397 protein-coding genes, 1 tRNA gene, 3 rRNA genes and 3 pseudogenes (2 of these 404 cut by a window edge) are annotated in these 461373 nt (G+C 46.0%); 198 read left to right on the top strand and 206 right to left on the bottom strand.

The features are described 5' to 3' along the window. The 4 genes from glmS to glmU all read right to left on the bottom strand — a co-directional run. Positions 1-979 carry the 5' portion of a glutamine--fructose-6-phosphate transaminase (isomerizing) gene (gene glmS, locus ACXACM_RS04085; RefSeq protein WP_474819972.1) on the bottom strand. 854 nt of this gene lie to the left of the window's left edge, so only the first 979 of its 1833 coding nucleotides appear in the window; it begins with the start codon at positions 977-979; its stop codon lies off the left edge, out of view. Positions 980-981: 2 nt separating this feature from the next. Next, positions 982-1764, bottom strand: coding sequence for a DeoR/GlpR family DNA-binding transcription regulator (locus ACXACM_RS04080; RefSeq protein ID WP_474819971.1), 783 nt, complete (start codon positions 1762-1764; stop codon positions 982-984). Between the two features lie 65 nt (positions 1765-1829). After that, positions 1830-2876 (bottom strand): Gfo/Idh/MocA family oxidoreductase, encoded by a 1047-nt coding sequence (locus ACXACM_RS04075; RefSeq protein ID WP_474819969.1) that lies wholly within the window; start codon positions 2874-2876, stop codon positions 1830-1832. A gap of 79 nt (positions 2877-2955) precedes the next feature. After that, positions 2956-4314, bottom strand: coding sequence for a bifunctional UDP-N-acetylglucosamine diphosphorylase/glucosamine-1-phosphate N-acetyltransferase GlmU (glmU, locus tag ACXACM_RS04070; RefSeq protein ID WP_474819968.1), 1359 nt, complete (start codon positions 4312-4314; stop codon positions 2956-2958). Positions 4315-4527: 213 nt separating this feature from the next. Here glmU and ACXACM_RS04065 point away from each other — a divergent pair, with 213 nt between their 5' ends. Then, on the top strand, positions 4528-5949 hold the full coding sequence (locus tag ACXACM_RS04065) for a sensor domain-containing diguanylate cyclase (protein WP_474819966.1): 1422 nt from the start codon (positions 4528-4530) through the stop codon (positions 5947-5949). Here the strand turns inward: ACXACM_RS04065 and ACXACM_RS04060 are convergent. Genes ACXACM_RS04060 through ACXACM_RS04050 form a run of 3 tightly spaced genes read right to left on the bottom strand, consistent with a single transcriptional unit; the run spans position 5946 to position 8704 of the window. Continuing rightward, the gene (locus ACXACM_RS04060) at positions 5946-6836 is read right to left on the bottom strand and encodes a DMT family transporter (protein ID WP_474819965.1); all 891 of its coding nucleotides are present in this window, start codon (positions 6834-6836) and stop codon (positions 5946-5948) included. The two genes, ACXACM_RS04065 and ACXACM_RS04060, sit on opposite strands and share 4 nt — an antisense overlap. A gap of 3 nt (positions 6837-6839) precedes the next feature. Then, positions 6840-7292, bottom strand: coding sequence for a methylated-DNA--[protein]-cysteine S-methyltransferase (locus ACXACM_RS04055; protein WP_474819963.1), 453 nt, complete (start codon positions 7290-7292; stop codon positions 6840-6842). A gap of 2 nt (positions 7293-7294) precedes the next feature. Beyond that, a complete protein-coding gene (locus ACXACM_RS04050) occupies positions 7295-8704 on the bottom strand; it encodes a DNA-3-methyladenine glycosylase 2 family protein (protein ID WP_474819962.1) in 1410 nt (469 codons plus the stop codon). Between the two features lie 305 nt (positions 8705-9009). Between ACXACM_RS04050 and ACXACM_RS04045 the strand changes: the two genes are divergently transcribed. After that, complete coding sequence (locus ACXACM_RS04045; protein WP_474819961.1) at positions 9010-10164, top strand: serine hydrolase domain-containing protein; 1155 nt, start codon at positions 9010-9012, stop codon at positions 10162-10164. Positions 10165-10191: 27 nt separating this feature from the next. Here ACXACM_RS04045 and speA read toward each other — a convergent pair whose 3' ends face one another. Beyond that, a complete protein-coding gene (gene speA / locus ACXACM_RS04040; protein WP_474819959.1) occupies positions 10192-12108 on the bottom strand; it encodes a biosynthetic arginine decarboxylase in 1917 nt (638 codons plus the stop codon). Positions 12109-12388: 280 nt separating this feature from the next. Between speA and ACXACM_RS04035 the strand changes: the two genes are divergently transcribed. Next, positions 12389-13978 carry a M28 family metallopeptidase gene (locus ACXACM_RS04035; protein WP_474824219.1) on the top strand — a complete coding sequence of 530 codons (1590 nt, stop codon included), beginning with the start codon at positions 12389-12391 and terminating at the stop codon, positions 13976-13978. Between the two features lie 262 nt (positions 13979-14240). Next, the gene (locus ACXACM_RS04030; RefSeq protein ID WP_474819958.1) at positions 14241-16640 is read left to right on the top strand and encodes a TonB-dependent receptor domain-containing protein; all 2400 of its coding nucleotides are present in this window, start codon (positions 14241-14243) and stop codon (positions 16638-16640) included. 79 nt (positions 16641-16719) lie between these two features. On the opposite strand, the gene ACXACM_RS04025 is transcribed toward ACXACM_RS04030, so the two are convergent. From ACXACM_RS04025 to ppiC, 4 genes are all read right to left on the bottom strand, one after another. Beyond that, positions 16720-18108 (bottom strand): NAD(P)(+) transhydrogenase (Re/Si-specific) subunit beta, encoded by a 1389-nt coding sequence (locus tag ACXACM_RS04025; RefSeq protein WP_474819957.1) that lies wholly within the window; start codon positions 18106-18108, stop codon positions 16720-16722. Between the two features lie 10 nt (positions 18109-18118). Continuing rightward, the gene (locus ACXACM_RS04020) at positions 18119-18403 is read right to left on the bottom strand and encodes an NAD(P) transhydrogenase subunit alpha part 2 (RefSeq protein WP_474819955.1); all 285 of its coding nucleotides are present in this window, start codon (positions 18401-18403) and stop codon (positions 18119-18121) included. A gap of 2 nt (positions 18404-18405) precedes the next feature. Further along, on the bottom strand, positions 18406-19557 hold the full coding sequence (locus ACXACM_RS04015; protein ID WP_474819953.1) for an NAD(P) transhydrogenase subunit alpha: 1152 nt from the start codon (positions 19555-19557) through the stop codon (positions 18406-18408). Positions 19558-20296: 739 nt separating this feature from the next. Beyond that, positions 20297-20575 carry a peptidylprolyl isomerase PpiC gene (gene ppiC / locus ACXACM_RS04010; RefSeq protein ID WP_474819952.1) on the bottom strand — a complete coding sequence of 93 codons (279 nt, stop codon included), beginning with the start codon at positions 20573-20575 and terminating at the stop codon, positions 20297-20299. 170 nt (positions 20576-20745) lie between these two features. On the opposite strand from ppiC, the gene ACXACM_RS04005 reads away from it, so the two are divergent. Both ACXACM_RS04005 and ACXACM_RS04000 read left to right on the top strand, forming a co-directional pair. After that, complete coding sequence (locus ACXACM_RS04005; RefSeq protein WP_474819951.1) at positions 20746-21561, top strand: phosphate/phosphite/phosphonate ABC transporter substrate-binding protein; 816 nt, start codon at positions 20746-20748, stop codon at positions 21559-21561. 6 nt (positions 21562-21567) lie between these two features. Continuing rightward, complete coding sequence (locus tag ACXACM_RS04000) at positions 21568-23229, top strand: sensor histidine kinase (protein ID WP_474819949.1); 1662 nt, start codon at positions 21568-21570, stop codon at positions 23227-23229. A 340-nt stretch (positions 23230-23569) separates the two neighbouring features. Here ACXACM_RS04000 and ACXACM_RS03995 read toward each other — a convergent pair whose 3' ends face one another. Then, the gene (locus tag ACXACM_RS03995; RefSeq protein WP_474819948.1) at positions 23570-24304 is read right to left on the bottom strand and encodes a helix-turn-helix domain-containing protein; all 735 of its coding nucleotides are present in this window, start codon (positions 24302-24304) and stop codon (positions 23570-23572) included. A gap of 131 nt (positions 24305-24435) precedes the next feature. Here ACXACM_RS03995 and ACXACM_RS03990 point away from each other — a divergent pair, with 131 nt between their 5' ends. From ACXACM_RS03990 to yiaA, 3 genes are read left to right on the top strand one after another with little or no spacing between them, the layout of a single operon-like run. Beyond that, complete coding sequence (locus ACXACM_RS03990) at positions 24436-24840, top strand: hypothetical protein (protein WP_474819947.1); 405 nt, start codon at positions 24436-24438, stop codon at positions 24838-24840. A gap of 7 nt (positions 24841-24847) precedes the next feature. Further along, positions 24848-25657 carry a DUF2145 domain-containing protein gene (locus ACXACM_RS03985; protein ID WP_474819945.1) on the top strand — a complete coding sequence of 270 codons (810 nt, stop codon included), beginning with the start codon at positions 24848-24850 and terminating at the stop codon, positions 25655-25657. Positions 25658-25667: 10 nt separating this feature from the next. Beyond that, a complete protein-coding gene (gene yiaA, locus ACXACM_RS03980; RefSeq protein ID WP_474819944.1) occupies positions 25668-26138 on the top strand; it encodes an inner membrane protein YiaA in 471 nt (156 codons plus the stop codon). Between the two features lie 45 nt (positions 26139-26183). On the opposite strand, the gene ACXACM_RS03975 is transcribed toward yiaA, so the two are convergent. Further along, positions 26184-27353: a sugar efflux transporter gene (locus ACXACM_RS03975; protein ID WP_474819943.1), complete on the bottom strand. Its 1170-nt coding sequence runs from the start codon at positions 27351-27353 to the stop codon at positions 26184-26186. A gap of 190 nt (positions 27354-27543) precedes the next feature. Here ACXACM_RS03975 and ACXACM_RS03970 point away from each other — a divergent pair, with 190 nt between their 5' ends. After that, positions 27544-27747 (top strand): hypothetical protein, encoded by a 204-nt coding sequence (locus ACXACM_RS03970; protein WP_474819941.1) that lies wholly within the window; start codon positions 27544-27546, stop codon positions 27745-27747. A 53-nt stretch (positions 27748-27800) separates the two neighbouring features. Here the strand turns inward: ACXACM_RS03970 and ACXACM_RS03965 are convergent, their stop codons facing one another. Continuing rightward, positions 27801-28298: a YqiA/YcfP family alpha/beta fold hydrolase gene (locus tag ACXACM_RS03965; protein ID WP_474819940.1), complete on the bottom strand. Its 498-nt coding sequence runs from the start codon at positions 28296-28298 to the stop codon at positions 27801-27803. Between the two features lie 156 nt (positions 28299-28454). Here ACXACM_RS03965 and ACXACM_RS03960 point away from each other — a divergent pair, with 156 nt between their 5' ends. Next, positions 28455-29636, top strand: coding sequence for a WYL domain-containing protein (locus ACXACM_RS03960; protein ID WP_474819938.1), 1182 nt, complete (start codon positions 28455-28457; stop codon positions 29634-29636). A gap of 98 nt (positions 29637-29734) precedes the next feature. Here the strand turns inward: ACXACM_RS03960 and ACXACM_RS03955 are convergent, their stop codons facing one another. The 4 genes from ACXACM_RS03955 to ACXACM_RS03940 all read right to left on the bottom strand — a co-directional run bounded on the left by ACXACM_RS03955 (position 29735) and on the right by ACXACM_RS03940 (position 33654). Beyond that, a complete protein-coding gene (locus tag ACXACM_RS03955) occupies positions 29735-30730 on the bottom strand; it encodes a hypothetical protein (protein WP_474819936.1) in 996 nt (331 codons plus the stop codon). Positions 30731-30921: 191 nt separating this feature from the next. Continuing rightward, the gene (groL, locus tag ACXACM_RS03950) at positions 30922-32568 is read right to left on the bottom strand and encodes a chaperonin GroEL (RefSeq protein WP_474819935.1); all 1647 of its coding nucleotides are present in this window, start codon (positions 32566-32568) and stop codon (positions 30922-30924) included. A 35-nt stretch (positions 32569-32603) separates the two neighbouring features. Beyond that, positions 32604-32894, bottom strand: a complete 291-nt coding sequence (locus tag ACXACM_RS03945) for a co-chaperone GroES (protein WP_474819933.1) — start codon at positions 32892-32894, stop codon at positions 32604-32606. A 247-nt stretch (positions 32895-33141) separates the two neighbouring features. Continuing rightward, positions 33142-33654, bottom strand: coding sequence for an FxsA family protein (locus tag ACXACM_RS03940; RefSeq protein ID WP_474819932.1), 513 nt, complete (start codon positions 33652-33654; stop codon positions 33142-33144). Between the two features lie 322 nt (positions 33655-33976). On the opposite strand from ACXACM_RS03940, the gene ACXACM_RS03935 reads away from it, so the two are divergent. From ACXACM_RS03935 to ACXACM_RS03905, 7 genes are all read left to right on the top strand, one after another. Continuing rightward, positions 33977-35788, top strand: a complete 1812-nt coding sequence (locus ACXACM_RS03935) for a protein-disulfide reductase DsbD (protein ID WP_474824217.1) — start codon at positions 33977-33979, stop codon at positions 35786-35788. Between the two features lie 238 nt (positions 35789-36026). Beyond that, positions 36027-36458, top strand: a complete 432-nt coding sequence (aroQ, locus tag ACXACM_RS03930) for a type II 3-dehydroquinate dehydratase (RefSeq protein ID WP_474819931.1) — start codon at positions 36027-36029, stop codon at positions 36456-36458. Between the two features lie 19 nt (positions 36459-36477). Then, on the top strand, positions 36478-36939 hold the full coding sequence (accB, locus tag ACXACM_RS03925; RefSeq protein ID WP_474819929.1) for an acetyl-CoA carboxylase biotin carboxyl carrier protein: 462 nt from the start codon (positions 36478-36480) through the stop codon (positions 36937-36939). Between the two features lie 13 nt (positions 36940-36952). Then, positions 36953-38296, top strand: coding sequence for an acetyl-CoA carboxylase biotin carboxylase subunit (gene accC / locus ACXACM_RS03920; protein ID WP_474819928.1), 1344 nt, complete (start codon positions 36953-36955; stop codon positions 38294-38296). A gap of 160 nt (positions 38297-38456) precedes the next feature. Next, positions 38457-38987 carry a DUF3750 domain-containing protein gene (locus ACXACM_RS03915; protein WP_474819927.1) on the top strand — a complete coding sequence of 177 codons (531 nt, stop codon included), beginning with the start codon at positions 38457-38459 and terminating at the stop codon, positions 38985-38987. 294 nt (positions 38988-39281) lie between these two features. Continuing rightward, positions 39282-40205: a hypothetical protein gene (locus ACXACM_RS03910; protein WP_474819926.1), complete on the top strand. Its 924-nt coding sequence runs from the start codon at positions 39282-39284 to the stop codon at positions 40203-40205. A gap of 307 nt (positions 40206-40512) precedes the next feature. Next, positions 40513-40938: a hypothetical protein gene (locus ACXACM_RS03905; protein ID WP_474819924.1), complete on the top strand. Its 426-nt coding sequence runs from the start codon at positions 40513-40515 to the stop codon at positions 40936-40938. Positions 40939-40945: 7 nt separating this feature from the next. Here ACXACM_RS03905 and ACXACM_RS03900 read toward each other — a convergent pair whose 3' ends face one another. Then, entirely contained in the window at positions 40946-43066 is a 2121-nt protein-coding gene (locus ACXACM_RS03900) for an exonuclease domain-containing protein (protein ID WP_474819923.1), read from the bottom strand. Positions 43067-43236: 170 nt separating this feature from the next. On the opposite strand from ACXACM_RS03900, the gene ACXACM_RS03895 reads away from it, so the two are divergent. The 3 genes from ACXACM_RS03895 to ACXACM_RS03885 all read left to right on the top strand — a co-directional run bounded on the left by ACXACM_RS03895 (position 43237) and on the right by ACXACM_RS03885 (position 44537). Next, positions 43237-43428 (top strand): zinc ribbon domain-containing protein, encoded by a 192-nt coding sequence (locus tag ACXACM_RS03895; RefSeq protein ID WP_474819922.1) that lies wholly within the window; start codon positions 43237-43239, stop codon positions 43426-43428. Beyond that, positions 43421-44092 (top strand): flavin reductase family protein, encoded by a 672-nt coding sequence (locus ACXACM_RS03890; RefSeq protein WP_474819920.1) that lies wholly within the window; start codon positions 43421-43423, stop codon positions 44090-44092. Before ACXACM_RS03895 ends, ACXACM_RS03890 begins: the two co-directional genes overlap by 8 nt. Before the next feature lie 151 nt (positions 44093-44243). Then, on the top strand, positions 44244-44537 hold the full coding sequence (locus tag ACXACM_RS03885) for a high-potential iron-sulfur protein (protein WP_474819919.1): 294 nt from the start codon (positions 44244-44246) through the stop codon (positions 44535-44537). A 21-nt stretch (positions 44538-44558) separates the two neighbouring features. Here the strand turns inward: ACXACM_RS03885 and ACXACM_RS03880 are convergent, their stop codons facing one another. After that, positions 44559-45290: a substrate-binding periplasmic protein gene (locus ACXACM_RS03880; RefSeq protein WP_474819917.1), complete on the bottom strand. Its 732-nt coding sequence runs from the start codon at positions 45288-45290 to the stop codon at positions 44559-44561. A 168-nt stretch (positions 45291-45458) separates the two neighbouring features. On the opposite strand from ACXACM_RS03880, the gene prmA reads away from it, so the two are divergent. The 8 genes from prmA (at position 45459) to ACXACM_RS03840 (ending at position 54171) form a co-directional block, all read left to right on the top strand. Further along, the gene (gene prmA / locus ACXACM_RS03875) at positions 45459-46340 is read left to right on the top strand and encodes a 50S ribosomal protein L11 methyltransferase (RefSeq protein ID WP_474824215.1); all 882 of its coding nucleotides are present in this window, start codon (positions 45459-45461) and stop codon (positions 46338-46340) included. Positions 46341-46564: 224 nt separating this feature from the next. Next, a complete protein-coding gene (dusB, locus tag ACXACM_RS03870) occupies positions 46565-47563 on the top strand; it encodes a tRNA dihydrouridine synthase DusB (protein ID WP_474819915.1) in 999 nt (332 codons plus the stop codon). Between the two features lie 31 nt (positions 47564-47594). After that, entirely contained in the window at positions 47595-47888 is a 294-nt protein-coding gene (gene fis / locus ACXACM_RS03865; RefSeq protein ID WP_018982332.1) for a DNA-binding transcriptional regulator Fis, read from the top strand. Positions 47889-47975: 87 nt separating this feature from the next. Beyond that, a complete protein-coding gene (purH, locus tag ACXACM_RS03860; protein ID WP_474819913.1) occupies positions 47976-49577 on the top strand; it encodes a bifunctional phosphoribosylaminoimidazolecarboxamide formyltransferase/IMP cyclohydrolase in 1602 nt (533 codons plus the stop codon). A 165-nt stretch (positions 49578-49742) separates the two neighbouring features. Further along, positions 49743-50555: a class I SAM-dependent methyltransferase gene (locus ACXACM_RS03855; RefSeq protein WP_474824213.1), complete on the top strand. Its 813-nt coding sequence runs from the start codon at positions 49743-49745 to the stop codon at positions 50553-50555. Positions 50556-50575: 20 nt separating this feature from the next. Then, positions 50576-51865 (top strand): phosphoribosylamine--glycine ligase, encoded by a 1290-nt coding sequence (gene purD / locus ACXACM_RS03850; protein WP_474819912.1) that lies wholly within the window; start codon positions 50576-50578, stop codon positions 51863-51865. Between the two features lie 90 nt (positions 51866-51955). Further along, positions 51956-53242, top strand: coding sequence for a uracil-xanthine permease family protein (locus ACXACM_RS03845; RefSeq protein WP_474819911.1), 1287 nt, complete (start codon positions 51956-51958; stop codon positions 53240-53242). A gap of 2 nt (positions 53243-53244) precedes the next feature. Then, complete coding sequence (locus tag ACXACM_RS03840; protein ID WP_474819909.1) at positions 53245-54171, top strand: ion transporter; 927 nt, start codon at positions 53245-53247, stop codon at positions 54169-54171. Here ACXACM_RS03840 and ACXACM_RS03835 read toward each other — a convergent pair. Then, positions 54149-55447, bottom strand: coding sequence for a sensor domain-containing diguanylate cyclase (locus ACXACM_RS03835; RefSeq protein ID WP_474819908.1), 1299 nt, complete (start codon positions 55445-55447; stop codon positions 54149-54151). The two genes, ACXACM_RS03840 and ACXACM_RS03835, sit on opposite strands and share 23 nt — an antisense overlap. 209 nt (positions 55448-55656) lie before the next feature. Between ACXACM_RS03835 and ACXACM_RS03830 the strand changes: the two genes are divergently transcribed. The 3 genes from ACXACM_RS03830 (at position 55657) to envZ (ending at position 58769) form a co-directional block, all read left to right on the top strand. Continuing rightward, positions 55657-56559, top strand: a complete 903-nt coding sequence (locus tag ACXACM_RS03830; protein ID WP_474819907.1) for a phosphoribulokinase — start codon at positions 55657-55659, stop codon at positions 56557-56559. Between the two features lie 156 nt (positions 56560-56715). Then, the gene (ompR, locus tag ACXACM_RS03825; RefSeq protein WP_474819905.1) at positions 56716-57441 is read left to right on the top strand and encodes an osmolarity response regulator transcription factor OmpR; all 726 of its coding nucleotides are present in this window, start codon (positions 56716-56718) and stop codon (positions 57439-57441) included. Positions 57442-57452: 11 nt separating this feature from the next. Beyond that, positions 57453-58769, top strand: a complete 1317-nt coding sequence (gene envZ, locus ACXACM_RS03820; protein ID WP_474819904.1) for a two-component system sensor histidine kinase EnvZ — start codon at positions 57453-57455, stop codon at positions 58767-58769. Between the two features lie 6 nt (positions 58770-58775). Here envZ and ACXACM_RS03815 read toward each other — a convergent pair whose 3' ends face one another. Continuing rightward, the gene (locus ACXACM_RS03815) at positions 58776-60098 is read right to left on the bottom strand and encodes a Na+/H+ antiporter NhaC family protein (RefSeq protein ID WP_474824211.1); all 1323 of its coding nucleotides are present in this window, start codon (positions 60096-60098) and stop codon (positions 58776-58778) included. A 190-nt stretch (positions 60099-60288) separates the two neighbouring features. On the opposite strand from ACXACM_RS03815, the gene ACXACM_RS03810 reads away from it, so the two are divergent. After that, a complete protein-coding gene (locus ACXACM_RS03810; protein ID WP_474819903.1) occupies positions 60289-60720 on the top strand; it encodes a hypothetical protein in 432 nt (143 codons plus the stop codon). A 63-nt stretch (positions 60721-60783) separates the two neighbouring features. Here ACXACM_RS03810 and ACXACM_RS03805 read toward each other — a convergent pair whose 3' ends face one another. The 3 genes from ACXACM_RS03805 to hslR all read right to left on the bottom strand — a co-directional run bounded on the left by ACXACM_RS03805 (position 60784) and on the right by hslR (position 63894). Continuing rightward, positions 60784-62349, bottom strand: coding sequence for a phosphoenolpyruvate carboxykinase (locus ACXACM_RS03805; protein WP_474819902.1), 1566 nt, complete (start codon positions 62347-62349; stop codon positions 60784-60786). Positions 62350-62569: 220 nt separating this feature from the next. Then, positions 62570-63466 carry an Hsp33 family molecular chaperone HslO gene (gene hslO / locus ACXACM_RS03800; RefSeq protein ID WP_474819900.1) on the bottom strand — a complete coding sequence of 299 codons (897 nt, stop codon included), beginning with the start codon at positions 63464-63466 and terminating at the stop codon, positions 62570-62572. A gap of 23 nt (positions 63467-63489) precedes the next feature. After that, on the bottom strand, positions 63490-63894 hold the full coding sequence (gene hslR, locus ACXACM_RS03795) for a ribosome-associated heat shock protein Hsp15 (RefSeq protein WP_474819899.1): 405 nt from the start codon (positions 63892-63894) through the stop codon (positions 63490-63492). Between the two features lie 123 nt (positions 63895-64017). Between hslR and gspC the strand changes: the two genes are divergently transcribed. The 12 genes and pseudogenes from gspC (at position 64018) to ACXACM_RS03735 (ending at position 75397) form a co-directional block, all read left to right on the top strand. After that, positions 64018-64956, top strand: coding sequence for a type II secretion system protein GspC (gene gspC, locus ACXACM_RS03790; RefSeq protein ID WP_474819898.1), 939 nt, complete (start codon positions 64018-64020; stop codon positions 64954-64956). Between the two features lie 21 nt (positions 64957-64977). Further along, positions 64978-67017 carry a type II secretion system secretin GspD gene (gene gspD, locus ACXACM_RS03785; RefSeq protein WP_474819896.1) on the top strand — a complete coding sequence of 680 codons (2040 nt, stop codon included), beginning with the start codon at positions 64978-64980 and terminating at the stop codon, positions 67015-67017. A gap of 2 nt (positions 67018-67019) precedes the next feature. After that, entirely contained in the window at positions 67020-68582 is a 1563-nt protein-coding gene (gene gspE / locus ACXACM_RS03780; protein ID WP_474819895.1) for a type II secretion system ATPase GspE, read from the top strand. Between the two features lie 3 nt (positions 68583-68585). Then, positions 68586-69806, top strand: a complete 1221-nt coding sequence (gspF, locus tag ACXACM_RS03775) for a type II secretion system inner membrane protein GspF (protein ID WP_474819894.1) — start codon at positions 68586-68588, stop codon at positions 69804-69806. Beyond that, positions 69806-70240 carry a type II secretion system major pseudopilin GspG gene (gene gspG, locus ACXACM_RS03770; RefSeq protein WP_474819892.1) on the top strand — a complete coding sequence of 145 codons (435 nt, stop codon included), beginning with the start codon at positions 69806-69808 and terminating at the stop codon, positions 70238-70240. The genes gspF and gspG overlap by 1 nt, the downstream gene beginning before the upstream one ends. Positions 70241-70270: 30 nt before the next feature. Then, on the top strand, positions 70271-70891 hold the full coding sequence (gene gspH, locus ACXACM_RS03765) for a type II secretion system minor pseudopilin GspH (protein WP_474819891.1): 621 nt from the start codon (positions 70271-70273) through the stop codon (positions 70889-70891). Continuing rightward, a pseudogene (gspI, locus tag ACXACM_RS03760) lies at positions 70888-71268 on the top strand (type II secretion system minor pseudopilin GspI); the annotation flags it as partial. The gene gspH and the pseudogene gspI, both read left to right, overlap by 4 nt. A gap of 122 nt (positions 71269-71390) precedes the next feature. Beyond that, positions 71391-71990: a type II secretion system minor pseudopilin GspJ gene (gspJ, locus tag ACXACM_RS03755; protein WP_474824209.1), complete on the top strand. Its 600-nt coding sequence runs from the start codon at positions 71391-71393 to the stop codon at positions 71988-71990. Further along, complete coding sequence (gene gspK / locus ACXACM_RS03750) at positions 71987-72976, top strand: type II secretion system minor pseudopilin GspK (RefSeq protein WP_474819890.1); 990 nt, start codon at positions 71987-71989, stop codon at positions 72974-72976. Before gspJ ends, gspK begins: the two co-directional genes overlap by 4 nt. After that, positions 72976-74169 carry a type II secretion system protein GspL gene (gene gspL / locus ACXACM_RS03745; protein WP_474819888.1) on the top strand — a complete coding sequence of 398 codons (1194 nt, stop codon included), beginning with the start codon at positions 72976-72978 and terminating at the stop codon, positions 74167-74169. The genes gspK and gspL overlap by 1 nt, the downstream gene beginning before the upstream one ends. Beyond that, positions 74169-74642, top strand: coding sequence for a type II secretion system protein GspM (gene gspM, locus ACXACM_RS03740; protein ID WP_474819887.1), 474 nt, complete (start codon positions 74169-74171; stop codon positions 74640-74642). The genes gspL and gspM overlap by 1 nt, the downstream gene beginning before the upstream one ends. Beyond that, positions 74642-75397: a type II secretion system protein N gene (locus tag ACXACM_RS03735; RefSeq protein WP_474819885.1), complete on the top strand. Its 756-nt coding sequence runs from the start codon at positions 74642-74644 to the stop codon at positions 75395-75397. The genes gspM and ACXACM_RS03735 overlap by 1 nt, the downstream gene beginning before the upstream one ends. Before the next feature lie 50 nt (positions 75398-75447). Here the strand turns inward: ACXACM_RS03735 and ACXACM_RS03730 are convergent, their stop codons facing one another. From ACXACM_RS03730 to yrfG, 3 genes are all read right to left on the bottom strand, one after another. Next, complete coding sequence (locus ACXACM_RS03730) at positions 75448-76824, bottom strand: NAD-dependent succinate-semialdehyde dehydrogenase (RefSeq protein ID WP_474819883.1); 1377 nt, start codon at positions 76822-76824, stop codon at positions 75448-75450. A 265-nt stretch (positions 76825-77089) separates the two neighbouring features. Next, positions 77090-77638, bottom strand: a complete 549-nt coding sequence (gene yjjX / locus ACXACM_RS03725) for an inosine/xanthosine triphosphatase (protein ID WP_474819881.1) — start codon at positions 77636-77638, stop codon at positions 77090-77092. Beyond that, positions 77635-78324, bottom strand: coding sequence for a GMP/IMP nucleotidase (gene yrfG, locus ACXACM_RS03720; protein WP_474824207.1), 690 nt, complete (start codon positions 78322-78324; stop codon positions 77635-77637). Before yrfG ends, yjjX begins: the two co-directional genes overlap by 4 nt. Before the next feature lie 70 nt (positions 78325-78394). Here yrfG and nudE point away from each other — a divergent pair, with 70 nt between their 5' ends. The 4 genes from nudE to ACXACM_RS03700 all read left to right on the top strand — a co-directional run bounded on the left by nudE (position 78395) and on the right by ACXACM_RS03700 (position 82347). After that, on the top strand, positions 78395-78970 hold the full coding sequence (gene nudE, locus ACXACM_RS03715; RefSeq protein WP_474819880.1) for an ADP compounds hydrolase NudE: 576 nt from the start codon (positions 78395-78397) through the stop codon (positions 78968-78970). After that, positions 78963-79796, top strand: coding sequence for a 3'(2'),5'-bisphosphate nucleotidase CysQ (gene cysQ, locus ACXACM_RS03710; RefSeq protein WP_474819879.1), 834 nt, complete (start codon positions 78963-78965; stop codon positions 79794-79796). Before nudE ends, cysQ begins: the two co-directional genes overlap by 8 nt. After that, positions 79796-80368, top strand: coding sequence for a YceI family protein (locus ACXACM_RS03705; RefSeq protein WP_474819877.1), 573 nt, complete (start codon positions 79796-79798; stop codon positions 80366-80368). The genes cysQ and ACXACM_RS03705 overlap by 1 nt, the downstream gene beginning before the upstream one ends. Positions 80369-80460: 92 nt before the next feature. After that, on the top strand, positions 80461-82347 hold the full coding sequence (locus tag ACXACM_RS03700) for a hypothetical protein (protein ID WP_474819876.1): 1887 nt from the start codon (positions 80461-80463) through the stop codon (positions 82345-82347). A 44-nt stretch (positions 82348-82391) separates the two neighbouring features. On the opposite strand, the gene mdoH is transcribed toward ACXACM_RS03700, so the two are convergent. Further along, the gene (gene mdoH, locus ACXACM_RS03695) at positions 82392-84398 is read right to left on the bottom strand and encodes a glucans biosynthesis glucosyltransferase MdoH (RefSeq protein WP_474819875.1); all 2007 of its coding nucleotides are present in this window, start codon (positions 84396-84398) and stop codon (positions 82392-82394) included. Continuing rightward, complete coding sequence (locus ACXACM_RS03690; protein WP_474819873.1) at positions 84382-86019, bottom strand: OpgD/OpgG family glucan biosynthesis protein; 1638 nt, start codon at positions 86017-86019, stop codon at positions 84382-84384. Before ACXACM_RS03690 ends, mdoH begins: the two co-directional genes overlap by 17 nt. Before the next feature lie 465 nt (positions 86020-86484). Here ACXACM_RS03690 and ACXACM_RS03685 point away from each other — a divergent pair, with 465 nt between their 5' ends. Continuing rightward, positions 86485-87024 carry an outer membrane beta-barrel protein gene (locus ACXACM_RS03685; protein ID WP_474819872.1) on the top strand — a complete coding sequence of 180 codons (540 nt, stop codon included), beginning with the start codon at positions 86485-86487 and terminating at the stop codon, positions 87022-87024. 47 nt (positions 87025-87071) lie between these two features. Here the strand turns inward: ACXACM_RS03685 and ACXACM_RS03680 are convergent, their stop codons facing one another. Genes ACXACM_RS03680 through ACXACM_RS03665 form a run of 4 tightly spaced genes read right to left on the bottom strand, consistent with a single transcriptional unit; the run spans position 87072 to position 90704 of the window. After that, positions 87072-87311, bottom strand: coding sequence for a YheU family protein (locus tag ACXACM_RS03680; RefSeq protein ID WP_474819870.1), 240 nt, complete (start codon positions 87309-87311; stop codon positions 87072-87074). Further along, complete coding sequence (locus ACXACM_RS03675) at positions 87308-88339, bottom strand: hydrolase (RefSeq protein WP_474819869.1); 1032 nt, start codon at positions 88337-88339, stop codon at positions 87308-87310. Before ACXACM_RS03675 ends, ACXACM_RS03680 begins: the two co-directional genes overlap by 4 nt. Before the next feature lie 6 nt (positions 88340-88345). Further along, positions 88346-88819 carry a TIGR02444 family protein gene (locus ACXACM_RS03670; RefSeq protein WP_474819868.1) on the bottom strand — a complete coding sequence of 158 codons (474 nt, stop codon included), beginning with the start codon at positions 88817-88819 and terminating at the stop codon, positions 88346-88348. Next, positions 88809-90704: an ATP-binding cassette domain-containing protein gene (locus ACXACM_RS03665; protein ID WP_474819866.1), complete on the bottom strand. Its 1896-nt coding sequence runs from the start codon at positions 90702-90704 to the stop codon at positions 88809-88811. Before ACXACM_RS03665 ends, ACXACM_RS03670 begins: the two co-directional genes overlap by 11 nt. 137 nt (positions 90705-90841) lie before the next feature. On the opposite strand from ACXACM_RS03665, the gene ACXACM_RS03660 reads away from it, so the two are divergent. Both ACXACM_RS03660 and ACXACM_RS03655 read left to right on the top strand, forming a co-directional pair. Then, a complete protein-coding gene (locus tag ACXACM_RS03660) occupies positions 90842-91048 on the top strand; it encodes a YheV family putative zinc ribbon protein (protein WP_474819865.1) in 207 nt (68 codons plus the stop codon). 236 nt (positions 91049-91284) lie between these two features. Then, positions 91285-92403, top strand: a complete 1119-nt coding sequence (locus ACXACM_RS03655; protein ID WP_474819864.1) for an AsmA family protein — start codon at positions 91285-91287, stop codon at positions 92401-92403. Here the strand turns inward: ACXACM_RS03655 and ACXACM_RS03650 are convergent. From ACXACM_RS03650 to ACXACM_RS03640, 3 genes are all read right to left on the bottom strand, one after another. Continuing rightward, entirely contained in the window at positions 92400-93101 is a 702-nt protein-coding gene (locus ACXACM_RS03650; protein ID WP_474819863.1) for a transposase, read from the bottom strand. The two genes, ACXACM_RS03655 and ACXACM_RS03650, sit on opposite strands and share 4 nt — an antisense overlap. Before the next feature lie 149 nt (positions 93102-93250). Further along, the gene (locus tag ACXACM_RS03645; RefSeq protein ID WP_474819862.1) at positions 93251-93481 is read right to left on the bottom strand and encodes a SlyX family protein; all 231 of its coding nucleotides are present in this window, start codon (positions 93479-93481) and stop codon (positions 93251-93253) included. Continuing rightward, positions 93481-94470 (bottom strand): WD40 repeat domain-containing protein, encoded by a 990-nt coding sequence (locus tag ACXACM_RS03640; protein ID WP_474824205.1) that lies wholly within the window; start codon positions 94468-94470, stop codon positions 93481-93483. The genes ACXACM_RS03645 and ACXACM_RS03640 overlap by 1 nt, the downstream gene beginning before the upstream one ends. Before the next feature lie 164 nt (positions 94471-94634). Here ACXACM_RS03640 and fkpA point away from each other — a divergent pair, with 164 nt between their 5' ends. Then, complete coding sequence (gene fkpA, locus ACXACM_RS03635; protein ID WP_474819861.1) at positions 94635-95417, top strand: FKBP-type peptidyl-prolyl cis-trans isomerase; 783 nt, start codon at positions 94635-94637, stop codon at positions 95415-95417. 252 nt (positions 95418-95669) lie between these two features. Here the strand turns inward: fkpA and ACXACM_RS03630 are convergent, their stop codons facing one another. Then, positions 95670-95957 carry a hypothetical protein gene (locus ACXACM_RS03630; protein WP_474819859.1) on the bottom strand — a complete coding sequence of 96 codons (288 nt, stop codon included), beginning with the start codon at positions 95955-95957 and terminating at the stop codon, positions 95670-95672. Positions 95958-96141: 184 nt separating this feature from the next. Between ACXACM_RS03630 and greB the strand changes: the two genes are divergently transcribed. The 3 genes from greB (at position 96142) to ACXACM_RS03615 (ending at position 101867) form a co-directional block, all read left to right on the top strand. Beyond that, entirely contained in the window at positions 96142-96627 is a 486-nt protein-coding gene (gene greB, locus ACXACM_RS03625) for a transcription elongation factor GreB (RefSeq protein ID WP_474819858.1), read from the top strand. Between the two features lie 184 nt (positions 96628-96811). After that, positions 96812-99139, top strand: a complete 2328-nt coding sequence (locus ACXACM_RS03620; protein ID WP_474819856.1) for a Tex family protein — start codon at positions 96812-96814, stop codon at positions 99137-99139. A gap of 175 nt (positions 99140-99314) precedes the next feature. Continuing rightward, the gene (locus ACXACM_RS03615; RefSeq protein ID WP_474819855.1) at positions 99315-101867 is read left to right on the top strand and encodes a hybrid sensor histidine kinase/response regulator; all 2553 of its coding nucleotides are present in this window, start codon (positions 99315-99317) and stop codon (positions 101865-101867) included. A gap of 78 nt (positions 101868-101945) precedes the next feature. On the opposite strand, the gene ACXACM_RS03610 is transcribed toward ACXACM_RS03615, so the two are convergent. From ACXACM_RS03610 to bioH, 3 genes are all read right to left on the bottom strand, one after another. Then, complete coding sequence (locus tag ACXACM_RS03610) at positions 101946-102788, bottom strand: putative metalloprotease CJM1_0395 family protein (protein WP_474819853.1); 843 nt, start codon at positions 102786-102788, stop codon at positions 101946-101948. Positions 102789-102792: 4 nt separating this feature from the next. Continuing rightward, positions 102793-103125, bottom strand: a complete 333-nt coding sequence (locus ACXACM_RS03605) for a hypothetical protein (protein WP_474819852.1) — start codon at positions 103123-103125, stop codon at positions 102793-102795. Positions 103126-103324: 199 nt separating this feature from the next. Continuing rightward, complete coding sequence (bioH, locus tag ACXACM_RS03600; protein WP_474819851.1) at positions 103325-104116, bottom strand: pimeloyl-ACP methyl ester esterase BioH; 792 nt, start codon at positions 104114-104116, stop codon at positions 103325-103327. Positions 104117-104180: 64 nt separating this feature from the next. Here bioH and ACXACM_RS03595 point away from each other — a divergent pair, with 64 nt between their 5' ends. Then, complete coding sequence (locus tag ACXACM_RS03595) at positions 104181-104858, top strand: ComF family protein (RefSeq protein WP_474819850.1); 678 nt, start codon at positions 104181-104183, stop codon at positions 104856-104858. Here the strand turns inward: ACXACM_RS03595 and ACXACM_RS03590 are convergent. Then, a complete protein-coding gene (locus ACXACM_RS03590; protein WP_474819848.1) occupies positions 104843-107428 on the bottom strand; it encodes a M14 family metallopeptidase in 2586 nt (861 codons plus the stop codon). The two genes, ACXACM_RS03595 and ACXACM_RS03590, sit on opposite strands and share 16 nt — an antisense overlap. Positions 107429-107554: 126 nt before the next feature. Between ACXACM_RS03590 and nfuA the strand changes: the two genes are divergently transcribed. Continuing rightward, on the top strand, positions 107555-108133 hold the full coding sequence (gene nfuA, locus ACXACM_RS03585) for a Fe-S biogenesis protein NfuA (RefSeq protein WP_474819847.1): 579 nt from the start codon (positions 107555-107557) through the stop codon (positions 108131-108133). A 219-nt stretch (positions 108134-108352) separates the two neighbouring features. On the opposite strand, the gene ACXACM_RS03580 is transcribed toward nfuA, so the two are convergent. Next, positions 108353-109699 carry an MATE family efflux transporter gene (locus ACXACM_RS03580; protein ID WP_474819846.1) on the bottom strand — a complete coding sequence of 449 codons (1347 nt, stop codon included), beginning with the start codon at positions 109697-109699 and terminating at the stop codon, positions 108353-108355. 24 nt (positions 109700-109723) lie between these two features. Here ACXACM_RS03580 and ACXACM_RS03575 point away from each other — a divergent pair, with 24 nt between their 5' ends. Beyond that, positions 109724-110821, top strand: a complete 1098-nt coding sequence (locus ACXACM_RS03575) for a polysaccharide deacetylase family protein (RefSeq protein ID WP_474819845.1) — start codon at positions 109724-109726, stop codon at positions 110819-110821. A 21-nt stretch (positions 110822-110842) separates the two neighbouring features. On the opposite strand, the gene ACXACM_RS03570 is transcribed toward ACXACM_RS03575, so the two are convergent. The 6 genes from ACXACM_RS03570 to ACXACM_RS03545 are packed head-to-tail and all read right to left on the bottom strand — an operon-like array spanning position 110843 to position 115273. After that, positions 110843-111439 carry a GNAT family N-acetyltransferase gene (locus ACXACM_RS03570; protein ID WP_474819844.1) on the bottom strand — a complete coding sequence of 199 codons (597 nt, stop codon included), beginning with the start codon at positions 111437-111439 and terminating at the stop codon, positions 110843-110845. A gap of 5 nt (positions 111440-111444) precedes the next feature. Continuing rightward, entirely contained in the window at positions 111445-112095 is a 651-nt protein-coding gene (locus ACXACM_RS03565) for an SCO family protein (RefSeq protein WP_474819843.1), read from the bottom strand. After that, positions 112092-113009: a heme o synthase gene (cyoE, locus tag ACXACM_RS03560; protein WP_474819842.1), complete on the bottom strand. Its 918-nt coding sequence runs from the start codon at positions 113007-113009 to the stop codon at positions 112092-112094. Before cyoE ends, ACXACM_RS03565 begins: the two co-directional genes overlap by 4 nt. After that, a complete protein-coding gene (locus ACXACM_RS03555) occupies positions 113002-113988 on the bottom strand; it encodes a COX15/CtaA family protein (protein WP_474819840.1) in 987 nt (328 codons plus the stop codon). Before ACXACM_RS03555 ends, cyoE begins: the two co-directional genes overlap by 8 nt. A 10-nt stretch (positions 113989-113998) precedes the next feature. After that, a complete protein-coding gene (locus tag ACXACM_RS03550) occupies positions 113999-114556 on the bottom strand; it encodes a hypothetical protein (RefSeq protein ID WP_474819839.1) in 558 nt (185 codons plus the stop codon). Positions 114557-114559: 3 nt separating this feature from the next. Then, complete coding sequence (locus tag ACXACM_RS03545) at positions 114560-115273, bottom strand: SURF1 family protein (protein WP_474819838.1); 714 nt, start codon at positions 115271-115273, stop codon at positions 114560-114562. A gap of 27 nt (positions 115274-115300) precedes the next feature. Between ACXACM_RS03545 and ACXACM_RS03540 the strand changes: the two genes are divergently transcribed. Beyond that, positions 115301-115510: a DUF2909 domain-containing protein gene (locus tag ACXACM_RS03540; RefSeq protein ID WP_474819837.1), complete on the top strand. Its 210-nt coding sequence runs from the start codon at positions 115301-115303 to the stop codon at positions 115508-115510. A gap of 14 nt (positions 115511-115524) precedes the next feature. Here the strand turns inward: ACXACM_RS03540 and ACXACM_RS03535 are convergent, their stop codons facing one another. The 8 genes from ACXACM_RS03535 to ACXACM_RS03500 form a co-directional block, all read right to left on the bottom strand. After that, positions 115525-116406 (bottom strand): cytochrome c oxidase subunit 3, encoded by an 882-nt coding sequence (locus ACXACM_RS03535; protein WP_474819835.1) that lies wholly within the window; start codon positions 116404-116406, stop codon positions 115525-115527. A gap of 19 nt (positions 116407-116425) precedes the next feature. After that, positions 116426-117016 carry a cytochrome c oxidase assembly protein gene (locus ACXACM_RS03530; RefSeq protein WP_474819834.1) on the bottom strand — a complete coding sequence of 197 codons (591 nt, stop codon included), beginning with the start codon at positions 117014-117016 and terminating at the stop codon, positions 116426-116428. A gap of 3 nt (positions 117017-117019) precedes the next feature. Further along, a complete protein-coding gene (gene ctaD / locus ACXACM_RS03525) occupies positions 117020-118627 on the bottom strand; it encodes a cytochrome c oxidase subunit I (RefSeq protein WP_474819833.1) in 1608 nt (535 codons plus the stop codon). A 9-nt stretch (positions 118628-118636) separates the two neighbouring features. Continuing rightward, on the bottom strand, positions 118637-119752 hold the full coding sequence (coxB, locus tag ACXACM_RS03520) for a cytochrome c oxidase subunit II (RefSeq protein ID WP_474824203.1): 1116 nt from the start codon (positions 119750-119752) through the stop codon (positions 118637-118639). 699 nt (positions 119753-120451) lie between these two features. Further along, entirely contained in the window at positions 120452-121078 is a 627-nt protein-coding gene (gene lexA / locus ACXACM_RS03515; RefSeq protein ID WP_474819832.1) for a transcriptional repressor LexA, read from the bottom strand. A 259-nt stretch (positions 121079-121337) separates the two neighbouring features. Continuing rightward, positions 121338-124226, bottom strand: a complete 2889-nt coding sequence (locus tag ACXACM_RS03510; protein ID WP_474819831.1) for an alpha/beta hydrolase family protein — start codon at positions 124224-124226, stop codon at positions 121338-121340. After that, positions 124219-124779 (bottom strand): hypothetical protein, encoded by a 561-nt coding sequence (locus ACXACM_RS03505; protein WP_474819829.1) that lies wholly within the window; start codon positions 124777-124779, stop codon positions 124219-124221. The genes ACXACM_RS03510 and ACXACM_RS03505 overlap by 8 nt, the downstream gene beginning before the upstream one ends. 380 nt (positions 124780-125159) lie before the next feature. Further along, positions 125160-125954 (bottom strand): hypothetical protein, encoded by a 795-nt coding sequence (locus ACXACM_RS03500; RefSeq protein WP_474819828.1) that lies wholly within the window; start codon positions 125952-125954, stop codon positions 125160-125162. A gap of 148 nt (positions 125955-126102) precedes the next feature. Between ACXACM_RS03500 and ACXACM_RS03495 the strand changes: the two genes are divergently transcribed. The 3 genes from ACXACM_RS03495 to ACXACM_RS03485 all read left to right on the top strand — a co-directional run bounded on the left by ACXACM_RS03495 (position 126103) and on the right by ACXACM_RS03485 (position 130147). Then, on the top strand, positions 126103-126513 hold the full coding sequence (locus ACXACM_RS03495; protein ID WP_474819827.1) for a DUF2177 family protein: 411 nt from the start codon (positions 126103-126105) through the stop codon (positions 126511-126513). Positions 126514-126641: 128 nt separating this feature from the next. Further along, a complete protein-coding gene (gene plsB / locus ACXACM_RS03490) occupies positions 126642-129098 on the top strand; it encodes a glycerol-3-phosphate 1-O-acyltransferase PlsB (RefSeq protein ID WP_474819825.1) in 2457 nt (818 codons plus the stop codon). A 56-nt stretch (positions 129099-129154) separates the two neighbouring features. Beyond that, positions 129155-130147, top strand: a complete 993-nt coding sequence (locus ACXACM_RS03485; RefSeq protein WP_474819824.1) for a Kelch repeat-containing protein — start codon at positions 129155-129157, stop codon at positions 130145-130147. A 71-nt stretch (positions 130148-130218) separates the two neighbouring features. On the opposite strand, the gene ilvA is transcribed toward ACXACM_RS03485, so the two are convergent. From ilvA to ACXACM_RS03470, 3 genes are read right to left on the bottom strand one after another with little or no spacing between them, the layout of a single operon-like run. Continuing rightward, the gene (ilvA, locus tag ACXACM_RS03480) at positions 130219-131748 is read right to left on the bottom strand and encodes a threonine ammonia-lyase, biosynthetic (protein WP_474819823.1); all 1530 of its coding nucleotides are present in this window, start codon (positions 131746-131748) and stop codon (positions 130219-130221) included. Next, positions 131745-133595: a dihydroxy-acid dehydratase gene (gene ilvD / locus ACXACM_RS03475; RefSeq protein ID WP_474819822.1), complete on the bottom strand. Its 1851-nt coding sequence runs from the start codon at positions 133593-133595 to the stop codon at positions 131745-131747. Before ilvD ends, ilvA begins: the two co-directional genes overlap by 4 nt. 34 nt (positions 133596-133629) lie before the next feature. Continuing rightward, positions 133630-134562, bottom strand: a complete 933-nt coding sequence (locus ACXACM_RS03470; protein ID WP_474819820.1) for a branched-chain amino acid transaminase — start codon at positions 134560-134562, stop codon at positions 133630-133632. A 447-nt stretch (positions 134563-135009) separates the two neighbouring features. On the opposite strand from ACXACM_RS03470, the gene ACXACM_RS03465 reads away from it, so the two are divergent. Then, positions 135010-135621 (top strand): trimeric intracellular cation channel family protein, encoded by a 612-nt coding sequence (locus ACXACM_RS03465; RefSeq protein ID WP_474819819.1) that lies wholly within the window; start codon positions 135010-135012, stop codon positions 135619-135621. Positions 135622-135726: 105 nt separating this feature from the next. Beyond that, entirely contained in the window at positions 135727-137247 is a 1521-nt protein-coding gene (locus ACXACM_RS03460; protein WP_474819818.1) for a YifB family Mg chelatase-like AAA ATPase, read from the top strand. On the opposite strand, the gene ilvY is transcribed toward ACXACM_RS03460, so the two are convergent. Beyond that, positions 137222-138091, bottom strand: coding sequence for an HTH-type transcriptional activator IlvY (ilvY, locus tag ACXACM_RS03455; RefSeq protein ID WP_474819816.1), 870 nt, complete (start codon positions 138089-138091; stop codon positions 137222-137224). The genes ACXACM_RS03460 and ilvY overlap by 26 nt on opposite strands. 154 nt (positions 138092-138245) lie before the next feature. Between ilvY and ilvC the strand changes: the two genes are divergently transcribed. After that, the gene (gene ilvC, locus ACXACM_RS03450) at positions 138246-139727 is read left to right on the top strand and encodes a ketol-acid reductoisomerase (protein ID WP_474819815.1); all 1482 of its coding nucleotides are present in this window, start codon (positions 138246-138248) and stop codon (positions 139725-139727) included. A 70-nt stretch (positions 139728-139797) separates the two neighbouring features. On the opposite strand, the gene ACXACM_RS03445 is transcribed toward ilvC, so the two are convergent. Continuing rightward, complete coding sequence (locus ACXACM_RS03445; RefSeq protein WP_474819814.1) at positions 139798-141021, bottom strand: multidrug effflux MFS transporter; 1224 nt, start codon at positions 141019-141021, stop codon at positions 139798-139800. A gap of 244 nt (positions 141022-141265) precedes the next feature. On the opposite strand from ACXACM_RS03445, the gene ACXACM_RS03440 reads away from it, so the two are divergent. Together ACXACM_RS03440 and ACXACM_RS03435 are read left to right on the top strand one after the other, a co-directional pair. Further along, the gene (locus ACXACM_RS03440; RefSeq protein ID WP_474819812.1) at positions 141266-143035 is read left to right on the top strand and encodes an autotransporter assembly complex protein TamA; all 1770 of its coding nucleotides are present in this window, start codon (positions 141266-141268) and stop codon (positions 143033-143035) included. Further along, positions 143032-146766 carry a translocation/assembly module TamB domain-containing protein gene (locus tag ACXACM_RS03435; RefSeq protein ID WP_474819811.1) on the top strand — a complete coding sequence of 1245 codons (3735 nt, stop codon included), beginning with the start codon at positions 143032-143034 and terminating at the stop codon, positions 146764-146766. Before ACXACM_RS03440 ends, ACXACM_RS03435 begins: the two co-directional genes overlap by 4 nt. On the opposite strand, the gene ACXACM_RS03430 is transcribed toward ACXACM_RS03435, so the two are convergent. Both ACXACM_RS03430 and ACXACM_RS03425 read right to left on the bottom strand, forming a co-directional pair. Continuing rightward, positions 146767-147345 (bottom strand): hypothetical protein, encoded by a 579-nt coding sequence (locus tag ACXACM_RS03430; protein ID WP_474819809.1) that lies wholly within the window; start codon positions 147343-147345, stop codon positions 146767-146769. Then, complete coding sequence (locus ACXACM_RS03425) at positions 147338-147835, bottom strand: RNA polymerase sigma factor (protein WP_474819808.1); 498 nt, start codon at positions 147833-147835, stop codon at positions 147338-147340. The genes ACXACM_RS03430 and ACXACM_RS03425 overlap by 8 nt, the downstream gene beginning before the upstream one ends. Positions 147836-148048: 213 nt before the next feature. On the opposite strand from ACXACM_RS03425, the gene ACXACM_RS03420 reads away from it, so the two are divergent. Beyond that, positions 148049-148318, top strand: a complete 270-nt coding sequence (locus ACXACM_RS03420; protein WP_474819806.1) for a hypothetical protein — start codon at positions 148049-148051, stop codon at positions 148316-148318. Here ACXACM_RS03420 and ACXACM_RS03415 read toward each other — a convergent pair. The 3 genes from ACXACM_RS03415 to proB form a co-directional block, all read right to left on the bottom strand. Next, positions 148305-149255, bottom strand: a complete 951-nt coding sequence (locus ACXACM_RS03415; protein ID WP_474819805.1) for a D-2-hydroxyacid dehydrogenase — start codon at positions 149253-149255, stop codon at positions 148305-148307. The two genes, ACXACM_RS03420 and ACXACM_RS03415, sit on opposite strands and share 14 nt — an antisense overlap. Next, positions 149255-149692 (bottom strand): acyl-CoA thioesterase, encoded by a 438-nt coding sequence (locus tag ACXACM_RS03410; RefSeq protein ID WP_474819804.1) that lies wholly within the window; start codon positions 149690-149692, stop codon positions 149255-149257. The genes ACXACM_RS03415 and ACXACM_RS03410 overlap by 1 nt, the downstream gene beginning before the upstream one ends. A gap of 85 nt (positions 149693-149777) precedes the next feature. Beyond that, positions 149778-150890: a glutamate 5-kinase gene (gene proB, locus ACXACM_RS03405; RefSeq protein WP_474824201.1), complete on the bottom strand. Its 1113-nt coding sequence runs from the start codon at positions 150888-150890 to the stop codon at positions 149778-149780. A 253-nt stretch (positions 150891-151143) separates the two neighbouring features. On the opposite strand from proB, the gene ACXACM_RS03400 reads away from it, so the two are divergent. The 4 genes from ACXACM_RS03400 to ACXACM_RS03385 all read left to right on the top strand — a co-directional run bounded on the left by ACXACM_RS03400 (position 151144) and on the right by ACXACM_RS03385 (position 155799). Continuing rightward, on the top strand, positions 151144-153603 hold the full coding sequence (locus ACXACM_RS03400) for a M1 family metallopeptidase (protein WP_474824199.1): 2460 nt from the start codon (positions 151144-151146) through the stop codon (positions 153601-153603). Further along, complete coding sequence (locus tag ACXACM_RS03395; RefSeq protein WP_474819802.1) at positions 153593-154117, top strand: DUF6702 family protein; 525 nt, start codon at positions 153593-153595, stop codon at positions 154115-154117. The genes ACXACM_RS03400 and ACXACM_RS03395 overlap by 11 nt, the downstream gene beginning before the upstream one ends. Positions 154118-154192: 75 nt before the next feature. Further along, positions 154193-154471: a hypothetical protein gene (locus ACXACM_RS03390; RefSeq protein ID WP_474819801.1), complete on the top strand. Its 279-nt coding sequence runs from the start codon at positions 154193-154195 to the stop codon at positions 154469-154471. Between the two features lie 17 nt (positions 154472-154488). Continuing rightward, complete coding sequence (locus tag ACXACM_RS03385; protein WP_474819800.1) at positions 154489-155799, top strand: ABC1 kinase family protein; 1311 nt, start codon at positions 154489-154491, stop codon at positions 155797-155799. On the opposite strand, the gene ACXACM_RS03380 is transcribed toward ACXACM_RS03385, so the two are convergent. Next, complete coding sequence (locus ACXACM_RS03380; RefSeq protein WP_474819798.1) at positions 155796-156104, bottom strand: DUF6482 family protein; 309 nt, start codon at positions 156102-156104, stop codon at positions 155796-155798. The genes ACXACM_RS03385 and ACXACM_RS03380 overlap by 4 nt on opposite strands. 279 nt (positions 156105-156383) lie before the next feature. Between ACXACM_RS03380 and ACXACM_RS03375 the strand changes: the two genes are divergently transcribed. The 5 genes from ACXACM_RS03375 to ACXACM_RS03355 all read left to right on the top strand — a co-directional run bounded on the left by ACXACM_RS03375 (position 156384) and on the right by ACXACM_RS03355 (position 159257). Continuing rightward, positions 156384-157226 (top strand): DUF3014 domain-containing protein, encoded by an 843-nt coding sequence (locus ACXACM_RS03375; protein WP_474819797.1) that lies wholly within the window; start codon positions 156384-156386, stop codon positions 157224-157226. After that, positions 157216-157770, top strand: coding sequence for a DUF1285 domain-containing protein (locus tag ACXACM_RS03370; protein WP_474819796.1), 555 nt, complete (start codon positions 157216-157218; stop codon positions 157768-157770). The genes ACXACM_RS03375 and ACXACM_RS03370 overlap by 11 nt, the downstream gene beginning before the upstream one ends. Before the next feature lie 196 nt (positions 157771-157966). Next, positions 157967-158551, top strand: a complete 585-nt coding sequence (locus tag ACXACM_RS03365; protein ID WP_474819794.1) for a YqaA family protein — start codon at positions 157967-157969, stop codon at positions 158549-158551. Positions 158552-158628: 77 nt separating this feature from the next. Continuing rightward, positions 158629-159087: a hypothetical protein gene (locus ACXACM_RS03360; RefSeq protein ID WP_474819793.1), complete on the top strand. Its 459-nt coding sequence runs from the start codon at positions 158629-158631 to the stop codon at positions 159085-159087. Then, positions 159087-159257 carry a hypothetical protein gene (locus tag ACXACM_RS03355; protein WP_474819792.1) on the top strand — a complete coding sequence of 57 codons (171 nt, stop codon included), beginning with the start codon at positions 159087-159089 and terminating at the stop codon, positions 159255-159257. The genes ACXACM_RS03360 and ACXACM_RS03355 overlap by 1 nt, the downstream gene beginning before the upstream one ends. Positions 159258-159260: 3 nt before the next feature. On the opposite strand, the gene tusA is transcribed toward ACXACM_RS03355, so the two are convergent. The 4 genes from tusA to ACXACM_RS03335 form a co-directional block, all read right to left on the bottom strand. Further along, the gene (tusA, locus tag ACXACM_RS03350) at positions 159261-159521 is read right to left on the bottom strand and encodes a sulfurtransferase TusA (protein ID WP_474819790.1); all 261 of its coding nucleotides are present in this window, start codon (positions 159519-159521) and stop codon (positions 159261-159263) included. Next, positions 159511-160152: an orotate phosphoribosyltransferase gene (pyrE, locus tag ACXACM_RS03345; RefSeq protein WP_474819789.1), complete on the bottom strand. Its 642-nt coding sequence runs from the start codon at positions 160150-160152 to the stop codon at positions 159511-159513. The genes tusA and pyrE overlap by 11 nt, the downstream gene beginning before the upstream one ends. A 9-nt stretch (positions 160153-160161) precedes the next feature. After that, a complete protein-coding gene (gene rph, locus ACXACM_RS03340) occupies positions 160162-160875 on the bottom strand; it encodes a ribonuclease PH (RefSeq protein ID WP_474819788.1) in 714 nt (237 codons plus the stop codon). A gap of 141 nt (positions 160876-161016) precedes the next feature. Next, positions 161017-162957, bottom strand: a complete 1941-nt coding sequence (locus ACXACM_RS03335; RefSeq protein WP_474819786.1) for an alpha/beta hydrolase family protein — start codon at positions 162955-162957, stop codon at positions 161017-161019. Between the two features lie 255 nt (positions 162958-163212). Between ACXACM_RS03335 and ACXACM_RS03330 the strand changes: the two genes are divergently transcribed. Next, positions 163213-164076, top strand: coding sequence for a YicC/YloC family endoribonuclease (locus tag ACXACM_RS03330; protein ID WP_474819785.1), 864 nt, complete (start codon positions 163213-163215; stop codon positions 164074-164076). Between the two features lie 96 nt (positions 164077-164172). Here ACXACM_RS03330 and ACXACM_RS03325 read toward each other — a convergent pair whose 3' ends face one another. From ACXACM_RS03325 to ACXACM_RS03305, 5 genes are all read right to left on the bottom strand, one after another. Next, positions 164173-166917, bottom strand: coding sequence for a discoidin domain-containing protein (locus ACXACM_RS03325; protein WP_474819784.1), 2745 nt, complete (start codon positions 166915-166917; stop codon positions 164173-164175). A 37-nt stretch (positions 166918-166954) separates the two neighbouring features. Beyond that, a complete protein-coding gene (locus tag ACXACM_RS03320; protein ID WP_474819782.1) occupies positions 166955-169897 on the bottom strand; it encodes a TonB-dependent receptor in 2943 nt (980 codons plus the stop codon). Positions 169898-170154: 257 nt separating this feature from the next. Further along, positions 170155-171162, bottom strand: a complete 1008-nt coding sequence (locus ACXACM_RS03315) for a LacI family DNA-binding transcriptional regulator (RefSeq protein WP_474819781.1) — start codon at positions 171160-171162, stop codon at positions 170155-170157. Between the two features lie 269 nt (positions 171163-171431). Next, complete coding sequence (locus ACXACM_RS03310; RefSeq protein ID WP_474819780.1) at positions 171432-171584, bottom strand: hypothetical protein; 153 nt, start codon at positions 171582-171584, stop codon at positions 171432-171434. Between the two features lie 161 nt (positions 171585-171745). Further along, positions 171746-173308 carry a sodium/sugar symporter gene (locus ACXACM_RS03305; protein ID WP_474819778.1) on the bottom strand — a complete coding sequence of 521 codons (1563 nt, stop codon included), beginning with the start codon at positions 173306-173308 and terminating at the stop codon, positions 171746-171748. Between the two features lie 275 nt (positions 173309-173583). On the opposite strand from ACXACM_RS03305, the gene ACXACM_RS03300 reads away from it, so the two are divergent. After that, entirely contained in the window at positions 173584-174240 is a 657-nt protein-coding gene (locus tag ACXACM_RS03300) for an NAD(P)H-dependent oxidoreductase (RefSeq protein WP_474819776.1), read from the top strand. Between the two features lie 51 nt (positions 174241-174291). Here the strand turns inward: ACXACM_RS03300 and ACXACM_RS03295 are convergent, their stop codons facing one another. From ACXACM_RS03295 to ACXACM_RS03270, 6 genes are all read right to left on the bottom strand, one after another. Then, complete coding sequence (locus ACXACM_RS03295) at positions 174292-174690, bottom strand: phosphate ABC transporter substrate-binding protein (RefSeq protein ID WP_474819775.1); 399 nt, start codon at positions 174688-174690, stop codon at positions 174292-174294. A 9-nt stretch (positions 174691-174699) separates the two neighbouring features. Further along, positions 174700-175827: a hypothetical protein gene (locus ACXACM_RS03290; RefSeq protein ID WP_474819774.1), complete on the bottom strand. Its 1128-nt coding sequence runs from the start codon at positions 175825-175827 to the stop codon at positions 174700-174702. 112 nt (positions 175828-175939) lie between these two features. Then, positions 175940-177559 carry a methyl-accepting chemotaxis protein gene (locus tag ACXACM_RS03285; RefSeq protein ID WP_474819773.1) on the bottom strand — a complete coding sequence of 540 codons (1620 nt, stop codon included), beginning with the start codon at positions 177557-177559 and terminating at the stop codon, positions 175940-175942. 332 nt (positions 177560-177891) lie between these two features. Continuing rightward, positions 177892-178539: a YiaD family glycine zipper/OmpA-like lipoprotein gene (locus ACXACM_RS03280; protein ID WP_474819771.1), complete on the bottom strand. Its 648-nt coding sequence runs from the start codon at positions 178537-178539 to the stop codon at positions 177892-177894. Positions 178540-178743: 204 nt separating this feature from the next. After that, entirely contained in the window at positions 178744-179943 is a 1200-nt protein-coding gene (locus ACXACM_RS03275) for an HD-GYP domain-containing protein (RefSeq protein ID WP_474819770.1), read from the bottom strand. 80 nt (positions 179944-180023) lie between these two features. Beyond that, a complete protein-coding gene (locus tag ACXACM_RS03270; RefSeq protein ID WP_474819768.1) occupies positions 180024-180368 on the bottom strand; it encodes an MGMT family protein in 345 nt (114 codons plus the stop codon). A gap of 25 nt (positions 180369-180393) precedes the next feature. Here ACXACM_RS03270 and ACXACM_RS03265 point away from each other — a divergent pair, with 25 nt between their 5' ends. Continuing rightward, entirely contained in the window at positions 180394-180987 is a 594-nt protein-coding gene (locus ACXACM_RS03265) for a tRNA-uridine aminocarboxypropyltransferase (protein ID WP_474819767.1), read from the top strand. Between the two features lie 20 nt (positions 180988-181007). Here ACXACM_RS03265 and ACXACM_RS03260 read toward each other — a convergent pair whose 3' ends face one another. The 27 genes from ACXACM_RS03260 to ACXACM_RS03130 form a co-directional block, all read right to left on the bottom strand. Next, positions 181008-181607 carry a glutathione S-transferase family protein gene (locus ACXACM_RS03260; protein WP_474819766.1) on the bottom strand — a complete coding sequence of 200 codons (600 nt, stop codon included), beginning with the start codon at positions 181605-181607 and terminating at the stop codon, positions 181008-181010. Positions 181608-181704: 97 nt separating this feature from the next. Continuing rightward, positions 181705-182493: a hypothetical protein gene (locus ACXACM_RS03255; RefSeq protein ID WP_474819764.1), complete on the bottom strand. Its 789-nt coding sequence runs from the start codon at positions 182491-182493 to the stop codon at positions 181705-181707. Between the two features lie 298 nt (positions 182494-182791). After that, positions 182792-183163, bottom strand: coding sequence for a VOC family protein (locus tag ACXACM_RS03250; protein ID WP_474819762.1), 372 nt, complete (start codon positions 183161-183163; stop codon positions 182792-182794). A gap of 3 nt (positions 183164-183166) precedes the next feature. Then, complete coding sequence (locus ACXACM_RS03245) at positions 183167-183571, bottom strand: GFA family protein (RefSeq protein ID WP_474819761.1); 405 nt, start codon at positions 183569-183571, stop codon at positions 183167-183169. 118 nt (positions 183572-183689) lie between these two features. After that, entirely contained in the window at positions 183690-184106 is a 417-nt protein-coding gene (locus ACXACM_RS03240) for a F0F1 ATP synthase subunit epsilon (RefSeq protein ID WP_474819760.1), read from the bottom strand. A gap of 67 nt (positions 184107-184173) precedes the next feature. Continuing rightward, on the bottom strand, positions 184174-185556 hold the full coding sequence (gene atpD, locus ACXACM_RS03235; protein WP_474819758.1) for a F0F1 ATP synthase subunit beta: 1383 nt from the start codon (positions 185554-185556) through the stop codon (positions 184174-184176). Positions 185557-185589: 33 nt separating this feature from the next. Next, on the bottom strand, positions 185590-186450 hold the full coding sequence (gene atpG, locus ACXACM_RS03230; protein WP_474819757.1) for a F0F1 ATP synthase subunit gamma: 861 nt from the start codon (positions 186448-186450) through the stop codon (positions 185590-185592). 57 nt (positions 186451-186507) lie between these two features. After that, the gene (gene atpA, locus ACXACM_RS03225; protein WP_474819756.1) at positions 186508-188049 is read right to left on the bottom strand and encodes a F0F1 ATP synthase subunit alpha; all 1542 of its coding nucleotides are present in this window, start codon (positions 188047-188049) and stop codon (positions 186508-186510) included. A 13-nt stretch (positions 188050-188062) separates the two neighbouring features. Next, complete coding sequence (gene atpH / locus ACXACM_RS03220; protein ID WP_474819755.1) at positions 188063-188596, bottom strand: F0F1 ATP synthase subunit delta; 534 nt, start codon at positions 188594-188596, stop codon at positions 188063-188065. A gap of 14 nt (positions 188597-188610) precedes the next feature. Further along, entirely contained in the window at positions 188611-189081 is a 471-nt protein-coding gene (gene atpF / locus ACXACM_RS03215; protein WP_474819754.1) for a F0F1 ATP synthase subunit B, read from the bottom strand. Positions 189082-189123: 42 nt separating this feature from the next. Beyond that, complete coding sequence (gene atpE, locus ACXACM_RS03210) at positions 189124-189372, bottom strand: F0F1 ATP synthase subunit C (RefSeq protein ID WP_073318383.1); 249 nt, start codon at positions 189370-189372, stop codon at positions 189124-189126. A 54-nt stretch (positions 189373-189426) separates the two neighbouring features. Next, the gene (atpB, locus tag ACXACM_RS03205; RefSeq protein ID WP_474819752.1) at positions 189427-190227 is read right to left on the bottom strand and encodes a F0F1 ATP synthase subunit A; all 801 of its coding nucleotides are present in this window, start codon (positions 190225-190227) and stop codon (positions 189427-189429) included. A gap of 89 nt (positions 190228-190316) precedes the next feature. Further along, a complete protein-coding gene (locus ACXACM_RS03200) occupies positions 190317-190715 on the bottom strand; it encodes an ATP synthase subunit I (protein ID WP_474819751.1) in 399 nt (132 codons plus the stop codon). A 197-nt stretch (positions 190716-190912) separates the two neighbouring features. After that, positions 190913-191794 (bottom strand): ParB/RepB/Spo0J family partition protein, encoded by an 882-nt coding sequence (locus ACXACM_RS03195; RefSeq protein ID WP_474819750.1) that lies wholly within the window; start codon positions 191792-191794, stop codon positions 190913-190915. 56 nt (positions 191795-191850) lie between these two features. Next, the gene (locus ACXACM_RS03190) at positions 191851-192642 is read right to left on the bottom strand and encodes a ParA family protein (protein WP_474819748.1); all 792 of its coding nucleotides are present in this window, start codon (positions 192640-192642) and stop codon (positions 191851-191853) included. 10 nt (positions 192643-192652) lie between these two features. Then, a complete protein-coding gene (gene rsmG / locus ACXACM_RS03185) occupies positions 192653-193294 on the bottom strand; it encodes a 16S rRNA (guanine(527)-N(7))-methyltransferase RsmG (RefSeq protein WP_474819747.1) in 642 nt (213 codons plus the stop codon). Then, the gene (mnmG, locus tag ACXACM_RS03180; protein WP_474819746.1) at positions 193291-195192 is read right to left on the bottom strand and encodes a tRNA uridine-5-carboxymethylaminomethyl(34) synthesis enzyme MnmG; all 1902 of its coding nucleotides are present in this window, start codon (positions 195190-195192) and stop codon (positions 193291-193293) included. Before mnmG ends, rsmG begins: the two co-directional genes overlap by 4 nt. A 726-nt stretch (positions 195193-195918) precedes the next feature. Beyond that, on the bottom strand, positions 195919-196740 hold the full coding sequence (locus ACXACM_RS03175) for an ATP-binding protein (protein ID WP_474819744.1): 822 nt from the start codon (positions 196738-196740) through the stop codon (positions 195919-195921). 5 nt (positions 196741-196745) lie between these two features. After that, positions 196746-197411 (bottom strand): DnaT-like ssDNA-binding domain-containing protein, encoded by a 666-nt coding sequence (locus tag ACXACM_RS03170; protein ID WP_474819743.1) that lies wholly within the window; start codon positions 197409-197411, stop codon positions 196746-196748. Positions 197412-197416: 5 nt separating this feature from the next. Beyond that, the gene (locus tag ACXACM_RS03165; RefSeq protein WP_474819741.1) at positions 197417-197851 is read right to left on the bottom strand and encodes a flavodoxin domain-containing protein; all 435 of its coding nucleotides are present in this window, start codon (positions 197849-197851) and stop codon (positions 197417-197419) included. A gap of 2 nt (positions 197852-197853) precedes the next feature. Beyond that, positions 197854-199242 (bottom strand): tRNA uridine-5-carboxymethylaminomethyl(34) synthesis GTPase MnmE, encoded by a 1389-nt coding sequence (gene mnmE, locus ACXACM_RS03160; protein ID WP_474819739.1) that lies wholly within the window; start codon positions 199240-199242, stop codon positions 197854-197856. A gap of 2 nt (positions 199243-199244) precedes the next feature. Next, positions 199245-199727 carry a YajQ family cyclic di-GMP-binding protein gene (locus tag ACXACM_RS03155; protein WP_474819738.1) on the bottom strand — a complete coding sequence of 161 codons (483 nt, stop codon included), beginning with the start codon at positions 199725-199727 and terminating at the stop codon, positions 199245-199247. A gap of 53 nt (positions 199728-199780) precedes the next feature. Continuing rightward, positions 199781-201442: a membrane protein insertase YidC gene (yidC, locus tag ACXACM_RS03150; protein ID WP_474819737.1), complete on the bottom strand. Its 1662-nt coding sequence runs from the start codon at positions 201440-201442 to the stop codon at positions 199781-199783. Between the two features lie 10 nt (positions 201443-201452). Continuing rightward, entirely contained in the window at positions 201453-201701 is a 249-nt protein-coding gene (gene yidD, locus ACXACM_RS03145) for a membrane protein insertion efficiency factor YidD (RefSeq protein ID WP_474824197.1), read from the bottom strand. Continuing rightward, positions 201689-202045, bottom strand: coding sequence for a ribonuclease P protein component (gene rnpA / locus ACXACM_RS03140; RefSeq protein ID WP_474819736.1), 357 nt, complete (start codon positions 202043-202045; stop codon positions 201689-201691). The genes yidD and rnpA overlap by 13 nt, the downstream gene beginning before the upstream one ends. A 16-nt stretch (positions 202046-202061) precedes the next feature. Continuing rightward, positions 202062-202196, bottom strand: coding sequence for a 50S ribosomal protein L34 (rpmH, locus tag ACXACM_RS03135; RefSeq protein ID WP_014290886.1), 135 nt, complete (start codon positions 202194-202196; stop codon positions 202062-202064). Positions 202197-202644: 448 nt separating this feature from the next. Next, positions 202645-202800 carry a hypothetical protein gene (locus ACXACM_RS03130; protein WP_474819735.1) on the bottom strand — a complete coding sequence of 52 codons (156 nt, stop codon included), beginning with the start codon at positions 202798-202800 and terminating at the stop codon, positions 202645-202647. 7 nt (positions 202801-202807) lie between these two features. Here ACXACM_RS03130 and dnaA point away from each other — a divergent pair, with 7 nt between their 5' ends. The 4 genes from dnaA (at position 202808) to gyrB (ending at position 209045) form a co-directional block, all read left to right on the top strand. Continuing rightward, positions 202808-204322 (top strand): chromosomal replication initiator protein DnaA, encoded by a 1515-nt coding sequence (dnaA, locus tag ACXACM_RS03125; protein WP_474819734.1) that lies wholly within the window; start codon positions 202808-202810, stop codon positions 204320-204322. 33 nt (positions 204323-204355) lie between these two features. Continuing rightward, positions 204356-205459, top strand: coding sequence for a DNA polymerase III subunit beta (gene dnaN / locus ACXACM_RS03120; RefSeq protein WP_474819733.1), 1104 nt, complete (start codon positions 204356-204358; stop codon positions 205457-205459). Between the two features lie 66 nt (positions 205460-205525). Further along, entirely contained in the window at positions 205526-206614 is a 1089-nt protein-coding gene (gene recF / locus ACXACM_RS03115; protein ID WP_474819731.1) for a DNA replication/repair protein RecF, read from the top strand. Between the two features lie 10 nt (positions 206615-206624). Then, a complete protein-coding gene (gene gyrB, locus ACXACM_RS03110) occupies positions 206625-209045 on the top strand; it encodes a DNA topoisomerase (ATP-hydrolyzing) subunit B (RefSeq protein ID WP_474819730.1) in 2421 nt (806 codons plus the stop codon). Between the two features lie 579 nt (positions 209046-209624). Here the strand turns inward: gyrB and ACXACM_RS03105 are convergent. Genes ACXACM_RS03105 through glyQ form a run of 3 tightly spaced genes read right to left on the bottom strand, consistent with a single transcriptional unit; the run spans position 209625 to position 213108 of the window. After that, positions 209625-210074, bottom strand: a complete 450-nt coding sequence (locus ACXACM_RS03105; RefSeq protein WP_474819729.1) for a hypothetical protein — start codon at positions 210072-210074, stop codon at positions 209625-209627. Between the two features lie 59 nt (positions 210075-210133). Then, positions 210134-212200, bottom strand: a complete 2067-nt coding sequence (gene glyS / locus ACXACM_RS03100) for a glycine--tRNA ligase subunit beta (protein WP_474819727.1) — start codon at positions 212198-212200, stop codon at positions 210134-210136. 2 nt (positions 212201-212202) lie between these two features. Then, a complete protein-coding gene (gene glyQ / locus ACXACM_RS03095) occupies positions 212203-213108 on the bottom strand; it encodes a glycine--tRNA ligase subunit alpha (protein ID WP_474819726.1) in 906 nt (301 codons plus the stop codon). 118 nt (positions 213109-213226) lie between these two features. On the opposite strand from glyQ, the gene ACXACM_RS03090 reads away from it, so the two are divergent. Next, positions 213227-213817, top strand: coding sequence for a DNA-3-methyladenine glycosylase I (locus ACXACM_RS03090; RefSeq protein WP_474819725.1), 591 nt, complete (start codon positions 213227-213229; stop codon positions 213815-213817). A 64-nt stretch (positions 213818-213881) separates the two neighbouring features. Here the strand turns inward: ACXACM_RS03090 and ACXACM_RS03085 are convergent, their stop codons facing one another. From ACXACM_RS03085 to ACXACM_RS03070, 4 genes are all read right to left on the bottom strand, one after another. Then, a complete protein-coding gene (locus ACXACM_RS03085) occupies positions 213882-214349 on the bottom strand; it encodes a DUF2489 domain-containing protein (RefSeq protein ID WP_474819723.1) in 468 nt (155 codons plus the stop codon). Between the two features lie 12 nt (positions 214350-214361). Next, positions 214362-214877 (bottom strand): Der GTPase-activating protein YihI, encoded by a 516-nt coding sequence (gene yihI / locus ACXACM_RS03080; protein ID WP_474819722.1) that lies wholly within the window; start codon positions 214875-214877, stop codon positions 214362-214364. Between the two features lie 45 nt (positions 214878-214922). Next, a complete protein-coding gene (locus tag ACXACM_RS03075; RefSeq protein WP_474819721.1) occupies positions 214923-215498 on the bottom strand; it encodes a class I SAM-dependent methyltransferase in 576 nt (191 codons plus the stop codon). Between the two features lie 422 nt (positions 215499-215920). Next, positions 215921-216544, bottom strand: a complete 624-nt coding sequence (locus tag ACXACM_RS03070) for a c-type cytochrome (RefSeq protein ID WP_474819719.1) — start codon at positions 216542-216544, stop codon at positions 215921-215923. A gap of 174 nt (positions 216545-216718) precedes the next feature. On the opposite strand from ACXACM_RS03070, the gene yihA reads away from it, so the two are divergent. After that, a complete protein-coding gene (gene yihA / locus ACXACM_RS03065; protein ID WP_474819718.1) occupies positions 216719-217339 on the top strand; it encodes a ribosome biogenesis GTP-binding protein YihA/YsxC in 621 nt (206 codons plus the stop codon). A gap of 493 nt (positions 217340-217832) precedes the next feature. On the opposite strand, the gene polA is transcribed toward yihA, so the two are convergent. Then, on the bottom strand, positions 217833-220586 hold the full coding sequence (gene polA / locus ACXACM_RS03060; RefSeq protein ID WP_474819717.1) for a DNA polymerase I: 2754 nt from the start codon (positions 220584-220586) through the stop codon (positions 217833-217835). Positions 220587-221009: 423 nt separating this feature from the next. Between polA and elbB the strand changes: the two genes are divergently transcribed. Both elbB and ACXACM_RS03050 read left to right on the top strand, forming a co-directional pair. After that, a complete protein-coding gene (elbB, locus tag ACXACM_RS03055) occupies positions 221010-221663 on the top strand; it encodes an isoprenoid biosynthesis glyoxalase ElbB (RefSeq protein WP_474819715.1) in 654 nt (217 codons plus the stop codon). A gap of 96 nt (positions 221664-221759) precedes the next feature. Then, a complete protein-coding gene (locus ACXACM_RS03050) occupies positions 221760-223211 on the top strand; it encodes a TrkH family potassium uptake protein (RefSeq protein ID WP_474819714.1) in 1452 nt (483 codons plus the stop codon). A gap of 47 nt (positions 223212-223258) precedes the next feature. On the opposite strand, the gene trkA is transcribed toward ACXACM_RS03050, so the two are convergent. The 4 genes from trkA to def are packed head-to-tail and all read right to left on the bottom strand — an operon-like array spanning position 223259 to position 227454. After that, entirely contained in the window at positions 223259-224638 is a 1380-nt protein-coding gene (gene trkA / locus ACXACM_RS03045; RefSeq protein ID WP_474819713.1) for a Trk system potassium transporter TrkA, read from the bottom strand. Positions 224639-224655: 17 nt separating this feature from the next. Beyond that, on the bottom strand, positions 224656-225981 hold the full coding sequence (rsmB, locus tag ACXACM_RS03040) for a 16S rRNA (cytosine(967)-C(5))-methyltransferase RsmB (RefSeq protein ID WP_474819712.1): 1326 nt from the start codon (positions 225979-225981) through the stop codon (positions 224656-224658). Then, positions 225981-226937 carry a methionyl-tRNA formyltransferase gene (gene fmt / locus ACXACM_RS03035; protein WP_474819711.1) on the bottom strand — a complete coding sequence of 319 codons (957 nt, stop codon included), beginning with the start codon at positions 226935-226937 and terminating at the stop codon, positions 225981-225983. Before fmt ends, rsmB begins: the two co-directional genes overlap by 1 nt. A gap of 7 nt (positions 226938-226944) precedes the next feature. Next, positions 226945-227454, bottom strand: coding sequence for a peptide deformylase (gene def, locus ACXACM_RS03030; RefSeq protein ID WP_474819710.1), 510 nt, complete (start codon positions 227452-227454; stop codon positions 226945-226947). Positions 227455-227667: 213 nt separating this feature from the next. Between def and ACXACM_RS03025 the strand changes: the two genes are divergently transcribed. The 7 genes from ACXACM_RS03025 to ACXACM_RS02995 all read left to right on the top strand — a co-directional run bounded on the left by ACXACM_RS03025 (position 227668) and on the right by ACXACM_RS02995 (position 233303). Beyond that, entirely contained in the window at positions 227668-228753 is a 1086-nt protein-coding gene (locus tag ACXACM_RS03025; RefSeq protein WP_474819708.1) for a LysM peptidoglycan-binding domain-containing protein, read from the top strand. 34 nt (positions 228754-228787) lie between these two features. Then, positions 228788-229921, top strand: a complete 1134-nt coding sequence (gene dprA, locus ACXACM_RS03020; RefSeq protein WP_474819707.1) for a DNA-processing protein DprA — start codon at positions 228788-228790, stop codon at positions 229919-229921. A 3-nt stretch (positions 229922-229924) separates the two neighbouring features. Next, entirely contained in the window at positions 229925-230401 is a 477-nt protein-coding gene (locus ACXACM_RS03015; RefSeq protein WP_474819706.1) for a DUF494 family protein, read from the top strand. A 24-nt stretch (positions 230402-230425) separates the two neighbouring features. Next, positions 230426-230977 (top strand): DNA topoisomerase family protein, encoded by a 552-nt coding sequence (locus ACXACM_RS03010; RefSeq protein ID WP_474819704.1) that lies wholly within the window; start codon positions 230426-230428, stop codon positions 230975-230977. Between the two features lie 15 nt (positions 230978-230992). Beyond that, positions 230993-231559, top strand: coding sequence for an L-threonylcarbamoyladenylate synthase type 1 TsaC (tsaC, locus tag ACXACM_RS03005; protein ID WP_474819703.1), 567 nt, complete (start codon positions 230993-230995; stop codon positions 231557-231559). Between the two features lie 2 nt (positions 231560-231561). Then, entirely contained in the window at positions 231562-232488 is a 927-nt protein-coding gene (hemF, locus tag ACXACM_RS03000) for an oxygen-dependent coproporphyrinogen oxidase (RefSeq protein ID WP_474819702.1), read from the top strand. 140 nt (positions 232489-232628) lie between these two features. Further along, positions 232629-233303, top strand: a complete 675-nt coding sequence (locus tag ACXACM_RS02995; RefSeq protein WP_474819700.1) for an OmpW family outer membrane protein — start codon at positions 232629-232631, stop codon at positions 233301-233303. Positions 233304-233392: 89 nt separating this feature from the next. On the opposite strand, the gene ACXACM_RS02990 is transcribed toward ACXACM_RS02995, so the two are convergent. Beyond that, positions 233393-233827, bottom strand: a complete 435-nt coding sequence (locus ACXACM_RS02990; RefSeq protein ID WP_474819699.1) for a group II truncated hemoglobin — start codon at positions 233825-233827, stop codon at positions 233393-233395. Between ACXACM_RS02990 and aroE the strand changes: the two genes are divergently transcribed. Beyond that, entirely contained in the window at positions 233826-234638 is an 813-nt protein-coding gene (aroE, locus tag ACXACM_RS02985) for a shikimate dehydrogenase (protein WP_474819698.1), read from the top strand. The genes ACXACM_RS02990 and aroE overlap by 2 nt on opposite strands. Positions 234639-234647: 9 nt before the next feature. Here aroE and ACXACM_RS02980 read toward each other — a convergent pair whose 3' ends face one another. Continuing rightward, positions 234648-235181, bottom strand: coding sequence for a gamma carbonic anhydrase family protein (locus tag ACXACM_RS02980; protein WP_474819696.1), 534 nt, complete (start codon positions 235179-235181; stop codon positions 234648-234650). 638 nt (positions 235182-235819) lie between these two features. Between ACXACM_RS02980 and ACXACM_RS02975 the strand changes: the two genes are divergently transcribed. From ACXACM_RS02975 to rrf, 3 genes are all read left to right on the top strand, one after another. Continuing rightward, positions 235820-237352: ribosomal RNA gene (locus ACXACM_RS02975) — 16S ribosomal RNA — on the top strand. A 505-nt stretch (positions 237353-237857) separates the two neighbouring features. After that, positions 237858-240844, top strand: a 23S ribosomal RNA gene (locus ACXACM_RS02970). 151 nt (positions 240845-240995) lie between these two features. Continuing rightward, a 5S ribosomal RNA gene (rrf, locus tag ACXACM_RS02965) occupies positions 240996-241111 on the top strand. The 16S, 23S and 5S rRNA genes sit together here, the layout of an rRNA operon. 779 nt (positions 241112-241890) lie before the next feature. Here the strand turns inward: rrf and ACXACM_RS02960 are convergent. From ACXACM_RS02960 to ACXACM_RS02920, 9 genes are all read right to left on the bottom strand, one after another. Then, positions 241891-242610, bottom strand: coding sequence for a DUF1499 domain-containing protein (locus tag ACXACM_RS02960; protein WP_474819695.1), 720 nt, complete (start codon positions 242608-242610; stop codon positions 241891-241893). Between the two features lie 224 nt (positions 242611-242834). Beyond that, complete coding sequence (locus tag ACXACM_RS02955) at positions 242835-243611, bottom strand: type 2 periplasmic-binding domain-containing protein (protein ID WP_474819694.1); 777 nt, start codon at positions 243609-243611, stop codon at positions 242835-242837. A 128-nt stretch (positions 243612-243739) separates the two neighbouring features. Continuing rightward, complete coding sequence (locus ACXACM_RS02950; protein WP_474819692.1) at positions 243740-244282, bottom strand: acyloxyacyl hydrolase; 543 nt, start codon at positions 244280-244282, stop codon at positions 243740-243742. Between the two features lie 179 nt (positions 244283-244461). Next, positions 244462-247536 (bottom strand): error-prone DNA polymerase, encoded by a 3075-nt coding sequence (locus tag ACXACM_RS02945; RefSeq protein ID WP_474819691.1) that lies wholly within the window; start codon positions 247534-247536, stop codon positions 244462-244464. Between the two features lies 1 nt (position 247537). Next, the gene (locus tag ACXACM_RS02940) at positions 247538-248917 is read right to left on the bottom strand and encodes a Y-family DNA polymerase (RefSeq protein WP_474819690.1); all 1380 of its coding nucleotides are present in this window, start codon (positions 248915-248917) and stop codon (positions 247538-247540) included. Between the two features lies 1 nt (position 248918). Next, positions 248919-249605 carry a hypothetical protein gene (locus ACXACM_RS02935; protein ID WP_474819688.1) on the bottom strand — a complete coding sequence of 229 codons (687 nt, stop codon included), beginning with the start codon at positions 249603-249605 and terminating at the stop codon, positions 248919-248921. Between the two features lie 81 nt (positions 249606-249686). Next, on the bottom strand, positions 249687-250172 hold the full coding sequence (locus ACXACM_RS02930; RefSeq protein ID WP_474819687.1) for a hypothetical protein: 486 nt from the start codon (positions 250170-250172) through the stop codon (positions 249687-249689). A gap of 220 nt (positions 250173-250392) precedes the next feature. Then, a complete protein-coding gene (locus ACXACM_RS02925; RefSeq protein WP_474819685.1) occupies positions 250393-250719 on the bottom strand; it encodes a DUF1820 family protein in 327 nt (108 codons plus the stop codon). A gap of 48 nt (positions 250720-250767) precedes the next feature. Further along, positions 250768-251337 (bottom strand): TetR/AcrR family transcriptional regulator, encoded by a 570-nt coding sequence (locus ACXACM_RS02920; protein ID WP_474819683.1) that lies wholly within the window; start codon positions 251335-251337, stop codon positions 250768-250770. A 183-nt stretch (positions 251338-251520) separates the two neighbouring features. On the opposite strand from ACXACM_RS02920, the gene ACXACM_RS02915 reads away from it, so the two are divergent. Together ACXACM_RS02915 and ACXACM_RS02910 are read left to right on the top strand one after the other, a co-directional pair. Further along, on the top strand, positions 251521-253161 hold the full coding sequence (locus tag ACXACM_RS02915; protein ID WP_474819681.1) for a M28 family metallopeptidase: 1641 nt from the start codon (positions 251521-251523) through the stop codon (positions 253159-253161). Between the two features lie 147 nt (positions 253162-253308). Next, positions 253309-254505, top strand: a complete 1197-nt coding sequence (locus ACXACM_RS02910) for a capsular polysaccharide export protein, LipB/KpsS family (protein WP_474819680.1) — start codon at positions 253309-253311, stop codon at positions 254503-254505. Positions 254506-254511: 6 nt separating this feature from the next. On the opposite strand, the gene slmA is transcribed toward ACXACM_RS02910, so the two are convergent. Together slmA and coaBC are read right to left on the bottom strand one after the other, a co-directional pair. Continuing rightward, positions 254512-255099, bottom strand: coding sequence for a nucleoid occlusion factor SlmA (gene slmA, locus ACXACM_RS02905; protein WP_474819679.1), 588 nt, complete (start codon positions 255097-255099; stop codon positions 254512-254514). 105 nt (positions 255100-255204) lie between these two features. Continuing rightward, positions 255205-256410, bottom strand: a complete 1206-nt coding sequence (gene coaBC, locus ACXACM_RS02900; RefSeq protein ID WP_474819678.1) for a bifunctional phosphopantothenoylcysteine decarboxylase/phosphopantothenate--cysteine ligase CoaBC — start codon at positions 256408-256410, stop codon at positions 255205-255207. A 141-nt stretch (positions 256411-256551) separates the two neighbouring features. On the opposite strand from coaBC, the gene radC reads away from it, so the two are divergent. From radC to mutM, 9 genes are all read left to right on the top strand, one after another. Then, on the top strand, positions 256552-257229 hold the full coding sequence (gene radC, locus ACXACM_RS02895) for a RadC family protein (protein ID WP_474819676.1): 678 nt from the start codon (positions 256552-256554) through the stop codon (positions 257227-257229). A 170-nt stretch (positions 257230-257399) separates the two neighbouring features. Continuing rightward, positions 257400-257771 (top strand): hypothetical protein, encoded by a 372-nt coding sequence (locus tag ACXACM_RS02890; protein ID WP_474819675.1) that lies wholly within the window; start codon positions 257400-257402, stop codon positions 257769-257771. Between the two features lie 86 nt (positions 257772-257857). Next, positions 257858-258553: a YjbF family lipoprotein gene (locus ACXACM_RS02885; RefSeq protein ID WP_474819673.1), complete on the top strand. Its 696-nt coding sequence runs from the start codon at positions 257858-257860 to the stop codon at positions 258551-258553. Further along, positions 258554-259285 carry a capsule biosynthesis GfcC family protein gene (locus tag ACXACM_RS02880; protein ID WP_474819672.1) on the top strand — a complete coding sequence of 244 codons (732 nt, stop codon included), beginning with the start codon at positions 258554-258556 and terminating at the stop codon, positions 259283-259285. It begins immediately after the preceding gene. Further along, positions 259282-261384: a YjbH domain-containing protein gene (locus ACXACM_RS02875; protein ID WP_474819671.1), complete on the top strand. Its 2103-nt coding sequence runs from the start codon at positions 259282-259284 to the stop codon at positions 261382-261384. Before ACXACM_RS02880 ends, ACXACM_RS02875 begins: the two co-directional genes overlap by 4 nt. A gap of 300 nt (positions 261385-261684) precedes the next feature. Next, positions 261685-261921 carry a 50S ribosomal protein L28 gene (gene rpmB, locus ACXACM_RS02870; RefSeq protein ID WP_474819669.1) on the top strand — a complete coding sequence of 79 codons (237 nt, stop codon included), beginning with the start codon at positions 261685-261687 and terminating at the stop codon, positions 261919-261921. Positions 261922-261932: 11 nt separating this feature from the next. After that, on the top strand, positions 261933-262088 hold the full coding sequence (gene rpmG / locus ACXACM_RS02865) for a 50S ribosomal protein L33 (protein ID WP_012516577.1): 156 nt from the start codon (positions 261933-261935) through the stop codon (positions 262086-262088). A gap of 138 nt (positions 262089-262226) precedes the next feature. After that, entirely contained in the window at positions 262227-262685 is a 459-nt protein-coding gene (locus tag ACXACM_RS02860; protein WP_474819668.1) for a hypothetical protein, read from the top strand. 13 nt (positions 262686-262698) lie between these two features. Further along, the gene (gene mutM / locus ACXACM_RS02855; protein ID WP_474819666.1) at positions 262699-263508 is read left to right on the top strand and encodes a bifunctional DNA-formamidopyrimidine glycosylase/DNA-(apurinic or apyrimidinic site) lyase; all 810 of its coding nucleotides are present in this window, start codon (positions 262699-262701) and stop codon (positions 263506-263508) included. A 13-nt stretch (positions 263509-263521) separates the two neighbouring features. On the opposite strand, the gene coaD is transcribed toward mutM, so the two are convergent. Both coaD and ACXACM_RS02845 read right to left on the bottom strand, forming a co-directional pair. Continuing rightward, the gene (gene coaD, locus ACXACM_RS02850) at positions 263522-264022 is read right to left on the bottom strand and encodes a pantetheine-phosphate adenylyltransferase (protein ID WP_474819665.1); all 501 of its coding nucleotides are present in this window, start codon (positions 264020-264022) and stop codon (positions 263522-263524) included. Positions 264023-264083: 61 nt separating this feature from the next. Next, a complete protein-coding gene (locus ACXACM_RS02845) occupies positions 264084-264800 on the bottom strand; it encodes a 3-deoxy-D-manno-octulosonic acid kinase (RefSeq protein WP_474819664.1) in 717 nt (238 codons plus the stop codon). Positions 264801-264893: 93 nt separating this feature from the next. Between ACXACM_RS02845 and ACXACM_RS02840 the strand changes: the two genes are divergently transcribed. The 8 genes from ACXACM_RS02840 (at position 264894) to glpG (ending at position 273673) form a co-directional block, all read left to right on the top strand. Then, a complete protein-coding gene (locus ACXACM_RS02840; protein ID WP_474819663.1) occupies positions 264894-265892 on the top strand; it encodes a glycosyltransferase family 9 protein in 999 nt (332 codons plus the stop codon). Between the two features lie 156 nt (positions 265893-266048). After that, on the top strand, positions 266049-266474 hold the full coding sequence (locus tag ACXACM_RS02835; protein ID WP_474819661.1) for a hypothetical protein: 426 nt from the start codon (positions 266049-266051) through the stop codon (positions 266472-266474). Next, positions 266471-267649, top strand: coding sequence for a hypothetical protein (locus ACXACM_RS02830; RefSeq protein ID WP_474819660.1), 1179 nt, complete (start codon positions 266471-266473; stop codon positions 267647-267649). Before ACXACM_RS02835 ends, ACXACM_RS02830 begins: the two co-directional genes overlap by 4 nt. Before the next feature lies 1 nt (position 267650). Beyond that, positions 267651-270137: a putative bifunctional diguanylate cyclase/phosphodiesterase gene (locus tag ACXACM_RS02825; RefSeq protein WP_474819658.1), complete on the top strand. Its 2487-nt coding sequence runs from the start codon at positions 267651-267653 to the stop codon at positions 270135-270137. Positions 270138-270274: 137 nt separating this feature from the next. Continuing rightward, the gene (kbl, locus tag ACXACM_RS02820; protein WP_474819656.1) at positions 270275-271471 is read left to right on the top strand and encodes a glycine C-acetyltransferase; all 1197 of its coding nucleotides are present in this window, start codon (positions 270275-270277) and stop codon (positions 271469-271471) included. Then, a complete protein-coding gene (gene tdh, locus ACXACM_RS02815; RefSeq protein WP_474819655.1) occupies positions 271468-272490 on the top strand; it encodes an L-threonine 3-dehydrogenase in 1023 nt (340 codons plus the stop codon). Before kbl ends, tdh begins: the two co-directional genes overlap by 4 nt. A gap of 5 nt (positions 272491-272495) precedes the next feature. Next, entirely contained in the window at positions 272496-272813 is a 318-nt protein-coding gene (gene glpE / locus ACXACM_RS02810; RefSeq protein ID WP_474819654.1) for a thiosulfate sulfurtransferase GlpE, read from the top strand. Beyond that, complete coding sequence (gene glpG, locus ACXACM_RS02805) at positions 272810-273673, top strand: rhomboid family intramembrane serine protease GlpG (protein WP_474819652.1); 864 nt, start codon at positions 272810-272812, stop codon at positions 273671-273673. The genes glpE and glpG overlap by 4 nt, the downstream gene beginning before the upstream one ends. On the opposite strand, the gene ACXACM_RS02800 is transcribed toward glpG, so the two are convergent. After that, positions 273670-274086, bottom strand: a complete 417-nt coding sequence (locus tag ACXACM_RS02800) for a flagellar basal body-associated protein FliL (protein ID WP_474819651.1) — start codon at positions 274084-274086, stop codon at positions 273670-273672. The two genes, glpG and ACXACM_RS02800, sit on opposite strands and share 4 nt — an antisense overlap. A gap of 175 nt (positions 274087-274261) precedes the next feature. Between ACXACM_RS02800 and ACXACM_RS02795 the strand changes: the two genes are divergently transcribed. Further along, positions 274262-274786 (top strand): chorismate--pyruvate lyase family protein, encoded by a 525-nt coding sequence (locus tag ACXACM_RS02795; RefSeq protein ID WP_474819650.1) that lies wholly within the window; start codon positions 274262-274264, stop codon positions 274784-274786. Positions 274787-274801: 15 nt separating this feature from the next. Then, positions 274802-275683, top strand: coding sequence for a 4-hydroxybenzoate octaprenyltransferase (ubiA, locus tag ACXACM_RS02790; protein ID WP_474819649.1), 882 nt, complete (start codon positions 274802-274804; stop codon positions 275681-275683). Between the two features lie 43 nt (positions 275684-275726). Here the strand turns inward: ubiA and ubiK are convergent, their stop codons facing one another. Further along, positions 275727-275981 carry a ubiquinone biosynthesis accessory factor UbiK gene (ubiK, locus tag ACXACM_RS02785; RefSeq protein WP_474819647.1) on the bottom strand — a complete coding sequence of 85 codons (255 nt, stop codon included), beginning with the start codon at positions 275979-275981 and terminating at the stop codon, positions 275727-275729. 118 nt (positions 275982-276099) lie between these two features. On the opposite strand from ubiK, the gene rep reads away from it, so the two are divergent. Beyond that, positions 276100-278115: a DNA helicase Rep gene (gene rep, locus ACXACM_RS02780; protein WP_474819646.1), complete on the top strand. Its 2016-nt coding sequence runs from the start codon at positions 276100-276102 to the stop codon at positions 278113-278115. Here rep and ACXACM_RS02775 read toward each other — a convergent pair whose 3' ends face one another. Both ACXACM_RS02775 and ACXACM_RS02770 read right to left on the bottom strand, forming a co-directional pair. Next, the gene (locus ACXACM_RS02775) at positions 278116-280710 is read right to left on the bottom strand and encodes a sensor domain-containing phosphodiesterase (RefSeq protein ID WP_474819645.1); all 2595 of its coding nucleotides are present in this window, start codon (positions 280708-280710) and stop codon (positions 278116-278118) included. Between the two features lie 176 nt (positions 280711-280886). Then, positions 280887-281288 (bottom strand): c-type cytochrome, encoded by a 402-nt coding sequence (locus ACXACM_RS02770; RefSeq protein ID WP_474819643.1) that lies wholly within the window; start codon positions 281286-281288, stop codon positions 280887-280889. A 238-nt stretch (positions 281289-281526) separates the two neighbouring features. Between ACXACM_RS02770 and ACXACM_RS02765 the strand changes: the two genes are divergently transcribed. The 3 genes from ACXACM_RS02765 to ACXACM_RS02755 all read left to right on the top strand — a co-directional run bounded on the left by ACXACM_RS02765 (position 281527) and on the right by ACXACM_RS02755 (position 285315). Then, positions 281527-281603 (top strand) — tRNA-Arg (locus ACXACM_RS02765). 138 nt (positions 281604-281741) lie between these two features. Continuing rightward, entirely contained in the window at positions 281742-284126 is a 2385-nt protein-coding gene (locus tag ACXACM_RS02760; RefSeq protein WP_474819642.1) for a hypothetical protein, read from the top strand. Positions 284127-284167: 41 nt separating this feature from the next. Continuing rightward, a protein-coding gene (locus ACXACM_RS02755; protein ID WP_474819640.1) for an IS3 family transposase occupies positions 284168-285315 on the top strand; the annotation gives its coding sequence in 2 pieces (ribosomal slippage) (positions 284168-284408 and positions 284408-285315; 1149 coding nt in all). Positions 285316-285494: 179 nt separating this feature from the next. On the opposite strand, the gene ACXACM_RS02750 is transcribed toward ACXACM_RS02755, so the two are convergent. The 6 genes and pseudogenes from ACXACM_RS02750 to ACXACM_RS02725 form a co-directional block, all read right to left on the bottom strand. Continuing rightward, entirely contained in the window at positions 285495-288935 is a 3441-nt protein-coding gene (locus ACXACM_RS02750; RefSeq protein WP_474819639.1) for an immunoglobulin-like domain-containing protein, read from the bottom strand. A gap of 68 nt (positions 288936-289003) precedes the next feature. Beyond that, positions 289004-291670 (bottom strand): TonB-dependent receptor, encoded by a 2667-nt coding sequence (locus tag ACXACM_RS02745; protein WP_474819638.1) that lies wholly within the window; start codon positions 291668-291670, stop codon positions 289004-289006. Positions 291671-292631: 961 nt separating this feature from the next. Beyond that, complete coding sequence (locus ACXACM_RS02740) at positions 292632-295928, bottom strand: DUF3427 domain-containing protein (RefSeq protein WP_474819636.1); 3297 nt, start codon at positions 295926-295928, stop codon at positions 292632-292634. Further along, a complete protein-coding gene (locus tag ACXACM_RS02735; protein WP_474819635.1) occupies positions 295925-296536 on the bottom strand; it encodes a class I SAM-dependent methyltransferase in 612 nt (203 codons plus the stop codon). Before ACXACM_RS02735 ends, ACXACM_RS02740 begins: the two co-directional genes overlap by 4 nt. A 246-nt stretch (positions 296537-296782) precedes the next feature. Continuing rightward, positions 296783-297097: pseudogene (locus ACXACM_RS02730) on the bottom strand (RES family NAD+ phosphorylase); the annotation flags it as partial. A gap of 242 nt (positions 297098-297339) precedes the next feature. Beyond that, complete coding sequence (locus tag ACXACM_RS02725) at positions 297340-298272, bottom strand: NAD-dependent epimerase/dehydratase family protein (RefSeq protein WP_474819633.1); 933 nt, start codon at positions 298270-298272, stop codon at positions 297340-297342. A gap of 222 nt (positions 298273-298494) precedes the next feature. On the opposite strand from ACXACM_RS02725, the gene ACXACM_RS02720 reads away from it, so the two are divergent. The 5 genes from ACXACM_RS02720 (at position 298495) to ACXACM_RS02700 (ending at position 303918) form a co-directional block, all read left to right on the top strand. Next, complete coding sequence (locus ACXACM_RS02720) at positions 298495-298794, top strand: antibiotic biosynthesis monooxygenase family protein (RefSeq protein ID WP_474819631.1); 300 nt, start codon at positions 298495-298497, stop codon at positions 298792-298794. A 26-nt stretch (positions 298795-298820) separates the two neighbouring features. Next, a complete protein-coding gene (hisD, locus tag ACXACM_RS02715; RefSeq protein ID WP_474819630.1) occupies positions 298821-300149 on the top strand; it encodes a histidinol dehydrogenase in 1329 nt (442 codons plus the stop codon). An 8-nt stretch (positions 300150-300157) separates the two neighbouring features. Continuing rightward, entirely contained in the window at positions 300158-300931 is a 774-nt protein-coding gene (locus tag ACXACM_RS02710) for an SDR family NAD(P)-dependent oxidoreductase (RefSeq protein WP_474819628.1), read from the top strand. Positions 300932-300933: 2 nt separating this feature from the next. After that, positions 300934-301356 (top strand): VOC family protein, encoded by a 423-nt coding sequence (locus tag ACXACM_RS02705; RefSeq protein ID WP_474819627.1) that lies wholly within the window; start codon positions 300934-300936, stop codon positions 301354-301356. A 261-nt stretch (positions 301357-301617) separates the two neighbouring features. After that, positions 301618-303918 (top strand): TonB-dependent receptor, encoded by a 2301-nt coding sequence (locus ACXACM_RS02700; RefSeq protein ID WP_474819625.1) that lies wholly within the window; start codon positions 301618-301620, stop codon positions 303916-303918. Between the two features lie 101 nt (positions 303919-304019). Here ACXACM_RS02700 and ACXACM_RS02695 read toward each other — a convergent pair whose 3' ends face one another. Then, complete coding sequence (locus ACXACM_RS02695) at positions 304020-304814, bottom strand: SDR family NAD(P)-dependent oxidoreductase (RefSeq protein WP_474819623.1); 795 nt, start codon at positions 304812-304814, stop codon at positions 304020-304022. 237 nt (positions 304815-305051) lie between these two features. Between ACXACM_RS02695 and ACXACM_RS02690 the strand changes: the two genes are divergently transcribed. Genes ACXACM_RS02690 through ACXACM_RS02680 form a run of 3 tightly spaced genes read left to right on the top strand, consistent with a single transcriptional unit; the run spans position 305052 to position 307577 of the window. Then, positions 305052-305543, top strand: a complete 492-nt coding sequence (locus ACXACM_RS02690; RefSeq protein ID WP_474819622.1) for a cupin domain-containing protein — start codon at positions 305052-305054, stop codon at positions 305541-305543. Positions 305544-305555: 12 nt separating this feature from the next. Further along, positions 305556-307409, top strand: coding sequence for a phytoene desaturase family protein (locus ACXACM_RS02685; RefSeq protein WP_474819620.1), 1854 nt, complete (start codon positions 305556-305558; stop codon positions 307407-307409). A 3-nt stretch (positions 307410-307412) separates the two neighbouring features. Further along, on the top strand, positions 307413-307577 hold the full coding sequence (locus tag ACXACM_RS02680; protein WP_474819619.1) for a hypothetical protein: 165 nt from the start codon (positions 307413-307415) through the stop codon (positions 307575-307577). A 121-nt stretch (positions 307578-307698) separates the two neighbouring features. Here ACXACM_RS02680 and ACXACM_RS02675 read toward each other — a convergent pair whose 3' ends face one another. The 8 genes from ACXACM_RS02675 to ACXACM_RS02640 all read right to left on the bottom strand — a co-directional run bounded on the left by ACXACM_RS02675 (position 307699) and on the right by ACXACM_RS02640 (position 315078). Beyond that, entirely contained in the window at positions 307699-308451 is a 753-nt protein-coding gene (locus tag ACXACM_RS02675) for an SDR family NAD(P)-dependent oxidoreductase (RefSeq protein WP_474819618.1), read from the bottom strand. Then, positions 308448-309425 (bottom strand): fumarylacetoacetate hydrolase family protein, encoded by a 978-nt coding sequence (locus ACXACM_RS02670; RefSeq protein WP_474819616.1) that lies wholly within the window; start codon positions 309423-309425, stop codon positions 308448-308450. The genes ACXACM_RS02675 and ACXACM_RS02670 overlap by 4 nt, the downstream gene beginning before the upstream one ends. 10 nt (positions 309426-309435) lie before the next feature. After that, positions 309436-310179: an SDR family NAD(P)-dependent oxidoreductase gene (locus ACXACM_RS02665; protein WP_474819615.1), complete on the bottom strand. Its 744-nt coding sequence runs from the start codon at positions 310177-310179 to the stop codon at positions 309436-309438. Between the two features lie 110 nt (positions 310180-310289). Continuing rightward, positions 310290-311204, bottom strand: coding sequence for a LysR family transcriptional regulator (locus tag ACXACM_RS02660; protein WP_474819614.1), 915 nt, complete (start codon positions 311202-311204; stop codon positions 310290-310292). A 111-nt stretch (positions 311205-311315) separates the two neighbouring features. Then, the gene (locus ACXACM_RS02655) at positions 311316-312443 is read right to left on the bottom strand and encodes an FAD-dependent oxidoreductase (RefSeq protein ID WP_474819612.1); all 1128 of its coding nucleotides are present in this window, start codon (positions 312441-312443) and stop codon (positions 311316-311318) included. A 2-nt stretch (positions 312444-312445) separates the two neighbouring features. Further along, a complete protein-coding gene (locus tag ACXACM_RS02650) occupies positions 312446-312826 on the bottom strand; it encodes a Rieske (2Fe-2S) protein (RefSeq protein ID WP_474819611.1) in 381 nt (126 codons plus the stop codon). Next, positions 312810-313742, bottom strand: coding sequence for a VOC family protein (locus ACXACM_RS02645; RefSeq protein WP_474819609.1), 933 nt, complete (start codon positions 313740-313742; stop codon positions 312810-312812). The genes ACXACM_RS02650 and ACXACM_RS02645 overlap by 17 nt, the downstream gene beginning before the upstream one ends. Before the next feature lie 184 nt (positions 313743-313926). Next, positions 313927-315078 carry an alpha/beta hydrolase family protein gene (locus tag ACXACM_RS02640; RefSeq protein ID WP_474819608.1) on the bottom strand — a complete coding sequence of 384 codons (1152 nt, stop codon included), beginning with the start codon at positions 315076-315078 and terminating at the stop codon, positions 313927-313929. Between the two features lie 341 nt (positions 315079-315419). Here ACXACM_RS02640 and ACXACM_RS02635 point away from each other — a divergent pair, with 341 nt between their 5' ends. The 6 genes from ACXACM_RS02635 (at position 315420) to ACXACM_RS02610 (ending at position 323640) form a co-directional block, all read left to right on the top strand. Then, positions 315420-316646 carry an MFS transporter gene (locus ACXACM_RS02635; RefSeq protein ID WP_474819607.1) on the top strand — a complete coding sequence of 409 codons (1227 nt, stop codon included), beginning with the start codon at positions 315420-315422 and terminating at the stop codon, positions 316644-316646. A 29-nt stretch (positions 316647-316675) separates the two neighbouring features. Beyond that, complete coding sequence (locus ACXACM_RS02630) at positions 316676-317209, top strand: nuclear transport factor 2 family protein (RefSeq protein ID WP_474819606.1); 534 nt, start codon at positions 316676-316678, stop codon at positions 317207-317209. Between the two features lie 258 nt (positions 317210-317467). Next, the gene (locus ACXACM_RS02625) at positions 317468-319561 is read left to right on the top strand and encodes a TonB-dependent receptor (protein ID WP_474819605.1); all 2094 of its coding nucleotides are present in this window, start codon (positions 317468-317470) and stop codon (positions 319559-319561) included. Between the two features lie 16 nt (positions 319562-319577). Beyond that, on the top strand, positions 319578-321002 hold the full coding sequence (locus ACXACM_RS02620; protein WP_474819604.1) for a hypothetical protein: 1425 nt from the start codon (positions 319578-319580) through the stop codon (positions 321000-321002). A gap of 17 nt (positions 321003-321019) precedes the next feature. Continuing rightward, on the top strand, positions 321020-323008 hold the full coding sequence (locus ACXACM_RS02615; RefSeq protein WP_474819603.1) for a hypothetical protein: 1989 nt from the start codon (positions 321020-321022) through the stop codon (positions 323006-323008). A gap of 209 nt (positions 323009-323217) precedes the next feature. Next, the gene (locus ACXACM_RS02610) at positions 323218-323640 is read left to right on the top strand and encodes a DUF3010 family protein (RefSeq protein ID WP_474819602.1); all 423 of its coding nucleotides are present in this window, start codon (positions 323218-323220) and stop codon (positions 323638-323640) included. A gap of 74 nt (positions 323641-323714) precedes the next feature. Here the strand turns inward: ACXACM_RS02610 and ACXACM_RS02605 are convergent, their stop codons facing one another. Genes ACXACM_RS02605 through ACXACM_RS02590 form a run of 4 tightly spaced genes read right to left on the bottom strand, consistent with a single transcriptional unit; the run spans position 323715 to position 327962 of the window. After that, entirely contained in the window at positions 323715-325175 is a 1461-nt protein-coding gene (locus ACXACM_RS02605) for a glycoside hydrolase family 140 protein (protein ID WP_474819600.1), read from the bottom strand. A 59-nt stretch (positions 325176-325234) separates the two neighbouring features. After that, positions 325235-325903, bottom strand: a complete 669-nt coding sequence (locus ACXACM_RS02600; RefSeq protein ID WP_474819598.1) for a LamG domain-containing protein — start codon at positions 325901-325903, stop codon at positions 325235-325237. Position 325904: 1 nt separating this feature from the next. After that, a complete protein-coding gene (locus ACXACM_RS02595) occupies positions 325905-327518 on the bottom strand; it encodes a pectate lyase (protein ID WP_474819597.1) in 1614 nt (537 codons plus the stop codon). Positions 327519-327578: 60 nt separating this feature from the next. Continuing rightward, the gene (locus ACXACM_RS02590) at positions 327579-327962 is read right to left on the bottom strand and encodes a VOC family protein (RefSeq protein ID WP_474819595.1); all 384 of its coding nucleotides are present in this window, start codon (positions 327960-327962) and stop codon (positions 327579-327581) included. Positions 327963-328461: 499 nt separating this feature from the next. Here ACXACM_RS02590 and ACXACM_RS02585 point away from each other — a divergent pair, with 499 nt between their 5' ends. From ACXACM_RS02585 to ACXACM_RS02575, 3 genes are all read left to right on the top strand, one after another. Next, positions 328462-329916 (top strand): pectate lyase family protein, encoded by a 1455-nt coding sequence (locus ACXACM_RS02585; RefSeq protein WP_474819594.1) that lies wholly within the window; start codon positions 328462-328464, stop codon positions 329914-329916. A gap of 71 nt (positions 329917-329987) precedes the next feature. Further along, positions 329988-331442, top strand: coding sequence for a DUF1593 domain-containing protein (locus ACXACM_RS02580; RefSeq protein ID WP_474819593.1), 1455 nt, complete (start codon positions 329988-329990; stop codon positions 331440-331442). Between the two features lie 5 nt (positions 331443-331447). After that, entirely contained in the window at positions 331448-332620 is a 1173-nt protein-coding gene (locus tag ACXACM_RS02575; RefSeq protein WP_474819591.1) for a sialidase family protein, read from the top strand. Between the two features lie 23 nt (positions 332621-332643). On the opposite strand, the gene ACXACM_RS02570 is transcribed toward ACXACM_RS02575, so the two are convergent. Continuing rightward, entirely contained in the window at positions 332644-334143 is a 1500-nt protein-coding gene (locus ACXACM_RS02570) for a DUF1593 domain-containing protein (protein ID WP_474819589.1), read from the bottom strand. A gap of 254 nt (positions 334144-334397) precedes the next feature. Here ACXACM_RS02570 and ACXACM_RS02565 point away from each other — a divergent pair, with 254 nt between their 5' ends. From ACXACM_RS02565 to ACXACM_RS02550, 4 genes are all read left to right on the top strand, one after another. Continuing rightward, positions 334398-335276: a helix-turn-helix domain-containing protein gene (locus tag ACXACM_RS02565; protein WP_474819587.1), complete on the top strand. Its 879-nt coding sequence runs from the start codon at positions 334398-334400 to the stop codon at positions 335274-335276. Positions 335277-335401: 125 nt separating this feature from the next. Continuing rightward, entirely contained in the window at positions 335402-336841 is a 1440-nt protein-coding gene (locus ACXACM_RS02560; RefSeq protein ID WP_474819586.1) for a glycoside hydrolase family 140 protein, read from the top strand. Positions 336842-336954: 113 nt separating this feature from the next. Next, a complete protein-coding gene (locus ACXACM_RS02555) occupies positions 336955-337701 on the top strand; it encodes a hypothetical protein (RefSeq protein WP_474819584.1) in 747 nt (248 codons plus the stop codon). 148 nt (positions 337702-337849) lie between these two features. Next, the gene (locus ACXACM_RS02550; RefSeq protein WP_474819583.1) at positions 337850-338986 is read left to right on the top strand and encodes a hypothetical protein; all 1137 of its coding nucleotides are present in this window, start codon (positions 337850-337852) and stop codon (positions 338984-338986) included. 71 nt (positions 338987-339057) lie between these two features. Here ACXACM_RS02550 and ACXACM_RS02545 read toward each other — a convergent pair whose 3' ends face one another. The 3 genes from ACXACM_RS02545 to ACXACM_RS02535 form a co-directional block, all read right to left on the bottom strand. After that, positions 339058-339477 (bottom strand): DUF6691 family protein, encoded by a 420-nt coding sequence (locus tag ACXACM_RS02545; RefSeq protein WP_474819582.1) that lies wholly within the window; start codon positions 339475-339477, stop codon positions 339058-339060. 20 nt (positions 339478-339497) lie between these two features. After that, positions 339498-339926, bottom strand: a complete 429-nt coding sequence (locus tag ACXACM_RS02540) for a YeeE/YedE family protein (RefSeq protein WP_474819580.1) — start codon at positions 339924-339926, stop codon at positions 339498-339500. 89 nt (positions 339927-340015) lie between these two features. Next, positions 340016-340468, bottom strand: a complete 453-nt coding sequence (locus tag ACXACM_RS02535) for an RrF2 family transcriptional regulator (protein ID WP_474819579.1) — start codon at positions 340466-340468, stop codon at positions 340016-340018. A gap of 129 nt (positions 340469-340597) precedes the next feature. On the opposite strand from ACXACM_RS02535, the gene ACXACM_RS02530 reads away from it, so the two are divergent. From ACXACM_RS02530 to ACXACM_RS02510, 5 genes are all read left to right on the top strand, one after another. Continuing rightward, positions 340598-341398, top strand: coding sequence for a sulfite exporter TauE/SafE family protein (locus tag ACXACM_RS02530; protein ID WP_474819577.1), 801 nt, complete (start codon positions 340598-340600; stop codon positions 341396-341398). Positions 341399-341408: 10 nt separating this feature from the next. Beyond that, positions 341409-342263 (top strand): MBL fold metallo-hydrolase, encoded by an 855-nt coding sequence (locus ACXACM_RS02525; protein ID WP_474819576.1) that lies wholly within the window; start codon positions 341409-341411, stop codon positions 342261-342263. An 11-nt stretch (positions 342264-342274) separates the two neighbouring features. Then, positions 342275-343948, top strand: a complete 1674-nt coding sequence (locus tag ACXACM_RS02520) for a bifunctional protein tyrosine phosphatase family protein/NAD(P)/FAD-dependent oxidoreductase (protein WP_474819574.1) — start codon at positions 342275-342277, stop codon at positions 343946-343948. A gap of 138 nt (positions 343949-344086) precedes the next feature. Then, positions 344087-344623 carry a DUF2938 family protein gene (locus ACXACM_RS02515; RefSeq protein ID WP_474819573.1) on the top strand — a complete coding sequence of 179 codons (537 nt, stop codon included), beginning with the start codon at positions 344087-344089 and terminating at the stop codon, positions 344621-344623. A gap of 124 nt (positions 344624-344747) precedes the next feature. Continuing rightward, the gene (locus ACXACM_RS02510; protein ID WP_474819572.1) at positions 344748-345014 is read left to right on the top strand and encodes a hypothetical protein; all 267 of its coding nucleotides are present in this window, start codon (positions 344748-344750) and stop codon (positions 345012-345014) included. Positions 345015-345332: 318 nt separating this feature from the next. Here ACXACM_RS02510 and ACXACM_RS02505 read toward each other — a convergent pair whose 3' ends face one another. The 3 genes from ACXACM_RS02505 to ACXACM_RS02495 all read right to left on the bottom strand — a co-directional run bounded on the left by ACXACM_RS02505 (position 345333) and on the right by ACXACM_RS02495 (position 347313). Beyond that, on the bottom strand, positions 345333-345728 hold the full coding sequence (locus ACXACM_RS02505; protein ID WP_474819571.1) for a rhodanese-like domain-containing protein: 396 nt from the start codon (positions 345726-345728) through the stop codon (positions 345333-345335). An 8-nt stretch (positions 345729-345736) separates the two neighbouring features. Beyond that, positions 345737-346600 carry an MBL fold metallo-hydrolase gene (locus ACXACM_RS02500; RefSeq protein WP_474819569.1) on the bottom strand — a complete coding sequence of 288 codons (864 nt, stop codon included), beginning with the start codon at positions 346598-346600 and terminating at the stop codon, positions 345737-345739. Between the two features lie 62 nt (positions 346601-346662). Next, positions 346663-347313, bottom strand: a complete 651-nt coding sequence (locus tag ACXACM_RS02495) for a peroxiredoxin (protein WP_474819568.1) — start codon at positions 347311-347313, stop codon at positions 346663-346665. Between the two features lie 138 nt (positions 347314-347451). On the opposite strand from ACXACM_RS02495, the gene ACXACM_RS02490 reads away from it, so the two are divergent. Then, positions 347452-348012 (top strand): hypothetical protein, encoded by a 561-nt coding sequence (locus ACXACM_RS02490; protein ID WP_474819567.1) that lies wholly within the window; start codon positions 347452-347454, stop codon positions 348010-348012. An 81-nt stretch (positions 348013-348093) separates the two neighbouring features. Here ACXACM_RS02490 and ACXACM_RS02485 read toward each other — a convergent pair whose 3' ends face one another. Beyond that, positions 348094-349491 (bottom strand): sugar porter family MFS transporter, encoded by a 1398-nt coding sequence (locus ACXACM_RS02485; protein ID WP_474819566.1) that lies wholly within the window; start codon positions 349489-349491, stop codon positions 348094-348096. A gap of 10 nt (positions 349492-349501) precedes the next feature. After that, positions 349502-351163 (bottom strand): sulfatase family protein, encoded by a 1662-nt coding sequence (locus ACXACM_RS02480; RefSeq protein WP_474819564.1) that lies wholly within the window; start codon positions 351161-351163, stop codon positions 349502-349504. Positions 351164-351736: 573 nt separating this feature from the next. On the opposite strand from ACXACM_RS02480, the gene ACXACM_RS02475 reads away from it, so the two are divergent. From ACXACM_RS02475 to ACXACM_RS02460, 4 genes are all read left to right on the top strand, one after another. Continuing rightward, positions 351737-354076 carry a TonB-dependent receptor gene (locus ACXACM_RS02475; protein WP_474819563.1) on the top strand — a complete coding sequence of 780 codons (2340 nt, stop codon included), beginning with the start codon at positions 351737-351739 and terminating at the stop codon, positions 354074-354076. Positions 354077-354334: 258 nt separating this feature from the next. Further along, a complete protein-coding gene (locus tag ACXACM_RS02470; RefSeq protein WP_474819561.1) occupies positions 354335-356626 on the top strand; it encodes a beta-glucosidase in 2292 nt (763 codons plus the stop codon). Positions 356627-356637: 11 nt separating this feature from the next. Then, positions 356638-358344, top strand: a complete 1707-nt coding sequence (locus ACXACM_RS02465) for a sulfatase family protein (RefSeq protein ID WP_474819560.1) — start codon at positions 356638-356640, stop codon at positions 358342-358344. A gap of 335 nt (positions 358345-358679) precedes the next feature. Continuing rightward, the gene (locus ACXACM_RS02460) at positions 358680-359864 is read left to right on the top strand and encodes an MFS transporter (protein WP_474819559.1); all 1185 of its coding nucleotides are present in this window, start codon (positions 358680-358682) and stop codon (positions 359862-359864) included. A gap of 40 nt (positions 359865-359904) precedes the next feature. On the opposite strand, the gene ACXACM_RS02455 is transcribed toward ACXACM_RS02460, so the two are convergent. Beyond that, entirely contained in the window at positions 359905-360615 is a 711-nt protein-coding gene (locus ACXACM_RS02455) for a GntR family transcriptional regulator (protein WP_474819557.1), read from the bottom strand. Between the two features lie 210 nt (positions 360616-360825). Here ACXACM_RS02455 and ACXACM_RS02450 point away from each other — a divergent pair, with 210 nt between their 5' ends. Further along, positions 360826-361869 (top strand): Rieske 2Fe-2S domain-containing protein, encoded by a 1044-nt coding sequence (locus ACXACM_RS02450; protein WP_474819555.1) that lies wholly within the window; start codon positions 360826-360828, stop codon positions 361867-361869. A 19-nt stretch (positions 361870-361888) separates the two neighbouring features. Then, positions 361889-362842, top strand: a complete 954-nt coding sequence (locus ACXACM_RS02445; protein WP_474819553.1) for a PDR/VanB family oxidoreductase — start codon at positions 361889-361891, stop codon at positions 362840-362842. A gap of 85 nt (positions 362843-362927) precedes the next feature. Here the strand turns inward: ACXACM_RS02445 and ACXACM_RS02440 are convergent, their stop codons facing one another. Genes ACXACM_RS02440 through ACXACM_RS02415 form a run of 6 tightly spaced genes read right to left on the bottom strand, consistent with a single transcriptional unit; the run spans position 362928 to position 368347 of the window. Next, on the bottom strand, positions 362928-364061 hold the full coding sequence (locus ACXACM_RS02440; protein WP_474819552.1) for an FAD-dependent oxidoreductase: 1134 nt from the start codon (positions 364059-364061) through the stop codon (positions 362928-362930). Further along, positions 364058-364420 (bottom strand): Rieske (2Fe-2S) protein, encoded by a 363-nt coding sequence (locus ACXACM_RS02435; protein ID WP_474819550.1) that lies wholly within the window; start codon positions 364418-364420, stop codon positions 364058-364060. The genes ACXACM_RS02440 and ACXACM_RS02435 overlap by 4 nt, the downstream gene beginning before the upstream one ends. A gap of 9 nt (positions 364421-364429) precedes the next feature. Next, the gene (locus tag ACXACM_RS02430; protein ID WP_474819549.1) at positions 364430-365353 is read right to left on the bottom strand and encodes a VOC family protein; all 924 of its coding nucleotides are present in this window, start codon (positions 365351-365353) and stop codon (positions 364430-364432) included. A 12-nt stretch (positions 365354-365365) separates the two neighbouring features. After that, positions 365366-366523, bottom strand: coding sequence for an alpha/beta hydrolase family protein (locus ACXACM_RS02425; RefSeq protein WP_474819548.1), 1158 nt, complete (start codon positions 366521-366523; stop codon positions 365366-365368). 53 nt (positions 366524-366576) lie between these two features. Beyond that, positions 366577-367365 carry a cyclase family protein gene (locus ACXACM_RS02420; protein ID WP_474819546.1) on the bottom strand — a complete coding sequence of 263 codons (789 nt, stop codon included), beginning with the start codon at positions 367363-367365 and terminating at the stop codon, positions 366577-366579. Beyond that, positions 367358-368347, bottom strand: a complete 990-nt coding sequence (locus tag ACXACM_RS02415) for a fumarylacetoacetate hydrolase family protein (RefSeq protein ID WP_474819545.1) — start codon at positions 368345-368347, stop codon at positions 367358-367360. The genes ACXACM_RS02420 and ACXACM_RS02415 overlap by 8 nt, the downstream gene beginning before the upstream one ends. A 152-nt stretch (positions 368348-368499) precedes the next feature. On the opposite strand from ACXACM_RS02415, the gene ACXACM_RS02410 reads away from it, so the two are divergent. Beyond that, entirely contained in the window at positions 368500-369399 is a 900-nt protein-coding gene (locus ACXACM_RS02410) for a LysR family transcriptional regulator (RefSeq protein ID WP_474819543.1), read from the top strand. 107 nt (positions 369400-369506) lie between these two features. Here ACXACM_RS02410 and ACXACM_RS02405 read toward each other — a convergent pair whose 3' ends face one another. Together ACXACM_RS02405 and ACXACM_RS02400 are read right to left on the bottom strand one after the other, a co-directional pair. Further along, positions 369507-370346 carry a class III extradiol dioxygenase family protein gene (locus ACXACM_RS02405; protein ID WP_474819542.1) on the bottom strand — a complete coding sequence of 280 codons (840 nt, stop codon included), beginning with the start codon at positions 370344-370346 and terminating at the stop codon, positions 369507-369509. Beyond that, complete coding sequence (locus ACXACM_RS02400) at positions 370339-370740, bottom strand: protocatechuate 4,5-dioxygenase subunit alpha (RefSeq protein ID WP_474819541.1); 402 nt, start codon at positions 370738-370740, stop codon at positions 370339-370341. Before ACXACM_RS02400 ends, ACXACM_RS02405 begins: the two co-directional genes overlap by 8 nt. 95 nt (positions 370741-370835) lie before the next feature. On the opposite strand from ACXACM_RS02400, the gene ACXACM_RS02395 reads away from it, so the two are divergent. Next, positions 370836-371699, top strand: a complete 864-nt coding sequence (locus ACXACM_RS02395; RefSeq protein WP_474819539.1) for a helix-turn-helix domain-containing protein — start codon at positions 370836-370838, stop codon at positions 371697-371699. A gap of 109 nt (positions 371700-371808) precedes the next feature. On the opposite strand, the gene ACXACM_RS02390 is transcribed toward ACXACM_RS02395, so the two are convergent. The 6 genes from ACXACM_RS02390 to ACXACM_RS02365 are packed head-to-tail and all read right to left on the bottom strand — an operon-like array spanning position 371809 to position 377570. Then, the gene (locus tag ACXACM_RS02390) at positions 371809-372804 is read right to left on the bottom strand and encodes an aldo/keto reductase (protein ID WP_474819538.1); all 996 of its coding nucleotides are present in this window, start codon (positions 372802-372804) and stop codon (positions 371809-371811) included. 20 nt (positions 372805-372824) lie between these two features. Next, complete coding sequence (locus ACXACM_RS02385) at positions 372825-373766, bottom strand: Gfo/Idh/MocA family oxidoreductase (protein ID WP_474819537.1); 942 nt, start codon at positions 373764-373766, stop codon at positions 372825-372827. A gap of 47 nt (positions 373767-373813) precedes the next feature. Continuing rightward, the gene (locus ACXACM_RS02380; RefSeq protein WP_474819535.1) at positions 373814-374707 is read right to left on the bottom strand and encodes an amidohydrolase family protein; all 894 of its coding nucleotides are present in this window, start codon (positions 374705-374707) and stop codon (positions 373814-373816) included. After that, complete coding sequence (locus ACXACM_RS02375; RefSeq protein WP_474819534.1) at positions 374704-375723, bottom strand: amidohydrolase family protein; 1020 nt, start codon at positions 375721-375723, stop codon at positions 374704-374706. Before ACXACM_RS02375 ends, ACXACM_RS02380 begins: the two co-directional genes overlap by 4 nt. A gap of 59 nt (positions 375724-375782) precedes the next feature. Continuing rightward, positions 375783-376877 carry a 4-oxalomesaconate tautomerase gene (locus tag ACXACM_RS02370; protein WP_474819532.1) on the bottom strand — a complete coding sequence of 365 codons (1095 nt, stop codon included), beginning with the start codon at positions 376875-376877 and terminating at the stop codon, positions 375783-375785. A gap of 3 nt (positions 376878-376880) precedes the next feature. Further along, positions 376881-377570 (bottom strand): 4-carboxy-4-hydroxy-2-oxoadipate aldolase/oxaloacetate decarboxylase, encoded by a 690-nt coding sequence (locus tag ACXACM_RS02365; protein WP_474819531.1) that lies wholly within the window; start codon positions 377568-377570, stop codon positions 376881-376883. A 115-nt stretch (positions 377571-377685) separates the two neighbouring features. Between ACXACM_RS02365 and ACXACM_RS02360 the strand changes: the two genes are divergently transcribed. Then, positions 377686-378873 (top strand): LysR family transcriptional regulator, encoded by a 1188-nt coding sequence (locus tag ACXACM_RS02360; RefSeq protein ID WP_474819530.1) that lies wholly within the window; start codon positions 377686-377688, stop codon positions 378871-378873. 31 nt (positions 378874-378904) lie between these two features. On the opposite strand, the gene ACXACM_RS02355 is transcribed toward ACXACM_RS02360, so the two are convergent. After that, positions 378905-379789, bottom strand: a complete 885-nt coding sequence (locus tag ACXACM_RS02355) for a helix-turn-helix domain-containing protein (RefSeq protein ID WP_474819528.1) — start codon at positions 379787-379789, stop codon at positions 378905-378907. A 118-nt stretch (positions 379790-379907) separates the two neighbouring features. Between ACXACM_RS02355 and pobA the strand changes: the two genes are divergently transcribed. Beyond that, positions 379908-381125, top strand: a complete 1218-nt coding sequence (gene pobA, locus ACXACM_RS02350; RefSeq protein ID WP_474819527.1) for a 4-hydroxybenzoate 3-monooxygenase — start codon at positions 379908-379910, stop codon at positions 381123-381125. A 102-nt stretch (positions 381126-381227) separates the two neighbouring features. On the opposite strand, the gene ACXACM_RS02345 is transcribed toward pobA, so the two are convergent. From ACXACM_RS02345 to ACXACM_RS02335, 3 genes are all read right to left on the bottom strand, one after another. Then, entirely contained in the window at positions 381228-382235 is a 1008-nt protein-coding gene (locus ACXACM_RS02345) for a LacI family DNA-binding transcriptional regulator (protein WP_474819526.1), read from the bottom strand. Positions 382236-382326: 91 nt separating this feature from the next. After that, positions 382327-383886 (bottom strand): MFS transporter, encoded by a 1560-nt coding sequence (locus tag ACXACM_RS02340; RefSeq protein ID WP_474819525.1) that lies wholly within the window; start codon positions 383884-383886, stop codon positions 382327-382329. A 13-nt stretch (positions 383887-383899) separates the two neighbouring features. Continuing rightward, positions 383900-385237, bottom strand: a complete 1338-nt coding sequence (locus ACXACM_RS02335) for a GH1 family beta-glucosidase (RefSeq protein WP_474819524.1) — start codon at positions 385235-385237, stop codon at positions 383900-383902. Between the two features lie 527 nt (positions 385238-385764). Here ACXACM_RS02335 and ACXACM_RS02330 point away from each other — a divergent pair. From ACXACM_RS02330 to ACXACM_RS02320, 3 genes are all read left to right on the top strand, one after another. After that, entirely contained in the window at positions 385765-388695 is a 2931-nt protein-coding gene (locus ACXACM_RS02330; protein WP_474824195.1) for a TonB-dependent receptor, read from the top strand. A gap of 103 nt (positions 388696-388798) precedes the next feature. After that, the gene (locus ACXACM_RS02325) at positions 388799-390373 is read left to right on the top strand and encodes a tryptophan halogenase family protein (protein ID WP_474819522.1); all 1575 of its coding nucleotides are present in this window, start codon (positions 388799-388801) and stop codon (positions 390371-390373) included. After that, entirely contained in the window at positions 390370-391866 is a 1497-nt protein-coding gene (locus ACXACM_RS02320; RefSeq protein ID WP_474819521.1) for a tryptophan halogenase family protein, read from the top strand. Before ACXACM_RS02325 ends, ACXACM_RS02320 begins: the two co-directional genes overlap by 4 nt. Before the next feature lie 42 nt (positions 391867-391908). On the opposite strand, the gene ACXACM_RS02315 is transcribed toward ACXACM_RS02320, so the two are convergent. Both ACXACM_RS02315 and ACXACM_RS02310 read right to left on the bottom strand, forming a co-directional pair. After that, positions 391909-393963, bottom strand: coding sequence for an AAA family ATPase (locus ACXACM_RS02315; RefSeq protein ID WP_474819520.1), 2055 nt, complete (start codon positions 393961-393963; stop codon positions 391909-391911). 90 nt (positions 393964-394053) lie between these two features. Next, positions 394054-395040 carry a helix-turn-helix transcriptional regulator gene (locus tag ACXACM_RS02310; protein ID WP_474819519.1) on the bottom strand — a complete coding sequence of 329 codons (987 nt, stop codon included), beginning with the start codon at positions 395038-395040 and terminating at the stop codon, positions 394054-394056. A 243-nt stretch (positions 395041-395283) separates the two neighbouring features. Between ACXACM_RS02310 and ACXACM_RS02305 the strand changes: the two genes are divergently transcribed. From ACXACM_RS02305 to bla, 4 genes are all read left to right on the top strand, one after another. Beyond that, positions 395284-396168, top strand: coding sequence for a dienelactone hydrolase family protein (locus ACXACM_RS02305; RefSeq protein WP_474819517.1), 885 nt, complete (start codon positions 395284-395286; stop codon positions 396166-396168). 73 nt (positions 396169-396241) lie between these two features. Next, entirely contained in the window at positions 396242-397285 is a 1044-nt protein-coding gene (locus ACXACM_RS02300; RefSeq protein WP_474819516.1) for a helix-turn-helix domain-containing protein, read from the top strand. A gap of 70 nt (positions 397286-397355) precedes the next feature. Continuing rightward, positions 397356-398804: an amidohydrolase family protein gene (locus tag ACXACM_RS02295; RefSeq protein ID WP_474819515.1), complete on the top strand. Its 1449-nt coding sequence runs from the start codon at positions 397356-397358 to the stop codon at positions 398802-398804. 57 nt (positions 398805-398861) lie between these two features. Then, positions 398862-399713 (top strand): class A beta-lactamase, encoded by an 852-nt coding sequence (gene bla, locus ACXACM_RS02290; RefSeq protein ID WP_474819513.1) that lies wholly within the window; start codon positions 398862-398864, stop codon positions 399711-399713. Between the two features lie 260 nt (positions 399714-399973). Here the strand turns inward: bla and ACXACM_RS02285 are convergent, their stop codons facing one another. Further along, positions 399974-400399 carry an HNH endonuclease gene (locus ACXACM_RS02285; protein WP_474819512.1) on the bottom strand — a complete coding sequence of 142 codons (426 nt, stop codon included), beginning with the start codon at positions 400397-400399 and terminating at the stop codon, positions 399974-399976. A gap of 177 nt (positions 400400-400576) precedes the next feature. On the opposite strand from ACXACM_RS02285, the gene rluF reads away from it, so the two are divergent. Then, positions 400577-401317 carry a 23S rRNA pseudouridine(2604) synthase RluF gene (rluF, locus tag ACXACM_RS02280; RefSeq protein ID WP_474824193.1) on the top strand — a complete coding sequence of 247 codons (741 nt, stop codon included), beginning with the start codon at positions 400577-400579 and terminating at the stop codon, positions 401315-401317. A 65-nt stretch (positions 401318-401382) separates the two neighbouring features. Here the strand turns inward: rluF and ACXACM_RS02275 are convergent, their stop codons facing one another. Continuing rightward, a complete protein-coding gene (locus tag ACXACM_RS02275) occupies positions 401383-402246 on the bottom strand; it encodes a DNA ligase (RefSeq protein ID WP_474819510.1) in 864 nt (287 codons plus the stop codon). A gap of 214 nt (positions 402247-402460) precedes the next feature. Here ACXACM_RS02275 and ACXACM_RS02270 point away from each other — a divergent pair, with 214 nt between their 5' ends. From ACXACM_RS02270 to ACXACM_RS02260, 3 genes are all read left to right on the top strand, one after another. Next, the gene (locus tag ACXACM_RS02270; RefSeq protein WP_474819508.1) at positions 402461-403618 is read left to right on the top strand and encodes a serine hydrolase domain-containing protein; all 1158 of its coding nucleotides are present in this window, start codon (positions 402461-402463) and stop codon (positions 403616-403618) included. Positions 403619-403702: 84 nt separating this feature from the next. Beyond that, positions 403703-404398, top strand: a complete 696-nt coding sequence (locus tag ACXACM_RS02265; RefSeq protein ID WP_474819507.1) for a response regulator transcription factor — start codon at positions 403703-403705, stop codon at positions 404396-404398. Then, positions 404391-405620 (top strand): sensor histidine kinase, encoded by a 1230-nt coding sequence (locus ACXACM_RS02260; RefSeq protein ID WP_474819506.1) that lies wholly within the window; start codon positions 404391-404393, stop codon positions 405618-405620. The genes ACXACM_RS02265 and ACXACM_RS02260 overlap by 8 nt, the downstream gene beginning before the upstream one ends. Here the strand turns inward: ACXACM_RS02260 and ACXACM_RS02255 are convergent. Further along, positions 405586-406263 carry a hypothetical protein gene (locus ACXACM_RS02255; RefSeq protein WP_474819505.1) on the bottom strand — a complete coding sequence of 226 codons (678 nt, stop codon included), beginning with the start codon at positions 406261-406263 and terminating at the stop codon, positions 405586-405588. The two genes, ACXACM_RS02260 and ACXACM_RS02255, sit on opposite strands and share 35 nt — an antisense overlap. Positions 406264-406526: 263 nt before the next feature. On the opposite strand from ACXACM_RS02255, the pseudogene ACXACM_RS02250 reads away from it, so the two are divergent. After that, positions 406527-407237: pseudogene (locus tag ACXACM_RS02250) on the top strand (serine/threonine-protein kinase); the annotation flags it as partial. Next, positions 407211-408938: an FKBP-type peptidyl-prolyl cis-trans isomerase gene (locus tag ACXACM_RS02245; RefSeq protein ID WP_474824191.1), complete on the top strand. Its 1728-nt coding sequence runs from the start codon at positions 407211-407213 to the stop codon at positions 408936-408938. The pseudogene ACXACM_RS02250 and the gene ACXACM_RS02245, both read left to right, overlap by 27 nt. Positions 408939-408982: 44 nt before the next feature. On the opposite strand, the gene ACXACM_RS02240 is transcribed toward ACXACM_RS02245, so the two are convergent. After that, complete coding sequence (locus ACXACM_RS02240) at positions 408983-409948, bottom strand: sugar phosphate isomerase/epimerase family protein (protein WP_474819503.1); 966 nt, start codon at positions 409946-409948, stop codon at positions 408983-408985. 361 nt (positions 409949-410309) lie between these two features. On the opposite strand from ACXACM_RS02240, the gene ACXACM_RS02235 reads away from it, so the two are divergent. The 3 genes from ACXACM_RS02235 (at position 410310) to ACXACM_RS02225 (ending at position 417160) form a co-directional block, all read left to right on the top strand. Beyond that, positions 410310-413492: a glycosyl hydrolase gene (locus ACXACM_RS02235; RefSeq protein ID WP_474819502.1), complete on the top strand. Its 3183-nt coding sequence runs from the start codon at positions 410310-410312 to the stop codon at positions 413490-413492. Between the two features lie 52 nt (positions 413493-413544). Further along, positions 413545-416652: a TonB-dependent receptor gene (locus tag ACXACM_RS02230; protein ID WP_474819501.1), complete on the top strand. Its 3108-nt coding sequence runs from the start codon at positions 413545-413547 to the stop codon at positions 416650-416652. Between the two features lie 193 nt (positions 416653-416845). Continuing rightward, positions 416846-417160, top strand: a complete 315-nt coding sequence (locus ACXACM_RS02225) for a DMT family transporter (protein ID WP_474819499.1) — start codon at positions 416846-416848, stop codon at positions 417158-417160. Between the two features lie 86 nt (positions 417161-417246). On the opposite strand, the gene ACXACM_RS02220 is transcribed toward ACXACM_RS02225, so the two are convergent. After that, a complete protein-coding gene (locus ACXACM_RS02220; RefSeq protein WP_474819498.1) occupies positions 417247-418239 on the bottom strand; it encodes a LacI family DNA-binding transcriptional regulator in 993 nt (330 codons plus the stop codon). A gap of 200 nt (positions 418240-418439) precedes the next feature. Between ACXACM_RS02220 and ACXACM_RS02215 the strand changes: the two genes are divergently transcribed. The 4 genes from ACXACM_RS02215 to ACXACM_RS02200 are packed head-to-tail and all read left to right on the top strand — an operon-like array spanning position 418440 to position 424192. Further along, complete coding sequence (locus tag ACXACM_RS02215; RefSeq protein ID WP_474819497.1) at positions 418440-420314, top strand: sodium:solute symporter family protein; 1875 nt, start codon at positions 418440-418442, stop codon at positions 420312-420314. 5 nt (positions 420315-420319) lie between these two features. After that, complete coding sequence (locus ACXACM_RS02210; protein ID WP_474819495.1) at positions 420320-421498, top strand: glycoside hydrolase family 130 protein; 1179 nt, start codon at positions 420320-420322, stop codon at positions 421496-421498. Continuing rightward, a complete protein-coding gene (locus ACXACM_RS02205; protein ID WP_474819494.1) occupies positions 421495-422703 on the top strand; it encodes an AGE family epimerase/isomerase in 1209 nt (402 codons plus the stop codon). Before ACXACM_RS02210 ends, ACXACM_RS02205 begins: the two co-directional genes overlap by 4 nt. A gap of 1 nt (position 422704) precedes the next feature. After that, positions 422705-424192, top strand: coding sequence for a glycoside hydrolase 5 family protein (locus tag ACXACM_RS02200; protein WP_474819492.1), 1488 nt, complete (start codon positions 422705-422707; stop codon positions 424190-424192). 206 nt (positions 424193-424398) lie between these two features. Here the strand turns inward: ACXACM_RS02200 and ACXACM_RS02195 are convergent, their stop codons facing one another. Further along, the gene (locus tag ACXACM_RS02195) at positions 424399-425334 is read right to left on the bottom strand and encodes a cation diffusion facilitator family transporter (protein WP_474819490.1); all 936 of its coding nucleotides are present in this window, start codon (positions 425332-425334) and stop codon (positions 424399-424401) included. A 131-nt stretch (positions 425335-425465) separates the two neighbouring features. Here ACXACM_RS02195 and ACXACM_RS02190 point away from each other — a divergent pair, with 131 nt between their 5' ends. Then, positions 425466-426026, top strand: coding sequence for a histidine phosphatase family protein (locus ACXACM_RS02190; protein WP_474819489.1), 561 nt, complete (start codon positions 425466-425468; stop codon positions 426024-426026). 21 nt (positions 426027-426047) lie between these two features. Here ACXACM_RS02190 and ACXACM_RS02185 read toward each other — a convergent pair whose 3' ends face one another. Next, positions 426048-427424, bottom strand: coding sequence for a class II fumarate hydratase (locus tag ACXACM_RS02185; protein ID WP_474819487.1), 1377 nt, complete (start codon positions 427422-427424; stop codon positions 426048-426050). 265 nt (positions 427425-427689) lie between these two features. Between ACXACM_RS02185 and azu the strand changes: the two genes are divergently transcribed. Then, positions 427690-428130 (top strand): azurin, encoded by a 441-nt coding sequence (gene azu / locus ACXACM_RS02180; RefSeq protein WP_474819486.1) that lies wholly within the window; start codon positions 427690-427692, stop codon positions 428128-428130. Positions 428131-428165: 35 nt separating this feature from the next. Here the strand turns inward: azu and ACXACM_RS02175 are convergent, their stop codons facing one another. Further along, positions 428166-429377 carry a sugar MFS transporter gene (locus ACXACM_RS02175; RefSeq protein ID WP_474819485.1) on the bottom strand — a complete coding sequence of 404 codons (1212 nt, stop codon included), beginning with the start codon at positions 429375-429377 and terminating at the stop codon, positions 428166-428168. A gap of 330 nt (positions 429378-429707) precedes the next feature. Between ACXACM_RS02175 and ACXACM_RS02170 the strand changes: the two genes are divergently transcribed. The 3 genes from ACXACM_RS02170 to ACXACM_RS02160 all read left to right on the top strand — a co-directional run bounded on the left by ACXACM_RS02170 (position 429708) and on the right by ACXACM_RS02160 (position 435661). Next, positions 429708-432458 carry a TonB-dependent receptor gene (locus ACXACM_RS02170; RefSeq protein WP_474819483.1) on the top strand — a complete coding sequence of 917 codons (2751 nt, stop codon included), beginning with the start codon at positions 429708-429710 and terminating at the stop codon, positions 432456-432458. A 123-nt stretch (positions 432459-432581) separates the two neighbouring features. Then, positions 432582-433295, top strand: a complete 714-nt coding sequence (locus ACXACM_RS02165; protein ID WP_474819482.1) for a FadR/GntR family transcriptional regulator — start codon at positions 432582-432584, stop codon at positions 433293-433295. Positions 433296-433336: 41 nt separating this feature from the next. Continuing rightward, the gene (locus ACXACM_RS02160; protein ID WP_474819480.1) at positions 433337-435661 is read left to right on the top strand and encodes a GH92 family glycosyl hydrolase; all 2325 of its coding nucleotides are present in this window, start codon (positions 433337-433339) and stop codon (positions 435659-435661) included. 35 nt (positions 435662-435696) lie between these two features. On the opposite strand, the gene ACXACM_RS02155 is transcribed toward ACXACM_RS02160, so the two are convergent. Together ACXACM_RS02155 and ACXACM_RS02150 are read right to left on the bottom strand one after the other, a co-directional pair. Further along, positions 435697-437298, bottom strand: a complete 1602-nt coding sequence (locus tag ACXACM_RS02155; RefSeq protein ID WP_474819479.1) for an L-lactate permease — start codon at positions 437296-437298, stop codon at positions 435697-435699. 167 nt (positions 437299-437465) lie between these two features. Further along, a complete protein-coding gene (locus ACXACM_RS02150) occupies positions 437466-439112 on the bottom strand; it encodes a methyl-accepting chemotaxis protein (RefSeq protein WP_474819477.1) in 1647 nt (548 codons plus the stop codon). A gap of 245 nt (positions 439113-439357) precedes the next feature. On the opposite strand from ACXACM_RS02150, the gene ACXACM_RS02145 reads away from it, so the two are divergent. From ACXACM_RS02145 to ACXACM_RS02135, 3 genes are all read left to right on the top strand, one after another. Further along, positions 439358-440644: an alginate export family protein gene (locus ACXACM_RS02145; protein ID WP_474819475.1), complete on the top strand. Its 1287-nt coding sequence runs from the start codon at positions 439358-439360 to the stop codon at positions 440642-440644. Positions 440645-440754: 110 nt separating this feature from the next. Continuing rightward, positions 440755-441420, top strand: a complete 666-nt coding sequence (locus ACXACM_RS02140; RefSeq protein WP_474824189.1) for a tRNA-uridine aminocarboxypropyltransferase — start codon at positions 440755-440757, stop codon at positions 441418-441420. Positions 441421-441482: 62 nt separating this feature from the next. Beyond that, positions 441483-442595, top strand: coding sequence for a hypothetical protein (locus ACXACM_RS02135; protein WP_474819474.1), 1113 nt, complete (start codon positions 441483-441485; stop codon positions 442593-442595). Between the two features lie 23 nt (positions 442596-442618). On the opposite strand, the gene ACXACM_RS02130 is transcribed toward ACXACM_RS02135, so the two are convergent. Next, on the bottom strand, positions 442619-444238 hold the full coding sequence (locus ACXACM_RS02130; protein WP_474819473.1) for a hypothetical protein: 1620 nt from the start codon (positions 444236-444238) through the stop codon (positions 442619-442621). Positions 444239-444243: 5 nt separating this feature from the next. Then, positions 444244-445347, bottom strand: a complete 1104-nt coding sequence (locus ACXACM_RS02125; RefSeq protein ID WP_474819471.1) for a hypothetical protein — start codon at positions 445345-445347, stop codon at positions 444244-444246. A 252-nt stretch (positions 445348-445599) separates the two neighbouring features. On the opposite strand from ACXACM_RS02125, the gene ACXACM_RS02120 reads away from it, so the two are divergent. The 5 genes from ACXACM_RS02120 to ACXACM_RS02100 all read left to right on the top strand — a co-directional run bounded on the left by ACXACM_RS02120 (position 445600) and on the right by ACXACM_RS02100 (position 452484). Beyond that, a complete protein-coding gene (locus ACXACM_RS02120) occupies positions 445600-448389 on the top strand; it encodes an AAA family ATPase (protein WP_474819470.1) in 2790 nt (929 codons plus the stop codon). Positions 448390-448542: 153 nt separating this feature from the next. After that, a complete protein-coding gene (locus ACXACM_RS02115) occupies positions 448543-449247 on the top strand; it encodes a hypothetical protein (protein ID WP_474819469.1) in 705 nt (234 codons plus the stop codon). 76 nt (positions 449248-449323) lie between these two features. Continuing rightward, entirely contained in the window at positions 449324-449524 is a 201-nt protein-coding gene (locus tag ACXACM_RS02110; protein WP_216027318.1) for a DUF1656 domain-containing protein, read from the top strand. Between the two features lie 7 nt (positions 449525-449531). Beyond that, positions 449532-450398 (top strand): efflux RND transporter periplasmic adaptor subunit, encoded by an 867-nt coding sequence (locus ACXACM_RS02105; RefSeq protein WP_474819467.1) that lies wholly within the window; start codon positions 449532-449534, stop codon positions 450396-450398. A gap of 13 nt (positions 450399-450411) precedes the next feature. After that, the gene (locus ACXACM_RS02100) at positions 450412-452484 is read left to right on the top strand and encodes an FUSC family protein (protein ID WP_474824187.1); all 2073 of its coding nucleotides are present in this window, start codon (positions 450412-450414) and stop codon (positions 452482-452484) included. A 19-nt stretch (positions 452485-452503) separates the two neighbouring features. On the opposite strand, the gene ACXACM_RS02095 is transcribed toward ACXACM_RS02100, so the two are convergent. Beyond that, the gene (locus ACXACM_RS02095) at positions 452504-453202 is read right to left on the bottom strand and encodes a FadR/GntR family transcriptional regulator (RefSeq protein ID WP_474819466.1); all 699 of its coding nucleotides are present in this window, start codon (positions 453200-453202) and stop codon (positions 452504-452506) included. A 192-nt stretch (positions 453203-453394) separates the two neighbouring features. Between ACXACM_RS02095 and uxuA the strand changes: the two genes are divergently transcribed. Together uxuA and ACXACM_RS02085 are read left to right on the top strand one after the other, a co-directional pair. Beyond that, positions 453395-454564, top strand: a complete 1170-nt coding sequence (uxuA, locus tag ACXACM_RS02090) for a mannonate dehydratase (RefSeq protein ID WP_474819464.1) — start codon at positions 453395-453397, stop codon at positions 454562-454564. A gap of 70 nt (positions 454565-454634) precedes the next feature. Then, the gene (locus tag ACXACM_RS02085; RefSeq protein WP_474819463.1) at positions 454635-457610 is read left to right on the top strand and encodes a glycosyl hydrolase 115 family protein; all 2976 of its coding nucleotides are present in this window, start codon (positions 454635-454637) and stop codon (positions 457608-457610) included. A 66-nt stretch (positions 457611-457676) separates the two neighbouring features. Here ACXACM_RS02085 and ACXACM_RS02080 read toward each other — a convergent pair whose 3' ends face one another. Together ACXACM_RS02080 and ACXACM_RS02075 are read right to left on the bottom strand one after the other, a co-directional pair. Next, positions 457677-458588: a serine/threonine protein kinase gene (locus tag ACXACM_RS02080; protein ID WP_474819462.1), complete on the bottom strand. Its 912-nt coding sequence runs from the start codon at positions 458586-458588 to the stop codon at positions 457677-457679. Positions 458589-458729: 141 nt separating this feature from the next. Further along, positions 458730-460643 carry a winged helix-turn-helix domain-containing protein gene (locus tag ACXACM_RS02075; RefSeq protein ID WP_474819460.1) on the bottom strand — a complete coding sequence of 638 codons (1914 nt, stop codon included), beginning with the start codon at positions 460641-460643 and terminating at the stop codon, positions 458730-458732. A gap of 306 nt (positions 460644-460949) precedes the next feature. Here ACXACM_RS02075 and ACXACM_RS02070 point away from each other — a divergent pair, with 306 nt between their 5' ends. After that, a protein-coding gene (locus tag ACXACM_RS02070) for a tetratricopeptide repeat protein (protein ID WP_474819459.1) crosses the window boundary here: on the top strand, positions 460950-461373 show its 5' portion. Its footprint extends 1247 nt past the window's final position; 424 of the gene's 1671 nt are visible here — the first part of the coding sequence; the start codon lies at positions 460950-460952; its stop codon lies off the right edge, out of view.

Below are 461373 nucleotides of genomic sequence, written 5' to 3'. Positions count from 1 at the left end.
CTACGTTACAGGACACATTCGCGTACTGTTCAAGCCAATATCGCGCCGTCATACCCGCGTGGTAACTGGTACCACAGGCAATGATTTGCACGTGTTTTACTTTGGCTAAAATATCTTCTGCGCCCTGGCCGAAAATATCTGCGGCCACATCAGTTTCACCTAAACGATTCTGTAGCGCGTTGCGTACAACGGTGGGTTGCTCGTGAATTTCCTTAAGCATGTAATGGCGATAACCGCCCTTATCACCGGCGTCATGCTCGATATTCGATTCAATAATTTCCCGCTCTACCGGGTTACCGTTCACATCAAAAATACTCACCTCGCGGCGGGTAATTTCCGCTACGTCGCCTTCTTCTAAAAAGATGAACCGGCGCGTAACGGGCAGCAAGGCCATTTGATCAGAGGCGATAAAGTTCTCACCTAACCCCAAACCGATAACTAACGGGCTACCAGAGCGCGCCACCACAACCCGAGACGGGTCTTCACTGTCCATGATCACCGTACCGTATGCACCGTGAAACTGCTTTACGCTATTTTGCACTGCGGCAAGTAACGTGGCGCCCTTTTGCATTTCAGCATGTACAGTATGAGCGATGGTTTCTGTGTCGGTATCGCTGGTGAAGGTGTAACCCTGTTTTTTCAAAGCTTCGCGCAGTGCTAAATAATTTTCAATAATGCCGTTGTGGACAACAGAAATGCGTTCTGACGAACAGTGCGGGTGTGCATTTTGCTCGGTTACACCGCCGTGTGTAGCCCAGCGAGTATGCGCTATGCCTGTTGAACCCAGCGCACTGTCTTTGGCCACAGCATCAGCTAATTCCTGCACCTTTCCGGTACGACGAATGCGCGTTAACTCACCATTGGGTTGTAACAATGCTACTCCCGCAGAATCGTAACCACGATACTCTAAGCGTTTAAGCCCTTCTAATAAGATCTCTACTACGTTGCGTTCGGCAACAGCACCTACGATTCCACACATGATTAATCTCCCTCCACAGGAGTAACCATGAGTGTTACGCCCCGCGCTTCAAGTTGTTGTTTAATTTTGTCGCTGATATTTGCGTCTGTGATCAGCATATCGATGTCTTCCCAGGGTAATTCCAGGTTGGGCATGCGATGAGAAAATTTGTTTGATTCAGCCAGTACTACCACGCTCCTGGCAACACTTGCCATGGCTTTCGACAAACCGGTGAGTTCGTTAAACGTTGTAGAACCGCGCTCTACATCAAGGCCAGAAGCACCAATAAACGCCGTATCAAAACTGTAGGCGCTAATCATTTTTTCTGCCATGTTGCCCTGAAAAGACTGAGAATGAGCATCCCATGTGCCACCAGTCATCAGCACCGTTGGCTCATTAGGCGCATCAGTGAGCACGTTTGCGGCGTGAAGTGAATTGGTCATTACCACCAGCTTGTTTTGAGTAAGAAATGGCAAGAGGGCGGCTGTGGTATTGCCGCAGTCGATAATGAGTTTATCGCCATCCGCCACCAGTGTTGCGGCTAAACGCGCGATTCCGGTTTTCACTGTGGGCCGTGTATCAAGCGTGACACTTTCACCTGTTGCAGATGAAGAGGCAGGCATGGGCGCTGCCCCCCCAAATTCCCGGAGCACACGCTTTTCTTCGGCCAATGCGGCCAAATCTTTTCGGATGGTAACTTGTGATGTGCCAAACCGAGCAGCCATTTCATCTACGTGAACATGGCCTGCCTGATTCACCCAATCAACAATATCACTACGACGTTGCTGGGTATTTCGCTTTTGCATTTCGAAACTTATAAATTACGATTTGAAACAAATAAAGCAGCAAAAGTTTCGTTATGCAAGTTTTTTTAGTTATTTTCTTTCATATTTAGGTATACCGGCATGGTTTTCCCGGTTTCAGCACTTTCGAAAGCCAGTTCAATAAGTTGTATTACTGGCAACACTGACAGTCCATCGGCTGGTAGCGGGCACTCACTTTCAATGGCATCGGCCAACTGATGATAAAAAGTTTGATATTGTCCGGGCTCTGTCACAATAACATCATCACCGGCTTCTGTGCTTAACACCCCGTGCTCGCTTTGCGGGGTTTTCGCCCAATCATCGCTGCCGATTATCACACCGGCTTTCAGCTGGCTTTCCTGAGCGTCCAGGCCAAACTTTCTGAAACTGGCGGCATCACCTTGCACATCAAACCGCAGTGTTTTACCCGCCTGAAACGGTGAACTGCCAAGCTGCACTGTTTTATCGCCATAATGCAGAGTAAGGTCGAAACAATCATCGCTTTCACCGCCCTCACGGGCAATTTGAATATCGGCAGTGATTTGCGTGGGCGCCCCGAATAATTGTAACGCCTGGTCGATAAGATGCGGCCCCAAATCCCAAAAGATCCCCGCCCCTGGCCCGGCGTTTTCCCGCCAGCGATCTCTGGGCTTAGGGCGGAAACGATCAAACCGTGATATGAAACGTTTGATGTTGCCCAGACGTCCCGACCCCATCAGCGCTTTCACAGTGAGAAAATCACCGTCGAAGCGCCGGTTGTGATAAACGCATAGCTTTTGCTGTCGGGATGCAGCCATATCCACCAACTCTTGTGCGTCTGCACTGCTAAGGGTGAAGGGCTTCTCTACCAACACATGACAACCCGCACTGATAGCTTGTTTAGCCTGCATGGCGTGATACACATTCGGTGTGGTTATCACTACCAAATCGACTTCTTTAGCTTCCAGCGCTTTTGCCAGTGACCTGTGAACTACGGCATCAGGAAGCGCGGCAGCTACGTCATCCGGGCGGGAAGATACGACGCCAGAGATCTGAAATTGCGGGTTATTAAGGAGGAAAGGGAGATGAAAGGTGGTGGCCGAAAAACCAAACCCAACCAATACGGTTTTAATCATAAAAAAATGCCAGCATGGTTACACATGCTGGCACTGTATCGTATGTGTCTTCGCAGCACAAAGGCCCGTGAAGGTATCTCTACTTTTTAGTAGGTCTCGGCCAATCCTGAATAGTGCGTTGACGGGCACGAGCCACCGCCAGCGCGTTATCATCCACATTGGTGGTTACCGTAGAGCCTGCGCCAACTGTGGCGTTATCACCAATTTCTACCGGTGCTACTAGCGATGAGTTAGAACCGATAAAGGCATTGCTGCCAATGATGGTTTTGGATTTGTTCACGCCATCGTAATTACAGGTAATGGTGCCCGCGCCGATATTTGCTCCAGCGCCAACTTCAGCATCGCCTAAATAGGTAAGGTGATTAGCTTTCGCGCCTTCACCTAACGTGGCCTTTTTCATCTCAACGAAGTTGCCCACTTTTGATTTGGCTTTCATCACAGCCCCCGGGCGCAAGCGACCAAAAGGCCCAACGGTGCATTGCTCACCAACCTCTGCATCTTCAATAATGCTGTTGGCTTCGATAACAGCGTTATCGGCGATGATACAATTAGTGAGTAAACAGTTAGGGCCGATGCGCACATTGTTACCCAGCACGACCTTCCCGGTCATCACTACATTCACATCGATAAAAACATCCTGACCCGTTTCTACCTCTCCGCGAATATCTGTACGCGTTGGATCAGCCAATGTCACACCATCCATCATTAAAGCGTGAGCCTGACGCGCCTGTAAGGCACGCTCTAAGGCCGCCAGTTGAGCCCGATTATTAATGCCTTCCACTTCTTCAACGGCGTCTGGATGTGCAGCCTGAATGAGCTTACCTTCCGCCGCGGCCATCGCAATTACATCAGTCAGATACAATTCACCCTGGGCGTTATTGCTGTCGAGGTTTTTCAACCAGCGTTTTAAATCTGCGCCCGACATCATCATCATACCGGTGTTAATTTCTTTTATCTCACGCTGCGCATCAGTGGCATCTTTGTGTTCAACAATAGCAGTAATGTTGCCGTTTTCCCGCACAATACGGCCCATACCTGTAGGGTCAGCCAGCTCAACAGTAAGTAAAGCTAAATCGCATTGTGCTTTTACGTCGGCAAGCCGTTGCAAGGTAGCCGTTTGAATGAGTGGTGCATCACCGACCAACACCATCACATCTTCGTCGTCGGTAATATGTGGCACTGCCTGCTGAACTGCATGCCCAGTACCTAACTGTTCTTCCTGTAAACACCAGTTAATATTTTTACCACTAACACTGGCTTTAAGCTGGTCTCCACCATGGCCATAAACCAGATGGACTGCCGTGGCGTCCAGTGCCTCAGCATTGTTAATAATGCGCTGTACCATAGGCATACCACCGATGGGATGAAGTACTTTCGGCAAAGATGATTTCATACGCGTGCCTTTGCCGGCAGCAAGCACCACTACAGAAAAAGCCATTGTTATTTCCTTTAAATATGCTGTAATTTAATTGTATGTTGCCAAGTGTAACCAAGGACGGATGACAAGTCAGCGACACAAGACCACAAAAATAGTAGTGCTGTCTCTTATCCTTTTGTCTGGCTAGTAGTTTAACCGGCTAAACGTTATACTTTGAAGTTCATTTTGTCGTCAATAAGATTGCCGGAACGAGCAAAGGAGAGCGAGCACTCTGTGAAAACATTCAGGACCCTCCACCGAAGTATACTGCTGTTGTTTGCAGTGGTGGTTATTGCCATTGTCACACTGGTGCATTTCAGCGTGAATCAAATTGTTGCGGAACAAAGTCGCGCGCAACAGCAGTCGTTATCTCCGGCTATCTCTCTTATCGTCACGCAACTTCTCAAGCCTTTGCATATATCAGAAGCCCTGGGACGCTCTCAGGAACTCGTAGATCTGATGGACCACGAAGAGCTGAACGAAACAGAAATCTTCAATACCCTCACCCGCTTGAAAGACGAGTTTGGCTTATACTTTTTTATCGCCAGCGAAAAAGCCCGCATGCAGTACAACTCTGACGGCACCACGTTACCGCTGGAGAAAGGCCAGGTAAGCTGGTACTTCAAGTACAAAGAACGGCCTGAAAACGCAGTCGCTGATATCGGTAAGTGGGAAGATACACATTTCTATATCGATATAAAAATTTACAATGAAGACAACGAATTCCTTGGTTTTTTTGGAATCGGCAAAAGCCTGAAAAGCTTTATCAATATCTTTGATTCTTATAAAAAGCAATATGGTTATGATTTCCTCTTTGTTGATGAAAATGGCGATATCATGTTGTCTTCAGACTCCGCTCTTATGGCAGAGTTTTCTGATTTTACCAATTTGTCCGAACTAACCTGGTTTGCCAGTTTGCCCATTGATGTTCGGGATCAACGAGCACTTAACAACCGTTTGGTCACGATAGATCAACAAGAATTCCTCATAGCCGAAGTGAAACTCAATCAGTTTAACTGGACAGTGTATTTGCTTAGTCCACTTGATAAGAGAAAGGCAGATATCTCCAAAGCATTTGTTATCAGCGTTGTAACGCTACTGGTAGTCGTGTTCTCGCTGTTCATGATGATTTACCACCTTTTGTATTACTTTAGAAAGGACATGCAGCCAGAATTACACTTGCGAAACAGCCAGCGCCTTCCCGATCGCAAGAAAATTGATGTTCAGTACAAGGCGTTACTTGAAGAGTTTAAATCGTTAAGCGTTGTTATAGTGGGTATTGATAACTTTTCTCGTATTAATGATACCTACGGACGCAATACGGGCGACGATGTGCTCGATTTTGTCGCAGGCTTCCTGGTTACTTCAGTGCGTACAAAAGACGTAGTAGGCCGCTGGAGCAGTGAAGAGTTCATTATTTTACTGCCAGAAACCGGCCCCCACGAAGCAATGGAAATTGCACAAAGCTTACGTCACGGCATTGCGACCATAGACACCGATGACCTTCAGCCGCAAATCCAGCTCACCGGCTCTTTTGGCGTTTCATTCACTGCCACTAACAGACCTTTGAATGAAGTAACAGCTAACGCAGAAGATGCTCTTTACCAAGCCCGCCGGGATGGCAAGAATTTGGTGCGCAAGCAACTTATTGACTAAAGCGTGTCGACGGCACGCTTAATGCGTAGCCGTTGGACAAGCCCAGTAGTGAGAGCAACGCCCAGCAAGATGAGTACGCCGCCCACGATTGTTTGTACTGACAAACTCTCTTTTAAAAATAACAAACCCCAAATAATGCCAAAAAGTGGTACCAGGTAACCCACCGAAATAGCTTTCGCAGGGCCAATGCTAGAAATCAGATTAAAATAGAGAATATAGGCAATACCAGTACCCATAACAGCAAGACCGATGGCATTCATCCACGCTAAACCAGAGGGAAGAGTGTCTGGTAACGTGGCAAGAGAAAACGGTAACAATAAAAGGGATGCAAAAATTTGGCTTCCCGTGGCTACAACGATTGGTTTCACACCAGCTAACCAGCGTTTCATTGCGCAGGCTGCTATACCGTAACATGTCGTTGCAGCGCAAGCCGCAAGAATAGGTACAACGCTAACGTGCCCAGCACCAACTTTATGAGCACTCAGTACTATTACGCCAATAAAGCCAATGAATAAACCAGCCACGCCTGAGGGCTTAAGCGTGTCCTTTAACCACAAAAAGGCGACCAGTGCACCAAACATTGGCGCAGTCGCATTTAAAATTGCGTTCACGCCCGCCTCTAGATACAAGCTACTGTAATTAAACAATACGAATGGTATAGCGGTATTTAACGAGCCAATAAAGGCAATTTGCCACCAGTACTTTTTGATATTTACCCAACCCCCTACTGCTATCATAAAAGGCAGCATAATGAGCGTGGCTAAGACAGTCCGTATCTCGACTAACGCAAATACACCAAATTCCGGTGCGGCAATACGCATAAAAAGAAACGAACTGCCCCAAATAGCGCCCAATACTGTTAGTGTAAGAATATCCTTGCTTGTCATTGCTTATTGCATACCTTCTAATTTAAGTAACCCGGCTTTTCGCTCAAGTCCGCCAGCATACCCGGTTAATTTGCCATTCGCGCCAATGACACGGTGGCAGGGCACCACGATAGCGATGGGATTCTTTCCGTTGGCCAGACCGACCGCTCGCACACCTTTAGGGTTTTCAATGCGTTTGGCAATGTCGCCATAACTACATGTTTCTCCATAGGGAATGCTACACAATGCCTGCCAGACCTTTTGTTGAAATTGGGTACCTTGAGGTGCGAGAGGCAGAGTAAAGTGTGTACGGGTACCCGCAAAATACTCTGACAACTGCGTTAGCGCCAGGGAAGTTAACGCGGACGGGTTGGTTAATTCAGGTACGCCAGACACAAACCGAATGCATGTTATCCCATTCTCACTGGCCATTACTTCTACAACCCCAAACGGGCTGGGCATATTTTCACAGTACATGGTTAATCCGCTTTTGCTGTTGTCTCGTTTGCTAACTGCCACATTTGCAGCGTTAAATAGCTTCGCCATGGAGCTGCACGTGTATCGTCAGTGGGAAAACGCTCGCACATCTTTCGCACGATTAAGTCTGACCCTAAAAACCGATCAGGCTCACTTTCGCCGCGCATCATCAAATAGTCTACCGTCCAGGGGCCAATACCTTTAAGAGACAGCAGGTCATGCTCGTTGACGTACCCATCTCCTAAATCACGAAAGTAAGCAGCCAGGTTTCTAAGTGCTTGCTTCCTGGCTTCCGGCATTTTTAAGAATGTAAGAGGGTCGTCAGCCACTCGCTCCGGTAATGGAAACGCCTTGCCAGATGGTGTTTCTTGTCCCAGTTGCTGTACTAATTTCACCACGTTGTTAATAGCTGCTTTCACTGAGACCTGTTGCCCGAGTATTGCCCGGCAACCGGCTTCAAACGTACTCCACACCCCTGGAAGACGAATACCCTCACACAGCCTTGAGGCGGGTATACCAGCACTTACAAGAGCCGCTTCTATGAGTTGAGGATCTGCGTTTAAATCGAGTACCCGAGTAAGGTTTTCAACAACTCGCCTGACTTCACCCAGATTACTGATAATGAGGGTAACGTCAAAAACATTTTTGCTATGTTGATAGGTAGCTTCTATTACTCCCTGACAGTTATGACTGCTAAAAACCCGGCGATAGCTGGAAGCAGTCACGTTTTCCGTACCTGGTATTGCTCTTAGCTCGAGAAAATTCCGCACAAAGGGCCAGTTATAGGGCGCTCTGAAAAACAAAGTCAGATTAATTTTCCGGTGGGGAGCAAGCTCTTTTTTTGTCCTTCCCCGACATTGCGTTGGCGTTAAAGACCAATACTTTTGCATGGTAATTTGCAACCGTCTGGCAGAATTAAAGCCGCAGGCCATTGCAACATCCTCTACCGACAACGCCGATTGCTGCAACAGACGCTTAGCGAACAAGAGTTGCTGATATTTTTGCAACACAACAGGAGGCATACCCACTCGGGAGGAAACAAGCTTGTGTAAATAGCGGGAAGATACACCCAGACGCGCTGCTACTTGTGTTACCGGTTGCGGCGGAATTTCACTGAGTAGTCGTTCAGCCCGTTGCACAGTGGATGCAACGCCGCGCCATGCAGGTGACAAAGGCGCACTGTCAGGCCGACACCGCAGGCAGGGCCGAAACCCTGCATGGGTAGCTTGCGCGGCGTGATTGTAGTATCTCACATTCATTTCACTAGGCAGTCGGGCCGGACAAATGGGACGACAGAAAATGCCGGTCGACATCACTGCCACGAAAAAGTGGCCATCGAACCTTGGGTCGCGGGACTGTCTCGCCTGACTGTACCGTTGTAGTTGTTCTGTGTCTTTTACTTCGCCGCTCATGACATTTCACTGTAATACCGTTGTTTACATTACGTGCAGTGTAATGCAAATGCGTTAATTAAGAGCGACGATTTCGGTACTCAATTCAAACTATTTGCCAATTTTAATGTCAACACTGCTTTACCGCCTCTGCGTATCGGACATTTTTCGTTATTCACAATGACAAATAGGAGGTAAAAAGCGGGTGCATACTCATGTGATGCAATAACGATACAGTTGATTCTACATAAGCCCGGCAGCATAATACTTGCAAATAATTGCGAGTTTCACGGATCGAAACTACATAATAACCAGTGGAGTTATTCTTGTTGAAGACATTGTTTCGCTTTATGAGCAAGGCCCTGCTTTGTGTCATATTGTGTGTGACATTACCCGTAGTGAGCTATGCAAATGAAGCCTGGCTGGAAGATTACGCGCGGTATGTAAAAAGGCAAGCGATTAAATACAATGTTCCTGGCTACGCCTTTGTCTATTATCAGCAAGGAGAAACGCCCAAGATTTACGTGTTTGGCAACACCCGGACAAACGGCGAACCGATTACTGCCGATACAGTTTTCCGCCTCGCTTCGGTGTCTAAATCATTTACCGCATTAATGACAGCAAAACTGGTTCAGCAAGGGAAACTCAGGTGGGACATGCCCATTTCTGAATTGGTTCCCAGCATCCCATTTACTGGTAAAGGCATGGATACCCTTACGCTACAGCATATTGTCAGCCAATCCAGTGGGTTCATGCCAAATGCTTATGACAACCTCATTGAAGCCGATTATTCTCTGGAGCGTGTACTTCGACAACTCGCCGAACTAGAGCCTTTGTGCAACCCTGGTAATTGTTATACCTATCAAAACGCCATGTTTGGTGCCATTGCTTATTATTTAGGCATGCACAATACCTCTTACAATCGTCAGTTAGACGAACTCGTTTTTAAGCCGTTGGGCATGGCAACGGCCAGCGCTGGAAAAGGGGCATTACTGGCTTCAGATAGCTGGGCCCGCCCGCACATTGCCATTGCAAGAAATAAGTGGCGCGAAGGCATTGTAGAAAGCAACTACTACCGCTTTTCACCTGCAGCTGGTGTCAACGCCAGTATTAAAGACATGACAATCTATCTACAGGCAATGCTGGGAGAATTTCCTACGGTAGTCCCACCGGAAATCATTGAAGATATCACCTCGCCTCTGGTAAAAACCAGCCGTGAAGTGTACCGCCGGGGTTGGCGAGAGTATTTGACTAGCGCTTACTATGGCAAGGGATGGCGCATCTACGACTTTGATGGAAAGCGTTTGAACTACCATAGTGGATGGGTAAAAGGCTACCGGGCCGATGTGGCGTTTTCTCCGGATTACAAAGCGGGCTATGTTATGCTGATGAATGCTGAATCTAATATGATTAACACCACAACGGCACAATTTTGGGCCCGCTATTTTGAACAGGCTGATAAAAAACGGGCTCAGTTGTAGAAGTCATTTACTGAGCCCTGTCCGACTTTATTTACTGGTTTTCATGTACGTGTAACCGCTCAGACAGTTTTCGTAAAAATCTGTCCACTTAACGGCTTCACGTGGGTTCAGTTTGCCACTGGATATCTGGCGGTCAATCATACGCTTCACGTCTGATGCCATAGCCCTTGGGTTATATTGCATGATCTCAAGTACATCTTGCACCGATGAACCTTTAACCACTTCTTCAATGTAGAAGTCCTGAGGATCATCGTCGTAACTGAAGATATGCACTTCATTAAGCCTGCCGAAAAGGTTGTGCATGTCTCCCATCACGTCCTGATAAGCACCCGTCAGGAAAAGTCCCACATAGTAAGGCTCATCTTTATTCAGCTTGTGCATGGGCAGAATGTCGGTAATTTCACGGCCGGCAGCAAACTGATCAATTTTCCCATCGCTGTCACAGGTGATGTCCACCAAAGAGCAATTCACGTCAGGCTTTTCGTTCATGCGCGTTACCGGCACTACCGGCAATAGCTGATCAATGGCCCAGGTGTCGGCGGCAGACTGAAAAACAGAAAAGTTTGCCAGATATTGTGATGACAAGCTGTAATCAAGTCCCTGAATTTCTTCAGGCACATATTCCGCCGTGGAATAATACGCCTGGATGCGCTTCATGATACGCCAGTAAAGGGTTTCGATTTTACCCAACTCGTCAAGGGTCAGTACCCGCAGCTTGAAGGCGTCCATAGCCTGCTCTTTCCACTGAGACGCATCGTTAAACACTTCCTGCATATTGGTTTGTTCATCAAAGGTTTCCGACAACTCTCTGATATTGCTCACAAACACATGCTCACCGGCGACGGGAGATACATCAACTTCGGCCATATCCGAGCGAATTTCACCCACGATTTCGGTGATCACACAACTGTGATGAGCGGTAATGGCGCGACCGCTTTCACTCACCAGGTTAGGATGGGGTACACCTTCCAAATCGCACACTTCTTTCATGCCGTATACAACATCAGACACGTATTCCTGCATGTTGTAGTTACGCGAAGATTCATTCGTTGAAGCGCTGCCATCGTAATCAATACCCAGGCCGCCGCCCACATCGACATAGTCGAGAGGGAAGCCGAGTTTGTGCAATTCAGCATAAATGCGAGCGCCTTCTGTCATGGCTTCTTTCACCGAACGAATGTCAGTAAGTTGGCTACCAATATGAAAATGCAGAAGTTTAAAGCAAGACTCCATGCCCTCATCGCGCAGGAAGCGAGCCGCTTTTAAAATTTCTGCAACGGTTAGCCCGAACTTCGCCCGCTCGCCACCGGAACTTTCCCACTTTCCGCGACCTTTTACAGTCATCTTAGAACGCATACCAATAATAGGGTCAATGCCGAGTTCTTTGGCAGTTCGCACTAACAAAGTAAGCTCTGAATACTTTTCTATAACCACCACAACACGACGACCAAGCTTACGTCCTAACAACGCGAGTTTCATAAACTCTTCGTCTTTGTAACCGTTGAGCACGGTGAGCGAGTCTTCGTTGGTGTTAAGCGCCAACACAGTGATCAATTCGGCCTTTGAACCGGCTTCCAAACCATAATTAAACGGTTCGCCTGCATCCACGATTTCTTCAACCACTTCGCGCATTTGGTTTACTTTTACCGGGTAAACGCCCTGATATTCGCCCTGGTATTCAGCTTCAGCAATGGTATTGCGGAAAATGGTATTCAGATTAGCTACCTGAGATCGCAACACATCGTGAAAACGAACTACCACAGGAAATTGAACACCTTCTTCACGAATCTCTTCAAGAACCGCTTTAAAATCAATGCGTATACTTGGGTCTGAAGGCACGGGGGTCACGTGAATATTTCCATTTTCACCAATGGTAAAGTAGCCGCCGCCCCAGCGAGAGACGCCGTACAACCTTTCCGCTTCTTCGATGCTCCACTCAGCCAATTTAATATCACCTTAAAAAATGTAAAAACCTTGTCTGTTATACCAGCCAAGATGAGTTGTGGATTACAGGTTCCAAATTGCTGACATTATAATCGTCTTGTAAGTCAGTGCTATGAAAATTGTCGTTTAAAGTGATAATTTAATAGCAAGGTGAACACACCTGACACCAACAGTTTACCGATTCAACACGAACTTTTACCGCCCAAGCATTGTTGCACCCTGACGAATTGCGTAATGTGCTCGTTCACACTCCACAATTATTTATAATTTTATGCTGAAAATGTTATTCACCGGCTGCGCTTTTCTGGTTGCCACCAGCGCTTCTGCTGCTACCACAGTTTCGTCCATTGGCGACGCTATCAATCTCAACAAATATCGTCTGGACGTAAAAGTTCTAGCCAGTGATGACTTTGAAGGCCGTGCACCTCTTACTGACGGAGAACAAAAAACTGTCGATTATTTGGTGAAACAGTTAAAAGACATTGGGTTGGCCCCTGCGTTTGGCGACAGTTACATTCAGAAGGTACCTCTGGCAAAAATTTCTGCTGATCAGAACATGACGCTCAATATTGGCGATATTAGCTTTGATAACGGCACAGACTTTGTCGCCAGAACCGAGCGTATCTCAGAGCAAATTACCTTAAACGACGACGTCGTGTTTGCCGGTTACGGCATTAATGCTCCTGAATATCAGTGGAACGATTATGCAGATATCGACGTTGAAGGTAAGACGGTTATTGTACTGGTGAACGACCCTGGGTTTGCCTCTAAGCGTGACGACTTCTTTACCGGTAACGCTATGACTTACTACGGCCGCTGGACTTACAAATACGAAGAAGCTGCTCGGCAGGGGGCAAAAGCGGTATTTATTGTGCACGAAACCATGCCAGCTGGTTACGGCTGGGGCGTTGTGCAGGCGGGCGGCACTACCACAAAATACAGCTTAGTAGACAGCAACAATAATCAGTCCAAGGTTGGCGTAATGGGGTGGATTCACCTGCGTGCTGCGGAAAAACTGTTTGCGGCAAACGGCCTGGATTATCGTGAATTAAAAGCCAAGGCTTCTGTACCCGGTTTTAAAGCCATGCCCCTTGAAGGCAAAGCAACACTCGCTTTGCGCAGTTCGTTCGAAATGGCTGAATCGCAAAACGTGGCAGGTATCATTCCGGGCACATCAGCCGACAATGAATGGGTTGTGTTGCATGCGCACTGGGACGGCCTCGGGAAGGGTGCAGAAAACGGTAAGGAGGTCGTGCTAAATGGCGCTGTTGATAATGCCACTGGCGTAGCCGGCGTTCTCAGTCTCGCCCGGGTATTGAAAAACAACCACGATAAACACCCCAACAAAAGAACGCTCATGTTTGGTGCCTTCACCGCGGAGGAAACCGGGCTTATCGGCGCGGAGCATTTTGCCTTGAACCCGCCAGTACCTGCTTCTGATATTGTGGCATTTCTCAACATTGACGGTATGAACGTGAATAAGGCCACCGACTATATTTTGCAATATGGCAACAATTTGTCTGAATTAGAAAGCTATGTGGCTAAAGTTGCTGCCTCCCAGGGGCGTTTTGTAAAACCCGATCCACGGCCACAAAATGGCTTATTTTTCCGCTCTGATCACTTCGCAGCAGCGAAACAGGGCATTCCTTCCTACCTGTTTATGAGCTTGGGCGACACCGACCCGTCATTCATTTCTCAGCGTTATCACAAAGCAGGTGATGATTACTTTTCTGACTGGGACTTGGACGGCGTTGAACAAGATCTTGACCTTATAGGTCAAATCATGGCCCAGCTTGCCAACAATGGTGACTGGCCAAAATGGACAAGTGAATCTGATTTTAAAGCAGCCCGAGAAGCCTCTAAACAATAAATCTTTCATAATTGAAGGCACTTAGTTCCTTAACTAAAGTGCCTTTCACACATTCCCGCTGAATCCTTATTTGCCTTACATCGCTTGTCAGAAACCTATCAAATTGATCTATTTCTCTAGTGTAAATACTCTTCAAGAATCGTATAGAAAAGTAAATTAACTAGACAAAGACAAATAAAAACAGTTCGCATTTGTATTCCATTCTGATACCATCTCCGCGCTTAAAAATGGATCATAACAACGCAATATTTGGATTTGACTGATGACACGCCTCATTCTGAACACCCGCTATTCTTTGTTGGCAACGGCAGTTGCTGTTTCTATGTTTTCTCCCTTTGCTACAGCAGAAGATGCTGAAATTGTTACCCCAGACGGTAGTGAAATTGAACGCATTGTAATTTCGGCAACGGGCTTTGAACAAAAACTCACAGAAGCACCAGCCAGTATTTCTGTTATTACCCAGGAAGATTTACAGGCACGATCTTTTATTACTCTATTGGATGCCGTGCAGTTTCAGGAAGGCATAGATATAGGTACGACTCGCGATAAAACCGGCCAGGGCACAGTGAGCATGCGCGGCCTCACTGGCGAATACACGTTGCTGCTTATCGACGGCGTGCGTATGAATAACCACGGCGACATTTACCCCAATAATTTCGGCGGTAACGCTTTTGGCCATGTTCCACCAATGGAAGCCATTGAACGTATCGAAGTTATCCGTGGGCCAGCGTCCACCTTGTACGGCGCAGATGCACTGGGTGGTGTTATTAACATCATTACCAAAAAGCGCTCAGAAGAATGGGGCGGTTCAATTAATTTTGGTCGCAGTATTCAAACTGATGACCAATTCGGTGATGACATCACCACTGACTTTTTTGCCCAGGGTCCACTTATTAAAGATTTGCTGACATTAGGTGTGCGCGGCAGCATGTATGAGCGCCAGGCGTCTAACCCCGAATTTGCTCCAGCCGTTGACCCTAACGGTGATATTCACATTCGCGAACTAGGCTTTGGTAGTGGCGGAAAAACCGTAGACAGTGACAGCGAACAGTTCGGCTTTACATTGTTCTACACGCCGTTTAAGAACCAGAGCTTTAAATTTGATTACGATAACTCGAACCAAACTTATGATAATACGCCAACCTACAATATCGACACCGGCGCTATTTCATATCCACTGGGCACTAAAGACAATATTGAGTCGATTTGGGCTGACAGAGGCGGCGTAGTTAACCCAAGAGCCGGCTATGCGGCTGATCAGGAATTCAATCGCGAATGGTGGTCTATCACCCATCAAGGCGAATTTGATGGTTTCTCAAGCATGATCGCACTCTCTCATGTTGATACCTCAAACGATGGCCGTACGCTCCCGCTGAGTGTAACTGAGCGCTTGCTGCTGCAAGAAATGTACGATGGTACCGGCGCGTACGAAGGGTTAAGTGAAGAAGAGCGCAAGGATCTTGCAGAAGAAACCTTCCTGCCACGCCCGAAAAGACCATTAGAAAGCAGTCAGTACACGTTGGATGTACGGGTAGATATTCCGGTGACTGATGTGATGGGTGATCACAACATTGTGTTAGGTGGCCAGGTTATTGACGGCGAGCTGCTAGACGGTGTTTTCGGCTTAGAAGACAGCGATGCTGGCGGTGTTCAGGAACAAAGAATGTGGTCGTTATTTGCTGAAGATAACTGGAGCCCTAATGACTACTTAACGCTAACCGGTGGTGTGCGTTACGATGAACACGATGTGTTTGGCAGTCAGGTTTCACCACGCTTGTATGCCGTTTATACCTTTAGCGACAACTGGACGGTGAAAGGTGGTGTTAGCACCGGCTATAAAACCCCCAACACAACTGATTTGTACGATGGTATCACCGGCTTCGGCGGTCAGGGAACCTCTCCGTTTGCGGGTAACCCTGACCTTGAGCCAGAAACCAGTGTAAACAGTGAAATTGCCGTTTACTGGAGCAGTGATGCCGGTCACAACGCCAACATCACCTACTTCAACACCCAGTTTAAAGATAAAATCGCCAGCGGTGATACGGTGTACAGCTGTGAGGTTACCGGCGGCGTGCGCCCTTGTGTGAACTTAGGCGATTACGACCAGCTTGGCTACGACACCTACAGTCAAAAGATAAACATCGATGAAGTTGATTTGCAGGGCATTGAAGTTGCGGGTCGCTGGCAAATAAACCGGACCTGGTTTATCACTGCCAACTACACCTGGACAGACAGCGAACAAAAAAGCGGCCCGGAAGAAGGCGAGCCACTCACCAATACAGCTGAGCACATGGCGAATATCACGGCCAACTGGGATATTACCGACGCCTTCAGCGTGTACTTGCAGTCGCAGATACGCTCAGACCGCTATCGCGGCTGGGATAACACCCTTGATAGAGCTTTGTACTACAAGAATTACCAACTGATGACGTTGGGTGCGCGCTATCGCATTAACGACTATGTGAGCGTAAATGCCCGTATCAATAATCTGTTGGACGAAGATTTCACATCTTATACTACGGAGTACAATGATCTGAACAACGATGGTACCTATGAATACCTCACTGGACGTGGCGTTGTAAGTGAAGTGGTGTTTTTGGATGATTACAACATCAAAGATCGCGCCCGTAACCTGTGGGTTGGTGTGAACGTGCGGTTCTGATCATCATCGCAATAAATAAAAAACCGGTAGCACCATCAACTACCGGTTTTTTATTGTTTGATATTCGGTTAGAGACAACCTAGTCGTCACCAAACTCCCGAATAATAGTATTGATGGTGTCTTTCGCATCACCAAGTACCATACGAGTATTGTCTTTAAAGAACAATGGGTTGTCGACACCCGCGAAACCTGCATTGGCAGACCGTTTAAGTACAAACACGGTTTTTGCACGATAGGCTTCAATTACCGGCATGCCGTAAATTGGGCTTCCTTTAATTTCTTTCGCTGCCGGGTTTACCACGTCGTTAGCACCAATCACGATAACCACATCGTAATTTTCCATACGCGGATTAACCTCGTCCATTTCATAAAGCTGGTCGTAAGGCACGTCGGCTTCCGCCAACAGCACATTCATGTGCCCCGGCATTCTGCCCGCAACGGGGTGAATTGCGTATTCTACCGTACAGCCGTTTTCTTCAAGCAACGTTTGCAGCTCGCGAACCGCGTGTTGTGCCTGAGCCACAGCCATACCGTAACCAGGTACCACCAGCACGGCTTGTGCGGCTTCTAACACGTAAAAGGCGTCCTGGGCAGGCAAGATTTTCACTTCGCCCTCAATTTTCTCAGCCGCTTCCACTGGCTTGGCAAAGCCAGATAAAAGCACATTCATCAGTGACCGGTTCATGGCTTTACACATAATGTTAGTGAGAATAAGACCAGACGCACCTACCAACAGGCCGGTGACAATCAAAATAGTATTGCCAACGGCTAAACCTGCTGCTGATGCGGCTACGCCGGAATAGCTGTTTAGCAGGGCGATAACCACGGGCATGTCGGCGCCGCCAATGGAAATAGTAGCCAGCACTCCAAAACTTAGCGCCAGGGCAATAGTGGCGTACAGCCATATGGGGTTTGCCGGTTCAGAGACAAACAAATACCCCACCACAACAAAACCCAGTAAATGCGCAATACTCAATTCGCGCAGACCAGTAAAGATGACGGCTTTTGCCCCCATCTTCCCGGACAACTTACCCCACGCGATAACAGACCCGGAAAAGGTAACACCACCAATCAAAATGGTGATCACCACGGTAGTCAGTACAGCGCCTGACAAACCGGTAAAGCCCACTGTTGCTTGCTGACTGATTGTCGACCAACCAAGCAGCAATGAGGCAGCACCACCAAAACCGTTAAAAAGCGATACCATTTGTGGCATCTCGGTCATTTCTACCGACTTTGCTTTCCAGGCTCCATAGGCACCGCCAATGACAAACCCCAGTAAAATCCAGTGGTAAGTGATGATGTCATGATCAAGGAGCGTAACCACCACAGCCACCAGCATGCCGATAGCAGAGACTAGGTTTCCCTTTCTGGCAGATGAAGGGTGGCTTAATAGCTTCAGACCTATAATAAACAGGGCGGCAGCCAGCACGTAGGCTAAATTAATAATTAACGATACAGATTCCATTGTTCAGCCCTTACTTCTTGTCTTTCTTTTTGAACATACCCAGCATTCTGTCGGTAACCATGTAGCCGCCCACAACATTGATGCTAGCCAGCGCCACAGCTGCTGTACCCAGTATGGTAGTGAGTAAGTCGTTATCTGCACCCGACGCAGCAAGTGCGCCAACCAAGGTGATACCAGATATGGCATTGGACCCCGACATTAACGGCGTGTGTAACGTGGCCGGCACTTTACGGATCAGCTCAAAACCCAGGAATGCCGCCAATAAAACGATAAAGATCAGATAGATAATTTCCATTATTAAGACTCCTTGTAGGCGTTGATAAGCATATCGTTGGTGACGTTTCCGTTGTGCGTAATAACGCTACCGGCAAGAATTTCATCCTCAAGATCGAGATTAAATTGCTTGGTTTCATCGTCGAAGAACTCATCGAGAAGGTTGTAGAGGTTATTGGCATACATATCTGTAGCGTCTTTCGCCACGGCTTGACTCCAGTACCCGGTACCAATAACTGTGACACCATTAATCTGTACCACTTTTCCAGGCTCTGAACCTTCCACATTGCCGCCGGATGTGGCTGCCATATCAACCACCACACTGCCCGGGCGCATCAATGCAAGAGTATCTTTGCTAATCAACTGGGGAGGGCGACGACCAAACAACTGTGCTGTGGTGATCACAATATCAGCATCAGCAATGGCGTCTCGTTGGGCGTCCTGTTGCTTTTGTTTTTGCTCTTCAGTAAGTGCTTTGGCATAACCGTCTTTGGTTTGGCCTGTTTCTCCTAAATCAATATGAAGAAACTTACCGCCCAACGACTCAACCTGCTCGGCAACCACATCACGGGTGTCATACGCCAACACGCTAGCGCCCAAGCGCTTAGCCGTCGCAATGGCCTGCAAACCTGCCACGCCTGCGCCGATAATATACACCTTGGCTGGTTTTATAGTGCCCGAGGGCGTCATCATCATGGGCAGAATACTGGGCAAGTGGTTTGCAGCTTGCATCACCATGACGTAACCGGCCAGGCTGGCCTGTGAACTCAACGCATCCATTTTCTGTGCTCGTGACGAGCGCGGGATCATTTCCACAGAAAGGGTGGTGAGCTGTCTTTCTGCCAACGCCTCCACCAGCGACTGCTGGAAAAAAGGGTCGATGTGACCAATAACTAAAGCTTTAGGCTTGAGCTGGCTAAAAACAGCCTCCCCTGGACGGTTAACACAAAGCAGTACATCTGTGTCTATCAACACAGAAGCAATGTCTTCAATAATTGTGGCACCAGCCTCGGATAGCAGGGTATCTGCATAACCTGACAATACACCTGCACCTTTTTGCACGCGTACCTGTATACCTCGTTGTACCAAGCGTTTTATGCTGGACGGTGACACCGCACAGCGCTTTTCTGTGTTTCCTTCTTGCTCGTGTCCTTCATTCAAAATCAGTATATTCACAGTGTGCTCCTCAGGCGACGGGATACTGAGACTCATAATCCGAACACAATAGTGCCGGAATGGTTAATTTATTATTTTTATTATTGGTTATTTCTAAAATTTATTTTCACCCGCGAAAACCACCTAATTAATAGAAAAAAATTATTAATAAGTGATTTAAAAGTGACTATTCACTATCTGAAATAACCATATTCTGCCGCTCTAATATTTTCATTGCAGTAGGGTAAACCAAGCAAGTAAAGCATTTTAAGCATATATATCAGCGAATTGCTAAATATAAAAAAGACATATGATATGGTCATTTTTATATCAAAATAGTCTTTCGCACAAAAAACACACCACTTAAATGAAAAACATAATAATCATTCACGTCATGAATAATTGCAAGTGTAATTTGAGTAGCTGGCCCTAGGTGGCTGATGTCAGTAGAGAATATCTTGAGATAAAAAAGAGGAAGTAAAAAAGGCAGCCTAAGCTGCCCTTGAAATAATTACTGCGTTACATACATAAGCTTGGTTGTACTTATCAAAAATTGCAGCGATTTATCTTCGGTTTGTCTCACATAAAGAGACGAATCACTGGCGTTACCAATAAATGCTGGGCCTTGCCAAATTAGCGTGCCGTCAGCATCGGGTTCAAACACTTAACGCAGAAGATCTTCGATTTTTAGTTACATATAAACGACGTGGTGTATAGAAGCTAAGCGCAATGGCAAGGTTAACCTTCCCAAGACAAACCCTTAACTTCGATAAAGGGTTTTAATGAGGTGATAGCCGAATTTGGTTCTGACAGGCCCGTGCACTTTCAACACCTCTTTTTTAAATACTACGTCATCAAAAGGCTTTACCATTTGCCCGCGGCGAAACTCACCTAAATCACCACCGCGCTTTCCAGATGGACACAAAGAATGTCGTTTTGCCAATTGAGCAAAATCTTTCCCTTTCTTAAGTTGCGCCAGAATAGACAACGCCTCTTTTTCTGTTTTCACCAGTATGTGTAATGCGCTTGCTGTTGCCATACGTCTCTCTGCTTATTGGTCTGTGTGCACTTTATTTGAGTACTGGCTCACAGTAAAAATCTAGCAATATTGCTAATTTTATCACCATCTCAGAAATGCCAGACTACACTTGTAACTATATTATCGTTCACCTCACCCCAAAATAATACGTTATAGCAGGATTAAAAAAAGTGTTTAAAATTCTCTGTTTATCTCTGGCGATGGTACTGACTTCCTTGCCTGTATTCAGTGCATCGTACACTATTGGTATCGTGCCTCAGCACGCGCCCAAAGTCATTGCCCAGGCCTGGCAACCTTTACTGACAGTTATTGAAGCGCAAACCGGCCATACTATTCAATTTAAAACAGCGAAGGATATCCCCACCTTTGAAAAATCACTGGCCAACGGTGAGTATGATTTTGCCTATATGAACCCGTATCACTTTGTGGTGTTTAACCAATCACCGGGATATCGAGCCATGGCTCGCCAGCGTGACAAAGCGATTAAAGGGATCATTGTAGTTAATCAATCCAGTTCAATTAATTCCCTTAACGATCTTCAGGGCAAAACCATCGCTTTCCCTGCGCCAGCAGCCTTTGCCGCGACAATTATTCCAAGAGCCACGCTGACAACCAGAAATATAACGCACACACCAACATTCGTGCATTCCCACGACTCCGTTTATTTGAATGTGCAGCGTGGTTTCTTTGAAGCAGGTGGCGGAATTGTTCGTTCTTTAGAAGCCTCGCCAGCAGAGGTGAAAGATCACCTGCGTGTCTTGTGGGAAAGTCAGCCTTTTACCTCCCATGCTATTGCATCTCACCCCCGGGTCCCCCTAGAGCACAGTGAGCAAATCACAGCGTTTTTGCTTTCTCTAAACAATAATCAAAATTATGAGGACGTACTTTCCAGTTTGCATATGAAAGGCTTCGAACGTGCCAAAGACAGTGACTGGGACGACGTTCGTGCACTAAACATAGACTTGCTTTCTACATCAGAGAAATAGGCACCAGTGAAGCGCATCTCCCTTAGAACGAAAACTATTTTAGGCGTGGCACTCATAGAAGCAACGCTACTAGGCATTCTGCTTTTCACAACATTCAATTTATTGTCAGCACTGATCAACGACACCGTAATAAAACGGGCCACAACTACGTCAAACCTGTTCTACTCTACTACCAAAAATGCCTTTTTGGCGTTCGATTTGGCGTCACTTGAAGCCGATGTAAAAGAGCTTATGGCCAACCCGGATATTGACTATGTGAGGATCAGCGATGCGCAAAACCGTATCTTTGCGCAAAGTGGTAGCGAGGCGCTGCTTGCACGCCCTTTTCAAGGTGATACAAATGTAGAAAAAGCCACAGACGGCACCTACGACATTCGCAAGCCCATTACAATAGATGACACTGTGTACGGACACATTGATCTCGGCATCAATATTTCTTCGGTTAAATCTTCTTTGGAAGATATCCGGCACTGGGCTACGTTCTTGGCCGTAATTGAAATGGCGCTGGTAGCCTTGTTTTCCTTTGCTCTGGGCAGTTACCTGACTAACCAGCTTAAATCACTACACGTCGGTGCCCGGGCGCTTATGAAAAGCCCGGATGATCAGTTCGGCAATATTCATATAGCGGTAAAATCGAATGATGAGTTGGGAGAGCTTGCAACCGCGTTCAACCATTTGGCAAAACACTTACAAATTGAAAATGAACAGCGCAAAGTCGCGGAGTTGGAACTACAGCGCTTCAACGAATCTCTGGAACAGCGAATTTCTGAGCGCACCGCCCAATTGCATAACAAAAACGAAGAACTCGACCAAACAAACCGTTCATTGAAAGAAGCCCAGGTTCAACTACTTCAAGCTGAAAAAATGGCTTCCGTTGGTCAGTTAGCTGCGGGGGTCGCACACGAAATAAATAACCCTGTAGGCTTCGTTACATCAAACCTGGAAACCCTAACCGATTATGTGGCAACGTATCGTTTTTTGTTTCTGGAAATGGACAATTTACTTACAGCTTCCAGCGATATCCACAACGATCCTCGTTATAAATCATTAACCCAAAGCTCATCGTATCAGAACATGACCTTTATCAATGACGACCTGGAGCACCTGCTCGATGAATCACGAGATGGACTAAAACGTGTAGAAGCTATCGTACAAGGCTTGAAGCAGTTTTCTCGCGTTGATTCTGACGACTTTCAAATGGCAAGTTTAAATGACTGCGTCAGAGGTTCCCTAGCCATGGTAAACAATAAACTCAAATATGTATGCAAGATCGAAACTCATTTTGCCAAACTACCCAATGTACAAATGAACCTGGGCAAAATATCTCAAATTGTGACTAACCTCTTAATTAATGCCGCACAGGCAATTGAAGCAACCAAACTGATGGGCGAACTCACTGTTTCCACAAGCTGTGACGGCGATTTTGTGGCATTGCAGGTAAAAGATACGGGTTGTGGTATTTCAGAAGCTAACCTAAGAAAGGTATTTAACCCATTCTTTACCACCAAATCGGAAGAAGAAGGCACCGGCCTTGGGCTTTCTATTTCCTATGGTATTGCCAAAGAACACGGCGGCGATCTCACCGTTCAAAGCACCGAAGGTAAAGGCACCTGTTTCACGTTAAAGCTACCGCTTAAGCAAAAGGGCGCCGGAGAAATAACTTCGTAACCCCACGGCTCAGTTCAGCAGTGGCCTACTGATCATCTTTTTTATTGTTCAGCTTTGCTGCAGCCATAAAGCCTACAATAAAGATAAAAAAGATAACTACGCCAACCCAAATCAATACGTTTAAAAGAAAATCCACGCCCTTACTCCTGCAAAATATGACTGGTGATACCACTGTTTGTGACATCCAATACTCTTTTATACCACGATACTGACGTTTTAGGTTCTTACGCGGAGCAACTGTAAATGTAAAATCGGGTTGATGGTCGGCCTGGGTTGGGGCCGTATGCAATTAAATTCGTGGGGATTTTTCAGACTCTGACCCCAATATATTTCGACAGGGTTATTTCCGCTTCATGTTTTCAAAAAGCGAAGGCTCCCACGGTCGCATCGCCATCAGCAAACCTACATGCTGACGCTCTTCTATCGGTAAGTCATTATCTTCGCTGCTGAGCTTAGCTGCTTCCTGCCTAAGCTGCTCTAGACGCCGCTGAATAATAGAGACCGAGGTTTGTGAGTAGCGACCCCGTAAGTAAAAGCGAAACATCCACGGCTCGCTCTTCTTTGGGTCCATAAACTTTACCATGACTTCTCGTTCCATAAACTTCTCTAGCGGGCCGCCAGGGATCCACCGAAAGTCTTGGGCAATAAGTAGCTTATAATGGTTGTTCGGCAACAGTTCAATAAGTTTAAGCCTATCAAGGGTTGTCATTAGTTTAATGCCTTCTACTTCATCGATATCGTAATGTTCGATGAGTTCTGAAAAGCGCCAACCATCTCGAACACACACCGCGGCAAGCAGTAACTTAGGGTTAGCAAGCAGTTCCATTTCTTGCTGTTCAGACAGCTGTGAAATCTTCTCCTGCTGTTTTTGTGAAAGACTGAATAAATCGCTTAACGACAAATTTAAGCATTCACAAATCTGCTCTAACTTATCAAGACTGAAAGCCTGCAACGAAAAGTTACGCTTCACACTCGCTTCGCTCACATTAAGCGCTTCTGCAAGCTGCTTATAGGTGAGTCGTTGTTCTCGTAAGCACTGTTTCAAGGTGTCGTACACAAGGCTAATTTGGCTCATGGTATTACTTTTTTATACTTGTGGTGTAATTTAATACTACATTAATCATTTTGGTTTACGAAATTTATTCTTGGTTCTAGTGTAGAAAGTGTTCAGACACATCTTGTCTTTACAAACTAGGAGCAAGTGATATGAAAAATACACGTTCAACATTGATGTTAACTGCACTACTAAGTAGTGCACTACTTACCCATTCTGCAATGGCGGATGATTCTTTTGACCATAGCGGCAAAGCCTGTAAGCACAGTGTGTTGGCTGCTTCGGAAGGTTTAGCGACAACCGCTTCGGTAGCAAGTGCGGTGGTGGCAGTACCGGTAGTATTGACCGGCAGTGCGGTTGTCGCCGGAAGCGCGGTGGTAGAAAGCGCCGCGAATGAAAGCGCTCGCAGCCTTCATCAGGCCAGCCACCAGTCTTCCGAGGCGCAGAACCAACCTTTGGTAATAACCGAAACCATTATTACCGCTGACCCAGCTCCAAACCACGTGATTACTACTAAGACAAAAGTGATCACAACCACAACTAATACTCAACGGTAGGTTAAACATGAAAGCCTACTTAACTTCAATTGGGTTTGCCCTTGTACTATTAATGTCTGGTATCCATGACGTGTACGCGGGAAGCCAGCAGCATGGTAAGCCTACATTTACGCCAGAAGCGATTGCGACTTTTTCAAAGGATGTGGAAAAGTATGCGGCAGGTGAAGGGGCCCGAGCGTTTATTATCGCCAGACGTGGCAGACCTATTGAGGATATGCCAAAAGGTATTCGCTTTACCCATACCGCGATTGCTATTTACTCAAGTATTCAGCTAAGTGACGGCAATACGGCGAAGGGCTATGCCATACATAATTTGTATCAAGACGCTGAAGAACAGGGCAGAAGCCATCTGATTACTGATTATCCAGTAGATTTCTTCTGGGGCGCGTATGCGCTAGAGGCAGGAATAATTATTCCTTCAGCAGAAGTGCAACAAGCGTTAGTGAATCTATATCGCGATGACAAAGCTAAGCAGCTTCACAATGCTCGATATTCGGTAGTGGCAAACCCGTTTAATAGTGAACGTCAAAACTGCACGGAATACACGCTAGATGTTTTGAACGCGGCAATTTATTCAACCACTGATATTGCGCAGCTAAAGGTAAATGCAAAAGCCCATTTTTCGGCGCAAAAAGTAAATATGAGCCGCGCGAAACTTGGCTTGGCAAGTATGTTCAGCGATGGCGTAACCCTGTCAGATCACGGTCGCAAGGTAGAAACCACCACCTTCGGAAGCCTTGCTCGCTACATGCAAAAGTACAATTTAACAAACAAGGCCGTTACGTTTACCCGCACGGGTCAAATAGAGAACATTTAGGAGTTTTACTATGCAAAACATGAATAAACCCACTAAAGCGTTTCGAATTGCGTCGCTAGCAGCACTTATTGTAGGCGTAGGTTCGTATTTCATAGGTTTGTACAACGCGCCTATGGCCCTTAACGAAAAAGGTTATTACTTCACTATTATGCTATTTGGTCTATTTTCAGTGGTGAGTTTGCAAAAAACGGTACGGGATAAAATGGAAGGTGTACCTACAACCAAGGCATACTTTTTAGCTTCAGCGGTAGCCACCGGCTCAGCCATTGTACTGTTAGTTATTGGATTGCTGAATGCCGAGCTTTTATTAAGTGAGAAGGGCTTTTTCGGAATGGCGTTCACATTAAGCTTATTTGCGGCCATTACAGTTCAAAAGAATGTTCGTGATAGCCAAAATCAAAATGAACTTAGTAGCGTCGAACCCCAACCAGAAACTAACGTTTCACAACCTGAAACAACCACCAAAGTAAAAGCCGCCTAAAAATTGGGGGTTGGGGTCGTATGGAATTAAATTCGTGGGGTTCCTTCAGACTCTGACCCGTTTCACAAAAATGAATAGCAGCATAACGCTTAAGCCAAATATGGCAATACATAAAGAACCGATGGTAGCTGCTCTAAAGCTATAAAACTGGGCTACGGTGCCTGCCCCAATAGTACCCAGCATCATGCCGACACGGGTGGCATTTGAATAAAATGCCGATGTGAAGCCGGTTAAATTTGGCGCTTGTTTCTGCAATAGCGTTAAGCCTATACCAGCGTACAAACCGTAAAACAATGCATTTAAAATTTGCAGCGCTATTAATTCCCAACTTGTTTGAGAAAAGTACACGCCAATATAAAAGCAACATCCGAAAAGAAAGGCTACCGCCATAATACCCGCAGATGAAAAGCGTCGGGCGAGTTTGGCTGTTAATAACATAGTTGGTATTTCAAGTGCCGCTACTACGCCCATCATCAGCCCCGGCAAATTTTCGGGTAAGCCAAGTTCCTGCATGACGTACAACGGCATAGACGACAGGTACATCACGTTACCGGCCATACCGGCTAGTACGGCAAGCCCTATCAGCCAGAACGGCAGTGATAGGGTTTTGTCTAAGGTAGCGTTGTGCGCACTCTGGTTAGCTTGCTGTGGCGGAACTATTTTCACCACAAAAATGGTTGCGGTTATCACACAAACAATCGCGACTGAAAACGAGGCGGCAAAGCCAAAGTGCGCAACGATTGTAAACGCTAACGGCGGTCCAACTACCCAAGCGAGGGAAATAGCTGCCCGTACTTTTGCATTAAACGCAGCTAAATCGACATCTTCGTTCTTTGCCCACAGCCCTGACACCGTAAGCATTTGTGATACCGCGCCAGCGCCTATGGACATAAACAGAACACCAGCCAGAAATACATGCCAGAATTGGCTGCTAAAGCTAAATGCCACCATCGCAATACCGACACATATCATGGTGAGCCCGTAAAGGCGATTTGCGTTAAACCCTTTGTCTGCCAAGTTCCCAAGGTATTGGCTTACCACCAGCCCGGAAAGGGTCACTGACACCATGTAAACGCTAATGAAAATGGGCTCTACATTAATCTCGTCAATGAGGAAGTAACTCATAAGTGGCGTGACAAACGACGAGGTTAACCCCGTTAAAAGGCTCAGCAGTAAAAACGGAAGCTGTTGGGAAAATGCGTGACGCGATGACATAAAATACCAGCCTTTGAACAAGAGGGCGCATTATAAGTGCTGTACATCGCATGTCTATGACGATAATGAAATCATACCCGGGATCCTGATTTTCAGTTCTGTAAACGCAATTACTTTCACGCAAATGGGACATAAGTTGTCTCAATATGGTTGAAAGTATGAATTGTTGATATGACCTGAGGAGTTCAGTATGCAATTCATTCGAAATAAACACGGTATAGCGATTGGTAAATTTCAAGTTCTAAATAATGGCGTTAAGCACATCTATTCAGTAAATCCCAGTCGGCTCTTAGGTTGGTACGACCCAGCATCAGATCGAACGGTTGACGTCAGTACAGGTGGCTGGTTCGGATATGGTGATCAAACATTTTTACTCCTTTCCAGAACGCTTTGAGGAGAATACTGTAAATGGAATTACCAGTGAATTAGTGCTTCATCATTTTTAAGCTATGAAGTCAGCCCATCGAGAAATTGCTCAAACCAATTACTTATTTCAGGCAATGTCTCCGTGAGACTATGATCACCATTTATAAGATGGAGTGTAGCCTTGGCTTGCTCAGCAAACCGAACGGAATGTGAAAAGGGGATCACATCATCATTCCATCCATGAATAATTTCTGTCGGACAATTTGCACTATATTCCTGCTCGTCGTAATTCGGCATATAGAACGCAGGGGCAAGTAAAAATAGCCCGGCAACCTTATGTCTCATGGCATTAGTCACACTCACATAGCCCCCCATACTTGAGCCGACCAAAATACACCGGGCTTTTTCACTTTCCAGATACGCACTCAGTATTTTTACTCGTTCGTCAGGATCTAAAGTATTCGTATAATTTACGCTGTCTACTTCAAGGCCACGTTTTTTTGCCACCTCAGCCAGCACTTTGATTTTTCGTCCCCACGGGCCACTTTCTTTACCATGGGAAAATATAACTTTCATCATCGTCTCTCCTTGTATTTCGATACGTTATAGTAGGTTGAATTGAGACACAAATTGTCTTATTTAATTTGCTTGGGCTATGATCGAATAACAACAACGCACTCTCGACCGAAATGACCCCTTATGTCCATAAACTACAAGCACTACACAGATGCACTTATGAAGTCTGTTCGAAGTGGCAAAAATGCAGCACGTAGCGTTACAGAAATACTCCAAGATGAGAACATGCTCCAATGTGTTGAAGAGTACAACCCTCAATTGTTGGATAGATCCGACGCCGACAAACTTTATGCAACGACAACTAAGCCATACAGTACATTCAAACGCAACATCACACGAAAGCTCAACGAACTCGTTGATATCTTTCAGGATAACGAGAGCCCTTCTTTCGTAAAGACAATAAATTCGAGTGAACGAGGTTTTGGAAAAGCACGTTTTTATTGGGCAACTGACGAAACAAGAAACGAAGCATTGGGGCTTGGCTCAGTTTCAAATACCCGTGTCGAGGCACGCGTTTTTGCATTTCGTTTTCTTGACGCTTACCTTAGGCAGTTTTTCCCTCCTTCTCTCATCGACGAGCTCAAAAGCGATATAGAAGAGGCCGATATTGCCAACAAGCAATTTAAAGGCATAGAAAATAAATTAAAATTTTGGCCGGCGTTTATTAAACGCGATCAGCAGCTGTCATCTGAAAATCAGCCACATTGGCGTGACGTGTTCGATGCATTAATTAAAAATCGCGTTTTTACAGCTACTTATAAGTCTATTCATAACAATGTTATCCCAGAGCGGGTAACATTATCGCCACAGCGGATCCAATACATTAATTATGATGTCAAACTCCTCGCTTATGTACATGAAACTAAGCGCTACCATCATTTCCAGCTGGACAAAATTGAGGATCTAAGATGGTCAGAAGACGCCCAGTATCACTCCATCCGCTGGGACAAGTTTGAGAAATACTATGATTTCGAAATCCGAGGCGCCGACTGGGCAGTGAATTATCTTATGCGTATCGGATTTGGTAAGAATCTTAAAGTGACATCTAATGGCGGCGGAACATCAAAGATCTCAGGTCAGCTACCAATACCTGATCACTTTAGCCACGGACGCCCCGACGCGTTTGACTGCGTTAACTTTTTATCGAGCTTCGGAGATTCTGTTCAAGTATTGAAACCTGACTTTATTCGCGAAGAGTTCAAACGCCGGGCTTTAGCAATGCTTTCTCTATATGAGAGCGAAGACATCCAGACAAGTATCCCGCTCCTTCTCAAAAGCGCTCACCAACAGACGTCAAATGACGTCATGTTAGATGCTTATGATAAAAGGTATTCGAGTTAACTTTTCCGTTCAATGTTGAAGGAAAAACTCAATGCATAGTGGTAGAAATCGAAGCCCTTTAATAGCGCTGTTGGTATTTGCGTAGCAAAGTTTTTGGTTTACGGTTTATCAACAAAGTGCCAGTAATTTTTATCGAATTCAGGGTTAACGCTGTATCCAATCATAAATAACGCCGCCTCTAAATTTCTAACTGCATCATGGGGGCGAATATCTCTCAACTTCTCAGACTTCCTAACAACAGCCTGGAGGATCCAGTTTAGATACATATTCATAGACAATCGTTGTTTGCTTGAAACGTTAGCCAGATAAGGAAATATTGGCTTTGCAATGAGTGTATTAGGGTTGCGCTTTTGCTTGTTTCTACCGAGATTGAAGCGCGAGCCATTAGATTTAGCTGGCCGGCTGAAATCTTTGTTGGGCGAATCTTGCCACCCAAAACGAAGAGCACTATGCAGTTTGGTTTCGCTGATATCGGCGGAACGCATAAAATGCGTCAATAAAAACCCCAATGCTGCGCCTACGCGGCTATCGTATATAGCAAACTCAGTAAACAACAGTGCAAAAACCTTCGTGGTACCTGAGTCTGAAATGATCCCGTCAACCAGATATTCGTCTACCTTAATTGAAGTGTCTTGCATAGGATCAAAATCTTCCTGATGGATCTTATGGCCTACTTGTTTAAGATAAAGAGCTCTTTGTTTATCGCTATCCAGTTTAAATCTTATATCCCGCGCAATCTCTTTCTTATCTTTAACACCACCCCAACTCAAAATGTCGTTAATAACCTTTAGTACTCCATCGCCATTATCTACGGAGCTTCTGAGTGAATGGGAAAGATCATCAAGAAAGTGTTGAGTATCCGGTAAGTTAAAAACCATAGAGCCGTCCAACTTTTTCGCTGGCCATCTATAGTTGTTAGTTGCATCCTCCAGTGATGTGCATTGCCACTCTTCTCCTTGGTTAAAGCAAAAACTACTATTAACAGAGCGCCACCTATGATTAAGAGGATATTCACCTGGATTATCAATCAGAAGAATCAGCCAGTTTACAAAATCAGACACCTGCCGAACCAAGAGAAAATCTTTTTTATTCAAATTTATTACTCCTCAAAGAGACATACTCAACATTGACCGTTTCACCTTACACACAAATAAGACAAAAGATGTCTCATTTCAACGCAAAAACAATCTATCGGCACTTGAATCATGCTCAGGCGTAAGCAATTGGAAACGAAAAAGGCACTCCGAAGAGTGCCTTTCTTTATAGCGATAAGCTTATGAGTGGCTTACATCATGCCGCCCATGCCGCCCATTCCGCCCATGCCACCCATATCAGGTGCGGCTGGTGCGTCTTCCTTTGGCAGTTCAGCTACCATCGCTTCAGTGGTGATCATCAGTGATGCGATAGACGCTGCGAATTGCAGTGCAGAACGGGTTACTTTAGTTGGGTCAAGGATACCCATTTCCAGCATGTCACCGTAGGTGTCGTTGCCAGCGTTGTAACCGTAGTTGCCAGAACCGTTCTTGATTTCGTTAACAACAACAGATGCTTCTGCACCAGAGTTGATAGAAATTTGACGTAGAGGTGCTTCCATTGCACGCAGAGCAAGCTTGATACCGTGAGTCTGGTCTTCGTTGTCGCCAGTCAGTTCAGCCAATTTCGCAGCTGCGCGAACCAGAGCAACACCACCACCAGGTACCACACCTTCTTCTACCGCAGCGCGGGTAGCGTGAAGGGCGTCTTCTACGCGGTCTTTCTTCTCTTTCATTTCAACTTCGGTAGCAGCACCTACTTTGATTACTGCAACACCGCCAGACAGCTTGGCCAGACGTTCCTGAAGCTTCTCTTTGTCATAATCTGAAGTAGATTCTTCGATTTGACCTTTGATTTGTGCACAGCGGCCTTCGATAGCAGCTTCGTCGCCGTTACCGTCAACAACAGTCGTGTTGTCTTTGTTGATAACAACGCGCTTAGCAGTACCTAAGTCTTCCAGTTGAACTTTTTCCAGGTCCAGACCAATCTCTTCAGAGATAACTGTACCACCGGTCAGAACAGCGATGTCTTGTAACATAGCTTTGCGACGGTCACCGAAACCAGGTGCTTTAACTGCAGCCACTTTCACGATACCGCGCATGTTGTTCACAACCAATGTTGCCAGCGCTTCGCCTTCAACATCTTCAGCGATGATCATCAGAGGCTTACCCGCTTTTGCTACGCCTTCCAAAGTAGGCAGCAATTCACGGATGTTAGAGATTTTCTTATCTACTAACAGGATGAACGGGCTGTCCAGCTCAACAGTGCCATTTTCCTGGTTGTTGATGAAGTAAGGAGACAGGTAACCACGGTCGAACTGCATACCTTCAACTACGTCCAGCTCGTTTTGCAGCGCCTGACCTTCTTCTACAGTGATAACGCCTTCTTTACCTACTTTTTCCATCGCTTGGGCAATGATGTCACCCACTTCAGCGTCAGAGTTTGCAGAAATAGTACCTACCTGAGCGATAGATTTGCTATCGGCACAGTCTGTAGAAAGGGCTTTTAATTCTTCAACCGCTGAGATAACAGCTTTGTCGATACCGCGCTTAAGATCCATAGGGTTCATGCCAGCAGCAACAGACTTCAAACCTTCTGTTACGATAGCCTGCGCCAGAACTGTTGCAGTAGTAGTACCGTCACCAGCTTCGTCGTTTGCTTTAGACGCTACTTCTTTAACCATCTGCGCGCCCATGTTTTCGAACTTGTCTTCCAGCTCGATTTCTTTGGCTACAGATACACCATCTTTAGTGATGGTAGGTGCACCGAATGATTTATCCAGTACAACGTTACGGCCTTTAGGACCCAAGGTTACTTTTACTGCGTTCGCAAGAACGTTAACGCCTTTAAGCATTTTTGTGCGGGCGTCATCACCAAAACGTACTTCTTTAGCTGCCATAATGTTAATTCCTCTAAATTCTGTTAAACGATCGATTACTCAACGATTGCCAGGATGTCGCTCTCACTCAGGATAAGCACTTCTTCACCATCCATTTTTTCGGTTTTTACGCCGTAGCCGTCATTAAAGATAACGGTGTCGCCTACTTTAACGTCCAGAGCTTTAACGTCGCCGTTTTCTAGAATACGGCCATTACCAACAGCGATAACTTCGCCGCGGGTAGATTTTTCTGCTGCAGAACCGGTAAGCACGATACCGCCCGCTGATTTGGTTTCTTGTTCAGCGCGCTTAAGGATTACGCGGTCGTGTAAAGGACGAATTGCCATTTTCAAGTCTCCTGAAAATCCAACTATCTAAGTGTTAGTTTATATAGGACGCACGGTCTTATGTACGCCTTTTACTGTAAACAGAAGCCGGGTTAGCGGCTTCAAATCGTGTTCTGCGAGGATAAATGGGGGAGTCCCCACACAACTTCAAGGGGATTTAGTGAAAAAAATGCAAATTTTTTTCTTTTACCACTGTGGTGTTATAAATTCCTGATGGCGAAAAAATTTTTTCAGTTGTAAGCAGACCTCAATCCCGTTCGTTCAGACGAGGCGCTTCACTATTTGAAGATTTGTCAGTGTACTGGCCCTCAAATACATCTCCGTGGGAACCCTGAGATCCCTGCCCGCCTTCAAAGGGATTATGTTGACCAAAGCCTTGCTGATGAAACGATGTCGTCGTGACTGCCCGCATTTTCATATGCTTCGTAACAAATGCAGCAATGATGTGTCGTGTACCAGGCACCACCAGCAATATTCCAAAGATATCGGTAATAAAACCTGGTGTAACCATCAACACGCCAGCAACAGCAAGCATCAACCCATCAACGAGTTCTTTTCCGGGCATTTCTCCCCGTTGCATTTTCAATTGAGCTGTCTGCAGTGTACTCACACCTTCCCGGCGCACAAAGTAAGCGCCAATAAAAGCCGTGAGTAATACAATGCCTATGGTATTCCATCCGCCAATAATACCGCCCACTTTAACTAATAAAGCTATTTCAATAATGGGCGTAATGGCGAACAGTAAAAATAATATTCGCAAAACAAACCTCGTCTGTCTGATTGTTTATGATAGCTACGCAGCTATCAGGGTATTCGACCATGTCGTTAATACTTAATTCATTAATGGGGTAACTTGCGATGTTTACAAGAAACAACCTGTTGCACACGGGGCAAGGCACGCGCTTTTCACGATGGAGCGTTCGTGAAAAGCGACGAAATCTGAAAGAATAGGCATAAGTACGCGGTCTGTTTTATCGGTAACGTATATGACACCTTTACTGGGTCACCACGTTACGATTAACTTGCTATTATTCACATGGCAAAACCGTAAGCATACAGGCTATTTTCGAGGCAATAATTACATGACGAACTTCTCCACACTGGTGGCCACATTTTTAATCTTGTTGTTTTCTGTGTCATCAGTGGCGCAAATACCTGAGCTTAATACTGCACCGGTATTTGAGCAGGAGGAGCCCGAATTTCTGCCGGTTGACGACGCATTCGCATTCGATTTTCAGCAAAACGATGATGAACTCCTTATTAGCTTCGATATTGCTGACGCATACTATTTATATAAACACCAATTCAAATTGGTGGGCAAAGGTGTCACCTTGGGTGAACCGACTTTCCCGCCAGCAATAGAAAAAGAAGATGAGTTTTTTGGGTTAACCGACGTCTATTACAATCAGGTATCTTTTACTGTACCGGTGATGGATGCCAAAGAGGACGGGGCGGTGAAAGTGCGCTTTCAGGGGTGTGCTGATGCAGGCTTGTGTTACCCACCCACAGTAAAAGTGATTTACCTTTCTGCGGTGGGTGAAGTAGATACAGTGAATGATAATGCAACCCCAAGCATTCCCGATGCTACGGCCAAAACTGTTCAGTCTGAGCAATTCAATTTGGCTGCGAGATTAGCCGACAAGGACAACCTACACATAACACTACTGCTCTTTCTCGCACTGGGAATTGGTCTGGCGTTTACGCCTTGTGTTTTTCCCATGTACCCTATTTTATCTGGCATCGTGCTTGGTCAAGGGAAAGGCGTAAGCTTATCACGGGCTTTCTCACTGAGCTTTGTTTACGTGCAGGGCATGGCCATTACCTATTCGTTGCTCGGGCTGGTAGTAGCGTCAGCGGGCGTGCAGTTTCAGGCGGCGCTTCAGCACCCGGTAATTCTGATTATTTTCACCGTTTTATTTGTTGCCCTGGCCCTTGCCATGTTTGGCGTCTATGAAATTCAGTTGCCTTCCTCATGGCAAAGCAAACTTAACGACGTAAGTAATACGCAAAAACGGGGCAACATGATTGGCGTATTTGTTATGGGGGTTTTGTCGGGCCTGGTAGCCTCGCCATGCACCACCGCGCCGCTAACTGGTATTTTATTGTTTATTGCCCAAACCGGTGACATGACACTCGGCTTTGTTTCCCTGTACGTGCTAAGTATAGGCATGGGCATTCCACTTATTCTCTTTGGTATGACAGGCGGTAAATTACTGCCCAAAGCGGGGAACTGGATGAATGTTGTGAAGGTCAGTTTCGGTTTTATGATGCTGGCTGTGGCCATTATTTTTGTCGAGCGAATGTGGCGTGCCGACTACACTGACCTGATGTGGGCTGCACTGGGGCTCGCTACCTTCTCTTACTACAGCGTGATGAACCAATCTACCCCTGCCAGCTTTTTCAAAGGGGTGCGAACTTTACTTATCACACTTGGGCTTTTCGCCAGTGCAATGGTTGGCTACGTAACACTGTTTGGCGCTCCGGCAAACAATTCTCAACACGGCGCTTCAACATCAGCAAGTGTTCATCCCGACTTTATCGTGGTGAAAGATCTGGAAGATTTTAACGTTAAACTGGCTGCCGCTAACGCTGAAGGAAAGACCGTGATGGTTGATCTCTACGCCGATTGGTGTGTAGCGTGTAAGGAGTTTGAGAAATACACATTCCCCGATCCGAAAGTGATTGAGGCGCTATCTGACACAGTTTGGATGCAAATAGATCTAACCGACAACACACCAACAAATATAGTATTTCAGGAAGAGTTTGACGTACTCGGGCTACCAACCATTCTATTTTTCAACACCTCTGGTGATGAAATAAGTTCGGCAAGGGTGACTGGGTTTATGAAAGCAGAACCTTTCGCCAACCACGTGAATGAAGCATTGAATAATTAGTGCGTGCTGACCTTTAGGTTACGCTTCTTGTTCATGAGAAGGGAGTTCAGGCAACAAAACATGCTGACATTTCCCCTGATTAGACCAGTATTTTGCTGCGAAAACTCCACAATTCTCTATAATCCTTTCTTAAAATGGTTAAGCAGCGCAATTTACCGTTGAATTTTCGTGCAACCAGACGTATTTTTTGTTGAAATGCCAAATAAGCATTCATTTAAAGAAAGATAGCAGCAAGTTTATGGAAATTTTATTATTGAATGGCCCTAACCTTAATATGTTAGGCAAGCGTGAACCAGATACCTATGGTTACCAGACGCTACAGGACATCGTCGATAATCTGGCTATAAAAGCCGGAACGGCGGGCGCGACGCTAAGCCATTTCCAATCTAATGCTGAACACGAACTTATCAACCGTATTCATGATGCAATGGGCTCCATTGATGCCATTATTATCAACCCTGGTGCGTTTACACATACCAGTGTTGCATTGCGCGATGCGCTGCTTAGCGTGAGCATTCCTTTTATTGAAGTACATTTGTCCAATGTACATGCGCGAGAACCATTTCGCCATCACTCTTACCTTTCTGACGTTGCTGCAGGTGTCATCCTTGGCTTTGGTGCCATTGGATACGAGCTGGCCCTTACAGCAGCACTTAATTTAAAAAGTTGAATTAAAACGAGAAACGACAATGGATATTAGAAAAATTAAAAAACTCATCGAATTAGTGGAAGAATCTGGCATTGCCGAGCTGGAAATCACTGAAGGTGAGGAATCTGTACGTATTCACCGTGGTCCATCTGGTGCCGCTGCCGCACCAATGCACTATAACCTTGCCGCACCAGCGCCTGCTCCGGCTGCTGCACCAGTTGCAGCACCAGCTCCTGTGGCTGAAGCTCAAGCCGACGATACGCCATCAGGACACCAGGTGAAATCGCCTATGGTTGGTACGTTCTACCGCGCATCTTCGCCAACGGCCAAATCTTTTGTTGAAGTCGGTCAGTCAGTTAACGTTGGCGATACTCTGTGTATCATTGAAGCCATGAAAATGATGAACCAAATTGAAGCGGATAAAGCCGGTGTGGTTAAAGCCATTCTGGTTGAGAATCAGGAGCCGGTAGAATTCGACCAGCCACTGTTCATCATCGAATAATTGGGCGGTAGCTATGTTAGATAAAGTACTTATTGCTAACCGTGGTGAAATCGCGCTGCGTATTTTGCGTGCCTGTAAAGAACTTGGCATCAAAACCGTAGCCGTGCATTCCACTGCGGACAGAAATTTAAAGCACGTATTGCTTGCAGATGAATCCATCTGTATTGGCGGTGCTTCTGCAACTGAGAGTTACCTTAACATTCCGCGCATTATTGCAGCTGCGGAAGTGACTAACTCTATCGCCATTCATCCGGGCTACGGTTTTCTTGCTGAAAATGCCGATTTTGCTGAAGCAGTAGAAAAGAGCGGCTTCGTTTTTGTTGGCCCACGGGCAGAAACCATTAATTTGATGGGCGACAAAGTATCCGCTATCAATGCGATGAAAAAAGCAGGCGTACCTTGCGTACCAGGTTCTGACGGCCCACTGACTGATGATGAAGAGCGCAATAAAGCCATTGCTAAGCGCATCGGCTACCCGATCATCGTGAAAGCTGCCGGTGGTGGCGGTGGTCGTGGTATGCGTGTTGTACGCAGTGAAAAAGAGCTGATTAACTCCATCGCAACCACCCAGGCTGAAGCGGGTGCCGCTTTTGGTAACCCGGTTGTTTACATGGAAAAATTCCTGGAAAATCCCCGTCATGTGGAAATTCAGGTGTTATCAGATGGTCAGGGTAACGCTATTCATTTAGGTGAGCGGGATTGTTCTATGCAGCGCCGTCACCAAAAAGTGGTGGAAGAAGCGCCCGCGCCTGGTATCTCAGAGCAAATGCGGAGTAAAATTGGCGATCGTTGCTGCAGAGCCTGCGTTGAAATTGGTTATCGCGGAGCAGGCACATTTGAATTTCTTTATGAAAACGGAGAATTCTATTTCATTGAAATGAATACCCGTATTCAGGTAGAACACCCCGTGTCAGAAATGATTACTGGCGTGGATCTCATTAAAGAACAATTGCGCATTGCCGGCGGTCAGCCATTGTCAGTTGATCAATCCCAGGTTCAGATCCGCGGCCACGCTATTGAGTGTCGCATTAACGCCGAAGACCCTGAGACCTTTATTCCAAGCCCTGGACTTATCAATATGTTCCACTCGCCGGGTGGTTTGGGAGTCCGTTGGGAATCTCATATTTACGCCGGTTACACAGTACCGCCGTATTATGATTCCATGATTGGTAAGCTTATCACCTATGGTGAAAGCCGTGATGAAGCCATTGCCCGTATGCGTCATGCATTGGAAGAAATCGTGGTTGAGGGAATTAAAACGAATATCCCCCTTCAGCGTCGTATTATGGCAGACGAGAACTTCTTTGCAGGTGGAACAAACATCCACTACCTGGAAAAGAAACTCGGTATGGCCTAGCATTGATACTTTTAAAAACACCTGCATTTGCAGGTGTTTTTTTATCCGTTTTATTTCCCATCGTTTTTATCTTGTTAAATGGTCAGTGGTCGCTATTCACTGAACATTCATAGTGTATCTTCGATATATAGAATAGAAACGTCAATTGTATATATTAATCATGCTTAGACTACTACTCATCACTGCTTACATAACTTTACTCTCAGCTTGTTCTAGTCAGGATTGGCGAACGGCCTCCAGGGAACCCGCGGGGATCGCTTTTGATCCTTCCGAGTATTCAGACCCTGTTATTGAAGTGTATGCCGCTGATGCATTTAGTTGGCGCGGTTGGTTTGCCGTTCATACCTGGATAGCACTGAAAGAACAGGATGCAAACACCTACACAGTTTACGAAGTAGTCGGTTGGCGGGTTAAGCGGGGTTTACCCGCGTTAAAATCTTATACCACCGCGACTCCAGACAGATTCTGGTATGGGTCAAAGCCAGAAAAAGTGCTCTCTATTTCGGGAGAAAAAGCGAAATTACTCATTCCAAAGGTGCAAAAAGCTATTTCGGCATATCCTTGGGCAGACGAATACACGTTATTTCCCGGCCCTAACAGTAATACCTTTCCAGCCTGGGTAGGATTGCAAGTTCCTGAATTAGCGCTGGAAATGCCATTCAATGCTATCGGTGCCGGGTACGCTGACTAATGTCTCGCCCTTATTGTTCTAAAAAACCGATTTGAACAATCACTTTTAACTGCTTTTTTCATTAGCTGGCGAAATCTATAATTGTTTCAGTTTCAAGAAACCACCTTTGGTGGTCGCGTCTCTCCCGATGCGATTGAATCCTCAAAGCTGTTTTCCCTGCAGCTTGTGTTTCCTTCATGGAGTCCTCCTCCATTACGTTCCTTTGCCAGCCTTGCGCTGGCTTTTTTTTCTAAAATTGCTCAATTACATCGCATTTCACGTATATTGGTATTATTAAGCCTTCGATGTTTGCTAATGACACTATTACAGCGCGTTTTTATTGTTGCCTGCATTCTTTTATTTGCTCCAAGTGTTCTGGCTTCACAGTGGCGCTTTAGCCAAAAGCTGGATATTCAAACACGTTATGATGCACGTTCCGACAGAGAACATCGTACTCAGTATCGTCTTCGCTACTACCCACAACTCGCACTGGATGACACCTGGAGTTTGCATAGTTTTGTGGTAACCGGTGATGATTTTAGTTCAAGCCACAACACGATGGGCGACGGCCAAAACCAATATCTTTATCCACGCAGGCTGTTCGTGCGACACACATCCGACTGGGGAAAAACTGAAATCGGCATAATTCCAACATATAAGGGTAGAGTCTCTTCTACTGGTCTTTCCAAAGATGGCTGGATAGAGGGTTTACGTCAGGTTGTTAGTGTTAACCCCAACCATGCTTTCGAGCTGGTAGTAGGCCAACTCGATAATCAAAACCCCGGTAGCGCACTGCAATTGGCTGACAGTGTCGATTACATTGAGTTAGAGTATTCTGCCATCATAAGTAGCCGTTCTAGCTATGAAATCAGTGTAGAACGTATGACCGGTGGAAATTTTATCCGCAGTGAATATCGCTACGCCTGGGCGCCTGGTCACAATGTCTTCATTGAGTGGATCCAAAGACTAGATGAATCCAGAAATAAAATGGTGCTTGGAATGAGCGGCGCTTCAGATATGCGAGGGCAAGAGGTGTCTTATCACGCCTACTACTCCCATGTGGATGAACAACTAGGGCCCCGGGCAGAGCTTACAGAAGATTTTTTAGGTTACGGACACGGAATTTCAGTTGAAGTTAGCCGTGGGCTTCCTATAAGCGAAAGTACTGAGTGGTTTGTGCGCGTTGACGTCGTAGACAGTGTGAGCAGATTACTTGCGGGTGTAAAATATGCGCTTTAAAAAAAGACCCGCCAAAAAAGCGGGTCAAACAGCAAGAACGCGTACACACTTTAACAGTGCATAATTTTTACGCTCTTAGTTATGTTACTGTTCACAGTGATTTATTAAGAGTTTGTAATTTATAGGGTGCCATTGCCAGATGCTGTGCTAATTAGTGGTTTAAAGCGTCATTCAATACTATCAGGCTATTGGTATTCATTTTATTCGTTGATAATATTTATATGTGCCGTTTCTATTTGAAAGGGATTTTTGTAGGGCACCAATTCTGTGTTGCTCATTTGGACAAACGAGGTAGAACTAATCTGTTATGCCTAAGCAAATAAAAAGCCAGCAACTGGCTCAGCTTTCGCGATTAAATTTTGATGTACTTTTAGCCCTTCGAATTCTGTTCTCAGGCGGAGCAAACGACGTCGCCTTTAAACAAGATATCTCTGTACTCGCCCGAAACCCTGAACAATTTCTTTCCCATATCAAAGCCAGCTGGGTTGCCTTTGTTTACGAATCCTTAGCTATGTATGTGCAAAAAAACAGTGAGCTTGAGGACATGATGATAGAGCAACTTCTGGTAAGCGTTCAGCAAGTGCGCTCAGGAAGTATCGCCTATCAACGTCACGCAGATATACTGCAACACGTTTGCTCCGATGAAAAAAACCGGGAAAAAAGCAATTCAGAATGGCGTAGAGCCTTACTATCAGTATTATTGTCTTTTACTGCACTTAAACCCGAGCCCTAACCTATTGTTACACGCTCTGCTGAGCCAACAACAATAGCTGTGCAGCCGCTTTCGCATCTGACAAGGCTCTGTGATGTTGCTCTATTTCGATATTGAAATGCTCAGTTAGCGCTGCTAACGAGTATGAGGGTAAGCCCGGGTGCGCTTTTCTTGATTCCCGAACAGTACATAATTTAGGTCGCCTAAAAGGTTGTTCAAGCCTGGCGAACTCCTGCTTTATAAAGCCATAGTCAAAGTTAACATTGTGTGCAACGAAAATAGCGCCCTCAGTAAAGCCGTCAATTTCCTCAGCCAAATCAGCAAAACTGGGCGCGCTGGCAACCATTTCATTGGTGATCCCGGTTAAGCGCGTAATGGCTGACGGTATGTGTCGGCCAGGGTTAACAAGGGATTGCCACTCATCAATGACCTCACCTTTTACTACCCTGACCATTCCCACTTCCGTTATCCGGTGAAACTGACTATTGCCCCCTGTGGTTTCAATATCCACCACCACATAAGGTTGCTCTGGGTCGCGATACCAGGCCACTTGTGTTATTTGTACATCAAAACCACATTGCTGCATCTTTTGAATGGTAACCAGTTGATTTCTTCGCAGCTGATCCCCTGGCGCTTTGATTTCTTCGAATCGCAACTTGCCCTTTTCACATACCATGATGTCCGGAAACCCGTCTCGGCAATGAGCAAAATCCTGAGCCATCACTCGCAATAATGCCACAACACACGTGTAATCTGCATTCGCCAGTAGTGCTTTTATCGGGTCGAGTAACTTTGACCCCCACAAAAACAAACTGTTTGCTTCCCCATAATGAGCGGCGGCCATTGAAGCGATGTGTTTCATCAATTTATCATTGGTGTCGCACGCAGTTAAAATTTGCTCTATATCATCTTCAAACACAGCGTAAAAGGTGTTGGTTTTAAGTGTTTTGGGGCGTCGGTCAAATTCAGTAAGCGGCGTATCTTTTTCAAATAATGGCGTCCAAAAGGTAAGCGCAAACAAGCTACGCCACAATCGGTTTTCCGTTCGCCATGAGGGTATTCCCTTTCTTTTGTACCAGCCCATAACACCTTGCTCTACAGATTGGTTATGGCTCTCATCTAAATGCAATGAACGCGCAGCATTACGCAGCATATCTGTAACAACGCTAGTTCGCTTTTTGTTAAATTTTCGCTGATAAAAATCTTCGGCAAATGCCAGCAGCCCATCAGAAGGTGGTGAGGAAATAATGGTTTCCAGTTCTTCCTTAACTTCTTCCTTATGCCCGTCTTTATAAGCTTCACGCAGCCATTTTTCTTTGCATAAATCTCCGGGAGCGCGCTGCAGAAACTGCAACCCTAGCTCGCGCTGTTCTTTTAGTAGTACTGCCCCCACTTTTAAACAGTATTTTTGCGCGTAGTGCTGGCTAAGCACAGATTCAGTTTCCGGTAACGTTTCAGTTGCCTGAGAGATAATTTCGTTATCATCCATATAGGCGAGGGATGCTTCTCCTGATGCATAGAAAAAAGCAGCCTTGGCATCGTCTGCACTCTCGAATCTGGTTTCATCATCGCTGGCGTTACCACGGGTTCGCATAATACCTAAATCACGCATCGAAAACTGATTGAGCCGTCCCTTCGTATTACCAAAATACAGAAAGAGTAAATAACGGATAACAGCATCGAAACGACAGAAAAGGTATTCCTCAATATGCAGTTCACCGGGCCAACCACACATAGCTACATGACGAAGCAATACTTTCACCAGCTCAGCTTTTTTCAGACTGCTTGTAAACCCGGTACAGCCACATATATTCAAACAATGAATAATATCGGCTTTGGTTAACATGCCCGCCAAATCCCATCGGGCTGCTTCGGTAATATCACCAAACCAGCCATGCTCAATGAGTGTGTCTATTTGTTGCTGAGGGTGAGCAATTTCCCCGTAATTAAACTGTGTACGGTTTATCAAGCCGTACTTCCTCGATGCGGCTCTGGCGATGATACATTGCTGCGGTTCCGGTAATTGGTAGAAGTCAGCAATAAACGTTCGGCTCTCATTATCAAGCAAACAGCTGTTTACTCCACGAAAAAACGCGAGAAACTCGCGAAAGTGATCAAGGTAGTATTTTTCTGGGAGCACTTTTCTCATGAATATGGCCGACACACTGTACACAACAACAGTGTATATTTATACACATTGCGTAATCAAGAGGGGATAACGTGTAGCTTCAATATTTAATGTCTTTTTGATATTTCAATTATCAATCCGCGCGTACTGAAATCACGTAATCACTTACTCTCTTCTCAAAAGGAGCTTTCATGAGTTTAACAACACCATTGATTTTTCACTGCCCCTACTGCATGGAACCAAATGAAGTTGGCGTCGATGAAATAAACGACGTGGATGTAATGCAGGTGCTAGACTGCCAAATTTGCTGTCAACCCATTGAAATGACTGTGTATAGAGAAGGAGATTCCCTGACGGCGCAAGTGGAGCGTGAGAATGACTGATCACAGTGATGGATTTGCTTTTTTCACTCACGATGACCTGCTGAAAATGGAGAAACGACAGCGCACTAACTTCATCAATTGCCTGTCAGGTTACAAAAGCGCAAATGTCGTGGGTACCACTGACGGCAGCATAGAGAATCTTGCTGTGATAAGTTCTGTAGTACACATTGGTGCCAACCCTCCCTATCTCGGAATGGTGTTACGCCCGCATACTGTGCCGCGACATACTCTGGAGAATATCAAGCAAACCGGGCAATTCACTATTAACGCCGTGGATGCATCATGGTATGAGAAAGCCCACCAAACCGCCGCTCGTTACATAAGAGATATCAGCGAGTTTGACGCAGTAGCATTAACGCCCTGGTATTCCCAAGGTCTGATTGCACCTTACGTGAGTGAAAGTAAGTTAAAAATTGGCTTGCAGGTTGAAGAAATTGTGCCAATCAAGTGCAACGACACTCAACTTGTCGTAGGTAAGGTTGATGAAGTGCATGTGGATGCGGGAGCAATCTTAGAAGATGGCTCCATTGACTTATCTGTGATGGACATTGCATGTATCAGCGGTCTGGATACTTATCATCGCCCTGACCCATTGGCCAGGCTAAGCTACGCAAAACCTGACGTTCCCATCAGACATTTACCTGTTGGAATTAAGAAAAGTTAACCTGTATCAATAATCTGTTGGATTAATTTGGCAAAATTACTGATATGACGTATAAGTTATTACCAGTATAAACCTGTCTCGATGAGGCAGGTTTTGTTGTTTTAAGACCGGGTAAAATGGAATCATTCTCGTTTACGCTTAGGAGTAAAATATGAAGGGTGTGAAAAGAAGAGACTTTTTGAAGCTATCAGGCACGACACTGATAGGCCTCACCATGGGCAGCGTAGCTATTCGAGCTCAGGCGAAGGAAATTCTCACAACAGATATTCAGGCAGCACAGGCCTTAAAGTACACACCGTCGTCTACGGTAGAGGGCGCCAATTGTGCAAATTGTATGTATGTTCAGGGTAAAGATGGCGATGAACATCGCCCCTGCATGCTATTCCCCAATCATCTCGTTAATGCAAAAGGCTGGTGCTCTGGTTGGGTAAAGCGCCCTAGTTAATGCATAAGGAGATATAAGGTGTTATCCCTCTATCTCTATATTAAATTGGTCGGCAAGGCGCTGATATTCACCGTTGTCTTTTAGCGCCTTTAGATATTTGTTAAAAAGCTCACGCAGTGTTTTATCCGGAATGGCAGCGTGGTAACGGTTCGACGGAAAGAGCCTGTGAATATCCACAGCTCTTTGCTGAGCTTTTGGTAGTTGGGAAATAAACTCGTTCAAGATATTTATATCGAGAACAATTGCATCAACACTGCCCAGCATCAGCATGCTTACTTGTCTGGATTGATCCGCAATTTCCAGATACCCGGAATTTGCACTCATAGCATTAAAAAAGCCAGTTCCCAATACCTGTGATGCCGTCTGAAACCCAACAACAGTATACCCAGTTAAATCATCCACACCGGTGATATTAAGATTGCGGTCTTTCAATGTAGCTACCACATTTGAATAGCGAACATATTCGTCACTTAACCATGCGCCAGGTACATTGTGACCACGGCCCATTGAAAGGGCGATATCGGCTTCCCGCCCTTTTATCATCCTTGCTGTACGCCCCATAGGAACATAAAGTATGTTTATCTTCTCACCACTATGTGCTGCGAACGCTTTGATTAGCTCAATTTCGAAACCCGTGTGGCCTTTCGCAACGATGTAAGGTGGTTTGTCCCAACCCACAACTACGTTCAACGTATCTGCCGGCGCGCTGGTAATAAAAGCCAGAAACATGAAAAAAGTGCCCAAACGATGCATGCAGTTATTCCGTTAGTAATACGAAGTAAACAATACCAACTCCTATTGGTTTCTGATACGCGACATTCGACTAATTTTTAAACGAACATTCACTAACTTTTGCGTTGTAGAGTCATGGCAATAACACTGCTAAAATATGCGGTTTACAGCCTGTCGAGACGTACTCCCATGCCCTGGATACAACTTAAAATTGATTCTGACCCCGAAAACGCCGAACAAATTGGCAACATGCTGTCTGCCAACGGTGCCCAGGCGGTTACTTTTATCGACGCCAAAGACACGCCAATGTACGAGCCGAAGCCCGGAGAGACTATGCTATGGCCAGACACACAGGTGGTAGGGCTGTTTGATGCCGCAGACGACATGAAATCGGTGATCGGACGGTTAGAAAAATCAAAGATCCTGGGGAAAAACTTTACCCATAAACTCGATCAGTTGGAAGACAAAGACTGGGAGCGGGAGTGGATGGATAACTTCCATCCTATGCAGTTTGGCAAGCGGTTATGGATTTGCCCAAGCTGGCGTGATGTCCCCGACTCTGATGCGGTTAATGTTATGCTTGATCCAGGCCTGGCTTTTGGCACTGGCACCCACCCGACAACCGCATTGTGTCTGCGCTGGCTAGATGCATTAGATCTTCACAATAAAGTAGTGGTAGATTTTGGTTGCGGCTCAGGCATTCTGGCAATTGCTGCACTAAAACTAGGTGCCAAAGAAGTCATTGGCATTGACATCGATCCTCAAGCGCTACAAGCCACCATGGAGAACGCACGGCGAAACGAAGTGGAATCGAAATTGAGTGTTTATCTTCCTGAAGATCAGCCCAGCCTTGAAGCCGACGTCGTGGTTGCAAATATCTTAAGCGGGCCGCTTATTGAACTTAAAAATGTCATCACTGCCTTCTGTAAACCAGAAGGGAAACTGGTTTTGTCTGGAATTCTGCAAGAACAGATAGAAAAAATTGAACAGGCTTACAACAGTCACTTCGTTATGGAAGCCAGTGCTGTGGAGGGAGACTGGGCACGCGTAAGCGGTACCAGAAAACACTGAAAATATTCATAAAATCATCAGATAATTGTCAAATTATTGTCATCGATCTGATCAGTATATCGGCCACTCTATACACAAATGGCTCAAAACTTGTCTGATCTGTCAAGACCTCAAAGTCAAATTTTGTGTGATTTTTAGCCTTTTCAAGGCTGAATAAAACACGTAAACTTAGCGCCCCGTTTTGGCCTGGTGTATAATTTATGCACAATTGTTGACGGTAAAGCATGCGAATAGGATCACACACACTTCGGAACAGTTTAATGCTAGCTCCTATGGCTGGTGTCACTGACCGCCCGTTCAGACAACTTTGTCGGGATATGGGTGCTGGGTTAGTGGTTTCTGAAATGTTGTCGAGTAATCCGAAAGTTTGGAAAACAGCAAAGTCCATGCATCGCATGGATCATTCTGGCGAAAAGGGTATTCGTTCGGTACAGATTGCTGGTGCTGACCCTGAACTTATGGCTCAGGCAGCCGAATTTAATGTTGAGAATGGTGCGCAAATCATCGATATCAACATGGGTTGCCCGGCAAAAAAGGTCAATAAGAAGTTAGCTGGTTCGGCGTTGTTGCAGTATCCGGAGCTTGTAGAGAGTATTGTGCAGGCTGTGGTAAACGCAGTAGACGTTCCAGTCACCCTGAAAATCAGAACAGGGTGGGACACGGAAAATCGCAATGGAACGGACATTGCCCGCATTGCGGAACAAAATGGCATACAGTCTTTAGCAGTTCACGGCAGAACACGGGCGTGTATGTACCGGGGCAACGCAGAATACGACACGATTAAAGCCATTAAACAGGCGGTGTCGATTCCGGTAATTGCCAATGGCGATATTACCTCTCCGGAAAAAGCACGTTATGTGCTCGAGTATACTGGTGCTGACGGTGTAATGATTGGTCGCGGTGCTCAGGGAAATCCCTGGATCTTCAAACAGATTCAACATTTCCTCGAAACAGGTGAGAACCTGCCCGCGCCCTCGTTGTCTGAACAGCATGTGGTAATGCGCGAACACGTAGTGAATGTGCACAACTTTTACGGCGGTATTATGGGCGTGAGAATCGCACGTAAGCACGTTGGATGGTATCTCGCGGAACACGATACGGAAAATACGTTTCGCAGAACGTTTAATGGTCTTGAGTTGGCCGATGACCAGCTTGACGCCCTTGATAATTATTTTCAATCGCTGCACGACAGAAACGCACGACAGGTTTCTCCGGCAGCATAGTGATGACTAACTAGTAGAGCAAGACAGTATTATGTTCGATCAAAATGTGACTTCCCCTTTTACTACAACAGTAACGACACCTTCACAAACTCAGGCACAAAAGCCTCTGCGTGATTCAGTAAAGCAGGCTGTTAACAAGTACCTGAAGCAACTGGACAACGCCAACATCGATAACTTGTATGAACTTGTTCTGGCTGAAGTTGAAGCCCCATTACTTGAAGAAGTAATGACCTACACCCGCGGTAATCAAACCCGCGCGGCCATCATGATGGGCATCAACCGCGGCACACTGCGCAAGAAACTAAAGCAGTACGGCATGAACTAAGATTACGGGCTTAGCCCGCTTTAAAGAGCACCAAACGGTGCTCTTTTTGTTTCACTCGTCAACTTACGCAAAGAGCTCAACACCACTATGCAAACACCCAAACCTATTAAACGCGCATTATTAAGCGTTTCCGATAAAACCGGTATCGTTGAATTTGCCCAGGCACTTCATAGCCAGGGCGTTGAACTACTGTCGACAGGCGGAACGGCAAAGTTACTGGCGGAAGCTGGCTTGCCGGTAAAAGAGGTTTCTGAACACACCGGGCACCCTGAAATCATGGATGGCCGTGTAAAAACTCTTCATCCCAAAATACACGGTGGCATTCTTGGCCGTCGCGGCCAGGACGAAGGCGTTATGGCGGAAAATAATATTGCCCCTATCGACCTGGTCGTGGTTAATCTTTATCCTTTCGCAGCCACTGTAGCGAACGACGACTGCTCTTTGGAAGACGCCATTGAAAATATTGATATCGGCGGCCCGACCATGGTGCGTGCTGCGGCAAAAAATCACAATGATGTCACTATCGTTGTAAACGCATCTGACTACAGTCGCGTTCTTTCAGAAATGGAAGGCAATGGCGGCTCATTGGCTTACAAGACTCGTTTTGATTTAGCCATTAAGGCATTCGAGCATACTGCTGAATATGACGGCATGATTGCCAACTATTTCGGCACCATGATAGATACCGTCGCTTGTGATGAAGGCTGCTGTGAAGAGCCTGGCAGTGAATTCCCGCGTACTTTCAACGTACAAATGACAAAGAAACAAGATTTGCGCTACGGTGAAAACAGTCATCAGTCTGCCGCATTCTACGTAGAAAACAATATACAGGAAGCGTCGGTAGCCACCGCACAGCAACTGCAGGGCAAGGCGTTGTCTTTTAACAATATCGCAGACACGGACGCAGCACTTGAATGCGTAAAAGAGTTTGATGTTCCTGCATGTGTCATTGTTAAACACGCAAACCCTTGTGGTGTCGCATTGGGCTCAGACATCCTGGAAGCCTACGATCGCGCATTTAAAACTGATCCAACGTCAGCCTTTGGTGGCATTATTGCATTTAACCGCGAGTTAGACAGCCAAACGGCCCAAGCCATTGTTGACCGTCAGTTCGTGGAAGTTATCATTGCGCCTACCGTAAGCGACGAAGCCAAAGCCGTTGTTGCGGCGAAGAAAAATGTGCGCTTACTCGCGTGTGGCGACTGGCAGGGTCAGTTAACAGAAGGGTTTGACTTTAAACGTGTAAACGGTGGCTTGCTGATTCAGGAAAGAGATTTCGGCATGGTCGATATGGACGACTTGCAAGTTGTTTCTAAGGTTCAGCCGACTGAAGAGCAATTACGTGACCTGATGTTCTGCTGGAAAGTAGCGAAGTATGTGAAATCCAACGCCATTGTCTACGCAAAAGACAGCATGACTATTGGCGTGGGTGCAGGTCAGATGAGCCGCGTTTACTCGGCGAAAATTGCTGGCATCAAAGCTGCTGATGAAAACTTGGAAGTTGCTGGCTCGGTAATGGCTTCAGACGCTTTCTTCCCATTCCGCGATGGCATTGATGCCGCAGCGCAAGCAGGTATAAAAGCCGTTATCCAACCTGGGGGCTCTATGCGCGACGACGAAGTGATCGCAGCCGCCGATGAGCATGGCATTGCGATGGTGTTCACAGGAATGAGACACTTCCGTCATTAATCCGAAACGTCATTGATGGTAAAGGTTGTGGTATTCACCATAACCTTTTTGCTTTTTCTTTGTGCTAAGTTACGCTAGCGAAACCCTTTCGTGCGTTACTGGGTATAAGTGTAAAATACATAAGCACCGTTACGACAAACAAGGATACTTTAAATGAAGACCACAATGCGTTTACTTGCCGCTTCTCTGTTCGCCGCCTCCGCAGCCATGGTACCCACTTTTGCCAGTGCTGATGCCATTCAGGATGCGGTTAAAAACGACTTCCGCTCAGCAGATGCTAAAGCGCGGGACGAATACCGCCATCCTCAGCAAACTCTGCGCTTTTTTGGAGTGAAGCCGAACATGACCGTGGTGGAAATTTGGCCAGGTGGTGGTTGGTATGCAGACATTCTTGCCCCCATGTTAAAAGATGACGGCCAGTATGTTGCGGCTCACTTTCACGTGGACGAGGACAGTCGTGACTACTATAAAAACGCCTTAGCCAAGTTCAAAGAAAAAACGATGGACGGCGGCCCTTATACAGGCTCTGAAGTCACAGCATTTCACCCGCAAAAAGACCTCGCCATCGCCAAAGCTGGTTCGGCTGATGTCGTGCTGACTTTCCGCAACGTGCACAACTGGTTCATGGGTGGTGAAAGAGACGCGGTAGTCAACGCATTTAGTACCTTTTATAAAGCCCTGAAACCCGGTGGCGTGTTAGGTGTTGTAGAACACGCGCTTCCTGAATCTGCTGCTGACGATAAGATGAAAAGCAGCGGCTATATGAAAAAATCTTTCGTTATTGACGCTGCCAAGGCCGCCGGTTTTGAATTGGTCGCTGAAAGCAGTGTAAATGCCAACCCAATGGATACCGCCGATCATCCTCGCGGTGTTTGGACACTTCCTCCTTCACTTCGCCTGGGCGAGGAAGATCAGGAAAAGTACTTGGCCATTGGCGAAAGTAACCGAATGACTCTGAAATTTGTAAAACCCGAATAATTAAGTAACGGAACGCTTTGATGAACGTACTAGTGATAGGCAGCGGTGGCCGTGAACACGCTTTGGCGTGGAAAGCCGCACAATCTGAACATGTTTCTGCCGTGTTTGTAGCCCCGGGAAATGCCGGAACAGCAACTGAACCCAAGCTGCGAAACGTAGCTATTGGCGTCACTGATATCGAAGGTTTACTGGCTTTTGCCCAAGACAACCACATTGATTTGACCATTGTTGGCCCGGAAGCTCCCTTGGTTGAGGGTGTAGTAGATGCATTTACAGCTGCAGACCAGGTTATTTTCGGTCCAACGCAAGCTGCTGCTCAATTGGAAGGTTCCAAAGCGTTTACAAAAGATTTTCTTGCCCGTCACGCCATCCCCACTGCTGAATATCAAAACTTTACTGAGATTGAGCCTGCTATCGCTTATGTTCGTGAAAAAGGCGCGCCCATCGTGGTAAAAGCTGACGGTTTGGCGGCGGGCAAAGGCGTGATCGTGGCCATGACACTGGAAGAGGCAGAAGCCGCAATCCGCGACATGCTGGCTGGCAACACATTTGGCGAAGCAGGCAGTCGCGTAGTAATTGAAGAATTCCTCGATGGTGAAGAAGCTTCTTTTATTGTGATGGTTGACGGCAAAAATGTGGTTCCTTTTGCCACCAGTCAGGATCACAAACGTGCGGGCAATGGCGATACCGGGTTAAACACAGGTGGAATGGGCGCTTACTCTCCAGCACCTGTGGTTACTCAAGCCATACACGACCGTGTAATGAAAGAAGTCATACTTCCTACCGTAGAAGGCATGGCAAAAGAAGGTAACCCTTACACTGGCTTTTTGTATGCCGGGCTAATGATAATGGCCGACGGCACACCCAAAGTTATTGAATATAACTGCCGCTTTGGCGACCCTGAAACTCAGCCTATTATGATGCGCTTGCAATCTGATCTCGTGTCGCTGTGTTTGTCCGCCTGCAAAGGAGAACTGGAAGGCAAAACTATCGACTTTGACGAGCGTGCAGCGGTAGGTGTAGTACTGGCTGCTGGCGGATACCCTGGCAGCTACAACAAAGGCGATGTAATTAGTGGCCTCGATGACGCGGCACAAGCTGAAGGTAAAGTATTCCACGCTGGTACGGCGATGAAGGACGGACTAGTTGTTACAGCCGGAGGACGTGTTTTGTGTGCCACCGCGCTGGGTAATAATGTCACTGAAGCACAGCAAAAAGCCTATGCATTGCTCAATACCATCAGTTGGGATGAGGTGTATTTTAGAACTGACATTGCTTATCGGGCCATCGCTCGGGAAGCTCAGGCGTAAATTGCCACCAGCTCGCCAAACCATACCAGGGGAACCATGACTATCGGTTCCCCTGTTTGTATCTGACAAGATTTAATGAGAGAAAGAAATATGCCCTTTTCTATACCCTCTTTTCAACTCATGGCCTCAGGTGCACAAATGTTGTTTGTGGCGTTCGGCGCACTGGTACTTGTACCACTGCTAACAGGGCTGGACCCCAGTGTCGCACTGTTTACTGCGGGTGTGGGCACATTACTCTTTCAAGTCGTAACAAAGCGCACAATACCTATCTTCCTCGCCTCTTCGTTTGCCTTCATTGCCCCCATTAGCGCTTCAGTTAAAAACTGGGGCGTGTCGGATACCATGGGTGCGTTGTTCGCCGCAGGCGTAGTTTACATGCTGCTCGCCTTAGCAGTTAAATTTAAGGGGTCGGGATTCATTCACCGCTGGTTACCGCCGGTGGTCACCGGCCCGGTAATTATGGTGATTGGATTAGGCCTTGCACCTGTTGCCGTAAATATGGCGCTGGGGAAAAGCGGAGACGGTTCACTCACCTTATACCCCTACGCAGAAGCAATCTGGGTTTCGATGGCAGCATTAGCTGCCACATTGTCAGCGGCTGTTTTTGCGAAAGGCGTGTTTAAACTTGTACCCATTTTATTCGGCGTGATGGCGGGTACATTCGTCGCTTCTTTCACTGATATGTTATCAGTGGAAGGCGTTACCCAGGCACCCTGGTTTGCAATGCCTGACTTCGTGCTGCCCACTTTCAACTGGCAGGCGGTGTTATTTATGATCCCCGTTGCTATTGCACCGGCAGTGGAACACGTTGGAGACATTCTGGCCATCAGCAACATTACCGGAAAGCGATATTTGAGCAAACCCGGGTTACACAGAACCCTGTTTGGTGATGGCCTGGCGACATCCGCCGCTGCATGTTTTGGCGGGCCACCAAATACCACTTACTCTGAAGTCACTGGTGCCGTGATGCTCACTAAAGCTTTTGATCCACGGGTTATGACCTGGGCCGCCATATTTGCAATTACTGTGGCTTGGTTCGCTAAGTTTGGTAGCGCATTGCAATCCATCCCTACACCAGTGATGGGCGGGATCATGATCCTGCTATTTGGCTCGATTGCAACCGTAGGGTTAAATACCCTGGTGAAAGCTCAAATTGATTTAGCAAAATCACGGAACCTGGTGATCGTATCGACTACCCTGGTATTTGGTATTGGTGGTATGGTGTTCGGGCAGGGGGAGTTTACTTTACAAGGCATTAGTTTATGCAGTGTCGTTGCGATAATATTAAACGCCATCTTACCGAACAAAGACCCGATCAACGACTCGTTATCAGAAGAACAGGCCATCGTAGATGACATAATCGACCACAGTAAATAACCATGGAAAAACAACCGCTACGCAGAAAACTACACAGCATAATCCAGCCCTACCGAGAAAATCAGCCTGGCGAATGGCCCAGTCGTGTGTTCGATTACTTTTTAATATTTCTCATCTTTACCAATGCTGTGGCAATGATGCTTGAAACCGTACCTGAAGTGGCCACGGTCTGGCGTCATGAACTCTGGCTATTCGACGGGGTTTCCGTGACTATTTTTACCGTTGAATACGTAATAAGAGTCTGGTGCTCGGTGGAAGATTACAACGAGAAGCACAGCCATAAACCGTTGTGGAAGCAACGTTTACACTACATGGTCTCACCTATGGCCATTATTGATTTGCTGGCCATTCTGCCCTTCTACCTCAGTATGTTTTTCACCCTGGATTTACGCATTCTTCGTCTGTTGCGGCTTACCCGCCTCATCAAACTGGGCCGTTACTCCCGCTCAGTGCAGTTACTTTGGCAAGTGTTGCGCAATGAAGCCAAAACACTGTTCGCCGCCATGACGGTTTTGTTGATTGTTATGACATTTGCCGCCACGGGCATTTACTACCTTGAGCGTCATGTGCAGCCTGAAGCTTTTGGAACCATCCCTAACGCCATGTGGTGGGCACTGGTTACACTCACCACAGTAGGTTACGGCGATGTGGTGCCGTTAACGTCGGTGGGAAAAGTGTTTGGAGGAATGGTTACCTTAATGGGCGTAGCGCTTTACGCGCTACCAGCAGGTATTTTGTCATCCAGTTTTACCGCACAACTACACGTAAGGCGGGAGCGGTTTCGCAGCTTAGTGAATAATGCAATGGAAGACGGACATCTAAGCGATACAGAATTCCAACATATTGAGAAGGTCAGGGCGTTGCTGCACCTTGACAAAGAAGAAGCTGAGTTAATAGTGAAATTACTTAAACACCGCCAGCATCACTGATGAACACTTTGTCACGCCCCGCATGTTTGGCGTTGTACATTGCATCATCAGCACACTTTACCATTTCTTCAATCGTATTGCCGTGCGTCGGGTAACAAGCAATACCGCCACTTAATGTTATTGATAAAGGAGTAAGATTGCATTTGGCGGCCTTTTCTGCAAAGGACGTTCGCAGACGCTCACACAAAGTAAAAGCATGACTGACACCAGTATCAGGCATTAGCAGTAGAAACTCTTCACCGCCCCAGCGCAACAACACGTCACTTTCGCGAAGTTCTGCAGTCATTATGACGGCAGTTTCCTGTAGTACTTTATCACCAATCAAATGCCCGCACTGGTCGTTGATTTGCTTGAAGTTATCGAGATCAAAAAGCGCCACAGATAACGATTGCCCCTGACGTTTGGCTAGCGACAGGTAACGGGAAAATTGTTCATAACCGGCTCGCCGGTTTAACAATTGGGTAAGCTCATCCCGCGATGCTTGCTCCCTGAGCTTCTCCTCTAACGCTTTACTGGCACTGACATTTCTTACCACACCTATAACCCGCGCGGGCTCATCCTGCTCATTGCGCTCACACACCATGCCATGGTCGTGCACCCACAAATACTGACCACTGCGATTTCGCAGTCTGTACTCAGCCTCATACCGGAGCTTCTTTCCTTCTAGGTGAGCCTGCAACTCATCATATACCTGGGGAAGATCATCCGGATGTACATTATTTTTCCAGCTGTCTAAATGCGGCTCCATTTCATGAGGGCCGTACCCCAACATACGCTTTAGTTGCGGACTAAAAAAAACCTCATCGGTGAACAAATTCCAATCCCACAGGCCATCACCAGCGGCATTCAGCATATAGCGCAAACGTGGTTCCCGTGTTTTGAGTTCAGTTTGCAAACGCACCCTTTCACTAATATCCCGGGCAATGGATATAAGATACTCGGCACCGTCGTGAACTAAAAAGTTAGTATGAACCTCAACGGGAAATTCTGTGCCGTCTTTGCGAACGTGGTGACCGGAAAATACAAAAGTTTCTGACGTTCTCAATACCGACAACATCTCTTGCCAATGCTTAATATCGAGTACATCCCGTTGAAGACTAAATACTGTGTGGGAGAGTACCTCATCGGCTTTCATGCCAAGATCCTGGTAACCAGCTTTGTTAACGTCAAGAATTTTGGCACTTTCGGGATCTATAATGTAGACCGCGTCACTTATATGGTTAAAAAGCGATCTCAAAAGTACAAATTGCTCTTTTTCATTTTTGTTGAGTGTCATGAGAGTATCACCTACTACTGTCAACACATTGTCGTTAAAGCCCAAACTATGCATTTTGCCACATACTAGTGGACCTCACGCCATAACATTTTTTTATCATAGCGCTTATCAAGAGATCTGGTTAGTATTTTATCGTGCTATTTGCTTGCCCCTTGATTCTTGATTGCTGACAGCTTATAACAGTGTTCCAATATCGATGATTGTCTATTATGTCAGCCAAACACCCAATTATTGCCATTACCGGTTCGTCCGGTGCAGGCACGACAACAACCACAAATGCTATCCGGCATATCTTTCGCAACCTTAGTGTTAATGCGGCAGTGGTTGGCGGAGACAGCTTCCACCGGTTTACCCGTCCTGAAATGGAAGTGGAAATTAGAAAAGCACAGGAGCAGGGCCGGCACATTAGTTATTTTGGCCCGCGAGCCAACGATTTTGATTTGCTCGAAACCCTTTTTCGCGAATATAGTCAAACGGGGACCGGTCAATTCAGACAATACTTGCACACCTTCGATGAAGCCGTGCCCTTCAATCAGATGCCAGGGACTTTTACGCCTTGGCAAGCGTTACCTGAAAATACCGATCTGTTGTTCTATGAAGGCCTTCACGGCGGTGTGGTGACAGAAGAAAACGACGTGGCAAAACACGTGGATCTTCTGGTTGGCATGGTGCCAATTGTGAATCTGGAGTGGATTCAAAAAATTGTGCGGGATACCACAGATCGCGGTCACTCCAGAGAGGCGGTTATGAGCAGTATTGTGAGAGGGTTAGATGACTACTTCCAGTACATCACACCGCAATTTTCAAAAACTCATGTAAATTTTCAGCGCGTACCTACCGTCGATACCTCAAACCCATTTAGTGCCAGGGAAATTCCAACCCAGGACGAAAGCTTCGTAGTGGTTCGCTTTCGCAGAGAAATGAAAAACGTAGATTACCCTTACCTGTTGCAAATGATTGACGGGGCTTTTATGTCCCGTGTTAACACATTGGTTGTACCGGGTGGAAAAATGGGATTGGCAATGGAATTAATTCTCACCCCGTTAATTGAAGACATTCTCGATCAAAAACGCAGAGCGGGAAGCCAGATGGACTGGGTTGGAGAGCAATAGCGAATAAGCGGCTGTCTGACATCATTTGCAACATATCAGGTCTTTTGTCTGTGAATTTTACTGAGTATAGTGATCCTATATAAAAACGGTGACATGTTTACTGTCGCCGTTCCCGAATAACAATAGCGGCATTTAGCACCGTAGGAAATAAGAGTCATGGGTCAGGAAACGTCCAAAATACTGGTTGTAGACGATGATATGCGTTTGAGAAGTTTGCTTGAGCGTTATTTGGTTGAGCAGGGATTTCAAGTTCGTTCAGCTGCTAACGCTGAGCAGATGGACAGACTACTTGAACGGGAAAATTTCCATTTAATGGTTCTTGATCTCATGCTTCCTGGCGAAGACGGCTTGTCGATTTGTCGGCGCATGCGCCAGTCTGATAACGACATGCCTATTATTATGCTTACCGCAAAAGGTGACGAAGTTGACCGCATCATCGGCCTGGAAATGGGTGCAGACGACTATTTACCCAAGCCCTTTAATCCTCGGGAGCTACTTGCCCGGGCCAAAGCTGTGCTTCGTAGAAAAACCACCGAAGCCCCAGGCGCGCCTTCCAAAGACGAGCAAATTGTTGAATTCGGAGAATACCGTTTAAATTTGGCGACCCGGGAAATGAGTGCAGCCGGTGTGCCCCTCACCCTTACCAGTGGTGAGTTTGCCGTATTAAAGTCGTTGGTCACACACCCCCGCGAGCCGCTGTCCAGAGATAAGCTAATGAACCTCGCCAGAGGCAGGGATTACAGTGCTCTGGAGCGTAGCATTGACGTGCAGGTTTCAAGACTGCGCCGCATGCTGGAAAAGGATCCGGCGAGCCCTCGCTATATTCAAACAGTTTGGGGGCTCGGTTACGTATTTGTGCCCGATGGTGAAGCACAGGCGTAGCCTGCGTAGCTATGCGAATATTACCCACCAGTGCATTTGGCCAAACGGTTCTGTTAATTGGCGTGTTATTGCTGATCAATCAGGTCGTGTCTTATCTGTCGGTCACCTATTATTTTGTACACCCAACCACAAAACAAATCAGTAGTTTATTAGCAACTCAGGTTCAAAGTGTAAACGCGCTCAACCTCATGGATGCCTCTTTAGAGGCGCGTCTTGATTATGCAAAACGTACAAAAGTGGAAGTTGTCACCACTGAGCAGGCCTTACAACAGGGGCTCAAGTCTGCTAAGCATTATAATTTTATGTCCTCACAGGTTTCTAAACAGATAGGCGTGAAAGCGGATGTCAGAATAAGTACAACGGAAACCTCAATTGGTAATGAACCTTATCGCGTATGGATTTCCCTATCGTCACATCCAAATACCTGGGTAAGTATTCCGCTGGTGGGGGGCAATGATAGTAACACTTCACCGCCCCCAACAATGTATCTAATGGTTATCGGTATTTTAAGCGTCACTGGCGGTTGGTGGTTTGTCAGACACATGAACCGGCCGCTTAAGGCATTACAACAAGCTGCCATTCAGGTTGGTCAGGGGTTATTCCCACCGCCCCTGAAGGAACAAGGGAGTACCGAGATGCGAGAAGTAACCCGGGCATTTAATCGCATGAGCCAGGGTATCAAACAGCTAGAAGACGAACGCACAATGATGACAGCAGGTATTTCTCACGATCTTCGCACTCCTCTTACCCGAATTCGTCTGGCATCTGAAATGTTATCTCAGGACAATGACTGGATCAGGGACGGCATCAACGACGACATCGAAGATATGAATGCCATTATTGACCAGTTTATTGAGTATGCGCGCAGTGACCGCACAGAACAATGGGAAGCGGTAAATGTTAATGATCTTATTGAAGAATTGGTCAAGCTTCACGGGCGTCATCAGAATCACGAAATATCGCTAAAACTCAATGCGATCCCCGATACTCCCGTTCGTAAAATTGCACTCAAACGTGTGTTAGACAACCTCATAGAAAATGCTTTTCGCTATGGCACCGACCGAATTGTAATAAGTACATTTCACGACAAATCGCAAGACCGCGTATACTGCCGCATCAGAGACTTTGGGCCAGGCATTCCCGAAGACGACCTGGACAATGTTTTTACCCCCTTCAAACAAGGTGATATGGCCAGAGGGTCTCTGGGCTCAGGTTTGGGACTGGCAATTACGCGCAAAATAATTAACATGCACCTCGGGCAAATTGCCCTGCGAAATCATCCTCAGGGCGGACTGATTGCTGAATTTTGGCTACCTCTGCGCAACTGAGTCTTATCACTGTTTGGTGACAAACCGCGGCACGTTAAAAGCGATGGCAAGTATGCCAAAAACCAGCAGCAACATGGGGTACCACGCATAAGCGGAAACGGAAAGCGGAGAAATACCGCCTACCGCTGAAACAGTCAGTATTTGCGCACCGTAGGGTACCATGCCTTGAAAACAGCAGGAGAACACATCGAGAATACTCGCGGTACGGCGAGGATCAACGCCGTATTCCTTATTTAGATCGTTGGCAATAGGTCCCGCGGCTACTATCGAAATGGTATTGTTTGCAGTGGATAAATCCAGGAAACTGACCAACGCTGCTATGCTGAATTCAGCGCCTTGCCGTCCTCTGACTTTTCTGGTCAAGGCGCGAATTAGCCACGCAATTCCGCCATAAGCATGCATTAAACTAACAATTCCACCGATTGTCAGAGCAATCAGTGAAAGGTTTTGCATCCATCCCATACCAGTTTGAATACTTTGCCACATTTCCATAAGTGCAAAACTACCATTCATCAAACCTATAATCCCCGCAGAGGCAATACCAATTGCGAGCACCAATACGACATTAATACCAGCCAGCGCACTAATGATGATCAGTAAGTAGGGGAGTATTCGCACCAGGTCATAGTCTGCTTGATTCAGCGAAGTGCTCTGCGCCACTGGTACAAATGCAAGGATCAGCACAGTGATGACTGACGCGGGCAATGTGATGAGCAAGTTAGCCTTGAACTTGTCAGTTAACTGCACTCCCTGGCTGCGGGTAGCCGCAATCGTCGTATCGGAAACAAAAGACAAGTTGTCGCCAAACATAGCACCACCCACAACAACGCCGGCCAACAGCGCAGGTTCAACGCCTAAGCCATCAGCCAGCCCCAAACCAATGGGAGCAAGAGCGGTAATCGTGCCTGTTGATGTACCCATTGAGAATGAAATGAAACAACAGATAACAAACAAGCCAGGTAGTATAAGGGGTGTTGGAATAATGCTTAAGGCAAGGTTTACCGTGGCGTCACGGGCACCTATATCAATTGTGAGTGAATAAAAGGCTCCTGCAAGTAAAAATATCAGTACCAGCAGTACAATATTTTTATTTCCAGCCCCATTACAAAAGATGGCAATTTTTTCATTAAGCGACAACCGTTTGTCTTTAGGGTTTAGGCACAACGCGTATCCGGCAGCCAGAAAAAACGCCACCAAAACGGGCATTGCCGTTACGTCATCAGTCCAGAAACCGGCAAAAACCATAATTGCGACAAAAAATAAAATAGGGGTCAACCCTAAAAACTGGGCAGGCGAAGAATGGTGCACAAAACCTCTATGGATGTGGATGATAGTTGAATTTACTTATGGTATCGCAAACCTGAAGCACTTGAGAACGCGATAAAGTTAAAAAGGCCGGTTGTGTCTATATTTTTTACCGATATGATATGTCACTCAACGCTGTCTTGGAGGGCGTTGAATTATGCCTGCTGTCGAGATGCATACCTGACGGCATTAAATGACTAAGGAAGTATAATTTATGAAAAAATTAATAAGTGCCCTGGTACTCTCGGTGGCCACTCTGGTTTCAGCCTCTGCGTCGGCCAATCAGTTGGGGCAGTGTCTGGTCGATTCTCTAAATGGAAAAGAACGAAAAGAACTTGCTAAGTGGATTTATTTTTCCATGGCGGCACATCCTGATATCACCAGCTATTCAAACATTACAGCAGAAAACAGAGAGTCTACCGATAAATATATCGGTGCATTGGTAACCCGCTTACTCGGTAAAGACTGCCCGGCACAATTTAAAGCCGCAGTAGAAGTCGATCCTATGGCTACCCAACGAGCCTTTGAATTGGTTGGTCAGGTAGCCATGGGCGAGCTCATGCAAAATGAAGCTGTGACAAGCTCTATCGGTAACTATGCCACTTATATGGATTTATCTGTAATTCAGGCGGCAACGGCTCAATAAACAGATAGCAAAAAAAGCCCGTCGTGAGACGGGCAAAAAGGTTGGAGTGGTTCCCTGGATGATTTAGATGGTTCTCGGACCTGCATCCACAATAGCCTGGCTCACCTCGTATTTTTGAAAATTTGCGTTAAATGCAGAAATAAGTTTTCTCGCATACTCATCGTAATCAGCTTTGTTTTGCCAGGTGTTTTCAGGCACCAGCAATGCTGAATCAACGCCAGGTACTGCCACCGGCACATCCAGGTTAAGCCCCTCAATATGCTGTGTTCTAACGTAGGTAAGTTCGCCTGATACAACGGCGTCGATGATGCGCCGGGTTGTGGGGATATCGAATCGTGAGCCCGTTCCGTAAGGTCCGCCTGTCCATCCTGTATTGACCAAATACACCTTTGCTCCAAAAGCTTTCACACGTTTGATCAACAATTCTGCATACACGCCAGCAGGCCTAGGGAAAAATGGTGCGCCAAAACAAGTAGAAAAGGTTGATTCTATCTCTGCCGTCGAGCCAATTTCTGTAGACCCCACCTTGGCAGTGTAGCCACTCAAGAAATGGTACGCCGCAGCTTCCTCATTCAACACTGACACTGGGGGCAATACGCCGCTGACATCACAGGTTAAAAACACTACAGAACGGGGCTCTCCACCTCTGTTTTCAGTTACGCGCTTGTGGATATGAGAAAGCGGATAGGCAGCTCTTGCATTCTTAGTAAGGCTAACATCGTGATAGTCAGGATGTCTGCCCTCTTCGAGTACCACATTTTCCAAAACCGCGCCAAAGCGGATGGCTTCCCAAATGACCGGCTCGTTCTTTTGCGACAGGTCGATGCATTTTGCATAACAACCGCCTTCTAAGTTAAAAACACCACCAGGAGCCCAACCGTGTTCGTCGTCGCCGATAAGAAATCGCTTTGGATCAGCCGAAAGTGTGGTTTTTCCCGTACCAGACAGACCAAAAAAAAGCGTGACATCTCCCTCTTCCCCCACATTTGCGGAGCAATGCATTGGCAGTATTTCTTTTGCTGGAAGCAGGAAGTTCTGCACGCTAAACATGGCTTTTTTCATTTCCCCCGCATAGCGCATACCGGCAATTAGCACTTTTTTCTGAGCAAAATTGATGATGACAACACCGTCACTGTTCGTACCGTCTCGTTTCGGCTCACATTTAAAGCCTGGGGCGTTCATTATTTGCCAGGGCTTATCGTTGTTGGAGTTCCACACCTCAGGCTGAATAAAGAGATTCCGCGCAAAAACATGGTGCCACGCAGTTTCTGTGCGAACTTTTATGGCCAGTGCGTGTGTAGGGTCAGAGCCAACCTGCAGGTGTGAAAGAAAATGCTCTCGTAGTAGCAAATAGGCGTCAACCCGTTGCCACAACGCGTCAAATTTATCGGGGCTGAAGGGTTTGTTTACATCACCCCAGTCAATGTCGTTTTCTGTAGACGACTCTTTGACGATAAATCGGTCTGCTGGTGACCGGCCGGTTCGATGCCCAGTCTCAACCACCAGAGCACCATTATCAGCCAGGTGCCCTTCTGAACGATTTAGTGCTATCTCAATGAGTTGTGCTGAGGATAAATCGGTTAATAGTGAGACCGGTTTATCTGTATTTAGTCGTGGTGCCGCCGTCATATGCCCGCCCTCAATGTAATATTTCAATATCACTTACAAAATATATCAACACATTCAGTTTATTATATTCAGACACTTAAACAACATCACAATTAACAATAGTGACTATTTATTGATCTAGATTACGAAAATAAAGAAATTTAATTACAAAACGATGCGTTGGTGCGAGAGGTAGGAGAAATGAAAACACTGTTACCCTTGCCGGGTAACAGCGCTATTGTTACTGATCTTTCCTCGTTTCAACGAATTGCCCGGCGTGAATAGCTTCTACATCCACACTATCGAACTGGTATTCAGCGTGGCAGTACTGACAATTCATTTTTATCGAGCCATCTTCTTCAATGATTTGCAAGAGCTCAGCTTTTTCTACATTTCGCAATGCATCAGCACTGCGCTGTTTTGAGCAGGTACAAGCGAACTTCACATCGTGTGGCGGGTAAACTTCAACTTCTTCCTGATGAAAGAGGCGATAGAGAATATCGTTAACCGGTAAACCGAACATTTCTTCATCGGTCAGGGTTTCACTTAATTTCACCACATGTTCAAACTCCGTATCTTGGGATACGTCTGTATTTTGTGCCTGAGAGGGTAATATCTGCAGAAGCATTCCCGCTGCCCGGGCAGTGGTTTGTGACAAATCCGTCATCAGCATGACCTTTGTAGCCAATTGCTCCGATTGAGTAAAATACTCTTCAAGACATTCAGCCAAAGTAGCTTTGTCTAATGCCACAACGCCCTGGTAACGCTCACCCTCTTCTGGGGTAATTGTAATAACCAGAACACCATTGGCGATGAGTTCAGCAAAGGTCTCCGGTATCTCCGTCAAACTCTCATCCCAGCGAGCCACTCCTCGCAGCGTGTAGTCGTGCGTCGCATTGATCACCGCGTAACTTACCGGGCCCTTGCTTTGTATTTGCAAACCAATTTCGCCCTTGAACTTCAAAATAGCAGTAAGTAAGCAGGTGGCCGCAGCCATTTCACTTAATAACCGCTGAATTTGAATCGGGTATTCATAGCTATGAACGATCTTCTGTAAACTCTCTTCCAGACGCACTAATTCGCCACGTACATTTGCCGCATTTAAAAGATAGCGGTGTAACTCATCATATTGACTCATGCCAAATATCCTGTTTTCACAGCTTATTGCTGCTTGAATTTAATTATTTGCCGACGCTGTTTTTTATCCGGGCGTTGCTCCGGTTTAGGGCTGTGAAACGCGCTGAGCTTTCTGGCTGTTTGATTCGCTTCCCGTTGCGCAGCACTTGCTTCTGTTTCTTCATACAGTGCTTGAGCAAGCTGTGCCCCCAAGCGCTTGTCACTAAGTTCAAGCACTTTAATTTCTTTTATATCCCAACCGGCGGGAACTTTTATCATTGCACCGCGTTCTACAACCTTACCCGGTTTAGTGCGTTGACCGTTGTAATGAACTTTTCCCGCTTGCACCATTTCCCTGGCAAGCGCTCGGGTTTTGAAGAATCTTGCAGCCCAAAGCCATTTGTCCAGGCGGACACTGACATCGGCATCGTGTTGATTGCGATTGCTCATGTAATAATTTTGTCACTCTTTCGTTTTAGTGTTGTGACCCCCGCCTCGACTAGGCTATGATGAGTCGCTATCGTGTGCATCACTCTAAATCAATAAATAAACGAGCAGTACCAACGACATCACATGACACTCGACAAACTTAACACACAGTCTCTGGCATTTTTCTTCAGCCGGCACCAGAAACAACTGCACCTCGTCGTTGTAGTACTTCTGAGCCTCTATTTATTAGCTTTTGCTGCCAGGCTCATTTGGCAAATTATACCTGAACCCAGCGGTCCTGCCATACCGTCTGGTTTATCGTCTGCACCAAAACCTCTTCAGAATGCGCAAGGTGGGGTCGATGTGGCAAAAATACAACAGTTAAACCTGTTTGGCACAGCGAATGCTGTGGAAGTAGTAGAAGAACAACCGGTTACAGACGCACCAGAAACCAAGTTAAACCTCACTTTAACAGGCGTAGTCGCCAGTTCTCTGCAGGAGGAAGCTGCTGCCATTATTGAAAATCGCGGTACGCAAAACGTGTATGGCCTTGGCGAAAAAATTGAAGGTACCAACGCCACCTTAGATCAGGTGCTGGGTGACCGCGTTATTATTAAAAATGGTATTCGCAAAGAAACACTCATGCTTGATGGCATCGATTACGACGAGGCCAACAAACGCAGAGCACAGCAAGCTGAAGCCCAGCGCAGACAACCTCCCAGAAAGCAGGTGGTACCTGCACAAAGGCCAAAGGCGGTAGAGCTGGATGAGTCTATTACTTCTGAGTTGCGTGAAAGCCCGGCCAGCTTTACAGATTATATTTCTATCAGCCCGAGTATTGGCGACGGGCAATTGAATGGTTACAAAATTTCTCCAGGTAAAAAGCCGGAATTATTTAAATCGGCGGGCTTACAGTCTGGCGATATCGTGATTCAGATAAACGGGTTGGATCTCACCGACCCTCAGCAAGCCAAAGAAGCAATGACCGAGTTGCAACAGGCCAATACTATTGAATTAACGCTGACACGTGACGGCGAATACATCACTCTGTATCTGGACATGCCGGAGCCGGGTAATGAATAAGAAAAGTAGGAAGACAGCATCATGAGGCAAAAGAGCCGGACATTATTTTCGCGGGTAACAGCAACAATATGTGCTGTTGCACTATGCGTATCTGCTACTGCAGCAGAGTATATGCCCAACTTCAAAGACACGGATATCAATGAATTCATTACCATTGTTGGTAAAAACCTCAAGAAAACGATCATTGTCGAGCCAAACGTACGGGGCAAAATTAGCGTACGTTCCTACGACATGCTCACCGAAGAACAGTACTACCAGTTCTTTTTAAACGTATTGCAGGTGTACGATTTTGCCGTGGTTGAAATGCCCAGCGGGGTTCTAAAAGTTGTTCGCTCAAAAGAAGCGAAAACTTCAAATATTCCGGTAGTTGAAGGTGCAGCCCTCGACGGCGATGAAATGATCACCCGCGTAGTGCCGGTTTACAATGTCCCAGTTCGAGAACTCGCGCCCATACTGCGCCAGCTGAACGACCAGGCGGGCGGCGGTAACGTTGTCGCCCACGACCCATCCAACGTAATGATGCTAACCGGCCGCGCAGCGGTAGTTAACCGGTTAGTAGAAATTATTGAACGGGTTGACCGCGCCGGTGACGAAGAGGTAGAAATTGTAAAACTTCGTTATGCCTCCGCTTCTGAGATGGTGCGCATTGTCGACAGTATTAATAAATCTCAGGGCAAGGCTGCTAACACTGGTAAATCTGAACCGCGAGCAGTAGCGGACGACCGCACGAACTCCGTTATTGTCAGTGGTGATGCCAAAGCACGGGCTCGGATTGTCAATCTGATTCAACGCATGGATCAGGAGCTTGAAACCAGTGGTAATACCCGCGTGGTGTTTCTCAACTATGCTAAAGCCGATGATTTGGTGAAAGTGCTGCAAGGAGTATCAGCAAGTATTCAAGCGGAAGAGCAAGGTAGTGGTACCAATCGCCGGTCGTCCACTAACCGTGAAATCAGTATTGATGCCCACGAAGATTCCAACGCAGTCGTGATCACAGCAGAACCCGACATGATGCGTTCTTTAGAAGAAGTCATTCGGCAGCTGGACATTCGCCGGGCACAAGTACAGGTTGAAGCCATTATCGTTGAAGTATTTGAAGGCGACGGTGCACAGCTTGGCGTACAATGGGTAACTGAAGAAGGCGGCGGAACGCAATTTACAAACGGCGTTGTGCCGGTTGGCTCGTTAGCCGTAGCCCTGAAGCAAGCTGAAGACGAGACGGACACTGAAGCCTACATTACCGATGAAGGTAACGTGGTTGAAGTAACCACCACTGACGATGGCGACTACACCGCTCTGGCCAGCTTACTCAGCGGTGCCAATGGCTTACTGGCAGGGGTAATTAAAGATGGTTGGGGCGCTGTGGTACAAGCTGTGAGTACAGACACCAACTCCAACGTACTTGCCACCCCGCACTTAACCACTATGGATAACGAAGAAGCCTTTTTCATCGTGGGTCAGGAAGTGCCTATTATTACCGGTACGACTACTGGTGCGAATAACTCAAACCCCTTCCAAACCGTTGAACGTCAGGAAATAGGTATTAAGCTGAAAGTCACGCCGCAAATTAATGAAGGTGATGCCGTTCAGCTTACCATTGAGCAAGAGGTGTCATCGGTAAGTGGTGCTACAGCAGTAGATATTTCCATTAATAAACGTCAAATTAAAACCACCGTTATTGTGGATGATGGCGGTACTATTGTACTAGGTGGCTTAATTGACGAAGATGTTCAGGAAAGCGTGTCCAAAGTACCTCTGCTCGGTGATATCCCAGTTTTAGGTCATTTGTTTAGATCCACGTCTTCAAGTAAGCGCAAGCGCAACCTTATGGTGTTCCTCAAACCGACCATTGTGCGAGACGGCGTGACCATGAATGAGATCAGCCATCGCAAGTACAACTATATTCGTGCACAGCAGTTGAAACACCATTCTGAAGGCGTATCCCTGATGCCTTCCAAGGAACAACCTTCAATGCCTGAGTGGGATGATGCCCTGGCACTTCCGCCTTCGTTTGAAGACTACATTCTGGAAAAAGATAAAAAAGAAGAGGAAAACAACTGATTATGGCTGCGCACGACGACCCGCTGGAGCAAGCAATCGCAGCCCAGGAAGAAGCTATGGATAGCCTGCCCGAAGATGAACTTGAAGAGGCAGTCGGTCCCCGGCAATTGAGTTTCGGTTTTGCCAAACGCAATCATGTGTTGTTGGAAACCAATACGGATCCGGCCACCTTGTATTATACCCAGGCCACACCGTTTAGTGTGTTTGCTGAAGTAAGGCGCTTTTTTGGGGAAGGTTTTACCCTTGTCGAAATAGAGCAGGACAATTTCGAGAGTTTACTTACGAAGGCTTTTCAGCGTGACTCTTCCGCAGCAAAACAATTAATGGAAGACCTTGGTAACGAAAGTGATTTGTTCTCGCTTGCAGAAGAACTGCCCGACACCGAGGATTTGCTGGACAGTGAAGATGATGCGCCCATCATTAAACTCATCAACGCCATGTTGGGAGAAGCCATCAAAGAAGGTGCGTCAGATATTCATATCGAAACCTTTGAAAACCAACTTATTGTCCGTTTTCGGGTAGACGGTGTATTGCGGGAAATATTGCGTCCTAACCGCAAACTGTCGTCAATGCTGGTTTCCCGTATAAAGGTTATGGCAAAGCTGGATATCGCAGAAAAACGGGTTCCTCAGGATGGACGCATTACCCTGCGCATTGCCGGTCGTGCGGTAGATGTGCGGGTTTCAACCATGCCATCAAACCATGGTGAGCGGGTTGTATTGCGTTTGCTCGATAAGAATAACGCCAGGCTCAACTTAGAAGATCTTGGCATGACCAAGCGCAATCGCGACATCTTCTCAGCACTCATTCGCAAGCCCCATGGCATCATTCTGGTTACCGGCCCCACCGGTTCTGGTAAGAGTACAACCCTGTACGCTGGTCTTACAGAGATAAACTCAAAAGACCGCAATATTCTTACCGTAGAAGATCCTATCGAATTCGATTTACCTGGCATTGGTCAAACACAGGTAAATCCGCGGGTAGATATGACGTTTGCTCGTGGTTTACGCGCTATTTTACGTCAGGACCCGGATGTGGTGATGGTCGGTGAGATTCGCGATATTGAAACCGCACAAATAGCTGTACAAGCCAGTTTAACCGGCCACTTGGTAATGTCCACATTGCACACCAATACTGCTGCAGGCGCTATCACACGTTTGGAAGACATGGGCATTGAGCCATTTTTAATGTCATCGAGCTTACTGGCAGTATTGTCTCAGCGGCTGGTACGAACGCTGTGTAACGAGTGTAAAATTCCCACTACGCCAAACGATCAGCAAAAAGCATTACTGGGCCTGGCTGATAGCGCTGAGGTAACGACTATTTATCAACCCAAAGGTTGCGCGGCCTGTAACCAAACCGGCTATCGCGGCAGAACAGGTATTCATGAATTGCTGTTGGTAGACGAACCGATACGGGACATGATGCACGATGGCAAAGGTGAACAGGCAATCGAAAGGCACATCCGCAAAACTACCCCCAGTATTCGCGAAGACGGCTGTCAAAAGGTGCTGGCTGGTGTGACGTCTCTGGAAGAAGTCCTTCGCGTCACCCGGGAGGATTAACCCATGGCTGCGTTTTCGTACAAAGCGGTCAACAGCCATGGCCGCAATAAGCAAGGCGTATTGGAGGGTGATAATGCCCGTCAGGTTCGCCAGCAACTGCGGGAAAAAGGCCTGATCCCCCTCGAAGTAGAAGTTGTCGCCGAAAAAGCCAGTAGCCAATCATCGGGTTTCAGCCTTTTCAAACCGCGTATTTCGGCCTCTGATCTCGCCCTGCTTACTCGCCAACTCGCAACTTTGGTGGAGTCGGCACTGCCTATTGAAGAAGCCTTGTTAGCCGTGGCAGAACAAAGTGAAAAGCCCCGCCACAAAAATATGATGATGGCGGTGCGTAGCAAGGTTGTAGAAGGGCACGGTCTGGCGGATTCCATGGCCCAGTTCCCCAGTGTATTTGATGAACTCTACCGGGCGATGGTTGCAGCTGGAGAAAAGTCTGGTCACCTCGATGTTGTGTTAAACAAACTTGCCGATTACACAGAGCGACGACAGCAAACCCGCAGCCAGATAACACAAGCTTTAGTATACCCGGTGATCATGTTGTTCTTTGCTGTAGGCGTGATTTCACTGTTGCTCACCATGGTTGTACCTAAAATTGTCGGTCAGTTCGATCACATGGGCCAGGATATCCCCACAATCACGCAAATCCTCATTAGCGTGAGCGAGTGGCTGCAGAGTTACGGCTTAGTTTTATTAGGCGTGCTGGTACTATTAATCTTAGCTGTTAACCGGGTAATCCAAAAACCTGCCATGAAGCTGAAATATCACCGGCTTATTCTGCGCATGCCAGTGGTAGGAAAAGTAAGCAAAAGCCTCAATACCGCCCGTTTTGCCCGTACGCTTAGTATATTGTCTTCCAGCGCAGTTCCCTTGTTGGAAGCCATGCGCATTTCTGCTGACGTACTGCAAAACCAGTATATAAAGAACCAAATCATAGATGCTACTGTCAATGTTAAAGAAGGCAGCAGTTTACGAGCCGCGTTAGAAAAAACGCGGGTGTTTCCCCCCATGATGATGCACATGATTGCCTCCGGTGAGAAATCAGGCGAGTTACAGCAAATGTTGGGGCGCGCCGCAGACAACCAGGATCGGGAATTCGAAGCCCAGGTAAATATTTCTTTGAAAATCTTCGAGCCTGCGCTCATTCTTGTGATGGCTGTGGTAGTACTGTTTATTGTCATGGCCATCCTTCAACCCATTTTAGCAATGAACGACATGGTGAATATCTAATGAAAACAATCAAACGCAATGGTGGCTTCACGCTATTAGAAATTATGGTGGTGCTGGTAATCATCGGCATTATTGCCTCCATGGTTCTACCCAATGTAATTGGCAACCAGGAAACTGCCGAGCTGAAAAAAGCGGCGGTAGATATTCAAAACCTTGAGGGCGCGGTGGCCATGTATCGCATGCAGGCAAAACGCTACCCTACTACGGAGCAGGGTTTGGAAGCATTAGTAGAAATGCCGACCATTGATCCTATTCCAAAAACCTATCAAAGAGGTGGTTATATTCAGCGTCTGCCTGAAGACCCTTGGGGAAATCCTTATCAGTTCCTAAGCCCCGGGGAAATGGGTGATTATGACATTTTTTCTAACGGCCCAGACGAATTACCCGGCACCGAAGACGATATCGGCACCTGGAATCTCAACGATTACCTGTAATTCATCACGTGTATGAACCGGTTGTCACACATGTCCAATCCCAAAGCATTGCGCGGCTTTACTTTGCTGGAGATCTTGCTGGTCATTACCATTATGGGGTTGGCAGCCGGTTACGTGGTGTTAAATTTTTTTGGCGTCGATCAGAGTGATCAGCTCAGAAAGGAAGGACAGCGACTTCAGGTACTGATTGATATGGCCAGCGATTACGCGGTGCTAAATCAGCGCCAACTGGGCGTTCGCTTTGAACCTCTTGAGCATGCCTACTATTTTGTCTTTCTCAACGAAGATGATAAATGGGAAAAGCTTAGTGATGAGAAGTTATACGACGAGCACACGCTGGCTGAGCCATTCCGGTTCGAGCTGAATTTGGACGATTTACCCTGGGACACGGACGACCAACTCTTCGACAGAGAAGTTTTCGATGAGAACTTTACACTGGATGACGCCGACACAGAAATAGGCAATGAAGAAGAGAGAAAGTTGCCGCCACCGCAAGTGCTTATTATGTCTAGCGGGGAAATTACCCCTTTTACCCTCACTTTGTCTTACGAGCCCAATTTTAGCACCGACGAGCCTGTCTATTACCAACTACAAAATCAGGATGTGCCCCCTTTGCTGCTTGGCGGCCCCATGGAGCAGCCGCCGGAATGAAACCATTAGCTCGCCGTCAACGAGGCATGACACTACTGGAAGTAATGGCAGCGCTGGCAATATTTGCCCTTGCCGGCACTGCCGTAATGAAAGCAGCCTCAGAACATTTAAACAGTGTTAGTCGTGTGGAAGAAGCGACACTTGCCACCTGGGTTGCCAATAATCGCTTGAACCGGGTAAAACTCACCGCCACCTGGCCGCCCAAAAATAATGTACGCGGCACCATGGAAATGGGCGATCGCACCTGGTTTTGGCAACAAGTAGTACAGAAAACAGCAGACGAAGACTTGCGGGCAATAGAAATTAGTGTTGGCTCCGACGACCAGTATGAGTATTTTGACACCTCTGTTGTCACCTACATCTCTCGCCCGATCGCTTTGCCGGAAGTTGATACAGATTCATCGGCCGATAGCACCGATGACCTCAATAACGACGATAGTTCTGATGATAACGATGGGGATACTCCGTGAAACAGCGCGGCTTTACTCTCATTGAAATCATGGTAGCAATCGCTATTTTTGCCTTTATCAGTGTGGCTTCTACTGCTGTGCTGACCACAGTATTAGACAGTGACGCCATATCCTCTGAACATTTCGATAAGTTTCAACGCCTGCAGCGCGCGGTGATCACTATTGAACGCGATTTGCAGCAGGCAGTACCTCGTCCGGTTCGTATTGACGGTCAGACCAACCCCATTGTCATGCGTGGTGGCGAGCGGGATGAAGATGATAACGAAGGCCTGGCTTTCGTCAGAAGTGGCTGGCAAAACCCGCAAATGATGTTGCCCAGAAGTACACTGCAAGCGGTGGCTTATCGGGTAAGAGACGGTAACCTGGAACGACTGCACACCAACTACGTCGACAATGTTATTGGCACTGAACCCAAAGTACGAGTACTTCTGGAAGACATTGACAAGTTTAAAGTTGAATTCATCGCTGATATGGAGGAGGACGCCAACTCATTATCAGACAGCGACGAGCTCAATTGGCGTGAAAGCTACGTGGGCGCAGTGCTGCCTAAAGCCGTTGCTATTGAGTTTGTGACCAAAGATTTTGGATTAATTCGCCGTGAGTTCACCTTAAGTGGAGCCACACTATGAATCGCGGCATCCAGGGTCAGAAAGGCATTGCTCTTATTATTGTGTTAATGATTGTTGCCCTTGTGGTCATCATTGCCACAGACATGGGAACCCGGCTTCAGTTACAAGTTCAGCGCACGTCGAATCTTAAAGACAACAACCAGGCGTATTGGTACGCCATGGGAGCAGAGGCCTTTGCCAGGAAATCTATTAAAACCCTTTTTGACGAAACCGGCGATAAAATTGTCATTACTCAGCCATGGGCTCAGGAATTTGCTTTCCCGTTGGACAACGGAGGCATTCAAGCTCAGCTAGAAGATGCGCAGAGCTGTTTCAACCTCAATGCACTGGCTGAAGGCGATACAAATCGAAATCAAAGCACCCAGGTGTCCGAAACCATGGATGCCTTCGGCAAAATGTTAGAAGCATTTAGCGAAAACATCGATAATTTTACCGCAGAAACTGTTAGAGACAGCCTGGCAGATTGGTTAGACAGCGACGATCGCATGCGAACTTATGGTGCGGAAGACAGTGAATACGAAAGCCGTGAGTTTCCGTATTTAGCGGCAAATGCGCTGATGAGTAATCAGTCGGAGTTGCGCCTCATTAACGGCATCAGCCCTGCGTGGATTAATGATATCCTTCCATTAGTGTGTGTGATTCCCGAAGAGTCTACACTGGCAGTGAATGTGAATACCCTGACAGAAGAGCGTGCTGCAGTACTTGCTGGCATGACAGGGCTCACACTAACCGATGCACAAAACGTAATTAACAGTCGTCCTAACGACGGCTGGGACAGTGTGAATGATTTTCTCGGTGAGCCAGCTATTGCCGCGTTGGATTTGAGTGACACACAACGCAACTGGTTTACCATAACAACGAAGTATTTTATGTTGCATACAAAGACATCATACAATAAAGCAACGTTCACACTGAGCACATTGTTTAAGGCTCAGGGCGGCGAAAATGTACAAGTGATACGCCGCGAATTCGGAGGAATCAGGTAATGGAACAGCTCATTGTCAGACTGGGGTCACAATACGATACACCAATACAATGGCTGGTGTGGTCCACAACTGAGCAGGAAATCATAGCGTCAGGTGAGTTGCCCGACGCTTCGCAGCTAACCACATTAAAAGAGCGTGCTGGGCAGCGGTCTATTATTGCACTGGCCCCTGCCAGTGATATTCTGCTGAAATGGGTATCCTTACCGCCCAAAGCTGGCCGCAAAGTGTTGTCAGCTATTCCGTTTATGCTGGAAGATGAATTAGCCCAGGATATCAGCACACAGTTTTTTGCCATGGGCCCACGCAAAGGCGATCAACAGGCAGTAGCCGTGGTCGATAAAGCAAAAATGGAACAATGGCAACACTGGTTGAGCGACGCAGGTCTGTTCTGCGACAAACTCGTGCCGGATGTGTTAGCTGTGCCGCATAATGAAGCAGGCTGGTCTTTACTCGCCATTGGCGACAGCCTGCTCATTCGCGAAGATGAATGGCAGGGCTTACAGGGAGAAGCTTCGTGGATTTTACCCGCGTTTACCCATGTTATTCGACAACATGAAAAACCAGTAAGTGTGCGCAACTACGCTGACCTTGACCTGAGTAACCTGCCGAATGTTGAACTCCAGGATAACGACCTCGATTTGCCCATGCACGTGCTGGCAACAGGTGCGATAAACTGCTCAACAAACCTTTATCAGGGTGAGTACCGCATAAAGCGCAAGCAAGCCGGACACTGGTATCAATGGCGCGTTGCAGCTGTGCTAGCCGCGATAGTACTGATTACAGGTTTGGTAGACAAAAGCGTGACCCTCTATCAGCTCAAACAAGAAAATGCTCGCCTCCAAACTCAAATCGACACGGCGGTGAAAAGAGGCTTTCCCAACCTGGGTACGTACCGGGATTTACGGCTTAAAATTCGCGGCGAAATGGCGAGGTTAGATCAAGGTGGTACAACAAGTTCTATGCTGGTGATGATAGATGCCTTAACCCCCGCTTTTTCAGCTTCCGAGGTGAAGGCGCAAACACTTCGGTTTGATGCAGAGCGGGCAGAAATTCGCATGCAGGCTCAGGGGAAAACCTTTGAATCCCTTGAACAGTTTCGCCGTCAGGCCGAGAATGTGGGTTTTGAAGTCGAGCAAGGCGCAATTAACAATCGCGACAATACCGTGATCGGTACAGTCGCTATTCGGGGTTAATGATGACATTAAAGGAAAGATATCAAGCGCTAAGCGAACGTGAGCAACGGTTGGTATTGATCACAGCTGTTGTAGTCGGGATAGCCATTTTTTATTGGGGCATTTGGCAGCCACTTAGTAGCGGTGTTGAGAAAGAGCGGGCTAACTATGACGCTCAACAATCTCTGCTTGTGTGGGTGCAGGAACAAGGTGCCCGGGCGATACAGCTGCGCAAAAGCGGAAATATTCAAACCTTTTCAGGTTCTCTGCCTCAGGCAGTAAATAACACATCAGCAAGACACAATATTGCCATCGCCAGAATGCAGCCGCAGGACGAGGAACTACAAGTTTCTGTGGATGAGGCATCGTTTAATGATGTTCTGAGCTGGCTAGAGGTGATGGAAAAAATGGGGATCCGCATTATTCAGGTGGATATTGCTGAAAGTAACGAACCGGGTATGGTTCGAATTCGTCGATTGCAGTTAGGTAAATAATGAAATCAAAGTTCCTTTGGACGCTTCTGGCAGTTTTTGCGTTCTTATTTTTCGTAGTGCTCTACATGCCAGCCAGTCATCTGCTACAAGGGCAATCGTTACCCAAAGGGGTCAACCTCTACGGTATCAGTGGCACTGTGTGGGAAGGCAAAGCACAGGCTGCAGTCATAAATGGAATACCGGTAACTAACGTGGAATGGGAGATATCAGGTCTATCTCTACTTATCGGAAAACTTCATGCTGACATTAAAGGTGGTAACCTCAGAGACGCCCAAGAAGTGTCATTTAAGGGAGAAGTGAGTACCAGTGTATTTTCTTCCCAACAGATAAATTCTGACGATTTTCTGCTTTTTCTACCTGTAGACAGAGTACTTGCGGAAGTGAAGCTACCCGTCCCGGTGAACGCTGGGGGGCGTTTCAGAGTACGAATTGAACAATTGTCTTTTGGTCCCAATTGCAATGAATTAGTGGGCTTCGGAGATTGGCTAAAGGCGACAGTAGCCGGTACGCGAGGGCCAATAGATTTTGGGAACTACTCGGCTTCATTGCGTTGTGAGAACGAAGGTATAGGCGTTATCGTGAAAGAACCCAATATGTTGGGGCTCAGCTTAGACGCTGTATTTGAAGCGGGCTTTAAAGGTTTTTCCATTAAGGGCAAATTTAAGCCGGATCCCTCCTTACCTGAAGAAGTGCATCAGGCAGGGGCTATTTTCGGCCGCCCAGGTGCAGATGGATATACAGAATTTTCTTTATAAAAAAAACGGCCACATTTGTGGCCGTTCATCTAGCTAATAGCGGATTTGCATTACTCAGCAATGAAAATCGTTTTCTCATTTACAAATTCTCGCATACCGAAACCGCCGTGTTCCCGGCCATAACCACTGTCTTTTACGCCACCGAATGGAAGGTTAGGCTGAGCGAGTGAATACCCATTGATATTGACCATGCCTGTATCAAATTCTTCTCTGGCAAGGGTAATAGCTTTTTCTTTGTCGGTAGTGAAAATACCACCACCCAAGCCATAGCGTGAATCATTGGCAATACGCATAGCATCGGCATCATCTTTGGCACGAATAAACGATGCTACGGGACCGAATAACTCATCATCGTAAGCTGGCATGCCTGGCTTGATGTTTTCAAGAATCGTAACCGGATAATACCAACCGGTAGTATTCGGCACTTCGCCACCTAAAGATAAAGTCGCGCCGTTTTTAACCGACTCCATAACCTGATCATGCAGTTCATCCCGCAAGTCTTCACGAGCCATTGGGCCAAGATCGCTATCTTCTGCTGAAGGATCACCTACTTTCAGCCCTTTGAAGGCTTCGATAAATTTACCTTTAAACTTATCGTATATACTATCAACGATGATAAAGCGTTTCGCGGCGACACACGTCTCACCGTTATTAATGATGCGACCTTTCACACAGGCTTCCACCGCTGTGTCTATGTCAGCGTCAGACAATACAACAAATGCATCATTACTACCCAGTTCCAGCACAGTTTTCTTCGCTAAGCTGGCCGCTGTCTCAGCAACCGATTTACCAACGCCGTCACTGCCGGTAAAGGTGACACCACGCACCTTGTCATGCTTGATAAGTGCGCTGGCTGTTTTGCCATCAACCAGAAGTGACTGATAAACATTTTTAGGGAAACCGGCTTGCTCATACATGGTTTGTATCATCTCAGCCATACCGAACACATTTTTCGCATGTTTCATTACCGTGGTATTCCCTGCCATCACATTGGCAGCGCTATAACGGATAACCTGGTAAAGAGGGAAGTTCCAGGGTTGGATACCTAAAATAACACCTATTGGTTGGTATGTGATGATGGCGCTACCACCATCGTAAACGCGGTTATCATCTTGCAGAACAGATGCACCGTTTTCAGCGGTATAACGGCAGATACCAGCACAAAGCTCTACTTCCTGATAGCCCTGAGCCGCTACCTTACCCATTTCCTTTACCATCATATCGACGATGTCGTCCGCTTTGGACTCCATCAGATCAGCTAAGGTATTGAGCTTTTCGGCGCGGGTTTCAAAAGACGTTTTTTTCCAGCTCAAGAAGGCTTCGTGAGCATTGTCTACAGCCTCGTTAGCTTGTGCTTCTGTCATTAGCGTATATTCGGCAAGAGGCTTTTCTGTTGCAGGATTGATCGTTTGTACTTTGTCAGACATATTCTAACTCCTGTTTCCATCATGGACAGAAGTAGTAGCAATACTAAGGCCAAAACAAAAAAACTATTGTCATCAATAGCTTGAGAGTTAACCCAATAAATCAATGAAAAGTGATGGTGATACACTGGCAATAATATTCATGGTGTGAAAAAGAATTTCACAGTACCACCAGCCAGCCTCCTTAGAACGCTGATCACTGAAACACCGAACTTAATAAGAACGTGTTGAGCTTTGGGTGTGTTTTCCAGCAATGAGCAATGGACAATTAGCCTTCCGCGTACAACTCAGGGTGATTAAACCTTGCCATTGCCAACAAAATGGCTTGCTCGTACACACTCTGCCGGGTAGCCAGGTGATTAGTAAGTAAACCGATGGCGCCGCCTTTTTGCTTGATATTAGTAGTGTCGAACATGGCATCCATAACCGGGCCTAACTCACCTCCGTCAACAAGTGCCTGATAAACTTTCCTTGGTAAAGGCAAATTCGCACTTCTTCCCACAGACCAAACGGCCCGATGGTAAATAGCGACAAATGCGAATGTGGCTGGCCCGTCGTCAAACAAATCAACACCGCCTTCGATGGCGATAAACCAATCCGTTTGCCTCGCTTTATCACCTGCATTCGCTACACACGCTTTAACCCGGTTAATTGCGCCTTCACGAGTTTGCGCTGTAGTCATTGGCTGCTCTGGCACGCCACTGGGAACATCCTGTCCAATTACTTCCAGCCCGGGCACTTGCAAACACAAGCTGAGCGCCTCTTTGGCCGCGTTCATTTTTACCGGATTTCTCGAGCCTACAATACAAATACTCATAGCTTGGCCTTTACGGGCTGAGACATAATATCCTGAACGAGTGTTCGATAATCACTGACCGCGGGAAATTCATCTATGTCCCGGTGTGGTAACTGGCTATCGGGGTTATTCACTGCGAGTAAGTGACCAATGCCGAACTTTTGCGCGGCGTGCAAAATAGGCAAACTGTCGTCAACAAACAGTGTTCTGTGTGGCTCAAAACCTAGCTTTGCCTGTAATTGCTGCCACAGTGATTGAGACTCTTTTGTAACCCCGAACTCATGGGTAGAAATCAGAGTATCTATATGGTTGTCCAAACGGGTATGTTCCACTTTTAAGGATAAACTATCGGGGTGTGCGTTTGTCACAAGCACAACCTCTCTGCCACTGTCATGCAGCGCGTCCAAAAAGGGCAGGGTATCAGGACGCATGGAAATGAGGTGCTCTACTTCGCGTTTCGCCGCCATGATGTCCATATCCAGTTGCTCAGCCCAGTAATCAAGGCAATACCACTGTATCTTGCCAAATACCCGCTGGTAATGCGCTGTCATGGTAGATTTCACTTCATCCACCGGCTGCTTCGTCCGTTCAGCGATTTTTTTCGGCAAGTGTTCGATCCAGAAGTGATTATCAAAGTGGAGATCGAGTAAGGTTCCATCCATGTCGAGCAGAACCGTGTCTATTTCGTCCCAAGGCAGAAATGGCAAGCGATTTTCCTTCAAATACATTAAGCTTAAGTATTGACTGTTATCATAGCGAAAGTTGTAACGGATAAACATGAGTAAAATAAATTCCGCCAAAACATTACCTCAAATCCGGCACCGAGAAATTGTTGCCAGAAGCCGGCTATTTAAGGTTGAGCGACTGGATCTCACTTTTTCAAATGGCGAAGAACGCCAGTTCGAAAGAATGGCGGGAGGCAATCGGGGCGCAGTTATGATAGTGCCCATGCTTGATGACGACACAATGGTACTCATTCGCGAATATGCAGCAGGCACCCACGACTATCAACTGGGGTTTCCCAAAGGACTCATCGACCCAGGAGAAACCGCCATTGAAGCGGCCAACCGCGAACTGCAGGAAGAAGCGGGATACGCAGCTAAAGAGCTACATGTTATTCATACCGTAAGCATGGCGCCTACGTTTTTTAATGCTCAGATGACAATTGTCGTGGCGAGGGGTTTATTTCCACAATCTCTTGAAGGTGATGAGCCCGAGCCACTGGAAGTGATTAACTGGCCACTGCGCCAGGCTGATGAATTACTCGGCCGGGAAGACTTTACCGAGGCGCGCTGTATCGCAGCCCTCTTTCTGGCTCAGAAGTGGCTAAAGGAGAACAAATCTCATGCCTGATGACACCCACGAAACACTATTAGCACTTGCCAAAGAAGTGGCTGTAGAAGCTGGAGAAGCCGTTCTTTCAGTTTATGATAAAGGCGATTTCGACGCATACACCAAAGACGATGATTCACCTGTCACCAGTGCTGATTACCTCGCTAACGATATCATTAATAAACGGTTAATTGCGGCGACGCCTGACATTCCCATACTCTCTGAAGAAAACAAACACGCAAATTTGGATGAGCGCATTAAATGGAAACGTTACTGGCTCATCGACCCAATTGATGGTACTCAGGAGTTCATTGCACGCAGTGGTGACTTCGCCGTTAATATTGCGCTAATTGAGAACAACGAGCCTGTGATTGGCGTCATATTCTGGCCTCCAGGGCAATCGCTTTATTATGCAAGTAAAGGTAATGGCGCTTTTAAATCAAGCCCTGATGAAGAGAAACAGATCCACGTTAGACGCCTGGAAGACCCTCATGACAGCGTAGTTATGATCGCTATCAGCCGTCGTCAGTCTAGAGATAAAGTATTTTCCCGCATGTCAGCGAAACGGGTTTATCAAACCCTTCCCCTTGGCAGTTGTTCGTTGAAGTCGTGTTTTATTGCTGAAGGCAAGGCCGATGTTTTTATGCGCTTGGGTATTACCGGAGAATGGGATACCGGCGCATCTCAATGTATTGTTTCGGAAGCTGGCGGCAGCATTCTAGCGGCAAATTTTGAGCCGCTTACCTATAACCAGCGTAACACTCTGGAAAACCCCGACTTTGTCGTGTTAGGCGACCAACGTGTTCCCTGGCAGGATATTGTCCAGTACGAAAAAGGAGCAAAGTAATGATGTACAAACGCGCGTTGTTGGCTTTATCTACTTGTGTCGCACTGCCGGTCTCGGCGGCCTGGACACTGGAGAGTGATACTTCAAGCCTTAATTTTCTGACTACAAAAAACGCACAGGTCACAGAAGTACACAGCTTCGATAGCTTTGAAGGTGAAATTACAGACAAGGGCGAACTTACTATCACAGTGCCATTGAGTAGCGTGAATACCAATATTGATATTCGCAATACGCGCATGCAGGAAATGCTGTTCGAAACCGGTAGCTATCCCAACGCCACTTTTACCGCATCTGTGCCTGACGCCCTTATGTCGCTTCCCGCAGGCGAAAGCAAAATAACGTCGGTGGAAGGCGAAATCTCACTTCACGGTGTGACAGCACCGGCTACGTTTGAGGTTATTGTAAATAAACTAAGCGAAAATGAACTAACTGTCGCGACCACAGCCCCAACGGTTATAAACGCCGCATCGTTTAAGCTTGAAGGCGGTGTTAAGGCGCTTCAGGACGTCGCCAAGTTGAGCAGTATCACGCTGGCAGTGCCTGTCACTTTTTCTGTCACTTTCAGCCAATAATTATTTACCAACCTATTGTATTGAGCGGACGAATCTGACAACAGGTTGCTGTCCGCGCTTCTACCCCAGATGTTACTAAAAGGAATTTCAGTATGGCGTACGATTTTGGTTCCCAAACGTTAGGTATAAAAAACCCCTTCAAAACCGAAGGAAAACTTCGATCTGTCACCGGAGCCATTCTTGTTGCAGGTGGCATAATTCCACTGTTAATGGTGGCAGGAGCGTTAAAAGAAAACCCTGTTTATGCCTATACCTATGCCATTCTTGGCTTCGTATTATTGGCTGCCGGTTGCCGACATCTTGGGGTGGGTGTCTTCCAGTTATTTCGTTATTTTGTTGGCCGTTCTGTGCCCACATCACTGGCGTATAACCGTTCCCGCTCTGAACAAGACTCCGCCCAGGCCGAACAAAAAGTTGTGTTATACGATGACAATCAACTCCATGCCATGCTTATGGGGCGAAAAAACACCACGTTCCTCGAACCTGTTGGCTGGGTTGCACGTCTGTTGCATTCAGTACTACCGAAATTAACGTTTTTGCCATACCCGTTGCGCAACCTGGCGCAAGAAATGGGTAGCCTTGCTATTAGCTTCACTGCAGCACTTGTATCATTCCTAATTGTGGCGTTCATCGTTTCCACTGGTCTTGCTGGTGAAAAAGCACAGCTTCTCGCCATGCCTGTGTTGTCTCTGGTGTTACTGATCTACCTTTTAAGATTGTGGTTCTCGGCCGCGAATGCCATTAGCAATCGCAAAAACACGCAACTACAGAAAGCATCGGGAGTATCAGTTCCCTTGCTCATCACCTTGTCAATTCTGGTGCCTGTGGTAGTGGGTTTCGGGCTGGATACCGTCGTTCCTTTGTCTACAGAAGAACTCGCAGCTGCCATTGAAAAATACAGCATTTTCAGTGCCTGGCAAAACCTCGCTATTCTAGGGTTTACTATGGTGCTTGTTGTATTGGGTATTCTTCCCGGCTTGCTGTCGAGAATGCAGGGAGTCACCCCGCAAACAGAAGTCAGTGAATACAGAGAAAATTTACAGGAATCTGTTCATCCGAACGAAATTTTTATCAATCTTGAGAATATCGTACTGGCTAATCGCCGCTACAAAGAAATCCCCAACCGTATATACCGGGAGTTGGATCCTAAGCTCAAAGAGCAAACCGAGGGCAAAGGCAGTTTCGACGGTGAACTACTCATTGAAACTCAACCCAGACTCGCCCAGGAACAAACCAGCGAAATAAAAACCGGGCAGAAAGTGCTGCCATCACTTCTTGCACAAGGCTGCGTGTTATTAGCCTATTTATTTCTCTCACTGTTCGCGCTGGACGTAGCTGATGCCGTAAGTTTGGTAAGAGATGCCACATTGCGCTTCACCGGTGGCAGCCTTTCTGAAGCACACGTAATTGAACTGTTCCGCATTATCAGTGGTGCTCTGGTCTCCTTCTTCGCCTGGATGGCATTTAGTGCGGCAGGTAAGATTCTCAACAATGCATCTCACCTTTTCTGGGGAGAAATGAAGTTTGAATCTATGTTGATGTACGTTAAAGCTGAAGGCACATTTAATGAATCTAAGTTCTCTACAGGTATGTCCATTCATGACTCAACCCGTTCGGAAAATGTGTTAGTGAAAAGCTCGATCACGCCATGGATCATTACCACGAAAATCTCCAGTTCGATTTTCGCTACCAGTGGAGCAAGTAACCTCGAAACACCCCGTTTTCTGATGGGCATGACAAAAAACGATGATGAACTGAAGAATATTGTGACTGAGATTAAAGACTTTCTTAAGAATCGCGAATCTATTGCATCGATTACCAATGAAGCTGATTTACAAAGCGCCAGTGTGATTCATCAGGTCAATCAACAAACCCGTGCTCATAGTAGTGACGCAAGCCAGGGGAAAATCACGTTAAAGGATGACGAAGAAGCAGCGGGTTATCTGCGCAATAATTCCGACAACGAATCGAAAACTTAATGTTACGTGAGTACGCCTCCTTCAGGAGGCGTATTTGAATGCGCTCAAGCGGCGTGTCGCGTTTTCGCCTGATGCTCCCTGGCCGCGATTACATCACCATTGGAAAGCCGTTTAGCAAGTGGAGGGGCAGATAAATCCTGTATAATCATGGCCTGAGGCACCTCTTTAGCTAATGCTGGTATATCTGCTGCGGTTTTATTTAAATCATCCATGTCGAATATTGCCATGTGCTGTCGAACCTCAACCAGCACCGGCGATTCGTAAAGTTCTTCCTGGATAACAAAAATTCCTATCCGGCGACACAACCGACCAAAGCCCGGACTACTGGAAAGCCTGATAATAGGCGCAGCAAACACCATGCCTGTTAAAACAGGTAGCAGCCACAAAAACAAGGATGGTGTGTAGTAAAAAGTCGTGCCCGCCCATATAAGAGCAAGAATAGTCATTGTGATTGACTTTGATATGGCCACCCGCCAGGGAACCATTCTGCCCTCCCGTGCTTGCGCTTCCCATTTTACCTGGTGACCCACTAACACACTAAGTACGAAATAGCTGTGATAAAACATCATCATTGGCGCAATCAACACGGCCATGAATAGCTCTACCACACCACCAAACAGCAAGCGAAAGAAACCACCAAAATCTTTGCGACGTTGGATCATTGCCAGAATCAAACCCAGGAGCTTGGGCATGAAAAGTAACGCAATGGTGCCCCACAACGTCGCTATCATTAACCCTTCTTTGGCTATTTGCCAGTTGGGAAATAGCTGATGGGCGGAGGTAAAATACACAGGGTCGACCAGCGCTTTAACCAGCGCATCTGCCGTACCAGCCATAAGCATAGCGAACAGCAATAGCGACGACATATAGGCGAACGCGCCGAACATAAAATGCAAGCGGTTCGTGGTTTTTAAGCCGTTAATTTTAAGTAGACCCAGGTGTTGAATATTCCCCTGAACCCAGCGTCTGTCACGTATAGCATAGTCGACCATATTGCCCGGAACCTCTTCGTAGGAACCATCGGTGTCGGTGACCAAATAACACTCCCAACCGGCCCGACGAAGTAAGGCAGCTTCGACAAAGTCGTGACTCAGCACATCACCGCCAAACGGTGCCCGGCCTTTTAGTGTGGGTAAGCCACAATGCTGCATAAACGGTGCGACACGAATAATGGCATTATGCCCCCAGTAGTTAGCACTGTCTGTCTGCCAGAACGACAATCCCGTGGCTAACATAGGGCTGTACAAGTGCGCAGCAAACTGTACAAAACGACCGAAAAAGGTGTCTTGCCGCACGGGCATTGGAATGGTTTGAATCATTGCCGCTTCAGGGTTTGCTTCAATTCGACGGGTCAAATCTAAAATGCGCTCTGCTGACATGACACTGTCTGCGTCCAATACCAACATAGATTCGTACTGACTTCCCCAGCGTTCGCAGAAATCAGTAATATTACCCACTTTTCGTCCCCAGTTATCTTCGCGACGACGGTAAAAAGTGGCAGGCGCATTGTCTCCCAATCGCTGCTGCAGGCGCTTCCACGCCCGCAATTCTGCTATGGCCTTGCCTTCATCCTGGGTATCACTGAGCATGTAGAAATCATAATGGTCTACCGCAGTGGTTTTCATGATTTCCCGGACGCAGGCTTCAAACCCAATCATAATGTGTTTGGTGTCTTCGTTGTACACCGGCATAACGATGGCGTGTCTCTGACGTACGGGTAACGCAGCGTCACCTTTGGGTATTTCCCGCTTTAACGACAGTGGGTCAATATGAAAAAGCTTTAGCAGGAAACCGATAACTGCTGTCCAGAAAGACATGGTGAGCCAGAGAAACAACACCATGCTCAAGGCGAGCTGAGTCATTTCCAGGGCAGTGAATCTGTTAGGTCTGAAAATTTCAAATAAACTATATCCGGCAAGGGCTGTAGATACCAAAACCAGACAGGCCATAAACATAAGTCGCCAGCCTCTGCCGGCAACATTCAGTAAATAGGGTTTCGCGTTGGCCGCGTCATCAATCTCACCCTGAGTTCGTTCATTGCTGTGGCGCATACACATAACTCCATATTTCGCTCATTTGCGTTTCGTTCTGATTTAAGAACATTCGCATGTCCACCACGGCGTTACTTTCGGGTACAACCAGGAAAGTAACCCGAATTTCCTTATCACCATTAACTGCATACACTCTGGCTTGCTCCACCTGCGCGTTGGTGGCATCAAGTACTAAATTTACGTCTTCAGGTTTGAGTTTCATGCCCTTTGGTACGGTGAAATCGACCACAAAGCGCCTTACATTTCGCTCTTCAGTGGTTTCAAAGCCTGGTAACTGGCTGATCCCCTGCCGGGTTCTGACCACCGTAGCGACACCGTAGCGCATTGGTTTTTCTTCCACCGTTTTCACCTCATATTCGAAGTAGCGGCTTTCACCAGCTAAAAACGGAGCATTTGGAACCCAGTAAGCGACAATATTGTCATGCACTTCGGAATCTGTTGGAATTTCAACTATCTCCAGTTTGCCCTCGGTAAACCCCTGCTTAGGTGTTACCCATAAACTTGGGCGCAGGTGATAATTTGCTTCGGCATCCAGATAATGCTGAAAGTCTGTATCTCGCTGCAGCATGCCGAATCCTTGGGGGCTTTTATCGCTTAAAGAGGTAATTTGTAATCTGGTAGGGTTGGTAAGTGGACGCCACAGTATTTCGCCAGCGCCGTTTAACATCATTACACCATCACTATCATGCACTTCCGGGCGGTAATCGTCGTGCCGCTTTTGTGAGTTTTCACCGTACAAAAACATACTCGTAAATGGAGCCACACCCAATTTTTCCACATCTTCACGAGCAAACAACCAACTTTTAACCTGCATTGTGGTGTCACTGCCTGGCATAAGTTCGAAACTGTAAGCACCTGAAACAGAGGGGCTTTCCAGGCGAGCATAAATCGTTATTGGTTGCCCGTCTCTCGGCTCGATGATCCAAAATTTGGTAAAGTGAGGAAACTCTTCCCCTTCAGGCATGGCTGTATTCAGTGCAAGCCCTCTGGCAGAAATACCATAAACCTGATCCTTTCCTACCAATCGAAAATAAGAAGCGCCGAGAAATACTGCAAATTCGTCTTTATATGCGCTGTTTTTAATCGGGTAGTGAATGCGAAAACCTGCGTAGCCCGACTGTGCATCTGTAAGTCCAGCCAGGGCTTCTGCATTTTTCTCATATATAAATTTATCACTGTCGAAACTAAGGATCTCTTCGCTATTGTCCGGTGCGATGGTCACCACTGTTACTGGCTGCTGATAGAGAAATCCGGGATGGAAAAATTGAAGTTCGTAGTCTTTCTGCTTATGCCACAACGCTTGATCCGGATTAAAACGAATTTGTCGATACGTCTCGTAATCCATTTCCTTTAACTCGGTGGCAAGGTCGTGATCGTTCATTTCATATGCCCGCTGCGCATTCGTTTTAGCTGCATCAATAATACGATTCAAGATCGGCTTGCCCGCTGGCAGATTATTGTCATTCACTTCGTCAGCAAGGCTAAGGGTACTAAAACCAATGCACATACAGTAAACAACAGCGCGAAGTACGGCCGGGCTAATAGAGAAGATCGTACTGAATGAAGTAATTAACGGTAATGTAAAATCCGTGTTTGTCGCTAATTGATTTCGCGGCAACATAATTCCTGGCTCCGATTAACAATCACGTATTCGATCCCTAATGGAATCAACGATTAGACTTTAGTAGTGATTTTGCAAAAGGCGATCCAAGTTTACCGACTGTTAATAACACCTTTAATGCTATGTAATACAAGTGTTTACCTGCATAGCAGCTAGAAAGTCAGTTTTGTGCTTTAGGAAAGAATTACAGGCTGTTGGGAAAAGACGTCGCACTGTTGCCCTGCGCAGACACCAGCACAGCGCAAACGGAGTTAAACGAGTTATCGAAATAATAATTTGTTAATCGACGAGTACGACCCCCTCTAGTAACAAGAATTTAAAAAAACTAAAAATCAGTTAGTTAGCTCCAATCAAGAACCATAAATAATGGGGACAAAGCCACATTGGCAAATGAATTGCTCACTCCCTTCTTATCTATGGGCGACATTCTCGACCATTTTTTTCGCATCTATTTAGGAGTATCAAATGCGTATTACGAATCTCATCAGCATTCTCACCCTTTCAACGGTTTCTGTTTCAGCATTTGCTGCATCTCCCAACTGGCGCTTTGCGGAAGGCGGGTACACCAATGCTGAGATTGGACGTGCAGATTTCGATGGTCTCGATATTGGCGGAACATATCTGCTGGAAAACAATATTTTTGTCACCGGTGAATACAGCATGCTGGACGAAAGCGGTGGTGATCTGGATTTACTCTCTATGGGTCTTGGGTATCGTTTTGTCATCAATAGTAGTACCGATGCCTACGTGGGAGCCAACTTTGAGCGTGCCGACTTCGAAGGGTACGATGAAAACGGCTACAGTGTTAACGCCGGTGTTCGCAGTATGCTGACGGATCAAGTGGAAGTCTTGGGAGAAATTGGTTACTACGATCTGGATGACGGGGACATGACGGTAAAAGCTGGGGCAAATTACTACTTTACACCCCGATGGGCTGTGGGGCTTAGCTACGAAAAAGTTGATGATTTGGATATTACTCAACTCAACGCCCGTTACACCTTCTGATATTTTTAATATGAGCCTGGCGGCGTCAGGCTCTCGTCCCACCAGGTTTACTCAACGCTATTTTCTTCACCCGGCTCATAGTCGTCTTTTTGCCTTATATTGACCGAATCATGTAGTTCTGAATACACCAACACAGCCTCTCCACTTTTAAGCGAAGCAATAACTTCATCAACTTTATCTTCGAAGCTCGCTTCTACTTCACCATAATCCGTACCTTCCCGTAGTACAAATGACTCAGCAATACCGCGCAACGTGTCACTCTCCAACTCACTAATAGGAATAATCATTCTTGCTCATTCACCGGTAAATAGGACTTAAAAAACGCAATCGCTCGGGATTGCAGGTAAATCGTCGGTGCAGTCATATTGCCTTGCATAAAGCCAACATGCCCACCGTATTCACTTAACTCTAACGTAACAGCACGTGCAAGTGCCGTTTCGTCTGGTACCACAGAGGGATGCATAAACGGGTCATCCAAACTGTGCAGAATAAGCGTTGGGCAATGGATTGCACTGAGAAAGGGATACGCACTACATTTTTCATAGTAGTCTGTGGCATCGGCAAAGCCATGTAGCGGTGCAGTAACACGCTCATCGAACGCTTTGAAGGAATCCAGCTTTTTCGCCTCCTGTGCAGAGATGTCGATGAGGCCACCATAATCGATACACTGCATTTTCTTAAGCAATGTATTTTTCATACTTTTAAGCAGATACTTCTGATATACCCGCGAAAAGCCCTGATTGATGTTGTCACTGCACACCGCTAACTTTAAAGGAGCAGACACGGCAATCGCGGCTTGAAGCCATGGTTGAGAAGGGTTTTCTCCAAGCAACTTTAGCAGCATGTTTCCTCCCAGAGAAAAGCCAATGGCCACTTTGGGTATGCCTGGGTGGCGCTTTTCAAGCCATGAAAGAAAAAATGCAGGGTCAGATGTCTCGCCAGAATGATATGCCCTTGGCTGACGATTTATTTCGCCGCTGCAGCCTCTGAAATGCATCATAACAACCTGCCAGCCTGCAAGACTTAGCGCGGCCATCATATCATTGGCATAGTGAGAGCGAATGGAACCCTCAAGGCCGTGAAACATGACAACAATACCACTAATCTCACTGGGTTTTGGTCCCCAGGCAATATCGAGAAAATCGTCATCTGGTGTAGTTAGCCTTTCCCATGTATAACCTACGGGTTGGCGCTTTTGAATAAATCTTGGCCAAATGGTTTGCACATGGCGGTTTCGTGCCCAGCGGGACGGTGTAAAACGGCTTCGTATTATTTGCCCATGACCAGAGGAAGGCTTAGATGAAAGTGAATCCATAGGTTGCTAAAGCTGTTTTACTATTGCCGTTATTCTACTAACCGCCTCAGGCTGCTGACGAAGTGAGAAGACATTTACAAAGCTGGCAATACTGCCATTAACGCCTGATAGTGTGACATATTCAACATTCAGGCGGTTAAACATGGTAGTAAGGGCTTCTTGTTGTTCTAACTCGAAGGCCAATTCTTGTTTCTTCAGAGCCTCATAAGCAGAAGCGTTTTGGGGCTGTGCCGATTTCGCCTGTCTGCGCTGCTGCCTGTGCGCAGAAAGTTTCTGCTCTGTCTCTTCAATAGCGGCAAGCAAAACCTGCCATTGGTTCAAGGTTATCACCGCGCCATTTTGCAAACACCAGCACAACAATAACAGCATATTCACGTTAACATTGTGCTTATCTTGTAACGCCAACGCGTTTTCAGACACTGTAGGGCGGCCATAAATATCTAAACTGTATTGCCAAAATGTATCTGCATTAAGATTCATATTCATTCCTTGCTACTTCCATTGCTTCCTGAGCCTCCAACCAGGCCATTTCATGCTCCTCAATGGCTTGTTTTAGCGTTGCCTGTTCTTCAAGTAAAGCCAGAAGCTTCCCTTTGTTTTCATCGGCATACAAATCCGCATCACCAAGGCGGACTTCTACATTTGCCAGTTCAGCCGACTTATTTTCAATGGCTTTTTCGTGTTTTTCCAACGCTTTCTTTAAAGGCGCAACAGATTGTCGAAAGGCAGCTTCACGGCGTTTTTCTTCCTTGCGATCGACTTTGGGTTTGTCGTCTTTTACCGGTTTTTCTTCACTTTGCTGTGTGAGGATCCAGTTTCTGTAATCATCCAGGTCACCGGAAAATGGCTCAACCGTACCACGGTCGACGAGGTAGAAGTCTTCACATACGGAAGACAATAGAAACCTATCGTGGGATACCAGTACCATTGCACCATCAAACCCTTGCAAAGCCATATTCAATGCATGGCGCATTTCCAGATCCAAATGGTTTGTTGGCTCATCCAGCAACAGTAAGTTTGGTTTTTGATAAACAATTAACGCCAGTACCAAGCGGGCTTTTTCACCACCGGACATGGGCGCAACGGGGCTGAGCGCCTGATCCCCATGAAAGCCAAAGCCGCCGAGAAAATCCCTCAGTGATTGCTCCGTTGCTTTGTTGTCAATGCGCTGCAAATGCAACAAGCCAGACGCCTTTGGGTCAAGGGTTTCTAACTGATGCTGGGCAAAATAGCCCACATTAAGCCCCTTCGCTGCAGTAAAAGAACCCTGCATAGGCTCGTGCACACACGCCAACAGCTTGATGAGTGTTGACTTCCCTTGCCCGTTGCGGCCAAGTAAACCAAGACGACTGCCAGGCACCAGGTTCAACTTAACATCGTTTAAAATTATCTTATCGCCATACCCCAACCGAATATCCCGCATTTGTACCAGCGGGTTTGGCAAGCCCGTTGGTTCTGCAAATGAAAAGTTGAATTCGCTTGCCACATGGGCAGGCAGAAGTTGCTCCATACGCTCTAGCTGTTTAATCCGGCTCTGTGCTTGTTTCGCCTTACTCGCCTTCGCTTTAAACCGGGTGATAAAGGATTCCAGATGGGCGATTTTGTCCTGCTGCTTTTGGTAATCAATATTCTGCAACCGAATTCGCTCTGCCCGCTGTTTCTCGAAAGATGAATAGTTACCTGTGTACGCCACCAGCTTTTGCTGCTCAACACTGATAATGTTTGCCACTGTATTGTCTATAAAGGCCTTGTCATGACTGATGAGCAACAAGGTACCTGAATAGCGCTGCAACCATTTTTCAAGCCAGATTACCGCGTCTAAATCGAGGTGGTTGGTGGGCTCATCCAGCAGCAGTAAATCGGAAGGGCAAAGCAGTGCCTGCGCGAGATTCAAACGCATACGCCATCCACCAGAAAAGTCGGTCACTGGTGACGACAACTGTGCGGTGGTGAACCCCAAACCCGCCAGAATTGTTGCTGCTCGGGCTTCCACGTCATAGGCTCCGGCCTGTTCAAGTTGACCGTGAATTTGGCCCATAGCTTCGCCATCCTGACGGCTTTCAGCCTCAGCGAGATTGCTTTGTAGCGTTCGCAGGTGTTTATCGCCATCAATAACATAGGCCAACGCAGACCGATCTACCGCTGGTGTTTCCTGTGCTACACTTACAATACGCCAGTGCTCCGGTACTTTACAGTCGCCTGCATCCACTGCAAGTTCATTGCGCAACAACGCAAAGAGACTTGATTTACCACAACCATTGCTGCCGATAAGGGCGGTCTTGTGGCCAGGAAAGAGTTGTGCCGACGCGTGCTCTAAAAGCACTTTGCTGCCGCGCATCAGGGTAACGTCAGATAAGGTAATCATGCCCGGAAAATTGTCCTCCAAATTCAGGGGCGTATGATAGCAAACTCATCCGGTGATGGCTTGTTTTTCACCGTCATGGCACCATCTTCCATTTATGTGTTCGTTGCTGCGCGCATCTGAAAGACCAGAGGTTTACAATGACTGAAAGAAAGAAAAAACGCTTCATCGCTGGAGCTACGTGTCCTAAGTGTAACGCGATGGACTCCATCATGTTGTTTTTTGAGAATAATGTTGAAAAATTGGAATGTGTTAAGTGCGGCCACTCTCAATCGCAAACCGACGATAGCATCGAAGCTAAAGTCCGCGCAGATGAAAATGTTATCGGCGTTTTTAAACCGCACTAAGTGATTGCAGTATAAATTGCCATCCTTTGTTAATTTTACCGTTTGGTCGGTAAGTCATTCACAGGCTTACCTCCAGCTTACCAGTCCAGCCCCCTGTCCGTTACAACCAAACCAAGAAAAAACCCCATAAAATTAAATCTCTATCAGGAGAGGGAGTCGGATCGTTCACCACGAGGACAGTGGCACGAAGTTTGATTCGTACAAATATTGATGATTTATGCACAGGCGGCGCTTAGATGAATGGGAAAACACTCACGTATTGCAAGGTAGCACTCTGCGCTTTGGCCGTTATCCTTGCACTTCGCCTTGTACTTCCTTTCGGTGCTCAGTGGTATATAAACGATACCCTTGATAAGGGTGACACTTTTACCGGCAGTGTTGGCGACGTGGACATCATGTTATGGCGTGGCGCATACCAAATTGAAGATATTTTTATTTTCAAACGTACAGGAGAAGTAGAACAACCGTTCTTCAGTGCAAAACAGGTAGACATTAGCGTGTTGTGGTCTGCATTGCTCGATCGATCTGTTGTCGCAACCGTATTATTAGATAAGCCATCGCTCAACTTTGTAGACGGCGCTTCTGAGTCAAGTAGTCAATCGGGGAAGGACGAAAACTGGCTGTACCTTGCTGACCAATTGGTACCATTAAAAGTAGATAAGCTGACAATAGAAAATGGTGCTGTGCGTTTTATAAATCCCAATGCGGGTATTGATGTATCACTTCATCACCTCAACGCCTCGGCGGTAAATTTGGTTAACAGTCGGGATTTATCAAAGAGCCTGGTGGCAACCCTTAAGGCTACGGGCAAGACCACCGAGCAGGGTACGTTAACTCTCAACGCCTCATTGAACCCGGCTACTAAATTGCCAACCTTTGATATTAATCTACAGGCCAATGACGTTGCTTTGGTTAATTTTAAAAATGTCCTCGATACCTATGCGCCTTTTGACCTTGAAGCAGGACACCTCGAAATGGCGATGGAACTTGCCAGCGACAATGGAAAACTGGAGGGCTACGCGAAACCGATCCTTCACAATGTTGAGGTTTTTTCGTGGAAAGGCGATATAGAAAGGGACAACGACGGTATCTTTCGCGGCATGGCTGAAGCCATATCAGGCTTTATCGCTGAGCTGTTTGAAAACCAGCAAAGGGATCAAATTGCCACGCGCATTCCTATTTCAGGTTCCCTGGATGATGTAAATACGCCGCTCCTGACTACATTGGCAGGTATACTGCGCAATGCGTTCGTTGAAGCCATTAATAGCGACATTGAAGACACTGTTGAGTGGCAGGATGTCGGTGAAGCAGATGTAGCGCAACACGCTGAAGATAACGACGCTACTGAGCACTAAAGCTGTGCGACATGCTGGTCTTTCCGTGGCCTTCCCCGCTTGCCTTCAGTAAGCCTCCTGCCCGTAACCTGTTCAATACGACGAATAAAGCCTTCGTCTCCCATAGCAAGGCCCATACGCAATGCTTTTTCGATGGCACGATCAGTATTGGGGTTTTGACTATGTAACCGTTGCAGATGCATACGCTGACGAATGGCAGAGTCTGCCGCCGTCCTTATAAAAGCACTGTGCGGCTCAATGGTGCCGTGTGGCGTATTTAAACCATTGACTGCAGCACTAGACCACGGGTAATTCTCAGGCGCGTCACACAGGCCTTCAGCAACAGGGTTTTGCTCAACGAACCGGTACACTTCCACAAGCAGATCGTCATCCAGTACCAGTGCAGACTTATATCTGTCTCGCCAAATTCCCCCTTGGGTTTTATGACGCTGATGATAAAACTGTGCATATAAGCGACCTGTTGCCTGCAGCATTAAAGAAATACTGTCACTTTCAGACGGTGTACACAAAAACAAGATACTGTTTTTACCCGCACACCAACTATGGATTGAGACACCATATCGAGAGGCGTATCGAAACATATAGTCCAGGTAAGTCTGCTTGTCTGCATCGTCAATAAAAGGGGTTATATCTTCTCGTCCTAGTCGTTGGACAAGCTGCGGTACACCCGCTACTGATGTTCTAAGTTTTCTGGCCATAACAAGATGCTTTCCGTTATAACGGGGTTAGCGAGATGATATAAATTAATTTACTCGCCAAGGTCATAAACAAAGCGTAGTCAAAGAACGTGTTTTTTTCTAAATTAATACACAGAAAAAACGGTTAGCCTGCAAGTTACCAGTTGATGCTAATAATGGGGCGGCGGTGTTTCATCTGAAAGCTTGGCGATGTTTGAAGGCTCAAACCCCTTAACTTTTTCCATGACGTGACGAAGTTGCACCTGGAGCTTCTCAATTTGATACTGCTGCTCGGTCAGGGCTTCATTCAGAGAGTCAATTGTATGCTCCTGAAACGCAACCTTCGTTTGTAATTCCTCGATAGCCGCTACGGCTTCATCTATTGTCATATTGTCGTGCATTAGTCCACTGCCCATAATTCTGCTAACCCGCTGCTGCTTTCGGATAAAATATTTCCCTCTGACGTAAAACTCACCCCATAAACCACTGCGGTAGCGGGGCGGGACCCAGCCTTGGCTGCCACTTTCCACTCGCCCTGTTGCTCCCCGGTTCTAACATCCCAAAGGTATATGCGTCTTGATGGCGCCCCAGTAAGTAAGTGCTTACCATCTTCAGAGAAAACTGCATCGGTAAAGATTTTCTGGCGCGCAATATACTTCAGGTTGCTAATGGGTGCACCCGTTTGTGCATTCCAAATTTTAGAATCGTGCTTACTGTCTGCGGTGAAGATGTATCGCCCGGCATCATCCATTGCCACCTTTGTCACCCTGCTGGAATGGGTAAACGTATGAATTATTTGCCCTGTTTGTGTACTCCAAAGGTAAGCCACATAATCGTTACTACCTGTTAGGGCGAATTGCCCGTTGGGGGAAATGTCCACACTGTTGATGCGTTCCTGATGCCCTAAAAACTCTAAGCGACGGCCAGTTTCAGGTTCGAAGTACATTACTTTTCCGTTGCTCCGCCCGACTAATATACCCTTGCCATTATTACTCACCGCTACATCTCGGATAGTCGACTCATCAATGCGCCAAAAACCCACAGGCTCGCCGCTGTCGATGCTCCAAAGGGCAAAGGCATCTCTGTCAGTGGTGACGACATAACGGCTGTCTGCGGAAATGTGAATGGCAAGGACAAGATTATTTCCTTCGCTTTGATGCTGCCAGTGATAAAGCACCTTTTCATCGGTGTTATGCCAGACACTGATCCCGTTATCCACACCGGAGACCACACTCAATTTGCCGTCCACTGAAATATCTGCGGCAAAAGTACCGTCTTTGCCATGTTGCCACTTTTCCAACGGATGTGAATCGGGTACCGTACACCCTTGTGAAAAAAGCAAGACAGCGGTCAGTGATAGTATTCTTTGGAACAATCGTCGATGAATCATGTCTACAGGTTTCGCTTTATCTACGGCTGTGTTTACCATAGCATGGATAGATGATGATCAATTTAGCAAAATGATTTTATCATTGATCATTTTTCTAAATTTATTAGTTAACATTAAAACACCCGTGCACGCGCACGGTTTTTATTTTTAAAATGGAGAAGTTTATGCGTAAGTCGCTCGTCGCCTTATCTACCATAGCCGCTTTGGGTTTATTTGCTTGTCAGCCAAATACCGACCAAACCAGCAAAGAACAAGAAGTGAAAGACACTGCCACGGAAAGTAGCGCGGCTGCAGATATGACTGATGCACAAAAACAAGCCTATGCGATGGGAGCTAGCATGGGGTTATTTGTGGCGAATCGCGCCAAACAACAAGATCAATTAGGCATGCCACTTGATCAGGAAGCGCTTAAGCAGGGTTTCGAAGACGCGTTGAACAACGATACCAAGTTGTCACAAGGCGATATTCAGAAGTTTGCCCAGGCTGGCGAACAAGAAATACGTGCAAAGCAGCAGGAAATGGCTGCAAAAGCTGCAGAAGAAAATATTCAGATTGGCGCTGACTATTTAGCTCAGAACGCTGAGAAAGAAGGCGTTACGGTAACTGATTCAGGTTTGCAGTATGAGGTTATTGAAGAAGGTGAAGGCGTAAGCCCAGATGCAACAGATACAGTGAAAGTACATTATCACGGTACGTTAATTGACGGCACGGTTTTCGACTCTTCTTACGAGAGACAAGAACCTGTGATTTTTCCTCTTAATCGCGTAATTCCCGGCTGGACTGAAGGTGTACAGTTGATGAAAGAAGGCGCTAAATACCGCTTTGTGATCCCTGCAGAACTGGCTTACGGCGAACGTTCAACAGGGCTTATCACGCCAAATTCAACGCTGATCTTTGATGTTGAGTTGTTAGAAGTCATTAAGGCTGATGAAGAAGCTGCTGAATAAGACAGCGCTGAACTAACAAAAAGCCGACGCATAAATCGTCGGCTTTTCTTTTTGGTATCTCCGTACCTACAAGTTGTCCTTACGTGCATATCGCCTGTTTAGGTTCAAGCGCGTGCCCGGATAAGAATTCGGGCTTTACTGTGTATGCAGAAACTATTTGCTTCACTTTCAATATAGAGGGAATTCTGAAAACCTGACAGTGTTTTTATGGAACGATTGGCGATAAAAAAAACCTGTTTATGCAGTCGTGTTTTAACTATTGTCTGACAACAAAAGCCTTCTGCGCTCTGGACGCGCTTTGAGTGTAGCACAGTGACGTATCATGATGTGCCCAACCTTGTAAGATAACAGACCACCGACAATTAACGCTGCGGTTTTTATACTGTCGATTTGAACCAACACATCTATAATACCAACAGCAAACAGGGTGACGCCTGATAGAAACAGCAAAAAGCCCACTATTGTAATGCCGTTGGCAGTGGCTGATGCGGTGTTCTTTTTCTGCTGAAAATGCTGTTGATGGTCCATTGGTTTACTCACTGTTTGTCTCCACATTAAGTATGGATGTTTATATGACATTTGCGCCAGTATTTCGTTCATATTTTATGCACTAGCAATGCATAGCGATGACATTCTTATGCAAAATCATCGAGATACCATTTGCTTATCGGCGTAATTTCATTTTTTATTAGTAGAAGAAACATAAAGATAGTGAATTCTTAGTATGCGAACGCCGTTGATCACACGGAATGGATATAAAAAATTACAGAAAGAACTCGATCATTTGTGGCGAGTGGAACGTCCTGAGACAACCAGAAAAGTAACCTGGGCTGCCAGTTTAGGCGACAGAAGTGAAAACGCCGACTACCAGTATAACAAAAAGAGACTCAGAGAAATCGACAGACGCGTTCGCTATATACGCAAGTGTCTTGAACGCCTTAAGGTCGTCGATTACTCGCCGGAACAAGAGGGCAAAGTGTTCTTTGGAGCCTGGATCGAAATAGAGAATGACGATGGCAAGGTGATGACACTTCGCATTGTAGGGTACGACGAGATCTTTGGCCGAAAGGATTTCATCTCGGTGGATTCGCCCATGGCCCGCGCCTTAATTGGCAAAATGGTAGAAGACGATATTGAAGTGAAAACTGAAGCCGGTCATTTTACGTGGTGGATAAATAAAATCTGGTACGACACAGACGACCGTATTTAAGCGATGGCAGACAATTAAAAACCAAAGGCAAAGGCATCCACCTCCGAAAACCGGTTAAAAAGTGAGACGAACGTCATTTTCCCGCTTTTCATCAGTGCTATACTTGCGCCACTTTATTATTATACGAATTACGCCCGCCCCACTAGCACGGGCCAGACCTATCAGGAACGCAACAGAGTTCATTATGATCATCAACAAAATTGCCGAAGAACTAGCCGTCAACGCCAACCAGGTACAGGCCGCAGTCACACTGCTTGACGAGGGTGCCACTGTGCCGTTTATCGCGAGATACCGAAAGGAAGTGACTCAGGGTCTGGATGATACTCAGCTACGCACACTGGAGCAGCGCCTTACTTACCTTCGCGACTTAGAAGACCGTCGCTCGGTTATTCTAAAATCCATTGACGAACAGGGCAAACTCACTGACGGCCTGCGCAAAGAAATTCAGTCAGCAGACAGTAAAACTACACTCGAAGATCTCTATTTACCCTACAAGCCACGCAGACGTACCAAAGGCCAAATTGCTATCGAGGCTGGCCTGGAGCCACTTGCAGATCTACTGTTTAACGACCCGACTCTGGTTCCCGAAAAAGAAGCAGAGACTTTTTTGTCTGCAGACAAAGGGGTGGCAGATGTTAAAGCTGCCCTGGAAGGCGCACGCTATATTTTAATGGAGCGATTCGCTGAAGATGCCAGTCTGTTGGCCAAAATCAGACACTATCTCAATGACAACGCCTTTGTGAGCAGCACGCTAGCACCGGGTAAAGAGAAAGAGGCCATAAAGTATAAAGACTACTTTGACCATCATGAAAAACTTAAAACCGTTCCTTCACATCGCGCTTTGGCTATGTTCCGCGGTCGTAACGAAGGCATGTTACACATTCAGTTAAATGCAGACCCGCAAAATGAGGATGCACTGGCTCCCTCACATTGTGAACATATTATTGCCGAGCATTTTTCCATTGCAGATAAAGGACGTCCTGCTGACGCTTTTCTTAAACAGGTAGTGCAGTGGACGTGGAAAATTAAAATTGGTTTACACATGGAAACCGAGTTGTTTGCCAAGCTCCGAGAGCAAGCAGAAGAAGAAGCTATTAGTGTTTTTGCTAAAAACCTTAATGATTTGCTCATGGCTGCGCCGGCTGGTGCCAAGACCACCATGGGCCTCGATCCCGGTCTGCGAACCGGTGTTAAAGTTGCCGTGGTAGACAAGACCGGCAAAGTCGTGGCGACCAACACTATCTTCCCTCACGCACCACAAAATGCCTGGGATAAATCCATGCGTACCTTAGTGAATGTATGTAAGCAACACAAGGTAGAATTAATCAGTATTGGAAATGGGACTGGCTCAAGAGAAACGGACAAACTCGTTGCTGAGATGCTCAAATCGGCCCCAGAGCTCGGTGCCCAGAAGATTATGGTAAGTGAAGCTGGCGCATCGGTTTACTCTGCATCGGAGTTGGCGTCGAAAGAACTGCCTGATCTGGATGTGTCTCTTCGTGGCGCAGTATCTATCGCTCGTCGCCTTCAGGACCCACTGGCAGAGCTCGTGAAAATTGAGCCCAAAGCCATTGGTGTTGGCCAGTATCAACACGATGTCAGTCAAAGTCAGTTAGGGAAATCCCTTGACCGCGTTATTGAAGACTGTGTTAACGCCGTTGGCGTTGATTTAAATACCGCATCGCCTGCACTACTCTCCTATGTGTCCGGGTTAAATAAAACGCTGGCCCACAACATTGTCGCTTTCCGCGACAATAATGGCGCGTTTGCCGACCGTAAATCACTTCTGAAAGTAGAACGTTTAGGACCAAAAGCATTCGAACAAGCTGCCGGGTTCCTGCGGATCACAGCCGGAACAAATCCACTGGACAGTTCAGCCGTTCACCCGGAAGCTTATCCCGTTGTTGATAACATTGTTGATCGCACGCAGGTAGCGGTAAACGATCTGATAGGTAATACCGAGCTGTTGCGAAAGTTGTCACCAGATGACTTCACCAGCGATGCTTTTGGTCTGCCTACTGTAAAAGATATTTTAAAAGAGCTGGATAAACCGGGAAGAGATCCTCGTCCAGAATTTAAAACCGCTTCTTTTAAAGAAGGCGTAGAAACCATTAGCGATTTAAAACCCGGCATGATCTTAGAAGGTGTGGTTAGTAACGTAGCTAATTTTGGCGCATTCGTAGATGTTGGTGTTCATCAGGATGGCCTGGTACACATTTCAGCGCTAACAAATAAGTTTATTAGTGACCCAAGGGAAGTGGTTAAGGCCGGAGATATTGTTAAAGTAAAAGTGCTTGAGGTGGATGTTCAGCGCAAACGCATTTCCTTTACCATGCGACTCGACGACACGCCAGTGCCTGCCACAGAAAAACGCCCTCAAGGAAGTAAAGCGAAAAGCAGCAAGCCGAAACAAGGCAATCGCAGCGGGGGTGGCAGGCAGTCTGCTCAGCCATCAAATGCGGCAATGGGTAACGCTTTTGCCGATGCGTTTGCCAAAGCCAAACAAAAGTAAATACTTTTACACGCTGTTATTAAATACTAAGTTCTACATGCGGCCTATATGGGCCGCAGCCTTATAATAACACAATGATTTATCTGTAACTTTAGTAGATTTACTTTAACCAACATTTGTACTTTTCTTCAGCTCGAACCATACTACCTGAGACTATAAAATTTCGGGTATTCTTGTGTCTAGTTCTTTTATAACCAGCTCTTTTGGTATTTCTCTTTTTTTGCGCTTTTTCTGCATCGCCGGATTGTTTTTTTCTACGTCAAGTCACGCCACGCTCACCGACGAATTGAATACTTTATCGGAAAGAATACACACAGAAATACCTTCACCTATCAGTGAAGTTATCCAGGTTCTCGAGTATCGGTTACAGTCTGATGACTACACGGACGTCGAAAGGGCTGAGATAGCTGCAGAGTACGTCAAGTATATGATAAAGATGCACCAGGTCAGCTCGGCATCAATAATCAATGTGCTTGAATCGTTAAAAGACGACGCCAACAGTGGCGCAGTAATTAAATTGGGCTTGGCGCGCATGTATGGCATTGATGCCCGGCTGGAACTTGCTCAGCCTATGTTTACCAAGTTATTGGCTTCTACTACGCTATCCCCCGAATTACAGGTACTAACCCGCATTTATTTGATGATTACCAATAGTGAAAATCAAGCCTTCGTGCAAAATGCCAGCTTGCTTGAGTCACTAAATACGCTCATGCGAGAGCACAATCTTCCCCATCTGGAGCCACTGTACCACTACATAGTAGCAGATTATTATCATTCTATACGTTCGCTGGACATCGCTCTTGAGCATTATTTGCTCTCCCTCCCAGGGGCGCAAGCCCGTGGCGACTGGATTCTTGTTAGTGACAACTTATACTCTATCGGTATTCTATATCGCAATAAGCAAGACTACGCCAAAGCTATTGACTACTTCGAAACTACTGAAAAAACAGATGGTAACCTGGATACTCACTATGGAGAGTATATTGCCATGTATGGTAGAGCCTCGACTTTATTCCGCTGGCAGAAATATAATGATGCATTAGCAATATCAGATAGAGTCCTTGAGCATGCTTATGCATCCTCTTATTTTGAGAGCGAACTGTACAAGTACAGGGCTAAAGCATTTCTCGCTCTGCAGCAATATGAAAAGGCCCGGGTAGCTCTGGACAATGCGCGCAGAATTTTTGATGAAAACCGGAAAGGAGAAGTGACCACGTGGCGCGCGGAATTGGAACAAATAGGGTCTCAAATTACCGCAGCTCAGGGCGACTACAAAACCGCTTATAACCAATTTGTACAATTTCATCAGGACTATGTGGAAGCAAAAAAATATGAAGATTTAGAGCTTCTTGAAAGCTCAAAACTGATGAACGATATTGCCTTTGAAAAACAGCGCGCTGCAGAATTGGAAGAACAAAACGCTGCGGTTTCTAATCTGCTTGCAGCAAGAGAAGCGGCAGACAATAGTCAGCGACAATACAATCAATGGTTAATAGTTTTGATTTTCATGGCGTTTGTCATGTTGATAATTATGGTTTTTCAGCTTCGCAAGATACGATCTACGAACCAACTGTATGCAGAAGCTACGGAAAAAGCAGAGTTACACAATGACTTGAAATCAGCGTTCATATCCAATATCAGCCACGAAATACGAACACCTCTGAACGCTATTATCGGTTTTGGACAGGTCCTCACAGAAAAGCTTGAAAATACCCCTTATAAGCGTCTGACTTCTCAAATAGTCAACTCTTCTGAAATGCTTTTACAACTTATCAATGACTTGTTAGATTTTTCAAAGATTGAAGCGGGCAAACTAGAGCTTGATGAAAACCCTTGTAAGATTCGCCATAGCTTGAGAAAGATCGGTGACATTTTTCATGCTCAGGCAAGTGCAAAAAAACTAAAATTTACCTTCACCATCGACAACAACATTCCGCAAATCATGATTTTTGATGAATTGCGTGTCAAACAGATACTCGCCAATCTCATCTCTAATGCAATAAAATTTTCTAATGAGGGTGAAATACAAATACTAGTAACAACCTTGTTGCTAACAGAAGAGCACTGTCAGTTTCGCGTGAGTGTAGCCGATACAGGTATTGGCATAACACCTGAGCAACAACGTCGCCTGTTCGAACCCTTTATGCAAGCAGAGTCCTCTACAGCCCGAAAGTTTGGTGGCTCTGGGTTGGGTTTACACATTTGCCAACAGCTACTGGAATTGATGGGGTCAAAGCTTTTTGTAGATACTGAACCGGGAAAGGGCTCAACATTTTACTTCGATCTCAATCTAAGTATTGCCAGCGCACTTGTCGCTTCATTGCCAACACCAGAAAAAGTATCCTCTTTTGCAAAAACAAGGCTATTACTGGTGGAAGATAATGACATAAATGTTGAGGTTATTGAGGCAATACTGAGTCAGACAAACCTCACCATTACCCGGGTACAAAATGGGCGAGAAGCGCTCCAACAATTAACTCACCAATCTTTTGATTTGGTTCTGATGGATATTCAAATGCCAGAAATGGACGGTTACGAGGCCACTCAAATGATCAGGGAGAGTCTGCAGTTAACAGTGCCCATAGTTGCTCTGACTGCTAACGCTATGCAACAGGATATTGAAGCATGTGAAAAAGCCGGCATGAACGACCACGTAGGTAAACCCATTGAGAAACAGCAGTTGCTCCGGGTTCTAGCTGAGTATTTGGGAGTCTCGCCAACGCTCTAAGCAGGTATGATTTTGTAAGAAAAGAATATTCCTGCCACCCATTAGGCTGAAAAATTGCGCTGAGATTGAAAAAAAGCACTACGCAAACGCAGTAAAACCACCGTCCTTCGGAGAGACCTGAGCCTGATAAAACTGTTGAATCACGCCAATACGATTCTGGTAAACCTCATCCTGAATGTCCAATTGGCGAGCGCCGGTTCCTTCTACTGAAAAGTCATTACCACTGGCAGAAACAGATGCGTCGGCGCCAGAAATTTCATCGTTTGATGATAATTCTGCCCGAGCCTCGGTGGCTTTGCGATTGGCCTCCGCCGCCACTTTTAAATCTTGCGAAGAAGGTTCAGCTGGCGCTAACGCTGCCGCGCGAACCTGCTCCATTTTTCGCACCGTTTGCTCGGGTGACTCAGCTTCAGAAACATCAATACTCACCTCACCGTCAGTGACATAACGTTTTCCGTCGGGGCCGGTATCGTATTCATATTTAGGCGAGCCTGCATATTGCCCACCAGCGGCAGCATGGGCTTGCTCGTGCTGACGTACTTCTTGATCCCGCTTTTCAAGGGATTCTATTTCTTTCTGCTGTGCCTGTTGCTGCTGTTTTTCTTCTGCCGACTCTTTTCCGGCACTTTCTTTATTTCCGTTGTCAGTGTCGCTGCCTTGGTTTTCACCCTCGTTTTGCAATACGTCTGGGCGAGCATCAACCTGAATCTGAGGCCGTTCATAGGTTACCGGCGCAGGTTTTTGACCCGGTGTTTTAGCGCGATCAGATTCTGAACCTAAGCCTTGTTCTGAGGCACTTTGCTCTGCGTCTTTGGAAGGGGGAATAGTATCTTTAAGTAGATTTTCGCGACGAGCAGCCTCCGTGCTCACATTCGCGGTTGTGAACACTAATGACGTGGGGACTGGCGTAACGATATTCATTTTATCAGGTGAGCGTATCTATGATGGTGCCAACGGTATCAAACGCTGTATCTACCACCTTTGCGGATGCCAGTGCGTTATTGCTGTTCAGTTGCAACGAGACTAAATCAGATGTGAGACTGTCACCGCCGCTAGGCAATGTATTTCTCACATTAGTTAGGTTTTGCAGCGATGCGTTAATCAGTACGTCGCCGGTGCCGTTGCTCTCAACGCTGTTTTGCGCTGCCCGCTGCGCAATGTTCATCGACGCTTGATTCATACCTTGGTAAGCGTTTTGCAAACCACTCATACCCGACACGATGGCCGAGTTAATACTATTGCCAATAATACTCGACATAAAATAGACCTCTACTCTCTCACGGTTAATTATTAACCAAAAACGAGAAAAGGAGAAGTCTTGAAGTCACTTTTTTTACTTACATACTTGTGCAGTTCTTATCCGATAAAGAACTGCAGGAAAAATATATTCTATATCAGGTAACTAGGGCGTGTTGATCTTTGCGGTACACTTTTTGTACTGCAAAAGTCAACACGCTCTAAGCCGTATAAGCAAATTGCCTGATAATATCTGCTGATTGCTGGGGATGAGAAATAAAGGGCGCATGAGACGCATGAGGCAGGACAACCGTGTCACTTTGCGGGTGTAACTCGCAAATCCTGTCGATACCGCTGGTAGGAACCAAACTGTCCAGTCGCCCGTAGATCCGAAGCGTTGGCTGTTTAATTTTGCCTACGTGCTGCCTGAGATCTTCCGTTGACAGCAACTTAAGGGCAGCACTTAATGCGGTTTCTGACGGTGATGGATAGGCGCTGATACTCTGCTTAATTGCTTTCATATCTTGTTTTGCTGTGGCACTGCCCATTGCCTGAATAGCGAGAAAGCGCTCCAGTGTTTTTTGATAGTTGCGGGCCAGTTCAGTCTCAAACTGTGCCAGCAGTTCAGCCTGGATTCCAGGCCAACACGGCCCGTTTATAAATCGCGGGGTTGATGCAATAGTAATTAGCGATGCGACTTTTTCTGGAAAGTCCAGTGCCAGCTTTTGCGCCACCATTCCGCCAAGGGACCAGCCAGCCACAATACTCTTAGGGGGCAGAATCTCTTGAAGGGCATGGGCCAGTGAATCTACAGAATATGTTGGTGGTAAAAAACCTGAATTTTCTCCGAAACCGGGAAGATCGATGGTTGTTACACGAAAATCTTGGGCCAGCAACGGAATAAAGTGTTCAAAAACACCACTGTTCATTCCCCATCCGTGCAATAAAACCAGATCTTTTCCTGTACCCGTAGTACGGCTGACGAGTTGCTCTGACACATTTATATTAATCACTTAGATAACTCCTCATTCTGTTGTTGCAAAATGTACAAACAACGGGAACGTCTGGCGCAAAACTATGCAAATTCCCAATCTGGCCTGTTTACTCTGTCAGCAATACAGTCCGACGGCTGTATGTGATTACTGCAAATTTGATACCCGCTCAATGTTACAGCTTAATTATGACGGTAATTTACTTCGCTACCCGGTTATCAGCAAACAGTTTCGACACAGTGCCTATGACGGCCTTTTGGCTTTAGGCGAATATGCGTGGCCTTTCGACGAACTTATCCAAAGAATGAAGTTTAGCCGTTGTATGGCAAGCACAGATATTCTCGCCCGCTGGTTCGTTGAACAGTGTATCGACACGGAGACATTGTTGCCTGATTGTTTGCTCCCCGTCCCCGTTCACTTTCGGCGCTTTCTGCACCGACGATTTAACCAGTCAGCCCAGCTCGCCAAGCGCATCGGCGAGCAGATTCAGCGCCCGGTCTGCTACGACTGGGCGAGCCGCAAACTCGGGAAGGCGCAACACACTCTGTCAAAGGCCGATCGGTTGCTGAATTTGCGCAATGCGTTCTCGGTTTCACTACCGGCCTCTTATCACCATGTTGCCATTATTGACGACGTCATGACCACTGGCGTTACCGCCGATGTGCTCGCAAAGCAGTTACGAATCCACCACCCCGAGCTCATTGTCGATATTTGGGTAATGGCGCTGACTTGTAAAACGCCTTTACGTCAACGAACCAGGTGAGTCGATTGATAAATAGCATTACCCATCAATTTACCCGTACCGTACCAGTACCCTCGGAAAAGCGTATTATCAACAAAACCTATCACTACACCTTTCCCTTTTTGTTGCACAAGTACTGCAGAAGAATCGGCAATCATATCTTGTAACTGGCTGGCGCTAAATCCGGCCAATAAGGGTTTTTCAGTGTAAAAAGCTGGCTGGGTGAACGGATTTTTTTCAGCCCTTATAATCATGTTACTCGTTTTAAACACAGGCAAAGTGTCACCGGTATAACCAAAAAATAGCGGGTGGCTGGTATCAATATTTGTATTATACACTGCACCTGCAATGATCTTACTCGCAGCCAAAGCGGATTTGTCTTTATACCCCATTGAATCTGTGGGAAAGGCGCGGTCAATGGTTTCTCTGCCAACCACATCTGCATCTAACAGGTTCCTGCTCACGAAGAATCGCAATGCCGTTTTTTGACCTATCAGTGCACCCCCTTGGCGGACCCAGTCGGTAAGGCGATCCATCACATCATCCGCGATATCACCGTAGCTTCCGCTAACGAAAATAATATGACTGTAGTCAGCGAAATTCACTTTATCCAGACGTGCTTTCTCGATGATTGACGGCGAAAAACCAACGCGAGTATCAAGGTAATGCCATATTTCACCGGCTTCTGATGAAGAGGTGCCTTCCCCCCCAACGACTAAAACCTGAGGTTGAGAGATAACCGACATTGTACGGCTGCCTAAATCTGCACCTTTTGGCGTTAACCCACTAGCAAGACTGTAAACTTCAACGCCTGTTAATCGAGAAGCCTCGCGGATATGTTCAACAAGGCTGATGGGTTGAGACAGCGGAGTAGGTATAACTATAGAACCTGCGCCGAAATCGACTTCACGGCCATCAGTTAATGTTGCACTAAAAGGGGCTTCCGTACTGCGGGCAGCAACGCCAGCCTCAAGCAACTGTTGAAGCATGGCTGGCGCGAAGTAATCATTCCACTCGAAGGCATAAGCATAAGCGTTTTCGTCCACAGCTGGCTGCCCCTTTGACGGCATTGCTTCGCCGAACTTTATACCCCGGCCATCACGTTTACTCAACACGGCATAGTCAAGGTTAAAAGCAAGGGCTATATTCCAGTTTGACACATCGTAAAACGTGTTTTCTGCGAAGGATTGACGGGTAGAAAACAAGCTTTTCACTAGCCTGTACTTAGGTTGGTCAAATGGCACAACAATACTGCCAGTCGGGAAAACCTGTTCGTCTTTCGTGAGTTCTTTATTAGTAAATTTATACTCAATACCATGCTGTTCAAAAATAGCGGTCAGGGCCTCGATGCGTCCCTTGTCATTTGGCAGGGCAATAACGCCAGCGAAGTCTTCGTCATCCTTGATCGCTTTGGATGTTTCATCATAAAACGTGTTTTGATAAGTAAGAATAGCGGGTTTGTTCGCAAGGGCCCCTTTAATCGTGCTTAATGTCGTGGTGACCTGATTCTGAATTGTTTGCGCAAACGCAAGTTCGCCGTTAATAGTATCTTGCACATGGCCGCGACTACTTGCCTGCTCGAACAGAATGCCAATACTGCCCAGCGAATCCGGGTAAGACGAGCCTTTACCGTAGTAAAAATCGTCGAAAGCCTCTTCAGAAAAATACAACTGACCGGCATCATCGAAGGCTTTGGCATGAAAACCCGCTAGAGCTTCGGTCAGACGAACATTGCCATCAGGCGTATTGGGATTTTTTCTGGAAGGAACCCCAGGCTGGAAGAAGTAAGTACTATCTGACCCCATTTCGTGGTGATCAGTGAGAATATGTGGACGCCATTTTTGAAAGTTCTTAATGCGGGCTTGGGACTCAGGGTGAGTCAGCAGTAGCCAGTCGCGGTTCAAGTCAAACCAATAGTGATTGGTTCTGCCTCTGGGCCAAACTTCAATATGTTCTCTGGTTAGCGGGTCTGACACCAGGTTCTTACCTTTATGCATGTTTGCCCAATGAGCAAATCGAGAAAGGCCGTCCGGGTTGAGTGACGGATCGAACAACACCACATTCTCATTCAAAAGTTCAGCGATGGTGTCGTCTTCACCGGCTGCTAAGTAATACGCCATAATGAGCGCCGCATTGCTGCCAGATGGCTCATTACCGTGAATGCTATATCCAAGATAAAAAAACAAGGGGGCATTGTTTGCCGTCTTTGCTCCTTGGTTTACAGTATCGAGATGAGCCTGGCGCCAGTTGGTTAGTTTATTGCGGTTTTTCGGGTCGGTAATAGTTAACAGTAACAGTGGACGATTTTCATGTGTATGCCCGGTTACTTCAACGGTCACGCGGTCAGAAGCTGCTGCCAGGGCGTACATGTAAGCAACCAGTTGATCATGTCGGACATGCCAGGTGCCTACTTCAGCTCCCAAAAAAGACGCAGGCGTAGGAACGGTCGGGTTAAACTTGACGCCTTTTGGCAGGTAAGCACTTGCGGGCTTTCCTCCCGAATCCTTAAATACCGGGGCAGCAAGAGCTGACCCACAGATCAGCATCATAGCAACAACGATTTTGAGCGTGGAAATTATTTGTGAACCCATATTCCTTTCCTGTTGTTTTTTGTACATTCGACCATACTTTTAACCGTGTCAAACAAATACCCGACTGTTTTGCTCAGGTAAATTTGTTATTATAGGCGTATTAAAGATGCAACGTAGGATTTGTTAATGATTACTATATCAGAAGAAGCACAGGCACACTTTGCAAAACTGTTGGAAAAACAAGATGCTGGGACGAACATACGCGTTTTCGTGGTAAACCCAGGTACATCCACAGCTGAGTGTGGTGTTTCTTATTGTCCTCCGACTGCAGTTGAACCTGAAGATGTTCGTTTACCGTTTAATGGTTTTGATGCCGTTGTGGATGCTGAAAGCGCACCGTTTTTAGAAGACGCGGAAATCGATTACGTTACAGATCAAATGGGGTCACAGTTAACGTTGAAAGCGCCGAATGCTAAAGCCCGCAAGGTGGCTGACGATGCGCCCTTAGTTGAACGTGTTAGCTATGTCATCGAAGCAGAGGTAAACCCTCAGTTGGCGAGTCACGGCGGTAAGGTAGTGCTACTGGAAATCACTGAAGACGGATACGCAATTCTGCAATTCGGCGGTGGCTGCAACGGTTGTTCGATGGTTGATGTGACGCTGCAGGACGGTATTGAAAAACAGTTGCTGGAACAATTTCCCGGTGAACTTGTGGGTGTCCGAGACGCCACCAAACACGAATCCGGCGAACATTCTTACTACTAACCAGCATGAAAAAAAGCGCTGATCCGTCTACTGGCCTCTTTCGTAGCTGGCGCAGATTCAAGTTCGGCCTTGGGCTTTTCGTTATTGGCGCTTTTTCTTTATTGTTGTTAAGCCATATTCATAAATTGGTGTATTACTTTTCACTTGCTACCCTGCTGCTGGGTTTCGCCATCGCTATTTCCGGTTATTTGATGTTGCTTTGGCACAGGCTCAAGATCATCAACCCTCGGAATCGACCGCCCTCTGGCGGCGAATAAAGCTAACAAATGCCGCTCCCAGGGTGACCCCTCTGGCAAGCAAAAATGCCAATAGCGCATACCATAACGCTCTGTTTCCTGCCGACTGTGTGAACCACCACACCGGGAAGTACACAAAAAAGGCGCTGATCACCATGGTATTGCGCATTGCTTCGGAACGTGTAAGCCCCACGAAAACGCCATCAAACAAAAAGCACCAGTGTCCGAGCAGTGGCAATAAGACCATTAAAGGCAAATACGTTTCCGCCGCGCTAGCTAAGGACGGCAGATCGGTAAGCAAGGCAATGATGTGGTTACCGAACAAACCAAATGCCACAGCGTACGCGATAGCAAATACCGACGACCAAAACAGCCCCCGGCGTGTATGAGCTAGAATGCGCGGCGTGCTATTTTTACCTGCAGCTTCGCCAACCAGCGCCTCAACAGCGTAAGCAATTCCATCCAGGCCGAGGGCAATTAACACGAAAAATTGCATTAGAATGGCATTTACTGCTGCAGACGTCTCACCCAAGCGTGCCCCTTGCAACGTTAAAAATGCAATACAAAGCTGTAATGCCAAATTTCGAATGAGCATGTCACTATTAAGCTTGAGCAGCACTTTTCTCGCCGCACTGTTAAACCAACCCAGCGAGGGCCGAAAAGACTGTGTCAATTTCAAAGCAACGAACAAACTCATTATCGTCATGCTGTATTCTGCGATTGCGCTCGCCAACGCCACACCCTTCACCGACATGTCTAAACCGTAGACGAAGGCAACGTCTAATCCACCATTGAGGACATTTCCCACGACCTGTATCCACAGCACCCAACGGGTTTTTTGCTGTCCCACCAGCCAACCAATGAGCGCAAGATTGAGCATTGCTGCAGGTGCGCCCCACACGCGCACATAGAAATAAGCTTCGGTGTACTGCGCAACGTTAGTTGAAGAGTTAGCTAAAAGGAGTCCGATAGACAGGATCGGCACTTGCAGTAGCCAAATTACCACGCCAAGTAATATAGCCATCATTGCGGTTTGCCACAGTACTTTGGCAGACAGCAGTTGACTGTTAGCAGCGTCGCCTTTCGCCTGGGCGCTCAAGCCGGTGGAGGACATTCTTAAGAACCCGCACACCCAGTAGATTTGAGTGAGGATTAATGTTCCAATGGACGCCCCTGCCAACATAGCAGATGAATCCATATGTCCCATCACGGCCGTATCAACCAGGCCAAGTAAAGGCGTGGTAACATTAGCCAAAATCATGGGAATGGCCAATGCTAATAACTGCTTATGGGCAGGCCAGTTAACTGAATCGATTTTGATCAACGACATCGTTTTTTAAGAAGAGGATGGTGAATGAAGTTTACCAGAAGACACCCGGCGGCGCTGAGCTATGCATTGTTTATTTTTAGTTTCGTGGCGGCGTTATTTGTTCAGGCTGCGCCTTCCGATAAGCAATTGGACGATCAGAGCAGCGCGGTAATATTGCTATACCATCATGTATCTGCGCACACGCCAGCCAGCACCAGTGTGTCACCTGCAGTATTTAAGGAGCACATGTCCTATTTAGCCGAGCATTACACTGTTTTGCCCCTACCTGATGTCATAAACGCCATCAAAAACAATCAGCCGTTACCCAACAAGACCATCGCAGTTACCTTTGATGATGGCTTTGAAAATATCTTGTCAAATGGACATGAGATCATGCAGGCATTGTCGCTGCCCTACACCATTTTTATAAACCCTGGGGAAATTGGTAAACAGAAAAGCCAATTGACCTGGCAGCAGGTGAAACAAATGCATGAGGATGGCGTGGATTTCGCCAACCACACTCTTGATCACCTTCACATGCTAAACCGTTTAGAAGGGGAAAGTGAGTCCACGTGGTTAGACCGGGTGTGGCAGAATGTAGAGGAAGCGGAAGCACAGATAAGCGAGCATACGGGAGAATCACTTAAATATTTGGCTTATCCATTCGGTGAGTTTAATCAACGTTTAGCCGAGCGTGTTAAACAGGCTGGATATATCGGCTTTGGGCAACATTCAGGCGGAGTAGGGCCAATCAGTAATTTTGCTGCGCTACCGCGCTTTCCAGCAGCAGGCCCTTACGCCAGTATGAAATCGCTAAAGGTAAAAATGGCAAGCCTGGCCATGCCGGTGCAGTCTCAGTCGCTGCAAAACCCAGAACTTGCCACCAATAAACTAGAGGGAAGCCAGAGTATCACGGTAGTCCATCAGGATGTTCGTTTGACACAAGCAGCCTGCTATTTTCAGGGTAAGAGCCTTCCCATTGACGTTAAAAATAACACCCTCAGTTACTCATTAAATCATACGCTGCCGGTTGGCCGCTCTCGTGTAAATTGTACCGCGCCTTCGGCATCAGAACCTGGTAGATATTACTGGTACTCACAACCATTTTTTGTTGCCAGGGAAGACGGTACCTATCCTGACTAGAGTGTGTTGACAACGCCACTATTACAGTGGCGCTATGCCCTTTGACATTTTAATGAATGGGGCAAAATCTTGCTTACCACTGAACCCCAAAGCCTCATAAAATCGCACGGCTCCATGATTATGCTCTTCCACATCCAAAATAAGCGACAACTTGCCCAACGCTCGTGCTTTGCGTTCCATAAAGCGAATTAACGCTGTACCCACGCCGTTTCGTCTGGCGCCAGCAGCAACAGCAATATGACCAACGCTCATCTCGAGTACCATCGGGCAATGCAGAGCAACTGTGTGCTGTTGACTTCTCATGACAACTTCCAGGGCCTCGTCAATACCAAAGTAATCCGTGATGGCAGCAAGGGTATTTCTGTCGAAGTGCTCTGGTAATCCGTCGTGCCAGCAGGATGCTATGCCAACAATGTCCTCTCCTACGCATGCCAGCCAATGGTTTTCAAAGCCATACTGACCCGTCCCCCGGAGCCAAGCGGCTGAGAGAAAAGCAAACGCATCGTCGCGATTTCCATTTCCAAAAATACAGGTTAATAAATTTTCCGCTGCATCCAGTAACAGCGGCACCGCGAATTCCATATCCTTCGCGGCTGCCTGCCTAACAACAACTGTCATGACAACTACTGAAGTTTCACAATCTCCGGCATATCGACAAGAATTTGTTCGACATCACTGATTGCTAACTTTCCTGGCTCCATTATTGGTTTGAACCTTCCAATGACTTCGGCATTGGGATTAATAAGAACTACAGATGCACTATGATCGACCAAATAGTCAGGTTTTTCTGTATCTCCTGTTATTGCATACATCAAACCCAAATTTCTTACAAGTGGAAATAGCTCTTTGTGTGGGCCTGTGGCTGCAACAAAATCGTCATTAAAATAACCAATATAGTTTTCAAGCCTTTGTATTGAATCCCTTTTTGGATCAACCGACAAAAACAATACCTGAGTTGGATGCCCGGACTTTATAGACGAAAGTTTAGGCCAAACTTTGTTAAGTGCAGCCATGGTTGTCGGACAAATATCAGGGCAATAAGTATAGCCGACAAAAACCAGTGTCCAGGCATTTTTCAGATTTTCTTTGCCAAATGGATTGCCATTAGCCTGGGTTAGTTCAAAGGACTTAACCGGCCTTGAAGCCGGATAAAAAGCAAAATATTTTACATCAATTTCGTCTTTGTCAGTGGTCGGCGCTAAGTACTTTGCCCCTAATATACCGGCGATCACTGCGACAATAGCAACAATGCCGATGACGATTTTTTGATTCATAAGCTAACAGGTACATAGTGGTCTACGAGTAATACGACAAACAATACCATGAGATGAACAATAGAATATCGAAATGTTTTTATGGCGGTATCTTCTTTACAAACAAATTTAAGTCTGTAAGCCCAAACCACGAACCCTGCGTTCAACACTAACGACCCGACCAGATAGATTACTCCTGACATCCCCACCAAATAAGGTAACAGACACACCAAAACAAGAAGGATCGTGTAGGCTAACACCGAGGTTTTTGTAAATGCTTCGCCATGAGTGACAGGTAACATGGGTACGTTTGCTCTGGCATAGTCTTTTCGACGATGAATGGCCAGCGCCCAGAAATGCGGGGGAGTCCAGGTAAAAATGATTAACACCAGTAATAACGCATGGGCGTGAATACTACCTGTGACGGCTGTCCATCCAAGCAAGGGTGGTGCGGCGCCAGCTAAACCACCAATAACGATATTTTGCGGCGTAGCTCTTTTTAAAAACATCGTATAGATAACCGCATAACCTACCAGACTAGCGAGTGTTAGCATTGCGGTCAGAACATTCACCAAAAACCACAACAAGGCGAACCCTGCTACTCCGAGAAGCGCTGCAAAGCACAATGCTTGTGCTGCTGTGACTTTACCTTTGACCACCGGCCTGTTAACGGTGCGCGCCATCATACCGTCAATACGGTGATCGACAACATGGTTAATCACTGCTGCAGACGAAGCCAGCATGCCTATGCCCAACATACCCGCAATTAACACCTGCAAATTGACCCAACCATCAGTAGCGAGACACATCCCCACCAATGCGGTTAGTAGTAGTAACAGGACGACTTTAGGTTTGGTTAGCTCATAGTAATCGCGCCAGGTTGTGCGCTGTTTTGATCGCGTAGCATTTACAGATAACGGAATAGATTTAGCCATGAATTCCCCCTTGAACACGAGACAATTGATAAGTGATCCACACCATGACTAATAACAAACAGGCCGCAACAAGATTATGCGCAACCGCAACAATAACGGGTAAACTAAGCACAATATTGCTCACTCCCAGTGTCACCTGAAGCATAAGAACACCAATTAACATGGAACCCGCAGTTTTCATCGACGACGACACATCCTGACGCCATAACCTGAATCCGAGCCACAATAAATACAGGAATGTAACCACTGCACCTGCCCTGTGCACAATATGCATTGTCATACGCTCGCTGTAGCCATGGGCGCCAAATTCATAGGTTTCTGCATAGGGAACGCTAAAAGCACCGGAAAAATCCAAGCGCGCTGACCAGCCGTCTTCACAAACAGGAAAATCGGTACACGCAAGCGCCGCGTAATTGGCGGAAGTCCATCCACCGAGCCCTATTTGCATAAGCAGGATCGCCATGCCAACTAAGGCAAACTTAGTCAACATATTGATGCGTCGAGGCCGACGTACGGGCTCTCTGAGTTTTAAATGATAAAGGAACAAACAGGCAAGAATACTAAAGCCACCGAGTAAATGTGCCATTACTACAACAGGCAATAAGTTTAACGTGACTGTCCACATACCGAGTGCGGCCTGAAACAATACCAACCCCACTAACAACAGTGGCAACCTTACAGATTGACCGGGCCGACGATTTCTAACCGCAACTATCGCAATAGTAAAAATACATAACCCCAGTGCTCCGGCAAAATACCGGTGAATCATTTCGTTCCACGCTTTTGCGGCTTCCACAGGCCTTTCGGGGAACGCTTGGTTAGCCATATCCACATGCGCGGCTTCAGTGGGCACTGTAAGCAGGCCGTAACACCCTGGCCAGTCTGGGCAACCAAGCCCCGCATCCGTCAGGCGGGTGTACGCGCCCAGAACAATCACCACAACGGCCAGAATCAAACTAAAAAGTACGAGTTTTCTCATGACCGACTCCTTAACCTATACGGGATAATTTCAAAAGCTTCTTCACATCGGCGAGGATGTCCCTACTGCTTTGTACAGCGTCATTTTTATCTTCATAGGTGGGGTAACGAAGCATGGCGTTATTCAGTGTATCCACCAGCATGATGGTCCCGGCATCCTGAGGTTGCATCACATTCTCGACCGCGTCCTTTGCGACTCTCACAACGTGTAAGTTGTGCTCACTTTCGATACTTTTCAGTATTGATTGATCGCTGGTATCAGTGAGAATAACCGTTGCCTCTGCGCGATCAGTTTCCCGACCAAGCGCTATCCACACCTGATGGATGCTGTAGATCGCATTCGTACATGCTGCGTCGCAGGTTTGCGGCACAGAATAGACAATACGCCATTTGGGCTCTTGTTCAGCAAGTACGGCTGAAAAATCCCTTACAGGCTGGAGTAATTCGCCTTTGTTAGTTGCACCACTGTTAAACCAACTGTTGTCCAGTGCCAATTTGGCAACCATAACTGGTAAAACAAAAATCAGAAGTAAGCCCAGTAAGGTAAATTTATTACTTTTCTCAGACATTATTTATCCTTTGTTATTGGCTCTAAACGAAAAATAGCTCACCAATGCAGCTGCGATAGCCAAACCAAACCACTGGATTGCATAACCGAGGTGTTTTTGTGGAGGCATCACTACAGGCTGCCAGTTCCTGACAAAGCTACTTTTTTCTGGTGCAGTTAATTCCACTATAAACGGAGCAACTTTCGTTTGAGTGAGACGGGAAATAAACGCAACATCAAGCGCTTGAATAACTGCAGGGAAAGAGGTATCAAACGAAAGCGTTTCCCGAACTACCGGATTAGATGAAGGAACATTTATACGACCGTGGAAGTGTTGAAATGCTGTATTTATATCAACAGTAGGAAGTTCGTCTCTGAACAGAGGCGCTTTTACCCATCCATAATTAACCAGCACAACTCCCTCATTACTGACAACAGGAACAATGACATCGTAACCCACCTGTCCATTCTCAACCTGATTGTCGAGGAACAGCAATTTTTCTGTATCTGCTTTTCCATTGAAGCCAACCAAAACATCCCGAATATCTTCACGTCGTGGGTCTAATTCTCGTAAAGTCATTGCCCCGTCACTACTTTTTTGCGCTATGCTAGCCAGACGTTGCTCCTTTTCATGCATGCGGTCGAGCTGCCAAAACCCCAGCATGACCATACAGACTACCGCTGCGCAAACTGCCACAGCAATGGGAAGTGTCAGTAACTTACGGGAAATTTTAATCATTCACTGCCCCCGCATTAGGAGAAAAATATGGTTATAAAAATAATCCTGGTTTGCCTGTTGATTTACATGATCATCAATTTATTTCTGGCTATGCGCGTTATGATGAAGAGCAACAATAACGGCGAACCCATGAGTAAATTTATTGGTCGCCGCGTGATGACATCCGTGATTATTGTTGTGCTTATTCTCATTGGCATTGCCACAGGGCTAATTACACCCAATCCAAGGCCGTATTAAACGGCCTCTCCAAGCTACAGAACATAAACAAACATATAGAGCATGACCCACACCACATCAACGAAGTGCCAGTACCAACTGCCGGCTTGAAACGCAAAATGGTTGTCAGGGGTGAAGTGCCCTTTTAATACCCGGAAAAACAGTACAATGAGAATAATCGTTCCCAGTGTCACGTGCATACCGTGAAACCCTGTGAGCATAAAGAAAGTGTTTCCGTATACGCCCGACTGAAGTGTCAGACCCAGCTCCTGATAAGCGTGGATATACTCTTCAACCTGTAAAAACAGAAAACCAACGCCCAATAAAATAGTTACCCCTAGCATCGTTATAAGTTGCTTGCGTTTTTGCTGCTCTAACCCAACGTGAGCAAAGTGCAGGGTTACTGATGAAATCAACAAGATAATGGTGTTGATAGTGGGCAAGCCCGCCGGGCTCATTTCCTGGGTTGTAGTGCCGCCAGGCGTAGTTACCAAAGGCCAGATTGCTTGAAAACCCGGCCATAAAACTTCATTGGTCATGGCGTTATTCGAGGCACCACCCAGCCAGGGTACAGAGATCATACGGGCATAAAACAAGGCACCGAAAAAGGCAGCAAAAAACATGACTTCCGAAAATATAAACCAGCTCATACCTTGTCGATATGAACGGCCGAGTTGGTCACTGTAAAGTCCTCCCATGGATTCGTCGATTTGGTTTTTAAACCAACCCACTAACATCACCAGTAACGTCAGGATCCCCAGCGACAAGATATGCACGCCATACCCTGATTCACTTTTACTACTTTCAATAACAGTATTGGCTGCGCCAACGGCGATGAGGAATAAAGCTACTGCCCCCACAATGGGCCAGGGGCTTTGTGCTGGAACATAGTAGCGCTGATACTCTTGTTGCATCATAACTCTCCTTTCTGCCCACCTAGCGACTACCGCTGGCGGACTGACGTAAATAAGGGTTCTCTTTCTCGGCGAGATCAGCCGCTCTGGCTGTCACGTCATAAAGGGTGTACTGCAATGTAAAATAGCTGATGTCTTCGGGCAGGTTTGTATCGACGTAGAAAGACATGGGCATATAAGTTTCCTGTCCGGCCTGCAAAGGTTGCTGATTGAAGCAAAAACATTCTGTTTTATTTAAATAGAGTGCAGCCTGACCGGGACTCACAGACGGAATAGCCTGCGCGATTATTTCACTACCCGCGGGGTTCCTCACATAGAACGACACCGTATTGACTTCCCCCGGATGCACTTCCACACGCTTAGTTTCTGCGCGAAATTCCCACGGCATCCCAGTATTTGTGCGGGTAATAAATTCCACAGTCACTGTTCTGCTTTCATCCACAGGAACGTCTTTCCAAACGGCTGCCTGGTTCTCTGTTTTACCGTTAATGCCGGTGATATCGCAAAACACGTCATAAAGCGGAACCAGCGCAAAACCGAATCCAAACATCGCCACGACCACCACGAGTAGTCGAATGGTTAGTGATTGATTTTGCGCCGACTGCGTACTCACTGCTTACTTCACAACAGGTGGTGTTTCAAACGTATGATAAGGAGCCGGTGAGGGGATTTCCCACTCCAGACCTTCTGCGCCTTCCCATACCTGGTCGGAAACCGGATCACCCACCTTTTTACAGGCTTTTATAACAAGAGCCAGGAAGATAAGTTGTGACAATCCGAATGCGAAACCGCCAATACTGATCCACTGGTTATAGTCGGCAAACTGTAGGGAGTAATCGGGAATTCGCCGTGGCATTCCTGCCAGACCCACAAAGTGCATAGGGAAGAACAACACGTTCACCGATACCAGCGAGCACCAGAAGTGCCACTTGGCTAAAGTTATATCAAACATTTTCCCAGTCCATTTTGGCAACCAGTAATAAACTGCTGCCATGATGGAAAATATGGCGCCGGTTACCAGTACGTAATGGAAATGCGCTACCACGAAGTAGGTGTCGTGGTATTGAAAATCAACGGGTGTGATGGCGAGCATGAGCCCCGACAAACCACCTATGGTAAACAGCACAATAAAAGCCAGGGCGAACATCATTGGAATTTCGAAAGTCATAGACCCTCGCCACATGGTGGCTACCCAGTTAAAGACTTTCACCCCTGTTGGCACTGAAATTAGCATTGTGGCGAACATGAAAAACATTTCAGCAAATACAGGCATTCCGGTAGTGAACATGTGGTGTGCCCACACAATAAACGACAACAGCGCAATGGAGGCAGTTGCGTAGACCATAGACGCATACCCAAACAAGCGCTTGCGGGCAAAAGTGGGAACAATTTGAGAGATAATACCGAAAGCTGGCAGAATCATTATGTATACTTCAGGGTGCCCAAAGAACCAGAATATATGCTGGAACATAACCGGGTCGCCGCCCCCTGCAGCGTCGAAGAAACTGGTTCCAAAGAATTTATCAGTGAGCACCATGGTTACTGCACCAGCCAGTACAGGCATTACGGCAATAAGCAGAAATGCCGTAATAAGCCATGTCCACACGAATAGCGGCATTTTCATCCACGTCATGCCTGGCGCACGCATATTGAAAATGGTCACGATGACGTTAATGGCACCCATAATGGACGAAATACCCATAATGTGCACAGAGAACACAAACAATCCGGTACTGTCACTGCTGTAGGTAGTCGACAAAGGTGCATAAAAAGTCCAGCCGAAAGCCGGACCACCGCCTTCCACAAACAATGAGCCTAACAAAATGGCAAAGGCGAATGGCAGGATCCAAAAGCTCCAGTTATTCATTCTGGGAAGCGCCATATCCGGGGCACCAATCATCATAGGAATAAGCCAGTTTGCCAGCCCGGTGAAGGCGGGCATTACCGCGCCGAAGACCATGATGAGCCCGTGAACCGTGGTCATCTGATTAAAAAAGTTAGGGTCAACTATTTGTAAACCTGGTTGGAAGAGTTCTGCACGGATCACCATCGCCATTGCGCCGCCCACCAGGAACATGATAAATGCAAACCACAAGTACAAAGTACCGATATCTTTGTGATTGGTAGTCAGTACCCAGCGCATCAGGCCTTTTGGTGCGCCGTGATGATGGTCGTCATGCATAGCGTCACCGCCTGCTACTAACGTGTCTGTCGCTTTACTCATAGTTCGCTCCTACTTACCCGTGGCAACTGCGTTAACGTCTTTGGGCTGAACAATATCGCCGGTATTATTTCCCCAAGCATTACGCTCGTAGGTCACAACCGCCGCGATGTCCTTCAGCGACAGCATTTTTCCGAAGGCCTGCATAGCTGTGCCCGCTTTCCCGTTTAACACAATGTTGATATGGGCAGCCTGATCTTCCAGTACCATCGCGCTACCTTTCAATGGAGGGAAAACACCTGGCAAGCCTTCTCCGTTGGGCATATGACAAGCTGCACAGGTAGTGTTGTATACCTTTTCTCCAACCGTCATTAACTCATCCATTGTCATGTTCATCGCCAACAAGCGCTGCTCTTCTTCTTTGGCTTTTCTGACAATGTCTTCCTGCTCAGTCATCCAGGCTTTGTAGTCTTCAGGGGTTTTAGCAACGACAACCACAGGCATGAACCCATGATCTTTTCCGCACAACTCTGCACATTGGCCACGGTATATTCCCGGCTCATTTACTTTGGTCCAGGCTTCATTGATAAAGCCAGGGTTCGCGTCTTTTTTCACCGCAAAATCAGGCACCCACCAGGAGTGAATGACATCATCAGAGGTGATCAAAAACCGGACTTTTTGGCCTGTAGGTATGACCAGGGGGCGATCAACTTCAAGCAAGTAGTTCTCGCCTTTCTCGTACTTATTTTGAATTTGCTCTTGCTGGGTAGCCATTAACGAGTAAAACGAAACATCACTGTCCATATATTGATAATGCCATTTCCACTGTGACCCAGTGACTAACACGGTCATATCGGGTTCTGTGGTATCTTCCATGGCGATGAGGGTTTTAGCAGCCGGAACGGCCATAAAAATTAAGATAAGAAAAGGGATGACTGTCCAGGCTATTTCCACTTTCACATTTTCATGAAAGTGAGCTGGTTTCGCGCCCTTGGATTTTCGGTGCTTCAAAATGGAATAAAACATCGCGCCGAAAACCACCACAGCAATGGCTACGCAAATTGAGAACATCAGCATATGCAGGTCGTAAACCTGTCCGCTAATATCAGTGACCCCCTGGCGCAGATTCAATTGACCTGCTCGCTCTGTGGTGGACGCCGTTTGAGCAAGGATTTGCCAGGGCAACAATACCGTTGCCGCACCCAAAACCCTTGTTGCTATACTTCTGCGTTTTCTCACTCAACACCTCCGTGATGGAGGGTCATGTGTAATGCCGCTTCACAAGACCCTGACATTGAGACCATCCTGGTTGTTAATATTTATCCTGGATTGTTATTTTATTGTAAACAACAGTATAAGAATTAAACAGATTTAATGGTTTGTCTAGTCTTTCATTAAGAATTTAATGATTAATCTGCGCTTATCACATTCTGAGACAGCGCCTGAGCGGGGTGTGGATTTGTAATTCTTGCTATTGAATTCTGATTTATCGAATGTTTTGTATGTTTTTTAGACAGACCATTGAATTATCAACGCTTGTGAGGTTTCTTTTAAGAAAGCACCATCTTTGTGCAATGCGTGGGTAAAACGAAGGTTTTACTGCGAAAAAAAGCAGTGAGGCTTTGTTTTCATCGGCAGTAGACCGTTTTACTACATTGAATGAATTTATACAGGCCGTAATTGTAAGTACTGAGCACTACTGTGAGCCGAAGCACGTCCAGCAATAAAAACTGCAATACAAGGCGAGTTTCCTCACTGACGTTTTGAAACTATGGTGATATTTGTCTTGTGTAAATTGGCAACGCAGCAATCGGCATCCGCCGTATTCTGCCCATAAAAAAGGCAGCTAACGCTGCCTTTTGATAACTGTTCTGAAGAAATACGTCGCTACATCCAATCAGCGTTTCGAATAACGCCAACAGCCAGTCCTTCGATGTTAAAAGGCTCAGAGGCTAAATCGACTTTAATAGTATTAAAATCATCATTTTCTGCGTGCAGCCACACTTCACGACCTTTCTTCTCAAGCCGCTTTACTGTTACGTCTTCATCAACCCGAGCCACAACTACCTGACCGTTATGAACATCGGTTGTTCTGTGAACTGCGAGTAAATCGCCATCAAGAATGCCGATATCTTTCATACTCATACCATTTACACGCAGAAGAAAGTCAGCCCTGGGATGGAACAGATCAGGATCGACCTTATAATGCATTTCTACGTGCTCCTGAGCCAGGATTGGCTCGCCAGCTGCCACCCTTCCGATAAGCGGCAAACCTGCATCCTCTTCATTCTCGGCTTCTAACGGAATATTGAGTTTAATCCCACGGGATGTTCCAGCAAGGATCTCAATCACCCCTTTTCTGGCCAGCGCTTTCAAATGCTCTTCAGCTGCATTAGCAGAACGAAAACCCAGTTGTTTGGCAATTTCTGCACGAGTTGGGGGCATGCCGGTTTCCAGCATGGTGGTTTTGATAAGTTCTAAAACTTCCGTTTGTCGGGGTGTAAGTGGACGCATAAACAGCCTGTCTTTCTATACAGTTTCTGTAAGTATATACAGTTCAGTGTTTTACACAAGTAAAAACAATGTGTGGGTTCCAGTTTAGTACGAAGAAATTCCAGCAACATTAAACTCGATTACAGACAAGGATCAGGCATTCAGTTCACTCTGCTCTTGATTCCGGCACGTGCCATAACCAGATCGTCTATAATCATAAATGGCGTACACTTGCCAGCTATGCACTGCTGCTAAAGTGTACAGCAAAGATCAACACACCCTAGTGCAAAGTAAAGGTGACGGTGAGTTGGACTTGGCTATAGATGTCCTTTAACACCAGTTTAATCGCGGTGAATTGCAGATCATATGTACTCAGATTACGGGCGCTTTGCCATGGCGTTTTCTTACCATACTGGTGGGCTCTGGGGTGGCCGTATAAAAAGGTACGATCTAACCTAATCACCTCTCCATTTGGTTGAACACCTTGCCATTCAGCTACTATGCCGAGGGCTTCATCGACGGCTCTGAACATGGCGCCTGAGCCAACTTTAAAGCGCACCGCGAGTTTATCTCCCGGCTCTAAACTATGGCCTTCAACTGAGGTAAATCCTTCTTCGCCATTGGCGAGCTCACTTAGCACTCCACTGTTGACTACATCAACTGTTGTGGTACTGGCCGAAATGTTTGAAAACTCCTTTAATAACGCCTCAAGGCTTTCTTGAACGCCTGCAAATCTGGACACCATTTCTGCAATAATTTCATGTTGTAGGTGCTGGTATTGATCATCCTCGTCTTCTGGCAGCGCCTTTAATGCAGTCAGGCAATTCGTTGGACCGTCTTCTGCCCAAACGCAATCCCATAACAGCTTTAAAAGTGTGGTGCGGTAACCTTCTTCTAAAGCAATGGCTTTATCGAGATAAGGTTTGGCAAGTGCAGGTTGCGGGGCGTCAAACCTGTAATCGAGCAAATACCGGTATGCTAGTTGATATGCAGCATCGGCATTATCCAGGTCTGCGGCCTGGGTTAATAAAGTAATGCTGTCGGACACCGGCGTCACCGATTCTCTGGCGTTTAACTGGCTCAGTGCCAGCCGATAGATGGCTTCAGGTTGACCGGTAGCGGCCGCCTGTTGGTAAAAATATGCAGCCCGTTTTTCGTCTCTATCAACGCGGTACTGGCCAAAAAAACCATTGGCGACTAACAACAAATCTTCGGTGAGTAATTTTTGTTCTTCTTCAGACGTTTCTTCAATGCCTAGTGGTGCGATAGACAACTGGCGACGAATAAAATCATCAATCATAACGTGCTCATGCTGATCGCCGCTCCAACGAGAGTGGCCATGTCCGGTGCGTTTGTAGTATGCGTGTTCAAAGGGTTTACCGAGCTTGGTTAAAACATAATCCAAGCGCTGAGTGTGCTCAAATGCTGCAACATCGTCGTTATAACCTGCGGTTAATAGCAAAGGTTTGGTGATCTTGTCGGCAAGATACAGAGGTGAAATAGTAAACAAGTCCTCATTGTATTCACCAACCGTGTTTTCGACTTTTTCTAACCATTCTTCGCTGGTTTTCAGGTTGCTCTGGTTGAACATCAGCGGCAGGTCATATACCCCAAATCGAGCGACGACACAGTCAACCAGGTCGGGATGTAAAATGCTCAGCATTAACGCCGAATAACCACCGTAACTGGCCCCTATTGCACAACGGTTTTTAAAGGTGTGTTGTTGTTCAAGCTGCTTAATGGCTTGTACGATATCCTGTTCGATCTGTTGACCAATTTCTCCTACACCACCTTCACGGAAGGCTTTGCCAAATCCAAAAGAGCCATGATAGTTTACCTGTAATACGGCATAACCACGGGTAGTGTAAAACTGGACTACGCGGTTGAATTCAGCGGTATCCCGCACGCCAACCGGTCCGCCATGGGGCATTACGAGGAGTACCTCATTGGACTTGCCGACCGCAGGATAAAAATAGGCTTCTATCTGGTTATCAGCAGACTCAAAGGTCATTAACCGGGCTGTGGAAAAAACATATCCATCTAACTCGGGTTGTACAGAAAATAACAATCTGGCGACTTTTGCCTGCACATCATAAACGTAGAGATCAGCCGGTGCATCCGCAGCATAGGCCGCTACAATATATACGTCGGCTTCAGCACTGTAATCAACCAGCACCGTATTTCGCCCGGTAAGGTTAGCATTGAGTACTGACTGGCGGTAACCATGCACTGAGTTGAGATATTCCACAGTGAGCTCGCCGCCTTTGTAGTAAGAAACTGAGGTAAGTTGACCAGTTTCATAACTAACCTCGGCTGAGATCAAATCGTAACTTTCATGCTCGTACAATACTTCACTAAAGGTTTTAGTTGGGATGTTATACCGGTAAAGTGCAATTTTATCGGTAGAAATATCACTGAGTACCGCCAGGTTGTTTTTGTCGATAAAACCCATGGGTTTGAAGGTGTATTCAGTATCAAAATCTTCCAGCAGGGTTTGCCATTCAGAATCATGCAAAGCGCGGTATTGCAGGGTGAATGTCTCTGCTTCGCTATCGTAGCTTAAGCCCAGTAATTGGTCTGATGGTGAGTCATAAAAGTAAAACGCGGCCTCATCAATAAGGTCGTGTATTTCATTTCGTCCTTTCCAGTCTGGTTGAGACAGCGCTATGGGGTCAGTCACATAGATCTCGGTATCGCCTTTAGGCGGCTTATAGGCAAACACCAGTTTTTCCGGCTCGGAATAGGCGCGCCCCAGCACATATCCGCTGTGACGAATTCGGTGAGAAGTGAAAGAAGGGGTACCGTCTTCATTAAAACTAATTTCAATGATGGTCATCACATTAACACGACGGTCGTTAACAAATACCGATACTTCAAGATACAGACGGTTAGCGGTGAGCCAGAAATACTCGGCAAGCTGGCCGCCTTCACCCAGGTCAGCAAGGGGAATAAAATTGTCAGTTTTACGATCAATCAAGCCAACCCGGGAGTTGTCTTCATGGTATTCAAATACCGCCACGTAGCTGGCATCAGGAGATAAACTTGGTGATCTAAATTGCTGATTTGAGAAAATTTTGGAAGCCGGAACCGGGCTCTCAACCTTGTTTTCTTTAATCTGTGCCAGCGCATTACACGATAAAAACAGTAAAACCAACAGCCATTTATTCATCGGTGGCCTCCAACTGTTCTATGAACTGGTAAAACTTGTCTTCCCCGGGGCCGGCATAAACCAATGAGCGTTCCCCTAACAGGCCCGGAAAGTACTCTTCCATATAGAGTTGTGCGCCAGCGGCTTGGTTTTTTAGTTCCACATCGTTGGCGAAAAACCAAAAAGACGGGCGATTAACGGTTAAATGGCCGATGTAATTGATTTGTCCGGGGGTAATTGTAAATTGCCATATGTCGTCTTCAAGCTTGGTCCTGAAGTAGAAGTTATAATTGATTTGACCCAACCGATAGTTACCTGCAGGAACCGGGATTAATATATAATTTTCTCCGGCAGAGAGATCCTCTCGTGTTAGCTTGAGGTCTTTTTCACCCCAAATATACAATGCATCGAGAGAGTAATTGTTCACCAGACCAATCAGCAGATATCCCTCCTGATTAGTGGACAGGCGATCGTCATCCTGTTTTTGCGCAGAGACCTTGGTCGCTCCACATCCGCTCAGTAAAGTGGTTAATGCGAGAAGTAATACTAACCACTTAAGATGTCGTCCTTGCATAGAGCTTTTCCGTTTATTTTCATTATGAATCGTTACTTTATCAGTGGGTTACATGTATCTCAACGGTATTCACTTTTGATAATCACGGTTTTTACTTTGAAAGTGGTCGGTAAAGTATTCGCTATAGGCAGTCGAGGCAAAACCGGCCAACCTGCTTATTATAGTGACCAAAATGACTTGACCACTACATACCCATATCTCCTAAAAGACGGCATTTTCATCAACCCACAATCTAAAACTATCTTAACCGGAAAAAATGGAGGACCAGCAAACTTCTTAACTTGAAAACGGCTACTAACCTATTGATTTTCCGTGACCCAATATTTCACTCTTAACTACTACCGACAGCAAGCAATCAATTTACAGAATCAAAAACAATCTCACGATTTCTTCGCTTCTGGTGATGCAACAATATGGTGGGAAGTAACCCCCGCAGGGTAAAGCAAGCTGCGTCGGAATGTGGTTTTAACTTCCGCAGAAGTGAAACCCGCATTGTGTACTATCTTCTTCAGTGAACGATGAGAGTAGCAGCGCAAATTAGATACGAGACCGTCCCACAGTAACATCACGGGGACAATTGGAATTAGATAGGTGAACACAGCCGTTACCAGCAACTGTCGCCGCTCTGTAATAAAGGGCAGCAAAATCATTGCGATAAGGGGGCCGAATAACATAGAAAGATAGCTTACAAATGCATTGTCGCAGTACTCAAGTACCAAGATGTCATCACCGTGGGACAAATTGAGTTTACATATTTGAGCGACCTGCTCATCGTCGAAATGATGAAAAGCGTTGATAAAAATTTTCGGGCAGCGAAAATCCGGGTTGTCCTGCAGCACATCAATAGACTGCTCTAAATAGTGAATACGCGAGTCTCCGAGGTTATTGATGTGCTCTCTGAATTCCGGGTTTTTGTGGATCATAAAATCCGACAGGTAAAATTTAATGTCTTGCTGTTTCATCTCTTTAATGAGCAGCGCATCTACATAACCACTTCCGGCGCAGGGGTCGAGTACCTTGCCGCCAGATTTTTCGATGAAAGCATTCAGCTCTGGCATCCAGAGTTTGTGGTAGCCAAAGATTTTGTACAGCGCGCCCATAAAGCGGCGCAAAAACGCGTGGTAAAATTCAGGAACCCAGAATAAATCACCGAATTCAAATAGTTTTCTTTGCATACTGTCCCCGCTTTTCCTTACTTTTCACTCACCTCTAATCGGTGATCGCGTTCGGGTGATAGTTCAATTATGGTCCAAGTTTGTTACAAAGCACGCTATCGTGACAGTTAAACTGAACTTTTCTTGTATGAGACGCGTTTATTTGGTTATGAAAACATCTATTAAAGCAAATATCACAGCGTATTTCGTCGTATTGGCTCTGTTCGCTGTTCTCGACGGCTTATGGCTGGGCGTTTTAGCTATGCCTTGGTATCAATCTGCCTTTGCTGGCTTGCTACGAGATAACTTTATTGCCTGGCCTTGGCTCGTATTCTACGTGCTTTACTGCGCTTCTATAGTGTTTCTGGCTATACGCCCTTATGCGAACCAAAACCTGATCCGCACCAGTGTCGCAGGTTTTGTACTTGGTGCAACTGCTTACGGAACTTATAACCTCACTTGCTACTCTATACTGGCTCATTGGCCACTTTCGATGACAATCGTAGACTGGATGTGGGGAACATTCGCAACAACGGTACTGGCCACTGCCGGCGGATGGGCTATGAAGAAAATTCATTGAACTGTCATGTTAGAATCGTGACAGTTCCTCACGTAGACACTATCATGACTTTCCTACCTTAGTTCATCTGGATCGCCGTATAAGTGTGGTAAACTACGCCGGTTTTCATAATACAGGATTTACTCTTCATGTCGTGGATGCGCAAAACGCTGCTGTCGGTGTTTCATTATCCCGTTAAGCTTTTAGTCAAAGATCACAGTATTCCAGCCAATGTAGAATCTGAGCTGGGTATAGACAAAAGCAAGCCTATTATTTATTTGCTACCGACAAATTCCGTTACTGATCAACTTGCTTTGCGCATGACAACGGAGAGATTAGGTTTACCCAGCCCCACGTCTGAGATCTCGGTGGCGGGCAAAACGTATCCCAGTAGCGTTTTTTTACGAAAAACAGAACCTCTGTTTGTAAAAACCGCCTCCCATACAGATGTAGATTCAGTGTTCTCCAGTCTTTTTCATCTTCACCGGGATCATCACGATGTCGACGTACAAGTGGTCCCCGTGTTTGTGTCTTGGGGTAGAGCGCCAGGTAAAGGCACGCCGGGACTGAGCGACCTGATTGCCCATCACGCTTCTCCAAGCTGGCTTAGAAAATTATTCATAGTGCTATTTCTGGGCCGTGATAATTTCATAAACTTTAGCAAAGCCGTATCAGCGCGAGAAATGTCAACTCAGCGGGGTAGCGACGAATCCATCGCTCACAAACTCATACGCGTAGCAAGTACTCACTTTCATCGAAAACGTCAGAGTATGACGGGTCCTACACTTCTTGAGCGCCAGGAATTATACAATGCCATATTGGGCTCAGAAAGCGTGAAGGAAGCCATGTATGAATCTCAGCACGCTAGAAAGGGCAAGAAAAAGACCGAAGATCCCCGGGAAACCGCCAAAGAGTATATTAACGAAATTGCCGCTGATTACCGTGAAGGACTAATCCGTTTTGGCGATCGCATTCTCACCCGTATTTGGAATAAAATTTATAATGGTATTAGTGTTGGCCATGCGGAGCGCATACGCGAACTGGCAGCGAATGGCCACGAGATTATTTATGTACCGTGTCACCGCAGCCACATGGATTACATGTTACTGACATACGTAATTTATCACGAAGGTATGGTAACGCCCCATATTGCTGCCGGGATCAACCTGAACTTCTGGCCAGCAGGCCCCATTTTTCGTCGCAGTGGCGCATTTTTTCTTCGCCGGAGTTTTGCAGGCAATCAGCTTTATACTGCAGTTTTCAGAGAATACCTTGAGCTACTCTTCAACAAGGGCTATTCAGTCAAGTATTACCCTGAAGGTGGCCGCAGCAGAACAGGGCGTTTAATCCCACCAAAAACCGGAATGCTCGCCATGACAATGCAGGCAGTACTCAAAGGTGTAAAACGCCCGGTCAGTATCGTACCTGTGTACATCGGGTACGAAAATGTCATGGAAGTAAAAAGCTACCTAAGCGAACTTAAAGGTAGTGGAAAGAAAAAAGAATCTAACCTTCAGGTTTTCTCAGCGATTAAAAAATTGCGCGACTATGGACACGGATACGTAAATTTCGGCGAACCCATCCACTTAAATCAGTTTTTAGAGCAAACCGTACCGGATTGGCGGGAAACGTTGCCTGCCGATATGGATAAAAAGCCAGCATGGCTGACACCTATGGTAAATGAGCTCGCTAATGAGGTGATGTTGCGGATCAACCGCAATGCTGCCATTAACGGTATGGCACTGGTTTCCTTATGCCTGCTTTCTTCAAAGACACAAACCATGACGGAAAAAGAACTTGTCCGCGCCATGGGCAATTATTTGACATTGCTTAAGCAGGCTCCGTTCTCAGACGATGCTACCATTCCGGACATCAGTGCCAAAACTATGCTTAAAGAAACGTTGGCACTGAAAAGGTTTAACGTATCCCAGGATGGATACGGTACATTGGTCGCACCTTTGAAGGATGCCGCTGTTTATTTAACTTACTATCGCAATAATATTCTTCATTTATTTGCATTGCCTGGAGTGATTCAGGCTGCGGTTTTCTCCAGACCAGGCATACACCGACACGAGGTGTTACGTTTAATGGCTGCGCTTTACCCATTGCTGCAAAAAGAACTGTTTATTTATATGACGCAGGATGCTGCTCTCACCTATACCGATGAGCTGATTAACAACATGGTCGAGCAAGGGTTACTGGTACTTCAGGACAGTGGCCAGTTATTCCCACCACCTTCCTCAGAGCGAACCTTCCATTCAGCGTGGTTACTTAGCCGTTGTATGCAGGAGACTTTCCAGCGTTATGCGGTGGTGCTGACCATTATGGCCCGCGAACGGGTTATTAGTCGCAACAACCTGGAAAAAACCAGCCGTCAGGTAGCTGAACGATTATCCACACTCTATGGAATGAGTTCCCCCGAGTTTTATGACAAGAACGTTCTGTCCAGCTTCATATCTGCGCTGCGAGAGAACCATTGGCTTGATTCTACTGAAGACGGTAGCCTGAAGTATTGTGAAGAGTCAGATGCGTTGAGGCAGGACGTGTTAACCCTGGTGTTACCAGAAATCACGCAACACTTACAGAATGTTGATTCTCAATGTTAAGTAATACGGTTGTGTATGTAATGGTAATAATCTGCTTATAATTTAAAGGAATAGTTATGTTTAAAGGGAAGTGTAGAGAAATATTCATTACGTTAATGACAACAGGGTTGCTTGCTGTTACCAGCGGATGTTCCAGCACCGCAACCACGTCTATGGAATCATCAAGTCAGGTACTAAAATTAGAATACCCTCGCTATGGTGCTGGTGTTACAGCCGATACCCAAGCAATTTATGCTTTCGGCGGCAGCAATGAATATGGCCTTCGTGATGATATAGAAATAGTTGATTTGGCGACTAATAATAGTCAGGTACTGAAAGGACATATATTGCCCCGGCGATACTTTTCTGCTGTCGCTGACGGCAACAACCATATATTCCTGATTGGCGGGATTTCCCGTACCGGCATACAAAGTAAATTCGAAAATCGCGTTGAAATATTCAACACCGAAACGCGCACTGTCTCAGAAGCCGCTCCCTTGCCATACCCAACTCGTATCAATACAGCAGTACGCATAGGTGACAAAATTTATGTTATGGGTGGGGCTCACAGAGACTGGGAAACCAAAGAAATGAAACGAACCAGCCTCATGTCTGTCTACGATATAGCTGCTGACAGTTGGTCTTTAGCGCCGCCTATGCCCACAGGCAAAGCCACCAGCGCGGTTGTGTATGAGGGAAAAATTTATGTGGTAGCTGGCTACACCGGTGATCAAAAGCTCGACGTATTTGAACAGTTTGACCCTAACACCAATACTTGGACAAGCTTACCCGCTTTGCCAATGGCGCTGAGTGCTCACACCACAACAGTGTGGCGCAACTACCTGTTATCTTTTGGTGATTATGACGCGCTGGACGTTGTATGGGCGTACAACTTCATCACGAAACAATGGCGTCAAATTGAGTTACCGGTAATGGGTGTACGTCACAGCAAAGCGGTAACTGTCAAAGACAATGTGTACTTGGTTGGCGGAACACAAGGCTCTAAAGGGCCGGTCAAGGATACTGTTCAGGTATTCACTGCTAAGCAGTTAACCGACGCTTTGAAGTGATAGTATTACAGTATCCTTAACCAATAAAAAAAGGGCGCGACGCGCCCTTTGCTATTGTAGTTACAACCGACTCATGACAAGAAAAAACGATAAGCAGGGTTTTCTGTTACGTCCTGATGTTGGTAATTTAATTGATTCAGGTGCGTGTCAAAGGCCTCCCGACTTTCCGGCGGAATATCAAAACCAGCCAGTACTAACCCTTCCGCAGCACCATGGTTGCGATAGTGAAACAGCGTAATATTCCAGCGCTCTCCCAAGGTATTTAAAAATTTCAACAATGCACCGGGATGCTCAGGAAATTCAAAAGTGAACATCACTTCATTGAGCAGAGCGGGAGGCCTGCCTCCAACCATGTGACGAACGTGCAGCTTCGCCAATTCGTTGTCAGACATATCGAAACAATCATAGCCTTGACTGCTCAGTGACGTACTAAGCTCAGCAAATTCGGGCTTACCACCTTTGAGGTTAACACCTACAAAGATATGAGCATCGGTATCATTGGCGTACCGATAATTAAATTCGGTAATCGCTTTTCCGCCGAGCAGCTCACAAAATTGTTTAAACGCCCCGCGCCGTTCTGGAATCTTGACGGCAAACACAGCTTCTTTTTGCTCGCCCAATTCGCAACGCTCAGAGACATACCGCAATGTATGGAAATTGATGTTCGCGCCACACAGAATGCCGCCCAGTTTTTTGCCTTTTAAGCCGTGCTGCTTTGAGTATTTTTTAATAGCAGCAATGGACATTGCCCCAGCAGGCTCCGCAATCACTCGGGTATCATCGAAAATATCTTTAATTGCAGCGCAAATTTCGTCATTGCTTACCGTCATGGTTTCATCGATAAGCGTTTTACACAGCCTGAATGTTTCGGTGCCCATGGTTTTCACCGCCACCCCATCGGCGAAGATGCCTACCGAAGGTAAGGTTACGATACTTCCGGCTTCCATAGCAGCTTTAAAACACGCTGACTCTTCTGACTCTACACCCACGATCTTGATATCTGGTTTCAATTGCTTCAGGTAAACGGCGATACCTGCGGCTAATCCACCACCGCCAATGGCAACAAACACAATATCCAAATTGGGATTTTGCTCCAACAACTCTCTGGCTATGGTACCTTGGCCGGCAATGACATCCGGATCATCAAAGGGCGGAATAAATGTGTAGCCCTGGGACTCGGCCAACTGCTGGGCATGCTTGCTGGCGGTGTCGAAATTGGTGCCATGAAGCACTATATTCACAAAGTTACCGCCAAAGCGCCGCACCGCATCCACTTTGATGTCAGGCGTGGTTTCCGGCATAACAATGGTCGCGTGTATACCTTTCTTACGCGCGCCAAAAGCCAGCCCCTGTGCATGGTTTCCCGCAGAAGCAGCAATCACACCACCTTCGAGCTGCGCTGGCGTAAGTGAAGACAAGCGGTTATACGCGCCACGTAACTTAAACGACTTCACCGGCTGCTGATCTTCCCGTTTCAGGTAGATATCATTCCCCAACAACTGAGACAGCCTGGACATGGCCGACAACTCACTGTGAACAGCCACATCATAAACCGGTGCCAGCAATATCTTCTTTAAATACTCGTGTTGGCTAACGGTCATATATCTTCCAGCTTTGACGGATCCCTTACCGCGCCTTTATCTGCACTGGTAGCTAACAAGGCGAAGTTCTTCAGTGATAAAGACACTTCCCGCTGACGGTCCTTCGGACGCCATGGCTTGTCACTGGCCTCCATTGCGGCTCGGCGATGAGCAAGTTCCTCATCAGAAATTGCAATGTTGATAGTACGGTTTGGAATGTCGATTTCAATTTTGTCACCGTCTTCAACTAAGCCAATACCACCACCACTAGCGGCTTCTGGTGAACAGTGACCGATTGATAAACCACTGGTACCGCCGGAGAAGCGTCCATCTGTGATCAACGCACAGGCTTTACCCAGTCCTTTCGATTTAAGGTAAGAGGTTGGGTACAGCATTTCCTGCATCCCAGGCCCACCACGTGGTCCTTCGTATCGGATAATGACAACGTCTCCGGCTTTCACTTCATCACCGAGAATACCGGCAACGGCATCATCCTGACTTTCATAGATTTTAGCCGTGCCGGTGAACTTCAAAATAGACTCATCAACACCCGCTGTTTTAACGATACAACCGTCAGTGGCAAGATTACCGTACAATACCGCCAAACCGCCGTCTTTGCTGTACGCGTTCTCAATGCTGCGAATACACCCTTCTGTGCGGTCGGCATCGGCTTCATCCCACCGGCAATCCTGACTAAACGCCTGAGTTGTGCGAATACCCGCAGGGCCTGCGCGGAAAAAAGTATGCGCTTTTTCGTTGTCTGCTTTAGTAATATCCCAGTCTTCAATGACTTCAGGCAAGCTTTTACCTAAAACGTGATGGACATCTTTGTTTAGCAAACCGGCCTTGTTCAACTCACCTAAAATGCCCAGTACGCCACCAGCGCGATGAACATCTTCCATATGGTATTTTGGCGTAGAAGGGGCAACTTTACACAAGTGTGGTACCTTGCGTGACAGACGATCAATATCAGCCATGGTGAACGGCACTTCACCTTCCATGGCTGCTGCCAATAGATGCAAAATGGTATTTGTAGAACCGCCCATGGCGATATCCAGGCTCATGGCATTTTCAAATGCCTTAAACGATGCAATATTTCGTGGCAGCGCGGTTTCATCGTCGTTCTTGTACCAACGCTCACACAATTCAACAGCCAGAGCACCGGCTTGCTTGAACAGGTTTTCTCGGTCAGCATGGGTAGCCAAAAGCGAACCATTACCTGGTAACGACAAGCCCAAGGCTTCCGTCAAACAGTTCATTGAGTTAGCTGTGAACATCCCCGAACAGGATCCACAGGTTGGGCACGCAGAACGCTCAATTTTGTCTGCATCGTCGTCGCTAACCCGGTCGTCGGCAGCTGCAACCATAGCATCCACTAAATCAAGTTTGATGATTTGATCGGACAACTTGGTTTTCCCCGCTTCCATCGGCCCACCGGAAACGAAAACCACAGGCACGTTAAGCCGCATTGCAGCCATCAGCATTCCCGGCGTAATTTTGTCGCAATTGGAAATACACACGATGGCATCTGCGCAGTGTGCGTTCACCATATATTCAACTGAGTCAGCAATAATTTCCCGGGATGGCAGGCTGTAAAGCATGCCGCTGTGTCCCATGGCAATTCCATCGTCCACGGCGATGGTGTTGAACTCTTTCGCTACACCGCCAGCGGCTTCAACACTTCGGGCAACAAGTTGCCCCATATCCTTGAGGTGCACATGCCCAGGCACAAACTGCGTGAAAGAGTTGGCAATCGCAATAATGGGCTTCCCAAAATCGTTGTCTTTCATCCCGGTTGCACGCCAGAGCGCACGGGCGCCGGCCATATTTCTTCCCTGGGTAGAGGTTGCAGATCGTAACTTGGGCATAATACTTTCCCGTTTTTAAATTAATTGCTAAAAATTACTTATAAACCGGTGTCAACCAGTTCCATTTGTCTTCCGTTTTGCCATTGAACAGGCCGAAGAACATATCTTGTACTTTTTCAGTAATAGGGCCGCGGGCGCCATTACCGACTGAAATGCCATCTACGCTGCGAACTGGTGTCACTTCAGCTGCGGTACCGCACATTAGAATTTCGTCAGCTAAGTACATAGCTTCACGGGGAATATTCTCTTCACGGACCTCGTAACCCATTTCTTTTAACAGCGTAATGACGGTGTCGCGTGTAATACCTGGCAAGATAGCAGCGGTTTTAGGCGTGGTAGACACAATGCCGTTTCTGATCACAAAAATGTTCTCTCCGGCACCTTCAGAGATGTAACCGTTGCGGTCAAGGGCAATACCTTCACCGTAGCCGTGACGGCGAGCTTCCATCGAAATAAGCTGTGATGACAAGTAGTTGCCGCCAGCTTTAGCACCTGTAGGAATGGTGTTTGCCGCCAAGCGATTCCAGGAAGAAATACCGGCATCCACACCATTTTTCAACGCTTCTTCACCAAGGTATGCGCCCCACTCGAAGGCCGCAATGGCCACTTCGGTTTCAGTGCCAAAAGGTACGGCCAGCCCCATGCCGATATCACCGTAATAAGCTATGGGACGAATATATGCTGACTTAAGTTCATTCTTACGAATGATGTCCATAGTGGCTTCATTAATTTGATCCAGCGTATATGGAATTGTCATTCGGTAAATTTTTGCAGAGTCGAACAGGCGCTTGTTGTGTTCATCCAGGCGAAATACACAGGTTCCCTTGTCTGGTGTGTTATAGGCACGGATCCCCTCGAACACTGACGAGCCATAATGAATAGCATGTGTCATTACGTGTACGGTTGCTTCTTTCCAGTGTTTAATTTCACCGTTGAACCAAATATATTCTGCTGGTTGCTTAGCCATGATTGTTCCTTTTAAGTGGCAGGCTGAGCGTTTGCCTGACACTGTTGAATTGTTTTTAATAAGTAACAAGACATTTGTCTGCAACGAATGATACATGACAGCGGGAAACCGCCCAACTCAAGATCAAGGTTGTTATGACAGCCGGACAAGAATGTTTACACTGGTGTCAGCTAACCGACACACTTGTCCACGCAAGGTTTTGCCACTCTGTTTATCGTCACAGATGAGGGTAGCACTACGCGTACTGTTTTTGACTGGATTTTTGAAAATTTCGGAATTTTAGTACGTGCTTTTAGCACTGTGAAAACCGGCTGGCCGACCAGAATTCAACTAATGGGTGAAGAAATAGCATGAAACGACGCTAAGAATCAAGTAATTTGCGTTGGGTCTGACAAGTTTTCCGTGCTTCACGTAGGGTGAAGCACACTAGAATATCGGTGTGTGGTAATGGGTGATTGGTTTCATTGGATAAATTTAGCTGGGGTCGCTGTATGTGCGATTTCAGGTACGCTTATGGCCTATCAAAAAAGGATGGATGGGTTTGGCGTAGTGGTTCTCGCTTCCGTTACCGCCATCGGCGGTGGCACCCTTCGCGACATCGTATTAGACATTCCGGTATTTTGGGTTCAGGACACTGACTACCTTTACTCAACGTTGGGAGCCGCAGCAGTAACTATTGCGTGGTTGAGGCTCAGCCCTCGCTTCCCATACCACTACCTTCTTATTGCCGATGCATTTGGTCTTGCCTTATTTAACGTTGTGGGCATGGAAAAGGCGTTAATTCACGATTCACCTATGTCAGTTGCCATAGCAATGGGCACTATTACCGGGGTATTCGGCGGATTACTGCGGGATGTTATATGCCGTGAGGTTCCCTTAGTGCTAAACGGCGAACTCTACGCCATCACCTGTATTTTAGGCGGATTGGCCTACGCGTGCCTCCACTATAGCGGCTTGGACTCCCAGTTTTGTGCCTTAGTTGCCGTCATCGTTACAGTATTGGTGCGGTTAGGTGCGTTGCGGTGGCATTGGCAGCTACCGGTTTTTAAATCTGAATAACCCTTCTTGTGATCAGTATTGCCGCTTTGTTTTCTTGCTTAAAATATCTCACACACTGCGATTAAGGGTGTATACAAAAAATTGAGATAGAGCAGGAGGGCGACAATGGGAATGGCCGTGGTGCATACCCGGGCAGGCAGTGGAATGGAAGCGCCGCCAGTAAGGGTGGAAGTGCACCTTGCAAACGGGTTACCGTCCTTTCAACTTGTTGGTATGGCAGAAACATCGGTAAAAGAAGCCAGAGACAGGGTACGAAGCGCGCTGATCAACAGCGGTTTTGAATTCCCGGCTCGGCGAATTACTGTCAATTTATCTCCTGCAAGTATTGCGAAACAAGGTGGGCAATTCGATTTAGCCATCGCTATTGGTATTTTGGTTGCTCACGGCACACTCACCGAAGCAGCCGTTGCGCGCTGTGAGTTTTTGGGCGAACTTGCGCTTACCGGAGAACTGCGTGGAATAAGCGGTGTCATACCGGCAGTGATTGCTTGCCGAAATCAGGGCAATAGTCTTTTTCATCCTCTCGAAAACCAAAGAGAATCCGCCATTGTTGAAGGGGCGACCCGGTACGCTGCCGATTCCCTTTTAGCGGTGTACCTGCACTTATCAGGCACGGAGCCTTTGATTAAAGATAAAAACGTAGCGCTAACCAGTCAGGCACCAACCGAAGACGACGTTTGGCATGGCATTCAAGGGCAACATCAAGCCAAGCGGGCGTTGATGATTGCCGCTGCTGGTGCACACAATTTACTTTTTACAGGCCCCCCTGGCACTGGTAAAAGCCTACTTGCAAGCCGCTTGCTACACATGCTGCCTCCGCTTTCTCCTGAGGAAGCCTTAGAAGTTGCTGCATTACACTCGTTAAAACAACGTGGTGCAGTTTTGCAAATTCAGGCCAGTAGACCTTTTCGCTCTCCTCATCACACAGCATCAGCGGTTGCAATTACCGGTGGAGGCGCATCGCCACAACCCGGTGAAGTGTCTTTGGCCCATCATGGTGTGTTATTTCTCGATGAACTTCCGGAATTTGGCCGTCGTACTTTAGACGTCCTCAGAGAGCCATTGGAAACCGGTGAAGTTCACATCTCTCGTGCTTCAGCAAGCGTAGTTTACCCTGCTAAGTTCCAACTTATTGCGGCAATGAACCCAAGTCCCACAGGTGATATTCACGATGGCCGCACGCCACCAGATCAAATTCTACGCTATTTATCACGGGTATCGGGCCCGCTTCTCGACCGTATTGATATACAAGTTGAAGTTCCTCGCCTACCAGAATATCAACTGAGCTTATGGCAGGACAAAAATGAACCAGACGACATAAAACACCCGGTAGAAAAAGTCATGAGAGCCCGGAAAACGCAGTTACAAAGACAAGATGTTTTAAATGCGTATATTCCTGTTACGGCATTGGCTAATTGTTGCAAGTTATCACAGCAAGACCTTGATTTTATTCAACTGGCGGCGGAAAAACTTAGTTTGTCTATGCGGGCATTTCATCGCACATTAAAAGTGGCTCGCACCATTGCAGACTTGTCAGGTGATAACGGTGTTAACCGCCACCACCTTGCTGAGGCCCTTGGTTATCGTGCCTTAGATAGCCTTATACAACAGCTGAGCTCAAGCTAAATAAGGCGTCTACCAAGGGTTCATGTCGTCGCGCTTGCAAACAGCTAAGACCTAGCTCATAGACTTCGATATCGGATACCTGGATCTTAGAAACACTCGCAGCCATGGCAGAATGATCGAGGACAACCTGAGGTACAAAACCCACGCCACACTCAAGGGCAACCATACTTACAATGGCTTCATTACCACCGACAGAAGCATACACGTTAGGGCGGATCCCGTGTTCGGCAAACCAGTGGTAAGCAATGCGCCTGGTCGGGCCGTGTTCGGGCATGATTACCTGATGTTTGCGCCAGTCGATATGTGATAGCTCAGACAACCTCCATTCTCTTGGCGCGATGAGTACAAGCGGTACCTTATCCAGAGGCGTGAACGTCATATCCGTGGGAAAATCCGGCGTATTTATAGCAATGGCGACATCGCATTCCTTTTGCTTTACTTTCGTATTCGCCAGGGCTGGATCTCCGGTAACCAAACGAATATCTACCCCCGGATATCGAGCCCGAAACGCTTTAAGCAGTGCTGGTAAGTGACTTTGGCTCGCAGTCACGGAGCAAAAAACACTGAGTTCGCCTTGCAGTGCTTCGTTGTCATCTTTCAATTCACGACGGATGTCATCCCATTGTCTTAACACGTCAGTACTGAAGGACAACATTTTATGACCGGCGTGCGTCAACACCACCGAGCGATTATTCCGCTTCAGTAGCGTTACGCCGCACTCGTCTTCAAGCCTTTGTATAGCGCGGCTAAGCGTGGAAGGCGACACATACATAGCCTCTGCAGTTTCACCAAAATGTAAACTGGAAGCCAAATGATTGAATAATTGTAACGACCGAAAATCCATAATATTGCAAAATATGAAACACTGTTTTGCAAATATATCATTTTTCAAAACAAATGTGTTCACGTATTATTCACAACAAGTCGTCATCGACGAGGTCATTGACTGGCTTTGTGCCCGTCGATAGTGACTAGATTAATGATGTTCGGAATTTTTTATGGCTAATTATTTTAATACTCTATCTCTACGTCAGCAATTGGACCAATTAGGTCGCTGTCGTTTTATGGCACGCAGCGAATTCACAGAAGGCTGTGAATTTTTGAAAGGCAAGAAAGTGGTTATCGTCGGCTGTGGTGCTCAAGGCCTGAATCAGGGTCTGAATATGAGAGATTCAGGGTTGGACGTAGCTTACGCTTTGCGTCAGGCTGCAATCGACGAAAAACGTGATTCTTTTCAGCGGGCATCAGGCAACGGTTTTAAAGTGGGTACCTATCAGGAGCTTATTCCTGACGCAGATCTGGTATACAACTTGACCCCTGACAAACAGCACGCCAGCGTAGTTGAAGCGGTTATGCCGCTGATGAAAGAAGGTTCTGCATTAGGCTATTCTCACGGTTTTAATATCGTAGAAGAAGGCCAGCAAATCCGTAAAGATATCACGGTTGTGATGTGTGCACCTAAGTGTCCTGGTACTGAAGTACGTGAAGAATATAAGCGTGGTTTCGGTGTACCTACACTGATTGCGGTTCACCCAGAGAACGATCCTAAAGGCGAAGGCTGGGATATCGCCAAAGCACTGGCAAGCGCTACTGGTGGTGACCGTGCAGGTGTTCTGGAATCGTCTTTTGTTGCGGAAGTTAAATCTGACCTTATGGGCGAGCAAACCATTTTATGTGGTATGCAACAAGCCGCTGCTATCCTGGCATTTGAAAAAATGACAGCTGATGGAATGGACGCTGGCTACGCTGCTGCGCTTATACAATTTGGTCTGGAAACCATCACTGAAGCGTTAAAAATCGGTGGTGTGACAAACATGATGGACAGACTGTCTAACCCTGCAAAAATCAAAGCTTTTGATTTAGCAGAAGAGTTGACAGATTTACTTCGCCCTCTGTTTGAAAAGCATCAGGACGACATTATCAGCGGTGAATTTTCCCGTACCATGATGGAAGACTGGGCGAACGGTGATGCAAATCTACTAAAGTGGCGTGAAGAGACTGGTCAGTCTGGTTTTGAAAACGCGCCTAAGTATGATGGAAAAATCACTGAACAAGAATTTTTTGATAATGGCATCTTATTAGTAGCCATGATCAAGTGCGGTGTAGAAGTAGCCTTCGACGTAATGGTTGAAGCTGGCATTCTGCCTGAATCTGCTTACTATGAATCACTGCATGAAACACCATTGATTTCAAACACCATTGCGCGGAAACGCCTGTATGAAATGAACGTAGTTATTTCCGATACTGCAGAGTACGGTAACTACCTGTTCGCAAATGCAGCTGTACCGCTGATGCGTGAGAAATTTATGCCGTCAATTGATACCAGTGTTATCGGTAAAGGTTTGGGCGAAACGTCTAACCAGGTTGATAACCGTCGTTTGGTAGAAGTAAATGAAGCTATTCGCAACACGGGTGTAGAAGCCATAGGTAAAGAGTTGCGCGGTTACATGACGGACATGAAAGCCATCATTGGTGTGTAACGATTTCTGTCGTTAGGTGCTTAACCAAGCCCTTTTGCCCGACCATTTTGGTCGGGCTTTTTTATTCCCTTCATTCCTCAGTTGTTGCCTCACGCTCTTTTGACTGAGCAAATTTGACACAGGCAGCCGCCAGTGAAAAGAAAAACAGAAAACCCAGCCCTATAGGATACAAGTTACCAGCGAGAAAGCTGTCGATGGTTAATGCAATTGGCACTGAAAACATACTTGAAAGCGACCCAATAATAGCAGCGCCCAAACCAGCCATATTGCCCAGAGGCTGCATTGCCAATGAGTTTAAGTTGCCAAACAGTATCCCGACAAAGAAAAAGCCCGTAAACAATTCTGCGATCAGTAATACTAATGGCGGTAACCCATTGTAAGCAAAAAGTGTTGTCGCAAACACGACAGCAAAACCAACCGCACCAACTAAAGCTGAATTTACCAGCTTAGTCATACCAAAACGCATCACCATTGTGCCGTTGAAAAACGATGCCACACCGATTGAAAAAGCGAGCAGTGCAAAAATAAACGGGAAGTAATGCCCGGTATCGTAATACTCCTGAAAGATCGTTTGAGATGCACTCAGGTAGCTAAGAAAAGCGCCAAAAATAAAGGCCATGGCAAACGTGTAGCCCATCACGTTACCGTGGGTAAGAATAAACCGGCTGGACTCATACAACTTTGCCCAAGAAAATGGCTTGCGTTTGTTTGCGGGTAAGGTTTCGGGTTGCCTTGAGGTAAACCATATGGCAATGCACACCGACGCTACCAGGAACAGGGTAAATATGTGCTGCCATGTAAAAAATATCAGTACAGCCTGACCAACCATTGGGGCGATCATGGGCACAAGTATAAAGACCATCATAATAAATGACATGACCTTTGCCATTCCGTCACCCACATACAAATCGCGGATGATTGCCATCGCCGCAATTCTGGGACCGGAAACACCGAAAGCTTGGACTACCCGGCCGCAAAGCATCGTTGTCATATCTTCCGCGAACATACAAATGACAGAGCCGCAGGCAAAAATCACCAGCCCCAGTAAAATAGCCTGGCGGCGACCGCGAGTATCGGAATACGGGCCAAAGAAAAGTTGTCCGAGCGCCATGCCGCCGAAAAATATCGACACTATGAGATGCGCGTCATGTAAGTCAGCTGCGTGTAAATCCTGTCCAATTTGATTTAACGCTGGCAGCATTGCATCTATACTCAACGCCACGAGTGATGTCATGAGTGCCATTAAAGCAACAAATTCGACAAGTCCAAGGGTTGGTTGAGACGTGGTTTTCATGTTTCCTTTTTGCATGGGGAGGGTAGATGTCCGGTTAGTAGCTCATTAACGTTGAGCGCATTATAACCTACGCCTTAGTCAAAAGGGTAAAAAGCAGTGCGCTTCAGCTGTTATTGTGTATCATTGACAGCGCATTCCTACTGATCGTTTTGCATCGCTTTAACGAATACTATTATCATTGCCTGAAAGGTTCATCTGTTGCAAATACCAAATTTCGTGACGTTGCAATTATTTAACGGACACTATGAAACTGACACGTAAACGCCACACAATATATGCCGCCACGCTTGCATTGATATTGCTGTGTTTCAATCAGGCCGCTAGTGCCATTGAGGTGGAAATAGAAGGCGTGGAACAACCCTCGCTTAAAGATAATATCAGGTTACATGTGAACAACCTGGATTTAAGTGATGCATTGCTGTCTGACCCATTCTGGCAGGATGAAATAGCAAAAACAGTCGCTACCGCTGTCGAGCCATTTGGCTATTACAATAGTGAAACACGGGTAGAGGAGGACGATGGCGATATCATACTCCGCGTTGATTTGAATACGCCTTTAACCGTTGCCAATGTCACCCGGGAGATTATAGGTCAGGGCCGTGCTGATCCTGAGTTTCGTAAGAACTACAACGGGTTTGCTCTAAAAAAGGGCGATGTGTTGAACCAACCGGTTTATGAAAGCTTCAAATCGGCCATGTTCAATTATGCTTTATCTCACGGTTACTTTGATTTTAACTGGCAGGTAACACGTCTCGACTTAGTAAGAGAAGAGCGTGAAGCAAACATCGTTCTCATTGCTCAAAGTGGCAGTCGCTACAAGTTCGGCGACATCGTGATTGTTGGTGATGAAAAATCAGCCGCAATTCTTAAGCGACTAACCCCCTTTTCAACAGGTGAAGATTATTCGTCGTCAAAGCTCACTGAGTTTAACCGCAGACTTAACCAGTCCGGCTATTTTTCCCGGGTAATCGCAAGACCAGTAGTCAGTAAAGCAGAGAACCTCCTTGTTCCTATTGAAATAACCTTGGTACACAAGCCTAAAGACAGTTTCAATGTGGGTGTAGGTGCCGCTACAGACACAGGCCCAAGGTTGCGACTCCGTTGGGATCGCCCGTGGATTAACAGCCGGGGGCACTCAGTTTCCTCTGAATTATTTATCTCTTCGCCCGAACAATCTTTAACCGTAGATTATCGCATTCCCATGGGGGATATCACCAACGACTACCTCAGCATTGAAGCTGGCTATCAGTTTATTGAATACACCAATACCGATACGGAAGCAGAAACACTATCAATTGCGTCCCACCGTTATTGGCAGGAAACTGATTCATTCTGGCGACAAGACGGGTCGCTAACTTACCTCAGAGAAAAATACACTCAAGGAGCAGATCCAGAGCAAACCACACAGTTGTTGATGCCAGGTTATGCTATTCGATATCTCAATAGAGATGACCCGCTTAACATAACGAAAGGCTCTTATTTTCAAGCCTTCGTGCAAGTTGGTCGGGCCGATTTGGGATCTGACATTGATTATGCGAAATCAGTTATTGAAGGGGCGATGATCCGCACACTTGATAAACACTGGTTGATGGTAAGAGCTGAAGGGGGCGCTATTGAAACGTCGGACTTTTCCAGGGTGCCCGCATCTCTGCGCTTTTTTGCCGGTGGTGACCAAAGTATCAGAGGCTTCGCCTACCGCGATATTTCTCCGAAAGATGATGTGGTTATCGACCCGGAAACCGGTGAAGAACAATACGACGTTTCGGTGGGTGGTAAGTACCTTGTTACCACCAGTGTTGAATATGCCTATCGCGTTGCGGATAACTGGCGTGCAGCAGTCTTTACTGACGCAGGTACGGCAACCAATGACTTTGATGAAGGCGTGGCTTTTGGTTTCGGCGCAGGTTTCCATTGGCTTTCTCCCATCGGACCGGTAAGAGTCTATGGCGCCAGAGGTTTGTCAGACTTTGAAAATAGCTGGCGCATTCACTTCGTATTGGGGCCAGAGCTATGATCAAACGCATTGCCCTGTATGGAGTGGTGTTGCCACTTTTTCTTATCCTCGGGTTGCTGGCTATAATTGTTAGTCCACTAGGCAATCCGATTGTTCGCAATGTTGCAGAGTGGGCAGTCGACGGATTAACCATTACCGACATTGAAGGCTCCCTACTGAGTGACTATGCAGTTAAGGGATTGCACTGGGAGGATGATTACTGGCTGGTGTCTGCTGAAAGTGCAAGTGTCAATATTGTTCTTGGCTGTAGCCTGGGTAAAAAGCTTTGCATTGAATATATCAATATCGATGGTATCCGGGTTAAACAAAAGCAGCCTATGCCTGAATCTGAGGAAACACAGGGCAGTGATGGGCCTTTTTCTATGCCACTGCCAGTGAAGCTTGAGCACTTCAGCTTAACTAATTTACAGGTAGACACTCCGGCGGCCTCTGTTCATCTGGCATCCCTAAAGACGAAGCTGGAAGCAGATAAAAGAATTGTATTGCCGTCACTGAATGCGAGCGGACTTATTGTCTCATTAGTTGACGCCGATCCTGAACCCGCGCCAGAACCCAAGGGGAAAGTAAGCTACGCAATGAGCTACAATGCCCCCGACTTACCTGAAATACAATCGCCCATTCCTGTTGAAATCAGTAAATTCGATTTTCAGGATATTCACATAAACCCTGATTCAACCGGTGCTCAACACCTTGCTATCATTCGCTGGAAAAGCCTCTCAATTGCAGAGAGTAAGCTCAGTTGGGCAAAGCTCCACGTGGAACATACCCAAGCCACCATAGATACCTCCGGGGAAGTTGTTCTTAGTGAAAATTATCCTCTGGACATAGAGAGTACCGCTGTAATTGAAACTGATGGTATTGAAGAAGTTGTTACCCTTACCTCCACAGGAAGCCTGGCAGATTTGAGCCTGGATATTTCCGCAGAAGGAACGGTAACTGTTCACACTCGCGGCACGGCCAACTTACTTTCTGATACGCTACCACTTACGCTGAACGTAAATTGGCCCGAGCAGCCCATGATTGGCATGGAGCAGAGCACGCTTTGGCAGGGTGATTTAAACCTGCAAGGGCAAATGGGAAGCTATACTTTCACTGCAGATAGCGGTGCTTCGTTAAAAGATATCGGGCCGGTACCAGTGATTGCCAACGTAACGCTAAATAGCGATAAAATTTCGGTTAATGCCCTCTCAATTGACATTCTGGAAGGGAAAATTACCAATACCGGTGATTTGTTTCTCAATGAAACCGTAAGCTGGTTTGGCAAGACAGCGCTTACCAATATTTCGTCAAAGCGTTTGTCGAACGCGGGCCCCGAGAATATTAACGGCGGATTTACCAGCTTGATGCAGCTCACTGAACAGGGTATAGAAGTGAGTGTTACCGATTTGGACATCACCGGAGAAAGAGAGGGAGCGCCGCTCTCAGCTACTGGCTTCGTTGTGTATTCCCAGAGCAACGACATCGTAGTAACAAACCTGGCAATAAAGCAGCAGGAAAACTTTGTGCGCGTGCTCGCGCAAATCTACAACACCCGATATATCAACGCTGACATAGATATCGATATCCCTGAGGCGAGTACATTGTATCCGGATATCTCTGGTGCAATTAGCGGCAAAATTAAGGCTGAGGGGCCATGGCAGGACCCTGTCGCCGACGGAACAATCAAGTTGCAGGATATAGCAGTGTCTCCAGCGCTCAACGCAACATTGGCAGAGCAAGGACAGCTAAATGGTAGCGTTGCACTAAGTGGAGCGCTCACTAACCACGAAATCTCACTGGATATGGCTCTCCCGGAGCATTTTATCGACTTGTCCATGCAGGGAGGCTGGTCTGATGGAAAGTACAAAGCCAATATAAACACAAGTGAACTTGGCGTGCTTACCACTCGCTGGCAACTCACGAACCCATTTAGTGTTGCTGTACGTACAGAACCGTTAAGCATGAAAGTATCTCAGCATTGCTGGGAAGCCAGAGAGCAAGGCCAACTGTGTATTGAAGACATCTTACATAAGGAAGAACGCACTAAATGGGTGGTGAACGGCAAGGCGCTTCCTGCAGGGTTGTGGGTTCACGAATTATTGCCAGATACTTTTACTGACAATGCCGATGCCAAACTTTCTTTCAATTCAATAGGAGAGTTTGGCGTAAATGCACCAATGAAGGCCACCTTTGACCTCAGTGTGACCCCTACTACCTGGACTCTTGGACCAAACCAGGAATTGAAACTTTCATCAGACACCTTGTCGGCCACGGGTACTTATGAAAATGACGTACTGGACACAAATGTCCATATACAAAGTGAACAGCTTGGTACGATTAACACCACACTGAACATTGACACGAAAACGTCTTCTTACCCACTAGCAGGTGAAGTTCAGGTAGATAATGTACGCATTGCGCCGCTAAAACCCATTTCACAAACCATACGGGAGCTTGCTGGCAACCTAAACGGTCAGTTGGCGATAAAGGGAACGCTTGCATCTCCACACCTCAGTGGCGACCTGATGTTAAAGAATGGCACTATCGACATTGAAGATGCTCCCGTGAATATCGCTGATTGGGAGCAAATCATCCACTTTGACGGCAAGCGCGCCAGCTTTGAGGGCTCTTTCTTACTTGGAGGAGGAAAAGGCTCATTGAACGGCGACGTGGAGTGGGTTGATAGCTTGTCCTCCAGAGTGAAACTAAAAGGGCAAAAGTTTCAGATTAATCAACCCAATATCCGTATGCGAGTATCGCCTGACATAACTGCCGAACTCGCAATGAACAGCGTAAAAGTTAACGGTGAAGTTGGCATTCCATGGGCCAGGATAGAAGTTGAAGCCTTGCCAGAAAATGCTGTTTCACCTTCAAAAGATGTACATTTACGTGGCGAGCCTCCGCCAGAAGATCCACTGGATATTGTCGATGCTACCGTTATGGTCAATATTGATAAGCAAAAAGAAGGTGAAGTAAAACTGGAAGCCTTCGGCCTGACAGCCAACCTGTACGGGGGTATCGAAGTACGCACGCATCCTGCCATGGTTGGATACGGTGACCTTCAGATCCTTAATGGACGTTATCAGGCATACGGGCAGGATTTAGTTATCCAAACAGGGGAGGTGCAGTTCAATGGCCCCCTTGATCAACCCATGCTGCTGGTTGAAGCCATCAGAGATCCGGATAAAACCGAAGACGGTGTCATAGCTGGTATACGTATCGATGGGGCTGCCGACAGTCCGAATATAAATTTATTCTCAGAACCTGCCATGAACCAGAGCAACAGTTTGTCTTACCTGTTAACTGGTCGCGGTCCTGGCGCAAGTTCTTCGGAACCCAACTACAACGCGTTGTTACTTGGCTTTGGTTTGTCCAATACAGAGAAGCTTCAGGGACAGGTTGGAAATGCCCTGGGTATTGAAGATTTCAGCGTTGGAACCACCAGCAGTACAGGCGGTGGGTCGACCAAGCTGTCAGTAAGCGGGCGTATCAATGACAGGCTTACAGTACAGTACAACGTAGATGTCGGGTTGAGCAGTAATAGTAATACCACACAAACATTAAGACGCAGACAAGAGCCACCTGATCTTGCCCTTCGATACCGGTTGTTGCCCAAGCTATTTGTTGAGGCTGTTCAAACAACCATTGAGGAACAAACCGAGTTTGCCGTTGATTTCTATTACGAATTCTTTTTTGGCGGCCCGGAAGATGACAACGACAGTAAGTCCGAGCCAGACAACGAGAGTAATTAGCTACTCATAAATGAGATGCGCCAGTTCACGCTGGCGCGCGGCAAAGTGCTTTTCCCTTCTGCCAGCCCAAAAAAAGAATGCCAGACAAGCACCACATCCTGAAACCATCCACCACCAGAATACAGAAAGGGAAAATGACGGGTTGTTATCAAACTCACCATTGAGTAATCGGCCAACATTTACCAATATTAAAATAACGGCTGAAATCCAACTTAAATGCTTAGTGTAACGTGCAATTTTGGCATTGCTCGCCAACTGTCGCTGTAAAAGGACTATATGCTGAGACGTGCTATCCCCGTTGGGAAAGGCGGCATGTCGTCGCAGCCAGGTAAAATACGCGATATAAGGCACACTCACTACAATCGCCACCACACATGTCCAAAAAGAAAATCTCGATAACTCGTCTTTCATATATATCAGCATGAAAATAAAAGGCAGAGGTGACAGTAGATCGACCGCAATATAGATACGCTGCTTCCATTGCTGCTTTAAAAATTCACGCTGAACTTTCAGTAAGTCCAGCGGTTCGACAGACTGGTTCTGCCATAATGAAACTAATTTGTCATCGGAATCATGCATTTTCCATTCTCCTTACCACTTCCGACTTTGTGCGCTTCAAAATCACACCAACATGACTCCGGGTTAACCCACAAATGTCTGCAATTTCTTCGTAGGACAACCCTTCCAAAGACAGTGTCAGAACCTGCCTTCCCGGTAAAGGTAGTTGTCTGACTATGGTCAAAAGCGCCTCCATCTGACTGTCTTGTGAAGCTTGTAACTCGGGTGAAAACACAGTCACTGAAGACGCTATGCTATTGTCATCTAAGGGCTCAGAAGCAGGTAAACGAGCATTTGCGGCAATGTGCGAAACTGCCCGGTTGTGGGCAATTTTCAATATATAGGTTTTCACGCTGCTTTTACCTTCAAACCTTTGCAGGCCTTGCCAAACCGCAATGGCAATTTCCTGCAATAGCTCTTGCCGCAATGCATCATTTGCTTCGTAACCACTAGCAACCCTGGAAAGCAAAGGACCGTATTGCTTGATGATTTGGGTAAAATCCGTTTTCAATCCGACTCCTGGGTTTTAAATAATGAAGTTCGTATAGGATTACAGTCACTGCTTCTAAAAAAAAATTACAGCTACCCTGTAATATTTTTTAAAAAAGTTCGACTACTCCTGTAACGCCGCTTTTTTTGGCGGCATGGTGACTAAAGCGTGTTGACCTTTACCGTACGTTTTTGCAGCAAAGATCAACACATTCAACTGAACCTGGAGAAATATATGTCTGTTACTGCTGTTATTATTCTGGCAACCATTGCCAGCGTGTCTTTACTTGTTTGCTACCTTGATGCACGTTACAAGCTCAAGCTTGCTGACTGGCTGAATGGGAACGTAAGCAACCCCTTTACCGAGGCCCGTTTTTCTTCTCTTTCTTCCTCGAAAGAGAAAGAACCTGAAGATTACGAAGCGTTAAAGCGCCGTATTGAGACTCTCGAAGCCATCGTTACTGAACCTGGTTACGAATTAAACAAAAAAATTAACGATTTATAGTAATGTCATTTTGCAAAAGAAAGTTCGCTAAGTGTCTGGCAGCAATATTCACCAGACGCTGGCGGGCTTCAGCTGCAACCCAGGCGGAATGTGGTGTTATGAGTAGATTCGACAACCCTGTATTCAACAAAGGATGATCCTTGGGAGGCGGCTCTGTAGATAACCCATCAAGGCCCGCGCCACCGATAACGCCCTTTTTAAGTGCCAACAACAGCGCATTTTCGTCGATAAGCGCCCCTCTGGCTGTATTTATCAATAAAGCTGTGGGCTTCATCAGTGATAACCGCCCTTCGTTTATCAAGTGATAAGTGTCGTCGCTGAGCAAACAGTGTAGCGACACCACATCAGCGTCTGGTAGCAAACTATCCAGTGAAGGTCTGTTGTCTTCAGCATTTCCTGGCCTCGCGGCAACAGATACCCGCATCCCTAAAGCCCGCGCCAAGTCGGCGAAACGCCGTCCGAGTTCACCGTAACCAACAATAACAAGGTGTTTTCCCGCCAGCTCATAAACCGGATGGCTGAGTAGACAAAAATGCGGTCCGTCCGACCAAACGCCCTGTTCAACATCACGTTTATAGGCACCAAACGAGGTTGTCAGGTTCAACATCAGCATGAGAGCATGCTGAGCTACGGCATCGGTTCCGTAGCCTTCTACGTTAGCAACAACAATGCCTCGAGACTGACAATAGGCCTTATCAATATTATTGGTACCCGTAGCCATAACGCCGATGTAGCGGCACTTAGGCGCTTTAGAGAGCAGCTTTTCGTTAAGAATAACCTTGTTGGTTAAAATAATATCAGCGTCAGCGATGCGTTCAGCACATTGTTCTGCAGACGTGTGGGGATACTGGGAAAGCGTAATGGGTAACTCGGTTAAACAACGCAAATCCAGAGTTGCCGGGTTAAGCGTGTCGGCATCTAGCAATACCGCTTTCATCAGAACGCTTCCGTGATCGTATTTAGAGAATCTCGAACAGGAGCGGGAACAGGTACCGCATTATTTGTCTTTTTATCCACATACACGTGCACAAACTGCCCGTGAGCAACCCGCCTTTTTGATTCTCCCGCATAGACAGTCAAACCATAAGTCACCGAACTTCGACCAACTTTAACAACCCTTAGACCAACAAAAATAGCGTCAGGGTAAGAGGCAGGTGCGATATATTGACACTGTGAACTTACCACATAAGTGACTACGTTTGACGACCTCAAGGATGCATCACAGTGAGCTTTTAAAAAACGACTTACCGCTGTGTCAAAGAAACTATAGAAGGCAACGTTATTAATATTGCCGTTTTCATCATTGTCTTGTAACCGGGTAGAGAGTTCTACCGTGTAGGGGTAATCGCTAAGAGACGGAACAAAATCGGTCATGGCACTTCCTGTAAAGTCGACGGGATATCAGCATACGCATTTGCCCTTCGCATTGCCAGATTGGGTTTTGCTTTACTCGCCAGTGTTACAGTAATGGGTTATCGAGCAACACCAGATTGTCGCGATGTACGACTTCTTCCCCGCTGTCATAGCCGAGAATACTAAGTATATCCTGGCTTTTTTTGCCTTTAATTCGCTTTAAATCAACACTGTCATATTGAGCAAGCCCTTTGGCAATCGCCTCACCAGCGTGCTCAATTTCAATAGCATCGCCGGCCCTGAATCGGCCAGAAAGACCAGTAATTCCAGAAGGTAGTAAGGATGCGCCTTTTTCGACAATGGCGCGCCTTGCGCCTTCATCAACGGTGACTACACCCCGAGTGGAAAGCGTATGCGTAAGCCATAGCGTCCGCGCTTTATTTCGTGATTGGGAAGGGGCAAATAGCGTTCCCGGACATCGACCATGAAGCAGAGAATCGAATACCGTACCATCGCGGCCATTCACAATAAGTGTTTGAATACCGCTTTGACTACATTTATCTGCAGCTTCGATTTTTGTCTTCATGCCACCTGTCCCAACAGCTGTTCCCGCTCCTCCTGCTAACGCGTAGATATCCGGAGTAATGGCATCGACATAGGGAATGAAAGATGCGGAGAGGTCCTTGCGCGGATCAGCAGTATACAACCCATTGATATCAGAACAGATAATAAGTGTATCGGCCTTTGCAACTATGGCAGTGTACGCCCCGAGATTATCATTATCGCCCACTTTAAGTTCGGCTACCGCTACCGTGTCGTTTTCGTTCACTACCGGTAAAGCATGGTGGGCCAGCAATTCCCTCAGTGTATTTTGGATGTTTACATAACGGGTGCGATCGTGAAGGTCATCAGCCGTTAACAGTACCTGGGCACAGGGAAAATCAAAAAAACGTTGCCAGTTCGCCATCATTTGCATTTGACCAATGGCGGCCATCGCCTGTTTTTCAGCAATAGAAGGTGAGTGATTCACCGGGATCCGACTACGCCCAGCCGCAACGCTACCGGAAGACACTACTATCACTTCTTTACCGGCTGCACGACTTTCAACAATAAAACGGGCGATAGGTAACACATATTTTGCACTTACGTGTTCACCGTCGGGGGCGATTAACGCACTGCCAACCTTAATTACGGCTCTCTGCCAGATAAAGTCATTCATGAAGAGTTGAGATAACACACAGAAGAACTTGAGAATACTGCAATTGTTAAAAGAAAAACATCATAAAAATGCTTTTTTACGCACCGAAAAATACTTTCCATAAGCGCACGCGCTGAATTAGGCGAGATTCTCCCGTTCAGTTATGATTTGCGGTGAGCTAGAAATATCTATGGTTAAAAAACTGGCAGCCATGGGCATGCCCGTTATATTATTACAATTACGGCAGAGAGAATATCAAAAGGAAATAATAAATATGGGGAACAAGCATTTGCTTTGGCTGGTTTCTGCACTAACGCTGTTAGTTCAGGCTCCAGTAACACAAGCTGCAATAAAACAAACAAAAGGTGACTTCGAAGACAAGTTCAGACAACTCGACGAAGCCTTACCCACACCCAATGTGTACCGCAATGCAGCGGGCGAACCCGGTCACCAATACTGGCAACAAAAAGTTGACTACTCCATTGAAGCGAGTCTCGACGAAGAGAAACGTCGTATCGATGCCAGTGAAACGATTACCTATCACAACAATTCACCAGATACACTCAAATATCTGTGGGTTCAGTTAGATCAAAATAAATTCCGCAATGATTCGATGTCAGCGCTTACTACCACCTTTGGTGGTATTGGAAACAGGGGTCCAGCGACACAATCGGCCAACGGTAGCAGCCCGGCAAAACTCAGTATGGGCGCGCTACGCCGCCAGCAGTTTGTTGAAGATAACGAGCTTGGCTATCAAATTTCTTCAGTAAAAGACGCTCGAGGCCGTGCACTTCACTATGTCATTGTAGGCACATTGATGCGCGTTGATCTGGCAACTCCGCTTAAGCCTAAGGCCAGTACAGAATTTTCTATTGATTTTGGTTTCAACATTGTGGAAGAAGACGCGGTATCTGCGCGCTCAGGTTACGAGCACTTTCCCGATGACGAGCGCGAAGGCGGCAACGATATTTTCCTGTTGGCGCAATGGTTCCCTCGCTTAGCTGCATACACTGATTACGAAGCCTGGACTAACAAAGAGTTTATCGGACGTGGTGAGTTTACCCTGGAGTTTGGTAACTACGACGTCAAAATGACGGTTCCGGCTGACCACATAGTGTCATCTACCGGTGTGCTACAAAATCCTAAAGACGTTCTTACCCGTGAACAGCGTAACCGTTTGGAAAAAGCGAAAGATGCTGATCGCCCGGTATTCATTGTTACTGCTGATGAAGCCCTTGAGAACGAAAAAGAAGGCACGTCGAAAACTAAAACCTGGCACTTCAAAGCTGAAAACGTGCGTGATTTTGCCTGGGCATCCTCAAGAAAATTCATGTGGGATGCACGTGGTTATGAGCAAAAAGGTGACGTAAAACACGTAATGGCCATGTCTTTCTATCCGAAAGAAGGTGGCGACTTATGGAAGAAATACTCCACTGAATCGGTAATCCATACACTAGATGTATACAACCGTTTTACCTTTGAATATCCCTACCCAACTGCGCAATCAGTGAATGGCCCTGTTGGCGGAATGGAATATCCTATGATCACGTTTAACGGGCCACGTACTGATTTACAGGACGATGGCACGCGAACTTATTCATTGGCCGAAAAACGATTCTTGATTGGTGTGGTTATCCATGAAATTGGGCATAACTACTTCCCCATGATCGTGAACTCAGACGAGCGTCAGTGGACCTGGATGGACGAAGGCCTGAACAGCTTCTTAGACGGTGTTGCCGGACGGGAATGGGATCCAAACATTCCTTGGGGTGTAGAACCACGAGACGTGACCGGCTACATGAAATCGTCATCACAAGTGCCAATTATGACCCAGTCTGATTCTGTACTACATTTAGGCCCGAATGCTTACACCAAGCCTGCTGCAGCGCTGAACATTTTGCGGGAAACCATTCTTGGCCGCGAACTGTTCGACTTTGCGTTTAAAGAATATGCTCAGCGCTGGATGTTCAAACGCCCCACGCCTGCTGACTTCTTCCGTACCATGGAAGAAGCGTCTGGTGTCGACCTTGACTGGTTCTGGCGTGGCTGGTTCTACTCTACAGATCATGTAGATATCTCCATCGACCGCGTTTACAAGTTGCGTTTGGACACCAAAGATCCTGACATTGATCTTGCTCGTCAGCGTGAGGCAGAGCTTGATAAGCCTATCTCTCTTACCATTGAGCGCAACGAACAGGAAGGCAAAAAGCTGTGGGTTGAACGCTTTGATGACATCAGTGATTACTACGACGAAAACGACCAGTACACGCCAACCAACAAAGATCGCAACAAATACCGCGATTTTCTGAAAAAGTTAGAGCCTTGGGAGCGCACTGCGTTTGAACGCGCGGTTCGTGAAGATAAAAACTACTACGTTATGGACTTCTCAAACCTGGGTGGCCTGGTAATGCCTATCATCCTGGAAATGGAATTTGCTGATGGCACCAAAGAAATGATGCGCATTCCTGCAGAGATTTGGCGTCGTACCCCTAAAGCAGTATCAAAGCTGGTTGTCACTGATAAAGACAAAGAACTGGTAAGTGTGAGCGTTGACCCACGCTGGGAAACAGCCGATGTTGATGTTGAGAACAACTACTATCCGCGTCGTATAATCCCATCGCGCATTGAAGCGTATAAGTCTAAGAAGAGCACTTCCCGTGTTTCGATGGACTTAATGCAAGACAGCAAGACAGAACTGAAAACTGATGACGATGAGGGCGAAGATGACGAATAAGTCTTTTCGCGTTTTACAGTGGGGCCTTCTGGTCCTGCTGCTCTCGATATCTCAAATTGTTCATGCTCATCAAATTAAAGCTGCCATTACGACGGTGCTGTTTAATCCTCGCACGGAAAACATTGAAGTGATGCACAGGTTTAACCTGCACGACGCTGAGCACGCAGTGAAAGCTCTGTTTGATAAAAGCGCTGACATTCTTACCGACACAGACACACAACAAGCCTTCGCAAACTATGTGACGGCTCGTTTTGACCTGTTAGATGCCAATGACAATGCGCTGCCTTTGAACACGCTGGGATATGAAGTGGAAGGCAAATTTTTCTGGGTTTATCAGGAAACTGCTCAGCCACCAGCTCTGGATGGACTGAAAATACGCCACGATGCACTTCGGGATTTGTGGCCTGCACAAATTAACACGTTGAATGTAGAAGGCCAGGGCGACATCAAAACCCTCACTTTCCGCGACAATGTGGAACTGTTAAGCGTGGAATTCAAAGGACACCACCACTAAAGTCTTAGACTCTCGCATTGACCCACTCGCCTGCAATACCGCATAGTAAACCTAAACTATGCGAAGGCGAGTGCTATGTCCCAAACTACTTCTCAAGACAGCTTTTCCAACCGTAAAAACATTATGTGGGTATTGCTGTCGGGCGCGATGGCGTTATTGTTTATTGCAATGTTATTTATTCCTGGTGCCAGCCAGGGTGACAGCATGCTGTCTGTTTATAGTGCGATGATTTGGTGTGGCTTGTTTGGTGCTGCGCTGTTTCGCTACTTGAACAAAAACGGATGGATCGGCTTTGCTGTGGGCAGCGTATTAGGATTAGTCATCCAGTTTATATCGCAAATCGTTACGGTATAACCCAAACCGGGCAACGCATGTACGACAAAAAGAAGGGTAAAGCCGTTCCATCAGGTCGCTTATCCAGGGTATTTGGTCTTGGCACACTGGCCACAAGAATAGCGGGAAATGTGGTTTCCCAGGGTGCGACTCAGTTCCTGAAAGGACAACGTCCAGCTCTTACCGATCTCTTACTTACACCCACAAACATCGGACGCGTCACTGATAAACTGGCCTCAATGCGCGGTGCTGCCATGAAACTCGGGCAACTAATCTCTATGGATGGTGGCGACTTTCTACCAAAAGAGCTTACAGATATTTTAGCCCGACTGCGGGATGACGCAGAGCCCATGCCAAAGACTCAACTTATCAAAGTGCTTAACGATTCCTGGGGTGAAAACTGGAAAGACGAACTAACCTATTTCTCGTTTTCCCCCGTAGCCGCAGCCTCTATCGGCCAGGTTCACAAAGCCATAACTCGTGATGGCACCACACTGGCTGTAAAAGTTCAGTATCCCGGTGTCAGAAGCAGCATAGATAGCGACGTGGACAATGTGGCTTCACTCATTGGCTTAACTGGTTTGCTGCCCAAATCGTTGGATATCGCGCCGCTTCTTAAAGAGGCGAAAATCCAGCTTCATCAGGAAGCAGATTATCAACGTGAAGCATCTATGCTCCAAACCTTTGCGACCAAATTAGAGAACGATAAAGATTTTATAGTGCCAGTGCTTCACAAGCCATTAAGTTGTGACAGAGTGCTGGCCATGTCGTTTGAGCAAGGCGACGATATTCACGTAGTCACGCTTTTATCTCAAAATGAAAGAAATCATTTGATGACTGCGTTAATGAGGCTGTTTTTCCGGGAACTATTTGAATTTCAACTAATTCAAAGCGACCCCAACTTAGCGAATTATCGCTATCACAAAGCGACAGGAAAAATAATTCTGCTCGATTTTGGTGCGAGTCGACCTATTCCTAACGAAATCGCTCAAGGTTACCGCCATTTATTACGTGCGGCTGCCACCGAAAATAGAGATGCTATGCGAAGAGCCGCACTTGAAATAGGCCTGGTGTCAGGTGACCACACATTGCAGCAACAGCAAATCGTATCAGACATTGGTATGATGGCCTGCGAGGCTATTAATCAACCTACTTATCACTTTGGCAAATCAGATCTCATTGCCCGACTTCACGAGCAGGGTATGTCGCTGACAAACGACAAAGCCTTCTGGCACGTTCCGCCAGCCGACGCCATATTTATCCACCGTAAACTCGGAGGCCTATTCTTATTGGCGAAACGACTAGACGCTGAGATAGATCTCAGAGACATTGCATCACCATGGCTCTAATATGGCATTGTCATAGAAAAAGGTAATGCCATGGACTGCGACGCTTTGGGTGGGTTTCCAATCATTTCATCGTATGGTGTATCGTGCTTCATCGCAGCCCTTTCCACCTGACAATGAGCGAAGGATTCTCGTATATGACCCACACTGTAAAACCGCATGGGTTTATCGCTGCCATCGTAGACTAGACCAGCACGGTCACCAACGCTAAGAAACACGAGGTAAACGTTCATTTCGTAAGATTGTACTTCCAGATAATCGATATTTACTGGACTTGTGGTAATGTCGCTGTAGTGAAATTTGTACATAATATGAGCCTCAACAACCTTCAAGGTTTTTACTAATTTGTAGAGGATTTGACCAGGAAAGCAAAGCGAACAGGCATTAAGTTCTTGTAATAAATTTGCTTTATCTTTTGATAATTCCCTTATAAAAGCGATCAATAAACTGTTGTAGTCAGTAGAAATGTTATAAAAAATAGGAATTTGAAGGGTCAATGGAACAAATTGTTCCAATTACCTCTCAAAACAGAACGCATATCTCTGTTAGTATGTGGACGAATAGGATTGAAACAGGGTGGAAAGAGAATGAGTGACAATTCAGAGAAAAAAACACTGGCCCCGCATTTTTTGATTATTGCGGTTGTTGTGGTGGTTATTATTGCTGTCATATTGTGGCCGTCGAAAGAAACGCCAGCGCCCGTTGTTGAAGAAACGCCGCCTGTAGATGTACAGCCTATTGAGGAAGAACCCGATACTTTCATACCTGCTCCAGCGCCAGAGCCTGTTGAAATAGAGCCCACAGAGGAAGTTGAACCCTTACCTGAGCCGGTAGAGCCTGAGCCTCTTGATGTTTCAGATGCCGGAGTCGAAAAAGCACTGTCTGACATATCCGGGTCAGAAGATGTGAACCGCCTTATTGTTAATGAAGGCTTGATCCAGCGCTTCGTGGTAACTGTTACAAACGTAGCTAACGATGAGATGGCGCCGGCACAACAAGTGCCTTTAACTGCTCCTGAGCAAAGTTTCCGCATTTATCGCCAGGCAGATAAAGAATGGATCGATGCTGCAAGTTACAAGCGCTACACACCCTATGTAAGCATGCTTGAATCCTTCGACAACGAAGCTTTGGTATCATTATTTGACAAATATAAAGACGAAATTCAAAGCAAGTACGATGAAATAGGTGAGCCAGGGCAACCATTCTCCTCTGTCATGGTAGATGCCATCGATCAACTTTTAGATACTCCAGAAGTACCTGTGCCTGTGGAAGTATATTCAGACTCTGTCGCTTACAAGTTCGCTGATCCAAAATTAGAAAACCTGAGCGCTCCACAGAAACAGTTGTTAAGAACAGGCCCGGATAACATGCGACGGGTGAAAGCTAAGCTCAGAGAGCTGAAATCTCTGCTTGTCGATAATGGATATTAGCCGTTTACAGCAACAACTAGGTTCGCGTGCTGACAAAGTACGCGAACTTCCCCCCGTCGAGAGCTGGAACCCACCATTCTGTGGTGACATCGACATTGTTATTGACCGTAGCGGACAGTGGTATTACAACCAGAGTCCCATAAGCCGCCAATCACTGGTTAATCTCTTCGCCTCTGTACTAAAAAAAGAAGGTGAATCCTATTTTCTGGTTACGCCAGTTGAAAAAGTGGGCATTCAGGTCGAAGACGTACCTTTCGTCGTTGTGAACTGGTATTGGGAAGACAGCCACCTTGTGCTGAATACTCAACAGGGTGACAGCGTTGTCGTGGGTGACGATCACCCAGTTGAACTCAGGTTTTCCGCACCGGATGAGAGCGCGATTCCCTATGTGAATATCAGGCGCAATCTATGGGGACGCCTTCACCAAAATACTTACTATCAGCTGTTGTCTGAAGCTTCAGAGTCTAAAGCAAATAATGAAACCACTCGATTTACAGTGCAAAGTGGTGATTACACCGTGCTACTGGGGGAAATTGCACCCTGAGACATATTATTTCTGCAATCTTGATCAATAAATTAATGTTGCCCAGACACAACTAGCGTTGATCCGAATTACCTTCCCCAATACGTATAAAGATAACGATCGCAATGACTTTTAATATTTGCAAAATCGCGTGAGGTCATAGGTTTATGGGCGTTCTTGATCACCACGGAAAAGTTGCAGAGCAAGCAGGACTACAATGGGCGTAACCAAAAAACTCAAACGCACTACCAGCAAAATGGTGGATTCAAAACATATGTTAAAAGGCATCACACTGGCGTCTTTTCTTGAATCCACCATTGTTCCCATACCATTGGAAGCTGTATTAATTCCGTTAATGCAGGCTCGTCGGGAAAAGCTTTGGACAATTGCCCTTATGGCCACGGTGGGATGTGTTTTTGGCGCAGTTTTCGGTTACGCACTGGGTTATTATCTTTTCGATATGATTGGCGACTGGGTTATTCAGACCTTCTCTTCGCCAGAACAGTTTGAAAGCGTGAAAAGCAAAATGGAAAGCCAGGGTTTCTGGTTTGTTATGACTTTGGGAGTGGCACCAATTCCATTTCAAATTGCCATGTTAGCAGCAGGTGCTACTCAATATTCACTTGTACTCTTTCTATTGGCCACTGTCATCGCCAGATCGCTACGCTATTTTGGTCTTGCTGTTGCGGTTTATTATGCAGGTGATCGAGCAGAGTCGATTATCAGGCGCTATAAAGGAAAGGCTATTATTACAGTCACATTGATCATCTTGCTTCTATGGTTTATCTCAGCCCAATTCTAAAAGGTTAATCGAATAAAGCAATTTTATTTGATAATAATTATCATTTGCATTATTTTGATAGTTAGGAGGTGCCCGAGATGAAAACAGAATATTTGTGTCCGGTTTACAGAAAATGGCTTCAGCTTCACCCCGAACAAGCACGACAGCATAGGCTTCAACAAGTTGAAGCAGCGCTGCAATACGCTGACGAAGGGCAAAACCAAAAAGCACTGGAAGCCAGCAAGCAAGCTTTTGAAATTGCCCATGCCGTAGTTTTGTCGCTTCAAAAACCCGACCAATCTGAAATAGTTACAAAACAAGATCTCAATATTTTTGGTAATATTGCCATGCATCTGGCCAGCCACCTTGCTAACAATGCGGAGTGTGCAGAAGCGGCCAACTATTTGAATGGTGCACAGCAACAGTTACGGGGTATAGCACCGCTATTCGCTTGTCACTACGATATTGTTATGCTGATCCACACCATAGACAACACACTTGCTCATGCCGCAGCCTGCTATGAGCGCGAAATCTATCGCCACCGGCAATTACACTAATGCATAGCTCAATTAGCAAAAACAGAATTGCTGTGCAGCTAGACGAGCAAATAATAAAGCAAATGCTCAGACAGAATGTCCTGCATCTAAGTGATATGCACGGTGTTGACGTAAAAGATAAAGCCAGATTACAGCGACTGCTAATACAGGCGCTAACAGAGCGAAATTAGCGCCTAATTTCGCCCTTTTTTGATCAGGTACTGATAGGGCATAACACCGGTTTGTGCATCGAGGAGGGTGTGATCCATAAACCGACAGAAACTAGGAATATCGCGGGCTGTTGAAGGATCATCGGCGGTAACGAGTAAGGTTTCACCTTCTGCCATTTTCCGCACCTGCAACCTTATCATCATCACAGGCTCAGGACACCGCAAACCAAGCGCATTGAGCTCATGATCAGCGGTTCCTTCTTTATTTAGCGAGTCAAATGCCATATTGCTCACGATAAGCTTTGATATCTGCCATATGCTCACCATGGGTACCACTTTCTTCGAGGTACTCGATAACATCAGTGAGAGAAACAATACTTACTACACGGGTGTTGAAGTCTCGCTCAACTTCCTGGATAGCTGATAAATCACCTTTCCCCCGCTCCTGACGATCAAGCGCAATTAATACACCGGCAAGAATGGCATTATTTTGCTCTATTAATGCCATTGACTCGCGAATAGCGGTACCTGCTGTAATCACATCATCCACCAGCATGATCCGCCCGTTCAGTGGGCTGCCAACAAGATTCCCGCCTTCACCGTGATCTTTAGCTTCTTTGCGATTAAAACAATAAGGCATATCCATGTCATGATGATCGGCAAGGGCCACTGCTGTTGTTGTTGCAATGGGGATCCCTTTGTAAGCTGGACCAAATAGCACGTCAAACTCAATTGCAGCATCAGCCAATGCAGCAGCGTAGTACCGGCCTAATTTTGCCAGATCGCCACCGCGGTTAAATAAACCAGCATTAAAGAAGTACGGGCTGGTTCGCCCGCTTTTCAATGTGAACTCACCAAAGCGAAGTACACCCCTGGCTATGGCGAATTCAATAAATTCTCGCTTAAATGGTTTCATAAGGGCCTCTTACGCCAACGCCGCTTTTTGAATATCAAACAACTCACGCAGACCATGCTTTGCAATGTCCAGCATTTCATTCATCTCTTCAAAGGTGAACGGGTCGCCTTCTGCGGTACCCTGAACTTCGATGAGCTGGCCTGTCTCTGTCATTACCACGTTCATGTCTGTTTCTGCTGTTGAATCTTCCGTGTATTCCAGATCGGCAATAGGTGTGCCTTCGTGAATACCGACAGACAGTGCTGCAACCATAAACTTCAACGGATTGGTTTTGATAATACCTTTACTTCTCATGTGAGTAAGGGCATCGACCAGGGCCACACATGCACCGGTAATAGATGCGGTACGAGTACCACCGTCGGCCTGTATAACGTCACAATCCAATGTAATGGTGTTCTCACCAAGCAGTTTTAGATCAACAGCTGCGCGCAAAGAGCGGGCGATAAGACGTTGGATCTCAAGTGTGCGCCCACCTTGCTTACCTCGTGCGGCTTCCCGTGCACTTCGTGTATGAGTTGCCCGGGGTAACATGCTGTACTCAGCAGTAATCCACCCTTTTCCTTGCCCTTTCATAAAACGGGGTACACCTTCTTCTACTGTTGCGTTGCACAGCACTTTGGTATTCCCAAATTCTACTAATACCGAACCTTCTGCGTGGCATGTATAGTTGCGGGTAATAGTAACAGGGCGAATTTGACTGGCGGTTCTGCCGCTTGGACGCATAGGAGTCTCCTGAAAGGGTAAAATAACTGCATCAATTAAACAGCGGCGATTATAACGCAAACAGGAAGAGAAATTGAATGTTAGTGAGCGGTGATATTACACACTTAAAGAAAAAACGCCGCAAAAGCGGCGTTTGACGAACTAGTTTAAGTTACTTCGCAAGAAATTCACCACTGTCTGGTAATATCTCGCTCTATTATCTTCATCGTAGAAACCGTGGGTTTCTGTGTCTTCAACAAACCACTGATACGGTTTTCCCGCCGCTTTAAGAGCATCTCTTAATTCTTCAGCGTGTTCAACAGGCACCCTGCGGTCTCGGGACCCGTGAGCAATTAACACAGGCCCAGACAATTTTTGAACATGGTTAACAGGAGAGAATGCAGCAAGTTGAGCGTGATCAGTACCAAGCACTTTTTCCAGGTAAGCATCACCAGTAAGAAATTCAGTTATGTCTCCGGTAGTAAGCATTAGGTTTAAGTCGTAAACGCCAGCAGTAGCAACGGCACACTTAAACAAATCAGGCGCCATGGTGGCAGACATCACCGAGGCATAACCACCAAAGCTGGCCCCCATAATGCACACGTTGTTTTCATCAACCTTCCCCTGTTCAACAACAACTCGTGTACCTTCAATAATGTCTTGCTGAATTCTATCTCCCCAGTGCTTGTAACCCGACTCCTGGTATTCGCCGCCATAACCACCTGAGCCCCGGAAGTTAACCTGTAACACTGCGTACCCTTGGTTGGCTAATAGTTGTACTTCACGATCGAATGCCCAGTAATCTCTAACACCATGTGGGCCGCCGTGAACCAAAGTCACCAAAGGTACTTTTTCTCCTTCTTTCATACTTACCGGATAAGTCACAAAGCCGTGAATCGTTTTATCGTCCGATGCGGTAAAGCTAAATGGCGTAGACTCAGAGAAATCATCGATCGAGATATGATCCATATTGGCAAACAACTGGCTGATCTTGTTCTTCTTTTTGTCATACAGATAAAACGTACCGGCATCGATATCGTTCGTTGCGTAGATAACCCAAAGACTTCCATCTTCAGAACGGCTGGCAATATGGACGCTATAACCCGGTAGCGTACCTAACAAGCTCTTAAAGATCTTTGCTTCTTCACCGGCACTGTCGAACACTAAATACGCAGGACGTCCGTCATCCACTCTTATGGCGTAGGCCGAGGTTTTATCTGTGGTTACATTAACCTGCTGTAGGGAAACCACTTCATCGGTGTAAATTTCTTTTCGTTTACCGGTTTTGAGATCCATGCTGAACAAACCAATTTTGTCCTGCCCGTAGTTATCCAGATAAATAGCTGAGCTCGCATCGTCTGTTAATGCCACAGGCCAGAAGCCTTCGCCAAACTCATCAGACACTTCCACCCACTCATCGTCTTGCCGGCGAAACACCAATTCGTCATCATTGGCGTTAGTACCAGTAGACATAATTAGGTTTCCGGCTTTATCAGTGAAGAAAGATGCCCGCTGGGCTGGTGCTTTGGTGATTTGCGCCCGCAATGAGCCTGAGTAGATATCAAGCTTATGCACAGATGCGAAACGCTCTCCTCCCTGGGAATGAGGCTCAGAGGAAATAAGGATTTCCCTGTCGTTACCGGGCAAGGTACTGATGATGCGCGCCCAACCTTCGGTTTGTTTTTTACGTTGAATTTTTGTGTCTGAGCGTTCAGCTACCGAGAAACCGTATATTAACTCACCACGAGAGCCGTCGTAGTTCACCGCATATAATTCACCGTAAAACGAAGGTTCTGCCTGCCAGGGCGCACGACGCCAAATTTCTAACACAATCCGTTCGTTATTACCCCAATAAAAATCACCGACCTCACCACGTGAACCGAGACCAAAGCCTCCCACTGAAGAAAAGTCAGACATATTGAATACCATGAGGTTGCGAGCCCCATTGTGAATAACAGCTACGGCCATCTTAGAACCATCGGGCGACAGCTTAACTTGCTGATAGGTACTGGCTTTGGCAATGTCCTGAACGGAAAAATCTGCCTGGACAAAAAATGAAAAGCTTAACAGCGTCACAAGTGTGACTAGCGAGCGGATTAACATACACACGTCCTTGATATACTTCTTCAGCACCTCTCAGTGTGCTGAACTACAAATTAATTGTTCAGAAAGCATAAACGCGTAACATCACATGATCAATGTATAGACCATTAAATTTAGCTGTCCAGGCTCTAATGCCAGATTTTCTCTGTGGCTTTCAATAAAGCCCGCTTATCTCCTCTTCTTCCCATGCAGGTTAACGCTGACAACCGGCGGTTATCTGCGTAAACTAGGCGTAAATCCGTTAGGAGGATGTGTATGATTTATAGTATGACGGCGTTCGCCCGTAGTGAAACGAAAAAAGACTGGGGCTCGGCAGTATGGGAAATCCGCTCGGTAAACCAGCGATTCCTAGAAACGTATTTTCGCTTGCCTGAGCAATTCCGCGCGCTTGAACCCATGTTAAGAGAGCGCTTCAAAAAACGACTACAGCGGGGCAAGGTAGAATGTGCTTTGCGTTTTACCGCCAATGACGCCGCCGTTACTAAACTTAACTTAAATGAAGCGTTGGCAAAAGAAGTGTTACACGCCGCTGACTGGGTACAATCACACGGACAGTCAACGGGAGTGAATCCCCTCGACGTGCTGCGCTGGCCTGGTGTTATTGCAGCAGAAGAAGCTGATATGGACGCCATTCAAGCAGACGTCCTTGCTGCGTTCGACGATACCTTGTCGCAGTTCATTGACGCCAGGGCAACAGAAGGCAGTGCGCTTAAATCTATGATTGAACAGCGACTGGACGGCATTGAAGCGGAGGCCGCTACAGTAGCCGAGAAAATGCCAGCGATAGTAGACTGGCAGCGCGACAAAGTACTTGCTCGATTTGAAGAAGCAAAGATAGAGCTTGACCCAACCCGCCTCGAGCAGGAAATGGTAATGCTTGCGCAAAAAATTGATGTAGCCGAAGAGCTCGACAGACTCAACGCCCACGTAAAGGAAACCCGTAATATCCTTAAAAAGGGTGGGGCATGTGGCCGTAGACTAGATTTTATGATGCAGGAATTTAACCGCGAATCTAACACGTTGGGGTCAAAGTCAATTAACTCGGAGATCACCCAATCGGCTGTAGAGCTTAAGGTATTGATTGAGCAAATGCGAGAGCAGATCCAGAATATTGAATAAATAAGGTAAAAAAGCCTCTGGTCTTTCAATCACACTGCGATACAACCAAAAAAAGGCTACCCACATAGGTAGCCTTTGTAACTCTGTCATCAAGCTTTACAGCTGGGGTCCTAACAATTCAAATTCAGCTACTTGCATCAGGCTGTCATCACCTTTGTTTTTGGTAATGTTGATGCGATAGTGACTAAATGCCCTGCCGTTTGTAGTAGAGAATACTTTGCGCTCAAAGCGGTCATCAAAGCTCTCACCAGCCCAGACACCCAGTTCCTGCCAGTTTTCACCGTCATTAGAACCGAGTAATACAAAGTTCTCAGGATCCCGTGAAGGTGCATCGTTGGCGCTGGTCATTGCAAACTGGTTCACAACCACAGGCTCCGGAAGTTCTATTTCTACCCAGGATGGGTCTTCAGCGGTTGGAATACCAGCGTTGTCTAACCACTTGGTGGCAGTACTGTTATCAAACACCATTTCGCCAGCTTCTGCATCACTGATTGCCGCTCGCGCTGTTACAACTTTAGCGGTGTTGTCACTGTGATCTACCGCCGCATAGTCAGTTCCGTACAGACCAAATTCGGCAACCTGCATTAAAGAATCATCGCCTTTGTTTTTACTAATTTGTACCTCGTACAGGCCAAAGGCTCGCATATTAGATAGTGCAAAGGTCTGAGTTTCGAAACGCTCATCGAAGCTCAGGCCTGCCCATTCACCCAGTACAAACCAATTCTCACCGTCATCGGAAGCCAGCAATGTTACGTTTTCAGGGTCGCGACTTGGTGCGTCATTGGCGCTGGTAATGGTAAATGTAGTCACCGCTTTGGCTTCAGGTAGAGTCACCGTTGCAAAACTAGGGTCTTCGTCAGTCGGAATACCTGTGTTGTCAAGCCACTTGGTATTTGCGTCACCATCAAAGGCCATTGCGCCAGCTTCTGCCTCACTAATTGCACCGCGGGCTTCAACAACAACGCCACTTGCAGCACCGAAATTTTCCGGCGCGCTGGTGGGGCCAATAAGTGAAAGTTCAGCAACCTGCATCAGGCTATCATCCCCTGCATTTTTGCTAATATTAATGCGATAAAGGCTGAATGATTTCGCATTCTGGAAGCTAAACGACTTGCGTTCAAAACGTTCGTCGAAGGTTTCGCCCACCCAGCTGGCCAGTGTTGTCCAGGTCGCGCCATCGTCGTTTGAGCCAAGCACTGCAAAATTCTCTGGATCCCGTGATGGCGCGTCATTAGCACTAACCATCACCAGCGTATTGACATTAACTGGCGTTGCAAATGCGAGGTCTACCCAGGAAGGATCAGTTTCAGACGGTACACCAGTATCATCCAGCCACTTGGTTTCGCTGTTGCCATCAAAGGCCATTTCCGGTGCTTCACCATCGCTGATGAAGCCACGGGCTGTAATTTCAGTTGCACTATCTGAATGCACAACCGCTGCCTCAAGTGGTCCGCTAAGCTCCACCTCAGCAATTTGCATCAGGCTGGTATCACCTTTGTTTTTGGTGATATTCATACGATAGTAAGAATAAGCCAGGCTGTTGCTCGCCGTGAGGTCCAGTGTTTGAAAGCGCTCGTCAAAAGACAAACCGGCCCATTCGCCAATTGTCACCCATTGCTCACCATCTGCTGACGCTTCAAGAGATACATTTTCAGGGTCGCGATCTGGTGCATCATTAGCACTGGTGATAGAAAGAGTATTGACCGGAACGGCTTGCTCAAAGGCTATACTAATCCAAGACGGCTCTTCAGCAGATGGGATTGCCGCATTGTCGAGCCACTTGGTGTTGTTGTCATTGTCAAACACCTTATCACCAGATTCACCATCACTGATTTGTGCACGCCAATCAATGGTAGCGGTAGCGATGTTTGCGGCAGTAGTGTATTCGACAACCGGTCCGGATGATTGTGATTCCACCACTACTGGCAAGGTCAGATCCACTATTGTTGTTGGGTCGATTGCCAACTCATTAACCACAGGGTGCGCAGTGAGTGCGTCCAGTAACTGTGTACGAATTTGCGTAATTGCCTCTTCATCACCGGCAGCAGCCGACTGTACAAGGGTGCTTACTGCGTTGATATGAGCAGCCGTTGTCACACCTTCCGACGTAGCTGCAAATGCCGCGTTAATTAATGATGCGTTGAGTGTGTTGCCAGTTAGGGCAGACACACTGTCCACTGAATCAACACTAACCAAAGGCATAGAGAACACGTCTACATTTGAGGTATCCACACCCAAAATTCGCATTAACAATACGCTGTATTCGTTTTGCGCTGGTAACAAGGTTGCTTGGGCAGAAATATTGCGCCCTTCTGCAATAGCTTGTTCAATAAGTGCCGTGGCAAAAGTAGTTAACGTATTTGCCTGGAATTCAGCTTCAGCAGTACCATCGGCCTGGCTACCCAGCGGTGATTCCACCCAGCTTAACGTAGACAGCGTCACGCCACCGAGCTGTGTCGCGTCTACCGTTTCACCTAAGCCAACTGCACCACATGCGCTGGCATCACAAATCATTGTCGTGTCGCTGTCTGCGGTTGCGTCTATGCGATACAACCCTTTAAAAGCAAATCCAGGCTTGGAATTGACGGTAAAAAATGCAGTGCCGTTACTGTCTGTTTCAGCACCACTTGAGCTGGCTTCTCCACCAACCAGTGCTGTTGCAGTAAGGTTAGCGCCAATCATGGTACCTTTGATAACACTGCCAGATAGCTCAGCTTGCGTTGATGGCGGCTGTGGCGCGTCTTGTGGATCAGGTTCATTGCTACCGCCGCCACAACCTGATAATAAACCCAGTACAGCTGCTACACACAGAGACACTTTTGTTTTTTTGATATTGTTCATAATCGTTCCTATTCGTTTTATTCTCTGAGATTCGGCATTAGAAGTTGTAGGTAACACCTACGTAATAACGCTTACCTGAGTAACTGGTGTTGTATATACGTGACGACACGTCGTCACCCACCCGTGATGTCGCTTCTTCTCCGGTCACGTTAACCACAGACGCGTTCACCACAATGTCTTCATTTATCGAATAGGACGCGTTTAAATCGATTTGGTCATAGGGGTCTTGATACACATTGAAACCACTGTTTAAACCCAGTACCGTATCACCACGTTTGTTCCATGAAGCTCGCAAGCTGTAGTCATCAGTTTCGTAGTAGGCTGATAAGTTATACTGATACTTAGCACTGCCCACTAATGGTGACTGCCCTTCCAGAACGCCATCCACCGTTATGTCCGCTTTATTTGTAATATTGCGGGTGTAGTTTGCATACAAACCAAAGCCATTCTCAAAGGCATGCTGCACAAATACTTCCATACCTTTAGATTTGGCATCAGAGCCATTACCCGAAGTAGAGTAGGGTGAAATGGTAATTTCACCGGCAGGCACAATGTCACCTAATCCGGCGAAATCTGTGGTTCTGTCTATAACGAGTGGAACTATGAAGTTATCTACTTTCTTATAGAACACCGCGGTACCTACTGCAGAACCCTCACCGTAGTAGTACTCTAGAGACAAATCGAATTGGTCGGAAAGATACGGTTCAAGATTCTTGTTTCCACCGCTGCCTCTAAAGCCCGGTAGCTCATTGAATTCTGCGCGGTCAGACGCCCATTCATCGGACACAAAAGAAATACGCTCCTGCGAGCCTAATTCGCTATAGCCAGGACGAGACATCACGCGAGCTGCAGCAGCCCTCACCACTAAGTTTTCGCCGGCATCCCAAACAATGTTCAGGCTGGGTAGTACTTCAGTGTAGGTATTTTCAGATTCAATGAGTTCAAACGCCTCAACAAATCTATCATCACCGGTAACGGGCTCGCCTGTTTCATCGTTAACATTGTCAAGGAAATAGGTATATAAATCGGTTGATGCTGCAGTGGTAGTGGTGCGTACTACGCGAACCCCAACGTTACCGCGAAAATCAGAATACTGGAATTCACCTTGTACGTAGGCCGCTTGAATTTCCTCTTCAATATCGTATACAAACTGATCTTCAATACGCGTGTAGGGCACGTAGTTGGACGTGATGATGTCGCGGTATTTGTCCCAGTTTATGGTTGGCATCAGATTAATATCAAAGCCACCGGTGATATTGTCGTCCCCCGTTGCATTGAGGACATCAGCCGCCGCTGGCATACCTCCATTCCACTGGTAACTGTCAAAGACATCAATACCGTCTTCTGTGGCTTCTGCTGCAGCAATGTCAAAGTCTGGGTCGAGGAAAAAGTTGTTGCCCGTTTCCCTGTGTAGCTCACCTTTGCGATATTTCATACCGGTTTTAATGGTGTGGAACATGCCCCAATCTACAAAGATATCCAGATCAATTTGCGCATATTTCTCTTCCAGTTCACTGTTTACAAAGCTTGAACCTGAAGAACCCGGGTCTGCCGCGCCACCTACTCCGGAAAGCAGTGCGTTTAGCGTGTTCGGATCCATATACATGCTTAGTCTGTCAGAGCCCATTGACCAGCCAGCGTATTGTGCAGCATTTTCAATGAAATCATCGCCCTGTCCCCAGTTTGAGCTCTTGTACGCCGCTTCCCAATTTTCAGTAGGGCCACCTTCAGCTTCCGTCTGACCAAAGGTTACTGTGGCTGTGAAGTTGTCACCATCATATGAAACGCTAAAGTCAAAGGTATCGGATGTTGATTCTTCCCGGGTATAGGTACCTCTAATCCAAGGGAACTGCATATCCTTCTCAACGCCACCAGCACCGACAACATAGTCAACGCCAATGACGTTTAGCCCGGCATCATCAAGGGACACATTACTTAGAAAGTTAGGACTCAATGACCATTCAGGAATATCAACAACAGACAATGTTCTGTCTTGTCCAAGTTCAAAACCGAAGTAGTTTGCAGTAACTTCAATTCGGTCGGTAGGCCGCCATTGACCAGTTAGCTGAATACCTTGCCGCTGACGGTCTTCTTCGATAATGGAGGTTCTTGCCACCTGAGGAAAATACACATCGCTGTATGTATTACCGTTGGCATCGTTCAGTGCCGCCCAAGGATTGTTGTTATCAATGGGATTACCATTTGCATCTACTGCACTGCCAGCTTCGCCAGTCCAGCGCCATATGTTGGCATCAGTACCACCTGACAAGGTTCGGTTAGTTCTGTCTTGCTTCGTGTAGCCAACCAAAAAGCCGAGGGTCTCGTCTTCATTTTTCCAAGAATACAACGCTGTACCTTGCGGCTCATAGTCTTCAGTAACGTCTGCATAGGTAGCTTCAAGATTTAGCACACCAGAATTGGCTTCCATCTCAAAAGGCTTGCGAGTGTGTAGCAGAACAGAGCCACCCACACCGCCTTCGTCTAAACGCGCTTCTGAAGATTTGAATACTTCAACTTTCTTAATCATTGCGGAAGGCAACAAGGTGTAATCAAAGGAACGAGATGGTTCACCAGGCGACGAGGCGATAAAGTTCCCGTTCAACTGTGTGAAGGTAAGATCTGAGCTCAGGCCTCGGATACTTACCCGGGCACCCTCGCCACCGTCACGAGCAATAACAACACCTGGTACACGTTGCAAAGAGTCGGCGACGTTCTTATCTGGGAACTTACCAATGTCCTCAGCAGTAATGGCATCAACAACCGCCTGTGACATCCGCTTGGTTGCCAGGTTTTCCGCCATACTAGAGCGAATCCCCTTTATTTCAATCACTTCTAATGATTCTTCCGCCTGTGCGGTTTGCTGGTCTGATTGCGCCTGGGCATGAACGCTGCCCAGAGCGGAAAGAACTGATAAACACATCAGTGACTTCTGAAACCTCGTCACCATACCTGTGTGCCCCATTTTGCTGTGTGTAGTCATGTGTTGCCTCCGTTAGTCATGTAATCGAAATCACAATCACATACAGGAATATCAAAGTTGATTTTTATTTATAAATTTTTCAAATAGATACATACTTGTTCGAAAAGGTATTGCAAAGCGACCCCTAAAACTCTTATGAAATCGATTACAGTACTGGTTTGATATTATGACTGACAGATATTGATGTCAACATCGAAAGCTAAAAATTATTTACAAAATATTAACCGGAGAGGCAATGCGGACTGGGAAGATGCCCGCTATTCAGTTCTTGCGGGTCCAGAACTTTCTCGCTCAAGCAATTGAAAAGGTAGGATTTCTCTCTTCCTAGTAAGAGGTTCGTTTTTAATCATTTTAATTAACACGTCGACAGCACGCTTCCCCATATCAAATGCAGGCTGATCAACGGTTGTTAAGGGTGGGTTAACGTAGCCAGAAACCCGAACATTATCAAATCCAGTAATAGACATGTCGTTTGGTACAGATAGTCCCCTGCGTGTTAATTCAAATAAGGCTCCCATGGCAATGTCATCGTTAAAACAACAAATGGCAGAGGGACGCTCTGCTCTGTCAAGTAGTTCGGTAATGCCCGCTACACCAGTATCAAGTTCGTAACTGCTACCCACTAGGTATGAATCATCAAATGGAATACCTTCTTCCTTCATTACGCTTTTCATGCCTGCAAGCCTGTCTTGAAAAATTTGAGAGGAACGCTGTCCAGCTATGAAACCAAACTTTTCATGTCCATAGCTGATTAAATGATTCATTACAGCGCGCCCTGCAGCGTAATTATCAAGCTCAATGTAGGGGTAAGGTTTGTTGGCAATTCGCTCACACACACTCACCATGGGTACTTTTTCTGCTAGTTCTGCGTCGGCGTCAGAAAATGGAAACGAGTGATCTAATTGAATTAAGCCATCAGCCCGGTTAGACAAAACCATGCTGGCGTATTCGTTTTCCCGCTCCTGGTTACCTTGAGTATCACCTAATAGCACTGTGTACCCACGCTCCTGTGCGGCATTTTCAATGCCTTCAATGATACGCATGAAAAATGGGTTGATAAGATTAGGTACCAGTACAACCAGCGTATTAGATTTACCGCTTTTTACGCTGCTAGCCAACCAATTAGGCCGATAACCCGCTTGTTTGACGGCAGCCATTACTTTTTCACGGGTTTTCACATTGACCAGTGAAGGCGTTTTGAGGGTGCGTGAAACCGTGGCGGTAGAAACCCCAGCAAGCTCACTTACTTTTTTAATATTTGTCATTGAACGTTTTGTCCATCCACTATACAAGGCTTTGGCATGAATATAGCCGTATCCAGAAACTATAATAGCGGGATTAGCGTTAAAATAGCAACTTAGCTAAAGTAAACGTTTACATTAAGATGCATTTTTCTATTTATTGTGCGCTAATGAGGCAAAACGAACAATGAACTAGCAACTTTTTTACAATATTTATGTTAGAGCCTACGAACTAAGATGTAATCGATTACACCACCATCTGTAATTAATATACTAATGATATGGAATGGCGTTTATGACAACACAGCCGGCAACATACTCTTTCGGTCTAGACCCAAATCTCTATTTGCTCCGGCAAAATCCAGCACAGCAGGAAAAATATCAGTAACTTGTGCTACATAGTAATTACCTGTTCCCGCTTTGATGCCCGGCCAGGTCATAACCATAGGAATACGGTATTCTCAGTCTGTCCAATTTCTCTTATTTTTTTGTAAGGCTACAATTCGATCATCAACAAATAGCATAAAAAAACGCCATGAAACGGCGTTTTTGTGCATCTAACACATGATAAAGCGTAAGTATCCGTTAGAGGCAGAGCATGGTGGCGTTACCACCAAGTAGTATAAAGAGCAATGAGGATCACAGTAACGCCCAGGGCCGCAACATTAAAGCTTCTTTGTGTTTCAAAGCTCACCTGTGATAAATCTACAGAACAATCAGTTTGCGGCTTTTGTCCCTTAAGCGAAACCAATATAGCCAAGCCTATGCAAAGTAAAAATACTATACCTATTCGATCCATAAACGGTAAAGAAGGCCATAAGAACATAAAGGCAAGTGAAAACACCGCCGAGCCTACTGCCGCCGCCAATGCGCCAGCAGATGTGGTGCGTTTCCAAAACATTCCCATTAAGAAAATAGCGGTAATACCCGGTGAGAATAACCCTGTGAATTCTTGAATGTATTGGAATGCCTGATCGAACTTGCCCAGTAGAGGTTCAGCCGTGAATAATGCCAGTCCAAGTGCAACCAAGGTTGCTATTCTGCCTATATGAACATAGTGACGTTGGCTTTTTTCAGCCACGATGGTGCGATAAATATCCATAGTAAAGATGGTTGAAATACTATTGGTCATAGACGCGAGCGAAGAAACAATAGCAGCAACTAACGCGGCGAACACCAAACCTTTAATTCCCACTGGCATTAAGCCCATCATGGACGGATAAGCCTGGTCTGGTGCAGTCAAATCAGGGTACAAGATCAACGCGGCTATCCCGGGTAACACGACAATGATAGGCATAAGCAATTTCAAATAAGCAGCAAAGGCGATGCCTTTTTGAGCTTCTTGAATACTTTTTGCTGCCAGAGCTCGCTGAATAATATACTGATTAAAACCCCAGTAACCGATATTCATCACCCATAAGCCACCAATGAGTACAGATATACCAGGTAGGCTCATGTAATTAGGGTTATCGCTAGATAAAATCATATCAAAATGACCGGGCGCTTTTTCAGTCAGAGTCGCGAACCCCGCCAAGATGCCGTCTCCGTTGGAGATGGTGTCCAGTGCCAAATAACTGAGGAAAAGCCCACCAAAGACCAGTAGCACTACTTGTATAATATCGGTGTAAGCGACAGCCTTTAAGCCACCGTATAACGAGTAGGCAACCGATAAAACGGCAAGGAAAATCATGCCAAATAACCAATCTACACCGGCCACGGTTTGAATGGCTAAGCCACCTAACCACAGTACCGAGGTAAGGTTAACGAAAATAAAAACGGCCAACCAAAACAATGCCAACGTCGTTTTCACGCGGCTGTCGAAGCGTTGCTCCAGGTATTGAGGCATGGTAAAAATGTTGTTTTTTAAGAAGATGGGAAGTAGGTATTTACCCACTAAAATAAGTGTTATCGCCGCCATCCATTCATAAGAAGCAATGGCCAAACCAATTGCATATCCAGAGCCCGACATACCTATAATCTGTTCAGCGGATATATTAGACGCAATCAGCGACGCGCCTATAGCCCACCAAGGTAATGCTTTGCTGGCCAGAAAATAATCTTCTGTATTGCGATCGCCCTTGTGATCGTTCCTTGAAATCCACAGTGCAATACACAACAAGCCTATGACGTAGGCAATAAACACAGTGATGTCGAGCTGTTCCAGTTTCATTTTTCTTACCTTTTTATAATTTTATTGCCGCTTATACAGTACGGCATTAACAAACGCTATGAGGCGATGCTAAGTTGAACACCATTTAATTCCCACAACTGTCAAATTGCACCCTAAAAATAATAAATATTTGTTCTCATTAATTTCTATTCGATATTAACACTTACTTAATTTTCAACAAAAAGAAAAAACTGTTTATCTAGTATGCCTAATTATCAATAATTTAAATTTCAATATACTAGCTTCCATCGTGTACAACGTTATTGGAGCCTACTATGTCACAGCAAATTATTACTGATCTCAACAAGCGTTATACTGCGAAAAAGTACGACGCCTCAAAGCGTATTTCCAGCACTGATCTGGAAGTAATCAAGGAAGCCATGCGGTTATCAGCTTCCTCTATTAATTCCCAGCCCTGGAAATTCATTATCATCGAGAGCGATGAGGCAAAGCAGCGTTTTTCTGATTCTTTCGCTAACAAGCATCAGTTCAATCAGCCTCATGCTAAAGAAGCGTCACATATTATTCTATTCGCTTACGACCCATTCTTTACAAAGGATAAGTTTCGCCAACGAGTAGATGCTGAAGTTGCCTCAGGCCACCTTCCGGCTGATATGTACGAAAACTTTATGGGTGCTTATGCATTTGCCGAAGCCAATACTGACGAAAGTGGCTATAACGGCCACTGGACGAAAGCACAGGTTTATCTTGCGTTGGGTAACGTGCTGCACACATTAGCCCGCTTAGGAATTGCATCAACACCTATGGAGGGCGTTGATTCAGAACTACTTGGCGATATATTTGAAAAAGAACTAGATGGTCACGTGTGCGAAGTGGCGTTAGCTATGGGTTATCACAAAGACGGAGAAGACTGGAACTACGGTTTACCGAAAGCCAGATTACCTCAGGACAAAATTATTCAGACGTTATAAAACAAAAAGCGCCACTTATATTATGTGGCGCTTTATCTGCATTGTCTTTACTTACATAGTGAACAGTACTTTTACCGAATCATTTACCGCACCAGCGTCTACAAATCCTATAGCACCAGCATCAGAAGATACCTGACTGAGGACCTCAGCATCACTACCTAACTCTTTAGGCGGTCTGCCACCGCCAGTGAATGACAATTTGGCCCAGTAAGCTTTGAATTGGCCAGCGTTCCGGGATAAGACTTTATCGATAAACTCTTCAGCCACTGCTCCTTTTTGCATAAAGGGGGTCAGGGATTTATCTTTACCCAAGAAAATTTGTGATACCTGAGCTTTATCAGCACTGCCTGCATAGCCAGGATTTACTACCACAGCCACATCGGCAAACGCCTGACCGCTTAATAACAAACCGAACACCGCAGCTTTTATTGTATTTTTAACGTAGTTCATAGCAGCTCCTTAAAATACAGTAACCAGTGCAACCTGGAACAAACCAGCGTCGCCGCCTTCTGTGAGATCTGTGTGGGTATACTCAGCCTTGAAAGCAGCAGAACTGTGGAAATCCCAACGTAAACCTATTGTATAGAACATGTTTTCGTATGTATTCCGATTGATTACTTCCTCGCTAGTTGCTATTAGTGCATCCAGTGTTGGGTCAACACCAACTGGCACGCCCGCCACAGAAGCTGCTGAATCTGCAACATCCTCACCTACAGTTGCGTGAAGCATATATTTGCCATTGTTAAAACGCTTCCCCACAGATACCATCCAGGGTTCGTAATCACCGATAACGGAGTTGTCTAACGAAGAGGGAATGTACTCGGCGAGGAATAACCAATCCTGGTTGTCGTAAATTACACCGACCTCTATACCAGACAAACGATCGTCATCAATAGCCAGATTGTTGCCAACACTTGCATACGGTGTTTGTTGCCAAGCACCAACAAGTGCATCCAAACCAATATTCCCTGTCATATTGAACTGAATATAGCTACTGCGGAACGTCCACCAGCCATAATTAACGCTAGCGACAACACTAAACAAATCATCTATCTCAAGCTCGTCGCCGTCAACGTTTGTATAATCTTCCTGACCATAGTAAGCGCGCAGGTTCACCATCGCATCGCCTACCGAGAAATCGTGAATCGTAGAGATACCGTCGATAGAATCGAACGCTGCTTTATATACCTCAGTAGGAGGCGCAATCCAGTGATATGCGTAAGACACGTCAAGATAATCAGAATACAGGTAAATAGGAATGCGCTGTCTTCCCACCTGTATTCGCCAACTCGGGTCAACTTCATAAGACAAATATGCCCAGGTAAATTCAGGTTCCCACTCATCTTCGCCACGAGCACGTATTTGAACCGTGGCACTTAGCTCGTCACTCAAATCAGAATATGCTTGAATTGCAAAAAAGGAGTCCTGTTTAATTTCTACACTGTCTTCATAGCCACGCACAACAGCATCACTTTCTGTAGAAAGCCCACCTACAACACTACCAAAACCGCTCAGGTTAACATCGGCAAAACTGCTAAAAGGGGCAGCCGCCATTAGCAAGGAAGCTGGGATAATGAGATTTTTCATAGTAATTTCTCTGGTCAAGGTTGTTCAAATCGAAGGCGAGCAAGACTCGTCACACGCTCCATCCTTCGTGATTTCAAAAATTTTCGTAGCTAGAGCTACTGTTGTTATTAAATTAGACTTTAAATTGACGCGCTATCGACTCGAGGGTACTCGCCAGGCCTGCCAGTTCATTACTTGCAGAAGCCAAGCGAACAGAGTTCTTCGACGTTTCATCAGTTCGCGCGTAAATTTCGTCAACATAGCCCACAATTTCAGTAGCCACTGCCTGTTGCTCATCTGTCGAGCTAGCAATTTGCCCATTCATTGCACTAATGCGACTAATGGTATCTGTAATGACAGTCAGGCTTTCGCCTGCTTTGGTTGCTTCTTCAACACTGGCGTCAGCTTGAGATGTGCCTGATGCCATCACATTAACCGCTGACCGTGCTGCATTTTGAAGTTGTTCTATTGTTGATTGAATTTCTTCTGTAGATTGCTGGGTTTTAGAAGCCAGGGTGCGAACCTCGTCTGCAACAACAGCAAAACCTCGACCTTGCTCTCCTGCCCGGGCAGCCTCGATAGCCGCATTTAACGCTAGCAAGTTTGTTTGCTCTGCAATGCCTTTAATGACATCCAAAACAACGCCAACCTGATTAGAGTCATTTTCTAGCTGACGAATTACTTCGGCGGTTTCACTCACATTTTTAGCCAGCGACTGGATACTGGAAACGGTGCTATTAACTACCTGCTGTCCGTTAGTAGACGCCGAAGACGCTTCATCGGCTGCTGTCGCTGCTTCTGCGGCACTTGATGCAACTGCGCCCACAGAGTGATTCATATTATCCACAGCACTTTTAGCTTTTGTGGCCGCGCCTTGTTGCACTTCAATAGTTTGGTTCGTGGCATCTGTTAACTGGCTTAGGTTTTGTGCTAAGTCAGCCAATGGTAACGACGTATTGACAATGTCTTTCACTATAGTCTGCAGTTTTTCCATAAAACGATTGAAGTATTTTACCAGTTCACCAACTTCATCCTGAGATTTCGCTTCAAGACGAATAGTTAAATCACCGTCTTCCTCAGCCAAGTCTTTCAGTGAACCAACCACCCGCAACAAATTACCTCTTATCTCATTGATAATTGGCCACGCAGTGGCAAATAAAATGACCGTAGTAATTACGCCCATGATAATTCCTAACCAAAACAAGAAGTCTTGAGCAGAATTATATTCAGCAAATGCCCTCTCAAAAGTGGCTTGTCTTTCACTTTTGAACGCATTTAATGAGCTAATACTTCGTTCGTATTTTTGATTCATTTCCTCTAACTGGTCACCCAGCGTATTGTAGTCCACAGTGTCTGCCAACATGGCGGAGGTCAGTGCTTCAGCCTGAGAAAAATAGCTGTTGAAATCATCGAGAATTTGTTTGACTGAACTACTCAAGCTCGGATCAATTTGACTGATGTCTGATAACTCATCACGAACTTTTCCAGCAAACATTGTGGCCAGCGTAATTGCATCTGCATCACCTGTCGTAACAGCAGAAGCAAGTGCATCGCGTACTTTTTCCATATTTGTGGACGCAGAAGTGCTGAGCTGAAGGGCCGGAAAATCAATATGCTCAGCTGCCTGGAGCTTTTGAGCATTTTGCGTGGAAACAATGCCATTAATGATAACAAACGCAACAAAACTCACAGCACCAATAATTGGTATGAGATAAATTTTTTGTGCAACTGACAAGCGTAATAAAAAATTCATTGTTGTTCTATCCACCCTGGCACTGGTCTGATATACGATTTCTAACAAATATTTAAGAATGTAGTTCACACTTTTCAGAAAGCAAATTTGAACTGTTTTGTATAAGAAATATAGCTCTTAACGAACGCGTTGAATTGTATATAAAAAAATGTAGGAAAAAAGGGGGATTTGAGCTTCGCTGTTATGATGAGAACGACAAAAGAATTATATGGAATACCCTGTTTTACAATTACTTAGACAAAAGTACAATTGACTGAAAACAGATTTGAAATTAGCGAGTTTTTGATAAAATATTTTTGAAGAAGGGGGGATAAAATTTCCCCCAATTAAATTTAGCGCGAGGTGTTGCTCTGTGTCAATGGTTGAATTTTGAGCTCAACACGCCTATTCATTTGGCGGTTGTCGGGTGATGTATTAGGTACTTTTGGTTGATATTCACCTAAGCCCACTGTAGTAACACGTGTGGGGTTTACGTTGAACGTCACCAGTAAATTTTTCACAGACTGAGCACGCTGTTCAGACAATATTTGGTTGTAATCAGCGCTCCCTGTATCATCAGTATGCCCTTCAATTAATAAAACGGTCTTCTCATATTGATTAACAACCGTAGCTACGTCTTGCAATACTGGGTTGAAGTTCGGGCTGATGGCAGCACTGTTGGTCGCAAAAGTAATGTCTCCGGGCATAATTAGGCGCAAATCGTCTCCCTCCCTCACTACTTGTACGCCGGTATCGGCCAACTGGGTACGGAGTTCTTCTTCTTGCCTGTCCATGTAGTTACCAATAGCTCCACCAGCAATGGCCCCAACAGCCGCTCCCCAAGCGTAGCGACTTTTATCGTTATCACCCGTGGCCTTACCCAAAAGAGCCCCAACCACTGCGCCAATGGCTGCGCCCTTTTGTGTATTATTGGGGTCATTTGCACAACCTGCCGTAGTGAGAGCTGCCGATATTAAACCTACTGTCAAAAATTTTCTCATACTTACCTCAAAGTCGATTCACCAATACAACTACTGACAGCAATTACTATTCCATCAGCTGTTAGCGCGTGATCAAGTATAAGAAAATTTCGATGAACCCCAGGAGAATAGGGTATCCCGCCAAGTGTAGAGTTTAAATCACAGGCACAGGTTATATGGTAGATGGGAAATATTTTCCCACCTGTCTTTATTTTGCAACAGGATTTACAGTGAAATGTTTTGCGAGAAATACTGATTAAAATCGACTTTAAAGTCGCTGGCTTTTACCGCTTTTTCAATTTTAACCCGAGAATCCTGATATAAGTTGATATCTTTTGCCGGGATGTAGTGGTTACCTGTAATAGAATAAAAAACTTTAACAACTGGTGTAAGCGGGTTATCGGTTTGCTCCAAGACCATAGCGAGTTTATCATTTGATAACTGAACCAGACTGCCAACGGGAAATATACCCATGCATTTGATGAACTGCTGTACCAGTGCTGTATCGAGTTTATTGGGGCAATCACTCATTAAAATTTTAAAGGCTTTTTGTGAAGGCATGCCTGGTTTGTAACACCGGTCTGCCGTTAACGCATCGTACATATCGGCAATAGCCAGCATGCGCCCTTCAAAGCTAATATCATCGCCTGCCGTTCCGGCAGGATAACCCAAGCCGTCTAACCGCTCATGATGCTCACTTACTGTTCTTATCAGCGCTTTATCTAGGTCAACTTCAACCAAAGTCTCAACGCCAAACTCAACGTGTTTGCGCATCACGTCCATTTCATCATCAGTGAGTCTGCCCGGCTTGTGCAATATTTCGTCTGGAATTCGTATTTTACCCAAGTCGTGAAGAAAGCCAGCACAGGCTAAATCTTGTACGGCATCATCATCTAACCCCAAATAACGGGCAAAGTTAGCTAATAAAATGGCTACATTTAGCGAATGCTCAAGTAAATAGTCGTCTTTTTCCCTTATACGAGTTAGGCAGAGCAGGGCGTCAGGGTTTCTGTCAACCGAAGCAATTAAACCTTGAGAAAACTCACTGGGTATGCGGTCATCAAAGGTTAAGCCTTGCTCTACTGCTTTTAACAGAGCCTTCTGGATACTTTTACCCTGCTTATAGATATTTTCAGCTTTTATAAGCTCCGAACTAAAGCTCGCTTTCGGTTTTGTTTCTTGGTTTGAAGCAGTGGTTTCTGGCGTATTAGTATTTTCACTATCTTCGTCAGGATCAAATTGCTTAGACAGGTCAATAGTTAACTTGAGGACACCGCGCTTACGCAAAGCCGAAACGACATTTTGACTGGTAACCCGACCCTGGCTTCTAATTTTCACCTTGCCCGATTGCTCGACAATTTCGCTGACATACATACCAGGCTTTAATTCGTTAATTTTTATAGTTTTTAAATTTTCTGTCGTCACTTTTTCACCAAGAAATACTGCTTTAACCCAAAGTGCGTTTTAAGCTTCGAACTCACTCACGCCAGTCGCTTTACTCGACATTAATATTTCAATTTGTATAGAATATCAGCTAAATCCGGTTGCCATTGGAATTGATTCATTGGGATACGGAAATTTCGCACGACAATGCCTTCTTCAATTAATTTTTGTCTTTGTTCCTCAGCTTTGTCACTGCCGGTCGGAAATGCAATTTTCCCATCTGAACGAACAATACGATGCCATGGAATAGTTTGCCCGTTAAATTTGTCAGACAGGTGCTTTCCCACAAGTCTTGCACGCCCCGGTAAACCCGATAAATCAGCTATTTGGCCGTAGCTAGCAACAAATCCCGGCGGTACGACGCGTACGGTATTTAGAATACGCGCAATAGTGTTAGTATTCGCCATGGTTTTTCAGTAATGATGTCCTGCTATGCGCGCTACCTGTCAACTTTGTCGTTTCCCGCAATCCACTTGTCTGTGTTCTGCTGTTGTAAAAATCAAGTCACCTATCCCAATTATCATATTGCAGCACAAGAACGAGGTAAATCATGCCAAGAATACAGTACGATTACTTTCGCTATCGTTGGAAAACCTTACTGTAATTACTTACAACAGCCACACTGCCAATTGCAATGTGATCAGCACGGCGCTATCAAAATTTCTCAATCCGGCTGTGATCTACCCCAGCACTGAAAGTTCTCCTATAGAGCAGTCTAACATGCCATTCAACCATGATGTCTATATTCTTCTCGATGGCAGTTGGCGTCAATCTCGCGGAATGTGGCTAGCGAATCCAATCTTACACAATTTACCACACTACCATTTTGCCGAAGCAGGGCCATCAAACTACAATATTCGACATACTACAGTGGAACACGGACTGTCTACCCTAGAGGCCGTTGCTTACACACTTTCTCAAGCCACAGGCGTTGATACGTCCGGGCTTTATCACCTACAAACAGCAATGCAAGCGAACTGGCGTGGGCCTGAACATCATTTACGAAATCATAAACATAAACAGTAGATAACGTCTTCCATATCGCACTAGCACTGCATAGGGATATAGCCTTTTTGATCAACGATACGATTTAGCCAATTTTGTATGCCGCTGTAAGAACTGAGATCAAAACCACCTTCACCTGCAACATGAGTGTAGGCATACAAACTAATATCAGCAAGGGTGAGATGCTGTCCTACCAAAAAAGGGGTCATCTCTAGTTGATGATTCATCACGGACAATGCTTTGTGCCCACCTTCCTGTTTACTTTGATATTCGGCTTTTCGATCTTCAGGTAAACCTAAATAGATATTGATATATCGGGCCACAGCAATATATGGTTCGTGGCTATATTGCTCAAAAAACTGCCATTGCAACATGGTGGCATAGTCAAAGGCTGATTGGGGAATCAGTGTAGAGCCTTGAGCGAGGAAAGAAATTATGGCGTTAGATTCTGCTAATGTTCTGCCGTCATCCATTTCTAAAAGCGGTATTTTGCCGTTAGGATTCTTCTTCAGGAATTCAGGCTGCTTTGTTGCACCCTGTAACAGGTCAATTTCTTCCCAACGGCATTGCTTACCTAGCAAAGCCAACAGCAATTGAATTTTATAACAGTTACCTGAACGACTGTCTCCGTACACAACCATGTTAAGCTCCGTTTGGTTAGTTCTGACTTTTGCAGTACGTTTTTTTGCTGCAAAGCTCATCACGCTATAGTAAACAAAGAGCTTACTTGTAAATCAATTATCCAACAAGGTGTTCAAGTTGCATAAAAATAAACCATGACAAGGGGATTGCAGACAACACCAACAGCACCCGCTGAAGTTGTCTGAGATTCATAGGAACACTTGGAGTAGAGGCTACAGCTTCAATGTCTTGTTGGGCACTACCAGTATTCCAAGCTACTGTATTTGAATCTGCCACCGATAGCTGTTTGTTTATTGCTGAAGAAAGGTTACTGAACATGGTGTTTTTGGTGTGATAAATAGCTCGGTATGCACCTAGCGCAGGCCAGACTACATAAACGGTAAGGAGGGTGACAAACACAGTTGTCATTATAATATCGACGTATGGTATTTGACGGTTAAACCAAAAAACTGGCGCTATAATGAGGGCCATTAGACCGTACATGGCATTTTCAATTGCCAGTGAGGCTACACGCCTTAGGGCTTTGAGCGCTCCTAAATCCTGTACAGCTGTTTTGACAAAATGCTTATTCATGTAATGTGTGGATGACACTAATTGGAACAAAAAAAGCCAGAAGAAAAACCAGAAGGGGTATGATATAAGATCTAAGATTAGTACTTTTGGTGCTAAGTCAAATGCCAGCAAATCTTCTTTAATGAGGTAAATTGAATTGAAGGATATAGCAAACGTTGCAGCAGTAATTGTATGTTGCCGCAGATTATCTGCCAGACAGTCTCTGTGTTCAGCAAACTCACATAAACGGTTATTATCTAACAAATAGCGCATAATCGTACTGGCAACGCGTTGCTGTAGCGCTCTGATAGACATCCAACTAAACGCTGTCAAAATAGGGAGGCCTAAAGCGCAGTTAAAGTCGCGTTGTGCTCGGTCACTACTAATACTGTAATAGTCTAAAGCGCCTGTAAGATAATTAGCAATAAAACATAGTGCCAAATAACACATTGGGGCGCACCAAACAGATGCAGTTGTTATTGTTGGATACGAATAGCGGTTTTTCATCTCTGCCTACACAAAACAGCTAGCAAAGTCCTTCCTACTATTGTTTTTACATTTTATTATTTTCGGGCTAGTTTAATATTTTGTGGTAATTTTACAAGGTTCGAAACCGATTATTAATGTTCTTCTAGGGCTGGGGCGATTCATAATTATCTGACCATACAGCGAACTCAGACCCTCCAGGTTCACAGAAGTGAAAACGATGACCACCTGGGAAAGCAAATATTTCCAAAGTAATTGTCCCTCCAGCATTGTTGATCTCCTGTTTTATAGTATTGAGATCAGTACTATAGAAAACGGTTAATGCTGCCCCCTGATTTACTTGACTGATTTTATCACTTTGATAAAAGCCGCCATCAATACTTGCTGTCGAAAAGGCGGTATAGTTTGGCCCGTAATCTGTAAATTCCCAAGCAAAAACAGTACTAAAAAACGTTTTGCTTACTTGTAGATCTCGAGATGGGTATTCCAGGTAATTCAGTGATTTATTCTCAGCCATGTTTTACTCTTTAGAAAATGCAGCCATAACTTCGGCGCCGGTTATTTTTCTGCTATTTGCGCTCATTGGGCAGTAATCGGCTTTTTCATCAACAAATATTTCAGTGTCTAGTTCAAACGTTGCATCTTTAAATAGGCCGGCAGGGAGGTAATACGCGTTTGCCTCTTTGAGTAGATAAAATAAGTGCGTACCACATCGATGACAAAACCCACGTTCTGCCCAAGCCGAAGAAGCGAAGCGAGTGATAGCATCCTCTCCTTTAAATGTAACCGCTGAACCTGCTTCTACTGAATAAAGAGGCCCACCGCCCCATGTTCGACACGTTGAGCAGTGACATGCATGCACGTGTTTTTTACTTTCTGTTAATGTAAGTTCTACTTCACCACACAAACAACGGCCAATAGTCATAACCTTTCCTTGAAAGCTGTTTTTATATACAGTACACCTTTATTTAGAAAAGCGATAGTGCTGATTAAAAAAAGACAAAAAAAACCCGGCAAATGCCGGGTTTTTTGAAAGCTAAGTTCTACTTGCGCAGTTTCTGTATTAAGCGCAACTGAGCAATGGCTTCCGCCAACTCGTGTGCAGCTTCTGCGTAATTGAAATCAGCGCCTGGATTGGCGATGTGCTCTTCAGCGCGACGTTTTGCTTCTTCAGCAGCCTGTTCGTCCAAATCTTCTGCACGAACGGCTGTATCAGCGAGAACAGTTACAGTACCAGGTTGTACTTCGAGTACACCGCCTGCTACGTAAATCATCTCTTCTTCACCGTGCTGCTTAACCAAACGCACCATACCAGGTTTAATTGCAGTAATAAGTGGCGCGTGGCCAGGGTGGATACCCAGCTCACCTTCACTTCCAGTTACCTGTAATGTTTCAACCAGACCAGAGAAAATCTCTTTTTCTGCGCTTACTACATCCAGATGAACGGTCATAGCTGCCATTGTAAACTCCTTAGTAAGGAACGTGAATCAAGCCTAGGCAGGTATAATTACCCACCTGGCTTCACTCTTATTTCTTGGCTTTTTCCAACGCTTCGTCGATAGAACCAACCATGTAGAACGCTTGTTCTGGAAGGTGATCATACTCACCGTCCAGAATGCCTTTAAAGCCACTGATAGTGTCTTTCAGAGAAACGTATTTACCAGGAGACCCGGTGAATACCTCTGCTACGAAGAAAGGTTGAGACAAGAAACGTTGAATTTTACGCGCACGGGATACCACTTGCTTGTCTTCTTCAGACAGCTCGTCCATACCCAAAATCGCGATGATGTCTTTCAGCTCTTTATAACGCTGAAGAACAGTCTGTACGCCACGTGCTGTGTCATAGTGCTCTTGACCGATTACAAGCGGGTCAAGTTGACGAGACGTTGAATCCAACGGGTCTACCGCAGGGTAGATACCAAGAGAAGCGATATCACGTGAAAGTACTACCGTTGCGTCCAAGTGAGCAAAGGTTGTCGCAGGAGATGGATCAGTTAAGTCATCAGCAGGTACGTATACCGCTTGGATTGACGTGATTGAACCTGTCTTCGTTGACGTAATACGTTCCTGAAGTACACCCATCTCTTCTGCAAGAGTAGGCTGGTAACCTACCGCAGATGGCATACGACCCAGCAGTGCTGATACCTCAGTACCGGCCAGGGTGTAACGATAGATGTTATCTACGAAGAACAGAACGTCACGACCTTCGTCACGGAACTTCTCAGCCATTGTCAGGCCGGTAAGTGCAACGCGCAGACGGTTACCCGGTGGCTCGTTCATCTGACCGTATACAAGCGATACTTTATCAAGTACGTTTGATTCGTTCATTTCGTGATAGAAATCGTTACCCTCACGAGTACGCTCACCAACACCAGCGAATACTGAGAAACCGCTGTGCTCGATGGCGATGTTACGGATAAGTTCCATCATGTTTACGGTTTTACCTACACCGGCACCACCAAACAGACCAACTTTACCACCCTTAGCGAATGGACAAACCAAGTCGATTACCTTGATACCCGTTTCCAGTAGTTCTACCGAGCTGGATTGATCTTCGTAGCTTGGCGCTTCACGGTGAATAGACATACGCTCTTCTTCACCAATTGGGCCCGCTTCGTCGATTGGGTTACCCAATACATCCATGATACGACCCAGAGTAGATGTACCTACTGGAACCATGATTGGGTTACCGGTATTTTCTACTGCCAGACCACGTTTTAGTCCGTCAGTAGTACCTAGTGCGATGCCTCGAACAACACCGCCACCTAATTGCTGTTGCACTTCCAGGGTTAACCCGGATAAGTCACCTTCGGTAACTCGAAGTGCGTCATACACTCTTGGTACCGCATCTTGTGGAAACTCAATGTCCACAACGGCGCCAATGATTTGGACGACCTTACCTTGACTCATAATTAGTCCTCGTTATCTTTTCTAAACCTTTGCCTACACCGCTGCGGCACCGCCAACAATCTCACTGATTTCCTGTGTGATTGCAGCCTGACGCGCTTTGTTATATACCAGCTGTAACTCATCAATGAGGTTACCGGCATTGTCGGTTGCTGCCTTCATGGCAACCATTCGCGCAGCTTGTTCTGACGCTGCGTTTTCTACAACACCCTGGTACACCTGAGACTCAATATAGCGAACCATTAAAGATTCCAAAATTTCCTTTGGATCAGGCTCGTAAATGTAGTCCCAACGATGTTGGTATTCTTCGTCTTGTGACTTTGGCAAAGGCAATAACTGATTGATCACAGGTTTCTGTGTCATGGTGTTAACGAAGTCATTGAAAACCAGGAAAACCCGGTCAATTTTGCCTTCGTCGTACGCTTTAAGCATAACGCGCACAACACCTACTACATCGGCTACAGACGGTTTATCACCTAAACCCGATTCGGCGGCAAGCAAAGTGCCACCAAAACGATTAAAGAAACCGCATGCCTTTGAACCTAATGCAGCGAAATCCACTTCTACACCCTGGTCGCGCCATTTTTTGACGTCCTGAGTGACAAGCTTAAATTCGTTGGTGTTCAAACCACCACATAAGCCTCGGTCAGTGGAAATCACAATGTAACCAACGCGCTTGATTTCACGCTCTTCCAAATAAGGATGGCGATATTCAAGGTTACCGTTAGCAATGTGACCAATCACTTTAAGCATGTTTTGTGCGTACGGACGGCCATGGGCCATACGTTCCTGCGCCTTTTTCATTTTCGACGCAGCAACCATTTCCATCGCACTGGTAATCTTTTGAGTATTTTTGATACTCCCAATTTTACCTTTTATCTCTTTACCGCTGGCCATGATTATCTCTCCGATTACTCAACGCATTGTGCTGACCTTTTGGGTCAGCACCATTGATTACCAAGTTTGTGTCGCTTTAAAGTTAGTTAAAGCGTCTTTCAACTGAGCATCAATATCATCGTTGTAGTTGCCGGTTTCATTGATAGTCTTCATCAGCTCAGCGTGTGTGCTGTTCATGTAAGCGTGCAGTGCTGCTTCAAAATCAAGGATTTTGCCCAGCTCAACATCTTTCAAGAAGCCTTTTTCAACGGCGTACAAAGAGACACCCATATCAGCAATAGACAGAGGCGCGTATTGCTTCTGCTTCATCAATTCAGTTACGCGCTCACCGTGTTCCAGTTGTTCACGAGTTGCATCGTCAAGGTCAGAAGCGAACTGAGAGAACGCCGCCAATTCACGATACTGAGCAAGGGCCAGACGGATACCGCCACCCAACTTCTTGATGATTTTAGTCTGAGCAGCACCACCAACACGAGATACCGAGATACCAGCGTTAACCGCCGGACGGATACCTGCGTTGAACAAGTCAGTTTCTAAGAAGATCTGACCGTCAGTAATTGAGATTACGTTTGTTGGTACGAACGCAGATACGTCACCCGCTTGGGTTTCGATAATTGGAAGCGCAGTCAGTGAGCCTGTCTTACCTTTTACTTCACCATTGGTGTAGCGTTCTACGTACTTGTCGTTAACACGAGCAGCACGCTCAAGCAAACGGCTGTGAAGGTAGAAAACATCACCAGGATAAGCCTCACGACCAGGAGGACGCTTCAACAACAATGAAATTTGACGGTAAGCAACAGCTTGCTTAGACAAATCATCGTATACGATTAGTGCGTCTTCACCACGGTCACGGAAGTATTCACCCATGGTACAACCAGAGTAAGGTGCAAGGTATTGCAGTGCAGCTGATTCAGATGCAGAGGCAGCAACAACAATGGTGTGAGCCATTGCACCGTGCTCTTCCAGTTTGCGTACTACGTTGGCGATGGTAGAGGCTTTTTGGCCTACCGCTACGTACACACATTTGATACCAGAATCTTTCTGCTTGATGATGGCATCAACAGCCATGGCTGTTTTACCACACTGACGGTCACCGATGATCAACTCACGCTGGCCACGGCCGATTGGGATCATAGAGTCAACAGACTTATAACCCGTTTGTACTGGTTGGTCGACCGATTGACGCTCGATTACACCAGGGGCAATTTTTTCTACCGGCTCAAAACCATCAGATTCAATAGCTCCTTTACCGTCAATCGCTTCACCAAGTGTGTTAACAACACGACCCAGCAAACCAGGACCAACTGGTACTTCAAGGATACGGCCAGTAGATTGTACTTTAGTGCCTTCTTGTAAGTCCGCATACGGACCCATAACAACTGCACCAACTGAGTCACGCTCAAGGTTTAGTGCAATCGCATAGCGACTACCAGGAAGCTCAATCATTTCACCTTGCATTACATCGGCCAGGCCGTGAATGCGGATAATACCGTCGGTTACGGCGACGATAGTCCCTTCGGTGCGTGCTTCACTGGTTACATTAAACTGTTCAATTCGCTTTTTGATCAGTTCTGCAATTTCAGTGGAATTAAGTTGCATACTCTTATCCCCGTTATGCTTGCAACGCGTCTGCGAGACGGTTCAATTTCGATTTTACGGAACCATCAATAACTGTGTCGCCGGCTTTTACTACAAAGCCTGCTACAAGTGCAGGGTCCACGTTACAATTAAGCTTCACTTTACGTGCCAAACGTTTTTCTAACGATGCGCCAATATCTGCTTGCTGAGCTTCAGACAAGGCGGAAGCAGAAGTTAAATCTACTTCCACTTCTTTGTCGTAATCTGCTTTATACGCATTAAATTGCGCAGATATTGCAGGCAAGGCGATCAAACGTTTATTCTCAGCCAACACTTTAATCAAGTTCTGGCCGTGTTCGTCGAGCGTATCACCACACACATTAATGAAAACCTCAGCAAGTTGCTCTGCGGCAACGGCACCGGTTAATAACTGGTGCACGTCTTCGTTTTTGGCAACTTCGCCGGCAAACATCAACATGTCTTGCCATTTGGCAACGGCGTTGTGCTCAACAGCAAAATCGAAAGCTGCTTTAGCGTAGGGGCGAGCAACAGTTGTCAATTCAGACATGGCTCATCTCCCTCTTATAGCTCAGCGACAAGTTTTTCAACAATGTCGTTTTGAGCGTTAGCGTCGATTTCACGTTGAAGAATTTGCTCTGCACCAGCAACAGCCAAAGCGGCTACCTGTGCACGTAATTCTTCCTTGGCACGATTACGTTCAGCTTCAATTTCGGCATAACCGGAAGCGATGATTTTCTCACGCTCGGCGTGGCCTTTTTGCGTCTCATCTTCAACAAGTTGATTAGCACGCTTTTTGGCTTGCTCGATAATTTCAGCTGCTTGCGCTTTCGCGTCTTTCATTTGCTCAGTGGCTTTCGCCTGAGCAAGTTCTAAATCTTTCTCGGCACGCTCAGAAGCTTCCAGCCCATCGGCTATCTTCTTCTGTCGCTCCTCAATTGCTGCCATGATCGGTGGCCAGACTTTCGCCATACAGAACCACACGAAAACAACAAAAGCAATGAGTTCACCGACTAGAGTCATGTTGATATTCACAACCGCTCTCCTCTATTCGTTGATAAACTAAAACCCTGCTTCTTAAACAGCAAACTTAGCGCTTTCAACGAACAGTAAGAATAAGGCAATAGCAACACCGATCATCGCGATAGCATCGATAAGACCCGCTACGATGAACATTTTTACTTGCAGAGTAGGCGCAAGCTCTGGTTGACGAGCAGCAGATTCAAGGAACTTACCACCCAACAGACCGAAGCCGATAGCCGGACCTAATGCACACAGGCCGATCAGGATACCTACTGCAATGTACAGATTACCTAAAATTTCCATAGTTTTTTCACCTTTAGTTTTGAAGTTAAAAAATAAAAATTAAGAATTTAAAAATTAGTGTTCTTCACTGGCCAAACTCAAATACACAATGGTAAGCATCATGAAAATGAAGGCCTGAAGAGGAATAACAAGTAAGTGGAACGCAGCCCAAACGAAGTGCAACGGAAGCTGCCATAAGCCCATTGTACCTGCGATCAGAATGAAGATGAGCTCACCGGCGTACAGGTTACCGAACAAACGAAGCGAAAGAGACAATGGCTTCGCAAGTAGCGATACAACTTCAAGAATAAAGTTGAACCAGTACAACCAGGGCGTATTAAACGGGTGCGCGTATAACTCTTTCAAGAATCCGCCCACACCTTTAATTTTGATGGAGTAGAAGATCATTAGCGCGAAAACGCCGATTGACAACGCAAATGTCATGTTTACGTCTGTCGTAGGTACAACCTTCATATACACGTGATCAGGGTCGTGACCCATAGCAGCGCCAATTTGCTGTGCTATCCACGGCAGGAAATCCACTGGTACCAGGTCCATCAGGTTCATCAACAATACCCATACAAAAATGGTTAGTGCTAATGGTGCTATCAGAGGACTTTTACCGTGGTAGGTACTTTTTACCGTGTTATCAACAAACTCAACGATGAGCTCAATGGCCGCCTGAAACTTACCAGGAACGCCACTTGTCATGCCGTTTGCTGCTTTTTTGAAGATATATAAGAACAGTATTCCCAGACCCACAGACCATGCCAGCGTGTCGACATGAACAGCCATAAAGCCTTCACCGACAGTAGCATTGGTCAAGTGGTGCTGAATATAACCGCTAATGGATTGTTCGCCACCAGATGATGCCATGTTAATTCCCAAATTGTTTAAAGTTAAAAAATTCTGGTGCCTGAATTCACTAACCTTAAGAGGGAAATCAGGCAATTCACACGCAATCTTTAGTTAGTCGTTATTGTTCTGCGTGTAAAAAATAAAATTGCTGGCCACTGCGCTATCATGGCAGTGATGTATCCTATAAACAGCGGTAAAACCGCTACTGTTGTATGTTTAAACACCAGGGCAAAAAGCACCATGGTTAACAACAACTTCAAAACACTGCCCTTGCGAAAGCTCTGTACAACCTGTTTATTTCTTTGAGCACCGGCATACCGGAACGCAAAAAGCGCAAAAACAGCACTTGGTAATACACAGATCCCGGCTCCAATTAAAGCAAATGCAGCACTTTTCTGGCCCAGAAACACAGCAATTACGAGAGAAATAAACAGCCCGGCGCAAAATTGAATTATGATTGTTTTTGCTGCTAACCGTTGCCCTTTGTGGGCGATACTATTTACCACGTTAACCTTAGGCTCTCGTCGCCAATTTAAAAGCGTCAGAAGTATACTGTTTTAACGATAATTTTCAACTATACAACGCATTTTGAAAGTTATTTTGAAAATTTACTTTAACTATGACACGGGAAGCGCATTGTACGTTAAAAGTCAATCAATAACGACTGACATTAACAAATATTTTACTTATGCAGAATGGTTGACTAATTAATTTTGGAGAGAATGCCATCAAGCTGTTCTAAATCATTAAAATTAATGACAATTTTACCTTTACCCCTGGCATTATGATCGATACTCACCTGAGCACCGAGGTTGTCAGATAAACGCGTCATGAGATTTTGAACGTCTGGGTCAATTTTCTTCTCAGCTTTTGGCTTTTCGGGCTCAAGATATTTTCTGACTAGTTTTTCCGTGTCTCTTACCGTCAATCCTTTACCTGAAACCACTTGAGCGGCATCAGTTTGTTGTTCACCTTCAAGCGCCAGTAACGCTCTTGCGTGACCCATCTCAATATCGCCATGCTCAAGTAATAATTTTACGTCTTCATTCAGATTATTCAAACGCAGTAAATTAGTTACTGTGGCTCTTGATTTACCCACCGCTTCCGCTGTTTGTGCATGGGTAAGTTCAAACTCATTCATTAATCGCTGCAAAGCCTGTGCTTCTTCCATAGCATTGAGATCTTCACGCTGAATATTCTCGATCAGAGCAATGGCAACAGCCGCTTCGTCGGGAACATCTTTAATTAAACAAGGTACTACGTCTAATTTAGCAAGTTGTGCAGCTCGCCAGCGACGTTCACCAGCGATAATTTCATAACTGTCTTTAGCCAGCGTTCTTACGACTATGGGCTGAATAACCCCCTGAGAACGTATGGACGATGCCAATTCTTCCAGTGCTTCCGGAGACATATCTTTACGAGGTTGGTATTTTCCCGGCGTAAGAAATTCGATAGGCAGCTTGCTCAATTCGCTCTTATTGGCCAATTGATTTGCAGTTTCCTGATCCTGACGGGCGGAAGAAGACTGACTGGTGGCGAGAAGCGCATCCAGACCGCGTCCTAGTCCTCTTTTTTTAGCAGACATAATTTCCTCAATGACTCGCGCTATAGACTGACAACGTAGTGGCCTAGTTTAACAGATTAACTGGCTTTTGCAGGTTGAATAGATTTTTCCCGGCGACGCAGAATTTCGCCTGCCAAAGACAGATACGCTTTCGCTCCAGCAGAAGACTTATCGTAATACATCGCAGGCATACTGAAACTGGGGGCTTCGGCCAACCGAACGTTGCGCGGTATGACCGTGCGATAAACCTGTTCTCCAAAATGACGCTTAAGTTGCTCTGAAACGTCATTCGCCAAACGATTTCGCGGATCGTACATAGTACGCAATACACCTTCGATTTTTAACTCAGGATTCACCACCGATGCTAGTTTCTGAATGGTGTCCATTAGCGCGGTCAAGCCTTCAAGGGCGTAGTATTCACACTGCATAGGTACCAAAACTGAATCTGCAGCGGCAAGGGCGTTTACGGTAAGCTGGTTTAACGAAGGCGGACAATCGATAAACACAAAATCGTAATAATCCATGACCGGAGCTAGTGCGTTGCGCAAACGAACTTCCCGGGCAAACATTTCCATCAGTTTGATTTCAGCGGCCGTTACATCGCCGTTAGCCGCAATGAGATCATACTTGCCTGAGGTATCTTTGAAAATCACTTCCTCAACAGGCTTTTCCTCGATCAGCAGTTCAAAACACGTAGCTTCGGCTTCGTATTTGTCTAAGCCGCTCGCCATCGTGGCGTTGCCTTGGGGATCAAGATCAATCAGTAAAACTTTACGTTTAGTTGCTGCCATGGAAGCTGCAACATTAACAGCGGTGGTGGTTTTGCCTACACCGCCTTTTTGATTCGCAATTGCGATTACCTTCGCCACAATGTACCCATTAATTTTTTCGAATAGTTACCAGATGACGGTCGCCTTCAAGATCCGGTACTGATAGCTCAGTTACTGACTCGATCTGAAAGTGATCACTCACTTCGTCTATTTCACTTTGAGGGAATTGCCCTTTCAATGCAAGGAAGACTCCTGATGAATCTACCAGATGTTGGCACCAGTGCAACATATCTTTAAGCGAAGCGAATGCCCGACTGAGTACCATATCATAAGATTGCCCAGGCTGGTGCTCTTCAACCCGGCTATGTATTGGGGTGACATTTTGTACACTAAGCTCAAATGCGCATTGCTTCATAAAGCGAACCCGCTTACCCAAACTGTCGAGCAACGTGAAATGCGTGTCGGGAAGCATAATCGCAAGTGGCATTCCCGGTAGTCCTGGCCCTGTACCCACGTCTATCACTTTGTGACCCTTGATATAAGGGGTAACAGCAATTGAATCGAGAATATGCTTAACCATCATTTGTTCCGGGTCTCGGACAGACGTAAGGTTATAAGCTTTATTCCACTTGTGTATGCGCTCTACAAAGCCAACTAACTGGCTTACTTGGGTATCAGAAAGATCTAACTTAAGTTCTTTAGCACCTTGAACCAATATTTGCTGAAGTTTATTTGTATTTACGTTGCTCACGCTGTTTTCAGTTCCTGCTTGCGTAACATGCCGTGTTTTTTCAGATAGACCAACAGCAAAGAAATCGCAGCCGGCGTGATCCCTGAAATCCGCGAGGCCTTGCCGATGGTTTCGGGCCGGGCTTCAGTTAACTTAGCCACAACCTCATTAGATAATCCGGATATTTTACTGTAATCGAAATCTACAGGTAAAAGCGTATTTTCGTGTCGCTGAGACTTTGCGATTTCGTCTAACTGGCGGGCAATATATCCGGCATACTTAATTTGAATTTCAACTTGTTCTGCTGCAATAGGATCTTCTATTCCAGGCCCAAGCTCCTCAATTTGCACTAATGCCTGGTAAGTCATTTCCGGACGTCTGATCAACTCTTCAAGAGAATGTTCTCGACTGACAGGATTTTTTAATAACGGATTCAATTTAGCAGTGGCAGCGTGATCCGGATGGATCCACTGACCTTTTAAACGCTGCATTTCTCGCTCAACGGTGTCTTGCTTCTTGTTAAACGCAGCCCACCGAGCCTCATCGACAAGACCGATTTTATAACCCAGTGCGGTAAGTCTGCTGTCAGCATTGTCTTCACGTAATAACAAACGATATTCAGCGCGGCTGGTAAACATACGATAGGGTTCTTTTGTACCCATAGTTGCCAAATCGTCAACTAATACGCCCATATAAGCTTGGTCTCGTCTGAGAATGAGCGGATCTTTTTCTTGCACTTGTAACGCGGCGTTAGCGCCAGCTATCAAACCCTGCGCACCAGCTTCTTCGTAGCCAGTGGTACCGTTAATTTGTCCGGCGAAGAAAAGCCCGTGAATAAATTTTGTTTCGAGCGTTTGCTTGAGATCCCTCGGATCAAAGAAATCATATTCGATAGCATACCCAGGGCGAATGATGTGCGCATTCTCAAAGCCGCGAATGGAATGTACCAATTTTTGTTGAATATCAAAGGGTAAGCTGGTTGATATACCATTAGGGTAAACTTCAACGCTGGTTAGACCCTCAGGTTCAACAAAGATCTGATGCGAGGCCTTGTCTGCAAAACGGGTAATTTTATCCTCGATACTAGGGCAATAACGGGGCCCAACGCCTTCGATTACCCCGGTAAACATGGGAGAGCGATCCAATCCACTACGAATAATATCGTGAGTTTTTTCATTGGTATGGGTGATGTAGCAACTTATCTGCTCTGGATGCATAGAGCGCGAACCCATAAACGAAAATACCGGTGTTGGTGTATCACCAGGCTGCGGCTGCATTGCGCTGAAATCTAATGTTCTTGCGTCCAGACGGGCAGGGGTACCGGTTTTTAAACGGTCTACTCGAAATGGCAGAGCCCGAAGTCGTTCTGCAAGGGCGATGGATGGCGGATCGCCTGCGCGGCCACCCCGATAATTTTCAAGACCAATATGAATTGTCCCGCCCAGGAAGGTTCCTACTGTCAGAACAACGGTTTTAGCTTTAAATTTGAGTCCCATCTGCGTAACAACACCGGTAACCCGATCATTCTCGACGATAAGGTCGTCACAGCTTTGTTGAAAAACAGACAGATTAGGTTGGTTTTCTACAAAGCTTCGGATAGCCTGACGGTACAAACTTCGATCAGCCTGGGCACGAGTTGCACGTACTGCAGGACCTTTACTTGAGTTTAGTGTACGAAACTGGATCCCACCGTGATCGATCGCCAGTGCCATAGCGCCGCCTAACGCATCGATCTCTTTAACTAAATGGCCTTTTCCGATCCCGCCTATTGCAGGGTTACAAGACATCTGCCCAATAGTTTCCATATTGTGAGTCAGTAGCAGGGTTTTCACCCCCATTCGTGCAGAAGCTAAAGCGGCTTCTGTACCTGCGTGTCCACCACCTACAACGATGACATCAAACGCTTCCTGATAAAACATGGTAAACCTCACAAATAACGGGACTTAACGTGGAACACCTACCTCTTTCATACAATTGGCTGTTTGAAAAAAGGGCGCGTATTTTAGCTGACTTATTAGCTAATGAAAATGGTTAAATTTTCTTCAAGACAATTTAATTTAGTCTCTCTTGCACTCGCTTATAGAATATAAGATCTCTTTTAAGATCTTTATTTTTATATTTATTAGGATCGGCAAGATCTGTGAGTAACTAATATTTCTGATTTCAGATCATGATCTTACCGAATTAATAACATTGGTACAGAGGGGATCATAACCCGGCTGTGATCATGTGTATAACCCCCTGTATTATCCACAGCCGGTATTATTCAAAAAGTTATTCCTTTTGTGATCAAAGCTTATGCACAGCGGTTTCGGGGATCCTATCCACAGCACTGATCAAGATGTGATCGCTCTGGGGATAACTTGTCTAGAAAGATCATGTATGATCACATAATCACCGTATTTTATCTGGCTTAGAGGTGTGATCTGCTTGTGATTAGATCTTTTCCACATGATCATGTATCTCTCTTACAATTGTGATCTAAATTTTTTTGCATCGCTAAGATGCAATGTCAAAAATCAGAGACAAAAATTGATTGATGAAACGTGAAATCAGTCCCGATAATGGGATAACGCTATTAAATAAATGATCGTGGGTTGATGATTTAGCTACCCACCAGAAAAGCAGGTAGCCTTTAAGGGGATTTATCGCAACTGATTAGGCGTGTAGCGGGGGTTAACTTTCTCAGCCTGGTTATGCTCATCCTGACCAAGACTTTCACGTCTGCTCGGCCCACTGAAGCGAACCTTATAGGTGTCGTACTCCTTGATAGATTCAAAACAGTACTTGCCCAGTGCGAGTTCCAATTCATTTAGATTGTGGTTAGTAATGATGATACAGTTTTTCTTGTTGACCAGTCGTTGTCGGAGGAGGTTGCCGAGCCAACTCTGTTGATTTTTCTTCAAAATTGTTTCGTTTACACAAACTTCGTCGAGTATGAGCAAATCTACGTCTAATAATTCTTGATGAGTTTCCCGAAATCGCTGGCCGATGTTGTCCTGAGAACCAAAATCGAATGAAAAATGCCGCATTTCCATTAGGGTAGAGAGTTGCCTGTAGAGAACGGTAATTTCATACTGATCAATGAGTTCATGAGCTATTGCACCAGCAATGTGAGACTTTCCACGTCCGTAGTCACCGTAAAAAAGCATCATGTGTGAGCCGGCCTGACGCCATTCTCTATCGCTATGTGCGGCAATAAACGATTGCGCAATACTCACAGCTTCAATGACATCGTCACTGTCTTCTTTGAGATTAGAGAAGGTCCACCGAGGATTGAGATCAGATCGCCCATGGATATCTGTGATCCGTTTTTTCTTACTTTCCCGCTGTAGTTGCCTTACTTCTTCATTCGCTTTTTTTTCAAATTCCTTTCGCATTGTTTCGTAGTCGGTATAACCTTCCTGTACAGGAGGTTTACCCATTGCCTGCGCAAGTGCGTTAAGTTTATCTTTAAGCGATTGCATAGTTATTAGCTCTTCTTTTTAGCTGCGTATTTTTCTACCAGTTTCCTGGCATTATCATCTGGTTCAATGCCAGGTGCAATGGGCACTTGCTGTGTACCTGCTTTTTTCGTTGTAGTGTAGCTTGGCGTTGCTGTACGTTTGCGCTTCATTGCATAGGCAAACTTTTGCGTCCATTGAAAATGGCTGTACACAGCGTCGGGACGACCCAACCAGTATGCGACGAACTCACCAATATCCTCATCGTTAAAGTCTCTGTCGATGAGTCCAAGGAGATCTGCCATATCAGTAAACAGCGATGGATCAGGACGCCAGCGGCCATGAATAGCTGTGTGTTGTCGATGTAGATGGGTATAGTCGTTTTGGTTCTGGCAAAATAATGGGAGGAGCAGGCGTTGGCCACTTAGGGATTCGCTCAGCGTAATATTCCCCTGAAGTGCTATTAGGCCTTGTTGCTCAAGCTCTGTCAGAATCGAATTAATTTGTTGGCCACGGGTGTACTTTTCTTCGGTCTGATGATTGCCATTGAGCAAGGTGATGAGAAATTTGTAGTTAACCGGTTCTGTTACTCCTGTTGTACTGTTTGCGGTTGGCCTTAGACCCAGACAATAGAGTACACGGCAATCGTTTGATAGCGATGAGGTTAACGCATGGTATTCGGCTTCAGTGAACATACCCGTTATTTTTGTAGCTGCTTGCTAAACCAGTCTACTGCAATGTCTTCTGGAATAGGATGATTGAGTACATCTATGTGAAGTGGTTCGGCAAGCAAAGTGGCACCTGCATTTACGAGCTTCTGCTCCATCGTAATGGCACCAAAGCAAAAAGTGTCGTAACTGCTATCGCCTAATCCAACCACGTAAACATTAACGGCTGATAGATCACACTCTTCCAACGCTGCTGCAAAGGGCTGAATGTTCTCTGGCAAATCGCCTGCACCATGGGTTGAAGTACAAACTACCCATGTGCCCGAGTGTGGCAGTGTTTCTATGTTGGGCTCAAACTGAAGGAGTGTATCGAACCCTGATTTTTTTGCGACTTCTTCCAGCGCTTCTGCTACGTACTCTGAAGCTCCTAATACAGAACCTACAACAATAGACAGGGTGTTTGACATAACTATTTCCCAATACAAAATGACGAGAAGATCCGGCCTAACAAATCGTCAGAAGTGAATTCTCCTGTTATCTCCGTTAGTGCCTGATGTGCCAGACGCAGTTCTTCAGCGAGTAACTCTCCGGCGTGATTGCCCAGTAGTTGTTGTTCACCCGTTTGCACATGGGCGTTTGCCTTAGCCAGCGCGTCCAGATGACGACGACGGGCAATGAACTGTCCTTCAGTGGTGGTGTCCAGGCCCATAGTATCAGCAAGGTGTTGACGAAGTAGTTCTACACCGTTCCCAGTATTGGCTGACAAACCAATGACGGCTATGTCACCATGAAGAGTGTTAATGGTCCGGGCTTCTACAGCTTCTTCGGATAAGTCTGCTTTATTGCGAATAACGGTCGTTGGAATGGCGTTGGGTAGCCGGGCCATAAATTCTGGCCAAATATCATAAGGGTCAACGACATCTGTTTGCGTGCTGTCGACAACAAACAAAACTCTGTCTGCTTCTTCGATGGCTTTCCACGCTCGTTCAATGCCAATTTGTTCAACTTTGTCGGGACTTTCCCGAAGTCCTGCTGTATCGATAATGTGAACGGGCATTCCGTTAATTTCTATGTGCTCTTTAAGCACATCTCTGGTGGTCCCGGCGATGTCTGTAACGATGGCGCTGTCACGACCTGCCAGCGCATTCAGCAAACTGGATTTGCCGGCATTTGGTTTCCCGGCAATAACAATCTGCATACCTTCGCGAAGTAAAGCCCCTTGTTTAGCTTTTGCCTGAACCTGTTTAAGCGTATTGAGAATTGACGCGAGATCGCCTGCTACCTTTCCATCTGATAGAAAATCTATTTCTTCGTCTGGAAAATCAATGGCTGCCTCAACATACATTCTCAAATGAATAATTTCCTCAGACAGGGACGTTATAGTTTTCGAGAATTCCCCTTGTAAGGAACGCAATGCACTTTTTGCTGCCTGAGTAGAGCTGGCATCAATAAGATCAGCAATCGCTTCAGCCTGTGCTAAGTCGAGTTTATCATTTAAGAATGCTTGTTCACTAAACTCACCAGGCTTAGCGAGTCGAACATTATCACAGCTGAGTACAGCGTCGATTAACATGTCCATGACAACCTGGCCGCCGTGACCCTGAAGCTCAAGAACATCTTCACCTGTGAAAGAGTTTGGCCCTTTAAAAAAGAGCGCGATGCCTTGATCTATAACCTCTCCACTTTTACCTAGAAAAGGCGTGTACAGGGCCTGTCTGGGAGATAGTGGTTGCGGTACCATTTGCTTTGCAATAGCGCTCGCTCCAGGCCCTGATATTCTGACAATACCTACGCCGCCGCGGCCAGGCGCAGTTGCTTGTGCAACTATGGTATCTTGTGAGAAAGGCATCGAGGTCATGATTAATCTTTCATATTTTTAAATTGAAATGGTTGCCCCAAGTCAGCACCGCGCACGAGAGCTATAACTTGTTGTAAGTCGTCACGCTTCTTGCCAGTCACGCGAAGTTGATCGCCTTGAATTGCCGTTTGTACTTTAATTTTATTGTCTTTTATCAGCTTGACGATTTTTTTCGCTGTGGCTTGTTCAATACCTTCTTTAAATGCAATGACTTGAGTACAGGTTTTACCCCGTTGATCGTAGTCTTTAACGTCTAAAATACTGGTATCGAGATTTCGTTTTGAACAAGCATTACGAAACATAGATTCTAACTGCTGTAACTGAAACTCGCCTTCAGCTTTCATAACAACGGTTTTTTCTTTAAATTCGATGGTTGCATCAACACCGCGAAAATCAAAACGGGTAGCGAGTTCTCGTTCAGTGTTTTCCGTTGCGTTCCGGACTTCTTCAATGTTGATTTCAGATACGATATCGAAAGATGGCATGGTTTTACCTCTTTTTGAAAAGTCAGCCCGCATGAGCGGGCTGGACGAGTGATTTACTTAGAACTAATGCCTTTCTTTTCCATAGCGGCATAGATGAGTTTAGCCTGTATTAGTGTGATGATATTACTCACCAACCAATAAAGTACTAAACCAGCTGGGAACCAAAGGAAGAATATACTCATCGCCACGGGCATAAATTGCATAATCTTCTGCTGCATTGGGTCGGTCACTGTTGTTGGTTGCAGCTTTTGAAGCAACCACATGCTGGCACCGGTAAGAACTGGCAGTACAAACCAAGGGTCTTTTACGGATAAATCAGTAATCCAAAGGAAGAAGTCTGCATGGCGTAGTTCAACACTTTCAAGCAATACCCAGTACAAAGCCAGGAATATTGGCATCTGCAAGATGATGGGTAAACACCCACCCATTGGATTCACTTTTTCTTTGCGATAAAGATCCATCATGGCCTGTGACATTTTTTGTCTGTCGTCGCCAAACCGATCTTTCAACTGTTGCATTTTAGGCGCCAGGTTGCGCATGCGAGCCATCGACTCATATTGCTTTTTAGTCAACGGGTACATGGCCCCTTTTACTATGACAGTGATAAGAATAATCGCCACACCCCAGTTGCCCACTAAGCTATGCAGGAATTTTAGTAGTGAAAACAGAGGTTGTGATAACCACCATAAAATACCGTAATCCACGGTGAGGTCCAGACCGTTAGCCAACTCTGCCAGAGTATCCTGATCTTTAGGACCAAGATAAAGCTGACTTCCAAGTGTGGCTGTCTCACCTTTTGCTACATTTACAGGTGTGCCTGTGAAACCAATAATGGCGTATTGATTTTGGGAAAACTTGGAGTAAAGATTATTTTCCTGTGATGCGGGGGGGATCCATGCTGCAACAAAATAGTGCTCGAGCATGCCAACCCAACCACCTTCAGTTGCGGCTTTCAGCTTTTTATCTTCGATCTTGTCAAACGTGTACTTCTCATATCGTTCTTCATCGGTACCATAAGCAGCGCCACGGTAAGTAGGCATAAACATATTTCCGCCGTCTGGTACTTCCGTGGTTTGTTTCAGTTGCGCATACTGTAGGAAAGTCGTGTTTTCATTGCTGTTATTAACAATGGTATATGTCAACGCAATATCATGGCTGCCTTTGGTGAAGTTGAAAGTCTTAGTAATATTAAGACCGTCTGCATTTTGCCAGGTCAAGGGCACTGACAATGTATCACCATCCATGACAAAATCAGTTCCAGAAACAGTGTAGCGGGGACGACCCGCCTTATTACCGTCTGGGCCATTTCGCCCTACGAGGCCGCTTTGCGCTATGTATAAGCCATCATTTAGCCGTAGCAAGCTGTAATTTTCTTCTGACCCCTGGGTCAGTGGAAACTTTACTAGGTTTGCTTTAACGACATCTCCACCAACTAAATCAATGCGCAAGTCGAGAGTATCAGTTAACACATGTATATAGCGGTCAGTTGTAGGGGCGGCTTGCTGAATTTGCGCCGGTACATCAGTTTGCACACCTACAGGCACGTCATCATTTGTGACTGAAGCAGATGGGACGCCATTATCCGCGCTACCATCGGCAGATTGGCTGGTTACTGGTTTTACAGGCTGTGGCCCATAATCTTGTTGCCATTGCTGCCAAAGTAAAAAGCTCACTAAGGCGAGGCCAATTAACAGAAAACTGCGTTGCGATTCCATATAGGTCTCTTTAATCTGAGTGTTTATTATTCCGTGGTTCCGGAACGGGATCGATTCCGCCCGGATTGAAAGGGTGGCATTTTAATATGCGTTTAACCGATAACCAACCGCCAATTAGCAATCCGTGCGTTTTTAATGCCTCAATTGCGTAATATGAACAAGTTGGGTGAAAACGACAACGTTGCCCAAGTATCGGTGATATGAACCACTGATAACACTTTACCAGTAAAAGCGGTATAGCGATGGTTATTTTGCGCAGCGTTTTGCGAGCTTTTTCCATTGCTTATCCAAAAGTGAAAATACCTGTTCATTCGACAGCGCATCTGCACCTGATTTACCTACGACGATAATATCAATTGCGGGCAGGGAATGCTGTTGATGGCGGAAACTTTCTCTGATCAGACGTTTAAGTCTGTTTCTTTCGTGTGCTTTCTTAATTCTTTTTTTGGCCAGCGTAATGCCTAATCTGGGATGAGCCTGATTATTCTTTCTGGCTAAAAGGGTAAAAGCGGGGGATACAGCTGGAGTTGCGTTATCAAACACATAAGTAAAGTGGGAGGGAGTTAACAGACGTAACTCCCTGGAAAACGTATTTTCACCCACTTTTGGGATAGTACTCTTAAGCAGAAAGGCGAGCGCGACCTTTAGCACGGCGAGCGGCTAGTACTTTACGACCGTTTTTAGTCGCCATACGAGCACGAAAACCGTGAGAACGCTTGCGCTTTAAGTTGCTCGGTTGAAATGTTCTTTTCATGACCAAAGTCTCACTTTTCTAGTTAAATATCAGACGTTCAATGTAACGCCCATTGTGTCAACCATAATGGTTTTACAGGAGGTCGTTACGCCGCCCATCCAAAAGGACGCTGAATTCTAGAGATCTCGGGGCCTCGTGTCAATGTAATTCGCGTTATAAGTGCAGATTTTTTGTCATTTGTTGAACGTTATTTCATCAGGCGGTGAAGGATTTCCAGCGTGTAATCCCGTTCTTGTGAATAAAAATATATTTTTCATTTAGTTATCCACAATTATTGTTGGTGTAACTATTGATCGCGATAAATGACAGCGAGATCCCAGCGGCTGATCGTCCGTACAGTAGTTTAAATTTTTCAGATTAAAATGTTATATTGCTAATCTAATAATGTTTGATTTCAATAATTTATAATTATGATCTGTCAGTAGTGTAAAGATCGTGATTTACTTTTTTAACAGAAGATCAGATAATCCACAGTGATCAAAATATAAAATAAAATCATCGCTGTTACCCAGACATCAACTTCGTATTCCTCTCGTTTTTCAGCAGGAACGGTCGTTCTTTCATTGTCTTTTTGCGTTTGGTCCTCAGCGTCTTTTGGAGCCATAGATATTATGTCCTTATGGAATATGTGCCTCGAGCGCCTACGCCAGGAATTGCCGACTCAACAATTTAGTATGTGGATAAGACCGCTTACGGCTGAAGAAGAAGCTGGTGTTCTAACCTTATTTGCTCCTAACCGCTTTGTTCTTGATTGGGTTAGAGATAAGTACCGGGATAAGATCACCGAGTTATTTATCGAATTTTGTGGGCAGGATTCACCTCAATTGCATTTGGATGTCGCTGCGCGAGCCTCGAGACCAACCTCCCGAGGAGTTCCACAAACTGCTTCTGGCTTTCCTCCCAGTGCCACGGAACGTTCAGAGCCATCTGGCAATCTCACTGGTGCCCAAGCTGTTGCTGCTTTGCGTGATGCTCAGCAACGCAAACAGCAGGGTAGTACTCAAGGACAAGCTGTTTCTCAATCTGACAACAGGCAACAGAGTGCGGCATCAACGCTTGCCAGTGCTAATCCGTCCGTAGTGCCTATTCCTGAGGCTATGAAGCACAAAAGTAATATTAATCCAACGTATCAGTTTGATAATTTTGTAGAAGGTAAATCAAACCAATTGGCTAGAGCTGCAGCAACGCAAGTAGCGAACAATCCTGGCGGTTCTTATAATCCACTTTTTATTTACGGTGGAACTGGCTTAGGTAAAACGCACCTTCTTCACGCTGTGGGGAATGGTATCGTTATAAACCGTCCGGGTGCTAAAATCGTTTATATGCATTCGGAGCGGTTCGTTCAGGATATGGTTAAGGCGTTGCAAAATAACGCTATCGAAGATTTCAAACGATTTTATCGCTCGGTTGATGCGCTGCTCATTGATGATATTCAGTTCTTCGCAAATAAAGAACGTTCTCAGGAAGAGTTTTTCCACACGTTCAATGCATTATTGGAAGGCAACCAACAAATCATTCTTACTTCTGATCGTTACCCCAAGGAAATTGATGGGGTAGAGGACAGGTTAAAGTCGCGATTCGGTTGGGGTTTAACTATTGCTATTGAGCCACCGGAACTGGAAACCCGTGTAGCTATTCTTATGCGTAAAGCTGCGGAAAACCGCATTCACTTACCAGATGAAGTAGCCTTTTTCATCGCTAAGCGTTTACGCTCAAATGTTAGAGAATTGGAAGGGGCGTTAAATCGGGTTATCGCCAATGCTAATTTTACTGGCAGACCTATTACTATCGATTTTGTCCGAGAAGCATTGCGGGATTTACTTGCGTTACAGGAAAAGTTGGTAACGGTAGACAATATTCAGAAAACCGTAGCAGATTATTATAAGATAAAAGTGTCTGATATCTTATCTAAGCGACGCAGTCGTAGTGTTGCCCGTCCAAGACAAGTTGCAATGGCACTGGCTAAAGAGCTGACGAACCACAGCTTACCTGAATTGGGAAATGCATTTGGCGGCAGGGATCACACCACTGTACTTCACGCGTGCAGAAAAATAGAGCAGCTTAGAGAAGAAAGTCATGATATAAAAGAAGACTATAAGAACTTGATTCGTACTTTATCCTCTTAACTCTTGGAACATTCCGGGCGGGAAAGTAAATAAATGAAATTTACCATCAGTCGAGAAAATTTTTTGCAGCCGTTGCAGTTAGTCTCCGGTGCAGTAGAGCGTCGCCACACTTTACCTATTCTTTCTAATGTATTAATTAAAGTTAGTGAGGATGCACTTTGGCTAACAGGCACGGATTTAGAGGTTGAACTCATTGCGAGTATGCGTCTTGAAGGCGATTTTGAAGAAGGCGAGATCACCGTTCCAGCTAAGAAGTTATTTGATATTTGTCGGGGTATTGCCGATGGTACAGAAATTCAATTTACCCTAGATGGAAATAAAGCCCTCATACGGGCCGGTCGTGGTCGCTATACACTCTCTACTTTATCTGCCAATGATTATCCTAACCTCGAAGACTGGGAAGGCGAGGTTGAGTTCGAAGTTGCTTCCACAGATTTAAAGCGTCTTATTAACAGCACACACTTTTCAATGGCTCAACAAGACGTTCGATACTATTTGAACGGCATGTCATTGGAAACTGAAGATAATATAATTCGGACTGTAGCAACTGATGGTCACAGGCTTGCATTATGTCGGTTAGAATATAGCGAGGCGTCTTTACCGTCTCGCCAAGTTATTATCCCTAGAAAAGGGGTATTGGAAATATCCAGGCTTATTGGTGACGAAGAACGCTCTATTAAAGTGCAGATAGGTGCAAACCATATACGCATGTTTTCCAGTGAATTTATATTCACCAGTAAACTCGTTGATGGACGTTTTCCAGACTATCGCAGAGTGTTACCTCGCGACGGTGATAAAACCATCGTTGCAAGTAAGGCTGTGTTGAAAGATGCATTCGCACGAGCAGCTATATTGTCTAATGAAAAGTTCCGGGGTGTTCGCTTGAATTTAGCCAGTGGCGAATTGAAGATAACCGCAAATAACCCGGAACAAGAAGAAGCTGAAGAAATTGTCGATGTTAATTATGAAGGTGATGATTTAGAAATCGGGTTCAACGTGGCGTATTTAATTGATGTACTTAATGCGCTTACTACTGAAGAAGTTCAACTTCTCCTTTCTGATTCAAACTCCAGTGCGTTAATTCAAAATTCTGGTGATGATTCAGCCTTATATGTCATTATGCCCATGCGTTTGTAACACGAAAATGGCGCGCTCGAATATTGATTTGGGTGTGCCTTTTCTAGTGTGTCTACGAGTTTATTTATGAAACTGGACAATGTCCAACTGTCTGACTTTCGAAATATCGCCAGCGCTTCCTTCTTTCCTTCTCCTTCTCTCACATTAATTAGTGGTAAGAACGGCAGTGGAAAATCTTCGTTGATCGAGTCGCTATTCTATCTCGGTTTTGGTCGCTCTTTTCGTACTGCCAAGCATGGCTCAGTCATTAAAAATGATGCCGAAAAATTTAATGTATTTGCAAGGTGCACTGATGACGTTGGAGAACCGCTTTCTGTTGGTTTGCAAAGAAGTAGGAATGAGCAGTTCTTGTGCTCGATTAATGGTGAGCATTCAAATCGTCTAACCGACCTTGTTAGTCGGATACCATTGCAGCTTTTTACTCCTCAAAGTACAGACCTCATAATAGGTTCTCCTGGAGAACGTCGCCGATTCGTAGATTGGGGATTGTTCCACGTGGAACAAAACTTCAATAGAGTTTTCCAAACCTATCATAAATTGCTGAAGAATAGGAACGCGCTTCTCAAACAGGGAGCATCACTTACAGCAAAAGAGAACGCCTACTGGGAGCAACAACTAGCGATCTTGGGGGAAGACCTCAATTCAATGAGAAAATCCTATGTAGAAGAGTTACAGGGCGTATTTAATCGTATTTCAAGTGAATTTCTACCTGAGTTTTCTCTCGAAATTTCGTATTATAAGGGGTGGGAAAAAGAACTTTCCTTAGCGGAAAGTTTAGTTAAAAAAAGTACAAATGATCAAAAATTAGGTTTTACATCATCCGGGCCACATAAGTCAGATTTACGATTTAAGGTCGATGGAACAGTTGCTCAGGAATTACTTTCGAGAGGGCAATTAAGAATGGCTGTTGCGGCACTTCAATTGGCGCAAACGAAGTTGTTTCAACAGCAAACAGATCGTAAGAGTATCTTTTTGCTCGATGATGTCGGCGCTGAGCTTGATATCGAAAAGCGAGAAAGTTTTATTGATGGGTTGCTTGCTATGGATACACAGCTATTTGTAACAGCAATTGAACGCGAGCAACTCGCATTTATTGATAAATATAAAGATAAAAAAATGTTTCACGTGGAACATGGCCGCGTGAACGAGGAGTAAAGGTTACAGTATGTCAGAGCAAAATAACTACGACTCGTCCAGTATTAAAGTACTGAAAGGATTGGATGCAGTACGCAAAAGACCTGGTATGTATATCGGTGACACCGATGATGGTACTGGTTTGCACCATATGGTATTTGAAGTTGTAGATAATTCTATAGACGAAGCCCTGGCAGGCTATTGTTCTGAGATTTTAATACAAATACATTCCGACGGCTCGGTGTCCGTATCAGATAATGGACGTGGAATTCCGACATCAATTCACCCGGAAGAAGGTGTATCAGCAGCTGAAGTTATCATGACTGTTCTTCACGCTGGCGGTAAATTTGACGATAATTCCTATAAAGTATCAGGTGGATTGCACGGCGTAGGCGTTTCTGTTGTAAACGCACTGTCAAGTAAACTAAAGCTTAAAATTCGACGTGAAGGCAAAGTACACGAGCAAGAATATCAGCATGGTGTTCCTCAAGAGCCATTAGCCGTAACGGGAGACACAGATAAATCTGGTACTTCTGTTAGATTTTGGCCAAGTACAGACACCTTTACTGATACCTTGTTTCATTACGAAATTCTTGCCAAGCGCTTAAGAGAGCTTTCTTTTCTTAATTCTGGCGTTTCCATTCGTCTTAAAGATGAGCGTGATGGTAAAGAAGATCACTTCATGTATGAAGGCGGAATCCAAGCCTTTGTTGAATATTTGAATCAAAACAAAACACCAGTTCATCAGAAAGTATTTCATTTCTCGTCAGAAAGAGAAGATGGCATTTCTGTAGAAGTGGCCATGCAGTGGAACGATGGATTCCAAGAGAGCATTTTTTGTTTTACTAACAATATCCCTCAGCGTGATGGCGGAACGCACTTAGCTGGTTTTCGTGGCGCATTAACGCGAACACTGAATAACTATATGGAAAAAGAGGGCCTAAACAAAAAAGCGAAAACAAACGCAAGTGGTGACGATGCAAGAGAAGGGCTAACAGCAGTAATTTCTGTCAAAGTACCTGATCCTAAGTTCTCATCACAGACAAAGGACAAGCTGGTATCTTCAGAAGTCCGTCCTGCCGTTGAGTCGGCAATGAACGAAAAGTTAGCGGATTATCTACTAGAGAACCCACAGGAAAGCAAAATTATTGCTTCAAAAATTATTGATGCAGCTAGAGCTCGCGAAGCAGCAAGAAAAGCCAGAGAGATGACCAGAAGAAAAGGTGCTCTGGATTTGGCAGGTTTACCAGGAAAACTAGCTGACTGTCAGGAAAAAGACCCTGCGCTATCTGAACTCTACATAGTGGAGGGTGACTCCGCTGGCGGTTCTGCAAAGCAAGGTCGCAATAGAAAAAACCAAGCTATTCTACCGTTAAAAGGTAAAATTCTTAATGTAGAAAAAGCGCGTTTTGACAAGATGCTATCTTCTCAGGAAGTAGCGACATTAATTACAGCATTAGGCTGTGGAATTGGAAGAGACGAGTACAACCCTGAGAAGCTCCGTTATCACAGTATTATTATCATGACAGATGCTGACGTAGATGGCTCACATATTCGTACTTTGCTACTGACATTCTTCTATCGTCAAATGCCGGAAATCATTGAACGGGGTTACGTTTATATTGCTCAACCTCCTTTGTACAAAGTGAAGAAGGGGAAACAAGAGCAGTACCTCAAAGATGATGAGTCACTAACCAACTACCTAACATCTATTGCTGTTGATGGCGCCGCACTTTATACCAGTGAAGACTCACCGGGAATTAGCGGCATAGCACTGGAAAATCTCGTTAAACAATATCAAGGCGTTGAGAAAATGATAAAGCGCCTGCATCGTTTAATGCCACCAGCCATTCTGTATCGATTGATCTACTCGCCAACACTAAATGTAGACGATCTCAAAGACGAAGGGACGCTTAACAATGTTGCAGAGAAATTTGTTGCTAGCCTGAACGAGCGAGAAAACGACGGCGCTACGTATCGCTATGAAATTCAAAAAGATGATGAACTGAATGAATTTTACATCGAAATCATAATGCGAATGCACGGTATTGATTACTCGTATAAGCTTAACCACGATTTCATAGAATCAACGGATTACGGCAGAATTAGAGACCTGAATGAAGCTATAAACGATATGATGAATGATTCTGCCTACGTGCAGCGTGGTGAGCGTAAACAGCCCGTAGAGTCGTTTAAAGAAGCGCTGGAATGGTTGATGAACGAAGCAAAAAGAGGCCAATATATTCAACGCTATAAAGGTCTTGGTGAAATGAACCCTGAGCAGTTATGGGAGACAACGATGGATCCTGAAGGCCGCCGCATGCTGCAGGTAACCATTGAAGATGCTATTGCTTGTGACCAATTGTTTACTACATTGATGGGAGATCAGGTTGAGCCTCGCAGAAACTTCATTGAAGAGAATGCACTTAAAGTGGAAAACCTAGACGTGTAGTAATGTTGTTCAATCTCGGCTAACTTGACTTTAAATTTAATTTTAACGACCGAGATATTAGTGAAGTTGTTAGACTATAATGAAGAAAGCCCACAATAGTTATTGTGGGCTTTTTCTATATGTAAAACTAACAACTGTATTACTAGATAGCAAAGGGGGGACAATAGTTGTTAAATAAAGCATCTAAAAACAACTGTATAAGTGATGCAACTCACGCCTATTGTTGCCATTGATCTAACATTCATCACTTAATCGTCATCAAGTAACTGAAACAAATCCTCAACAGCCACGTCAGAAATCAGCCAAGCTCAACGCGATAACAACAGGGCAGCTTTTTCAATCAAACCGAATACTAACTTGATTTTTTTCTTGGATTCGTAGTTTTAACGTAATGGCATGCTTTATTTCACACATCAATAAACAAAAACTATTGAAAAGACACTAATTGGAGTTTCGTATTTACAACTTCTCTATTAATATGCAGATAGGCAGTATGAATAAAAAAAACCCGGGAATAACCCGAGTTTTCAATATTAATTTAAAGATGGTGAAAGTTAATGAGTGCGATGTGCTTACAAACTAACTTGCATTTGGGGTAACAGTAAGCATAACTTCTCCACCACTCGCAGGGCTGAATGAAAATCGGTAACTGCCTGTTTTATCGGGGGTAAATTGTAGATTCTCTGATTCTGTACCACACACCATGTACATGGTGGATTGAATCATAACTACTTGCCCGCGATAACGTGCACCACAGGTTTGATCAGGTGTCCAAAAACCGTCTGACAAACGAAAATCATAAGGTTGCCCATCAGCGATGAGTTCAACATCAACAAACCACCCCTGGTCATTCTGTTTCAATTGGTAAGCAGCTGAAGCTTCCCACCAATTAAAAACACCACGCAGATACATATTTTCAAACTTCAGTTCGGGGCCGGTTATACCCGGAATACTAACAACACTGGTATTACTGCAACCTGAAAGTGCTATTAGAACAAATAAACCGAGGTTGATAAGTTTTCTATTCACGTAAATCCCCGCTTAGTTTATAAAGCATCAAGGAAATTAAAAACGTCATGTCTGAACTACTATTTAGCAAGTAGTGATATATCAGCAGTACGCAGAAATTGTTCTCTTAACAAAGACAACAATGCCAAACGATTGTTCCTAACTGAGTCATCTTCAGCCATTACCATCACACTATCGAAGAAATTATCGACGTCTGTTCTCAGGGTAGACAAAGCGCTCAGGACGGTGTTGTAATCCCGGCTCGTGTTACCTTCAATTTGACTGATAACATCCATTAGTGAAGTGTATAGCGATTTCTCAGCATCTTCTGTTAGTAAATCAGCATTAACATCAGTACCAACATCAGTGCTTTGTTTAGCCAGAATATTAGCAACCCGTTTGTTGGCAGCGGCAAGCCCTTCGGCCGCATCTAGCAGTTTAAAGGCAGATACTGCTTCTACCCGGGCAGCATAATCCGCTGGACGAGTTGGACGTCGAACCGCTACTGCCTGGATAACGTCGATACTGACGCCCTTATCCTGAAGTAGAGCAACAAATCGGCCGAGAACGAAATCAACGACTTGTACCTGACAATCTGCATTGGTGAGTTTATCACCATATACCTCTACTGCCTTTGCGACCAGCGTCTCAAGATCAAGATCAAACTCTTTTTCAACAATAATACGAAGCACACCGATGGCTGCACGTCGCAGAGCAAATGGGTCTTTATCTCCTCTTGGCAGCTGTCCGATACCAAAAATACCTACTAATGTATCGAGTTTGTCGGCTAATGAAACCGCTGAGCTAACACCAGTGGAAGGTAAGTCATCTCCGGCAAAGCGGGGCATGTACTGTTCATAAAGTGCCTCTGCAACAGCAGGTGATTCTCCGTCATTTAACGCATAGTATTTGCCCATCACACCCTGAACATCAGGGAATTCCATAACCATGTTGGTCATAAGATCGGTCTTAGCAAGTAATCCAGCTCTTGCTGCAAGGGCACTGTCTGCTGAAATCTCTTCAGCAATGAACCCTGCCAGCTGAGAAATACGCGAAGACTTATCTTGTAGGGTGCCTAATTGCTTCTGGAATAACACAGTACCGAGGCTATCTAAGCGGCTCTCAAGAGAGGCCTTTTTATCAGTAGTAAAGAAAAATTCAGCATCGGCCAGGCGAGGGCGGATGACTTTTTCATTACCGGTTATAACCTGAATTGGGTTTTGAGACTCGATATTGCTAACAAACAAAAAACGACTGTCCAGCGTATTATCGCTGGTAAGTAAAGGTACATACTTCTGGTCATCTTTCATTGTATAAATGAGAGCTTCTTTCGGTACATCGAGAAACGCTTCGTCGAATGACGCCTGCATTACAACTGGCCATTCCACCAAAGAAGCGATCTCTTCCAATAAACTCTCATCGTAATCAGGTTTAAGAGACAATGATTCAGCGGCCTTTTCAAGCTCATTTCGAACGTATTCTGTGCGCTCTTTAAAATCAGCAATGACGTAATGTTTTTTGAGGGCTGCGGCGTAACTATCTGCATGATCCAGTTCAAAGGTTGCGTCGCCGTGAAAGCGATGGCCTTGAACCACACGGCTACTCGTTTTACCCAATACAGTTACAGGTAACACTTCAGCACCAAAAAGCGCAGTTACCGTATGCACGGGTCGAATAAATTGAGTGGTGCTGTTTCCCCAACGCATGGCTTTAGGAATAGGGAGCTTGCTGATGGCCTGGTTTACCAGACCTTCAATTAAGGTATGCACAGACTGGCCTTCTACTTTAGCGCGATACAGTAACCACTCACCTTTGTCAGTGGACAACCGTTCTGCCTGCGAAACGTCTATGCCATTACCCCGGGCCCAGCCCATTGCTGCTTTTGTAGGGTTTCCATCACCGTCAAAAGCCGCGGAAACGGCCGGGCCGCGCTTATCAACAACTTTGTCCTGTTGTGATTCTGCAAGCTGCGTTACTGATACCGCTAAGCGACGAGGCGCTGCGAACCAATGCACGCCACTATAAGCAAGTTCCGCTTTATCTAATGCGTCTTTAAAATGTTCAGCAAAGCTTTCACCCAGGTTTTTAAGCGCTTTTGGTGGTAATTCTTCAGTACCAATTTCTACCAGTAAATTTTCAGTGCGCACAATTACTGCTCCTTCTTACACATGGGGAATCCTAACGCTTCTCGCGCTTGGTAATAACTCTCTGCACATGCCTTCGCTAAAGTACGAACTCTAAGAATGTAGCGCTGGCGCTCAGTTACTGATATTGCATGTCGGGCATCAAGCAGGTTGAATGCATGAGATGCTTTCATTACCTGTTCGTAAGCAGGAAGGGGAAGGTTTTGCTCAATCAAAAGCTGACTGGCCGCTTCACATTCGTCGAACGTCTTGAATAAAAACTCAACATTGGCGTGTTCAAAATTGTAGGCTGATTGTTCAACTTCGTTCTGATGAAATACGTCGCCATAAGTGACTTTGCCCATTGGGCCATCAGTCCAGATGAGATCGTAAATGCTATCTACGCCCTGAACATACATAGCCAGTCGTTCCAGGCCATAAGTAATTTCACCGGTTACAGGCTTGCATTCCAAGCCACCAACTTGTTGGAAATAGGTGAACTGTGTAACTTCCATACCGTTCAACCACACTTCCCAGCCTAAACCCCAAGCTCCGAGGGTAGGGGATTCCCAGTTATCTTCTACAAAGCGAATGTCGTGCACTAGTGGGTCGAAGCCAAGCTCTTTCAGTGAGCCAAGGTATAACTCCTGAATGTTGTCAGGAGAAGGCTTCAACATAACCTGAAACTGGTAATAGTGCTGCAGACGATTTGGGTTCTCGCCGTATCGACCATCTGTTGGACGACGGCAAGGCTGAACGTATGCACTACTGATAGGCTCGGGGCCTAGTGAGCGTAGAAATGTCATCGGGTGGAATGTACCTGCTCCCACTTCCATATCGAGTGGTTGGATAATTACGCATCCTTGACGCGCCCAGTAATCCTGCAGTGCGAGGATCAAACCCTGGAAGGTTTTAATATCGTATTTCTGCATGTTCGCTACTTATAACTGACCAAAGTAAAGGTGGAGTAGTATACAATCTGTAAGCTAATGAATGTAGGCTGAAACGCGTAAATCTGCTGAAAAAGCGTATTAATTAGGGGCAATGAGCATGAATTTAACAGACGGACGCATTCGGTGTAGCTGGGTGTCAGAAGATAAAATATATAAAACCTATCATGACACTGTGTGGGGCAGGCCTGAACTGAATAGTAAAAAACTGTTCGCAAAGCTGTGTCTGGATGGTCAGCAGGCCGGTTTGTCGTGGATAACTATTCTAAAGAAACAGCAAAATTACGAGCGCGCGTTCTACGATTTTGAACCAGAAAAAATAGCCATGATGACTGAAGATGATATCGAAAGGCTGATGCAAGACAGCGGCATTATTCGTAACAGACTAAAAATAAACAGTATCATAACCAATGCCCGAGCCTATCTGGACATCGCTTCAAAGATGGAGTTCAGTGATTACATCTGGCAATTCACCGATCATATGACAATTACTAACGCTTGGCGCGAGTCTCAGGATGCACCAGTCAGTACGGATGCTTCTAAAGCAATGTCGAAGGCCCTCAAAAAAGATGGGTTTAAATTCGTTGGAGAGACCATTTGCTATGCGTTTATGCAAGCTGCTGGCTTAGTAAACGATCATGTCACCTCTTGTCACTGTTATGAGCCGGTGAGGGCGCTGGCCAGAAAATAAGGCGACGGGGCGAGATAAGTAGAAAACCGGCAAACTAAAATGTTTACCGGCCGAACAATTGATATTAAGCAGCTGTTTTTGAGGCCAGCGTTTCGCACAATTGACGAATACCGTCTAGTTCGTTCAGAACTAAGGATTCATAGTCTGATTCTATTTGCTCCCTCGCTTTATCTTGCTTTCTCTTTTCAGCAGATGACAACTTCTTACGCTCTTCTAAAACGGCGAAGCCACTAATCTCCACGAACAGTTTATGTATATGAGAAAAGTCACTTCGATAATCCGGAGGAGATTGCAGCGGTAAAGCGTTTAACAAGTTGCAAATACGAATTGCCCCCTCGGACAAGTCGCACTGTTGTTGTTGCATAGCTTTACTAATAACAATGACGCTTTCAGTAATATTTGCGATACGCGCATCCCTGGCTGCTTTTTGTCTACTGTTTTGTTGTTTTAATAAAAACAATAGTTTGCCAGCATAAAAACCAAGCCCGAGAATAATCGCTATGCCAACAATAATGGCAATGGTCAGCCACATAACAATAACGCCTTAATCTTTAAATTCATCCAAACTAATGGCATCCAGGTCTGAGAATGGATCCTTCTCGTCATCCATGTCTTCGTCCTCATCTTCTACGATACCCAGTAGATCACAAAGAATGCGGTGACGAGCCATTTTCTCATCAACATAGCGCTGCTGTTCTGCAGAAATGGCCTTGTCATCATCAAGCTTGTCTAGCAGTGCAGATAACCTTACATCAGCTTCTAATGCTGCAAGTTCCTCTGCGGGTGTAGCGTATTTTTTAACTTCTGCTTTTGTTGGTGCTTTAATCAAGGCCACCGGTTTTTTGCTACCAAGACGAGGATCCTGAGCAGTCTTTGCAGACTTACTACTTCCTTGCTTGGTTTCAACCGCATTTCTTGTGCCCGCTTTGTTACCCTTGTGACGTTTTGCTTTTGGAGGGGTGGCCGGCGCTTTTGACTTTTTCCTTTTGTTGTTAAAGTCAGGATCTTTACGGACGCCAATAACTCCAACTTTGCGAGATTTTTTTGAACGAGACGGCATAGGGTCTCCCTTAAACTTGTGAATGACACTAATTATAACGTGTATTTAAGGACGCTTCTTCAACAATACAACATCTTTGCCACTGAAAGACACGTTAAATCCCATTCTTTCACCAATGTAATGAAAAGTGTCGTCAGAAAAAAAACTAACGTGGGTTATATCATTTTTATAATGCCAGGTAGCGAACCGTTCTCTACTTTCCACCCGCTTTGTCATAATGACGAGCAAGCCATTTACCCTTAGCAGTGTATGCAAGATTGCGAGTTCTTTTGCCGGCTGATGAAAGTGCTCAATAGCTTCTGTACAGGTAATGAAATCATAAACATGGCGATTATTAAGTACGCTTTCGTAACAAGCATAAATGGGGTCAAATACATCCATTCTAAACCCATTTTCAGTGAGCATTTCAGCCAACACTGGTGTTGGTCCACAACCAAAATCTAATCCCCGAGCGTCCGGTTTTATGTGGGCAAGGACGGGATTTAACGCCCGGGATAAGAAACTTCGGTAGCCATGATCGTCAGCATGGTTTTCATGAAGATCATATTCTTGTTTTTCACGAGCACTATCAGGTAGAGAGCTTGGGTGAACAAAAACGAGATGGCAAACTGAACAGCTCAAATATTCTCTGCGTGAGTCCTGATAGTAAAAATCTGTGCTGGACGAGCGACAAAGAGGACATGACAAATTTTGCATGAAAAAATAGGCAGTGTGATTTGCTTGTAGATTATCAGATCATAGAAAAGAAAAAAGGCGATGGCTACTAACCATCACCTCATTTGTGAGTGTCTCTGATGATGACACCTCTCCCGATATTGCACTTTCGTGCAAAGGGTTGCTCTACTTTTTGCTTTTATTTACAGAGCTATATTAGTTCAAGGCCTTCCTGACGCTTTATCCAATAATCCGTTAATACTTTATTATTGTTATTGCGTTTGTACTGTTACAGGCACAGCACCAACTTGATGAAGCATATTACAGCAGAACGAATAAATTGCAAGATTAAATTCACAATTAATTAACAATTGTTGTGTAACAACAACTTAGTGCAAGCCTGCCAGATAATTTGCCAGGATATCCATGTCTTCATCTGTTAGCTTCATCGCAATATCCCGCATCATGCCATTCATGTCATTAGCTCTTTGGTTATCGCGAAACGCTTTTAGTTGGGCGACTACATAATCAGGATGTTGGCCACTGATATCAGGAAAGCCTGCTAGTCCCATGCCGTTACCGTCTGGGCCATGACATGCTCCGCAAGAGGGTATGCCTCTTGCCTCATCGCCACCTCGATATAAGGCTTGGCCAGCATCAACATAATTCTCTGGAGTTTCACCAGGTTTAGCTTCCTGGCTAGCAAAGTAAGCGGCTAAATCTGCCATATCTTGCTCGGAAAGAGGAGCTGCCATGCCATTCATGACCGCATTATTCCTGCCTTCTTCACCGCCAGTTTGTGAGGCAAGTTTGAATTCTTTCAGTTGTTTTTCCAAATAACGGGCGTGTTGCCCTGCAATTTTCGGGTTAATTGGAATCATGGAGTTCCCATCGGCGGCGTGACAGGCTGCACAAACAGCTGATTTCGCTTTACCTGCTTCAGGGTCGCCTTTCGCAATGGCTGCCCCAGACAAACCTAATGACAGAAATACAAGCACACACAGTTTTTTCATAACTATTCTCTATAAAGGAGCAAACGGCTACATCGATATACGTGATATGATCAATATTCTACACGTTTAACTCGTTAGAAAAACCTATTCCATAATAAAACTATGGTTTTATAACCTTTTCCTGACGAGAGTCAATTAAAATAAAGTTAAAACCCAGTATAGACGGATATTGAAATGACGTATTACACCAAAGCAAAATTTCTCATGAGCGCGCCGGATATCCGCCATTTGAAGGAAGATGAGGGTATTGAAGTCGCTTTTGCCGGCCGGTCAAACGCAGGTAAGTCCAGTGCACTTAATACACTGACACGACAAAAAAACCTGGCTCGAACCAGTAAAACGCCTGGTCGTACCCAACTTATTAACATTTTTGAGTTAGATGAGACACGAAGGTTAGTCGATTTACCGGGATACGGTTTTGCTCAGGTACCTATTGCCATGAAAAAGAAGTGGCAACAATCCTTGGGCGAGTATTTGCAAAAGCGTAAGAGTCTGAAAGGCTTGGTTGTGATGATGGATATACGCCATCCTTTCAAAGATTTGGATCAGGACTTAATTTTTTGGGCTGTAGATGCGGGCTTGCCAGTATTGGCGTTGCTAACAAAGGCTGACAAATTAAAGTCTGGAAAGCGCAAAGAGCAATTGATGTTTGCTAAAAATGCGGCGCTAGCGTTTAACGGTGATGTCACTGTTCAGGCCTTTTCTTCATTATCAAAAATTGGTGTAAGCGAGGCAGCAGCAGTCTTGGATGCGTGGTTCGAGTTAAATAATGATGATGAGAAGGGAGAGGCCTAATAGTTTTTTAAGCCCAGAAAAGAAAAATCCCCATCCAAAGTGGATGGGGAAAAGGACTGAGAGAAAACACATAAAAACCGTAGATAAGAGCACCGGAAAGACCACAAAGTTCAAAATAAATTAAAAAATATCTGATTAATTTTTAAACTTATTATAAATCAGGTAGTTATGCGGTAATAAAATTGAGGTGGCGGGGGTGGTTTTCCTTCAGGTATAAAAAAACCCCGGTAAAACTACCGGGGTTAAAGCAAAGGTTTGAAAACAGATTTCTCACCTCTGTACCCTACACGTACAGGGTACATCAGAACACCAAAAAGGCAATACCCTTTGTAATAAAATTACCAAATGAGTGTGTTTAATCAGTTAAATTGCCTTAATGCTGTAATCTTCTTACCAGAACCATCATGGGTTTACTATTGAGAGACAACATATTGCGACTCTAAACCCGTACTGAGTAACTTAGCGATCGTTTAAAAGCCCGTTCATATAGCAATTAATGGGCTTCATCCCAGTTCTTGCCAATGCCAGCTTCTACCTGAAGCGGTACTGACAAGGTTGCCGCCTGTTCCATTAACGTTGTAATTTTTGCTACGGCTTCATCTACTTTTTCTTCTTTAATTTCAAAAACCAGTTCATCGTGCACCTGCATCATCATGAACACATAATCGCCGGCTTCTTTGTTGATCCATTCGTCAACGCGAAGCATGGCCAGTTTAATAATGTCTGCCGCCGTTCCTTGCATAGGAGCATTAATAGCTGCTCGTTCCGCGCCTTTGCGTCGGGCGCCGTTACTGGCTTTTATATCTGGTAAATAAAGTCGACGCCCGAAAACTGTTTCGACATATCCTTTCTCTTTTGCGTGCTCACGAGTTTTGTCCATATAGTGGAGAACACCGGGGTAACGCTCAAAATATAAATCCATGTATGACTGGGCGTCATTTCTGGGGATATTCAGTTGACGTGATAAGCCAAATGCAGACATGCCATAAATCAATCCGAAGTTTATTGCTTTTGCACTTCTGCGCTGCTGGTCGGTTACATCATCTAATGGCACTGAAAATACTTCTGATGCTGTTGCTTTGTGGATGTCTTTGCCTTGGGCGAACGCATTGAGTAACCCTTCGTCTTTTGAAAGGTGCGCCATGATCCGGAGTTCAATTTGCGAATAGTCAGCCGCAACGATTTTGTATCCGTCGCGGGGAACGAAAGCCTGACGAACACGGCGGCCTTCCTCGTTCCTAATAGGAATATTCTGAAGATTCGGATCTGTTGAAGACAGGCGTCCAGTTGCGGTTACAGCCTGATGATAAGATGTATGAACACGACCCGTTCTATGGTTGATCATTTTAGGCAGTTTATCAGTGTAAGTGTTCTTTAACTTTGTCAGCCCTCGGTATTCCATGATCATTTTGGGAATAGGGTAGTCAAGTGCCAGTTCCTGAAGTACTTCTTCTGATGTGGAAGGCGCCCCTTTTGGTGTTTTTTTAATGACCGGCAAGGACAACTTCTCGAACAAAATGTGTTGCAACTGTTTGGTTGAACCCAAATTGAAGGTTTCCCCGGCAGCGTCATGAACAGACCCTTCCAACTCTTTTATTCGTTTTGCCAGATCCTGGCTTTGCTGGGCAAGTTGTTGTGAATCAATGAGCACACCAAGCTGCTCCATACGTGATAGAACACTGGCAAGTGGTACTTCAACGTCCAGAAGCAATGCTTTCAGCGTGTCGTGTTGCTGAAGCTTTTCCCAAATGACGCTGTGCAGGCGAAGGGTGATATCAGCATCTTCACACGCGTAACGAGCGGCTTCTTCTAATGCGATTTGATTGAAAGTAAGTTGCTTCGCACCTTTACCCGCAATATCCTCAAAGTGAATTGTTTTGTGATTGAGGTAGGCCATGGCCAGCGAATCCATATCGTGGCGTGTGGCTGTACTGTTTAGCACATACGATTCCAGCATAGTGTCAAAAGCGATACCCGATAATGTAATGTCGTAGTTTGCCAGAACGTTTTTGTCGTACTTTAAGTGTTGTCCAACTTTTTTAATGGTGTCAGATTCCAGAATAGGCTTGAGCTTGTCGAGCACCCAATCGCGATCTAGCTGTTCCGGAGCATCTGGGTAGTCGTGAGCAACAGGCACATATGCGGCTTCTCCTGGAGAAATACAAAAAGAAACGCCAACTATCTCTGCTTCCATATAATCTAAACTGGTCGTTTCGGTATCAAAGGCGAACAGTGGCGCTGCTTGTAGTTTATCAAGCCAGGAATTAAACGTGCTCTCGCTGGTAATAGTAATGTAACCACTTTTTTCAATATTAGAGAGCGGTGTGCTTTCTTCTATTGTTTCTTCGGCTACATCTGCAGCTTTTTCTGAGGATACTTCGGTAAACCAGCGTTTAAATTCATATTCTGAAAACAAGGCTGCCAGTTTGTTATTGTCTGCCTGAGTTGGTGTAAGTGATTCCGGAGAATAGTCCATTTCTACATCGAGTTTTATGGTGGCCAGCTCGTAAGACAACCTTGCTTGCTCTTCATATTCCTGCATTTTAGCCGCCATTGATTTACTACCACGAAATGACAAACTGGCTATGTCATCAAGGTTATTGTAGATATCACTAATGCCGCCAATACCGTTTAGCAAGGCCTGGGCACTTTTATCACCCACGCCCGGTACACCCGGAATATTGTCGACTTTGTCACCTTTAAGCGCGAGAAAATCGATCACTAGCTCCGGGGGAATACCAAACTTTTCTTTCACCCCGTCAATATCCATGATCTGATTTGTCATTGTGTTAATAAGGGTGACATGCTGATTGACCAACTGAGCCATATCTTTGTCACCTGTACTGATCAGAGTATCAATACCTTTCTCCGACGCTTGCCGGGACAATGTACCAATGACGTCGTCTGCCTCTACGCCTTCTTCTACAATAATAGGCAGTCCCATGGCCCTGATAATTTCGTGGAGAGGCTTGATTTGTGAACGCAGTTCATCAGGCATTGGTGGCCGATTCGCTTTGTACTCCTTGTACATATCATCGCGAAATGTTTTTCCTTTAGCATCAAACACGACGGCAATATGAGTAGGATTATACTGACGAATAAGACTACGGAGCATATTTATAACACCGTAAATAGCGCCGGTATCCTGCCCTTTAGAGTTAGTTAGAGGCGGTAATCCGTGAAACGCCCGGAATAAATACGACGAACCATCAACGAGAATAAACGGCGGCTTTTTGTTTTCAGACATACGTTGTTAATCTTAGGGAAGGATAATGTGTGAAGGATGCCACAGGCTTGGCTTTAACGCCACAGACAGCGAAGATTGACCTCTGCGATCTTTCTGTGGATAACTTTGTGATCAAAGGAATTGAAATTGACGATCACACAGAGCGATCCAGATCAAGGGATAATTCCGAAGATCTTTAAAAATAAGGCTTAGCAGGAATTCGAAGTGATGTCCTTACCTAGACAAAAGCTTCCCTGAAAATGTGGATAACTTGGTGTATGACGTTTTTAGTAGTTAACCAAGTTGGTCAGATAATGTAGCATATGAATAACAAAAAACGACAGCAGTCTTTCATATTATTTAATTTTAATGCTGGCCGATTTTTGAGCATATTTAGCATAAGTCAGAAATGGCATGGTCTATAGAGCAACAGGAGCTGAAAAAGTGAAAAGAGTCGCAGTAATATTAAGTGGAAGCGGGGTGTTTGATGGCACAGAGATACACGAAGCAGTAATATCCCTTTTGGCGATTCGGGAACACGGTGCAACTTATGAATGCTTCGCGCCCGATATGACACAATTACATGTGATCAACCACCTTACCGGCGAAGTCATGGAAGAGGAATCTCGTAATGTGTTAGTTGAGTCTGCCCGCATAGCAAGAGGTAGTGTTAGACCTGTTAGTGAATGCAACGTGGATGAATTCGACGCACTGGTTTTACCCGGTGGCTTCGGCGCGGCTAAGAATTTGTGTACCTTTGCTATAGACGGCCCGGAATGTGAAATAAATGAAGATGTCTTATCTGTATGTAAGGCATTTGCCAGCGCTAAAAAGCCAGCTGGATATGCCTGTATTGCTCCGGTTTTAGCTGCCGCTGTTTATGGCAGTGGCCACAAGGTAACAATTGGCAATGATAAAGACACCGCTGGTGGTGTAGAAGTGCTCGGTGGCAGCCATGTTAATTGTCCGGTGACTGAAATCATTGTGGATGCAGACGCTAAGCTGGTAACGACCCCTGCATACATGCTTGCAAACGATATCCTTGAAGCAAAAACAGGTATCGACAAAATGATAGCCACTGTGCTGACTATGGCTTGATGGAGGATCTCGCGAAGGGGCTTTCCCTTTCGCGATTGTCACCGCATAATGATAGCGAAATAGTAGCAATACAAAAACAACAAGGCTTAACGGAACATGCACTATCGTGCGATCATACGCATTCTTGGATTACTGGTAGCACTGTTTAGTGTCACAATGATCCCGCCTGCATTTATTTCTCTCTTATTCGAAGACGGCAGTGGTTTGCCGTTTGTTATCGCGTTTATTCTTTCCGTTATGATTGGCATGGTGTTGTGGTATCCAAATCGGTATCACAAGAAAGATCTTCGGGCGAAAGAAGGGTTTCTTATCGTTGTATTGTTTTGGACTGTACTAGCGAGTGTGGGGGCTATTCCGTTTATACTCCTGGAGCAGCCTAGCATGACAGTAACAGATGCTTTCTTTGAATCATTTTCAGGTTTAACCACAACTGGTGCTACTGTCATTGAGGGTATCGAGTATCTTCCACATTCTATTCAATTCTATCGTCAACAATTGCAGTGGCTAGGGGGAATGGGGATCATCGTATTGGCAGTGGCTATCTTGCCGATCTTAGGTGTTGGGGGTATGCAGCTCTACCGTGCTGAAACACCAGGGCCGGTGAAAGATTCTAAGATGACACCACGCATAGCCGATACGGCAAAGCACCTCTGGTATATTTACCTTTCTCTGACAATCGCCTGTACCGGAGCATATTTTATTGCAGGAATGGATTGGTTCGATGCGGTGTGCCATGCTTTTGCGACAGTAGCAATTGGTGGCTTCTCAACACACGATGCAAGCTTAGGATACTTTAACAGCCCTATGGTAAACGTGGTTTGTTCGGTATTTTTGCTCATTTCTGCGCTTAATTTTTCGTTGCATTATGCGGCAGTGAGCTCCCGTACCATTCGCGGCTACATCCGCGACCCGGAATTTAAAGCCTTTCTGTTTATTCAGTTCACACTCATTATGATTTGTTTTTTAGTGCTGTCTTTAAGTGGCTATTACGATTCTGCAGAAGAGGCTCTGGATCAAGCTATGATTCAGGCTGTCTCTATTAGCACTACTGCGGGTTTTGCCACTACCGATTTCTCCGCCTGGCCGGCGTTTTTGCCCATTTTGTTGATTTTTTCCAGTTTTATCGGTGGCTGTGCATCCTCTACAGGAGGCGGACTGAAGGTTGTCAGGGTATTGCTTCTATTCTTGCAGGGGAATCGGGAAGTCGATCGCTTGATTCACCCTAAAGCTGTATATTCGGTGAAGTTAGGAGAGCGCGCCATGCCCGATCGGGTGGTAGAAGCCGTTTGGGGTTTCTTTTCTGCTTACGCAATTGTTTTTGTGCTCATTATGATTGGCATGATTGCCACAGGGCTCGACAACATTTCAGCGTTTACGGCTACAGCTGCGACGTTAAATAACCTTGGGCCGGGTTTGGGCAGTGTGGCAGGTACGTACTCTGCAGTGAGTGACCCGGGTAAATGGTTACTTATCCTGGCAATGCTATTTGGTCGTTTGGAAGTCTTTTCACTGCTTGTGTTGTTTTCACCCACGTTTTGGCGCAGTTAAGCCCTTCAATCAGCGTGCTGTGAATTTTAAACGTACGTTGGTGGTGTTTACCCAAAGAAAAATGCGCTGGGTTGGAATAGTTTTTCCACATCGTTGATATATTTTTTATCCACCAGGAACAAGATAACGTGGTCATTGGCTTCTATTTTTGTGTCGCTGTGGGCAATGATAACAGTGTCTTCGCGAACAATCGCGCCAATGGTAGTGCCCGGAGGGAGTTTGATACTACCAATTTCCTTGCCGACCACTTTGGACGTATTCTCATCGCCATGCGCTATCGCTTCGATAGCTTCTGCTGCCCCTCGACGCAATGAGTAAACATTCACGATATCACCGCGGCGAACATGGGTGAGCAAGGCAGAAATTGTGGCTTGTTGAGGTGAAAAGGCAATGTCAATTTCACCTCCTTGTACTAAGTCTACATAAGCGCTTCGCTGAATAAGCACCATGGCTTTCTGTGCGCCCATGCGCTTTGCCAACATAGCAGACATGATATTCGCTTCATCGTCATTAGTTACGGCAATGAATGCATCTACTTCATCGATACTTTCTTCGTTGAGTAGCTCAGGGTCAGAGGCATCACCACAAAATACAATGGTTTTATCCAGATTGGCGGAAAGGTACTGCGCGCGCTCCGGACTAAACTCAATCAATTTCACATTGTGTTTGTGCTCTAGTCTTTTAGCCAGCCCTTCACCAATGAGTCCGCCTCCGGCTATCATGATGCGCTTATAGCTTGATTCGAGCTTCTGTAATTCGCTCATTACAGCCCGAATGTGTTTAGTAGCAGCAATAAAGAACACTTCATCATCGGCTTCTATAACAGTGGTACCCAATGGACGGATAGGACGACCTCGACGGTATATGGCTGCTACACGGGTTTCTACGTTGGGCATGTGCTCTTTTAGTGCCGATAGCGCATGGCCAACCAGTAAACCACCATAATAGGCTTTAACAGCCACCAGGCTAGCCTTGCCATCTGCAAATTCAACCACCTGCAACGCGCCCGGATAGTCGATAAGGCGTTTTATTGCAGTAGTAACGAGTTGCTCTGGGGCAATAATATGATCAACAGGAATGTTCTGTTCTTTATACAATTGTTCCTGGTAAATAATATACTGTTCACTGCGGACCCGTGCGATTTTGGTCGGCGTTTTAAACAGGCTATAGGCAACCTGACAGGCAAGCATATTACTTTCGTCACTGTTAGTAACGGCAATAAGCATATCTGCATCTTCTGCGCCGGCTTTTTTTAACGTGTCCGGATGGGAGCCTACGCCCTCGACTACCTGAAGATCCAATCGGTCCTGTAGTGCACGAAGAATAGTGGGGTCTGAATCAATGACTGTGATTTCGTTCTTTTCACCAACCAAGTTCTCAGCAAGCGTTCCGCCCACCTGACCTGCGCCAAGAATGATAATTTTCATTGATTACTTTCAGACTCTTATTGTTGTTGATTTTCAGACTTTATCAGTCTCGCGAAGTAGAAACCATCCATTTGTTGTTCCCCTGGAAGGATCTGTCGCCCTGGATGACTCTCAGTATCGCCATCATTAAGCGGTACCCGTACAGCGTCTTTGTGACGGTCTAAAAATGCGGTAATTTGATGGGCGTTTTCTTCTGGTAACAGAGAACAGGTCGCGTAAAGTAGCGTGCCGCCCGGCTTTAACAGCAACCACATTACGTCGAGAATACTGGCCTGCAATGCAGCAAGTGCAGTTATGTCATTTGCCTTGCGCAACCATCGAATGTCCGGATGACGGCGAATAACTCCGGTAGCAGAGCAGGGAGCGTCAAGTAGAATGCGGTCGAACAATTCGCCATCCCACCACGATTCCGGCTGCAGTGCATCACCTTGTTTTATAATCGGGCTGTGTTGCAACCGCTGCATGTTTTCCTTTACCCGTAGCAAACGTTTGCTATCGCTGTCGATGGCCAGGCAGTATTTCATGGCAGGTTGTACTTCAAATAGATGGCCGGTTTTTCCCCCGGGGGCGGCACAACAATCTAACACCCTGTCGTCAGGCTTTGGTTGTAGGTATACAGCCGCAAGTTGAGCAGCACCATCCTGGACAGCAAACCACCCCTTGTTGAAACCAGGTAGAGCTGTGATGTCAGGACGGTCAGTTAAAATTACCCCCGCGTCCTGTTCTACTGGCAAACTATAGCCAATATGATGGTCGTCCAAAGCCCGGCAAAATGATTCACGTGAAACATGTGTAGTGTTTACACGCAACCAAATAGGCGCAGTACTATTTGTGTTAGCGACGATGTCACCGGCTTCGTCTGGGTAGTGATGGCTAACTCTTTTGTAAAGCCACTTTGGCAACCCTGAGTTAATGATGGGGTCATCAATGGGTTGAGTACTTAACTCTTGGCGTTGAAAATTACGTAGAACAGCGTTTACCAAGCCCTTCAACGACATGGCGCCAAGGTATGATGCTGCATTAACTGTTTCACTTACTGCTGCGTGCGAGGAAACCCGCGAGAAGGCAAGCTGATACATCCCCAGTAAAAGGAGATGTTCAACAATCTTTTTCTTACCCTTTAAAGGTGTATCAAGAAGCTGTCTTAACCAAAATTGCAAAGTGGGTAGCTGCCGCATTACGCCTAACGACATCTCCTGAATCCATGCATTGTCTTTGCCTTCATGACGACGCTGAACCTTTGCTAAACAATCACGACTGGAGCGACCTTCCTCAAGGATTTGATAGATTACCCACGCAGTATCTGAGCGTAGATTCTTCTGTTTGGGGAGTGGCGTTGCCATTAACAGGCGCCACCAATAACTTGGCCGACAGCAAACCACTGGGGCCTGGCGTTTAATACATCAGCAGCCGGCAAACTTTTCTTACCCGGTATTTGGAGCTGGGTAAGACAGATGTCTTTACTACCGGTAGAAACCACGATTCCGTGCTTATCAGCTTTCACAACTACACCTGGTGCACTCGATGACGAACTATCCAAGACATGGCTGGCCCACACCTTGACGTTACTGTCGCCCAGTTTCATCCAGGCTACAGGCCAGGGGTTGAATGCCCGCACGTTTCGCTCTATCTGTTCAGATGGTTGCGACCAGTCTATAAGTGCCTCATCTTTACTCAGTTTAGTTGCGTAGGTTGCTAACGAATTATCCTGTGGCTTTGCTTGCGCAATAAAGTGTGGCAAATCATTTAATACGTCAAGCAGAGCAACGGGAGCGCAAGCTGCGAGCTTCTCATAAAGCGAAGCACTGGTTTCACCATCTGTTACTGGTACTTTAGCAATGTGCAACATAGCACCGGTATCAAGGCCTGCATCCATTTGCATAATAGTAACGCCGGTTTCGCTGTCTCCAGCCCATATTGCGCGCTGAATAGGAGCGGCTCCACGCCATTTGGGAAGAATCGAGCCATGAACATTCAAACAGCCAAATTTGGGAGTATCTAAAATTGCCTGAGGTAAGATCAGTCCGTAAGCCACAACAACCATGATGTCAGCATCAATAGAGACCAGTTCTTCCTGGGCTTCTTTTGTCTTGAGGGATTCTGGCTGAAGTACGGGAATGTGCGCTGATTCTGCAAGTAATTTTACCGGGCTGGGTGTGAGCTTTTTTCCGCGACCGGCAGGTCTGTCGGGCTGAGTATAAACTGCCACTACCTGATGGTCTGAACCCAGCAGGGCCTTAAGGTGTTCAGCTGCGAAATCCGGCGTACCGGCAAAAATTATTTTTAGTGGAGTCGTCACAATGAACCTATGCCTTTGCAGCTAAACGGGCTTCTTTCTCTAATTTTTTACGAATGCGCTGACGCTTTAACGGCGAGAGATAGTCGATAAATAGCTTGCCTTTAAGATGGTCTAATTCGTGTTGAATGCAGATAGCCAATAAGCCTTCTGCTTCCAATTCAAAGGGGTTACCTTCACCGTCCAAAGCAGTTACCGTTACTTTTTCTGCTCTGTCTACTTTCGCGTAATTGCCCGGTACAGACAGGCAGCCTTCTTCACTAACTGTGGAGCCTTCTTTGGCAGTGATTTCAGGATTAATAAACACCCTTGGTGTATCCTGATTTTCAGACACGTCCATTACGACAACGCGTACATGGCGGTCTACCTGGGTAGCCGCCAGACCAATACCGTTTTCGTCGCGCATGGTTTCGAACATATCCGAAACGAGTTGTTTTATTTCATCATTTACCGATTCGACAGGCTTTGCCACTGTGCGCAGCCGCTCATCAGGAAAACTTAATACATTTAAAATTGCCATCTGTCGTTCAACTTAACTTGCTTGTATGAATTAATATACGATCCAATAACCAGCACTATTTACACCTTGGTTTCTGATACTATTCTATCGTATAACAGGTAATATCGTGCAGGTTTTTTGATTAAACAGGTTTCCTCTCGGAATACTGAATTAAACTCTATCATGGCCGATATAGAGGCAATGTCGAAAATTTCAACAGGAGCGGTTGGCCGTATGACAACCAGAATACTAAGAAAACGCCGATTAACATGGATAAAAACAGGCTTGCTGTTTAGCTTCTTTATCAGCTTTTTTGTCAATGCCCTGACTTTAAAAGATAGTGCACCGCAAACTTACACAGTAAAGCGTAATGATACGCTGTGGGATATTGCTAACTTATTTTTAGATCAACCCTGGTTGTGGCCTGAGCTTTGGCGCAACAATGTCCAAATTCTCAACCCTCATTTGATTTACCCGGGTGACGTACTGGTTATTCGAATGGTTAACGGTGAGCCGGTATTAACCGTTCAGCGTGAAAAACAGCATATAACGTTAGGCCCTTCATTAAGAAAGCAGAATAAGCCGTCGCCTATAAGTATGCTGCCATGGGCGTCTATCGCTCCGTATATTAATCAGAATGAGTTACTCGATGAAGCGGAATATGAAAAATTGCCTCATATTCTGGGTAACCAATCAGGGGATATTCGCTTTGTTACTGACGATATTGTAATAAGCAGAAGTTACGGCCGATCTTCTGATCAGTATCGGGTTTTGCGACGTCAGGCTACCATTAAAAATCTTGATGGCGAGATCTTGGGGGTGCAGGTCCATCACGTGGCTGATGCCAACATGATTGACGATACAGTGCCATTCCAATGGCTGGTTAAAGTTGCGAAATCTAACTTTGAAGCTCGACGGGGAGACCGTCTCTACGATGGCGTTTTCACCGATAGCGAAGATTTAACTCTGCAGGCGGCCAGCAAAGAGCAACGCGGTCACGTGGTTGGTAATCTCCATCAGCACGAGTTACTGGGTAAAAATGATGTCGTCATCGTCGACTTAGGAAAAGAAGATGTTGCGCCCGGCACTGTAATGGGAATTTACGCCCAGGGACCAGACATTATTGATGGCGAACCGCCCCAGTACGCGGGTGAGAATAATGCGCTCTATAGCGTTTTTAACGATGGAAGCACAATCGTACAGCCTGCAATCAAGATTGGAGAAATCGTCATATTCAAATCTTTTGATAAAGCGAGTTACGGCATAATCACCAGAGCCCGGGCATTGGTAGAAACAGGTGCTATAGTAGCAAATCCCTGATCTTGCGGTGTGCCGGCTCGCTAGGAGTAACGGCATGCCAAACCTTAGAGAAAAAAATTATACAACCGCTTGTCTGGCGATGAGTACGGTTCATTCCATGTCTCCGGCCAAGTGGCGTGAATTACTCACCATTCTTAATGCTTCAGCAGAGACTTTACTTTTCAATAGTGACGACGAGTCACGGTTAAATTCGCTGACACAGCAACAGCGAGAACACGTAGATACCTTGCGTACCACAATCGACTGGAAAGTCGTGGATGATGCCCTGCGGTGGCGGGATAAGTGTCCCAACCATCACATCGTTACCGATCAACATCCACATTGGCCCGAAGGCTTTATGTCGTTGCAAAGTGCGCCCTTGGTTTTGTTTTGTAGAGGGAACACGATACTGTTAACTAAGAAACAAGTTGCTGTAGTGGGAAGTCGGCGCGCATCTCTAACCGGGTTACGTAATGCCCATGAATTTTCCGCGCAGTTAGCAGCGGGCGGTATTGTCATAACAAGCGGACTTGCAAGTGGCGTGGATGCTGCAGCTCACAAGGGGGCGCTTTCTCAACAAGGCTATACCATTGCCTTTATGGGAACCGGTCCAGATCGTTCATACCCTAATCGTAATCGCGATTTACAAGAAAGTATTGTTCTGGAAGGTGGGCTGTTGGCTTCTGAATTTTTCCCAGGAACTCCGCCTAAACGGCATCACTTTCCCCAACGAAATCGATTGATTGCCGCGATAACAACGGGGACGCTGGTGGTAGAAGCGACATTGAAAAGTGGCACCTTGATAACTGCAAATTTGGCCGCAGATATGGGCCGTGATGTATTTGCAATACCAGGCAGTATCAATACCCCGTTATACGAAGGTTGTCATGCACTCATTCAGCAAGGTGCTAAACTGGTAACGAATGCCGTAGAAATAGCTGAGGAGATAACCTGTTCATTCGATGTCACTAGCGTAGCAACGTCAACGAATGTTCAAAAAAGTGAAGATCAAAACTTGGCAACCGATAAATTATTAGATAATGTGGAATTTGATGTGACTAGCGTTGACATCATAACCGAACGCAGTGCCTTGCCAGTATCCGAAGTATTGGCAGCATTATTAGAATATGAACTGCGAGGTCTCGTGGCTGCCGTTCCTGGTGGTTACGTCAAATTGAGGGGGAAATAAACCATGTTCGACATCCTCATGTATCTGTTTGAGAACTTCATCCACAGTGAAACGGAAATTCGCGTCGATCAGGACGAACTGACAGATGAGCTAATACGCGCTGGTTTTCATCATGATGAAATCTACAAAGCATTGGCATGGCTGGAGAAACTAGCCGCGCTCCAGGAAACTGATATTAACCCCTATTTTTGCAAGGGTATTTCGTCAGGGATAAGTCGAATTTATACTCAAGAAGAGCAAATGAGACTGGACGTTGAGTGCCAGGGTTTTTTGATGTTCCTGGAACAAGTTAGTGTTCTGGACGCATCAACCCGTGAGATGGTCATCGACAGAGTGATGGAAATAGATTCGCCTGAATTTTGTCTTGAAGACCTAAAGTGGGTTGTTCTCATGGTACTTTTCAATGTACCAGGTAAAGAAAATGCGTACGCACAAATGGAAGATCTTTTGTTTGAAGAGTCTGACGGTACGCTGCACTAGTTAGGAGCACCACCGGCATATTCTATGTCAAAAATTGATCATTCTTTATTTAGTGCACATGAGCATGCTCTTGAGCACAGCGTCGGTGATTGCCCCGAGTGTGGTAATCACCTTCATATACGCAATAGCAAATCGGGGCCCTTTATTGGGTGCTCCGCTTACCCAGCTTGTCAGTTCAGTAAGCCCTTACACGATCAGCAAACCACGGTTTTAAAAGAAATAACGGGTACCCAGTGTCCTGAATGTCAAAGTGTTTTGGCAATAAAGAAAGGGCGGTACGGTATGTTTATTGGTTGTACGAATTTCCCAGAGTGTCATCATATTGAGCGCATAAAAAAGCAAGAAGACACGCAGTTATTATGTCCTCAGTGCGGTACAGGGCACATCACTGAAAGAACCAACAAATACGGCAAGCGATTTTATTCGTGTAACCGTTATCCCCAATGCCGATATGTGTTAAATTCTGTGCCCGTTAAAGGGCAATGCCCAGAATGTGGCTGGGGCTTACTTATCGAGAAAAAAGGACAGGTTTGTTGCCCACAACCTAAATGTGGCTATCAGACAGACTCTAAGTAATTAATTTGCACACCTATGACTTCAGAATATTTACAATCCATTGATACCCTCCAATCTGCGTTTAATGTGGGAGAACTTTTTGTTTATCCTACCGAAGCTGTGATGGGAATTGGCTGTGACCCTGATAACGAGGAAGCAGTGATTAAACTGCTAACGCTCAAGCAAAGACCCCGTGAAAAAGGTATGATCCTGATAGCCGATTCATATTCCCGTTTGCTCAAGTATGTGGATGATAAATCAGTACCGCCGCACAAGCGGGCCGAAGTTTTTTCATCCTGGCCAGGGCACAACACGTGGCTATTGCCAAAGTCAGCAGAAGCACCGGATTGGATAACGGGTGACCACGACAAGATTGCTGTTCGCGTAACTGCCCATCCCGTTGTGGTTGCACTATGCCAAACGTTGGGAAAACCATTGGTTTCTACTAGTGCCAACCCTTCAGGAATGCCGCCCGCTTTAAACACTGAAGAAGCTAAGCAGTACTTTGGTGACGATGTTGTTTATGCTCCCGGCGAGGTGACCAACCCAGGTAAGCCGAGTACTATCAGAGATTGCGAAACGGGCCAGGTGATCCGGGGATAAATATGAAAGAGCACAAAGCTATGCTAGATACCCAGTCTGCTATTAATAGTGTAAAAACTTTCCTCCTGACACTTCAGGATGATATTTGCCATACACTTGAGATGAGTGATGGCTCCGGGCAGTTTATAGAGGACAGTTGGGAACGCAAGGAAGGGGGCGGTGGCCGGTCCCGGGTGATGAAAAATGGTGCAGTAATTGAGCAAGGTGGTGTGAATTTCAGCCATGTGTTTGGCCATGCTATGCCTGCTTCAGCAACTGCCACTCGCCCTGAATTAGCGGGCCGGAGCTTTCAAGCCATGGGGGTTTCATTAGTTATCCACCCTCATAACCCGTATATACCAACGTCTCATGCAAATGTTCGTTTTTTCATAGCAGAAAAGGAAGGCGAAGCACCAATTTGGTGGTTTGGAGGTGGCTTTGATCTCACGCCATTTTATCCATTTAAAGAGGATGTAGTGCATTGGCACAATACCGCAAAACGCATTTGTGCGCCTTTCGGTGATAGCGTGTACGCAGACTACAAAAAATGGTGCGATGAGTACTTCTTTCTCAAACATCGCGGTGAAACCCGTGGCGTTGGCGGTCTGTTTTTTGACGACTTGAATGAGTGGGGATTCGAAAACAGTTTTGCATTTATGCAAGCTGTTGGACATGGATATTTAGATGCCTATATACCTATTGTCGAGCGCAGAAAAAGCATGACATTTACACAGAAGGAGAGGGAGTTTCAATTGTATCGTCGGGGCAGGTATGTTGAATTTAACCTGGTATATGACAGGGGCACATTATTCGGCTTACAAACCGGCGGCAGAACCGAATCTATTTTAATGAGTATGCCTCCATTAGCCAGATGGGAATATGGTTATGAGGCCCCAGCTGGCAGTGCTGAAGCTAAGCTGGCGGAATGGTTAACACCAAAAGATTGGTAACACATCGCTGGATTATTGATTTGGATCAAGGGGGGATAAAGGTCTCATTTTCCCAATTTTAACTTTGTTCCAGATCAACATATTGATTCTCCACGGGCGTACAGTAGCGCCATCAACGTTAAATACTCGAGAGAATCAAGATGAAAAAAACTACCCTGGCTACCGTTATTTTTGCCACACTAGTGACAGCTCCCCTCGTTCAAGCCTACGAAAAAGGTGATTGGCTCGTCCGAGGCGGCTTGACCACAGTTGCACCAGACGATGAGACATCTAACATTTTTGTTGGTGACAGCGACCTCGGTGTAGATCTGTCAATTGATAGTAATACACAGTTGGGTTTGAATGTTGCCTACTTTATTACAGATAACATCAATATTGAATTATTGGCAGCAACACCTTTCACCCATGATGTCGACTTTGGTGTAGAGGATCCTCTTGGCACCGGTACGCAATTAGGTGAGGTAACACACTTACCTCCAACGCTTTCCATTAATTATTACTTCAACGATCCCGCTGCTACTTTTCAACCTTATGTTGGAGCAGGAGTAAACTACACGCTTATATATGATGAAGAATTTACGTCAGCTAACGGAGATGCTGGGCTTACAGATCTGTCTCTTGATAATTCTTTTGGTTTATCAGCTCAACTAGGCGCTGATTTTAAAATCGATGAAAAGTGGCATATCAATGGTTCTGTTCGCTGGATAGACATTGATACAGAAGCCACTTTCAAATTAAATGGTGTTGAAGGGGAAGTGGCCGATATTCAAATTGACCCTTGGGTTTATACTATTTCTGTTGGTTACACTTTCTGATATTGAATATTAGTGTTTTTGCACGTTCTCAAAGCCCTTCTTAAAGTAGGAGGGCTTTTTTATATCTTCGCGTATACCGGTGAATGAGATTAATCGGTGTTGATCATATGTTCTGCTAACTGATCGAGTGATTGCAGGAGTTGTTCAGCAAGGTTGATATTAGTTACTGTGTCCATCATCGCCTTTCGCATACAGTACATCCATTGTCTTTTCAGCTCTGGGGTGACAGTGAAGGGTAAGTGTCGGGCTCTGAGCCTTGGGTGGCCAAATTGCACTTCGTACTCGTTAGGACCCCCTAGCCACATGGTCAAATAAAGCATAAACACATGTCTAATTCTGTCCAATGGCTGAGGGTGCAGCGCTAAAAGTTCAGTGGCAAGGGGATCTTGCTCCATGATGTCATAGAATTTATTGGCAAGTTGCGTTACTTTTGCGTCACCGCCTATGAGTTCATAAGGTGTGACTGGCGCTTTGGCGCGCCGTTTTTTCTCTTTCATTTTATTAAAATAGCCTAAAATACCCATGAAAAAATTCGCTGTATTTGGAAATCCTATTTCGCACAGTCTATCACCTGCCATCCACAAAATGTTTGCAGAAAATACAGGAGAAGAGATTGATTATGGCATTGTTGAATCAGATATCGATGCATTTGAATCAGACATTGAGAGTTTCTTCGCCGAAGATAGCGTAGTGGGATGTAACGTGACTGCACCCTTTAAAGGGCGGGCTTATGAGCTAAGTAAGAATAATTGCAATGCAGAGGCTGAAACTGCGGAAGCAGTTAATACCCTATTCATGAAAAACGGGGAGCTATTTGGTTATACAACCGACGGAATGGGACTGGTTGCTGATCTACACTCTCAAATTGGTTCGTTAGAAGGAAGTCGGGTCCTGTTGTTAGGTGCTGGTGGTGCAACTCGCGGAGTCGTTGAGCCATTGTTAGCCGCCAAGATCAAAACTCTCTTTATTAACAATAGAACTGAGGAGAAAGCTCAGGCGATTGTCGAAGCTATCAACAATCCGCTATTTAAGAATGTGACAAAAAATGAACTTAACTTATTAAACCCCGATATTGTCATTAATTGCACGTCAGCAAGCCTGACAGGTGATTTGCCGCAGGTTTCTACCAACATATTTGAAGGGTGCTCTCTTGCTTACGATATGGTGTATGGAAAAGGAGAAACTAAGTTCATGGAATTTGCCAGCACCCATGGGGCAGACAGAGTAAGCGATGGTTTTGGGATGCTAGTGGAACAGGCGGCAGCGGCATTTACTATATGGACAGGAAAGAAACCGGAAACGGCCGGGGTAATTAAAGCCCTCAGGCCGCGTTGAAGATGCTCTTCATAACTGCGCTAAGTAATCATCTTTGAGCAATACGTAATTTTCTGCCGATTGTTTTAGAAACTGACGCTCACTGTCTTTTAATGGGCGTTTTTCTATCATAGGGTTACCGACGTAAAGATAACCGCTTTTCAATTTTTTATTCGGTGGTACCAGAGTACCTGCGCCGATAAACACATCATCTTCTACAATAACACCATCCATGATGATTGCACCCATACCAACGAGAATACGATTTCCGAGTACACAACCATGCAACATACACTTGTGACCAACGGTAACGTCTTCACCGATTATGAGTGGGAACCCATTAGGATTCTGCGCAGATTTTCTTGATACGTGTAGTACCGAACCGTCTTGAATATTAGTACGTGCGCCAATAGTAATGTAATTCACATCTCCACGGGCGGCGACCAGCGGCCAGATACTCACATCCTCAGCCAGAGATATTTGTCCAACTAAAACGCTTGATGAATCAATATAACAGCGTGGGCCAATAGACGGGCTGTGCTGATGGTAGTCTCTGATAGGCATAGGATACTCAACTGTTAGGTAGTAGTAAGAATAGTCCAAGATGATGAGGGATTAACGACGTAAAATAAAGGGCGTTGTATCCGGAAAGCTAGTTCCACCTACAAGATTAGTGATAAATAGGGCAATTGGTGGTGAGTTTGTATACCGCAAAGGATGATAATTGACCGTTTAAACGAAATATGACAGTTTTTTTAAAATAGTAGTTGACGGAGAGATTTAAATCCCTAAAATGCGCATCCGCTTCGGCAGGAAAGCAAAACAACTTTCCAGCAAAAGCTAGTCAGTACTATCGCTAAAGCGCTTGTCTGGCGAGGTTTTCAAAGAAATGCTCTAGAGAATAAAATTTCAAAAAGTGTTGACAAGAGAATCGAAAGGCGTACAATGCGCGCCTCGCTTGAAAGAGTTGGAAACAACACTGAAAAGCAAGTTTTTAGAGCTAACAACGCTTCGAAATAATTTTCAAAAAGTTGTTGACACTGAAAACGAAACGCGTAGAATGCGCGTCCCGCTTCAGGGGAAACCGCTGAAGCCGCTAACGAAAGTTAGCAAAAATGTTCTTTAACAATTTATAACAAGACAATCTGTGTGGGCACTCGTTAAGAGTGTCAACCGACGATTCATAAATAGTTTTTCGATTTTAATTGAAGAGTTTGATCATGGCTCAGATTGAACGCTGGCGGCAGGCCTAACACATGCAAGTCGAACGGTAACAGGAATAGCTTGCTATTTGCTGACGAGTGGCGGACGGGTGAGTAATGCTTGGGAACTTGCCTTTGGGAGGGGGATAACAGTTGGAAACGACTGCTAATACCGCATAACGTCTACGGACCAAAGGGGGCTTAGGCTCCTACCTGAAGAGAGGCCCAAGTGAGATTAGCTAGTTGGTGAGGTAAAGGCTCACCAAGGCGACGATCTCTAGCTGTTCTGAGAGGAAGATCAGCCACACTGGGACTGAGACACGGCCCAGACTCCTACGGGAGGCAGCAGTGGGGAATATTGCACAATGGGGGAAACCCTGATGCAGCCATGCCGCGTGTGTGAAGAAGGCCTTCGGGTTGTAAAGCACTTTCAGTTGTGAGGAAAGGTTGGTAGTTAATACCTGCCAGCTGTGACGTTAACAACAGAAGAAGCACCGGCTAACTCCGTGCCAGCAGCCGCGGTAATACGGAGGGTGCGAGCGTTAATCGGAATTACTGGGCGTAAAGCGGACGCAGGCGGTTTGTTAAGCTAGATGTGAAAGCCCCGGGCTCAACCTGGGATGGTCATTTAGAACTGGCAGACTAGAGTCTTGGAGAGGGGAGTGGAATTCCAGGTGTAGCGGTGAAATGCGTAGATATCTGGAGGAACATCAGTGGCGAAGGCGACTCCCTGGCCAAAGACTGACGCTCATGTCCGAAAGTGTGGGTAGCGAACAGGATTAGATACCCTGGTAGTCCACACCGTAAACGCTGTCTACTAGCTGTGTGTGAATTTAATTCGTGCGTAGCGAAGCTAACGCGCTAAGTAGACCGCCTGGGGAGTACGGCCGCAAGGTTAAAACTCAAATGAATTGACGGGGGCCCGCACAAGCGGTGGAGCATGTGGTTTAATTCGAAGCAACGCGAAGAACCTTACCTACACTTGACATGCAGAGAATTTTCCAGAGATGGATTAGTGCCTTCGGGAACTCTGACACAGGTGCTGCATGGCTGTCGTCAGCTCGTGTCGTGAGATGTTGGGTTAAGTCCCGCAACGAGCGCAACCCTTGTCCTTAGTTGCCAGCATTAAGTTGGGCACTTTAAGGAGACTGCCGGTGACAAACCGGAGGAAGGTGGGGACGACGTCAAGTCATCATGGCCCTTACGTGTAGGGCTACACACGTGCTACAATGGTATTTACAGAGGGATGCGAGACAGCGATGTGGAGCGGACCCCTTAAAGAATATCGTAGTCCGGATCGGAGTCTGCAACTCGACTCCGTGAAGTCGGAATCGCTAGTAATCGCAGGTCAGCATACTGCGGTGAATACGTTCCCGGGCCTTGTACACACCGCCCGTCACACCATGGGAGTGGGATGCAAAAGAAGTAGTTAGTCTAACCTTCGGGAGGACGATTACCACTTTGTGTTTCATGACTGGGGTGAAGTCGTAACAAGGTAACCCTAGGGGAACCTGGGGTTGGATCACCTCCTTACCTTAAAAATCGTCAATTGCCTTTTAGCGCAGTGTTCACACAGATTGTTTTGTTATGTGTCTCTTAGGAGATTCAGAGCAAAGTCTTGTTCTTTAACAATTTGGAAAGCTGATATTAGTAATCAATCAAATTGAGTAACTGAGAATATCGAAAAGATGTTCTTTCACGCTACTCTATCTGACAAACGGCGCAGCGTAAGCTGCAATGTAATTGATTAGACAGTCATGCATACAACAGAGATAACATCTCACCTAACCCTGGACAAAAAGGCGGGGTTGGCGCAGCAAAATCCATCCTTTTGAGTTGTCGCAACTCTTGGATTTTCCTGTAATGCTATGAAATCTTATTCCTTAACTCATGTGAATAAGAGGCAATAGCGATGATTTGGTTTCTGGGTGAGCGAAACGACGAGCGAGCGAAGGAGCATACATATCGTATGTGACTGAGTAAGCGAGGACGCGCCGCGAAATACAGGAAGCAAAGCAGAAGCTATTTAGGGTTGTATGGTTAAGTGACTAAGCGTATACGGTGGATGCCTTGGCAGTAAGAGGCGATGAAGGACGTGTAAGTCTGCGAAAAGCGGTGGCGAGTTGACAAAACGCATTTGAGCCATCGATGTCCGAATGGGGAAACCCACCCGCTTGCGGGTATCTGCATGTGAATACATAGCATGTAGAGGCAAACCCGGGGAACTGAAACATCTAAGTACCCGGAGGAAAAGAAATCAACCGAGATTCCCTTAGTAGCGGCGAGCGAAAGGGGACTAGCCGATGTTAGTTGTCATAGTGGAATATTCTGGAAAGTTTAACGGTACAGGGTGATAGTCCCGTACACGAAGTGGCAATTAGCACATATTAAGTAGGTCGGGACACGTGTTATCTTGACTGAAGATGGGGGGACCATCCTCCAAGGCTAAATACTCCTTACTGACCGATAGTGAACCAGTACCGTGAGGGAAAGGCGAAAAGAACCCCTGTGAGGGGAGTGAAATAGAACCTGAAACCGTATACGTACAAGCAGTGGGAGCCCCATCACTAAGTGCCTTAGTGATGAAACTCACAAAGTGCAAACAGCCTGATTGAGCGTAACGTTGACCTGCAAGGCAGCCAACGGTAAACCGCGCCAAATCAAGCAGGGTGCTTAGTGATGGGGTGACTGCGTACCTTTTGTATAATGGGTCAGCGACTTATATTTAGTAGCAAGGTTAACCGTTTAGGGGAGCCGTAGCGAAAGCGAGTGTTAACTGCGCGTCTAGTTGCTAGGTATAGACCCGAAACCCGGTGATCTAGCCATGGGCAGGTTGAAGGTTGAGTAACATCAACTGGAGGACCGAACTCACACCTGTTGAAAAAGGTGGAGATGACCTGTGGCTGGGGGTGAAAGGCCAATCAAACCGGGAGATAGCTGGTTCTCCCCGAAATCTATTTAGGTAGAGCCTCGGACGAATTCCTTTGGGGGTAGAGCACTGTTAAGGCTAGGGGGTCATCCCGACTTACCAACCCTTTGCAAACTCCGAATACCAAAGAGAACTATCCGGGAGACACACGGCGGGTGCTAACGTCCGTCGTGAAGAGGGAAACAACCCAGACCGCCAGCTAAGGTCCCAAAATATTGCTAAGTGGGAAACGATGTGGGAAGGCTAAGACAGCTAGGAGGTTGGCTTAGAAGCAGCCACCCTTTAAAGAAAGCGTAATAGCTCACTAGTCGAGTCGGCCTGCGCGGAAGATGTAACGGGGCTAAGCAATATACCGAAGCTGCGGCAGCAAGTTTACTTGCTGGGTAGGGGAGCGTTGTGTAAGTGGCTGAAGGTGAACTGTGAAGTTTGCTGGACATATCACAAGTGCGAATGCTGACATGAGTAACGATAATGGGGGTGAAAAACCCCCACGCCGGAAGACCAAGGTTTCCTGTCCCATGCTAATCAGGGCAGGGTAAGTCGGCCCCTAAGGCGAGGCAGAGATGCGTAGTCGATGGGAAACGGGTTAATATTCCCGTACTTATATAATCAGTGATGGAGGGACGGAGAAGGCTAGGCAAGCTTGGCGTTGGTTGTCCAAGTGAAAGTGAGTAGGCTGAGAACTTAGGTAAATCCGGGTTCTTAAGGCCGAGACACGAGACGAGCCACCAAGGTGGTGAAGTTGTTGATGCCCTGCTTCCAGGAAAAGCTTCTAAACTTATGATTATGTGAACCGTACCCCAAACCGACACAGGTGGTCAGGTAGAGAATACTAAGGCGCTTGAGAGAACTCGGGTGAAGGAACTCGGCAAAATTGTACCGTAACTTCGGGAGAAGGTACGCCCTTGCTTGTGATGGAACTTGCTTCCTGAGCAGGTGAGGGCCGCAGTGACCAGGTGGCTGGGACTGTTTATTAAAAACACAGCACTGTGCTAAATCGTAAGATGACGTATACGGTGTGACACCTGCCCGGTGCCGGAAGGTTAATTGATGGGGTTAGCTTAGGCGAAGCTCTTGATCGAAGCCCCGGTAAACGGCGGCCGTAACTATAACGGTCCTAAGGTAGCGAAATTCCTTGTCGGGTAAGTTCCGACCTGCACGAATGGTGTAACCATGGCCACGCTGTCTCCACCCGAGACTCAGTGAAATTGAAATCGCAGTGAAGATGCTGTGTACCCGCACCTAGACGGAAAGACCCCGTGAACCTTTACTACAGCTTGGCACTGAACATTGAACCTACTTGTGTAGGATAGGTGGGAGGCTTTGAAATGCAGACGCTAGTTTGCATGGAGCCGTCCTTGAAATACCACCCTGGTATGTTTGATGTTCTAACATAGGTCCCTAATCGGGATTGTGGACAGTGTCTGGTGGGTAGTTTGACTGGGGCGGTCTCCTCCCAAATAGTAACGGAGGAGCACGAAGGTTAGCTAATCACGGTCGGACATCGTGAGGTTAGTGCAATGGCATAAGCTAGCTTAACTGCGAGACAGACACGTCGAGCAGGTACGAAAGTAGGTCATAGTGATCCGGTGGTTCTGTATGGAAGGGCCATCGCTCAACGGATAAAAGGTACTCCGGGGATAACAGGCTGATACCGCCCAAGAGTTCATATCGACGGCGGTGTTTGGCACCTCGATGTCGGCTCATCACATCCTGGGGCTGAAGTCGGTCCCAAGGGTATGGCTGTTCGCCATTTAAAGTGGTACGCGAGCTGGGTTTAGAACGTCGTGAGACAGTTCGGTCCCTATCTGGTGTGGGCGTTGGATGATTGAGGGGAGCTGCTCCTAGTACGAGAGGACCGGAGTGGACGAACCGCTGGTGTTCGGGTTGTTTTGCCAAAGGCATTGCCCGGTAGCTACGTTCGGAATCGATAACCGCTGAAAGCATCTAAGCGGGAAGCGAGCCCCAAGATGAGTCATCCCTGAGGTTTAACCTCTCTGAAGGGTTGTTGTAGACTACAACGTTGATAGGCAGGGTGTGGAAGTGTTGCAAGGCATTAAGCTAACCTGTACTAATTGCCCGTGAGGCTTAACCATACAACGCCTAAATGGCTTCGACATTTAGTGTTGTGAGTTAAATGACTGACTAATTAAGTAAGTTAGAGTAGTGAGTTACTCTGATTGAAGACGATATCACGCTTTCCAGAATTGTTAAGTTACTGACGATGTCGGTAACAACCAGTTTTTGCCTGGCGGCAATAGCGACGTGGTACCACCTGATCCCATTCCGAACTCAGAAGTGAAACGCGTTAGCGGCGATGGTAGTGTGGGGTTTCCCCATGTGAGAGTAGCACACCGCCAGGCTCCTAATTACACGAAAAAGCCCACTCAAACGAGTGGGCTTTTTTCGTATAAGCGCAGCAAAGCTGCGCCTATTATCAACGGCAAACCCAACCCATCGGTAGGGATTTACCTATGTAGATCTGCTTAACAGACAAGTAGCATCCCTTCCCTGGTGCAACGTCCACGGCAGCCTCCTTGCTGCCGGTTCTTCACTCTCGGCGTGCCACTGGCACCCCTCGTTCGCTGCGCTCACCGTTCATCACCCCCATGTGAGAGGAGTTCTCGTCACGAAGTGAACCGCCAGGCTCCCAATTACACGAAAAAGCCCACTCAAACGAGTGGGCTTTTTTCGTATAAGCGCAGCAAAGCTGCGCCTATTATCAACGGCAAACCCAACCCATCGGTAGGGATTTACCTGTGTAGATCTGCTTAACAGACAAGTAGCATCCCTTCCCTGGTGCAACGTCCACGGCAGCCTCCTTGCTGCCGGTTCTTCACTCTCGGCGTGCCACTGGCACCCCTCGTTCGCTGCGCTCAGCGTGAGAGTAGCTCTCGTCACGAAGTGAACCGCCAGGCTCCCAATTACACGAAAAAGCCCACTCAAACCAGTGGGCTTTTTCGTATAAGCGCAGCAAAGCTGCGCCTATTATCAAACGGAAACCAAACCCTAGGCTCCTTGTAAATATCAGCTACTCCTGATGCTCAGCTAGGGCTATATGACATCCCAGAACACACGCACTATCGTCTTACTATTTTCTAGTTGTGCATTTTCCAGTGATCATAGGTTCAACAAATACAACCTAGTTTTGGAGCTCAAGTTGTTTTCTTAATTCGCTCAAGAACAAATCAATACGCTCAGCGTTTTTACCAAGGTCGCTTTTACCCACCCTGGATTTGCTACGAACATCTACTAGCGTATGATTGTTTTGCTCTTGAAGTCTTACGACTACATCATCTTTAAAACCGAACCAGGTAGTAGTGTCTGTCGCTTCTAAAGTGTTATTTGCCTCTCCTTCTTTTGCACGCTCCCAGCCTAGACTGTCAATAGCAATTTCAGCAGCGGTATAAACCTCGGCTAGAGGCTGTGGTAGTCGCTGGGTTTTAATATGAGGATACGCATCAAGTTGTTGTGCCGTAACGTCCCCGCCTTCATATGTTATTGGGTTAGGTGCTTCTGCTCGCTCTACTGCCAGGGCTACAAATTCAGGAGGGTTAGTGACGTCTGTTGTTATGTCGTGAATGGGCGGAACGGCACCGGCTTTACTCATCATACTAACAGGCATCCCCACTGCAACGAGCGACAGTACTGTATACAGAACTGTACTTACCCACTTTACGTTTTTGCGATTAACCAACACATTGAGAAGAATTAGGATGAGAGATGCACCACCAACATACACTCCATATCGCAATGTCGCGAATGCTGTCTTAAGGTCAACGCCTGCAAATTGATAGAGAGGGCCAGGTAACACGACCATCAAAAATCCGATGATGCTGGTAAGGGCGATAATGCTTTTCACAAGTACTCCAGGTAATAGTTGTTTTGTTACACATTAACACGCGTATCTGCTTAATGTGATAACTTTCAGAGCAAGTGACAACAAATACAGCCTGAAACGCACTCGGAATGAACGAAAAAGTGTTCGTGCGGAATGAAGACGATGGACAGCTTACACCCGACGGAAAACAAATAGAAACCAGCAACAATTCTCGATGTTACTAAACGTTGATTTGTGCCCAGTTACTACACGTCTCCTTTGGGGGAATTTGATAGAGATGAAAGAATGGCGTGAGGGTTACTGATCCCGTACTTAACCTTCAAGTTTTCTACAACCTCAGGGTTTGACTTAATAAAAGCTTCAATTTTCTCAATCAAACCCCGGTGCTCAATGGTAGATAACTTAAACTCAGTGATCTTTTTAGGCAAGTGTGCACCGACAGCAAACCTGTCTATACTCGGACTATTCATGGATAAGTGCTCCATAACAAAATAGTCTACTTCGGTAGCGTCAGCTTTACCTTTGTCAACATACTGCAAGGCTTGTAGACTGCTAGCTACTTCAATGAGCTCAATTGAACCCTGGGGAATTAACCCTCCCCAATCCATTGTTGAGAACCCCTTGGGTAAAGACAACCGGTGGATATCATCTTTAGCTGAGAAGTGAAATGATGGCTTGACCGCCACGCAACTTATGGTTTTGACGATACCTTGGGAATAGTGTTTATTTTCTGGCTCAAGAGCAGCAGGACGAAAAATTGGGTTGTCAGGATAGATAACGTCCACTGTGCCCTTAACAAGTTCAGTTTGAAGGCGCTGAACCGGCAAAGATACATAAACAAACTCATCTCCACTCTGTTTAGAATATGCTTCCAAAAGCGCCCAAATAAAGCCCTTGTCAAATTCTGATGCGAAGTCGTAATGAGGATAATAGTTGAAGTTCTGTGAGCCTATGACATAAGTATCGCTGTACGCTCTACAGCATACAAGTAAGCTGACTACGAAAGCTAGTTTTTTAATCATCACGAAACTTCTTTTACCTGCTTTACCAATTTAATGTTACTAGCAACAAAGCATAAGTATACACAATGCTTATGCAGAAAGTATTATGCTTACCTTATGTGTTCTGTTCAATAAATAAACAAAAAATTTTAAAAATGGTACGAATATGACAAATTTAAAAAGTCTAATCCGGGGTTCTTGCTGTTTAATCCACCGTTAGAATAATGCATATATCGCAGCGCTATTTGTTGTTGATCTTCATCATCGAGACTAAGCAACAAGCCAAGGCGATCTTCAAATTGATAGTGAGAGCCAATATTCTTTCCGGCAAACTCACGATCATTGACTAGGCTCGCCCCAATTCCCGCTTCAACATACAAAGGGTATATATCGTTGATCTTTGTAATTTGTTTCACCAATACAGGAGAAAGCGCGATGGCAAAATTAGTACTGTGATTATCGTTTTCCCCATATTCCCATACATTTATACTGGCTTCCCAATACAGTTTTATATCGCCGAACCAATCAGTATACAGTTCCGTGGTTACGGGTCTGTAGGCTAATCGCAAGCCACTGATATCATCAAAACCATAAAGATAATCAACCGCTATAGCTTGCTTAGCATTAACATGGGCAGAAAGCAGAAGAGTGGAAAAAAGTAAAAGTGAAGTGAGAGTGGGCTTATTGAACATAATTCCTCCGAGTATACATATCCAGGAGGAAGCAATTTTGTGGCCAGTATTAAAGTTTAATATAATTAGTGACTTAAGAACTTTTTAGATAAAAACATGCACAACCGTATGTATAATTTTCCAACGAGACGTAAAAAATACATTGGTGTATGTATGTCGAAAACTACCGGTTCAATGGCTTAGTGAAAGTTTCTTGCATTAACTGTAAGCGCCGAAAACCAATGGCTTCTATCACTGAGTTTACCGGCAATGACATGCACAACACCTTCTTTAGAGCGCTCCAAAATACCATCAACCTGCAGAATCTTTGATTTGAGATAAGCTTTTTGCTGATGTCTGGCTGTTGACTGCCAAACAACAATATTCATATTGCCTGTATGGTCTTCCAGAGTAAAAAAGGTAGCACCAGATGCCGTACCCGGGGCTTGCCTGCAGGTAACACAACCAATTACATGGACAAGGCTCCCGTGAGGTTTGGACTGTAATTGATTCGCAAAGGTTAGCCCTTTAATCTGACGTTCCTGTAAAACGAGGGCAATTGGATGCGCTTTTAATGAAAGCGTCAGTGACGCGTAATCCTCGGCGACATTTTGAGCTGGGTTTGGGATCACTTCAAGAGGAAGCGACGGTTGATTACTGCCAAATAAAGGAAGAGAAGTTTGCTGGTCCATCATTGCCCATCTCGCCTGATAGCGATTTCCGCCAATTAATGACAGAGCGTCAGCACTGGCCAAAGCAGATAAGTCTTTTTCGCTTACATGGAGCTGTTTTAGTTGATAAACGTCTGTAAAGCCGGAGGCAGGTCGAGCCTCTAATAGCTCTATCATGGCTTTTTCAGACAAACCTTTCACGAGTTTCAATCCGAGTCTTATTGCCTTTACGCCACGTTGCAAAACCAGCGTATGTTCACTCTCTGAATGATTGATGCATACCGGCAGAACAGGAATGCTATGACGTTTCGCATCCTGTACTAATTGACTGGCTGAATAAAACCCCATGGGAAGACTATTGAGTAATGCAATGTAAAACTCCGCTGGGAAGTAATACTTCAGCCAACAAGAAACATAGGCGAGTACAGCAAAAGATGCGGAATGTGATTCTGGAAACCCATACCCACCAAACCCTTTAATTTGCTCAAAGAGCTGTTCAGCAAAAGCCATGGTGTAGCCTTTCTTTATCATACCGTCGATAAGCTTTTCTCTAAACTCATAGATCCGGCCATCTTTTTTCCAGCTCGCCATTGCACGTCTAAGTTGATCTGCCTCTCCACCAGAAAACCCCGCAGCAACCATTGCTAATTGAATTACTTGTTCCTGAAAAATGGGTACTCCCATGGTTCTCGACAATACTTTTTTCACGTCTTCTGAAGGATAACAGACGGGTTCTTTGCCATGTCTGCGTAATAAATACGGGTGAACCATATCACCTTGAATTGGGCCGGGCCTGACAATAGCAATTTGAACCACGAGGTCGTAATAGCTACGTGGCTTTAGGCGGGGCAACATACTCATTTGCGCCCGAGATTCAATTTGAAAAACACCAACAGTATCTGCTTTGCAAATCATGTCGAAAACCTGCTGGTCATCGCCTAACCGAGTGATAAAAGGAATTGATACCGGTACTGAATATTGAGTTTGCAATAAATCGAAAGTCTTTCTAATTGCACTGAGCATACCCAGGGCCAGTACATCTACCTTTAGCAGACCTAATGATTCTAAGTCATCCTTATCCCACTGAATAACGGTTCTATCTGCCATTGCAGCATTTTCTACAGGTACCATTTCATATAAAGGTCCGGCAGAAATAACAAAGCCTCCAACATGTTGAGATAGGTGTCTGGGGAAACCAACCAATTCCTCTACCAGAGCCACCAGTTGACGAACTTTTGTTGATTGGGTATCTAAACCGCAAGCTGAAAGTTGAGATTGCCAGGTTAGTGTTCGATCCCTTCTATTGATGTTCTTTATCACAAAATCCAGTTGCGTTTCAGGAAGTCCAAGTGCTTTCCCCACCTCCCGAAACGCACTTTTAAAGCGAAACGAGATCACCGTAGCAGCAAGTGCTGTTCTCTCCCGCCCGTATTTGTTGTAAATATACTGAATAACTTCTTCGCGCCGACTGTGCTCGAAGTCTACGTCGATATCCGGAGGCTCATCTCTTTCTTTGGAAATAAAACGCTCAAACAGCACGTTAATTTGCCGTGGATCTACTGCAGTGATCTCGAGGCAATAACACACTACCGAATTAGCTGCAGAACCCCTTCCTTGATAAAGAATTTTCTGCTTCTTCGCAAATTGAACAATATCGTGAATTGTCAGGAAAAAGTACGGGTATTCTTGTTCCTCAATCAATCGCATTTCTTTTTCAATTATTGCCCTGATTTCACTACTCAAACCATCTGGGAAGCGCTTCTTTATTCCCTCCTCAACACAATTGCGAAGATGTTCAATTGCGGTTAAACCATTAGGAACAAGCTCAGCCGGGTATTGATACCTAAGCTCATCGAGAGAAAATGTACAAGTGGATGCCAATTTTTGTGTATTGTTGACCCATTGCTCGGGGAATAGCTTTTTTATTTTCGTGATATTGCGCAATGCCCGCTCGGCGTTTGATAAAACGGCACTTCCGAGCTGTTCTACTGAGGTATTTTCGTGCATAGCATGAAGAACGTGCTGTAAAGGCAACCGACTTGGATGGTGAAATAGCGCTTGAGACGTCGCTATGACAGGAAATTTAAAAGTCCTGTGTAGCTGATGGAGAGAGGCGAAGCGACGTGTGTCAGAGCCGTCGAGAAATCGGGTGGCCCCAAGCCAGGTTCTGTTGGCATGATGTCGAGAAAGCCATTTTCCCCAATGGTCATTAGTGTCGCTTTCTAAATCAGGTAGCCAGACAATCAGGCAGTGCTTTACGGCAATGAGATCCCACTCTGCCAGTTGATACTCACCTTTCGGACTTCGGCGGCGAGCCTGTGTAATGATACGACATAATTCTCCGTAGGCCTGTTTATTCGGGCACAGCAGGACAAATTGAAAATTATTTTGAAAATTGAACAAACTGCCCACGATAAGAGAAACGGGTAATCGGTGCCGCTTAATTTCGCTGTGCGCTCGAACGACTCCGGCCACTGAACATTCGTCAGTAATAGCGATGGCAGAGTAGTTAAGGAAAGCAGCTGTAGTAACCAGTTCCTCAGGGCTGGATGCGCCGTGAAGAAAACTGAAATTACTCTGACAAACCAACTCAGCAAAAGCCATGTCAGATGTACCAACCGTTGACAAACCATTGGTTGGCTTCTTTAAATATTTGTATTCTCTGACCGTGTGTGTTTCTAGCGATGTAAAAGTCGCGCATATATTTATTTTTGTCCCACCAGCCTGTTTCAACTCTCACCGGACCAAATTCAATCACAGGAGATTCACTGAGCCTTACTGGTTCTGCTAGAACAATACCTGGCATGTCTAACTTCAAAGTACTTTCACTACTATTCGCGGCGTCACTTAATACTTGTAATCTATGATCTTTTGGCCATTTAGGTTTGCTAACCTGGCTTTCCCCGAGGCGTGCTGATAGCTTGCCAATGAGTTGCTGCCGGGCAAAGACACTTGTGCGATTATTGAATAAATCGTTATTTTCACTGTCGTTTTCACATAGTTCTGCCGCGTGCAAAGTTACGCTAATAACCGGCGCCGGTAACATCAGTTGTTCAAACTTCAATGCGATTAACTCCAGCCACTCTTTTTCACAAAAATGAGAATTAGCTTTTCCAATTTTAAGCTCTGAAGAGTCATGCTCGCGGTACGCCAGTAAGAGGCTAAGGCGTAATAACCCTGCATTTCGTAGCCTTAAAAACACGGCTAAGTCTTTAAGCGCATTGCCAATAAAAGGAAGTAATCGTTGGGTGTTTTCTTCCTCGTAAGGCAAATTTATTGTTTGCTCGAACTCTGCAGGAGGATGATAGAAAACGAGCCTGTGATGATGCTCTCCTCGTAAAGCAAACACGTATTTTAAAGTGTCATCGTCAAACCGCTTGCCCAATTCCGTAGGCGGGATGTTTAAGAGCTGATCAACCTGTTCAATGCCTGCTCGCGACAAAGCGTTAAGTACCTTCGGTGCCAGTGAAAGCACCGATAACGGCAACTGATTTAAAGCGCTTTTAATGAGGTTTTTATCAAAGAAAAGGGTGTTTGCGCCTGCTTTTGCGAGTGCTGCGGCAGCTTCAGGGCTGTCGGCTGAAGCGTAATTAAAATGCAAATGACGTTCTTGTAAAACTGACTTAATGGCCAGCCAGATACTCTGAAGACTGCCATAATATCTGGTTAAATTATCTATACGAATATAAAGGGCCGCTGGTGGGGATAAAGCAATCTCTGCAGCGCATTGATAAATTAATGAGGCCAGGTTTTTTAAGTATCCCACTTCTATTTGTTTCTGGTAATCAATAACCTGAAGGGATTCGCACAATGAAGCAGCTTGTGCCAGTCCCATCCCATTTTCTATTCCAGCCCGTTGAGCAGCTCTGCTGGTCTGAACAATGCCATTTTTACCGGCATCGTAAACCACAATGCTAGCCCTTTTTTGTTCTAAAGGTAGATTGTCCAGGGTCAACTGATAGAAATGAATATGTAGCCAGAGCATATTAACCCTGTAAATTTAAAGTGTTGGATAAAGAGTCGGTATAAAGTCGAAACACACTGGCAATGGGGGAATTGTTGGGAGTATAACTAAACGAAACAGGAATTTGCTGATGGCTCCAGCCAGCGAATTGTTTGTGCACATCAATTTCAAAACCCTGCTCAGTTGGACTTAGTGATAAATCTAACGATATCGGCAGTGAATGTCTTTTTGCTGTTAAGGGCTCAAACAGAAAAACCTGGCAGTGAGTATTTTGCGTGGCGACTTGTAAACGCCGTGCTTCTTTAGCGCTTAAACCTGTAACCCACATAAAAACCACATGGCAGGCTGAGGATTTAATACATGATTCTGTTGCCCACTTAGCCAGTTCACTGTCTGTATTAATAAGCAGCGTGTGAGCAGGGTTAACTCCAAGTTGTTCGAGCCAGGGCGCTAAAATAACACCCGGTGGATTTACAAAGGCGCACTGTGGCGCTTGTTCTCTGTTTTTTATAACGGTAGATAAGAACGATAATTCTCCGGTGCCAGGTAAGTGTCTAAGTCGGATGACTCCCCAATCTGGTATACCACCGCGCAGGGCTTTATCCAGCGCGCTAAACCCAGTAGGTGTTCTATTCGGCTGCAGTGTGCTCGCATCACCACCACGCCATATAGCCGGATGTTGTTCAACAAGAGAAAGAGAATTAGCCATAATAATACCTGTATATCCATACAGTATTATAGGCTTGTTTAGCTTTTATTCAATATTCTTTTTATGAGGGAAAATAAGCGGTTATGATTTTTTAGGTTGCAGTAGGTTAGCCGTCATGTTGTCAATGGCCACAATAAAGCCATCGGGGGTGTTTTTCGCCCAGCTCATGCGAATATCGCTGGGTTGCCCCTGCATAAATGTTTGAATTTTTTCCATCGACATGTCTTCGCCGTCACGCAAAGCTAACGTTAATCCTTCTTCAATACTTCTTTTTTTCTCGCTGTTTTCAAATATGATTTTTGATGATGACTGAAGAATAAAAGCCAGTACCTTTTCGTTATCGCCACTGATAAGCCCTTTACTGCTGGCGGTTTCCAGTCGCTGTATAAAAATGGCCTGGAGAGCTTTTGCCGTCGTGCTCAAATTGACATAAGCGCTATTCGCTTTACTGGCATTTTGTTTTGCCAAAATTTTGTTCTGGTTAATTTGACTGTGTAGGGTTTGTACTTTGAAAACAAGATAGATAAGCAGAATTATCAGTATTCCAATGACACTAAAAGCTACCATGAAGATCTCCTAAACACTCTGACGTTATTCTTACTTATTACTGAATGTGAATACTGATTCAGCACGCTTTTTAGCCCTGTTAAACTTACCATTAGCCTAACGGGTAATAACTTGACTTAACAGGGTGTTAGCATGCATTACGAGTGGAAATATCTGCAAGGGGAATATAAATACTCTCATACAGAATGGTATAACTTTCTAGTTGTGTTAATGGCTATGCTTATTTATCAGGATTGGTGTAAATGGGGCTTGGGAATGCCGTCACTTTATCTGAAAGTTTTGTTATTTTTGCTGTGCCCTGTTTTTTTACAGCATCTATGCGTAAAACATTGTGGATTGGTATAAACGTACTTTCAACGTCAGCAAATTCTGTCTTTAGTTTTTCATGGGTTGGGTCAAGCACTAAGCTTGTATGTGTATCCCAAACAAAATCACCAATTTCCACGAAACCAAACATACTTCCTTGGCTGACTTCCCGCACGTATAACTCATATCTTTCGCCGTTACTTACGAATTGAATGCGATAAAGATGCTGTTTACTACTCATAATTTCCAGTGACCCGTTTAACACAGAGCACGATTTTACTTTTTTTTGTTAAACCTGCAATGGGGTAAGCAGTGCTTCTGTAGCTATGATCATTTCTTCTTTGTTTTCAGCCAGGATTCCGTTAACAGCAAAGCCTTGTACATAGCTGGTGAGTTGAAGTGCGGCACTTTCAATGTTGATATCAGACTTGATTTCGTTAGCCAATTTGGCTTTCTCTAAACAGCCTATAAAATCGAGTTGTAATCGGTCGAGGTAATGTCGGCCCATTTCTTTTATCACTTTGTCTTGTTTACCCAACTCACAAACACAGTTTATCAACAGACATCCGCGACCATAAACCAAGGGAATATAGCTGAGAAAGAAAGTGTTAATTGCGGTTATACCGTGATGATTTTCTAATTCGCTTACCACTGGCATCAATTGGGTGTCCTGGTAATGGGACAATACTTTGTATAAGAATTCCTGTTTGGAACCGAACTCCAGATAAAAGCCTCTTCGGTTGAAAGAGGTTCTGGCTATTATTTCGTCCATGATGGCGCCGTGGAAGCTGTGTTCCAAAAAAATATCTACGGCTTGCTGTAGAATCTGTTCTACATCGTATTGGGCGCGTCTTGGCATGGTGATAATGTCAATAGTTACATCTGTTTAGGGTAGCGCAAACCACGGAAGTATCAAGGTTAGAAATTAACAATACAATGGGCTCTGCTTGTTTTCATTGTTAAGTTTATACTCCTGATGAATTGGTATTGACCCCTGTGTGGGTTAAGATGCAAGCGGATGTTCACCTATCGATAGATGTTTATGATAAAAAAAATACTATTAGGCAGCCTTATAGCTGTTTGTACACTTTCAGCATTCGCTGATAATACCCATTCTGATAAAGGCAATTTTTCGCCAGATACAAATAGAATAAAATCACACCTGTTTTTCCTGGCAAACGATTTGCTGGAAGGACGTGATACTGGTTCCCGTGGCCACGATATTGCCGCGCTGTACATTGCTACGGAGTTTGCTAAATACGGCCTAAAACCCATGGGCACGGATGGCTATATGCAAAATGTAACCTTCCGTAAGGCAAACTTAGTACAGGAATCTCCTGCGCTCAGTTTTTCTCTGGATGGGGAACAGGTTTCCATGTCCTACCCGAAGGACTATCTGACAGGTCCTGATCTTATGGCCCTCAATTCATCCTTGTCTGGTGAGATGGTTTTTGCCGGATACGGCATTGTGGCAGACGAGCTGAATCACAACGATTACAAAAACATTGACGTAAAAGGTAAAGTTGTTGTTATGCTTTCTGGCAAGCCGGCGTCTTTTCCCAGCGAAGAGGGGGCGCATTTTGCTTCGGGCTACCAGAAACAAAAATATGCTGCTGAGCGAGGTGCCATTGGTATCATTACACTCTCTACACCCGTTGCTGAAAAAGTCCGTCCTTACCAAGGCCGTCTGAGTTATATCCATACTCCTCGGCTTGCCTGGATGAATAAAGAAGGCGTTCCTGCCAACACATTCCCGCAATTAAAGGGCTCTGCTTACCTCAGTATTCCCGCTGCGAAAAAGCTTTTCGCCAAAGCCCCCGTATCTTTAGATGATATCTTTTCTTCCATCGAAAAAGGTGACGCGGCGCCTAAAGGGTTTGAGTTACCGGGTACAGTTTCACTGACTAAGCAGAGTCTGCACTCTACCATTACCAGCCCTAACGTTGTGGCGGCTATTGAAGGTAGCGACCCAAAACTGAAAAATGAGTATGTGGTTTTTTCTGCCCATTCGGACCATATTGGTTTTGCTAAAACCGTTAAAAAAGACAACATCAACAACGGTGCTATGGATAACGCTTCCGGAACGGCTGTAATGCTGGAAACCGCCCGGTTGTTCAGCGAGCTTGAGTCCAAACCTAAGCGTTCAATTTTGTTTGTATCCGTTACCGGTGAAGAGAAAGGTCTGTTAGGAGCAGATTACTTTGCTCGTAATCCCACTGTGCCTGTGAAGTCTATGGTGGCGAATGTTAATCTGGATATGCCTATTCTCACTTACCCATTTGCTGATGTTATTGCTTTCGGTGCCAGCCACAGCGATATGAAAGCTTCTGTGGAAGCTGCTTCCGCCAACGCAGGTATATCCTTAAGCGATGATCCTTGGCCAGAGCAAGCACTGTTTACCCGTTCAGATCATTATGCTTTCGTAAAACAAGGTATTCCTGCCGTGTTTATGGTGCCTGGGCTAGAGTCTAAAGATCCGAACATTGATGGCAGCAAGAAGTTCGGTGAATTCCTGGCCACGCATTACCACAAACCCAGTGACGATATTAATCAGCCGTTTAACTGGGATGCAGCCAGCACCTTTACAGAGGTGAACGCTGAGATTGGTTTAACGCTGGCAACGCAAGAAAAGCGCCCTCAGTGGAATGAAGACGATTTCTTTGGTAATACCTTTGCGAAATAAGGTTTTCAGAGATATTTAGCAGCGGGCACTTTTGTGCCCGCTTTACTTTTCAAAGCAGTTAAAATGCTCAGCTCTCATGAACTTGGAAAAGCCTGCTAGCTAAAGGTATACTCTCGCTTCTCTGTAATCCCTGCGATCTGCGTTTATATGACTGAAAAAGCCGAAAAACACTATCTCCTGATGGCGAGGGGAAGTTCTCACATTCGTTATTTTAAGCGCTTCGCTGCGTCGACTTCGCTGAAAGTTAGTGTTGTGCAGGTTAATAAGACCTTCTTTCATCCCGGATATTTTTCTTATTGGCGCTTTACCAATTCTTTGGATATAGATAGCTATCTGACCCCTCACTTTGCAAAAAAGCGAAAGAAATTCCCCCGGTTCTGCAAAACTGTGTTTTGGGGCGGATACGAATGGCTCATGAAGGTTTACGCCAGAGCCGAAATAGCTAAGTTCTGCGGCTTAATTGACAAAATGGAAGCAGATGTAGTTGGCGCGTGGAATGGTCAGAAGTTGCCTAGTTCCAGTGTCGCCTTTGCCGCGAAGGCAATGGGTAAAGAGGTGGTTTACTTTGAAAACGGGTTACTGCCACACTCTACTACATGTGATGTAAAAGGTGTGAACTGTCTAAACAGCCTGCCAAGGGAAGAAGCATTCTACGAACAGTTTTCCGGAGAGGTAACATTACCTCAAACACTTCAGGTGCGAGAGCGGGCAAAAGCCAAGGCGGAAGGTATAGCTATAGATGCGCTGCCTAAACGTTATATATTTGTGCCCTTTCAGGTGGAAACAGACAGCCAGGTAATCAGTAATTCGCCGTGGATAAAGTCTATGGCACAGCTTTGGCAGCATATTGTCAATGCGTTGGATATGGCTAACGATCCTAACCTCACCATCGTCATCAAAGAGCATCCATCGGATGTCATTCGCCATGACAATTTACATAGCAAAGATCCACGTATCATTTTTACTAATCAATGCAGCACCCAGGAGTTGATAGAAAACGCAGAAGCAGTCATGACGATTAACTCCACAGTGGGCATTGAATCTTTACTTTTAGGGAAAAAAGTAATCGTACTCGGGGAGGCTTGTTACGATATTCCTTCCGTGGCTTACCGTGTTCGCGATGAAGAATCAATGGCCTGGGCGCTGACACATCTTGACGAATGTGGCTTTGATGAGAGCAGACAAAGACAGTTTTTACAGTGTTTAAACGACTATTATGTGATCCCTCAAGCCTGGGCGCAGGCTAAAGGCGAGCATTTCAAAGCCTTGGAGAGTCGATTGCAGCAAACTGACCCTTTTTCTGAAAAGATTGCTAAGTTCAGAGAGCAGAAAAGGGCTGATTAGCCCTTTTTATGCAAACATCTGTTTAAAGGTGAGCCATTGCTCGGAGAACTGCTCTGTTGGCTTGCGGCTAAAACCACTGCGAATATATTGGTTAATACGCCCATCAACATAGCAGATCATCAAATTGGCGATAATGCCTTCTTCAGCTGTTAAGGTTTTCCCTTCTCTAAGCTTTCGCTCTCGAAGGATTTGCTTAAGTTGAGTTTCAAGACGCTCAAACAACTTGGCAATGCGAGCTCGCAGGCGGTCTTGCTCGCCCATTAATGCGTCACCATTCAAAATGCGTGTGATGCCTGGGTTTTTCTCAGCAAAGCCCAATAGCAAATGTAAGATTAGCTGGCAGCGGGCTGCAGAATCTTTCTCTTCATTAAGGATTTTATTAATACGGGAAAATAATGTTTCCTCAATAAATTCAATAAGCCCCTCGAACATTCTGGCTTTACTGGGAAAGTGACGGTATAGCGCCGCTTCCGACACACCTACTTTCTCGGCCAGTTTCGCAGTTGTTATTCTTTGACCCTGATGGGTTTCAAGCATTCCTGCCAGAGCTTGCAGTATTTGCGCCCGGCGATTTGTTTTTTTGACAGCAGGCATAACGCGAGTAATTCCTCCGTTCGAGGGCCACAATATGCCCTATTCCTTTTTAGGTGGTCAGAAACCTGTTTTTATCTCATGTTGAGGTTATCGACAGGTCGTCCATTATTTTGACACTTTATTATTATACTGTTTTGCAACCAGTGCGATTAGTGTTTTGGCTAAATTTGTTTTTGAGGCTGGCGCAAGGTGTTCGTCGCCATCGTGCCAAATGACGTGCAGCGCATTTTCGTCACTGTCAAAGCCCAAACCTTCACGGGTAATATCATTAGCAGCGATCATATCCAATTTCTTGTTTTTAAGTTTTCCCCGCGCATAAGCTTCTACATCCTGACTCTCTGCGGCAAAACCCAGAGTGAAAGGTGGAGAGGGAAGTGCTGCTACGTCTTTAAGAATATCAGGGTTTTTGACAAAAGTAAGTGTTAACTTTTCATCTGATTTCTTAATTTTATTTGCGGCAACTTCACTGATTTTATAGTCGGCGACTGCCGCGGTTGCAATGAATATGTCTGCGACGGAAATGTGTGCCATCACAGCGTCATGCATTTGTTGGGCTGTAGTCACAGCTATGGTTTTAACACCTGCTGGTGGTGAAAGGGAAACCGGGCCGGCAATCAAGGTGACTGTTGCACCTTGTTCTGCGGCCGCCTGGGCTATGGCAAACCCCATTTTTCCCGAACTGTGATTACTGACGTATCTCACCGGGTCGATAGGTTCACGGGTTGGGCCTGCGGTGATCACCAGGTTCTTTCCTGCCAGTTTATCGTTTCCTGACATTGCAATGAGGTTGCTAACAATGGCTTCTGGTTCCACCATTCTGCCAGGACCTACATCGCCACAAGCCTGTTCGCCGGCATCTGGACCAATAAAGTCTACACCGTGCATTTGAAGGCGATGCAAATTCTCTTGGGTAGCCCTCGCCTTCCACATCTGTTGATTCATCGCCGGGGCGAGACACACTCGCGCAGAAGTTGCGAGGTAAAGCGTGGTGAGCAAGTCATCAGCCAGGCCTTGCGCCAGTTTCGCCATACAGTTTGCGGTTGTCGGTGCAATTAACAAAATGTCGGCCCATTTTGCCAGTTCGATATGTCCCATGCCCGCTTCAGCTTGCTCGTCGAGCAGTTGTGTGTGAACCGGATTTCCGGAAACTGCTTGTAACGATAACGGGCTGACAAATTCTGCTGCGCCACGAGTTAGTACTACCCGTACCTGTGCGCCCTGAGCGATTAATTTTCTTACCAGGTCTGGTGTTTTATAGGCGGCAATACCACCTGTAACGCCAAGAAGGATCTTTTTATTGAACAGTAGCATAGATTGTTATTCGTACAGTCTGATGGATACAAGCCTAGCAGATGTTGTTTGTGCGGCATAGCACGTAAGTAAATCTGGTAGTTGTGCCAGTAGAGGCAATGCTCCGTTTTTTCTAGTCTTACTGTGGTAAACGGAGGACTCATGAGCGAATTGAAATACTGGCCAGCTTCAGAAAGGCCGAGAGAGAAGTTATTAAAGCGGGGTGCGGGTAGTTTATCTGATGCTGAAATTCTGGCTGTTTTATTTGGTAGCGGTACCGGAAAGCAGGGGGCCATGGTCATTGCCAACGAGCTAATCGAGAAATTCGGTCAGTTGCGCCATGTCATTCATGGCAAGCGGGAGCAGCTGTGTGAGGTGTGTGGTGTAGGAGAAACAAAATACGCACAACTGGCGGTAATTTCAGAAATTGGTAAGCGGATCCTTGAAACCAGTTTACAAAAGCAGCCTGTATTTCATCAGGTCAATGAGGTTAAAGATTTTCTACTTGCTACTTTGCGCCACGAACATAAGGAACACTTTGGCTTGCTTTGTTTAAACAGCCAGCATCATTTAATCGCATTTCGGTTGCTGTTCAGCGGCACAATTAATGCAGCGGCTGTTTATCCAAGAGAAATTGTGCGACAAGTTATTGAGGATAATGCGGCAGCTGTTATTTTGGTCCATAATCATCCCTCCGGCGTATCAGAGCCAAGTGACGCGGACATTCGCCTTACCAAAGACGTTCGCAGTGCATTAGGATTAATCGATGTGAGTGTGTTAGATCATTTCATTGTTGGCGACGGCGATGTATTATCTTTAGCACAGAGGGGATTGATGTAATTTTGAACCTTGTTATACTGTACATCGACGATCCTATCAGATCGTTCCCGATCCATGCGGCGAGCATGTGAAACGTATATTATTTACGACCAAATTATGGCTGAAGAGTAGTCAGTTACTGATGAATGCTTTAGCATAGTGCGTCGGTGGATTTTTTAGAAAGGACAGATATGAAACAGTCATTAATTTCATTAGTCATCGGTGCAACCATGGCATTTGGCGCTGTTGCACAGGATGAGTCAGCCGCATCTTCTTCAAGTGCGTTGGGTAGTGTTACTGCAGGAACAGTTGCTACTGCTGCTGTTGGTGTAGGTGTATTAGCTGCGGTAGTTAGCAATAACCGCGGTTCTGCAGACATTGATGATCCAGTAGACCCGGTAGATCCAGATCCTACTTGTAACGACGGTGACGAGTTAGTTGACGGTGTTTGTGTAAACACAACTGTTAGCGTAACTGATACTGTTACGGTTTCTGGTACTCAAACAATTACCGTTACTACTCCAATTACAGTAGTTTCAACTTACTTACCTACTGTACAGTAAACGCTGAAGTATTTTCGAAAGCCGCACCTTTACGGGAGCGGCTTTTTTATTTCTGTCTACTATTCTGTTTCCCAGCATCCCTATCCATGAAATTTAAAACACAATTAGCTCGTTTTTTGTTCTTATTTCTTACCAGCATGGTTATTGCGGGTTGTTCCAGTACGAACCGTGCTTATTTCGACACACTTAAACTTGCCTTTTCTCAGCAAGACAACGACGTAACGATAGAGCAAGTCAGACAAACCAAGGGTGACCTAATGGCAGTCAGACACGGAGACCGTGTTCAGGCAATTATGGCGCTTGCATTTATTGAAAACGGATTGAACAAATGGGTATCGGCCGATCACGCTATCCTGAGTATGCACCATGGCGTAATTTCTGAAAGTCACGGTTTCGCTAACGATTTAGTCTTTCACTCTAACCTGACACAAAACCCTCTGGCAGAAACTGCCTCGGGTAAACGGGAGTGGAATTACACCACAGACGTTGAAGAGTACGGTTACGGTTTAGCTGTTTCTTCGCGCTGGCAACGTGGAGACTCTGCTTCGCTGACAATTTTCGGTGAAGCGTTTGCAGTGAATGTCATAGAACAGCATGTTACATACCCTGGTGCGTTACCCTTTTATGAGGCGAATTTGTCCTGGGTGAACCGTTACTGGATTAGTACTGAATCAGGGGAAATACTTAAATCTCAGCAGCAGGTTTCACCAGTAGGCGAGCAATTCGTTATGGTATACCTGAGCAGAGCACAACGATTGATCGACCAAGAAGGAGTAAAGTAAGTGAAACGACTATTCTTGTTTATTGCTTTGTGCTCCGTGATATCAAATTCAGTTGCTGCTATCAACATCGATGTGAACGGGCAACAGTTCCGTTACCTCAATCCTGTTCGGTTGTCTTTAATCATGCGTCAGTTTGCTGATAAAGGCGATTGGTACTGGCCTGCATGTACCATTTATAATGCCGATGCTCCCGAAATAGAAGCCCAACGTCAGGCGGTCATAGAACAGATCGACGCGTTAGCTTACGAACTTAGACCGACGGATGAAAAAGCGGTTGCTTTGGCAGCACTTCGTCATCAGGTTGAGAGCTGGACACTGGCCAAACGATTGCCGGTCTCTGTTAACTACGATGCTGCAAGGTTAGATACAAAACAAAACCCGATGCTGCAGGATGGAAACTATATTTTGCGTCTCACGGGTCGGCCAGACGTGGTATGGATGTCCGGCTTGGTAAAAACGCCAGGGGCTTATGAGTTTCGCGCTTCCCACTCACCCTTTCATTATGCTGGTGGCATCTCAATGCGAAACGATGCTGACCCTGATTTTGTTTACGTGATATCGCCGGCAGGTAAAATCACCAAACACAACATTGCATATTGGAACAAATCCTACGCTCAGGTTATTCCGGGTAGCCAAATTTATGTGCCGTTATTTACCTGGTTGTTATCGCCCGATGTGGACGATCTTAATCAGGCTGTTGTTGAGCTTGCTGTACACAGGGTGTTGCCATGAAGTTTAGATTTAGCAAAAGTCAGTGCGCATTAGGTGTTACTGCTGCATTTACCCTTATGTCAGCTACTGCTCAGGAACAAGTGTCTTTGACTGTGAAACCGTCACAGATGGTGCAGGGCGGTACCGGGCTTATACAAACACCCACATCCCGCATGGGAGAGGTAGGTGATTTATATATTAATTATACCGATAACGACGAATATCGCTTTTGGTCAGTAAACCTGCAATTATTTGACTGGATGCAGGCAACGGCGCGATATACCGATGTCAGAACTCGCTTCTACAGCGATATTCCAAGCTTTAGTGGCGATCAAACCCTAAAAGACAAAGGTCTGGACGTTAAATTCAGGTTGCTACAAGAAGGCTATTATCTGCCTGAAGTATCACTGGGTTTTCGCGATTTCGGTGGTACAGGCTTTTTTGAAAGTGAGTATGTCACGGCCTCTAAGGCTTACGGCCCATTTGATTTTCACCTTGGATTAGGATGGGGATACTTAGGTACTGCTGACGATATTACCAGTCCGTTTTGCGAGCTTAAAGAAAGCTATTGTGAACGCCCAACTGGCTTTTCCGGGCGAGGTGGTAAAATTGATTACGACCAGTTTTTTAAAGGTCCAATGGCCGTTTTTGGTGGCATAGAATATCAAACGCCCTGGGAACCACTGCGTCTGAAACTGGAATATGAAGGTAATAATTATACCCGCGACAGGGCTGGAGAGTTGCAGCAGGATACGCGCTGGAACATAGGTGCAGTTTATCGCTGGGAAGGCTTTGATTTTTCAGCCAATTATCAGCGTGGTAATACCTTTGGTTTTGGAGTCACCTATCACTTCAACATGAACACCTACAAACAGGTGAAATTTGACGACCCCCCCCGGGAAATAGTAAATACCAAGGTACCTGAAGCGATTGCTGATGTGAACAAACGACGTTTGTACAATGATTTGGCTTTCGACGGTGGTTTTGTACTGTCTGATGCCGACATCAGCGAACAGCGAGCAATCTTCTATGGTCACCAAATTGCGTACCGGGATAAAGACGAAGCCACGCAGCGTATTGGTCGTATTATCGCTTCAGAGCTACCTGATTCAGTAAGCCATTACCACATTGTTGAGAATGCTGGCAGAACGCCGATGGTTGATACCGTCATTGATGCTGCTACGTTTAAAGTCGCGGCTAAATATGAAGATATTGAAGCTGAGATTGACAAAACTTACCATCGCCAAGCACCCGGTGAAACTGTGCTTGCGCCTTACGACCCCGCTAAAACCAGTGGTTTTTTCTACGGCGTAGATTTCTTCTATACGCAAACCTTTGGGAACCCGGAAGCATTTTATCTCTACCAAACGGGTGTAATTGTAAGTGGTGGTTACGCGGTGAATGAAAACCTGTCGTTTATTTCATCTGTACGGGCTACGCTGTTGGATAATTTCGATAAGTTTAATTTTACTACCGATCAGGAAAACTCGACGTTACCACGGGTACGCACCCGGGTACGAGAATACGTTAGCAACGACGTTTGGTTAGACAGCGCATTCTTGCAGTGGAATGAAAATCTGGGCGAAGATTGGTTTGTACAAGGTTATGGTGGTTATCTTGAAACCATGTACGGCGGTGTTGGTGGAGAAGTGTTGTGGCGTCCGGTAGACAGTCGAGTCGCTGTAGGTATAGACATTAACTACGTAAAACAGCGTGATTTTGATAGTCAGGTCGATTTTCTTGATTACGACGCGATAACCGGCCATGCAAGTGTATATTGGGAACCTGAAATATTACCCGATACATTACTTACAGTTAGTGCAGGCCAGTTCCTGGCAAAAGACAAAGGCGTAAATATTGATTTTGCTAAGCGCTTTGACAGTGGCATCATAGTAGGGGCGTATGCTGCCTTTACTGATGTGTCATCTGAAGAATATGGTGAGGGGAGCTTTACCAAGGGGTTCTACATTTCTGTGCCCCTGGATATCTTCACGCTGAAACCAGCGAAAGGACGTGGTACGTACCCGTGGATCCCCATTTCTCGAGATGGTGGACAGATGCTAAAACGACCGGTGAGGCTCATTGATTACACTGCGCCGCGATCATCTTTTTACGATTGATCGGGATCTTTGCATAAAAGATCTGCGATCAGATCGTTACACCGCCGATTTTAGGTGCTATTATGCGCCCCCGATTGTGCATGGCAGGGGGTAAATTTTTGCCTTTGCACGTAAAAAGTGGGTAGCAAGCAAGCATTTTGCAAAGTAGAAAAGGTTTTTTAGCCTTTTTTATTGAAATTCGCCTGTGTTTGCTGTATAAAATGCGCCCTCTTATTTATCGTAATATCGTCAACTGACCCAGAAGACTTATTAGGTGGGATCGATTGGCGCGACAGTTTTGTAGTTCTGGAGACAAATACAATGTCAAGAGTATGCCAAGTTACTGGTAAGCGTCCAGCGGTTGGTAATAACCGTTCGCACGCGCGCAATGCGACTCGTCGTCGCTTTTTGCCAAACCTTCAATCTCACCGTTTTTGGGTTGAGAGCGAAAACCGTTTCGTTAAACTGCGTTTGTCTGCTAAAGGCATGCGTATTATCGACAAAAAGGGTATCGATTCAGTATTAACTGACATGCGTGCCCGTGGTGAGAAAATCTAAGGAAGCCGACAATGCGTGATAAAATTAAATTAGTTTCTTCAGCAGGTACTGGTTTCTTCTACACCACTGACAAGAACAAGCGTAACATGCCTGGCAAAATGGAGATCAAAAAATATGATCCCGTTGTGCGTAAGCACGTTATGTTCAAAGAGGCAAAAATCAAGTAATAAAACTTGCTTTTGTCTCCACGAAAACCCAGCTTATGCTGGGTTTTTTGCGTTTATGCTTGCCTGGGTTTATCTTGACACCAGCTTTTCTCATAAAGTGTATTAATAACAGTATTAATCGGTAAAGTGAGTGAAATTATGGCTTTGATGTCTCAACGCGCAATGAATAACGTGGTGATATTTGCCATGTTGATCATGATTGCGTTGTTCAATATTGATCAGTTTCTCCCGGCTGAATCGCCTTCTGTTATCAGACCCCTTTTACCTGAAAACGCCCATGTACTCAAAGTCGAACAGGGTGAGAGTCAGTTGGTGCGAAGTGGGAGAGGTTGGCGACAGATCACCGTAGATGGAGAAATAGACGTTACACCGGAGGAGCAAATTACCGCATGGCGCGAAGGTAAGTTGTCGTCTACTAACGATCCTGCAGGGCTCAATGGGGAACCGCTGGTGGCTGTTGTCTGGCTTGCCGGGCAGTCAGACGGGCAGGTATATGCTTTTTATCCCGTAGAAGGCACTACGTATGTGAGAGTTGAAAATACCTGGTATACATTAGCCAACACAACGCTAACGGCATTATTGCCCTGGTATCAATGACAACGGAGACAGCATGCCTGAGTTACCTGAAGTTGAGGTAAGCCGGCTGGGGATCACGCCCTGGTTGCAAGATCAAACCATTACTAACATTATCGTGCGTGATAGTCGCTTGCGCTGGCCAGTTCCAGAGGCGCTACAACAAGCGTGTGGACAAACAATTAAGCACATTCGGCGACGGGCCAAGTACTTGCTTATTAATGTAGGCACGGGCGATATTGTCCTGCACTTGGGAATGTCGGGTAAGCTTCGGGTGATTGACGCCACGCATCCACCGGTGAAACACGACCACATTGATATTGTGCTAAGTAATGGAAAGTGTTTGCGCTATAACGACCCAAGACGTTTTGGTGCTTGCTTATGGCAACCTGACAATACACTGCTGCCTCTGCTGTCTAAATTGGGGCCAGAGCCTCTTACAGACGATTTCACTTCAGAACGCCTCACTGCCCTGGCGAAAGGCCGCAAAAGCCCGGTAAAGACTTTTATCATGGATAACGATGTGGTTGTTGGTGTCGGGAACATCTACGCCAATGAAGCTTTGTTTATGGCTGGTATTGACCCAAGACGGGCAGCCGGTCGGGTGAGTGCCAAGCGCTATGCTGCGCTTACTCAAACTATTAAAACGGTTCTGGAAAAGGCCATCGCCCAGGGGGGGACTACGTTAAAAGATTTCGCCCAAAGTGATGGGAATCCTGGCTATTTTGCACAGCACCTTCGGGTGTACGGCAGAGCCGGTGAGCCTTGCGAAGTGTGCGAAACGGAAATAAAAAGTGTAGTAATAGGGCAAAGAAACACGTTTTTTTGCCCTGAATGTCAGCGCTAGCTTCACTTTAAAACTAGGTTGAGAGTGGAGCGTCACCGTGAAAGCGCTGCATCAGTGCTCGCTCTACCACAGCCGGGCAAAATCCGCTCACATCACCTTTATGCAGAGCGACTTCTTTCACCAAGGTAGAAGAGATAAATGAATTCTCCTCGGCTGGGGTAAGAAAAACACTCTCTAACTTAGGATTCAAATGGCGATTCATATTGGCCAACTGAAATTCGTACTCAAAATCAGAGACGGCTCTTAGCCCCCTAATCAAAATTGTCGCGTTAATTTCATCTGCAAAAGACGCGAGCAGGCCAGTAAACCCTCGTACTTCAACGTTGGGTAAATCATGGGTGACCTCGCGAATCATCTCCACGCGTTCATCTAGCGTAAACAACGGCTTCTTACTGGGATTAGAGGCAATAGCTACGATCACATGGGAGAACATCTGTGATGCTCGCTCAATGAGATCGGCATGTCCGTTAGTTATAGGGTCAAATGTACCCGGATAAATTGCTCTAGAGTGCATAGTGTGCTTTCTTGTGTTTGTTTCAGGTAGAACACTACCGTATTCTTGCAGGGATCAACAGCTATTCCCCTCGAAGGCCAGCTAAAAAGGCGGTCCAATCGGTTTCTTTCCAATGAAAAGATGAAACTTTCCCTTGCTCTTTTTCCAACGAGCGGCGGAAGCGATCGATATTTCGCTGCTTCCACTTATCACCTGTGCGAAACTCGCAGCGGTCAAAATCAATAATCCAGATATTTTGCTCCCCGTCTATCATAATATTTCGCACGTTTAGGTCGTGGTGAAATACGCCGGCAGACTGCATCTTTTTTACTGCTTTACCCACCGCTTTCCACAATGCCGCCGACAGTGGCTGTCGGCAGAGTACCGCATGTAAATCGTCACTTTTGGGAATGAGCGACGTAATGAGATCGCCGCGATAAATCAGCCCACGACGCTCCACATGAACAGCAACGGGCTGCGGAACGTGCAAACCTTGTTGCACCATAGCGTTAAGCAATCGAAATTCCATAAATGGGCGGGTATTTTCCAAACCGGCAAATACGTATTGGTCAGATAAAATCTTTCCGGGTAATCCGCCGCGTTTGTAATGCCTTAACACCAGATCCTGGCTGCCATTGCGCACAAAAAGTGTTGTGCCTCGACCTTGTGCCTGGCCGATAACCGCGTTCTGACGCCGCCAGAATTCTGGTGAAAACCACTCAAGAGTAACGTCAGGAAACTTATCTTCAGTAATGAGAAGATGGTGGTGAGTGTTAATGGAAACCTGTTTAATCGTCATGGTTCCGAGTATTTATGGTAAATTAGCCATTGTAATGAAAATTACACAGTTTTCAGCATTTAGAGGTGTGCATTGAAGAAAAAGATTTGTTTGATGAGGCTATCTGCCATAGGCGACGTTTGCCATGCGGCAGCGCTGGTGCATCGGATAAAAAGCCATTGGCCGGACGCAGAGATTACCTGGGTCATTGGAAAAATAGAGTATCAACTATTAAAAAGTATGACAGGTGTCCGATTTATCGTGTTTGATAAAAAGCAGGGTAAGCAGGCTGTTAAAGATCTTCGTCATGCCCTGAAAGACGAATATTTTGATGCCCTGTTGATGATGCAGGTAGCATTGCGGGCAAACCTCGCTTCGCGAGTGATCAAAGCCAGAGAGCGCATAGGTTTTGATTGGGCGAGAAGCAAAGAATTGCATTGGTTATTTGCAAATAAACGGGTAAATCCGGCCACAGGTATGCATGTATTAGATGGTTTCATGGATTTCGGCGATGCGCTGGGTTTGCCTGCGCAAACGCCACAATGGGATATACCCGTTCCACAAGACGCCTGTATTATGGCCTCAGCCCTGAAACAGGAAATAGGGCCGTTTGTGGTGATCAGTCCGGCGGCCAGTAAAGCTGAACGAAATTGGTTACCAGAGCGCTACGCCCAAGTTGCTGATCACATAAAACAAAAAGGCTTCGCCGTTGTACTTACAGGCGGGCCAGGCCCTCTTGACCAAACGCTGTCGGCGTCCATTCAGCAGCACACTAACTCGGTAACCCGCGATCTCGTCGGGAAAACGTCATTGCAGGAAATGCTGGCGGTATTGGCTGAAGCAAATCTGGTTATTGCGCCAGACACGGGGCCTGCCCATATGGCGACAGTAGTTGGAACACCGGTAATTGGTCTGTATGCACATTCCAACCCGCGTCGAACCGGGCCTTACAATAATCTCGACAACGTGGTGTCGGTTTATGATACGTGTATTGCTGAACAAACGGGGAAATCCTGGGATGTATTACCGTGGGGAACCCGGGCGAAAGGCAGCACCCTTATGTCAAAAATATCAACTACTGACGTAATGGAAATGGTTGACCAGTTATTATAGAACTACTACTCTGCCAATATAATGAAAGATTTAATAGCAAAATTGGCCTGATTTTCTACACTTATCGTAAAGATCTTTCGTATGGGCACGTTTCTTTAAGGATTGAGGTGTTTTTTGGTCAGGTTCACCTGGTTTACTTTCAGGAGAGGATGGAGCGTGCAATGTCTGCAAGCGCTTGCCCTCTGCTGCATCCTTATCACATCATCAGTTACTAATGCCCAACAGAATGCAAAAGTCGTTGTAAACAACGACGTGAACGTCACCTCCTTGGCACGCTCTGAGGTTCGGGAAATTTTCACATCACGAAAACAATACTGGAGCGGCGGGTCTAAAATCACCGTTTTTGTTCTTGATTCAGATACACCCGCTCATCAGGCTTTTTGCCGACAAGTTTTAAACATGTTTCCGTATCAACTCGACAGGCTGTGGAATCAAATTATCTATTCGGGGCAGGGTGAGCGGCCTAAAACCGTTGAATCTGAATCTGCGCTTATAAACGCCGTCGCATCGACTCCTGGGGCCATAGGTTACATCTATGACGAAGCCACTTCAGTAAATGTTCACGAGGTCGTTATACCATGAATGTTAACGCACCACTGATTTTCAGTTTTCTTATATGCATAACGCCGGCAGCCATGGCGGAATCTTACTTTAGCTGGCATGGGTTTATTGCTCAGGGGGTCAATCAGTCTATCGACAGCGATTTTATTACTGAAAGCAATGACATCAACTTCGATCTCACAGAAATCGGTATCAACATGCGATACGATATCAACGCTTCATTAGCGGTTGTGGGTCAGGCGGTATATCTCAATGGGGGCAATCGCTATGAAGAGGGCAGTAGGGTGGACTATCTTTTTGTTGACCTTACCTTACCAGAAATCGGAGGCTGGAATGTTAACGCCCATTTGGGCCGTTTCAAGAGTCCACACTGGCTTTATTCCGCTACCCGCGATGTCCCGCAAACGCGGCCAACAATCGTGTTGCCCCAATCAATATACTTTGACAACTTCAGAGATATTGCGCTGGGAAGTGACGGCCTTTTATTACAAGCAAACCGATCATCAGAGAACGGCAACTTCCGTTTTAACTGGAGCTACGGCAAAGCGCCCTTAAGCAATTATTTAACTAAAGCCCTGCTTGGACAGTTTACTCAAGGCGATATAGAGCAAGATTTTGTTCATCAAGTGAGTGTATTCTGGCAACCACAGTCACTTAACTGGCAAATCGGCGCAAGTTGGTTAGATTCTGACTTTTCTTACAATGCATCGCCAAACGAAACGCTGGTCGATGGGGGCCGTTCAGTACAGCTTTACACGGTTTCAGCAGTGTATTATGCCGAAAATTGGGAATTTACTACCGAACTGCAGCGCAGCCATAAACTGGATTTTGGTGGCTATTCGCCTGATTACTATGTCGATCAATACAGCGAAGGGGGTTATGGGCAATTGCGTTACATGTTTAATCCGAAATATAGCGCAGTACTCGGGTACGATTTCTTTTTTGCTGATCGCGATGACCGCGATGGTGAAGCGTTGGAAACCAGAAGCGCCGGGGTTATTCCAAGCTACTTCGGCTATATGAAGACGACTACACTTGGACTTCAGTGGAATCTTAACCCAAACTGGCGGATTCAGGCCGAACACCATTGGGTGAAAGGCGCTGGCCGATTAACCAGTATACCAAGTCCACAAAATCAACCCAATACCGAAGAGAGCTGGCGCATGTGGGCAGTTCAGGTTATGCATTGGTTCTAGTATGAAAGTAAAGGTTTCAGTCACAACCAAATTACTTGCCGTTGTATCGGTAATGATGCTAACCGTCACCATTGTTATCGCCGCAATGCTCATTACTGAGTCGCAAAACAATATCGAGCAGCAACACCAAGATTTTCAGTTAAAAAACCAACGTCAACTGTCGCTAATGGAGGAACTACTGACCGTTCGGTTACTGGTGTGGGGAGAAACCTTTTCTCGTTGGGGGGGAACTGAAACCTTGTCTGAGAGCGAACTTGCCGTGGCATTGGAAGAATCTCAAGAGTCGCTGTCGATGAGTTTGCAAGTTAGCGATATGTGGTTGTTTGGCCCCGAAGGGCAACTACTTATAGGCGAATCTAATGCCATGCCCTCCTTCGTGCCAACGATGGAAGCTCAAACCCGTATCAGTATGCGGCCACAAGACAACTTGCTGTGTACAGGGAGCTGTTTTCGCTATTTGTCAGTTCCCATTATGATAGACGGGCAACGGCTGGCCGTGTTGGTACTTAGCTCAAATTTTGGTGAATTATTGGCAGCACTATCACAGTTTTCCAGCGCCTATAAAATTGCGGTCGTAGAAAGTGTTGAAAGCAATAATGGTGATTTCTCGTTTAATATCGTTAGTCGCTTATCCGAAAGCAACGCAAAGTTGCTGAACAATTTATTGGCGGATATTCCCAGAGGCACCACTGCACAGGATATGGTTGAAAAGGGGGTGCTACAAACGTTGGGTAACCAGGATTTATTGCTAAGTTTACTGCCCATTACTGCATCGAACGGCGGTAAATACGCGATTTTATTTGTACGAGATATTTCAGATCGCGTTGCCTCGGTTGAAGAATACCAGAATATGGTAATTGGTACTGCGGTGAGTATCTTCCTGTTATTTACCATTGTTCTACTTATACTCATTCAGCAGTATCGTCGCAAACTTATCCAGCTAACTGAGCAATTGCCGTTGCTGGCAGAGCACCGATATAAAGAATTTACCTTAGGTCATAGGCGACACCGTCAATGGAAAGATAAAACCTTCCCTGACGAATTGGACCTATTAGAAGAAACAGCCAGAAATGTGGCAAAACGGCTTGAGGTACAAGACTCCAAGCTGGCTGCGTCTAACGCACAGTTAGAGAATATGTCGATGTTTGACGGCCTGACTGGCCTGCCGAATCGCACCATGATGACTTTTCAAATAGAGAAGCAAATTTCCGTCGCCACAAAGAGTAGCGGTCTCGCGGCTGTGCTGTTTTTAGATTTAGATGACTTTAAAAAAGTGAATGACAGCCATGGTCACGACGTTGGCGATAAACTGCTGTCAGCAGCGGCAGAACGTCTGGTAAACGCCGTGGGCGACAAGCATGTGGTGGCGCGGTTCGGGGGTGATGAGTTCGTCGTGTTGTTGAACGATGCGAAAGACAAAGCGCATGTGGAAGGCATTGCGCAGTCGGTGCTAGATGTATTTAACCGACCAATTCAAATCGACAGTATGCCGTTTTATATTTCTACCAGTGTGGGTGTGGCTATGACCAGCCAGCCCGATATACAAGCCGTTGAATTGCTTCGTCATGCCGATATTGCAATGTATGAAGCGAAAGCACAAAAAGGCGCTTCATTTAAATTGTACGATGCTTCCATGAATGTGAAGGTAATGCGTAAAGTTGAGCTTGAGCAAGAAGCGCGGGTGGCCTTGAGAGAGAACCAGTTCAGCCTGGCATTGCAGCCACAAATTGATATTCAAACGAATAAGGTAACAGGCTTTGAGGCTCTGATTCGGTGGCGTCATCCCGTTAAGGGGCCAATCTCTCCAGGTGAATTTATTCCCCTGCTGGAAAGCACCCCCTTTATGATGGAGTTGGATTACTGGGTAATGACACGATCATTACGTATCTTAAATGAGTTGAGTACTAGTGGCTATCCAGACATTAAGATGGCCATAAACGTATCGGCTGCGCAGTTCTCAGACCCAACTCTGCCCCACTTTTTGAGCCAGCAACTTTCATTTTATGAACTGGCGCCGGAAAAAGTTGAGCTAGAACTTACCGAAACCGCATTAGTTTCAGACATTAACTCTGCTATTGATGTGTGTAAAGCTTTGCAAGATATGGGGTGTCTAGTGGCCATCGACGACTTCGGCACCGGATATTCTTCGCTGAGCTACTTAAAGTCGTTGCCTGTAGATTATATTAAGATCGATCAAAGTTTTATTAGCGGTATGTTAGAAAATGCCGATGACAAGAACATCGTTCAGTCTACGATTTCACTGGTTCGCAGTTTAGGGCGAACGGTGATAGCTGAGGGCGTTGAAACGCCGGAACAGCTTGCTCAACTGGGTGCTTTCCACTGCCATCAGGCGCAAGGGTATCTGATTAGTGCGCCCATTCCTGAAGCTGAACTGTGGCAACGACTGGAAGAGCAAGTTGTAGACGGATGTTGGCAAATGAGTGACAAAGTCAGCAGTTCTTTAACTCAGCATCAGTTTGAGTTTTAAGTATGGCTTAGCTTAGCCGCATGGGTGTGGCTAGTTATTTACACCTGACAAAAAAGGTTTTTGTTTCATTTCTGGTAAACAGTGTACCCATCAATTCCTATTCTTTAGAATACGCACTTTCTACGGCGGAGAAAGACATGTCTGAATCATTTTTAACGCATCTACGTGGTCAAATCGACACAGTCAAGCAGGAAGGCTTGTATAAAAGTGAGCGGGTAATTACCTCTCAACAGCAGGCAGATATTGCCGTTGGTACGGGCAACGATGTTGTAAACTTCTGTGCGAACAACTATTTGGGGCTGGCTAATCACGACGACCTTATTGCTGCTGCAAAAGCCGGCTTAGACTCTCACGGTTTCGGAATGGCTTCTGTACGGTTTATTTGTGGAACACAGGATATTCACAAACAGCTGGAAGAAAAAATCAGCGAGTTTTTGGGTACCCAAGACACTATTCTTTATCCATCCTGTTTTGATGCAAACGGCGGGTTATTCGAAACCCTGCTGGGTCCGGAAGACGCCATAATTTCAGACGCGCTAAATCACGCCAGTATTATTGACGGCGTTCGGTTGAGCAAGGCTAAACGCTATCGTTACGCAAACAACGATATGAAAGCCCTTGAAGCCCAGTTGCAACAAGCGGTAGCCGATGGTGCGCGGTTTAAAATTATTGCCACTGACGGTGTGTTTTCCATGGATGGGGTAATTGCAAACCTAAAAGGTGTGTGTGATCTGGCCGACAAATACGATGCTATGGTGATGGTTGACGACTGTCACGCTACCGGTTTTCTGGGCGATAATGGCCGGGGAAGTCACGAATACTGTGATGTGATGGGGCGGGTGGATATTATCACTGGCACTCTCGGTAAAGCGCTTGGAGGAGCATCAGGTGGCTACACATCGGGTAAGAAAGAAGTGGTAGAATGGCTGCGTCAGCGTTCGCGGCCATATTTGTTCTCTAATTCTGTCGCGCCTCCCATTGTTTCTGCGTCTCTTAAAGTGTTCGATATGATGGCCAATGGTCATGCACTGCGAGAGCAATTGTGGCGCAATGCTGCCCATTTCCGCAGTCGAATGGAAGCCGCTGGTTTTACACTGGCAGGCAAAGACCACCCTATTATTCCGGTGATGCTTGGCGATGCTCGCCTGGCGAGCGAGATGGCAGATAAACTGCTGGAGAAAGGCATCTATGTTATTGGCTTTTCTTATCCTGTGGTGCCTAAAGGACAGGCCCGTATTCGCACGCAAATGTCAGCGGGTCACACACTGGAACACGTCGATAAAGCCGTTGATGCATTTATTGAAGTTGGTCGGACTCTTGGAGTTATTCAATGAAATCATTGGTAAAAGCATATCGAGAGAAAGGTATTTGGCTACAGGATTCCCCTAAGCCTGAGGTAGGCCACAATGATCTACTCATAAAAATTCGCAAGACGGCGATTTGTGGTACCGACATGCATATTTACAACTGGGACGAATGGTCACAGAAGACCATTCCTGTACCTATGGTAGTAGGTCATGAGTACGTAGGTGAAGTGGTTGGTATGGGTCAGGAGGTGGCCGGTTTTGCCCTTGGTGACAGGGTGTCCGGAGAAGGCCATATTACCTGCGGGCATTGTCGCAACTGCCGTGCAGGGCGACGCCATTTATGTCGAAACACCGAAGGTGTGGGGGTAAATCGTCCAGGCGCGTTTGCTGAATACCTGGTTATTCCGGCCTTTAATGCGTTCAAGATCCCGAATAACATTTCTGACGATCTGGCAGCCATATTCGACCCATTTGGCAACGCCGTCCATACAGCGCTTTCTTTCGACCTGGTGGGTGAAGACGTATTGATAACCGGGGCAGGTCCCATTGGTATCATGGCAGCCGCTGTCGCCAAGCACGTTGGTGCCAGACATGTGGTGATCACAGACATTAACCCTTACCGCTTACATCTGGCCGAAAAAATGGGGGCTAGTCGCGCTGTCAATGTGGCAACTACTTCACTGGATGACGTCATGAAAGAGCTCGGTATGTCTGAAGGGTTTGATGTTGGATTGGAGATGTCCGGGGTTCCCGTGGCATTTCGGGATATGCTCGACAAGATGAATAATGGCGGAAAGGTTGCTATGCTGGGTATACCGCCGACGGATGTCGCGGTAGACTGGAACCAGGTTATTTTTAAAGGCCTTACTATAAAAGGTATTTATGGTCGGGAAATGTTTGAAACCTGGTATAAAATGGCCAGTCTGATCCAAAGCGGGCTGGATTTAACACCAATAATCACCCATCAGTTTTCCATTGAAGACTTTCAGCAAGGCTTTGATACTATGGGCTCAGGGGAATCCGGTAAAGTTATTTTAAATTGGTAGTGAACATGTCTGTATTTCAGCATATTAGTATTCAGGACGCCGCCGAGAAACTCGACACGTTTTCGGTGGTAGATATTCGCGATCCCCAGTCTTTCGCCAACGGTCATATGCCCGATGCACTAAACTTAAATAATGATAATTTCGCAGCGTTTCTCGATAACACACCGAAAAATACACCTGTACTAGTGGTGTGTTATCACGGCGTTAGCAGCCAGCAGGCTGCTAATGTGATTGCCAATCAGGGCTATGATAACGTATTCAGTATGGACGGTGGCTTCGAAGCCTGGAAACTTAACTATACCGTGGTGACAGATCAAGCGTGAGTAAACCGCTAATTGCAATCAGTAACGAGGGGTATGCACATCTCCTCGCCAATTATCTTACAAGTCAGTCGCTACCTGCACGTGTGCAGCCTCACCCCGACAACGACGACTACGTGGTTATACTGCAAAACCCTTCCGACGTGGAAAGGGCGTTACCTATTTGCGAAGCCTTTCTCAAGCACCCTGGTGATCCTAAATATCAACAAGCGGCCTGGGAATCGGGGGAGCATGTGGAGTTACATCCAGGCAAACCGAGTAATTTAAGCATTGCTAACTTGGTCGGTTGGGCAAGAACGGCCCCTTTTACTGCTGCCATACTCTTTATTTGTACTGCTGTATTTGTATTGTCTTATTTGGGGTTGTTCAATGTATTGGGTAGTTATCTGCGTATGCTTCCCTTAAGCGCCGTTGTGTCTTCCCATGAATACTGGCGATTAATAACGCCCGCGTTTCTTCATTTCAGCGCCTTACACTTTGTTTTTAATGTGTTGTGGTGGAGCATGATAGGCGCTCAAATTGAACGAGTGTTAGGACTGAGCATGATCCTGCTCGTGTTTGTTGTTTCAGCCATAACATCTAACGTGGCCCAGGTTTTAGTCAGTGGCCCGGCGTTTGGCGGGCTTTCAGGTGTTGTATACGCCGTGTTGGGGTTCGTTTGGTGGTTGGGCTGGTTAAAACCGGCTTGGGGGCTGTCTATTCCGCGGCCAGTTATCGGCTTTATGTTGGTGTGGTTGGTGTTGGGCTATACAGATATACTGTGGGTAAATATGGCCAACACAGCACATACAGTTGGCCTGATAAGCGGTTGTGCTCTGGCAGCCTTATTAGCACTGGGAGACAACCGCAGAAAGCAAGCTTAACCGTGATAGAGGTATTTGGTAAAGATAACGTCTTTCACGATGGTGGCGCCAGTTTCTTTGCGCATGTGATCTTGTAACGCTTTAAGAATAGCGAGTCTTATATCTTCCCGGCCAGTTAAAGATTTCACTTTGTCTTCTGGCTGTTGCCCAAAAATTTCGATAGTTGTGGCGCGAAGTAATGGCATATGGTGTTCCGCAATTTCAAGCACATCGACACTGTCTATCATAAGTTCGACTGAAACGTGAACATAGCCGATTTTCTTTGCAGACGGCCCGATATAGTTGGTAACAATATCAGGTTCCAGCCCAAGATAAGCAAAGCTGGGTGGTTCCTGCGCCTGAGTGTGAAAACTAAGGGCACTACTTAGTATCAGGGAAACGAAGGCGGCAACGTGCAGGGATAACTTTTTCATAAAACCACGCTAGTAATAGCAATAAAATAAACCGGTTGATGGTTGAAGAGTTTAGCAAAGACCATAAAATAAACACGGAAAAATCAGCTTTTAAGGGTATGTATCAATACGCTTTTGAGCCTTTGCTAATACCAATGCTAAGATACGGCTCTGTTTTTGTAAGGTGAATTAGCCTTTGGATGTAAATCTTCAATTTCCCGTGGGATTAAATACCACATGGCAAATACCAGCAGCCGTTGATGGCATATCTCAAACTGTGGCGTCCTGGTTACTGGATACCGGGTCGTTAACCGAGCGGGTGCAGGCCAATACAGCGTCATTTTCATTGCAGGTAGTTGGGGAGGGCAAAGTGCCACTCCATAACAATGAAAGCCAGATGTTAAAAGGAAGCGCAGAGCAGTACCAGGTACGAGAAGTTTTACTTGAAGCCGCCGGGACCCCATGGGTTTTCGCCAGAAGTGTTCTGCCCGAGGCGTTGGTGAACAGTGAGTTTCGAGCACTTGGCTCTGAGCCTTTAGGCAAACGACTATTCAACGATAAACGTTTTGTTCGGGGTGAATTCGAAGTGTGTCAGGTGTCGCTTCCCCCGTTATCAACGGCAGAAGTGCCCATTCTCTGGGGGCGCCGTTCATGCTTTACATTTCAGTCTTACACCATGCTGGTGGCTGAGGTATTCTTACCCGCGTCACCTTTGTATTAAATTTGGGGTCTTAACATGTCTCTGGCGTTGTCGTTATCAAACTGGCCGGCCTACGTGCAGCTTACCCGGCTGGACAAACCCATCGGCATTTATCTGTTACTCTGGCCTACGGTCTGGGCGCTGGTAATAGCCGCAGATGGCGTACCAGATTTGTGGGTCACTACGGTATTTATAGCCGGAGTAGTGCTCATGCGCTCGGCCGGCTGCATCATTAACGATTATGCCGATCGCAAAGTAGACGGCAATGTCAAGCGAACGGCCCAGCGTCCGTTGGTAAGTGGTGCGGTTTCAGAGAAAGAAGCGCTACAACTTTTTGCGCTACTGGTGCTGATTTCCTTTGTGCTTGTGCTCACCCTCAACTGGCAAACCATTGCGTTGTCGGTGGTGGCTTTAGCGCTAGCGGCTTGCTACCCGTTTATGAAGCGATATACCCATATGCCACAAGCTGTGCTTGGCGCTGCTTTTGGCTGGGCTATTCCCATGGCATTTGCTGCCGTAAATGGCAATGTGCCACTTGTAGGGTGGTTGTTGTTTGCGGCAAACCTCGCCTGGACCATTGCTTATGATACCTACTACGCCATGGTCGACAGAGATGATGATTTAAAAGTGGGAATAAAGTCTTCAGCCATTCTGTTTGGCCCACAAGACCGGGTCATTATTGGTCTTTTGCAGGCAATTACATTACTGCTGCTCACAACAATTGCCTTTATGATGAATTACCACTGGCCGGTGTATTTCGGTATTTTGGTGTCGGCAATCTTGTTTGCGATCCAGGCTTATGAAACCCGACACAGAGACCGCATGGCCTGCTTCAAAGCCTTTCTGGATAATCACTACGTGGGGTTGGTGATTGCGGTGGGGCTACTTGTCGACCGAATCGCGCTGGCGGGGAACTAATCCCGCCTAGCTAGCCTGAAAGAGCTGGCAAGAAAGTGAGTGCTTACTGTTTCTCTTCCAGCTGCGCTTCTAAAGCGGTAATACGCGCTTCCATTGCCTCTAATTTTTCTCTGGTACGAATGAGCACCTGGCTTTGAATATCAAATTCTTCTCTGCTAACTAAATCGAGTTTACTTAACTGAGACTGCAATACTTGTTTCACCCGCGTTTCAGCACCCTCAGCCATGGAGCGAACACCGGGCGGTACTGCGTCAGAAATTTGTTTGGCGATTTCTTCGAGTTTTTTCGGATCAAGCATAGTATTTCCTTTATAATGCGCGTCAACGCGACAGGTTGCTTTGTATTGTAAATAGATAAGACGTACATGCAACGAAAACCGTCTTTCTTCAAACTCGTTTAACTTTTCCCCGCAGCTTATGAAATTAAATGATGCACAACAATCTGCTGTGACATACGTTTCCGGCCCCTGTTTGGTTCTCGCCGGAGCCGGAAGTGGTAAAACCCGTGTCATAACCAACAAAATTGCCCATTTGGTGCGAGAGTGTGACTTGCCTGCAAGGCAGATAGCGGCAGTAACGTTTACCAATAAAGCTGCAAGGGAAATGAAAGAGCGGGTAGGGCAAACCCTAGGGAAACAAGAGGCCCGGGGATTGAAAGTGTGTACCTTCCACACACTGGGGCTCACCATTATTAAAGCCCACATCAAAGAGTTGGGGTTAAAACCCGGCTTTTCGTTGTTTGATGACAAAGACTCAGTAGCGCTGTTAAACGATCTTACCGCCGACACCATCGATGGCGATAAAGAGCAAATTCAACTGCTACAAAACTGTATCTCTAACTGGAAGAATGATTTGCTCTTGCCAGACGCCCTCAGCAGAAGCGCTACCAGTGCTGGCGAAAGAGACTTTGCAGAAGCATATCGTCAATATCAGAACCACTTGCGGGCATATAACGCGCTGGATTTTGACGATCTTATTCTTCTGCCGACGTTACTTTTGAAAACAAACGAAACCGTGCGCCTGAAGTGGCAAAGTAAAATACGCTACCTGTTGGTGGATGAATATCAGGATACCAACACAAGTCAGTACGAGTTGGTAAAACTGTTAGTGGGTGAACGTGCCCGGTTCACCGTGGTTGGCGATGATGATCAATCAATCTACTCCTGGCGGGGAGCAAGGCCGCAAAACTTGCACTTACTGCAAAAAGACTTTCCTCGCCTGAATGTGATCAAGCTGCAACAGAACTACCGGTCTTCTGGGCGTATTTTGCATTGTGCGAATATCCTTATCCAAAACAACCCTCACTTGTTCGACAAAACACTGTTTTCTGAAATGGGATACGGCGAACCGTTGCGGGTTATCACTGCGAAAAACGAAGAGCATGAAGCCGAGCGGGTGGTAGCTGAACTCATTGCACATAAATTCATGAATCGCACGAACTATAAAGACTATGCAATCTTGTATAGAGGGAACCACCAAAGCCGGTTGTTCGAGAAGCTGTTGATGAGTAACCGTATTCCTTACCGCATAAACGGGGGAATGTCGTTCTTTGGCCGCACCGAAGTTAAAGACATCATGGCTTATTTGCGGTTGTTGGTGAATCAGGATGACGATAATGCTTTCCTGCGGGTGGTGAATACGCCAGGCCGTGGAATAGGCAGGGCGACACTGGAAAAATTGGGCAATTTTGCTAATGAATTACGGGTGTCGTTGTTCGCTGCCGCCACTCACTCTGGTTTATCTGGGGTGTTACCCGAAGCCGCATATCAGCGTGTTGCAGGCTTTGGACGCTGGGTAGTTGAGACAGCGGATAATGTGAATCGCGGCGACAGCAAAGCGGTACTCAGAGATATGATCCGCTCTATGCAATACGAAGAATATCTTTACGAACACAGCCCCAGCCCGAAAGCCGCAGAAATGGCTATGGCAAACGTCAGTACTTTGTTTGGCTGGGTCACCGACATGCTCGAAGGCACTGATTTAGACGCCCCCATGACCATGCAGGAAGTGGTAAACCGCCTGATATTACGGGATATGATGGAGCGGGCAGAGGAAGACGGTGAGGCCGATCAGGTTCAACTAATGACCTTGCACGCATCTAAGGGCCTTGAATTCCCCATCGTGTTCTTAGTGGGCATGGAGGAAGGTCTGTTACCTCATCAAAGCAGTATTGACGAAGGAAATGTTGATGAAGAGCGCCGACTGGCGTATGTGGGCATTACCCGTGCACAACGAGAGCTAGTATTTAGCTTGGCAAAAGAGCGCCGTCAGTTTGGTGAAATCATTAACCCGGAACCGAGTCGGTTTTTGTTTGAACTTCCTGTTGACGATGTGGAGTGGGACGAGAAAAAAGCCAAGCCTTCTGCAGAAGAGCGCAAAAAAACCAATGAAGCCGGGCTAGCCAGCCTTAAAGCAATGCTTGGAAAAAGCTGATCACGCCAGCTTTCTGTGCTCCAGTGGCATGGGCTCGCTCAATACCTTGCCCTGACCATAGTGACAGTCGATTTCATTTAACGCGTCAAGCTGAGCTCTTGCATCGACGCCTTCGGCAATAACATCAAATTTCAGGTGGTCAGAAATTAACATTACCGACTGAATCAACTTCAGGTTGCGCTGAGAACGAGGCAGAGACTTAATGAACCTGTGATCGACTTTGATAAAATCGAAGGGGTAAGCAAACAAATAGCTCAACGACGCCAAGCCACTACCAAAGTTGTCGAGTACCAGTGTTATTCCCGCTCGCTTTAGTTTCTTAATAGCCGGCAAAATCACTTGTGAACGACGATTCAAATCGTTTTCATCAAACTCAAAAACCAGTGTATTCGGTGAGACATCGTTTGCCTGAATCAAATCAAGGATCTTCGTTACCAAAGAAGTCTGAAGTAAATGATTAATCGACACGTTTACCGCAATTTTCTTTATTTCGCCCTGACCATTCTGTGCTTTTACTATATCGCAGGCTTTTTGGAGTTGGAATAAATCCAGTTCCAGCGTTAAGCCACTTTGCTCGGCTATTTGGCGGAACTGCTCTCTGTTGACCTTGCCGTGAGTCGGATCCACCCAGCGTAAATACAGCTCGTGATACAGGCTATCTTTTTCACGCAAATCCATTACCGGCTGCAAAAAGCATTCAAACTCTTCATCTTTAAGCGCCCGGCGAAACTCGTTTTCCAGTTCGAGCTCTTCTAACAATCTGTCGCGCATAGACTTGTCGAACATAACGAAGCGACCACGCCCAAGAGTTTTGGCCTGATACATGGCGGCATCGGCGTCGCGCAATACTTCATCGGCGCTGCGATAGTAAGTCTCGATATGGGCGATACCAATACTCGCGCCAGAGTACATGTCTTTACCTTCCAGCACGAAGGGCTCTGAAATGGCTTGAATGATACGAAACGCAACATCTTCCACGTCTTCTGAATCTTCAAAATTATCCAGTAACACCACAAACTCATCGCCACCTAAGCGGGCCAGCAAATCATGACCGCGAATACAAAGTCCGATACGGCGAGATACTTCCACGAGAAATTCATCACCGGCATGATGGCCTAAGGTGTCATTAATGTTTTTAAAACGATCTAAATCGATAAACAGCACTGCGAAAAGGTTTTCCGGATGACGCTGTTTATTGGCAATGGCAAGCTCTAAACGGCTGGTAAACATGGCCCGGTTGGGGAGATCTGTGAGGCTGTCGTGGTGCGCATCGTGAATGAGCTTAAGCTCGATTTCTTTTCTCTCTTCTATTTGTTTTTTCAAATAGGAATTAATGCGATCGAGCTCTTTCGTTCGTTCTTTTACCCGCTGTTCCAACTGCTGGTTGTACTTGTGAATGGCTTCCGTATTGCGCTTTCTCTCCATGGCGGTGGCAATGTGTTGAGAGACGAACCGCAACAGCTCTAAATCGCGCCCGGTATACTTTGCTAACTTACCATAGGTTTGTACTGCAATAACTCCGTATACTTCGCCTTCTACCACCAGTGGCGACCCCAACCAGGAGTTAGCACTTGCTAACATGTCTTGAGCAATACTGACATCAAGTTCGCCAGATTCGGCAAGTTCAAGCACACGAGGCGGGTTTATTAGCTCCGTTTGACCGGTACGAAGTACAAACTCGGTTAATCCCAGGCTCAGTGGACGCCGTTCGATAGTGTCGTCATTGGTATCGTCGAAATAAGGGAAATCGATATATTCTTTACTGTCATCAAGGGTAGCAATATAACAGTTTGGGGCACTGATCAGGCGGGCCAGAATTTTGTGAATACTGGCATAGAAGGCATCCATGTTACCTTCCAAATTCGCTGCCAACTCGGAGATTTCATACAAGGCTTGCTGCAGCGTTTCTATTTTCTGGCGCTCGAGAATTTCTTCCTGTAATTCATCATTAATTTTGCGAAGTTGCCTGGTGCGATCGCGGATAGTCTTTTCTGTTAACTCCCGACTTTTAACCCTGTCTACAGTTGTTACAATATGGTGCGACACGAACAACAAAACTTCGAGGTCTTCCTCGGTGTAAGACACCGACTCATCGTAGGTTTGCACTACCATAGCACCAATAACCTGCGAACCCCGTTTAAGCGGCACACCCAGGAATTGGTGTGGTATTGCACCAACCATTTTCGCGCCAGTTCTAGCGGTAAAGCTTTCGCTGTCTTCGCCCTGCAAAACTACGTGGGCACCGGTGCGCAAAATATGGCCGGTGATTCCGTCCATGAGCGTTTCAGCAGGGATTTGTTTGATGGTTTGTTCGTCGTATTCGTCTACGAAATAGGCAAAGTTGATTACGTTGGCTTCTTTTTCATAAAACGCCACAAAGAAATTATCGGCGTTCATGAAATCACCAATAATTTCATGAATAGCGGGGTATAAACGGCTGAGGTTACTTACCGAGCTGGCTAGTTCAGATATATCGAAAAGCGCTTTCTGCACGCGCTCAGAACGTTTGTACTTTTCCGTAAGTTGCTGCAGTTGGGGAATGAGCTCTCTAAGCTCTTCTTCCGACAACTCATATTCCGTCGACCCTGAAGACATTATTTTTGCCGTTTTATTATTGTTCTGTTACCCGAAGTTAAATTACCCGATTTGTACTAAAAACGCCACTTTTTACGGGCAAATTTAGGGTAAGTGCAGAGAATATGGGTATCCGTATGAAGTTCAATACTCAGAAGCAAAATTGAAAAACTGCTTCTGAGTATCGGTAAAAATAACTAGATGCCTTCGATCATGTACTCTATAGCGGCTTTAATCTCGTCATCGCTACAGTTAGTACAAGTACCACGAGGTGGCATAGCATTAATGCCGTTGATTGCATTTTGCCAAACGCCATCAAGGCCTTTTTCGTCCAGACGAGGCTGCCAGTCGGCCGCAACTTGCAAACGAGGCGCGCCGAGTACACCAGAGCCGTGACAAGCAACACAAGCGCCGTTATACACTTCTTCACCAGAGCGCGCTGCGGAACCGCCTGCGTCAGCAGCGGATGCGCCTGCAATATGCAAAGACCCATAAGGTTTAATACGCTCAACGATTTCTTCGTTGGACATTTCTTGCGCGAATGTGGTGCTCATTCCCAGCGCAAACAAAGCTACACCTAACATTGCTTTTACTTTCACGTCTGTCTCCAGGCTACGGTCTTATATAATGATAATCGCCTGATTATAGCGGTTTAATTATTGCGAACAACATTTAGGCAACAAATACCTATAAAAAGTGTGTGAAATGTTGATTTGCATTATATCTAAACACTTACACACAAATAGGTTGAAGCCAGCTCAATGCATAAGTATTATAACGCTCCCGCTAAGGGCTGGTAACTTACATTGAGTTAATTCAGCATTAGCATTCTGTTACGCACCCGTAGCTCAGCTGGATAGAGCGTTGCCCTCCGGAGGCAAAGGTCATAGGTTCGAATCCTATCGGGTGCGCCATTTTTAAAGGGCTGTAGCCCGATTCTCTTCTTCTAAAAATTCCTTTTTTGAAATATGTAGCAAATGTGTAGCAGTAATTGCGCCTTGTTGTACCCAGAAGTAGACTAATACTCTATTACCTTAGCCATAGGAACCGCAATGGAACTCAGTATGCTGCTCGGAGAGCACTCGGACAAAATTATCAGTATTCTTAATAGAAGCTGGGAATTTGAAGAGGTCGTAGGGAATACATACGCGATAATAGCTGGCTTTGTTGCCATAGGTATACCACTAGCTATACAGGTAGCCCACACAATATCAGAGAAGTATGATAATCCATTTATTGTCAAAAGAGCGATGAGTGGAAAAATAATTACTCCTACAACGTTAATAGTAGCAACAATGATCTATATTGCTTCGACAATGCTATTCGACATGTTAAGCCAGAATTCAATACATGAAGAAAAAACGTTTTTTTTAATTGTCTTGGAGAAATTCGTTCTATTGCTGTTTCTTCTGATTTTACTATGGACTTCAGTTTTTTATATAAGGATGTATAGAAAAATTATTCAGCCTGCTCACCTTTTTCTTCCCGATTTATTGCAGATAAAAAATAAAAGAAAAATACCGCTAGCCAAATATGAAGAATTTTTGGCGGGATTGGAAGTGTTATCTTTTAAAGTTAAAACGAAATTAGAAGATGAAAATATTAGATCTTTATTGCCTCAGCTTCATAAATCCTTTTGTGGTAGGTATTTTGGTTCATCTAATCAACGATATGTTGTCGGGTTGGATAGTAAAGATATCGTTTACCTTAAAACATATTGGAGCTTTTTGCTAAATATTGTGAGAATTGTAAGAAAGGCCGGCGATACAGAGCTTTCATTTAGAACTCAGCGTAATTTGTCTTCCTATCTGAGCATTATTTTTCACAGTCCTTTATATGAAGAAATAGTTTCTGAAAGTTATTCAAGTGATACTGGAATTAATGTGAGGCAAGAACTTTATGAATTAGCTAGATGGCAAAGTAATCGTACAGATAAAGGCATTGATCTTGTTTTAGAATGTGAATGGCTATCTAGAATAAATGATTTTCGTCAGAATTTCGACCTTAGGTATAGTTCAAAAGGTATTTCTGAAGCGCTTGAAATAGCACAGAGTATTTTTCAGTTGGTTTGCAAAGAAAGGCCGGATAAGATAGCTGGTTTTTATAAAAACTTGATGGAAAGTTTACCATTTTGTCACGATATTCGCTTCTCCCTCCGTAATGATGGGAGTAAATTTTGGGCTTATCTTTATTTGCAAAAAATTGTTGAGGGTAATTACAAGTTAACAGATTCCGAGAAATGGATTAGTGAATTAAATTTGGTTGGCTCGTCGGAGATATATAAAAAGTATGGGGAGTATAAGGTTTCATCGCCATTCTCCGAAGCCGAGTTAGAGGAACTTATTTCTAGTTTCAATTATGCCCACCTATACGAGCATGCCTATAAGAATTCCGTAGAATTGCTTGTTTTACAAATGATGGGGGCAATGGTCTTTTGTAAAAGATTTGATGAGCTAAGATATTGTCTCAATTGGAGGCAACCAGATAGCGCAAATGCTAATTATGTAGGAGAGAATGTTTTCCCTGAAGACGTAGCGCAGCTTTTTGGCTTATTAAATAGAAATGAAGGGTACTATTCAGATAATGTTTTCTTCTATGACAGAGAAGGTTTAAAAGATTATGTTATTCAAGCAAGTGCTTTTGTTTTGTTATGGCTAAAGGAAAAAGCCAAAGGGAATATTATCATCCCTGGACTAAGCCCACAGGAATATAGCAAAAGCTTTTGCAATATCTTAACAAGCCTAAGCGAAGAAGTAATTGATATGGACCGTAGCTGTTTAGAGCTAGCTGATACGCTGAAGTCCAGGTCAAACACTTTAGAAAGGGCTAAAGACGCTAGTATTGATAAATTTGAAGAGGGAAAAGCGTATCTTAGAGAATATATTGGAAAGAATTATTTAAATCGGAGTGATGGTTTTTTGAGCTTATTTGAAATTGCTGGAACTAGTCGTGTGCTGGAACCTGAAGTTTTGATAAATAGAAGCGAATTTAAAAAGGGTCTTGCTAATTTTGATGGCTGCAGCATCTATATTTCGCTTGTCAGTCATATTTACTCTCACTTAAAGTCGAGCGCTACACAGGGCGAAATTTCCTCTGTGCAAAAGCACGAAAAAGCCATTTTCTTTTCTAAGGCGGAAACGTTATCTTCCTTAGGCTTTGAAAAATATAGCCATGAGCTAAGTTCAACTTCATATTGGTATCATCGTGAATTCTCGGGTTGGAAAGGGATACCCGTGACGGAGTCAGAAACAATAATAGTGAGGTCTGCAAGAGTATCCATTAAGGCTACCCAATTCGAATCTGGCTTTGGTGAATACCCTTTACTTTTTGTAATGACTCAAAAAACAGATTCTTTGATAGTAGAAACATACGCGTACTTTAAATTTTCAATTGAGGATGAGTCAATATTAATCGTTGAATCGACCAGACTTCTCTAGACACTTAATTGCTTTATAATTATGTGTACTAAGGATAAAAGGTGTCTCAGCGATTTACAGAAGAATTTAAAATACAAGCCGTTAAACAAGTTACCGATCGAGGTTATTCGGTGGCAAGTGTGTCTGAGAGGCTGGGAGTGACTAGCAGTTCGCTGTATAACTGGATAAAAGCCTACGGCCCAGACAGTGAAGAGCATAAGCAATCTCAAGAACAATCCGACCGAATTAAGCAGCTAGAAAAAGAGCTTAAACGCGTAACAATGGAACGCGACATCCTAAAGGAAGCCACCGTATTTTTCGCGGGCGAGTCAAAGAAAAATACGCGTTCATAAAAGCCAGGCTCAAGAATTACCCAATAAAACTCATGTGTGAAGCACTCTCAATACAACGAAGTGGCTTTTATGCATGGGTGGATAAGCCGAAATCAAAGCGACAGTTAGAAGACGAGCGCCTGATGGGGTTAATTAAGCATTCTTGGCTAGAAAGTGGCTGTGTCTATGGGTACAGAAAAGTCACGAGTGACCTTAAGGATTTAGGCGAAGCTTGCAGTAAGCACCGTGTAGCTAAATTGATGAAGCTAGAAGGTATAAAGGCACAAGTCGGTTATAAAAAACATAAAGGCCACTTCAGCGGCAAGCCTGCGGTTGTTGCCGATAACGTGCTTGATAGGCAGTTTACGGTTGCTACACCGAACAGATACTGGGTCACTGACATTACCTACATCCGAACTCATGAAGGGTGGCTCTACCTCGCCGTCGTTTTAGACTTATACTCTCGAGCTGTTGTTGGTTGGTCGATGAGTTCTCGCATGGAATCAGAACTCGTTACTCAGGCACTGCTAGCAGCAGTATGGCGAAGAAAGCCCAACAATGAAGTGCTCATACACTCAGATCAAGGGAGTCAATTTACAGGCTATGAGTGGAGTGACTTCTTAACAGAGCATAATCTCAAGGCCAGCATGAGTCGTCGAGGAAACTGCCACGACAATGCCGTCGCAGAGAGCTTCTTCCAACTACTTAAGCGAGAGCGAATAAAGAGAAAAATTTATACAACACGTGAACATGCAAGAGCCGACATATTCGATTATATCGAAATGTTTTATAACTCTAGACGCAAGCATGGTGAAGCGAATAATATGCCTCCACTGGCTTATGAAAAGCTAGAAGAATTCAAACGAAAATCTGTCTAGTAAAGTCTGGTCGATTCATTAAAATATATTCAGTGCTGGTGAAAAGTTCTTACTATTAACTTAATAAGGTACATAATAGTGAGGATGTTGAAAGTAAAGCAGCACCCCGAAAGAATTACCTTGACGCATGCTATTGAATGGATTCCTTAATAGTGTTTTTTTGTTTAATTTTCATCATATTAATTGAGGTCGATTTTTGCGTTTTTACTTGGAGGTAATTTGAATAAATCAAGTTCTTTGCTTTTTTTGCAATAAGAAGGTACTGAAACTTTTATTGCACCGGTTGCAGAATAGACGTAAGAACATTTTTGTAAGACCTTTAAACTAACAGTCACAGGTACATTATCGACTGAATATAAACCGAGGTCTCTGAACTTTAAGTGTCTGCCGTTTCCAAGATACAATTCCTTGACTTCTTCTTTATCGATGGTGACTGCAGCGAAACTTCCGCTAAAAAAAGTATCTTTTATTTCGTGTAAGCTTTCATTGCCTGAACTATAAATATAAGTGTCAAATGTATGGCTAGGGTTTGAAGACTGGGACTTAACGACAATTGCTGTTGAGTCGCCTTGACCTTTTATAGATTCAACATTCAGTACGCTCTCCGCAAATCCCTTTACGGGTTCAAAAACAGACATAAAAGGAGCATGTCTAGCGTTGTTACCAATTTGTCTAACAATTAAAGTTGGTGTCGTTTTCGGTGCAACATTTAAATTATATGGAGACACGTTAGTTCGCAGTGAATTTGGCGGAGCATCAACGGAATAGATAGTTCTACCCTTTTGGCCGATCATCCACATGTTCATTTGAATGTTATCAATACCATTTTCATCAAGCAGATGCCAAGTTGACTTAAAGTCATCGTCAGTTCTGTATGATTTAACGTTCTTAAAAAATGTATAATTTAGTGACTCAGTGTTCTCCAAAGCTTCAATGTACTGTTCACTTGTTCCGACTGCCTCAGTTGATATCGAGGTTGTACTGCCGAGATTGTGATAAATATAATCGTTGTCTGGCAGATTTGAACGAAAGATATCAAGATAAAAACCGCCTAAAGGTGTTTTTACAATTGCAATAAGACGTTGTTTCTCTTCTGCAGAGACATCAATAAATTGAAAGTTATCTGAAATACCAACTGAACTTGCGAGTTGGTCTTCTGAAACAGCCGGATCCATGCCGTTAACTTTTATTGGACCAAATCTATATCCAGGCACTACGGTGTTAGCTGCAAGTGGTCCTGAGTAGTAGTCGTAGTCTTCGCTCCAGTATGATTCATAGGCTTTAGCGTTGGGAGCTAACGCCCATCCAAATCCATACAGTTGCATAGCCAAGCCGTTAGGGGACATATGGTCTTGTCCGTTATGACCACCATAAAGCGTTGCCATCATTTCATAATTGTTATCAACATCGTTTTTTAGAATTAAGTGTCGGTGATGCTCTGAATATACACCTTTTGTTTCTGTTTTGTTGATTGATCTTCCTTCAATAGGGAGGTTTAAAATTAGATCTACAAAAGATAGGTTGTTACGGCTGTAGTGTTTGTTCTTAATTGCTTTTGTTAATTCCGATGCAACATCTGACGCAGATTTCATGTCACCAGTTTGCAAATAATATGTATATAACCTTTCAAAGAGTCTTATGGGCGGCGGGCCTCCTCTACCATCACCAAACACTACTAAATTCCCTCGGTGATCTAGCCAATTTGGTATCGCAAAAGCTGCTTTCTTAAATACCTTGTTTCCTTTTAGAATATCAGTCCCTGTATGTAGTATCGGTATTGCTAAATCTAATAGTGATGCGAGCGTCTCAACAGAATAAACGGGTGATTCATGCCATAAACCAGTAACTGGATCATATCCGTCAATAATTTCTGGTATAGCTCGATGAAATTTTGACGATTTTGTTGTAAAAAACTGCAAGTAGTGTTGTTTGCCCTTACCATCGGCATAGAAATCATCGTCTTCTAGCGCAAGAATTATAGGGACAATGCTTAGCCATGTGTTTACGTTCCAATTTCCGTCAAGAAAGCCGCGTACCATGGCAATGTCAATAAATCTTTTAAAAACAACTCTGGAAATCTCTTCAACATTCTTATTTATCTCGATAGCATGTTCAGCTGGGTTGTTAGCTAAGTAATCAAATAAAAAGTCATAAATTATTGCAGCTTTACCTCCTGTTAAATCATGAATAACTTCCATGTCATAGTACCCACCGATTCCACCTGCTTCGTATCCGCCCGGACCGCCTAAAGACTCATTTGGATCAATTGCTGGCTGCATGTAATAAGTACCTAAAATCCACTGCCAATATATATCTCCAGCAAATTTTGCATAAGAATCATCTTGTGTTAGCCAATATATAAACGCTGATTTTTTAGCTAATTCGAGAATCTCTTCATTATTGATTCGAACCATATGACCTGTTTCTTTATATGGAATTAACTCAAGAAACTGATTTCTCATAGGGCCATTGCTGTAAGTAGTCCTTTTTTCTAATGGTGCGTTCTTATTTGCATTCCATTTTCGCATCCCTGGATATCTCACGGTTGGAACAGGTGCATTTCCTTTACAATAATCATACATTTGTTTGGCCAGATATACTTGCGTGCACCTTTCTCCATTTTTCCAATACATCGACATCCTCGAAAGGATCCACTCCGGGTCATACTCGTGCCGCGTAACATATGGTTTGATTTCTTCTAGAATGTTGGTTAATGATGATTGAGCCCAATCAAAGCGGTCAAGCTTTTCTTTAAGTTCCTTTCTTGCGTTGTCATCTATGTATATTTGGGGATGTGTTACATCTACCTGATATTCGCCCCTTAGGGTAAATGCAATTTCCTTTGTGGCTTCGAGTCCATTAAGTGATACATGGGCAGTAATTTTTACAGTACGGTCTTTATTAGCAGGTCTTTCGATTACTCGACCCTCATTGGTAATGACCTCTGGCTCAGAAGAGAACCATTTCACTGTTGCTCCATTTGGTAGTACTAGAGGTAAATCAATTGCGCTGAATATTTTTTCATCATTAAGTGATGTTAAGTGCTCAAGAGTTTTACTCAATACTTTTTCAGTTGGTAAGAACTCTACTAATAAGTAGGGTTTCTTTTCTGAATCGCTAGTACTTGAAGAAATAAATTTTGTAGAATTTTGCGTGTTCATCCCATCGATTATCAGATAGAAAGTTTTTTTATGTGAACTATTTAAGCTTACGAATTTCGTAATATCGACGCTTATTTTCAGTTCTGAGTTAGGGACTGGTTTTAGAATATCTGGCTTAGTTTTAGTAACATTATAGAAGTGAGAAGGATGAATATCGCCTGGTTCTTCAAAAATCCAAATTTTTAAGTTTGTACTTTGCGTGGCCAGTTTGTATAAATTGAGTTTAACTTCGGACAGTGTGTTAGTGCTCATTTTTCCTGGAATGTTAAAATGGAGTTTCACAACTTTATTTCTACCCACATGTAAATTTTCGTCTTTAAATAATGAGTATTCATTTCCAAGTAGTTCATAATTGATTTCTTCAGAAGCATCTATTCTGTGAACATCAGCTTCAACTGGCGATATAGTTAGAAAGGTAATATAGATAAACAACACATATTGATAAAAAAATCGTTTCATACTCATGTCTAAATTTTATAGAAAACCGACGGGCTCTATTCGAGCCCAAAATTACATTGCGAGGTTAATCACATTAGATATCTCACAGAAAGACTGTAAGTAGGACCAAATGTGCCGATGTAGGTGAGTCTGTCTCCAAAATTATAAGCTTTTTCAAAGTCTTTATTTAAATTTAAAGCTTCAAAAGAGAATTGGAGATTTTCGCTATAATCATAGCTCATTGATAAATCGAGTTGGTTTCTAGCATCCAGGCGTGTGCCTGGACGAGGGTTCGTTAGACCTGCGTGATAAGCATTGTAGTAAGCCCCGGAATAAAAATCACTACGATGATTCAATGCCAGCCGCGCAGAAAATGGCCCCTTCTCATAATAGGCAATTAAGTTATAGGTAGTTTCTGAAGAGCCTAATAGTGGAATATCTTCGTCTGGATTCTTCGCATCAAGTTTAGTGAGGTTTGTAACTATGCCAAACCCGTCAAGTGGTTCTGGTAAAAAGTCGAATGCTTGGCTATATGAAAATTCCCAACCTGTTATTTCAAGAGTTCCATTCGTTACTCTATTTCGTAGAATATTCCAAATTGTGCCTTCTGCATCCACACAGTCACCATTCGTCGCTTCGTTAACTATTGCAAAGTCAAAATCTGAAGGGCATGAAGATTCGGTTCGAACTTGGTTATTGATATCTTTTGAAAAATAAGCAACCGACACTGCGCTTGCTTCGGAGAAATACCATTCGGCGCTGAGATCAAACTGATTTGCAGTTAACGCTGGTAAGTCGATACTACCCTCTCTGACTGTTACTGTATTTCTCCCTAAAGAGTCAATTGACTCACTTAAAGTACGGTTAAAAGACGCTGACCCGCTAATAATAGGTCTGACTAATACTTTACCTGCTGCAGCTCTGAGTACAATTTCGTCAGTCAGGTCATAGGCCAAATTCAAACTAGGTAATAAATTATCGTAGTCGAATTGAGTTGTGACCGCAGAAGTTGCGCCATTAATAGTGTCAGTGGTATTTACTTCGCGCTCTGTTTTTGCGTAACGAATGCCAATATTTCCACGAAGCTGGTCCGTATGAAAATTGATTTGTGCATAAGAATTAAATATATCTCGATTAATTTCATAGAAATTCCCAGTTCGAGGATCTCCTTCAATTACATTCTCTGGATTTCCAAATTCGTCAAATGCATCTTCAATGTTTGCTAAAACATAAGTAGAAAACCCGGTCACCTCTCCACTAGTTAGATCCGAAATTATGTCATAAGCTTCTGAAATGTCTGGAAATGGAGAGTCGAGTCCAGTGAAACGACCGATATGCCAAACTTTTTCTGTTCGCAATGTTTGTGCTCGATATTTAACACCAAACTCAATACTTGTTAAATAGTTCCAACCTGGGTCGTAGGTAAAATCCAGTTGGCCGGCTGTTTCGTCAGTTTGCTGAGAGAATGGAATTGCACCGATATTGTTGTTTAGTAGGTTTTCATTTGACCAGGAAGATGGTTCAGAGATTGGGTTTAGACCATTTGAAATTAAAGTGGGACTATTGCTATCGAGATATACTTCAAGGTCAGTATTAATACTTACCACTCGGTTATACTCATGTTTGTCTAATTCGCCTTCTGTATAGTGTACGACTCCTTTCACTGACAAATCTTCTGTTGCTTGCCAAGTAAAATCCCCTGTCATCGCATAGCTATGACGATCTTCTAAGTTGTTGGTGTTATTACCCTCGACCTTTACATTTTCGACTAGTAAGTTCGGATAATATCCATCAACTGAATTCATAAGGGTAATAGAGCCGGTACTAAAAAATGGAATAAATTGCTGAAGATGTATATCACGTTTGTCTATTGCGGCTACTGCAGACAAGTTAAATTCCAACGACTCATATGGTCTATATTGCAATGCACCACTGAATAGGTTTCTCTCAATAGAGTTAGTCTCCCTGCGTAATCTAACTCTCTCAGGTCTTTCAACAGGTTTGCCATCGACGTAGTCAATCGATGAATCATTATCTAAATCTAGCGCAACCCAATTACTTGCGTACATTGCATCGTATAAGGTTTCAAGCTCCTGGTAGCCAACATTAATACTGTAGCCAAACTTATTATCATTTGATTGATCAATTAACGTAAATCCAAAACTTGGAGTAGTACTACCAAAATCAACATTCCTGGTCGCGTCGGCTTTGACCAGAACTCTCCGTCCATCAAACTGCAGTGGTTTAGCCGTTGATATGTTGACAGTTCCAGATAAGCCACCCTCATCAATGCTGGCCATTGGCGTTTTGTATACCTGAATACTCGAGGCCAATTCTGATTGGACAATGTCATAGCGAAAACCTCCAGTTACAGCGGCAGCTGCAAACGTTTGGCCATTCAATGTTGTAGCAGCATATTCAGGACCCATTCCCCGTAAGCTTATTCTTGCTCCTCGCCCTCCGTCGCGTTCTATTTGAACACCAGCAATTCGTTGAATTGATTCAGCAATATTTTCGTCTGGAAGACTTGAAATATCATCAGATGAAATTGCATCCATGACCCCAACTTCTTCCCTTTTCATATTTAACGCACTAATAACACTACTGCGTACTCCTTTCACAGAAATGATTTCTATTTCTTCATCTCCAGTGCCATCCGCCGTATCAGCAACAGAATTTGTAATATTTCCCAGCAACACGGAAGTTACAGCAATCGCGGCGGCCGTTTTATTTTTTTGGATTTGTAAGCTTTTCATGTAAACCCTTGTGTTGTTAACGATAACATTAAAGCATGCTACATGCTGTTTTGGTTAATTGTCAAGTTTTTGTTAACGAAATGATGTTATTGTAAAATTATGTTTTTTATGATCTTTATAAAATTTATTGTCGTGGGGATAAAGGTTTTTAGTTTCGTTCTCAGTTAACGTTATCATTTTGGGGGTTGCTGAAGCCTAGTGTTCTGTATGAATGATTATTGGGGTAACCCGATTGGATTGTGCATCGCTTTAACGCATTTCAAGCCATGTCTTGACTGCGAGAAAGTAGTGCTAGCGACAAGTGGCTAACAAAAAATCATCACTGACAAATACTGACATCTGCAGTGGCATAGTGCATTTGGCCATCTAATTAGAGCTACTATGAACAACATTAGGTGACAAAATGACTAAGGAGAAAGGCCCAAGGTCAGTCCTGAATTCAGACTCGAAACTGCACCGCTGGTGGTCGATCAAGGGTACTCACATTCAGAAGCTGCCGATGCGATGGGTGACGGTTATTCAACGATTGGAGAGTGGGTTCGCTAATTTCACGAAGAGCGACAGGATAAAATACCTCAGGCAACGCCGATGACCGAAGGGCAGCACGAAATCCGCGAATTAAAAGAGCAAGTTGAATATGTAAATGGTAGGTGAGCGGACTAGATTGAACTGAGTGATCGGAACGGGCCGAAATATGCAGCCATGTGGAAACCATACTACTGAATATTACGTCGGCCAGTGGATGAGAAGTGCGGCCTGGAGGGCGAGGCGAAGTTCTCTTCTGTGAGAATTTAGTCACTATTCCGAGTGCGGAGGGGAAAAATAAAGGTGACCTTGAGAACTGAAAGCAATTCCATGCTCTGCTACTACAAAAACAGGTTGGAATTAAAACACCTACATGTTTGTGGCTTTGCATAAAGATAAAATCCGTCTGCGATGAATTACATAATGCCGGTATAGTTTAGTTACTTGCTAATAGCTCCCAAGTCACATTCATTGGCCTCTCGCCTTTGTGCTCAGCGTAAGTAACCTCACCGTAAAACATGAACGGGGCGGCCGTTTTTCCTCTTAACTTATTTTCTCTAACGAACAAGTATACTCGGCTATCCATATTCTGGTGCTCTATGATCTCCCTGCCACGTTTATTGTTTGGAGAAGTGCTATTTTGAGACTGCCAGTGAAAGTGTTTTTCGTCTATGAAGTAATCATGGTACTGATGGTCGCTACCTTTGCCCTGTTTGTTGAGTGTGACTAACAATACTTGTACGTTCTTTTCATTAAGTACTACATGGCCAGATTGCCAATTTCCTGGATTAAAAGCTTCGTTGAACAAGGGCGGAATGTCTTCGCGCATAAACTCTTGGCCAGCAAACAGATCGAGCGGGTCAACTTTCCCTCTTAGTCGCGCAAACGTCACCATGTCTTCACTGGCTATTACATCCGTGTAGTCAGGGTGGGCGGCTCTAAGCGTGTATGTTCCATCAGCGTTTTTAAGTACTTTCCGAAGTAGGTATTGGTTATCTCCAGCCGTGTCTTGGCGTTCTATGGCTACCGTGGAATTAGTAATACTCCCGGCGTTGTTAGGTGTAATTTGCTCTAATAACAGGTAATCGCCGTCATATATTGGGTTCTTACCGCCATTCATGGAGTTGCCCGATGCTCTGGCAATAAAATGTTTATTGGTGTCTAAATTGCCAAAGCCACTTGGCGCATTGACCATTTCAGATACGCCGGCGTTGCCGGTTTTGAAGTGACCGCATGCAATTTTGATGTCGGGAAAATACGGCAACTGTGTTGCTTTAGGAAAGTGAATAACATTTGCTGTGTGGTCGGATGCCGGTAATCGACTTTGTTTGTATGCGGCTAACCTTTGAGCCACGACCTCTTTGGTCATGCTGGCGAAAGTATCACTGTGCTCGGCTTGAATGGTTTGATTAAAGCTGAATAGTTGATTGGCTTTAGTAAACCATGAAATTTTGGATTCGGGTTCCTCGGTGCACCAAAACTTTATTGGATTACTTAGCCAGTGGTTCTTCCAAGCGGTTTTACTGATTTCTTCAATTTTCTGTTTACTATCGGGTAAGTCACCCAACCAAGCCGGATTATTCTTGTACCACTGTCTAGCCCATTCGGCTAAGTCTTCAAAGCTGCTTTGTACTAGGAAGGCATGATGCTCAATTAGCGTGTCGAGCAATACGAGCTTGTATGATTTTGAAAGGCGTGTAACGGCTAAATCCTTGAACCATTGAAGGTGTAATTCTAATACTTCTAGCTCGTCGGCCGAGATATCCCCTTTGGCATCTACGAATTCCCACCAGGAGCCACGGTTTCTGCGAAGCTTGTCGATGCTTGCGCCGCTATTAAAAAATTCAGTATAGGTTGGCCTTCGGCCTAAGGTGGACTTTAACTTGTCGTATTGAATATCTAGTTGGTCTTCACAAAGGCTCGCTAGGAAATCTATAAAGTCTAAATCGAAGTTTACGTAACAGCCATCGGGTAATAACTGCTGCGGGTTTTTCGCTAATTCCACCAGTTGTTGTCGGTTTTGCGGTTTATTGGTAAGCCCTGCAAACAGCATTTCAGGGCGGTTTAAAAAGCAATGGTGATTACCTACAAAATCCAGGATCACCAGTTTTTCTTTCCCTTCACTTTGGCGTAACCCCCGTCCCATCTGCTGTAAGAAAAGAATCTTTGATTCAGTAGGTCGCAATAGCAGAACCGTATCTATTTGCGGTAAATCCATACCCTCATTAAATAGATCTACAGAGAACAGTACATTAATTTCACCTGTACTCAGTTGCTCTAACGCTTCACCTCGGGTTAGTGCAGAATCTGAATGCACACTGGCTGATTTAACACCGTGCTCGTTGAAGTAATCGGCCATATAATCGGCGTGTTTCCGTGACACACAAAATGCTAACGTCACATTCTGAGCTTTTTCTTGCCATTCCTTCAATACATGCTTTGAGCGTCCTTTCGTTGCCAGTTTGTTGGACAACTTTTCAGGATCGAACTTACCGTTTCGCCAGGGCAGGTGCTCATAATCGACTTCTTTGTCGAAAATACCAAAGTAAGTAAAAGGGCATAATACCTGTGCTTTAACACCATCGAATAAGTCTTGCTGATAAATTAGGTTATTATCACAAAGCTTAAGGATGTCACTGCCGTCGGTTCTATTTGGCGTAGCGGTTAGCCCCAGCATGAAGTTAGGTGTAAAGTGTTGTAACAGCCTTTGATACCCGTTGGCAGCGGCGTGATGAAACTCGTCAACAATAATGAAATCGAAAGTGTTAGGACCAAACTTAGTAAGATGCGCGGGTTGCCCTATGGTTTGTACTGATGCAAACAGCAAGTCATATTCTACATCTTTCTGTTTTCCGCTAAATCTACCCACTTTTTTATTGGGTAAAATTTTTAAGAAGCTCGCTTCGGCTTGCAGTAATATCTCTTTTCGGTGTGCCACAAATAGTACTTTCTTGGCCTTAAAATTCGCCACATCAAAAGCTGCCAAGTAGGTTTTACCCATGCCGGTAGCAAGTACAACTAGTCCTTTGGTAATGCCTGAATCTCTGGCTTGCAGCAAAGCCTCTAATGCTTCAATTTGGTGTTCTTTGGGCGTAGGGATTTCATGCTCTTGTTCATCAGGAAGTGCAGCCGATGAATACAAGGGCGTTATTTTCCTGGCCTTTTCGTAACGTTTTTCGTATTCGGCTATCCAATCGAATGTCAGCGACGTAACCTGTGGTAGCTCTAATAGGTAATTGTACTGCTCCCGGATTTCCTTGATTCGAGCGATCGATTCGAGATCGTTGTCATTGGGGTAATCGATACGATAGTTCCATTCAATTCCATCGGTCAGCGCCGTCTTACTGATATTGCTCGAACCGACAAACGCCCGCGCTGAAGCCAGGCCTTGCTCGTCGTTTCTCACAAAAATGTAGGACTTTAAATGAAAGCTGGTGGCCTGTTTGCTTTCGTAAATTCGAATATCTGCACCGCGCTCTTCTAGCAGCATTAAACGCTTTAAAGCCTGCGGCTCAGTGATATTCATATAGTCTGAGGTGAGCAGTGAAAGTTTCACATTCCTCAGTGAAGAAGCCATCGCATCTTCAATATCCTCAATGATCAGGTTAAGACCTGAGTTACGAATAAACGATACGGCAATTTCGATATTAGTGGCTGTCTTAAGCGCGTTTCGAATTTCGTGTAGAAGATAGTGTTGATCTCTACCTGTGATGAGATAGTTGACGGCCGTCATTTGTTTACTTCACGCATTAATTCAACAGTAACCCATTTCACTTCTTTACGGCTTAAGGTGTCTTCGGTTGGGACTGGATTCAAGTTTCGAGCTACTAAGGCATTCTTGTTAGTGAGAACTTGTAGTGCTTCATAACTTACGGGGTACATTGGGCGGTTTTCGTCACTAGGGCCGAACCGCAGGCTTATATAAATCCGACCGTTGACTGAAAGCAGTTCCGCAAGGCGAGTTAATGCTTCGGGTCTGGTAGCCTCTGGTAAATGCATCCAAACAGCAGAGAGTAATATTAAATCAAACTTTTGGTCAGAGTGAGGGAGTTCTTGTAAGTCAGGTAAGCTAGCGTGACTCCATCTAACATTTGAATGGGAGTTTTGCTGTGCAAGCTCTCTTAAGGTATCTGCAGGCTCGGTTGCTATAACTTGCCATCCTTGTTGCGCCAGCCAGTTTGCATCTCTGCCGCTGCCGGCACCTACATCTAATGCTTTGCCAGGTGTTACTGTACCAAGAAATGCTTTCCAATCGTTGTGCACATCTTCAGGATTCACCGAATTATATAGCGAGAAGTAGTGCTGGGCTTGGTCGCTGTAATGCTGAATAGTTCTTTTCACAAGCTAAAGAATCCTTTCTTAGATAATGGTTAAGATAACCTAAACCAAGTACGTCCGCTAGTGGGGGACTTTGCCGGCAATTTTATGTGAGGAGACAGAGATGCCATCCCTTTCTTTGAAAACAACCACGATTACCAAGATTAGATCCTCTAGGTCGCTATCAAAGCCGAAAACCAACACTCTGGAAACAGACCTAGGCAAAACTCACTTCAAACGAGCATCAAATTGAAATGGCAATGCTTTAGCCTATGCCTTAATAGCATTAAAGTCTTTGTGGGCGGGGTTTGATAAAAGGCTATTGTCATTTGTTGCGATCGTACTGGGAACCTGTAAAGCCACGCTTGGAGCTTGTTTTAGCCACTGGTCGCCTATTGTCGCGGTTTCCGTCGGAGCAGGGTCTGCCCGCCAGTTATCGGGGAGTGTGTCTAAACGCATTATTTGATTGATGTTTAAAGTGACTTCAAGAAGTGTGTAGTGCTGCAATAATTCAAAGTATTGTAAATGCACCAGCATGTCCGGTTGCGCCAGCGCTTCGGTTGAAGCGCAATAGACACACGCTTTGCCTTTACTGTTGCCATTGCCTGAATGTGCAAGAAAAGTAGATTTTTAATTCTTTTCGCAATTATGATGACGGCGATTCTGCTATTTCCGGAGATTCTGCATCTTCATTTTTTTTAATAAGTTCCGGATTGCACATAGTTAAAATATCGCAAAGAAAATATATCATTTGGAATGTCTCCCGCCTGTAAGATATACCGAATATACCGCCACCACTGAAGCTTTACAATATTAAAACAATAAATTTACAAAAGTGTGTTCTTTACCAGTGCTGTAATGTCACCGTCGTGGCTGAATCCGGCATGCTCTGCGGCTGGCGTAAATAAGGGGGGCTGTTTTCCAAACCCTTCTTCCAATGCTGCATCCGGCTTCCAGCTGACCAGTTCTTCAGACGCGCCTGTCTGCGTGGCAATTTCCTTAACCAATTCACGCATACTGGTTCTTACTGCAGGCAGTGTCACCACTCGGCTTACCGGCATTCTTGAGCTGTCCAGCACGGCGGCATTCATAAGGTTATTTACACACTGGTTTACCGACATCAGCCACATAGTTGCCTGTTCAGACACTGGGGAAACATAAGGCTGGCCTGCTTTCAGCAAATGGAAAACATCACTTAGAAACGCCGATTTCAGGCCACTTTTTGCAAGTGGACGGGCGACAATGCCGGGAAGCCTTACTGTCACAGTATCGGCTAGTTTTCGGCGGGAAAAATCAGCCAGTGCCAATTCAATCATGGCTTTGTGAGTACCGTAAGTCATGGCCGGGACAACTGGTGCGTTGTCGTCTACTACTTCAGGCATTGGGGCGCCGAGAACCGCTATCGTGCTGGTGTAAACAATACGCGGGCGGTGCCCATTTTCGCACGCCTTTGAAAACAGGGTCAGTGTGCCATCAAGGTTCACAGCCTTTGAAAGTGAAGGGGTCTGTTCTGCTGCTCCGCCTGGGACTGCAGCAAGGTGGAAGAGAATATCACAGGGTGATGAGAACACCTCTGACAGCATACTTTCATCTGAAAAAGGGGTTTCAAACGCCGCAACACGGCTATTATTTTTCAGGAAATCGGGCAATACCATATCGATGGCAGTCAACTGCCAGTCGGGCTTTGCCAGAATAGCGTCACACAACTTTTGCCCTACGAAACCGCCAGCACCGGTTACCACCACTTTTTTCATTTTCATTCACCTTCTTCTCATTGTGGATACAAATAGTAAAACACCTTTCAAAGGTTAAATATTCGTTTTCCAGATACATTTTATTAATAATTCGGATTCGGATTTCATGCCTTAATTTCTTATAAATACACTCACTGATTTATAACTGTTGACTGCGTGAATTTGTTTATCAGGCAAATATGTCTGGAATTAATAAAGCAATTAACCTGGGAATTTTGGAGTGAAAATATGGTGACAGAAATGGCGCGTCTGGTCGTTTCTCCTGGGAGCAAGAGTCGTTTTGAAAAAGCGGTTACTCTGGCTGTGGAGCACTTCAAGCAAGCAGAAGGTTGCCGCAGCTTTGCTCTGGATGCAGTAATTGAGAACGAAGGTGAATATGTTTTGCTGGTGCGCTGGGACTCTGTCGAAGCGCATATGGAAACTTTCCGGCAGTCTGAAGGCTTTGCAGCCTGGCGGTCGCTGGTGTCTGAGTTCTTTATTACCCCGCCGGCGGTGGTTCACACCAGAACAGTGATAAACGGCTTTTAATTACCCTATTTGTAACGGAGACCACCATGGCTATTTGGTTAAAGCGGGGCGCGGAAGCGCAGGTTAAAGCAGATGCTGACCGCAAAGTACGCGAGATTGTAGAAGCGACACTTGAAGACATTGAAAAGCGGGGCAATGCGGCTATCCGCGACTTATCCGTTAAGTTTGATAACTGGGACAGAGAAGACTACCGGCTGACAAAAGGAGAAATTCAGGCGTGTATGGACTCGCTGTCTCCGCAAGATCTGAAAGATATTGAATTCGCCCAGACGCAGGTGCGTAATTTCGCGCAAATTCAGCGCGACTCCATGAAAGATGTAGAAGTAGAAACTCTGCCCGGAGTGATTCTGGGACACAAGAATTTACCGGTAAACGCTGCCGGTTGTTATGTGCCGGGTGGTAAATATCCGCTGCTCGCCTCAGCCCATATGTCGGTTATCACCGCGAAAGTGGCCGGTGTCCCACGCGTTATTACCTGTGCACCACCGTTTAAAGGCAAACCTGCCCCTGCCATTGTTGCGGCGCAGGCTTTGGCCGGTGCGGATGAAATATACGCGCTGGGCGGTATTCAGGCTATCGGCGCAATGGCGCTGGGAACCGAAACCATCAGTGGTGTGGATATTCTGGTTGGTCCGGGCAATGCATTTGTTGCTGAGGCGAAGCGTCAGTTATTTGGCCGTGTGGGTATCGACTTATTTGCCGGCCCTACAGAAACCTTGATCATTGCTGATGAGTCGGTAGACGGTGAAATGTGCGCGACTGACATTCTCGGTCAGGTAGAGCACGGACCGGATAGCCCGGGTGTACTGCTGACCAATTCAGAAAAACTGGCCAGAGAAACCATGGCAGAAATTGAGCGTCTGCTGGAAATTCTGCCTACTGCTGACCATGCCCGTAAAGCGTGGGAAACGTTCGGTGAAGTTATCGTGGCAGAAAGCTACGAAGAAATGGTGCAGATTGCTGACGAAATTGCCAGTGAGCACGTGCAGGTGATGACGGCTGATCCGGATTATTTCCTCAAGAACATGACTAACTACGGCGCGTTGTTCCTTGGTCCGCGTACCAATGTGGCGTATGGCGACAAAGCCATCGGCACTAACCACACGCTGCCAACGAAGAAAGCGGCCCGATATACCGGCGGGTTGTGGGTCGGCAAATTCATTAAAACCTGTACCTACCAGAAAGTGGTTACTGACGAGGCTTCTGCATTAATCGGAGAATATTGCTCCCGCTTATGTGGTCTGGAAGGTTTTGCCGGTCATGGTGAACAGGCAAATCTGCGGGTGCGTCGTTACGGCAATATTGACGTGCCGTATGCCGGAACGGTTACACCCACCGCAAAAACGAAGGTTTAGGAGTCGCTATGGCAAACAGTACTTTACCGGCGTTACCGGACTTTGGTCTGAACGGTAAACGGGCGCTGGTTACCGGTGCAGGGCGGGGCATTGGCCTGGCCATTGCCGCCGGACTGGCGGAAGCCGGGGCATCGGTAACACTGGTTGCCCGTTCGGCTGACGAAATTCAAACTGCGGCAGAGGCTATTTGTGCGCGGGGAGATAAGGCGCAGGCTGAGGTACTGGATGTCAGCGATCTCAACGCGGTACGAGAGTTCTTTAAACGGAGTGATCCGTTTCATGTACTGGTAAATAATGCCGGCACAAACCGGCCAAAACCGGTAACTGAAGTCACAGAAGACGATTACGATGCAGTACTCAATCTGAACGTAAAAAGCGCCTATTTTGTCGCACAGTCCTGTATTCAGCGCATGATTGAAGGTGGCATCAAAGGGTCACTAATTCATATCGGCTCACAGATGGGCCATGTGGGCGGCGTTAACCGCTCATTGTATTGTGCATCGAAATGGGCACTGGAAGGCATGAATAAAGCAATGGCCCTTGATCTCGCTCCGCACGGGATCCGCACAAACACTATTGCCCCTACGTTTATCGAAACGCCGCTGACCAGGCCATTCTTTGAAGATAAAGCCTTTCTGGCTTCTGTGCTTGAGAAAATCAAAATCGGCAGACTGGGGAATGTGCAGGATCTTATGGGCGCGGCATTGTTTCTGGCATCAGATGCATCCGCATTAATGACTGGCACCAGTCTGGTAGTTGATGGTGGCTGGACAGCGGAGTAAATATGACTGATAACGTATTACCGGAATTTATATTTCATCATGGCGGTGTAAGTGTACCTGATCTTGAGCAGGCAAAAGCCTGGTATGCCAGTGTGCTGGACTTCGCCACCGAGCGGGAATTTTACATTGAAGCTGCAAAGGCGAAGGTGGCCATGGTACGACGGGGCGATTTGCGCTTCGAAATATTTGAAGTGGAAGGGGCGGCTTCATTACCTGAAGAAAGGCGACATCCACCGCAAGATGTAAAGACCCACGGCAATAAGCATGTGGCGTTTAAAGTACCTGATCTGGAACGCTTTCTCGAAGTCGTGGAAGCACGGGGGGCGGATGTTGCTTTCGTGGTCAGAGAGAAGTTTGGTAAAGGCTGCTTTATTCGTGACTGTGCAGGAAACCTTATTGAATTTGTAGAAGAAAACAGAAGCTGACTGCCTGCGTTTCTGTTGTCCGTAACGGCAGTGTGATTGTTACACTGCCGTTTTTTTTCGCCCGGAATTCACTATTGCAATTACGAATATATGTCATCCGAAATGGCGATTTAATTTAATTCTCTCGTTTCTCTATTGTTGTTGAGTTGTTAAAGGGTTGTGAATGCTTCAAGCGGTTAACCGGCGCACTATCTCGTCGCCAGAAAAATAAAAATCGTACGGCGTTTCACAAACGGATGAGAGAACCTGGAGTACAAACCTGTGAACAAAACGCGAATCCCTACTATGCTCGCCCTGGCTGTTGCTACCGCCGTGACCCCGGCTTATGCACAATCAGACAATGAAAACGTTCAGTCCGGCCTGGAGATCATTGAAATCACTTCCCAGCACCGTACTGAGAATGTCCAGAAAGCAGCACTGGCGGTATCGGCCATTTCCACAAAGCAGTTGGAAAAGAGCGGTATCACGCAGCCTGATCAATTGTCATTTTTAGTGCCTGCACTGCAAATCAACAAAACCGGCGGTACAGGAAACAGTTTTTATGTACGGGGTGTGGGTACACAGGGAACGAACGCGTTTGCCGAGAACGCGGTGGCCTTCAACTACGACGGTGTTTACATTGGCCGTCCGGGCTCTGTGGTTGGCACCTTTTTCGATCTTGAGCGACTGGAACTGCTGAAAGGACCTCAGGGAACGCTTTACGGCCGGAATGCTACCGGCGGTGCTATCAATGTAATTTCCCGTAAACCCGAGCTGGGCTATACCGAAGGCTACATAAGCGGCAGTGCTGGTAATTATAATTCACGCCAGTTGGCGGGCGCGGTAAATGTTGCTGTCAGTGACAACTCAGCTTTGCGCATTTCCGGGCAGTGGGTCAGCCGCGACGGGTATTTATCAGACAGTTATGATGACGAAGACGGAAAAGCGTTGCGGGTGCACTACCTGTATGCCCCCAATGATAAATATGACGTATTGCTGAGCGGTGACTACTACAAGGCTGGCGGCACAGGTGCGGGCAGTGTGCTGATCTCTGACGGCGCGCCGGCAATTGATGAGCGGATTGGTGGTGCAGACCTGGTGAGTATAGCGGCATTTGAAGCAGCCCAACCCACCTCCTTTTTCCTCAGCCGCCCTGAGTTTGTCAGTACTTACATGGATTTTGAGACCTTCAATTTCTATGACGCTGACGAGGGCGTTGATTACGAAGGCTATCAGGACAGTACTTTCTGGGGGGTGTCCGCCACTATCAACGCTCACTTTGACAGTGGCACGCTGACGGTTATTCCTTCTCACCGCGTGGCTGAGCCTGACACAACCTTCTACTTGCCTGGCTTTCCGGTTATCAATCAGGACGAGAATAAGCAAAGTTCACTGGAAGTGCGCTTCGCCTCAAACGATACCGGCGCAATTAAGTACGTTGCCGGTGCATTTATTTACGCTGAAGATCAAAAATCTTTGTCCTGGGCGGCGCCTTTTTCCTTTGCTGCTTCATTATGGGGGCCGGCTGGTGAGTATGTTTACTCTGATCTAGGCACAGACAGTCAGGCGGTGTTCGGACAAATGACCTGGTCTGCCACTGATGACCTTCGCTTTACTTTAGGTGCCCGTTTCACAGAAGAAGAAAAAGAGATGCAGGTGCGTCAGTCCCCGCTGACGCTGGAAACGTATAACTTATACGACTTTAACAATACGCCCGACACTGTGCAGGCTGAAGACGAGCGCTCTTTCAGCAACTTCACCTACCGTGCGGGAATTGAATACGATGTGAATGCAGATTCCATGCTGTATGTAAACTACACAACCGGCTTTAAATCGGGCGGCTTCTTTGCTGACTCTGTCGATAACTCCTATGAACCGGAAGAAATCGGCGCGCTGGTGGCCGGTAGTAAAAATCGCTTTATGAATAATCAGCTACAGCTGAACATTGAAGCTTTTTACTGGGACTATAAAGATCAGCAGGTGACTTATCTGGGTTACTTACCGTCCGGCGCATTTGGTTCTCTCACCCGTAATGCCGGTGCTGCCACCATGCAGGGGGCAGAGGTAGATATTCAGTATGCTGTCAGCGATTACGGTTTGCTGAAAGCGAATATTCAGTATCTGGATGCCAGTTACGACGAGTTCATTTATGACGGAGCAGGAGCAGACACAACAGTAACCACGTGTGCAACTACTCCCGATGATGACGGTACTACTCTGGTGGTTGATTGTTCCGGTAAACCGGCACTCAATAGTCCTGAATGGACATTGAATCTGGGGTACGAACACACATTCGAACTCAGTGACGGGCTTTATCTGGTGGGCTCAGTCTGGCATCACTACGAAACAGAACGCTATCTAGATATTGGTTACGAAGATTCACAAAAACAGGATGCTGTTGGTGTCACAGATCTATCATTTACACTAGACAACGGCGGGGCCTGGACAGTGACTCTGTACGGAAACAATATCACTGACGAAACGGTAATGACTGCCGCAATACATCGCCCGGCATCAACCGCTACTTATGCAGCACTGAAAGCACCACGTACTTACGGTGTCAGAGCTAAGTACAACTTCTGATATACAGATAAGAGAAAACCCCGCTGACAGTTAATTGGCAGCGGGGTTTTTTATTGGCGGGTTATACGGGCAATGTTTGTCCGCTATTCGCCAGACGACACTTACCAGGCAATGGCCCCGGCATCAATAGAAAAATCTGCACCGGTGACAAAGCTGGCTTCGTCACTGGCAAGATAGGTGGCGCACCAGGCAATGTCTTCCGGCTTGCCTAAGCGGCCCAGCATGTTTTTTGCCATGACATTACTGAGGAACTCTTCATCGTCAATCACCGGAGCTGTGGCGCCGGTTACAATGAGCCCGGGTGATATAGTATTTGCCCGAACACCATGAGGGCCACCTTCCATCGCCAGTTGGCGGGTCATTGCCAACACACCTCCTTTGCCCGCACAGTGCGCCAGTGCGCCAGAGCCTTTTAATGCCTGGTAAGCGTTGGCCGAAGCAAAATTAATCACAGAACCGGATCCGGATGCTTTCAAATGTGGCCAGAATGCCCGGGTGACCAGATATACCGAGTCCAACTCTGCTTTTAAGGTTAGTTGCCAGTCTGCATAGGTCATATCCTCTATCCACTTAAACACAGCAGTAGCTGCTGCATTGACGATGATATTTAGGGAACCGGTTAAGGTCGTCACTCTTTCACGCAAATTGGTAATGTCATCTTCATCGGTGAGGTCAGCGGGGCACGCGAACTGCAGAGACAAACCTTGTGCCTGCGCTTCCTCTACAGTGCGCAAGGCCGCTTCTTCATTTATATCTGTGCCAATAACCGTTGCGCCCTGTCTGGCGAACATGAGAGCGCAACCTTTACCGATGCCATCGCCAATGCCTGTAACAAGTGCAGTTTTCCCTGCCAGACGGCCGTTTTGTTCAGAAATGCTGGTACTTTCGTTATGCATATACTTTCCCCTGTAATAGTTAAATTAAGTGTAAAAAATGTTGCGAAAATTTGAAAATTTGCGTTGCTGATGAGCTGAATTCCCATTACAGATAGTGTGATGTCACAGGCAAACGGGGCCGGTTTTGTGAATCATTTGTTATTGGAATGTGCGATATCTGCATAACCGATTTGTGCGCGTACAGCCTGTAAGTACACTTTGAGTCATAATATATAAATGTTCAGATGAAGGTTAGCGATGGGACGACTTAAAGATGTACGCCGTGTGGTAACGGGGCACAATGAGAATGGCAGATCGATTTTCAAAGACGATCAGGCTTTTGAAACAAAACTAATTCCCAGTGGTGATGCCGAGTTTACACTTGTCTGGACAGCACCTGATTTACCGGTGGAAAACAATGATGAAACTGACGGTCGCAACCGTGATGCCGGACTCACATTGAACGGCGGTTCTGTGATCCGTGTGGTGGATATGCTGCCGCAATCGGCGTCGCCCTTTCATCGCACCAACAGTCTGGACTATGGCATTGTGATGCAGGGCCAGTTGGAACTTGAATTGGATGATGGCAATACAACCCTGCTTCATGCCGGTGATATCGTAGTACAGCGGGGTACTATCCATTTATGGCGGAATCCGTCTGAGAACGAAGTATGCCGTATTGTTTTTGTACTCACAGAAGCAACTGCGGTCGAAATTAACGGTGAACCTTTGCCGGAAATCCACCCTTAAAAGGAATAAAAAATGGCTGATTTTGACGTAATCGCAATGGGCGCAGGCCATAACAGCCTGACAACATGCGGGTATCTGGCAAAAGCCGGAAAGAAAGTATTGCTGCTGGAGCGCCATGACTACGCAGGTGGCGGTGCTGCCACCCAGCAAATTCTGACCCCGGGTTACCACCACGATTTGCACTCCAGTGTGCATATTATGATTCAGGCGAACCCGCTTATCACCAATGATGAACTGGATTTATTTAAAAAGTACGGCATGGATTACAAATATTCAGACGTACCTCACGCCACTATTTTTGCCGACCAGACGGCGCTGATGACCTACAAAGATTTGGATAAAACCTGCCAAGGTATGGCAAAAATTTCTCAGCGTGATGCTGACGCTTACCGTCGCTTTGTAGAATTGGGCCAAAGCATGCTGCCGATGATTATGCCGGGTATGTACAAACCTCAGCCTCCTCTGGGCGCGCTGATGGCAATGTTGGACAGCAGTGAAGAAGGCCGCGTGATGATGGACATGATGCAACGCAGCAGCATGGATATCATCAACACTTGGTTTACTCACGATAAAATCAAAATGCACATTGCCCGTGCGGTGTCTGAAAACCTGCAGTTACCCGATGAGCTGGGCACTGGCATGGGTACTGTGATGTTTACGGCGCTCATGCACACCTACGGCGTAGCCCAACCCTGGGGTGGCTCAGGTAAATTGTCAGAATCTATGGTGAGAGCTATCGAAGCTACCGGGGGCGAAATTCGCTACAACAGCGAAATCAAGCGCATCCTGGTGTCAGGCGGTAAAGCCAAAGGCGTTGAGCTGGTCACTGGCGAGAAAATCATGGCCCGTGACGCTGTCATCGGCTCCATGCATCCCCACAAAATCCGTCAGTTTGTTGATGGCGTATCTGAACCCGTACTCAAGCGTGCTGAAAATGCCAGTCTGGCGGCGTTCAGTTTGTTTGTTGCTCACTACGATCTTCGCGAACCCATACAATTTCGTACTGTAGAAAAAGACGTGGAAAAAGCCATTATGCTTACCCTTTGTCAGCATGAATCCATGGCGGATATGCAGCGTGACTTTGATGCTGTAAAGCGGGGGGAGCTGACCGACATGATGTTTTCTGCGGGTAACGATGAGTCTAAAACGGATCCCTCCCGTGTACCGGAAGGCGCCGGCATGTGGCACAGCACCGGCTTTGCACCATTCAATCTTCTTGAAGGTGGCAGCAGCCGCTGGGATGAAATTCGTGAAGCTTACGGTGAAGAGCGGCAGAAGCAACAAGGCAAGTTTGTGTCGAACCTTAACAGCGATAATATCATCGCCCACAAATTCTACACGCCACTGGATTTGGAAAGAAACTCGCCGAACTCCATGGTAGAAGGTGATGTTCACGGTGTGGCGCCTTATTTCTACCAAAGTGTAGGACACCGTCCTACGCCGGATCTTGGTCAGTTTAAGGTGCCGGGAATCGATTCACTGTATCTGGTTGGCCCGTCAATGCCGCCTGCCGGTGGTGTGGTGGGGGCCGGGCGCGCCGCTGCCATGGTGATGTTCGAAGATTTGGGTATGGACTTTGATAGCACGTTCCAGACCGGCGAAAGTAAATCCAAAAGTACCGTGAAAGCCAGAACACAGGCGCCGGCTGACGGTGCGGTGCGACTGTTCGACGAAAACGATGCTGAACTGATGACGGTGGACAGCATTGATACAACAGATGATGAGTTGGTGGTGCGGGGTAAAACCTTCGGCACCATGCCACTGACTGCCCGCCTGGGGCCCGGAGATTTACGCAGAGCCGCTAAGATGGCGCTATCTCCGGCGAAGTTCATGACAATCGTAAAAATGCTGTTCAGCAAAGACTAAACAATGACAATTCTACTACGGATAGGCTCCGGGAAAACGCAGCATGGTCACCAGAAAGGCTGGTACGATACGAGAAATCTGATCCTTCCTGTTACACTTCGCCGTGATGAGGGCCGGGTTGTTAGCGCGACTCATGCCGTTGCTTGTGCAGGCATTCGGCCATATTGAGCATGCACATTACCCGTAGTACAACACTTAAAACCCCGCGACAGTCTTTCTGTAGCGGGGTTTTTTAATTAGCTTCATATGATAACAGTAAGGCTATACCGTTATTTCCGGCAGGTAACAGCTAACAATCTGAGATCAGCGTTCCCCCGTCCACCACAATATCCTGACCTGTTGTGAAGCCACCGGCAGCACTGGCCAGATAAAGTGCGGTAGCGGCGATTTCATCTGTTGTGCCAAGGCGGTTAAGGGGTGTTTGCTGCATACGTTTGGTCATAAACGCCGCGTCGGCCTGCAGATGTTTTGATAACGGCGTATCTATCAGGCCAGGGCAAATACAATTGGCAGTAATGCCATATTTACCTTGTTGTACTGCGTAGTTGCGGGCAAGTTGAGACAGCCCGGCCTTTGTGACCGAATACAGCCCCAAGGCCGATGTACCCCGTTTGCCTGCAATACTGCCCACGTAGATCAGCCTGCCGCCCCCCCGCTGCTGCATACATTTTACAGCTGCAGCAGACAGCAACTGGGCTGACAGCAGATTAATTCTCATGGTGCGCAACCAGTCGGCCTCAGCGCAGTCGTCCATGCTTCCCACATGACCTTCAATGCCGGCAGTGTGAATAACAATATCTACCGGCGCATTCTGAATATGCTGAATGAGTGCACTAGCACCGCCTTCAGCACTGAAATCCGCAGGAATATACACTGTGCCGGGCGGCGTGTCCGGGAAACTGTGCTCACGGTCGGCCAGAATAAGCTTTGCACCAGCCTCAAGAAAAAGGCGGGCAACGGCACTGCCAATCCCGCCCAGTGCACCTGTCACCACCACGCGTTTGTTCTCAACGCTGAACAGGGAAGCGACATTAGCGGTCATGGTTTTACCATGGTGTGGTCAATTTTGCCGAATACGCTCTGACCCAGGTGATCTTTCACGTCGAAGCTGAGGGATTCACCGTATTTTAGAAAATCGGTTTTCACTTCACCAAATTCCAGTATGTCCAGTGCCCGACGCTCTGCCAGACAGGCCGATCCTGTTTCTTTCCAGTCTTTACTAGATACCGTTCCCGAACCTAAAATCATACCGGCCTTGATGTTGCGGTTATACGTAATGTGCTGAAGGATTTGCCCGAAAGAAAAGTCCATTTCGCCGCCATTAGGGTGACCAAACCATTCCCCATTGCGGCTCACTTCCATGTTCAGGTGCACACGTCCGTCTTTCCAGTCATCACCCAGTTCATCCGGGGTAACCGCCACCGGTGCAAACACCGTCGCCGGCTTTGCCAATATAAAGCCGAAGCCCATTTGTAATTCACGGAAAAGATGCTTACGCATGCTCATGTCATTTAAAATGGTGACCAGTTTTACCTTATCCAGCGCTTCAGAGGCGGACGCCCCCATAGGAATATCGCCGGTAATCACCGCAAATTCCCCTTCAAAATCGGCGTTATCTTCTTCGGAAGGGAAAGCATAATCTTCACAGGGGCCCATAAAGTCATCGCTCTGACGCTGAATAAGAATAGGGATGTTCGGATCTTTCTTCACATCCAGATCAAAGGCCTTTTCCATAATGTTGCCATGGTTTAAAAATGCCGAGGCATCAATGAACTGGTGGCAGCGGGGCAGGGGAGCCATAGCATCCTGAGGGTTAAACGTAAATGCGCCTGAAACCGCATTATCATTGAGCTTGTCGTAAACGGCGGTGAGATCAGCAAGCACCGCGTCCCAGTTTTCCAGTGCCAGTTGCATGGTCTTAGCAATATGGGAAACGTCTGCTGCCCGGGTTAAATCACGGGATACCACTACAAGGGTTCCGTCACGGGTACCGTTTTTCAGTGTTGCCAGTTTCATAGCATTCTCCTTAAAAGTTAACACCGCCATCGCAGTTAATCGTTTGTCCGGTAACAAAGCCGCATTCTTCGGATGTCAGGAACAACAGTGCGCCGGTTAAATCCTGAGGCTCTTCGGTTTGTTTAATCAGTTGCAGGTTATTTTTCACGTTATCGAATAACTGCGGGGGCAGGTTTTTCGCTGATTCCGGCGTACGGGTAAGTCCGGGCGAAAGGGCATTGACTCTGACCCCTGAAGAACTGAATTCCGCTGCAAGTGCGCGGGTCAGACCGATACCCGCCATTTTGGTTGTCACGTAAGCTGAAAACCCAGGCATAGCCGTGCCGGTGGTGCTGGAAGCGATTTGAACGATGCGTCCGTAACCCCTTTCTGCCATACCCATGCCGAAGGTTTTGCCCAGAATGAATGCCGCTTCAACATTAATGGCTTCAAATTTTCTGAACGTTGCTAAATCAAGTTCAGCCAGCGGTGTTACCGGCATAAAAGCCGCGTTATTAACAAGAATATCTACCTGACCGAATTCACTGAGTACGTTATCAGCGAACCGCGAAACTTGTTTAGCGTCTGACAGGTCAACAATTTCACTGTAACCCCGCTGACCGGTGGCACGAATTTCTGCCACTACGGCAGAGGCATCCTGAATGTCCGCTATAGCGATATCGCATCCCCGTGATGCCAGGGCGAGAGCGAATTCCCGCCCTAATGCACCGGCGGCGCCCGTAATAACGGCAATTCTGTTTTGATGTCCCGGCATTTTCTTTCTCCACAAAAAATTGTGAATAAAGTGTAACAGACACACCTGAGGCGGAATATTTGATTCGGTAAAGCCGGACTATTTGTTTTGCCAATAATCCGGCAGTGATGTCAGGCAAAAGTCTCTCGTGCGGTAGCTATAATCTGTTCTCTCAACCAGATTAGCGCCGGATCGTGATCCCGGTATTTATGCCATTGCAATGCCCACGATATCTCAGGTAAAGGCTCCGGAAGCGGAACGGTTTTGATGGGGATGAGTGCCTGCCAGTGCTCAGCAAGATGTTGATAAACAGTTGCAACGCGCGCTGTGCCGGGTAAAAATTGAGGAATCGCATTAAAAGTTGATGTGATAATCTCTACTTTGGGTTCTCTTCCCCATTTATCTCTCATGAGTACTTGATCCTGACTGGTAACGCGACTCGTGCCGAACTTCACAGTGACGTGGCCAAGGCTCAAAAATTCGTCCAGTGTCATATTTTCATGAACTGCTTCATTCTGCTCACATGCAATGGATACAAATTTTTCAGAAAATAATTCCTCGCATGGATGATGATCAACTTTTATCGACATCGGCATGATCATGAAGTCTACTTCCGCCCGGTCTAAAACTTCTGCAGGCTTATTGCTCGGAATAAAAAACTCAAACTGAATACCCGGGGCAAGTGAATTAATCTGCTTAGCTACCGCGGTAAGCAATACCGTACTACTGTAGTCGCCAGCGATAAATTTGAATTTTCTGTTACAGGTGAACGGGTCAAAGGTTACACCGCGATCAACGGTGGCTTGAATTTGTAAAAGGATATTGTGAACAGGCTCAGCGAGGCTCTCACCTAATGGCGTCGGTTGCATTTTTGCACCCACCCGTACCAGTAATTCGTCATTGAAAAACTCCCGCAACCGCGCAAGTGCACCACTTGTGGCAGGCTGACTTAAGCAAATACGTTCAGCTGCCAGCGTAATACTTCGTTCGGTCAGCAAGGCATCCAGTGCCACCAGTAAATTGAGATCGAGTCTGTTTAAACGCATGAGAAAACCTGCATGAAAGCCCTAAAGCACCATTATCATTTTTTAACTATATGATTACAAGAAAGAAGAAAATACTTTACTTAAGGCTCTCGTATTTCTGATAAGCGACTATTAAATGGGTGCCATTAATGCGCTCATGGTTAACGCCATAACCTGAATATGCTCTACTTTTGAGCCTCCGGTTTGCTCGATTTCACCCAGTCGCCGGGAATTATTCACAATCATACTGCAACGTGGCCAGCGGCGATTCTCGAAGCGGGTGAAGATCTCTTCTACCGTTCCCCCTGATGCAATTTCATCGGCTATCACAACTGCATCTTCGTGGCCCATCCCTGCGCCTGAGGCCAGATGGGGAGTTGTGGCATGAACCGCATCCCCCATCAGCAATATCCGGCCTTTAAACCAGGAGCGGGGCAGAATCATGCCTTCCAGAGGACGTGCCAGAATGCTGGATGATTCAGAGAGTTCCGCTTTCACTGCTTCAATTACCGGTGCAGTAAAAGGCGCAATCAAGTTTTGCAGGTAAGGCAGCAGTTCTTCATCAGCGATGCGGGACTTTTGCGGCCGTTGTTCGGTGTAATTCAGGTACATATGGGTGGATGACACCGGGGTAAAACCGAGTTTACCATTGCTACCGTAAAACAATGCCGGACGTTCCAGGCCGTGGCGTTCCACCACCGCGCGCCACACCACCTGACCGGTATACTGAGGCACCGGTGCTCCGGCAAAATACTGTTCACGGGTTTTAGAAAATACACCATCTGCGGCCAGTACCATGTCAAACACATGTTCAGAGCCATCTGTCAGCATGGCTTTAATGCCGTCTTCCTGCTCAGACAGTGTTTCGTAGGTGCAGCCAAGGTGTACATGCACGCCGCTTTGCTGCACTTTTTCAGCCAGAATACCGGCAAGTACCGGGCGCATGATGCCGCCGCCACCGGTAATACTTGAGCCGGGCACGGCAGGAGTAACAATTTGCCGCAGGAAAGTACCGTCAGCAGTGAGCATGTCGACGTTCTGGCAAATAGCACCGTGTCGACGAAATTCGTCAATCAGACCAATTTGCTCTATGGCACGCAGTGACGGACCGCTAACAGTGATACCGGCCCCGTCTGTCTTCCATTTTTTGTCCAGTTCAACAAGGTGTACTTCTATTCCTTGTTTACTTAGCAGAATGGCTGTGGACATACCGGTGAAGCCGCCACCGACAATTAGCACTTTATTTACTGATGATGTCATGTTCATGCTCTTTTTGTTTCTGAGTCGGGGTACCAGACGAGATTCCCGTGACTGTTTATTTCTACCTGTACCGGCGTTAAGTGACTCCCTTTACAGGGGCCGGAAATACATAAACCGGTGTCGCGTTCGAACAGGGCGCCGTGTGAGCCGCATTTAATGAACTGGCCAGACCCGTCCAGAAAAGCATCTTTTTTCCAGGCCATGGACGCATGTTCGTAGCCCTTGTGCGGACAACTGTTGCGAAAAGCAGCAATACTGCTATGGCCGGTTCTCACTACAAAAATAGACGCTGTCTGCTGTGCGCCGGTGCTGAAGCCTTTACTGGTATTCAGCACAATATCCTCCAGCGCACACAGGGTGATGCCATCAGTGCGGATCGCCACCGGGCATCCAATTTTTCATGAGTGTGAAATTGAAAATTTGCGACGTATCTGCGCTGGCCATGGCTTCCCGTGGCGTCCAGCTGTCATCATGCAAGTCCATGTCTGCATCATATTCAACATGCACGCCCATGGGGCTGTTGAAGTACCAAAAATAGTTTGAGCCAAATATATGCCGGCCCGGACCCCAGAAAGTTTCGTAGCCTTTATCCTGAAACCGTTTGCCCGCCAGCAACAGCTCGTTCGGCCCGGCCAGGTGGAACGTGAAATGCTCACAACCCTGCATATGCGACGGGGTATCGATAAGAAACAGTGAGTGGTGATCAAGGGTTCCCTGCGGGCGCAGGAACGGCCCTAACTGGGTGAAACGATCGGCAACCCGGAAACCGAGCCTGTCGATGTAGAACGACTCTGCCTCTTTAATATTCGGAACGAAGTAGACGACGTGGGACAAGCTGGCAGGAATGATGTCGTAGCTGTCATCTGCCCCCGGTTCATTAACCGGACGCTGTGGTGCAAAACCCGGAGAATTAATCTGCTCATTTTTTCCGGTAAACGCCTTACGACAAGTGATTTGAAATTTCAGCGCAAAACCGCTGTTGTCCACGGTAGTCAGGCTACCATCCTCACCGGTGATCACTTCACGGTCGGTGCTCAGTTCTGCTCTGATGGCATCCAGTGTGGTCTGGTTGTCTACGCCATACACGGTTTGTCTCAGCATTGATGCAGTAGGTAACGGTGCAGGCAGAAATTCATCATCTTTGTGCCTGATGATAACAGCCGTGCCGTCCTGTCCTTCGAAGCGCCCACCTTCATCAGATACACCTACAGGAACAAGGCCGTAATCGGTGAGGTACTGACAACAAGCCTGTACGTCGTCAACACCGAATACCAGCTCGTCTAAACCAACTATATTCATGGTAAATCCATTATTTCTTTTACTTAAAAGTAGTGTAGAGAGGTGGGTGAGGAGTTGGAAATTGCTTGATTGGATGAAGGTTATTTACAACTCAGATACAGGAAATAAACAATTGGTGAGATAGATTGAACGCGCACACCGGCGAGGATTCCAGTGTGCTTTTTGATGCTCAGTTTAAAAGAAGTTACTTCATTTTCTCAAATTCTGCTGCACACCAGTCGGCAACATAATCCCGCATGCCGGTGCCGTTGTCTGCGCCACAGTGTTCTATTTCAAAGTCTTTGGTTGTGAATATTCGCAGATGACGGTTAACTGAATTTACTGCCTGCTCGTAGGATCGATAAGCGTTGCTTACTGGTATCTGGCGATCACCTTCTCCATGCGTAATAAGAAACGGCATTTTCATTTTTTCGATCTGGCCATCCAAAGTGACTTTTGGCATATAGGCCATAAAGTCATCGAGGTTTTCCTTCCCCCATACCCACAGCACGTGATCCCAGTAGTGTGGCACTGGATTCTCGCCTTCACGCTCCATACGCTCTTTTTGTCTCTGGCCCCAAACATGGTTAGCGCCCATTACTGCGCACAGTGCAAATCGAGGTTCGTTCGCAGCCGCGCGTGGCGCATAATAGCCACCCAGAGAAAGGCCAAAAATACCTATTCGGTTCTCATCCACATCATCACGGGATGCCAGATAGTCGAATGCCGGTGTTGCCCATTTTTCTGTATCGTACACTGCAGTCAGGCCACGTTTACGCAGTGCTTCACCGGTACCAGGCTGATCGACAAACAAAGTGTACATGCCCCGGTCGAGGTTAGATTTACCATGACCTGCCATGTTCACCTGTTCTTTCATTGAGTCCAGGCCATTTACCGAAACCAGCGCCGGGCGCTTAATGCCGCTGCCATCGTGAACGAAAATAGCGGGGTAAGACGTGCCTTCATAAGGAATATCCACAAAATCCACATGTAAACCGCTGCACTCGACGTGCTTACGGTACAGCGCCAGGCCTTTGTCGTAGGCTTCCCAACGCGGAGCATAATCTCTGGATTGCATGCGTTCGGCAGACAGATAGTAACCGGATGCGCGGGCGTACTTTGTTCCGGCAGACAACAAATAGCCTTCTTCTTCATCTTTGCGGGCGTTCTCTTCGACCTGCTTCGCCACAGCAATCCAGCTGTCAAAAAGTAACTCTGTACCCGCATCTTCACCGTTGGCGGCGGCCTCAAAAATAGGACGACAGGCGGCATCTACTTCGCCGTGATTCCCTCCGCATGCAAGGGCGAGATTAACCTGAAGATTCCAGACGTAATTTCCTTTGAACGGTTCAAACATGTCGTGCTCCTGTATCGACAGCGATTGGTACGTGTCGTGGCTAATTGGTCAGTAGTTATTTGCACTATGATTACTCATCGAAACTTACAAACACAATTAAGACCCTATCGATTATTCGGAATGACATTATCAGCATTGTAAATATTCAGTTCTTGCTGTTTGGATTGTTATTAATTTGTTATTTATATGAAGCTTATTCGTAAGGCGAATTTGTCGGCACACTGATACTGCAGTTAGTCTTGTTCTGAATAGTTCGCCTGCGCACATGCTATTGAAGATATTGTCGCGCATTTTTTCGACTGGCTGGTAATTAATAACTTAAAGCTACAAAAGGCATATCCATGATTAACGCTCGCAGAGCCGGTACCCTTCAGGGCATCGTGCTAATATTACCCATCACCCTTAGTACCATGGGGTCTGTGCTTCTCGCTCCTATCGTGCCGCAGCTCATGCAGGCATTCGGTCATATCGAAAATGCAAACTATTGGGTACCTCTACTTCTTTCTCTACCAGCGTTGTGCATCGCACTTGGAGCTCCCCTGGCTGGTTATATCGCTGATAAAGTCGGACGCCGTCAATTGCTTATTGCAAGCATGTTCGTTTACGCGGTTTGTGGCGTATCTCCCTTATTTCTTGATAGTTACTGGATGGTTTTCGGCTCCAGGTTACTGGTTGGAGTCTGTGAAGCGTTTTTGATGACGTGTTCCACAACGTTAATCGGGGATTATTTCAAGGGCGATGACAGGAATAAATGGTTAGGAAGTCAGGCTGCCGTTGCCTCTCTCACTGCTATGTGTCTGTTTCCTCTCGCAGGATACCTTGGTGCCACCTATGGTTGGAAAGGACCTTTCGCATTGTACGCGCTTAGCTTGCCTTTAGCGGTAATGACAATTTTGTTTACGTGGGAAACCGGCTCTCAGTCAGATGAAGAAGTGGAATCTGAAGCTCACGTTACTGAGCATACAAAGCGTTTTCCTTGGGGGCACATGGGCACCGTGTGCGGTTTTACTTTAATCGGCGGTATTCTTTTTTACCTGCTCCAATTTCAGATGGCTGCAGCACTGGGTGAGTTCGATATAGATAATTCAGCTATCACCGGATGGTTACTGTCATTCGCCAGTATCGGCGTGCCTATGGGAGCAATTGCCTATCGTTACATACATCAGTGGCTGGGCCTTAAAAATCTTATCGCACTCGAATTTGGCATTCTGGCGCTGGGTTTCTTCTCGATGGCCATTGCACCTGACTATAAAGTGTTCGTCGCTGCCGGGTTTCTGAACCAGTTTGGTGCCGGCATGCTGCTTCCCACTATGCTTACCTGGGCCGTTAAACCGCTGGGTCACGCTGTTCGGGCCCGGGGAGCTGGTATTTGGCAATCTACGTTTGCCACTGGTCAATTCGTAACCACACTCGTCTTTGCCTGGGTGCTCGCGAATCTGGCAAATGGCAGTCACCTGGAAAGCTTTAAAGTATTCGCCGGAGTAGCGCTGGCTATGTTTGTTATCTCAATAGTCACGTTACCCAAAAAAAATAGTGGAATTAATTCTGCCATCAAAAATGGCGCGTGATTAGACTCGATAATATAAAGGAAGTGATAATGTTTAATAAAATTAAGGTAGTATTTTTTCTGGCGGTATTTTCTATATTTCCTGTGTTTTCTGGAGCCATGGAAATGATTGCTGACGAAGATTTACCTACGTTCGGTATAAGAAATAAAGCCAGTTATATGCATTACATAAAACTGTTCAATGAGAAAAATCCTCAGGCATTTGAAGCTTATTTTTCTGACGATATTGTGTATATAAATGGAGGGCTGGTATTAGAAGGTATACCGGCGGTGAAAAAACACTATCACGGACTTTGGTCATTGATGAAAGAAGACTTAACTGTGAATGAATTTGTTTTTGACGGCGATACCCTTGCTGTTGATCTGCACGCTCACTTTACCGTCATGCGGGATGATGAAAATTCACCGTTCGGTAAAATTAAAAAAGGTGATGCTTTTGACTACTACGGGTCCATTATTTATAAAATTAATCATCTCGGAAAAATAAAAAAGCTAACGGTATCTTATTTGGATTTTACATATACAACTGATGGGAAAACACGCTCACTGGGTTCTCCTCACTAGCAAATAAAATAAACCTTACTTTACCTCCGGGCGACCTCAATAACAGGTCGCCCTTTTCTCTTTCTATTTTCTCAGTCTCCTGTATTCGTTCCGCAAAATTTCTCTATTTGTTAATTCGAATTCTAAATTTCGTTTCAATTTAGCAAAATAAAAGCGCGGTTGTTAACAAATAATTAAATAAAAAAATACATATGTGCAGTGGTTTAATTTTAATCATTCTGCGTCAGTGATCTTCGAATAAATAAAGGAACGTCTGAGATGAAAAAACAGCAATATCGCTTCTTTCTGAGTGCTGTAGCTATTTCGGTTTTATCTGCAACTTGTGCAACCGCCACAGCGCAAGAATCTGCAGAACAAAAAGAAGACCTCGAAATAATTATGGTCACATCTTCGAAAACTAACAAACCTCTGCAGAAAGTCCCTGCTGCTATTTCTGTAGTGGATGGCGAGCGTTTGGCTCAGGCCGCCCGCGTGTCAGCAGACGACGTGCTTGCCAATGTAGCAGGGGTCGAAGTGCAGGGAGCAGCCAGAGGCAAAGTGTTTGCTATTCGTGGCCTGGGCTCCGATCTACCCCCGGGTGTTGGCGAAAGTTCGGTATCTACCAATTACGATGAGGTGTACTCCATTCGTGCGGAAGCTGGTCAGCTAGGGTTTTATGATTTAGAACGTGTCGAAGTCATGCGCGGCCCCCAGGGGACACTTTATGGAAGAAACGCTACAGCCGGGGTGATTAACTTTATATCACACTCTCCGATATTAGGGGAGTTTGGTGGTCATGTTGGAGTAAGCGCCGGCGACTACAATTTTCGCCGGGGAGAGGGGGCCGTCAATATACCGGTGTCTGAAGATTTTGCGGTGCGTGTGGCGGGTACTATCGTAAAACGAGATGGCTTTTTATCAAACGGGCATAACGATTTAGAAGGTGATGGTCAGCGAATCAAGGCGCTATATCAGCCCAGTGACGATTTCAGCTTACTGTTGGGTTACGACAGAATCCATCTGGATGGCATGGGAGCGGGTGCAACCGAAAGTGCTTATTGGGAGAGCGGCGACTATTACACCACCGACGATTCCGGGATTGGTGCCGGTCAGGATTATACGTCGGATAAGTACTATGCGAAATTACAATGGAATGTCGGGCCTGGACAACTTACCATTTTACCTTCTTATCAGACCGGTGACGGGACGAATGAGGCAATTTTTGCCGGAAGGGGGACTGCCGGTTACGATCCTAAAAATGTAGAACAAAATGCTCTGGAGGTACGCTATGGCAGTCTTCCGGGCGAAGACGTTGAATGGATTGTGGGTTTTTTCCATTACGATTATGAGCAGAGCTTAGTCGCCGAGGAATTATATGCAGACGGTACAACCAGTGGTATTGAAGATTCCAGTTTTACCAGTGGTGATTCCGATGCATTGTTTGGTCAGGTAACCTTCCCTGTCGCCGAAGACTGGCGGTTAACGGCGGGTGCCCGTTACACCTGGGATGAACGGGTAGCGGAAGGGACTGCTCCACCGCCAATATTCGGTTATGCCGGCACCAGGGATGATACTTTCTTCGACTGGAAGCTGGGACTTGAGCATGATCTTTCCGATAATGCACTTGTCTATTTGCAAGCTGCAACCGGTTTCCGTCCCGGTGGCGTGAATCCGTTTGACGGTAATACCATCATTCCCGAGGAGCTTTTATCCTATGAGGCAGGAATCAAGTCCAGACTATGGGATGGTGCGTTACAGCTTAATGCCAGTTCGTTCTACTACGATTATTCCGATTTCCAAATCGTTGATTTCTTTATCACAGCCACGGGACCTAATTTAAGTTTCTACAATGCTGACGCAGTAAACTGGGGAGCTGAACTGGAAATGTTGGCAATTCCTTCTGACGCCCACCGAATCAACGTTTCTCTCGCTTACTTAAACTCTGAAATTGAGTCAGACCTTTGTCTTAATCCAAGCGGGTACACCGGCGCGGCAGACGCGGAATGTGACGGATTGGGGGCCAATGCAATTAACTTTAATGGGGAACGGCTACCACATTCACCGGATCTGACTATCAAAGCAGGTTACGAATACATCTATGAAGGTAACGGTGGCTGGCTGTTGATCCCCAGAATTGAAGTGAGGTACGTCACTGAGCAATACGTTGCTCCAAGCAATCAGGATATTGCCTTGCAAGGTGATTACTTCACCGGAGATATAACCGTAACCTGGCATGATGCACAAGATAAATTAAGTGTTTCAGGTTACGTGAAAAACTTTACTGATGAAGCTATCAAGACTGGTTTCTTCACAGGGTATGTAGTCGGCGGAGCGCCAAGAACTGCTGGTGTGTCACTAAACTATCGTTTTTAATTTTTCAGGAATGAAGATGAATACTTTAACTAGTAATAAGCTCAAGCAATCTGCCTGTAGCGCTTTCGCGCTGCTGGCAGGCGTCGTGATGATAGGTAGTGCCCTGGCGCAACAGGTGCCAAACGGGCCTCCTGGCCCTCCACCGGCCATGCCGCGTATTCAAGACACCCAGTATAAAAGTTATATAACAATCGCAGGTGAAGCGGTTCAAAAAAGCGAAACTGCAGAGATAGCAAATAGCGGTGTAGTAGGCAAATCTGCAATCAATGGACTAACGCTAAAATCACATGAAGATGACTTCAATGCCATCATCATTGAAGAGCCGGGCGCACTAGTCAAAATCAGCGATACATTTGTCAACCTGAGTGGAGACGGCAGCAACGACTTTCTGGGCAAAGGGGCGGGCTTACTTGTTACCGGTGGCGTGGCTTATGTATATGACAGTGAAATTATAACGTCGGGTGTGGTATCCAGTGCACTGGTGGCGGCGGAGCGTGCAACGCTTAAAGGGTTCAATAGTAAGTTCGTTTCTCATGGCGGCCAGCTACCTGAAGATTACGTGCCGGTCATTGGTCCCGGTATGAAAGAGCCTCCGGCCCCGCTGGGTATTACCGGTACCGCCAGAACACTGCTTACCATGAGTAATGCACGGAGCTATTTCTATAACTGTGAATTCATTGCTGATGGGTGGGGGGCATTGTCTACGGATGCCGCTGGCGGAGAAGCTTACCTTGAAGTGAACGACAGTCAGGTCACTGTTAATAATAGCGGATATGGCGCCTATGCGGATTTTGGTGCAAAAGTGGTGGCAAACCGCACTGTATTTGATGTGGCAACGTACACTGGCGTGATTGCGGGAGAGGCTGAAATGGCCTTTTTTAATAGCGAATCCAGCTCGGGTCGCAACGTAGTCATGATTCACTCTGTCATGGGCAATCCGCAGGAAAAAGGGCGGTTAGTTGTTGATGGCGGGAAACACAATGCAGAAGATGCTGCATTTTGGGTGAAAAGCGCGAACGCAGTCATCACCTTAAAAAACACCTCTATTGTGTCTGAATCTGGTGTGCTTTTGTTGGCTGAAGTCAATGAGGACAAATTCCGCACTCAGGTAAACGGAGCCCGCGTACCCGGAACAGCTCTGTCGATTGAAAACAGCAAGCTATCGGGTGATGTCGTCAATCAGGATAGCGAAAGAGGACTCGTAGTGTCATTGAATAAACGATCGGTACTAAATGGTGCGTTATCCAATGTGACATTGAGCATTGATGAAACGAGCTCCTGGCATGCAACAGGTAACAGCGTTATTGAGCTGGACAATGCAATGGGCCTCAAGCAAATACAAACCAACCCGGGAGTAACGGTAACTATTCGTTCATCTCATCTGAAGCCCGGGAAAATCAATCAGCCCTCTGGCGGCAATCTCATAATCGAAACTATTTAATTTATCAGGAAATATGTATGACTCTACCTTCAGTTTTTAGAAAAACCTGTTTAGCGACCCTTATTGCTTTCGCGGGAGCGACACACGCTTTCGATGTTTCAGTAAATGAGCAGCACGTGAAGGCTGGCGAACCGTGGAAGATTTTCCAGGATACTCGCGTTAACACACTCATTCTGGAAAAAGGCGCGGCCATTCAGCGACCTGGCAAATCCGTTACGATGTTGGTTGATGGCAAGGAAACCGCTATGTTGCCGGGTAAATATAATAATGTGGAACTGGTCATTACCGATAAGTTCTACCAAAGCCCGACTGGTAAAAATGACCGGGGAGTCGACAATTTTCGCACAGCTTTGCTAGTTACCGAGAAAGGGATTGATGACAAACGTTCAGTCATTCAAGCCATTCAGGGCGGCGAATATTCTGCGTCGGAGGCGAAAGATATCACATTGGTATCTGATAGCGGAAATTTCAATGGTGTGATGGTCGATGGCAACGTCAGTTATCGTGTTGACGGTGCGAAAGTTGATTTTCGCTCTGATGCCGATGGCAGTGATAACAGCGATTTTTCCGGCTATGGTGCAGCATTTGCAGCTTATAACGGCGCGCGGTTGGCTATATCAAACAGCAACATTGATGTGTCGGGTGTGGCACGTCTGGCCCTGTATGCATATGAAGATGCAGATTTATTGATAACAGACTCAACTTTCAAAGTAGATGGTGGGGAGCTTTATGAAGGGTACCCTAACTCGGCTGACTTCTCTGCGATGCTTGCTCCGCCCTGGGTGTTGGGTATCAAAGGTAGCGCACGTGGCACTAACATGATGGGAAACCGTACGACTTTTACCATGGTGCGTAGTGAAGCCGAAGCCGCAAACTGGGGGGTGTTGTCTACTGATATGGGCGCAGCTATGTTAATGACTATTGTAGATTCCTCATTGACATTAAATGGTGAAAAAGACCTCTTTAGTACCCGTTACGGCAGCGGTTATGGCAGTTATATTCTGGGATCTGAACACTTCTATTACGGTGTAACCATTCACGCCGGTACCTACGGTGGAATTGTGCGGGAAGGTGAGGCTTATTACGGTGACTCGACGTTTGACGAACCATTAAATATCTATCCCCGTTTACAAATTCCAACAGGTGAAACATTCATTGATTTTTTCGGCAACGAACAACAGGTATTTGATATTCAGATTGATGATACGCCCGCGTTTTCAAAGATCACCGGGAAAGGTAAAAAGTCTTACATCTATTCAGACAATTTTGGCTGGATGTCTCATGGCGATGGCAAATTGGTGATAGCCGAAGGCACTGAAGTGAAGACCGGCAAAAGTACGTTCCTACTCAAAGACGGTAACGTTGATATAACGGTAAAAGATCGGTCAGAACTCACTCCGGGTAACGGGGTATTACTTCAAATGATGGACAATGACGATATGCTGGTGGGTATCAACCCTGATTCTCAGGTTGCCCTGCACTTCAATAAGACGTTTACAGAAAAAGCTGGTTACCCGGGGATCGACTATACTCTGAACGAAGTAACGGATGAAAAGCGCGCTAATGTAACCTTGAAAGCTGAAGGAATTAAGCTTGAAGGCAACATCTACAATGCGACAGGATATTTTGGTAAGCAACCCGGCGATAAACTTACCGTTACTATGGGAGAAAAATCTGTGATTATTGGTGCTATTAGTAGTACCAGCGCTATCCATGTGGATGAAAACGGTAACCAGAATACGCATTTTACTGATGCAGAGTACTACTATCTCGGCCATGTTAAAAACAAGCCTTTCTTCAATGGTGTCAACGATATCGAAGTTGTGCTTGAAGACACGGGAGTTTGGCTGGTAACAGGGGAGAGTGTTGTTTCCTCTCTGACAATATCAGAAGGTGCTGAAATAAAGGCTAAAAATGGCAAGTTATCGATGACCGTTGATGGACAAGTCATGCCAGTCAAGCCAGGTAAATACGAAGGTCTTATCAAACTGACTGTATCCTCGTAAGCCCGAAACTATTAGCTTAATCAATTCTCATTTATGGCGGACATGTTGTCCGCCATATATCTCTACAGTTAATTCTCACCGACATGAGCGTGGCTATCGATATCCTTTCACACCAGCTCAAAATAAACGTACCCTTCATCAGAAAAACCACCCCGCACCGTCGCTAAATCCGATATACTCCGGGCAGACATTTAAAGGGGAGCTTAGCAATGCGTGTATGTGGTGTAGAACTGGCGGGAAATGATGCAAACATTGCCTTACTGAGTTTGGAAAACGATTTGTTTTTACTTCCTGATTGCCGTACCCGCAAATTGAGCTTGCAAAAAGCCGCTACCGCCCATGAGCTAAAATACTTTCAGAAATCCTTCGCGCAGCTGGTGCAGGACTATAAAATCGAAACCATCGTTATTCGCCAGCGCCCAATGAAGGGCAAGTTTGCTGGTGGGGCCATTGGTTTTAAATTAGAAGCGGCGCTGGAATTGTTAAGCGATGTGAAGGTGATTGTGATGCCGCCCACCGAGATCAAAGCGGCGTTAAAAAATAACCGTACATATATAGAGTTTAGCGAAACCGGTTTAAAAGGGTTCCAGAAATCAGCGTTTGAAACGGCACTGGCCTATATCAGCCTCTGAGTTTTGACTGTTCATGAAAACGGGGTCATGACATACCCCGTTAAATAATGTCCCCAGGTTGATCCAGCCCTCTGTTACTCAATTGCCTTGAGTACGAGAATGGCATCTTCCCATTTTACAGGGGGGGCCATAGTTCTCGATTCGTCAATACTAAATTGTTCAACGCCTTCGGTGATATCGTCTCTGGGAGAGAACCAATACGCTTTCGCCTTTCTGCCTAATACATTGGTTACCTGCGTATGAGAATTGTTGGAAAAGTAGATAATGGCCATATTGCCAGCGGCATTGGTTACGGCTGTTTTTAAGGTTTCGTTTTGTCCTGTAGCGCCAATAACCTCACCATTAGGGATCCAATCATGCCATTCATGCTGCTCCAGAAACGTTCTGCCAATGTCCGCGATCTGCTTAGCTCCCGGAAAATCAAGCGCTTGCTGCCATGTGTAACCACAATTGTAGTCGCCGCCATTACTGCGCATTGCCCAGATAGGCGCTGCGCCATAGGTATGTCCGGCGCTACCAGCGAAAAACGTGTGGTAAAACTGACGACGAACGATGACAGGCGTTACCCATCCGCATTCATGGCGATAAGTACCGTATTCGTACGAGCCTTCAAGAAATAGTGTTGGTTTAACCGGGTTGGTTAGCTGATAGTCATCAACCATTGCCCGGTAAACATCATTCACCTCTTTCCATACTTCAACGCCATTGGCATCAAGCCATTTATCATTGTGAAACCATTGTGAAGAGCTGTAGGGATAATCTCCATTTGGGTGATAGGTGATAAAAAGTTCGTCCCAGGTTGAACTGGCTTTATTCCACGCAACCTTTTTGCCTGTTACTCCCAGTGCTAGGCCTTCTGCCATGGCGCGATATATGTGACGATAATCATAAGACTCAAATTTTTGATGTTTGTTGTATGCTTCGAAATGCGCTTTGGTATCACCGCCCAAAACCCAGATTAAATGAGGCTCATCTTTATAACGCTGGCCTAAAAAGGCACCGTAAGCTCTGGCTTCTGCTTCGGTATACTGATTAGTACCGGTAATGAGTTGGCTCCCCCATGTTGGAAGAACCGCCAAATACATATCGCGTTGTTTAACCGCGTTGATAACATAATCAGCGTGGTCCCAGTAGTCATTGGGCGCGACAGAACTACCTCCTTTTACAGTTAACGGTTCAGCCGTGTCCGGGTCGCTCTCTGTTCCTCTGAACGGACGATGACCATACGCATTTGGCGCGTTATCAGGGCTTCTCTGCATACCGCCACCATGGGGAGACCAATGCGCAACGGCCTGAATCACATTGAAGCCGAGCTTTTGACGATGATCTAGATACGTATCAACCTCTTCGCGAGTAAGTTGTTGGAACATGGCCCACCCAGTGTCGCCAACCCAAAGGAAAGGAGTGCCGTCCTGATGCTGAATGACATGGCTATTTTCTGTAGTTTCGAGCTTACCGTGTTTAATCCAAGGTGCCTTCTCTTCAGCAGAAGCAGAATTAGCTAAGAGCAAAAGTATTAATGTGTGAAATTTCATTATGGACTCTGTGTAATCAAAATTATTCATGGTGCAAGCACCGGATACCGTGGGCTGCGTTATTTATTTATGGCTATCATTTTATGTGAGGGCAGCACGTTGTCAGTCGCTCTTAAGGCTCTGACCATGCCATGAAAGTAATGCACCTGGTTCATTCTGGCGCCAATGGAGGTATTGGCTGATGCCGGCAACGGCGAAAAGTTAATGGGCGCCGTTAGAAGTTTTTTGCCATTCACATATGAACTGAGTTGCCCGTTACTGTATGTCATAGCAATATTTGCCCATTCGTTAATTGGGTAGGTGTAAGCCGGGTCAATTAACACAAGAGCAGATTCACCATCCTTTAAAAATGCATCCAAATACCATTCGTTTTTGTCGTTAAAACGCATTTCTAGTGTTAAACGGTGATCAGGATCAGAAGGGTCTTCAATATGCAGAATTCGAGGTTCCCTACCAACAATTGTCGGAGTCAGGGGCTTTACAGTCAGTTCCAAAGTAAAAGACTGCATTCCATGTATAATATTTCCGGCGAGGTGGATTCGATCTTTTGTGCCATCAAACAGAATAACCCTGTTTTCATTTTCCTCTACAATTCGTGGTTCACCTTCAGTTGCTACTCCAAAGCCCCCAATTTGGGACAAATTGTCCAACTGCCATTGTGCGCCTGTAGGTTTCGTTTGTTCGCAGCCCGAAACACTCAAAAGCAGCAATAGAACAACAGTCTTCATTTTAGTCATCCTGATGTGCCTCCAAATAACGCAGTAGCAGCGTCATATTCTTCAGGAACGACAAAAGAGTTATACCTTCGACATTTTGTGTGTTCAGGTACGGTGAAGTGTCGTATTTATCGCCTACCCAGGAAGTTCTGTAATCTCCCGGCGTGATGCTTGCTGGTCCGTCACCAATGTACGGATTGGTCATACGTGACAGTTTGTCTGGCCAGTATCCCTGGTCATTAAGAGAATTGATGGTTGCAAGAACGGCTTGTTGATCTGCGGACGTTGACGCATAGCGACGGTTTTCAATTACATATAAGTCCGGCAACTCAGGTAGGTATTCCCAAACAAGTCCTGATTTTAGCTGTAGGTTACTTATGTCGGTCGCTAAAACTTTTGAATATTTCTCGCGCAGTGCGGTTACGTTTATTCTGCCAATAGAAGGATAATGAATAACCTGATATTCAGGGTTATAGTCGATGTAATACTGCCCATTTGTGACGTTGGAACCTCGTCGATGCAAATACAGAGTTTTTCCTGTTTCTAATTCAACCATCCGGGGGTGAGTTCGGCCATCTTTAACCAAATGCGCTGGCAGAGCTAAGGAGTCCAGCCAATCTAATGATTCAGGTATGCCCTTCAAATACTTTTTGTCTCCTGTGAGTTGGTAAAACTCCAGCAGCAAATGAAGGTTATTGAAGGTTGTGTTCACTGATACGGATGGGGGTTCGTAGCTTCTGGCGGAAGCCGGTTTTTGATCCAATGAATACTGAAGAGCCCAACCAGGTTGTGGTGCGGGCAACTTCAAATGAATAAACGCATCCATCGCTCTGCGAATTGCAGAAGTAATTTTGCTTTGCAGTAAGGGGTCGTTTAGCTCTTTAAGACTCAATAGCAGGAAGCGAATATTATTTTTAGCCACATCGTCATTAAAAGTTATATCGTGAGCGTATTCGGGGAGCCCTTTGTTTGAAAAAGCTTCGGAATGGGGATACCGTTGTGGCCAGCCACCATTCTCGTATTGGCTTTCCAGCACAAAATGTATTGCTTTATACAAGGGGGCTTTATAAACGGGATCCTGCTTTTTAAGGTAAAGCCGTAGTAAAAACAGCGAAGCATCAAAAGTACCTGCATCATCAAAGGTGGCATTGCCGTAATAATGATGAAACTCTTCCAGTCGCCAGCCATTTCTACCAATAGTTTCATACCATTGTTTTAAAGATGCTTCGCCCGCCAGATCAAACATGTAATTCCAACCACCACTGGGGTGCTGACCTTTTATTAACGCTGAAGCGACTTGTTGCGCTGCCCGATAATAAAATTCATCTTGAGTAACATGATAAGCGTCAAGGTACAGATGCCCCATAGTTGCAGTGCCAGGCGGCTGAACCCAGACCATGGTTGGCTTTGCTTCCATTTCGCCCCACCGTCGTGAAAAATCCGGCAAATAGGACCAAACATAGCCACCTTGGTAACTGACGGTATTAGTCATAAAGCCAGTGGCTTGCTTCATTGCCCTCAACGCAGCGAGTGTTGTCGTTTCAGGCTGGCTAGCAGTAGCTACAAAAGTACAAAAAAATGAGAAGCAGAGGATTTGCAGCCTGGTAAGGATTACTTTTATTTTCACGATGGGCACCGTCAATTTACAGAATTTAAAGTTGATCAGTTATTAATGCATTAACAGGGTTTAAATCATTGGTGTGCCGCGTTTACACAGTTGAATGGAAAAGCCCCAAGGGTCTTTAAGCATTCTTAGATGTGAGCCATCAGGTAGCTTAACAACATCTACAAGCTTTGCTCCTGCAGCAACCAGTCTGTCGGAATCGGTAACTGGATCTGCCGATACAAAGGCCAGGTGGACGATAAGTGGATCCATAGCGTGGTAATCGGGCACCTGATCGCTGGGATTATTGTAAATCTCAATCATCACCTGGCCTGTTTCATCGGCCAGAAAGTGTGTGTGAGGAGCCTTGGTAAACTTGTGTTTTACACTAAAGTTAAGATGCTCACAGTACCATGCTGCGATGGCAATGGGGTCGGATACGTTAAAGGCAAAGTGTTCTATTTTCATTGTAATTTCTTACTTGTTCAAAAGAGAAAGAAGATCTAAACCCGGTTGGCATTACATACCAGGCTAAGGCTTAGTTGCGCAATGCCACCGGTGGCATTAACATATCTGTGAGTCGTCAATCTTGTCAATACATATTAATAATTATTTAACAAAAAAATTACGGAAAGGTGGTTCGGATATCGACAGTCTGGTAAGTCTTCAAGACCGACAATGACGTAATTCAGGTGGACATATCGGCCGCTGTAGAATGGGTAGAGTCAGGGTAGGTAGAAATTATAGGCCTCTCCTAAAATTAAAATTTTAAACAGAACCTATTGCCATAAAATTATTAAAAAGGTAGAAATATAAAAAAAGACTAAAAATTTATTATTTAGTAATTATTTGTGTAAGCCATTTTTTATAAAAAAGTAGTTTCATTTCACTTTTACTAAGCGATACATATTCGCAATTAGGGTGCGCCACCGTAATTGCCGGAGAGTTAAATACTAAGGGCAACGATATGCAGCGTCACAACGTAATTATTTCCATTGTTTCTTTTTTGTTAATGTCTTGTAGTAATTCCGGCTTGAAAACCAGCGCAGATAACGTCTCCAGTACCATCAATCAGTCACCGGCCCCGATACTGGCGTTTCCGTCAGCTGAAGGCTACGGGAAGTACACCGTCGGGGGGCGAGGGGGGAAAACTCTGTATGTCGACAATTTGAATGATTCCGGAAAAGGAAGTCTGAGAGCGGCAATAGAGGCTCAGGGTGAAAGAACCATCGTTTTTAGTATCTCGGGTACCATCCAGTTAAAAAGTAATTTAGTGATAAAACATCCCTTTATTACTATTGCCGGGCAAACTGCACCGGGTGACGGCATCACGCTGCGTGGCTATCCGCTGCAAATTGCGGCCGATGAAGTGATTGTGCGTTATATACGTGTTCGGCTTGGAGATGAATCCGGTGATGATACCGATGCTATTTCCAGTCGTTATACCAAAAATCTCATTCTCGACCATGTGTCTGCCAGTTGGAGTGTTGATGAAACTGTCAGCATATACCATTGTGAAAATGTCACTGTGCAGTGGTCGATTATTTCTGAAAGTCTGTTTATGTCAAACCATAAAAAGGGCGGAGATCATGGCTACGGTGGCATATGGGGGTCAAACTACAGTAGTTATCACCATAATCTGCTTGCTCACCATTCCAGTCGTAATCCACGCTTTGCCTCTGGCTCAGGTAATACAGATTTTCGAAATAATGTTATTTATAACTGGGGTTTTAAAGGAACCTATGGTGGTGAAGTCCAGCAACAAAACGATCCCCGGTTTTCGTTCACCAACATCAATATGGTTGCAAATTATTATAAGCCGGGCCCCGCCACGACTCCCGGTGTTGTTCAACATCAAATAGCCAATCCCTGGTCTCGTAACAAGGCGCTGGATTACGGTAAGTGGTTTATCGCTGATAATGTCGTCGAGGGAAATGCACAGGTTACGGAAGATAACTGGAACGGAGGGGTACAACCACAAGACGGCAATTCGTATCTGAATGGCCTGCGACTTCAAGAGCCCTGGCCTTCAATGGATATTAATCAACAAACGGCACAACAAGCATATGCGTCTGTTTTACAGCACGCAGGCGCAAGTATTCCAAAACGAGATGAGGTGGACGAACGCGTTATTAATGAAGTCCGTTTGGGGTACGCCACCTATGAAGGTGAAGCGTTTGAGAGTAAACACCCCGTTGCGGATAGTCAGCTCAATAGTGGGATTATTGATTCGCAACAAGATGTCGGTGGTTGGCCGGTCCTGAATAGTCTGCCAGCTCCAATTGATTCAGATCGAGATGGAATGCCAGACCAGTGGGAACGCACTTTTAAATTAAATCCACATGATCCATCGGATAGAAATTTAAAGGCAGATAATGGCTACACCATGTTAGAAAGCTACTTAAATAGTTTGGCTCCATAAGCAATGAAATCTATGAAAATACGGCCCTGTGCCATATGCCGGTGCGCAAATGCGTCGTTTGGGAGGAGTGTATGAAACACGTGAAGATGATTCTGGGCGCGATGATAGCCTTGATGGCTTCGCTGGGCTTTGCTGCTCCGGCGCAAATAGAAAAGCCACGGGTTATTGTTACCAGTGATGGTGAAGTAGATGATGAGTGCTCAATGGTGAGGTTTCTACTCTATTCTAACGATTGGGATGTGGAAGGCATTATTACCTCAAGTTCTCAGTATCACTGGCAAGGGCATAAATGGGCAGGCGACGACTGGATTGACCCCTATCTTGAGGCCTATGCCAAGGTATACCCAAATTTAACTAAGCATGATAAAGGGTTCCCAACAGCTGAGTATCTGCGGTCTGTAACGTTTCTGGGTAATGTCAAAGCTGAAGGAGAGATGTCGGAAATCACTGAAGGCTCACAGCATATTGTTAAGGTGTTGCTGGATAGAACAGATAACCGTCCGGTTTGGTTGCAGGCCTGGGGAGGCACTAACACAATCGCAAGAGCGTTAAAGACAATAGAAGAGCAACATCCTGACGATATGGCTTACGTTGCCAATAAAATTCGTTTTTTCTTTATTTGGGAACAAGACAACACCTACCAAGATTATATTCTGCCGCATTGGGGTAAATATCAAATTCTAACTATTATTTCAGACCAGTTTTGGGCATTGGCTTATCAGTGGAAACAGATTATTCCTGAAGCCTTGTTGACCCAATTTGAAGCGGCATGGATGAAAGAACACATTCTGCAAAATCACGGCCCCCTGGCAAGTTTGTATCCGGCGCATAAAGCGGGCAGTTATGGGCTGATGGGGGACTATGATTTCACTCCCGGAGACTTTCGCTCAGAAGGGGACTCCCCTGCGTTTTTACACACCATCAATACTGGCCTAGGCAATTTGGAACATCCCGACTGGGGAGGTTGGGGAGGGCGTTACGTTAGGGTACGTAACAACACCTGGCTTGATCCGGTGCCGGTTAAGGGTTACGAATATCCGGAAGGAAGGTGGTATACAGGGTCTGCCTGGGGACGCATGAGTATGCGTGAAGGCACGAAAAGCACCAAAGCGCAGCGTACCGAATATTTTAAGCCATTGTGGCGCTGGGGGCAGGCATTACAAAATGACTTCGCCGCCAGAGCGGACTGGAGTGTTAAGCCATTTGAGGAAGCGAATCATCCACCTCGTGTTGCCCTTACTCATGCGGCAAGTTTACAAGCGCGAAGCGGTGAAGTGGTCAAATTGAACGCGGAGCCCAGCAGTGATATCGATGGTGATGCCTTGACTATTACGTGGTGGCAATATCAGGAAGCCGATACCTATCCTTCTGCTATAAAAATAGAATCAGCCAATAATGCTCAAGCCTGGCTTAAAGTTCCAGAAGACGCTAAAGCGGGTATGACAATACACATTATCGCTGAAGTAACAGACTCAGGTGAACCCGCTTTGACGCGTTACCGGCGCGTAGTTATTGAGGTGAAGTAATTAAAATGTTGAAGTCAGGTTTGGCAATTCTTCTTTTTTTCAATGTAGCCAGCACGATGCAAGCGGGAGCTAAGGAAGCGCCGGCATCTCCCTTTCACGTGATAGAAAACCTATTTGATAAAGCGCAACCGGACACATTAGGATTGGCATACCCAACCGGGCTTAAAACCACGGTAGTATTTAAATCTGCTGAAGATATAAATAAGTACAATCACGGAGCGGTACTGTTTGCCTATAAAGAAAAACTATATGTGCAATGGCAAAGTTCAGCGATAGACGAAGACGCGAGTGACACCGTGATTCTATATAGTGTCAGTGATGATGGCATAACCTGGCAAGCGCCTAAAACTTTAGTAGCCGCTAGAGACGGTGAGATTGTGACCAATGGCGGCTGGTGGCAGCATGAAGAAAAACTTATTGCATATATTAATGTCTGGCCGGAATCACTGACACCAAAAGAAGGATATGTGGAATACATAGTCAGTGATGACGGTAATAACTGGAGTCAACCTCAGCGAGTCAGGCACCGGAATGGCGGCTTCGTAGAGGGCGTGATAGAACAAGATTTACGCCAGCTACCCAATGGTCGAATACTCACTACAGTGCATTCGCAACCAGGGTTAATTGCTACACCTTACTACACAGATCACCCATCAGGAATAATGGGCTGGCAAGCGGGTAAAATGCAAAATTTACCACACGCCGGACAAGTTAGTCGCGAGTTAGAGCCAAGTTGGTTTATCCGGAATGACAATAGTTTGGTGATGACCTTTCGCGACCAAGACAGCAGTTTTAAAGTCCTGGCATCGCAAAGTCATGATTACGGTAAAACATGGGCAATACCCATTGAAACCAACATGCCTGATTCCCGAGCCAAGCAAAGTGCGGGTAATTTACCCGACGGTAGCGCATTTATTGTAAACAACCCCAGTGGAACCAAAACGCGTATCCCATTAACCATTACCTTGAGTGACGATGGATATATTTTTGACCGCGCTTTTTTATTAAGAGCGGGTGGTGATGACTTACCGCAACAAAAATTTCAGGGTAAGTACAAAAGAGCCGGTTATTCGTATCCCAAGAGCTTTGTCTGGCGAGACTATGTTTATGTCAGTTACGCTGTAAATAAAGAAGATATTGCCGTTACCCGTGTGCCGGTAACGGCCTTGCAAAAATAGTAGGGTCTAATCATTTAGGATGTTTACGGTGTAATGGTGACAAATACTCGTTGATAACGGGTGAGTGCCGGCGTGCCGCGGTCGGTGAGTTGTAAAATAAACTGGATTATTTGTTTTTTATCAACTTTAGGAGCGACAACGTGGACTCGGGCCATGTTTTCAGCACTGTGTACTTTTACTACCTGGTTTTTAAGAGTGCCTGCTTCAGGGTAGTTAAACCAATAGAATTGCAGACTATCATTATCAGGGTCGCTTGAACCTCGGGCATCAAGATGGAAAGACTGCCCTGAGCCAACGGTAAAGTGCTGTGGGTGCTTCAGATTGACGATCGGTGGATGGTTGGCATCTGCATAAGGTTTTACAGTCCAATCCATTCGTGCGGCAAAATCATGTTGAATTGCATCGCGCCAGCGCCATAGGGTTTCACGGTATCCCTTAAAGCTCTTATTCCCTGGTTTAAGAGAGCGGTTGTATTCGCCGCGTTCGGGAGGGACGTAGGTGTCTATCGCATTTGTCCAAATCGGGCGGGTTTCCTGTTCTATTGGTACGCCACCGTTAAAACCTGTGGGGGCGGTATTTTTTTTGTCTGGTATATACAGTTCATAGCGGCCTCCCCAACCTCCCCACTGGGGTTTCCCGGGCACATTTAAGCCGTTTGGGATTAGATTTAGCCAGGACGGTGTATCGCCTTCCATACCGTAGGCAACATCAGGGTATGCTTGACCCAATGGGCCATGCCCTTGCTGAATATTGTCAGCAAGCCATTGGTTGCTAATGGTGGAGTTGTCAATTCCCTCGACCACTGAACTGATGCCTGTCCAGGTTGAAGCGCTATAACTGCCGGGGCTGACAATATAAAATAAGTCGGGGAAAGTTTTACGGATCCAGGCTGCTGAGTCGTCCTGATCTGAAATAGTATATACCCGCAGTTTTTTCACCAGCGTATTTAGTTCTTCAGGGCTCTTTTCCTGCTTTAGTTTGTACAGGCTTTGCGCCAGGGTATTCACTCCTCCCCAGACCGATATCCAAAGTGGACGTGGATCTTCATTTTCCAGAACTTTAATGATCCAATCTGACCCTTCGGAATCCATATCTTCTCCTACGGCTTGCATTCCATAGAGAGGCTTTGCTGCCTTTACAAGCCCGTGCAATGAATCAGCGTCAGGGAAACCGGACTCGTGTTGCATGAGATTAGTTCGAGCTTTGGCATAGGCATCAATTATCTGGTGAACAGATTCAGGCGCGACCATGGTTTTCTGATGTACTGAGGTAGTTGCAATAATGCCTTCCAGATCAATCTGATTTGAATAAAGCAGCAGGCGCACCAATGTTTGGGCATCATCCGGGTCGGCTTCAATGTCAGTCAGTACCAGCATTCGGTTTTTGCCGCATTGTGACGTACAAATGCTATCGGGTTGAGTCGCGTAAGCGTTAACGGAATATACAAGCAAGGCAATGAATAATAACCGCGTGCTTTGCCATAGCCTCATTGGCTTTGTGGTAACAAAAGAAATTCTAAGCATCAGTGATTCATCTGAAAAATAAATAAAGCATTATCATACAAAGGTTATTGATGGCTGGAGTATGGCGTTTTTTCACATTGGAAGTACTAAAGCTAGTAAAGTTGCACGGATTTAAAAGCAACCCGGCGACAATAGGTTATTTGGCTTATTAAGGTATTCGTGATCGAAAATAGCTGGTTTGCAGGCCTACTGTTTGGCCTATTGTACTTATGCTATTTTAGATGACGTAACAATATAGGAATTTAGCGTTAAAAATGGCTGAAAAGATGCATCCACTTTCATTTGATCCAGACCGTCCGGACTTCTCTCCTTATGGATTAACCTGTGTGCATTGGAAGCCATCTCCCATGCCGCGCCCTGATCACCATAGTGAGGTTGAGTTAAACTTTTTAAAGTCAGGTTATGTTACTTATCTGCTTGGAGGAAAAAAAACGACGGTAGAAGTGGGAAAGTTAAGTGTTTTTTGGGCAGCCATCCCGCACCAAATTATTGATTTTACTCCCGATACGGTTTATTACGTTGCTACAATCCCGCTAAAAAACTTTTTATCCTGGGAACTTCCTGAGTCTTTTGTCCAAAAAGTAATGCGCGGTCAATTTTTGAGTGAACAAAGACCGAATCGTGCGCAAATTGATAAGCAGTTATTTGAACATTGGGTTAATGATTTGCAATCCCCGACGGAAAAAGTTGAGAAACCTGTTCTTTTGGAAATGCAGGCTCGTTTAACGCGTTTAGCCTATAGCTTACCTGCAAGTGACAACAGCCAGTGTTTTACTTCTGTAAAAAATTCTGGTCTCAATAAAGCGGAGCAAATGGCTTGCTATGTTGCGCAAAATTACACTGAAAAACTCACCGCTGCACAAATCAGTGAATTTGCAGATTTACACCCTAACTATGCCATGAGTTTGTTTCAGAAGACCTATGGTACAACATTAATTAACTATCTAACCCAACACAGGGTTTCTCACGCCCAGCGCCTATTGACAACCACCAGTTTGAAGATAGCGGAAATAGCCATTCAATCAGGGTTTGTGACTATTAGCCGATTCAACGATGCGTTCGTTCGTTCCTGTGGTTGTTCCCCGAGAGATTATCGAAAGTCCCACCTGATAGCTCAGAAAAAACGGGCTTAGAGCCACAGTCTGAATGGGGAAGAAAAGTAGATTTTCTAATTAGAATTGGAAATCTACACCTGCTGTATAATAAATGTAGCTAAATGGATCTGCTTACAAAGCATGAATACAAATAAGGATTAAACATGTACCGCAAAATTAAGCTGTCATTTATTTGTTCAGCATTGTTAATTATTTCCGGCTGTACAAGCCTACATCAAAGTGACTCAAACAATAAGGTATTAACGTTGCCCGCGTTGAAGGTTTCTCAAAATCAACGATTTTTACAAACGGATGCTGGCGACCCCTTTTTCTGGCTAGGTGATACTGCATGGTTATTGTTCCAGAAATTAAGTCGGGAAGAGACCGAAAAGTACTTACAAGATAGAAAAGAAAAAGGTTTCAACGTGATCCAGGTGATGGTGGTTCATGATTTGCCTTCGATTAATTACTACGGAGACAACGCTTTTATCAGCGAAGACTTTACACAGCCGAACGTGACTAAAGGTAGTAACTCAGATAATGAGCTGCAGTATGACTACTGGGATCATGTCGACTATGTGATTGACCTCGCAGCAGAAAAAGGCATATATCTGGCCATGGTGCCAGCATGGGGAACCATTGCCAAGAAGCAGCCGCAAGATGGCCAGTGGGCGACGAAATACGCGGATTTTTTGGGAGAACGTTATCAACACAAAAGTAATGTCATCTGGTTAAACGGTGGTGACATCTATGGCTATCAAGTGCCTAAAGTCTGGGAGAATATAGGGGTTACCCTGGATAAATATGCAGATAAACAACTAATTACCTTCCATCCTAGAGGACGCACACAATCGTCCACTTGGTTCCATGACCGCGATTGGCTTGACTTCAATATGTTCCAGTCCGGGCACAGGCGTTATGACCAGATAGGAACTGATGATCCAGCAAGCTGGAAAGGCGAAGACAACTGGCGGTACGTAGCCGAAGACTACGCCTTGCAGCCGGTCAAACCTACGATTGATGGTGAGCCTTCCTATGAAAGTATTCCTCGGGGATTACATAATCCTGAAGAAGGTTACTGGACTGCAACTGAAACTCGCCGTTATGCTTATTGGTCGGTTTTTGCAGGTGCCTTTGGCCATACCTTCGGCAACAATGGCGTTATGCAGATGCACAAACCAAATAGTGGTAAAGGTTCATTCGGTGTGCGTAATTACTGGCATCAAGCCATACATGAACCCGGAGCCGGGCAAATGCAGCACTTAAAGCAGTTGATGTTGTCTCGTCCTTTTTTCGAACGCGTTCCCGATCAGTCACTGATTGCCGGTAATAACGGTACTGAATACGACTATTTGGTGGCTACTCGTGGTAAACACTACGCTTTTATCTATACCTATACTGGTCGAAATTTTGCGGTGGATACCCGTAAGGTTCAGGGCGAGATAATAAGCGCCAGTTGGTTTAATCCCCGCAATGGCGAATACTCACCGCAGCAAAGGTTTATCAATAATGGCATAGTGCATTTTGATCCACCTGGTGAAGAAAAGGAAGGCAATGACTGGGTGTTAGTACTGGATGCGGTCAGTGGTAATGATGTGAATTAGCGAGATTGCATCAAAACACCCCAAAGCATCTCATAGTCATCATTGTATTTACACAAAAGCCTGATAGCATGGCTTTGAATAAATATTACACAATTTCATCAAGGATGCTGGGTATGATATTTAATAAAAAATCGATTTTCGTGGTGCTGTTAGCACTCTTTTCCCTATCTGCACTGGCTAATAACTCAAGCATTAAACGCTCAGAAAACGTGGGGGTGGTTAGCGGAATACTGGCCAGTAAAACGAGCATTGCTGAAATACCTTTAATGTACAACAGCAGTCGTGAAAATATGGCGAGGGCTTATGGCTTAAAGGCGCAGTACCCGTTAGAGCTTTTTCTAGGCAATAGCAGCTATCGCTCGTGCAGAATGTATTACAAAGACGAGAACTACACCGCTGAAGAATACATCGCTTTTGTCAAAAAGTACGCGGGAGCCAACATTGAGCTCAGTGGTGTACTGCGACACTACGGAGCTGGTGGCCTGGAATGCACTTTTACCGGGTTTAAAGTGCTGGCAAGCGCTGAAGAGGTTGCCAAAAAGAAGGCAGAACAACAAAAGGCGCAGCAAGATAACGCTGTTGTGGCAGACGATCATGTCATTGGAGATATGCGTGTATCGGTGCTTAAATTAATGCCGGAATTTGTTCTCTTCAGGTTACTGGGTGAAGACGGTAAGCCGGTTAAGGACCCGAACCATGAGTGCGGAAACAGAATATATATTGTTCCAGCAATAGAAAGAGGTGCAATTCGTGGGTTTCGCGCTGAGCTCAACAAATATGGCAAAAGAGCAACACTGAAAAACGCAAAAATGATAAATGGTAAGTGTATAGCAGAGAAGGTTGTGCCGCTTATTATGTGACGGTAAAAACTGAGGGGGCTAGAGTCCTCTCAGTTTTATCTTGTCAGTCCATTTCCGATGTGCAGTACGAATTATGTTCAAGTTTTGCTTCTAATAGCCTTGCTCTTTCAGTACATTAATTCCAATAAAATGAAGTGGAAGGCAAATCATGGACAGACGTAAATTTCTAGTAGCAGCATCAGCTTTAGCGGTTCCTTCAGCGTTAGCCAGGTCAACAGTAACTGTCTATAAATCGAATCAACAGGCATGGGTGGCGCCCAATGGTGTTAAGTCGATTTTGGAGGTGACTACCTTTGCGACTGAATACGTGCCAGAAAGCGAAGGAGAAAGGCCATTTTATGTTCATGACAAAGACAGGGCTGAGCTATTCATAGAGATCCCTAAAAAGTTGTTATCGCGCAACACGTTTGAAAAGCTCGGCGTTGAGATGCAGTCCAGTAAAAAGTCGAACGAGAAATATGTCGAGCTGTTTGATAAGGCAACGCTAAGGTCTTATGGTGAAAAAAACGATCCGTTCGTGATTAAGTTTAGTTGGCATTATAACAGTAAAGTTGTAGATGCTAGATCAATTGAAACCTTTAATCAGGTAAAAATAACAGGTGCTTTCTTTGAGTTTGGTTTAGTCGATAACAATGAAAAGCCGATTACCGATTGCGCTGGGGAAGGGACAGAAAGCGAGTGTTCAGCTCATATCGCGGAAATGCTTTTTTATGATGAGGACAACGAAGTTGGTTATCGGAGCACAGTCAGTCAAGCTGACTCGAGCCTGTATAGTAATGCATCGTTTAAAGAGAGTGGCTTTTCGCTAGTGCATTTTGGTTCCACTAAAACATTAATTTATGCGGTTCGCGATTTTAATAGTGGAAAATTACTTGAAGTTTTTTCGGTGTCGTTAACTGATATATTTACTAACCTCATTTCTAACGCAAAACAGGTTGCAGATAAGAACGTTAGAGCTATTGAAAATGGCGAGGGCACTCAGTCAGACTGCGTGATTACCACTGCAAGCTGCGCACTACTCGGTTATGCCGATGATTGTTTTGTGCTGAATCAGCTTCGGGCCTTTAGAGATAGATACGTTAGTAAACAGGAAGACCAGGCTTATCGCGAGATGTCGAAAGCCATTTTGTCGAGTGGCTTTCTTTCCGGAAAGAACGGGAGATCTCAGGCGCGAAAATTATACTGGCTGTATCTGGTGCCTGGCGCTTTGCTGGCACGTTTAAAATTGGATACATGGTGTTATGCATGGTACAAAAACATGGTTGTGAATGTATTGCAGCGGTAGTAGGTGCTCTTTTCTTCTGGGATAACGCACGATTAGTATTTTGGGGCTCAAACCTGAGCCCAATTAGCCATTTATGACTTTTTAGCCGCCAGCCAGTGTTGCGCCAACATGCCAATAATCATCGCACCTACGAACAAGAGTACATCTGATTGTAGTGAGGCTATGGCAACCACAGCGGGGCCTGGGCAAAAACCGCTGATGCCCCAGCCAATGCCAAAAGCGGCAGAGCCTAATATCAACTTAGCGTCGATAGTTTTGCTAGTTGGTATATCGAACTTATTCGCAAACATCGGCTTGTTGCGCTTTCGCACCCAATACATACCTGGTGCAGCCACTAAAATAGCACCACCCATTACAAAGGCTAACGTGGCATCCCAATTGGCGCTTAAATCTAAAAAGTTAAGTACACGGGCAGGGTTACTCATACCTGAAATTAGCAGGCCTAAGCCAAACAACAGCCCACAAAGTAGCGAGGCGATAATTGCTCTCATAATATTCTTTCCTCGGTTATTTACAGGTGTCTGATAATCGTGGTGGTAAGTACAGCCGCACCCATAAACGTGAGCGTGGCAACAATAGAGCGGGGTGATAACCTGGAAAGGCCTGCCACACCATGACCCGACGTACAGCCAGAGCCTAGTCGGGTACCAAAGCCCACGAGTAACCCAGCTACTACCAACCAAGCCGAGCTCATTTGAGTTTGGATCTGAATACCGCCGGTAAGCGCAATATAAAGTACGGCTGATAAAATGATGCCTGCTAAAAAGGCCAGTCGCCAGTACCGTTCGATACCTTGTTGTGTCATCGCACCTGCTGCAATTCCCGATATTCCGGCAATACGGCCTAAGGTGAACAATAACAAAACCACAGATGAACCAATAAGCAGTCCACCAACCAAACCGGCTAAGGGCTCAAAGGGTGTTGATGTCCAGTTTTCCAATTTCCTCTCCTAAATCCACTCGTGCGATGCTCTAGTAAAATGATGCTATCGCGAATAAACACAGTACAAGTAGACGCCTTAGAAAACTTCTACTCAACTTCTATAAAATCGATGGCAAGGTGCATCGCCAGTGCGCCCTCTCTGTCTTTAACCAAATCATGAAGCGTGTATTTATCAAGCTCACTTATAAACTTATCTGCAGCGTCCTGGAGAATTGTTTTCAAGCGACACGTAGGCGAAATAACACATTTATTCGTTGGCGACGCAAAACACTCCGCCAATGCCACATCTTCAACGGTTAACCTAAAAACTTCACCTATATTTATTAGCTTGGCTTCTTTTGCCAACCTGATGCCGCCGCCGCGCCCTTTTGTACCAACGATATAGCCGTGTTCAATGAGCAGCGTAATCACCTTCTTTAAGTGATTGAAAGACACAAAATAAGCGTCAGCAATGTCACTGGTTTTCACAGTTTGATTTTTGCGTAGCGCGAGATAGATCAAAACGCGAAACGCCAAATTACTAAACGTATTGATTTTCATGGGTTATCTAAAAAAACGATTGAAGTAATCATCGAATTTTAACGCATCACGAAAATTAAATATATATTTTAGATATACTTTATTGTATGTTTTGTTATAAGGTATATCAAAAGTGAATAAGGTGTCAATATGATGATTCTTGGTTACATCGCTGCTGTTCTTATGGGAATGGTGTTAGGCGTAATAGGCGGAGGAGGCTCAATCCTTACCGTGCCTATCCTCGTTTACTTAATGGGCGTTACGCCAGATGTCGCCACCGGCTATTCATTGCTTATCGTGGGTGCCACAGCCGCATTCGGCGCAGTAAGGTATTTCAAAGAAGGTCTTGTTGACGTTAAAGCGTCTATTTTATTTGCCGTGCCTTCTATTATTGCTGTTTATCTGACAAGGGCTTACTTAATGCCCGCCATTCCCGAAACCATTTCTTTTCAATCGCTAACCATAGATAAAAATCTGGGCATCATGGTGCTGTTTGCCATGCTGATGTTGGCCTCGGCCGCCATGATGTTGAAAAAGGCTTACAGCAAATCAGCGCCAGCAACCCAGGTTGTTGAGAATAAACAACCCAACGTTGGGCTGATAATTATTGAAGGCGCTGTAGTTGGTGTTGTTACCGGCATACTCGGCGCGGGTGGGGGCTTCCTCATCATACCTGCCTTGGTACTTATTCTAGGCATGCCCATGAAAAACGCGGTGGGCGCGTCGCTATTCATCATCGCCCTAAAGTCGTTGCTTGGCTTCATTGGCGATCTACAAACCGGAATTCAATTGGAGATGCCTTTGCTGCCGCTTATGCTGGTAGCCACGTTTATTGGGATGGCTGTCTCCACGAAGGTAGCGGGAAAACTAGACGGTGCAGCTTTGCAGAAGTTCTTTGCATTCTTCACTCTGGTTATTGCCGTTTTCATCATGACCAAAGAACTTCTTTAGGAGAACACCCATGAACGTTGAAACATTTTACGATAACAAAACGGCCACGTTTACTTACGTGCTATTCGATCCCACTTCCAAAGAGTGTGGCGTGATAGATTCGGTTGCCGATTACGATATCTTTTCGGGGCGCGCGTCAATGGAAAGCGCCGACAAAGTTATCGACTTTGTCAATCAAAACCAGCTTAAGAATAAATGGATTTTAGAAACCCACGTGCACGCCGACCACATTACGGCGGCGCACTATTTAAAGTCTAAAATTGGCGGCAAAATTGGTATTGGCTCAGGTATTAAAACGGTGCTAGATACCTGGCTGGATGTATTTGAAACAGCGAGCGACACGCCGAGCGATGGCAGTCAATTCGATGTGCTGTTCGAAGAAGGCGACACCTTCAATATCGGTGAATATGAAGTAAAAGTATGGCATACGCCTGGGCACACGCCAGCCTGCGCAAGCTTCTTAGTAGACGGCAAAATATTTGTAGGCGACACCATGTTCGCCCCTAGCTTAGGAACGGCACGCTGCGACTTCCCGGGAGGCAGTGCCGAGCAACTTTACAATACCATTCGGCGCTTCTTCACCCTGCCTGACGATACTACTGTTTACCTTGGTCACGACTACCCTAAAGACGGTGCCGCTCCGCTATCAACAGTATCTATCAAAGAAGCCAAGGAAACGAACAAGCAAATTCGCCCAGAAGTAACCCTTCAGGAATATGTGGAAAAACGCGAGGCAAGAGATGCAACCCTTGCGGTACCCAAATTACTGTTACCCGCTATTCAAGCAAACCTTCGAAACGGCCAGTTTGGCAAAAAATCTGAAGGCGGTAAGCAGTTCATTAAAATTCCTGTGAATGCCATTTAAAGGGGTGGGTTATGCAATATGCCAACGTAACACAACAGCTATCTGTCTGCCCTCAAATATCAGTAGACGATATAGAAGCAATAAAAGCAGCAGGGTTCAAATCTATTATTTGTAACCGCCCTGACGGTGAAGGCGCAGACCAGCCCACTTTTGCTGAAATAGAATCAAAAGCATCTTCACTGGGTTTACCCTGCGTATATCAGCCTGTAGTAAGCGGTAAAGTAACTCAGCAAGACGCAATAACATTTGAAGCCAACTTACAGAAGTTAGAAGGCCCCGTATTTGCCTACTGCCGAACAGGTACTCGCTCTATTACGCTATGGGCTATGACCGCAACCAAAACACTGTCTTATGAAGAGGTACTCGGCTTATCGCAGAAAGCAGGCTATGACTTGAGCGGGGTAGTCCGTCGCCTAAAAAACGGCGGTGAGACACCTAACGACCATGCCGATCACTCTCATGCGGTAGTCATTGTAGGGGCGGGCGCGGGCGGTGTTGCTGTTGCATCTAGTTTGAAGTCGCGATGCCCAGATTTAGATATCGCCATAGTAGAGCCCAATGAAGTGCACTACTACCAGCCAGGCTGGACGCTAGTAGGCGGGGGCGTATTTAACGCTAACGACACCGTGCGCACTGTGGCCTCTGTTATTCCTAATAATGTTAAATGGATAAAAGCCGGCGTAGCGGCCTTCGCGCCAAAAGAAAACATGATTGTGGTAGACGGCTGCCGCACCATTAAATATGAACACTTGGTGGTTTGCCCCGGCATTAAGCTAGATTGGAATAAAGTGGAAGGCTTAAGCGAAACCCTAGGTGAAAATGGTGTGACGTCAAACTACCGTTTTGACTTAGCGCCCTACACATGGGAATTGGTAAAAAATCTTAAAAAAGGGAAGGCAGTATTTACGCAGCCACCGATGCCTATTAAGTGTGCAGGCGCGCCGCAAAAAGCCATGTATATGTCTTGCGACCACTGGTTTAAAGAAGGCGTGCTAGATGACATTAACGTAGAGTTCTACAACACGGGTGCTGTACTGTTTGGTGTAAAAGAATACGTGCCTGCGCTTATGGAATACGTTAAAAAATACCACGCAAACCTTAACTTTGAACACCAGCTGGTAAAGGTGGATGGCAAAGCAAAAGTGGCTTCATTTAAGAAGGTGGCAGACCCAGACGCCCCGCTCGTTGAAACTGAATTCGACATGCTGCACGCGGTTCCGCCCCAGTCTCCGCCAGGTTTTATCAAAGTCAGCCCGCTTGTTGATGGCAATGGTTGGATTGATGTCGACCAATCAACGCTACAGCACAAATCGTTTGAAAATATCTTTGCCCTTGGCGACGCCATAAACGCTCCTAATGCTAAAACCGCGGCGGCGGCGCGCATGCAAGCCCCAGTGGTTGCCAATAACTTGCTTTACGAGCGCGGTGTGCAAACAGATAAAGCCATCTACAACGGTTATGGTAGCTGCCCGCTTACTGTAGAGCGAGGTAAAGTGATATTGGCCGAATTTGGCTACGGCGGCAAAATCCTTAACAGCATGCCAACGTGGGTACTTGACGGTACGAAACCGTCGCGCCTAGCATGGTATTTAAAAGAAAAGTTGCTTCCTCCCATTTATTGGGAAGGCATGCTAAAAGGCAGAGAATGGCTGGCTAAGCCTGAAACTCAGCATATTAATAAGTAACTCGTTTAAATTCGACAGAAAGCTTTAGCCTGGTAAAAAGGCTAGAGCTTTTTTGTTTTAGATACCTACAAGGGCTATACATTAGGCATGGGTAGGAACATTCAGCTGAGCTTGTCTGCTCAACTTAGGTAATTGACCATGAATCTCGCTTTAGCAAACAAAACTGAGAGAACAACACTCCTGATCTTATCAGTGGTGCTTGGTGTGGCAGCAACCGCCTTTTTAGATGTTGTGAACTATCTACAACACATCATTCTAGATAAGTCACTAACGCGGTATGAATTTATCGGACGGTGGGTTATTTACATGACAGACAGTGTATTTTCTCATCAATCAATTAAAGCTGCGGTACCAAGAGCAGGTGAATTAATGCTGGGGTGGGTTGGGCATTACGCAATCGGCATCGGGTTCGCTTTGCTTATGCTCATTTTTACCGGCGTTAAATGGGTGCTGAAACCATCTTTCTTGCCAGCGTTTATTATGGGTTTTGCAACGTGCAGTATTCCTTTTTTTCTTATGTATCCAGGAATGGGATACGGCATTGCAGGCTTGCGTACACCTAACCCCGCCATGCTTCAGTCGAAAGTATTGTTATCCCATTTTATTTTCTCAGTGGGTCTTTATGCCGCAGGCTGGCTTTTAAGCAGACGGATTCAAGATGCCTATAATGAATAAATAGACTTTCATCACACGCACTGTCGCTCATTTGCGTTAATTAAAACAGCGGAACGTCACTCAGGAGTAAACCATATGAAAACGATACGCTTCACACCGCTTAGGCCTAAAGCACGGTTTCTTATTGCTGATATTGTCTGTACTGGCGTTCTCTACAAACGCGTCAGAGCATGAACACAGTCCGAATCACATCTCGCTATTCATTGGTCATGCAGATTTTTCTGAGCATGGTAACGGTGAAACTGTGGGTATTGATTATGAATACAGAGTTTCACAGTTATTAGGTTTAGGAAGTGTAGTGGAGTATGCATTTGGCTTATTAGACGCGCTTACTGTGCTTGCGGTGGCAGATATTCACCTTACCTATGATTTTATCAGCTCACGTTTGTAGCTCAACTAGCGAGAGTACATCGAACACTCTACTGTCTTCTATGCTTTCAAGACCCAATGTTAAGTTGTCGTACAAACTGCCAGACAGTAACGAAGAGGTTTGCTCTAGATAGGCACAATGGCGATACAAGCTGTCTGTAGTGGCAGACTAAACCCGAACATTAGTCGTTATGCTAACGCTATGTTCGGGTGTTTTATTTGCCATTACAGTGTTAGGTAAGAATATGAAAACTAAACCCAACGACAGGGTGGAAAGCTTAACTAAAGACATTTTGCTTGAACTGCTGTCTCATCAGGTATCTCAACTGTACCGTGCACATTAATAACTTAATGGCAGCTGTTTACGTTGCCATTCATCCATGCCCCCTGCCACAGAAAACACGTGGTTATGGCCCATATCAATCAGTGATTTAGCCGCTAACGCAGACCTGCCGCCTGTTTTACAAATCAAGTAAACACTGCGTTGTGCTAGGTCGTTAATCGCATCCTGCTCCTCGCAATGGTGGGCAAGAAGCGGGTGGCTGCATATTTTTGCTTCAAGCATGCCTCTAGGAAAGTTCACCGAGCCATTAATGTGACCGTGTTTGTATTCCTCACTTTCCCTAACATCAATCAAAATAACGTCTGGTTGAGTTAGTGCCACCATTAAATCGTCTACTGTGACTTCCTCAACCGCCGCTTTTACTTCGCTAATGAATACCTTTGGCGTTTTCATTATTCACCTCATAGTTGGTTAATAGGCACTTTAATGTAGCTAACGTCGTTACTTTCTGGCGGTGGCAACTCACCGGCTCTCACGTTTACTTGAATAGAAGGTAAAATAAGTCTGGGCATACTTAACGTCGCATCCCGAGCTTCACGCATTTTTACAAACTCATCCTTTGAAACGCCATCTTTAACGTGAATGTTGTATTCGCGCTGCTCGCCAACCGTTACTTTACTTTCATGGGTGCGATGTTGAGTGGGGTAATCATGGCAAACGTAGATATTGGTTTCTTCGGGTAATGCCAAAATACGATGTATAGAGTCATACAGGGTAGTTGCACTGCCACCTGGGAAATCACATCGTGCGGTACCCACATCAGGCATAAACATAGTGTCACCCACAAAAACCGACTCGTTATTAAGTAAGTAGGCAATGTCTGCAGGTGTGTGCCCCGGTACATGCATAACCTCAAAGCGCATGCTACCCACTTCAAGAACCTCTCCCTCTTCAAATAATCTGTCGAATTGAGCACCGTTAGGTAAAAACTCTTTCTCTAAATTAAACAGCGCTTTGAATATTTTCTGCACTTCAGTAATTCGCGCCCCGATACCAATTTTTGCGTTATATTTGCGTTTGAAAAATGGTGCAGCTGACAAGTGATCAGCATGGGCATGGGTTTCCAACACCCATTCTACTGAAAGCCCTCGTTCATCTACAAAGTCCGCAATTTTTTGTGCACTGGCGGTATGTACGCGGCCGGCGCTGTAGTCAAAATCTAATACGGGGTCGATGATTACCGCCTTTGAAGAAGTCTTATCTTCAACGACGTAAGTAAAGGTTTCACTGTCATCGTCTAAGAAAGAAGTAATTTCAATATTCATGGTGATCTCCTAAATTTATAATAAGGTGGCATGCTTTCATGCCACCAATAAAAGCGTTTTACTTACAGCGCTTTTTTACAGAAGTACCAGTCAACGTAGTTGTGACCTGCAGACTCTCTACTGTCTGCGTCTTCGATAGTGTGTGGAGGCGGTACAATTACTTCTTCACCCACTTTCCAGTTTTCTGGGGTAGCACAACTGTTTGCATCGCTGGTTTGTAGTGCTTCAACCAGTCTTACGAATTCATTGACTGCACGGCCGTTGCTCATTGGGTAGTACACCATGGCGCGCAAAATGCCTTCAGGGTCGATGATGAAAGTTGCTCGAACCGCAGACGTGTCACTTGCGCCAGGTTGAACCATGCCGTAAGCCTTCGCTACTTCCATCGATAAGTCAGCAATAATTGGGAAAGGGATAGTTACGCCAAACTTCTCTTTGATGTTGCGAACCCAAGCAATGTGCGAATGCGTGCTGTCGATAGAAAGGCCAAGTAGCTCAGTATTAAGTGAAGCAAACTTGTCAGCAGCATTAGCAAAGCCAATGAACTCAGTAGTACATACCGGCGTGAAGTCAGCAGGGTGAGAGAAAAGCACTAACCACTTGCCTCTGTAATCAGACAATGATTTTTGACCGTGGGTTGTCTTTGCACAAAAGTCAGGAGCAGGGCGGTTAAGCTGCGGAAAAGTTACGTTGTTTTGGGTTTCTGTTGTCATGATTAAGCTCTCTTTTAATTAAAGGTGTATTTAACTTACGCATTTAATGTATAGTGAATTATGAGGTTTTTCTAATATATTTTTTTGAATAACTTCATCGGATTAATCGTTTAGCTGCGTAGGATTCGTAAGCAACAGATGGTTTCTGACGTTACTGAAATGCTCTGGCTTATGGAAAGTGTGCAACACACTGCCGGAAATCCTGCGCAAGACGACGCTGTCGAATTTTTAATAACTTTTTTACCAGGATTGAATATGAAACTGTCTATAAAGTTAACTTTGTTAATTTCACTGTTGTTCTGCAACCTAGCAACTACGAACGCAAAAGAGCTTGAAATGGCTGACGGGCTGGCTGTCGTTATCACATCTGAAGATGAACAAACCCAGATGATGGCAATGGTGTTGTCACTTCAAACAATTAAAACCCATAGAAAAAGTGTGCATATTACACTATGTGGCCCAGCGGGTGCTCTGGCATTACAAAGCACCGTAACGCAAACCTTAAAACCGATGGATTTATCGACCTCGATGATGTTGCAAAAATTACTGAAGCTCGATGCTAAAGTCGAACTTTGCCCGCTTTATTTGCCTAATAAGGAGGGAGCAGAAAAGGAACTGATTAAAGGAATTGCCGTGGCGAATCCTGCGGATGTCGCAAGACGCATACTCAGTAAGCAGTACAAAAACCTGACATATTAGTACATCGGTGTTTCAATCTGTACGACTATATGAATAAACAGCAGGCGATATAAAAGAACCGCTTGCTGTGCGCGCCGAAGCTTACATTTCTTCCAGCGCTTTTCCCTTGGTTTCTTTGACAAATTTTACCACGAAGAACGTCGAAACCAGCGCTGCGAACGCGTATAAACTATAGGTTCCTACCAAGCCAATTGCTATGAGTGCTGCTGGGAATGTCATCGTAATAAAGAAATTAGCGAGCCATTGTGCTAAACCACTAACAGCAAGGCCTGAGCCCCGAAGTTGGTTAGGAAACATTTCTCCTAACATAACCCACATTACAGGTCCCCAGGACATGTTGAAGAAGAAAACGTATACGTTAGCAGAAATTAATGCCAAAGTGCCCATACCCGTTGACAGCTGAAGTTCACCGTCTTTAATCATACCGCTTTGGAATGCGAAAACCATCAAGCCCAAGGCTATCGCCATGCCGACAGAACCAAAGGTTAAGATTGGCTTTCGTCCCCATTGATCGATAAACTTTATTGTTATTAAGCAAGCAATAATGCTTAAACCAGCACTTAATATATTGATAAGAAGCGCATCTGATTCGGCGAAACCTACTGCCTGCCATAGTACTGCACCGTAATAAAATACGACGTTGATGCCAACGAGTTGCTGAAATACAGCGAGGCCTATACCTACCCACACGATAGATTTAACTTTTCGGGTAGATGAATCAATGAGATCGCCCATGGACGGACTGTGATCGCTACTGATAGAGGCAGAAATTTCTTGAAATGTTCTCTCTGCCTGTTTCTCTCCGAAAAGCTTAACCAACACACGCTTTGCCTCAACCTGATCACCGGAGATAACTAAATATCTCGGGCTTTCGGGTATGAATATCAATGCTGCTAAAAATATAGAGGCTGGTATGACTTCCACCCAGAACATCCAACGCCACGCTTCAAATCCAACCCATAATATTTCTGTCGAGGCACCAGCTGTGACAGCCAAAGCATAATTACTGACGAAAGCCGTAAATAAACCGCCAATAATTGCAATTTGCTGAATAGACGACAATGCTCCCCGGTAGCGAACCGGCGCTATTTCGGCAATGTATGCAGGGGAAATAACTGAGGCAGCGCCAACTGCAACTCCTCCAATGATGCGATAAATGATAAAATCTACCGAACCTGTGGCGATTCCAGAGCCTGCAGCTGAAATGAGAAAGCATACAGATGCGACAAGCAAGGTGTTTTTTCTTCCTACTGCATCGGCTAGCTTCCCAGCAAAAAATGCGCCGCCGGCACACCCCAACAGCATAGAGGCCACATTAAATCCAGTACCGGCTTCATTTGCGCCGAAAGCCTGCTTAAGGCCATCAACAGTTCCGTTGATGACGCCACTGTCGAAACCAAACAAAAAGCCGCCAATGGTTGCCACCAAGCTAACTATAATAATTGTTAATGTGTTTTCTTTCTCGTTTGCCTGATGCACGAAGTTTCTCCTAGTCTTTATTACCCGGGTTTTCCATAAAGGGGAAATATAGTTCCCCTGCATTTACCTTTTTAATCTTTAACGGAGTATCCGGAAACAGCCCGTTAAATTTATCAGGCCTGTTTGGTTCTACCTTCCACCAGTCTGGAAATGGCGCAGATTTAAGCCCCCCTTCTTTGCGAAGATTTAAGCCTTCTGACAAACGGGCATTAAATGGCACGGCAGGCTTGTCACCATCCGCTGGGGCGAGAGAGGCATAAAGCGCCTGACGAAGTGGCAATAGCTCGCTAACATAAGCCGGATCACGAATTAGATTACGGCGTTCATGTGGATCCACACTAAGGTCATATAATTCTTCAATATCCCAAACCCCGTGGTACTGAATATATTTTAGATCGCCCCGGCGTATAGAAAATGTCGTGGGCGTCATTGGAAATGAGTATTCCCAGTAATATTCATATACAAAATCTGGCGATTCCCACTCTGATTCCTGAACTTCACCTGAGGCGACAGGTAAAAAACTTTTTCCTTCAAAGTGTTGAGGAGCTTCTATTCCAGCCAGGTCTAAGAAGGTTGGTGCTAAATCCAGGTTTCTGACCAGCTTATCGTTAGTCTTCCCTTTGGGTAATAAACCTGGTGCGCTGATTACTAATGGGACTTTTATTGAGCTCTCATAAGCGTTTCGTTTATCTATTAAGCCATGCTCACCCACCATAAAGCCATTATCGCTGTAAAACACAATCATTGTGTTTTCATAAAGTTGCTTCTCTTTAAGGTAGTCGATAATTTCACCTAAACTGTCATCAACTGCTGAAAGCGTCGCGTAGTAATCTTTTAAATAATCACTCATTTTTCTATCGCTGGCGTAGAAAAAGTCTGCACCGTGCCAACTGTTTCTTTGGTTGTGCACCCACATAGGTTTATTTCTGGCGTCCTCTTCAGTTACCACTACCGTGGGAGGAAGCTTAAATTCGATATCTTTGTATTGATTTTTGTGGCGTTTTGCCGGAGTGGCATCGGAGTGAACGGCTTTATGACTCAGATAAAGGAAAAAAGGCTTCGATTGGTCGATGTCGTTATCCAGCCATGACAGCGCATAATCTGACAATTCATCGGTTATGTAACCCTGTTGATCGACATGATTTCCGTCGACATTAAGCTGATTAACAATGCCTTGACTGCGAAGCGGAGGGGGAACTCTGTCTTGCGGATAATAGGTCCCTTGGCCCGTGAAACTGACCCATTTGTCAAAACCAGGCCGGGGCATGTCCGAATGCGAACCCATATGCCATTTCCCGAAGAACCCTGTTTGGTAGCCCGCCTCTTGTAAGTACTCAGGGAAAAACGTTAACCCGTCTTCACTAGAATTGTTGTTATCAACAATTTTGTGATTGCGGATTGACATACCAGTAAGTATGGAAGCGCGACTTGGTGAACACAAAGACGAAGTAACAACGGCATTGGAAAAATAAACACCATTCGATGCTAATGCGTCTATATTTGGTGTTTGTATTTCTGGCTGTAGAAAGCCCATTCCGTCATATCTCAGGTCGTCAACCAGAATGAATACAACATTGCGTTTTTTAGTAAGGTCAGAGTCTGCTGCGGCTACTGAAGTAACAGTTATTGACAAACTAAAATAAACGATTAAGAAATTTAACAAATGTTTCATATTGTCCATCCGCCATTGCATAAGGTTTTCATGTCCGGTAATTCGGTTGAGCCATACTCAAATTCTTATAAGTAAACTAATTCATTAATATATAAATGTTTGAAAATTATATGATTTCATTCTCATTTTATGATGAATGATAAGAAGAACGGCTTATCATTCAAAAATCGATATTCTGGATGCTTATCATCCATAGGATCGATACCTCACGTGTTACTACTGATTTCACCTCTTAAAGATAATTTTGCTGATGCTTGTGAATTCAGCGAAGGTGCTGAGATGTGGCGGTGTAAGGGGGATGTGAAGGGGCTGTGAATGGAAGGTTGGTTAAACCGAATAGCGTATTTTTGTCAGGTATCTGAGATTGCGATAGGAGGTATCGCTAAATCGGAGTGTTCAAACGTGTCGTTTTAGTTAAATTCTTGTAAATCGTTTGGTGGGGTTATTCAGTTATCAAACGGTCGCACACTTAACAGTATAACGAGTGCTTAGGGCTGCTATATAAACACTCAACTTATTTATGAAAAGCTCTGAAATACAAACTCTCAAATGAATTATTGAGAAGAGGGACATATGAAAAACATAATGAAATTTAAACAGTCGGCGCTGGTGACTCTTATCGCGTCAGCACTTTCGCATCCAGTGTTAGGGCAAGAGGCGCAGAGTGAAGATCAAGCTTCAGAGGGCTTTGAAGTCATTATGGTCAAAGCACAACGGACGTCGCAGGATATTCAAAAAGTGCCGGTAAGTGTACAAACATTGTCTGCAAATGACCTGCAAAAGCAAAGTATCAACGAAATTACTCAGCTTTCAACGCTTGCACCAACGTTACAACTGGGGCAAGACAATACTTTTGCCGTGCGCGGTATTGGTACTCAGGTGTTTGCAGAAACCATCGACCCAAGCGTTGCGCTAGCAATTGACGGAGTAAGCTTAGGACGAAATGCGCTTGCCGGTCAGCCCTTCAATGACATTGCGTCAGTTGAAGTGCTAAATGGTCCTCAGGGCTTGTTATTTGGTAAAAATGCGTCAGCAGGGCTTGTAAATATAACTACTGCCAGGCCTGTATTAGATGAGTTTACAGGCAAAGTGTCACTGGAATATAACTACAGAGACACGACACCAACCGATGCCAATGGTCACATAATAAAAGGCATGCTAAACGTCCCGGTATCTGAAAACTCAGCCCTTCGCCTGAACGTATTAACATCGTCACAAGACCCGTTAATCGAAAACGTGTTTCCCAACGACGATGTTCGAACCGATCTGGGACAAGACAAATCAGGCATAAAAGCTAAGTACCTTTACGAAGATGGTGCTTTTTCGCTCTACGCTATTGCTGATTACAACAAAAATGAAGGGACAGCTGAACGCTATAGCCGTACTTATCGCACCGTAGATCCAGACAGTGAATTACTTAGCTTTTTCGAGCCAGATAACATCGTACCTGGCCCAGAGAATATGACTAACAATTCCGATGGTGCAATGTTCAGTGATATTGAAACAGGCGGAGCGCAAGTAGAGTTAGCTTATGAATTCGATAGCGGTGTGGAGCTTATCAATATTGCCGCCTGGCGTTACTTCGAAAGTGATACTAATTTGCACAATGACTTCGCTTCCAGAAGAGACATTGTCGACAACCCTAACACCAATGACTATGAGCAATTTTCAAACGAAATTCGATTAGTTTTTCCTAAAACTGACGTTTATTCGGGTCAGGTTGGCCTGTTCTACTTTAACTCAACCTCTGACATGACTAATAGTTTGGATGTTGAAGGGCCACCGCCGTTTGTCGCCATCGGATTCCCATTTTGTGTTGGTGCCGAAATCTCAGGACCACCACCTGGCTGCCCCTACAGCAATGATGTATTCCTGGGTAACGACAGTGATACAGAGCTTAAACAGGAAAGTTACGCTGTTTTCGGTCAGTTCGACTTTTATGTAACCGACAAACTAACGGCTGTTGCAGGAGCACGTGTTACTCAGGATGACATTTCAACAGATGTCCTACAAATGCAACGAAACTACTTTGTTGGGATTGGCGGACCACGTGGTCGTTTTCAAGAGTCGGTAGACAACACTAATGTCAGTTGGAAACTTGGGGCGAATTACGACTACACAAATAAAGTTATGCTTTATGCCTCCATCGGACAAGGTTACAAAGCGCCAGGCTTCAATACGGATAACCAGGGTAACCCTGACATTCCGTTTGCGGTTGAAGACGAAGTATCGACAACATTCGAAGCAGGTGTGAAAAGCAGACTGCTGGATAACAAAGTCATTTTAAATGTGTCTGTATTTAATACTGACTTTGACAACTACCAGGCGCAGTCATTTAACTTAGACGCACAAGCCTTTATTATCCAAAACGCGGCTAGCGTGACATCTCGCGGCGCAGAGGTATCTTTGAAGGCGATGGCAACGGACAATCTTACCTTGCAGTGGGATACGTCGTTCTTAGATGCAACTTTCGATAATTTTGAAGGCGCTTCTTGTACACCAGACTCTGAAATTTGTGGGCCTGACGATGCATTCTTTGACGCTTCAGGATATACATTGCCTATGGCTCCTGATATTACGTCAACGCTGCAGGCTAACTACGAGCAGGAGTTGACTGATAACATGTACGGTTACCTCAACGCGAATGTGTACTACCGCTCTGAAACCTCGTACGGAATTGGTTCTCCACAAAGAGAGCTTGATGCAATCACGACTTTGAATCTGAGTGCGGGCATTTCAACCTACGATGGTTTAACTGTCTCTGTTTTCTGTAATAACTGCACAGATGAAAAGTATCCGGTTTCAATTGGATTTGATGCGGGCGAGAACAATGAAGGTCTTGCATCAACTGTACAAACCTGGGGACTTAACTCGATGCGGAACATCGGAATCAGAGTGTCTCAGGAGTTTTAATCATTGAAGGCGCTAGGCTTGTGCCTGGCGCCTTGATTTAGTTCTTACATCAGTACATATCTCCCGAAGCGCATTTTTCTGTAAAACACGTCTAACTATCGCATTTGACGATACCACTTATCTAAATTATCGACTATTTCTGTAGTGACGATTCTTCTAACATCATTTGTTAATTTTATTTTAAAATTTATGAAATATTGCGGACACCTGATTCGACCATGATGCTGAAGGTACTCACGCTCCACGGACAAAATTTATATGAAGTTTTTAAAAAAATACTTGGTTTTAATGGTTTTTCTTAACGCACCTGGTTTTTCTTTTGCTCACCATTCAGATCAGCTAAAACTTGGCAGTGCGCCCATTGAGGACATTGTTAAAGAGATGACGCTAGACGAAAAGGTCATGCTGATTCGAGGAACGGGTATGGCGATGGAAACAGGTGGGCCGCAGGTGGGAATAACCAAAGACAAAGTCCCTGGTGCAGCTGGAACAACTTACGCTATAAGCCGTTTGGGTATCCCTTCCATTGTTTTTGCTGACGGACCAGCTGGTGTTCGTATCTCACCAACGCGAGAAGGCAGTGAAGAAACTTTTCATGCCACTGCTTTTCCTATCGCAACGTTAATTGGGTCAAGCTGGAACCTTCCTCTAATGCAGAAGTTTGGCCAAGCGGTGGGCAACGAGGCCAAAGCATACGGGATTGACGTGATGTTAGCGCCTGCGTTGAACATACATCGTCATGCAATGGGAGGTCGCAATTTCGAGTATTTTTCTGAAGATCCCGTTGTAAGCGGCAGGATGTCAGCAGCTTACGTTAACGGATTACAGTCTCAGGGCGTCGGAGCAACGCTCAAACACTTTGTTGCAAATAACCATGAATGGAATCGTGATCTAATCGATGTTGAAGTAGGAGATAAAACATTCAGAGAAATCTATTTAAAAGGGTTTGAAATCGCCGTAGAAGAGAGTGCGCCCTGGGCGGTAATGTCGTCATACAATAAAGTTAATGGCGAATACACATCAGAAAGCAGCGCTATTTTAACGGATCTCTTACGATATCAATGGGGTTTTGATGGCGTTGTAATGACGGATTGGTTTGGCGGTGATAATCCGGTAAAACAAATGTATGCGGGCAATGATTTGCTGATGCCTGGTATGGATCATCAAAATGCTATCATCAAAGGCGCTGTTGAAAACGGCGCATTAGCTGAGGCCGTGTTAGATCGCAATGTTCACAATATTTTGAATCTTATTGTAAAAACCCACACGTTTAAGAAAAACTCGGTATCGAACAAGCCGCCATTGCAAGAGCATGCCAAGCTCGCTCGCGAAATCGCCACAGAAGGCATGGTTCTGCTTAAAAATGAACAACAGGCACTGCCTTTGCAGGCCGGTGCTTCAGTTGCGCTGCTCGGAAATAGTTCGTATCAAACAGCGATTGGCGGCACTGGTAGTGGTGATGTTCATGAGGCTTATAGTATTTCAATAGCGCAAGGGCTTAAAAACGCGGGAATTAACCTTAACGGGGAATTATCAGCACGTTACGATAAACACATAGCTGCCGAAATCGCCAATCTGCCAGTTTCACATCATCCTTTAGCAGATATGATGCCAAGCCCTGCATTAGGTGAATTAGACATATCAACAACACTTGCTGAAGAGCTTGCACGAACACACGATGTAGCCATTTTTACTGTGGGGCGCAATTCAGGGGAGTTTGTTGATAGAGAGCGTGATGACTTTTATATTACCGAACATGAACAGTCTCTTTTAACGGTGCTATCACACGCTTTCTCGGCCAAAAACAAACCTTTTATCGTTCTTTTAAATGTTGGCGGTGTAATCGAGACGCATAGCTGGAAAGAAAAAGCTGACGCCATATTGCTTACTCATCTACCTGGACAAGAAGCGGGTAATGCAGTGGCTGATATACTTACTGGTGAAGTAAGCCCGTCGGGCAAGCTTGCGTCAACATGGCCACTTAAGCTTGAGGATTACCCATCAGATAAAGGCTTTCCTGGCTTTATTACCGACAAAGAAGCAGAGCCAAATGGCATAACCGGCTCTCAACCTTCTAAAGTTATTTATCACGAGGGTACACAAGTAGGCTACAGGCACTTTGATACGGCTAACCAAGCAGTAGCATTCCCTTTTGGCTTTGGTCTTTCCTACGCCAACTTTAGCTATCAAAACGTATCTTTAAGCAGCACGTCTTTTTCAGATGAGGTGAAAGTTAAGGTAACGGTTACTAATACCGGAGAGATGCCAGCCAAAGACGTCGTTCAGCTTTATATTGGTGCGCCACAAGGCCCGCAAACCGTTATTAAAAAGCAATTAAAGCACTTTGCGAAAACAACGCTGTTGGCGCCCAAAGCTTCAGAAGAATTAGTGTTTACCCTCAACGCAGAGGATCTCGTGTCGTTTAATACAGAAAAAAGCGCTTGGTACGCCGAGGCCGGGTTATATGAAGTGCATCTTGCCTCTTCTTCTGAGGACATTTTTTCAACACAGCGCCTTGAATTGAAAACCCCCATTCACCAGCCGCTTTAAAGGAGATTGCGATGTTAAGAAAACTGATAGCGATAGCATTATTAGCGGCGAATTCGTCACAGGTAATTAGCGCTGAATTTAAAGAGCAACAAGACAGTGAAAAGCCGAATATCGTACTTGTTGTGGCAGAAGATTTAAGCGCGCGTCTTGGTGCTTATGGTGACGACGTCGCGCATACGCCAAACTTAGACAGCTTGGCTAGCGAAGGCGTAATGTTCAACAACGTGTTTACCATGGCTGGTGTTTGTGCGCCATCCAGGGCGGGGCTTATCACTGGCGCGCCGCCACACAGAGTAGGCCTGCAACATATGCGTACTGCCGACAGAGAGTATTTTGGCGTTCCGCCCGCACAGGTCAAAGCCTATCCTGAAATACTTCGTAAGAAAGGGTACTTTACTTATAACGATATCAAAACCGATTACCAATTTGCCAAAGGTGCCGTTGGCATAGGACCTTTTACTATTTGGAGTGCTAACGGAAATGTTCGCAACCCTGAAGACTCGCTATTGCCCTCGGCATGGAGAACGCATGACTTGCAGGGTAAACCGTTTTTCCTGAACTTAAACCCGTTTATTACGCACGAATCAGCGCTGTTTATACCCGAAAATACGCCGCCTCATTTACAGCAAATGAATCAAATAAGTGAAGGGATCCGCGCTAATTACCAGTTCAAAACACCTGATTTAGATAAAATTACGGTGCCCCCTTATTTAGTTGATACTAAAGAAACGCGGCAGGAAATCGCCAGATTTTATGAGAATATCGAGGTGATGGACCAACAAGTCGGAACTGTCATCGCGAATCTAAAGAAAGATAAACTGTGGGACAATACTATCTTTATATTCACCACCGACCATGGCGATGCGTTGCCACGCAGTAAGCGTGAAGGACTGGTATCAGGCATTAAAGTGCCAATGATCATGCACATTCCTGAAAAATATAAACCTGATTGGATGCCAGAAAGTGGCCAAACGATAGACAGGTTAGTGTCTTTTGAAGACCTGGCGCCAACCCTGTTGGGTTTCGCGGGCATTGAAAAGTTACCTTATATGCAGGGAATTGACTTGTCTGATGACGCACCGGTTGAGCGACATTACATCTTCGCTGACCGGGCGAGAATGGATTCTGCTGATCTTCGCTCTTACTATGTCTCAGATGAGAAATATCAGTATGTACGTAATTTTTCTGAACAACCAAACGGTACAAACATACAGTTCAGAAACGTGTTGTCATCAGTTAAAGCGTTGAACAATGCTAAAGAGAGCAATACGCTTACACAGCAGCAGAAAAAATGGTTCGATAGCAAGGCGCCTGAAGAGCTCTATGATTTATCAAAAGATGCCGATCAACTTGTTAACTTAGCTAGCAATCCGGATTACGCGCATGTCCTGTCGCGTTTCAGAGAGCAGCTGGATAACTGGCGTAATCTTGGTAGTGATTACAACTTGATTGACGAAAGCGTATTAATTCAAGATAACGAAAATCGTCATGACTCGCAGCAAACAACCCTTCCTGCTGTTGCCGAGATTGATGAAGTTACAGGTAAAGTTTTTATAACGCCCAGAACCGAAGGGGCATCCATAGGCTATAGCTATGACAACAAAGTATGGCAAGTTTATGATAAAAGTTTTGTACCAGATAGTGCGCACAATAAGCTTTTCATCAAAGCGGTGCGCTATGGCTGGGCAGAAAGTGAAGTTATAACGTTAGATTATTAAACATCATTAAGCTGGCTCTGCTTGGCAGCGCCAGCTTCTTAAACGGCTTTTCTCTTTGTTTGAAAATCCTACTGTCGATTCCGAGACGATCTCAAGCGCTTTTTTGGTCTCACAATATCTCACTGTTCTATTCATCTATTTCATGGTTTTAGCTGCAAAACAACTTAGTTAAATAAGTGAAATCCTTAGGGCGGGTTGATGCTAAAACGATGTGGCAGGTATCGCCATTGCCAATACCTGCATATCGAGGCGAACGATTATGCTTCGGATCCCGTGCAAATTACTATCAATTGAGATAAGCGGTAAAGACAATAAAAACCAGAAGGGGTACTTGTATGACTGCTTTAGATAAACAGGGTGTAGCGGCATCTAAACATGGTGTAATTCTGGTTTTAGCGGCCATTATGCCCACCATGGCAATCATTTCCTTAGTACCGGTTTTACCGTTATTTTTGAAAGAGTTTGCCTATATTGAAGGCGCTGAGTTTTTAGTACCGGTGGCAATGACCATTCCCGCCCTTTGTGTGGCGCTGTTTTCTCCCATCGCTGGGTGGCTATCCGATAGGGTTGGCCGAAAGCCAGTGTTGCTCACTGCACTAATTATCTATGCATTTATTGGGCTTGCTCCGTTCTTTTTAACTAACCTGTTCCATATTATTTTATCTCGGGTGGTGTTAGGTATGGCAGAGGCAGCCATTATGACAGTCGCAACAGCACTCATTGCAGATTACTACACAGGTAAAGCACGTCAGCGTTGGATCACAATACAAATTGCCAGTGTCAGTATTAGTGCAATAGTACTCATCGCGTGTGGGGGGATCTTAGGAGAGCTACTAGGTTCAAGAGGCCCTTTCTTATTATATATTCTCGCCCTGCCAATAGCGGTTTTAGTGCACCAGGTTTTGTTTGAACCTATCGCTTCTGAAAAAGATACCACATCCGGCGTGCGAACTCCGTGGCGTGACATTCTTCCACTACTAATAACAACGTTATTTGTCGGTGTAATCTTCTATACCGTTATTGTTAAGTTAGGAGAGATTTTGGCGCTTTCAGCCGAGGTGTCACCAGGCATTATTGGGGGAATTGGTGCCGCAGCGAATATCGGAGTTGCGCTAGGGTCTGTCGCATTTAAAAAAGCCAGAGGGTTAACTGGCCCAGCGTTAATCGCTATTGGTTTAATGCTGGCTACGCTGGGTTATGTGGGCGCGGCAGTTTCAACGGCGTTGATTATGACTTCTTTATCTGTGGTGATAGCCTGCTTGGGCTTTGGCTTATTATTACCTACTACACTAAGCTGGGTATTAAAAGTATTACCAACAAACGTTCGTGGAAGAGGCACAGGGCTTTGGACCGGGGCGTTTTTTTTAGGTCAGTTTAGTGCGCCAATTTTGGTTACCTTGCTTCAGACAGAGTTTGGCAGCTTGTATGATGTGTTGATGCTATTTGCGGTGTTCGCGTTTTTGGCCGCGCTGTTAGCGCTTGTCAAAACAAGGAACGCGCAGCCGCTTGTTGCAAAATAACCGATACTTTATGTTTTGCAGGCCCTCACGCAAGAAGGGCCTATGTTTTATTGGGCTTGTATAGCTTATACGTATTAGAATTAAACAGATCGATATGATTGATAGTGGCAAGTGAGTGTTCTTTTAGTAAAGCCTCCACACGAGCTCCCTGGCCTTTGATAATGGCACCTGCAATAGCATGATGCTGGGTATGAGCATATTTAAGACGATGAAATTCTCTGTCTAATTGATTCGGATCGTATGCAATGGCACTTACCGAGGCAAAAGGAAAATGTTCGTTTAATTGTAACGCACTTTTAATAGACGTGTTTCCGCTTGCGTTAATAATAATATCGTGAAACGTTTCGTTCATTTGTTGATACGCTTCTATGCCGGCTTCATCAATACTGCCGCCAACAAATAGTGCGTCACCTACTGCTAAGCAGGTTTTCAGTTGTTCTATCGTTTGCTCGCTGCACCCTATTTCTACAGCTTGTCTGGCGGCCAGTCCTTCTAATACACCGCGAACTTCTACCGAATTCGCAATTTCAGTGACGGTGACTTCTTTTACTCGATAGCCTCGGGCTGGAAGCTTTTCAAGCAGTCCTTCCTGCTCTAAAGAGCGCAGCGCAATACGAACCGGGGTTCTTGATACACCCAGGGCTTCTGCAGCTTGCGTTTCTGCTAAACGCTTCCCAGCAGGAAACTCACCCATCAAGATTTTTTCCCGAAGCATACTAACAACGGCTGGACTCGTTTTTGTTTTGCTCATAATTCATTCACAACCATAGAAATTGGATCCAATTTACCGTTTTTAATCTGTGCAACTCAAGCCCTGTTTCCGGCTAGGTAGGGATTATCAAGGGGGCTTAACGGCTCAACTAACAGGTAATTCAATAAATGGATCCAATTTACGTTAAAATAACTTGATTTTAACTTGTTATAGCATATATTGGATCCAATTTTGAATGGGGACAACGATATGCAAGAAAAAATTTATCCGCTGAATACATGGTATGTAGCGTGCTATTCACATGAGGTTACTTCTGACAAACCGTTAGCACGCAAGATTTGTGATGTGCCGCTAGCTTTTTTTCGCGATAGTAATCAAGCCGTTGTAGCTGTTGAAGATTTTTGTCCTCACCGTGGCGCTCCTCTTTCGTTAGGTTACGTTGAGAATGGCAAATTAGTGTGTGGTTATCACGGCCTGGTGATGGGAAAAGAGGGTAAAACTCTTTCTATGCCTAAGCAGCGAGTAGACAAATTTCCCTGTATTAAAACCTTTAAAGTCGTCGAAAAGTACGGCTTTATCTGGCTGTGGCCGGGCGATCAAGACCTCGCAGATGAAAATGCATTGCCAGATCTGTTTTGGGCTGATAGTCCTGACTGGGCTTATGGTGGTGGCTTGTATCACATAAACTGTGATTATCGGTTGATGGTAGATAACCTGATGGATCTCACCCACGAGACCTACGTTCACTCAACAAGCATCGGACAATCAGAAATAGAAGAAGCACCAGTAAATACAAAAGTTGAGGGTGCACAGGTTGTGACCTCACGCTTTATGGAAAACATTGTGGCCCCTCCCTTTTGGCAAGCGGCTTTGGAAGCCAATGATTTACCAAAAGAAGGCAGTGTAGACCGATGGCAAGTTTGTCGGTTTGACTTACCCAGCCATATTATGATTGAAGTGGGCGTAGCTGTGGCGGGTGAGGGCGGTATAAACGCGGCGCCGGAGAAAAGAGCAGGCAGCATCGTGGTCGACTTCATAACACCTGAATCAGATCAATCAATTCATTATTTTTGGGGCATGGCACGAGATTTTAAAGTTGATGATGCTGAACTCACCGAACAAATTAAGCAGCAACAGGGTGCGGTATTTGCGGAAGATCAGGAAATCTTAGAAGAGCAACAGAAGAACTTAAACTTATATCCGGACAGGCAGCTTCTCATGCTCGATATCGATTCTGGCGGTGTTATGGCCAGAAGAATGATAACCCGCGCCATCAAAGCTGAAAGCCGTTAAGTCACGGGAGATAAGGTATATGCAAAACGCAAAGATAACACTAAAAGAAAAGCTCACCGATAACATCACAAGGCTTAAATTTAGTGCCGTTGATGGTACAGGTCTGGCGCCCTGGGAACCCGGTGCTCATATAGAATTGCATTTAGCCAATGGGTTACTCAGGCAATACTCCTTATGTGGCGCTACGGACAATAGCGACTATGAAATTGCCATTCTCCGTGAAAGCAATAGCCGTGGTGGCTCATCGTATATTCATGATGAGTTGGAAGCAGGCCATGAGTTACAGATTAGTGAACCCAGAAATCACTTCCCGTTTACCCACCCCGCTAAGGATACTACAGTACTATTTCTTGCCGCAGGAATTGGCATTACGCCTATTTTGCCAATGGCAGAGCTGTGTGTGGAAAATGCGCTACCTTTTGAGTTCAGTGTGTGTGCGAGTAATGCCTCTGCAATGCCTTACGGCGATAGGATAAGGCGGTTGCCAAATACGCAGTTCTATTTTTCTAACGATGCTCAGTCGTCTCGACTTAGCGTAACGGATTACTTGAAAAGTAAATCTACCAGCATGCCTATTTATGTATGCGGCCCCCAGCGGTTTATTGACGATGTCATAGAAAGTGCACTTGCGCTTGGTTGGAATGACACGCTAATAAACCGAGAGTACTTTTCAATCGATAAAAGCAGTCTTGAAAGTGACGAAGATAAAGCTTTTGATGTCGAGATAAAAAGTACCGGTCAAATAATTCACGTTCCCGCAGACAAAACCATTCTGAACACATTAGAGGACAGCGGCATTTTTCTTCCTGTCGCATGTGAAGAAGGGGTTTGCGGTACGTGCGTAACTAAAGTTCTGGAAGGTGACGTAGAGCATCGCGATGTGTTTTTAAACGAAGAAGAAAGAGCGGATGGCGCCTTAATGACACCGTGCTGTTCGCGAGCAAAGGGCACAAAGCTGGTATTGGATCTTTAACTTTAACAGGTTTTAGTTTTTTATATTTAAAGCAAAAAAGCTAGCAGTAAACTGCTAGCTTTTATTTTATAAGCACTTTAAAAGATTAGATAGGCTGTGCTAGAGCAATAATAGATTCGCGCATAATTTGAGTATGCTCTTCTTTATCGCCACCTTCTATTTCTATCTGACATAAGCGAGCAGAATTTTCGACGACCATTCTACAGCGTTCCCAGCGTCTTTCTATGAAAGTAGAGAGTGCCTGTTCAACTGAAACCTCTTTTGCTAACTCTTCAGCTAAAACGATGGCACTTTCAATGCCTATGCACGCCCCTGAAGCTAAATGTGGCGTGGTTGCGGCCACAGTATCACCAATCAGTACCACTCGTTTTCTATGCCAGGGGGCCGGTACCAGAAGATTACCCAGAGCTCGAAAATCAATGAGTGAATCTTCGTTAAGCATGTCTTTGAACTGTTTAACCATGGGGGCTGGGAAGGTACCCATTAATTCTTTTAGTTTTTCAACGTAAGTGGCAGGGTCGTATTTTGGCCTTTCCTTTTTGTCTTCTGTCAAAAACAGGTACATTTCATCTTTAGACATAGGGTTAACACCAACTTTCAGGTGTGGCCCCACCCACATCATCGTATTTTTTACTTCAGGAAGTTTTGGCAGCACGGCGCGCCACACACCCTGGCCGATATATTTAGGTGCTTCAACTTCAGGAAATACGTCTTTACGTACCTGCGAGTGCACGCCGTCTGCACCGATAACAAGGTCGTAGGTTTTGGTCGTACCGTCGGTGAAACTGACTTCTACTCCCTCGTCGGTATTAACCATTTCTTTATAGGTACATCCTAAGCGTACATTCGCACCAGACGCCAAGGTTTTCTCGGCAAGGATCTTCGCAAGGGTAGGGCGCATAATTGCGCCTGCGCCTGGTATGCCTTCAGCGTTGGCAACCGAGGGCGTAGGGACATGCGCTAAATGCAAACCGTGCGGCGCAAACAAATCTAATCCGTTGTGTGCATGACCTTGCTCTAAAAATTCATCCAATATCCCAATCGTTTTGAATGCTCGTAAGGTTGCACCGCCAATGCTGATACCCGCGCCGTCTGTACGCCAGTTTTCATCTATCTCTACTAAGTCTGTTTCTATATTACGCTTTCTTAATTCGATAGCGGCGGTCATACCTGAAAAACCGCCCCCAATTATTAAAACATTGCTCACACTTGATTTCATAATTTAAAGGCCTTTATTGTTTTTTTTGAAATCCAAATTTGTTGGTTCGATTCAATTCGTATGGGTATTTTTTGAATTCGCTGATGTTTACAAGGTCCTTGAATACAAACACCCGTCGCTATGTCGAACAGCGCGCCATGTGCAGCACAAACAATATGCTCGCCTTTTACATCAGTGTACTCATGTCGTTTCCATGGAAGTGTAGTACTGTTGTAGTGAGGGCAAACATCTAAATAAGCGAAAAACTGGTTGTTTTTTCGAGTAACGAAGAACGTATCTTTACCATTTTCGCCTATCTTGAACCCTTTTGCCTTCCCCTCCGGGATCTCTTGGGTACTGCACACTAAGTGTTCGTCCATAACGGCAGTCTATTTAGCAGGTGGTCCACCTGAAGGTGCCCACTTCTCTCTATGTTCTAACAAAAAGATTTGAGAGTAGTCTGGCCCCATGTTCGCTGCGCGCTCCTGCCACGTATCGTCATGCTGATCCATATCGGCATCAAATTCCATATTGCAACCAAACGGACTTTTGAAATACCAAAACCAATTCGACCCATAAATGTGGCGACCGGGCCCCCAAAAGCTCTGATAACCTTTGTTCACCATGTTTGTGCCCGCCCTGACAACATCAGTCGGGCCGCCAAGGTGGAACGTAAAGTGCTCAATACCCTTCATGTGAGGTGGGGTCTTTATAAAGAACAACGTGTGATGGTCCGTTGTACCTGCCGGGCGCATAAACGCCCCAACACCATTAAATCGGTCAGTGGTTTTAAAGCCCAGGCGCTGCTCGTAGAACTGTTCCATAGCGGCTGAGTCAGGCACAAAATATACAACGTGAGATAATGAGTGGATCTTCGGTGGCGTTGATTCGTCTACTCCGTTCACATTCACGCCACGGTTAATATCGCCCGGCGCATTTATTTTTTCTGACCGTAAGTCTGTTGTGTTGCGAAGGGTAATTTGAAAACCTAATACAAAGCCTAAATCGTCGACAGCTTCAATACTTCCGTCAGAAAGTACTTTTACTTCTCTGTCTTTAGACAATTCAGCGTTAATGGCATCTAAACTCGCTTGATCAGGAACACCGTAAACCGTTTTTCTAATGCTAGCGCCGGTTTCTAACGGTGCAGGTAATGAAGGGTCGTCTTTCAACCGAATTTCTAGGCCGGTTCCGTCTTGAGCAACAAAATTGTGCTCATCTACTTGTTTAAGGCCATAATCCAAAACGAATTGTGTGGTTGCGCTTGTGTCATCTACACCAAAGACTAGCTTGTCTAAGCCAATAATATTCATCGTTTTTTCCTTCTAGGCAGTACGCGCGTTAAAAGTTTCAGCAACCCAGTCCGCGATGTATTGACCCGCGTTAGCACTGTTATCGAAACTCGAGTGTTGAACACCACCTTCTCGCTCGGTAAAAATCTTAAGTTCTCGTTTCGGGCTGTTTACAAGCTGCTCATAGGTTCTTTCTGCCCATTTAAGAGGGATTTGTGAGTCCTTCGAACCATGGGTGACCAAAAATGGCACTTTGATCTTTTCAACTTGCCCGTCTAGGTGAACTTTCTCGGCGATTTCCATGAATTCTTCCATGGTTTCTGCACCCCATACCCATTTCACGTGTGCCCAGTAATGCGGTACCGGGAAGTCACCCTCTTTTTCTAAGCGGCGCTTCTGAACATCACGCCAGTCATGGTTTGCACCCCAGCATACACCCAAGGCTAAACGTGGCTCGTTAGCGACGGCGCGAGGGCAGAAATAACCGCCTAACGATACGCCTTCCATGCCAATGCGATTGCTGTCTATCTCTTCGCGCTGTTCAAGCCAATCAACAGCTGGAGACGTCCAGTGCTCGCTGTCGTAACGGGCGTGAAGGCCTTGCAGTCTTAACGCTTCACCTGTTCCAGGCTGATCTAAAATCAACGAAGAAACCCCACGCTTGGCAAGCCAACCTGGTAAGCCAACGCGATATTTCATTTCTTTGGTTGAGTCTAAGCCGTTAACTTGGATTAACACGGGGGCGGGGCCTTCTACATTTTCAGCTCTAACATACAGTGCTGATATGTGTTTGCCTTCATAAGGAATTTCCACGCGCTCGCAGTTTTCTTTGCCCAGGGTAATAGATTTTTGAAAAAGCTCGAGCTGATGCTTATACAACTCAAGGCGTCCTGGCGCTTTGTGGGCTTGTAGGCGTTCGCACGTAATTAAGTACGAGGAAGCACGGTTGTATTTTTCAGCCGCTGAAAACAATCGGCCTCGGCTTTCATCTTCTTCAGCAAGCTCGACGAGTTTATTTGCCATTTTTGCCCAGGTATCACGAAATGCCTGCACACCTTCTTTGTCGGGTTGTTTTGCCGCTTCTTTTAATGGCGCACACATTTCTTCAATTTCGCCAATACGTGCACCCATTTCTATGGCCAGGTCGACTGACAGGTTCCAAACATAGTTTGTCGGGAAATATTTAAACATTGTAGTTTCCTGATTTTTCTGCGGCGCAAATGCGCCAAGTTAGCTCTGATAATTTATTTTTTTATAAATGCAACTGCGCGAACAAAGCCTGCAGAGGCGTGTTTAATTTTGTAAGGAAAACAAGAGATCAAAAATCCAGTTGCGGGCAACGCTTCTAAGTTGCTCAATTTTTCCATTTGACCGTAACCAATATCCCGACCTGCTTTATGGCCCTCCCAAATTAAGGATGCATCGCCGGTCTCGGCAAAGCGTTCACGTGTGTATTTGAAGGGAGCGTCCCAACTCCAGGCGTCAGTGCCCACCACTTTTACGCCTCTTTCAAGCAAATACATTGTGGCTTCGCGGCCCATGCCGACCCCTGCGTCTAAGTAACCTGGTTGACCAAATATCTCGCCTGCACGGGTGTTAACCACAACAATGTCCAGCGGCTGTAAATCGTGATTAATGCGTTGCAGCTCTTTTTCCACATCGCTGGCAGTAATAATGTAACCGTCTTCAAAGTCGCGAAAGTCCAGCTTTACGCCCGGTTGGAAACACCACTCCAGGGGCAATTCATCAATACCGAATGCAGGCTTACCGCCATCAGTAGTTGAGGCATAGTGCCAGGGTGCATCCATATGGGTGCCGCTATGGGTGGTTATTGCAAGTCTTTCTGCCGCCCATGATTCGTTGCCAGGTAACTGATCAAGGGTCAGCCCCGGAAACATTGACGCCATTTCGGGCCAGCCTTCCTGGTGGTCCATGTAATCGATTTTGGGCAATAAAGGCGGTGGGTCGGTGTGTGGGTTATTGTCTAACGTTACCGACAAATCGATAATTTCGTATTCTCTTGGGTTAAACATTTGAGGTCTCCAACTCAACGTCTTGGATAATGTCGCCAAATAAGCTGGATCCATTTTTATCCAGCGCTCGCATCGTTATTGTTTCGCCCACTTTTAAGAAAGGCGTCTTGGGCTCGCCAAATTGAACAAGTTCTTTTGCGCGGAGCTCTGACAGACAGGCTTGTCCTTTATTCGGCGTGTTGTCAGATACCGTGCCTGATCCAATAACAGAGCCAGGGAGAAGGCTTCGTGCTACAGCAATATGTGCGATGAGTTGGTCAAATCCAAAGAACATCTTTGCGCCGTCTGGTGCACCAAACCACTCGTTGTTTCGATGGATTTCTAAAGGAGCACAGACCTTTGAATCTTGCCAATGCTCACCAAGTTCATCTGGCGTAACGGCAATAGGTGCGAAGGCTGTATCGCCTTTTGCTTGTACGAAGCCGAACCCCGTTTTCATTTCGCGGGGGGCAAGGGCACGGAAACTGACGTCATTTAACATGACGACCAGACGAATGCTCTGCTTGGCCTCTTCTTGTGATGCGCCTACAGGAACATGGCCAGTTATTACGCCGAACTCACCTTCAAAATCGATACCGTGCTCTTCTTTGGCGGCATAGAGAGGTTCGCGTGCTCCTCTAAAGGAAATACCTGAGCCCTGGTAAACCAAGGGATATATGTCGGCGCCTTCAATAGGATCTAAGTTGAAGGCTCTTTGCATTAGGTGGCCGTGATTCAAATAACAAGAGCCATCAAGCCAGGTCCAGGCTCGTGGTAGTGGCGCTAAACATTGCTGGGGCTGAAAGGGAGCAGCATTGCTTTCGACTCCGGTGTTAAGTGCTTGGTATCGCGCATTGAGTTTCTCGTAACACGAATCCCAATTATCCATTGCGAACTGCATCGTAGGAGCAATATCATTAACTTCTGTGCACAAGCTATGGTCTTTAGAAACAAGTACTAGCTTGCCATCTGGTCCATTGCCTTTGAGTGACGCTAACTTCATTTAATAAAGTCTCTTCGTAATTAAAAGTTTTAATTATTGTTAATAGAAGATGGTATTATTCGGAGTCACTAAGCAAAAATCGTTTGTGCCGATACGTCATATCTCAAAAACCGTTGGTACAAAAATTAGTAGATGAAGTTTCCGGGGTAGAAATGCGGTACGAAAAACTAGACTTAAACCTGCTGGTTGCGTTAGAAGTTTTGCTAGAGGAAAAAAATATCACGAAAAGTGCGTATCGATTACACCTTTCGCAGTCAGCAACAAGTGGTATTTTATCTCGTTTGAGAGACTATTTTGATGATGATTTACTTGTCCAAATGGGCAAGCAGATGCACATTACGCCCTTCGCGGCTGAAATGCAGCAACCTGTCAGTGAAGTGTTAAGTACTATCAGAAATCGTATTATCGATAAGAAGATAAATACGCCCGAACTGTCCAATCGCAATTTTAAAATCATAGCATCAGATTACGTTATGCAAGTTGTCATCGCTGAGTTATTGGCAAAAGTGAATAAGGCTGCGCCCAACATTACCTTTGAATTTATGTCGACTTTCGCGGGAGATTTAGACTCGTTAGCCAAACAGGGAGCCGATATCATCATAGCGCCGTCAGCATTCATGCTTAGCGGTTATTCTTCCGAGGTAATCCTAACTGACGAATTCGTGTGTATTGCAGACAAAAATAATAGCGAAATAGGGGATGAAATAACGCTGGAGCAGTTCTCTGAAATTGGTCATGTCACTATCGGTTATGAGAAAGCGAGTCAACTGAGTATTGAAAAGTGGATGGTTGATAGCGATGAAGTTAATCGCCGTGTAGAAGTTATCGTAAATGATTTCTCCAGTATGTTTTTCACCGTATTGAACACTAACAGAGTTGCTTTGGCACCAAAGCGTTTGGCAGAAATCAATGCTAAGCATCTGCCCATCAAGATATATGACATTCCCTTTAAAACACCGCCGTTGAATGAGTCAATGATGTGGCACCCAAGTTTAGATAACGACCCACTGCATAAATGGCTTAGGGAAATGGTAGCCGAGCAAACGGGCTAGTGTTAACAGGTAAGCTGCTGCGGTTAATTTAGATAAAATAAAAGAGCCGGCCTTGTTTAACCAACAAGACCGGTTCTTTATTTTGGCTAAAACGCTAATTAATACTGCTACGTGTTGTCTAACACTAAAACGCCCGCACCGGTATTAGATATGGGCGCGTGATAGTGTTTGTGAATAGTCTTTGCATCGTCTTTCAATGCGCCACGCATTACCAGCCACATAATAGTTTCTATACCTTCAGTGCCTGCTCTGCGCATGATTTCAGTGTTGGAAAAGTTCGCCATCCACTCTGGGTCGGTGGCTATTTTATCCATGCACTCCAGATCAAATTCAACATCTATTATGCCTGCTCTTTCTCCCTGCAACTGGTGGGACATACCGCCAGTGCCCAATATGACAACACGTGTATCCTCTGGGTAGGATTCAAGGGCTTTACCCAGTGCCCGGCCAAGTTTCAGGCACCTGGCTGCACTTGGTACAGGGTGTTGCACTGTATTCACTGCCAGTGGGATCGCTTCAACGGGCCAAACGTCACAGTCGCCATAGAGGGCGCGTAGCGGATTGACGAAACCATGGTCGACTTTCATTTCCTGACACGTACAGATATCAAATTCTTGCTCTACCAAAGATTCAGCAATATGCCAGGATAGCGGAGCATTGCCTTTAAAGGGCGAAACGGGTTTCAGGCCCCAGCCTTCATCTGCGTTTTCATAGATGTCGGCACACCCAAGGGCAAATGTGGGAACCTTGTCCAGGAAAAAGTTGAGACCGTGATCGTTGTAAACCACTATTACAACGTCCGGTTTGGCTTTTTCCAGCCATTCTTTTGCCGGACCATAACCATCGAAAAATCGTTTCCAATAAGGTTCCTGAGTTAGACCCTGAGATATAGCATTTCCCACTGCAGGTATATGGGAACTTGTGATACCACCAATAATTTTAGCCATTCCAGTAGTCTCCTCGATTGTTGAGTTTCTCGCTTAAATCCTTGCCTTTGTCTGCCAGGTGTTGCTGAAACTCAGCGGTAGTAATGCCCTGAAAGGCTGCACCAACATCTTGCACAGACATACCACGTGGAACAGCCATTTTGGCAAGATAGTAGATATTGGCGCCCATACGCACCATGGCCAGAAAGTCTTGTTCAACCACGGCTTTTTTGTATTCGCCCTTAACCCCCAACTTGTCGCAGTATGCAGAGGGATCTGCATCAAATTCTGCTCGGTTGGCTTCGTCGTTAAAAGAGTAAAAAAGTTTATTCAGCGCGTAGGAAGGGTTGGCACGCTTGCCATCAAACACGTACGTGCCGGGAATATCATCGTAATCACGTTTTTGCCAGTTCATAGAAGCATCTCGTTATTGAACATACCTGCATTTTAAATAGAAAAACTGCTAAAATAAGGGTTATATACATTATTTAATGGTTAATTTTATAGAAAATGGCCCATACCGCAGGTTCGTTAGAGTTTGTTGATTTCTATGCTGACAGGAAAGAGTTCAGTGCACTTATTCATTGTGAACCATTGGCTCAGCGCAGCAAATTGCACGATTGGTCTATACAGCCTCATCGACACAACAATATAGATCAGGTTTTTCTACTCACTTCTGGTGCTGGAACGGCTTACTTTGACGCGAAACGTGTCGCGCTTTGTGCGCCGTGTATGCTTGTGATACCAGGCAATCTAATGCATGGCTTTGAGTGGCGGCCGGGGTGTGAGGGATTCGTGGTATCTGTGGCCAGTGTAATGCTAAAGCAAATAGGTGCGGTACCTGCAAACTGGGGCAACAACGAGCAAGCTGTGTTGTATCAGCTTTCAGAGGTACAGGTGTTAGAGCAACTATGTCACAGTTTGTACGTGGAGCAATCTGAACGACCAGTGCTTTCAGATGCCATGCAAAAATCCCTGCTTGAGCAGCTTGTTATTAATATTGTCAGACTTTCGCCCGCACAAAGCGCTGACAGCCGCGCTTTAAGCAAGCCTGAGCGAAAGTTGGCACAGTTCAAAGCACTCATCCAAAGCCACGCTACGCAACACCATCAGGTTGACTGGTATGCGCGGCAAATAGGAGTCAGTAGTACGCATTTAAATCAGATTTGCCGTCAACTGGAGAATACTAACGCGCTATCAATGATTCACAGACAAATATTGGTGGAGGGAAAGCGATATCTTATTTTCGCTGACCTGACAGTGGCGTCTGTCGCAGACAGATTAGGGTTTTCAGAACCAGGTTACTTCAACAAGTTCTTTAAGCGGCAGACAGGGGAAAGCCCTGCAGCCTTTCGCCGTCAGGCCAGGGGATAATGTCTTAAAACAGAACTTGTAAACCACGCTCAAAAGGCCAACTGCAAGGCCAGGTGACTAAACGCGTGCGTTTTCACGACGATTAGCACTCGCCTTACAGTGGTTCTTATTACTGAGGGGCAAAATCTTCTGTGTCTATATCTGCTTGCGCGCCCGCAGGGTAACGCGGCCCATGCACAGAATTTTGATTTATAAGATCACCCGCCCGCTCGAGAATGTGACTCTCAATATCAAGGCGACTTGCCTCAAGATCTTCTTCTAAATGGGCTATAGAGCGGGTCCCTGGTAGCGCATGTATACAATCGTCTTGGGCCAATACCCATTTCAAGGCTAACTGAGCTGGTGTACACGACGCTTCTCTGGCAAGTTCCTCGAATTGAACGAGCAATGCCAAATTATCTTGCCAGTTCTGTCCCTGAAAACGCGGCATATTCCGTCTGATATCACTTTTATCCAATGCCTCAGGGTCGGTTAATTTACCAGTGAGGTAACCTCTCGCCAACGGACTAAAAGCGACAAAATCAACACCCAGCGCCTTGCACTTGTCGAGTACCGCAATTTCTGCGTTTCTCGTCCATAGCGAGTACTCTGTTTGCATTGCGGCAATAGGGTGCACGTCATAGGCGCGTTGAAGCGTCTCGGCTGAGACTTCCGACAGACCAATTGCACCTATTTTTCCTGCCTCAACCATGCGACTTAACGCACCCACACTTTCCTCAATGGGCACGTTAGGGTCAATGCGATGCAAATAGTATAAATCAATAAAGTCTGTATCCAGGCTTCTCAGAGCAGCGTCGAGTGTTTTGGCTAACGTATCGGGGTGCCCATCTATCACGCGTTTACCGTTCACGCCAGTCATGCCACATTTACTGGCCAGAAAAATGTCTTTTCGGAATGGCTTTAATAACCGTCCAAGCAGCGCTTCGTTCTCTCCAAACCCATATAATGCAGCGGTGTCAAAGTGGTTTACACCGAGCTCGAAGGCCTTTTGCAGCAGCTTTTGAGCATGTTGTTCAGTTACAAACCCCGAATATGCATGATTTAAATTCATGCAGCCAAGGCCTATTTCTGACACTGCCTTACCTGCAAGTTGCCGTTGATGCATCATTGCTCCTTTTTGCCTACTTAACTGTTGAGTTGTTGTTCCAACTGATGAAGTATTCGATAGCAGCTTAATACGCCGGATACGCTGGCGTTCGGCTCTCTGTTTTCGCGGATAGCGGCCACAAATTCTCGGTCCTGAAGCTCAATACCATTCATTGATACATCGACATTTGATACATCAATGGGGGTTTCTTTGCCGTCAACCAGGTCATCATAGCGGGCGATGTAAGTTCCATTGTCACAGATATATCTGAAGAATGTGCCTAATGGTCCGTCATTGTTGAACGACAACGATAGCGTACAAATCGCGCCATTTTCAGCCTGCAACTGAATTGACATGTCCATTGCTATGCCTAATTCAGGATGAATAGGTCCTTGAACGGCGTTGGCTTTAACAATAGGAGAGCCTGCCTGATAGGCAAATAAATCAACAGTATGGGCGGCGTGGTGCCACAACAGGTGATCAGTCCAGGAGCGAGGTTCACCCTTAGCGTTGATATTTTTCCGGCGGAAAAAGTACGTTTGCACATCCATTTGTTGAATGTTTAATTCACCGGCTTTGATTTTTTTATGTATTAACTGGTGCGACGGGTTGAACCTGCGTGTATGGCCTACCATACATTGCAAACCGGTTTCTTGTTGTACCTGCATTACAGCCTGAGCGTCTTCCCAGCTATCTGCCAATGGTATTTCTACCTGAACATGCTTACCTGCACGCATGCACTGAATAGCTTGTTCGGCGTGAAGCTGAGTCGGGGTACAAAGAATCACGGCATCTGCGTCGCTTTGTAGCGCGTCTTCGAGGGTACTGTAGGTGTTAGGAATATTATAATCGTCTGCTACTTGCTGGGTCTTTTCTGCATTTCTGCCCACCAGGCCGACGACGTCAACGTCATCAATGTTCTTTAGTCCGTCCAGATGTTTAATGCCGAAAGCACCTGGGCCTACTACAATAATCTTCATCTTTACACTCTCTTTTGTTGATTGTGATTAGCGAATAGCAGCAGAACTTAGTCTGCCCAATATAAACGCAGTGGGTTATCCACAAGCAGTTTTCGCTGCAATAATTCAGTCGGGGCAATCGCCGGTATCATGTCTACAAGCTTGCCATCATCTGGCATATGACTTTTCATATTTGGATGTGGCCAGTCAGTCCCCCACAAAACTCTGTCTTCGAATCGCTCAACAACGGTTCGGGCGAAGGGTACCACATCCAGGTAGTGTTGAGATGGGCCCGCCAAAGAAAGCCGCTCTGGACAACTTACCTTGGACCAGAAATTTTCATTTTCTTCTAACAGTTTGAGAAATAACTGGAACTCAGGGCCATCAACGGGCTTACTTACATCCGGTCTGCCCATATGATCTACAACAACCGTTGTCGGCAAACTGGTGAAAAAGTCGTAAAACTGAGCCAAATCCTGGCTTTCAAAATAGATAACAATGTGCCAGTTGAGTGCTTTTATTCGCTCTGCAATTGAAAGCAAGCTGTCAAACGGCAGTGCGTCCACCAGGCGTTTAACAAAGTTAAAGCGCACCCCTCTGACACCTGCTTGATGCAAGGCTTCAAGTTCAGCATCGCTAATATCTGGTTTCACCGTAGCCACACCTCTGGCAAGACCTTGAGAGGCCTGCAACGCATCGACCAGGGCGCGATTGTCAGCGCCGTGACACGTCGCCTGAACAATAACATTGCGGCTAAAACCCAGGTGGTCGCGCAACGCCCAGAGTTGATCTTTAGATGCATCGCAAGGTGTGTATTTTCTCTCTGGTGCAAAGGGAAATAAGTCGCCAGGACCAAAGACGTGGCAGTGGGCGTCTACCGCACCATCCGGCGCCACAAAGTCGGGCTTTACAGGTGATTTGTGCCAGTGCAACCAGTCGGCATCAGGCGTAAACTTACTCATAACCCCATTCCCTTTAAGCGTTGATTAAGACGAGGGTATACCCGGCGAGCATTGCCGCTAAATACTTGTGCCCGCTGTGCGTCGCTGAGGGCAAGTTGTTCAATGTATCGTCTGGTATCGTCAAAATAGAAGCCAGTAGTTGGGTCAATGCCTCGTACTGCACCGATCATTTCAGAACCAAACAGGATATTATCAATATCTATTACATCGAATAAAAGATCGATTCCCGGTTGGTGATAAACGCATGTATCAAAATACACGTTTTTCATTACGTGCTCAGCCAATGGCGGTTTGCTGAGCATATCTGCAAGCCCGCGATAGCGCCCCCAGTGATAAGGTACTGCACCACCGCCATGTGGGATGATAAACCGCAACTGCGGAAAATCTTTGAACAAATCCCCCTGCAGGAATTGCATGAATGCGGTGGTGTCTGCATTCATATAGTGCGCACCCGTGGCGTGAAAATTCGGATTGCAGGATCCTGATACATGGATCATTGCAGGTACATCCAGCTCTACCATTTTTTCATAAAAAGGATACCAGCTTGGGTCTGTAAGTGGGTCGGATGTCCAGTGGCCGCCGGAAGGATCCGGGTTGAGGTTGCAACCTACAAACCCCAGCTCGTTGACACAGCGCTCTAATTCTTCGATAGAGTTTTTTATCGATACGCCTGGGGATTGAGGTAACTGACACACGCCAACAAATCGTTGCGGATAGAGGTCTACAACGCGTCTTATCAGGTCATTACAGGCGCGGGTCCATTGTTTGGAAACCGCTTCATCCCCCACATGGTGCGCCATCGCAGAAGCTCGTGGTGAGAAAATTGTCATATCCAGCCCTCTTTCGTCTAGCAGTTTGAGCTGGTTTTTTTCAATACTTTCGCAAATTTGGTCATCGCTGATAGAAGGTACTTCAGGCAGTGCCTGACCATTCTTGTAGGCATTTAGCTGAGCTTCACGAAACAATGACAGCGGCTCTGGTGCTGTCGTGTAGTGTCCATGGCAATCAATAATCATCCGGTTATCCTTTTGTAAGGTTTATCTTGGTGTAGCATGCAGTCGGCTATCATTCGTTTCTAAGTTGATGTTGAGAATGCGTTGTCTGGAACAAATACTTCGCCACGCATAATTAACCGGGCAGTTCGAAGTAATGCCGAGCGGCGAATAGTAAAGTGTTCAATACTGTCACTGCCCTGTACTTCCATTTCGACGCAGAATTGTCCTGTGGGATGCTCAACTTCAATTTGCATTTTAGGGCTCACCTCCACGCCAAGGTATGGGTTCGCCACTGTGCCTTCAAGCATACAAGCTGTTGCCACACTGACAGAGCCAAGCACACCAATGGCTTCATGTACCCTGTGAGGTATGAAGGTGCGGGTGTTTAGCACACCACTTTGCAGAGGTGCTGAAAGAATGCTGATTTTAGGGACGGTTTTTTTACTAACGTCTCCAAGGTTCATTATAGGGCCGACAGCAAGCCGCAGTGATTCGATACGGGCTTTCAACTCTTTATCCGATTCCAAAACCGCAGGTGACTCATTACCTTTAAGGCCCAGAGATTTAGCATCTATTAAAACCACCGGCATACCATTGTCGATACAGGTAATTTCCAGGCCTTCAACAGTATCTTTCGGGTTGCCCGTAGGAAACAGCGCGCCACAACTAGCACCAGCTACATTGAGAAACTCAAGGGGAACAGGCGCAGCAGTGCCGGGGACACCGTCAATTTTGGCATCGCCAGAATAACAAACCTTTCCGGAGGGCGTGGCAACGTAAGCACACGAAACGGACTCTGTATTCACCATGCGAATTCGAACCGGAGTCACTTCATTTTTGGCTTCTACCAGTCCGTGCTCGATAGCAAAAGGACCGACCCCAGCCAGAATATTGCCGCAGTTCTGCGTATCGCTGACTTCAGCTTTATCTACAACTACCTGCAAAAACAGGTAGTCTACATCGGCTTCACTTGACGAGGATGGACTAATGATGGCCACCTTACTGGTCAGTGGATGGCCTCCACCCGCACCGTCAATCTGACGAGGATCAGGTGAACCCATTGCGGCAAGTAACACCTTATTCCTTATCTGAGGGTCTGTGGGCAAGTCTTCAGCTAAAAAATATAAGCCTTTTGAAGTTCCCCCTCGCATGATACTGCACGGAATTGGTCTCAACAGTTATTCCTCGCCGCTATACTTAACATAACGCAGGCCTTTATCAGCCAGTCGCTCTCTCATTTTGTAAATATCCAAACCGAGTTCCCCTGACGCTAAACGTACGCGCTTTTCTTCCTCGGCAGCAAGTCGTTGCTGTGCCTTTTCGTGAACAGCGTCGGCATCCGCTCTGGCCACAACAACAACACCGTCGCTGTCGGCAACAATCATGTCTCCTGGATGAATAAGTGCACCGGCACAAACTGTCGGCACATTAACGCTGGCAAGTGTTTCTTTAACGGTGCCCTGCGCGGATATCGCTCTCGACCATACGGGAAAATTCATTTCTTCCAGGGCGGCTATATCTCTAACTCCAGCGTCTATGATGAGACCCTTTACGCCTCTGGCTTTCAATGATGTGGCGAGCAAGTCACCGAAGAAACCGTCAGTACAGTTGCTGGTCGGTGAGACAACTAAGACGTCTCCTGGCTGACACTGTTCAACCGCTACATGAATCATCCAGTTATCGCCCGGAGCTACCTGACAAGTGACCGCTGGGCCGGCAATACTGGCTGGCGAGTAAATCGGTCGCATGTAAGTTGCGAGTAAGCCCTTTCTGCCTTGTGCTTCATGCACAGTAGCAACTTCTGCGCCTTCATAATTAGCGCAAGTCTGTGCGCTTGGCCTTGGTGTGTGAGTAATGCATACCGTCATACTATTTGCCTCAGTTGTAAGCTACTAAACAGTATGCGTTACTCATTTGTAAAAATAACTTTAGAAGATCGTCTTTTGGTATTAGAATTTTCTATAATGAGTTTTGGGGCGGGCAATGTTTAACGTCAGACATCTACTAAGTGCAATTGAAGTAAAAGAAACGGGTACCATTACTGAGGCTGCACGTCACATTTATCTAACCCAGTCTGCAATCACTCAGGGGATCAATAAACTGGAGGCTCAACTGGGACATTCTCTTTTTGAGCGCACTAACTCTGGCATGTTCGTTACACCGGCCGGGGACCCTTTTCTGCGTCGCGTTGAACGGGCAATTGGTTTTTTACGCAGTTGTGCGTCTGCCTGCTTTACTAATGACAAGAGTAAAATTCAGTCTTTCGTTCGCAATGTCACCGCCCGGCAGCTTCAGGCGTTAGTTACAATTACCGAATTGCAAAGTTATACGGCTGCGTCGGTGAGGTTGGGACTGACCCAGCCAACGCTACATCGAACCATAAAAGATTTGCAGGATCTGTGTGAGCTGACACTATTTCACCGTGCGCCTAAAGGTGTTGAACCCACGTGGCGGGCAAAACAACTCAGTCGCTATGTAAGCTTGTACTTTACCGAGCTACATCAGGGGGTTGATGAGCTGAATGAGATCACGGGCTTGCTTAACGGTGCGTTGCGAATAGGAAGCCTGCCATTGGCTTTGACGTCTATCGTACCTGAAACGGTTTTGCGTCTGCTCGAGCGCTACCCGCAAGCACAGGTAAGCATAGTGGATGGTCCGTACGACGAGCAAATTAACGCGTTGTTGCATGGCCAGCTTGATCTTATCGTCGGTGCTCTGCGAACTCCTCTGCCCAGTGCCGACATTGTGCAGCACAGATTATTTTCCGATGATCTTTGTTTAGTAGTCAGGGCAAAGCATCCTCTTGCCACAGTGTCTGATTTGTCCGCCCAAGCGCTTGCTTCCTGCAAATGGATAGCACCGCGCACAGGCACGCCGTCAAGAGCCGTATTTGGACGTCTTTTTTCTGAACGCCATCTGCCCGAGCCCAAAGATGTTATTGAATGTAGTTCATTGGTCGCGACACGCGGCATTTTGCTAAGTAGCGAACGCGTCGCACTGCTGCCTGCGCGTCAGATTGCGCCCGAAGTTGAAGCTGGACTGCTGGCCACTTGCCCATTGCATCTGCCGGGTACTGAGAGAAATATCGGATATACTTTGCACAAAGACTGGCAGCCAACGCGGATCCAGTCAGAATTCCTGAGGTTACTCTCACACCGATGTGAAGCTTGAGAAAATCCAATCAACAAATTCAGATAACACGTTAGCTGATAGCGCTATTTTTTCTGAAAGCTCCGGCTGTCGTTCCGGTAAATTGTTTAAAGAACCTGCAAAAGTAAGGCGTGTCTTTGAACCCCAGTGTCTGTGCAATTTCATCGATAGTCTGTCGGGTATAGATGAGGCGCCTTTTGGCTTCGCCTATTAGTTTAAGATGGACAATTCGCTTTGGGGAATCTTGCAGTAAATTTTGACAAACACGATTTAATGTTGCTACTGAAACATGCAGTTTTTCAGCGTATTGGTCCACGCTAAGGTGATCTTGAGCATGCGCGTCGATTAATTCTCTGAACCCCATTAGAACCCGTGCTTCGTTGCGGGTGTTTCCGGCGTTTATAGCGTTTCTTTTTTGCTGGCGGGAAAGGGTGAGGAAAATTAACTGAAGCAGCCTGCTTGCGGCAAATGCGTGATTAACATCATGTACTTCCATTTCATCACTAAGCAAAGACAACAAAGTATGAAAGCGGTCGGCCTGACTTTTGTCGTTAAACTCAGTAGCCTGAGGTTGCCAAATTAAGCCATGAATATCTAATCGCGATTCTTCAGATCCGTCCGCGCGAATAACATCGGTATTAATTGACAGGACATATCCGTTAGTGCCTTGTGAGAATTGAAATCCATGAACCGTACCCGGCGGAATGACGACTGCCCAATTCCCTGCAAGGCTGAGCTTCTGGTCATCGAGGTCAACCTGCCAGGTATTGTCAAATACGCACACGATTTGCGCCAACTGGTTGTGTCGATGCGGGCTGATTTCCCACCCCAATCCCCGGCTTCGACTTGCAATATCTTCTACATGTACAAAACCCGGGTCATCTCTGATAAATGACTCGCCGTAAAGATGATAAAACGGTATTGCTGGATCCGACATGGGTAACCCTTAAAATGAGCAATGATTAAAAAGTACAATAATTTGCGTCATAACTGAATTAAAAAAAACCTCTAAAGCGAGCATTATCTGGAGTATTGCAATATGCCTGGAGAGAAAAATGCAAGAAACTCAAGTTATAAACACGAAAGTTGCTATTATCGGAGCGGGTCCTTCTGGACTATTACTTGGTCAGTTACTGGCGAAGCAGGGTATTGAGAACATCATCATTGACCGGGTTTCTGGTGAATACATTCTGGGGCGAATTCGCGCTGGTATTCTTGAGCAAGGGTTTGTTGACTTAGCCAGAGAAGCGGGTGTTAGTGAACGCATGGATGCGGAAGGGCATGTGCACACTGGTTTTGATATCGCCTATTACGGAAAACGATATCGTATTGATCTGGAAGACTTAACAAGTGGTAGCGCTGTTATGTGTTATGGTCAAACAGAGATTACACGTGATCTGATGGAAGCCAGACATGATAAAGGGCTGGTTACATATTACGAATCTGACGATGTACAGCTTCACGATGTAAAAACTGGATCACCGTATGTGACTTTTGCGCAAAAAGGGAAGCAATTTACGTTGAAGTGCGATTTTATTGCCGGATGTGATGGCTTCCATGGCGTTTCCCGTAAAACTATTCCCGAAGACGTGCGCACCGAGCATGAGCGGGTGTTCCCTTTTGGATGGCTCGGCGTACTCAGTGACACACCTCCGGTAAGTGACGAGCTTATTTATTGCAAAACCGAGCGGGGATTTGCACTTGCAAGCATGCGTTCTGAAACACGTTCCCGCTATTATCTGCAAGTGCCACTAAGTGACAAAGTAGAAGAGTGGAGTGACGAGAGATTTTGGGAGGAGCTGAAGAAGCGGCTTCCAAGAGAAACTGCAGATAAACTGGTTACTGGTCCCAGTATTGAGAAAAGTATTGCTCCTTTGCGAAGTTTTGTATGTGAGCCAATGCAATGGGGCAATTTATTCTTGGTTGGTGATGCTGCACATATTGTTCCTCCCACCGGCGCTAAAGGACTTAATCTGGCAGCCTCTGATGTTTATACATTGTACAAATTGCTAACTAAGGAATACATTCACGGTGAAAAAGGCGCAGCCCAACGCTATTCAGATATAGCGCTTCGACGGGTGTGGCATGGAGAACGTTTTTCTTGGTGGATGAGTAATATGCTGCATGATTTTAACCAAGAAGAAATCAATGGAATGGAAAAGAGAATTTTCGATCGGTTCATGCAATCGGAGCTGGATTTTTACCTCTCTCATCGCGCGGGGCAGGAAGTTATCGCTCGTCAGTACGTCGGCATGCCTTACGAGACTATTTAGCAATTGAGGATGGGGCTTAATCTTCATTCCTGCTGCTACACATTATAAAGCGCCTTAAGAGGTTGCTAAATTTTGTTACAGCAGGGGTGCGGTATGAGCTATTTATTCTCCGGCCTGACAGACAATGGTCGACTCTCGCAAAATCAATTTGGGGTCGAACAAGGTTTTAACAGGTAATGATTCGCCGTATACCGCATTGAGAATAACCCGGGCAGACATCTCACCCATCTCATAAATAGGGTTTTTAACGGTCGTGAGGCGCGGGTAAACGTGGTGCGCGAATACAGCGTCATCAAAACCGATAATAGAGAGGTCGTAGGGCAGTTTCATGCCTAAGTCCCGCGCACAACTCATTGCGCCTGACGCCATCCAGTCGTTTGCGCACACCAGTGCGGTAAAGGGTTTGTTGCGCGACAACAGGGTTTGTAGCCCTTGCTTGCCATCATCTTCTTCGTACTTACCTTCATAGTACAATTGCTCAGACCAAGGAATGCCTGCCTCAGCTAAGGCGCGGCGGTGTCCGGCCAAGCGCAAACGGGCATCGCGGGCTTTTGAAGGGCCGGAAATACAGGCGATGCGTGTGTGCCCGAGTTTGATAAGGTGCTGGGTGGCAAGGTAGCCACCGCGCTCGTTATCCAAACACACACAAGCGCTCTCCAGACCTTCCACCTGACGGTTAACAACTGAAACGGGCAGACGGTTGGCGTTTAACTCGCGCAGGTAATCGTCGCTCATGGCTTCCACGTGCATGATGAGGGCGTCACAGTTACGGCTGATCAAAAACTCAACGGCGTCTTTTTCGGTTTCCAGGTTGTTGTGACCAACAGTAATAATCACGTGTTTGTCTGCTTCGCGTAGGGTGGACTCAACGGCTTGCATCAAATCACCAAAGAACGGCGAATTAAGCTCTGACACCAATATGCCAATGCTGTCAGTGCGACTGTTCGCAAGGGAGCGGGCAACAGAACTCGGGCGATAATTGAGTTCTCGCATTGCTTGTTCTACTTTTGCCCGTAGTGCTTCGTTAACGGTTTTATTGCCGTTTAACACCCTTGAAACGGTAGAAAGCGAAACGCCTGCGCGCTCGGCTACTTCGTATATTGTCGCCACTTTTACTCTCTTATCCTTGTTCTACCTGGCAGTTTACGGTGTCGATGATGTTTGTAAAGTATTTGCTTCCAGGTTTGATTACCTTCACGCACTATTGCGTGTGTGTCTGCTCTTCTTCTGTCCTGCGCAAACGCAGCGTATCTGTCATCTCTTTCTGACTGCTGTCTGACAACGGATAGAACATAATTAGGGCTGCGCCGACAAAGCCGAAAATAGCGGGTATCCAACTCATCAACGATTGCATGCCAGGAAGTGCGTGGTTGATGGTGGTCACATCCATGCCGTCATAGCCATAAGCGCCCAACACCAATAACACCAGAGCACCGGCAAACCCGCCACCGGTTTTTTGTACAAAGGAACCAGCTGAGTAAGTTAGACCGGTGGCTCTTCGCCCCGTACGCCATTCGTTATAGTCGGCAGAATCCCCTAACATGGAAAAGAATAACGTGGGCATGATAGCGGCAAAAAATTCAGCCGCGCCGCCTAAAACGAACAAGGGCATAATGCCACTTTCGCCCATGGGCACCCAATAAATCCCGCAGGTGATCACACTACTAATAATAAGTGAAGCAACAAAAAGCATTTTACGACCAAAGCGTTTGGCCAGCCACGGCGTTGCAAAGGCACCTGCGATAGATACCACTAAAAGTACAATGAAATACTGCCCGGTAAGTGACGCATCATTCAGGTAGTATTTGAAGTAATATGCAATGACCCCGTAGCGAATGCCGTTAAACATCATGGTTAAAAAGCCCATGCCCAGTAATATCAACCAGGGTTTGTTTGTTAACAGGTCGATGATGTCTTGCTGCGAGCGGGAGTTGTTCGCTTCTGGTCGCGCGATTAGCTTTTTCACAAAATACCAACTTGCCGCCATCACCACGACAAATATGATGCCCGACAGCCAGTTGCGGAAGTAGAAAAAGGCGGTAATGGCACCTAACGGGATCAGAATAAACGGCAACTGTGTAGATAAATCTGATAACTCTTTTCGCAGGCTGGTTTTTGCCTGTTGGTGGGGAGTAATACGTTCTTTGGTGGTGAATACGGTGATCAGCATCAGCGCCACCAACAAGGCGGCGAACACGTACATGGTGTACTGATAACCCAAGGCGTCGTTTTCACCGTCGCCGCCAAAGAAGGCCACCAACATGGGAAGAAAGCCCATTACCAATAATCCACCAAGGAAGGCACCGGCAAAACGGAAACCTGATAACTTGGTGCGTTCGTGATCGTCGGCGGTCATCACGCCCATCAAAGCGGAATAGGGAACGTTATTGGCGGTATAGGCCAGCGTTAGCCCAATGTAAGTAATGTAGGCGTAAACCAGCTTACCCGTGTCAGAAAATGACGGTGTGCTAAAGCACAAAATCATAAACAAGCCGAGAAAAGGCGTTGACGCTAAAATCCAGGGGCGAAATTTGCCCATGGGCGTATTCGTACGGTCGGCGATCATGCCCATAATGATGTCGGTGACGCCATCGGATAATCGCACCACAAGAAACAGCATGGCAGCGGCCGCCGCGCTAATACCAAATGTATCAGTGTAAAAAACGGCTAAATAAGCCAGTGCTCCACGCCAAACCAGATTTGCCGCAGCATCCCCCAGTCCATAACCGATCTTCTCTTTAACACTAAGCGACTGAGACATGCTCTCGTTCTCCTTATTTTCGCTGTGAAAGTAGCGACTTATAAGCGTGTGCGCTATGTTTGAGTAGCCGTTCTTGCGTGTCGAAATTAACGTAGACTAACCCGAACCGCATCTCATAGCCTTCTGCCCACTCGAAGTTATCCATTAAACTCCAGGCAAAGTAGCCAGCCACATTAACCCCAGCGTCAATGGCATCCGACAAGGCTCCCAAGTGGGCTTCGTAGTAGTCTATTCTATCGTTATCGGCAACTTCACCGTTTTCCAGCTTATCTGGCATGGCGGCACCATTTTCGGTGATGTAGATAGGTGGCAATTTATATCGAGCGTTCAAAGAGGTAAGCAGGTCATAGAACGCCTGAGGGTAAATTTCCCAGCCAATTGCCGTTTTCGGACCTTGATGAGCGTGTTCAGTAAACAATTCGCCTTCTACTTCAGATGTCGAATAGGTTAAGCGGGTATAAAAGTTTACTCCCAGGAAATCAAGCGGCTGACAAATGATGTCCATGTCACCCGGTTGAATGTCTGGCTTGTCTTCTTCTGCGAGCTTGTCCAACACATGAGGATACTTACCTTCCATCACGGGTTGCATATACCATTGGTTGATGTACTCGTCGGCGTACAGTGTCGCCAGACGATCAGCCGGAGTATCAGACACCGAATAACATGGTGTGAAGTTCAGTACGATACCATGTTGTGCATGAGGCGCATGTTCGCGCAGGGTTTTCATGCCAAGGCCATGGGCAAGCAGGATGTGATGCGCTGCGGTCCTTCCATGCTTCCTGCCTGTTTTTCCAGGAGCGTGTACACCGATTTCATAGCCCAGATAAGCTGAGCAGAACGGCTCGTTAAACGTCGCGTAAGCCTGAACGCGAGGGCCAAGCGCCTCGGTAATACAGGCAACATAATGCTGATACGCATAGGCGGTATCCCGATTAAGCCATCCGCCATTGTCTTCCAGGTATTGTGGTAAATCCCAGTGATAAAGGGTTGCAAAGGCCTTAATACCACGACTCGCCAACTCATCTAATAAGTCAATGTAAAACTTAACGCCCTGAGGATTGAGCTCGCCATTTTCCTTCATTACCCGAGGCCAGGAAATAGAAAAGCGATAGGCATCCACACCTAAGTCTTCCAGAAGATCAATGTCTTCTTTAAATCTTTCCACGTGTTCGCAGGCTACAAGGCCATCGCTACTGTCAGCAATCTTCCCTTCTTGTTCGCAAAAGGTATCCCAAATACATTTCAGACGGCTGTCTGCGGCCCCTTCAATTTGAAACGAAGAGGTAGCCGTTCCGAACAAAAAAGCGCGTTCGCGAAGCGCACTACTCTTGGGAAGATTAATTGTTTTCATGGTGTTAACTGCTCCTAAGAGCCAAGTGAAGATTATCTACATCACTTGAGCGGTTAGTTGTCATGCTGCCTGCAAATACGCATCAATAAGTCAGTAGCATAAAATGTGTTTGGTTTATAGCACAACTCAGCTGTCATGAGAAAGCGCTTTCTTTAAATTATCGTAAACTAATTGGCTGTCTAAAAAAATAGCTATTTTAATTGGCAATCATCCCATATAGCGGAAAGTTTAAATAAAATATTGATTTTGTTGTTAAAATGTGGAGGTAAGTTTATATGGTGTTAATCTAAATGCTAATTGATATGCACTTTATGTAAAAAATATGTTGATCTTAAATGGTTGTTCTTATAGTTTTGAGAAAGCGCTTTCTTGCGGGGCGATTGTTTTTGTGGGTAGGGTTGAGAAAGCCCTTTCTCGAGAGCGCTAATTTCATGCACATCAACGAAGAGAGAAAGACGGTGACACACACAATTCTTAAGAAAAGCAAACTTGCGAATAGTCTGTCTTTAATACTGGGCACAACTTTAATGTTCCCGGTGCAAGCACAGGATGCAAATGACGATGTAGAAGTTATTCAGGTATCGGGTATTCGCGGTAGTGTTCAGGAATCAATGGGTATCAAGCGCGATTCGTCAGGGGTTGTAGATGCAATCTCTGCAGTCGATATTGGTAAATTCCCCGACACAAACCTCGCTGAATCCTTGCAACGTATAACAGGTATTTCCATCAGCCGTAACAATGGTGAAGGTAATCAGGTCACGGCCCGTGGCTTTGGCCCCGATTTTAATATGGTTACCTTAAACGGCAGAACAATGCCTGGTTCTGCCCTACCTGGAGGTGGTGGTACTCCCAATTCTCGTGCATACGATTTCTCTGATCTGGCATCAGAGAGTGTTCGCGCCGTTGAAGTGTATAAAACAGGGCGTGCGAGTATCGCTACAGGCGGTATTGGCGCATCCATCAATATTCGTACATCACGGCCTTTTGATGCCACTGAAACTGGCTTTTCTGCAAGTATTGGCGCCAAAGCTCTGGCCGATACCACTAATCGCGTGGGTGATGATGTAACCCCTGAAGTATCAGGCATGTTCAATTTCCTAAGCGAAGATGAACGGTTTGGTTTTACTTTCACCGGTTCTTTCCAACAGCGTGACAGTGCATCGCAAGGTGCGTTTGTGAACCAGTGGCGTGTTAACCCTTACGATGGCACGATCCCGCAATCTCCTGATCCGTCGAACCCGGATAGCGGAGACCCAATCGTACTTAACAACGCACCTGAAATGGGCCAGTTATTCGCCATTCCTTCTGATTTGCGCTACTTCATGGCCGACCGTGAGCGTGAAAGAACGAACGCACAGCTTACCTTTCAGTTTGCGCCAACGGAAGATATCGTAGCCACGCTGGATTACACCTATTCGAAACAAGATTTGTTTGAAGCACGTGCTGAACAATCAATTTGGATGGATGACCGTTATTTCACCGAGCTGACCTTTGACGATGAAACCGTTAAAACGCCGGTGTTGATTACTCAGGAACGTCGTGATTTAGCACCTCGTGACCTCGGACTTGCGATGCAGGAGTTAAACCAGGTAAACGAGAATAAGTCTATCGGCTTGAATATCGAGTATTTCGTGAATGACGATCTGACATTAAACTTCGACATTCACAATTCAACAGCTGAAGGTCGTCCGGATGCGCCTTACGGCACCTGGACTAACTTTGGCTTGGGCGCAAACGTAGTACGCGGGCAGGGCGTTGATTTCACCGGCGACTTCCCCATCATGTTCGTGGATTTTGACGATGTATCCCGTGGTAACCTCAACCCCAATGGCACGCTTGATCAGGACGATGTAGGTACATCAATTCTTGACATGAACTACGCCTTGCAAGATACCGAAATTACTCAAGCGAGAATAGACGGTTCTTATTACATGGACGCGGGCAGCATTAACTTTGGTGTGGAATCGCGCTCGATGGAGAGCACGTCACTACAATCACTGACCCGCCATACCATGGGCAACTGGGGTATTGAAAACCCAGGTGAACTGCCAGCTGGAATCCTGACACCATTAGATTTAGCCAATGAGTTCAGCGATTACGATACAGACGGCATGTTCTCTCAGGGCTTTACCGGTAGCGTTGCTGCGCTGGGCGCATTTGCAGCCTCTGAGTACGGCTTTAACCTGGTGGCTGACAACCCGTTTGCTACTAACCGTACGATTAAAGAAGACATTGTAGCGGTGTACTTCGAGTTCGATTTAGATGGCGAATTGAACGGCATGCCGTATAACTTGTTAACTGGCGTGCGTTATGAAAATACCGATGTGACGTCCATTGCGAATATCAGCTTGCCTAGCGGCATTGCCTGGGAAGGAAACAACGACTTCAACGTGCGTTTCGGTAGCGATATGGAAGATGTAAGCGTTGATTCAAGCTACGATCATATTTTGCCAGCCCTGGACTTCGATATTGAAGTGAAGGAAAACATGATTGCTCGTTTCTCTTACAGCAAAACCATTGCCCGCCCAACGTATAATAACTTAAGTGCAGCTGCTACTGTGTCACCACCAAGTGGCCCTACATTGATCACAGGCGAAGCGACAGCAACGGCGAGTTCGGGTAACCCAGCGCTGGTGCCGCTTGAATCAGATAACCTCGATTTATCGTTTGAATACTATTTCGACGAAACCAGCTACGTATCAGTGGGTTTCTACGACAAGCGGGTTAAGAACTTTATCGGTAACGAGCAGGTAGAGGAAAATATCTTCGGGCTGCGTGATGCGACTGCCGGTCCACGTGCTGTTGCCGCTGCTGCTGAACTTGAGCGTTTAGGCATTCCGTTAAGCGATACATCGCTATTTAACATGGTCGCAGCTATGGAAAACGGCGTAGATTACTCGTCTATGACCGATGAGCAATTTGAAGCTGCGTATGACGTACTGCCAAATGGTGATGATCCGCTGTCTGTGTTCATCAACTCTAAACCTGTGAACAACCGTGCTGCAAATATTTATGGCTTTGAGCTAGCTGCACAACACTTCTTCGGAGAAACAGGTTTTGGTGTGATGGGTAACTACACCACGGTTAACGGAGATATTGCTTTCGATAACGACGCCGACCCATCGGTTACTCAGTTTGCGCTGGTGGGGTTAAGCGACACTGCTAACTTGATCCTGATGTATGAAAAAGAAGGGATCCAGGCGCGTATCGCTTACAACTGGCGCGATAAGTTCTTAGATACAACCTCGCAATATGTGAACGAGCCGGGTTACACCGAAGCGTACTCACAAATTGACTTTAGCGTGTCTTACGACTTCAGCGAAGATCTTACCGTATCGCTGGAGGGCATTAACATTACTGAAGAAAATGCCCGCCGTCACGGCCGCACCAGTGCCATGCTGTGGAAGATGGATGAACTCGGCGCCCGTTACGCGGTTGGCGTTCGCTACAAGTTCTAAACATCATTGCTTATAGCAACACGTAGAATGACGCGGGGAAGTAACGCCCCGCGTCATTTTTGCGTTAAAGTAAGTCACTAAATTTTGTGAAGGGGATGCAGTAGTGAATGCACCTACTCAAAACGTCGTCATTGTGGGCGGCGGCACCGCTGGTTGGCTGTGTGCGGGTATGCTGGCGGCCAAGCTTGGCAAACACGGAGAGCGCGAGCAGGGCATTGCCATCACGCTTATTGAATCTCCTGATGTGAGCACAATTGGCGTGGGTGAAGGCTCCTGGCCGTCACTGCGTGATACATTGCGGGAAATCGGCTTGTCTGAATCGGCTTTCATCAGCCATTGCCAGGCGTCTTTTAAACAAGGCTCGACGTTTGTTGGCTGGCGCGATGGCAGCGAAAAAGACTGCTATCATCACCCCTTTACGAACCCCGCTGGCTATACCGAAATAGATGTTCACGCTTGTTGGCAAGCCTTGCATGGTGATAAGCCATACGACCGGGTATTTAGCGTGCAACCTGCGCTTTGCGAGCAGCACAAGGCGCCGAAACAGCTAGCCACCCCAGATTATGCCTATGTGCTTAACTATGGTTATCACTTCGACGCCACCAAACTTGCCGACATGGTGTCAGATCATTGCGTCAAAAAACTCGGTGTAAATTACGTAAAAGCACACATAGAGCAGGTGGTTAGCCACATCAACGGCGACATTAAAGCGCTCACTACACAATGCGGAAAAACCATTGAAGGCGACCTGTTTATTGATTGCAGTGGTCAGGCGGCACTGCTGGCCGACAAACACTACAAGGTGCCCTGGCAGTCAGTGCAACACATACTACTCAATGATTCAGCCATGGCAATTCAGGTACCTTACGATGCAAAAGACAATACGATTGCTTCTACCACCATTGCCACTGCACATCCTCTGGGTTGGAGTTGGGATATTGGCCTGCAGCATCGCCGCGGTGTGGGTATGGTATTCAGCAGCGATTTTGCTGAGCCTGATCAAATTGAACAGTGTTTAAAGCAGTATCTGACAAAGCGTTTACCAGCGGATGTGGCCCAGCAGGCAGAATGCAGACAACTGCACTTTGTACCTGGCTATCGCAAGGAATTCTGGACACGTAACTGTGTATCCTTGGGCATGGCAAGTGGTTTTATTGAGCCTCTGGAGGCCTCGGCTGTGGCCATGGTCGAGCTGGGCGTTCGCATGTTGTGCGAGCAATTTCCGCAAAACCGCGATCACATGACCATGCTGGCAGCGCGCTATAACGAACGCTTTGCTTATCGCTGGGCGCGGGTTATCGACTTTATCAAACTGCATTATGCCATTAATCAAAGAACCAACGATGTTTACTGGAACGCACATCGGGATCCGGCCACCTGGCCAGAGTCACTTCGTGAGCTACTGGCGTTGTGGCAATATCAGCCTCCATCACGGTATGACGTGATCCAGAATGAGGAAATCTTCCCCTCAGCCAGTTATCAGTTTGTGCTTTATGGCATGGGTTTTCACACACAGTCGCAAGCGTTGGCGGCGAACAGTGAAATGATAAAGCGCGCTACCGCCATTGCAGATAAGCTAAAATCGACACTAACACAGTTTTCCCAAGGCCTGCCCGACAATCGAGCGCTACTCAGTGCCATTTGCGAACGCCAACAACAATCCGGAGTGCCGTTATGAATACGTCCGACACCTCGTTAAACAGAGTACAAAAGGTAATCATTGCTGGTGGCGGTACAGCTGGGTGGATGGCGGCTGCGGCGATATCACGGTTAATTGGCAAATCTGTGAAGGTAACGCTGGTGGAGTCCAAAGACATTGGCATTGTGGGCGTTGGTGAGGCCACTATTCCACCCATTCGCACTTTTCACAAGTTACTTGGTATTGATGAAAAAGCGTTTATGCGCGCTACCAATGCCACCTTCAAACTGGGTATTGAATTTGCCAACTGGCGGGAACCAGAACACGCTTACATACACTCCTTCGGTGTGACCGGGCGTGAATGTTGGGCAGGGGAGTTTCATCATTTTTGGATGCGTGCACAGCGCGAAGGGTTGAAATCAGCCTTTGGTGATTATTGCTTTGAACTTAAAGCCGCTGAGCAATACAAGTTTGGCATAAGCAACAAGATGCCCATCAACTTCGCCTATCACTTCGATGCGGTGGCGTACGGTAAGTTTTTACGCCAGTTCGCTGAAAACCTCGGCGTGACACACGTTGAGGGAGACATCGACAAAGTTAACGTGAATACCACCTCGGGCGATATCACATCGTTAACCTTAGCCGATGGACGCACTCTGGCGGGGGATTTGTTTATCGACTGCACTGGTTTTAAAGGGCTTTTAATAGAACAGGCGCTACATACAGGTTACGAAAACTGGTCGCACTGGCTACCGTGTGATCGCGCTGTCGCCATGCAAACTGAAAGTGTTGAAGCGCCCGCACCCTTTACCCGCTCGGTGGCACACGAAGCAGGTTGGCGATGGCAAATTCCACTGCAAAATCGGGTGGGGAATGGCCTGGTTTATTGCAGTCGTTACATGAGTGATGAGGAAGCCAAGGAAACCCTGGGTAAACAAGTAAGCGGCAAATCCATTAACGAGCCCCGGGTTATTCAGTTTACGCCTGGCAAGCGTCGCCTGGGTTGGAATAAAAACTGTGTTGCGCTGGGGCTTGCCAGTGGCTTTATAGAACCGCTGGAATCCACCAGTATTCACTTGATCATGACAGGCATCATACGGTTATTGCGTTTGTTTCCGTTTGATGGCGTAACCCAGAGTGCCATTGACGAATATAACAACAAATACAACAGTGAGATGGCCGCCATTCTTGATTTCATCGTTATGCATTACAAGGTCACTAATCGTAACGATTCACCTTTCTGGCAGCACTGCCAGCGTATGCCTGTTCCTTCTTCACTTACCCACAAAATTAATCTGTTTAAACAAACAGGCAGAGTATTTTTAGACGACGGTGACATCTTCCGGGTAGATTCATGGACGCAAGTGATGTTAGGCCAGGGCTTGTTGCCGGAACAATATCACCGGGTGGCTGACGAAATGAACACTGAAGAACTCACCCGCTTTATGAATGGCTTGCAGCAACATGTGTCGCAGCAGGTGCAGTCGCTACCCACCCATGGCGATTTTTTGAAGCAGTATTTGGGAAGCTAAAAAACCGCCGTGGCTCTGATTGCCTGGCGGTTTTAACGGCGTTCAGATAAAACCAATAGGCCGGCTTACTGGCTGTTTTAAGCTGGTCTCTGCCTCCAGGCTTTCAATAAAGTGTGCTACCGTGCTGATTGGTGAAAAGCGATGACGCCTGTAAACTGCCGCGAAATCACCAGGGGCGATATTATTAATCCCTCGAACGGTGGCTTTGTGACTGCTTTTGATACCCGTTAATTGTAACGTTTGTGCATATCGGATAAAAAGCAGCTCAGCTTGTTCGGGTCGTAAGTATTGAAATTCCACTTTTAAATCAAAACGTCTTAACGCGGCCTTATCAAGATTATTCACTAAATTAGTACTGGCAAAGAAAATGCCTTCAAAGGACTCCATTTGAGTAAGCATTTCGTTTACCAGCGTGGTTTCCCAGGAATTTGTGGCCTTCACCCTGTCCTGGAGAAAACTATCCACCTCGTCAAGAATTAATACAGCCCCATCGCTCTGAGCACTTGCGAACGCATTGGCGATATTGCGTTCAGACTGACCCACATACATAGACATTAGATCTGACACTTTATGGGTGTGCAAAGGCTTATTGAGACAGGAGGCGATATGATTTGATATAGCTGTTTTTCCCGTGCCGGGTGGGCCGTACAGACAAATTCTGGCATCCGGGTGTTGTTTCAGGCCTGCTAAGAGCTGATTTATATCTGTGTTGGTGTTCAGATATGAAAGGCTGTAAAGTGCGCTATTCGATGGGGATGTCTTCTTGATTTTCACTCTGCCTAGCCCTGCCACTTTTAAGCTCTGATTGAGCAACTTGAGAAAAATAGATTCTGCATTGCTACCGTCAGTGATGGTACTGGTAACGCTTGCGGTGCGCGCAAGCAGAGCCGGAGAGATATCATCCCGCTTGGCAATTATCTCAATCGTCGCCTTTGATAAATGCTTCTTGCAGCAGCGTTGTACAATACGCTTTCTTTGGCTAAGTGTCGGAATAGGAACCTCAATGACAATATCAAAACGGCGCAGGTAGGCGGGGTCGATCCCATGGACAGAATTCGATAACCAGAAGGTGGGGACCGGGTTAGTTTCCAGCATGGTATTTAGCCAGGCTTTGTGTTTCGATGCAGTGCTTGGCATAAAAAAACCGCCATCTTCAAAAATGTCTTCTATTTCATCAAATAACAAAATACTTTCGTTGGCATCCAGTAGATTCTGACCCAGTTTATAACGATGCATACGTTGAGAACCCTCGATAGCCTGGCTGTTCTCGCCTTCAGTGGCGACTTCGAAAAGCTGACAACGTGCCATATTGGCAATTAAACGGGTGAGCTGTGTTTTTCCTGTGCCGGGAGGCCCGTAAAGCAGAATGTTGCAACCTTGCTGCTTGTTTTTAAGGTAGTTCAGGATCATAGAAACATAGCCGCTTAAATGATCGAAGTCTTTAGCTTTTAAATGGGCACAAGGTGCAATAGTAACCGCATGTTCGAGAAGCTTGTCACAGCAGAACTGTTCGTCACATAGCACATCAACCAGGTTTTCGTTGGCTAAATCTAATCGTCCATACAGGGTGTCGCTGTAGTTGTTGTATACCACTAAGCCACTTTGAATAAGCCTGCCTGAATCACGTAACGCCTGCTTTACACAGTTAACCGGTAGGTCGAGTAACCTTGCCAGTACGGCGCTTGTTTGGGCGAGTGTTTTCACACTGAGGTGTTCTGTGAGTGTTTCCAGCGTGGGACTTGCAAGTAAGTGAACAACAAATTCAAGTACTTGAATACTTTCTGTATCTATGTTCGCCACTTCCGCGAATTCGTGAATGTTTTCACGCAGAATTTCACTCTGTGATGACAGTGAAAGCGGGGTTTCTTCCAGTATCGCTAGCATGGCGTTGAGTTGTTCTTTGACCCCCTTTTTACCATGCCGTTTTATTAAATCCGGGTCTAAACCCAGTTGTCTGGCAATTGTGTCGGAACGAAACGTTTTACCATTAACTAACTGGTTCATGCCATCTAAATCAACAACCGCGCGGAAAGCCCATAGACGCTGTAGATCATCCAGAGATTCAGTATGGTGAGAATACGGTTTTTTATTAAACATTAGCGAAACTGCCTCTATTGTCGAACGTCAGAAGGAGTATGCCAAATTGGTGCGACAAGCTGTGTCGCTTGGGGTGTGGGAGAGCGAAATTTATTGTGACTGGAAAGCCAAACCCGCTTGCAATTGTTGAACAATGCGCTGCTTCAGCGACGCAGGTTGAACAATTCGAATACAGTCGATATGTCCCTTAATCCAGTGCTCCAGTTCAAAGGTGTGCTTTAGAGTGGCGGAAAATCGCCACCATTTTTCGTCAATAGCCTGGAGCTTTTGACATTTACCAATGGTAGATTCTCTGAGTATGGTAGCGGCCACTCCTGTTACGTCCAGCTCTAAGGATATGTCTCCGCCGGAAATTAAATTCCTGGGTGCTTCTGAATCGATATATTCAGCGAGGTCAAAATCATCAGTAAACGTGGTGTCGGTTAATCGCGCATGGTTAATACGGTGTGCAAGGATGAGGCGAATGTCGTCATAGCCATCAAAAATGCAAGGAAGTACAAGCTTATTGTTGCGTATAATCAACCCAAGTGGTTTCACTTTTCGTGGGCTTTTCAAGCGTCCATAAGACACTTCAATCATCTTGTTGTTTAGAATGCCTGAATAAATGACCTGGTTTAGTTCGGCGCTAATATCGTGAGTTTTAATGTCCAAACCGGGCGGGATAACCGCAACTTTTTTACTCCAACGGGCATAGGCCGGTTGGTGACGGATAACGTCATCTGCTTTTTTGAATAACGCGTCGAGTGTGGCAAATACATTGGCGGGCAAAAATAACCTGAGGTGTTGCTGTGTCATTTTAAGCGACAGCGCTTCTTCGAGAGACAAAGAAGGCAGGTACGTATGCTTGGCTTCGCGATTAAACGACCATTTTTTGCCATCCGGACTGTCGGAATCAACTAACTCAAAGAGCACAGATATAGTGTTTAAATCTCTCTCCACTGTGCGCTTACTGACATCGAAACCCTTGGCAGTTAACGCCGTGTGCAGTTGCCGCGCGGTCGTCCAGCGAGGGTAAATTGGAATAAGTCCCAGCATGCTTACGATGCGGATCAGGGTGTCTTTTGCCTTGGCACTCATGAAATAAACTCAACTATCTGATTTAAAGACAGCACCAATGGCTCTGTCAGTCTCTTCAAAATATACTAACAATAGTGGGCGAAAAACCGGATATAAAATAGATGGAAAGTGGCGAAATCTTTGTGAAAGGTTAGTTATGCATCGCATTTTGCAAACAGAATGACCCCATTTTGTGATAGTGGTAGTATGAATAATCACCTATGAAAAAAGCGCGTTAATTCACAACATTAAGAGGGCTTACACATGTGCGACGACAGAACTGAATCAGACATAGCAAAGTTTGCTAAAAAGGGTGGGCAATTACATCGTCGTGATTTCAATAAGTTAATGGGGTTGGGTGCGTTTGTTTCTGCGTTTCCACAATTTGCCATGGCTTCCAGCGACGTTACCAGCCGCGAGGTGACAGTTACTACGCCAGATGGTGAAGTTGACTGCTTGTTGGCTACACCTAAATCAGGCACTTACCCTGCGGTGGTAATGTGGACTGATATTATGGGGCGTCGGGCTGCGTTCGATTTAATGGGGCAGCGGCTAGCCGCAAGTGGCTACGCTGTGTTGGTAGTAAACCCTTTTTACCGCGATGTTAAAGGCGCTGCATTGCCCGACGGTATTAAGTTTCCGGCTCCTGAAGCGTGGGAAATACTGCGGCCCATGCGAGCTAAATTAACGCCTGAGAACACAAACTCAGACAATCGGGCATTTTTTGATTTCCTTAATCAGCAGGATGCGGTAGATGAAAAAGCGAAAAAAGCCGTGCTTGGGTATTGCATGAGCGGGACGTTCACTATGCACGCTGCCGCAGAATTCCCACAGGAAGTAGGAGCCATTGCTACCTTTCACGGCGGCGGTATAGCAACTACTGAAGATGACAGCCCTCATTTAACAGTTGGTGATTCCACTGCATTGGCACTGCATGCCATCGCGGAAAATGACGCCGAAAAAAGCCCTAAAATGGAACCTCTGCTAAAAGAAGCTTACGAGAAAGCGGATATCCAGGCTGATATTGCTGTGTACCCGGGCACATTGCATGGCTGGACTCCACCAGACTCACGGGTGTACAACGAGAAGCAGGCAGATATTGCCTGGGAAAGAATGCTCACTATTCTTGAAAAAGGGCTCAAAGCTTAAGTGATAAAGCCAGTTTTCTTAAGGAAAGCTGGCTGTTTTTTCCTGCGCAAAATTTGCGACACCGAGACTGCCTTTGCTTAGCTCAATACCGCTTCTACCGGTTAACATTATTCAGTTGCTGATGCTGTTTGTCAGTTGTTTGGCAGTATTTTCCCTGCGTGGCGGGCCACGCTATGGTGGAGTGATCTTAGCGTTTGCTCTGCAGGCTATTGCCGTGCTCTTCAATTTTATGGAAGAGTTGCAGCTGATACCGGTAGTTGCCAGTCCTGCTTTAAGCCTGGCCAGTGGTCCTGGGCTATACCTGTTCGTCAGAGTATTGGTACGTCATGACTCGCCTTTGTCCCGCAGGGATGTTGCGCATTTTCTGCCTGCAATTATCGCCTTATTTTTTCACGCCTATATAAACTGGGTACTGGCATTTGGTGCATTAAGCCAGCTTATTTATCTCAAGTTCTCTTTGTCTCTTATACTGCGTTACCAGCATGCTGTCAGAGAGCGGCGTTCTGATACCGAACGTTTGCAATTGCGCTGGTTGTTGAGCTTGTTGTTTACCCTTATGTGCCTGATAGTGATTGAAGTCGCTCGCGCAAATTTACAGCCTTATTTGCCCTATGACTTTCGAAATCAGTGGTATCTGATCGATCAAGTTATCCTTCTCATACTGTTAAGCGGCTTTTTTGTTGGCATTGTGCGGCAACCCGAGATATTTGACGGTTTAGGTGAATTCGAAGCATCTGAAAAAAGTAATGAAGCGCGCAGCGAAGAGAGCGCCGATGAACACGCCAGCACAATCTTTGCTGAAATTGATGCCAGAGTTAAACGGGATTCACTTTTTTTACAGCCGCGTTTAACACTGCATGATATTGCTGAAACTACCGGGCTAAACAGCAAAGATATCTCCTGGGCTATCAACAAAGGCGGCAACGTGAGTTTTGCCGATTACATCAACGGGCTGCGTGTTACTTACGTGGTTGAGATGGCAATGTCTCAGCCGAAAAAAAATCTATTGGATATGGCATTAGATGCAGGTTTCAGCTCTAAGTCATCTTTTAACGCCGTGTTTAAAAAGCACACCGGAATGTCGCCTGGACGTTATTTAAAAAGTCTAGAATCATGATTCTGGTCGATAGCAAAGGCGCTGACCACTAGCCTGCGAACACAATTTACTGTGTTTGGAGTGTCCTGAAATGCAAAGCAATTATATATCTCATGTACTGTGGCGTTGCCTGCAAAGCATCGCGATAATTTTACTCTTGTTGTTCGCTTTTTCTACGGCTGTGTGGCTTTATCAATATGCCGAGAAAGGTAGCACCGAGCTCAACCTTGATAAACCTGACAGCTTTGTGTTAACCAATGTGAATGTGCTTTCTTTGCATACTCATCAAATCGTACCTTCCCAGGCGCTTATAGTGCGAGAGGGTGTAATTTCGAGAGTTGTTCCCATGGCGGAATTCGAAGCGCAAGTGTCACTGCCCATTATTGACGGTGAGCAAGCCTACGTAATGCCGGGTTTGATAGATGCACATGTTCATGTTTTAGACCGAAGTTATGCTAAATCTGCACTGGCTGCAGGCGTAACAACGGTGCGCAATATGGGGGGGTATTCCTACCATTTAAAGTGGCGGGGTGAATTGAACGCCGGGGAATGGTTTGGTAGCCAGTTAGTGCTTTCCAGTCCTATTTTCAATAGCGTTGAACAAGGCGACCGGCTGTCTCAAATTCCCGTGGACGACCCCAACCACGCTCGCCAACTTGTGCGCGACTGCATTGCAAAGGGCTACGATTTCATCAAAGTATATGAGGGGTTAAACGCACAAACATATACCGCGATTTTAGACGAAGCAAGTGAGCTTGGCGTTATGGTGGCCGGGCATCCATCTTATGACTTAATGAGCCAAAAACCTGATGCGCACGGTGCGCTGCGTACCTTCGAGCATGCCGAGGAAATCTATGACGGGTTTCTCAAGCAAACGTTTGATAATGAAAAAGCTGAAGAAGCAGCACGGTTTTTCGTACAGCACGATGTTGCCCTGGTGCCCACATTGGCCGTGAATCGTGAATTAACCCGTCTAAGTACTGAAAAAGAAGCATATTTGCAGCAAACCGACCAGGACGCCATCACGCCATTCGCACGATATATATACGAGCAGACCTCATTCAAGCGCTGGTTGGGCGCGTCGCCAGCGTTGGGGGAATACAACCTCAGGACGGATAACTATTTTCACTACCTGACCAAACTCATGTACGAAAGAGAGGTCAGGTTGGTTTTAGGCTCTGACGCCGGTGCGCTAACTGGTTTGCCTGGCCCGGCGACCATTGATGAAATAGAACTGATGGTTGCTGCGGCTATACCTGTTAATGACGTATTGTTGGCCGCCACCGAGAATGCAGCTTACGCTTTGGGCAAAAGCAATGAAGTAGGGCGAATTGAAGCAGGCATGCAAGCCGATTTACTGCTACTTGAGAGCAACCCGTTGACATCATTGAGCACTCTCCGCAGCCCTAAGATGGTAATTCAGAAAGGTCGCGTGTTCGACCAGAACGATCTCATGCAATTACGTAAAGAAGCTCATCAACATTCAGACTGGTTGCTGAGCGTGTCGCGACATGTAAGTTTTCTGTTGTTTGGGTGGTGAGTTGTGGCAAGATAACTGCCTTCCAAACGCCATTACCTTAGTCGCGGGTTGATTCAAATGAAATTTCTATTCCTGTTGTTACTTGCGCTTATATCTGTTTCAGAACAAGTTTGTGCAACTGACCTTCGAGATGCCATAAAAAAAATAGAAGCGCGCATCGAGGGGCGTGTGGGTGTGGCAACATTAAACACGCAATCCGGTGTGCTTTGGCACTATCGAGGCGATGAGCGCTTTGCCATGATGAGTACGTTTAAGACTTTCGCATGCGCCAATATGTTGTATTTAGCAGAGCAGGGCAAACTCGCTCCGCAGGTTGAGACCAAGGTGGAACAGATAAGTATTGTAGAGTGGTCGCCGGTTACCGAAAAGCTGATAGGTAAACATATCTCCTTATCCCAAGCTTGCGATGCCACCATGCTTGTCAGTGACAACACTGCAGCCAATATTATCCTTCAGCATACCGGCGGCCCTAGCAGCGTTACCCGGTTTATGAGGGCTATTGGCGATGAGACAACCCGGTTAGACCGGATAGAACCCGATGTAAACAAAGCAACGCCCGGCGACAATCGGGATACCACAACACCTTTAGCCATGGCGCGATCTTTGAAAACTCTTTTCTTTGGTGATGTGCTGTCTGCTCAGAGCACTAATTACCTCAAAACCTTAATGCAAAATAACAGGATATCTGGTGGCTTGTTGCGTTCAGTGTTGCCACAAGGATGGCACATCGCTGATCGCACCGGCGCTGGAGAAAACGGTTCACGAGGCATTAATGCTTTAATATGGAGAGAAAATCAGCCTCCCATTATTATCGTGATTTATATCACTGAGACCACATTTTCACTGAGTGAGCGCAATGCTGTGATTGCCGAGATAGGGGAAATACTGATGAATCACATTATTATCTGAGATAAAAAACACACTCTTGTTCATTTAAACTGAGCACCTGGTAGCTAGGATTTATAAAAACAGGTGGGTATTTTCGTAAAGGCATTTACTCTATCGAGCAGCGGCTTTAGATTTTTCGGAACCAGACACACTTTGAGTTTATGCCCGCCAAAGTCTGAAGTTCGTCCCCTATACTGTTTTTTTGTTCACATTATTGTTAAGTTTTTCAATACAGGAAACCTGAAGCAGGGTTAGACAGTAAAACAAATTGACTGCATCTGCTATATCCTACTCTCACTCGTCATCTTTCCTTTATTACACTTATCACACAGAATTTGCAGGTTGCTCTCTTCCAATGCAAGTTCCGGGTACAAGCTGCGAGCCTTAATATGGTCGACGTGCAGTATTGCGCCCTCGTCAGGGGTGATGCCACATAGTTTGCAACAGCGTTCGGCGGTATTCAGTATTTTGAAGCGCAGCGCTAGCCAGGCCTGGGAATTGTAGAAGTCGGTTTGCTGGTCATTTTCATGATAAGGCAGTTCATGTGCATGATGGTAAACCATTGGCTCGTTTCCCGGTTCGTAAACCATGGCCATACCTGTGTTGTTACCAAACCAGCGCTTAATGTTGCGAATGGCACTTTTATGGGTGCGGTATTCCTTGCGGGTGGTTTTGCCATTTTGCTGTAGCGTAACGCGTATGGTCATTGGGTTTCCTTGCCGGATGAAGTGCAGCTAAAGCCGTCTGTATTGTACAATTTCAATGTAGAGTAATGTGTCCATATGGGTACATCAAGTACCGGGCATGAATACTGTCCAACTTACCGGTATAATACGTTTTCTTTTTTGTCAGCTGGCAATGTCGCCCCACAGGATAGTTACACCATGAGTTCAGAGCAGCCCAAACGTCTCAATAAATACATCAGTGATACCGGCCATTGCTCGCGCAGGGAAGCCGATAAGCTGATTGAGCAAAAGCGGGTGACGGTGAACAATAAGCCACCAGAGCTAGGCACCAAGGTAAATGCAGGAGACGTGGTAAAGGTAGATGGCAAAGTAATTGGCGCGGTGGCGAAAGACAAATCTGACCGTGTGTATATTGTTTACAACAAACCCATTGGCATTACCTGCACCACTGAACGCCATGTAAAGGGTAATATCATTGATGCTATCAACCACAAAGAACGCATTTTTCCCATAGGTCGGTTAGACAAACCCTCTGAAGGGCTAATTTTGCTCACCAGCGACGGTGACATCGTGAATAAAATTCTGCGTGCGGAAAATGCCCACGACAAAGAATATGAGGTCACGGTAAACCAGCCAATCAGCCCTCGATTTTTGCAGAAAATGGCCAAAGGTGTACCGATTCTCGGTACGGTAACAAAACCCTGTGTAGTTAAACCCAGGGGAAAATTCAGTTTTACTATTATTTTAACCCAAGGCTTAAACCGACAAATTCGTCGCATGTGCGAATTTTTAGGTTATGAGGTTACCAAGCTCAAGCGCAATCGTATTATGCATATCACACTGGGTAAATTACGCCCGGGGCAATGGCGTAATCTTACTGAGGAAGAGCTGAATAAACTTAATGCAGCGGTAAAACACTCCAGTAAAACGGCCGTGTGAATTTGGTGGCATTGGGCATGGTTTATTAAAGCTTTTCGGCAGGTGTAGAAATCACCCTGATACTCTTAACGAACAGGGGGCGGAAAATCGCCCTTAGGCCTTTGCCGCAAAAAGCTGGCAAATCTGGGTTTTCCTAAGTCAGTCGTTCCGTAATATTTATAGGTCACCCAACTACCTATGGGCGGAGGGTGTTGCCGGTCGTTGTCGGTAAAGCCTGTGCCTATTTTGAACTGCACACCCGCTGTGGTTTTTACTACCAATGCTCCCATCATCCCCGCGTATTTACCTTTACCCGGTGTGTGCGCAAGTACTTGCGCTTCCGCATCCTCGAACAGTTTGGCTTTCAGCAAGTGAGGTGAGCGGCCATTGGCGTAAAAGGCCTGCTTGTGATGCAACATTAGCCCTTCACCACCAGCATCAATGACCTCATGGAGTTGCGCTTCCAGTGTTTGGTGATTGCGTATGGTTACTTGCTTAATAACGGCAATGTGTTTGTTGTTGGTATTGGCCATCAACTCTGTCATTGCGCTTACCCGTTCGACAAAAGGTCCGCCGTGGTCAGGCAAATCGAAAAGCATGAATTTCACGCGTTGCCAACGGTTATCGGGCTTATCTCTTAATACAATAGAAGCAATGCGCTGAAAGTCTGCCCGTTTCGTCCACAGCTCGCCATCAAGGGGCACATTTGGCCAGTGCTTGGTAAACCACGCCGGAGCATGAATGGGGTTACCGGTGCGGGAAAGCAGTGTTGAGCCTGTCCATCTTGCGCGCACGCCATCGAGCTTTTCACTCACTAAATAATGCTCAAGATTTACGTGTTTGTTGTAGGTCGATGCCAGCTGAAGTGATGTATTGGCTACCGCCCATGGCGCTGATGTAACTAACCAAACACAGCAAATAAAACTCAATATACCGGTAAAACGGAACATTACTTTAGCTCGTTAAGTGGGAATCATTTCTTCATACTAGCGATTGAATACCGCGTTTTCGCCGGCCAGAAGACGGGTTTTGCAACTATCTGGCATGTTTCACCTTTCCTTCACCCAAGGTTTTCTAAAGTAGCGGCAACATTATAACTAACGACGGGAACGCCGAGGTGGCCGCAGGTCTGGGTTCGGTCGTAACTGATTAAAGGAAAACCCAATGAAAGCAACACGATTACATATCCCCCTTCTGGTAGCGGCAAGTCTCAGTTTATTGTCAGCTTGTGGCTCCAGTAACTCATCATCTTCATCAGAGCCTGCTCCGGTGCAGCCTGGAACTGATTCCTATCAGGATTGGCTGGACGACACAGTGGGTGATGATATTCCCGGAATTATATTGCATGTGCAAGGCGATGAGGTGTCTTTTACTGGCTCGGCCGGTGTTGCGAGTCGGACAACATTTGCGCCCATGTCGGCAGATCTGCAAATGCCCGCGGGCAGCGCCGGTAAAAAAGCCACAGCACTACTGGTGGCTTTGCTGCACGAAGATGGCGTTTTACACATTGATGATAAAATAGCGCAATACCTACCCGATAGTGTGCTGGATAACATTCCCAACAGCCGTGACATCACCATCAGGCAGTTGTTAAATCACACTGCTGGTGTGCATGATTACCTCGATTCAGATACCTCGGCGGCGTGGTTTGAAGCAGGACAAAGCAGTATTGGTGTGCTCAAGTCAGATATCGACGCCCTGTCTTTTGTATTTAACAAACCGGCGTATTTCGCCCCTGGGGAAGGGGTTCACTATTCTAACTCCCACTACTTGCTGGCGGGGTTAGTGCTAGATAGCGTCTTGGGAGAGCATCATCATACTGCCCTTCGAAATCGGGTACTTATTCCTCTTGGTATGAATAACACTTACTACAGCGGCTGGGAAAATGATCTGGGCGAAGCTATTTCTGGCTACTTATTACTTGGTGACGAAATGCTTGATACCCGGCCTTTTTACGCCAGTGTAGGCGTTGCTGATGCCCCGTTAGTAACTACCGTAACAGATCTGTCTGCTCTGCTTACGGCAATCATATCTGATGATAGTCCGTTGTCAGATGAAGTGCGCGATATTCTGGCGGGAGAAGACAGTATTATTGAAACGCCTTATGACATGGATTTCGGCTTAGGCGTTTTCAAAGAACTGATTAATGGTAAGGTAGTGTTTCACCATGGCGGTGATGAAGCGGGTTACAAAACCACTAACGCCTATGTGGAGCACAACAATACGGTGATAACACTGTTTGCCAACTGCAACGGCTATGATATTTGTAGCAATACGGTAGATGCATTAATGCAGGCAGTGTTAGCCAGTGTGTTGGAATAAAAAAGAGTGTTGTAGAGAGTGGCGGCGAGGCATTACGTCGCCCTTTTGAGAAAGTGAAAGTTCCTCTTGAAACAGGATAAAAGGATGTCACAGAGCACACTGTCGGTATTACTTATTGAAGATAATCTGGCCTTGGCAAAGCAGGTAACCCGGTTTCTGGAAGGGCTGGGCTGGCAGTTAGATTTCGCTGACAAAGGCATGCAAGGAGTGTCCTTAGCACTTGCCCATCATTACGATGTGATTGTTCTTGATTTGAATTTACCAGACTGCGACGGGTTAACGGTTTGTCAGCAAATAAAACAGCAACAAACCCGCCTTAACCCCATTTTAATGCTTACCGCCAGAGATGCGTTTGAAGATAAAGCAAAAGGTTTTACCCAAGGCGCAGATGATTACCTCACCAAGCCCTGTGACCTGCGTGAACTCGCACTTCGATGTGAGGCACTGGCGCGCAGGCCGCAGTTACATTCCGCCACGACATTGTCCAAGGGTGGTCTCAAGCTTGATGTGAAAGCCAATGTGGCTTCCTGGCAAGGAGAGCAACTTAAAATAACCAAAGTGGGTTTTCAACTGTTACATGAATTGGCAAAAGCCTATCCGCAACCGGTGGCTCGCAGCGACCTTATCGCCGAGCTCTGGAACGACGAATTGCCCGAAAGCAACCCACTGAAATCTCATATGTACAATTTGCGCAAAACCTTTGCCCAACAAGCGCCAGCACTGCAACTGGTTACCATCGGTAATATTGGCTATCAATTAAAAGGGCTTGAGAGTGTTTAAGGGAATTCGCGCTCAGTTATTTTTCGGCTTTGGCGCGCTGGTGTTGGTTATCAACCTGTTCTATTTTCGTGTGACTACCTTGTTTGTGGATGTGACTGAAGAAGTGGTTGCGCACTACGTGTTGGAGAAGGAAGCGAGTTTACTGTCTCCAGAGATAGCACAAGCACTACGTAAAGACGATGCTCAGGCCCAGTTTCAAACTGAAGGTATGTTCATCTTGCAGCGGGAGGCACTTTTTCGCTTCTCGGAGGTATCGCAAAGCCTACACGACGAGCGGCTTTACACATTCGGGCATGAGGGAGAAAAGGGGTATGCTTACGCATTGTCTGCTACCCCGGAATCAAGTTCTGAGTGGTTGGTACTCAACACGCAAAATGGAGGGACTCTGTCGTACTTCTCTTCGGTTTTTAGTGTGTTTCTCATCAGCATTTCCCTGGCAGTCATTCTGCTTACAGTTCTGAGTACCTGGTTTATTGCAGCGAAACTGTCTGCGCCCATTATCGCCCTGACAAATAAAGTGGGGTCACAGCAAGCAGAAAAACCATGCAGCATTTCAGAGGCTTCCAGGCAGGACGAAATCGGACAGTTGGCGCTGACCTTTGAAAATACCTTTCAGGCCTTACAGCATGCCTGGCGCAGAGAGCACAACTTTGCCAGTGATGTTAGCCATGAACTGCGCACACCCATTGCGCTTATTCGCAATACACTGGTGCTCAATGAAAATGGCGTGATGTCGGAGGATGACAAACAAATTTTGTCCCAGTCTACCGATGCATTACAAAACACCGTTGAGGTATTGCTTGCTTTGGCCAGAAAGGAAAATTTAGTGTTTAAGCCTTGGCCGTTGCTGCCGTTTATTGAACGAGCAACCCTGGCATTGTATGGCTCAGCATCAACCACTGATTTTAACATTGACGTGCAAATTGATAAAAACATGGTGGTAACGGGTAATGATCATCTTATCGCCTTGTTACTGCAAAATCTTATCAATAATGGCTTCTACCACGGCGGAGCAGGGGGCATGCGTATCTATGCCGAAGAACAACGAGTGATTTTCGAAAATGCTATTACGACATCGTCTTCACAGGCATATCAGGGGTTGGGACACGGGCAATACTTAGTCAGGCGTATTGCAGAAGTCATGGGCTGGTCAGTATCAGTGAACAGCACGCCAACGCTTTATGGCGTTACTGTGCAACCGGCTTTTCCTGAAGCCCGGTAGTACGACTTCGGCGAATAAAAGTGATGCCTATAGCGATAAACCACAGTATTTGGGCAAGACCAAATATTACACCTGCTTGTGACAGTGCCGGAATCAGGGTCAAGCAACCTATAAAGCCTACGGCCGCACCAAAGTATTGCAATAGCATGTAAGGCAATCGAAAGTACAACCCGTGTAAACTTAGGGTGAGTAACCAAATACCACCTACCCATTCCACACCGTCGCCTAACCCTACCTGCAAGCTATAAATCGCAAACCATACTGCAGATTGCTCATCGTCTGGCAAATGCATCAGGTATTCGATTGATAGTGCAGCGATCAGGCCACAGGCAATGACATAAGATGCCCAGATAAAACCAAACATCATGGTGATGTGGTAGCTAAGCGTTTGATTGGCGCCTATAAAGCGGTTTACGCCACGTGTCAGCACCAGCAAGTTTATGCCAAAAATGACAAATATGATGACGTACCACAATTGGAAAAAACGACCATTACTGAGAATAAAAGCCAGTCGCTGGTGAGGATTCAGATGGATCCCTGGCTCTATATAGAAAATCATCACAAAGCCCACTACAAAACAACTTGCACACAGCAAGGCTGCTATTCCAGCCGTGCGGTAGATTTTGCCATGCTTAGCATCCATGGTGTTGCCTTTTGCGTTTGTTGTGGTGGATGAGTGTGAACACTATGAGAATAATGGTTCCTGCATGCAAGCTAACTACAACCTAATTTGCAACAAATCTTGTCCACCCTCGGGCAGCACCTCCCTTTCATATCATGCCAGCGGCACCAGGCTGAAAAATAAACGATTGCGTCAACAAGGTGTTCTCGCTAAAGTTTTATGTCAAAACTTGTTATAGCCAATAGTCATAAACGCAATGGATGTTGAAGGCAGGACGTTAGCACATGGAAAACATCGGTAAGTACAAAATAATAAAACAGTTAGGTGCAGGTGGTTTTGGTCAGGTGTACCTGGCACACGATGCCCACATCAATCGCGATGTCGCCATTAAAGTATTTCATCCAAAGGATGAAAACCTTATCGCCTTTGCCACATCTTCTGACACTGAAGGGCTGGATGTTTTGCGTCGTCGTTTTGCCAATGAAGCGCGTATTTTGGGGTCGCTGGAAGATAACCCTTATGTGATCAACATTCTCGAATTTGGTGAGTTACCCGATGGCTCGCCCTATTACATCATGCCGTTTATGGCTCACTCGTTAACAGAAAAGTTAGGCAAGGACGTCTTTGATGCCAGCACGGTGGCAGAGCTTACAGACGATCAAAAACCCCGCGCCATGCCCTTCGACGAAGCGCTTGCGGTATTTGCTCAAATCCTCACTGGTATTGCCGGGGCCCACGAGAAAGGGCTGGTTCATCGTGATATCAAGCCATCGAACATTATGCTTAGTGCTGGTGGTGATGTACGCATTGTAGATTTTGGTATTGCTAAAGCCCCTGATTCCGGTCATAGCACGGTATCGCAACTGGGAATGGGAAGCCGTAACTACATGGCACCAGAGCAACGGGAAAGCGCTAAACACGTAGATGCCCGGGCCGACGTGTATAGCTTAGGCACACTAGGCTACCGTATGTTTACTGGTCGTTTGCCGACGGGCCGCTATGCAGATCCCAATGTGCTTGTGCCGAGCATATCGCAGGCTTTAAACGACGTGCTAATAAAAGCCATTAGCGAGCACAAAGATGGCAGGTATTCCGACGCTGTGGCATTTAACGCCGCTTTTAACCGTGCATTGTCAGAGCAGGGAAGTATTACCGGGGCTGAAACTACCGCCACCTGGGTGGGAGGGAGCGATGGCATCGCCGCTGAATTATTGCCTCTCGAAGAAAAAATCATCCACTATCTCAACGAAAATGGAGAAGTAAAAGATAACAACAAGGCAGTGTTACAGGCTTTAGCTGATCTTGTTGACTTACCAGCAGATGGATTGGATGAACTGATTGCTCGTGTAGCAAAGCAACAGGCCAACAGTTCACCTCAGCAAAAAGCGTTTCAGCGCTGGGTGGATAACCTCAATCGCAAACGAGCAACAGGCGAAACCCTTTCAGCAGAACAGGTTGATGCATTGCTTGTGGCAGGTGTTGCCAGTACAGGTAAGCAGAAGTCTGATTTGCACAGTATTGTAGAGCAAAAAGGCCTGGTTACTTCCGCTGTCAAGACTAATACAACGGCAGAAACCGAAACGTCTACGGTAAAACAATCGCCTGCGCCAACAGAAAAGCCCGCCAAAACATCGGCAAAATGGCCCGCCGTGGTCGTACTTTTTGCGGTGGTGTTAGGTGGCGCGTATTGGGTAAGTACCTCGTCTACAAGTCAGAATAAGGTGGGTCAGGGTGAACTTAGCCTCAGCAATAATGCTGGTGAACAAACCTTGCGCTTAAACGCTGGGGATGACAACGCCGAACCTGATGTTGAAGAAACAGAAAAAGAACAACGGGTTACACCTAAGACGGATTTTGAGAAAGAATTGTATTCTGCAGGAGTTGTAACCGGCAACTACGTCAATGAAAAATCTTCGCAGCAAGAGCTCCCTGAAGATGAAATAAGAAAAGGCTTTGAAGCGGGGATTGTCAATAAACCAGCCATTGATGCAAGTGATGCTGCAGCTCTGCTTAAAGCGGCTGAAGGCAAAGAAGCCTTTGAAATTGCTGACAGAACTCAGGTCGCTTATGCCATGGGACAATCAATAGGGCTTTACTTCCATAAAGTGTTTGGCGATTTTGATAGATGGGACGGCCGGGAAAAGGCAGAATTAGCCATCAGTGGTAAAAAGATGGTCACCGGTGGTTTCACAGATGGTCTTAAGGCTGCAGCGGTACTCTCCGAGGACGAGATAAAAAACTACTCCGCTAAGTTCAGCGAAAGAATGGAAACCCTTAAAAAACAATACGAAGAAAACATCGCCAGCCGCAACATAGAAATAGGTAAACAATACCTGGCAGAAAATGCCAAAAAGCCAGGGGTGATTACAACAGCAAGCGGCCTGCAATATGAAGTCATAAGAGCGGGTACTGGCGCATCACCCGATGCCGATGACACTGTTACCGTGCACTATAGCGGCACGCTAATAGACGGCACTGAATTCGACTCGTCTTACGCGCGCAATGAGCGAATTTCCTTTCCTTTAAACAAAGTGATTGAAGGGTGGACAGAAGGGCTGCAACTCATGAAAGAAGGGGCTAAGTTTCGCCTTTTCATTCCTGCAGATCTTGCTTATGGCGAACGCACCACTGGCGCCATTACAGCCAATAGTACGTTGATATTCGAGGTTGAACTTTTTAAGGTGGAAAAGAACTGATTAGCATATTTACAGTAATCAGTGTGCTGTTCAACCAGCCCTTGTTACAACGACGCTTTCGTATAGGCGAGGGTGGCTTTAGTGCCATCCATTTCGCTTAAACGGTTTCCTTCATATTCGACACTGTAGAAGCCAGTAAACCCTGCTTTTTGTAAAATTGCGAATAGAGGCGGGTATGCCAATGTGGTTTCTTCTCCCTGTTCGTTGAAATCATGAGCTTTTACACTAACGCCACGAGTGAACGGCGCGAGATCATAGATGCCTTGCACTCTGTCGTATCGCCGCTCGGGTTCAATGTTCCAGCCGCCCATAAAGAAGTTGTCTATATCGGTAAACACACCTAGGTTTTTATGGTTTGCCCGTTCTATGAGCATGGCCAGCCAGGCGCCATTGTTCGACGCGTAGCCGTGATTTTCTACAAGCAGTTCGATATTCATGTCAGCGGCGTGGTCTGCCAGTATGTGTAACGCTTCGGCGCAGTTGTCTAATTGTTGTAAATATGAACCGTCGCCATAGGCATTAACACGAAATTGTTTGCAGTTTAGCGTTGCTGCGGTATCGAGCCAGCGCTTGTGTAAGTCGATAGATGCTTGCCGTTTAGCGGCTGAGCTAGCCCCCAACTCACCGGTTTGGTCACACATTAACACCTGGAACGCCACGCCGTTGTCGTTTGCCCGCTGATTAAATTCCCGCAAATACGCTGTATTACTGTGATAGGCAAAAAACAGCACATTGACGAGATCGATATGGGTTAAGCCTAACTCTCGGGCGACTGAACAAATATCCCGTGGGTCGAGGGTTCCTTGTAATACACGCTCTGGCTGGTCGGAATGCAGGGTTTTGAGGAAAGCCGGGTAATTGTCTTTGCTGTTTCCTAAAATCCCGCGATGAAATGACCATTGGGAGACAGATAGTTTATGTTGCTCATGCGCTGTGCCGAAGCTGTTTGGTGCTACCGCTAGTGCGTAGCCTGCAGCAGCGGTTTTGAGAAACTGACGACGATTAAACATAACGTGCTTCCTAAGTAAGATAGCAGGACGACGAAACAGGATTATGGCTTTATTTGAACCGGTTCACAATAGTCGCAGGAGCAAGACGTTAAAATATGCTAATGGTGCCTCTTTTCACATTAGCTGAATTGATGCTCAAGAAAAAGTCTCATTTATCCTTTGAGAGGGGGCGACTTGCAAATCATCTAATAGAATAATTATTCACTACACTTGGCAGTAATACGTTAAAAAAATGTTGATCTACGTTTCTATTGTAAGTATATTGTAAAAAATAAACCGGTTCATTTTGTTCGTTCCGGTTTTTTAAATAATTAAAAATGAACCGGTTCATTTATTTGGGCCAACGTGGGAAATGAGAACAATGAACAGAAACCGAATGCTATTTGCTCGGAGTATGCTGGGTGCCAGCATACTCATGGGGTTAGGTGGTTGCCTCGGCGGCGACGATTTAAATACAGAAACGGCGGTTTACCAACCGGAAGAGAAACCGCTCAATATTATTGCTCCTGAGAATATGGAGATTAAGCCAGGCGATACAGTGACGCTGGAAGCGAAGCTGGTAGGAACCAGCAGTGGCGAGATCATTAACTGGATGCAAGTGGGTGGCAGTGCTGTTGACCTGGATACTAACACAGGCACAACAGTATCCTTCACCGTGCCTGACTCTGTCGTCTCAGACAAGCTCATTTTTGATATTGCTATCACCGATGGCAGTGGTAATGCCGTGACAAACGACGATGGTGAGCCTATTGTAGACACCGTTGAAGTGACTGTCTTTGACCCTGATTCTGTGGTGAACATGGATGTCGGTGATGCCAACGCGGTGCTTAATGGTGCAACGCTGGTGATGCCTGGTGACGACAATTTCGTTATGGGCGCAAATAATGACGTGCATACCGACGATTTAGAACCCGGCATGACAGTGGTTTTCCCGGTAGACGCTGCGCCAGGTTTTTATACACTTAACGTGCGATACACCATTCCTTCCAGCTACGGCGGCAAAGTGGCTAACGTCAATGTTAATGGCGTCGATTACGCGCTGGAATTTGATGCCACTGGTCAATGGGAAGAAATGCGCGTTGGCGTGGTAGAAGTTGTTGATGGTGACAATAACATCGAAGTTGGCGGCGGCTGGAACTACTACCGTATCGATGGTATCTCACTGATTCCTTCTGCTGAACCACCACCGCCTTTGCCCGTTACTCCTGAACTGGTGAACCCCAATGCCACTCAGGAAGCGATTGATCTAATGGCGTTCTTAAGCGAGAACTACCTTACATCTACACTCAGCGGGCAAACTGAATTTCCGCAAAAAGAAGATGATTCCTTCCCGCTTTTCGAAACTCAGAAAATTGAAGCGGCCACGGGCGATGACTCGCCGGCTATTATCGCTTTCGATTACATGAATTACTCTACGTCTTACGACGGCGATAACTTTACTGGTCTTACCGAAGCTATTATTGCCCATAAGGCAGAGCGCAACTTTATTGTGTCTGCATTATTCCATTGGCGTGCGCCCAGTGGCAACACAGGTACTGGCAACGGGAGTTTCTATACAGACGGTACCACCTTCGACGTTGCAGCGGCTCTGGCTGATACCAGCTCGGCTGAATATGCGGAGTTATTAGCTGACATTGATATTGTTGCGGCTGAACTTAAGATGTTGCAAGACGCGGGCATTCCTGTACTGTGGCGTCCCCTTCACGAAGCGCAGGGCGCGTGGTTCTGGTGGGGTGCAAAAGGCGCAGATGCTTTCAAGGGTTTATGGGCACTGATGTACGACCGCCTGACAAATCATCACGAATTAAACAACCTTATTTGGGTGTTTACCCACACAGATGGGTTGGGGGAAGACTGGTACCCAGGCGACAACATGGTGGATATTGTGGGCTTCGACGGTTACGGCGACCCGCGCAATGATGATACTCACACCTTTGCATCGCAATATAAAACCCTGCAAGACCGCCACAACGGTAAAAAAATGGTGGCGCTGACAGAAACCGGCACCATTCCTGATGTGTCCCTCATGCATGACCAGGGCGCTATGTGGTCATTCTTTATTACCTGGAATTCAGAGTTCTGGAATCCCGATTCAGTGATTGGCCCACAAGGCGCAGCACCGGCTGAGGTTGATGCGAACTACGCTTTTGATGGCGTGCTAAACGTTGATGACGTACCCGGCGGGCGCGCCAAAATCAGTGGTGTTTATGCCGATTTTGAATTGCCAGTTGGCAGTTGGCAGGCACAGCTTAACTGGTCTCCCACTGATGGTATCGCTATTTCTGATTCATGGGCACAAACCGGTGCTTATGCATTGTCGCTCACGAAGGACATGACCCAACCAGATTCCCTCGATAACGTTGTATTCCAAACGTATCCGGCTGGTGGTATCGATGTAACTGATATTGACGAGCTGAGTATTACAGTCAACACACAGGACGCAGGCCCTAACATTGTGGCGCATATCTTTTTCAAAGCGCCGGATGACGTAGAAAGCTGGCCAGATGCTGTACCTGTGGCAGAAGGGGGTACTACCTTAACCATTGATGTGAGTGCCGTGGATATGCTCAATGGACTAGGCGTGCGCTTTATGGGCCTGGACGGCACAGCAACTGAGGCGACATATCTCATTGACAGTATTGCTCTTGATGGTGACGTGATAGAGGATTTTGAGCCTGATGCGATGGGCTGGGAAGGTCAGGTGAATTGGTCTGGCGTACCTGGTATTACCTTGTCGCGTGAATGGGCGAGTGAAGGTAATCAGTCCCTCGCGTTATATCAGGATCTCTCCCAATTAGACTCCGCCGAAAACATTGTGCTGCAAACTTATCCGGCGGGTGGCATTGACGTTACCGACGTCACCACGTTAACCATTGACGTTAACGCCATCGGTGCCGGCAGTAGTGTAGACGGACACATCTTCTTTAAAGCGCCAGATGGCGTGGAAAGTTGGCCTGCAGCTACAGCGCTGGAAGAGGGTGGTTCAACCCTGTCCATTGATGTTAGCGAAGTAAGCACGATAAACGGTTTAGGCGTGCGCTTTAACAACGCCGATACGGCCAGTACAAACGCCATGTTTTTTGTCGATGCCATCAAATTGGACGGTGAGCAATATCAAAACTTCGAAGGAACAGACGGTTTTGAGCTGCAAGTGAACTGGTCGCCTGCCTTGGGCTTAACGTTGGCCGATGATTGGGCTGACAGTGGTAACTTTGCCCTGCAAGGTGAGATAACCCTAGCTGATGGCGATGAAGTGGTTATACAAACTTATCCGGAAAATGGCATTTTGCTGGGTGATGACGTGACAACACTCAGCCTTGAAGTGTACGTACCTGAAGCGAGCGCTGACACCACGGCAAAACTGTGGGCAAAAGACAAAGACGGAAACTGGCGCGATGCCGGCGCTACCGCCTTAACTGAGGGAATGGCAAGCCTGTCACTGGATATCAGCGACATCAGTGAACTACAAGGCTTTGGTGTGCAGTTCCAGGGGTTAACCTCTGCACAATCCACATTCTATGTAGACACCATTTTACTCGACTAAAGCTGTATGCCGGGCACACTGGTGTCCGGTATGCCGAGAATAAGGAACTATTATGAAGAATTTACAGCAACTTTTTTCTAAGCACGCCATCGCTGTGAGTGTCAGCAGCGTTTTTTTCAGTGCTGCTGTAGCGGCGCAAACGCCACAAAGCCCAACGCAGAGCGCCCAAGGTGGTGAAGAAGAGACGTTGGAAGTGATTCAGGTGCGGGGTATTCGCGCATCGCAGCTTAAATCACTCAATGAAAAACGTTTCGCCGACTCTGTTAGCGATTCCATTAGTGCCACTGACATTGGTAAATTGCCGGATGTCACCATTGCAGACTCTTTGCAGCGTATTACAGGTGTACAAATTAATCGTTCTGGTGGTGAAGGTTCTACGGTGAACATCCGTGGTATCAGCCAGGTCGGCACCACCTTAAACGGTGAGCAAATGCTGTCTGCCAGTTCGGTAACCACGGTGCAACCGAATTTCACAGATATCCCATCTTCCATGGTATCGGGTCTTGATGTATACAAATCCCGTGAAGCACGGATGATTGCGTCGGGTATGTCGGGCATCATCAACTTGCAAACTTACCGTCCATTTGATCTTGACGAAGGGTTTACCCTAAACGCTAAAGCAGAAGCCACTGATGGCTCTATGGGTGATGAAACCGATGGCCTTATCTCTACCTTCATTGGTTACAACAACGACAGAGAGTTCGGTGCCACCTTGTCGTTAACGGTGTCAGAGAAAAACCTTGCCGATTATCTTATCGGCTCTGCAGGTGGCGATTGGGGCTTCATTGCTACTGAATCCAGCACGTTTGTTGAACCCAACACGGATGCAAACGGCAACGGTTCAACCGACGATGTTTACTATGCATTTCAGGGCCACCAGGCAGCAAACCAATTTATTACCCGCGACCGCATTGGCGTAAACGGTGCGTTTCAGTGGCAGGCCACTGACGATATTGAAGTGATAGGCGAAGTATTCTACACGCAAATGGACGAGCTCAATCGTCAGGCTGGGTTTATCGCTTCACAAGCATGGCAAGGCGTAACAGGCTGGTTCACCCCCGCCGCGAACGGTTTTACAGCACACGAAAACCTGGTGAAAGATGAAGACGGTAACCTCGTTGACTTAGGCGGCTCGTTCAATTCGTTCTCAAGCGGCGTATTGCAAGCCAGAAGAACCATGGTGCATTCAGAAGCCAATGCCTCTGAACGTGAATCCATTAATACCAATCTTGAGATAAAATTCGATAATGGCGGGAATTTTTCCGGTAGCGTGCGCTGGGTACACGGCGAAGCCAGAGACGATAACGCATTAAGTGCGGTGGATGCTTACCTCAATAGTGGTTCACAGGTAGGCGCAACCTTCAAAGGGCCTGGCGGCGTACCTGCGAGTGACGTAAACCCCTGGGGCTATGACGGTCAGCCTGCAGAACTACCCGACGGCACGCCGGCCGGTGATTTTACCATGATCCCCATTGGAATAACGTACTCCGGCGGTGAGCAAGTGTGGAACTTGCCATCTACCATGTACATTGATGGGGAAACGGTAAACGAAGTGTTCGGCAGTAACATTAACCGCTATTCAGCTACCTCAACGAATTTGGTGGGCACAAACCGCGACGCTGACCTTGATGTATTCCGTCTTGACGGTACGTATTTGGCCGATTGGGGACCAGTGATGTCGGTGGATGCAGGTGTGCGTTACGCCAAGCGAACCGTTGAACAGCAAGCGTGGATTGGCGGTGTTGCCCGCACCAACGAGTACGGCGAAGCGTTTCTTTCTCGCTGGAAAGATTCAGCTAGCCAGGCGCCCAACACCCTTGAGTCTTTCATTGCGCCTATTTCATTCACAGAGTTAGATCAAAAGGGCATGATCACGCAAATTAGTGATTTTCAGGGAGCTTCCGGGCTTGGTAGCTTGTACTTCGTAGACCCTGAAGCCATGTCCGATCCACTGGGTTGGCATAATGAAGTGTACGGGCAAAATATCCAGTCACCTGATGGCGCTAACTCCTATGATTTAGAAGAAACCATGCAGGAAGCTTATGTACAGGCGAATCTGGACGGTGAAATAGCTGGCATGACTTATCGCGGAAACGTGGGATTGCGCTATGTAAAAACTGAACTGGATATTAACCAGTCTGATGTGGCTACCAACGGTTTTGCGACCTACAATGGCGTTGAATACATCCTCTCTGGCGCGCTTGGTATGTTGCCGCCTGCTTCGGCGCAGATTAACACGAAGCGAGATTATTCAGATGTTTTGCCTTCTGTGAATCTGGTGCTAAACCTTACGGACGATCAGCTTCTGCGCTTCTCGTACACAGAAACGGTAACTCAACACAACACAAATAACCTGGCTGGCGGTATCAATGTGTCGCGTATTCTCGCGTGTGACGTGCAAGCGCCAGACGGCTCAGACGTATTCTGTGCTGTAGGTGCGAATCAGCAGGGTAACCCGCAAATTGAACCCTGGCGTTCCACCAACCTTGATCTCTCTTACGAGTGGTACTTTAGTGATACCGGTATATTGAGCGTGGCAGCGTTCTACATCGACATTGAATCCTTCATCAAAAATACCACGGTATTTCTGCCTATTGCAGACAGTGATGGACAGGTTCGGGGCTATGATCCTGAAACCACTGAATTCACTGGTTTAGTGCGCACGAATACCATTGGTAATGGCGAAGGGGCCAGCGTGGAAGGTATCGAAGTTGGCTATCAGCAAGGGTTTGATTTCCTCGATGGCATTTGGTCGAATTTTGGTGTTAATGCCAACTACACCTACTCGCCCAGTACCAGTGATGAAACTGACTATTACGGCAATACAACGCCGATGGCCGACAACTCCGAACATCAGGCTAACTTTGCCCTTTGGTATGAAGATGATGCACTGCAAGCCCGTGTGGCGGCTAACTACAGAAGCAAAACCTTCATGTACATCCGCCGGGTAGGTGATTACGAACTGGCGAAGTACCTCGACGCTACTGTGTACGTTGATGCCTCCGTCAGCTACGACATCAACGAGAACTTTACGGTGTCGTTGCAAGGCTTGAACCTGACCGAAGAAAGTCGCGATCAGTACTACCAGTGGCCTGATTTAGTCGACAAGCGCTTCTTAAACGAGCGCAGGTTCACCTTGGGCGTGCAATATCGCATGTAATGAGTCCCTTGGCCTTTTAATAACGTGTCGTCCCCATAGCGCGCGTTGTTCAAAGCCCAACCAAAGCGCTGGCCAGTAGCAGATACTGGTCGGCGCTTTTCTTATTTCTATCGTTTGCACCTTGTCTTCTACTCGCACGTTGCTATATCTGCCAGCGCTTCGTTGATTCTTCCTGATAAGTTGGAGTATTCCCATGAGCTGGGTGTATTTGATATTGGCTGGTTTGACTGAAATAGGCTGGCCGCTGGGTCTGAAAATCGCCCAATCCGGGCAACATCGTGTGGCAGGCATTGCCATGGCCATTGGATTTATGGCGCTGAGCGGCTTTCTTCTGTTTCTCGCGCAAAAAGACATCCCACTGGGTACCGCTTATGCGGTGTGGACTGGCATTGGTGCAGCTGGCACTTTTCTCGTGGGCGTATGGTTTTTTGGTGACGCCAGTTCAATGCTTCGTTATGTCGGAGTGTTATTTATCGTAGCTGGGGTTGTACTCTTAAAAATAGGATAGCGTATTGTTAACGCTATTAACAAGGTGCTGGTGAATCGGTTCACTTTACTACTTTGTCCTTTGGTTAAAACCTAGGAAAAATAGTATTAGGATGGTGAAGAAGTACTTTCGCGGATAATGAACTCGTACGGTAACACATGCTCTGTGACCGGTTGTGATTCGCCTCTGATCAGCGCCACTAAAATTTCCGCGGCGCGCTCGCCAATTTTTTCAGCCGGTTGGCCGATGGTGGTAAGTGAGGGAACGGTGTACTTTGATACGTCCATATTATCGAATCCGGTAACAGATATGTCTTGTGGTACCCGAATGCCTTTTTCCGAAAACCCTCTGATTGCTGCAATGGCCATCTCATCATTGAAACAGCAGATGGCAGTAGGCCTGTTAGGCATAGCGCTGAAGCGTTCAGCCGCACTTAACCCCGACCAATAATTGAAATCGCCCTCAATGACAATGTTGGAGTCGTAGTCAATGCCTGCATCTTGCAATGCCAATCGATAGCCTTTTAAACGGTCTATGGTATGAGGGTTTTGTTTTAAACCTGTGATAAGCCCGATGCGTTTATGACCAAGGCTCAACAAGTGTTCAATCATTTTCTTTGACGCGCCCACATTATCTATACGTACCGAGTAAGATGGGGTGTTTTCACAGCTACTGGCCGCCACCGAAAAAATATCATCCCGAGGAAGCAGGGCATCTTCTTCCCGGTAGGGCCGCAGGTTAATTACACCATCAGCCAGGCGAGTTTCTACCATTTTTATAAATTCTTTTTCTCGCGCCTGGGAATCTTTTGTGTCCCCCAGAAGTACACTAAATCCTGCGTCCTGCGCTACACTTTCAATGCCGCTAATCACCTTAGCGAAAAAGAGGTTGGCAATATCAGGCACAAGAACCACCAAGGTGTTTGAACGCTTGCTGCGAAACTTCTGTGCCAGCATATTTGGCTTATAATTGAGCTTGGCGATGGCCTCTTGCACTTTCACCAGGTTCTTTGGTGAAACGCTGTCTGGTTTACTCAATGCTTTGGATACCGTGCCGGTAGACAAGCCTGCTGCTTTTGCTACATCCCGAATTGTGGCCATATAAATCTCTTGTCTGGTAGAAACAGAGTAATACCCGTATATACAACAGATATTTACCGGTTCATTAGTGTAATGTTAACGCGTTGATGGTGCAAATAACTATTTGTCACGGGTAAATATCACTTGAAAAATGAACCGGTTCATTTTATTGTGTTGTCATATTTACAATTGTGTAACGAATAGTGGGTTTTGAGGGAATTATGGTTTTAACATCGTTGGATATAGCCATCTTGCTTATGTACCTGGTCGCTGTACTTGCGCTGGGTGTGGTGGTATCTCGAATGGCCAAAAAAAGCACCAAAGGCTATTTTCTCGGCGGGAACCAAATTTCCTGGCCGTTTCTGGGGTTGTCCAACGCCTCTGGCATGTTTGATATAAGCGGTACCATGTGGATGGTTTACCTGCTATTCATTTATGGCTTAAAAAGCGTTTATATCCCTTGGCTGTGGCCCAGTTTCAACCAGATTTTTCTGATGGTGTTCTTGTCTATTTGGTTGCGTCGCTCTGGTGTAATGACAGGGGCAGAATGGATACGCTTTCGGTTTGGTGAAGGACGTGGCGCGCAGCTAAGTCACTTTGTAGTGGTGTTTTTTGCATTGTTAAGTGTACTGGGCTTTTTGGCTTATGGCTTTATTGGTGTGGGTAAATTTGCGGCTATCTTTTTACCGTGGGAGTTACACGCCGACCCTCATAACAACGCGCTCATTTACGGGCTAATCATCACGCTTTTCACCTCAGTGTATGTGGTTAAAGGCGGTATGGTAAGTGTAGTTTTCACCGAAGTTCTGCAGTTTGTCATCATGACGGTGGCGTGTATAGCTATTGGCGTTATTGCTATGCAGCAGGTTTCACCTGAGATGTTGGCAGAAGTAGTACCAGAGGGCTGGAGTTCCTTGGCCTTCGGCTGGCAGTTAGATTTAGACTGGAGCGGTGTCTTAGAGCAGGCGAACCAAAAAATCATAGAAGATGGCTGGTCATTGTTCTCTATTTTTATCATGCTGGTGCTGTTTAAAGGTATTTTGCAAAGCATGGCTGGGCCAGCTCCGAACTTTGATATGCAGCGCGTGTTGTCAGCTAAAACACCCGCTGAAGCAGCCAAAATGAGTGGATTCGTCAGTATCGTACTGCTGTTCCCTCGCTACATGATGATAACCGGGTTAACCATTCTGGCTTTGGTGTATTTTATGCCAACACTGCAAGCCATGGGGCCTGACGTAGATTTCGAACAAATCCTGCCTTTTGCTTTAGCGAATTTTGTACCTAGCGGTTTACTTGGCCTGGTTATCGCCGGGTTACTGGCAACCTTTATGTCAACCTTTGCTGCTACCACCAATGCAGCGCCCGCTTACGTAGTAAATGATATTTATCGTCGCTATATCAACCCCGCTGCCACTGAAAAGCAAGCGGTGAAAATGAGTTACATAGTGTCGATAGCATTCATTGTCGCAGGTACGCTAATAGGGCTATTTGTGCCTTCGCTAAACAGTGTGGTGATGTGGCTGGTGTCTGCGTTATACGGCGGTTACACGGCTTCAAACTTACTTAAGTGGTACTGGTGGCGCTTCTCAGGGTACGGTTATTTCGCCGGTATGGTGGCAGGTATTGCAGCGGCCATTCCGTTGATGTTTACTGACTTATCACCGCTTTACGCTTTCCCTGCATTGTTTGCGCTGTGCCTGGCAGTATGCGTGATCGCCAGTCTCAAAAGTGGCCCGGACGACATGGAAGTACTTGTAAACTTCTACGTGAAAACCCGCCCATGGGGCTTTTGGAAGCCCGTACTTCAAACGGCACAGCAACAAGATCCCACGTTTAAAGGTAACACTGCGTTTAAGCGTGACATGTTCAATGTTGGCGTGGGGTTGCTTTGGCACACTTCACTAACCGCCGCACCTATTTTCATGGTTATTCAACACTGGTCAATGTTTACTGCTACCGCAGGAATGGCATTGCTAACAACCACTATTCTTAAATTTAGCTGGTGGGACACACTGGAAAATGAAGAAGATGCCACATCATCTCCCTCTGTTGCCATGTCCGGTGAGCCACTAACAGTCAATCATCAAGGTAAATAATTGTTATGACTTCAGCACATTTTGAACAACGCAAAGTAGCGTTATTGAACGCTCACGAGGCTCTGGTAGCCCTCAAGAACAAACCTGTAGAAGATGGAAATGGAATATATCAGCGCTGGGAAAACCCTGTGGTTACCGCTGCACATATTCCGTTAAACTGGCGGTACGACTTTGACTCCGGTCGTAACCCTTATCTAATGGAACGCATTGGTGTCAACGCAGCGTTTAATGCCGGTTCTATTTACCACAATGGAAAATATTTGATGGTAGTGCGGGTAGAAGGCAGTGACAGAAAATCCTTCTTCGCAGTAGCCGAAAGTGATAATGGCGTAGATAACTTTAGGTTCTGGTCTCGTCCCATCACCATGCCAGAAACGGATGAGCCCGATACCAATGTTTACGATATGCGTTTAACTAAGCACGAAGACGGCTATATTTATGGGTTGTTCTGTACTGAGCGGAAAGACAAAACTAAGATGGCGGATACTTCTGCCGCTGTGGCGCAATGCGGCATAGCACGCACGAAAGATCTGGTGACCTGGGAGCGTTTACCTGATCTCATCACCAACAGCGGTCAACAACGCAATGTGGTACTGCACGAGGCCTTTGTTGACGGCAAGTATGCCTTATTCACCCGCCCTCAAGATGGCTTCATCGATATCGGCGGTGGCGGCGGCATTGGCTGGGGCTTAACCGACTCTATGGAAAATGCACGGGTTGAGGAAGAAACCATCGTGCATCCAAAGGCTTACCATACTGTGTATGAGCTTAAAAATGGACAGGGGCCAGCCCCTATCAAGACCGATGACGGCTGGTTGCATCTTGCCCATGGTGTGCGCAATACCGCAGCGGGCTTACGCTATGTGTTGTATATGTTGATGACCGATTTACACGAACCCTGGAAAATCACCCATTGTCCTGGTGGCTATTTTATCGCGCCTGAAGGCGAAGAAAGAGTGGGTGACGTGAGCAATGTGGCCTTTTGTAATGGCTGGATACGCAATGAAAGCGATGAAGTGTATATTTACTATGCTTCTTCTGATACCCGTATGCACGTTGCCACCAGTACCGTTTCACAATTAGTGGATTACTGCATGAATACACCTGAAGACGGTTTTACTTCTGCTCGTTCCGTAGCAACGATTAATGCATTAATCGACCGCAATGAGCAGGCAGGCGCATGACCATAGCGGCTCGTCAGACAATGTATAAGCTTACCGCACACGATGTCGATGCCGAGCTGTCGGCAATCGCATCGTGGTGGAAACAGCATAGTATAGATGATGAACTTGGCGGTTTTCATGGCGAAGTCACCAACCATGCTCAACCGGTGGCCGGTGCGACGAAAGGCATCGTGTTGAACACCCGTATTCTGTGGTTTTTCAGTGAATATGCTCAAGTGACTCAGATGCCAGAAGATAAAGCGGTGGCAGACCGTGCGTACCAATATCTTATCGGGCACTTTTTGGATAACCAATACGGTGGTCTCGTATGGGAGCTCAGTGCTGCTGGTAATGTGGTGAATGATAAAAAGCAGGTTTATGCCCAGTGTTTCGGCATTTATGCCTTGTGTAGCTATTATCAATTGAGTGCTGACAAAAATGCGATAGACCTGGCGCTTTCACTGTTTTCCCTGGTTGAAGAGCATGCCCGGGATCGACAAGCAGGTGGATACATTGAAGCTTGTACAAGAGGGTGGGGAGAAATCACAGACTTTCGCCTAAGCGATAAAGATCTCAACAGCCCTAAATCAATGAACACCCATTTGCATGTGCTGGAAGCTTATACGGCTTTGCATCGTGCTGTGGCGACGCCAGAGACAGAAGAAGCCTTAAGTCATGTAATGACGGTGTTTTTAGACAGAATAGTGGGCGATGCGTCACATCTGTCGTTGTTTTTTACTATGGCGTGGGAAAGTGAGTGCGAGAATTTATCGTTTGGACACGATATTGAAGCGAGTTGGTTACTGTGTGAAGCAGCAGAGGTTTTACAAAGTGAAGACATGTCTGCTCGTACGAGAACGAGTGCTATTGCACTCGCCAAAGCTTGTCTGAATAAAGGCTTAGCATCTCAGGGCTATGTGATAGACGAATACAACCCGATTACAGATGAGTTTGGCGAACATAGCCACTGGTGGGTACAAGCAGAGGCGTTAGTCGGGTTTTTAAACGCGTACTCACTCACCGGGAACGATGCGTATCGCGATATCTGTGACAAAATTTGGCACTTTATTAAAACCGAGCATATCGATGAGGGTGAATGGTTGTGGTTAGCTCGCTGTCACGGTGGCAAAGACAACGACTACAAAGCGGGCTTCTGGAAAGGACCGTATCACAACGGTCGCGCCATGCTGGAACTAAAACATCGGTTATCGAATACAGGGCAATAAAATGACAAATACCTTGAAAGGTGTGCTACTCATACTGATATCTGTGTTTAGTACATGTTCGTTTGGCTTTGAGAGTTTCATAACCCGGCAGGGAAGCCAGCTTTATGACGGTGATACCCCTTTTCGTTTCTTTGGTATTCATGCCCCTGAATTGCATCGTATTGAAGATGATGCCCGTGGTAAATGCGAGGCAGACAGGCGCAACTGGGGCCAGCATTTCAAACTACCTACGGCTGATGAGCAGGAAAATTGGATCAAGGCCCTCACGCTAAGCGGCCATAAGGCTATGCGGGTTTACGTGCTGTCGGTAGCGCACCCTGATGACGAAGCCTGTGGACGTCCTGTACACATTCTGCCGCCAGAAACGTCAGGCGGGATGCCAGTGCTAAACGAGTCTGCCATGGTGGTATACGACCGCATGATCGCATTGGCAGATGAAAACAGGCTCCGATTAATTTTGCCCTTTATTGACCACTGGGATTGGTGGGGAGGTCGCAAGCAGTTAGCCGCATTTTATGGCGAAACAGCAGATGACTTTTATGATGTAAAGAGTAAAACCTTTGAAGCGTACCGCCATATTATTCATCAGGTCGTTACTCGGAAAAACACCATTACCGGCCGACACTACTACGAAGAAAAAGCCATCATGGCCTGGGAAACTGGGAATGAACTAAAGGGCAGTACGCAGAGTTTTGTGTCATCAACAGCGCGGTTAATCAAACACCTGGCTCCTAATCAACTCGTCGTAGATGGCAACTATACCTCCATCACTCCAGGCTCGCTGGAAAACGAGGATATCGATATTATCAGTAACCACTTCTACACCAATGTGGGCAACAACAGTCCTGACACTATTACAAACGACCTCACTGTCATTGATGGTAAAAAGGTGTACCTGGTAGGCGAATATGGTTTGGTACCCATCGACAAAATGCGCGCTATCGCTGATGCCACAGTTTCACGCTCTGTCAACGGACATACTGCTGCTGGTGGATTTATCTGGGGCTTTAGAGGGCATCGCCATAACGGTGGGTTTTATTGGCATCATGAGGGCAATTCTGGCTATAAAAGCTATCACTTGCCCGGCTTTGCAGAGGCTCATGCTAATCAGGAGCTGCAGGTTACTGCCTTGGTCAGGCATATACAGGCCCGTATGAATGGTAAAGAGTACGCAGCGCCACTGGCAGCACCGTCTGCGCCTATACTCAGAACAGTAGATAAATGCGGAAATATTGGGTTTATGGGAGCGCCACTTGGTCGGGCATATCGTATAGAGCGCAAGGCCAAAGATGGCGATGTGTGGGACGTTGTAATAGCGAACTTCTCAGACGGCATTGTCGATTTCAATCCCGCCAATGGTCCACTGTTTACTGATAAAGATGCAACCGCACTTAGTGGTGAATTCAGCTATCGTGTTATAGCGTTAAATGAAAGCGGCGAATCGCCACCTTCTAACACTGTGCAGTGGCAAGCAGGACAGTGTGAATAGGTAATTGAAAGGCCACTAGTTAACTTTATCCAGCGTACACCTGGTGTCTTTAACGACTAAGATTAAAAAAATGGCAAGAAACAGGCATGCACTGGTCACAGTTAACTGTATAAGGGAAAAACGTTGGAGCCATTTCAAAGTATCACTCTCTTTTCAGTTAATAAGTTATAAGCGGGTTTTTTTGCGTAATTCGAAACCGCTCCTGGCTATTTTTCACCATAGTCTTCAACATCTTCTACTACGCGACGCTCAGGTCTGGCTTCGCCGACAGGGTCGGCATGAATGATAACATCGGTATCGCTGAAAGCCGCTTCTAGGGAGAGTTCAACAGCATCTGTAATGTCATGAGCCTTGCGAAACGAGAGCGAGGCGTCGAGTAAAATATCCAGTTGGATAAAGCGTTTGCCACCCGCTTTGCGGGTACGTAAGGCGTGATAGCCTTTTACTTGTGGGTTGTCATCAAGAATGGCTTTAATTCTATTTTTATCATCTTCAGGAAGTTCCTGATCCATCAGCTGGGGAATGGCTATTCTTGTTACCTGAATGGCGGAATGACCAAGAAACACGCCCATCACAAGGCCGGCAATGGCATCGAGCCTCGGAATTCCATAAGTTTCGCCAATGAGTACGGCGGCCAGCGCTCCACTTAACGCAAATACATCGCCAAGATAATGAGCACGATCAGATTTTATGATCAAAGAATCGGTTTTTTTTACTGCGATGGACTGAAAGGTTACCAAAATAAGAGTGGCTACCAGAGAGATCGCCAATGACCCTACCGCAATATCAGGCTTATTGAGTGGTGCTGCCACATAGAAACGTTGTACTGACTCCCAAATAACCAGAGTGGCAGATACACTAATTAAAACTACCTGACCCATAGCAAAAAGCGCTTCGGCTTTGTGGTGACCAAACTTGTGGTTGTCGTCCGGCTCAGTTGCTGCAAAACGAGCGGCTACAGCTGCCGCCACACTTGCGAGGAGGTCAATACTGCTGTCCGCCAGAGAGCCAAGCACAGCTGTTGAGCCTGTCATAAACCAGCCAACCGCTTTTAATATACACAAGGAAGAAGCCACCAAAATAGCGGCAATGGTGGCAACCCTAACCCATCGACTGCGATCACCCTTTGTGATACCTGACATTTTTACTCTGACATTTCTAACCGGAACTGTTTAACTATGTTATCGCAAAGCACGTGATGGGTCTGTATCCTTGTCATTGTTTTGTCCATTCATTTGCGCAATAAAGCGCTAGCCAATAAGAGGAATGCATTTTGTTGTTATACGTTTGTCGTCATGGGGAAACTGAATGGAACCGCGACCGAAAGTTGCAAGGGCAACTTAATAGTCCGCTAACTGAGCTTGGACAAGAGCAAGCTGCTGTTATGGCAGAAAAGGCCAAGGCTTGGGAGCTCTCGGGAGTATGGAGTTCTCATTTAGGTCGTGCAAAACACACCGCAGATATTTGTGCGTCAGCGTTGCAAGTGAACCATGATATTGATCAGCGGCTTTGCGAACGCTCATTTGGCGAGTGGGAAGGCAAACCCATGGCAACTTTGCCTGACTATCTTGAGTTCAGAAAGTATCGCTACACTCAGCCCGAGCGCATGCCAAATAACGGCGGCGAAAATGCCAATACTGTTGCGGCAAGACTGAGCGAGGCTTTGCAAGACATAGCCAATAGCAGTAGCGGCAACGTACTGGTTATCAGCCATGGCGATGCCATGGCGTGCCTGGCAAGAACCTTTTCTCAGGGTCGCAAAATAGGCAACTGTTCAGGCTATATCCTGGGCGCAGAAAGTGGCGAGCTACACTGGGAAGGCTGGCTCGATTAAACAAACGAGCCAGCGCGGGTGTTATTCAGGTGATGTGAGCTTAACTGGGTTAAGTAATTCTTCGAGTTCGTCTCTTGGAATATCTGTCATCTCTTCAGCAACATCGATAACCGGGCGCTTGGTTTCATACGTTTTCTTGGCAACCTCAGCGGCTTTGGTGTAGCCAATGATAGGGTTGAGAGCGGTTACCAGTATGGGGTTTTTGTGAAGCGGCCCGGCAATGTTTTCCTCGTTCACGGTAAAGCCCACAATGGCTTTGTCGGCTAACGTTGTAGCACTGCTCGCCAGTAATTGCAGACTGTTGAGCAGATTCGTAGCAATCATAGGAAGCATGACGTTTAACTCAAAGTTACCCGACTGACCTCCCACTGAAATGGCGGTGTCATTACCCATTACCTGAGCGGCGGCCATCGCAACGGCTTCAGGGATCACCGGGTTTACTTTCCCTGGCATAATCGAAGACCCAGGTTGCAGTGCAGGCAAGGAAATTTCCCCTAAGCCTGCCAACGGCCCGGAATTCATCCAGCGCAAATCATTGGCAATTTTCATCATTGTCACCGCCGTAGATTTTAACTGCCCTGATAAGCTAACAGCGGTATCCTGTGAACCAATGGCAGCGAAAAAATTGTCCGCTGAGCTAAACTCAATTCCGGTAAGCTCACTCAACGCCTGGTTAAAATGCATGGCGAATTGTGGATGAGCATTCACACCTGTACCCACTGCGGTTCCGCCAAGGGCCAAATGTTGAATGGGGCGTTGGAGATAGCGAAGGTGCGCTATCTGATGATTAATCTGAGCTTGCCACCCTTTTAAGCTTTGATCCATCCTCACCGGCATGGCATCCATGAGATGCGTGCGACCTGTTTTGCAGTAGACTTTGACCGTCTCCGCTTTTGTGGCAATGGTTGATGAAAGGTGTCCAAGGGCCGGCAGCAAGCTATTTTCAAGGGCCAACGCTGCACTTACGTGAATCGTGGTAGGAATAACATCGTTACTGCTTTGACCATAATTGACATGGTCATTTGGATGTATATCCGTACCTGTGATGCGTTGACCAAGCGTGGCAATCACTTCGTTTGCATTCATATTCGTGCTGGTGCCAGAACCTGTTTGGAATACATCTACGGGGAAATGAGATGCTAACTGCTCATCTTCAAGAAGTGCGTTACAAGCTTGCACAATGCCATCGTGCACATCTTTTTCTATGCACGTCAGTTGGAAATTGGCAATGGCTGCGGCTTTCTTAACTTTAATTAATGCGTGAATAAAGGGTAAAGGCATTGTTTGCCCGCTGATAGGGAAGTTGTTTACTGCACGCTGGGTTTGCGCGCCATAAAGGGCGTCGGCAGGAACCTCTAAGGTTCCCATACTGTCGGATTCTTCTCTGTACTGTGACATATTGCTCTCCGGTTAATCCGCGTCATAGCGCGTTACTGGGATGCTGTTAGAAAGGTGAATATCGCGTTATTGAGTTGAACGGCCGTAAACACAATTTGGTTTAGCCTGCGGGTGGGTTAATCTCTTTTTACCGGTACACGTATTAAGTAAAAAAACATAATCGTTGATATCTATCATAGCAATTAATGATAACTATTATCATTTCCGCTGTGTTGGTTGGTTTCTTGTGATATCGTGTTATCCGTTAAATGTGTGGAGTGAAGTAATGAAAAAAATGTTTTTAGTAGCGGCAACCCTGTTTAGCAGCCTTGCATTCGCTGAAGATTGTGCAACTACCATAGATAGCACTGATGCAATGCAATTCAGTAAATCTGAGATGGTTGTACCCGCCAGTTGCGACAGCTATACAGTTACGCTGAAACATACAGGTACGCTGCCAAAGAATATCATGGGTCATAACTGGGTTTTGTCGAAAACCGCCGATGCACAATCCATTGCCGGTGACGGCGTAGGCGCAGGATTGGACAAAAACTACATTAAACCTGGTGACAAGCGTGTTATTGCCTACACCAAAATAATTGGTGGCGGAGAAGAAACGTCAGTAACCTTCGATGTGAACGCGCTTTCAGCCAAGGAATCGTACCAGTTTTTCTGCTCGTTCCCTGGCCATATTGGCATCATGAAGGGCTCACTGAAAGTACAGTAAAATACAACAGAGCCCTCTAACGCGCGTGCTCTGCATTACGTGGGGCGCGCACCTTTTTTCGCATACCAGGCAATATAGAGATATCCTGCAACAGGAACAATAAAGCTGAACTGCACAGCTGTCATATCTGCTACTACCCCTTGTAATAAAGGCAAAATAGCGCCACCAACGATGGCGAGACAAAGTAGACCCGCTCCTTGCGCTGTATCAGAGCCCAACCCTCGAATACCCAAAGAGAAAAGTGTGGGAAACATGATAGAATTACAAAGCCCTACCAGTACAATCGCCCAAACTGCTACATTACCGCTGGCCATCATGACGATTATCAATAGCACAATCGCTGCAAAAGCATTGAACATGAGTGCTGAAGAGGCCTTTACAAATCGCATGATAAAAGAACCAGCGAAACGTCCAATCATGGCACTACCCCAATAAAGCCCCAAATAGCTTGCCGCTTCACTGTGAGTTAACCCGGCAATTTCGTCGTCTGCGAGAAAGCTAATGATAAAGCTACCAACCGATACCTCGGCCCCGACATATAAAAAAATTGCTACAGCACCTAATACAAGGTGCCGATGATGAAAAAGTTGTGATATTGGCTTACTACTGTAGTTTGCGTCGCTGGCTTCTACATTCAATATGGGTAGTGGGTAAAATTTAAAAAACAGCGCCACCATACAGAGTGCTAGAGCGATGGATATATAGGGGAACTGCACTGACTCAGGGTTTGCTGTGGTTCCTTCGACGGCTGCTCCTACGATAAATAGTGCTCCGAAAAAGGGTGCGGCGGTATGACCAACTGAATTCATTCCCTGACAGAAGTTTAGCCGACTGGAGGCAGTGTCTTCATGTCCCAGGGCGGCTACATAAGGGTTTGCGGAAACCTGGAGTATGGTAATGCCACTTGCCAGCACGAACAGGCCTGCTAAAAAAAAACTATAAGTTTTAAACGCTGCCGCGGGATAAAACAAAACACATCCGAGTGCAGTTACGAGTAAGCCCGTAATTATGCCTCGCTTAAAGCCAATTCTGGCTATGATTTTGCCCGCCGGCAGCGAGACCAGAAAATAGGCTCCGAAAAAAGCAAGTTGGACAAGCATTGCTTGCGTGTAGTTAAGAGAAAACGCGCTCTTTAGATGCGGAATGAGCACATCATTAAGGCTTGTGAGGAAGCCCCAGAAAAAAAACAACGCTGACATAGTGATTAAAGGCATTCGAATAGAAGGTGGTGCAGCGGAATTGGTCATGATTTTTAAACTCAAGTGGTAACGTAAATTAATTGGTTTTTTTATAAACTGATTTTTGATCGGGTATACCAACTTTGGCAATACCAATTTTAACATTGGTAAGCATGACAAAAAATATTGTTTTTGACAAAGGTTGTTCACAAAAAACTCATTTTTTTCGTGGTTTTATATAAAATTCCATTTAAATCAACGATCTTTTAGAGGGGTGCCTTTCTGTTTTGAAGTGTGAATGAAATGTGATTTAGGTTTATTTATGTAAAATTATAGTTGCGGAAAGAAAAATTATATGTTTTTATCGTACTGGCCTTACCAAAAGACTCGGAGCACACAATGAAGAACACAAAGACTGCACTCGTAGCTGGTTTATCTCCACTAGCTATATCTATGGCACTGGCTTTAAGCCCGTCCGCCATTGCCCAGGATGACAACGTTGCCAAGGATCGTGAAACAGAAATAATTCAGGTTAAAGGAATTCGCTCAAGCGTAACTAAAGCCCTTTCGATGAAGCGTTATGAGGTTGGGGTATCTGATGCAATTTCGGCGGATGACATTGCTAGTTTTCCCGATGAAAATATCGCGGAATCTATTCAGCGTATTGCGGGTATCCAAATTCAGCGTTCCAACGGACGTGGAGCACTAATCAGTATTCGAGGCCTGGGACCAGAGTACGCGGCGACGACACTTAATGGTCAGGCGTTCGCCAGTGCCCAGTTCGACGGTGGATTCCGATTTGATATTGTGCAATCAGAGTTGGCTTCTGAAATACAGGTATTTAAAACACCAAGTGCCTCCATGGACGAAGGTGGTTTATCTGGCCTCATCAATATAGGAACGGCTAAACCGCTGAACTTTGACGAAAGAAAAATATTAGTAAAAGGTGAAGGCAGCTATTCCGTAGACCGCGATAGCGCAACACCTGGTGGCAGTTTCACTTACATTGACCAATTTATGGATCATAAATTGGGTGTGTTATTCAATTTTGGTTACCAGGAATTGGATACCCGCTATGACTTGATGTATAGCCAGCGATTCTCTGATGTTGACGCAGATGGCGATGGCGCCAGCGATTACGCAGCTAATGGAATACCTGTTGAACGAACTAACCGTCCTCGTATGCGTAGAGAAGACGGTAATACACAGCGCTATTTGGTTAACACTGCACTGCAATATGTGGCCAGTGACACATTGGAATTTGGTCTGACCGGTATTCTTGCTCTAGATGAGAGACAAATATATTTCCAGCAACTGGTTCCTCTTTTTGGTGGTGGCGACCCAGCACCCGAACTCACTTTCCTGGGACAAACCGCCAATACGGTTGATCAAATACTGGCAGAAAATATTCGCGTTGAAGCAAACCACACACGCCAAACTGAAGACCGTACCAGCTATGCGTTAACTGGAACAACAGATTGGCTCATCAGCGATAACCTGACAATGAAAGGGGCGTTGCATTACACTGCAGGTGAAATCGATATTGTTGAGCGCGCGGTGGTATTGGGTATTCGCAGCGATTTACAAGTAGACATGGATCCCAGCAACCCCACGTTCATTTCCAACGGACTAAACCCTGTATCAGATCCCGATTCTTGGGCTCTGGATAACCTGTTCCGCAACGACATTTCAGGTAAGGTGCAAACTTACGAAACAGATGAAACGGCAGCACAGGTAGACTTTGAGTACCTGTTGGACAGTGGTTTTCTGAAAGCAGTAAAATTCGGTGCGAAACATCGTATGCAAACTCTCGATACAGAAAGTACGCGCTACGATCGTAATTTTCGTGATGCTGATATTTATACTGCACCATTCCCGACTGTTGCTGAAGCGAGTCATGTAGTAACAGACTGGAGCAATGGAGAATTCCCAGGGTTAAACTTAAATTATGTGCTTCCGGATGTAGACGCCTATCTGGCCTCTTTCGACGCATCTGGTTTAACTATAGAACCTAATTTCCAGGAAGCCGGATTCTTTGAAATTGAAAGAAATATTACCAATTTTTATACCCAGTTAGACTTCGAAACGGATTCCTTACGCGGTAACGTCGGTTTGCGTTACGCCTATACAGATCGCCAGGTAGATACAGTAACTTACGACGGCGGTATTCAGGTGACTACAGGAGCATTCACTGATATTGGCGGTGATTCTGCTACGCCTACTTCCAGCAGCCACGACTATGATAACTGGCTTCCAAGCTTAAACCTGGCGTACGACATCACTGATGACATCGTACTTCGCGCAGCGGCAGGTAAAGTGTTGGTACGTCCTATTATCGGTGAAACAGCGAGTTTTGGGCGTGAAATCGCTACTCAGGACAATGGTACCGACATAATTGTAAACGTAAGTGAAGGGTCTTTTGACTTACCAGCGTTAACGGCTACACAGTATGACTTAAGTGCTGAGTGGTACTTTAATGAGTCAAGTGCTGTTACCTTAGCATATTTCAGAAAAGACGTTAAAAATCAGGTGGTAGCAGAAGCTGTTTGCCCCTCAGATTTTCAGTTAGCCAACGTTGCTGTGAATGCAACAACCGGTGAATGTATGGGAGATGATGGCTATATCTATAACATCATCCGCAACCGTGCCACTGACGGTGTATTGAAAATAAACGGGATTGAACTTGCTTATAACCAAGCCTTTGATTTTCTTCCTGCGCCATTTGACGGTTTAGGCATGATTGCAAACTACACACTGTTAGATGCAGACAACCCGGCAGAAGAGCAACCTCTCTTGGGGTCGTCCGAGCGCACTGGTAACCTCATTGGTTACTACGAGAATGGCGGATTTGCAATGCGGGTAGCCCTGAACTATCGCAGTGCATACTCACTAAATGATGGATCTAAAACGGGCGAAAACTTTGGAGACAGTAGTCAGACCACGCCTAACCCTGGCAGCCGTTTAGACTCCCGTAATCAAATTGACGTATCCATGTCTTACGAGTTTGAAAATGGCGTCAAGGTGTCCTTAGAAGGGATCAATGTTAACGGTGATTACGAACGGGGCACTCGTTTTGAAACGGCTCGTCTACAACAAGTAGCTACCTTTGGTCCAACTTATTTCATGGGTGTGACCTATCGCTTCCAGTAATGGAAGCTTTATGGGCCGCTGTGGACAAGCAGTTAGTCTCCCTGAACTTATCTTGTTTGTTCAATTGGATTCAGCGGCCCTTTTTTTATAAGAAAATAACTACAAACGACAAGAAACTGAATTATGCTGCTATCAGACCAGCAATCAACTCCCAAGCGGTTATATCTGCAAGTTGCTGAACACATTATGGAGCGGATACACAGAGATTCGCTGAAGGCCGGAGCCAAACTACCTTCCGAGCGAACACTTGCAGAAGAACTCAATGTCAGTCGGCCATCAGTCAGGGAAGCTATGATCGCACTCGAAGTAAACGGGATTGTTGTCATTCGTCCCGGTTCCGGGGTGTATATGTCTGAAACTTTTGATCAACACGAACTGTCCACTGATGATGAAATTCCAGGCCCTTTTGAAATTCTCGAAGCGAGACTGCATTTTGAGTCTGAGGCTGCAGGGCTTGCTGCGCAACGCATTTCGGTCGACGAAATCCAACAGCTAAGAGCTTTCCAAAAAGCGATGCAAACACTCGAAGCGCGGGATCTCGGCGAGATGCACAATGTTGACCGACAGTTTCACGAGATGATTGCCAAAGCGACACGTAACACGAGTATTATAGAAATCATCAGTTGGTTGTGGTCGCTTAAAAGTCTCTCTCAAATGAATAAAACCTTTGATACGCTGATTAGAAACTGGGGTGCCACATCAGTGGTATCCGACCACGATAAAATTATCGATGCTCTCCAACAGCGAAATCCAGAGCGTGCTAAAGCTGCTATGCAGCAACATATTCGGCACGTTATCAATGAGTTTTCCGCCTGTAAACTGGACGATGAAGATTAACACATCTGCCAATACGGCACGATTAGATAGGATGTAACCGTATGAAATTATTAAAACACCTATTCCCTGTTCTGGTCATGGGTATACCCATGATGGGGTGTCAGCAGGCAAAAGAGATGCAACCTCAGGTGTCGGCGTCTGAGGAATTCACCGCGCAACAAGAGCCCGTTGACTTGGTCTGGCCGTGGCTCGATTCAGCGAATTCCCGTTGGTTTTACTTCAATTCAGCCACCCGACCTTTTGGTATGGTCAATCTCAGTCCTGATACGGAAATCGATGGAGCGTGGGGAAGTGGGTATCGCTACAATACAGAAGAAATTAAAGGGTTTAATCACGTACATGCCTGGCAACTAGCCGGGCTGTCTGTTTTACCCGTGTCCCAGAATAACGACATTGATAGCATAGAAAAAGACTACTTTTCGGCCTTTTCACACAACAACGAAGTTGTAAAAGCGGGTTATCACAAAGTAACACTCGACCGTTATGATATTGATGCTGAGCTGACCGCAACGAAGCGCGTAGGATTTCACCGCTACACATTCCCAGCGTCGTCTTCTACCCCAAAACAAATCCTGTTGGATATGGACGGACAGTTTGGTCCATCGGCCTTATCGAAAGGGGGCTTCAAACAACTGTCAGAGACCGAATTTTCAGGGTCTGTTATTAACGCGCCAACGATTCGGCGTCCAAGACCTACTCCGGTATTCTTTTATATTGAAACCGATACACCTATGGAGATTAGTGAAAACGACACTGCAGTTCTGCTTACCAGCAAAGCACAGAGCAACAAAATCATGATGAAAGTGGCAATATCTTATGTAGATGAAGCTGGTGCGAAGAACAATATGATGTCGGAACTTGCTGGTTGGAACTTTGACGAAACTATCGCAGACGCTCGGAGTGAGTGGAATGAATGGCTGAGTAAAATAAAGGTTACGGGTGGTGATGAGCAGACCCGTCAGCGTTTCTACACCGATCTTTTTCATGCGCTACAGGGACGGAGAACTATCTCAGATGCAGATGGACGTTACTCTGATCAAACGGCTCAAACCCGCAGAATTGGTCAAATCCCTTTGGATATGAATGGTGAGCCTTCTTTTAATCACCACAATTCTGATTCCTTTTGGGGCGCTCAGTGGACAATTCAAACGTTATGGCCACTGGCATACCCTGAAGTTGTGTCCGACTTTACACAATCTATGCTAATGATGGCTGAAGACGGTGGCATGGTGCCACGGGGCCCGTCGGGTGGAAATTATACCTTTGTAATGACAGGCGCATCCTCTACGCCTTTCATCGTTAGTGCTTATATGAAAGGCATCAAAGACTTCGATGAAAACGCAGCTTTTGTAGCTTTGAAGAGGAACCATTTACCCGGCGGTATTATGGCTCGGGCTGGTTACGAACACGAATCCACGGTAGGGGGTGGGTTACCTTACTACATTGAGTCGGGTTATGTGCCTTACCCTTTACCAGAAAAAACTTCGGCGTTTCACCAGGACGGTGCGGGTCAAACACTTGAATACGCCTATCAGGATTACACATTGAGCCAGTTTGCCAGGGCTCTGGGCAAATCCGATGATGCAGCTGAATTTGCTCGGCGCGCCATGAATTACAAAAATCTGTACGATGTGCAGAGTGGATTTATGCGCCCAAAAGATGTCAATGGTAACTGGAAAACCCCGTTTGACCCATTCCAGTATCAGCACGGGTTTGTCGAGTCCAATGCGGCTCAAATGACGTGGTTTGTTCCTCATGACATCCCTGGTCTGGCAGATCTTATGGGCGGAAAAGCAGCGGCGGCAGAAAAGCTTAACGCTGCCTTTGAAGAAGCAGCCAAATTAGGGTTTACCTCTGGCACCGCTCACGAGAAAGAAACACATAAAGAATATCGCCGTATTCCAATAAACTATGGAAACCAACCGTCGATGCAAACAGCATTTATTTTTAATGCTCTCGGCGAACCTGGCAAAACTCAGTATTGGAGCCGTGAAGTAGTCAACAATGTTTACTCTAAATTGTCCCCGGAACTGGGCTTTAACGGCGATGAAGATCAGGGTTTGATGGGATCCTTGTCTGTGCTGATGAAAATAGGATTATTTCAGCTCGACGGTGGCGCCAGTATGACGCCTATCTATCAAATTGGAAGCCCCATTTTCGACCGTATCGATATTGCGCTGAGCGACAAATATTACGCTGGTAAGCGCTTCAGTATCGAAACAGTAAACAACAGCGATGAGAATCGATACATTCAAAAGGCGTGGTTAAACGGTGAACCACTGGACCGTCAATACCTAACTCATGAGGAAATTACCGCCGGTGGTACATTACGTCTGGAAATGGGGTCTAAACCCGCTTCTCATTAGTTCGGTAATGATTATTGCAACAGGTATGTGTGGCGTTAATAAAGTAAAACCCCGCACATACCAGCAATTGTGCCGTACAGTAACATTACCCTGACTGTCATTTTTAGAATCTCGCCGTCTTGCCTGGTTAAAGCTAAAATAGAAGTCACTGCCACAATATTGTTAATGCACACCATGTTTCCCATAGCGGCTCCTACTGATTGCATGGCAAGTATTGTGTTTACAGGCAGGCCCAGTTGCGAAGCAATGGAAGATTGAATACCGGCGAAGGTCAAATTTGAAATAGTAGCTGAGCCTGAGAAGAAAGAGCCGAGTGCGCCAAGAAAAGGCGCAAAAAAATCCCAGTTAGGGCCGGTAAGCAGGGCTAAATGCTGCCCAATCTGTTGTACTGCACTTGCTGTTCCGCCAGGCTCGCTGCCGTCCAACATCATCATATTTACAAATACCAATGCGCCAAACAAAGCAAGAACCGGGTTCTTCATTCTGCTGGCGGTTTCCCTAAATACCGAGGTAGCATTCTGTGGTCGATAGATCCACAAGGTTGCAACTCCCATCACCAGAAAAGGCAGTATTGAAGGCACGTACAACAAGCTGTGCTGCCAACGCTCTGTGGTGTTGAAAATACTCTCCAAAGAAAATACCAATGATGCACTCACACTAAGCTGACCCAGATAACCGAGCGAAACATCAGCGGCGGGCGAGGTCGCTTGCAAGATTGCCTTCAACCCCAGTTGGTGAATGCGGGTGATAACAAGAATGACCACGGTTCCCCAAAGAGGAAAACTGGCTTTGACTAACGCCATGGTGCCAGAATCATGGGTTTCAGCAGGGGCAGTAGAGTTGTCCGTCTGGTGCAGGCCGATGTTGAAGTGGGCCAGCGCCAATGTGATGAACAAGCCGATTCCTCCTCCCAGTAGTGAAGGGAACTCAGCGCTAAACATACTGAGTAGCAAATATGGCAGAGTACAGGAAAGCACAGACGACAGAATAAAAAGGGCGTTTTTCCACAACAGATTTAACGGTTTTACGACAAAAGCTAAACCGGAAAACACCACAAACGGCGCGGCAATGGTGTTTATAAAAGCCGCTTTTACGCTAATGTCAGAAAGCGCTTCTGCGGTTAGTTCTACCAGTGATAATCCAAACCAAATTGGTGTGCCTACTGCACCAAAAGACACAGGAATGCTGTTCATAATTAGACAAAAAACGGCGACACGTAGCGCCGGGAAACCGAGTGATACCAAAATGGGGGCAGCGATAGCTGCAGGCGTACCAAAGCCGCTTGCTCCTTCAATAAGGAATGCGAATGCCCAGCCTATAATCATCAGTTGCGCCACGGGGTTTTGGTTCACCCTGTTTAACCGGGCGCGGATGATATTCAGTGCCCCTGTGACTTCCATGCACTTAAATAAGAAAATAGCACCAGCAATAATGGATATGGGCGTAAATGCCGTGAGTAACCCGCTCAACACGTGCGCGTTGACCCAGGTAAGTTCAAAATTCCAGGCAAAAACCACCAACAGATAGGCGATAAATGCGCACAGAGGAAGGGCATGGCTGGCCGCCATACTTTTCTTTTTGCTCATCAGTACAACAAGCAATACGATGGGGAGGTAGGCGTATAATATTGATGGCATAGAAAGCGCGAGTTGCACGATATTAGTAGAGCCAGTATGTCAATTTATGAGGTGGGATAAAAGAGAGAAGTGATCTTCTGAGATATGATTGTTATGCAGTTATGCAGTTATGCAGTTATGCAGTTATGCAGTTAAGCAGGGAGTGGATCGTCCACTCCCTTAGGGGTTTATACTTTAAACCGATTTACATTGCCTTCAATATTGCGAGACGCAGAGCTGACACTGTCACTGGCTTCGCCCGACAACTCAATGGTTTTCATGACTTGCTGGCTCAGAGTGTTGAGTGCTGACACTGTTTGGTTAAGGTTGTCCACGACCTGACTTTGCTCTTCAGTGGCTGCGGCAATTTGGTAAATACGATCATTTGCACTGACCACCGACGACGTCACCTGATTGAGTTGCTCGTTAAGTGTGTTTGAAATATCAACAACCTCAGACATTTGCGATGAGCCTGTTTCCATGGCATTGACTACCTCTTCAACGCCTTTGTTCAAATTGATAAGCATATCGTTTATATCAGTGGTTGCCTGCTGCGAACGGTTTGCCAGTGAACGAACTTCATCTGCGACCACGGCGAAGCCCCTGCCTTGTTCCCCGGCACGTGCCGCCTCGATAGCAGCATTAAGTGCCAATAGATTTGTTTGCTCTGAAATACCACTGATAACTTCAAGCAACGAAGAAATTTGCTTGGTTTCCATTTCCAATTTCTGGATAACCGTGCTTGCGTGATTAATCGCTTTAGAAGTCTGCGTCACAGTGTCGACAGAAGAAACCACAGCTTTCTGACTGTTACTGGCATCTTCATTCGCAGTTTGAGTATCGCTGAGGGCTATCTGTGTATTGTCAGCAACCTCCCTTAGCGCGTGACTCAACTCATTCACTGCAGTAGCAATCTGGTCGAGGTTGTCGCGCTGTTCTGCGGCAATACTGTTTACGTCTTCTGACGAGGCTAACATAGCTTTTTCAGCGTCAGCTAACGACAATGTATCTGTTTTAATAAGAGAAATAAGACGCTGAAGGTTGTCCATAAGTGCATTGAAAGATACAGCTACCTCAGTAATTTCGTCTTTACCCGAGGTGTCTATTCGTTGAGTGAGATCGCCTTCACCTTTACTTATGGAGTCAAGCATATCCCGAAGTGTGTGGATGCGCTTGGTGATAAGGCGTGGGCCAATCACAATGGTTACTAAACAGGCCAGCACCGCCAGTATAATTGCAATAATAAGGTAAACGGTTTGCTGGCCACTGGAATTGAGGTTCGACTGAGTCAAGTTATCGGCAAGTTGCTCAACCTCAACTCCCACGCGGTCGAAATTGCCTCGTAGCGTTTCAAATAATGGCATGCCCTTGTTGTGGTAGCTAGCCGCAGCCAGAGTGATTTCACCCGATCTCAACTGAGTTAACACCTTATCGTTAACGGCTTCCCAATTTTTAAAATCTTGTTTGTATGACACTGCCTCAGCAGCCACCGAGGGATATGCCTGTGTTAAACGTAACACAGTTTGCATGCGGTCTTTCGCTTGCTGCACGTTTTCTTCGTAGTCAGAAATTAGAGAGGTTGGCACACTGGAGTTATCTAGTTGTACAGCCAACATCAGATCAAGGAAAGCCGAGTGAGCCTGATATAAATCACGATCAGCATTCAGGGCAGCACTTAATGACTGAGTAAATACTGACGATAGTGTCTCTGTGTTTTGAGACAGAAACCGTCCATTTGAAATACTGATAAAACTAACTATAAGTAATAGTATTGCTACAAAGCTAACGGGCACAGATAGTTTTTGTCGTACCGTCATATTATCGAAATTAAACATAGCCACCACTTTACAAACAAGGTTGATATCGATTTGAAATCGCAAAAATCTACTAGATACCATAGCTGAGGTCTTGGGTTTTAGCGAGTCTACTTTGTGCCAATTTAGTGCAATATTTTTATACTCACACACGCGCACTTATACCTAAAGACTGCTAAAGGAGTAAAGCTTTATTCCAAACTCGAATTTATACTTAAAAGTACTTAAGCAATTTGTAAATTTTCAAAATTTAAAAGGTTTTTTCAATGGGTATGTTAAGGAATTTTGCTCTGCCGGTGACAGTAGGCTTTTCATTGGTATCGGGTGTAGCACTTCAGGCGCATGAGCTTGAATTCGATTACAGTGGGTCAGTACGAGCGCGCTATGAAACGCTTAACAATCCGATCTTTCCAACCACTGAAGAGGTCCGGCCTAAAACCAATAATCGCCTTTCAACGCGGATTCGCCTTAAAGGCCAGGTGGATTACGGTAACTGGAATGCTACAGCAGAGATAGAAGACTCCCGTGCTTTTCTGGACGATAACGATCCAACCTTGAAATCATCACAAGTAAATGCGCTTGAGCCAGTACAGTTTTTCATTAGCTATAAAGGTATAAACGAACACATTGAGCGGATTACCGTTGGGCGGGTAACACTGGATCACGGCAGCCGCCGCCTGATGGCCAGAACCCGATTTCGCAATGCTACCAGTTCCTTCGAAGGTGCACTTATCGATACCACCTGGAACGACTGGAGCGTAAGAGGCTTCTATTTACAACCAGTATCACGTTTTCCGGTAGACGCGCCTTCCATTGATGACAATAAGCGCGCTTTTGACAAAAGTTACAGCAATCGTAAGTTTTTCGGTGTGTACGCTGAGTCAAATGATAACGCTTGGAAAATACACAGCTACTGGTTAAAAGAGGACGATTCGGCGGATCTGGCAACGAAAAACCGTGATTTGTATACCTTGTCTGTAGATTACTCAAAAAGCTTTGGTTCTGACTGGAAAGGCAATATTGAGGCAATTGGTCAAACCGGTACTGCGCGACAGTCTTCGTCGGCGTCGGATACCACCGACCGCGATGTGCGTGCCTGGATGGTACATGCTCACATTGGTAAACAAATTACAGACACCACGTTTTTGCGTGCGGAAATCGATGCAGCCAGCGGTGACGACGACGCCACCGACGACAAAATTAACGCCTTTGATTCACTCTACGGATTACGCCGGTTTGATTACGGTCCTACGGATGTGTATCAAACGTTTCCTCGCAGCAACATTTTGGCGCCGGGTTTAAGAAGCGTAACTAAGCTGGGAAGCCAGCACAATATCATGGTCGGCTATAAAGGCTTGTGGTTGCAAAATGTGGCGGCGGGAGAAGAAGACTTTCTTGGCCATCAGTTAGAAGTGCGCTGGCGTTATCAGGCGATGAAGCCTCTGCGACTGGAATTCGGTGGTGCTTATCTGGCTAAAGGTGATGCCCTTGAAACCGGCGCTTATCCGGATAATTCCATGTACGCGTATACTGGTTTTATGTACTCGTTCTAACTGTAAAGAGGGGGGGAGTTCGAAGGTTTTAAATCGAATTCCCTTTTGCCTTCAGGTACACTGCACGGCGTCTGCATACTTCCTGGAACAGCAAAGTGCACAACTCTGTAATGGCCCTTCGTCTTCGAGAACTGGCAAAATCCACCCGCCCCTTCGTAACCCGGGGTAGTCGTGTTGTGCGTTGTGAAGGTTGTTTGCTGCCGGAGAACACTTGTATTTGTGCTGCTCGTCCGGCACCGGTGGCTAACTGTGCATTTGTTTTTTTAATGGCAAAAGGTGAATGTTATAAACCCACCAACACGGGCCGGTTAATTGCCGACGTAGCAAAAGAAAACTATGCATTTAGCTGGTCGCGTACTGAGCCACAGCCCGAGCTTCTCGCACTGTTGATGAACCCGAAATATGCTCCTGTGATTATTTTTCCCCATGATGGTGTATCACCTGATAGATGCATTCACTCTGCGCCTGTGACTGACAACAAAATTCCTCTGTTTATTATGCTGGATGGCACCTGGCGGGAAGCGGGCAGAATGTTTCGCAAAAGTGCGTATCTTCAGCATTTACCCGTGCTTGGCTTGCGACCAGAAGCAGCGTCTGATTATGTTTTGCGAGAGGCATCTCATGCACACCAGTTGTGTACCGCTGAAGTGGGCGTGGCAGTGTTGGCGCTGGCTGGCGAATCTCATGCTGCGCAGCAACTTCAGGTGTACTTCGAGCACTTCCGGCATCAGTATTTATTGGGTAAGCCCCACAGCAAGGTCCGACAGGTCAATTAAGCTTTCTTCGCAATCCATTCTTGTGGCACACTGGCAAATATGAAAGACAAGGATGAAGAATAATGAAGCCTTATCGTCCACTGTTTAAACATATCCGCAATCACACTGCGCTTTTTAGCGACATGAGCCGATACCGCAACGACGCCGTTCAGGCATTAGGTGTAACTGGCTATGAATTTCATAAAACCCCGAAATTTATCACCGAAGATGGGCAACGCCTCACCATTGAACCAGAGCGCAGTATCGTATTGCCTCGTGTTACAGATTTAAAAGGTGTCAAAGCTAAACTGGCCGAATCGATTAACGGCTTTTCGCTGGTGGAACACAGTGAAATTGGCTATCGGTATCCCACGGCGGCCTTAGCCGGCGCCGATGCGCCTTTTATCAAACGCATGCGTTCAGAGTACTTTCACCGGGTGGATGAAGATCGCAGTATTTGCCGCCCGGTTAACTTATCTTACGGCATTAAAAGCCGTGGCAAGGCCGACAACCGTCAGGAATATGAAGTGTGGATGCCCGACGAAGCGCCAGAGCAAAGCCCGTTGCCACTAATGATAGAAAGGTACGGCGAAGATTTACCTAACGACGTGCGTCATTTTATCGAGCAACCCGCGCGGGTACACGGTTGGATGGGAGTAAAGCGTGCTGCTTTTGAGGCCTTGTATCGCAACAAAGCCGAATGCGGCGATTTGATTATTGCGGTGGCCATGAGCGTAGATGCCTACAACATTGGCGCCCGACCCGATTTATCCTATGCACCAGAAGCGGAGAGCTCCATCGCCGTGAGTAATGCCGAACTGGAATGGGAAATAGAGGGCTACTACGCGCCCCGCGACTGGCAGTTTGACCACGATGCCGTGTGGGCAGCCATTAACCACACCCTGAATGCAGTAAATGCACCGCTTATAGACTTGTACGGCAACACACTTATACCCCTTACGGAAAGCAAAACCGAGCGGATTTTATCGACGATTACTGCCATGGGTATTACCAGTGAAGAAATCGAAGCCATGAATTTGCAGCCCTGGGAGTTCATGCTGACGGAAAGCGAACACAGGGTGAAAACCCACGATCCAAGCCGTTCTGTGAATTTTTTAGGCAGGCTGAATCGCTTGTTTTACCAACCTGACCGACAATTGCCGTCGCTTAATTGGATGCATGATTTGATTTCCTGATGTCGCTTCACCCAACCGCAGTTTTAGTCGCTGTTGGGTGAGGCCTCATGTTTTTTTCTATCTTGCGAATCCCTTTTGCCAACGGATTTTGCCGGAGTTTGCTGATTGTTCTCTGTATTTGACTCTGGCGCTGAGTCCTGTGGACGTCCGCTTGCGCCCCCTTCTTTTTCTCGCTCGGCATCCTGATGTGGCAAAATAAAGGCAGACTCTTCACTCACCCCTTTGCTGGCAGTAAGTACGGTGAGGAAGTTGGGTTTGGCGCAACACTCTTTCATCAGACGTGTAAAGCCAGTAAGGTCATCGCTAGGTAAATAGTAAACACGCTTTGTCATGGCTTCTATTTCGTTTTTCAATACCTGCCTTCCCTGCCGTGAATAAGGTTTTTCTATTGCTTCCCTTTTTTCCTTAAGGTGGTCGCTTACCGAAGCTTCTGTTGGCAGTGACCCCAAAATTAAAGAAAGTGAGACAATACCGCTATTATACGTAGTCTCACTGCTATCCGGTTTGTATCGATACAGCAACATGCCTAAAAATAGCCAAGACGCATCGGCTATTTGAAAACGTCTATTTTCCGGCAGGGCAATCTCGTTGTTTTCAGATGGTTCAACGTCGAATAGCGCCCCCTCTTTGCTGAGCAAAAACATTAAATCTTCGCGGTAGTGCTCAATTAAGTCGAGGCTGCGAAGCTCCATTAGACCTATGCCAAAGTTACCGGAACCAAATCCATCAACAATGCTTAGAATATCGAAAAACGCCTCATCCGAATTGACGATATTTATAAGCTTGTCGCGGTAAGTGGTTTTGCCATTAGGCTTGTCTTCCTGCTCAGATGGCGTGTCCTTGTCAGACGGCTCGTCGTTATTAGCCAGTTCTTCAAAAAAAGATTCGATAAAGGACTTTTCGTCATTCTTGGCCTGATCGTCGGATGTCTTCTGATTCGTAATCACACTCCGGTAAGTGGAATTCTGACAGCATCTCTCAATGGTCTGCACCAGGTGATCAAGCCGCGCTTCCAGCGTAGTTTGAAGCATCTGCTCTTTGTCTTCGAAAGCGTGATAAGTAAAATCTCGAAAACACTGTTTAATGGTTTGGGCGAGGTGATCTGATCCAACTTCTGGGATAGCTTCTCGCGATTTATTTGGGGAACGGTTTCGTTTCCTGCTAAAAGGGGATGGGTTGTAAAGGTGTTGACTTGCCTCGTCTGTTTGATGAATGTTGCTGTCTTTGGCAAATAGCAATATGGCACTGCATGCGCGCCGTGCATCAGATATCGCCCGAATAAGCGCAGAGTTGGATTCAGAGACTAACGTCACCTCTGCTTCCATCATCTTGATATGGGCACTAATGGAATCGTTTTCCTGTATTTGCGCCGCCACACCCGCAATACGAATGGCCACCAGAGCGCCAGCAAAACCGAGAGCCCAGCCACCCAGGGCGTCGAACAACCCCGTGTCTTCCTGAGACAGAAACGGGCTAACCAGCTCGGTGGGCAATAGTTGCCAGTAAATGGTGAGCCAAAAAATGAAAAAAGTGACACTGCCAAACAGCAGTGTAAGTACAATCAGTTCACTGGTGGGATTTATAAGGGTGCGTTTCACCCAACCAAATGCATCCACATTTGGTTTTTCTGTATTGTTGCTCATAGATATTAGATCCCGCCCTGACCGCTACCATTTTCTTGGTCGTTTTGCGCCAGAATGGCTTCTATGGCTTTCTTTTGTTCGTCGGTCAGGCTATCCAGCTTGTCTTCTATGGATTTGCGCCAATCGTGGTTAGCGACTCTATTCTTATGTTTTTCAATAAGTGCGTTAAGTTTGTTCTGCGCCGCTTCGCTGTCGGTTAACAGCACTTTGAACAGCTCATCATAGGTGCTTTCACTGAATTGAAGAATAAACGATACAATACGTTTAATTTGTGACGTGTGAATCACTCCCTTGCCCAAGGGAATATCAATGCTGATCTTCAGTTCGCCGTCTGCAGGGTCTAACGACATGGACAAAAATTTGTATTCAAACTGGAACCAGGCCACGGCACTGGCAATCAGGCTATATTTAGTTTTGTCTAAATCGAATTCATATAACCAAGGGGTTTCAAAACGCAACAGGTCATCGTCGGAGTAATCTATTACAATTTGCAGGCTTTGGTCATTTTTTCTGTTCGTGTATGAATCGGTATTAAAACCAAAAATGAAACGCTTGTTTTTTTCATCGTGGTTATGTTTATAGTCCTGATCTTTGAAATACTGTTTAACCACATCTTCAACGTCCATTGCCCCCTGATGAGCGGCTTGAGGAGCTGCACTGATTTCCTCTACCGGCGTGTCGGGTAAATCTTTCGTGGCTTCGTGGGCAGTACCCACAACTTGCATAAGCAAGTGATCGGCGGTTTCAGTAATGCTGTCAAACTGGGTAGCAAACTCCTCAGTGCTTACTTCCGTCGCGTCATACACAACGGCAAAACCGTCTGAATCTATGATGACAACCAGGCCTGAATCTTCGTCTTCCTTCTGAATTTTGTCTTTTCCCTGAGCTTGCAGTACCTTTTGTGCTAGTGCGGTGAAGGGGCCATCATCGTATAAATTGAAAAACAAATGCGCCTTGGTATCACTGCCGTAAACGCTGATAGAGAGGGGCAACATATTGTCTTTAGACTGGCGGCTAATCGTCAACGGGGAGTTGTCAGTGACTGACCAGTTTTCATGCTGTTCGGCAATGCCAGAAAGAAGGGTAGAATAATCTTGCATTAAACTCATAAATGACTCCATTCAATATTCAGGTACAACGTCAATTAACTGCTTTGAGTGTCAGAAAGACGCAATAAAGTGTGCTTTTTGTTTGTGCTTTTAGGTGCTATTAAACGCTATAAACCAATGTAAATCAATCAGCTAATTAACCTTGTGATTATTAAAAGTAATACTTTTATTTTCACGTAAATCTGTGATTTTGCATAATGTCATGCCACTATATCAGGCTAAATAACCCGTGTTTTTTCAGGGACAGACACATTGAGAACACTTCTGCTTTTTGCCAAACACATCGCCCTTAGCGAAGATTGCCACAAACTCTACCAAGAACATTTGACAGCGGCACTGCTATGTCTCAAGCGTCGCACTAACGCCAACACAAGTTCCCAGGCTATCTATAAAAAGCTTTGCGATATTTTATTGCCCGCGCCTGTAGACGTCACAATGATGGCTGACAAATACCGCGATGACATTAGCCAGAACACGTTGGAAAAGATGGTGTCCCGCCCGGTATTGCCATTTTCCAGCCAGCTATCAGCCATTCTGGATATGCTGCAACCCTTAGCCACTAGCGACAATTGGATAAATGATACCGAGTTATTTCACGTCCCCGATGAGTCGGCAAGCTACCGGCAGCAACTCAGTAGGTTAGAGCAGTTAAAACAAACTTTGTTAGGCGAGGTTTACGGGCAGGATCACGCAATTGAATACCTCGTCGATAGCCTTTCGAAAGGCTTGTGGCAGCCCAAGCAAAACCGACCTCAAGGCCTGTTTTTCTTTGCTGGTCCGCCCGCTTCAGGTAAAACATTTCTGGCCGAACGCTTTGCTCACCACTTAAAAGACGGCTATCGTTTCAAGTTGTTCGACATGACCCAATACACCAATGCCAACGAGAGTTTTGGTTTGGTAGGGGCAAAGAAAACATATGACGATTCCGCCCCTGGTGATCTCACCAGTTTCGTGGAGAAACACCCGAAATCTGTCATTGTGTTCGACGAATTTGAAAAGGCCCATTCCCAGGTGCTGCTTTCATTACTGCGTATGTTATCGGCGGGAGTTCTCACCGACGAGTACACCCAAAAAGAGGTGGATTTTCGCCAGGCTATTGTGGTGTTTACGTCGAACCTAGGCAGCGCGGTGTACGAAAAACCTGACTATCTAAATAGCATAGAACAACGCCCGGAGCAGGCACGGGCAGCTATGATAAGTCAGCTGCGCAATGAAACAAAAATGGAGCGCAATACAGAGGTAAAAGCGATCCCGCCGGAAATGCTGTCACGGTTGTCACAGGGCAGTATCGTCTTGTTTAAAACCCTGGGTGTGCCTGAGCTTTTAGAGATTGCAAGAAAACAACTGGCTACTGACTTCACCCATTTCACGAATAAAAGCCGGATTGAAGTAGCTCCAATCTGTGACAACAGCATTCGGCTTTTACTCACCTCTTTTGCACCGTTTTTTGATATTCGTGACATCAAGGCCAATATCAGTACGAAGGTGCTGGACGCAGTGACCGATTTTGTGCGGGAAAACCCTCACATCGAACTACAAAGTGTAACGGTAAATGTCGCAGACGATGTGTTAACCCTGTTTAACAACGAGGCGTGCGACAATCACATTCAGGCACTTAAAATCCGCAACGAAGTGTTTTTTGCAGATGTATCCTGCCATGCACAAGGCGGTAAACTTTCTGTCGTGTTTTCCCAGCCTGGCACAGAGTTACTCATTCACAGTGATGACGCCGGTGGAAGCGGTGGAATCGTGCTGGATATGCCAACTACAGGGTTTGATGACATCGCTGGCCACGACGTAGTGAAGGCGCGGTTAAAAGAAACCATCAATATCATTCGCCATAACGATGCACTGGCCGAAGCCGGTGTGAGTGCGCCGAAAGGGATGGTGTTGTTTGGCCCGCCGGGCACGGGGAAAACTACCCTTGCCAGAGCCCTGGCTAATGAAGCCGGTTTGCCCATTGTCGCTTGTACGGGTAACGAGTTGTTGTCAGATAACTTCATGAAAACCCTGTTTCAACGAGTGAGAAAGTACGCACCGTGCATTTTGTTTATCGACGAAATTGATGCACTGCCTAAACGGGGCGAAGCCGGACCAAAGGCAGATGCACTCATCAACCGGTTACTCACCGAAATAGACGGCTTTACCCAAAGCCGTGCACCGGTATTTATTGTGGCGGCGACTAACCGGCTGGATAAACTCGACGATGCGCTGTTGCGATCAGGAAGACTTGATTTACACGTGCGCGTGCCGTTTTTAGATAAAGCTGCAAGACGATGGTTTATCGAAAAGTTCCTTCGTTATCAAGGTTACAGTCGCGATATTAACGTCGAACTCATTGTCTCCCTTACAGCAGGCATGAGCGGTGCTGATCTGGAAAAAATTCACCGTGAGGCCGTGCTTAGAGGGCTAAGTGAAGGCGCTACGCAGATTTCCCAGGCAATGCTTACGGAAGAAATCAATATTCTCAAGTATGGAGCGAAACGCTCCCTGGATAACTGTGAAAAAACACTGGCAGAAACGGCATATCACGAAGCCGGACACGCGGTTATCTCCAAGGTACTTATGCCTGAACGGGTGATCGAACAGATCAGTGTGGTTCCCCGGGAGCAAGCTCTGGGTATGGTGGCGTACAGCAACGATCAAAATATCGATTACACCAAAGCATTTTGGTTTTCACGCACTTGTGTGGCGCTGGCGGGCAGGGCAGCGCAGGTGGTGCAATTCGGCGAGGAGGGGTTGGACACCGGTGCCAGCAGCGATTTGAAAAACGCTATGTGGTCGGCCTGGTCTGCCATTAGCAAATACGGCATGCACGCCGACAGTTACAATATAGATGCCACTGCGCTAAAAGAGATGGCCGGTGAAACTTATTTCAAACAGCACACTGAAAATCTCATCAAACAGTGGATAGACGACGCAACGGCAAAAACTGACGAACTGGTAAAACAGCACTGGTCAAAAATTGAGAGTGTTGCCAGTGCATTACTCGACAAAGAAGTGTTGTCAGAAGCCCAGTTTCACGCTCTTATTCAGGAGTAAGTCAGTGTATTGAACGCTCGGTGTTTACCGGGCGTTTATACTTGTTTCAGATTGTAACAACGGTCGTAAATATTCAGTTCATCTTCACCTTTCGTTCACTTTCAAAAAGTCAGAATAGCGTCGTTCTCAACACTTCATTACAAGGAATGAAACATGAAACGCACAATGACTTTTTTAGCTTTATCTTTGGCAGCAACACTGGCTCAGGCCAACGATCTGAGTGTGGCTAACCCTGTTACCCGTTCTCTCACATTACAAGACAATGAAATTTTGTTAAGCGGTGGTGTCGCATATGGGAAAACCAATGGCGACAACAATACAGCCGTTATGCTGAATGCGGCGTACGGATTAACAGACAACCTGACACTTGGTGTTGGTGGTTTGCGTTACAACGTTATGCCCAGGGCATACAACGATACCGGATTGGAAATTACCGTAGATGGTGGAGTTCTAGGTGTGTACGAGTCTGCTGAGTTTGGCGATAGCTACGCCCTTGGCGGCGGTGTTACCGGCAAGTATGTGATGTCACAGGATTTAGCGTTTACCTTTTCCGGCCATTATCTATTCTGGAACGAAGACGAGCGGGACAACCGCAGTGAAGTGCAGTTGTCGGCTGGCACCATTTGGCGGGTACATGAGCAGGTGTCTTTGTTCGCCGATGCCCATTACCGGGAGTTAAAAGACTTTGCCCAGGACAATGCGAAAGGGGCATCAGTTGGGGTTATTTATAACTATAGTAACCAGACTGATTTCACCCTTGGCGTGGGTACAAGTGACTTTGACCCTGAAAAAGAAGGCTACGACAATGACAGTGCTTTTGAATCAGTGGTAACGGCATCAATGACTTATCGATTCTGATAAAGTCGTCGAAAAATGATCTTTTCATTGCTTAACACACGAATTAATGTCAAGAATAACGATTTGAGACGATTTTGTGCTAAGCGAATTAACATTGGGCGGCATGCTGTTCAGTCCTATGGTGGTGATTATCCCCCTGGCTTTTCTGCTGTCGCTTGCTACCCGTTACCTCATGTACGCCACCGGTGTTTATCAGAAACTCTGGAAAGCGACGTGGTTTGAGGTAGCGCTTTTTGTTTGTTATCTCGCTGGCACAGTGTGGTTGTTAGCGGGGTAGCCTAACCATGAATAAAGTGCTTCAAGTGGGGGTAACCCTGCTCATTCTCGTACTTGCCGTCGCGGCAGGCCGCTGGGTGTGGAGCTATTATCTGTATTCCCCCTGGACAAGAGATGGCCGCATTCAGGCCGACATTGTCACTCTTGCTCCCGATGTTTCCGGTTGGGTCACCACACTTGCTGTGAAAGACAAACAGCACGTGAAAAAAGGCGACGTCGTATTTCAAATCGACACCAAACGCTATCAGGCGGTGGTAGACGAGCTATCGGCGAGCGTTGAAACCCAGTCTTTAGCCCTTCAACTGGCTGAGCACGAGCTTACCCGCCGTCAGGGTCTTAGAGAGCGTAACACCATTAGCGATGAAGAACTGGAAGCCAGCCGGATAAAGGCCAGTATGGCTAAAGCTGCGCTGGCACTGGCGCAAGCAAAACTCGACAGTGCCCGCATTGATGTAAAACGTGCCACAGTGCGCTCGCCAGTCGACGGCGTGGTGGTAAATATGCTGCTTCGCGAGGGTAACTTCGTGAGCCAGGGTAAGCCGGTATTGTCGGTTGTAGCTGATAATTCCATGTACGTAACTGGTTATTTCGAAGAGACTAAGCTGGCTTTGATCAAACAAGGTCAAAAAGCGACAATAACGCTTATGAGTGGCGGCGAACCTCTCACTGGTGAGGTGGCGAGTATCGGCAACGCCATCGCCGACACCAATACCGCAACAAACAGCCAGTTACTGCCGCAAGTACAGCAAACCTTTAACTGGGTGCGTCTGGCACAGCGGGTACCCGTAGACATTACCCTTACCGAAATACCTGATAACACCCGGCTGGTGGCTGGCATGACAGCCTCTATTCGCTTACAGCCAAACCAGGAGTAGTATTTTGCCTCCAGTGTTGGCGTTGTATTTATTCCCGCCAAAGCAAACGCTGATATTCGCATTAAAAGGCGTCATTTCAATGGCAATGGCGCTTTATGTTTCCATGTGGATGGGGCTGGACAGGCCATACTGGGCGTTGGTCTCGGCAGTGTTTCTGCAGGTAAGACCGGAAACGGGCATGGTGCTGGAAAAAACGGCGAGTCAAATAACAGGTACCCTGGTCGGCGGGGCATTTGCTTTACTGGTGCTCTATCACTTTCACGCCTATGCGGAAATTGCCCTGTTCTGTCTGGCCTGCTGGTTGTGGTTGAACGCCGGACTTTCTTCCCTGGTACGGCGAGTAAACTTCATCTACTTTTTTGCCATGGCTGGTGTCACACCTTGCATTATTATTCTTCTGAGCATGGCAACGCCGGCTACGGTAACCAGCGAATCAATATTTCTTATTGCACAAGCCCGGGTGAGCGAAATTATTGTTGGTGCTGTGTGTGCTATGATGGTGTCAGTTATATTCTGGCCCAGAAAGGTTGAAACAGCTCTCATTGAGCAAGCGAGGGTGGCCATTAATCAAACCATGAACTACCTCTCTGTAGAGCTCTCAGCCTTTGGTTCTCACGATCAACGACACACAAACATCGACTCGACACTGGAAGCGCTGATCAACCTCAACGATGATTCCAGCGCCGTAGTGTATGAAGGACCCAACGGACCGGGTCAATCACGGGCGGCAACAGTGATATGTAATAAGGTACTGTCTCTGGTTGCTGTGGTACAAATATTTGGGCGATTGCAGCGCAACAACCGTGATTTGTTGTCTGACAATATGGCTGCTCTGCTCAAAAAATTGAAAGAAGATGTGGAGTTAATCGGCAGTGCAACAGATTTCAACGTGTGTTACGACATCGCACAACAACAACGGCGACAATGGCGTAAGCAATTTGATACCGAGGGGCTAAGCCCGCTGGAGTACCGTTTGTGTAAAACGGCGCAAGAATTGGTGGCAGATTTGGTCATTGTTTTACGCGCTTTCAGAGCGCTATCCCGGGGTGAGGATTCACACCTGAATGCGCCTTCCCTAAAGCCCTATCGCGACCCTTTAGTGGCAATAAACACGGGGTTTCGCACAGCACTGGTGTTTAGCATTGGTGCAATAATTTGGGTTGGCACGGGGTCTCCTGCTGCCATACTGCTTATGATCATGCCTGTGATATTTTCAATCATGTTCGCCCGTCTTCCTCCGGCTACTATTCGTTCATCGTTACGGGGCGTGCTTATCGGTGCCGCCATAGCAGTACCCGTTGCTATTTTCTATGCCCTGAACCTGATTGCCCAAAGTAGCGGCGACTTTGCCTTGCTAGTTATGATCCTCGCTGGTCCGTTATTTTTGGGTTTGATGGCGCTGTCTCAGCGAGAATTTTTGCCCTATGGCTTGGGGTTTTGTATACCGTTTGTTCTGCTGGTACAACCGTCCAACTCTATGGAGTTTTCACTTAACATTAGTTATACAGCCAGTAATGCCTTTGCGATTATGACGGGCGTTATTGTGCTGTATTGGGTATTTAAGCTTTTTGCCGGGCCCGGCCCGGCTCGTATGCAGCGGCGTTTACTCCGTGCTACTAAGCGTGACCTCGACGTAGTGGGCACTATGGGTCACAGTGAAGACTGGTTCAATGCGCGCATGTGCGACAGACTGTTGCGACTCACCCGCAACGACAAAGGCATGGCACAGCACGGTCGAGTCGTTACTGACCTTGCGCTTACTGGGTTAAATCTGGGGCACATGGTGGTGCGAGTGAAGCGGGCTATGGATGCCATTGCCCCTGAGAATACCAACTACTATATGCAACGATGGCAAAAGACCTTGTCGCAATCCTATATACGTGCTGCCCGCGGAGAGTCTCATGCTCAGTTTACCCATGTGTGCGACGATATTATCAAGGCATTGACAGAACAAGCCGGGCGTACGGAGAATGTAGTGTTACTGGAAGGCATATTCCAACGCCTTAATATGACATTTCAGCGCACAGCTAAAATGATGCGTACACTGGATGTTCGTCAGACCGATAGCAATTTAGCAACCGAATAAGCAAGCGTTTAGTACCCGCTTACTCATCTAAAGCGTATTGAGAAAACTCATTGATAACACGCTGTATATGCTGTTGCATTGCACGCTTGGCCGCTGGCGCATCCCGGAGTTGCATGGCGTCTATGATCTTCAGGTGATCATCAATTATCGGTGTTGCTCCACGGGTGCGAATAAGCCTGTCTAATGTGGCACTCAATTGAGACTGACGTCGCAAAGCCCACAGCCATGAAATGGTTTGATGAATACTCGTGTTACGCGTTGCTATAGCAATCAATTCGTGAAAGCGAAAATCCAAATCGTGGGCAGCTGATAAATCTTCCGCCTCTATTTGCTGCATTTTTTTTTGCAGTTGTCTAAGTTCAAAAATTTCCTGATGGCTAATACGCTGAGACGCCAGCGCAGCGGCTTCGGGTTCGAAATGCAAACGGGCTTCAAGAATTTCAAAGGGCCCAGGCAGTGATTCGTCAATCTTCAGTGCAGGAGATGTCTCCTTAGCAATAACATAAACCCCGGAGCCAGGACGAATTTCTACGGAGCCGCTCACTTCCAATGCAATCATCGCTTCGCGAATGGTTGGCCTGCTCACCTCAAAGGTTTCTGCCAGTTTGCGCTCTGCGGGCAAGCGCGAGCCCACAGCGTATTCGCCTTGACTGATTAATAAGAGGATGTTTTCAGCTATTTGTAAATAAAGCCGTTTTTCGGCACCTGTCGACAACAAGATAATGATGATTCTTTTATAATAAACCAGGCTAAAGTTTACGTGTTATCTACGTGGTAAGCAACGAACAGGATTATGGAATATATTTTTCCCATTACGTTTTCATTGGTAAGGCCAAATGATGATTTTAATTTGTTATTATGACAGAATTAGCATAGCATTAGATAATTGGCATGACCAAAAGGGTTGCATATGATTGAAACTTGGCGCTGGTTTGGACCTGGCGATAGCATAACACTTGAAAAAATTAGACAAGCGGGCGCAACTGGTATTGTAAGTGCCTTACACGAAGTACCTACAGGGGACGTGTGGCCTGTTGATTTAATTGAATCTCGCAAAGCGATGATTGAAGAGGCCGGCCTGGCCTGGGATGTCATTGAGAGCATTCCCGTCCACAACGACATCAAAAGTCGTTCCGGTAATTATAAACAACTGATTGAAAACTATAAGCAATCAGTAATGAATGCAGGAAAAGCTGGCGTGACGACGGTATGCTATAACTTTATGCCGGTAGTCGATTGGACCAGAACAAACCTGAGCTATCAGTTGCCGGACAAAAGCTATGCGCTTCGTTTTGAGTACTCTGATTTTGCTGCATATGACGTTTTCGTTATGCAGCGGGAAGGTGCAGAAAAAGACTACAAACCAGAAATGCTTGAGAAAGCTAAAGCTCGCTTCGACGCGATGTCGGAAGAAGAGCGCGCTATGCTGGAAAAGAATATCATCGCCGGGTTACCAGGCGGTGAAGGCTCTTACGACCGCGATAGTATTCGGGCAACCATACAGCAATTTATAGACCTGGGGGAACAGGGATTACGACAAAGTCTGTATGAGTTTCTTGAAGCGGTCATCCCTGTTGCTGAAGAGGCGGGCGTGAAAATGTGTATTCACCCTGACGATCCGCCTTTTTCATTGTTTGGTTTACCCCGTGTTGTGTCAACGCAAAGTGACGCCCGTCAGTTACTGGAAGCCGTAAATAGCCCGGCAAATGGCCTTACTATGTGTGCGGGTTCCTACGGTGCGCGAGGCGATAACGATTTAATTGCCATGGTAAAAGAGTTTTCTGATCGGATTTATTTTGTGCATCTGCGCAACGTAAAACGAGAGGAGGATGGTTCGTTTTATGAGGCAGCACATTTAGACGGTGACAATGATATGGTTGGCCTGGTACAGGCACTGTTGAGTTGTGAATCGACGCTGGGATGCCAGATCCCGATGCGCCCAGACCACGGCCACCTGTTAACTGATGAGCAAGAACGGGAAAATATCAAACCGGGTTATTCTTATCTAGGTCGTTTAAAAGGGCTGGCAGAACTCAGAGGGCTAATCTGCGCGGTATCCTATATGTCGGCGAAGTCGTAATAGCCGCGATTACAATGAGGCGATAACAGCAATGTTGTCGCCTTTGTTTTTTCTATCATAAGGTCTGGTTATGACTATAAAAAATATCATACTTTCAATGCTTTGCCTTTCGATAATGTTGTTCTCCTCGCAAGTGTTATCTGCAACCGTAACCCTCGCAGATAGTAATCAAACAGTTAGTCTCATTATCGATAAAAACACTGATCCTGTTATCCAACACGCGGCGACTATGTTGATAAACGACATCGAAGCTGTTGCGGGTGTTAAGCCAAGCTTGTTGAATCAGAGAAATAACCAGGCTAACAAAAATACCCCCCGTATCGTCGCGGGCACAATTGGCCAAAGTGAGTTACTGGCCCCTTATTTTCAACAAGGAGCGCTTGACAAAAAGGCACTGAAAAATGCCTGGGAAACCTATCAGATTGCTCTCGTTGACGAAAACGGCAGTCAGACCATCCTGGTCGCTGGTAGTGATCGCCGTGGCACTGCCTACGGCTTACTGTCTTTATCCCGGGCGATAGGTGTTTCTCCCTGGATCTGGTGGGCAGATGTAACACCGGAAAAAAAGTTTCCGCTGGAACTCGACGTAACTCCCCGAATTTCTGATACGCCGTCAGTGAAGTATCGCGGTATATTTCTCAACGATGAAGACTGGGGCTTACAAGTGTGGGCGGCTAAAACCTATGAGCCTGAAGTTGGCGACATGGGGCCGAAAACATATGCCCGCATCTATGAACTATTGTTGCGCTTAAGAGCCAATACGATTTGGCCAGCGATGCACAAAACCACAACGCCGTTTTATCTTATCGACGGCAATAAAGAAATGGCCGATGACTATGCCATTGTTATTGGTACCTCCCATGCTGAGCCTATGTTGTCTAACATCAACGGTGAATGGGACAAAGAAAAATATGGGCCGTACCGATACGACACTAATGCCGGGCAAATTAAGCAATTCTTCAACCAAAGAGTAAAGGAAACCGCTGAATACGAGGGTATTTACACCATTGGGATGCGTGGTGAGCACGATTCACCAATCATTACCGAGGTAACTGGTATGGAAGGCCAGGTTGCACTGATGCAGCGAATCCTTAAAGATCAGCGTAGTATTTTATCCGCTAACTTGCAAAGTGAGGCGAGTACTATTCCTCAGGTTTTTATTCCTTACAAGGAAGTGCTGACCTATTACCAGAATGGCCTGAAAGTACCCGATGACGTCACCCTGCTGTGGACTGATGATAACTATGGTTATTTACGCCAGCTAAGTAATCCTCAGGAGCAGAAGCGCGAAGGTGGTGCAGGCATTTATTACCATACGTCTTACTGGGGGCGGCCACACGATTACCTGTGGCTGAATTCTACCCATCCCTTACTAATGTGGAGTGAAATTTCCAAAGCTTATGCCATGCAGGCACAAGAAATGTGGATCCTCAACGTTGGCGATATCAAGCCCCACGAATATGCCACTGAGCTATTTATGGACATGGGTTGGAACATGGATGCGTTCAGACAAAGCGACGCGGTTTACCGGCAACTAGCGGCATACTTTGCCCGTGATATTGGCAGTGAGTCAGCAGAGACACTGACGAAAATTTTTAAAGATTACTATCGCTTGTCGTTTTCCCGTCGGCCGGAATTTATGGCTTTTAGTCAGGTTGAACCAGTCACACTGCCGGGCAAATCAACTTTCTCACAAACCCATTATGGCGATGAAGTGTTTACGCGAGCCTCAGAATGGGAATCGCTTGTTGAACAAACCAACCAACTTGTCAAAACAGTACCTGACGAGAAACAGGATGCTTTTTTCCAACTGGCACAATACCCGGTAATGGCTGCGGGCCATCACAACTTAAAATGGTTGTATTACCAGAAAAATCAGTTTGCCGCTGCCCAGGGGCGGGGCGATGCGAACTGGTATGCTGAAAGAATGCGTGATTCCCACAAGGAGATTCAAGCGCTTACTACGTATTACAATAACGAGTTGGCGAAAGGTAAGTGGCACCATATTATGTCGCCGTCACCGCGTAATTTACCAGTCTTTACATTGCCAGCACATACCAAGCCTGTGGTGCGTGATGAAGCGGTAACAGTGGTAGTCGAGGGCTTCGACATGCCTGTCAACGAGGTTATTACCAACAGTCATGCCGACGTACTGCCAGTGTTTAACGCTTTTAGCCGCAAACCCCACTATATTGATTTATCTTTAAACGGCAATACCCCACAAACGTGGACAGTAAAAGCCAGTGAGCCGTGGATCGGGTTGTCATCCAGCAAGGGTATGCTTACACCTGAACAGCCTACGGTACGGATTTGGGTTACACCAGATTGGGATAAAGTACCTTACGGAAAAGCGGAAAAAGAGCCTCCGCTTGGCCACGATCATCAGCTAATACCCGCCTCCTACAAGGTAACAGGCGACATAGCCATTACCACCGGTGAAAGCGAACGCAAAGTCGGTTTGTCGGTATATCATCCTGATTTACCTGTCATGGACAGCTTCAGCGGCTACGTAGAAGATTTAGGCTATGTGTCATTACGCGCCGGCGACTACCAGCGCAAAACAGATAGCGCGAGCAATGTATGGCAGCGCATTGACGACTTTGGCTACGATTCAAGCGTAATGGTAGCCGGACCTCATCAAACGAACGTAGCAAATGCCGGTGAAGGCGCGGCCCTGCACTACGATGTGTATACCTTTAACGCGGGTGATGCATCGCTGTATATACAGGCTGTGCCAACGCATCCGATGTATGCAGAGCAAGGGGTGCGAGTTGCGGTGTCAGTAGACGGTGGTTCATACCAAACTGTGAGCTTTAGAACGCAAGGGCGTAGCGAGACATGGAAGCAGAACGTATTAAAAAATGCAGCGGTTACGCAAATACCCGTGAAAATCTCTAAACCCGGTAAGCATACCATCAGTGTGCGCATGATAGACCCAGGTGTCATGCTTGACAGTATGCTGTTAGACCTTGGTGGCTGGAAACCCAGCTATGCGTTCCCGCAAGCAACCTATTCACCGGTACTTGCGAGCAAACTTGCCAACTAATAGTCAATTAAGCCCGGGTAAATAACTACCTGGGCCTTCCGTTCAAATCGAATGACAAAAACTGTCCTATGAAGAATCATCGCCTACCCAGGTACTGGTACTTTCGTCCTCAAGAGTAGGTGCTGACGAACTTTGCAGCGATTTAAGCGTGGTGAGCATTTCACCAGCATGGTGAAAGCGTTTATCTTTGTCCTGCTCTAACGCTTTAAGAATAAGGGCATTTAAATCATCGGAAATCCCAGGCTGATAAATTTTTGGGTCTGCATATCGTCCTTCGGGTAGCGTTCCTGTGAGCATTCGGTAAGCGAGAACACCAACGCTGAAAATATCGCTACGTGAATCTACATGCTTGGCGCTTTGCCGCTGCTCTGGTGCCATATAGTTACGGCTACCCATGCCAATACCGCTGTGACTGTGTTCAGAATCAGGAATTTTTGCGATACCAAAATCGCATAACCTTACCTGGTCTTGTTCATTGAGTAGGACATTAGCCGGTTTAATGTCGCGATGAACAAGGCCTGACTGATGCACATCTTCGAGTGCGACCAATAATTGTTCGATATACAACAAACTTTGAGTCAGCGGTAGTCGACGAGGCTTCTCTTCGGTGGGCAACTCTGCAACCACGGCAGCATCGGTGGCATCGCTGCCTAGTTCGTCTTTCAACGAGTGGGGCAAGAATGGCATTACGTAATAAGGGGTACCGTCTGTCAATTCATCAAAATCGTACATCTCAATGATGTAGGGGTTTCGGCTTAATTTACGTAGCGTTTTGGCTTCGTTCAAAAAACGTTGCTTTAGCACGTCACCTGCATCACCCGTTGCAGTTGTTACCTGATTAGCTAGGTTCTCATCACGTATTTGGAAAACTTTAATGGCAACGCGCTCGCCGAGCCGTTGATCTTCTCCGAGATAAACAGCACCAAAACCGCCACTGCCAAGCTTTCTGATTACTTTATATTTGCCTATCTGTTCCATGACATGTTTTTATTTTTATTTAACTTTTTATGCAATATGAAAGATTCAGGCAGAATTTCAAAGTAGAATTTGTACAAAAAAGGCGCAACGATTAGGGTGCGCCGAATACGTTAGCTAAATACAGATGAAAACTGACAGACGCTAGCGCTTATAGGTCGTTACGGTAGTGTCGTCCAAACCTACAGTTTCTAGCAATTTCGAAAAACGAGCGTCACTGCGCAGGGGCGCTAGGCGTGGGTCATTTCGAGTAAACATCAAACAATTTGAACGGTATTCAACGGCTTCATCCATTAAATCGAAGGCCTCTTCATATTTTCCCTCGTAGATGCGGATCACCGCAGATTCGTAAGGGCATATATATTTGTTTTGAGTCTGCGCTTCTTTTTCCAGAGCCTTCGCTTGCTCGAACTTGCCAGCGGCGGCGTAGCTCTGAGCGAGCATGAGGAGAGGCCACGGGTAGCGGCCTGCTAATTCTAACCCTCGGCTCGCTAGCTCATGACTGCGCTCATGATTGCCTGAAATTGTTTCCAGTACTGACATGCTGATTAATGGATAAGCGGCGTTGGGAAGCAGCTGAATTTTTTCTTCACCCCACACTCTCGCTTCGGCTAGCTCGTTGGCCATCATCAACGACCACAAACCCCATTCAGCAAGCTCCTCATTGAGCGGGTCAAGCTTATTGGCCTTAGCAAGAGCATTGTGCATTAGTTCCACTTCTCCCAATGCGGAGTAATAAAGCGCGAAGCCTATTTCGGTTAAGGCGATATCGGGGTCTCTTTGGTGTGCTTCAGATAGCATTTTCCAGGCATCATCCCAAAGCCAAGAGTGCACATACGCAACTCCTAGCGACGATCGCACTCTCGCCGATTCCGGGTTAACATCAAACACGTCTATTGCCGAGGTAATCACCTTCGGTAAAGCATCTTTGGGCTTTTCGAATAAAATCATAAGCACGCGATAGGCGTCTGATTTTGCGATGTACGCTTGTTCAAATTTCGGGTCGAGTTCAAGCGCCGCTGAATACAGGTCGATGGCTTGTAAGACAGATTGATGGCTCATTAAAGAGTATTGATATTGGCCCTGCGCATAAAGCTTATACGCCTCTATGCTGGATGTGGGTAATTGGGCCAGCTCGCGTAATTCTTCATCGAGTACAACAACTTCGAGGGATTGCGTGACGGAAGCCGCTATTTCTTTTTGTAGATCGAAGGCGTTGTTGCCTTTCACCTCAATATCGTAATCACCTTCCCATACCAAAGAATTGTCATCCATGCTCTCTAATTCTAAGGTAATACGTAGCATGCCCTGACCGTCGTCTTTTACGACGCCATCCAGTACAAAGCGCACATCGGGTAATTTTTCAGCGACGAGGTTTCTCGATTTATCAGCCTTAAAGGTAAAAGCTGATGGCGGCGGCACAACTCTCAGGCCAGATACTTTGCGCAAATCCTGAATGAGTTCTCTGGTCATCTGATCCGCGAAGGGCTCCCAAGAGGTTTGATCCGGACCAATCACATTAAACGGCACGACCAAAATATAGGGCGAGGCGACACCGACACTATCAGGTGCAGGTTCTTGAGTAAGGGAAAACCAGGTAAAGATGCTGCTGCTTACCACTATAACGCCAATAAAAACAGTGATGAGTACAGCGCTTAGGGTTGTATGACTACTCGCATGTGCGTTCGCAGGCACGCTCAGTAATTCAGCTTCATCTTCTATCTCAGCCGAGTCTGTTAGGGATTTATCAATTATCTCGACTGGGGCTACAAATTGGTAGCCTCTGCCACGCACGGTCTTAATTACCTGTTGACGGTTACCGTCATCACCTAAGAGCTTACGTGCGCTGGTAATGTGATTACTCAGCGAGGTATCGGAAACCAAACGGCCCTTCCAGACTTGCTCAAACAGCTCGTCACGGGAAACCAGCCGGTGGCGATGCTCCATGAGATAAACGATGGTGTCGAACACCTTGGGCTCAACATCCAGGGCAACACCACAACGCTGGATAGAATATCGCTTAAGGTCAACCTGAAAGTCTTTCGTTTGATATATCATTCGCTCCCGCCAGTGCGCCCTTGGCACATGTGTTCCCTGTACAAATTCCTTGTCTTTTTCGCCCGGCGGCAACGCATACTGACAACAGCCCAGTGGGTGCTGCGAGCCTTAGAGCACTCTACCACAGTGCCAAACACCATCATAATTTGAAACTAATGAAAATGGCCGTTACTGAACTAATCATTAAGTAAAGATTACCTTGCACTTACGTTTCTGCTCAGGTTCGAGCGCACCATAAGTCCAACGGTTAAACCACCTCTAAGAGATGGTTTATCCCATTCGCCAAAATCGATAAAGGTACCCCACATGACAACACATTTGGTTTTTGTAGGTCTACTCGTATGGGCCATGATAAATTCATCTGCACACTCTATGGACATCGTCAGCGGCAATCAGTTCGATGGTCAAATTGCGCCGATATTAGATGGTATGGGTGAACAGAATTTCCCGACAACAAGTGGAAACCCTCTCGTTTCAACCTTTTTTAACCAGGCTATTGCTCTAACGTATGGCTTTAATCATCTTGAAGCGGGCCGCTCTTTCCAACAAGTAGCTTTGCTCGAGCCCAATTCAGCCATGGCTTATTGGGGGCAGGCATTGGTGCTCGGCCCCAATATTAATGGCCCGATGGAGGCGGATTCAGTAAAGCCCGCATTTGAAGCAATTCAAAAGGCCATTAGTTTACGTGAATTTGCAACGGCCAAAGAACGCGACCTTATACAAGCACTCG

Source organism: Alteromonas sp. AWQ4_252, assembly GCF_056158205.1.
The sequence above is the reverse complement of the archived record's forward strand: the minus strand, read 5'-3'. Positions and strand labels throughout refer to the sequence as shown.

Bases quoted from the DNA above. Each gene is read 5' to 3' on its own strand.
- ACXACM_RS04080 (WP_474819971.1), bottom strand. From the start codon at position 1,764: ATGCAAAAGCGAAATACCCAGCAACGTCGTAGTGATATTGTTGATTGG.
- ACXACM_RS04075 (WP_474819969.1), bottom strand. From the start codon at position 2,876: ATGATTAAAACCGTATTGGTTGGGTTTGGTTTTTCGGCCACCACCTTT.
- glmU (WP_474819968.1), bottom strand. From the start codon at position 4,314: ATGGCTTTTTCTGTAGTGGTGCTTGCTGCCGGCAAAGGCACGCGTATG.
- ACXACM_RS04060 (WP_474819965.1), bottom strand. From the start codon at position 6,836: ATGACAAGCAAGGATATTCTTACACTAACAGTATTGGGCGCTATTTGG.
- ACXACM_RS04055 (WP_474819963.1), bottom strand. From the start codon at position 7,292: ATGTACTGTGAAAATATGCCCAGCCCGTTTGGGGTTGTAGAAGTAATG.
- ACXACM_RS04050 (WP_474819962.1), bottom strand. From the start codon at position 8,704: ATGAGCGGCGAAGTAAAAGACACAGAACAACTACAACGGTACAGTCAG.
- ACXACM_RS04035 (WP_474824219.1), top strand. From the start codon at position 12,389: ATGTTATTCACCGGCTGCGCTTTTCTGGTTGCCACCAGCGCTTCTGCT.
- ACXACM_RS04030 (WP_474819958.1), top strand. From the start codon at position 14,241: ATGACACGCCTCATTCTGAACACCCGCTATTCTTTGTTGGCAACGGCA.
- ACXACM_RS04025 (WP_474819957.1), bottom strand. From the start codon at position 18,108: ATGGAATCTGTATCGTTAATTATTAATTTAGCCTACGTGCTGGCTGCC.
- ACXACM_RS04020 (WP_474819955.1), bottom strand. From the start codon at position 18,403: ATGGAAATTATCTATCTGATCTTTATCGTTTTATTGGCGGCATTCCTG.
- ppiC (WP_474819952.1), bottom strand. From the start codon at position 20,575: ATGGCAACAGCAAGCGCATTACACATACTGGTGAAAACAGAAAAAGAG.
- ACXACM_RS03995 (WP_474819948.1), bottom strand. From the start codon at position 24,304: ATGAGCCAAATTAGCCTTGTGTACGACACCTTGAAACAGTGCTTACGA.
- ACXACM_RS03990 (WP_474819947.1), top strand. From the start codon at position 24,436: ATGAAAAATACACGTTCAACATTGATGTTAACTGCACTACTAAGTAGT.
- ACXACM_RS03985 (WP_474819945.1), top strand. From the start codon at position 24,848: ATGAAAGCCTACTTAACTTCAATTGGGTTTGCCCTTGTACTATTAATG.
- yiaA (WP_474819944.1), top strand. From the start codon at position 25,668: ATGCAAAACATGAATAAACCCACTAAAGCGTTTCGAATTGCGTCGCTA.
- ACXACM_RS03975 (WP_474819943.1), bottom strand. From the start codon at position 27,353: ATGTCATCGCGTCACGCATTTTCCCAACAGCTTCCGTTTTTACTGCTG.
- ACXACM_RS03970 (WP_474819941.1), top strand. From the start codon at position 27,544: ATGCAATTCATTCGAAATAAACACGGTATAGCGATTGGTAAATTTCAA.
- ACXACM_RS03965 (WP_474819940.1), bottom strand. From the start codon at position 28,298: ATGATGAAAGTTATATTTTCCCATGGTAAAGAAAGTGGCCCGTGGGGA.
- ACXACM_RS03960 (WP_474819938.1), top strand. From the start codon at position 28,455: ATGAAGTCTGTTCGAAGTGGCAAAAATGCAGCACGTAGCGTTACAGAA.
- groL (WP_474819935.1), bottom strand. From the start codon at position 32,568: ATGGCAGCTAAAGAAGTACGTTTTGGTGATGACGCCCGCACAAAAATG.
- ACXACM_RS03945 (WP_474819933.1), bottom strand. From the start codon at position 32,894: ATGGCAATTCGTCCTTTACACGACCGCGTAATCCTTAAGCGCGCTGAA.
- ACXACM_RS03935 (WP_474824217.1), top strand. From the start codon at position 33,977: ATGACGAACTTCTCCACACTGGTGGCCACATTTTTAATCTTGTTGTTT.
- aroQ (WP_474819931.1), top strand. From the start codon at position 36,027: ATGGAAATTTTATTATTGAATGGCCCTAACCTTAATATGTTAGGCAAG.
- accB (WP_474819929.1), top strand. From the start codon at position 36,478: ATGGATATTAGAAAAATTAAAAAACTCATCGAATTAGTGGAAGAATCT.
- accC (WP_474819928.1), top strand. From the start codon at position 36,953: ATGTTAGATAAAGTACTTATTGCTAACCGTGGTGAAATCGCGCTGCGT.
- ACXACM_RS03915 (WP_474819927.1), top strand. From the start codon at position 38,457: ATGCTTAGACTACTACTCATCACTGCTTACATAACTTTACTCTCAGCT.
- ACXACM_RS03910 (WP_474819926.1), top strand. From the start codon at position 39,282: ATGACACTATTACAGCGCGTTTTTATTGTTGCCTGCATTCTTTTATTT.
- ACXACM_RS03905 (WP_474819924.1), top strand. From the start codon at position 40,513: ATGCCTAAGCAAATAAAAAGCCAGCAACTGGCTCAGCTTTCGCGATTA.
- ACXACM_RS03900 (WP_474819923.1), bottom strand. From the start codon at position 43,066: ATGAGAAAAGTGCTCCCAGAAAAATACTACCTTGATCACTTTCGCGAG.
- ACXACM_RS03895 (WP_474819922.1), top strand. From the start codon at position 43,237: ATGAGTTTAACAACACCATTGATTTTTCACTGCCCCTACTGCATGGAA.
- ACXACM_RS03890 (WP_474819920.1), top strand. From the start codon at position 43,421: ATGACTGATCACAGTGATGGATTTGCTTTTTTCACTCACGATGACCTG.
- ACXACM_RS03885 (WP_474819919.1), top strand. From the start codon at position 44,244: ATGAAGGGTGTGAAAAGAAGAGACTTTTTGAAGCTATCAGGCACGACA.
- ACXACM_RS03880 (WP_474819917.1), bottom strand. From the start codon at position 45,290: ATGCATCGTTTGGGCACTTTTTTCATGTTTCTGGCTTTTATTACCAGC.
- prmA (WP_474824215.1), top strand. From the start codon at position 45,459: ATGCCCTGGATACAACTTAAAATTGATTCTGACCCCGAAAACGCCGAA.
- dusB (WP_474819915.1), top strand. From the start codon at position 46,565: ATGCGAATAGGATCACACACACTTCGGAACAGTTTAATGCTAGCTCCT.
- fis (WP_018982332.1), top strand. From the start codon at position 47,595: ATGTTCGATCAAAATGTGACTTCCCCTTTTACTACAACAGTAACGACA.
- purH (WP_474819913.1), top strand. From the start codon at position 47,976: ATGCAAACACCCAAACCTATTAAACGCGCATTATTAAGCGTTTCCGAT.
- ACXACM_RS03855 (WP_474824213.1), top strand. From the start codon at position 49,743: ATGCGTTTACTTGCCGCTTCTCTGTTCGCCGCCTCCGCAGCCATGGTA.
- purD (WP_474819912.1), top strand. From the start codon at position 50,576: ATGAACGTACTAGTGATAGGCAGCGGTGGCCGTGAACACGCTTTGGCG.
- ACXACM_RS03845 (WP_474819911.1), top strand. From the start codon at position 51,956: ATGCCCTTTTCTATACCCTCTTTTCAACTCATGGCCTCAGGTGCACAA.
- ACXACM_RS03840 (WP_474819909.1), top strand. From the start codon at position 53,245: ATGGAAAAACAACCGCTACGCAGAAAACTACACAGCATAATCCAGCCC.
- ACXACM_RS03835 (WP_474819908.1), bottom strand. From the start codon at position 55,447: ATGACACTCAACAAAAATGAAAAAGAGCAATTTGTACTTTTGAGATCG.
- ACXACM_RS03830 (WP_474819907.1), top strand. From the start codon at position 55,657: ATGTCAGCCAAACACCCAATTATTGCCATTACCGGTTCGTCCGGTGCA.
- ompR (WP_474819905.1), top strand. From the start codon at position 56,716: ATGGGTCAGGAAACGTCCAAAATACTGGTTGTAGACGATGATATGCGT.
- envZ (WP_474819904.1), top strand. From the start codon at position 57,453: ATGCGAATATTACCCACCAGTGCATTTGGCCAAACGGTTCTGTTAATT.
- ACXACM_RS03810 (WP_474819903.1), top strand. From the start codon at position 60,289: ATGAAAAAATTAATAAGTGCCCTGGTACTCTCGGTGGCCACTCTGGTT.
- ACXACM_RS03805 (WP_474819902.1), bottom strand. From the start codon at position 62,349: ATGACGGCGGCACCACGACTAAATACAGATAAACCGGTCTCACTATTA.
- hslO (WP_474819900.1), bottom strand. From the start codon at position 63,466: ATGAGTCAATATGATGAGTTACACCGCTATCTTTTAAATGCGGCAAAT.
- hslR (WP_474819899.1), bottom strand. From the start codon at position 63,894: ATGAGCAATCGCAATCAACACGATGCCGATGTCAGTGTCCGCCTGGAC.
- gspC (WP_474819898.1), top strand. From the start codon at position 64,018: ATGACACTCGACAAACTTAACACACAGTCTCTGGCATTTTTCTTCAGC.
- gspD (WP_474819896.1), top strand. From the start codon at position 64,978: ATGAGGCAAAAGAGCCGGACATTATTTTCGCGGGTAACAGCAACAATA.
- gspE (WP_474819895.1), top strand. From the start codon at position 67,020: ATGGCTGCGCACGACGACCCGCTGGAGCAAGCAATCGCAGCCCAGGAA.
- gspF (WP_474819894.1), top strand. From the start codon at position 68,586: ATGGCTGCGTTTTCGTACAAAGCGGTCAACAGCCATGGCCGCAATAAG.
- gspG (WP_474819892.1), top strand. From the start codon at position 69,806: ATGAAAACAATCAAACGCAATGGTGGCTTCACGCTATTAGAAATTATG.
- gspH (WP_474819891.1), top strand. From the start codon at position 70,271: ATGTCCAATCCCAAAGCATTGCGCGGCTTTACTTTGCTGGAGATCTTG.
- gspJ (WP_474824209.1), top strand. From the start codon at position 71,391: ATGGTAGCAATCGCTATTTTTGCCTTTATCAGTGTGGCTTCTACTGCT.
- gspK (WP_474819890.1), top strand. From the start codon at position 71,987: ATGAATCGCGGCATCCAGGGTCAGAAAGGCATTGCTCTTATTATTGTG.
- gspL (WP_474819888.1), top strand. From the start codon at position 72,976: ATGGAACAGCTCATTGTCAGACTGGGGTCACAATACGATACACCAATA.
- gspM (WP_474819887.1), top strand. From the start codon at position 74,169: ATGATGACATTAAAGGAAAGATATCAAGCGCTAAGCGAACGTGAGCAA.
- ACXACM_RS03735 (WP_474819885.1), top strand. From the start codon at position 74,642: ATGAAATCAAAGTTCCTTTGGACGCTTCTGGCAGTTTTTGCGTTCTTA.
- ACXACM_RS03730 (WP_474819883.1), bottom strand. From the start codon at position 76,824: ATGTCTGACAAAGTACAAACGATCAATCCTGCAACAGAAAAGCCTCTT.
- yjjX (WP_474819881.1), bottom strand. From the start codon at position 77,638: ATGAGTATTTGTATTGTAGGCTCGAGAAATCCGGTAAAAATGAACGCG.
- nudE (WP_474819880.1), top strand. From the start codon at position 78,395: ATGAGTAAAATAAATTCCGCCAAAACATTACCTCAAATCCGGCACCGA.
- cysQ (WP_474819879.1), top strand. From the start codon at position 78,963: ATGCCTGATGACACCCACGAAACACTATTAGCACTTGCCAAAGAAGTG.
- ACXACM_RS03705 (WP_474819877.1), top strand. From the start codon at position 79,796: ATGATGTACAAACGCGCGTTGTTGGCTTTATCTACTTGTGTCGCACTG.
- ACXACM_RS03700 (WP_474819876.1), top strand. From the start codon at position 80,461: ATGGCGTACGATTTTGGTTCCCAAACGTTAGGTATAAAAAACCCCTTC.
- mdoH (WP_474819875.1), bottom strand. From the start codon at position 84,398: ATGCGCCACAGCAATGAACGAACTCAGGGTGAGATTGATGACGCGGCC.
- ACXACM_RS03690 (WP_474819873.1), bottom strand. From the start codon at position 86,019: ATGTTGCCGCGAAATCAATTAGCGACAAACACGGATTTTACATTACCG.
- ACXACM_RS03685 (WP_474819872.1), top strand. From the start codon at position 86,485: ATGCGTATTACGAATCTCATCAGCATTCTCACCCTTTCAACGGTTTCT.
- ACXACM_RS03680 (WP_474819870.1), bottom strand. From the start codon at position 87,311: ATGATTATTCCTATTAGTGAGTTGGAGAGTGACACGTTGCGCGGTATT.
- ACXACM_RS03675 (WP_474819869.1), bottom strand. From the start codon at position 88,339: ATGGATTCACTTTCATCTAAGCCTTCCTCTGGTCATGGGCAAATAATA.
- ACXACM_RS03670 (WP_474819868.1), bottom strand. From the start codon at position 88,819: ATGAATCTTAATGCAGATACATTTTGGCAATACAGTTTAGATATTTAT.
- ACXACM_RS03665 (WP_474819866.1), bottom strand. From the start codon at position 90,704: ATGATTACCTTATCTGACGTTACCCTGATGCGCGGCAGCAAAGTGCTT.
- ACXACM_RS03660 (WP_474819865.1), top strand. From the start codon at position 90,842: ATGACTGAAAGAAAGAAAAAACGCTTCATCGCTGGAGCTACGTGTCCT.
- ACXACM_RS03655 (WP_474819864.1), top strand. From the start codon at position 91,285: ATGAATGGGAAAACACTCACGTATTGCAAGGTAGCACTCTGCGCTTTG.
- ACXACM_RS03650 (WP_474819863.1), bottom strand. From the start codon at position 93,101: ATGGCCAGAAAACTTAGAACATCAGTAGCGGGTGTACCGCAGCTTGTC.
- ACXACM_RS03645 (WP_474819862.1), bottom strand. From the start codon at position 93,481: ATGCACGACAATATGACAATAGATGAAGCCGTAGCGGCTATCGAGGAA.
- ACXACM_RS03640 (WP_474824205.1), bottom strand. From the start codon at position 94,470: ATGATTCATCGACGATTGTTCCAAAGAATACTATCACTGACCGCTGTC.
- fkpA (WP_474819861.1), top strand. From the start codon at position 94,635: ATGCGTAAGTCGCTCGTCGCCTTATCTACCATAGCCGCTTTGGGTTTA.
- greB (WP_474819858.1), top strand. From the start codon at position 96,142: ATGCGAACGCCGTTGATCACACGGAATGGATATAAAAAATTACAGAAA.
- ACXACM_RS03620 (WP_474819856.1), top strand. From the start codon at position 96,812: ATGATCATCAACAAAATTGCCGAAGAACTAGCCGTCAACGCCAACCAG.
- ACXACM_RS03610 (WP_474819853.1), bottom strand. From the start codon at position 102,788: ATGAATATCGTTACGCCAGTCCCCACGTCATTAGTGTTCACAACCGCG.
- ACXACM_RS03605 (WP_474819852.1), bottom strand. From the start codon at position 103,125: ATGTCGAGTATTATTGGCAATAGTATTAACTCGGCCATCGTGTCGGGT.
- ACXACM_RS03595 (WP_474819850.1), top strand. From the start codon at position 104,181: ATGCAAATTCCCAATCTGGCCTGTTTACTCTGTCAGCAATACAGTCCG.
- ACXACM_RS03590 (WP_474819848.1), bottom strand. From the start codon at position 107,428: ATGGGTTCACAAATAATTTCCACGCTCAAAATCGTTGTTGCTATGATG.
- nfuA (WP_474819847.1), top strand. From the start codon at position 107,555: ATGATTACTATATCAGAAGAAGCACAGGCACACTTTGCAAAACTGTTG.
- ACXACM_RS03580 (WP_474819846.1), bottom strand. From the start codon at position 109,699: ATGTCGTTGATCAAAATCGATTCAGTTAACTGGCCTGCCCATAAGCAG.
- ACXACM_RS03575 (WP_474819845.1), top strand. From the start codon at position 109,724: ATGAAGTTTACCAGAAGACACCCGGCGGCGCTGAGCTATGCATTGTTT.
- ACXACM_RS03570 (WP_474819844.1), bottom strand. From the start codon at position 111,439: ATGACAGTTGTTGTTAGGCAGGCAGCCGCGAAGGATATGGAATTCGCG.
- ACXACM_RS03565 (WP_474819843.1), bottom strand. From the start codon at position 112,095: ATGAATCAAAAAATCGTCATCGGCATTGTTGCTATTGTCGCAGTGATC.
- cyoE (WP_474819842.1), bottom strand. From the start codon at position 113,009: ATGGCTAAATCTATTCCGTTATCTGTAAATGCTACGCGATCAAAACAG.
- ACXACM_RS03555 (WP_474819840.1), bottom strand. From the start codon at position 113,988: ATGAGAAAACTCGTACTTTTTAGTTTGATTCTGGCCGTTGTGGTGATT.
- ACXACM_RS03550 (WP_474819839.1), bottom strand. From the start codon at position 114,556: ATGTCTGAGAAAAGTAATAAATTTACCTTACTGGGCTTACTTCTGATT.
- ACXACM_RS03545 (WP_474819838.1), bottom strand. From the start codon at position 115,273: ATGATTAAAATTTCCCGTAAGTTACTGACACTTCCCATTGCTGTGGCA.
- ACXACM_RS03540 (WP_474819837.1), top strand. From the start codon at position 115,301: ATGGTTATAAAAATAATCCTGGTTTGCCTGTTGATTTACATGATCATC.
- ACXACM_RS03535 (WP_474819835.1), bottom strand. From the start codon at position 116,406: ATGATGCAACAAGAGTATCAGCGCTACTATGTTCCAGCACAAAGCCCC.
- ctaD (WP_474819833.1), bottom strand. From the start codon at position 118,627: ATGAGTAAAGCGACAGACACGTTAGTAGCAGGCGGTGACGCTATGCAT.
- lexA (WP_474819832.1), bottom strand. From the start codon at position 121,078: ATGCGTCCACTTACACCCCGACAAACGGAAGTTTTAGAACTTATCAAA.
- ACXACM_RS03510 (WP_474819831.1), bottom strand. From the start codon at position 124,226: ATGAATAAATGGCTGTTGGTTTTACTGTTTTTATCGTGTAATGCGCTG.
- ACXACM_RS03505 (WP_474819829.1), bottom strand. From the start codon at position 124,779: ATGCAAGGACGACATCTTAAGTGGTTAGTATTACTTCTCGCATTAACC.
- ACXACM_RS03500 (WP_474819828.1), bottom strand. From the start codon at position 125,954: ATGCAAAGAAAACTATTTGAATTCGGTGATTTATTCTGGGTTCCTGAA.
- ACXACM_RS03495 (WP_474819827.1), top strand. From the start codon at position 126,103: ATGAAAACATCTATTAAAGCAAATATCACAGCGTATTTCGTCGTATTG.
- plsB (WP_474819825.1), top strand. From the start codon at position 126,642: ATGTCGTGGATGCGCAAAACGCTGCTGTCGGTGTTTCATTATCCCGTT.
- ACXACM_RS03485 (WP_474819824.1), top strand. From the start codon at position 129,155: ATGTTTAAAGGGAAGTGTAGAGAAATATTCATTACGTTAATGACAACA.
- ilvA (WP_474819823.1), bottom strand. From the start codon at position 131,748: ATGACCGTTAGCCAACACGAGTATTTAAAGAAGATATTGCTGGCACCG.
- ilvD (WP_474819822.1), bottom strand. From the start codon at position 133,595: ATGCCCAAGTTACGATCTGCAACCTCTACCCAGGGAAGAAATATGGCC.
- ACXACM_RS03470 (WP_474819820.1), bottom strand. From the start codon at position 134,562: ATGGCTAAGCAACCAGCAGAATATATTTGGTTCAACGGTGAAATTAAA.
- ACXACM_RS03465 (WP_474819819.1), top strand. From the start codon at position 135,010: ATGGGTGATTGGTTTCATTGGATAAATTTAGCTGGGGTCGCTGTATGT.
- ACXACM_RS03460 (WP_474819818.1), top strand. From the start codon at position 135,727: ATGGGAATGGCCGTGGTGCATACCCGGGCAGGCAGTGGAATGGAAGCG.
- ilvY (WP_474819816.1), bottom strand. From the start codon at position 138,091: ATGGATTTTCGGTCGTTACAATTATTCAATCATTTGGCTTCCAGTTTA.
- ilvC (WP_474819815.1), top strand. From the start codon at position 138,246: ATGGCTAATTATTTTAATACTCTATCTCTACGTCAGCAATTGGACCAA.
- ACXACM_RS03445 (WP_474819814.1), bottom strand. From the start codon at position 141,021: ATGAAAACCACGTCTCAACCAACCCTTGGACTTGTCGAATTTGTTGCT.
- ACXACM_RS03440 (WP_474819812.1), top strand. From the start codon at position 141,266: ATGAAACTGACACGTAAACGCCACACAATATATGCCGCCACGCTTGCA.
- ACXACM_RS03435 (WP_474819811.1), top strand. From the start codon at position 143,032: ATGATCAAACGCATTGCCCTGTATGGAGTGGTGTTGCCACTTTTTCTT.
- ACXACM_RS03430 (WP_474819809.1), bottom strand. From the start codon at position 147,345: ATGCATGATTCCGATGACAAATTAGTTTCATTATGGCAGAACCAGTCT.
- ACXACM_RS03420 (WP_474819806.1), top strand. From the start codon at position 148,049: ATGTCTGTTACTGCTGTTATTATTCTGGCAACCATTGCCAGCGTGTCT.
- ACXACM_RS03415 (WP_474819805.1), bottom strand. From the start codon at position 149,255: ATGAAAGCGGTATTGCTAGATGCCGACACGCTTAACCCGGCAACTCTG.
- ACXACM_RS03410 (WP_474819804.1), bottom strand. From the start codon at position 149,692: ATGACCGATTTTGTTCCGTCTCTTAGCGATTACCCCTACACGGTAGAA.
- proB (WP_474824201.1), bottom strand. From the start codon at position 150,890: ATGAATGACTTTATCTGGCAGAGAGCCGTAATTAAGGTTGGCAGTGCG.
- ACXACM_RS03400 (WP_474824199.1), top strand. From the start codon at position 151,144: ATGGGGAACAAGCATTTGCTTTGGCTGGTTTCTGCACTAACGCTGTTA.
- ACXACM_RS03395 (WP_474819802.1), top strand. From the start codon at position 153,593: ATGACGAATAAGTCTTTTCGCGTTTTACAGTGGGGCCTTCTGGTCCTG.
- ACXACM_RS03390 (WP_474819801.1), top strand. From the start codon at position 154,193: ATGTCCCAAACTACTTCTCAAGACAGCTTTTCCAACCGTAAAAACATT.
- ACXACM_RS03385 (WP_474819800.1), top strand. From the start codon at position 154,489: ATGTACGACAAAAAGAAGGGTAAAGCCGTTCCATCAGGTCGCTTATCC.
- ACXACM_RS03380 (WP_474819798.1), bottom strand. From the start codon at position 156,104: ATGTACAAATTTCACTACAGCGACATTACCACAAGTCCAGTAAATATC.
- ACXACM_RS03375 (WP_474819797.1), top strand. From the start codon at position 156,384: ATGAGTGACAATTCAGAGAAAAAAACACTGGCCCCGCATTTTTTGATT.
- ACXACM_RS03370 (WP_474819796.1), top strand. From the start codon at position 157,216: ATGGATATTAGCCGTTTACAGCAACAACTAGGTTCGCGTGCTGACAAA.
- ACXACM_RS03365 (WP_474819794.1), top strand. From the start codon at position 157,967: ATGGGCGTAACCAAAAAACTCAAACGCACTACCAGCAAAATGGTGGAT.
- ACXACM_RS03360 (WP_474819793.1), top strand. From the start codon at position 158,629: ATGAAAACAGAATATTTGTGTCCGGTTTACAGAAAATGGCTTCAGCTT.
- ACXACM_RS03355 (WP_474819792.1), top strand. From the start codon at position 159,087: ATGCATAGCTCAATTAGCAAAAACAGAATTGCTGTGCAGCTAGACGAG.
- tusA (WP_474819790.1), bottom strand. From the start codon at position 159,521: ATGGCATTTGACTCGCTAAATAAAGAAGGAACCGCTGATCATGAGCTC.
- pyrE (WP_474819789.1), bottom strand. From the start codon at position 160,152: ATGAAACCATTTAAGCGAGAATTTATTGAATTCGCCATAGCCAGGGGT.
- rph (WP_474819788.1), bottom strand. From the start codon at position 160,875: ATGCGTCCAAGCGGCAGAACCGCCAGTCAAATTCGCCCTGTTACTATT.
- ACXACM_RS03335 (WP_474819786.1), bottom strand. From the start codon at position 162,957: ATGTTAATCCGCTCGCTAGTCACACTTGTGACGCTGTTAAGCTTTTCA.
- ACXACM_RS03330 (WP_474819785.1), top strand. From the start codon at position 163,213: ATGATTTATAGTATGACGGCGTTCGCCCGTAGTGAAACGAAAAAAGAC.
- ACXACM_RS03325 (WP_474819784.1), bottom strand. From the start codon at position 166,917: ATGAACAATATCAAAAAAACAAAAGTGTCTCTGTGTGTAGCAGCTGTA.
- ACXACM_RS03320 (WP_474819782.1), bottom strand. From the start codon at position 169,897: ATGACTACACACAGCAAAATGGGGCACACAGGTATGGTGACGAGGTTT.
- ACXACM_RS03315 (WP_474819781.1), bottom strand. From the start codon at position 171,162: ATGACAAATATTAAAAAAGTAAGTGAGCTTGCTGGGGTTTCTACCGCC.
- ACXACM_RS03310 (WP_474819780.1), bottom strand. From the start codon at position 171,584: ATGGTTATGACCTGGCCGGGCATCAAAGCGGGAACAGGTAATTACTAT.
- ACXACM_RS03305 (WP_474819778.1), bottom strand. From the start codon at position 173,308: ATGAAACTGGAACAGCTCGACATCACTGTGTTTATTGCCTACGTCATA.
- ACXACM_RS03300 (WP_474819776.1), top strand. From the start codon at position 173,584: ATGTCACAGCAAATTATTACTGATCTCAACAAGCGTTATACTGCGAAA.
- ACXACM_RS03295 (WP_474819775.1), bottom strand. From the start codon at position 174,690: ATGAACTACGTTAAAAATACAATAAAAGCTGCGGTGTTCGGTTTGTTA.
- ACXACM_RS03290 (WP_474819774.1), bottom strand. From the start codon at position 175,827: ATGAAAAATCTCATTATCCCAGCTTCCTTGCTAATGGCGGCTGCCCCT.
- ACXACM_RS03285 (WP_474819773.1), bottom strand. From the start codon at position 177,559: ATGAATTTTTTATTACGCTTGTCAGTTGCACAAAAAATTTATCTCATA.
- ACXACM_RS03280 (WP_474819771.1), bottom strand. From the start codon at position 178,539: ATGAGAAAATTTTTGACAGTAGGTTTAATATCGGCAGCTCTCACTACG.
- ACXACM_RS03270 (WP_474819768.1), bottom strand. From the start codon at position 180,368: ATGGCGAATACTAACACTATTGCGCGTATTCTAAATACCGTACGCGTC.
- ACXACM_RS03265 (WP_474819767.1), top strand. From the start codon at position 180,394: ATGCGCGCTACCTGTCAACTTTGTCGTTTCCCGCAATCCACTTGTCTG.
- ACXACM_RS03260 (WP_474819766.1), bottom strand. From the start codon at position 181,607: ATGGTTGTGTACGGAGACAGTCGTTCAGGTAACTGTTATAAAATTCAA.
- ACXACM_RS03250 (WP_474819762.1), bottom strand. From the start codon at position 183,163: ATGGCTGAGAATAAATCACTGAATTACCTGGAATACCCATCTCGAGAT.
- ACXACM_RS03245 (WP_474819761.1), bottom strand. From the start codon at position 183,571: ATGACTATTGGCCGTTGTTTGTGTGGTGAAGTAGAACTTACATTAACA.
- ACXACM_RS03240 (WP_474819760.1), bottom strand. From the start codon at position 184,106: ATGGCAGCTATGACCGTTCATCTGGATGTAGTAAGCGCAGAAAAAGAG.
- atpD (WP_474819758.1), bottom strand. From the start codon at position 185,556: ATGAGTCAAGGTAAGGTCGTCCAAATCATTGGCGCCGTTGTGGACATT.
- atpG (WP_474819757.1), bottom strand. From the start codon at position 186,450: ATGGCCAGCGGTAAAGAGATAAAAGGTAAAATTGGGAGTATCAAAAAT.
- atpA (WP_474819756.1), bottom strand. From the start codon at position 188,049: ATGCAACTTAATTCCACTGAAATTGCAGAACTGATCAAAAAGCGAATT.
- atpH (WP_474819755.1), bottom strand. From the start codon at position 188,596: ATGTCTGAATTGACAACTGTTGCTCGCCCCTACGCTAAAGCAGCTTTC.
- atpE (WP_073318383.1), bottom strand. From the start codon at position 189,372: ATGGAAATTTTAGGTAATCTGTACATTGCAGTAGGTATCCTGATCGGC.
- atpB (WP_474819752.1), bottom strand. From the start codon at position 190,227: ATGGCATCATCTGGTGGCGAACAATCCATTAGCGGTTATATTCAGCAC.
- ACXACM_RS03195 (WP_474819750.1), bottom strand. From the start codon at position 191,794: ATGTCTGCTAAAAAAAGAGGACTAGGACGCGGTCTGGATGCGCTTCTC.
- mnmG (WP_474819746.1), bottom strand. From the start codon at position 195,192: ATGTTTTATCAGGAAGCGTTTGATGTCATCGTTGTAGGTGGTGGACAC.
- ACXACM_RS03175 (WP_474819744.1), bottom strand. From the start codon at position 196,740: ATGCAATCGCTTAAAGATAAACTTAACGCACTTGCGCAGGCAATGGGT.
- ACXACM_RS03170 (WP_474819743.1), bottom strand. From the start codon at position 197,411: ATGTTCACTGAAGCCGAATACCATGCGTTAACCTCATCGCTATCAAAC.
- ACXACM_RS03165 (WP_474819741.1), bottom strand. From the start codon at position 197,851: ATGTCAAACACCCTGTCTATTGTTGTAGGTTCTGTATTAGGAGCTTCA.
- mnmE (WP_474819739.1), bottom strand. From the start codon at position 199,242: ATGACCTCGATGCCTTTCTCACAAGATACCATAGTTGCACAAGCAACT.
- ACXACM_RS03155 (WP_474819738.1), bottom strand. From the start codon at position 199,727: ATGCCATCTTTCGATATCGTATCTGAAATCAACATTGAAGAAGTCCGG.
- yidC (WP_474819737.1), bottom strand. From the start codon at position 201,442: ATGGAATCGCAACGCAGTTTTCTGTTAATTGGCCTCGCCTTAGTGAGC.
- rpmH (WP_014290886.1), bottom strand. From the start codon at position 202,196: ATGAAAAGAACATTTCAACCGAGCAACTTAAAGCGCAAGCGTTCTCAC.
- ACXACM_RS03130 (WP_474819735.1), bottom strand. From the start codon at position 202,800: ATGGCTCCAAAAGACGCTGAGGACCAAACGCAAAAAGACAATGAAAGA.
- dnaA (WP_474819734.1), top strand. From the start codon at position 202,808: ATGTCCTTATGGAATATGTGCCTCGAGCGCCTACGCCAGGAATTGCCG.
- dnaN (WP_474819733.1), top strand. From the start codon at position 204,356: ATGAAATTTACCATCAGTCGAGAAAATTTTTTGCAGCCGTTGCAGTTA.
- recF (WP_474819731.1), top strand. From the start codon at position 205,526: ATGAAACTGGACAATGTCCAACTGTCTGACTTTCGAAATATCGCCAGC.
- gyrB (WP_474819730.1), top strand. From the start codon at position 206,625: ATGTCAGAGCAAAATAACTACGACTCGTCCAGTATTAAAGTACTGAAA.
- glyQ (WP_474819726.1), bottom strand. From the start codon at position 213,108: ATGCAGAAATACGATATTAAAACCTTCCAGGGTTTGATCCTCGCACTG.
- ACXACM_RS03090 (WP_474819725.1), top strand. From the start codon at position 213,227: ATGAATTTAACAGACGGACGCATTCGGTGTAGCTGGGTGTCAGAAGAT.
- ACXACM_RS03085 (WP_474819723.1), bottom strand. From the start codon at position 214,349: ATGTGGCTGACCATTGCCATTATTGTTGGCATAGCGATTATTCTCGGG.
- yihI (WP_474819722.1), bottom strand. From the start codon at position 214,877: ATGCCGTCTCGTTCAAAAAAATCTCGCAAAGTTGGAGTTATTGGCGTC.
- ACXACM_RS03070 (WP_474819719.1), bottom strand. From the start codon at position 216,544: ATGAAAAAACTGTGTGTGCTTGTATTTCTGTCATTAGGTTTGTCTGGG.
- yihA (WP_474819718.1), top strand. From the start codon at position 216,719: ATGACGTATTACACCAAAGCAAAATTTCTCATGAGCGCGCCGGATATC.
- polA (WP_474819717.1), bottom strand. From the start codon at position 220,586: ATGTCTGAAAACAAAAAGCCGCCGTTTATTCTCGTTGATGGTTCGTCG.
- ACXACM_RS03050 (WP_474819714.1), top strand. From the start codon at position 221,760: ATGCACTATCGTGCGATCATACGCATTCTTGGATTACTGGTAGCACTG.
- trkA (WP_474819713.1), bottom strand. From the start codon at position 224,638: ATGAAAATTATCATTCTTGGCGCAGGTCAGGTGGGCGGAACGCTTGCT.
- rsmB (WP_474819712.1), bottom strand. From the start codon at position 225,981: ATGGCAACGCCACTCCCCAAACAGAAGAATCTACGCTCAGATACTGCG.
- def (WP_474819710.1), bottom strand. From the start codon at position 227,454: ATGGCAATTTTAAATGTATTAAGTTTTCCTGATGAGCGGCTGCGCACA.
- ACXACM_RS03025 (WP_474819708.1), top strand. From the start codon at position 227,668: ATGACAACCAGAATACTAAGAAAACGCCGATTAACATGGATAAAAACA.
- dprA (WP_474819707.1), top strand. From the start codon at position 228,788: ATGCCAAACCTTAGAGAAAAAAATTATACAACCGCTTGTCTGGCGATG.
- ACXACM_RS03015 (WP_474819706.1), top strand. From the start codon at position 229,925: ATGTTCGACATCCTCATGTATCTGTTTGAGAACTTCATCCACAGTGAA.
- ACXACM_RS03010 (WP_474819704.1), top strand. From the start codon at position 230,426: ATGTCAAAAATTGATCATTCTTTATTTAGTGCACATGAGCATGCTCTT.
- tsaC (WP_474819703.1), top strand. From the start codon at position 230,993: ATGACTTCAGAATATTTACAATCCATTGATACCCTCCAATCTGCGTTT.
- hemF (WP_474819702.1), top strand. From the start codon at position 231,562: ATGAAAGAGCACAAAGCTATGCTAGATACCCAGTCTGCTATTAATAGT.
- ACXACM_RS02995 (WP_474819700.1), top strand. From the start codon at position 232,629: ATGAAAAAAACTACCCTGGCTACCGTTATTTTTGCCACACTAGTGACA.
- aroE (WP_474819698.1), top strand. From the start codon at position 233,826: ATGAAAAAATTCGCTGTATTTGGAAATCCTATTTCGCACAGTCTATCA.
- ACXACM_RS02990 (WP_474819699.1), bottom strand. From the start codon at position 233,827: ATGGGTATTTTAGGCTATTTTAATAAAATGAAAGAGAAAAAACGGCGC.
- ACXACM_RS02980 (WP_474819696.1), bottom strand. From the start codon at position 235,181: ATGCCTATCAGAGACTACCATCAGCACAGCCCGTCTATTGGCCCACGC.
- ACXACM_RS02955 (WP_474819694.1), bottom strand. From the start codon at position 243,611: ATGATTAAAAAACTAGCTTTCGTAGTCAGCTTACTTGTATGCTGTAGA.
- ACXACM_RS02950 (WP_474819692.1), bottom strand. From the start codon at position 244,282: ATGTTCAATAAGCCCACTCTCACTTCACTTTTACTTTTTTCCACTCTT.
- ACXACM_RS02945 (WP_474819691.1), bottom strand. From the start codon at position 247,536: ATGGCTTTTGCTGAGTTGGTTTGTCAGAGTAATTTCAGTTTTCTTCAC.
- ACXACM_RS02940 (WP_474819690.1), bottom strand. From the start codon at position 248,917: ATGCTCTGGCTACATATTCATTTCTATCAGTTGACCCTGGACAATCTA.
- ACXACM_RS02935 (WP_474819688.1), bottom strand. From the start codon at position 249,605: ATGGCTAATTCTCTTTCTCTTGTTGAACAACATCCGGCTATATGGCGT.
- ACXACM_RS02930 (WP_474819687.1), bottom strand. From the start codon at position 250,172: ATGGTAGCTTTTAGTGTCATTGGAATACTGATAATTCTGCTTATCTAT.
- ACXACM_RS02925 (WP_474819685.1), bottom strand. From the start codon at position 250,719: ATGAGTAGTAAACAGCATCTTTATCGCATTCAATTCGTAAGTAACGGC.
- ACXACM_RS02920 (WP_474819683.1), bottom strand. From the start codon at position 251,337: ATGCCAAGACGCGCCCAATACGATGTAGAACAGATTCTACAGCAAGCC.
- ACXACM_RS02915 (WP_474819681.1), top strand. From the start codon at position 251,521: ATGATAAAAAAAATACTATTAGGCAGCCTTATAGCTGTTTGTACACTT.
- ACXACM_RS02910 (WP_474819680.1), top strand. From the start codon at position 253,309: ATGACTGAAAAAGCCGAAAAACACTATCTCCTGATGGCGAGGGGAAGT.
- slmA (WP_474819679.1), bottom strand. From the start codon at position 255,099: ATGCCTGCTGTCAAAAAAACAAATCGCCGGGCGCAAATACTGCAAGCT.
- coaBC (WP_474819678.1), bottom strand. From the start codon at position 256,410: ATGCTACTGTTCAATAAAAAGATCCTTCTTGGCGTTACAGGTGGTATT.
- radC (WP_474819676.1), top strand. From the start codon at position 256,552: ATGAGCGAATTGAAATACTGGCCAGCTTCAGAAAGGCCGAGAGAGAAG.
- ACXACM_RS02890 (WP_474819675.1), top strand. From the start codon at position 257,400: ATGAAACAGTCATTAATTTCATTAGTCATCGGTGCAACCATGGCATTT.
- ACXACM_RS02885 (WP_474819673.1), top strand. From the start codon at position 257,858: ATGAAATTTAAAACACAATTAGCTCGTTTTTTGTTCTTATTTCTTACC.
- ACXACM_RS02875 (WP_474819671.1), top strand. From the start codon at position 259,282: ATGAAGTTTAGATTTAGCAAAAGTCAGTGCGCATTAGGTGTTACTGCT.
- rpmB (WP_474819669.1), top strand. From the start codon at position 261,685: ATGTCAAGAGTATGCCAAGTTACTGGTAAGCGTCCAGCGGTTGGTAAT.
- rpmG (WP_012516577.1), top strand. From the start codon at position 261,933: ATGCGTGATAAAATTAAATTAGTTTCTTCAGCAGGTACTGGTTTCTTC.
- ACXACM_RS02860 (WP_474819668.1), top strand. From the start codon at position 262,227: ATGGCTTTGATGTCTCAACGCGCAATGAATAACGTGGTGATATTTGCC.
- mutM (WP_474819666.1), top strand. From the start codon at position 262,699: ATGCCTGAGTTACCTGAAGTTGAGGTAAGCCGGCTGGGGATCACGCCC.
- coaD (WP_474819665.1), bottom strand. From the start codon at position 264,022: ATGCACTCTAGAGCAATTTATCCGGGTACATTTGACCCTATAACTAAC.
- ACXACM_RS02845 (WP_474819664.1), bottom strand. From the start codon at position 264,800: ATGACGATTAAACAGGTTTCCATTAACACTCACCACCATCTTCTCATT.
- ACXACM_RS02840 (WP_474819663.1), top strand. From the start codon at position 264,894: ATGAGGCTATCTGCCATAGGCGACGTTTGCCATGCGGCAGCGCTGGTG.
- ACXACM_RS02830 (WP_474819660.1), top strand. From the start codon at position 266,471: ATGAATGTTAACGCACCACTGATTTTCAGTTTTCTTATATGCATAACG.
- ACXACM_RS02825 (WP_474819658.1), top strand. From the start codon at position 267,651: ATGAAAGTAAAGGTTTCAGTCACAACCAAATTACTTGCCGTTGTATCG.
- kbl (WP_474819656.1), top strand. From the start codon at position 270,275: ATGTCTGAATCATTTTTAACGCATCTACGTGGTCAAATCGACACAGTC.
- tdh (WP_474819655.1), top strand. From the start codon at position 271,468: ATGAAATCATTGGTAAAAGCATATCGAGAGAAAGGTATTTGGCTACAG.
- glpE (WP_474819654.1), top strand. From the start codon at position 272,496: ATGTCTGTATTTCAGCATATTAGTATTCAGGACGCCGCCGAGAAACTC.
- ACXACM_RS02800 (WP_474819651.1), bottom strand. From the start codon at position 274,086: ATGAAAAAGTTATCCCTGCACGTTGCCGCCTTCGTTTCCCTGATACTA.
- ubiA (WP_474819649.1), top strand. From the start codon at position 274,802: ATGTCTCTGGCGTTGTCGTTATCAAACTGGCCGGCCTACGTGCAGCTT.
- ubiK (WP_474819647.1), bottom strand. From the start codon at position 275,981: ATGCTTGATCCGAAAAAACTCGAAGAAATCGCCAAACAAATTTCTGAC.
- rep (WP_474819646.1), top strand. From the start codon at position 276,100: ATGAAATTAAATGATGCACAACAATCTGCTGTGACATACGTTTCCGGC.
- ACXACM_RS02775 (WP_474819645.1), bottom strand. From the start codon at position 280,710: ATGTCTTCAGGGTCGACGGAATATGAGTTGTCGGAAGAAGAGCTTAGA.
- ACXACM_RS02760 (WP_474819642.1), top strand. From the start codon at position 281,742: ATGGAACTCAGTATGCTGCTCGGAGAGCACTCGGACAAAATTATCAGT.
- ACXACM_RS02750 (WP_474819639.1), bottom strand. From the start codon at position 288,935: ATGAAACGATTTTTTTATCAATATGTGTTGTTTATCTATATTACCTTT.
- ACXACM_RS02745 (WP_474819638.1), bottom strand. From the start codon at position 291,670: ATGAAAAGCTTACAAATCCAAAAAAATAAAACGGCCGCCGCGATTGCT.
- ACXACM_RS02740 (WP_474819636.1), bottom strand. From the start codon at position 295,928: ATGACGGCCGTCAACTATCTCATCACAGGTAGAGATCAACACTATCTT.
- ACXACM_RS02725 (WP_474819633.1), bottom strand. From the start codon at position 298,272: ATGAAAATGAAAAAAGTGGTGGTAACCGGTGCTGGCGGTTTCGTAGGG.
- ACXACM_RS02720 (WP_474819631.1), top strand. From the start codon at position 298,495: ATGGTGACAGAAATGGCGCGTCTGGTCGTTTCTCCTGGGAGCAAGAGT.
- hisD (WP_474819630.1), top strand. From the start codon at position 298,821: ATGGCTATTTGGTTAAAGCGGGGCGCGGAAGCGCAGGTTAAAGCAGAT.
- ACXACM_RS02710 (WP_474819628.1), top strand. From the start codon at position 300,158: ATGGCAAACAGTACTTTACCGGCGTTACCGGACTTTGGTCTGAACGGT.
- ACXACM_RS02705 (WP_474819627.1), top strand. From the start codon at position 300,934: ATGACTGATAACGTATTACCGGAATTTATATTTCATCATGGCGGTGTA.
- ACXACM_RS02695 (WP_474819623.1), bottom strand. From the start codon at position 304,814: ATGCATAACGAAAGTACCAGCATTTCTGAACAAAACGGCCGTCTGGCA.
- ACXACM_RS02690 (WP_474819622.1), top strand. From the start codon at position 305,052: ATGGGACGACTTAAAGATGTACGCCGTGTGGTAACGGGGCACAATGAG.
- ACXACM_RS02685 (WP_474819620.1), top strand. From the start codon at position 305,556: ATGGCTGATTTTGACGTAATCGCAATGGGCGCAGGCCATAACAGCCTG.
- ACXACM_RS02680 (WP_474819619.1), top strand. From the start codon at position 307,413: ATGACAATTCTACTACGGATAGGCTCCGGGAAAACGCAGCATGGTCAC.
- ACXACM_RS02675 (WP_474819618.1), bottom strand. From the start codon at position 308,451: ATGACCGCTAATGTCGCTTCCCTGTTCAGCGTTGAGAACAAACGCGTG.
- ACXACM_RS02670 (WP_474819616.1), bottom strand. From the start codon at position 309,425: ATGAAACTGGCAACACTGAAAAACGGTACCCGTGACGGAACCCTTGTA.
- ACXACM_RS02665 (WP_474819615.1), bottom strand. From the start codon at position 310,179: ATGCCGGGACATCAAAACAGAATTGCCGTTATTACGGGCGCCGCCGGT.
- ACXACM_RS02660 (WP_474819614.1), bottom strand. From the start codon at position 311,204: ATGCGTTTAAACAGACTCGATCTCAATTTACTGGTGGCACTGGATGCC.
- ACXACM_RS02655 (WP_474819612.1), bottom strand. From the start codon at position 312,443: ATGACATCATCAGTAAATAAAGTGCTAATTGTCGGTGGCGGCTTCACC.
- ACXACM_RS02645 (WP_474819609.1), bottom strand. From the start codon at position 313,742: ATGAATATAGTTGGTTTAGACGAGCTGGTATTCGGTGTTGACGACGTA.
- ACXACM_RS02640 (WP_474819608.1), bottom strand. From the start codon at position 315,078: ATGTTTGAACCGTTCAAAGGAAATTACGTCTGGAATCTTCAGGTTAAT.
- ACXACM_RS02635 (WP_474819607.1), top strand. From the start codon at position 315,420: ATGATTAACGCTCGCAGAGCCGGTACCCTTCAGGGCATCGTGCTAATA.
- ACXACM_RS02630 (WP_474819606.1), top strand. From the start codon at position 316,676: ATGTTTAATAAAATTAAGGTAGTATTTTTTCTGGCGGTATTTTCTATA.
- ACXACM_RS02625 (WP_474819605.1), top strand. From the start codon at position 317,468: ATGAAAAAACAGCAATATCGCTTCTTTCTGAGTGCTGTAGCTATTTCG.
- ACXACM_RS02620 (WP_474819604.1), top strand. From the start codon at position 319,578: ATGAATACTTTAACTAGTAATAAGCTCAAGCAATCTGCCTGTAGCGCT.
- ACXACM_RS02615 (WP_474819603.1), top strand. From the start codon at position 321,020: ATGACTCTACCTTCAGTTTTTAGAAAAACCTGTTTAGCGACCCTTATT.
- ACXACM_RS02610 (WP_474819602.1), top strand. From the start codon at position 323,218: ATGCGTGTATGTGGTGTAGAACTGGCGGGAAATGATGCAAACATTGCC.
- ACXACM_RS02605 (WP_474819600.1), bottom strand. From the start codon at position 325,175: ATGAAATTTCACACATTAATACTTTTGCTCTTAGCTAATTCTGCTTCT.
- ACXACM_RS02600 (WP_474819598.1), bottom strand. From the start codon at position 325,903: ATGAAGACTGTTGTTCTATTGCTGCTTTTGAGTGTTTCGGGCTGCGAA.
- ACXACM_RS02590 (WP_474819595.1), bottom strand. From the start codon at position 327,962: ATGAAAATAGAACACTTTGCCTTTAACGTATCCGACCCCATTGCCATC.
- ACXACM_RS02585 (WP_474819594.1), top strand. From the start codon at position 328,462: ATGCAGCGTCACAACGTAATTATTTCCATTGTTTCTTTTTTGTTAATG.
- ACXACM_RS02580 (WP_474819593.1), top strand. From the start codon at position 329,988: ATGAAACACGTGAAGATGATTCTGGGCGCGATGATAGCCTTGATGGCT.
- ACXACM_RS02575 (WP_474819591.1), top strand. From the start codon at position 331,448: ATGTTGAAGTCAGGTTTGGCAATTCTTCTTTTTTTCAATGTAGCCAGC.
- ACXACM_RS02570 (WP_474819589.1), bottom strand. From the start codon at position 334,143: ATGCTTAGAATTTCTTTTGTTACCACAAAGCCAATGAGGCTATGGCAA.
- ACXACM_RS02565 (WP_474819587.1), top strand. From the start codon at position 334,398: ATGGCTGAAAAGATGCATCCACTTTCATTTGATCCAGACCGTCCGGAC.
- ACXACM_RS02560 (WP_474819586.1), top strand. From the start codon at position 335,402: ATGTACCGCAAAATTAAGCTGTCATTTATTTGTTCAGCATTGTTAATT.
- ACXACM_RS02555 (WP_474819584.1), top strand. From the start codon at position 336,955: ATGATATTTAATAAAAAATCGATTTTCGTGGTGCTGTTAGCACTCTTT.
- ACXACM_RS02550 (WP_474819583.1), top strand. From the start codon at position 337,850: ATGGACAGACGTAAATTTCTAGTAGCAGCATCAGCTTTAGCGGTTCCT.
- ACXACM_RS02545 (WP_474819582.1), bottom strand. From the start codon at position 339,477: ATGAGAGCAATTATCGCCTCGCTACTTTGTGGGCTGTTGTTTGGCTTA.
- ACXACM_RS02535 (WP_474819579.1), bottom strand. From the start codon at position 340,468: ATGAAAATCAATACGTTTAGTAATTTGGCGTTTCGCGTTTTGATCTAT.
- ACXACM_RS02530 (WP_474819577.1), top strand. From the start codon at position 340,598: ATGATGATTCTTGGTTACATCGCTGCTGTTCTTATGGGAATGGTGTTA.
- ACXACM_RS02525 (WP_474819576.1), top strand. From the start codon at position 341,409: ATGAACGTTGAAACATTTTACGATAACAAAACGGCCACGTTTACTTAC.
- ACXACM_RS02520 (WP_474819574.1), top strand. From the start codon at position 342,275: ATGCAATATGCCAACGTAACACAACAGCTATCTGTCTGCCCTCAAATA.
- ACXACM_RS02515 (WP_474819573.1), top strand. From the start codon at position 344,087: ATGAATCTCGCTTTAGCAAACAAAACTGAGAGAACAACACTCCTGATC.
- ACXACM_RS02505 (WP_474819571.1), bottom strand. From the start codon at position 345,728: ATGAAAACGCCAAAGGTATTCATTAGCGAAGTAAAAGCGGCGGTTGAG.
- ACXACM_RS02500 (WP_474819569.1), bottom strand. From the start codon at position 346,600: ATGAATATTGAAATTACTTCTTTCTTAGACGATGACAGTGAAACCTTT.
- ACXACM_RS02495 (WP_474819568.1), bottom strand. From the start codon at position 347,313: ATGACAACAGAAACCCAAAACAACGTAACTTTTCCGCAGCTTAACCGC.
- ACXACM_RS02490 (WP_474819567.1), top strand. From the start codon at position 347,452: ATGGTTTCTGACGTTACTGAAATGCTCTGGCTTATGGAAAGTGTGCAA.
- ACXACM_RS02480 (WP_474819564.1), bottom strand. From the start codon at position 351,163: ATGAAACATTTGTTAAATTTCTTAATCGTTTATTTTAGTTTGTCAATA.
- ACXACM_RS02475 (WP_474819563.1), top strand. From the start codon at position 351,737: ATGAAAAACATAATGAAATTTAAACAGTCGGCGCTGGTGACTCTTATC.
- ACXACM_RS02470 (WP_474819561.1), top strand. From the start codon at position 354,335: ATGAAGTTTTTAAAAAAATACTTGGTTTTAATGGTTTTTCTTAACGCA.
- ACXACM_RS02465 (WP_474819560.1), top strand. From the start codon at position 356,638: ATGTTAAGAAAACTGATAGCGATAGCATTATTAGCGGCGAATTCGTCA.
- ACXACM_RS02460 (WP_474819559.1), top strand. From the start codon at position 358,680: ATGACTGCTTTAGATAAACAGGGTGTAGCGGCATCTAAACATGGTGTA.
- ACXACM_RS02455 (WP_474819557.1), bottom strand. From the start codon at position 360,615: ATGAGCAAAACAAAAACGAGTCCAGCCGTTGTTAGTATGCTTCGGGAA.
- ACXACM_RS02450 (WP_474819555.1), top strand. From the start codon at position 360,826: ATGCAAGAAAAAATTTATCCGCTGAATACATGGTATGTAGCGTGCTAT.
- ACXACM_RS02445 (WP_474819553.1), top strand. From the start codon at position 361,889: ATGCAAAACGCAAAGATAACACTAAAAGAAAAGCTCACCGATAACATC.
- ACXACM_RS02440 (WP_474819552.1), bottom strand. From the start codon at position 364,061: ATGAAATCAAGTGTGAGCAATGTTTTAATAATTGGGGGCGGTTTTTCA.
- ACXACM_RS02435 (WP_474819550.1), bottom strand. From the start codon at position 364,420: ATGGACGAACACTTAGTGTGCAGTACCCAAGAGATCCCGGAGGGGAAG.
- ACXACM_RS02430 (WP_474819549.1), bottom strand. From the start codon at position 365,353: ATGAATATTATTGGCTTAGACAAGCTAGTCTTTGGTGTAGATGACACA.
- ACXACM_RS02425 (WP_474819548.1), bottom strand. From the start codon at position 366,523: ATGTTTAAATATTTCCCGACAAACTATGTTTGGAACCTGTCAGTCGAC.
- ACXACM_RS02420 (WP_474819546.1), bottom strand. From the start codon at position 367,365: ATGTTTAACCCAAGAGAATACGAAATTATCGATTTGTCGGTAACGTTA.
- ACXACM_RS02415 (WP_474819545.1), bottom strand. From the start codon at position 368,347: ATGAAGTTAGCGTCACTCAAAGGCAATGGACCAGATGGCAAGCTAGTA.
- ACXACM_RS02410 (WP_474819543.1), top strand. From the start codon at position 368,500: ATGCGGTACGAAAAACTAGACTTAAACCTGCTGGTTGCGTTAGAAGTT.
- ACXACM_RS02405 (WP_474819542.1), bottom strand. From the start codon at position 370,346: ATGGCTAAAATTATTGGTGGTATCACAAGTTCCCATATACCTGCAGTG.
- ACXACM_RS02400 (WP_474819541.1), bottom strand. From the start codon at position 370,740: ATGAACTGGCAAAAACGTGATTACGATGATATTCCCGGCACGTACGTG.
- ACXACM_RS02395 (WP_474819539.1), top strand. From the start codon at position 370,836: ATGGCCCATACCGCAGGTTCGTTAGAGTTTGTTGATTTCTATGCTGAC.
- ACXACM_RS02390 (WP_474819538.1), bottom strand. From the start codon at position 372,804: ATGCATCAACGGCAACTTGCAGGTAAGGCAGTGTCAGAAATAGGCCTT.
- ACXACM_RS02385 (WP_474819537.1), bottom strand. From the start codon at position 373,766: ATGAAGATTATTGTAGTAGGCCCAGGTGCTTTCGGCATTAAACATCTG.
- ACXACM_RS02380 (WP_474819535.1), bottom strand. From the start codon at position 374,707: ATGAGTAAGTTTACGCCTGATGCCGACTGGTTGCACTGGCACAAATCA.
- ACXACM_RS02375 (WP_474819534.1), bottom strand. From the start codon at position 375,723: ATGATTATTGATTGCCATGGACACTACACGACAGCACCAGAGCCGCTG.
- ACXACM_RS02365 (WP_474819531.1), bottom strand. From the start codon at position 377,570: ATGACGGTATGCATTACTCACACACCAAGGCCAAGCGCACAGACTTGC.
- ACXACM_RS02360 (WP_474819530.1), top strand. From the start codon at position 377,686: ATGTTTAACGTCAGACATCTACTAAGTGCAATTGAAGTAAAAGAAACG.
- ACXACM_RS02355 (WP_474819528.1), bottom strand. From the start codon at position 379,789: ATGTCGGATCCAGCAATACCGTTTTATCATCTTTACGGCGAGTCATTT.
- pobA (WP_474819527.1), top strand. From the start codon at position 379,908: ATGCAAGAAACTCAAGTTATAAACACGAAAGTTGCTATTATCGGAGCG.
- ACXACM_RS02340 (WP_474819525.1), bottom strand. From the start codon at position 383,886: ATGTCTCAGTCGCTTAGTGTTAAAGAGAAGATCGGTTATGGACTGGGG.
- ACXACM_RS02335 (WP_474819524.1), bottom strand. From the start codon at position 385,237: ATGAAAACAATTAATCTTCCCAAGAGTAGTGCGCTTCGCGAACGCGCT.
- ACXACM_RS02330 (WP_474824195.1), top strand. From the start codon at position 385,765: ATGTTCCCGGTGCAAGCACAGGATGCAAATGACGATGTAGAAGTTATT.
- ACXACM_RS02320 (WP_474819521.1), top strand. From the start codon at position 390,370: ATGAATACGTCCGACACCTCGTTAAACAGAGTACAAAAGGTAATCATT.
- ACXACM_RS02315 (WP_474819520.1), bottom strand. From the start codon at position 393,963: ATGTTTAATAAAAAACCGTATTCTCACCATACTGAATCTCTGGATGAT.
- ACXACM_RS02310 (WP_474819519.1), bottom strand. From the start codon at position 395,040: ATGAGTGCCAAGGCAAAAGACACCCTGATCCGCATCGTAAGCATGCTG.
- ACXACM_RS02305 (WP_474819517.1), top strand. From the start codon at position 395,284: ATGTGCGACGACAGAACTGAATCAGACATAGCAAAGTTTGCTAAAAAG.
- ACXACM_RS02295 (WP_474819515.1), top strand. From the start codon at position 397,356: ATGCAAAGCAATTATATATCTCATGTACTGTGGCGTTGCCTGCAAAGC.
- bla (WP_474819513.1), top strand. From the start codon at position 398,862: ATGAAATTTCTATTCCTGTTGTTACTTGCGCTTATATCTGTTTCAGAA.
- ACXACM_RS02285 (WP_474819512.1), bottom strand. From the start codon at position 400,399: ATGACCATACGCGTTACGCTACAGCAAAATGGCAAAACCACCCGCAAG.
- rluF (WP_474824193.1), top strand. From the start codon at position 400,577: ATGAGTTCAGAGCAGCCCAAACGTCTCAATAAATACATCAGTGATACC.
- ACXACM_RS02275 (WP_474819510.1), bottom strand. From the start codon at position 402,246: ATGTTCCGTTTTACCGGTATATTGAGTTTTATTTGCTGTGTTTGGTTA.
- ACXACM_RS02270 (WP_474819508.1), top strand. From the start codon at position 402,461: ATGAAAGCAACACGATTACATATCCCCCTTCTGGTAGCGGCAAGTCTC.
- ACXACM_RS02265 (WP_474819507.1), top strand. From the start codon at position 403,703: ATGTCACAGAGCACACTGTCGGTATTACTTATTGAAGATAATCTGGCC.
- ACXACM_RS02255 (WP_474819505.1), bottom strand. From the start codon at position 406,263: ATGGATGCTAAGCATGGCAAAATCTACCGCACGGCTGGAATAGCAGCC.
- ACXACM_RS02245 (WP_474824191.1), top strand. From the start codon at position 407,211: ATGTTTACTGGTCGTTTGCCGACGGGCCGCTATGCAGATCCCAATGTG.
- ACXACM_RS02240 (WP_474819503.1), bottom strand. From the start codon at position 409,948: ATGTTTAATCGTCGTCAGTTTCTCAAAACCGCTGCTGCAGGCTACGCA.
- ACXACM_RS02235 (WP_474819502.1), top strand. From the start codon at position 410,310: ATGAACAGAAACCGAATGCTATTTGCTCGGAGTATGCTGGGTGCCAGC.
- ACXACM_RS02230 (WP_474819501.1), top strand. From the start codon at position 413,545: ATGAAGAATTTACAGCAACTTTTTTCTAAGCACGCCATCGCTGTGAGT.
- ACXACM_RS02225 (WP_474819499.1), top strand. From the start codon at position 416,846: ATGAGCTGGGTGTATTTGATATTGGCTGGTTTGACTGAAATAGGCTGG.
- ACXACM_RS02220 (WP_474819498.1), bottom strand. From the start codon at position 418,239: ATGGCCACAATTCGGGATGTAGCAAAAGCAGCAGGCTTGTCTACCGGC.
- ACXACM_RS02215 (WP_474819497.1), top strand. From the start codon at position 418,440: ATGGTTTTAACATCGTTGGATATAGCCATCTTGCTTATGTACCTGGTC.
- ACXACM_RS02210 (WP_474819495.1), top strand. From the start codon at position 420,320: ATGACTTCAGCACATTTTGAACAACGCAAAGTAGCGTTATTGAACGCT.
- ACXACM_RS02205 (WP_474819494.1), top strand. From the start codon at position 421,495: ATGACCATAGCGGCTCGTCAGACAATGTATAAGCTTACCGCACACGAT.
- ACXACM_RS02200 (WP_474819492.1), top strand. From the start codon at position 422,705: ATGACAAATACCTTGAAAGGTGTGCTACTCATACTGATATCTGTGTTT.
- ACXACM_RS02195 (WP_474819490.1), bottom strand. From the start codon at position 425,334: ATGTCAGGTATCACAAAGGGTGATCGCAGTCGATGGGTTAGGGTTGCC.
- ACXACM_RS02185 (WP_474819487.1), bottom strand. From the start codon at position 427,424: ATGTCACAGTACAGAGAAGAATCCGACAGTATGGGAACCTTAGAGGTT.
- azu (WP_474819486.1), top strand. From the start codon at position 427,690: ATGAAAAAAATGTTTTTAGTAGCGGCAACCCTGTTTAGCAGCCTTGCA.
- ACXACM_RS02175 (WP_474819485.1), bottom strand. From the start codon at position 429,377: ATGACCAATTCCGCTGCACCACCTTCTATTCGAATGCCTTTAATCACT.
- ACXACM_RS02170 (WP_474819483.1), top strand. From the start codon at position 429,708: ATGAAGAACACAAAGACTGCACTCGTAGCTGGTTTATCTCCACTAGCT.
- ACXACM_RS02165 (WP_474819482.1), top strand. From the start codon at position 432,582: ATGCTGCTATCAGACCAGCAATCAACTCCCAAGCGGTTATATCTGCAA.
- ACXACM_RS02160 (WP_474819480.1), top strand. From the start codon at position 433,337: ATGAAATTATTAAAACACCTATTCCCTGTTCTGGTCATGGGTATACCC.
- ACXACM_RS02155 (WP_474819479.1), bottom strand. From the start codon at position 437,298: ATGCCATCAATATTATACGCCTACCTCCCCATCGTATTGCTTGTTGTA.
- ACXACM_RS02150 (WP_474819477.1), bottom strand. From the start codon at position 439,112: ATGTTTAATTTCGATAATATGACGGTACGACAAAAACTATCTGTGCCC.
- ACXACM_RS02145 (WP_474819475.1), top strand. From the start codon at position 439,358: ATGGGTATGTTAAGGAATTTTGCTCTGCCGGTGACAGTAGGCTTTTCA.
- ACXACM_RS02140 (WP_474824189.1), top strand. From the start codon at position 440,755: ATGGCCCTTCGTCTTCGAGAACTGGCAAAATCCACCCGCCCCTTCGTA.
- ACXACM_RS02135 (WP_474819474.1), top strand. From the start codon at position 441,483: ATGAAGCCTTATCGTCCACTGTTTAAACATATCCGCAATCACACTGCG.
- ACXACM_RS02130 (WP_474819473.1), bottom strand. From the start codon at position 444,238: ATGAGCAACAATACAGAAAAACCAAATGTGGATGCATTTGGTTGGGTG.
- ACXACM_RS02125 (WP_474819471.1), bottom strand. From the start codon at position 445,347: ATGAGTTTAATGCAAGATTATTCTACCCTTCTTTCTGGCATTGCCGAA.
- ACXACM_RS02115 (WP_474819469.1), top strand. From the start codon at position 448,543: ATGAAACGCACAATGACTTTTTTAGCTTTATCTTTGGCAGCAACACTG.
- ACXACM_RS02105 (WP_474819467.1), top strand. From the start codon at position 449,532: ATGAATAAAGTGCTTCAAGTGGGGGTAACCCTGCTCATTCTCGTACTT.
- uxuA (WP_474819464.1), top strand. From the start codon at position 453,395: ATGATTGAAACTTGGCGCTGGTTTGGACCTGGCGATAGCATAACACTT.
- ACXACM_RS02085 (WP_474819463.1), top strand. From the start codon at position 454,635: ATGACTATAAAAAATATCATACTTTCAATGCTTTGCCTTTCGATAATG.
- ACXACM_RS02080 (WP_474819462.1), bottom strand. From the start codon at position 458,588: ATGGAACAGATAGGCAAATATAAAGTAATCAGAAAGCTTGGCAGTGGC.
- ACXACM_RS02075 (WP_474819460.1), bottom strand. From the start codon at position 460,643: ATGATATATCAAACGAAAGACTTTCAGGTTGACCTTAAGCGATATTCT.